Below are 455821 nucleotides of genomic sequence, written 5' to 3'. Positions count from 1 at the left end.
TGATCGCCGGACTGGGTTTGGCGCTGCTGCCGCGCCATGCAGTACGTCGCGAATTGCAACTGGGGGTACTGCGCGAGCTGCCGGTGGTCGAACTGCCGCTGCTGCGCAGCTGGTGCGTGGTGCATCCGCGAGGCAAATACCTGTCGCCGGTGGCACAGGCGTTCTTCGCTTTCGTGCGCAACCAGCGCACGCAGATCGGCGCCCTCGCCGAGCATTTCAGCAGCGTGACGAATCTGCCCTGACAATTTCGTATATGATATCCAAAACCTTCCTCCATTCGGTGCCGCCGCGTGCCTCTACCTCGATTCAATGCACCCAACCTGGGTATCGCTCCGTCTGCTTCGGAGGTGATCACCAAGCACCTGCGCGACGCCATCGTCTCCGGGCATTTCGCCGAAGACGAACCGGTGCGCCAGGACGACATCGCCAAACTGTTCAACGTCAGCAAGATTCCCGTGCGCGAGGCGCTCAAGCGCCTGGAGGCCGAGGGGCTGGTGGTGTTCCAGCGCAACAAGGGGGCGGTGGTCACGCGTATTTCCGAGCCGGAACTGGCGCAGATGTTCGAGGTGCGCATCCTCCTCGAGGACAAGGTGCTGCGCCTGGCCATTCCCAATATGACCGAGGAAACCTTCGCCCGTGCCGAACGCATCTGCGAGGAGTTCATCGGCGAAGACAACATCGGCCGCTGGGCCGAACTGAACTGGCAACTGCATGCCTGCCTGTACGAGCCGGCACAGCGACCGTTTCTGGTGAACCTGATCCGCTCCATCCACGACAAGCTGGAACGTTATCTGCGCATGCAGATGAGTCTGTCAGAGGGCAAGGATCGCGCCGACCGCGAGCACCGCGAGATCATCGCCGCCTGCCGCAGCCAGGATGTCGAACGTGCGGTCACCCTGCTCGACCAGCACATCATCGGCGTGTGCCGCAGCCTGTTCGAGCAGCTGCCCGAACACCGTTGAAGGGCAGGCTACAAAAAGGCGCAAGCGGCCGGTCAAAATTTGTATCGGATGTGCCGTGCAAATGTCGGATTACGCTTCGCTAATCCAACCTACGTTCTGCTCGACGTGTAGGGTGGATGACGCTCTTCTCATCCACCATCGCGGTTGCAGAAGGCCGTGATCCATGGTTCAACGCGGGTCACCGACCGGCTGCTTACTCCTTCTAACTGCCATCCTAGATCCGGTTGGAGGCATCCAGCGCCTTCAGCAGGCGGGCATCGTGGCCATAGATATCCGGGCGGAACTGCAGTTGCCCGTCACCGCCAACCTGCGCCGTCCAGTAGGCCATGAGGATCGGCACCGGTCGCGGCAGATCGGCGCGCAGCGTGCGACCACTTTCCCACTGCCTGGCGATACGCGCACGCTCGCTGGGTGTAGCTTCGGCGAGTAGCTGATCGACCAGTTCGGTTACCCGCTCGATGCGTACGCAACCCGAGCTGAACAACCGTGGCAGGTTGTCGAACAGGCGCTGGCTCGGCGTGTCGTGCAGGTACACCGAGAAGGGATTGGGAAAGCGGATCGCCACCTTGCCGAGCGGGCTGTGCGCCCCGGCCTCCTGACGGATCATCACACGACCGGGGCGTTCCCAGTCGACGCTGCGCGGGTCGACCGTATTTCCCTCATAGTCGATCACTCGCATATGGTTGGCCGCCAGGTAGCCGGCCGCATCGCGGCGCAGTTCCGGCAGCTTGTCTTCGCGCAGGATGGTCGGCGGAATCGTCCAGGTCGGGTTCAGGGTCAGGTGGGTGATACGCGAGCGCAGCAGCGGTGTCGGCCGCGCGGGACGCCCGACCTGAGTACGTGCCTGCCAGACGACGGCGTTATCGCGCAGGAACATCACTTCGGCGCCAGCGACGTCGATCAGCACGCTGGTCGGCTCGATCTCGTGGGACAACCAGCGCAGACGCTCCAGGTTGATGCGAATCTGATCCATGCGCTCACTGGCCGAGCGGTTCAGTTCGGCCAGCGTACCGGGGCCGACAATGCCGTCGGGCTTGAGCAGATGGTTGCGCTGGAACGCCTTGACCGCTTCGACCAGCGCCGTCGTGTATACCGAGGTTTCCTCGGCGACAAGCGCCGGCGCACCCTGGGACAGATCGCCATGCAATTGCAGTCGCTGCTCCAGCAGCGGCACCCGCCCGTCCACCGCGCCAGGGCGCAACAGTGTTCCGCCCGGAATCGCCAGCCATTGCGGCAGTTCCTGGCGGCGCAGCTCGGCATAGCGCTGGCGCAGCGCGCGATAGGGGCTGAAATCCGGGCGCGCCTGCTCGAAGGCCTGTGCCGGATCCGTCAGCCCCGCCTGAGCGATCGCCAGCAAGGGCGCCTGGCTCTGCTGCACGGCCATGCTCTCGGGCTCCCAGAGCGGCTCGACACGGGACTGCTCCAGCCGCCCGTAGGCCAAGTCACGCAATGCCTGCAGATAGGCCGTGGTGGCGAGCACCTCGACACAGGCCGAAAGGCGCGGCGAAGGGCTCTCGACCGCCGTCAGTTCACGTAGCGGCTCCAGGTGATAGGCGCGCGGCTCCAGGCCATCGTCCACCAGATTCTCCAGCTGAGCGAACAGTGCCGGCAGGTTCTGCTCACTCCACACCGGCTGCGCACCACGCAGCAGATAGAAGGGCTCCAGCCATTCGCGATCCTTGGCAGTAAGGTTCAGGGCGGGCGATACACAGGTCAGGCTGGGTTCGGCGAGCTGCTGCTCAAGGGGACTGGGCGACGTGGCATCGGCCAGTGCCAGAGGAGCGGTCAGGGCCAACGCCCAGGCAACGGATGAAGGGGGAGAAAACAAAACGCCGCTCCAGATTACGACAAAGTGAATGACAGCCCGTCGGATTCGCCCGCGGGTCAGAAGATTTCGGCTGTTAGAATCGCGGGCTTTGTTGTGCCCGCATCGCCTGGCGAAGGCTCGACATATCGATGGCCGAAACTCAGAGACTTGAAATGATGACCACGATTCAGCGAATTTGCTTAGCCTTTCTTTGCCTGGCATTGCCCGTTCCATCCGTGATGGCCGCCACCCTGGCGCCCGATCCCTTGCTGGAAAGCCTGTCCGCCGAAGCCCCGGCGTTGCAGCGCAAGGTACTCAACCATGCCATCGACGCCATGCGTTGCGCCATCAATAATGGCGCCGTACCGGCACAGCGACTGGCGGTCATCGACTTCTCCAAGCCCTCCAGCGAACGCCGCCTGTGGATCTTCGACCTGACCAGTAAACGCCTGCTGCTGCACGACCTGGTCGCCCATGGCCAGCAGTCCGGTGACAATTTCGCCACCCGCTTCTCCAACCGCGAAGGCAGCCACCAGTCCAGCATCGGCCTGTTCCGCACCCAGGAAAGCTACACCGGCAAGCACGGCTACTCGCTGCGCATGGACGGCCTGGAACCGGGCTTCAACGATCTCGCCCGCCAGCGCGCCATCGTCATCCATCCCGCCGATTACGTTAACCCGGCCTGGATCAAGACCCAGGGCCGCATCGGCCGCAGCCAGGGCTGCCCGGCGGTGCGCCCGGAAGTCGCCCGTATGGTGGTAGACAGCCTCAAGGGCGGCCAATTCATGTTTTCGTACTACCCGGACAAGCGCTGGCTGCAATCGTCGCTGTACATCAATTGCCAGCCCGGGCTGGTGGCGGGGATCGTCAGCGCCAAAGAAGGCTGAGACGCCGCAAAGGCGGGAGTAGACGTAGGGTGGACAACGCTCTTTTTGTCCACCATTGCGATTTCGGAGCGGTGGACGGGTCGGGCCGCGTAGGTGAAGCGTCGTGTACCCTACGAGAGGCCGCTACCGTCTTTCAACTGCCTACCTCACAGCTCCACAACTCCACCGCCGGCTGGCTCGCCGTTGGCGGGCCGAGCCACGCGCTGAAGGGTTGGCAGCCTTGGGCATCGCAAAGCTGATAGTCGCCAGCCTCGGGCGTGCGTCCGAGGCGTAGCGGTTGCAGGGGCGACAACTGGCGCTGGTAATGCCAGGCGCCGTCACGCAGCACGGCGCCGTCAGGGATTTCCATGCCGGCGCCGCTGCCGCGTACCCGCGCCTCACCGAGCAGTAGCCCGTCCGGGGTGACGCGGTAATCCTCTTCCCAGCGGATCTTCTCGATCGTGTGGTTCCAGGCCAGGGTGAAGGACGGTAAGGGCAGTTGCGCCCATACCGTCCCGGCAAGGCCCAGGCACAGACCGATCAAGCCGACGCCAGTTGAGCGCGACGGCGTGCACGCCAGACATGTTGGGCGATCAGCAAGATGCCCAACGCGTAACCGATCTCGTCACTGATCGGCAACGCCAGGATCAGCGCGACACCAGCGGCGAAAGCCCAGATACGCTCCCACCAGGCCATGCGCATATTCAGATAGCCAACCACGGCCATCCCCCACAACCCGACCGCAAACACTGTCTTGACGAACATGTACAGCGTTGCCCCCCAGCTATCGCCCTGCATCATCAGCGCCGGGTCGTACACCGCCATGAAGGGCACGACGAAACCGGCGGCGGCGATACGCACTGCCCACAGGCTGATCTTGAAGCCGTTTTCCTTGGCGATCGGTGCCGCCGCGAAACAGGCCAGCGCCACAGGCGGCGTCAGGTCGGCCATCAGGCCGAAATAGAATACGAACATGTGCGAAACGATCAGCGGCACGCCCAGATCCAGCAGCGCCGGCGCGGCGATGGCGCTGGTGATGATGTAGTTGGGAATGGTCGGGATACCCATACCGAGGATCAGGCAGGTGACCATGGTCAGCACCAGCGACAGAAACAGGTTGTTCTGGCCGACCGCAAGGATGTAACCGGCAAAGGTGGTGGCGATACCGGTCAGCGACACCACACCGATGATCACACCAACCAGAGCACAGGCGATCCCCACAGGAATCGCATGTCGAGCACCTTCCACCAGTGCATGTAAACACGCCTGCAGCGTTTCACGGCCGCCCTTGATGAACCAGCATGCCAGTACCAACGCGCCGATCACCCCGAACACCACGCCGATGCCCAACTGGAAGAAACCAGCGCAGAGAATCCCCAACGCAATCCAGAAGACCATGCGCATCACTTTGGACGACACCTTGAGGATGATCGCCGAGCCAAGGATCACGATAGCTGTGAGCGCGAGGCCGACAGTGCCCGAGAACATTGGCGTACGCCCGGAGAACAGCAGGTATACCAAGACCAGTAGCGGTATCAGCAGGAACCAGCGTTGCTTGACCGCGGCCCAGGCGCTGGGACACTGATCTTTCGGCAGTCCGCGCAAGTTGGCGCTCTTGGCTTCCAGATGCACCATCCAGAAAACCGCGCCGAAATACAACATCGCAGGGATCAGCGCAGCCTTGGCGACTTCCACGTAAGGTACGTTGATGGTTTCGGCCATGATGAAGGCCACAGCCCCCATCACTGGCGGCATGATCTGGCTACCCATGCTCGCCGTGGCCTCTACAGCGCCCGCGAATGCCGGCCGGTAACCGAAGCGCTTCATCAGCGGGATGGTGAACTGCCCGGTGGTGACCACGTTGGCCACGCCAGAACCGGTGATGGTGCCCATCAGTGCCGACGAAACGACCGAGACCTTGGCCGGACCACCGAGCTTGTGACCGAACAAACCCATGGCGAAGTCGGTGAACAGTTTGATCATCCCCGCTTGCTCGAGGAATGCACCGAACAGAATGAACAGAAAGATGTAGGTCGCCGATACATAGGTAGGCGTACCGTAGAATCCTTCGGTGCCGAACGACAGCTGGTTGATGATCTGATCGAAGCCGTAGCCCCGGTGTGCCAGATCGCCCGGCAGGTATTCGCCGAATAGGCCGTAGAGCAGGAACAGCCCGCAGATCAGCGGTAAAGCGATGCCCATCACCCGCCGGGCCGCCTCGAAGATCAACACCGTCAGCGCAACGCCCACCACCATATCAGCCGCGCTCAGATCACCGGAGCGCTGAATCAGGTCAGCTTCGAAATACCACTGATAGGCGAATGTGGCCATCCCGGCAAGACCCAGCAGCCAGGCCAGCGGTTGCCAGGGGCGACCGTTGCCACGTGAGGGATAGCAGAGAAATACCATCAGCAGCAGAAAGCCGATGTGACCGGCGCGCAGCACCTGACTGGACACCGGATGGAAGGCCGCCGTGATGATCTGGTAAGTGGAGAACAGCAAGGCGGTGTAGAACAACGCCTTCGGCCATTCGCTCGGGCTGGCGCTCAGCCCCTGATGTTCACTCATGCTGGTCACACCTTCACTGACGCCCAAAGGGCGGAGAATCGGACTGCGAGTGGAGACGTGCCATCCGTCGATGACAGATACCCACTCGGCGAATCGACAAACGCGCCAGGCTGGCTATCGAGCGAGCCTGGCGACAGCGACTACTTGAGTACGCCGGCTTCCTTGTAGAAACGCTCGGCACCCGGATGCAGGGGGATCGGCAGACCTTCGGTAGCGGTTTCCAACTTGATGTCGTTGGCCGCCGAGTGCGAATTGACCAGGCGTGGCAGGTTATCGAACATCAGTTTGGTCATCTGGTAGGCGATCTCTTCGTCGACCCCCTCATGGCTGACCAGAATGTTAATGATCGCCGCGGTCGGTACATCCTGATCCTGGCCGTCGTAGGTACCGGCCGGAATGACGCGCGCCTGGTAGGCACTGCTGCCGATCTTGGCCACCACGTCTTCCGGAATGGCCACGAAGTTGATCGGCACCATCGACGCCAGGTCACGGATAGCGGCCATACCCAGACCAGAGGACTGCAGCGTGGCATCCAGTTGGCGGTTCTTGATCAGCTCGACCGACTCGGCGTATGGCATGAACTCGACCCGACCCATGTCCTTGTAGCTCAGGCCGGCAGCCTTGAAGATCGCCCGGGCATTGAGTTCGGTACCGGACTTCGGCGCGCCGACCGAGATGCGCTTGCCCTTGAGGTCTTCCAGGGTCTTGATCCCGGACTCCTTGCTGGCAACGATCTGGATGTAGTTCGGGTAGGTGGCGGCGATGGCGCGAATCTTGGTCAGCGGCGCCTTGAAGCCGGCATCCTCGACACCCTTCCAGGCATCGTCCACCGAATCGCCGAGGGAGAAGGCCAGCTCACCGCGGCCGCTTTGCAGCAGATTGAGGTTTTCCACCGAGGCCTTGGTCGCCTGCACGGACGTCTTGGCGCCATCGATACCATTGCCGTAAATCTGCGACAGGGCCACGCCAATCGGGTAGTAAACCCCACTGGTACCGCCGGTGAGCACGTTGATGAAGGTGGGCGCAGCGAGCACCGCGGTGCTGGCAGTGAGAGCCGCTGCGGCGGCGAAGAGGCTGAAGCGCTTGGTCAGTCGCATGGTGTTTCTCCGTGATTATTCTTGTCAGAGAGCCGGTTCGGGATCGGTGACCAGAGAAAACGGAGAACGACAAACAGAGAGAGAAAAAATACTCTGCAGATGACGACCTGTTGTCTTTCTTATGGTCACCGACTCAGATGCCGGTTGCCCAAGAGCCATTGCAGGTGTCATGCCAGTAGCGAAGATCCGCATGCCAGAGCGGCCCAAGGATTTCAGCGGAAAGGAAACCAGCAAAATCCCGCCGGTTGCCGGATAGGTAACCGGCAAGATTCCGCTCAGAAAGACCGACGGGTTACTGCGCCTCTCTCAGCAACCGCTCACGGTTTTTGTACGTCTGCCAAATGCAATTCGAAGTCTCACGGGCGCACATGAGCGGACTGCTTTCAGGCGTTAGCGGCCGTAGGGTGGATCGGGGCGCGTAGCTGACGCTCTTTTCATCCACCATCGCGATCGCAGAGCGGTGGACGGATCGGGCCGCGTAGGAAAGCGTCGTCCACCCGACAAGCCGCTTACGCCTTGTCCCGGTCATTAACATCGCAATGGCGAACAGGCCCTCAGGCGAGATTCAATCCTCGTCGTTGCTACCCGCCGGCCGATAGGTACTGCGCTGCAGGCCGTGGCGATGCATCTTTTCATTGAGGGTACGGCGCGGCACCTGCAGTAGTTCCATGGTCTGCAGGATACTGCCGCGGCAGCGCAGCAAGGCGTTGTGCAGACACTGCGCCTCGAAGGCTTCCATCTGTCCGGCGAGAGACTGGCTGCCCTCTTCCTGCGTCGCGCCGCTCAGGCCCAGGGCATGGCGTTCGGCGGCGTTGATCAGCTCGCGTACGTTACCCGGCCACTCATGGCCGAGCAGGCCGGCCAGCTCGGCTGGCGTGAGGGGTTCGAAACTGCGGCCATGGCGCTGCGCGGCCTCCTCGGCGAAGTGTTCGAACAGCAGCGAAATATCCTCGCGGCGCTCACGCAACGCGGGAATCTGCAAGGTGGCGACATTCAGCCGATAGAGCAGGTCTTCCCGGAAACGCCCGGCACGCACCTCGTCGAGCAAGTCCGGCTTCACCGCGCTGATCACCCGCAGGTCGACGCGGATGCTGCGGTTGGAGCCCAAGCGCTCCAGGGTCTTTTCCTGCAGTACACGCAGCAGCTTGACCTGCTGGGCCAGCGGCAGGCTTTCCACTTCGTCGAGAAACAGGGTGCCGCCGTCGGCATGCTCGATACGGCCGATACGCTTGCTCTGGGCGCCAGTGAAGGCGCCGCTTTCATGGCCGAACAGTTCGCTCTCGAACAGGTGCTCGGGAATCGCTGCGCAGTTGAGGGCCACGAACGGCTTGTCGGCGCGCTCGCTGAAATCGTGCAGGCAGCGCGCCACGCGCTCCTTGCCGGAACCGGTCTCGCCGCGAATCAGCACGTTCACCGAAGTGCCGGCCAGGTCGAGAATCTGCCGGCGCAAACGCACCATGGATCGCGACACACCAAGCAATTGCGCGGCGATTCCGTCCTTGAGGGCGAATTGCTGACGCAGGGCGCGGTTCTCGCAGACCAGGCGGCGTTTTTCCAGGGCACGGCGTACGGTGTCGAGCAGGCGATCCGGGGTGAAGGGTTTTTCGATGAAATCGTAGGCGCCCTGCTTGAGCGCCTGTACGGCCATCGGCACATCGCCGTGCCCGGTGATCATGATTACCGGCAGATCGCGGTCGAGTTCGACCACCCTGCTCAGCAGTTGCAAACCATCGGTGCCGGGCATGCGCACATCGCTGATCAATACGCCGGGAAAGTCGACGTCGACCAGCGCCAGCGCCTGGGCGGCATTGGCACAGGCGTGCACGCTGAAGCCGGACAGCTCCAGCCATTGCTGCGCCGCCTCGCGGATCGCTGCTTCATCATCGACGACGATTACCTGACCGCCCATATCACCTCCTGATTCGAACGCGCAGTGTACCGCCAGGCCCTTGGCGCGATGGCACAAAGTTGGCGAACCTCCTCATCATCCGGCACGCTGCAGGCGCAGGGTGAATACCGCGCCTTCGCGACCATTGCGCACCTCCAGGTTGCCACCCAGATCGCGCACGATGCCGTAGGAAATCGCCAGCCCCAGCCCCAGGCCCTCGCCCACCGGTTTGGTGGTGAAGAACGGCTCGAACACGCTACCCAGATGCTCCTCGAGAATACCACCACCACTGTCGCTGACCTGCAGCAGACAGCTGTCGCCCTGCAGCTCGATGACCACACCGAGCACCCGTTGGGGGCTGTCGAGCATGGCATCCAGGGCATTGTTGAGCAGGTTGAGAATCACCTGTTCCAGGCGAATGGCATCGCCGTAGACCCGCGCTTCGCTGCGGATTTCGCGGCGCAGCTCGACCTGTTCGCTGCGCAGCCGCGGCGCCAGCAGCAACAGCGCCTGCTCCAGCACGTCGCTGAGCAGCAGGCGCTCGTTGAGTCCGGCCGGGCTTTTGCGAGCGAAGCTCTTCAAGTGGCTGGTCAGGCTGGCCATGCGCTGCAACAGGCCGTCGATGCGGATCAGGCCTTCGCGCACCTCGCGTTCGCGACCGTTGTCGAGCAGCAGCCCGAGGCTGCCGAGGTGCATCTGGATGGCCGTCAGCGGTTGATTGATTTCATGGGCCATGGCTGCCGACATCTGCCCCAGTGCCGCCATCTTCGCCGCATGCACCAGCCCCTCCTGTGCCTCGCGCAGTTCGGCGGTGCGCAGTGTCACCTCGCGTTCGAGGTTCTCGCGGATGCTCGCCTGCAGCCGCTGGTTCTTGCGGCGTTGCAGCAGGAACAGCACCAGGAACACCAGGGTCAGCCATACGCCAGCTGCGGCCAGGCGATAGCTGCGCGCCGTGTCGCCCAGGCTGTTTTCCTCGATCAGCAGGTGCAACGTCCAGGCCTCGCTGGCCAGTTCCTGGCGCTGCCACAGGTAACTGTGCCGGCCATCGGGGCCGTCAATGATCATCCAGTCGGCATTCCCTTCGAAATAGCGCCCCGGCTCCTTGGCTAACAACTCAAGAGGGCGTTCGGCATACTTGCGCACCTCCACGAGCTCGGCTTGATCGAGCTCGTCCAGCTCCTCCAGGGCACGAAAACGCCAGGCCGGTCGGCTGCTGAGAATTACCACGCCGTAACTGTCGGCCACCAGTAGCACGCCGGGTTGGCCGACCCATTCACGCTGCAGCTCCTCCAGCTCGAGCTTGACCACCAGCACGCCAGTCACCGCGCCGTTATCGTCGTACACCGCATGTGACAGGAAGTAGCCCGGCACGCCGGTGGTCACCCCGACCGCGAAATAGCGACCCGAAGTACGGTGCAGAGCGTCCTGAAAATAGGGGCGGAAACCGTAGTTGCTACCAACGAAACTGCTCCACTCGTTCCAGTTGCTGGCCGCCAGGGTCAGGCCCTGACGGTCGATCAGGTACAGCACGCTGGCGCCGGCGGCGGCGTTGAGCAGTTCGAGGCGACGATTGAGTTTGTCGCGCAACTGCGGATCGTTCGGCGCCTGCAGCAGCGCCTGGATGTCGCTGTCCATGGACAGCAGTTGCGGTACCGAGCGAAAGCGGTCGACCAGCGTCTGGATCGATTGCGCATAAAGCTGCAACTGCCCGTGGGCCTCGCTGCTGCGATCCTCCCAGGCCCGTTGCTCGGCATAACGGCTGGCCAGCCACAAGCTGACAGCCAGGCCGAAGATGACCGAGAACACGATGGCGACGATGCGATAACGCAGAAACAGGGCGGTCATGCACGACTCGAATTTTTATGATGCCGGCATGTTAGCCCGAAATGCATGCGGGTCGTGTGAGGGATCGCCAGGGGATAGGCGACCGTTCAAGGGAGCTGGCTCTGGGTGCGGATGATATGCCCACCACCTTCCCACCCCAGGTGGCCAAGGCCATGGCCCTTGGCGCAAAAGAAAGCGGCCAGCTGCAAACACACCGGGCAGCGCGCTTTTGCTGGCCGCCTGTGGCTTGCAACTGGCCGCTGCGCTAGCGGTAAATATCCGCGCGCGTCCAGGGCAGATCGTGGCTGCCGTCGGCCTGGGGTTTGAGCGCGAGTATCTGGTGCAGGCTCATCCAGCCACGGGCGAAGCCATAAGCGCAGCCCGCCAGGTACAGACGCCAGATACGCACCGCCCGCTCCGGTACCAGCTGCGCCGCGTCTTGCAGACGTGCTTCCAGGCGCGCACTCCAGTGTTCCAGAGTACGGGCGTAATGCAGGCGCAGGTTTTCCACATCCATCACCTCCAGGCCAGCGTCAGCGAGGTGGCGGGTGATGGTGGACAGATGTGGTAACTCGCCATGGGGAAACACATAGCGACCGATGAACTCACCGGCACCGCGTCCCACCGGGCGGCCATCGCTGTGCTTGGCGGTGATGCCGTGGTTCATCACCAGCCCGCCGGCCTTCACCGCACCGAACAGGCGCTGGCAGTACAACGGCAGGTTGGCGTGGCCAACGTGCTCGAACATGCCGACACTGACCACCTTGTCGAAGCGGCCGTCCTGGGGCAGGTCACGGTAGTCCTGCAGTTCCAGGCGCACCCGGTCGTCCAGCCCCTCTTCGTGCACCCGTTGGCGGCCCAGTTGCAACTGGGCCTGGCTGAGGGTGATGCCGTACACCTCGGCACCGAACTCCCGCGCGGCCAGGCGGGCCAGCCCCCCCCAGCCACAACCCACGTCCAGCAAGCGCTCACCGGGTTGCAGACGCAACTTGCGACACAGATGGCGCAGCTTGGCCAACTGGGCCTGTTCCAGGGTCTGCTCGGGCGACTCGAAATAGGCGCAGGAGTAGACCATCTGCTCATCCAGCCAGAGCGAGTAAAAGTCGTTGGACAGATCGTAATGGTAGCTGATGTCGGCGGCATCGCTGGCCTTGTCGTGACGGCTGTAGTGCGCGTCACTTTCCTCGGCCTCGCCCAACAGCGCCTGACTGAGTGCATCGCCCAGCGCGATGACCTCGTCGATCGCCCCCTCGATCTCGCAACGCCCCTCGACATAGGCGCTGCCCAGAGCATCGAGACTGGGCTGGGTCAGTTGCGAGAGCATGCTCGGATCCCTGACCACCAGGGTGACTTGCGGCTGCGGGCCGAGATCGAGCTGATTGCCGTCCCACAGACGGATACGCAGCGGCAATTGCAGGTCACGCAGGACGGGCGGCAAATAGGCAAGCATCGGATACCTCCACCGTTTTGACGATCAAAACAAGCGTAGACCAGTTGTTCGCTATTCGAGGCTATCGAAGCGATAGCGTGAAACAATCAGCGCCGTGAGTCCGTCACGTCCCGAATCGACAGCTCGGGTACCGGGCGGCCGTGGATCAGTTGCTCGTCCACCAGCCGCGCCACGTCCGCCTCGCTGCGGATCCGGTACCAGGCGCCGGGTGGATAGACGCTCAGGGTCGGCCCCTGGTCGCAGGGAAACTGGCACTGGGTGCGGGTGATATGCACACCACCGTCACACTCCAGCCGACCGGCCGCCTTGACCCGCTCGCGCAGCGCCTTCCACAACGGCAGGGCTCCGCGCCGGGTGCAGCGTGGGCCGTTGCAAAGCAACACACGGTATTGGTGGGCGGGGATCTTCGACCAGGCATGGCTGGATGGCAGCGCCGGTACGTCGACGCAGCTCAGGTGCAGTTCCGGCCGTTCGATCAGTGCACAGGCGGCCGCTGCCGCATCGGCGTCGAGCTGGCCGAACAGGCTGGTGACGAAAACCCGTGAAGGATCGACCAGGCCGGCCAGTTCGCTGCGCAGCCAGTCGACATGCTGGCTGCTGCTCTGTGCTTCGAGGTCGATCACCAGCAACGTTCCGCTGCCCTCACGCACACGCAGCCAGAGGTCGTCGTGACCCGCCGCGGTATCGACGATTTCCGCCAACGCACCCTGCCCACGCAGCTCGACCAGGCGGGCACGAAACAGCTCGGCGAACGATCCCTGCAGCAGATCCGGGCCGGCGAACAGCACCTGAGCGTATGGCGTGGTGGTCATGGGGGCTCCATAAAAGGGCGGCAGTGTAGCAGCCGTTCAGATACCGATTGCCAGCAGCGCCTGCCACAGCGCCTCAGGCGCCTCGAACTGCCGCTCGACCGCAGGCAGCTCCGGACGCTGCAACACCAGCACCGGCACACCGCGCTCACGGGCGACCTGCAGTTTGTGCTCGGTGGCGGCGCTGCCACTGTTCTTGCTCACCAGCACATCGCAATCCAGGCGCTCGAACAGCGCGCGCTCGTCTTCCAGGCTGAATGGCCCGCGGGCGCCGATCACCTCGGCGCGTGCTGTAGCGGGCTGACTTTGCAGACAGCGCACCGTCCAGTGCTGGTGGGCGGGAATCTCCTGCAGATGCTCCAGTGGTTCGCGGCCGAGGGTGAACAGTGGCCGCTGAAAATCGCCGAGTGCCGCGATCAGCGTCGGCCAATCGAATACCTCGCGCCAGTCATCCCCAGGCAAGGCCTGCCAGCCCGGCCGACGCAGTGCCCAGCAGGCGATCCCTGCCCGTTGCGCGGCGCGGGCGGCGTTATGGCTGATCTGCGCGGCATAGGGGTGGGTCGCGTCGACCAGCAGATCGATTCCCTGCTCGCGGATGAAGCCAGCAAGGCCCTCGGCGCCGCCGAAACCACCGATGCGCACCTGGCAAGCGAGGTCATCCGGCACCCTGCCCAACCCGGCCAGGCTGTATATGTGCGCCGGCCCAAGGCGCCGGGCGAGACTCAGCGCCTCACCGATACCGCCCAGCAACAGCACGCGGGTCATGACGACTCGGCCGGCTTGCTGACGTGCAGCAGGGTGATCGGCAACGCGGCGCGCCAGGTGTCGAAACCACCGAGTGGCCGGGCCTGAGCCACTTCGATGCGGGTCAGCTCGCCGCCGTGTTCACCGCGAAAGGCGATCAGCGCCGCTTCGCTCTGCAGGGTCACGGCATTGGCCACCAGCCGGCCACCCGGCTTGAGCCCGCGCCAGCAGCTATCCAGCACACCGGGTGCGGTAACGCCGCCGCCGATGAAGATCGCATCTGGCGCCGCCAGCCCCTCCAGCGCCTCGGGTGCCCGCCCGGCCACCAGTTGCAGCCCCGGCACGCCGAGGGCATCGCGGTTGTGGATGATATGGCCCTGGCGCCCTTCGTCAGCCTCGATGGCGATGGCCCGACAAGCGGGATGAGCGCGCAGCCACTCGATGCCAATGGAGCCGCAGCCGGCACCGACATCCCAGAGCAGTTCGCCGGGCAGCGGCGCCAAACGCGCCAGGGTGATGGCGCGCACGTCGCGCTTGGTGAGTTGCCCATCATGACGATAGGCGTCGTCCGGCAGACCGGGCGTGAGCGGCAGACACCTGGCGTCATCGCCGGCCACGCAGTCGATCGCCACCAGGTTGAGATCGGCCGCCCGATCCAGCGACCAGCCCCCGGCCAGGCCGTCGATCCGCCGCTCCCGCTCACCGCCCAGGTGCTCGAAGACGCTCAGCCGACTGGGCCCGAAACCGCGCTCGCATAGCAGCTCGGCGATGGCTGCCGGGCTCGCGCCATCATTGCTCAGCACCAGCAGGCGCACGCCGGGATGAATCTGCGCATTGAGTGCCGCCAGCGGTCGGCCAACCAGCGAGACCAGGGTCGTGGTCTGCAGCGGCCAGCCCAGGCGAGCCGCCGCCAGCGAGCAGGACGAAGGCGCCGGCAGGATGTGCAGCTCCTCGCTCGGCAACTCGCGAGCCAGGCTGGCACCGACACCGAAGAGCATCGGGTCACCGCTGGCCAGCACGCAGACCGGCGTGCCGCGCTGCGCCAGCACCGGTGCCAGGGAAAAGGGCCTGGGCCAGGCCAGACGCGTGGCACCGATGCAGCGCGGCAGCAGGGCCAACTGGCGTTCGCTGCCGAACACCTGGCCAGCCTTGAGCAGGGCATGCCGCGCCGCCTTGCCGAGGCCGGCATAGCCGTCTTCTCCAATGCCCACGACGGTCAGCCAGGGTGTCATGCGTTTTCCTCAATTGTCAGTCCTGTGGACAACGCTCTTTTTGTCCACCATTTACGATGGTAAGGCGGTGGACGGATAAAGCGTCGTCCACCCTACAAAAGGCCGCTTCGGGCCTTCCGCGCACATACCGGAACGGGAGTATCCGACGACGCGGCTTTTCATCCGGGTGGGCAAAGCGGGCATAATAGCGTCTTCGTCGGTGTCCGTCGGCTACGTGGTACGTAGGCGCGGGCCTAAGAGGGAACACGAGCGGAGCATTCTGCCGCGTGGCTGCCCCCGCAACTGTACGCAGCGAGCGCATGTGCCAACCGCCACTGGGAAACCGGGAAGGCCGGCCACGCGCCATGACCTGCGAGCCAGGAGACCTGCCGACGGATTCAGTCGCATGTGCCCACACCGGGCGGGGTGTCCCGGTGATAGAAGCTCGACCTTCTCTGGCCTATCCTCGAACGGATGCCCATGTGACCCGACCCCGGTGATCCGTTGAAACAGGCCCAGTGCAATCCATCTCCAGCCTTTCGCCCCTCGGCCTGTCCGGGGTTGCTGCGTATCGTGCAGGCGAAGGACGGCGGTATCTGCCGGATCAAGCTGGCCTGCGGCCGCCTCGACGCCAGCCAGGCCGAGCGCATCGCCCAGGCCGCGCAACGCCATGCAGGCGGCGTGCTCGAAGCCACCAACCGCGCCAACCTGCAGATCCGCGGCATCCATGCCGGCAGTGAAGATGCGCTGATCGGCGAGCTGCTGGCTGCGGGTCTCGGCCCGAACTCACCCGGTGCCGACGATGTGCGCAACCTGATGGTCAGCCCCGCCGCCGGCCTCGATCCGGCGGCGCTGGTCGACGTGTCGGCGCTGGCCGCACGCTTGCTGACGACCCTGGAGAACACGCCGCGCCTGCACGCGCTGTCGCCCAAGTTCGCCCTGCTGCTCGATGGCGGCGAACGCCTTGCCATGCTCGAACATCCCCACGATATCTGGCTCAGCGCCCTGCCGCTGGATGGCCAGATCGGCTATGCCTTCGGCCTGGCCGGTTGCCCGCCACAGGCACCTGGCGATGCGCCCGCGCTGGCAGTGGTGCCCGAGGCGCATGCCCATGATCTGCTGCTGGCGCTGCTCGATCTGTTTCTCGAACTGGCCAGCCCCGAGCAGACGCGCATGCGCCATCTGCTCGTCAGCCACCCGGCCGCCGAACTGCTGCAGCGCCTGGGCGAACGTCTGGGTGACGTTCTGCTGAGCGCGGATCAGTGGCGGCGCAGCCCTGCCGAACCCCAGGCCCATATCGGTATCGGCGCCCAGCGCCAGCCTGGTCTGGTGTATATCGGCGGGGTGCCGCCGTTGGGCCGAATCGACGCTGAACAACTGCTTGGCCTGGCCGCTCTGGCTCGGCGTCTGGGCGATGGCAGCCTGCGCCTGACCCCCTGGCAGAGCGTGTTGCTGCCGAATATCGCCGAGGCCGATGCGAAGACAGCTGCCCAGGCGCTGGAAGGGCTCGGTCTGCTGGTCGATGCCGATGCGCCGTTGACACGCGTCATCGCCTGTACCGGTTCGAGCGGTTGCGCCAAGGGCCTGGCCGACACCAAGGCCGATGCCGGGCGCCTGGCCGAAAGGCTGCAGGCCGGCAGCCGGCAGGCGGGCATCCACCTCAGCGGCTGCAGCCGCTCTTGCGCCGCGGCGCACCGTGCGCCAGTGACCCTGCTGGCGGTAGCCGAGGGGCGCTACGACCTGTTCGCCCGTCGTTCTGACAGCAACGATTTCGGCGCGCCACTGGCGCGCCACCTGACACTCGACGAAGCCAGCGAGCTGCTGGCTTCGCTTCCCGATACCTGGAGTTTCACCCGATGACCGATTACATCCGCGATGGTCAGGAGATCTATCGCCATTCCTTCTCCATCATCCGCGCCGAGGCCGACCTGAGCGCCATTCCGGCGGATCTGGAGAAGCTCGCGGTGCGGGTCATCCACGCCTGCGGCATGGTCGATGTGGTGCAGGATCTGCGCTTTTCCGCGGGTGCCGGCACGGCCGGGCGTCAGGCCCTGGCCAATGGCGCGGCGATTCTTTGCGATGCGCGCATGGTCGCCGAAGGGGTGACCCGTACGCGCCTGCAAGCGGGCAACCCGGTGCTCTGCACCCTCAACGATGCCGGTGTACCGGAGCTGGCCAAGAAGCTGGGCAACACCCGTTCGGCGGTGGCCCTGGAGCACTGGCGCGAGCACCTCGAAGGCTCGGTGGTGGTAATCGGCAATGCGCCCACCGCACTCTTCTATCTACTCGACATGCTCGCTGCCGGTGCGCCCAAGCCAGCGCTGATTCTCGGTTTCCCGGTGGGCTTCGTCGGTGCCGCGGAATCCAAGGAGCTGCTCGCCAGCACCTTCGCCGAACACGGCGTGCCCTACGTGATCGTCCAGGGCCGTCGCGGTGGCAGCGCCATGGCCGCCGCCGCGGTCAACGCCCTGGCCACGGAGGTCGAATGATGACCGGTATGGACCGCCCCGGCAAAGGCCGCCTGCTGGGCCTGGGCGTAGGCCCGGGCGACCCGGAACTGATCACCCTCAAGGCCCTGCGCCTGCTCAAGTCGTCGCCCGTGGTCGGCTACTTCGTGGCCAAGGCCAATATCGGCCAGGGCGGCAACGCCTTCGGCATCATCGAAGCGCACCTGGAAGACAGCCAGCAGCGCCTGCCGCTGGTCTACCCGGTGACCACCGAAAAGCTCGAGCCTCCGTTGTGCTACGAGGACGTGATCAGCGATTTCTACGACACCTGCGCCAACCAGGTCGCCGAGCACCTCGACGCCGGCCGCGACGTGGCGGTGATCTGCGAAGGCGACCCGTTCTTCTACGGCTCCTACATGTACCTGCACGACCGCCTGGCCGAGCGCTACGAGGCCCAGGTGATTCCCGGCGTGTGTTCGATGCTCGGTAGCGCGGCGGTGCTCGGCGTACCACTGGTATACCGCAACCAGAGCCTGTCGGTGCTCTCCGGCGTGCTGCCCGAAGACGAGCTGCGCGAGCGCCTGCGCGACGCCGAAGCCGCCGTGGTGATGAAACTCGGACGCAACTTCGAGAAAGTACGCCGGATACTGGTGGATCTCGACCTGCACGACCGCGCCCACTACGTGGAGCGGGCGACCATGGCCAACCAGCGCATCGTGCCGCTGGACGAAGTCGAGCCCATGGCCTCGCCGTATTTTTCGATGATCGTGGTGCCGGGTAAGAAGTGGCGGGGTTGAGCTGACCTTGCCCCTTGCATAGCGTAGGAGCCGGCTTGCCGGCGAATCGATTTCAGCCTGCATGCCGGTACCGATTTCACCAACGTTATCGCCGGCAAGCCAGCTCCTACATGATTTCAGCGAACTTGCCTGCCTGCTCCTGACAGTGGATAAACCATGACTCCCTCCCCCGCTCTCGTCATCCTCGGCCCCTCTGCACTGGCCACTGCGCGGCGCATCCAGGCGCTTTATCCACAGGCCGTCATCCATGGCCTGCACGGACGGGTCGAGGCCGATCAGGCCTATGACGACTTTGGCGATACCTTGCGCAGTCTGTATCGCAACGGCACGCCGATCATCGCCCTGTGCGCTGCAGGAATCGTCATCCGCAGCCTGGCCCCGCTGCTCGCCAGCAAGGGCGCCGAGCCACCGGTGCTGGCCGTGGCCGAAGACGGCAGCGCCGTGGTGCCGCTGCTCGGCGGCCTGGGCGGCGTCAACCGTATGGCCCGAGAGATCGCCGCGGCACTGGAAACCAGCGCGGCCATCACCACCAGCGGCGAACTGCGCTTCGGCACCTGCCTGCTCGACCCGCCGAGCGGCTACGCCCTGGCCGATCTCGAGCAGGGCAAACGCTTCGTCTCCGATCTGCTTGGCGGCGAAAGCCTGCGTATCGATGGCAGCGCGCCCTGGCTGGCCGAGGCCAGGCTGCCGCTGGCCGAGGATGCCGGTCGCACGGTACGCATCACCACCGAGCAGGTCGCGCAGCAGCAGAACGAACTGCTGATCCACCCACGCACGCTGCTCGCCCTGATCGATACGGCGGACGATGACCTTGTGGCGCGCATCAGGCAGGCACTCGGCCAGGCAGGCCTGGCGGCCAAGGCGCTCGCTGCCCTGCTCGCCCCGCAGGCACTGATGACCGACAGGCGCCTGACACAGGCAGCTGCCGACCTTGCGGTACCGCTGCGTTTCATCAACACCAGCGATGCACTGCCAGCGCCCGTCCACCGTGGCGAAGGCCTGCAGTTGTTGCAGGCAGATTCGCCCGAGGCAGCGCAAACGGTTGGCCACCCGCGAGGCCGCCTGAGCGTGATCGGCCTCGGCCCGGGCGCCGCCGAACACATGACCCCCGCGGTACGCCGCGCGCTGGACGAGGCCGAGGATCTGCTTGGCTACGAAACCTACGTGAAGATGGCCGAGCCGCTGCGCCCCGAACAGGTACGCCACTGCAGCGACAATCGTGAAGAACTGCAACGCGCCCGCCACGCCTTCGAGCTGGCCGCCAGTGGCCGGCGCGTGGTGGTGATTTCCTCCGGCGACCCCGGCGTGTTCGCCATGGCGGCGGCCGTGCTGGAAGCCCTGGAAGCGACCGACGCGCCCGCCGGCTGGCACGCCGTCGAACTGGAGGTTCTTCCCGGCGTGTCCGCCGCTCTGGCTACCGCCGCCAAGGCCGGCGCGCCGCTGGGTCACGACTTCTGCCTGATCTCCCTGTCGGACAATCTCAAGCCCTGGGCGGCGATCGAAAACCGCCTCGACCATGCCGGCGCAGCGGATCTGGCCATGGCCTTCTACAACCCGATCTCCAAGGCCCGCCCCTGGCAACTCGGCCGCGCTCTGGAAATCGTCCGCCAGCACCGCACGCCCGATACCGTGGTGGTGCTGGGCCGCGATATCGGTCGCCCCGCCGAAGCCCTCCGTGTGCTCAACCTCGGCGAGCTGACCCCGCAGATGGTCGACATGCGCACCCTGGTGATCATCGGCTCCAGCCAGACCCGCCGCTTCCCCAGAGGCGACGGCGGTGAGTGGGTGTATACGCCGCGCAGTTATCCACAGACACCCGAAGAGACTTCATCTGCCATGTGAGCAGGCCTTTACACCACCTTTACACCTGCCTGACGTCCCTTTGCACAGGCCCCTCGATAATCGACTCTGCCCCACCACCTGGTCGGGCTGTCGCATTCTCTGGAGCCCATGATGAAAGCAAGTCTCCCCTGTACCGCCGTCGTCGCACTGTTGCTGACGACGCTTTCCCTGAGTGCTCTGGCTGGCCCCGGCGGGCCGGGTGGAAGCCCAGGTGGACATGGCGGGCACGGCGGCCCCGGGCCAGGTTGGGGAGGCCCGGGCCCGCGGCATGGCCATGGCTTGCCGAACCATGCTCGCGAATTGTGGATCGGCAGCGCGCTGTACTTCGTTGCCGCCGGCACTTACTACATGTGGAATGCCGATCGCAGGCAGTACATCGTGGTCGAGGCGCCACCGGTGATCAGCTCGGCGCCAGCGGCCAACTACGATGTGATCGCCTACCCGGCACGCGGCCAGAATGCCGATCTGCAGGCCCGCGACCGCTACGAATGCCATAGCTGGGCGGTCAGCCAGAGCGGCTTCGACCCGGCCACCGCGACCAGCGCGCCAGCGCCCAGTGCCACCGACTACTATCGGCGCGCACTGGGCGCCTGCCTGAGCGGGCGCGGCTACAGCATCAACTGACCTAGGCCAGCAAGGCCTTCAGATCGTCGTACAGCGCCTGGGGAATCTGCACGCCGTCGGCGAGGCTGCGGGCGCGGGCGTCATAGCGCCGTTGTGACGGCAGGCGCGCGCCCTGCTCCTGAATCCCTTCGAACAGCGCCTCGGCCCTGGCCAGGTGCTCATCGGCAGCAGCGCCGAGAAAGCGCTGCGGGTCGAGGGCGATGATCAGCTCGCCGTGATAGGGCGACGACTTGCTGCCCGCGTCATAGGCCAGGGACTCGGCGCTGGTCAGGTCGCCGATCAGCGGCCCGGCGATCAGCTCGACCATGGCCGCCAGCGCCGAGCCCTTGTGCCCGCCGAAAGTCAGCATGGCGCCATTCATGACGGCCTCGGCGTCAGTGCTTGGCTGGCCGTCGGCGTCGATGCCCCAGCCTTCCGGGATCGCTTTGCCAGCACGGCGGTGCAGCTCGATATCACCGCGGGCGATGGCACTGGTGGCGAAGTCGAAAATGAACGGATGCTTGCCGGCGCGCGGCCAGCCAAAGGCGATGGGATTGGTGCCGAAGATCGGTTTGCTGCCGCCGGCTGGCGCCACCCAGGCATGGCTCGGGTTGCAGGCCAGGGCCACCAGCCCGGCTTCGGTGAGCGCTTCGATCTCCACCCACAATGCGGAAAAATGCACACAGCGGTTGATCGCCAGGGCGGCGATACCATTGGCCCTGGTCTTCTCTTGCAGCACGGGCAACCCCGCCTGGAAGGCCAGTTGCGAAAAGCCACCGCGGGCATCCACGCGGACGATCGAAGGCGCCTGATCGATCACCTCGGGCTCGGCATCGGCCACCACCTTGCCCGCTTTCAGCGAGCTCACGCAGCCCAGCACACGGTACAGACCGTGAGAGGCGCAGCCATCGCGCTCACCGGCCAGCACGGTGGTGGTCACAGCGCGTGCCTGGGCTTCGCTGAACCCGTTGTGGCGCATGATCGCCAGCGCCAGGTCACCCGCTTCAGCCAGGGTCAGTCGAATCATCTTCAGCTCCTTGTTCAAGGTGGCCGCAGGGCCAAATGGACGTTATACAGTGCGACTCGAAGCATCGGGCTGGCTTGATGCGTTTGGCTCGGACGGATGACGAATTCAGCATAGCCGGCACACCCCGAGCGTTCACTTGTGCGAGCCCTGGGTTACGCTGATAGAATGCGACAAATTCTCATTCCCATCGAATATATCCCGTGCACTCCACTTCATCGGCAACCCACCTCCAGCATCAGGCCATCGACCAGCTTTACAGCCACCACCACGGCTGGCTGCAAACCTGGCTGCGCAAGCGCCTGGGCAACGCCGCCGATGCGGCGGATCTGGCCCAGGATACCTTCGTGCGCCTGCTCAGCAGCGCGCCAGGCGAGCCCCTGAGTCTCACGACGCCCCGCGCCTATCTGGCGACCATCGCCAATCGCCTGACCATCAACCTCTACCGCCGCCGCTCCCTGGAGCAAGCCTACCTGACCGCGCTGGCGGAAACGCCGGAAGATCTGGCGCCATCGCTGGAACATCAGGCCCTGGTGCTCGAAGCCCTCGACGAGGTCGACCGAGTGCTCGCCATACTGCCAGCCAAGACCCGCCAGGCGTTCCTGATGGCTCAGTTGGAGGGTTATACACAGGAAGAGATCGCCAGCCGGCTCAACCTCAGCGTGCGCTCGGTGCAGCGTCACCTGGCACGGGCCTTCGAGGAATGCATCGTGCTCGCCAGCCAGGGCGCGCAGCATGAGTGATACGCCCATCGACCGGCGCATCGCCCGTGAAGCGGCTGGCTGGTTCGTGCGCCTGCAGAACGGCGGCGCCAGCGCCGCCGAGCATGCCGCCTGCACCGAGTGGCGGGCGCGGCACAGCGATCACGAACGCGCCTGGCAACTGGCAGAGCGCTTCAGCGCTCAAGCCCAGCAGCTTTCCAGCGGGGCCGGGCGTGCGGCCCTGGAACGCCCGCGCAACCTGGAGCGGCGGCGTGTACTCAAGACCCTGGCGCTGCTGATTGTCGCCGCCCCGCTCGGCCTGGCCGCGCAACGGGGCCTGCCGTGGCGCGAATGGCAGGCGGACGAGCGTACCGCCACCGGCGAGCAGCGCACCCTGCACCTGCCGGATGGCGGACAGATTCGCCTTAACACCGGCAGCGCCGTGGATATCGCCTACGACGACAGCGTACGCCGCGTGCGCCTGATCGCCGGGGAGATGCTCGTCGAGGTGCCCCGCGAGCGCGCCAGACGGCCGTTCATCGTCGATACCGCCGAGGCGGAAATCACCCTGCTCGGCAGTCGCTTTCTGGTTCGTCAGTATCCGCATAGCACTTACCTCGCCGCGCTCGAAGGCGCTGTCGAAGTGCGTCCGCGGCTGTCCCGAGGTGATGACGGCCTGTTGCGTCTGGCGACCGGCCAGCAGACCCGCGTCAGCGCCCAGATTGCGGAACCCGCCATGGCACTGGCACAGAGTCGTCTCGACTGGCTCAGCGGTGTACTGCGCGCAGAGAAGATGCGCCTGGATGATTTCGTCAGCGAGCTGGATCGCTACCGCCCCGGCCTGCTGCGCTGCGATCCAGCGGTGGCCGGACTGCTGATTTCCGGCGCCTTCCAGTTACGCGATACCGACCAGATTCTCCGCGCCCTGAGCCAGACCCTGCCGGTGAGCATCCACTACCGCACGCCCTATTGGGTCACCGTCACGGCGCGTGCAAGCGCGTAAGAAGAATCATTGTCGTGTATTTCCTTTGCCGCGTGTCTCTCCCGTAACCACAACACTCTGACAGGGCGGGGACGAACACATGGCGACGACGCAGGGCATGCAACCACTGGCACGGGCGGTACACGCTGCCGCACTGAGCCTGATCATCGCGGGCGGCAGCCTGGCCGCGGCCTCGCTGCAGGCCGCCGAGCAGGCCGCGCAACAGAGCCGTGCCTACCAGGTGCCAGCCGGTAATCTGAGCAGTGCGCTGTCCGACTTCGCCAGCCAGGCGGGTATCACGCTGCCCATAGAACCGAGCCTGGTGGAAGGTTTGCGCAGCCCCGGCCTGAACGCATCCAGCAGCGTGGAAGGCGGCCTGCGGCAACTGCTGCAGGGTACCGGCCTGCAGGCCGTGCCGCAGGGTAATGGCCTTTACCTGCTAACACCGGCTCAGGCCGCTCAAGGCCTCGAACTGGGCGCCACCAACGTGACCGGCCGTGCTCTGGCCAGCACCACCGAGAACAGCGGTTCTTACACCACCGGGGCCATGCAGACCGCTACCAAGCTGCCTCTGAGCCTGCGCGAAACGCCACAGTCGGTCAGTGTGATCACGCGAAAGCGTATGGACGACAAGGCCATGACCAGCATCAGTGACGTCGTCCAGAGCACACCCGGCGTGTTCCTCAATAACTCGGGAGGTGTCGGCAGGCCGTCCTTCAGCGCTCGTGGCTTCGATGTCGACAATGTCATGTATGACGGCTTCCCCACCAGCCTGCTGACCTACCTGCCCAGTGGTGAAGCCAACCTGGCCATGTATGACCGGGTAGAGATCGTCCGTGGTGCCACGGGCCTGGCCCAGGGCGCCGGCAGCCCATCCGGCGCCATCAACCTGGTGCGCAAGCGCCCGACCCATGAATTCCAGGGCACGCTCACCGGCAGTGCCGGCAGTTGGGACGATTACAGCGGCACGCTGGATGTCGGTGGCCCCCTCAATGAAAACGGCACCCTGCGCGCCCGTACCGTGGTTTCGCGGCAGGACGCCAGAAGCTTCCGTGATTCGGTGGAGCACGATCACGACCTGTTCTACGGCGTGGTCGACGCCGACCTGAGCGAAAGCACCACCCTGACTCTCGGCGCCTACCGACAGAAGAACCATACCAACTATATCTGGGGCGGGCTGCCCATGGCCCGTGGCGGCGGTCATCTGGGGCTGCCACGCGATACCTTCCTGGGTCATGACTGGGAATACTCGGACAATCGCACCACCGGTTATTTCGCCACACTGGAGCAGGGCTTCGCCAACGACTGGACGCTGCGCCTGGCAGCCATGCAGTCGAAGACCGACACCGACGTGCTGGCCTCCTCGGTATGGGAATACGATCGCCACTATCTATGGACGGAAGCCATGGAGCAGAAGGAAACCGGCTACGACCTGGCGCTCAGCGGCCCCTTCCAGCTACTTGGTCAAGAGCATGACCTGACCCTGGGCGTAAGCAAGCGCCAGCTGGATTATCGTTCCGGTAAGGCCTGGAGCGCTTTCATCGACGCTGGCAGCAATCCCTTCGAGTGGGATCCAGGTGCTCATACCAAGCCGGAATACGTCACTGGCAGTAACGGACTTCCCGAGACCACCACTCAGGACAGCGTCTATGCCAGCACCCGCCTGCGCCTCAGCGAGCCACTGTCGCTGATCCTCGGCGGCCGCGTCGACTGGTACGAATTCGACGACCGCGAAAACAGTGAAGGCAACTATAAGGTCACTCGCAATCTGACCCGCTATGCCGGCCTGGTCTACGACCTGGATGCCAATCACTCGGTCTATGTCAGTTACACCGATATCTTCAAGCCGCAGAGCGAGCGAGGCCTGGACAGAAAACCGCTGGAGCCGGTGGTTGGCGAGAACTACGAGGTCGGCATCAAGGGCGAATACTACGACGGTGCACTGAACGCCAGCCTGGCTGTTTTCCAGATCGACCAGAAGAACCGTGCCCAGACGCTGACGGGTCAGCTGGGATGTGGTTCCACTCCGGACAGTTCCTGCTACGAGGCTGCCGGGCTGGTGCGTAGCAAGGGCATCGACCTGGAAATCCAGGGCGCCCTGACCGACAACTGGCAGGTTGCCGCCGGTTACACCTACACCCAGACGAAATACGTCAGCGACGCCAACGCAGCCAGAGAAGGCGAAGACTTCGACCGCAAGAAACCGCGTCAGCTGTTCAAACTGTCCACGCTCTATACCCTGCCCGGTGAACTGCAACGCTGGCGTGTTGGTGGCGATCTCTATCAGCAGAGCCGCATCCGCACCGCGGCTGACGACGGAAGCTGGCGCAACCAGCAGGGGTCTTACACCGTGGTCGGCCTGGTGGCAGGCTACAAGGCCAGCGAACAGCTGGATCTGCAGCTCAACGTCAACAACCTGGTCGACCGCACCTACTACAGCAGCGTGGCCAACGGCGAGTGGTACCCCTATGACATCTACGGCGACCCACGTAATTTCAAGATGACTGCCCGCTACAGCTTCTGAGAAAGCGGCTCGCCAGCGAAGATCCAGGGAAGGACGAGGCAGACCGGCTGCATTGTGGCGGAAGCGGCCTGTCGGGTGGACGACGCTTCATCCGTCCACCGCTCTGCGATCGCGATGGTGGATGAAAAGAGCGTCATCCACCCTACGGGGTGAGCGTCCGCTTACGCCTTTAAGACCGTAGAACGTAGCCTGGATTAGCCGCAGGCGTAATCCGGGGCCGAAGGCCGTGATCCATGGTTCAACGCGGGTCACCGAACGGCCGCTTACGCCTTGTTCCAGACGCAAAAACCGGCGGCGGGGCGTGGTGCTAGGCGGCCAGTTGGCGGCGCAGTTCGGCCAGCACCGGTGCGCTGTCCGGGCGCACGCCACGCCACAGGTGGAAGGCTTCCACGGCCTGCTCGACCAGCATACCGAGGCCATCGAGGGTACGCGCAGCACCCTGTTCCGCGGCCCAGCGGTTGAAGGCGGTGGGGCCGGCGCCATACATCATGTCGTAGCAGCAGGTGTGGCCTGGCTGGATCAGGCTGGCGGCGATCGGTGGCAGCTCGCCAGACAGGCTGGCGGAGGTACCGTTGATGATCAGATCCACCGGCGCGTCGATCCAGTCGAAACCGCTGGCGACCACGGAACCAAGATCAGTGAACTGGCGGGCCAGTTGTTCGGCCTTTTCCACCGTGCGGTTGGCGATCACCAGGGTCTGCGGCTGCTGCGCCAGGAAGGGTTCGAGAATGCCGCGTACCGCGCCACCGGCGCCGAGCAGCAGAATGCGCTTGCCGCGCAGGTCGATCCCGGCATTCACGGTCAGGTCGCGCACCAGGCCGGCACCGTCGGTGTTGTCACCGAGCAGGCTGCCGTCATCGAGCTTCTTCAGGGTATTCACCGCACCGGCACGTCGGGCGCGCTCGGTCAGGCTATCGGCCAGGGCGCAGGCCTGCTCCTTGAACGGCACGGTCACGTTGCCGCCACGGCCTTCGGCGAAGAAGGCCCGAGCGTAGCCGTCGAAATCCTCCAGCGGCGCCAGCAGCGCCTCGTAGCTCAGCTCCTGGCCAGTCTGTTCAGCGAACAGACGGTGGATCAGGGGCGACTTGCTGTGGCCGATGGGGTTGCCGAATACACCGTAGCGATCCATGAAATTTCCGTGCGCAAAAGCCAAAGGCGGCAAGCCTGAAGCTTTTTGCGTCGAGCTTCAAGTTCAGTTCTGGCTGTTCAGCCAGTCGCGGTCAGTCAGGAAATACTCGGTCAGGCGTGCTTCTTCGCTACCCGGTTGCGCTTTCCAGTCGTAGCCCCAGCGCACCTGAGGCGGCAACGACATGAGAATCGACTCGGTACGCCCGCCCGACTGCAGGCCGAACAGGGTGCCGCGGTCGTAGACCAGGTTGAACTCCACGTAGCGACCACGGCGAAACTCCTGGAACTCGCGCTGCGCCGGGGTGAAGGACAGGGTCTTGCGGCGCTGCACGATGGGCAGGTAGGCCTCGATGTAGGCGTCGCCGATGGCGCGGATGAAAGCGAAGCAGGTGTCGAAATCCCACTCGTTGAGGTCGTCGAAGAACAGCCCGCCGATCCCACGCGGCTCACCGCGGTGCTTGAGGTGGAAGTAGCGATCGCACCAGGCCTTGTAGCGCGGATAGACATCGGCGCCGAACGGCGCGCAGGCCTGCTCGGCGACACGGTGCCAGTGCACGCAGTCTTCTTCGTTGCCGTAATACGGCGTCAGGTCGAAGCCGCCACCGAACCACCAGACCGGCGCTTCACCTTCCTTCTCGGCGCTGAAGAAGCGCACGTTGGCGTGGGACGTCGGCACATGGGGATTGTGCGGGTGGATCACCAGGGATACGCCGAGGGCCTGGAAACCGCGCCCGGCCAGTTCCGGGCGATGGGCGCTGGCCGATGGCGGCAGGCTGTCGCCGAACACGTGGGAGAAATTCACGCCGCCCTTCTCGATCAGCGCGCCGTCACCGATCACCCGCGTGCGTCCACCACCGCCACCCGGGCGCTGCCAGGCGTCTTCGATGAAGCTCGCCTTGCCGTCCTCGGCTTGCAGGGCGGCACAGATACGATCTTGCAGATCGAGCAGGTAGGCCTTTACGGCCTCGGTCTGATCACTCACGGTGGGCACCTTGTGTTACGAACGTCGGGCGAAATCGGCGGCTAGCATAGCACCGGGTATCGGCGCTCCGCAGTTGACGCCGGTCAACGACAGATGCGACGTTCGACTCCGCACGCAAAAGCGTACCCAACGCCCGATAGATTCGGGATCTATTGCATTCACTTTCACGCAGGAGCAAAGACGATGGCCAAACGCATCCAGTTCAGCCGCCACGGCGGCCCCGAGGTACTCGAATACGCCGACTACCAGCCGGTCGCTCCCGGGCCCCACGAGGTGCGTGTACACAACCAGGCCATCGGCCTCAATTTCATCGACACCTATTTCCGCAACGGCCTGTATGCGCCGCCTTCGCTGCCGTCCAGCCTGGGTACCGAGGGTGCCGGTTTCGTCGATGCCATCGGCTCCGAGGTCAAGAACTTCCAGGTGGGCGACCGCGTGGCCTACGCCACCGGCCCGCTGGGAAGCTACAGCGAACTGCACGTGCTGCCGGCGGAAAAGCTGGTCAAGCTGCCTGAAGCCATCAGCTTCGAGCAGGCCGCAGCGGTGATGCTCAAGGGCCTGACCGTACAGTATCTGCTGCGCCAGACCGCCGAGCTGAAGAGAGGCGACATCATTCTGTTCCACGCTGCCGCTGGCGGTGTCGGCTCCTTCGCCTGCCAATGGGCCAAGGCGCTCGGCGTCAAGCTGATCGGCACCGTGAGTTCGGCGAAGAAGGCCGAGCGCGCCTTGCAACAGGGCGCCTGGGCAACCATCGATTACAGCCACGAGAATGTTGCGCAGCGCGTGCTGGAACTGACCGACGGCAAGAAATGCCCGGTGGTCTACGATGGCGTCGGCAAGGACACCTGGGAAACCTCGCTGGACTGCGTCGCGCCCCGCGGCCTGCTGGTCAGCTTCGGTAACGCCTCTGGCGCAGTGACCGGCGTCAACCTCGGTATCCTCTCGCAGAAAGGCTCGCTGTACGTCACCCGCCCGACCCTGGCCGGCTATGCCGACACTCCGGAACATCTGCAGAAGATGGCCGACGAACTGTTCGACATGATCGCCAAGGGCAAACTCACGGTGGAGATCGGCCAACGCTACCCGCTGCGCGACGCCGCTGCCGCCCAGGCCGCGCTCAGTGCGCGGCAGACCACGGGATCGACCATCCTGCTGCCCTGAAGCAGCCCTCCGTAGGGTGGATCGGGGCGCGTAGCTGACGCTTCACCTACGCGGCCCGATCCACCCTACGGTTTGTCGCTTGAAGCTTGCCGCTGCCGTCAGGCCGGTCGGCGCACGTCTCCAGTGACCAGATCACGAATCACACTGGGATTGCGTCGCCCGCCCAGAGCACCGCCGAGCACCGCATCCAGCTGCCGTGGAAAGTACTGTTCGACCCGCAGTCGCGAGCGCGCGGCCGGCCGGCCGGCGGGGTTGGCGGAGGTCGAGACCAGCGGCCCGGTCAGCGCGCAGAGTTCACGCACCCGCGGGTGATCGCTGACCCGTAGAGCGACGCTGTCGTGCTCACCAGTAATCCACCGCGGCAGACGATCCTGATGCGGCACCAGCCAGGTATTGGGACCGGGCCAGGTGCTGGCCAGGCGATCCTGCCAGATTTCGGGCAGATCCTCGAGCAGGAAGTCGAACTGGCGAATAGTGTCGGCCACCAAGATCAGTCCCTTGTGGATGGGTCGTTCCTTCAGTGCCAGCAGCCGATCCACTGCCATTTCATCCCAGGGATCGCACCCCAGCCCCCAGACCGCCTCGGTCGGATAGGCGATAACGCCGCCGGCGCGAACCACGCGCGCTGCCTGCTGAACCTGCCAACTGGTGATCATGGATGCCTCTCCAGAAAAACACTGGGCGCAGTGTATCCAAGCTAGGGCTTGCAGCCCACCCAAAGCCCGGCTTCGCAGGCAACTCGCCCGTCCAGCTCCAACTCGGTCAACGCGGCGAGCACCTCGGGCAGCGGCCAACCGCTGGAGTGAGCCAGGGCCTCGCTGCTGTGGGGTGCGGCGTGCAGCAGCGCCAACAAAGGATGGGCTGACGGTTGCGAGACAGCCTCGGCACTCGCCGGATGCTCGAAGCCGAGTGCCTGCCAGCCACGCAAAGCTTCGAGGATGTGCTCGATGCTTTCCACCAGCGTGGCGCCGTCACGAATCAGCTGATGACAGCCCTTGGAGCCCGGATGGTGGATGGAGCCGGGAATCGCGTACACCTCGCGGCCCTGCTCGGCCGCCAGGCGCGCCGTGATCAACGATCCGCTCGACGGGCTGGCCTCGACCACCAGCACGCCCAGGGAAAGGCCGCTGATGATGCGATTCCTGCGCGGAAAATTGCTCGCCTGAGGCGGACAGTCCAACGGCAGCTCCGAGACCAGCGCCCCGCCACGTTCGATGATGTCCTGCGCCAGACGTTTGTGACGTGCCGGATACAGGCACTGTAGACCGGTACCGAGCACGGCGACGGTATGCCCCTCGGCATCCAGCGCCCCCTGATGAGCCGCCCCGTCGATGCCCAGCGCCAGCCCGCTGGTGATCACGAAACCACTGCGCGCCAGGCTACGGGCGAAACTGCGCGCGGTATCCAGACCCGGCTTTGACGCCCGGCGGCTGCCGACCATGGCCAGTTGCGGGCGCTCGAGCAGCGTCGGATCACCGGCGACGAACAGCAGCGGCGGTGCGTCGGGAATTTCCGCAAGCAAGGCGGGGTAGCGCGGATCATCCCACATCAACACCTGCTGACCCGCTTCCTGCAACCACTCCAGGCTCAGCCGGGCTCGCTCGCGCACCTGCGCACTGCGCCGCGCCTCGGCGCACGCCAACGGCAGACCGAGCGAACGCCAGGCACTGGCCGGCGCGCTCAGGGCGGCAGACGCACTGTCGAAAGCGCTGAGCAGTTTGTGGAAACGCTTCGGCCCCAGCTCCGGCAGACAATGCAGGCGCAGGCGGGCTTCGAGTTCGGCGGGAGACAATGCACAAGAGAGTTGCGACATGGCTGATCATCCTTGATCGGTCGCGCCGCCACAGCGGCGGGGGTAGAAAACACAAGCCCCGCGTCTGCGGGGCTTGTCGGTGTTACGGGTTGCGAACCTTGTCCATCACCGCCAACTGCCGCGAGGCGTTGAGAACCAGGCCATAGCTGAGTTTGTCGTAGGTGCGGAACACCATGAGCAGGCCGGCACGCTCGTCGGGAATTTTCACCGACTCACCGGTGACCCGGTCACGCACGGTTTCGCCGGTCTTGTAGACGGCCAGTACGTTGCCGACCTCCAGGCCGTCACGGGCGCCCTTGCTCAGGGTGACCACATCGAGCTGGCCGATCTGGCTGACGCCACGCGGTACATCGAGGATCAGGCCCTTGATCTCCACGGTCGGCTCGCTGGGCATGAAGGTCGAGTTGATCGCCCGCTCCTCGGTGGGGAACAGGCGGTCGCCGTTACGCACTTCCTGAGTGGTGCGCGTCAGGTTGAGGGTACCGACACCCTCTTCCTCGGCGACGATCTCGCCGCCGCCAATGTCATCGGCGTTGATACCGAGGAATTCCTTGGTATCCGGATCGGTGTAGGTCTTGCCCTGGCGGAAGATGCCGTATATCGGCTCCGCCGGGTCGAAGCTGCCACGGGCGTAGACGCGGTCACCCGCACCACTGACCACGCGCTCGGCATTGCCGGCGACGATGTAGGGCGCGCCCTGGAACGTTTCCGGGGTGTCGACGATGCGATTCCTCAGCAGAAAGCTGTTGATCGCTTCCAGCGGAATGGTCGGAATGGCTTCGGCCATCGGCGTGCTGCGGATCTTCGGCGACAGTTTGATGGTGCCACGCGATTCGCCACGGCCGAGCATCAGGCGCGGTTGACCGTCGATGTAAACCAGGCTCAGTACGTCGCCCGGATAGATCAGGTGCGGGTTTTCCACCTGTGGGTTGGCGTGCCAGATCTCCGGCCATTTCCAGGGCTGACGCAGGAACTTGCCGGAAATATCCCAGAGGGTGTCGCCCTTCACGACCGTGTAACGGTCGGGATGGCCTTCCTTGAGCTGCACCTCGGCGAGTGCCAGGCCGCTCGCGGCGACCAGCAGCAGGGCGAGTAGTGATTTCCTCATGCGGTGAATCCCTTTATTATGTGGCTTCGCGTTAAGCGCCCTAGCGCCGCGACAGAACCCAGTAAAACCGCGGCATGAAGCCGTTTTTCGATGCTGCCGCCATCTTAGCAGCGGATTTTGAATTTATTCCACAAGTGCATCACAAACGCATATGGCGATTTTAAACATCCTCGAATTTCCCGATCCGCGCCTGCGAACCATCGCCAAACCGGTGGACGTGGTCGATGACGCCCTGCGTCAACTGATCGATGACATGTTCGAAACCATGTATGACGCCCCCGGTATCGGCCTCGCCGCGACCCAGGTGAATGTACACAAGCGCGTGGTGGTCATGGATCTGTCCGAGGACAAGAGCGAGCCGCTGGTGTTCATCAACCCGGCGTTCGAACCGCTCACCGAGGAAATGGATCAATACCAGGAAGGCTGCCTGTCGGTGCCCGGCTTCTACGAGAACGTCGACCGCCCGCAGAAGGTCAGGATCAACGCGCTGGATCGCGACGGCCAGCCGTTCGAGATAATCGCCGAAGGCCTGTTGGCCGTGTGCATCCAGCACGAGTGCGATCACCTCAACGGCAAGCTGTTCGTCGACTACCTGTCTACGCTCAAGCGCGACCGCATCAAGAAGAAGCTGGAAAAGCTGCACCGCCAGCAGGTGTGATGCCACCCACCGCAAAGGCTTGCCACGGCAAGCCTTTTCTTTTTCAGGTGAAGCGCCCGGCCCCGCCGGCACTTCCGAGCAACAGCGAGACACCATGACCGAAGCTCTGCGTATCGTATTCGCCGGCACCCCGGAGTTCGCCGCCGCCCACCTCAAGGCGCTGCTCGACACACCGCATCAAATCGTCGCGGTGTACACCCAGCCGGATCGCCCCGCCGGCCGCGGGCAGAAGCTCATGCCCAGCCCGGTCAAGCAGCTTGCCCTGGAAAACGACATCCCCGTGCTGCAGCCGCCGAGCCTGCGCGACGCCGCGGCCCAGGCCGAGCTGGCCGCACTGGCACCGGATCTGCTGGTGGTGGTCGCCTATGGGTTGATCCTGCCTCAGGCGGTGCTCGATATCCCGCGCTTCGGCTGCATCAACAGCCACGCGTCCCTGCTGCCGCGCTGGCGCGGTGCGGCGCCGATCCAGCGCGCCGTCCAGGCGGGCGACGCGGAAAGCGGCGTCACCGTGATGCAGATGGAAGCCGGCCTGGACACCGGGCCGATGCTGCTCAAGGTACGTACGCCGATCACTGCCGACGACACCGGCGGCAGCCTGCACGACCGGCTCGCCGAGCTTGGCCCGCCCGCGGTGATCGAAGCCATCGCCGGCCTGGCCAGCGGCACGCTGATGGGCGAAGTGCAGGACGACGCCCAGGCCAACTACGCGCACAAACTCAACAAGGACGAGGCACGCCTCGACTGGGCGCGCCCGGCCGAAGAGTTGGAGCGGCTGGTTCGCGCCTTCAACCCCTGGCCGATCTGCCACAGCACCCTGAACGACGCGCCACTGAAAGTGCTCGCCGCGCGCCTCGCCGAAGGTCAGGGCCAGCCCGGCGCAATCCTCGCCACCAGCAAGGACGGCCTGACCGTCGCCTGCGGCACCGGCGCCCTGCTGCTCACTCGCTTGCAATTGCCAGGCGGCAAGGCGCTGAACTTCGCCGACCTGTACAACAGTCGCCGCGAGCAGTTCGCCGTGGGCACGGTGCTGGTATGAACCCCAGGCTGGCGGCCGCCCGCGCCCTGGCGGCGGTACTCGAAGGCAAGGCATCGCTGGGCAGCAGCCTGCCGCCGCTGCTCGACAAGGTCGAGGCACGCGACCGCGGCCTCGCCCAGGATCTGGCCTTCGGCGCCGCCCGCTGGCAGCCACGCCTGGGGCTGATCGCCGAGAAGCTGCTGCGCAAGCCCTTCAAGGATGGCGACCGCGACCTCGAAGCCCTGCTGCTGATCGGCCTGTACCAGCTGTTCTACACCCGCATTCCTGCCCATGCGGCCATCGGCGAGACCGTCGGCTGCGTCGACAAGCTGAAGAAGACCTCGGCCAAAGGCCTGCTCAACGCCGTGCTGCGCAACGCCCAGCGCGACAGCGAAAGCCTGCTCGCCGAGCTGGATCGCGACCCGGTGCTGCACACCGCCCATCCGCGCTGGCTGCAAAAACAGCTCAAGGCATTCTGGCCCGAACACTGGCAGGCGATCTGCGCCGCCAACAACGCTCATCCGCCGCTGATCCTGCGGGTCAACCGTCGCCACGGCAGCCGTGACGACTACCTGGCCCGCCTGCGCCAGATCGGCTTCGAAGCCGAGCCCTGCGCCTTCAGCCGCGACGGCATTCGCCTCTTGCAGGCCTGTGACGTGACCCTGTTGCCGGGTTTCGCCGAGGGACATGTCAGCGTCCAGGACGAAGCCGCGCAACTGGCCGCCGACCTGTTGCAACTGGCGCCCAGGCAACGCGTGCTGGACGCCTGCGCCGCCCCCGGCGGCAAGACCTGCCACCTGCTCGAAGCCGAGCCAGCGCTGACCGAAGTGGTCGCCGTGGATCTGGAAGCCAAGCGCCTGCTGCGCGTGCGCGAGAACCTCGCCCGCCTGCAGCTCGATGCCACGCTGATCGCCGCCGATGGCCGCGATACGGCGGCCTGGTGGGACGGCAAGCCGTTCCAGCGCATCCTCCTCGATGCGCCCTGCTCGGCCACCGGGGTAATCCGCCGCCACCCGGACATCAAGCTGACCCGTCAGCCTGACGACATTCCGGCTCTGGCCAAACTGCAGGGCGAACTGCTCGACGCGCTGTGGCCTACCCTGGAGGTCGGCGGCATCCTGCTCTACGCCACCTGCTCGACCCTGCCGACGGAAAATACCGAGGTGATCGGCGCGTTCCTGGAACGTACGCCAGGTGCTCGCGAGCTCGACATCGCCGGCCCCTTCGGCCTGCAACAGCCTCATGGCCGGCAGTTGCTCGCCCAGCAGGACGGCCACGACGGTTTCTATTATGCCAAGCTGATCAAGATCGCAGCTGCTGGAGCATCCCGATGAAGATCATCATCCTCGGCGCCGGCCAGGTCGGCGGCACCCTGGCCGAACACCTGGCCAGCGAAGCCAACGACATCACCGTGGTGGACACCGACGGTGACCGCCTGCGCGACCTTGGCGACCGCCTCGACATCCGTACCGTGCAGGGCAAGGGTTCGTTCCCCACGGTGCTGCGCCAGGCCGGTGCCGACGATGCCGACATGCTGGTGGCGGTGACCAACAGCGACGAAGTCAACATGATCGCCTGCCAGGTCGCCTACACCCTGTTCCACACGCCGACGCGCATCGCCCGTGTCCGCGAAGCAGCCTACCTGACCCGCGAAACGCTGTTCGACAACGAAGCGATCCCGGTCGACGTGCTGATCAGCCCCGAACAGGTGGTGACCAACTACATCAAGCGCCTGATCGAATACCCCGGCGCCCTGCAGGTCATCGACTTCGCCGAGGGCAAGGCGCAACTGGTGGCGGTCAAGGCCTACTACGGCGGCCCGCTGGTCGGCCAGCAACTGCGCCAGCTGCGTGAACACATGCCCAAGGTCGATACCCGGGTGGCGGCGATCTTCCGCCGCGACCGGGCGATCATGCCCCAGGGCGATACGGTGATCGAAGCCGACGACGAGGTGTTCTTCATCGCCGCCAAGGCCGACATTCGCGCGGTGATGAGCGAGATGCGCCGCCTCGAGGAAAGCTACAAGCGCGTGGTGATCGCTGGCGGCGGGCACATTGGCGAGCGCCTGGCCGAAGCCATCGAAAGCCGCTACCAGGTCAAGATCATCGAGATGAACCCGGCACGCTGCCGCTACCTCTCGGAGAACCTGGAAAGCACCATCGTGCTGCAAGGCAGCTCCTCCGACCGCGACCTGCTGGTGGAAGAGAACATTAAGGATGCCGACATCTTCCTGGCCCTGACCAACGACGACGAAGCCAACATCATGTCCTCGCTGCTGGCCAAGCGCCTGGGCGCGCGCAAGGTGATGACCCTGATCAACAACCCCGCCTACGTCGACCTGATTCAGGGCGGCGAGATCGACATCGCCATCAGCCCGCAGCTGGCCACCATCGGCAGCCTGCTGACCCACGTGCGCCGTGGCGATATCGAAAGCGTGCACTCCCTGCGCCGCGGCGCCGCCGAAGCCATCGAAGCCATCGCCCACGGCGACGCGCGTTCGAGCAAGGTGGTCGGCAAGGCGATCAAGGACATCTCGCTGCCACCGGGCACCACCATCGGCGCGATCATCCGCGCCGAGCAGGTGCTGATCGCCCATGACGTGACGGTGATCGAATCCGGTGACCATGTGATCCTGTTCCTGATGGACAAGAAGCACATTCGCGACGTGGAGAGATTGTTCCAGGTTGGATTGACGTTTTTTTGAGCGGCAAGCCTCAAGCGCTTTACTTGCAGCTTGAGGCTTGCAGCTTGAAGCTGCCGACGAAGGAGGCCCCAATGAGTACCGAAGCACTGGAGAAGATGCTGGCCAAGGGCGTGGACAACGCATTGCTGCGCTTCGGCCTGGGCAAGGGTTATCTGGATGCCGGCGATGCCGCGAAGGCCGCCGAACACCTGCAGCGCTGCGTCGAACACGACCCGCAGTATTCGGCCGCATGGAAACTGCTGGGCAAAGCCCAGCAGGCAGCCGGCAACCTCGATGCCGCCCGCAGCGCCTGGCAAAGCGGCCTGCAAGCCGCCCAGGCCAAGGGCGACAAGCAGGCGGAAAAGGAGATGAGCGTGTTTCTGCGCAAGCTGGATAAGAGCGCCGGGGCGTGAGATCAGCTCAAACACGTGGATGGGTCGGGCCGCGTAGGTTGAGCGAAGCGATACCCATCGAACGGTTTGAATCCCTCGCAAAACCTTGAGGTGACGGCGATGGGTATCGTCGCTTCGCTCCTCAACCTACGCGGCCAACCCATCAGCACCCCGCGATCCCAATGGTGGATGAAAAAAGCATCAGCTACGCGCCCCGATCCACCCTACGTCTGCTATCGGCTTCGTGCTTCAGCCTACGGGTTCGACCGGCTCTATTTCATCGCCTGTACTTCCCTGGTCAGCAGGTCGATGAAGGCCTGAGCCAGCGGCGAGCGTTCCTGGCGCCGTTTGACCAGCCATACCGCGGTGGTGGCATCGGCATCCACCAGGGTGCGGAATACCACGCCATCGATGCGGATGCGCCGGAACGAGGCCGGCAGCACGGAAACGCCGAGGCCCGCGGCCACCAAGCCAATGATGGTCAGCGCTTCGTGGGCCTCCTGGGTAACCCGCGGGGTGAATCCGGCTTGCCGAGCCAGGTTGAAGAACTGGCCATACAGGCCTGAGCCGTAATTGCGTGGAAAGTACACGAAAGGCTCGTCGGCCAGCTCAGCCAGGGCCAGGCCGCGATCCTGCTCGCCAGCCAATGGGTGGCCGGCATGCAACAGCGCCACCAGCGGTTCACGCAGCAACTCCACCGCGTCCAGCTCCCCAGGCAGTTCCAGCGGTCGGATCATGCCGATCTGCAGTTTCTTTTCCACCAGCGCCTGGCTTACCTGGCGGCTGGTCATTTCCTGCAGGTTGAGGTGTACCGCCGGAAACGCCTGGCGAAAGGCGAATACCGCTCTCGGGATGATCGACACGAACGGCGCCGAAGCGGTGAAGCCGATCTGCAGCTCGCCGATCTCACCCTGCTCGGCGCGGCGCACCACATCCACCGACTTGCTCACCTGGGCCAGAGTCTGGCGGGTTTCCTCGAGAAACAGCCGCCCGGCATCGGTGAGCGCCACATGACGGTTGCTGCGCTCGAACAGGCGCACCCCCAGCTCCTGTTCCAGCGCCTGGATCTGCTGGCTCAGGGGCGGCTGGGAAATACCCAGCAGCTCGGCAGCGCGGCCAAAATGCAGCTCTTCGGCGACGGCCACGAAGTAACGCAGATGGCGCAGTTCCATAGAGCCTCCATAGGTCGCAAAACATATCGATCGTGTCGAATATTATATTGGAAAGAACTTGCTCGCCTATTTATCCTTGTGACCATTCCCAATTACAAAAACCACCCCCATGCCGGTATTCGCCAGGCATGCGACCGCGTTCCGCCTGGGAAAATGAGTGTTCAAGAGGTAGTAATGAGTCAGCCCGTTCCACACGCACCCAACGAGTGCGTCCCCGCCAACAATGAGGAGTCTGCCCCTCGCAGCCTCTCGGTAGAGCCTGTTTATATCCAGAAAGGCACCCGCGCCTTCCTGCGCACCATCCTCGCCATGTGTTCCGGCGGCTTTGCCACTTTTGCCCTGCTCTACTGCGTACAGCCGATGATGCCGATGCTCTCGCTGCAGTTCGACCTGAGCGCGGCGCAGAGCAGCCTGATCCTCTCCGTTTCCACCATCACCCTGGCCATCGGCCTGTTGATTACCGGGCCGCTGTCCGACGCACTCGGGCGCAAGCCGGTCATGGTCGTGTCGCTGCTCGCCGCCGCCCTGTTCACCGTCGGCAGCGCGCTGATGCCGACCTGGGAAGGCGTGCTGGTGATGCGTGCACTGGTCGGCCTGGCGCTCAGCGGCCTGGCCGCGGTGGCCATGAGTTACCTGAGCGAAGAAATCGACCCGCTGCACCTCGGCCTGGCCATGGGCGTGTACATCGGCGGCAACGCCATCGGCGGCATGAGCGGCCGCCTGCTCAGCGGTGTCCTGGTCGATTACATGTCCTGGCATGCGGTGCTGGGCACCCTCGGCGGCCTTGGCCTGCTGGCCGGTGCGCTGTTCTGGCGCCTGCTGCCCGAATCACGCAACTTCCGCCCCCGTTCGCTGCGCCCACGCAGCCTGCTGCAGGGCTACACCCTGCAGTTCCGCGACGCCGGCCTGCCGTGGTTGTTCCTGCAGGGCTTCCTGCTGATGGGCGCCTTCGTGACGCTATTCAACTACATCGGTTACCGCCTGATCGAGGCACCGTTCAAGCTCGACCAGACCAGCATCGGCCTGCTCTCGGTGGTTTACCTGTCGGGTATCTACAGCTCCGCGCAGATCGGCGCCCTGGCCGACAAGCTGGGACGGCGCAAGGTGCTCTGGGCAGTGATAGGCCTGATGCTGGCCGGCCTGACGCTGACCCTGTTCGACGTGCTGCCGGTGATCCTGGTCGGCATGCTGCTGTTCACCTTCGGCTTCTTCGGCGCTCACTCGGTGTCGAGCAGCTGGATCGGCCGCCGCGCCACTCAGGCCAAGGGCCAGGCCTCGTCGCTGTACCTGTTCTGCTACTACCTGGGCTCCAGCGTCGCCGGCACCCTGGGTGGTTTTTTCTGGCAGGCCGCCGGCTGGGATGGCCTGGGCCTGTTCATCGGTTCGCTGCTGCTGGTCTCGCTGGCCGTGGCCCTGCACCTGTCGCGCCTGCAGGCGTTGCCGGTGGCGATACAATCGCGGGGGTAGGGTGGATGACGCTTTTTTCATCCACCAAGAGGGCGTGGTGGTGGATGGATGAAGCGTCATCCACCCTACGGCTATATGTCGGACGTCGATCCACTTCATTCCCGATCTGGAAACGCTCGCCGCTGAATCTACCCCCATGACGGGAGACGTCGGGCAAGGTACCAGGATTTTAAAAGGTAGCCCGCCGCAGAAATGAAAACGCCGGATACCCGTGAGGGTATCCGGCGTTTTCGCTTGAGTCGTGCAGGTAGGTGGATGACGCTTTTTTCATCCACCAAGAAGGCGTGGCGGTGGATGGATGAAGCGTCGGCTACGCGCCCCGATCCACCCTACGGATAGACTCAAAGCACGTCGTTAGCGACTGCATCCACCGCCGCCTTGGCGATACCGACGACTTCATCGGCCTGCGCCTTGGTCAGTACCAGCGGTGGTGCGAAACCGAGGATGTCGCCGTGAGGCATGGCGCGAGCGATCATGCCGCGCTCCAGACAGGCCGCCGAGACCTTTGGCCCGACCTTGAGCGCCGGGTCGAAAGGCGTGCGGGCATCCTTGTCGGCCATGAACTCCAGGGCGGCGAGCATGCCGTCGCCGCGCACCTCACCGACCAGCGGGTGGCCTTCGAAGGTCTGGCGCAGTTGCGCGTTGAGGTAGCTGCCCACCTCGGCAGCGTTGGCGGTGATGTTTTCCCGCTCGAGAATATCCAGGTTGGCCAGGGCGGCCGCCGCACAGATCGGGTGGCCGGAGTACGTCCAGCCATGGCCCATGGCGCCGTCGCGGGTGGAAGCGCTGTCGATGACGTTCCACACCTTTTCACCGACGATCACTGCTGACAGCGGCGCGTAAGCGCTGGTCAGGCCCTTGGCGGTGGTCATCAGGTCGGGTTTCATGCCGTAGCGCTGGCTGCCCATCTTGTCGCCCAGGCGACCGAATGCGCAGACCACTTCGTCGGCGATCAGCAGGATGTCGTATTTGTCGAGCACGGCCTGGATCGCCTGCCAGTAGCCCTTGGGCGGCACGATGATGCCGCCGGTGCCCATCACCGGCTCACCGATGAATGCCGCTACCGTATCCGCGCCTTCGGCGAGAATCAGCTTCTCCAGATCCTCGGCGCAGTGACGTACGAAGGCGGCCTCGTCCATGCCCGCCGGCGCCTTGTAGAAGTGCGGGCAGGCGGCGTGCTTGATATCCGCAGCCGGCAGGTCGAAATGCTGGTGGAAGCTGGCCAGCCCGGTAAGGCTGCCGGTCATGATGCCCGAGCCGTGGTAGCCGCGCTGGCGGGAGATGATCTTCTTCTTCAGCGGCCGGCCGAGCACGTTGTTGTAGTAGCGCACCAGCTTGATCTGGGTTTCGTTGGCGTCGGAGCCGGAAAGGCCGTAGTAGACCTTCTTCATGCCCTCGGGCGCCCAGTCGATGATGCGGCTGGACAGCTCGATGATCGCCTCGCTCGAGTGGCCCACATAGGTATGGTAGTAGGCCAGCTCCTTGGCCTGCTTGTAGATCGCCTCGGCCACTTCGGTGCGGCCGTAGCCGATGTTCACGCAGTACAGCCCGGCGAAGGCATCGAGGTATTCGCGACCCTGGTGATCGCGGATATGCACGCCCGAAGCGCCGGTGATGATCTTGCCCGGCAGCGCGCCGCTGGCGTGGTCATGGGCGTGGGTGGACGGGTGCATGAAGTGGGCGCGATCCTGTTCGAACAGGTTCTGGTAGTCGGTCATGGCGATCTCCATCGGATTCATCGTAAGTAGTCGGGGGCAGGATGCCGGGCTTCAGTAACGCTGGCCCTGGTGGTGGATGCAGAAATACTTGGTCTCGACGAAGGCTTCGAAGCCGTCGCTGCCACCTTCACGGCCCAGGCCCGAGGCCTTCATGCCGCCGAAAGGAATCGGGTGGCCGGTGAACTTGGTGCCGTTGACCGCGACCATGGCGTGCTCCAGCCGGCGGATCAGCGGCTGCACCACGTCCAGGCGGTTGGAACAAATATAGGCGGCCAGCCCGTATTCGGTGTCATTGGCCATGGCCATGGCCTCGTCCAGGGTGTCGAAGGCGCGCACGCCAGCGATGGGCGCGAAGTTCTCTTCACGGTAGATGCGCATGGCATCGGTGACATCGGCCAGCAGCGTCGGCTGCCAGAACCAGCCGCCGAGGGCATGGGGCTCGCCACCGGCCAGCAGGCGCGCACCTTTATCCACAGCATCGGCGACACGCTCGGCTGTCACATCCAGGGCCGCCTGATGCATCAGCGGGCCGATGGCGTGGCGATCCTCCAGGCCGGGGCCGACGCTGAGGCCGCGCACGGCTTTGACGAAGCGTTGCAGAAAAGCCTCGTACACCGGGCGCTGCACCAGAATGCGGTTGGCGGCGCAGCAGTCCTGGCCGGAGGTCTGGAACTTGGCATCCAGGGCGACCTGCACCGCGTGATCGAGATCGGCGTCGTCGCAGACGATCAACGGCGCGTTGCCGCCCAGCTCCAGAGCCACCTTCTTCACATCCGCGGCGGCCGCCTGCAGCACCAGCTTGCCGACCCGGGTCGAGCCGGTGAAGCTCACCGAGCGCACGCGAGCGTCCTTGACCAGGGTTTCCATGACCATCTGCGGCTCGCCGAGCACCACGTTGAACACCCCGGCAGGGAACCCCGCTTCCTCGGCCAGTTGCGCCAGGGCAAAGGCGGAGTAGGGGGTTTCATGGGCGGGCTTGACCACCACGGTGCAGCCGGCTGCCAGGGCGGCGGCAGCCTTGCGGGTAATCATCGCGCAGGGGAAGTTCCACGGGGTGAGCAGGGCGCAGACGCCCACCGCTTCCTTGACCGTCCCCAGTTGCGCACCTGCAATGTGGCTGGGAATGGTCTGGCCGTAGAGGCGCCGCGCCTCTTCGGCGAACCAGGGAATGAAGCTGGCTGCATAGCGGATCTCGCCACGGGCCTCGGCCAGCGGCTTGCCCTGTTCCTCGCTGAGGATGCGCGCCAGATCTTCCTGATGCAGAAGAATCAGCTCGGCCCAGCGGCGCAGCAGGGCACCACGGGCTTCCAGGCTCTCGTCACGCCAAGCGCTGAAGGCACGCTGGGCGGCGTCCACCGCGGTGACGATCTGCGCCTGGCCGAGCATCGGCACATGGCCGATCACACTCTGGTCGGCGGGGTTCTGCACGGCAATGCTGGCGCCGTTGTCACTGTGCACCCAGTGGCCGTCGACGTAACACAGCGATTTGAACAACAGGGGATGATCGAGGGGCATGGCGATGTCTCCGGGCCGATGGGCATGGGAGACATGCTAGAGAAGGGCGGCTTGGCGTTTTTTCCAAGCCACCCTGGTGCTACCGCAGTTTTTTCTGAAGGCACCGGGCAGGCAGGTGGTTTTTGCCGCGGAGAACCATAGGCTGTCGGGACGCGTAACCGAGCGAAGTGTGATCCGACGCCCCGAAACCCGGATTACGCCTGCGGCTAATCCAGGCTACGAATGCTCAAACGGCTCTGGCCTGGCGTTGTGGCAAACGCCGCACGATGGCGCCGAGCAGCACGCCATACAGCGGCACGAACAACATCAGGCTGACCGCCAGCTTGATCACGTAGTCGACCACGGCGATCTCCACCCAGTTGGCGGCCATGAAGGGGTCGCTGCTTTGCCAGAAGGCGATGGAAAAGAACGCCAGGGTATCCATGGCCTGACCGAATACGCTGGAGGCAGCCGGAGCCACCCACCATTGCTTCAGCGTGCGCAGGCGGTCGAACACCTGGATATCGAGCAACTGGCCGAGCACGTAGGCCAGGAAGCTGGCCAGGGCGATGCGGAACACGAACAGATTGAATTCACCGAGCACCGCCAGGCCGCCGAACGCGCCTTCGTGGAACAGCACCGAGACGATGTAGGACGCGACCAGCGCCGGCACCATCGCCCGGGCGATGACCACCCGCGCGGCGCGCTTGCCGATCAGTCTTACGGTGAGGTCGGTAGCCAGGAAGATGAACGGGAAGCTGAATGCGCCCCAGGTGGTGTGCCAGCCGAACAGGGTGATCGGCAGCTGCACCAAGTAGTTGCTGGCGATGATGATGAGGATGTGGAACGCGATCAGCGCAGCCAATACGGCACGGCTGACCGATGCAGGAAGCAGGGTCATGGCATGTCCTTTTTCATGAAATGGGGTTAGGGAACCCATTGCCGCGACCGACATGATCACGAGCGGCGCGCAGTGTACCGCCTGCACCCACGCCAGGACAGCCTGCCCGCCGGATGGCAGACGGCTTCATCGGTGGCGGCTTGGTGGGGGAAGAAGCCGTAGGGTGGATGACGCTCTTTTCATCCACCATTGCGATCGCAGAGTGGTGGACGGGTGAAGCGTCGTCCACCCTACAAATGGCTGCTCCCGCCTTACAACAGTCGTTTCGCCGGCTCCGTCAGCCGTTGCTGGCCAGTTGCGTTTCTTCCGGCATCACCCGGCGGGCCAGCTGAAAGTGTTTCTTCCAGAAACCGTCGCTGAGCTTGTCGATACGTACGTTGGTGCCGCGCCGTGGCGCGTGGATGAAGCGGTCGTTGCCCAGGTAGATGGCCACATGGTCGACGCTGCGCCCGCGAATGCGGAAGAACAGCAGGTCGCCGGGCTCCAGGTCGCCCTTGGCCACCTTGGGGCCCTCGACGCGGGACAGGGCGCGGGACGTGCGGGGCAGGTCGAGGTCGTCGACCTTCTTGAAGGCGTAGTTGACCAGGCCGCTGCAGTCGAAGCCACGCTCGAGGCTGGTGCCGCCCCAGCGGTACGGCGTGCCGAGGGCGCCGAGGGCGCGTTTGACCACGCTCTGGGCGGGAGTCTGTTCGACCTGGGCCGGCGGCACGACGCGGCTGCTGCCGTCCTGCAGGTGAACACGAAAGCTGGCGGATGCATGACCGACGGCGGCACAGCACAGGGTGCCGCCCAGAACCATGGAAAGGATGAATTTATTCAACGCGATGACCTTGAAAATACCCAAGCCGCCGTGAATCCCTTTCTGATCAGCCACTTGTAACATTGATGGAAGAGAGTGAAGAGCGCTCCGCGCGTCCCGTGGACGGACAACATGAAGGCGCACCCAGTTCATTTTTTCGCTGCGGATACCGATGAGCGGTTGCGGTTGCCGAGGAAACTGCCGCAGGAAAAACAGCGCAGGGTTCTGCTAGGGTTACCACTCTCTCAGCAGAAGGACGATGCCAATGAAGCCCCTCACGACCGTGATCGTCGCCACCCTGCTGGCTGCGACCGCCAGCGTCCAGGTACTGGCAGAGGACGCCAAGTGCGCCAATGTCAGCCTTGCCGATCCCGGCTGGAGCGATATCGCCGTGACCAACGGCATCGCCAGCCTGCTGCTCGATAGCCTCGGCTACAAGGCGCAGACGCGCACCCTGGCGGTACCGATCATCTTCGCCGGGCTGCAGAAGGGCCAGGTCGACGTGTTCCTCGGCAACTGGATGCCGGCCGGCCAGCACGACTACCAGCGCTACGTCGCCAGCGGCCAGGTCGACAAGGTGGTGGAGAACCTCGGCGGTACCGAGTACACCCTGGCCGTGCCGACCTACGCTTATGAAGCGGGCGTACAGGACTTCAAGGATCTGCATAAATTCGCCCAGCGCTTCGGCAAGAAGATCTACGGCATCGGTTCCGGCTCGCCGGCCAACGACTATATCCGCCAGATGATCGCCAATAACGAGTTCGAGCTGGGTGATTGGGAACTGGTCGAGTCCAGCGAGCAGGCCATGCTGGTGCAGGTCGGTCGTGCGGAAAAGCGCGGCCAGTTCGTGGTGTTCCTCGGCTGGACGCCGCATCCGATGAACGTGCAGTACGACATGCAGTACCTCAAGGGCGGCGAGAAATTCTTCGGTAGCACCGGCTCGGTCAACACCCTGGCGCGCAAGGGCTACGTGGCCGAATGCCCGAACGTGGGCAAGCTGCTGACCAACCTGAAGTTCACCCAGGACATGGAAAACACCATCATGGACGAGGTGCTCAACCGCAAGGTCGCCAACGCCACCGCCATCAGGACCTGGATCAAGGCCAACCCCGAGGTGCTCGACGGCTGGCTCGAGGGTGTGACCACCCGCGACGGCGGCGATGCCATGGCTGCGGTGAAAGCCAAGCTCTAGCAGGCTGTTGAAAAACTACCTGCGTTGCCATCGCGGCGTTAAAAACAGGCTCGTGCGTGAGTCCGATCAAAATGCTCATGTACTATTTGTACACTGCGCTTTTTCGCCTGTTTTTGCCTTGCGCTGGCTGCCTCGCCGACGCTTTTCAACGGCCTGCTAGTCGTCGCCAACCAGCTCGGCGGGCGCTCCGGCGACATCGATCTTCACCGTCTTGGTGACGATATAGGTGAAGTAGCGCTCGATGCCGAGGTCTTCCAGCAACAGCTGATCGACGAAGCGCTGGTAATGGTCGATGTCGCGGGTGCGGATCATGGCGATGTAGTCGACGCCACCACCCGTGGCGTAGCAAAAGGCGACTTCCGGCGCCTCGTCCAGGCGCTGCTCGAAGCGGCGCATGTCCTGGGCGGTGTGCTTGGCCAGGGTGATTTCCACCAGCACCTGCTGGGTCTTGAACAACGCCCCCCAATCGATCTGCGCTCGATAGCCCTTGACCAGCCCGGCCGCTTCCAGTTTGCGCACACGCTCCCAGGCTGGCGTCACCGAGAGGTTGATCGCCTCGGCGAGGGCCGACTTGGTGATCCGCCCATCCTCGGAGAGGATGCGCAGGATCTTCAGATCATAGCGGTCGAGCTTGTGCATCGGTGGCCTCGGTTGATCGGGATTGCGTCCCTTGCAAGGGATCGTCGCTGCAGCGCCTCCCCTCTAAAATGTAGGATGGGTGGCAACCCATCGGCTCTTGATGGGTTACACCCATCCTACCTGGCTGCGTTCGCGAGCAAGCTCGCTCCTACGGACTCACCACCTCGGCGATCACCGCCAGGGTATCGCCGCTTTTCACCAGCCCCGGGAAGTGCCGGGCGGCGAGCAGACCGCTGCGCCGGGCACGGTATTCGCTGGCGGGCGCGCCGGTGCGCCGGGCGCTGTGCACGCGGGCGATCACCTCGCCCTTTTCCACCGTCTCACCGAGGTCGCGGCACATTTCCAGCAGGCCGTCGTCCTCGCTGGCGACGAAGCAGTCGCCGTCGGGCATGTCGAGCATCACCGATGGCGCCGCCTCGATCTCGCCGCTCAGCAGGCCGAAGTGGATCAGCAGGTTGCGCACGCCGCGCTCGGCGATGGCCAGGCTCTGCGCCGTGCAGCTGCCGCCACCGCCGAGCTCGGTGGTGACGAACACCTTGCCCTGTTCCTCGGCCGCGGTGTCGTACATGCCCACCGCGTCGAGTTCGAGCATGCGCATGCAGTAGGGCGCGGCGAAGGCGCGCATGCCGGCCTCGCAGGCGGCGTCCTGGGCCTTGTCCGCCAGCACGTGGCAAGCGGCGAAGGGCAGGAAATCCAGGGTCTTGCCGCCAGAATGGATGTCCAGCACCACATCGGCCATGGGTAGCAGGGTGCGCTGGAAATAGTCGGCGATCTTCTGCGTCACCGTGCCGTCCGGCTTGCCGGGAAAGCTGCGGTTCAGATTGCCCTTGTCGATCGGCGAGGTGCGGGTGCCGGCGTGCACCGCCGGGGCGTTCATGAACGGCACGATGATCACCCGACCGCTGACGTCCTCGGCGCGCAAGGTCTGCGCCAGCTTGGCCAGCGCCAGCGGGCCTTCGTATTCGTCGCCGTGGTTGCCGCCGGTGAGCAGGGCGGTGGAACCGCTGCCGTTCTTCACCACGGTAAGCGGAATCATCACCGCGCCCCAGGCGGAATCGTCGCGGGAGTAAGGCAGTTTGAGGAAGCCGTGCTGCACGCCGTCACGGTCGAAATCGACGGTGGGGCTAATCGGGTTGTCGCGGAGTTGGGTCATGATGCAAAGCCCGGTACAGGTGGATATATCGAATCTCGCCGCTTTCCGTAGGAGCTGGCTTGCCAGCGATGCATTGTCAATGCTGATCGCCGGCAAGCCGGCTCCTACGGGGGGTTGGTCAATCCTTGACGAACAGCTTGCGCGGCACGTCGCACAGGGTTTCCACGCCGCTGTCGGTGATCAGGATCGATTCGGTGATCTCCAGTCCCCAGTCGTCCAGCCACAGGCCCGGCATGAAGTGGAAGGTCATGCCCGGCTGCAGCACGCTCTCGTCGCTCGGACGCAGGCTCATGGTGCGCTCGCCCCAGTCCGGCGGATAGCTGATACCGATCGGGTAGCCGCAGCGGCTGTCCTTGTGGATGCCGAATTTCTCCAGCACCTTGAAGAATGCGCGGGCGATATCGCCGGTGGTGTTGCCCGGCCTGGCCGCTTCCAGGCCGGCGGCGATGCCTTCGACCACGGCCTTCTCGCCATCGAGGAAATGCTGCGGCGGCTTGCCCAGGTACACGGTGCGCGACAGCGGGCAGTGATAGCGCTTGTAGCAGCCGGCGACCTCGAAGAAGGTGCCGGCGCCGGACTGCATGGGCGAGTCGTCCCAGGTCAGATGCGGGGCGCTGGCATCGGCGCCGGTGGGCAGCAGAGGCACGATGGCCGGGTAGTCGCCGCCATGGCCGTCGGCGCCGAGGATGCCGGTGCGGTAGATCTCGGCGACCAGTTCGTTCTTGCGCAGGCCCGGCTCGATCTTGTCGAAGATCGCCGCGTGCATCTTCTCGACGATCCTGGCGGCGATGCGCATGTAGCCGATCTCGGTGGGCGACTTGATCGCCCGCTGCCAGTTGACCAGCGCGGTGGCGTCGACGAAGCGCGCGTTCGGCAGGTGGCGCTGCAACGACTGGTAGGCGGCGGCGCTGAAGTAGTAGTTGTCCAGTTCCACGCCGATGGCGAGCCTGTCCCAGCCACGGGCGGCGATCACCTCCTTGGCCAGGTAGTCCATCGGGTGGCGCTCGGTGGACTGCACGTAGTGGTCGGGGTAGCCGACGATGTTGCCCGGCTGCATGAACACCGTGCGCCTGGCGCCGTTGGCGTCCTGGCCGCGGCCGAACCACACCGGCTCGCCGTCCAGGGCCAGCAGCACGCACTGGTGCACGTAGAACGACCAGCCGTCATAGCCGGTCAGCCAGGCCATGTTGGACGGGTCGGAAACGATCAGCAGCTCGATGCCCTGGGCGCTCATGGCCGCTCGGGCCTTGGCGATGCGCTGGGCATATTCCTCGCGGCTGAAGGGGAGGTTGACGACGATGTCGGACATGCGAAAGCCCTCGTGGATTGTGTTTTCCGTAGGAGCCGGCTTGCTGGCGACATATCGCCGGCAAGCCGGCTCCTACAGGAGGATTACAGGGGGATCAGGCGTTGAAGATGAAACCCTTGCCCGCCGCCCGCGCCCGCTCGAACGCGAGGCTGGCGATGGCGGTGTCCTGGGCGCCGGTGCCGGTCAGGTCGCACAGGGTGATCTGCACGGCCGAGGTGCGCCCGGGGCGCTGGCCGGCGATGACCTGGCCGAGTTCGGCGAAGTCGTCCTGCGCGCCGACCAGGCCGGCTTCGATGGCGTGATGCAGCTCGCCGAGCACGCGGGTCTGGCTCAGGCGGTCGGCGACGTAGGTATCGACCCGTGCCAGCGCGGCGGCGGCGATCTCGTTCTTGTGCTCGGCATCCGAGCCCATGGCGGTGATATGCAGGCCGGGGCGCAGGTGCTCGGGCCGGATCAGCGGTTCGCGGCTGGGCGTGGTGGTGATGGCGATATCGGCGCCGTCCAGCGCGGCCTCGATGCTGTCCACGGCCCGGGCATCAATCAGCTCGGCAGCCATGGCGACAGCCTTGCTCGCGTCGCGTGCCCAGATGCGCACCTCGCGCACCTCCCGCACCAGGCGCAATGCCTGCAGTTGCAGGCGCGCCTGCTCGCCAGCGCCGAGAATGGCGACCACGCCGGCATCCTCCCGGGCCAGCCACTTGGCAGCCACGGCGCCAGCGGCGGCGGTGCGCACGGCGGTGAGGTAACCGTTGTCCAGCAGCAGCGCATCGGCCAGCCCGGTCTGCGCCGAGAACAGCATCATCAGGCCGTTGAGGCTGGGCAGGCCGAGCCTGGGGTTGTCGAAGAAGCCGGGGCTGACCTTGATGGCGAAGCGTGGCACACCGGGCAGGTAGGCGGTCTTCACGTCCACCTCGCCGTTGTGCTCGGGGATGTCCAGGCGCAGGATCGGCGGCATCGCCACGGCGGCGGTGGCCAGCAGGCGGAAGGCGTTTTCCACCGCGGCCAGGCTGTCGGCATCGATGCCGACGCAGTCGCGCAGGTCGGCCTGGTTGAGAATCAGGGTCTTGGCCATGGGGGGTTCCTCAGGCGTCCGCGCCGTTGAGCACGCGCAGGTGCTGGTCGATGTCGATATTGCGGCCGCTGACTACCACCACCACCGGCCCGCGTGGCTCGATCAGGCCGTCGAGCAGGGCGGCGATGCCCACCGCGGCGGCACCTTCCACCACCAGCAACTCCTCACGGTAGGCGTGGCGGATGCCACGGGCGATGGCGGCTTCGTCGAGCAGATGCACCTGGTCGCACAGCTCGCGGGTCAGGCCGAAGGTGTAGCGGTTGTCCAGGCCGATGCCGCCGCCGAGCGAATCCGCCAGGGTCGGCAGTTCTTCCACCTCTATCGGGTGCCCGGCCTGCAGGCTGGCGTGCATCGCCGCGCCGAGGCGCATGCTGATGCCGTGAGTACGGATGGCCGGGCTGGTGCCCTTGATCGCCAGTGCCACGCCGGCGAACAGGCCGCCACCGGAGAGCGGCACCAGCACGTCGCAGACGTCCGGGCACTGCTCGAGAATCTCCAGGCCGAGGCTGCCCTGGCCAGCGATTACGTGTGGGTGATCGAACGGCGGAATGAACGTGGCGCCCTGTTCGCGAGCGATGCGCAGTGCTTCGAGCTGAGCATCGTCCTGGCTGCGGCCGGTAACGACCACCTCGGCGCCCAGTTCGCGGATGGCGCGCACCTTGTTCGCCGGCACCAGCTCGGACAGGCACACGGTGGCCTTTACCCCAAGCTGCGACGCCGCGAACGCCAACGCTCTGCCATGATTACCGGTGGAGGCGGTGACCACGCCCAGACGCTGCTGTTCGGCACTCAATTGCGCCACGGCATTGCTCGCGCCACGCAGCTTGAAACTGCCGGTGGCCTGTTGCGATTCGAGCTTCAACCACACCGGTACGCCGAGCAGGCGGGTCAGCGAAGGCGACGCTTCCAGCGGCGTCTGCCGAACCAGGCCGGCGATACGCTGGCGTGCCTGGAGCAGATCATCGAGATGGATCGAAGGCATGGCGTGCATTCCCCGGAAGGTGTGTGCGACCGAGTGTACGAGCGGGAAATTGCACGGCTGAATGTACTAGGACGATATTTTTAAGGGGCGCTGTGCCGCAGATAGCGTTTTGATCCTGGGCCTGCAAGTGCGTCGCCGCGGCGCGAGGCGATGGCGGCCATGCTGCAAGAATCGCGTATGGCCACGATTCGCCGCGAGGCAAGGCACGAGCCGCGAAGTTTAGATCGTAGGATGGGTCGGGCCGCGTAGGTGCAACCCATCGGCAATTGATGGGTTGCACCCATCCTACGGGCTCCTACAAATTCTGCGCGCTGATTGTTGAGTCCCGTGTAGGGCGTATTAGCCGAAGGCGTAATCCGCCGACCGATTTCGGCGCCCGCGCAATGTCCGAACGGACAATGCCCCGTACGATGACGAGGCGTTGGTTGCAACCGCGCGCAAAGCGCCGCCCCTCAGCGCGGTACTCCCCGAACGGCCTGGTTGCGCCCCTGATGCTTGGCCTGGTACAGCGCCAGATCGGCGGATTTCAGCACATCGCCCAGACTACTCGAGGTTTCCGGCAAGTGGGCGATGCCGAGGGACACGGTCAGGTGCCCGCCGGTGGCGAAGATATGCCGGGCGACGGCGCTGCGCAGCCGCTCGGCGATCTCCAGCGCATTGTCCAGGCTGGTGTCGGGCAGGAACATGGCGAACTCTTCGCCGCCGGCGCGGCACAGCAGATCCTGGGCGCGGGAACCTTCGCGCATCAGCGCCGCCAGCTCCTGCAACGCCTTGTCGCCGATATCGTGGCCGTGCAGGTCGTTGACCTGCTTGAAATGGTCGACATCCAGTACGATCAGGGCGAAGCTGCGGCCTTCGGCCTGCCAGACGCCAAGCATGCTGTCCATGCCGCGCCGGTTGGCCAGGCCGGTGAGCTGGTCGGTCAGGGACTCGTGGTTGAGGCGATGGATCTTGCTATTGACCTGACGCAGCCCGGCCAGCAGCGAGAGTTTCAGTTGCGCCGCCTCGAAATACCAGGAACGAACCTTCTCGAAGGCTTCGCGGGCCCCGGGCGCGTCCATCTCGCGGGCCTGGTGGGCGAGTTGCCAGAGCGGCAGCGAGATCAGGCGCGAGAGCCCCCAGATCGCCAGCAGGGAAAACAGCAGCAACGGCAAGGTATTGAACAGGGTATGCCAGGTCAGGGCCTCCAGTTCCGCCAGTGTGGCCTGTAGCGGTCGTTGCGCCACCAGGCCCCAGCCGGCGCGCTGCAGCGGGGCGTAGCCGGCGAGCATTTCCACGCCCTGGCTGTTGCGCAGGCGCATGCTGCCCGCTTCGCCGGCGATGACCGTTTCGATCGCCGGATTGCCGTTGACGAGACTGCCGAGCCGGTTCATGTCCATGTGGTAGATCAGGTGCCGCTGGCTATCGACGACATAGAGGTAGGAGCCGTCGAGGTAGTAATGCTGGCCGAGCAGGCTGCGCAGGATATTGTCCTCCTGCAGGTAGATCGAGCCGGAAACGTAGCCCTTGTAGCTGCCGTCGGCAGCGAACAGGGGGTGGGAAATGGTGATCACCAGCCGACCGGTGACTGTAGTGACGAACGGCTGACTGATCAGCGGTTCGCGGGTTTCCAGATTATGGCGGTTGCCTTCGCTGTGCAGTTGCCGGCCGATCAGGTTCAGGTTTGCCGGGGCGTTGGCGAGCACGCGCCCGCGGGCATCGACGATCAGCACTGCGTTGAAGGTATTGGTCGACAGTTGCAGGCGCCGGGCCTGTTTTTCCAGTTCGGCGGGCCGCTCCAGCGCCTCGACTATATCGGCATGACTGTACGCCAGTTGCTGCTGGGTGGCGGCAAGAAAATTGTCGGTCGAGTCGGCCAGTTTGGCGGCATAGACTCGATTGGCCTCCAGGGTGGTGCGGATCAGCAGATCCTCCTGCACCTGATAGCTGGAGTGGAGCACGTTGGCGAGCGTCAGCGCCACGGACACCATGGTCAGGGCAAGGATCAGTTGACGGAGATCGATACGGGGCATTGTCTTTCTTATACGACGTTCCAAGGCAAGGGCATCATGCCTGCCGATGGGAACGCTGGCCAGCCAAAAGGCCCCTCGTCGGGATCATCGGGGCATGCCAGCGATACCCTGGCAATGCTCACGCGCAACCTGACGGCACTCAGAAATCATGGATCTTCGGGTACTGCCCGAATACTTCGCGAATGGTCTTCAGGCCCCTGTGCATCTGCGCTTCGCTGCATTCGGCGCCCACGCACAGGCGCACCGCACGAGGCCGTGGCATACCCGGCGGCACGAAGGGATCGGGCAGGGTGAGGGCCACGTGCTTGCGCCGCAGCTCGCGCAGCAGGCTGTCCACCTCCCAGTGCTCCGGCACGGCGAGCCAGGCATTCAGCGAATAGGCATGGTTACGCAGCAGGTATTCGCCCAGCTCAGCCTCGACCAGTGCCTGCCGGTTGGCCAGCAACTGACGCTGCATCTGCACCATTTCCTCGGCATGGCCGCCATTGATCCAGCGGGCGGCGATCTCACCGAGCAATGGCGTGGCCATCCAGCTGTTGACCCGCAGAATGCTCTCGGTACGCAACGCCAGGCGCTTGGGCATCGCCAGGTAGCCGATGCGCAACCCGGCGAGTACCGACTTGGTCATGCTGGTGCAGTAGAAGGACAGCTCCGGCAGGTAATGGCTGATCGGCCGCGCCCGCTGCTGGCCGGCGAGCAGCGGGCCATAGACATCGTCCTCGATCACGTACACGCCATAACGGCGGGCGATCTCGGCGATCTCCCGGCGCCGCGCATCGGGCATCAGACAACTGGTGGGGTTATTCAGATTGGGCGTGCACACCAGGGCGGTGATGCGCTCGTTGCCGCACATGTCTTCGAAGTGCTCGGGATCGATGCCGTGGGCGTCCATCTCCAGGCCCTTGAGGGTGAAGCCGAGCACCTGGGACGAGCCGATCACGCCGTGATCGGAGAGCCCCTCGCAGAGCACCACGTCGTCCGGCCCGGCCAGCGAGGCCAGGGCCAGGAAGATGCCGTGAGCCGCGCCATTGGTGAGCAGCAGGTCGTCACGGGTCACGTCCAGGCCGAGCCGGGACAGCCAGCGCACCCCGGCATCGCGGTGGCTTTCGAAGCCGGCGATGGGGCGGAAGGCGCGGATCCACGGTTGATCGGACTCGGTCGCCAGCTCGCCGCAGGTGGCCTGCCACAGGCGATCGTGCTCGGCGGTATGGACGATGCGGGCGATGGAAAAATCCAGCAGCGCCTGCTCGCTGTGATCGAGCATCGAAGTGGCCACCCGCTCGCTGGTACGCCGCGACACGAAGCTGCCGCGGCCCACCTCACAGCGTACCCGGCCCTGGCGCTCGAGCTCCTTGTAAGCGTTGGTTACCGTCTGCACGCTGATGCCCAGGGCCTCGGAAACCTGGCGCTGCGGCGGCAAACGCTGGCCGTCAGTAAGGCTACCCTGTTCGATATCGGCGGCAATGGCCTGCACCAGCGTCTTGTACTTGGACTCGCCCTGGCGAGCGCTGCCCAATGCCTGCTTCCAGTTGTGCATACTGCTCCTGCGGGTTGAAGGCTGCTCCGCACAGCATCCCGCCTGTCAGCTTTGGATTCAATTGTCCTAGTGCAATACCGCAGACAAAAACCCTTTTGTATGCTCGGGCTCAAGGTGGAACCGGCGCTCGATGCGCACAGAAAAATATTGAATCCACCTCTCCGGCCGCACGCGGCCAGATGCTCTTGAAAACCTGCCTCCTAACATAGCGCTCCGCTCCATCGGGCGGATTACAAGAAACAGGAGAATCACATGATGAGCAGCGTTATTCCTTTCACCGCACGTCGCCTCGCGGTCGCATGCGGCCTTCTCGTCGGCCTCTGCGCCAGTGTTGCACAGGCCGCCGATACCCTGGACAAGGTCAAGGACAACAGCAGCGTGCGTATCGGCTACGCCAACGAAACACCGTTCGCCTATACCGCGCTGGATGGCAGCGTCACGGGCGAATCGCCGGAAATCGTCAAGAAGATCTTCGAGAAGATGGGCGTCAAGACCGTCAACCCGGTGCTCACCGAGTGGGGTTCGCTGATCCCCGGTCTGCGCGCCAGCCGCTTCGATCTGATCGCCGCCGGCATGTACATCACCCCCGAGCGCTGCAAGCAGGTGCTGTTCACCGATCCGCATTATCAGTTGCCCGATACCCTGCTGACCAAAACCGGTAACCCGAAGAACCTGCACAGCTACGAGGACATCGCCAAGAGCGGTGCCAAGGTAGCGATCATGGCCGGCACGGTGAACCTCGGTTACGCCCGCGATGCCGGCATCACCGACGGGCAGATCCTCCAGGTACCAGACACCACCGCACAGCTGCAGGCCGTACGCGCTGGCCGCGCCGATGCCGCCGTGGGCACTCAGTTGACCATGAAGGGCCTGGCCGACAAGGGCGGCGACTCGGTGGAAGCCATCGCCGAGTTCAAGGATGACCCGTCCCACACCGGCTACGGTGCCCTTGCCTTCCGCCCGGAAGACAAGGCCTTTCGCGACGCGGTCAACGCCGAGCTGAAGCAGTGGCTCGGCAGCGAAGAGCACCTGGCCACGGTCAAGCCGTTCGGCTTCGATGAGTCCAACATCACCGACAAGACCGCCGCCGAGCTCTGCCAGTAGGAGCGGGCTTGCCCGCGAGCGGTTTGCGCGGACGGGCAATGCATTTCTCCCGTTTCCTTCGCCAAATAGGATCGTATTGATGGGCGACCTACTTCCTCTGCTGCTGCAAGGCGCCTGGGTGACCGTACAGGTCACGTTCTGGGGCTCGCTGCTGGCCATCGTCTCGGCGGTGATCGCCGCCCTGGGCCGGCTCTCGCCAATCGGCCCGCTGCGTTGGCTGGCCATCGTCTACATCGAGGTGTTTCGCGGCACCTCGCTGCTGGTGCAGCTGTTCTGGCTGTACTTCGTGCTGCCGATGCCACCGTTCAATGTCGAGATGAGCGCCTATGCCGTGGCCATCGTCGGCCTTGGCCTGCATATCGGCGCCTATGGCGCGGAAGTCATGCGCGGCGCCATCCGTTCGGTGGCCAAGGGTCAATACGAGGCATGCCAGGCGCTGAATATGTCGCCGGCCAAACGCTTCTACCGGATCATCCTGCCCCAGGCGCTGCTGGCGGCGATTCCGCCGGGCACCAACCTGTTGATAGAACTGCTGAAGAACACCTCACTGGTGTCGCTGATCACCCTGTCGGATCTGGCCTTCCGCGCCCGTCAGCTGGATCAGGCGACCTTCATGACTCTGGAGATCTTCGCCCTGGCGCTGCTGATGTACTTCGTCATGGCTCAGGCGATCAACCTGGGCATGCGCCGACTGGAAAAACGCTTGGCACGCGGCCGTATGCGCGGAGGCCTGTCATGAACTTCTTCGACTGGGAATTCGCCTGGAGCATCCTGCCGCAACTGCTGCAGGCCTCGCTCAATACCCTGCTGATCACCTTTGGCGGCTTCGCCATCGCCATCGTGCTCGGTCTGTTCCTGGCCATCGCCCGGCGCAGCCGGCAGGTATGGTTATCGTGGCCAGCCACCGGGCTGATCGAGTTCATCCGCAGCACGCCGCTGCTGATTCAGGTGTACTTTCTGTTCTATGTGTTCCCCAACTACGGGATCAATCTCACCGCCCTGCAGGCGGGTATCCTCGGTATCGCCCTGCATTACGCCTGCTACACGGCCGAGGTGTACCGCGCGGGTCTGGATGCGGTGCCGCGGGCGCAGTGGGAGGCAGTCACCGCGCTCAACCTGTCGCCGCTGACCGCCTACCGCAACATCATCCTGCCCCAGGCGCTGCGGCCGATCCTGCCAGCCCTGGGCAACTACCTGGTGGCTATGCTCAAGGACACCCCGGTGCTGTCGGCCATCACCGTGGTGGAAATCATGCAACAGGCCAAGAACATCGGCTCGGAAAGCTTCCGCTACCTGGAGCCGATCACCATGGTCGGGCTGTTCTTTCTGCTGCTCAGCCTCGGCCTCGCCTGGTGCGTGCGCCGCCTCGAAGACCGTATGGAGGAGGCGCCACGATGAACGCCCCGTTACTTTCGCCCACCGCTGCCGGGAGTCCCGCCATGCCACAGCCCATCGTGCGCTTCACCGACGTGACCAAGCGCTACGGCAACCTGACCGTGCTCAATCACCTCAACCTGGAAGTCGCTCCCGGCGAGAAGGTCGCCATCATCGGCCCCAGCGGCTCGGGAAAATCCACCCTGCTGCGTGCGTTGATGACCCTGGAGGATATCGATGAAGGCGTGATCGAGGTCGATGACCAGCCGCTGACCCACATGCCCGGCCGCGACGGGCGCCTGATACGCGCCAGTGCCGGTCACCAGCGCAAGGTGCGCGGCAAGATCGGCATGGTGTTCCAGAGCTTCAATCTGTTCCCGCACATGAACGCCATGCAGAACGTCATCGAAGCACCGGTGCAGGTGCTCGGCATGAACAAGCGCGAAGCCAGCGAGCGGGCACGAGAACTGCTCGACATGGTCGGCCTGGGCGCCAAGCTCGAGCACTATCCCTCCCAGCTTTCCGGTGGGCAGCAGCAGCGCGTGGCCATCGCCCGCGCCCTGGCCATGCGCCCCAAGGTGATGCTGTTCGACGAGGTGACTTCAGCGCTCGATCCCGAGCTGTGCGGCGAGGTACTCAACGTCATCCGCCGCCTGGGCAGCGAGCACAACCTGACCATGCTGATGGTTACGCACCAGATGGGTTTCGCCCGTGAGTTCGCCGACCGCGTGTGCTTCTTCCACCAGGGTTGCATCCACGAACAGGGTACCCCGGCCGAACTGTTCGGCAACCCGCAGCAGGAACGCACGCAAAGCTTCCTCAGCGCGGTGAACGAGGCGCATTGAGGGTAGAAGCAGCCGTAAGCTTCAAGCTTCAAGCCGTAGGGTGGATGACGCTCTTTTCATCCACCATTGCGATTGTGGAGCGGTGGACGGGTCGGGCCGCGTAGGTGAAGCGTCGTCCACCCTACGGCCGCTTTGCCTTGTAGCCCTCACCGAGGGTTTCGCGGCGAGGCGCTGCTAACGCGACACCTCGAACGACAGGGTCGCCACGTGCACCACGCTGTCGTAGCGCTTGCCATCGACGGTGGCGGCGCCGTTGACCTGGGCGGTCACCTCCAGCACGTAGCTGGCCGGGAAGGACGGATCCAGGGTCACGGCGCCTTCGGCATTCGGCTTGAGCGTGCGCGTCCACTGCTCAGAGGTGTAGACGTTGACCTGGGACGCCGACACCAGGGTACCTTTCCAGTGCAACTTGAAGGTATTGCCGTCGGGTTCGGTCGGTACCAGTTCCAGGTCGTTGACCGCCTTGGTCTCGCTGCGCCCGGCCTTGGCTTCGTAGATCACCAGGCTATCGCCTTCAGGCAGCTTGGCGCTGACACGCAGATCGCCCTGGCCATTGTCGGTGATCGGGTAAGCATCACCGCTGGCACGCAGCGCAGCGGTCTTGCCGTCAGCCTGTTTGATGCTCGGTTCCAGCAGCTTGCCCAGACTCAGTCGTTCGCTGGGCTGGAAGTCACTCAGGTAGGCCTTGGCCTGCGGGGCAGCGCCACGTTCGATCCACAGGTACTCGGCCTGGGCCGCTGGAACAGCCAGCGTCGCACCAAACAGAAGAACCAGGGAAGCCATGCGGCGGCCATGGAGCGGGGTCATACGAACTCCTTTTCACACAGATTGAACGAAAACCCGGCGATTGCGGAGAACGTACGCCGAGAAAAGTGATGCCTCATCTACCTAGACGGATAACTCGGGCAAAACCCGCAGTTCGCAATGGTAAAAATCGTCAGCACCTCGTTCAGGCCCGTGAGTTGCGCTCGTAAAAGAGTGCCGAGCAGGGGCGGCGAGGGAATTGCCATTGAGGCAGAAAAGCACGCGGCTGGGTCTTGCTGACGCGAGCGAAACAGAGCGTCAGAGACCAAGCACCCAGACAGGAAGCGGGCGCATCCCGCTCACTCACGGACGAAGCGCAGCCCCACGCCATCAGCGTCGACGCGCATCACTTCCATCTCCAGGATCGGTGCTTCGATGGGCATATCCTGCACCTGGCCGGTCACCCGGGTACCAAGTTCCAGAGCAGCCAGATCCTCATGCCGAACGTACACGCCGCCATCGGAGAGATCGCGGGTCTGGGCGACCCGTTCACCGAAGCTCGGATGACAGATCTTGATGCGGCACTTCATCGGGGTACGTGGATACTGACGCTGGTTGGCGGACATGACCTGAACAGCCTCGTGGGAAAGGATTTGCCCTGTTAATAACCCAAATTCTTGCCTACGCCCAGCGCACCGGCACCTCATTGCGAAGCGCCGCGGTTTTCAGTACCAGCGCGCCTCGCCTTCCGGGCGCTTCTTGAAACGCTTCATGCTCCACATGTACTGGCTTGGGTAGGCGCGTACGTACTTCTCCACCACGCCGCTCATGGCTGCCACCGCGGTGTGCATGTCCTCGCTGTACATGCCTTCCGGCGCCGCTTCGAGGATCACCTTGTAGCCCGAACCGTCTTCCAGACGCAGCGCGTGGAGGAAAACGCCAACGGCCTTGTGCCCGGCGAGCATGCCCGGCACGAACTTGCTGGTCAGCGCCACGGTGCCGCAGAAAGGCACGAACAGGCCGGCCGACAGGCTCGGCTCCGGGTCGGCCGGAATGCCCACGGCACCGCCCTTGCGCACTTCCTTGATGACGCTGAGGATGCCTTCCTTGGTCGACGGCGCGACGCGGTTGCCCAACTGCACGCGCTGCTCGCGGAGCAGATCGTCCACCGCCTTGAGCTTCGGCGGACGGTAGAAAATGATCGGTTTGCACTGCGAGCAGTAGAAGTGGTTGAGCACTTCCCAGTTGCCCAGGTGGCTGGTGATGCCGACCACGCCCTTGCCGGAGGCGAGAGCCGCTTCGAGCACTTCCAGACCCTCGACCTCACGCACGCGGGCCAGCGACTTGTGTGCCGGCCAGACCCAGGCACAGGCGCTTTCGGTCAGCGTACGACCGATGTCCATCAGGCTGCGGCCGACCAGCTTGTCATGCTCGGCGGCCGTCAATTCAGGAAAGCATTTGGCCAGGTTGATGCGCACCACGTCGCGCGAGCCCGATGGCAGTTTCCACATCAGCCAGCCGATCATCGCGCCGAGCGACTGCACTGCACGCCATGGCAACAGGGCGAACAAACGCAGGGAACCGACCACCAGCGCGCCTTTGAGCTTTTCCACAAGCTGCTCCCGTCAAAAAAGGGAGCACATTGTAACCATCTCGGGGCAGCGTGACTGTTACATACACGCGCAGAAACGAGGAAACGTTCAGTAGAGCATGGTCTTCAGACGTTCCTGCAGCTCGCGCTCATAGGCTTGCACATCGAACTGCGGATCCATGACCGCCTTGATGATGTCGCCCGCCGACGGCAGGCTGGAGCGCTCGACATGCCGCTCGGCATCCCACAGGCCGGAGCGCACCGCCGCCTTGGAGCACTGGAAGTAGCAGGTATCCACACTGATGCGCAGCACGCTGCGCGGCAGCTTGCCCTGCGCCATGCACAGCTCCAGCAACTCCGGCTCCCGGGAGATGCTGGCGCGACCGTTGACGCGGAAGCTCTCGCCGACGCCCGGAATCAGGAACAGCAGCGCCACATGCGGGTCGTGGATGATATTGCGCAGACTGTCGATGCGGTTGTTACCCGGGCGATCCGGCAGCAGCAGGGTGCGTTCGTCGAGCACGCGGACGAAACCCGGCGCGTCGCCACGGGGCGAGCAGTCCAGCCCATCCGGTCCATGGGTGCCCAGCACCACGAAGGGCGAAGCGGCGACCAGCGCCTGATAGGGCTCGCTGAGGTAGGGAATTTCCTTGCGCAGCGAACGCTCATGGGCCTGGCCGTACAGCGCCTGCAGTTGTTCCAGGGTGTCGATGGTCGTGCTCAAGGGCGTACCTCCTCTTGCAATGCCGCGTAGCGATCACAATCGCGGGTGTGATCCATGACCATGCCGGTAGCCTGCATATAGGCGTAGCAGATGGTCGGACCGACGAAGGTGAAACCGGCCTTTTTCAGCGCCTTGCTCATGGCCTCGGCTTCGGGAGTGACCGCCGGCACATCGCCGCGGCCGTCGAAATGATTGATCTTCGGCTTGCCACCGACGAACGACCAGAGCAGCGCCACCGGATCGTCCAGGCGCAACCAGGCCTGTGCGTTCTTGCGCGCAGCCTGCAACTTGAGACGATTGCGGATGATGCCGGGATCCTGCATCAGGCTCTCGATGTACGCGTCGCTCATCGCTGCCAGACGCTCGGCATCGAAACCGAACAACACCTGGCGATAGCGCTCGCGCTTCTTCAGCACGGTGATCCACGACAACCCGGCCTGGGCGCCTTCGAGCAGCAGCATCTCGAACAGGTGCTGCGGGTCGCGCGACGGCACGCCCCATTCTTCGTCGTGATAGGTCTGATACAGCGGGTCGTCGTTACACCAGAAACAGCGGGGCATGGCAGTTCAACCTGGCAGAGAAGGCCGGGTGACTATACACCGGGAAGCTGTATAAAAAACCAGTTAAAACCATGCTACTGCCCGAAGGTGTGTACCTTCAACAGAGTCTGCCGATCCTCACAACTCCGGGCTGTAGCGCACGCTGAATACAAGGTTGCGTGGTTCACCGAAGCTGTTCGCGCCCCAGGAGTTGCTGATGTTCTGATAGTAGCGCTTGTCGAAGACGTTGCTCAGGTTGGCCTGCAACTGCAGTTGCTCACTCCAGCGATAGCCGACCATCAGGTCAGTCAGGCTGTAGCCGCCCTGTTTCACGCCAAGTGAGGTGTAGGCGCTGCTCTGGGTACGGAAGCCGCCGCCCACCGTCCAGTTCTCCAGTTCGCCCGGCAGCCGGTAGGTGGTCGACAGCTTGAGCAGGTTGTAGGGCGTGTCGCTATCGAAACGATCGCCTTTTTCCGCCGTGTTGGTGGCATTGGTGTATTCGGCCGCGGCATAGGTGTAACCAGCCACCGCCTGCCAGCCCGGTGCCAGCTCGCCGCTGAGTTCCAGCTCGATACCACGGGTACGGACTTCCCCGCTGGCTTCGGAGCAGGCAGGAACGCCAGGGTTGCACGCGCCAGCCGGCAGGGATTTGGCGAGGTTTTCCTGATCCAGCTGGAACAGCGCGACGCTGGCATTGAGCGCGCCATCGAAGTATTCGCCCTTGATACCGACCTCGTAGTTGGTACCGGTAACCGGGTCGAGCAGGCTGCCGCTGGCATCCTGGGCTGCCTGGGGACGGAAGATGCGCGTGCCACTGACATACACCGAGTAGGTGTCATCAAGGTCATAGACCAGGCCGGCGTACGGAGTGTATTCACGCGTCGCCTTGTAGTCGTCGCCGAAGCTGTAGATGCCGGACTGCGTGGTCTGGTAGTAGTCGTACCAATCCAGCCGCGCGCCGAGGATCAGGCGCAGATCGTCACGCAGATTCAGCCGTGTGGTGGCATAGACGCTCGACTGCTCCTCGCGGCCGACTCGTGCCCAGTTGTTGTCGATGGCCGGTTTCGGGTATGCCTTGGGATCGAAGCTGATCGGGTCGATGATCACGTCGGAGTTGATGCCAGGGCCACCCGGGCCGTCGTCGGTATCGTCGCGACGGAAGCTGGCGCCCACCACCAGTTCATGAGTGACACCGAACAACGAGAACGGCCCCTTGGCATAGCCGTCGACACTCTTCTGCGTGTGCTGGTAGGAGTAGCGGCCGATGTTGAGGTGGTAGTCGTTGCCATCGACGTAGATGCTGCCACCAAGCATCTCCAGGTTGCCACGCAGCCAGGTGCTGTTCAGGCGCATTGTCCAGTCGTTGTCGAAACGCTGCTCGATTTCGGCGAAGACGCTGCGGGTTTTCTTGTTCCAGTAAGTCCAGTCCGGCGCAGTACGGGCCGAACGAGGGAACGGGAAGAAGGAGCCATCCACCCGCGCCGGCAAGCCATTCCAGTCTGCTCCAGGGTTGTCTTCGCGGTTGTAGTAGCCGCCCAGGGTCAGTGTGGCGTTGCTGCCCAGATCGTACTCGGTGATGCCATAGAGCAACTGGCGCTTGTTCTCGTAGGCGTCGATAAAGGTGTCGCGATCCTGATAGGCACCGACGAAGCGACCACGCAAACGACCGGACTCGTCCAGCTTGCCACTGATATCCAGCTCAGTACGGTAATCATCCCAGCGCCCGGCGCTGGCACTAATGCTCAGCCGTGGATCTACCGTGGGCCGCTTGCGTACCAGATTCAGCGTGCCCGATGGATTGCCGGCGCCAACCATCAGCCCGGAAGCGCCACGCAATACTTCCACGCGATCGAACATGGCCAGGGTCGAGGTGCCCAAGGTGTCGCTGTCGTAGGCCACCGGCAGACCATCGATCATGATGTTGTCGATGGCCGCGCCGCGGGCGTAGAACTCCGGGCGTTCACCACCAGTCTTGCGCAAGGTCAGACCCGGTGTGTAGTTGGCGATGTCCTCGAGCTTCTGCATGTTCTGGTCGTTCATGCGCTGGCGCGTCACTACCGTCACCGACTGCGGTGTCTGGCGCAGAGAGGCCGACAGTTTGGTACCTACGCTCATGGTACCGGTGGTGTAGGAACCACTGCCTTCGGTAATCGCACCAAGCTGCTGGCGGCCACTGACTGTGGTCGCGCCCAGCTCCAACGCCTTGCCCGCCTCACTGTGCTCCAGCAACAGATAGCTGCCATCAACCTGTGCCACGGCGCTCAGGCCGGTGCCGGCCAGAAGCCGTGCGAAACCCTGACCAACGCCATAGCTGCCCTGCACACCCTGGCTACGCTTGCCGGCGGTCAGCCCGGCGTTTGCCGCGATGGGAATACCGGCCTGACGGCCAAACTGGCCCAACACCTGATCCAGCGGCCCAGCGGCAACATCGAAAGCGATGCTGCGCTGCACGGCGGCCGTTTCAGAGGCAAGCAGCGCGGGCGTGTAGGTCAGCGGCGCGAAGCCGGCGAGCAGGGCGAAACCAAGGCGATAAGCTGTGGCGCTGCGGGTGGCGCGCGCCAGTGCGTGGAGGGAGTAGGGCATTTGGCAGACAGTCCGTTCTAGGTTTTAGCCCGCACGATTGGCGGGATTCTTCCCTAGGCCACGCGAGACGGAAAAACCTGCCAAGGAAATGAAAATATTTTTCGTTTGCATCCGTTCGCGGACAAGTTCGCGAATTACCTTGCTCCTGGGTGACCCGGCTAGGCAGGCACCACCGTCACCCAATACGGCGTACGCCGCTGCACGCGCACAGGCAGACTGTTTTCCAGCATGGCGAGGATGCGCTCGCCGTCATCCAGCGGAAAGGAGCCGCTCAGGCGCAGGTCAGCCACCGCAGGATCGCAACGCAGGATGCCTTGGCGATAACGCCCCAACTCGGCGAGGAAATCCGCCAGGCGCATACGCTCGGCGATGATGAAGCCATCGATCCAGGCATTGTTGGCAGCGCTGGCCTGCACCAGCTGAGTAACACCACCCGTATCGATCCGCGCGCTCCAGCCTTGCTCGACGGTGCGCTCGCCCGCCACGGAGCGCGCCGTCGCCGCAACCCGTCCCTGGCTGACGCTGAGCAGAGTCTCGCCATCGCCCTGGCGCACGCTGAAACGCGTGCCCAGGGGTCGCAGGCGCGCCTGCTCGGTCAGCACCATGAACGGTCGACCCTGCGTATCGCTGGCGGTGAGAATGTCCACTTCGCCATGGCGCAGCAGCAGCAGGCGACTCTGCGCGTCGAAACGTACATCCACGGCGGTGCGGGTGTTGAGCCACAGGCGCGTGCCATCGGGCAAAAGCTTCTGCACGCGTTCGCCAGTGGCGGTATGCAAATCGGCAAGCTGGCCCTGCAACCAGTAGCTGTCACTCAGTTGCCAGGCAGCGCCGCCAACCAGGCCCAGACCAGCCAGGGCTTTCAGCACGCGTCGTCGATCAGCACTGATCGGCTGCGGATTTTCCAGCGCGGCGCGCGCCGCCGGATCGGCGAGCAGGGCTGCACATTGCTGCAAACCAAGCGGGATGCCGACCAGGCGCTGCCAGGCTCGCTCGTGTTCGCTGTCAGCCTGGCGCCAGCACTGCAGTTGCTGCTGCTCATCAGCACGCATGCAGCCCGACTGCGCCAGGGTGAACCAGGCGATGGCCTGGTCGCGCACGGCAGTGGAAATGGGAGCATCGGCCATCATCACAGCGCCTCGAAGCGTGCGGCGTAGCAGGCGGTGAACGCCTTGCTCATGGCCTTCTGCACCTGATCCACGCTCAGCCCCAATTGCTCGGCGATCTGTGGATAAGTCAGACCATCGAGCTGTGACAGAAAGAAAATCCGGCGGATACGCGGCGACAGTTCATGAAGCATTGTGTCGATTTCCAGCAGTGCCTCGATCAGCAGCAGGCGATCCTCGGGCGAAGGCTCCAGCGCCTCCGGTAGCGCCGCCAAGGCTTCGGTATAGGCGCGCTCGAGGGCCAGGCGGCGCCAGCGGTTTATCAACAGGCTGTTGGCAATCGTCGCCAGATAGGCCATGGGCTGACGCAGGTCATGCAGCGTACGACGCGTCTTGAGGATGCGCACAAAGGTGTCATGGGTCAGATCGTCGGCATCGGCACCATCGTTGAGGCGCCGCTGCAGCCAGCCCCTGAGCCATCCTTGATGGGCGAGGTACAGATTCTCGACGTCCCGTTCGAAGCTGTGATCGCGGGGCATAAAAACGGCAATCCGAAGAGGATGATAATTGTTCTCAAAATACTGGAAGCATACGGCGTCCTGCAATCATCCGCCGGCAGAGTGCCATCGCCAGGGCTACGTGCTGCGCCAGGCGAGACGGCGCAGCATGCGGGCTGAGCCTTGCTTCGGGTATACTCCCCGGCTTTCTGTCGCAGCCCCAACAGGTGAATTTTTCGTGAGCCAGACAACGCCTGCCGTGCGCACCTTCCAGGACTTGATCCTCGCCCTGCAACAATACTGGGCCGAGCAAGGCTGTGTGGTACTGCAACCCTACGATATGGAAGTGGGCGCCGGTACCTTCCACACCGCCACCTTCCTGCGCGCCATCGGCCCGGAAACCTGGAACGCCGCCTACGTGCAGCCTTCGCGCCGTCCGGCCGACGGCCGCTATGGCGAGAACCCAAACCGTCTGCAGCACTACTACCAGTTCCAGGTGGTGCTCAAGCCGAACCCGGAGAACTTCCAGGAGCTGTACCTGGGCTCTCTGAAGGCCATAGGCATCGATCCGCTGGTGCACGACATCCGCTTCGTCGAAGACAACTGGGAATCGCCGACCCTCGGCGCCTGGGGTCTGGGCTGGGAAATCTGGCTCAACGGCATGGAAGTCACCCAGTTCACCTACTTCCAGCAGGTCGGTGGCATCGAGTGCTACCCGGTCACCGGCGAGATCACCTACGGTCTCGAGCGCCTGGCCATGTACCTGCAGGGCGTCGACTCGGTCTACGACCTGGTATGGACGGACGGCCAGTTCGGCAAGGTGACCTACGGCGACGTGTTCCACCAGAACGAAGTGGAACAGTCGACCTACAACTTCGAGCACGCCAACGTCGAGAAGCTGTTCGAGCTGTTCGATTTCTACGAGAGCGAAGCCAATCGCCTGATCGAGCTGGAACTGCCGCTGCCGACCTACGAAATGGTGCTCAAGGCTTCCCACACCTTCAACCTGCTCGACGCCCGCCGCGCCATTTCGGTGACCGCGCGCCAGCAGTACATCCTGCGCGTGCGCACCCTGGCCCGCGCCGTGGCGCAGAGCTATCTGCAAGCCCGGCGCCGCCTGGGCTTCCCGCTCGCCGCCCCCGATCTGCGTGATGAAGTACTGGCCAAGCTGGAGGCAGCAGAATGAGTGCGCTCGATTTTCTCGTTGAACTGGGCACCGAAGAGCTGCCACCCAAAGCCCTGAAAACCCTCGGCGATGCCTTTCTTGCCGGCGTTGAAAAGGGCCTCAAGGCCGCTGGCCTGAGCTACAACAGCGCACGCATGTATGCCGCGCCGCGCCGCCTGGCGGTGCTGGTCGAGCAGCTCGCCACCCAGCAGCCGGATCGCACTCTCAACCTCGACGGCCCGCCCCTGCAGGCCGCCTTCGACGCCGACGGCAACCCGACCCAGGCCGCTCTGGGCTTCGCCAAGAAATGCGGTGTCGAGCTCGCCGAGATCGACCGCAGCGGGCCGAAGCTGAAATTCAGCCAGCACATCCCGGGGCAGGGCGCCGCCGGCCTGCTGCCGGGCATCGTGGAAAACTCGCTGAACGAGCTGCCGATTCCCAAGCGCATGCGCTGGGGCGCGCGCAAGACCGAATTCGTCCGTCCGAGCCAATGGCTGGTGATGCTGTTCGGCGACCAGGTGATCGATTGCGAAATCCTCGCCCAGAAGGCTGGCCGCGTCTCCCGCGGACATCGCTTCCACGCCAACCACGAGGTGCGTATCTCGGCGCCGGCCATGTACGCCCAGGAACTGCGTGCCGCCTATGTGATCACCGATGCCAACGAGCGTCGTGAACTGATCGCCAAGCGCGTCGACCAGCTCGCCGCCGAGCAGCAGGGTACGGCCATCGTCCCGCCCGCCCTGCTCGAGGAAGTCAGCGCACTGGTCGAGTGGCCGGTGCCGCTGGTCTGCTCCTTCGAGGAGCGCTTCCTGGAAGTGCCGCAGGAAGCCCTGATCACCACCATGCAGGACAACCAGAAATATTTCTGCCTGCTGGACGCCAACGGCAAGCTGCTGCCGCGCTTCATCACCGTGGCCAACGTCGAGAGCAAGGATCCGGCGCAGATCGTTTCCGGTAACGAGAAGGTGGTGCGCCCGCGCCTCACCGACGCCGAGTTCTTCTTCAAGCAGGACAAGAAGCAGAAGCTGGAAAGCTTCAACCAGCGCCTCGCCAACGTGGTCTTCCAGGCCCAGCTCGGCACCCTCTACGACAAGGCCCAGCGTGTGTCGGCCCTGGCCGGCTTCATTGCCGAGCGCATTGGCGGCGACGCCCGCCGCGGTGCCCGCGCCGGCCTGCTGAGCAAGTGCGACCTGGCCAGCGAAATGGTCGGCGAGTTCCCGGAAATGCAAGGCATCGCCGGTTACTACTACGCCCTGCACGACGGTGAGCCGGAAGACGTCGCCCTGGCGCTGAACGAGCAGTACATGCCGCGCGGCGCCGGTGCCGAACTGCCCGCCACCCTGACCGGTGCCGCCGTGGCCCTGGCCGACAAGCTGGATACCCTGGTCGGTATCTTCGGCATCGGCATGCTGCCTACCGGCAGCAAGGACCCCTACGCGCTGCGTCGTGCGGCACTGGGCGTGCTGCGCATCCTTATCGAGAAGGGGCTGGATCTGGATCTCGGCGCGACCGTCGACTTCGCCATTCGCCAGTTCGGCGGCAAGATCAAGGCCGCTGGCCTGGCACCGCAGGTGCTCGACTTCATCTTCGACCGCCTGCGTGCGCGTTACGAAGACGAAGGGGTGGATGTATCCGTGTATCAGGCCGTACGTGCGGTGAACCCGCTGTCGCCGCTGGACTTCGATCAGCGCGTGCAGGCCGTGCAGGCCTTCCGCAAGCTGCCGGAAGCCGAAGCCCTGGCCGCCGCCAACAAGCGTGTGTCCAACCTGCTGAGCAAGGCCGACGGCCAGATCGCCACGAGCATCGAGGCACACTACTTCGATACCCCGGCCGAGTTCACCCTCAACGCTGCTATCCAGCAGGCCGACAATGCGGTGCAACCCTTGGCGCAGGCGCGTCAGTACAGCGAAACGCTGGCCCAACTGGCCTCGCTGCGCAAGCCGGTGGACGCCTTCTTCGAAGCGGTGCTGGTCAACGCTGAAGATCCCAAGGTACGTGCCAACCGTTACGCCCTGTTGGCTCGCCTGCGCGGGCTGTTCCTGGGTGTCGCCGACATTTCGGTGCTGGGCTAAAGCAGCCGTACGCGGCAAGCCACAAGCTGCAAGTAGCGGCTTTGGCTTTCCGCTCGAGGCTTGGAGCTTGCAGCTATGAAACTGATCATCCTCGACCGCGACGGCGTCATCAATCACGACTCCGACGCCTATATCAAAAGCCTCGACGAATGGATTCCGATAGCGGGCTCCATCGAGGCCATCGCTCGCCTGAGCGAGGCGGGCTGGACGGTGGCCGTGGCCACCAACCAGTCCGGCATCGCCCGCGGTTACTATTCGCTGGCCGTGCTGGAAGCCATGCACGCGCGCCTGCGCGAGCTGGTAGCGGAACAGGGCGGCGAAGTTGGCCTGATCGTACAATGCCCGCATGGCCCGGATGACGGCTGCGATTGCCGCAAACCGAAACCAGGCATGCTGCGACAGATCGCCGAGCACTATGGCGTTCCTCTGAGCGGAGTCTGGTTCGTCGGCGACAGCAGCAGTGACCTGGAAACGGCGCGAGCCGTCGATTGTCAGCCTGTACTGGTGAAAACCGGCAAGGGTGAACGCACCCTGGCCAAAGCATTGCCAGCGGGCACTCTGGTATTCGATGATCTGGCAGCGGTTGCTGCACAGCTTCTCACTTGATAGCGCAGGCCAGGCCTGCCACGGTAATTGCTCACATGTCGACAGTGCAGTTCTTCAGAACCTTCCTCTTCTATCTGTTGCTGTCTTCCAGCTCGTGCATCTGGTGCATCATCAGTATGTTCGTCGCCCCTTTCCTGCCATTCCGTGCACGTTACCGTTTCGTGGTGCAGAACTGGTGCCGCTGCGCCGTGTGGCTGGCCAAGGTGGTCGCCGGTATTCGCTACGAGATCAAAGGCCAGGAAAACATCCCCGACCAGCCCTGCGTGATTCTCGCCAAACACCAGAGCACCTGGGAGACCTTCTTCCTCTGCGCCTACTTCGAGCCGCTGAGCCAGGTGGTCAAACGCGAGTTGCTGTACGTGCCGTTCTTCGGCTGGGCGATGGCCATGCTCAAGCCCATCGCCATCGACCGTAGCAATCCCAAGGCGGCGCTCAAGCAGCTCGCCAGCCAGGGTCGTACCCGCCTGGAACAGGGTGCATGGGTACTGGTTTTCCCGGAAGGCACGCGCATTCCCGACGGTCAGATCGGCAAGTTTTCCCGCGGTGGTACGGCGCTGGCGGTGAACAGCAAACTGCCGGTGCTACCGGTCGCGCACAACGCCGGGCAGTTCTGGCCGAAGGAAGGCTGGAGCAAGAAACCTGGTACCGTGCAGGTGGTATTCGGTCCACCGTTGTTTGCCGAGGGCGAAGGGCCGCGGGCGATCGCCAACCTCAACGACCGTGCCTTCGCATGGGTCAGCCAGGCGCAATGCGAAATTGGCGCGCTCGATCCACAGAGCAACGCGGTGGAGACAGCCAACGACCTCGCTTGAGCGAAGGCGATCTGTGGATAACCTGTTGAGAATTTTATTTTTAAAGTGAAATTTACGCTTCAAATTACTGATAATTATGGATTTTTATCGGTACCTAAAATGTAGATAAATTGGGAATAAGTTTTCGAGCAGCAACATGACAGCGTTCACGCCGACGTATCGCTTAGTGGGTATTCAACCGGCTAAGCTGACGACCGACAGAGCACCATGACGAAACGGAGTTCGTACCATGCTTTCGATTTACCAACTCAAACCCCGCTTCCAGAACCTGCTGCGCCCGTTGGTGCAGCGCCTCTTCGATCATGGCGTGACCGCCAATCAGGTCACCCTGGGCGCCGCTATCGTGTCGGTGCTGATCGGCTTGCTGCTCGCGGTCTTCCCCGCTCATCTCTGGCTGTTCGCACTGATTCCGCTGTGGATGCTGCTGCGCATGGCGCTCAACGCCGTGGACGGCATGCTCGCCCGGGAATTCGGCCAGCAATCCACACTTGGCGCCTACCTCAACGAGCTCTGCGACGTGATCGCCGATGCCGCGTTGTTTCTGCCCTTCGCGCTGCTGCCCGGAGTTTCCCCGGTATTGGTGGTGCTGCTGGTTATTGGCGCACTGGTCAGCGAATACGCGGGGGTGATGGGGCCGATGGTTGGCGCCTCACGCCGCTACGACGGCCCAATGGGCAAAAGCGACCGCGCCTTCTGCTTTGGCGTGCTCGGCGCCGGTGTGGCCAGTGGCTTGCTGCCGCTGAGCTGGATCGACCCGGTTCTCGCGGTAATTACCGCGCTATTGATGTATACGCTGTTCAACCGCGTACGCCAGGGTCTGGCGCAAGCGGCTTCCTCCAACGTGGAATAGGGATGCTCCGATGACAGAAGCCCGCTCGAACACCTTCACGACCCACGACAGCGTCAGCCTGTTCTACCGTCACTGGCCCGCTGCCGATGCGCAGCCGAACGAACCACGCCGCGCCATCGTCATGTTCCACCGCGGCCACGAGCACGGCGGGCGCATGGCCCATCTGGTCGAAGAGCTGGGCCTGCAAGGCTTCGACTTCTTCGCCTGGGACGCCCGCGGCCACGGTGAATCGCCGGGCGAACGGGGCGACAGCCCAAGCTTCGCCACCAGCGTGCGTGACGTGCAGACCTTTATCGATCACATCGCCGCCACCCATGGCATCGCCAGCGAAGACATGGTGGTGTTGGCACAAAGCGTCGGTGCCGTGATCATCTCCACCTGGGCCCACGACTACGCTCCGAAGATCCGCGCCCTGGTGATCGCCTCGCCAGCCTTCAAGGTCAAGCTGTACGTACCCTTCGCCCGTTCGGGGCTGAAGCTGATGCGCACTTGGCGCGGCAACTTCTTCGTCAACAGCTACGTGAAGGCCAAGTATCTCAGCCACGATCCGCAGCGCATCGCTTCTTTCGAACAGGATCCGCTGATCAGTCGACCGATCTCGGTGAACATGCTGCTGGGTTTGTACGACGCCGCCGAGCGTGTCGTCGCTGATGCCCAGGCCATCCAGATTCCTACCCAGTTGCTGATCTCCGGCAGCGATTTCGTGGTGCACCGCAAACCCCAGGAGCAATTCTTCGAGCGCCTGAGCAGCCCGCACAAGGAACAGCACATCCTGCCGGGGTTCTTCCACGACACCCTGGGTGAGCGCGACCGCGCCCATGCCCTGACGCGCATTCGTCGCTTCGTTCTTAAGGTCTTCGAAGAGCCACTGCAGCGCCAGTCCCTGCTCGATGCCGACCGCCTCGGCTGGAGCTGCGCCGAGGCCGAGGAGCTGGCCGCGCCGCTGCCGAAGAACTCGCCACGGGATCTCTACTGGCGCGCCACCCGCGCCGGACTGAAGCTCGGCAGCGGACTGGCCGCAGGTGTGAAGCTGGGCTGCGATACCGGCTTCGATTCCGGCAGTACCCTGGATTACGTGTACCGCAACACCCCGACCGGCACCTCGCCACTGGGCCGACTGATCGACCGCAACTACCTCGATTCCATTGGCTGGCGTGGTATTCGCCAGCGCAAGGTGCACGCCGAAGAACTGCTGCGCCTGGCCATGAGCAAATTACGCGAGCAGAACCGCGAAGTGCGTATCGTCGATATCGCCGCCGGTCACGGCCGCTACATCCTCGAATCACTGGAGCAGGGCAGCGAGAAGCCCGACTCGATCCTGCTACGCGATTACAGCGACATCAATGTGCGCGATGGCGCGGCGCTGATCGAACAGAAGGGCCTGGGCAGCATCGCCCGCTTCGTCAAGGGCGATGCCTTCGACAGGGCTGATCTGGCGGCGCTGGATCCCAAGCCGACCCTGGCAGTGGTCTCCGGCCTCTACGAACTGTTCGGCAGCAACGCCATGGTCGGCGATTCCCTGGCCGGTCTGGCGGCTGCCGTGGAAGAGGGCGGTTACCTGATTTACACCGGCCAGCCCTGGCATCCGCAACTGGAGCTGATCGCCCGTGCGCTGACCAGCCATCGCGATGGTCAGGCCTGGGTGATGCGTCGTCGCAGCCAGGCGGAAATGGATCAGTTGGTGGAGGCTGCCGGCTTTCGCAAACTGACCCAGCGCATCGATGAATGGGGCATTTTCAGCGTGTCCCTGGCCCAGCGGGTGTCCTGATGACGCCCGCCGCGGTCATCCGGGAAACCGGGTTATGGAAGCGCGGCGTACTCTGGCTGTTGCTGCTCGCGCCGCTGTTCTTCGGTACCTACGGCTTCGCCAACTGGTTCACCGGCCAGCGCGATGACGTCGGTAGCCTGGTGTTCGCCTGGGAGCAGCAGATTCCGCTGTGGCCCTGGACAATCATTCCCTACTGGTCGATCGACCTGCTCTACGGCCTGTCCTTCCTGTTACCCGCCACCCGTGGCGAGATGGATCGTCACGGCCTGCGCCTGGTCACGGCACAAGTGATCTGCATCGCCTGCTTCCTGCTCTGGCCACTGCGGTTCACCTTCGACCGCCCGGCGCTGGATGGTCTGTTCGGGCTGATGTTCGATGTGCTGATGGGCTTCGACAAACCCTTCAACCAGGCTCCTTCACTGCATATCACCCTGTTGGTGGTGTTGTGGGCCTGCTTCGCGCATTACGCGGCCGGGCTGTGGAGGGTGGTATTGCACGTCTGGTTCTTCCTGATCGGACTCTCGGTACTGACCACCTGGCAGCATCATTTCATCGACGTGCCGACCGGCATGCTCGCAGGCTTCCTGTGCCTGTGGTTATGGCCCAGCGAAGGGTGCAGCCCGTTGTTCGCCTGGCGTCTGGCGCGCGACCCACAGCGCTGGCGGCTGGCTTTGCGTTACGCCTTCGGCGCGGCGCTGTTCGGCGCCTTGGCGGTGAACGTCAGCGGGGCGGCGTTGTGGCTGCTGTGGCCGGCCGTGTCGCTGCTGCTGGTGGCGCTGAATTACGCGCTGTTCGATGCCCAGGGCTTTCAGAAACGTGCCGACGGCCGCCTGAGCGCGGCCAACAACTGGCTGTTGGCGCCGTACCTGGCAGCCGCCTGGATCAATTCCCGAGCCTGGACGCGCAATCATCCGCAGCCCGATGAAGTAGCCGACGGCGTCTGGCTCGGCCGCATTCCTGCACGTGGAGAAGGGCAGGCCTTCGCGGCAATTGCCGACCTGTGTGCCGAGTTGCCCTGCCGCGAGGAAGGAAAGGTCTACCGCGAGCTGGCCAGCCTCGATCTGATCGCACCCAGCACCGCGCATTGCCTGCAGGCTGCCGTGGCTATCGAAGATCTTCGCCAGCACGGGGCGGTACTGGTCTGCTGCGCACTGGGCTATTCACGCAGTGCCACCGCCATCGCAGCCTGGCTGCTGCACAGCGGCCGCTGCAGGAGCGTCGCAGAGGCCGTTTCGCTGCTTCGCCAGGCTCGCCCCCAGGTTGTACTGGGAAACGCTCATTTAGAGGCGCTGGAGGGCGTTCTGGCGCAACCCGCATCCACTCAGGGAGTCGCTCTGCATGGCCAGTGAAATGCAGCTACAACTGGTCGCCGGCCTGTTGCGTCGCGGCAAATCCCTCGATCGCTTATCCGGCGGCTTGAGCCTGCTGGCTCTGATCATCGGCCTGGGGCCTTTGCTCGGCTTCATGGCGCTCACGACCGGAGGCGCGGTTTGCATCGCCCTGCTGGTCTGCGGCCTGCTGCAGAAGTACTACGCCCTGCGCGTAGCGCTGGATGCCGAGCTATTCGCCAGCCTGGCCGCGGCACCTGAACAGCTCGACAGGCGCACAGCCGAACTCGACCAGGCATTGCTCCTGATCGGCCATAAGGCCAATCAAGGCTCACGCTCCTGGGAACAACGCAGCCAGGGCGCGTTGCGCCTGCTGCGTCTGCAGGCCCTGTGGCTCGGTCTGCAACTGCTCATCGCCCTGGCGGCTATCGTGCTGATGCCCTGGCTTTCACACATTCGATTCGGATAAGGAACTGTCCATGCTTGCTTCCCTGGTCGCCTTTCTCATTACCTCCGGTGCGCGCTTGCTCACCGGTGCCCGTGCCCTATGGCTAGGTAGCACCGCGCAACCGGTGCAGCGCATCTACTACGCCAACCACAGCAGCCACGGCGACTTCGTGCTGCTCTGGGCGTCGCTCCCCGCCGAACTGCGCAAACGCACCCGTCCGGTAGCTGGCTCGGATTACTGGATGAAGGGCACCCTGCGCAGCTTCCTGATCCAGCGCGTATTCAACGGCGTGCTGGTCGACCGCCAACGCAGCGATCCGAGCAGCAACCCCCTGCAGGCGATGCTCGATGCCCTGGAACAGGGCGACTCGCTGATCGTCTTTCCCGAAGGCACCCGCAACCTGGAGGAGGGCTTGCTGCCGTTCAAGAGCGGCCTTTACCACCTGGCCAAGACGCGGCCGGACGTCGAGGTGATCCCGGTGTGGATCGCCAACCTCAACCGGGTGATGCCCAAGGGCCGAGCCTTGCCGTTACCGTTGCTGTGCACCCTGAATTTCGGCGCGCCGCTGGGCATGGGCGAGGAGGAGGGCAAAGAGGCCTTCCTGGAACGCGCCCGCGACGCCCTGCTGGCCCTGGCTCCCGAGGAGGTTTGAGATGGATCGCAATACCTTGCTGTTGTTCGCCGGCATTGGCGGCATCCTGCTGCTGGCCAGCCTGATCGGCTGGTTGCTGAAACTGCGCGCCGGCCCTGGCCCGCACCCGGTCATCGACAACCTCAACGCGCGCATCAATGCCTGGTGGGCGATGGTGCTGGTGATCGGCTTCGCCTTTCTGTTCGGCTATATCGGCGTGGTGGTGCTGTTCTACTTCGTGTCGTTCTATGCCTTGCGCGAGTTCATGACCCTGACCCCGACCCGACGCAGCGACTACCCGGCACTGGTCGCCGCATTCTACTTCGCGCTGCCGATGCAGTACCTGCTGATCGGAATCGGCTGGTACGGCCTGTTCGCCATCTTCATCCCGGTCTACCTGTTCCTGCTACTGCCGATCCTGTCCTCCCTGGGCGGCGATACCACACGCTTCCTCGAACGGACGTCCAAGGTGCAGTGGGGGTTGATGATCGCCGTGTACTGCATCTCCACCGTACCGGCTCTGCTGACCCTGGACATCGCCGGCTACGAGGGCCGCAACCTGCTGCTGATCGCCTGGCTGGTGATCGTCGTGCAGATATCCGACGTGCTGCAGTACGTCTGCGGCAAGCTTGCAGGCAAACGCAAGATCGCCCCCAACCTGTCCCCGTCGAAGACCGTGGAAGGCTTCTTCGGTGGCGTGGCACTGGCGACCCTGATCGGCGCCTCGCTGTACTGGATCACCCCGTTCGCCTTCTGGCAGGCCGGCCTGTTCGCCTTGCTGGTGTGCCTGCTCGGCTTCGCCGGCGGCCTGGTGATGTCGGCGATCAAACGCGACCGCGGCGTGAAGGATTGGGGGCATATGATCGAAGGCCACGGCGGCATGCTCGATCGCCTCGACTCGGTGTGCTTCGCCGCCCCGGTGTTCTTTCATATGGTGCGGTACTGGTGGGGGTGAGCTCTCCAGCCAATCAGTAAATGACTGATTAATAATAAAAAACCCGGCATTTAGCCTAATGCTGTTCACTTAAGCGGAGCAGCCTTTTACCGGGTCTTCGATATCTTCACCGTCCTTGGCCTTCCGGGCCTTGGGCGGTGATTCAGAAACATCCCTCCTATTCCCCCTGAGCTCAGCAAGCCTTCTACCCGTTGCCGACACCGGGTTGGCTGCAGCCATCACGATCAATTGCACTGCGATGTACTGACATGCGAGCTTGAACCGTATGTCCGAAGGTGCCCGGCCGAAGGCCACAGCCGCCTGGCTGGCCTCGCGACGAATGATGTTATAGGCGAGTAGCAACCCCCTTTGTCGGTCATACGAGCCCAGCGTCAGTTGTCGGGTACGCTCGCAGGTATGGCTGATGATTGCGGAGCCGAGCAGGCGCGCCTCATAGGCGGGGACATTACGCTCGAAGAAAATCCAGGCGTGCGCCCCGTTGCCCGAGCGAGAGATTTCCAGTGCCACCGGCACACCTAACTCACGGCAAGACTGAGCGAACGCCGTGACATCCGCGCGCCAATCAGCCTCGTCAAAATCCACTGCCAGGAAGTAGCAGGTGTCATCTGGAAGCAGTGGGTAAACGCCGATAACAATCTCTCCGGCCAGGTGCTTGTAGAGCACCTGATCGGTCAGCGGCAGGAGCTGACGGTACGTGCAATCCCCGCACTTGATCCGTGACTTCTCACACACACCCGCTCGCCATTCATTGGCGCACGCGGGCGAGTAGCCCGATTTACCGGTCTTGCTTTCCCAACGCACGGGGAATACATCGGCCCTGCCCCGAAACAGTCGCTTGAACAGCGCCAGCTTGGCATCCGTGTCGAGACTCGACCTTAATAATAGAGGTGGACTAGCCGGCTCAAGTTGCGGCGGCTCATCAGGCAAGCGCCACTCGATACCATGACTTTCCAGCAGAGCGATCAAGCGAGCATTTTCGGCCCGTAAATGCTCAAGCAGATCACCACCATCCATCGTACCTAGACCACCTTTTCAGTCAGAGGGGAACAGCTGACCCAGCTAGCTATTTAAGGCGCTCGGCTGCCTTGCGGTACGCCTGCTCACGTTCACGGCGGTCAACCGCGACCACAAACACCACCACCTCATGGTCAAGCACCTGGTACACCAGGCGATAACCACTGCTGCGCAGCTTGATCTTGTAGCAGTCCGGCAGCGAATGGAGCCGATTGGCTTCAATTCGCGGATTGAGCAACACCTCAGCGAGCTTTTTCTTGAGCTGTTGGCGAACGGTATCGCCCAGCTTTTGCCATTCCTTCAGTGCTCGTGCATCAAACTCAAGGCTATAGGTCATCCAGCGCAACCTTCACGCGCTGGGGAGCGGCCAAGCGCTCACGAACCGTGCCGATTAACGCTTCATCTTCCTCGGTCATCAGCACTGGACGAAATGGCAGCTGTCCGCGCTCGGCCACATACTGCAAGGCCTGGCGCATCAGTTCAGAAGGGGTGACGCCGAGCTTTTCCAGCTCCCGGTAAGCCCGGACTTTAAGCTCGTCGTCGATGCGGATATTGATGGAAGCCATAGTGGCAGACACCTGTAATGACATTTGTCATTACAATGCCGGTCTTACGGCTTTTTGGCAACCACTTGATCAACACCCGGCTCAGCGATTGACGGGGATGTGAGTGATGCTCAGCGCCACGCTGCTCGGGACTTTATTAACAATTCTGATAAGAAAATCTCGACGGTGCCAACCCACTTACCAGGTAGCAGCTGCCCATACTGAGTTGGATACAGGTTGATTGTATTTCCTTGGCGCAATCGGCATAGGAGGCGGCCTTCATAGGCCGCTCCCCTGCCACACCACCCGGCATGCGGATCCGCACCGGGCGGTTCGAGAGATTGAGGTCATGAGAGACGTGGCACACCCAGCCGATCAAAGTAGACAATCGTCAATACGTGATGGATGCCAGACAGACTATTATGCCACCAGCAGCGGCTCAAGGCCGCCACCGATTGCGCTACCCGGTGGCTGGCTCCCAGTTGGATCAGCTCCCGATAAATCGTCTTGCCACGTCGCCACTGTTTGAGCTGTATGGTACGCAGAGGACGACGCAACCACTCATCCAGCCTGCGCCAGACTCGTGGGGTTTGCGCCAACCCAAAGTACCCTTTCCAGCCCAGCAGGTAACGCCGTAGCTTCTCCACCACCTCTGCCATGCTGCGCCCACCGCTGCACTGGGCGCAGGAGCCAACCCCTGTCCATCGGATAGACCCAGTTGCTGCACGATCAGCCAGATGGGTTCGTTCTTGAACAAGGCCATCCCCACGACCAGCCACACAATGCGCTCAGCCGGCAGGCGCCGACGGCGAAGCGAAACCGTTCCGGTCAGCCTCAAGGCCTCCTCGATCCATGACGGATCAATCAGCTGCGAGAACCGCTCGAAGGAGGCTGGATTGAGTTCGGCGGTCTGCCGGAGTGCTTGCTGGATGGACATAAAAAACAGGCTCATGGAAATCCAGGAGCCTGTTTCTATTACCGCAGCCTCGGAATCAATGCCTTAACTGACTGGCATTAGCCTTTAGCCGGTTTTTTTATGCATCGCCGAATGACATCAGACGTCGAGGTTGGAGACCGCCAGGGCGTTGGTCTCGATGAAGTCACGACGCGGTTCCACTTCGTCACCCATCAGGGTGTTGAAGATCTGATCCGCGGCGATGGCGTCTTCGATGCGCACCTTGAGCATGCGACGAACTTCGGGATCCATGGTGGTTTCCCACAGCTGATCCGGGTTCATCTCGCCAAGACCTTTGTATCGCTGAATGCTGTGGCGCTTGGTGCTTTCGGTCATCAGCCAGGTCAGGCCTTCCTTGAAGGTGGTGACCGGCTTCTTGCGCTCGCCACGCTGCACGTAGGCACCTTCTTCCAGCAGACTGTTCAGCTGATCACCGAGGGTGGTGACCGTCTTGTAATCGTTGCTGGTGAAGAAATCACGGTTGAAGGTGATGTAACTGGAGTTGCCGTGAGAGATCAGTTCTACCACGGGCAGCCACAGGTGACGCTCCTGGTCTTCACGCAGGCTGGTCTTGTAGGCCAGACCGGATTTCTCCATGGTCTTCAGACGGGCATCGAACAGGGCCAGCCAGCTTTCCATCGCAGCCTTATCGGCCATCTGCTCGTTGCTCACGCCCGGCAGATAGACGAAATGCTCGGTGAGCTCCATGGGGTACAAGCGGGACAGGCGCTTGAGGGTCTTCATCACCAGGCGGTAATCGTTGACCAGGCGCTCCAGGGCCTCACCGGCAAGGCCAGGGGCACTCTCGTTGACGTGCAGGCTGGCATCTTCCAGGGCCGATTGGGTCATGTATTCTTCCATGGCCTCGTCGTCCTTGATGTACTGCTCCTGCTTGCCCTTCTTGACCTTGTACAGCGGCGGCTGGGCGATGTAGATGTAGCCGCGCTCGACCAACTCCGGCAGCTGACGGAAGAAGAAGGTCAGCAGCAGGGTACGGATGTGCGAACCGTCGACGTCAGCATCGGTCATGATGATGATGTTGTGGTAACGCAGCTTGGCGATGTTGTATTCCTCGCGGCCTATGCCACAGCCCAGGGCGGTGATCAGCGTGCCGACCTCCTGGGAGGAAATCATCTTGTCGAAGCGTGCCTTCTCGACGTTGAGAATCTTGCCCTTGAGCGGCAGGATCGCCTGGGTCTTGCGGTTACGGCCCTGCTTGGCAGAGCCACCCGCGGAGTCCCCTTCCACGATGTACAGTTCGGAAAGAGCGGGATCTTTTTCCTGGCAGTCAGCCAGTTTGCCGGGCAGGCCAGCGATATCCAGCGCGCCTTTACGGCGGGTCATCTCACGGGCTTTACGAGCCGCTTCACGGGCACGGGCGGCGTCGATCATCTTGCCGACCACGGCCTTCGCTTCGTTCGGGTTCTCGAGCAGGAAGTCGGCGAAATGCTTGCCCATTTCCTGTTCCACCGCGGTTTTCACCTCGGAGGAAACCAGCTTGTCCTTGGTCTGCGAACTGAACTTGGGATCCGGCACCTTCACGGAAATGATCGCCGTCAGGCCTTCACGAGCATCGTCACCAGTGGTCGAGACCTTATGCTTCTTGGCCAGACCTTCCTGCTCGATGTAGTTGTTCAGGTTACGCGTCAGCGCCGAACGGAAGCCCGCCAGGTGAGTACCACCGTCGCGCTGAGGAATGTTGTTGGTGAAGCACAGCAGGTTTTCGTTGAAGCTGTCGTTCCACTGCAGCGCCACTTCCACGCCCACGCCATCATCACGCTGGATATTGAAGTGAAACACCTGGTTGACCGTGGTCTTGTTGACGTTCAGGTATTCGACGAAAGCGCGCAGGCCACCTTCGTACTTGAACAGCTCTTCCTTGCCGCTGCGTTCATCCTTGAGCAGGATGCCTACGCCGGAGTTCAGGAACGACAGTTCGCGCAGGCGCTTGGCCAGGATGTCCCAGCTGAAGTGGATGTTGGCGAAGGTCTGCTCGGACGGTTTGAAGTGAATCTGCGTACCCGTGCCATCGGTATCACCCACTGCTGCCAGCGGAGCTTGAGGCACGCCATGCACGTAGGTCTGTTCCCAGATCTTGCCACTACGGCGAATGGTCAGAATCAGCTCCTTGGAGAGAGCGTTCACCACCGAGACACCCACTCCGTGCAGGCCGCCGGATACCTTGTAGCTGTTGTCGTCGAACTTACCGCCGGCGTGCAGCACGGTCATGATGACCTCGGCCGCCGATACGCCTTCTTCCTTGTGCATGTCGACCGGGATACCACGGCCGTTGTCACGCACGCTGATCGACTCATCCGGGTGGATGGTGATGGTAATTTCACTGCAGTGGCCAGCCAGAGCCTCGTCGATGGAGTTGTCGACCACCTCGAATACCATGTGGTGCAGGCCGCTGCCATCATCGGTATCGCCGATGTACATGCCCGGCCGCTTGCGTACGGCATCCAGGCCTTTCAGTACCTTGATACTGTTGGAGTCGTACGTTTGGTTTTCGCTCATGCTTCACTCCCGGTGGTCGTGGGTCTGGGTGATACGTCCATGTTCCACGTGGAACATGGAAACCGGCGTATCCGTTTGCCAGCCATCGCTCAACAATTCATGGTCTACACAGGTAATGAACACCTGGCAGTTCAAATCTTCCAACAAACGGCACAATGCGCGACGGTGCTGTTCATCCAGTTCTGACGGCAAGTCATCCACCAGATAGATGCATTGGCCACGCTTGGCCTGATCAACCAAATGCCCCTGGGCGATGCGCAAGGCACACACCACCAGCTTCTGCTGGCCGCGGGACAAGATGTCCGCCGCGTTGTGCGCACCAAGCCTCAACCTGAGGTCTGCTCGTTGCGGTCCGGATTGGGTGTGCCCAATCTGCTGGTCACGCAACAGGGACGACATCAGCACTTCATTCAGGGGACGCTCTTTATCCCATCCCCGGTAGTAGCTCAGCGTCAGTCCTTGCAGTTCAACCAACTCGCTCAAGGTGCGCTCGAAGACGGGCTTCAGTTGCTGTATGTAGGATCGCCGATAACTGTCGATTTCATCGCTGGCCAGGCACAACTCGCGATCCCAGGCCGCTTGAGAAACGGCGTCAAGTGTACCACGGCGAAGCCACGAGTTACGCTGCTTGAGGGCCTTCTGCAAGCGCTGCCAGGCAGGGAGAAAACGAGGTTCCACGTGGAACACACCCCAATCGAGAAACTGCCGACGGATCTTCGGCGAGCCTTCCAGCAGCCGGAAGCTGTCTGGATTGATCAACTGCAAGGGTAGGGTTTCAGCCAGCTGTGCAGCGCTGCGCGCATTCTGTCCGTCGATACGAATCTGGAACTCACCCTGGCGATCTCGCGAAACTCCCAGATTACTCTGTCGACCGTCGCCCAGGTTCACCTGCCCGAACAGTGTGCACACCTGTTGCTCGTACTGGATCACCGGCAATAGCCGCGCGCTGCGAAAAGAGCGAGCCAGGCCAAGTAGGTGTATGCCTTCGAGCACACTGGTTTTGCCGCTACCGTTGGCGCCATACAGGATGTTGATGCGCGGCGAGGGCGTCAGCGTGGATGGCTGCAGGTTACGCACCGCGGTCAGGTTAATGCGGATCAGGGACATGAAGCGGGCCGTAGAGGGGAGCGAACAAATAGGACTGTCAGAAACGAAATCAGCTTTGGATGTCGCGGATCAGGATCGAATCCGAACATACCAAAGCTGATTTCAATAACGCCTGAGTCGCCTGTTAGCGGCAGCGACAAAATTACAGGCGCATCGGCATGACGACATAAGCGGAGTCATCGTTGTCCGCTTCCTGCACCAGCGCACTGCTGTTGGAGTCGGACAGGATCAGACGCACCTGCTCGGTGGTCATCACGCCCAGGACATCGAGCAGATAGCTGACGTTGAAACCTATCTCCAGAGCACCGCCGTTGTACTCGACTGCGATCTCTTCTTCCGCTTCTTCCTGCTCCGGGTTGTTGGCCTGGATTTTCAGAAGGCCGGCCGCCAGTTGCAGACGGATACCACGGTACTTTTCGTTCGACAGAATTGCGGTACGGCTGAAGGCTTCACGCAGGCCCTGACGGTCAGCGACAACCAGCTTGTCGCCACCGCGCGGCAGCACACGCTCGTAATCCGGGAATTTACCGTCGACCAGTTTCGAGGTGAAGGTGAACTCGCCAGTGGTCGCGCGGATGTGATGCTGACCCAGGACGATACTGACGCTGCCATCCTGCTCGGTAAGCAGACGGGCCAGTTCCAGGATGCCTTTGCGTGGCACGATCACCTGATGGCGCTCGACCTGCTCGATACTGGCTTCCATGGAACACATGGCCAGGCGATGACCGTCGGTGGCGACAGCACGCAGTACGCCGGTCTGCACTTCCAGCAGCATGCCGTTGAGGTAGTAACGCACGTCCTGCTGCGCCATGGCGAAGCTGGTGCGTTCGATCAGGCGACGCAGCTTGCTCTGCACCAGGCTGAAGGTCAGCGAACCCGGACCTTCCTCGACGGTGGGGAAGTCGTTGGCTGGCAGGGTGGACAGCGTGAAACGGCTGCGCCCGGCCTTGACCAGCAGCTTCTGCTCGTCGACACGGATGTCGATCAGCGCATCGCTCGGCAAGCTCTTGCAGATATCCATCAGCTTGCGTGCCGGCACGGTGATTTCGCCAGGTTCGGCAGCATCTTCCAGAGCCACGCGCCCGACCAGCTCGACCTCGAGGTCGGTACCGGTCAGCGACAGCTGCTGGCCTTCGACGACCAGCAGAACGTTGGAGAGAACCGGCAAGGTCTGGCGGCGTTCCACGACGCCGGCGACCAGTTGCAGGGGTTTCAACAGGGCTTCGCGTTGAATGGTGAAGTGCATGGTCTAGTCCCTTGCCTCGTGCATGGAGTTGCGTATCAAGTGGTCAGTGTACGCAGCAGGTTCTTGTAATCCTCGCGGATATCCGCGTCGGACTCCCTAAGTTCAGCAATCTTACGGCATGCGTGCAATACCGTGGTGTGATCGCGCCCACCGAAGGCCACACCGATTTCCGGCAGGCTGTGGTTGGTCAGTTCCTTGGACAAGGCCATCGCAACCTGACGCGGCCGCGCGATGGAGCGCGAGCGACGCTTGGACAGCAAGTCGGAAATCTTGATCTTGTAGTATTCGGCCGTAGTGCGCTGGATATTGTCGATGCTGACCAGCTTGTCCTGCAGGGCCAGCAGATCCTTCAGGGACTCGCGGATCAACTCGATGGTGATATCGCGGCCCATGAAGTGCGAGTGGGCGATGACACGCTTCAACGCGCCTTCCAGCTCACGCACGTTGGAACGGATACGCTGGGCGATGAAGAACGCGGCATCGTGAGGCAGATCGACCTTGGCCTGATCGGCCTTCTTCATCAGGATCGCCACACGGGTTTCCAGCTCGGGCGGTTCGACCGCTACGGTCAGGCCCCAACCAAAACGCGACTTCAGGCGCTCTTCCAGGCCTTCGATCTCTTTCGGATAACGGTCGCTGGTGAGAATCACCTGCTGACCGCCTTCGAGCAAGGCGTTGAAGGTGTGGAAGAATTCTTCCTGGGAGCGTTCCTTCTTGGCGAAGAACTGGATGTCATCGATCAACAGTGCGTCCACCGAGCGGTAGAAGCGCTTGAATTCGTTGATGGCATTGAGCTGCAGCGCCTTGACCATATCGGCCACGAAACGCTCGGAATGCAGGTACACCACCTTGGCATTCGGGTTCTTCGCCAGCAGGTGGTTACCGACTGCGTGCATCAGGTGCGTCTTGCCGAGGCCTACGCCGCCATAAAGGAAGAGCGGGTTGTAGCCGTGCTTGGGGTTGTCCGCGACCTGCCAGGCTGCAGCGCGAGCCAGCTGGTTCGATTTACCCTCGACGAAGTTGTCGAAGGTAAAGGTACGGTTGAGATAGCTGGTGTGCTTGAGGCCACCTTCTACCTGCACGTTTCGCTCACTGCGAGCCGGAGCGACGCTGGAGGCGGCACCGGCCATCGAGTCGAAGCTGGCTCGGGAAGGCTCGGACTGCACCGGAGGTTTCGGCGGCGGCACGCTGATCTGCGGCGCAGGAGCAGACGGGCTGCTGTAGTTGGAGACCGAAGGCGAGGGCGTCAGTACAGCCCGCGGTGCAGAGCTACGACGGCTGCCTATCAATAAGGATATGGCGGGAACCAGACCCGCCGCACGCTCACCGAGCAGCTCGAGCATACGGCTCATGTATTTTTCATTGACCCAGTCGAGCACGAAACGATTAGGTGCGTAGACACGCAGCTCATCGCCTTCGGCTTCTACCTGTAGTGGACGGATCCAGGTGTTGAATTGCTGGGCAGGCAGTTCGTCGCGTAGAAGTTCTACGCACTGCTGCCAAAGTTCCACGGACACGGACATCCCCTGATCAAAAGCGCTGAGGCAAAAACAGTAGCTATTGTAGCCTCCACTGCCCGAGTTATCCACATACTAAAGCCGATCAGCACATGACAAATCAAGGTGTTATCTCATTTGCCACACGTCGGATGAACAACTATAAGCCCTGTGGATAACAGGGCCTGAGGTCAGTGTGAAAGCCCAGGGAAAACTCGGTGGATAATCGCCCTGTGGGTAAATAGCCCTTTCACCCCCAGCTTATGCCCGCTTGCCTAACACCTGCAGCACGGCTTTCTGACAGGGTTTCGGATTCGTACAAGGCTTGCTACCAGAGCCTCTCAGGCACTTATCCACAGAAGGAACGTGCCTTAAATATAAAAACAATAACAAGCTCTTTTTAAAAGATTCTTTCCTTATATATTTCTCTATATGGAAAACAGCTGGTTGGAAATTGACCTGGCCTGCAGCTTTCTCTAGAATCGCCGGTCTCTTAAAACGGGGGCCATTCCGGCCCGTTGTCGACAACCAGGTAACCGCATCATGAAACGCACTTTCCAACCCAGCACCATCAAACGCGCTCGCACCCACGGTTTCCGTGCTCGCATGGCTACCAAGAACGGCCGTGCCGTCCTGTCGCGTCGTCGCGCCAAGGGCCGTGCTCGCCTCGCTGTCTGATTTTCCAGTCTTGTGGTGAGTCGAGGCTTCGGCCGGGAGAAGCGCCTGCTAACTCCCCGGCAATTCAAGGCAGTCTTCGACTCTCCCAGTGGCAAAGCGCCGGGCAAGAGTGTCCTGCTGCTTGCGCGCAACAATGAGCTTGATCATTCACGCCTAGGTCTGGTGATCGGGAAGAAGAGCGTCAAGCTCGCTGTTGAGCGCAACCGCCTGAAACGCCAGATCCGCGAATCGTTCCGCCTCAACCAGGACAACCTGGTCGGCTGGGACATCGTGGTGGTCGCGCGTAAAGGCCTGGGTGATCTGCAGAACGCCGAACTGGTTCAACAGTTCGGCAAGCTGTGGAAACGCCTTGCCCGCAGCAAACCCGCCCAACAGGCCGATGCCCAGACCGGGGTGAACGACAATCCCCATGCGTAAACTGGTTCAAGCTCCAATCCGGTTTTACCAGTACGCCATCAGTCCATTGATGGCTAGTCATTGTCGTTTCTACCCTTCTTGTTCCTGCTACGCGCTTGAAGCCATCGAAACCCATGGCGTCCTGCGTGGTGGCTGGCTGACCGTTCGTCGTCTGGGACGCTGTCACCCCTGGCATCCCGGAGGCTACGATCCGGTGCCCCTCGCGAAACACTCCCGATCCTCTTCGATGGCCGAATAATCATGGATATCAAACGCTCGATCCTGATCGTCGCCCTGGCAGTCGTGTCCTACCTGATGGTTCTTCAGTGGAACCAGGACTACGGCCAGGCCGCTCTGCCGAATCAGACAGCTTCCACCAGCAAAGCCGCGCCGAGCTTGCCGGAAACCGCCTCCGTTGCCAGCAACGACGATGTCCCGACGGCAAACGCCGACGGCAGCGATCCAAGCCCGGTGGAGGCCGTCGCTGTCAGCGATAAGCTGATCCAGGTTAAGACCGACGTTCTGGATCTGGCCATCGATCCTCGCGGTGGTGATGTGGTAAGCCTGCAATTGCCGCACTACCCGCGTCGTCAGGATCGTCCCGATGTTCCCTTCCAGTTGTTCGACAATGGTAGCGAGCACCTGTACCTGGCACAGAGTGGCCTGACCGGCACCAACGGCCCGGACGCCCGTGCCAACGGCCGCCCGCTGTACAACAGCGAGCAGCGCGTCTATCAGTTGGCTGACGGTCAGGATCAACTGGTGGTCGACCTGAGCTTCAGCGAAGCCGGCGTCAATTACATCAAGCGTTTCACCTTCAACCGTGGCCTCGATACCAGTTGCTCGGCCAAGGAAGTGGAGCAGAAGAAAGCGGGTTGCATCAGTGGTAACGGTTACCAGATCGGGGTCACCTACCTGATCGACAACCAGAGTGCTGCGCCGTGGACAGGTAACCTGTTCGCCCAGCTCAAGCGTGACAACAGCGGTGACCCATCCTCCAGCACCGCCACCGGTACTGCCACCTATCTCGGTGCAGCGCTGTGGACCGCCGAGAAGCCCTACACCAAGGTGTCGATGAAAGACATCGACAAGCAGGGCCTCAAGGAATCCGTACAGGGCGGCTGGATCGCCTGGCTGCAGCACTACTTCGTGACTGCCTGGATTCCGTCGAAAGACGACACCAACCTGGTACAGACCCGCAAGGACAGCCAGGGTAACTACATCATTGGCTACACCGGCCCGGCACTGAACGTTCCTGCCGGCGCCGAAGCTCAGGCCAGCACTACCCTGTATGCCGGTCCGAAGATCCAGAAGGATCTCGCCGCGCTGTCGCCAGGTCTGGATAAGACGGTCGACTACGGCATCCTGTGGTTCCTCGCCGAACCGATCTTCTGGTTGCTGGAACATATCCACAACCTGCTCGGCAACTGGGGCTTCTCGATCATCGTGCTGACGCTGATCATCAAGTTGGCATTCTTCCCGTTGTCGGCTGCCAGCTACCGTTCCATGGCCCGCATGCGTGCCGTGTCGCCACGCCTGCAGGCGCTGAAGGAACAGTTCGGTGACGATCGCCAGAAGATGTCCCAGGCGATGATGGAGCTGTACAAGAAAGAGAAGATCAACCCGCTGGGCGGCTGCCTGCCGATCCTGGTGCAGATGCCAGTATTCCTGGCCCTGTACTGGACCCTGCTGGAATCCGTGGAGATGCGTCAGGCGCCGTGGATCCTGTGGATCACCGACCTGTCGATCAAGGATCCGTTCTTCATCCTGCCTATCATCATGGGCGCCACCATGTTCATCCAGCAGCAGCTCAACCCGACGCCACCGGATCCCATGCAGGCCCGCGTGATGAAGATGATGCCGATCATTTTCACCTTCTTCTTCCTGTGGTTCCCGGCTGGTCTGGTGCTGTACTGGGTGGTCAACAACGTCCTGTCCATCGCCCAGCAGTGGTACATTACTCGCAAGATCGAAGCGGCGAGCAAGCCTTCAGAGGCGTAACCGCTCACCCTTCGGCAGCTACATGACAGACGCCCCCTAGTGGGGCGTTCTGCTATTCAGCGTTTGGAGATTTGTCATGTCCACATCTCGTGAAACCATCACCGCCGTCGCTACCGCCCAGGGTCGTGGTGGCGTAGGCATCGTGAGGGTCTCAGGCCCGCGCGCACGGATGATCGCCATCACCCTGAGCGGTATCGAGCCGACGCCCCGGCATGCGCATTACGGCGCCTGGCATGACAATGTCGGCGAGGTGATCGACGAAGGCCTCCTGCTGTTCTTCCCCGGGCCCAATTCCTTCACTGGTGAGGATGTGCTCGAGTTGCAGGGCCATGGTGGCCCGGTGGTGCTGGACATGCTCCTGCAACGCTGCCTGGAGCTGGGCGCACGTCAGGCACGTCCCGGCGAATTCAGCGAGCGGGCCTTTCTCAACGACAAGCTCGACCTGGCCCAGGCGGAAGCCATCGCGGATCTGATCGAGGCCAGTTCCGCACAAGCGGCGCGCAATGCCGTGCGCTCGTTGCAAGGCGAATTCTCCCGACGCGTGCACGAGCTCACCGAGCGCCTGATCAGCCTGCGCATCTATGTGGAGGCCGCCATCGACTTCCCCGAAGAGGAAATCGACTTTCTTGCCGATGGCCATGTACTGAGTCTGCTCGAAGGCGTGCGCGCACAGTTATCCACAGTGTTGCGCGAGGCCAACCAGGGCGCACTGCTGCGCGATGGCATGAACGTGGTGATCGCCGGCCGCCCGAATGCCGGCAAATCCAGCCTGCTCAACGCCCTGGCAGGACGCGAAGCGGCCATCGTCACCGATGTCGCCGGCACCACTCGTGACGTGCTGCGCGAACATATCCACATCGACGGCATGCCTCTGCACGTGATCGATACCGCAGGGTTGCGCGACACCGAGGATCAGGTCGAGCGGATCGGCGTGGAACGTGCGCTGAAGGCTATCGGTGAGGCGGATCGGGTGCTCCTGGTCGTCGACTCCACGGCACCTGAGGCCAACGATCCCTTCGCCCTGTGGCCGGAGTTTCTGGAGCAACGTCCGGATCCGGCACGGGTCACGCTGATCCGTAACAAGGCAGATCTGTCGGCCGAATCCGTCGGCCTGCAGACCAGCGACGACGGTCATGCCACGCTGGTGCTATCGGCCAAGTCCAGCGAGGGCCTGGAGCTGCTGCGCGAACATCTGAAAGCCTGCATGGGCTTCCAGCAAACGGCGGAGAGCGGCTTCAGCGCTCGCCGCCGCCATCTGGATGCACTGCACCAGGCCCAGAGCCACCTCGACCATGGCCACGCCCAGCTGACGCTGGCCGGCGCCGGCGAGCTGCTCGCCGAAGACCTGCGTCAGGCTCAGCAGGCGCTGGGGGAGATCACCGGTGCCTTCAGTTCCGACGACCTGCTCGGGCGCATCTTCTCGAGCTTCTGTATCGGAAAATGACGATACCGGTGTGATGCTTTCGGCATTGCCGGCAAGAAGGGCAGCGACAACCTGCCCAACTTTCGTTTTTACATCATGACCTGCCAAACCCTATGGCACGGCCTCGAATGCTGCTCCCACCACTGGGAAAACCTATTCGGTTTGGAGGGTTCGGTCTCGGGGGCGGTGGGGCAGGGGGCGTGATGACCTGCCAGCAATATCAATATTGTGTGAGGGACTCACCATGAAATCCGTTTTCCAAGCCTTTTCCCTGCTGGGCTGTTTAATGCTCGCAGCCTGCTCTTTTGAAGATGGTGATTATCAGGCCGCGTCACTCAAGCTGGTGGAAGATTTCCACAACCAGGCTCAACGTGGGGAATTCTCATCCATCTATAACGAGGCAGCGCCTGGCTTGAGAGAGGGCGCTTCAGAGGCAGACTTCGTTCGGATTCTTCGATTGATCGGCAAAACCATGGGATCCATCGAGCGCAGCGAACTGGCCAACCGGGTTCCCACGAAAGCCGATGATGGCCGCATGCTGACACTACTGGTATTCAACACTCAATTCAGCTCGGGCGCAGCTACGGAATCCTTCTACATCGAAAAGATCGACGATGAGCCCAAGCTTTTTCGCTACGACATGAATTCGGATGCACTGATCCAGGCATTGATCACCGACCAGGAAACCAGGGAATCTGCCTCTCAGAACCCTGTGGAAAACTAGCCATAAGCCCCGTTCATAAGCAGGTAGCAAAGCTAGGGATAAACCACCCTGTGCATAAGCACCTCATTTACACACAGGCTGACCACCGGTACCTAACACCCGCCACCCAGGATAATCGCGCTTTCATACATCGCTGTACATCAGATGATTAGAGGCCTGTAGCGATCTATCCACAGAAATCGTGAAGACCATTTATAAACATAAAAACAAGCCTTTTAAAAAGATCTTTTCTTTTTTCTTTTATTAACCTTCCGCCCATCTCACCTCCCGGGCGTGGTGAACGGACAAGGTGAGTACGCTTGAAGAAGGTGCTCGATGACCAACGACCAGTTGGCTATTTTTTGTGCAAAAGGCTTCTTTCAATCTGGCTAAGTCCCTATACTTGCCGCCCTTTCCCGCTTTCAAATTAAAAGCTCCCCTTCTCAACAGGCACGAGGTGCGTGGTGGATTTCCCTTCCCGTTTTCAGGTGATCGTCATCGGCGGCGGCCATGCCGGTACCGAAGCCGCGCTTGCAGCGGCGCGCATGGGGGTAAAAACCCTGCTGCTGACCCACAACGTGGAAACCCTCGGGCAGATGAGCTGCAACCCTGCCATCGGCGGGATCGGCAAGAGCCATCTGGTCAAGGAAATCGATGCCCTCGGTGGCGCCATGGCCATCGCCACTGACAAGGGCGGCATCCAGTTCCGTGTGCTGAACAGCCGCAAGGGGCCAGCCGTACGTGCTACCCGAGCCCAGGCCGATCGCATCCTGTACAAGGCGGCGGTACGCGAGATTCTGGAAAACCAGCCCGACCTGTGGATATTTCAGCAGGCCGCGGACGACCTGATCGTCGAGCAGGATGAAGTCAAAGGCGTGGTCACCCAGATGGGCCTGCGTTTCTTCGCCGACTCGGTGGTACTGACCACCGGCACCTTCCTCGGTGGACTTATCCACATCGGTCTGCAGAATTATTCTGGCGGTCGCGCAGGCGATCCGCCTTCGATCGCGCTTGCCAAACGTCTGCGTGAACTGCCGCTGCGCGTCGGTCGCCTGAAGACCGGTACGCCACCCCGCATCGATGGTCGCTCGGTGGATTTCTCGGCGATGACTGAGCAGCCAGGCGATACGCCAATTCCGGTGATGTCCTTCATGGGCAACAAGGATCAGCATCCACAGCAGGTGAGCTGCTGGATCACCCACACCAACGTGCGTACCCACGAGATCATCGCCGCCAACCTCGACCGTTCGCCGATGTACTCCGGAGTCATCGAGGGTGTGGGGCCGCGTTACTGCCCATCGATCGAAGACAAGATCCACCGCTTCGCCGACAAGGACAGCCACCAGGTGTTCATCGAGCCGGAAGGCCTGACCACCCACGAGCTGTACCCCAACGGGATATCCACATCCTTGCCGTTCGACGTGCAACTGCAGATCGTGCAGAGCATCCGTGGCATGGAGAACGCGCATATCGTGCGTCCGGGCTATGCCATCGAGTACGACTACTTCGATCCGCGCGACCTGAAGTACAGCCTGGAGACCAAGGTCATCGGCGGCCTGTTCTTCGCTGGCCAGATCAACGGCACCACCGGCTACGAAGAAGCCGGCGCCCAAGGCCTGCTGGCCGGTGCCAACGCCGCACTGCGCGCCCAGGGCAAGGACAGCTGGTGCCCGCGCCGCGACGAGGCCTACATCGGCGTACTGGTCGACGACCTGATCACCCTGGGTACCCAGGAGCCCTACCGCATGTTCACCTCGCGGGCCGAGTACCGCCTGATCCTGCGCGAGGACAATGCTGACCTGCGCCTGACCGAAAAAGGTCGCGAACTGGGCCTGGTGAACGATGAGCTCTGGGCGGCCTTCGAGGCCAAGCGTGAGGGCATCACCCAGGAAGAGCAGCGCCTGAAAAGCACTTGGGTACGGCCAAATACGCCTCAGGGCGACGCCATCGTCGAGCGTTTCGGTACGCCGCTGACCCATGAGTACAACCTGCTCAACCTGCTGTCGCGCCCGGAGATCGACTATGCCGGTCTGATCGACGTGACTGGCGGCGGTGCCGAAGATCCGCAGGTTGCCGAGCAGGTCGAGATCAAGACCAAGTACGCCGGCTACATCGAGCGTCAGCAGGACGAGATCGCTCGCCTGCGCGCCAGTGAGGAAACCGAGCTGCCAGCGGATATCGACTACGCGACGATTTCCGGCCTGTCCAAGGAAATCCAGCACAAGCTCGGCAACGCCAGGCCACAGACCCTGGGTCAGGCATCGCGTATCCCCGGTGTCACGCCGGCGGCGATCTCGCTGTTGCTGATCCACCTGAAGAAACGCGGCGCGGGTCGCCAGCTGGAGCAGAGCGCCTGATGTCCGTCGTCACTGCCCGTCACGCCGAAGAATTGCAGCAAGGCGCCCGCGAACTGGGTGTCACGCTGTCCGAGCAGCAGCATGAGCAATTGCTCGCCTACCTGGCGCTGCTGATCAAGTGGAACAAGGCCTACAACCTGACCGCGGTGCGCGACCCTGACGAGATGGTCTCGCGGCATCTGCTCGACAGCCTCAGTGTCGTGCCGTTCGTTGCCGAGGCTGGGGATAACTGGCTGGACGTCGGCAGTGGCGGCGGTATGCCCGGTATTCCCCTGGCCATCCTGTTTCCCGAGCGGAATTTCACCCTGCTCGATTCGAACGGCAAGAAAACCCGTTTTCTGACTCAGGTGAAGCTCGAGCTGAAACTGGCCAACCTGGACGTTATCCACAGCCGGGTCGAAGGCTTCACGCCGGAGCAGCCGTTCAGCGGAATCTGCTCGCGAGCGTTCAGTTCGCTGGAGGATTTCTCCAACTGGACGCGCCACCTTGGCGATGGCCAGACCCAGTGGTTGGCGATGAAGGGTGTGCACCCGGATGACGAGTTGCAGGCATTACCTGCGGACTTCCGTCTCACTGCCACCCACGTACTCAAGGTTCCCGGTTGCCAAGGTCAGCGCCATCTGTTGATACTGCGTCGCTCGGTCTAGGGGGAACGGCAACATGGCTAAAGTATTCGCAATCGCCAACCAGAAAGGCGGCGTGGGCAAGACCACGACCTGCATCAACCTGGCGGCCTCCCTGGTTGCGACCAAACGCCGTGTGCTGCTCATCGACCTCGATCCACAGGGCAATGCCACCACCGGCAGCGGTGTGGACAAGCAGGCGCTGGAGCATTCCATCTACGACGTGCTGGTCGGTGAGTGCAACCTGGTCGAGGCCATGCAGTTCTCCGAGCACGGCGGCTACCAGCTGCTGCCGGCCAACCGTGACCTGACAGCCGCGGAAGTCGGTCTGCTGGAAATGAAGATGAAGGAGAGCCGCCTGCGTTACGCACTGGCGCCGATTCGCGAGAATTACGATTACATCCTCATCGACTGCCCGCCGGCATTGTCCATGCTGACCGTCAACGCCCTGGTCGCCGCCGATGGGGTGATCATTCCGATGCAGTGCGAGTACTACGCACTCGAGGGGCTGAGCGATCTGGTCAACAGCATCCAGCGTATCGGCAAGCTGCTCAATCCGTCGCTGAAGATCGAAGGCCTGCTGCGTACCATGTACGACCCGCGCATCAGCCTGACCAACGACGTATCGGCGCAGCTCAAGGAACATTTTCCCGACACGCTCTATCAAACCGTGATCCCGCGTAACGTGCGTCTGGCCGAAGCGCCGAGTTTCGGCATGCCGGCGCTGGTCTACGACAAGCAATCCCGTGGTGCGATCGCCTATCTGGCGTTGGCTGGCGAACTGGTTCGCCGTCAGCGTGCGAACGCCCACACCGCAACCGTATAAGGAATCTGTGCATGGCCGCCAAGAAACGAGGGCTGGGACGAGGCCTGGACGCCCTTTTGGGGGGCTCCAGCGTCGACACTCTGGAGGAAGAAGCGGTCAAGGCCGATACCAGTGAGTTGCAGCACCTGCCTCTGGATCTGATCCAGCGCGGCAAATACCAGCCACGCCGCGACATGGACGTCACCGCTCTCGAAGAGCTGGCCCAGTCGATCAAATCCCATGGTGTGATGCAGCCTATCGTTGTGCGTCCGGTGGGCGAAGGTCGATTCGAGATCGTTGCCGGTGAACGCCGCTGGCGAGCCACCCAGCAAGCAGGCCTGGATCGCATTCCGGCTCTGGTGCGTGAGCTGCCGGACGAGGCCGCCATCGCCATGGCGCTGATCGAGAACATCCAGCGCGAAGACCTCAATCCGATTGAAGAAGCCATGGCCCTGCAGCGCCTGCAGCAGGAGTTTCAGCTCACCCAGCAACAGGTGGCCGAAGCCGTCGGCAAGTCGCGGGTCACCATCACCAACCTGCTGCGCCTGATCGCCCTGCCCGAAGAAGTGAAAACCCTTCTCTCCCATGGTGATCTGGAAATGGGCCATGCCCGTGCACTGCTTGGCCTGCCTGCCGAACAGCAGACAGAAGGAGCGCGACACGTTGTCGCACGAGGCCTGACCGTCCGTCAGACCGAGGCGCTTGTGAGGCAATGGTTGAATACCCAGGACAAACCTGCCTCCCCCGCCAAGACCGATCCTGACATCAGCCGGCTCGAACAGCGCCTGGCTGAGCGGCTGGGCTCTCCGGTGCAGATCAAGCATGGGCAGAAGGGCAAAGGCCAACTGGTCATCCGTTACAATTCCCTCGATGAACTTCAGGGCGTTCTAGCCCACATCCGCTGAAACAATTGCTCCCGCAGCACTAGTCCGAAAAGACTTTCGAGCGGTTGAACGGGGTGGGAACCACCCCTATACTCTGCGCGCATTTCGGCCGCACAAACTATGCCAAGGCATTGATTATTCTGGCGCCGATACCATGAGGGCCATCTCCTAGGTAATTCGATGGATATCCGCACGCCAAAACGCCTGCCCTTCCATCGCATTCCGGTTTTCCCGGTGCTTGTGGTTCAGTTGATCGTGGTGCTTTTACTCGCTGCTGCTCTTTGGCAATGGCGAGGTGCTGTTGCCGGTTACTCCGGCCTTTGTGGCGGCCTGATCGCCTGGCTGCCGAATCTGTACTTCGCCCACAAGGCATTCCGGTTTTCCGGAGCGCGGGCAGCCCAGGCCATCGTCCGGTCGTTCTATGCCGGCGAAGCAGGGAAACTGGTTTTGACAGCGGTGCTTTTTGCGCTGGTGTTTGCAGGTGTGAAGCCTTTGGATGCGCTGGTGTTGTTCGGCGTATTCCTGCTGACCCAATTGGTCAACTGGTTCGCACCCTTGCTGATGAAGAGATAACTTTTAAAGCCTTAGAGCGTTTGAGGGATTTATGGCAGCTGCAGAAACCGCTTCGGGTTATATCCAGCATCACTTGCAGAACCTGACCTATGGTCAGCATCCGGTGAATGGCTGGGGGTTCGCCCACTCCGCTGAAGAAGCCAAAGAAATGGGCTTCTGGGCTTTCCACCTCGACACCCTGGGTATCTCCGTGGTGCTGGGCCTGATCTTCATTCTGCTGTTCAAGGCTGCCGCAACGCGGGCTACCTCGGGCCAGCCTGGCGGTCTGCAGAACTTCGTCGAAGTGCTGGTCGAGTTCGTCGACGGCAGCGTCAAGGACACCTTCCACGGTCGTAACGCGCTGATCGCACCGCTGGCCCTGACCATCTTCGTCTGGATCTTCCTGATGAACCTGATGGATCTGGTGCCGGTGGACTGGATCCCGGTCGCCGCCGCCAAGATCGCTGGCGACGAGCATCTGTTCTTCCGCGCCGTACCGACCACTGACCCGAACGCCACCTTGGGCATGGCCCTGTCGGTGTTCGCGCTGATCATTTTCTACAGCATCAAGGTCAAGGGCATCGGCGGCTTCCTCGGCGAACTGACCCTGCACCCGTTCAGCGCCAAGAACATCTTCGTCAAGATCCTGCTGATCCCGGTCAACCTCCTGCTGGAGTTCGTGACCCTGATCGCCAAGCCGATTTCCCTCGCCCTGCGTCTGTTCGGCAACCTGTATGCCGGCGAGCTGATCTTCATCCTCATCGCGGTCATGTTCGGCGGCGGCATTCTGTTGGCAGCACTGGCAGGCGTACTGCAGTGGGCCTGGGCAGTCTTCCACCTGATCATCATCACGCTGCAGGCATTCATCTTCATGATGCTGACCATCGTTTACCTGTCGATGGCGCACGAAGACAGCCATTAACAGCGCGTAGCGCATCCGATGCCCTTCTCCCTCGGGAGAAGGTGCCCGAAGGGCGGATGAGGGGGCTTTTTAGTACCTGATTCCCCGCAGAACGGATGAGAGAGCGTTGTTGGTGGATCCGGCCTCGGCTGGACGCCCGCAAGGGCACTGGAAGTAACGGTTTTGCTTTACCGCTTTACCCTTAGAAAAACCTTAAACCAATACGACGTAAAAAGTCGGGAGGAAAGATGGAAACTGTAGTTGGTCTGACCGCGATCGCTGTTGCTCTGCTGATTGGCCTGGGCGCTCTGGGTACCGCCATCGGCTTCGGCCTGCTGGGCGGCAAATTCCTGGAAGGCGCTGCGCGTCAGCCGGAAATGGTTCCGATGCTGCAAGTGAAAATGTTCATCGTCGCCGGCCTGCTCGACGCCGTGACCATGATCGGTGTTGGTATCGCACTGTTCTTCACCTTCGCGAACCCCTTCGTTGGTCAAATCGCAGGCTGATCACTCGGATTTTCGAGTTGATTGGTGTGATGGACAACGAACGAGCGAGGTGTTGGCGTGAACATTAATGCAACCCTGATTGGCCAATCCGTTGCCTTCTTCATCTTCGTGCTGTTCTGCATGAAGTTCGTGTGGCCTCCGGTCATTGCGGCTTTGCAGGAACGTCAGAAGAAGATTGCAGAAGGTCTGGATGCAGCCAGTCGTGCGGCTCGTGACCTGGAGTTGGCCCAAGAGAAAGCGGGTCAGCAACTGCGCGAAGCCAAAACCCAGGCTGCTGAGATCATCGAGCAAGCCAAGAAGCGCGGCACTCAGATCGTCGACGAAGCCCGTGAACAGGCTCGTGTCGAGGCTGATCGCGTGAAGGCTCAGGCTCAGGCCGAGATCGAACAGGAAATCAACAGCGTCAAAGACGCCCTGCGTGCCCAAGTGGGTGCTCTGGCCGTCGGCGGTGCCGAGAAGATCCTGGGCGCATCCATCGACCAAAACGCGCATGCGGAGCTGGTTTCCAAACTGGCCGCCGAAATTTAAGCGAGGGCGCGATCATGGCAGAACTGACCACGTTGGCCCGACCTTACGCCAAGGCGGCTTTCGAATACGCCCAGGCCCACCAGCAGCTGGCCTCTTGGTCAGCCATGCTCGGCCTGGCAGCAGTGGTGTCTCAGGACGCCACGCTGCAGCGCGTGTTCAAGGCCCCGCGTTTGACGAGTACAGACAAGGCCACCACCTTCGTTGAGGTGTGTGGTGACAAGTTCGACGCCCAGGTACGCAATTTCATCCACGTTGTCGCAGAGAACGATCGTCTGGCCCTGTTGCCGGAAATCTACTCGCTGTTCGAGCTGTACAAGGCCGAACAGGAAAAATCGATCGACGTGGATGTCACCAGTGCCTTCGCATTGAGCGATGAACAGCAAGACAAACTCGCCAAGGTTCTCAGTGCACGGCTCGGCCGGGAAGTGCGCCTGCACGCTGCGGAGGACACCACCTTGATCGGTGGTGTCGTGATCCGCGCCGGCGACCTGGTTATCGATGGCTCAGTTCGCGGCAAAATCGCGAAGCTGGCCGAAGCATTGAAATCTTGAGTTTGAAGGGGCAGCAGAGCTATGCAGCAACTCAATCCTTCCGAAATAAGTGAAATCATCAAGGGACGTATCGATAAACTCGACGTCTCTTCCCAAGCCCGCAACGAAGGCACCATCGTCAGCGTGTCTGACGGTATCGTGCGCATTCACGGTCTCGCCGACGTCATGTACGGCGAAATGATCGAGTTTCCGGGCAGCGTCTACGGTATGGCACTGAACCTGGAGCAAGACTCCGTCGGTGCCGTTGTGCTGGGTGCCTATACCACCCTCGCCGAAGGCATGAGCGCCAAGTGCACTGGCCGCATCCTGGAAGTCCCGGTTGGTCCGGAACTGCTGGGCCGCGTGGTCGACGCACTGGGCAACCCGATCGATGGCAAAGGCCCGATCAACGCCGCCGCTACCGACGCTGTCGAGAAAGTGGCACCGGGCGTGATCTGGCGTAAGTCGGTCGACCAGCCGGTGCAGACCGGTTACAAGTCGGTCGATGCCATGATCCCGGTAGGCCGTGGCCAGCGCGAGCTGATCATCGGTGACCGTCAGATCGGCAAGACCGCTCTGGCCGTCGACGCCATCATCAACCAGAAGAACAGCGGCATCCGCTGCGTCTACGTCGCCATCGGTCAGAAGCAATCGACCATCGCCAACGTGGTACGCAAGCTGGAAGAAGCCGGTGCCCTGGCCAACACCATCGTGGTGGCTGCCTCGGCTTCGGAATCCGCTGCGCTGCAGTTCCTGGCACCTTACGCCGGCTGCACCATGGGTGAATACTTCCGTGACCGCGGTGAAGATGCACTGATCGTATACGACGACCTGTCCAAACAGGCCGTTGCCTACCGTCAGATCTCCCTGCTGCTGCGCCGTCCGCCAGGCCGTGAAGCCTACCCGGGCGACGTGTTCTATCTCCACAGCCGTCTGCTGGAGCGTGCATCGCGCGTTTCCGAAGAGTACGTAGAGAAGTTCACCAATGGCGCCGTGACTGGCAAGACCGGTTCCCTGACCGCTCTGCCGATCATCGAAACCCAGGCTGGCGACGTTTCCGCGTTCGTTCCGACCAACGTGATCTCGATCACCGACGGTCAGATCTTCCTGGAATCGGCCATGTTCAACTCGGGTATCCGTCCGGCCGTCAACGCCGGTATCTCGGTATCCCGTGTGGGTGGTGCTGCGCAGACCAAGATCATCAAGAAGCTCTCCGGTGGTATCCGTACCGCTCTGGCTCAGTACCGTGAACTGGCGGCATTCGCCCAGTTCGCTTCTGACCTGGACGAAGCCACCCGCAAGCAGCTCGAGCATGGTCAGCGTGTTACCGAGCTGATGAAGCAGAAGCAATACGCTCCGATGTCCATCGCGGACATGGCGCTGTCGCTGTATGCCGCTGAGCGTGGTTTCCTGACCGACATCGAAGTCGCCAAGATCATCAGCTTCGAGCAGGCTCTGATCGCCTTCTTCAACCGTGATCACGCCGCTCTGATGGCGAAGATCAACGAGAAGGGTGACTTCAATGACGACATCGATGGCCAGCTGAAAGCCGGTATCGAGAAGTTCAAAGCCACCCAAACCTGGTAAGCCGCAGCGGGCGCCCAACGGCGCCCGCCTGCTAACCCGATAGGTGTGAAATGGCAGGCGCAAAAGAGATTCGCAGCAAGATTGCGAGCATCAAAAGCACGCAGAAGATCACCAGCGCCATGGAAAAGGTGGCGGTCAGCAAGATGCGCAAGGCACAACAGCGCATGGCAGCTAGCCGTCCCTACGCGGAGCGTATCCGCCAGGTAATTGGTCATTTGGCCAACGCCAACCCGGAATACCGTCATCCCTTCATGATCGAGCGCGAAGTAAAGCGCGTCGGTTATGTGGTGGTGAGTTCGGACCGTGGTCTGTGCGGTGGCTTGAATACCAACCTGTTCAAGGCCCTGGTCAAGGACATGTCGGCAAACCGCGAGCGCGGCGTGGAGATCGATCTCTGCGTGGTTGGCAGCAAAGGTGCGGCATTCTTCCGCAACTTTGGTGGCAACGTCGTCGCTGCGATCAGCCACCTCGGCGAAGAGCCGTCGATCAATGATCTGATCGGCAGCGTCAAGGTGATGCTCGATGCTTACCTGGAAGGGCGCATCGACCGTTTGTCCGTGGTTTCCAACAAGTTCGTCAATACCATGACCCAGCGTCCTACCGTGGAGCAGTTGATTCCACTGGTGGCCGACTCGGATCAGGAGCTGAAACACCACTGGGACTACCTGTACGAACCCGACGCCAAGCAACTGCTTGACGGGCTGATGGTGCGCTACGTGGAGTCGCAGGTGTACCAGGCGGTGGTCGAGAACAACGCAGCCGAACAGGCCGCGCGGATGATTGCGATGAAGAATGCCACCGACAACGCTGGCGACATCATCAAAGACCTGCAGTTGGTTTACAACAAGGCACGTCAGGCAGCGATCACCCAGGAAATTTCGGAAATCGTCGGCGGCGCTGCCGCGGTTTAACGGTTCAAATATTCAGAGGAACCAAAGATGAGTAGCGGACGTATCGTTCAAATCATCGGCGCCGTCATCGACGTGGAATTCCCGCGTGACAAGGTGCCGAGTGTTTATGAAGCGCTGAAAGTAGTCGGCGCCGAAACCACTCTGGAAGTTCAGCAGCAGCTGGGCGACGGCGTGGTACGTACCATTGCGATGGGTTCGACCGAAGGCCTGAAACGTGGCCTGGACGTCGACAGCACCGGCGCGGGCATTCAGGTACCGGTCGGGGTGAAAACCCTAGGCCGTATCATGGACGTACTGGGCAACCCGATCGACGAAGCGGGCCCGATTGGCGAAGAAGAGCGCTGGGGCATCCACCGTCCCGCTCCGACCTACGCCGAACAGGCTGGCTCCAACGAGCTACTGGAAACCGGCATCAAGGTCATCGACCTGGTCTGCCCGTTCGCCAAGGGCGGTAAAGTCGGTCTGTTCGGTGGTGCCGGTGTGGGCAAGACCGTGAACATGATGGAGCTGATCCGTAACATCGCCATCGAGCACAGCGGTTATTCCGTGTTCGCCGGTGTGGGTGAGCGTACTCGTGAGGGTAACGACTTCTACCACGAGATGAAGGACTCCAACGTTCTCGACAAGGTAGCCCTGGTCTACGGTCAGATGAACGAGCCACCAGGCAACCGTCTGCGCGTAGCACTGACCGGCCTGACCATGGCCGAGAAGTTCCGTGACGAAGGCCGTGATGTTCTGTTCTTCGTGGACAACATCTACCGCTACACCCTGGCCGGTACCGAAGTATCCGCACTGCTCGGCCGTATGCCGTCTGCAGTGGGTTATCAGCCGACCCTGGCCGAAGAAATGGGCGTTCTGCAAGAGCGCATCACTTCGACCAAGACCGGTTCGATCACCTCGATCCAGGCCGTATACGTACCTGCGGACGACCTGACCGACCCGAGCCCGGCGACCACCTTCGCCCACTTGGACGCTACCGTCGTACTGTCCCGTGACATCGCCTCCCTGGGTATCTACCCAGCGGTCGATCCACTCGACTCGACTTCGCGCCAGCTGGATCCGAACGTTATCGGCCAGGAGCACTACGACACCGCTCGCGGCGTTCAGTACGTGCTGCAGCGTTACAAAGAGCTGAAGGACATCATCGCGATCCTCGGCATGGACGAACTGTCGGAAGAAGACAAGCAGCTGGTATCCCGTGCTCGTAAGATCCAGCGCTTCCTGTCCCAGCCGTTCTTCGTGGCCGAAGTCTTCACCGGTTCGCCAGGCAAGTACGTTTCCCTGAAGGACACCATCGCTGGTTTCAGCGGCATCCTCAAAGGTGATTACGATCACCTGCCGGAGCAGGCGTTCTACATGGTCGGCGGCATCGAAGAAGCCATCGAGAAAGCGAAGAAACTGTAATCACCCGTGCGCCCGGCAACGGGCGCTTACGTGAGGCTAGATATGGCTATGACAGTCCATTGCGACATCGTCAGTGCAGAAGGCGAGATCTTCTCCGGTCTGGTCGAAATGGTGATCGCCCACGGCAACCTGGGTGATCTGGGGATCGCCCCGGGCCACGCGCCGCTGATCACCGACCTCAAGCCGGGCCCGATTCGTCTGGTCAAGCAGGGTGGCGACACCGAGGTGTTCTACATCTCCGGTGGCTTCCTCGAAGTGCAGCCGAGCATGGTCAAGGTGCTTGCCGATACCGTGCAACGCGCTGCCGACCTGGACGAAGCCTCTGCTCAGGAAGCCGTCAAGGCTGCCGAGAAAGCGCTGAGCGAGCAGGGAGCCGAGTTCGACTACGGTTCCGCCGCTGCTCGTCTGGCCGAGGCCGCAGCCCAGCTGCGCACCGTCCAGCAAATGCGCAAGAAGTTCGGCGGTAGCTGATACCAACGGGCTTCATCGTTGCTTGGTAAAAGGGTAGCCTTGGCTACCCTTTTGCTTTTCTGCCGTTTTATTTTCGCAGACGACCCGTGCGTCTGGGATTGCCAAGGAACCGCTCTCCATGTCCCTCGATATCGTCATCCTCGCCGCCGGCCAAGGCACCCGCATGCGTTCCGCTCTGCCCAAGGTGCTGCACCCGGTGGCTGGCAAATCCATGCTCGGCCACGTCGTCGACACCGCCCGCAGCCTGCAGCCGCAAAGCATTCAGGTGGTGATCGGGCATGGTGCCGAGAAGGTACGCGAGCGGCTGGTAGCCGATGACCTGAATTTCGTCGTTCAGGCCGAGCAGCTCGGTACCGGCCACGCGGTGGCCCAGGCCCTGCCGCAGCTCAGCGCCGACACCGTGCTGATTCTTTACGGCGATGTGCCGCTGATCGAGGCCGCGACCCTGCAGCGTCTCCTGGCCCTGGTGAGTGACAACCAGCTGGGTCTGCTCACCGTCGAGCTGGCCGACCCGACCGGTTACGGTCGCATCGTTCGCGATGATACCGGCGTGGTGCAGGCCATCATCGAGCACAAGGATGCCAGTGAAGCCCAGCGCAGCATCCGTGAGGGAAATACCGGCATTCTCGCCGTACCGGGCAAGCATCTGGCCGACTGGCTGGGGCGTCTGTCCAACAGCAACGCCCAGGGCGAGTACTACCTGACCGATGTGATCGCCATGGCCGTGGCCGATGGTCTGGTGGTGGCCACTGAGCAGGCGGCCGACGAAATGGAAGTGCTGGGGGCCAATGACCGCATCCAGCTTTCGCAGCTTGAGGGTCATTACCAGCAACGCTTCGCCAATCGTCTGATGGCGCAAGGCGTCACCCTGATCGACCCTTACCGTTTCGATGTGCGTGGGGAAGTCAGCGTGGGCCGCGATATCACCATCGACATCAACGTGATCCTAGAAGGCCGTGTGGTCATCGAGGATGATGTGCAGATCGGCCCGAACTGCGTGATCAAGGACAGTACCCTGCGCAAGGGCGCCATCGTCAAGGCCAACAGCCACCTGGAAGGTGCCGAAGTCGGTGAGGGCGCCGATTGCGGCCCGTTCGCCCGCCTGCGTCCGGGCAGCGTGCTCGGCGCCAAGGCCCATGTGGGTAACTTCGTCGAGCTGAAGAACGCCATATTGGGCGAGGGCGTGAAGGCGGGTCACCTGACGTACCTTGGTGACACTGTCATTGGCGCGCGCACCAACATTGGTGCCGGCACCATCACCGTCAACTACGATGGCGCCAACAAGCATCAGACCTTGATCGGTGAGGATGTATTTATCGGATCCAACAACTCGTTGATAGCACCTGTGGATATCGGTGCTGGTTCCAACACGGCTGCCGGCTCGACTATTACGAACGACGTTCCAGCCAAGAACTTGGCCGTCGCCCGTGGCCGCCAGCGCAATATCGAAGGCTGGCAGCGCCCTAAAAAGCAGCAGTAAGATTCAAGCCTTCCGTAGCCTGGGTTGAGCGAATCGATACCCAGGAAATACCAGACGTGAATGAGCCTGTGGATAACTACTGACGGGTAGACACACGCACCATCTCGCCATACAGGGAGTCAATGAATGTTCGGTGTAACGGATTACGGCGCCTTCGTGGTGGCCTTCATCATCCTGCTGGCCATTCCCGGGCCAGGCAACCTGGCATTGATCTTATCCACAGGCAAGGGCGGTATCCGTGGTGGTCTGGCCTCGACCCTGGGCATCATTCTTGGCGATCAGGTGCTGATGTGGCTGGCCGTGGCCGGAGTTGCCGCCTTGCTCAAGGCGTATCCGACAGCGTTCCACCTGGTGCAGTGGCTCGGTGCCGCTTACCTGGTCTGGCTCGGTTTGCGCATGCTGCTGGCCAAACCCGGGGCGGCGCCTACGCTGGAGATCAAACCCCGCCAATACCTTCGCCAGACTTGCCTGATCACCCTGTTCAACCCCAAGGCCATCATCTTTTACATGGCCTTCTTCCCCCTGTTCATCGACCCGCAGAAGCACCAGGGCATGCTGACCTTCGGGTTTCTCGCCATGACCATCGCCGTACTGACCTTTCTCTACGGGTTGGTGGTGGTACTGAGTACCCACTTCCTCGCTGAGCGCATGCGCGCGAATCCGAGGATCGCCCGTGGCCTGGAAAGGTTTGCAGGGCTTTGCCTGGTGGGCTTCGGGGTCAAGCTGACGCTGAATTGAGGCGTGGTTCGCATCATCCTATGAAGACCCCTTATTGTTATTGTTGAGAATTTCTCTCGACTTGGCTTAGAGTGCGCCGGTCTTTTAACGGTGCGGAGCCATGGCCACGGAGCGCGAACAGTTGTTGCTGGCCTACAGCGAGCATCGCGATGCCTTGCTTGGCTATCTGGCCCGTAAATTCGGCAGCACCAGCCTGGCGGAAGACATTGCCCAGGAAACTTGGCTGCGTCTGGCCAGTCGCAATTTCGCCGAACGCATCGGCAACCCGCGTGCCTACCTGTTCCGCATCGCCACCAACATCGGAACCGACCACCAGCGTCATCATGGCATGGGGATCGAAGTGCAGGCCGATCATAGGGTCATCGAGCTGGTGCCGGCTTATGGCGTCGACCCCGCCCGCTCGGTGCAATACCATGATGAATTGCGACGCCTGTTGCAGGTGGTCGAGGATCTGCCGCCACGCTGTCGGGAAATCTTCGTTCTGTGTCGGGTAGAAGGGCTCAGCCATGGCGAGATCGCCGAACGTCTGGGCATTTCCAAAAGCACCGTGGTGTCGCAGATGGTCAAGGCCCTGGCTCGGCTCGAGAAGGTGATGGCATGACGGTTTTCCCGATAGGTCACCCATGAGCGCCGACCAGGACGATCTGCTGGAGCAGGCGCTGGAATGGTGCGTCCTGTTGCAGGACATCGATGCCAGCGAAGAACAACGCCAGCAAGCCATTGCCTGGCGCGAGCAGAGCGATGCCCATCGTGTGGCCTGGCAGCGTGCGATTGAGGTCTGGCAGCACCTGGATCCACTGGTCGAGGTGCTTACCGCTCCTGTTGCGCAACCTGCGCGGCCCCGGCACCGGTTTCGTCCGGCTCTGGCCTGTGCCGCTTCGCTATTGCTCGCCGCGCTCGTCGTCCAGCTCTACGATCCAGCCTGGCGCGCCGACTACCGTACCGCTGTCGCGCAGCAGCAGCGCTGGCAACTGGAGGATGGCTCCTGGGTAGAGCTGGCCGCCGACAGCGCCCTGGACATCGATTACAGCAGCGAGCAGCGACGGATTCGCCTGCACCGTGGCCAGGCCTGGTTCCAGGTCGTCGCCGATGCGCAGCGGCCTTTCATCGTCCAAGCCGCTGGCGGTAACACCCAGGCCTTGGGCACCGCATTCGCCGTTCGGCTGCGGGATCAACGGGTGCGGGTGGCGGTCAGCGAGCATAGCGTGCAAGTCAGCTTGGCAAACCAGCGGCAGATCCTGCAACAGGGACAGGCGCTGGGTTACGACCGCAACGGCTTGAGTCAGCCGGTCGCCGTCAACCTGAATAGTGAAATGGCCTGGCGTCAGCAGCGGCTGGTATTCCAGGACACTCCACTGGCCGAAGTGTTGGACGAGCTGCAACACTACCTCCCCGCTCACCTCCGGCTCACTGACGGCCGGCTTGGTCAACTGCCGGTTACCGTGGTCATCGATACCCGCCAACCGGAGAAGGCCCTGGCCAGCCTTGCCGAGGTTCTATCCCTGCAACTGACCAGCATCGGATCCTGGTTGATCCTGGTCAGTCCATTGGACGCGTCACGGTAACGCTCCTGTTGGCATGGCTGCAAACCGCTCGGAAGCGTAATGCTGTTCACTCGAGCAAAGCATCCCGGCCAGGATAGATTCGACACCAAATAGGAGCGCGCCATGCGCGCGAATCGCGGTTATCCATGTAAGGCAACAGCAAACCGTCCAGGGCCGAGCTTGCTTGCGAAAACGAGGTATAGCTCCCCTCACGGATATCTGAAAATTATTTTCAATCGCACATCGTTGCGCTTTCGACCCCATCCGTCCTGTTAGCAGCGCAAACAAGAATGATTTGCGATGCTAATGACTCGGAGCCGAAACCTTCATGCCCATCGATCGCTTAGCCCCCTCCCAGGCGGGTGTTATCCATAGCCGCTGCAAACCTCTGCTGCTGGCCAGTGCAATTGGCTGCGCCATTCTCGGCAGCAATTGGGCTCAGGCCCAGGAGCCCGCTGTTATCACCAGCCAGAACCAGACCTATGACATCCCCGCGCAGCCGCTCGATGCAGCCCTGGTGGCTTGGTCGCAAAGCAGTGGTCTGCAGCTGTTTGCCGATGCCAACCTGACCCGTGGCCTGCGATCGGCTGCTGTGCAAGGTATGCATTCGCCAACCGAGGCGCTGCAGTTGCTGTTGGCAGGCACTGGCCTTATCGGGCATTTCACGGCAATTGACCGGGTAGTGTTGGATAAGGCTCCGCAGCAGGGGAGTGCGCTGGAGTTGGGGGGCACCACTATTCTAGGCGCCCGCGGCCCGGTTGCTGAGGGCAGTGGCTCCTACACCACCACCGGTTCTACAACGGCTGTAACCAAGTTGGCTCTTACCGCAAAAGAGACACCCCAGTCCGTTAGCGTCATTACCCGCCAGCGCCTGGATGATCAGAAGCTCGACAGTGTCACTGATGTACTGGACGCCACGGTAGGCGTCACCACATTCAACCAAGGCATAGGAACCGACCTGAATCAACCCTATTCCCGAGGCTTCATCATTTCCAATTATCTGGTCGATGGCCTGCCCAGATCGTCTGGCAGAATCTTCAATCTGCAATCCGGAACGGCCATGTTCGACCGGGTAGAGGTCGTACGCGGCGCCACTGGGCTGATGAGTGGCATGGGCAATCCGGGAGCCTCCATCAACCTGATCCGCAAACGTCCGACAATCGAAAATCAGGCCAGTATCAGTGCGGAGGCTGGTAGTTGGGATCGCTACGGGCTAGGCACCGACCTTTCAGGTTCGCTCAACGAGGCGGGAAACATCCGCAGCCGATTGGTCGTCGACTACAAGGATCAGAATAGCTGGCTGGATCGCTACGAAAGTCGATCCCAGCTGGTCTATGGCATCACCGAGTTCGACCTGAGCGATGAAACGCTGCTGAGTGTCGGTTTCAGCCACCAGGCAAACGACAACGAATCCCCAATGCGCAGCGGCGTGCCGCTCTACTACAGCGATAACTACCGCGACGGGATCAAGATCAACCTGCCACGCTCCTACAACAACGCCCCGGACTGGTCGTATTACGACACCAAACAGAGCAACCTCTTCGTTTCACTGGATCACCAGTTCGGCAATGGCTGGAACGGCAAGGTAGAAGTCAGCCACACCCGCTACGAACAAGATGCCATTTCCTACTATCAATACGGCGGCATCGATCCGGCTACGGGCCTGGGGAGCAGCATCGCACCGGTCAAATGGGAACAAACCGATAAGCAGAACAGCCTGGATGCCTATGTAACCGGCCCCTTTTCACTCGGAGGGCGCGAACACGAACTGGTCACGGGCATCGCCTTTTCCAGAACGGATGGCAAGACCAATAACTATGACTGGCTCTATTCATGGAATAGCGACTACGACGGTACGCTTGGCGATATCTGGGAATGGGATGGTAGTGGTGCCAACCGTCCTGTCTTCGACAAGCTAGGCAAAACGGACACGGAAGAAACCCAATACAGCGCCTACCTGACATCGCGTTTCAACCTGACGGATGCCACCAGCCTGATCGTCGGCTCTCGGGTGATCGACTGGAAGCGCACCGCTGACACCACGACGAGCGCGGGTGTACGCAGTACCAGCGAGAAAAAGGAAAGCGGCGTGGTCGTGCCTTTTGCGGGTCTGATCTATGCGCTGGACGACATCTGGTCGCTCTACGGGAGCTATACGCAGATATTCAACCCACAAAGCGCCACGGCACGCGACATCAACAACAGCCCGCTCGATCCGGAGGAAGGCAGTACCTACGAAGTCGGTATCAAGGCGGGCTTCTACGAAGGTCAGCTCAATGCCAGCCTGGCGCTATTCAGGGTCGAGCAGGATAACGTTGCAGAATACGACTCAACCATCAGTGCCTATCGTGCACTGCAAGGCATCACCACCGAAGGTGTGGAACTCGAGCTCAATGGCGAGATCAGCGAAGGCTGGAATATCGCCGGCGGTTATGCCTATAGCCTCAGCGAAGATGCGGACGGCAATCGCGCCATGAGCCGAATTCCACGCCACAATGTGAAGGCATTCAGCACTTACCGCCTGTCCGGCAACCTGGAAAAATTCACCGTCGGCGCAGGGTTCAACTGGAAGAGCACCTATGGCTACGAGGGTGATGGCTACCCCGAGCAAGGCAGCTATGTGCTGGTTAACGCGATGACGCGCTACGACATCAGCAAACAGCTTTCCGCCACTGTGAATGTCAATAACCTGTTCGACAAGAAATACTACGCCTCGTTAACTGAAAACGGCGTCTACGGCGAACCAAGAAACGCAATACTATCAGTGAAGTATCAATTCTAGAAAAACAAGAAGCCCACTCTTTGCAGTGGGCTTCTTGTTTATGGCTTCAGGAAAATCACGGTTTTTCTTATTTGATGCAGAAGATCTACCTCTATCCTAAGCCTGTAAACTTGCACAAATCCATCAACGGCCTAGCCGCTTTGGTGGAACTGATATCAAGGTGAGGTGTTTAACCCGGTGCAGTTCGTGTTCCTCAATTGCGCACGCAGTGGGTGTGTCACGAACGCTGGCGTCAGTCAGAGATGCTGTATTTAAAGATGGAGCAGATCTCCCGGAGTCTGATTGCAGGAGCTGACTCCTATAAAAAGCGTTCTCTGCCGTAACCACAGAGGAAACCCTATTAGGTTAAAGATCGCCTTTTGTCGTTTCAGGGGCTTGACTCGAAAGCTTCGGTAGGTTTTGATTCGCGCAATTATCTTTCGAATCGAAACTTATAGATGTCGAAACGCAACACACCGCAACGTCGCCATACCATCCTTGCCTTGCTCGCCGAGCAGGGCGAGGTGAGTGTGGATGCCTTGGCCAAGCGTTTCGCCACCTCCGAAGTGACCATCCGCAAGGATCTCGCGGCCCTGGAGACCAATGGCCTGCTGCTACGTCGCTATGGCGGTGCGGTACCCCTGCCGCAGGAATTGATCGTCGACAGTGCTCAGCCGGTTTCCCGTTACAAGCAGGCCATCGCCCGGGCCGGGGTGGCACGGATTCGCGAGCATGCGCGGATCATCATCGACAGCGGCACCACCACGGCGGCGATGATTCCCGAGCTGGGGCACAAGCCCGGCCTTGTGGTGATGACCAACTCGCTGAACGTGGCCAACGCCTTGCGCGATATCGAGCATGAGCCGGTGTTGTTGATGACCGGCGGCACCTGGGATCCGCATTCGGATTCATTTCAGGGCCAGGTCGCCGAGCAGGTGTTGCGCTCCTATGATTTCGACCAGCTGTTCATCGGTGCCGATGGCATCGATCTGCAGCGGGGCACCACTACCTTCAACGAACTGCTGGGGCTTTCACGGGTGATGGCCGAGGTGGCCCGTGAGGTGATCGTGATGGTCGAGAGCGACAAGATCGGCCGGCGTATCCCCAACCTCGAGCTGCCCTGGAGCAGCGTGCACACCCTGATCACTGATGAGCGCCTCACTGACGAGGCGCGTGAACAACTCTTGGCCCGCGGGATCCAGTTGATCTGCGCGGTTGCCGACGCTACCTGAGGAGAATGCTATGTGTGGCATCGTAGGCGCCATTGCCGAACGTAACATCACCGCTGTGCTGGTCGAGGGCCTCAAGCGCCTGGAATACCGCGGTTATGACAGTGCCGGTGTGGCGCTGGTCGATGATCTGGGCTCGCTGCAGCGCCGCCGCCGCGTCGGCAAGGTCAGCGAACTGGAAAGCGCCCTGAGCAGCGAGCCGTTGCCGGGTCGCCTGGGCATCGCCCATACCCGCTGGGCGACCCACGGCGTGCCGACCGAAAACAATGCCCACCCGCATTTCTCCGGCGACCAGCTGGCCGTGGTGCACAACGGCATCATCGAAAACCATGGCCCCCTGCGTGAGCGCTTGCAGGAACTGGGTTATACCTTCAGTTCCGATACCGATACCGAAGTCATCGTGCACCTGCTCGATCACACCCTGAAAAGCCAGAGCGACCTCGTCGAGGCGCTGAAAGCGGTGGTCAAGCAGTTGCAGGGTGCCTATGGGCTGGCAGTGATCAGCGCGGCTCAACCGGATCGCCTGCTCGCCGCCCGCAGTGGCAGTCCGCTGGTGGTCGGCCTGGGCCTGGGCGAGAACTTCCTCGCCTCCGACCAGCTCGCTCTGCGCCAGGTCACTGACCGCTTCATGTATCTGGAAGAGGGCGATATCGCCGAGATTCGCCGCGACAGCGTGCAGATCTGGGACGCCGATGGCCATGTGGTGCAGCGTGAGGCGGTGCAGTACCACGAAGGCGCCGATGCGGCCGACAAGGGCGTGTTCCGTCACTTCATGCTCAAGGAAATCCATGAGCAGCCCAAGGTGGTGCAGCGTACGCTGGAAGGCCGCCTGGGCAGCGATCATGTGCTGGTACAGGCCTTCGGCCCCCAGGCTGCCGAGCTGTTCGCCAAGGTGCGCAACGTGCAGATCGTCGCCTGTGGTACCAGCTACCACGCCGGTATGGTCGCCCGTTATTGGCTCGAAGGTCTGGCGGGTATTCCCTGCCAGGTCGAAGTGGCCAGCGAATTCCGCTATCGCAAAGTGGCGGTGCAGCCGGACACGCTGTTCGTCAGTATTTCCCAGTCCGGCGAGACGGCCGACACGCTGGCTGCCCTGCGCAACGCCAAGGCCGACGGTGGTTACCTGGCCAGCCTGGCGATCTGCAACGTTGGCATCAGCTCGCTGGTGCGCGAATCCGACCTGACCCTGTTGACCCATGCCGGCCCCGAGATTGGCGTGGCGTCGACCAAGGCCTTCACCACCCAGCTGGTCGGCCTGATGCTGCTGACCCTGGCTCTCGGCCAGGTCAAAGGCACGCTGCAAGATGGCGTGGCCGCCGAACTGGTGGAAGAACTGCGTCGCCTGCCGGCCCGGCTGGACGAAGCCCTGGCCATGGACAAGATCGTGGAAAAGGTTTCCGAACTGTTCGCCGAGAAGCACCACACGCTGTTCCTCGGCCGCGGCGCTCAATACCCGGTGGCGATGGAAGGAGCGCTCAAGCTCAAGGAAATCTCCTATATCCACGCCGAGGCCTATCCGGCCGGGGAGCTGAAACACGGCCCGTTGGCCCTGGTGGATGCCGACATGCCGGTGGTCACCGTGGCACCGAACAACGAGCTGCTCGACAAGCTCAAGTCCAACCTGCAAGTGGTGCGCGCCCGTGGCGGCGAGCTACTGGTGTTTGCCGACGAGCAGGCGGCCATGAGCAATGGCGAAGGCATTCACGTGGTGAACATGCCGCACATCCACGACGCCCTGGCGCCAATCCTCTACACCCTGCCGCTGCAGTTGCTGTCCTACCACGTGGCCGTGTTGCGCGGCACCGATGTCGACCAGCCGCGCAATCTGGCCAAGAGCGTGACGGTGGAATGATGGGCAACAAGGCCACGCTCGTCCAGCTCGGGCCGCTTGCGCAGTTGCGCGCCGGCAAACTGCTGCGCCGCCTCGTGCAACTGGTTGTCGGTCTGGTCTTCTTCGGCGTTTCCATTGCGCTGATGATTCGCGGAAACCTTGGCCTGGCGCCGTGGGATGCGCTGCATGTCGGGGTGGCCAAACTGCTGCCTGTCAGTTTTGGCTGGGTGGTGGTCGGCGTTTCCTTTCTGGTGCTGGTGCTGTGGATTCCGCTGAGCGAAATGCCCGGCCTCGGCACCATCGCCAATGCCGTGATTATTGGCATTGTGGTTGATTTTACCCTGCAGGTGCTGGCTGCACCGGAGACATTCCTCTGGCGCCTGCTGTTCACCATCGGTGGCGTGTCGCTGTGTGGGCTGGGCTCGGCGCTGTACATCGGTGCCCAGCTTGGACGCGGGCCGCGGGACGGGCTGATGACCGGGCTGCATCGGGTCACCGGTTACTCGCTGCGCGCTGTACGCACCGCGCTCGAACTGAGCGTGCTGTTGGTCGGCCTTCTGCTCGCGGGCCCGGCTGTTCTGGGGATAGGTACCCTGTTGTTCGCACTGAGCATCGGGCCGCTGACCCAGGTGATGCTGCCATGGGTGCTGGTCAGGCTCGAGACGCAGGCGTAGGCCAGAGTTGCATCCTGGCCTCAGGCATTTCAAAAACAATGGCAGCAGAGTGCTGGAAGCGACCGGTCGATGATCCGCGTTAAACGAAGGATCAGGCCTTCGGCCCCGGATTACGCCTGCGGCTAATCCAGGCTACATCCGTGCCATGACCCCGTAGGTTGGATCGGGGCGCGCAGCCTAGCGAAGCGTAATCCGACATTTGGCCGGCACATCCAATACAGTTTTTTGAGCGTTCGCTACCGCTTCGTAGCAGCCTGATCATGGGGCAATGCCGCGCAGCCAATCGCCAAGCATTCGCTTATGTTGGCAAACTTCCCTTCAAACGATCGAGCGCTCATCGGGCCGCAAGGTCAGTACCTGTACGCCATCTTTCGTCACCGCCACGGTGTGTTCGAACTGCGCGGACAGCGTGCCGTCACGGGTCACTACCGTCCAACCGTCACGCAGTGTGCGCACGCCAGGCTGGCCCTGATTGATCATTGGCTCGATGGTGAAGACCATGCCTTCGCGAAGCGTCAGGCCGGTCTTTGCCTTACCCCAGTGCAACACCTCCGGTGGCTCGTGCATTTCTCGACCGATCCCGTGACCGCAATACTCGCGAACCACCGAATAGCCATGGGCGCGGGCGTGCCTTTCGATGGCGTGACCGATATCGCCCAGGCGCCCACCAGGACGCACGGCCTCGATGCCTTTCCACATCGCCTCATAGGTGATCGTGGCGAGCTGCCGGGCCTGTGGGGAAACTTCGCCGATCAGGTAGGTTTTGCTGGAGTCGGCGATATAGCCGTTCTTCTCCAGGGTGATATCGAAATTCACCAGATCACCGCTTTGCAGAATCTCGCTGGTGCTGGGCACTCCGTGACACACCACCTCGTTGCGTGAAGCGTTCAGAGCATAGGCGTAACCGTATTGCCCTTTGCTCGCGGGGCGGGCCTCGAGCTCCTTTACGATGAAGTTATCCACAAGGTCATTGACCTGCAGGGTGGACATGCCAAGCAGGTCGAGGCGATCCAGGTAGCCGAATACCGATGCCAGCAGCCTGCCGGATTCCGCCATCAGGGCGATTTCTTGCGGATTTTTGGTCATACCGCTTCCACCACACGACGTGGAGCCACCACACCGGCGGCGCGCAGTTCTGCCGCGACCACCTCGTTGAAGCTCAGCGTCGGGTTCATTTCGCACAACATGCCGATGCGAATCCAGAAGCCGGCCTGAGCGTTGATCGAGCGGCACGATACGCTGCTTGCCCTGCGAATCTGATCGTGCAGCTCATCCTCGATATTGACTATGCCCATACGCCCTCCAGATATATGAATCGTATACGAATCATATATCAATAAAGATGCTGTTTCCTATGGCATGAGCAGCGAATCCTGAAATCGCGATCAATTTGGCAAGGGTATCCGTCACCCCTGCTCGTCGATTTGAACGCGCTAATAGTTGTAATAAGAACGATTCGCGAATAATGTGCGCGGTCGCCATCACGTCCATGGTGTTTATTGCGCTTGTCGGCCTCGGAGGGCGTCCATGTCGCTACCTGAAACGGATTCGATCGTTCCGCTCGATGTGCTTTACGGCACGCACCACGGCTGGCTGAATGGCTGGCTGCGGCGTTCGCTCGGCTGTTCGCAGCAGGCGGCGGATCTGGCCCAGGACACCTTCGTGCGTCTGTTGATGCGTGGCAAGCCGATCAGTGATCGGGCGCCGCGCGCCTTGCTGGTTCGTGTTGCCCGCGGCCTGGTAATCGACCATTGGAGACGTGATGCGCTGGAACGTGCTTACCTCGATGCATTGGCACTGTTGCCTGAAGCCAGCCATCCCTCGCCGGAAGTGCGCCACGAGACGATGGAGTGCCTGGAGCGAATCGCTGGGTTGCTCGACGGCCTCAAGCCAACCGTACGCGAGGCCTTTCTGCTGTATCAGCTCGGCGGCCTGACTCATCAGCAGATTGGCCAGCAGTTGGGTATTTCCAGCCGCACCGTCGAGCGGCATGTGGCGAGCGCTTTGTTGCACTGTTACCGCGGCTGTTTCGAGGCGCCGCTGTGAGCGCGGCCGCCGAGCGTCTGCCGGAGTCCATCGTCCGCACGGCCATCGAGTGGCAGATGCGTTTGCGCGCCAATACCGGTAGTGCCGAGCTGCACGGGCAGTTGCAGGACTGGTTAGGGCGCGATGTGCGTCATCAACTGGCCTGGCAACGCCTGCAGCAGATGGGCGGGCTGTTCCAGGCCAGTCAGTTGCCAGATGCCGCACAAACCATTCCTTTGCTGCGCCGCGCTGAAGCCGACTTGAACCGTCGACGCACCCTGAAGTTACTCGGCCTCGGCTTGGCGGTGGGCAGCGCGACGTTATTGGCAACGCAGGCGCCACCTGCCTGGCAGGCCGACTTTGCGACCGCCACCGGGGAGCGCCGTCGAGTCAGCCTGGGCGCCGCTGCCGAGGTGGTGCTCAACACCGGTAGTGCGCTGGATGTGCAGGGGCAAGAACTGATTCTGCGCGCAGGCGAGGCGCTGGTGGAGGGGGCCGATTGGCGAGCGCGCTGTCGTTTCGCCGCGTGTCAGGGCCATAACGCCAGCGTGCTGCTGCGTGAGCGTGACGATTACAGTGAGATTCGAGTCCAGCGTGGCGAAGCGCTGGTTTCCACCGCTACCGGTCAGTTGCGGTTACAGGCTGGCGAGGGAGTTGGCGTGTCAGCGACCGGCATGACCGTACTCGGCAAAGGTCCGCTCGATCCCTTCGCCTGGGCGCGCGGTCTGCTGGTGGTCAGCGATATTCGCCTGGATGACTTCCTGGCTGAAGCCGGGCGCTACCGGAAGGGCTGGCTGGGCTGCGATTCGGCAGTGGCCGATCTGCATCTTTCCGGGGTTTTCCGCCTGGACGAGCCCGACGCGATGCTGAGCAACATCACCCATCTATTGCCGGTGAAGATCGTCGAGCGAACGCGCTGGTGGGTACGAATCATGCCGGTGGCGTAAGTCCGAACGAAATCAGTGGACGTTTGAAGGCGCAAACGGCCATTCGTAGGGTGGACGACGCTTCATCCGTCCACCGCTCTGCGATCGCAATGGTGGATGAAAAGGGCGTCATCCACCCTACGGGGTGAGCGGCTGCTTCCGCCTTCTAGGCGCCGATGGTGCGATCTCCTTTTGAAAATAATCTGTCGGATTTTTTCGGCTCATCCGGTTAGGGGTGATCACTCCCTCAATGGATACCGTCATGCGTTCTGCCAGACCCTTGCCGTTTCAGCTTCAGCCTCGTACGTTGCCGGGCGCCATCTGCCTGGCGCTGGCCCTGATTGGTGGTACGGCAAGCCTGTCGGCTCAGGCGGCCTCATCGGTTTCCGCTGCTGCCGCCCCGAGCGTTCCGGCCGGATCGCTGGAACAGGCGCTGAGCACCTTCGCCGAGCGGGCCGGCATCACCTTGTCCTACTCTCCAGACGTGGTGCGTGGTTTGAACAGCCCTGGCCTGGCCGGCGGCGGTTCGCTGGAGGAAGGGTTGGCGAAATTGCTTGCCGACAGTGGTCTGGTCGCCCGCAAGACGTCATCAGGCTATGTGGTGCTGCCGGGCAAGACCGACTCCAGCGTTCAGCTCGACGCCACCAGCATCGAAGCCACGGCGGTGCAGAGTGCCTTTGCGCCGGTGCCGGGCTACTTCGCCAGCAACGCCAGCAGCGCCACGAAAAGCGACAAGCCAATCCTGGAAACCGCGCAGAGCATCAGCGTGGTGACTGCCGAGCAGATGGCCGATCGTAAGGTGAACAGGGTCGAGGATGCCGTCGCCTACACCGCCGGTGTACGGGTCGGCGGCTCGGGCCTGGATCCGCGCTTCGACACCATCAGTATGCGGGGTTTCGAGACCACCCAATCTGCCGACTTCCTCGACGGTTTGCGCCAGACGGGCAGCGGTTGGTTGGCCTTGCCTGCGTTGGAGGCCTACAGCCTGGAGCGTGTCGAGGTGCTCAAGGGCCCGGCTTCAGTGCTGTACGGACAGATCAGTCCTGGCGGTATGGTCAACCGGGTTAGCAAGCGACCGAGCATGTTGGCGAAGAATGAAGTGGAGATCCAGGCCGGCAACTACAACCATCGTCAGGGCCAGTTCGATGTGGGTGGCAAGCTGGATGAGTCCGGTGACGTGTTGTGGCGCACCGTCGGCATTTATCGGGATGCCGAATACTCCATCGAGCAGATGGATAACGACACGCGCCTGCTGGCTCCGTCGCTGAGCTGGCAGATCGACCCGGACACCAGCCTGACTCTGCTGGCGCAGTATCAGGAGCGCCAGACAGCCGCGTCGCCGATGTTCTACAAGGACGGCGATCACCTGACCAATATTTGGCAGGGCGACGAATATTTCGACAAGCTCGAACAACGCAAGTGGACGGTCGGCTACGAGTTCGAGCATGCCTTCAACGACACTTTCAGCCTGCAGCAGAACCTGCGTTACGGGCAGCTGGATACTACCAACCAGTATCTGGACATACTTGGTGTCACCGATGGCCACATCCTCAATCGTGGTACGGCAGGCAGCTATGAGGACATGACCACGTTATCCACAGACACCCGCCTGATCAGCCGTTTTGCCACCGGCAATCTGCAGCACACCCTGATCAGTGGCGTGGATTACGCCTGGCTCGATACGTCCTTGTTGTATGCCACGGGCGCAGCTCCATCGCTGGATCTCAGCGCACCTGACTATCACCAGCACATTAGCCGCCCCGACAATGTTCAAGTCGACCGCGCAGGCATGTACCTGCAAGATCAAATCGAAATCGACCGTTGGCGCCTATCCGCAGGCTTGCGCCGCGACTGGGTGCATGCGCGTACCAATGGTTACGTGTGGGGCGAGGACGTCAACACCAAAATCAGCAATTCCGCCACCACCGGTTCGGTCGGCGCGCTCTATCTGTTCGACAACGGCCTGGCACCCTATGCCAGCTATGCGACTTCGTTCCTGCCGCAGAGTGGCGCCGAATTCGGTGGCAAGTTGTTTGAACCGAGCGAAGGCGAGCAATACGAAGTCGGCCTCAAGTATCAGCCGCCAGGCAGCAGCACGATGCTCACGGCTTCGCTCTACCACCTGACCCAGAGCAACGTGACAACTCGTGACCCGAACAATGCCAACTTCCAGGTGCAGACAGGTGAGCAGGTTTCTCGTGGCCTGGAACTGGAAGCCGTGTCCGATCTGACCGACAGTTTGCGCATGAACGCCAGCTACAGCTTCAATGACGCCGAAGTGACCAAGGACAGCGACTTCAAAGGCAAGGCGCCGAAAGACACGCCGCGTCACCTGGCCTCGCTCTGGCTGAATTACAGCCTGTCGTTCGGCCTCGGGGTATCCGCCGGCGCGCGTTATACTGGCAGCACCTATCGCGATGGCGCCAACACGCAAAAGAACGACGACTACACCCTGTTCGATGCGGGCGTGCATTACGACTTCGGTGGCGGCATGGACGGCGTGCGCGTGGCACTAAACGCCCGCAACCTGACCGACAAACGCTACATCACCTGCCAAGACACGTTCTGCTATCGCGGCGAAGCGCGCAGCGTGGTCACCAGCCTTAGCTACCGCTGGTGATCGCGGTGAACTGCTGGAGCGCGTTACTGATGAGTGTGTTGCTAGGGAGCCTATCGCTCGCCCAGGCCACTCCGGTAACACTGGACGGCACCGAGCAGTGGACGATGAACAGCGCCGAAGGGCGCGAGTACCGCATCATGGTCAGCCTGCCGGAGGGCGATGTGCCCTATACCGGCGGCTATCCGGTGATCTACCTGCTCGACGGCAACGCCTACTTTCCGGCCTTCCACGCCGCCAAGCGCGCGCAGAAGCGCCTGCGGGGGGCGATCATCGTGGCCATCGGTTACCCGAGCGACACGCCGCTGGACTTCGAGCGGCGTGCGTTCGACCTGTCGCCGCCGCAGCCCAAGGAGCGCAACACGCCGCCGCAGGGTGGTCAGGATCCGTTCCTGGATTTCATCGAGAAGCGCCTGATGCCCAGGGTCGCCGAACGTTTCAAGGTCGATCAGGATCAGCGCAGTCTGGTCGGGCACTCATTCGGCGGCATGTTCGGTATCTACGCGTTATTCACCCGGCCGGCGCTGTTCCAGCATGTGGTCGCGATCAGCCCGAGCCTGTGGTGGCGTGACCGCTACCTGCTGGAGCACGAGCGTGCGTTCACCAAACAGGCTCATGCCGGGCAACTCGATCTGACCCATCGTAGCCTGACGATGTGGGTCGGCGATCGTGAGATGCCTCAGGAAATCCAGGATGTACGTTCCCTGCAAATTCGCCTGGAAAACCTGTCGCAGTACGGCCTGCGCAGTGACTTTCAGATCGAAGCGGGCGAGGATCACATGTCGGTGCCGTTTCGAGTGGTTAACCGAGTGCTGGACGAACTGCTCAGCACGCGCCGCTTTTGATCCTGTGCACCTCCCCTCGTATGGTCAAAAAGTATCCAGAGTCTCCAAGCATACGTAACATATGGCCTCTGTTGTTTTATCCACAGATACTTAAGGATCTTATCCAGAGCGCCTGTGTATAAAATATTACTACTGGTCAGATTCTGCACAATCATCTGTAGTGCTCGTCTTCTGAGGGCTATGGCAGAGAGCTCCCAGGTTATCCACAGGTTAAGCCACGGTAATTGTGTATATCGCTCAGCCTGTCGATAATGACGCTGTATTCTGACTCGCTTTTGCGATCAGTCGTCATCCAACCGTCATGTTCATGCCCTAGCGTTCCTGCGCATCAGAAGAAAGCAGGAATACCGTGATGCATGACGAGCAACCGACTGACCTCGAACGCCTGACCCTTTCCCGTCGCCGTTTCATCGGGGCTGGTGCCCTGACCGGTGCGGCGCTGTTTCTCGGGGGCGGATTGCTGGGCCGTAGCGCCCTGGCCGATGCGATCGGTACTGCGGTTGGCAGTCCGTTGATGGGATTCGACAATATCGCTGCGTCCAGCGCCGACACCATTACCCTGCCGCCCGGCTATTCCTTCCGCACATTGATCAGCTGGGGCCAGCCACTGCACGACGGTGGCCCGGCGTTCAAAGGTGATGGCAGCAACAGTACCGCCGAGCAGCTGCTGCAGTTTGGTGACAACACCGATGGCATGAGCTTCTTTCCCTGGCCCGGTGACGCGGATCGCGCGCTGATGGCCATCAACAACGAATACGTGAACTACCGTTATCTACTGCCTCACGGTGAATTGCCGAAGTCCGCCGAGGATGTGCGCAAGGCGCAGAATGCCGAGGGTGTGACGGTGATCGAAGTACGTCGTGGCAAGGATGGCTGGGCGTTCGTTCAGGGCTCGCCGTATAACCGCCGTGTGCATGCCAACCTGCCGATCGAAGTGAGTGGCCCGGCCCGTGGCCACGACCTGCTCAAAACCCAGAGTGATCCGCTCGGTACCGAAGTGCTCGGCACTTTCCAGAACTGCTCGAGTGGACAGACGCCGTGGGGAACCTACCTGACCTGCGAAGAGAACTTTAGCGATTGCTTCGGCAGCACGGATGCGCAACTGGCCTTCACCCCGGATCAGAAGCGTTTCAGTGTGGTTCACGACAGCGTCGACAACGAGTGGCACCGTTTCGACCCTCGCTTCGATCTGGCCAGGAATCCCAACGAATTGCATCGGCATGGCTGGATTGTCGAAATCGACCCTTTCGATCCACAGTCCAAACCGATCAAGCGTACCGCCCTGGGCCGCTTCAAGCACGAGAACGCGGCGCTGAACACCACGCGCGATGGTCGCGTGGTGGTGTATATGGGCGACGATGAGCGCGGTGAGTTCATCTACAAATTCATCACCCGTGACCGCCTGAACCGCGCGGATGCCAAGGCCAATCGGCATATCCTCGACCACGGCACCTTGTACGTGGCGCGTTTCGACGGAGGTGACGGTGATGCCGATCATCCGAAAGGCCGTGGTCGCTGGATCGAGCTGAGCGCGGGTAAGAACGGTCTGACCGCCGAGCATGGTTTCGCCAACCAGGCCGACGTGGTGATCCGCGCCCGCCAGGCCGGAACTCAAGTGGGGGCGACGCGTATGGATCGCCCCGAATGGATCACCGTCAGCCCGCAGGATGGGCAGGTCTATTGCACCCTCACCAATAACAGCAAGCGTGGCGAGGAGGGGCAGCCGGTCGGCGGCCCGAACCCGCGGGCCAACAACCTGTACGGGCAGATCCTGCGTTGGCGTGAGGAGGGCGATGATGCCGCGGCGCAGGATTTCGAATGGGATCTGTTCGTGGTCGCCGGTAACCCGGTGGTTCATCCCGGAACCGCACAGGCCGGCAGCCATGCGATCGATGCCGACAACATGTTCAACAGCCCGGACGGTGTCGGTTTTGATGGCGGCGGCCGTCTGTGGATCCAGACCGATGGCAAGTACAGCAACAGCGGCGATTATGCCGGCATGGGCAACAACCAGATGCTCTGCGCCGATCCGCGCAGCGGCGAAATCCGCCGCTTCATGGTTGGCCCGGTCGGCTGCGAAGTCACCGGCCTGGCCTTCTCGCCGGACTACACCACGATGTTCGTCGGTATTCAGCACCCGGGCGAAGAGGGTGGCTCGTCTTTCCCGGATCATCGGCCGGGTGTGCATCCACGCTCTTCGGTGATGGTGATCAGCCGTGACGATGGGGGTGTCATTGGCGCCTGATGGTCTGCGTTTACGCCTCATGGACAGAACATTCGTGAGGCTAATCGTATTGGCCTCTCCGCCGAGACCCGTAGGGCGTAAAAGGCGTAATCCGCCGAACGTTGGGACAATGCTGCTGTTGTGGGTCGACCCCGTGTCAGCCTGTTTCGCGGTAAGGGCGGAAACGCTCTCGGTGCTTCCGTCCTGTGTGCTCACTCACAGCGTCACGGTCGTCTCGCCCCGAATCACCACGTTGCCGTCACGCTCGGGCAGGCTGGGGATGTCGATATTGAACAGACGCAGGGTCGGCACTATGGCCCGCTGTTCGGTAGCGCCTTCACGGTTGTAGAAGCGTTGCAGGCAGACATGCAACACATGGTAGGACGCGTTCGGATCACGGGCGTCGAGGGCGATATGGCCGTAGGACGGGCTGCCGGGTAGTTTGCTCCAGGCATAGCCCGCTTCATTCTGCTCCGGCGCGGGACAGTCGCCTCCACGCCAGCTCTCCGGCAACCAACTCTGCTCGACGGTACGAGTGATTTCGCGGCTAAGCACCTGTACATAACTGCTGCTGGCCGGATCCACCTGCAGGGTCGCCCGTGCTGCATCGGCGCTGACCTGCTTGAAGGTCAGCATCAGCAACATGGGAATGCTGTAGGCGATGATCCCGTAGACCACCACGAAGAACACCCCGAACAGCATGGCGAACTCGATGGCCACCGCGCCTTGTTGCCTGTTTGCCAGAGAACGTCGCATGGCGGGCCTCACTGCACCAGCCGAGGGATACCACAGCTGATGCTGTGTACTTTGATTTCGCTTTTGCCGAGGTCAAGGCCCAGACTAGTAAGTAGATTACTGACGGTGATGCCCACGGAATCAAGTATCGGCTCAAGCAGTGATAGGATCGGGTCAAGAATCTTCAGCAGCAGCGGCTGGCTTTCGCCGCCGAGGCCAAGTACTCCGAGAGTTACCGCATTTAGGATGTCTCCTACCAGCTTGAATACGCCGCCCACCACACTACTGAGCACTCCGCCTTGAGCCTTGGTTTGCAACGCTGTGATCAGAGCGTTTCGGCAAGCGCCAGATACGCACTCGGTGTGCCATTTCTTCGCCATGGTGGTATCGAGCAAGCCGTTGGGGCGCACCCAATCCAGACCATCACTGATCAGGCTGTCTCTCACTTTGGTCTTGTTGTCGTTGGCTGAAAGGTATTTGTCTGCTATCTGGGTAGCCTGCTCTTGGTTGAATCCGGGAGAGCCGTCTGCGGCCTTAGGTAGGCCTACTTTGATCATATTGAGCACTTTTCGCAGAAGCTCATCAATAACTGTGCTTCCCAGTCTAAGGTCGTTGGAGGCTGTCTCATCAGAACTCCCAGCAGCCAGGATAACTTGATCATTACGGTGGCCACTACTAAGCAGCGGCACAGCTGCTTTTCCCTTGATCAAGTCGATATTCAGCAGCTTCAGCACTGTGGTGTCTTCTAGGTTCGATTCAGTGCAACTGGTACGGGTAGACCAAAGTGTATTCCCAGGCATTTCACCGATGCAGATATTACCTACTGTGGATACAACATCGATAGTCGCTTCGGGCTCGGGAATACTGCAGTCGATATCGGTAAGTGTGCCTTTGGCACTGACCAGATCGAGGATGATTGGTAGTTTCAGTGAGGTACCAAGGAAATTCAGTAGATTACCCAGTATGGGAAGATTGTTGGTATTGGCATCGACCTGAATGCGTATCTGGGCATTATAGGCCGTTGTGCCGACGGGGCCGATACCAATCGCTGGTGGCTCGACTATGCCCATCTTCACGGCCAGGGTACTGTTGAGAAGGCTCAACTGATCGACCAGCAACCCACGCCCCTGTACCGCAGTCATCAAACTTGTGGATAACACATCGCCAAGATTGAGTTTGGCATCCAGTGCCGAGCCCAGCGCTTGTCCCGGGCCTGTAACGATCTGAAGTATTCCGGGCTGATCTTCAGTGCCCAGCAGGTTTACCTTGGCATTTTTCAGTTCGGTGCCGACTAGGCTTGCGCCTAGAGCGGCAACTTCAGCAGCCAGCGTTTCGTTGTGGGTGATCAACTTGGCTGAGGCATTAATCAAGTCGGGTAGGCTAATCAGATTGATCTTGGTTTCCTCCAAGTCCACTAGCCCTTCCGGTGTCAGCGCCTTGAGCTGGTTGATGGTCAGATCCACGCCCAGTGCCTGTAGCAACCCTGATGGCGTGACCTGAGCGTTGGCCAGACCCGCCGAGTCAAGGACGGTCAGCATGTTGACATCCACCCCTACGACCTCCAGCAGCTTTGGTACGAGGCCGTTCGCGTTAAGTGCGAGCAACTGCGCCCCCACGCTGAACACCGCCATCGGATCACTGTCCTTCTCGGCAACCGCTATAGCCTGCAGCCGTACCGTGGCATTGCCAGGGAAACCGAACAGGCTACCGGTACGGATGATGATGCTGGCCGGCACCTCATTGTTGGCGACCACTTCTACGGCGCGGCCGGTTGCGGCATCAGGTGATGTGACGAGCAGGCTGTCGACGCTATTGATACTGACGCAGGAGGTACTGAGAGACTGCAGGTCATTCATGGCAAAACCATAGGAGTTTGCGTTTTCCCGGGCATAGCGTTGGGCGTTGGCTGGCTCCTGGGAGCAGTTGCCCGATTCGAGCCGGGAAATGGATTCCAGTGCGGCGGTGTCGGCGATTCGCTGCAGGTTGCGTTGTTCCAGATACAGGCGGCCGGCGTCTACCACCAGGGCGAGGAACAGGATGGCCATGACCAGGGTTGCGGCGCTGAGGATGCTGAAGGCGCCACGCTGGTTTCGCCGATGAAGTGGCATGCTCATGTTCACGATCCTGATTCGTTGTAGAGGCGGATCTTCGCCTCGCCGCGTATTTCGCTGGGCAGTTGAGGTACTTTCCAGCCGAGTATCGAAAAGGGCGGCATGATGGCTTCTGGATTGGCGTGGCGAACGCAAACGCTCCACACCGCCCCGGTTTTCAGGTAACCGTCGTAGCCGCTGCAGGTCTGCGCCCAGGCTTCCGGTAACCAGGAGTTGTGCAGGGTTTGCTGGACACGCTGCTGGTGGCGAGCCAGTTGTTCGGCCGTGGGGGCACGAGTATTGGGTGTCCGAATGGCGTCACGCAGGGCTTCGGTAGCGAGCTCCTGATAGGTGGCGCTGAGCAGAAACGGGACGCTGTAGCCCACCAGCCCGTAGAAAATCAGAAAGAAAACAATGAAGGCGATCGAAAACTCGACAGCCACGGCACCGCGCTGCTTGTGTGCCGAGCGCATTTGTAGCCGTTGAGGCACTTCCCTGATCCCCATGATTGCCAAATCCATGTTGTGGCGCCGTTGTTGGATCCTGCGCGAGTACGCCACTCGCTCTGTCGCTAGCCGTCTGCTGGATAACGATGCAGCTCTCCACATGTTGGCTGGAGTAGAGAAAGGATCATTTCATGAAGCCGGGTATCGAGATTCCAGGCCATAAATGAAAAGTCGGTGCGCCAACGCTTATCTAATAGCATGGAGCCAGTAGAGGCTCCATAATACTTTGTAATTAACACATCTGTTATGAAGTGCTTTCTAGGGCGCTTTATTTATTGATGAGAATTGAAAATACTACGTTCATGCTACGTGTGAGCGTTTCTGAAAATAGTTGTTTACTATGTCTTGGTGATTGTACAACAAATTCCGGAGCCAGTTGATGACCGCGTCGCGACATGTTGTTTTCGCATTCAGGAGGTCATATGGAGCATGGGTTTTTATTTACGTAGATAGTATTAATCCATCCGGTATATAAAACCCTATACCTCTGGTAGTAGTAATAATTCGAGAATTGCCGCCCTTAAGTTGTGCACCTTTAATGACCGTCACAGTCGTGGTTCCACTTCGTGAACCTTGTTTCAACTGGGCCTCATCGGCTAGGACGGTCATCATGAAAACGCATTCGGTTTTGCACACCTGCACAGCACTGGCGCTGATACTCTCCCTGACCGCTGTTGCGGGTTGCAGCGGTACTACCAAGAAGTATTACGTTACCGAGAACAGCAGCAGTGCTCCGGGTGAACCAGGCACTCCAGGCGAACCAGGCACTCCGGGTGAACCAGGTACTCCAGGCGAACCAGGTACTCCGGGTGAACCAGGTACTCCGGGTGAACCAGGTACTCCAGGCGAACCAGGCACTCCAGGTGAACCGGGAACCCCAGGTGGGCCAGGCACTCCGGGTGAACCGGGCACCCCAGGCGGGCCAGGTACTCCAGGCGAACCGGGCACTCCAGGCGGCCCTGGTGCGAATAATGGTGTCATAGACAATGTGCAGAACGTGGTCGACAACACTGTTGATAACTCGGTGCTCGCTCCTGTCGGCGACCTTGTGGATAACCTGGTCAACCCGGAGACCGGCCTACTGTCCCCGGTAACCTCCATCGTCGACAACCTCACCGGTGATGGTGGTGCGCTGGCCCCGGTGGGTGGCCTGGTTGGGTCGCTTGTGGGTTCCGATGGTGCGTTGAGCCCGGTTATCGGTATCGTCAACAACACCCTGGTCGGCGGTGAAGTGGGAACGGGCAGCGTATCCGATGTGTTGGCAACCGCGGGCCAGGTGACGGGCAGCGAAGGTGGCCTGGCCCCGGTCAGTGATCTGGCCAATACCCTGATCAACCCGAGCACCGGCCTGCTGTCGCCCGTGACTGGTCTGGTCGATGGGCTGACTGGAACGGGTGGCACGCTGCAGCCGGTGGGTGACCTTACCGGTACCCTGCTCGGTGAAAGTGGTGCCCTGAGCCCTGTGATCGGCACCCTCAATTCGACGGTGGATGGTCTGGGCCTGTCGCCGGTGACCGATGCTGTCGGCGGCCTGGTGGGCGGTGTCAACGGCGCCGTCGACGGCCTGACCAATACCCTGGCTTCCGGCACCAATGGCACCGGCACGGTAACCGACGCTCAGGGACTGGTGGGGGGCCTGGTCAGCGGCACCGCTCTGGCGCCGATCAGCGACTTGACCAATGGCCTGGTCGATCCTGCGACTGGTGCGCTGACCCCGATTACCTCGTTGGTCGAAGGTGTGACGGGTGAGGGCGGTGCGCTGTCTCCGGTAGGTGGTCTGGTCAATGGTCTGGTGGGCGAGAATGGTGCGCTGACGCCTGTCGTGGGTACGGTCAACGGCCTGCTCGGTGGGCTGAGCGATATAGGCGGTGCTGGTTCGGAAAATGGTGGTCTGCTCGGTGGCCTCACGGGTGGTCTGACTGGTGGCCTGACCGGTGGATCTGCTGACGGCACTGGCGCCATCACCGATGTGCAGGGCACGGTTGGCACTCTGGTTGACGGCACTGCGCTGGCACCTGTTGGTGGTCTGGTCGGCGGCCTGGTCGATCCGGTGAATGGTGCACTGGCCCCGATCACTGGCCAGGTTGAAGGCCTGACTTCGCCATCTGGCGCGCTGGCTCCAGTAGGTGGACTGGTCAACGGTCTGGCTGGCGAGAATGGTGCGCTGACGCCTGTAGTCGGTACGGTGAATGGTCTGCTCGGCGGTTTGACCGGTGGCCTGACTAGCGGTGAAGGTGGCTTGCTGGGCGGTGGCCTGACCGGTGGTTCCGCCAGCGGTGGCCTGCTCGGTGGTCTGACTGGTGGTTCTGCTGGCGGCACTGGTGCCATCACCGATGTACAGGGCACGGTCGGCAGCCTGGTTGACGGCACGGCGTTGGCACCTGTTGGCGGTCTGGTCGGCGGTCTGGTCGATCCGGTGAATGGTGCATTGGCCCCGATCACTGGCCAGGTCGAAAACCTGACCTCGCCGTCTGGTGCGCTGGCTCCGGTTGGCGGGCTGGTCAACGGCCTGGCTGGCGAAAACGGTGTCCTGGCGCCTGTAGTCGGCACGGTGAATGGTCTGGTCGGCGGTTTGACCGGAGGCCTGGTTGGCGGTGAAGGTGGCCTGCTGGGTGGTGGTCTGGGCGGCCTGCTCGGCGGCTCCCGCTCCTCGAACCAGTGAGTCAACAGATTCCAGTGTTCTGGAAAAGCTGACTACACTTCAGTTCGTGCATATGAGGCGTCGCCCGGTTGGGCGACGCCTTCTTGTTATAAAGGACTTTTCGGTGCGCTCTGCACCGCGTTTTGAGGATCTCAGGGAGGGTACTCATGCGCTTTCGTGACCTGCTGTTGCCAGGGCTGATTTGTCTGCCCTGGTCTTGTGCCATGGCTGATAGCCCGCAGTTTCTCAACACCAACGATATCGAAAACAACCTGCCAACCCCCAACCTGCCGCCGGAAAGCTACAGGCCCAAGGTGCCGGAGACCCAGCTCTCCGCTCCCACCCAGCAGCAACTGCCGATCGATACCCGCGTACAGGTCAACCATGTGCTGATCGAGGGCGGCACCGTGTATCCCTTCGAGGAAGTTGCGGCGCTGTTCAACCCCATGGTCGGTCGCGAGGTCAGCCTCCGTGAGTTGCTGGTTGCCGCAGAAAGCATCACCAAGCGCTACAAGGCTGATGGTTATGCGCTGTCCTACGCCTTTGTGCCGGCCCAGGATCTGAGCCAGGGTAATGTGCGGGTGATCCTGGTCGAGGGGCATATCAGCGGCCATGAACTGCGCGGCGAGATCGGCAGTGCCAGGGGCTACGTCGACAAGCTCGCCGCCAAACTGCTGCAGGAGCGCCCGCTGACCACTCGCTCCTTCCAACGCTACACCACGCTGATGGCACAGATTCCCGGCGTGACGGTGCGTGCCAGCGTACCGCCACCGACCACCACCGATGGTGCGGTGACCCTGGTTACCGACGTCAGCCGTAAACCGGTGAGCGTCTCGATGGCGATGGACTACGACAGCCGGGATGATCTACAGGCCGTGGTCTCGGTCGCCAGTAATTCACACACGTCGGTAGGTGAACAGGTGGTGGTCAGTGCCCTGGTGCCGCCAGGCGAAGATCGCGAGCGCTATGTGCGGGTCGATTACAGCCAGTTCGTCAGTGATGAGGGCACGCGTCTGCAAGCCTCTGCATCGCGCTATCGCAGCGACCCCAAGGATCAGCTCGTGATCGGCGGTGCCACCACGGAGTCGCATCGGGACAACCAGCGTCTGTCGCTGGGGGTGAGTCATCCCTTCGTCGCCTCGCCGACAGAGATGGTGACCGGCGTGGCGCGAATCTACTCGGTGGATGACGAGCGGGAGTTCACTCGTCTGTCGCCCCTGCCCGAACGCAAGCGGGCGCTGGTGATCGACAGCAAGGTACGGGCCGTGGCCCTGGAAGGTGAGTGGAAGATGGCGCAGGCCAATCGCCTGCGTATTCTCAGCGGAGGCCTGTATCAGGGTATCGACGATCTGGGCGCGAAGAGCGAGGTGCGGGTGCTGGATCAGAAAGCCGACATTCAGCTGCACGATCTGGATTTCACTCGTTTGCGCTTGTCCGGCGTACAGAGCGATACCTTCGCGGGTACCTGGCAAAGCGTGATATCAGGCGCGCTGTACTGGAGCGACGATTCGCTGCCGGAAAGCGAACAGGTGATCTTCGGTGATCGCAATTTCGGTCGTGGATATCCCAGTGATCAGGCTTATGGTGATAAGGGTTGGGGGTTGGCCTACGAGCTCAATCGCAGCTTCGCCCGTGATGGGCAATGGCTGCGCATGATCCAGCCTTATGCTGCGGTGGATGCCGCGCGCGCCAGGTTCAACGGAGCCGGTGCATCATCCAACCTGGCATCGGCGGCATTGGGTGTGCGCTTTGGTGATCGGCGTTTCTACAGCTTGTCGCTGGAACTGGCGCGGCCACTGGGTGATCGTGCCCTGGACAGTCGGGATCGTGACCCGCGATTCGGCATGAGCTTCAGTTACCAGCTATAGGGCCATAGGGCCGTCGACGTGCGGGTGTCTGCTTGCGCCTTGCCACGTTTTAAGGTGCAAGCGGACGTAGGGTGGATCGGGGCTCTTTTCATCCACCAGCCCGTAGGATGGGTGAAACCCATCAATTTCCGATGGGTTTCACCCATCCTACGACCAAAAGAGCGTCATCCACCCTTGGGAATTCGAGGCCTATCACTCGACCCATTCCCGGCCGTGGCGCTCCAGCAGGCTCTGCAGCTGTTCCGGGCCGTTGCTGCCGGCTGGGTAGGGTCGTGGCCGCTGATAATGCTGGTTCCAGCCCTTGATGATCGGATCCGTCCACTGCCACGCTGCCTCGACCTCATCACGGCGCATGAACAGTGTCGAATCACCCTCGATGACATCCAGTAGCAGCCGCTCATAGGCATCCCAGCGCCGCTGTTTGTGGAAGGCGTCAGCCAGATTCAGATCCAGCTCTACCGGTTGCAGGCGCATGCCCTTGCCCGGATTCTTGGCCATTAGCTGCAGGCTGATGCGCTCCTCAGGCTGCAGGCGAATCAGTAGGTGGTTGGCCTCACCGCCACCGAACAGGTGGTGAGGTACCGGTTTGAACTGAATGAGAATTTCCGAGGTTTTGCGTGCCAGGCGCTTGCCGGTACGCAGGTAGAAGGGCACGCCGGCCCAGCGCCAGTTATCGATTTCGGCCTGTACGGCGACGAAGGTTTCGGTATCGCTATCGTTGTCGACGTTCTTCTCGAAATAGTAGGCGGACACTTCCTGGCCGCCGATCTTTCCGGCGGTGTACTGACCGCGCACGGTCTTGTCACGTACATCCTGGCCGCAGATGGGTTTGAGCGCTTCGAGAATCTTCACCTTTTCATTGCGCACCGACTCGGCGTCGAAGCGCACTGGTGCTTCCATCGCCACCAGGCAGAGCAACTGCAGCAGGTGATTCTGGATCATGTCGCGCATGGCACCGGCCTGATCGTAGTAGGCGCCGCGGTTTTCCACGCCGAGGGTTTCGCACACGCTGATCTGCACGTGATCGATATGTCCGGCCCGCCACACCGGCTCGAACAGGGCATTGGCGAAGCGCAGCGCCATCAGGTTCTGCACGGTTTCCTTGCCCAGGTAATGGTCGATACGGAACACCCGGGATTCATCGAATACCGCGCCAATTCGGGCATTGATCGCCTGAGCCGATTCCAGGGAGTGACCGATGGGTTTTTCCAGCACGATGCGCGCATTGGCGCTGGCCAGGCTGGCGACCTGCAGGTGCGAGGCAATGTCTTCGAACAGGCTCGGTGCGGTGGCCAGGTAATACACGCGTACCCGATCCGGATCGTTGCCCAGACGCTTGGCCAAACGACCGAAATCGGCGCTTTGCGAAGCATCCATGGAGAAATAGTCGAGGCGCTCGGCGAAGCTGCGCCAGGTTTCCTCATCGAAATCGGCCCGGGCCACCTGGGCCCGGCAGCGGCGTTCGGCAAGGCCCTGGTAGGCCTCGCGGCTATGGTTGCTGCGGGCCAGGGCAAGAATGCGGGTATCGCGGTGCAGGCGTGCTTCACGGTGCAGGTAGTAGAGCGCCGGCAGCAGCTTGTGCAAGGCCAGATCGCCCGTACCACCAAAGATCAGCATGTCACAGGAATTACTCAACTTGGATACTCCGACTCGGTTTGTCCGTGCGAGGGCGACATTCTTGTAGTATAACTACAAAAACACTACAACCCGGCGTAACCGATCATAGCCGAGTAACGGCTTCAAGTAGGTTACCCGGTGCATTCGTTACTTTTCCCTGTCGAGTCCATGCCTGTGAACCTGTTGCAGCACATTGCCCAGTCACGCCACCTTCTGCGCAAATCGGAACTGAAAGTGGCCGATCATGTGCTACTCGATCCTGCTGCGGTGATGCACAGCTCCATGGCCGAGCTGGCACATTCGGTGGGTATCAGCGAGCCGACCATCGTACGTTTCTGCCGAGCCATCGGTTGCAGCGGTTTTCAGGATCTCAAGCTCAGGCTGGCACAGAGCCTGGCGGCGGGGGCGAGCTTCGGCCAGTTCGCCATCCATGAGGACGATTCGGTCGCCGACTTCAGCATGAAGATCTTCGACACGACATTGCATACCCTGATCGAGGTGCGCGAGAAGCTCGATCCCGATGCCCTGCAGCGCGCTATCGCGCTTTGCGCCCAGGCGCAGCGCATCGAATTCTACGGTTTCGGTGCTTCCGGTGCGGTGGCTGCCGACGCCCAGCACAAGTTCTTCCGCCTGTTGCTCAACGCCGCTGCCTATTCCGATCCACACATGCAGGCGATGTCCGCGGTGACCCTCAAGTCGACGGACGTGGCGGTGTGCATTTCCCAGTCCGGCCGTTCCAAGGATCTGCTGATCACCGCCAATCTGGTGCGTGAGACCGGCGCCTCGCTGATTACCCTGTGTCCAGGACAGACATCATTGGCAGAGCTGTCCACGGTCAACATCGCCATCGACGTACAGGAAGACACCGAGATCTACACCCCGCTGGCCTCGCGCATCGCTCACCTGGTGGTGATCGACGTGCTGGCCATGGGCGTGGCCATGGCGCGCGGGCCAAGCCTGGTCAACCACCTCAAGAGCGTGAAGCGCAGCTTGCGCAGCCTGCGGCTTTCGCCGAAGTCGGTCAGGGTGAGCGACGAGGCACTCTGAGAAGCCATTGAGCTGCAAGCCGCAAGCTTCAAGCTGCAAGACAGAAGCAAGAGCAATAGAGCGCTCCGAGCCTGAGGAATCCCCACAAATCTACTCCAGTCGTAGGGTGGACGACGCTTGCCTACGCGGCCCGATCCGTCCACCGCTCTGCAATCGCAATGGTGGATGAAAAGAGCGTCAGCTACGCGCCCCGATCCACCCTACGTCTGCTCTCGCCTCTGTTTCGCGAAATCGTGAGCATGCTCCGAAGCATTCACGCCAGCTTCATCCTGGCGCCCTCAAACTGTCATGCCGTTATCCGAATCTGGTTTCCCGTTATTCAACCTGGAGACCTCACATGGCTCGCCACGTGGATGCATCGGAAAACAGTGTGGTCAAAGCCCGGCGCAAGTTGCTCGATGAGCAGCGCATGCGGTACCGGCGGGCTATCGAGCTGTACGGTGAGAATCGTCGGCTGCAGAGTGAAATTGCCAGTTACTACGACCCCTTCGCCAGCGAGGTGGGCAGAGAGTCGTTGCGGCCGATGATGCACTGACCGGGCATATCCTGGTGGCGGGCTCGTATAATGATGGCCTTGTCCAGCTTGCCACCGCCAGGGATGTGCCATGCGTCGTCTGCTCGTTCTGCTGCTTCTGCTTTGTCCGCTGCTCGCTGTCGCCCAGTCGGTGCCGCCCAAGGTCGGCCTGGTGTTATCCGGTGGCGCGGCGCGTGGCCTGGCTCATATCGGCGTACTCAAGGCTCTGGAAGAGCAGGGCGTGCAGGTCGATGCCATCGCCGGCACCAGCATGGGCGCCGTGATCGGCAGCCTTTATGCCTCCGGCTACAGCATCGCCGAGCTCGAAGAAGTGGCCCTGACCATGGACTGGCAGCAGGTGCTTTCAGATGCTCCGCCGCGCCCCGATGTGCCGTTCCGGCGCAAGCAGGACGACCGCGACTTTCTCATCAAGCAGCGCCTGAGCTTTCGTGACGATGGCAGCCTGGGTTTGCCCCTGGGCGTAATCCAGGGCCAGAACCTGGCACTGCTGCTGGAGCGGTTGCTGGTGCGCAGCAGCGATATCCGTGATTTCGACCGCCTGCCGATTCCCTTTCGCGCCGTGGCTACCGATATCGCCAACGACGAAAAGGTGATCTTCAGCAGCGGCCACCTGCCCCAGGTGATCCGCGCCAGCATGTCGATCCCGGCGGTGTTCGCGCCGGTCGAGCTGGACGGCCGCTTGCTGGTCGATGGCGGCATGGTCGACAACATCCCGGTGGACGTGGCACGCAGCATGGGCGTCGACCGGGTGATCGTGGTCGACATCGGTACCCCGCTGAAACCGCGCAAGGAGCTGCTTACCGTGGTCGATGTGCTGAACCAGTCGATCACCATGATGACCCGGCGCAACTCCGAGGAACAACTGGCCACCCTGACTGACGTCGACATACTGGTGCAGCCACCCATGGCGCAGTTCGGTGTCACCGATTTCGGCCGCGGCGAAGCCATGATCGACGCCGGTTATCGTGCCGCCCAGGCGCTGCAACCGCGCCTGGCAGAGCTGCGTCGCAGCAGTGGCGGTAACCCGGCCCTGAGTCTGGCCCGTAGTGCCAAGCAGCGCGAACCGGTGATCAGCGCGATCCGTGTCGAGAACGACTCCAAGGTCGGCGACGAGGTGATTCGCAACTACATCCGCCAGCCCCTCGGCGAGCCGCTGGACATGACCCGCCTGCAGCGGGACATGGGCACGCTCTACGGCCTCGACTACTTCGAGCGCGTCGAGTATCGGGTGGTCAGCAGCGAAGACGAGAACACCCTGGTCATCGATGCACGGGAAAAACGTACCGGCACCGACTACCTGCGTCTGGGTCTGAATCTGTCCGATGACTTCAACGGCGACAGCGTCTTCAACCTCGGTGCCAGCTATCGCAAGAATGGCATCAACCGCCTCGGTGCCGAGTGGCTGACGCGCCTGCAACTGGGTGACCGCCAGGAGCTCTACAGCGAGTTCTACCAGCCATTGGACGTTGGCTCGCGCTGGTTCGTCGCACCCAACCTGTATGGCGAGGCACAGAACGTCGAGGCGGTGCTGGACAACGATCCGATCGCCGAATACCGCCTGCGTCGCTATGGCTACGGCTTCAACCTCGGCCGGCAGATCGCCAACAACGGCGAACTGCGCTTTGGCATCGGCCAGGCCTGGGGCGATGCCGAAGTACGTATCGGCGAGCGCGACCTGCCGAGTTTCAGCTTCACCGAGGGCTTCTATGAACTGAAGTACTCCTTCGACACCCTGGACAACGTCGACTTTCCCAACGAGGGTGAAGAGATCGGCCTGCACCTGCGCCAGTACGACGCCAGCCTGGGCGCCGACGACCGTTATCGGCAGTGGGAGCTGACGCTGGACAAGGCCTTCAGCCATGGCCCCGACACCTGGGTGCTCGGCGGTCGTTACGGGCGCACCCTGGACGATGCCGAAGTGGTCACCTCGAGTTTCCTGCTCGGCGGCGCGCGGCAGCTGTCCGGTTTCCGCCAGGATGCCCTGGCCGGGCAGAATGTCAGCCTTGGCCGTCTGGTCTACTACCGGCGCATGACGCCGCGGTCGTTCCTGCCCCTGGATTTCCCCTTGTACCTTGGCGCCTCCCTGGAACGCGGACGGGTCTGGAACAACGACAACGCCTTCGACAGCGGTTACGTCAATGCGGCGAGCATCTTCCTCGGTTATGAAACGCCCCTGGGCCCGCTGAACTTCAGCTATGGCTTCAACGACGAGGATGAAAAGGCCCTGTACCTGAACCTGGGGCGCAGCTTCTGAGGCATGCAGCAGCGATGGCTATCGTCGCTGCACAGTTCGTAGGATGGGTTGAGCGAAGCGATACCCATCGGGCGGTAACGGCCAAATCGCAATAATCGCCAAATATCGCAATGGGTATCGTCGCGGCGCTCCTCGACCTACGCGGCCAGCCCCATCTACGAGCTACACAGCCGCGTCATAGCCGCTGCAACAGCGCCTGCAGGGCCAGCTCCGGTTCCTGTATCCACAGGCCATAGCTCAGCGGCACGGTTTCCAGGCCGGCGCGGGCCAGCACGCGGTAGCGCTCCAGTTCGAGAAAGCCTTCGCCCTCACCGGGGAAGCCGATCAGGTCGATGGCCAGGCATTTGTCGCCCCGCTGGCAGAACACGTCCAGCAGCAGGCCGGCCAGTGGATAACGCGTCCAGGTGTTCACGCCTTCGGCCTGCAGGGCGCTGCACAGTGAGCGCTCGAAGGCGTCCTGCTCGACGGCGGGTGGGTGCGCCGGGGCGTCGCGGTCGATGCTTTCCAGGTAGCGGCGCAGCAGGTGCCCGGCGGGGAGCTGATGTTCGTCGCCGCTGAACAGCAGCACCTGGCGTTCGCGGGCACGGGTGATGGCGACGTTGAACATGTCCTGGCGGTTCAGGTACACGGCGGCCTGGGAGGCGCGGGCATCGAGGGCGAAGCTGATGATCATCAGGTCGCGCTCCTCGCCCTGAAAACCGTAGGGCGTATCCACCAGCAAACGGAATTCGCGCAGCTTCTGCAGGTCGAGCCGGGCCACGCGCTGGCGGATCGCTTCGACCTGGTCGCGAAACGGTGACAGCACGCCGATGGCGGGTTTTACCGGGCTGTCGGCATAGCGGCTCAGGTGCTCGTCGATCAGTTGCAGCACGCGCTGCACTTCGGCCTGGTTGACGCCGCCGGCACCCCGTTCGCCCTGCAGTCGCTCCAGTTGCAGGCTGTCACAGCGAACCTGATCCGGGCGTTCCTTCATCACCCGCAGACGACGCTCGTAGAACTGTTCGTTACTGAAGCGGATCAGCGCAGGGCGGCTGCGAAAGTGTTCGTCGAGAAAGGTCAGCGCGGCCTGGCTGGGCAGGTGCAGGCCGATCAGGTCGAGCACGCTGTTGTCGCGGTAGCTCCATTGCTCGCGTTGGCGCCTATCCAGGCCACTGCGCTGTAGCAACTGCTCCTCACGGTTGCGCGAAAGGAACGACAGGTGACGCAACTGCTTCGCGTCGCCGGTGATCACCGCACGGCGACAGCGCTGGAAGGCCGGTAGTGCCGAGGCGATATCGCACTGGGTGGCTTCATCCATCACCATCACGTCGAACAGCCCGGCACGCAGCGGCAGCAGGCGATGCAGCTCATCCAGCGTCACCACCCAGATGGGGAAGGCGGCGAGCAGACGTGCCGGGTCGATGTCTTCGAACAAGGCCAGCTGTCGTTGTGACTGGCGTGCACGGATGGCCTGGTTGTACTGCACGAACAGTTGCCGATCCTTGCTCAGCAACTGTTGCAGCCGACTGCCGCGGCGCGTGTTTAGGTAATCGCGGCTGAGGCGTTCGCGGCGTTGCTGGCACTCGCGCAGTTCGTCGAGCAGCGCCCAGGGTTTCGCGCTGCCACGGATGCGCCGGCGTACCCAGGGCAGCAACAGGTGGCGGCGCCAGAAACCCAGGGTGCCGCGCTCGGCGCGCAGGATCAGCCGACTCCAGCGCAGTGCCTGCTCACTGCGCACGCCCAGGGCCGCGGCCAGGCGTCGTTCCTCCTGCATCAGGCCGCGCAGGGCGGTCTTCTGCCGCTCTTCGGCGTCTGCCTCGACGCTCTCCAGCTCACCCTGCAGCAGGTTGCCCAGGCGCTCGCGCAGGTTCTGTTGCAGGCTGCGACCGGAGCCTTCCAGCACCGCGTCGCGCAGACCGAAATCGTCGCTGAGTTTCTGCGCGATGACCCGCACCGCTTGTTCGCTGCGGCTGACCAGCAGAACGCTTTCGCCATGCAGATAACGATCCAGTGCCAGCGCCGCCAGGGTGTAGCTCTTGCCCGTGCCCGGCGGGCCGGATATCTGGCTCAGCGGGTAGCGGGCGGCGTTGGCCAGGGCCCGGCACTGCGCGGCACTGAGTTGCGCGGGCAGGGCGTGGGGCGTGCTGCCACCCTGGGGTGCGACGGCGGCCGACGCGCCGAGCAACTGGCGCAGCGGCGGCGACCATTGACCGGCGTCCTGCAACTGCTGCAATTCATGGGTGATGCCGCGGCTGCCGCTACCACGTGGTACCAGGGCGACCATGGCGGCGGCGCGCAGCGACAGGCTGCGCCGGCGCAGCGCCTTGTCCAGCGCTTCGGCACTTTCCAGGGCCGGAAAGCCGGCGGCCGGCAGCACCTCGGCGACCCGGGTATGGCGTCCGATCCAGGCGAGCAGATCGCCCAAGGCCACGGCGTCGATGGGTGTATCCGCCAGGGGCAGGTCATCGAGCGCGGTGTCACCGTCCTCGCGCAGCAATTGCCGCAACAGCCGCCAGTTGGCCTGCGGCTGCACGGTGTCGATGGACAGCAGATGGGCATCGCCTTCGCTGCCGCTGCTCAGATTCGCCTCGTAGTAAACCAGGGGGGCGCAGAATGGGGTGGAGGAACCATCGTCGGTGACCAGGCGACCGCACACCGGCAGTACGCCATAGACCAGTTGCAGTTCACGTTGGTAAAGGCGCTGCTGACGCTCCAGTTCGGCGCCGATGCTCGGTGCCAGGGCCAGCAGTGGCAGGGCGCCGCAGGCCAGCTCCTCGCGCCCGTCGAGCCAGGCCCAGCGCTCGCTTGGCAGTTTGCCGAGATTGTCGAGATTCAGATCGCGGCTGTCGGCCAGGTAGGCGCTGCGGTAGAAGGCGAGTAGCTGCCCGATCCGTACGTCTTCCGCGTCCCGTTCTTGCATCGTCTGCCCGTGTCATACCAGGATTCCAGCCCGCGACTCTACGCGCTGGCAGCGGCAGGTGCCACCGAGCGACGCCGGGCGTGGCACGGATTCGTAACGCTAGTCATGTAAATTTGGCAAAGTAATTAGAGAAAGTAGCGGCAAAATCCGTTACAACACTCGACCCCTGGTGCGTTTTCAGGCGGTCTTTCATGACTGCCAGCAACGTATGGCCCGCTCACTGACTTGAAGAAACGGCATGCCCCTGTCCCGAACATCGCTGCTGGTCATCTCGATTCTGTTATTCGGCGCCCTGGCCTACTGGCTGCTGCGTACGCCTGCGCTCATCATCGATAACACGCCTGGCGCGGTACCCGTGGTGGTGCATGAAGTCGCCCGCAGCGACGTGCCGATACTGCTGCGTACACTTGGGCGGGTACGCGCCCAGCGCAGCATCGAGATCCGTGCCCAGGTCGACGGTACCCTGGTCGAACTGCCCGTGGCCGAGGGCCAGCAGGTGCGCAAGGGGCAACTGCTGGCACGCATCGACGACCGCAGCCTGCGCGCCAGTTTGAACCAGGCCATCGCGGAGCGCGGCGTCACCCGTGCCGAACTGGATATCGCCCGACTGGATCTGCAGCGCTACCAGAACCTGGTGCGCGAACGTGCGGCACCGGCGCAGACCCTCGATCAGCAGAAGGCCCTGGTGGCGCGTCTGCAGGCAACGCTGGCGACCCGGGAGGCGGCGGTGGTTTCGGCTCAGGTACAACTGTCCTACACCAGCATCCACTCGCCTATCGATGGGCGCCTGGGCATTCGCAATGTGGATGCCGGTAGCCTGGTACGAGCGAGCGATGCCAGCAGTTTGTTTTCCGTGGTACAGACCAACCCCATCGATATCGAGGCGACTCTGCCGCAACGTCGTTTGCCCGAGCTGCAGACGATGCTCGCGGCGCCCGAGCAGGCCGTGGTGCGCGCGTTTCGTGAAGACGGCGGCGAAGTGATCGCCGACGGCAAGCTGGTGCTGATCGACAACCGCGTCGCCCTGGACACCGGCACCATTCGCGCCAAGGCGCTGTTCGACAATGGCGACGAGCGTCTGTGGCCGGATCAATCGGTAGTGGTCACTCTGCAGGCGAATGTCCTGCGTGATGCCTTGTCGGTGCCCCTGGAGGCAATTCGGCAGCGCGCCGAAGGCACTTTCGTCTGGCGCGTCGAGCAGGACAAGGCGCAGCCGGTGGCGGTCAAGGTGCTGCACGAAACCGATGTACTGGCCGTGATCGAAGGGCTCGAGGTGGGCGATCAGGTGGTTACCGATGGCCAGTCGCGGCTGCGTGCCGGGGTCGAGGTCAGGCGCGCCGACGCCCAGCCCGCCGTGGCCAGGGACGATAGCTGATGCAGTCGCGTGGTTTCTACGCACTGTGCATCGGCCATCCCATTGGCATCGTGCTGCTGGCCCTGGCGCTGGTGCTGTGTGGGGTGATCGCCTTCGTCCGCCTGCCGCTGGCGCCGCTGCCGGAGGTGGACGCGCCGACCATCGAGATTACCGCGCAGATGCCCGGTGCCAGCGCCGAAACCATGGCCTCGTCAGTGGCCACGCCACTGGAAGTGCAGCTCAGCGCCATCCCCGGCGTCGACGACATGACTTCGACCAGTTCCCTGGGCCGCGTCGAGCTGGTGCTGCAATTCAACCTGGACAAGAACATCGATGCCGCCGCCCAGGAAGTCCAGGCGGCGATCAATGCGGCATCGTCGCGTCTGCCGGCGGATCTGCCAGAGTTGCCGGTGTGGCGCAAGATCAACCCGGCGGACACGCCTATCCTGATCCTGGCAGTGACGTCGCCGACACTCTCGCCCTTCGAAGTCAGCGACCTCGCCGAGTCCGCCATCGCCCGCCAGCTCAGTCAGATCGAAGGCGTCGGCATGATCCGTCTCAACGGCCTGCAGCGCCCGGCGATCCGCATTCAGGCGCGGCCGGAAGCGCTGGTGGCGGCCGGCGTCACCCTGGCGGACGTGCGCGCGGCAGTGCAGCGCTCCAGCGGCAACCGGCCCACCGGCGCCCTGGTCGGTGAGCATCGTCTGTCGACCCTGGACAGCAATGGCCAGTTGTTCGAGCCCGGCGACTACGCTGACCTGATCGTCGCTTATCGCGGCGGTGCACCGGTGCGCCTGGGCGATGTGGCGCGTGTCGTGCCCGGTGCGGAGAATGCCTATACCCAGGCCACGCCCAACGGCCAGCCGGGAGTCGCGGTGGTGGTTCGTCGCCAGCCAGGTGCCAATATCGTGGCCACGGCCGAGGCCGTGATCGCGGCGTTGCCCGAACTCACCGCAGGCTTGCCTGCGGATCTCGAGGTCTCGGTGCTCAATGACCGCACCCGTACCATCCGTGCCTCCTTGCACGAAGCGGAGCTGACCCTGCTGATCGCCGTGGTGCTGGTGATCGGCATCATGGCGCTGTTCCTGCGCCAGTGGTCGGCGATCCTGGTGGTGTTCTCGGTGCTGGCCACCTCGGTGATTGGCGCCTGCGCGGCCATGCTGCTGTTCGGCCTGTCGCTGAACAACCTCACCCTGGTGGCGATCATCGTTGCGGTGGGCTTCATCGTCGACGATGCCATCGTTGTCGTAGAGAACATTCACCGCCATCTGGAGCGCGGGGTGGGACGGGTGCAGGCGGCGCTCGACGGCGTCCGTGAAATCGGCTTCACCGTGGTCTCCATCAGCCTGTCGCTGGTGGCGGTGTTCATTCCGCTGTTCTTCATGAGCGGTTACGTCGGCCGACTGTTTCGCGAATTCGCCCTGGCCGCGACTTCGGCCATCCTGATTTCCGTGGTGGTCTGCCTGACCCTGGCGCCAGCCCTGGCCGCGCTGTTCATGCGCCCGCTGCCGGCCCACGCGGGGCCCGGCCCGGTGATGGGCAGGGTGCTGCGCGGCTACGAGCGAGCGCTGGTATGGGCACTGGATCACCCACGCGCCACGCTGAGCGCGTTCTTCGCCTGCATCGTCATCAGCGTGGGCGGCTTCGCGCTGATGCCCAAGGGCTTCTTCCCGCTGCAGGACACCGGCTTCATGAACGGTACGGTGCAGGCTTCGGCGGACATTTCCTATGAGGCCATGCGCGCCAAGAATCGCCAACTGGTGGATATCCTGCGCAATGACCCGGACGTCATCGCCTTCAACACCGATATCGGCAACGACGGCAGCTACAGCGTCGGTGGCCTGGCCGTGGTGCTCCGCGATCCGGACGACCGCGACGACACGGTGGAGCAGATCATCGACCGCCTGCGCCCGCAGTTCGCCGCCATTCCCGACCTGCGTGTGACCCTGCGTGCGGCCCAGGACATCAACCTCGGCTCGCGCGCCTCCCGTGCCCAGTACCAGTACGTGCTGCGCAGCCGCTCGCTGGAGGAGCTGGCCACCTGGACGCCACAACTGACCGAGCGCCTGCAGTCGCACCCGCTGTTCCGCGACGTCAACAACGACTTGCAGTTCGATGCTTCGCTGACCCCGGTGCGTATCGATCGCGAGGCCGCGGCACGGCACGGGTTTTCCGCCAGTGATGTCGACGATGCCCTCTACGACGCCTTCGGCCAGCGCCGCATCAACGAGATCCAGACCGCCGCCAACCAGTACCAGGTGGTGCTCGAGTTGAGCAGCAGTCAGCGTCAGCGAATACAGAGCCTGGAGCTGTTCCAGCTACGCTCGCCGAGCAGCGGACAACTGGTACCCCTGAGCACCTTCGTCAGCGTTCAGGCGCAGCAGCCGGCGCCGGTCAGCATCAATCACAGCGGCATGCTGCCGTCGGCCAATCTGTCGTTCAACCTGGCTGCCGGCGTGGCCCTCGGTGACGCGGTGGCGGTGCTGCGCCAGATAGAGCAGGACATCGGCATGCCCACCAGCATCAGCGGCCGTTTCAGTGGCGCCGCCCAGGCCTTCCAGCAGACCCTGGCCTCGCAGCCATTGTTGATCCTCGCCGCGCTGGTGGCGGTGTACATCATCCTTGGCGTGCTCTACGAAAGTTTCGTGCACCCGCTGACCATTCTCTCGACCATTCCCTCGGCGGGTATTGGTGCGCTGCTGCTGCTCTGGCTGTGGGGCCTGGATTTTTCCATCATGGCGCTGATCGGGCTGATCCTGCTGATCGGTATCGTCAAGAAGAACGGCATCCTGCTGGTCGACTTCGCCCTGCAGGCCCAGCGTCAGGGCCTGACTCCGCGCGAGGCGATCCACCAGGCCTGCATGACCCGCTTCCGGCCGATCCTGATGACCACGTTGGCCGCCATGTTCGGTGCCGTGCCGCTGATGCTCGCCTTCGGCACCGGCGCCGAACTGCGCGAGCCCCTCGGGGTGGCGGTGGTCGGTGGCCTGCTGTTCAGTCAGTTGCTGACCCTGCTCACCACCCCGGTGGTGTACCTGACCCTGGATCGCTACCTGGCCAAGCGTCATCGGCACTCGTCTGCCACCGTGCAGGAGGCGCCATGAGAAGGCCGTACCTGCTGCTCGCCCTGGCGCTGCTGTTGTCGGCCTGTGCCGGGCGCACGCCGCCACCCGAGCCCGAGCTGCCGCCGGAAGCGCTGGCCGGGCTGCCGCTGGCCTGGTGGCAGAGCCTGGAAGATCCGGCGCTGAACCAGCTGGTCGAACTGGCTCTGCGCGACAACCTTGACCTGGCCGCGGCGACCCAGCGCATTCGTGAACAACGCGCGTTGCGCCGCCAGGCATGGGGCGACCGGCTTCCCAGCGTGTATGCCACTGGCCGCCACGAGAAAGGGCGTAGCGCCAGTGATGGCCACGACGAGGACTATTTCTACGGTCTCGACCTGGCCTGGGAGCTCGACCTGTTCGGTCGCCTGAGCGCCATCGAAGGGGCCGCGGAGGCCAGCCTGCGGGCGTCTGCCGCGGATTATCAGGCGCTGCGCGTCAGCCTGATCGGCGAGGTCGCTGGTACCTACCTGCAGTACCGCCTGGCCCAGCGCGAAGAAGTGATCGCCCGGCAGGCTGCCGACAGCCAGGCGCAGATTGCCCGGATCACTCGGGTTCGTTTCGACCAGGGCACTGCCAGCGGTTTCGATGTGGAGCGCCTCGATACCCAGCTCGCCATCACCCGCGCTGCCGTGCCTCAGGCCCGCGAACGTGCCGCTGCCGCACGCTACGAGCTGGCCTATCTGCTCAACGGCGAACAGGCAAGTATCGACGCGATTCTCGACCCTGAGGCGGTGTTCAGCGTACCGCGCGACGAGCAGTTGCTGCCTTTGCTGGAGCTGCCCGCCAGCAGCCTGCGCGCCCGTGCCGATGTGCGTGCCGCCGAGCTGCGCCTGCTCGCTGCCGGCCATGAACTGGATGCCGCCAGGGCATTGCGTTATCCACAGCTGACGCTGGGCGCACTGGTGGGTTTCGAGCAGGGTGTTGGGGTGCCGGCCTGGACGCTCAGCGCCCAGGCGCTGCAACCGCTGTTCGACTTCGGCCGCATCCGCAGTGTCATCGAGGCCGGCGATGCGCGTCGCGAGCAAGCCTGGCTGGCCTATCAGACGGCCCTGATCCAGGCCCTGCGCGAAACCCGCAGCGCCATTGCCCTGTATGCCCAGGGCCTGGAGCGCCAGCGCCTGCTCGATGGCGCCAGCCGTTCTGCGACCAATGCCACCACACTGGCGCAGCGCCAATACGATGCAGGCACCGTATCACTGATCGAAGTGCTGGATGCCCAGCGCACCGAATTCGACACCCAGCTCGAACAGCAACGCGCCGCCACCGACGTGGCCCTGCGCTGGGTCGAGATCTACCGCACCCTGGGGCTGGCGCCACGCGTGGCGGATTGAGGTTTCAGGGGGAGCTCGGTCGGCCCGCAACCCGGTGTTCCCGCTCTTGGCGCGGGCTCATGATTGCGCGAGCCAGGCTTTTTCCATTCCGATCGTGATCACCGGGACAAGGCGTTAGCGGTCGTTCGAAATGTTGTATCGGATGCGCCGGCCAAATGTCGGATTACGCTTCGCTAATCCAACCTACGGGGCTGAAGCAGCCGTAGGGTGGATGACGCTTTTTTCATCCACCATTGCGATTGCAGAGTGGTGGACGGATCGGGCCGCGTAGGCAAGCGTCGGCTACGCGCCCCGATCCACCCTATGACCGGCTGCCCGCCTTTTTATGCGTCGTACATGGCGGCGGTGCAGCGATCGGCTCAGGCCTTGGCAGTCGCTGGCGCGATAGGAAAGCGCTGGTTGAGCACTTCGAGCAGGCGCTCGTGATAGATGGGCTTGGGCAGAAAATCGATGACCTGCAAAGGCAGCAGGCTGATCACATCATTCATGTCGGCATGGCCGGACATGACGATAACCGGCAGCGAGGCATGCAGCGGATTGGCCCGCAGATCCTGGATCAGGCGCAGGCCACTCTCGTCCGGCATGCGCAGGTCGGTGATCACCAGGGCGATGGCTGGGCACGTCTGCAGGCACAGCATGGCTGCGCTGACGCTATTGGCGCAATGACACTGAAATCCTGCACCTTCGAGCAACTCGCCGAGTTCCTCGATGGCTTCGGTTTCATCGTCTACCAATAATATATGTTGGCGCATTCAACTAATCACGCTGTTTGTGATTAATTATCAAGGTGCTGGTGTTCTCGCGTCGTCCAATATTCCGGCTATAGCAGTAAATGCTTCACCAATACTATCTCCAAGGGTTCCGACCGCGACAACGAGAACAACAGCAATCAGTGCCGCAATAATCGAATATTCAATAGCCGACGCGCCCTCTTCACGGGCAAAGAAATCGCGAGCTTTTTCGCGGAGCATAATAAGTTTGATCATGATGATACTTCCTCTGTATCCGTGCAGGCAGGGCGCCTGTAGGTGTGGCTTTCAGTGGGAAGTGTAGGAAGGGTGTGAGCCGGTTCGCAAACTTACCTTGGTATTACATAGAAAGTATTATTCACAATTATAGGTGCCCGACTACCTATAAAGTGCAGGGTATTAGCCGATAAAGAGTATTGTTGCGGCAGAGTGCTTTGTTTACCATGCGCGACGAATGGTTAGGTCGCTTAGCGATGACGCGGCCTATTCATTTTGGTTCCCGGCTAAAGATGGCTAGCCTGAAATAATCCGTCGATGAAGTGTTTTGTGTTTTTGTCGCGGGTATCTATAAGTAAATAAAGTAAATATCCATTACCGGCGTTTGCAGTTATATGGCTACAGGGAGTGTGTTGTCATGAATAGCCGATTGACGTTGGTGCTGGCCGGGGTTCTTCTGGTCGGTGCGGTAGTCACGGGTTACTGGGGGCTGAGCCTGAGTCGAGAGCCGGTTGCCCGCTCCCCGGTACCGGTGGATTCTGTCACTCCCGACACTGTTGCCGCGCCCGCTACGGTCAGGGAACAGGTGATCAGCGAAGTCGACGAGCAGCGGCGCACCGATGTCGTGGTGCTGGCGCGCTCGGTTCAGCCGCTGGTGCCCATCAGCCGTGAAGACCTTGCCGTCGAGCGCTTGCTCATCGGCCCCCCTGGTAGCTTCTCCAAGCCCGATGAACTGGTCGGTCGCACCCTGTGGCGGGAGACGCCAGCGGGTAGCGTTCTGAATCAGGCGACTTTCGAGATGGGCGGCCCGCTGGCGCGGATGATTCGTCCACAGGAGCGCGCCATTGCCGTGGCGGTGGATGAGGTAATCGGCGGCGGTGGCCATCTGAGCCCCGGCGATTATGTGGATGTGCTGTTGTATCTGCGCCAGGACGAAAAGAACCGCGACCAGACCGCCCAGGTGCTGATCCCGGCCTTGCGCCTGCTCAGCGTTGGCGATGAGCTGGGGGCGACCAATCAGGGCGAAGCCGCACGGCCAGCGGGTGAACCGGATGACGACAAGCGCCGTCGACGCAGCGTTGCCAGCACCGCCGTTCTGGCAGTGCCCGAAGCACTACTCACTCGTTTCATGCTGGCGGCCCAGGTCGGCAGCCTGCGTCTGGCGGTACGCAGTGTCGATGAAAAACTGCTGGCGGGTTATTACGCCGGGAATGCGCTGAAGGTGGATATCGAAGAAGCCCAGCGGCAGCTGTTCCAGTTCGAGAAGCTGGCGCTGCGGGGTACGCCTCCACGGCCGCAGCCTGGCTTGGTTCAGCGCGCGCCGGCCGGTATTCAGGTGTATCGCGGTAATGACGTCACTCGGCAAAACCCCTGACCGGCAAGGATGCACAACCATGAACAATGCCAAACGTAGTCCGCGTCCATCGCGCCTGGCAATTTGCCTGATGGCGACCGCGTTGCTGATGCCCTCAGCGGTATTCGCTTCGTGCGCCGGCCTGGAACCGGTACCGGCCGTGATGGAGGTGACCCAGGGCATGCAGCGCGAGTTGCGCTACCCGGTGCCCATCGTGCGCCTGGCGGTGGGCGATCCGACGGTGGCCGATGTCACCCTCAATACCAAAGACAGCTTTCTGCTGATGGGCAAGAAGGGTGGTGCCACCAGCCTGATGGTGTGGACGCGCTGCGACCGCGAACCGCGGCAGAGCATGGTGTTCGTAGAGGGCGCGGCGACTGCAGCGGTGGCCGCGCCAGTGGTGCCCTACGATCAGGAAGTGCTGCCAAGCCAGGTGCAGACCGATATTCGTTTCGTCGAGATCAGGCGCAGCAAGCTTCGGGAAATGGGGGTAAGAATCTTCGGCACGGCCTCGAACAACTTTCTGTTCGGTGCTCCCGGCACCGCGCCTGGCACTGTTCCAGTCGGTGGTGTCAGTGGGGTTGGGCCGGGCGCTGCCTTTCCTACGTCCGATACGGGCTTCAATATCCTCTGGGGCGGTGGCAGCAGCAAGTTCCTGCTGGGTCTGGATGCACTGGAGGGCAGCGGCTTTGCCTATACCCTTGCCAAGCCCAGCCTGGTGGCGTTGAACGGACAGAGCGCAACCTTCCTGGCGGGCGGCGAATTCCCGGTACCGGTGCCCAGCAGTGGTAGCGACTCGATTTCCATCGAGTACAAGGAGTTCGGTGTACGCCTGACCCTGACACCGACCGTGGTGGGGCGCAACCGCATCAACCTCAAGGTCGCGCCGGAGGTCAGCGAGCTGGACTTCAGCGCGGGCATCACCATCGCCGGCACCCAGGTGCCGGCGCTCAATGTGCGGCGTACCGATACCAGCGTGTCACTGGCCGATGGCGAGAGTTTCGTCATCAGTGGGTTGATGTCGTCCAGCAATAATTCTTCTGTGGATAAGTTGCCCTTCCTTGGCAACCTTCCGGTCATCGGCGCATTTTTCCGCAACTCAAGCATCAACAGTGAAGAGCGTGAGCTGCTGATGGTGGTCACTCCGCGTCTGGTTCAGCCAATGGCGGCCAATGCCGACCTGCCGCCGCTGCCGGGTGAGGGGTTCCGCAACTATGATCCCGGCGTTTTCAGGCAGCTATTCATGGAAAACGGCAATTTCGATCGATTAGACGGACTGTCGCGCTAGGGAGTGGGCATGGAACAGATTTTTCTGGCGCAGACTCGCCGCAAGCAGGATCTCGATTGGCTGCAGGCCGCATTGGCCGGTCAGGGCCAGGTGCTCAACGTGGGCGAGACCCTGGACGACGTGCTGGGGTTGATGGATATGACCGGCAGTTCCCTGGTGTTCGTCGGCCTCTGCCGCGAGAGCCAGGGTAACCAGAGCGCATTGATCGAAGCGCTGCTCGACGTGCGGCCGATGGTGGTGGTGGTCGCTCTCGGCGATGGCATGGATAACCAGCTGGTGCTCAACGCCATGCGTGCCGGAGCCCGCGACTTCATCGCCTACGGTTCGCGCAGTAGCGAAGTGCTGGGCCTGGTGCGGCGCCTGACCCAGCGCTTGCCGCAACTGCCGCCCTCGCGTGAACAGGGAGATCTGACTCTGTTCTATGGAACGCAGCCCGATGCGGATGCCGCTCTGCTGGCCGGGCATCTGGCTCTGCAATTCCAGGCTCGTGGTCAGCGCACACTGCTGATCGACCTGGGTGTGCCGCAGGGTGAAAGCCTAGAGCTTTTCGCTCTGGAGGCCTCATTCTTTTTCGGTGATGCGTTGCGCAACATCAGGCGACTCGATTCGAACCTGATCGAGAGCGCCTTCACCAGCCATCCCGACGGTTTGCGTATATTGGCCCAGGGGTCGGAAGACGACGCGCTCGCACTGTTCAGCCTGGGCGAGCTATTTCTGCTGATGGGAAGCCTGCGGCAGAACTTCGAGCACGTGGTCGTCAACCTGTGCGGGCAGCCAGACAGCGACGCTCTGCGCTCTTTCATCGCCCAGGGCCAGTGCCTGCTGTGGTGTGTGGATCAGAGCGTGCCTAACTGCCGGCGTAACATGGAACGGCTGGCGTCGTGGCGCAACAAGGGGGTGAAACTCGATCATGCCCGGTTGCTGGTCGATCGCTATCAGTCCTCCGTTGCACCCAGTCTGCAGGAGCTGGCACGTACCCTGGAGCTACCACTCGGGATCGGCTTGCCCCTGAGTCCGGTGACTCGCCTCAAGGGTAAGAACCAGGCGCGTTCGCTGTATCAGACAGCCCCTCGCGATACCCTTACCCAGGGCTTGTTGCATCTGGCCGACCAGATTCTGCAGCACCGGCGGCGTTCGCCAGGTTCCTGGTGGAAGCGTGTGCTGAGGGTCGGCTCATGACGATCGGGCTATTCGGTGGCGAGGGTGGGCGGGTCAGCGTTCAGGAGTTGAAGCACGTACTGCATCGCTACCTGATCGATGCACTGGAAGAAAAGGGCGAGAACCTGCTGGAAGGTGCTCGTACTACCTTGGCGCACTTCGTCACCGAGCAAGTCGGCGAGTACGTCAGCCGCCGGCATATCGCCATCTCCCGCTATGAAGTGGATCGCCTGGCCGAAGAGCTGGTCGATGAGCTCACCGGTTTCGGACCCCTGGAAATCCTGCTCAAGGACGAAGGGGTGACTGAAATACTGGTCAACGGCCCGCATCGGGTGTTCATCGAGCGCGGTGGTGTTCTGCAGCTGAGCGATCTGCGTTTCATCGATGATCAGCATGTTCTGCGGGTGATCCAGCGCATTCTGGCGCCGGTGGGACGACGTCTCGATGAGTCGTCGCCGATGGTCGATGCGCGCATGCCCGATGGCAGCCGGATCAACGCGGTGATTCCGCCCGTGGCGCTGGATGGGCCCTGTCTGTCGGTGCGCAAGTTCCGCAAGGATATGCTGCGCAGCGCCGACCTGCTGGCCAGCAATTCGCTGGATCAGGCCATTCTCAGTTGTGTCGAGCTGATGGTTGGTCGTCGTTGCAACATCATGATCAGCGGCGGCACCGGCACCGGCAAGACCACCATGCTGAATATGCTCAGCCAGATGATCGACCACCACGAGCGTATCGTCACCATCGAGGATACAGCTGAGCTTTGTCTCAATCACGAGCATGTGGTGCGCCTGGAAACCCGCCCTCCCAATGCCGAGGGGCACGGCGAGGTGGCTGCACGGGATCTGGTGCGCAACGCTTTGCGCATGCGTCCGGATCGTATCGTGCTCGGCGAGATTCGCGGCGTGGAAGTGCTCGATGTGCTGACGGCGATGAACACCGGCCATGACGGTTCCATGAGCACCGTTCACGCCAATAGCGCCCAGGATGCCCTGCTGCGTCTGGAAACCCTGGTCGGGCTATCCGGTGTGCAGGTGGCAGAGCGCACCTTGCGGCAGATGATCTGTGCCGCGCTGGACGTGGTGATTCAGTTGACCCGTCTGCCGGATGGTCGGCGTTGCGTCAGTGAGGTGGTCGAAGTCGTTGGCTTGCGTGAAGATCAATACGTGACCAACACCCTGTTTCGCCTTGATCGCAACGGAACCGGCACCTTCTGCCGCGAAGCGGCGAATCCGGCAGGGCACAAGTTGTACCGCGCGCTATAGCAACCTGGTCTGCCAGGGCCAAGGAGAAGGTAATGAGCGCATCTTTGCTGTTGGGGCTGATCTGTCTGACGCTGTTGGCGCTGGGCCTGATTCTGTTGCGCAAGAGCCGTGTATTGGCGGCCTCGGAGCAGGTCATGCAGCGGCTGCTGGTGAACCAGCCGGAGTCCCGGCGAGCCAAAAGCCTAAGCCATCTGGACAAATTGTTCCTGCGTGCCGGCGTCAGTCGACCACGGCGGGGGATGGGCCTGTGGCTGGCGATCTGGTTGGGCGGCGCGGTGCTGGGAATGCTGATCGGCCATTGGCTTGGTCTGCTGGTGATGTTGCTGCTGCCATTGATCATCGGGCGGCTGTTCATCGCCCTGCGCTATCGGCGCCGGGTGCTGCGGATGATCGAGCAACTGCCGACCTTTCTCGATCACGTCATTCGTAGCCTGAAATCCGGGCGCACCCTGGGAGATGCCTTGTTGCTGGCGATGGAAAACGCCCCCGACCCGTTGCGCGGAGCCATGGGCCGTACACGACGCAATGTGCAACGCGGCATGGGCTTGGGTGATGCGCTGCAGGACTTTGCCGATTTGTACGAGCGGGAAGAGTTTCAGGTATTGGCACTCGGGGTGCGGGTCAATCAGCGTTATGGCGGCAACAGCAGCGAATTGCTGCAGAACCTGATCCGCCTGATCCGCGAGCGTGAACAGAGTGCACGCAAGCTGCGGGCGCTGACTGGCGAGACGCGAATCAGTGCCTATGTCATGGGTGGGCTGCCGCTGGCGCTGGCCAGCTATATTTTCCTCACCAATCCGGATTTCATGCTGGGCATGTGGCAGGAACCCACCGGGCGAATGGTTCTGTTGCTGGCGTTCGTCTTGCAGGCGCTTGGCAGCATTGCCCTCTGGCGCATGTTGAGGAGCCTTTGATGGGTGCCTTGCTTCTGCTCAGCTCGTTGTTGCAGCTGCTTACCGCCCTGGTGTTCTTCTATCTGGCGGTGGACGATCTGCGGGCTCGTCGTCAGTTCAGCCAACGCATGGGGACGGATGCGCGTATGTCCGGGGTCGGAGTATTACGTGGCATAGGCACCAGCTCGCTGGGGCGGCGCACCTTGAGCATGGACGGCGAAACCCGGCAATTGCTCAATCGCCTGGGCTGGCGCAAGCGCAGCCAGCAATCGTTATTCTCGGCCATTCAGCTGGCAACTCCGCTCGCCTTGTTCGTACTGGTGGTGATCATTCAGTTGTTGCTGGACGAGGCGCCCAAGCCCGTCTGGCTGGCACCGGTATTCGCTCTCGGTATTGGCTACCTGATTCCCAAGCGCGTACTGGCCTGGGCCGCCAGGAATCGACAGGAGGCCCTGGCCATTGAGGTGACGACCTTCATTCCGTTGCTGCGCATGCTGTTCGATGTCGGTATGACGGTGGAACAGTCCCTGCGGGTGCTCAGCAAGGAGTCGCAGAAGATTCTGCCGCACGTGAGTGAAGAGATGCGCCTGGTTCTGGTGCGTGTGGATGCAGGGCTGGAACTGAGCCGGGAACTGCATGACATGGCGCTCCTGTTGGACGTGGATGAGGTCACTGATTGTGTCGTGATCCTCGAACAACTGATCGTCCAGGGAGGCGGCGCCATGGCGTCACTTCTGGCGCTCAAGGAGCTGATCGATGATCGGCGTCACACGGCTCTTGAAGAAAGAGTTTCCAAACTGTCCGGGAAGATGTCCGTCGTGATGATGGTGTTTCTGTTCCCGGCCTTGTTGATCGTATTGGCAGGCCCTGGGTTCATCGCAATCATCGGGGCACTAGGGGATATGAGATGAAGCGTGTAGTGATTGCGGTAGGGTTGATTGGGTTGTTGGGGGGCTGCGCCGGAAACGCTCCCGATTCATCCTGGCTGGTCGATCGTGCCAAGACGGCGCCGAAGGCCTGTGCACCGCTTTCCCAGGATCAGGAGTTGGCGCTCAACCTGGCACAGCAAACCACTGAAGAGGGGCGCCTGCACGCCGCCCTGGCCAACCTGGAGCGTTTGCCCAGCAGTTTGCCCGAAGCGCGTTTGCACAAGGCTCGTATCCTGCGCACGCTGAATCGACCGGAGGCCAAGGGACTGTATGCCAGCCTGGTCGATACCTGCCTGAGGGCCCAGGGCGAGCACGGCCTGGGCCAGCTCGCCAGCACTGACAAACATTATGACGAAGCGCTTGTGCGCATGCGGCGGGCCGCCAGCCTGGATCCGACCAGCGCCGCCATTCGTAATGACCTGGGTGTGGTGTATATGAACCTGGGGCGTATGGAAGAGGCTCGCTTCGAGCTGCTGACTGCCATAGAGCTGAATGAAGCAGAAAGGCAGTCGGGATTGAACCTGCTGACCCTGTTGATTTACCAGCAGAACCTCACCCAGGCCAGTGCCTTGGTGAAACGCATGTCTTTCAGCCCCAGCCAGTACCGTGCTGCCGGTGAGCGCGCTCAGGCATTGCGTCGTCAGCTCGGTCAAACAGCTGCCGTTGCGACTTCCGCTGGCGAGAGGCCGGTACCCGCCAGGCCTGCCGCCTCGGCGCCCGCTCCCGTCGCCCCGGCGGGGGTGATCCAGGTGCCGCAAGTCTCTGCGCCCTTGGCGCTGCCCGCGCAGGCTCGCCCAGCACCTGTCGCCGTAGCACAGCCAACTGCGGCAGGTGCGGTGACCAGGGCATCGTCGGTTCCAACAACACCTGTTACGCCTGCTGCACCTGTAGCACCAGTGGTGCCTGGCGTTACCAGAGCCCCGACCGTTTCCTCGGCACCCGTTGCAATCGAGATGCGAGAGGGTCGGTTGATCGTTCCTGCCGACGGTGGCGACGTCAGGGTAGAAGCCACCACCCATTGAGCAAAACACTGCGCAACAGCGATCGGGAGAGCGTTATGAACAGGAAAATGCCAGGGTCTGTTGACGTTTCACGCACGGCCGCGCCGGAGCCCGTTTTGCCGCGAGGCAAGGCACGAGCCGCGAAGTTTGGCGGGCCAAATGAGCCGGCGAGAAACGCAGCATCGCGGCAAAACGAGCCCGGCCCTTCGGGTTGCGCGGGAAATCTCGCCATGCGTTGTTGGAGGACTTGGCAAGGGAACAACCATTACCGGCGTCCTCCGCCTAGCCTGGCGAGATTTCTCGCGGCAACGCGGCTTGCGCTGAAACGTCAACAGACCCTAGGTTGTCTGCTGTTGGCGTGCCTGCCGCTGGTGACGCTGGCCGCAAGTGAAGACAGAAGGCATGGCTTGATCGGCAGTAATGCTGAAACCCAGACAGAGTATTGGTTACGCGTTCAGCGTGACGGGCTGCAAGCATCCCGTCACGCTCAGGTATCGACACCTGCTGAACGTGAACTCGCCATGCAGCGCTGGCTGGAAAGCCATAAACACCCCATACCAGAGTTTTTTGATCAGGAAGCGGGTGGAGAGCTGAGCAAGTAAATACATTCAGCAATGTATGTCGTGAGCGTTGAGTAGTTGCTCAATGTTCATGGCAGGTAAGGGTGTAGGTCATTCGGTAAAGTTGTACGGAATGATTGAGCGTATAGATAAACTTGTACGAAAATCAGAAATGCCCTTGAATGGCGCGCGGTGCTTTAGTTCATATAGCTAGCATGAGTCGGATAGGAAAGTGCCAGCTGAGTGCGGTTGTGAACGCGCGTTAACCTGAGTATCTGTGAAACATAAAGTTTTACAGTATTCTCTGTGATCCCCAGTTCACAGGATATTTGGTAGTTGGTCATGCCTTTGGCGATCAGTTGTGTGACGGCCAGCTGCCTTTTCGATAGTTTGTCGAAGGGTTCGGGGATATCGAAACCAGCAGGAGAAGGCAGGTAAGCAACGCTTCTCGCCGTAGTGGAAGGTGGCGTGGAGGCTGCATCTGTGCGCATGTCGTGCAGGGACACGGCCAGATCCTGAATGCGCAGTTTGATCTGCTGATCCTTGGTCTGTTGCTCCAGCCGCTCGTACAGACGACTCACGCCAACCCTAAGTTCGTCCAGGTCGACCGGTTTCTGATAGTAGTCGGATACCCCGGCGCGCAGGGCCTGAATGACATCCTGTTTGTCTGCGCTACCGGTGAACAGGGCTATTTCGTAAAGGCGCCCTGGAGCTGCCTGGTTCGCCAGTTCGCCGACCAGTTGCAGGCCGGTGAGGCCGGGCATATGAATATCGCTGAGTATGATGCCAATGCGGCGATCCTGTTGGAATACTTGCAGGGCATCCTGTGCAGTGTGACAACTCGTTACACTATAACCGGCATGCTCAAGAAACTCTTTAAGCTCCTCAGCGATGAGCGGCTCGTTGTCGACGACTAATATCCGTACGGGATGGGGGCTGTCCATGCGTACTACTTCCTAGAGTCTGGAGAGGGTTGACCATGTGGCGAAAGGATAGCTATGACCTAAGTTATAGTCAAAGGGACTACGCCAAAAGAATATTAATATAAAGTTATATCGCTTTAGTCATGTATGGTGACGAAGGCTTATTTCCATTATGTTGGGTGGCGCCCCGAAAAAATTGAAAGGTCACTGCCTGGCTATTAACCAAAGGCTGCTAATTGCGAATCCGAGAAAGAGGAAGGGCGCGTAAGGATGATTTTTCAGCTTTGGCATTGCCAGGTACTTAAATTTTTTCGGAATTAAAAGCAGTAGCTCAGGTTGAAAGCGGGTCAGGAGTGTCCAGCAGCACAGTGCGAGCGCTGCGCCGATGACGCTAATCAGCACGTGCATGGCATCACTGGCGACACCCAATGCAACCAGCAACTTGACGTCAGCTGCGCCCATCTGGCGGGTCAGGTAGCCGGGCAGGGAAAGCGCGCAGGCCACTACGGCAGCGAGAACGGCAGCAGCTGGAGTGGCTCCGGTGAGGGTGTTACCCGACCAGAGCAGATACAGGATTGCGATGGCCAGCCCACCGAGGGTCAGCTGGTTGGCGATCCGGCGTTGTTGCGCATCCTGAAACGCGCAGGCTGCTAGCCAGCACAGTAAGACGATGTAATTCATGGGTTGTTTTCTGGTTGAGGGCGGTACGCCATCCGAATCAAACGGCTGCCACCCGGGTGGCCGAGAGCGCTGTTGGATCATGTTAGGTGAGCCGGACGATGCATGTCTTCAAGGATTGGTTCAAGCGCGAGTCCGACTCGCCCGTGGTGCGGGAAGCACCGGGCATTTCCGCCAATAGCAGCCCCTGCCTGAACCTGAGCATCGATCTGCAGGGGCAGGTGCTCGAGGTTTCCGGCAACCTGTCCAGCCGATTGCGCATTTCAGCGCAGCAGACGACCGCACTGGAAGATCTGCTCTACGGGCAGAGTCGATACCTGGTGTCGGATCTGGGCGCTTTCGCCCAGCAGATGCTCGATTTGTCCTTCACCACTCGGGACGGCGGCATCCTGCACACCCGCGGCTGGATACAGGCGGTGCCGGATGGCTGGTCGCTGCAGGCCTTCGAGGTTGGCGACTTCGTGGCTCGGTTGCAGGCCTGTGAACAGCGGCTGCAGGTGTTCGCGCAGGTCAGTTCACTGGCGCAGGTCATACGCGGTACCGAGCGGGTGGAGCTTTCCCGGCAGTTGCCAGGCTGGCTGGCGACACTGGCCCAGACGCTACAGGTAACCTGTGTGGCGCTGGCAGTGCCGGATACGCTACGCGGTGGCTGGCAGATCGCTGGCCAGCATAGTGACGCGATGGCGCCGGCTTTCTGGGAGGATGGCCAGCAGCTGCCCCTGGATCTGTGCCATTACGATGCGCAGCAGCCCGTGCAGTGGCTACGCGGCGAGCGGGATGGCCCCGAATGGCATGCCGGCGACTCCGTCTGGCTGATGCCTTACAGTGATTATCAGGGCGCGCGCGCCTGGTTGCTGTGTTCACCGTATATTGCCCACCAGCGCATGCCGGAGCTCAATACCCGCGATTGGCTGGATCTGTTCGCTCACGTCGCGGCACCTCTGCTGCAGCGGCTCGATGAGCAGGCTCGCAAGGCCCATGGCGAACGCCTCGATATCCTTCAGGATCTGCTGGGAACCGGCTGGTGGGAATACCTGCCACGTAGCGGCGCTTTCCTGCTGGCGCCCAATCTGGTGCAACGCTTCGCTCTCGACCCGCAAGCATCGGTGACCCTCGCCGATTGGCTGGAGCTGCTCAGTCCGGCTGATCGTGATGAGTTTCAGGTGCGCCTGGCCGATGCCGAAACCGCGGGCAAACCCTTCGAGCAGATCGTCCGCCTGCGTGACGACGAAAAGGGGCTTTGCTGGTTCCGCATCCATACCCGCATTCTCACCGTCAATGGCCAGCACCGTATCGTCGGAGCGGTGTTGGATATCGATGACATGAAGGGCAAGGAGTTGGAGGCCGACGCGGCGACGGCCAGATTGAAGAATCTGGTCGCCAGTGCTCCGGCCCTGATCTATGTGCAGCGCTATGAGGAGGGAGCCTTCGCCCTGACCTTCTGCAGCGACAGTACCCGCGCACTCCTGGGTTATACGCTGGACGACCTCATTCGCCGGCCCCTCGCCGACTTCATTCATCCCGACGACCGCGACACCTACTTCACGCGTACCCGTACCCTGCTCGCTCAGGGCGCTGCCAGCTGCAGCTATCGATTCATCGACAGCGATGGTGAGTACCACTGGTTGCAGGATGAAGTGAAACTGCTGCGTGACGAGCGTGGCATTCCGGTCGAAGCGGTAGGGTTATGCCTGGACGTTACCGACGCTGCGTTGGCTGCCGAGCGGGTGCGGGAGAGCGAGGAGCGTTACCGGATTCTGGTCGAGGACTCCCCGGCAATCATCTGTCGTTACCAGCCGGATCTGACCCTGACGTTTGCCAACCGGCCGCTCGCCCAGTATCTGGGCATCAGCCAGGAGAAGTTGCAGGGCATCAGCCTGGCTGCCTATTTGTCGCAGCAGGAGCTTGCGCAATTCCAGGAGCGCCATCGCCAACTGACGCCTCAGCAACCGGTGGGTACTGCGTTGGTGCGTATGGATCTGCCGGGGCGCGAGCATGTCTGGTGGGAGCTGTCCGAGCGCGGTGTCTTCAGCGATAGTGGAAAATTGCTCGAGGTACAGGCTGTGGGGCGCGACGATACCGAGCTGCAGAAAGCTCGGCAGATGCTCAACCAGAGCGCCAAGATGGCGGTGTTGGGAGAGATGGCCACTGGCCTGGCCCATGAGATCAATCAGCCGCTCAATGTCATGCGCATTGCCTTGACCAATACCCTCAATGGCGTGGAGAACGGTTCGGCGACGCCTGATTATCTGAAGAACAAGCTAGAGCGCATCGAGCAGCAGGTCGCCCGGGCGGCGAAGATAGTCAATCACATGCGCATCTTCGGTCGCCGCTCGGAGGTCGAGGGAGACCTGTTCAGCCCTGACGCGGCCATCGAGGGCGCGCTGACCCTGATTCGCGAGGGTGAACTGAGCAAGGACATCGAACTGACCGTCAAGCTGTGCGGCTCGCCGCAGGTGAAGGGCCATGCCGATCAGCTCGAGCAGGTCATCATCAACCTGCTGGTCAATGCCAGGGATGCGTTGCTCAGTGCCCGGGAGAAGAATCCGGGACTGGAGCCGCATATCCTGGTGCAGAGTGAACGGGACGCGAGCCTGGTGATCGTGCAGATACAGGATAATGCCGGTGGCATCGATCCGCTGCTGCTCGACCGCGTGTTCGACCCTTTCTTCACCACCAAGCCGGTGGGCAAGGGAACGGGGTTGGGGCTTTCGGTCAGCTACGGGCTGGTCAGTCAGATGGGTGGCAAGCTGAGTGTGAGCAATCGGGAGCATGGCGCCTGCTTCCGTATCGAGCTACCTGCTGCCTAGCTGAGCCCTGCCGTGGACGTGGCATCATGGCCGCCTTGTCCATGACGTTCGGGAAATATCATGACGGCAATGGTAATGGCCGTGCTGGCTTACTGCGAAGGCGTACTGCGTGGCGATCCAGAGGTACTGGGGCAACTGCGTGATAACGGCTTCAGCTGCGCCGAGGGTTACTGGGAGTTCTCCCTGCCAGCGCTGCATGCCTTGCTGTCGAGTCAGCTCGTGGTGCCGGCCGATCCTGGTTATTCGAGCTTTCTCAAGCAGCTCTACGCCAGCGATATCAACCAGCGGCTGGCGCAACAGGGCGCGCAGATTGCCATCGCCGACAATCGCGGCAAGGTCAGCGAGAGTCTGTATCGTCTGCAGCGCCTGCTCTGAACAGGTGGTGATGGCTCGTGTGGTACAGCGCCGAATCGGCGAAGTGTTCCGCGCCCAGCACATGCCCAACCAGAATCAGCGCGGTACGACGAAAGCCCTTGGCGCTGACCTTTTCCTCGATATCGGCCAGGGTGCCGAGTACCCAATCCTGATCCGGCCAACTGGCGCGGTGCACCACCGCGATCGGGCAGCTAGCGCCATAGTGCGGCAGCAGGTCGGTGACGATCTTCGGCAGGTGCTGCACGCCCAGGTGGATGGCCATCGTCGCGCCGTGACGAGCCAGGTCATGCAACTGTTCGCCCTCGGGCATCGGTGATTGGCTGCCATAGCGGGTGAGGATCACCGTTTGCGAGACATCGGGCAGCGTCAGCTCGCTTTCCAGCAGCGCGGCACAGGCCGCCGTAGCGGTAACGCCAGGAATGATCTCGAAAGGGATGCCAAGCGCGCGCAGGTGACGAATCTGCTCACCGATGGCGCCGTACAGCGACGGGTCACCCGAATGCACCCGCGCTACGTTCTCGCCGCGCGTGTGGGCGGCGCGCAGCAGGGCGACGATTTCATCCAGATGCAGCTCGGCGGTATTCACCACCAGACTGGCTTGATGGCCTTCGAGCAGTGCTTCGGGCACCAGGGAACCGGCATAGAGGATCACCGGGCACGAACGGATCAGGCGCTGACCCTTCACGGTAATCAGCTCGGGGTCGCCGGGGCCGGCGCCGATGAAGTAGACGGTCATGGGAGTCCTGAGTGTAGGGGAGAAGGCGCTTTGCTCTTCCTGCGTGTTGTTCGGCTTGTCCGATCGCTCGGCGGGGGAGCACCAGCCGGTGGATCGCCACCCGGTGGATCGATAAAGCGTGATCCACCCTACGAATCGCTGCGGGCAACGGCCAGCGTGGCGTTGGCGCTTTTGCGCTTGGTTATCCACAGGCGAGCGGTTCGACTGCTCAACCGTTCGGCCAGGGCCAAAGCGCTGGCCTCTGCAACGCTTGGGCTGCCGGTGACACGCAGGGCAATATCGGAGGTCTGGCTCAGGCGGTCATGGTAACCCGTCAGCACCTCGGCGGGCAGGAAGGTGATGGGCAGGCACAGGTACTCGGCCAGCTGCAGCAGCCCAGGCTCGTCGGCCTTGTGTTCGCTGCTGGCCAGGGCCGTCAGTTCGGCAGTGCTCGAGCCATGCTCGGCCAGCGTGCTGTCGAGCAAGGCCAGCAGCTCGCTCAGCGGGCAATCGCGCCGGCAACCCAGGCCGGCGACGAGGGTAGGGCGCTCGCTCACGCCTGCTTCTGCTCGCGGCCATGGAACCAGGCGGCGACTAGGCCCAGTACCGCCCAGAACGCGGCATTGGTCAGCAGCGAAGCGAGGATGAACTCATGCTCCAGGGCTTCGGGCGCCAGGCTTTCGTGAACCTCCGGGTGAGGGGCGCCGATCAGGTGGGGCAGGGCGAGGATGACCACGCCGAGGATGCGCAGGATCCAGTTGCTGCCAAACGCCAGCAGCGCCAGACCAGCGGCGGTCGAGGCGGCCGTGCCGATCCACCAGTACTGGCGCAGCACCAGCTCTGCGGCGGCGGTACCCGGCAGTTCCGGCGGCAGACCGGCTGAGGGTGCGAGCACGAAGGTGGTGAAACCGGCCAGGCCCCAGAGCAGGCCCTGCCAGGTTTTCTGTGGCGCGCACAGGGTGAACAGGCCGGCGAGCATCAATGCGAAGCCGACGGCGACCACCAGGTTGCTCAGGCCGGTGGACAACAGGCGCTGCCAGCCATCTTCCGGTGCCCAGGCTTCACCCTCGTGGCTGTGGCCGCCAGCGGCGTCATGCTCGTGAGTGGCGCTGGCAGTGTCGTGGCTGTGCTCGATAACGGCAGCGGGCTCTGCGACTTCGAACGTCTCCGCATGCAGAATCAGCGGAGTGACCCACAGGCTTTGCAGCAGGGTCAGTACGATGGCGGCGAGCAGGCCGGCGAAGCCCGCGGTCTGGGCAATACGCTTGATCATTCTGGCGTCCTCAGTGGCACGGAAACGCGGCGCTATGCCGGGTATCGTGGGCGGCATTGTGCAGGGCTTCGACGTGGGAGAACCCGGCGAAAAAGATCAGCGCGGCGCCGAGCAGGCAACTGCCCACGGCCAGGATCAGACGCTGTGACAGGGGAAGTGAAACGGAGGTGGACAGAGTGCTGGTGGACATGGGCGTGGCCTTCTGCAGGACGAGGAAGTCGAGGCAGAAAGACACAGCGAGAGAGCAGGCAAGGCGGCCTGATATCCGGCGTGTGCCCGCCCACCGCGGGTTGCCAAACGATTACTTCAGGCCGGTCTCCGGGCTCGTGACGACTGTCATGGGACAGTATTGGGTCAGCCTTCCCATGCCTGAGGCACAGTGGCTTCGATAACCCTTCGTACACATACCGTTGCGGGGGCAGCGCCGGACTTGCACCGGCTTCCCGTTTCACCTCGCGCTCGGCGGCGCGAGACACCTGAAACAGCTGCACAAGAACACCATGAAGCGGTGTTTGCGTCAATATGTTGCAAGGCCTGGTGACCCCTGTCGAGATTGACCGCCCGCCAGGCACTGCGTAGCCTTGCCGTCTTCGAGGTTCTTCATGCATCGCCATGGAGCTAGAACCTGTTAAAAGTCTGCTGCGCGTCGGCCCTGCTGCGTTAAAAACAGGCTCGGAATGCTCATGTACAAAAGTACACTCCGCTTCCTCGCCTGTTTTTGCCTTGCAGGACTCTAGCTCGCGAGCCTTTGAACAGGTTCTAAGAGGGAACACGGCAAGCCGTGGCTGCCCCCGCAACTGTAGCAGCGAGCGCATCGCCAACCGCCACTGGGAAACCGGGAAGGCCGGCTACGCGCCATGACCTGTGAGCCAGGAGACCTGCCTCGATAACGCTTTCGACAACCGGGCGGGGTGATCCGGTGATGCCTTCGTGCCAGCTTCGGCTTGTGCCTGCCATCTATTGCCCGCTCGCCGTTTCTCCAGACGCCAGGGGCCTCCATGAAAACGCTCGCCAAACTTCCCGTCACCATCGTCACCGGTTTCCTCGGTGCCGGTAAGACCACCTTGCTGCGGCACATGTTGGAAAACGCCGAGGGCCGCCGTATCGCGGTGATCGTCAACGAGTTCGGCGAACTGGGTATCGATGGTGAAATCCTCAAGCAGTGTTCCATCGGCTGCACCGAGGAAGAGGCTAATGGCCGCGTTTTCGAACTGGCCAACGGCTGCCTGTGCTGCACCGTACAGGAAGAGTTCTTCCCGGTGATGCGCGAGCTGGTGGAACGCCGCGGCGACCTCGACCATATCCTCATCGAAACCAGCGGCCTGGCCCTGCCCAAGCCGCTGGTACAGGCCTTCAACTGGCCGGAAATCCGCAACGCCTGCACCGTCGATGCGGTGATTACCGTGGTCGACAGCCCGGCGGTGGCCGCCGGCACCTTCGCCGCGTTCCCCGATCAGGTCGATGCCCAGCGCAAGCTCGACCCCAATCTCGATCACGAATCGCCCCTGCACGAGCTTTTCGCCGACCAACTGGCGAGCGCTGATCTGGTGATCCTCAACAAGGCCGACCTGCTCGATGCCGACGCCCTGGCGGCGGTGCGCACCGAAGTTGGCGAAGAGCTGCCGCCGGCGGTCAAGGTGGTCGAAGCCCATGGCGGTTCCCTACCGCTCAATGTGCTGCTGGGCCTGAACAGCGAGACCGAACTGCACATCGAAGGCCGCAAGACCCATCACGACAATGAGGAGGAAGACCACGATCACGACGAGTTCGACTCGTTCCACGTGGAACTACCGCAAATCGATGAAGCCCGCCTGCTCGCCGCGCTGAAGGACGTAGTGGCCAGGCACGGCATCCTGCGTATCAAAGGCTTCGTCGCCGTTCCGAACAAGCCAATGCGCCTGCTGCTGCAAGGTGTCGGCCTGCGTTTCGACAAGCACTTCGACCGTGCCTGGCAGGCTGATGAGGCGCGGGTTACCCGCCTTATCGTGATTGGCCAGGAGCTCGATCACACAGCCATCGCTGCCGAGCTGAAAGCGGCGCTCAAATGAAGCTTCAAGCTGCAAGCCTCAAGCCACAAGTGAAAGCCAGAAGCTTGGCTGCGGGCTGTTCCTGCTTGCAGCTTGTAGCTTGTAGCTTGTAGCTCGCTTAGATGCATCTTCTGCGTACTCAGCCCGGACAGTCGTTACCGGCCGACAGCATCGCCGACCTCGGCCAGACGCCTTCCGAGCTGGTGGTGTTGTGCACCGGTGATTCGCACTTGTCGCTGCTGGCCGAGGTCGCCTGCCATCTGCCCGAGGACTACCCCAGTCTGCGCCTGGCCAGCCCGGCGCAACTGGGCAACAACGCCTCGGTGGATTTCTACGTCGAGCAGGTGCTGCAGCACGCCAAGGTGATCCTGATCTCCGTGCATGGCGGTGTCAGCTACTGGCGCTACGGCATCGAGCGTCTGGTGGAGTTGGCCGGGCGCGGCAAGACGCTGATCCTGGTGCCGGGCGACGACAGCCCCGATCCCGAGCTGAGCGGCCTGGGTAACGTCGCCGCCGAGGATGCCGAGCGGCTCTGGCAGTATTTGCGCCAGGGCGGCGTGGACAATGCGCGGCAATTTTTCCACTGCATCGCCAGTCGCTACCTGGGGTGCGACTACCCCTGGGAGGCGCCGCGCGCACTGCCCCGGGTCGGCCTCTATCACCCGCACAAGAGTGATGTGCGCCTGGATGATTGGCGTTCCGAGTGGCAGCCCGATGCGCCGGTGGCGGCGCTGCTGTTCTACCGCACCCATGTGCAGGCGGCCAACACCGCCTTCGTCGACAGCTTTTGCCAGCGCCTGCGGGCCCAAGGCCTCAACCCGCTGCCCATCGCCGTGGCCAGCCTCAAGGAAGCCGCCTGCCTGGCACAGGTGGAGGACTGGCTGGACGAGGCCGGCGCCGCCGTTATCCTCAACACCACCGGCTTCGCCCAGTCCAACCCGGAAGCACCGCAGGCGCGGCCGTTCCGCCGCGATGTGCCGGTGTTGCAGGCGCTCTGCGCCTTGGACAGCGAAGAACAATGGCAAGGTAACGCCCAGGGCCTCGGCCCGCGTGACCTGGCCATGCATATCGCCCTGCCGGAGCTGGACGGCCGGCTGATCACCCGACCCATCAGCTTCAAGGGCCTGGCCTGGCGCAGCGAACGCAGCCAGAGCGACGTGGTCTGCTACCGTGCGCACCTGCCCGGCATGGATTTCGTCGCCGAACTGGCGCGGCGCTGGTGCGAGCTGCAACGCACGCCCGCAGCGGACAAACGTGTCGCCCTGGTGCTGGCCAACTACCCGACCCGCGACGGTCGCATCGGCAACGGCGTCGGCCTGGACACCCCGGCGGCCGCGCTGAATATCCTCCAGGCTCTGCAACAGCAGGGTTATCCGGTCGATGCGTTGCCGGACAGCGGCACCGCGCTGATTCACCAACTGCTCGGTGGCGTGACCAACGATCTCGACAACCTCGACCTGCGGCCTTGCGCCCAGAGTCTGGCGCTGGACGACTATCGGCGCTTCTTCGCGGTGCTGCCCGAGGCCAACCGCCAGGCCGTGCTGGAGCGCTGGGGCGCTCCCGAGAATGATCCGATGTACCGCAGTGGCCGGCTGATGATTGCCGGTCTGCGCTTCGGCCTGACCTTCGTCGGCATCCAGCCGGCACGGGGTTATCAGGTCGATGCGGCAGCGGTCTACCACGACCCGGATCTGGTGCCGCCTCACGGTTACCTGGCGTTCTATTTCTGGATGCGCCAGGTGTTCGCCGCCCAGGCGGTGATCCACGTTGGCAAGCACGGCAACCTGGAATGGCTGCCGGGCAAGAGTGTTGGTCTTTCCGAAAGCTGCTGGCCGACTTTGATCCTCGGTGCGCTGCCGAATATCTATCCCTTCATCGTCAACGATCCCGGCGAGGGCGCCCAGGCCAAACGCCGTACCCAGGCGGTGATCATCGACCACCTGATGCCGCCGCTGACCCGCGCCGAGAGCTATGGCCCCCTGCGTGATCTGGAGCGGCTGGCCGATGAGTATTACGACGCTAGCCAGCTCGACCTGCGCCGCGCCGCCGAGCTGCGCGGTGAGATCTTGGTCAAGGTGCGTGAAGCCAGCCTGGATCGCGAACTGGGCCTGCAGCTCAACGACGATCCGGCCAGCTGGTTGCCACAACTCGACGCCTACCTGTGCGACCTCAAGGAATCGCAGATCCGCGACGGCCTGCATGTGTTCGGCGAATCACCGGCCGGTACGCTGCGTCGCGACACCCTGCTGGCGCTGCTGCGCATTCCCCGCGGTGACGGCCAGGGTGGCAACGCCAGCCTGCTGCGTGCGCTGGCCCATGACCTGCAGCTCGACTTCGATCCGCTCGATTGCGACATGGCCGCGCCGTGGACGGGCCCACGCCCTGACATTCTGACTGGCCTAAGCGATGAGCCCTGGCGCAGTTTCGGCGACACCCGTGAGCGTCTTGAGCTGCTCGGATTACGGCTGATCGAAGGAGCGGACTTGCCATTCGCCGGATCGGCCAGCGCTGCCGTGCTGCGCAGTCTGGCTGAGCGCATCGCGCCGCTGCTGGATGCCTGTGGCGATGCCGAGATGCACGGCCTGCTCGATGCGCTAGATGGTCGCTTCGTGCCATCCGGCCCCAGCGGCGCGCCGAGTCGTGGGCGGCTCGACGTGCTGCCCACCGGGCGCAATTTCTATTCCGTGGACGTGCGCAACCTGCCCACACCCACTGCCTGGCGCCTTGGCGTACAGGCCGCCGACCGCCTGCTTGAACGCCATCTGCAGGATGAAGGTGACCACCTTCGCCAGCTCGGCCTGTCGGTGTGGGGCACCGCGACCATGCGCACCGGTGGTGACGATATCGCCCAGGCCATGGCCCTGATGGGCGTACGCCCGGTGTGGCAGGCCGGCAGCCAGCGGGTCGAGCGTTTCGAGGTACTGCCGCTGGAGCAACTCGGTCGCCCGCGTGTCGACGTGACCCTAAGGGTGTCCGGGTTCTTCCGTGATGCCTTCGCCAACCTGATCCGTCTGTTCGACGACGCCGTGCAGGCGGTCGCCGATCTGGACGAATCGCCGGACATGAACCCGCTGTCGGCACGGGTCTGGCAGGAAGCCCTGGCGCTGCAGGATGGCGGGCTGGACGAACTCGAGGCGCGGCGTCAGGCTGGCTGGCGGATCTTCGGTTCCAAGCCCGGCGCCTATGGTGCCGGCGTGCAGAACGCCATCGAGGAACGCCTCTGGGAAAGCCGCGCGGATCTCGCCGAGGTGTACCTGAACTGGGGCGGCTACGCCTACGGCAAAGGCAGCGAAGGTACGCCGGCGCGCGGCCAGTTCGCCGAGCGCCTGGAGCGTCTGCAGGCGGTGTTGCACAACCAGGACAACCGCGAGCACGACATCCTCGACTCGAACGACTACTACCAGTTCCAGGGTGGCATGTTGGCGGCGGTGGAAACCCTGCGGGGCACCAGGGTGGCCAGCTACTTTGGTGACAACAGCCAGCCCGATACCCCGCGCATCCGTACCCTCAAGCAGGAGCTGGCCCGGGTGGTACGCGCCCGCGCGGCCAATCCGAAGTGGATCGAGGGCATGAAGCGCCACGGCTACAAAGGCGCCTTCGAGCTGGCCGCGACAATCGACTACCTGTTCGCCTTCGATGCCACCAGCGAACTGGTCGACGACCACCAGTACGCCCTGCTTACCGACGCCTACCTGCTGGATCGGGATACCCGCGACTTTATCCAGCAGCACAACCCCGGCGCTCTGCAGGACATCATCGAGCGCCTGCTCGAAGCCCAGCAGCGCGGCCTCTGGCAGGAGCCGGGCGAGTACCGCGAGGCCCTGGAGAACCTGCTGATCGAGGGCGAGGAAAGCTAAGGTCTATTAGCGCGTTGGCCGGAGGGAGGCGTAAGCAGCCGGTCGATGATTCGCGTTAAACGAAGGATCAGGCCTTCGGCCCCGGATTACGCCTGCGGCTAATCCAGGCTACGTTCGTGCCATGGTTCCCCGTAGGTTGGATCGGGGCGCGCAGCCTAGCCCGTAGGATGGGTGAAACCCATCAATTGCCGATGGGTTGCACCCATCCTACGGCCGTCCGCTCTCGCCTTGAAGCTGCCTTCAGCGCTTTTTCGGCTTTTACAAGTCCCCTCGGTTGCCCTGGCCTGACCTTGGGTTTAGCCTACCTGTTCATTTCCAGAGGAGTTTCGTCCAATGCGCCAGTAATGCCGTCGTGTCCGCACGACCTGTGATTTTCCGCCGCGGCCTCGTGCCTCGCGTTTTCACGGCATTGCCTGGAGTCATTCATGACGAACTCGCCTGTTATCGCGCTTGAGCGCGTGTCCTTTCATTTTTCCAATGGTCAGCCGCTGTTCGATGAGCTGAGCGAAACCTTCGATGCCCGCCATACCGGCCTGGTGGGGCGCAACGGTGCCGGCAAGAGCGTGCTCGGCCGCCTGCTCGCAGGGTTGTTGCAGCCCACTGGCGGGCGTATCGCTCGGCAGGCTCAGGTCGCTTACCTGCCTCAAGAGGTCGTGGTGTCTGACGGCGTTCGAGTTATCGATCTGACCGGTTTCGCTGCGCCTTACGATGCGCTGTGTCGGGTGACTGACGGCTGCATGGACGAGGACGATATCGAGTTGCTCGAAGGCCACTGGAATATCGCCGAGCGCCTGAACCTCGCCCTGCGCGACGAAGGTCTTGGCCATCTGTCACTGCAAACCCCTGCCGCCATACTCAGCGGTGGTGAGCGTACAAGGGTGGCTTTGCTCGGTGTTTTTCTCTGCGGTGCCGATCTGCTGATTCTCGATGAGCCAAGCAATCACCTGGATCGGGTCAGCCGCCAGCGGCTCTATCGACGCTTGCAGCAGTGGCCGGGCGGGCTGGTGGTGATCAGCCATGATCGTGAACTGCTGGAGGGCATGCAGCGCATCGTCGAGCTATCGCCGGCCGGGCTGCGCGCCTACGGCGGCAATTACAGCGTTTATCGGGAGTGTCGATTGCGCGAGCGACAGGCCGCGCAGCACACGCTGGAGCATGCCCGCACCGAGCGCAAACGTGGCGAGCGGGAGTTGCAGACGCAGCAGCAACGCCAGCAGCGCCGTACCGCCAGCGGAGCGCGTGGGGCGCGGGACAGCAATCAGGCGCAGATCCTCCTGGATCGTCAGAAGAACCGCAGCGAAACGAGCGCCGGCCGCCTGCAACAACGGCTGCAGGAGGCGCGTAGCGGGCTCGATAGCGCGGTACGCGAGGCCGCCGCCCAGGTGGACGAAAACCTGGAGATCGAGCTGCATGGCAGTGCTACAAGCCTGCCCGAGGGTAAGCGGGTATTGAGTCTACGCGGCGTGTGCGCACCATTTTCGGGCGCCTGCCTGCCGGATATCGAACTGTTCGGCCCCCGTCGGCTGGCGATTACCGGGCCCAATGGTTGTGGCAAGTCGACCTTGCTGGCGGTGCTCGCGGGCCAGCTTTCAGTCGCCGCTGGCGAGTGTCGAGTCGATGTCCCGCTGGCTTATCTTGATCAGCGATTGTCCTGCCTGCAGGCGGCGCAAACGGCCCTGGATCATCTGCGACACTGCAATCCCGGGTTGCCCGAGGCGCTTGCCCGTACCCGCCTGATGCACCTGGGGCTGGATGCCGATCGGGCACTGCTCCCCTGCGCACGGCTCAGTGGCGGCGAGCGCCTGAAACTGGCGCTTTCCGGGGTGATCGATGGCGAACCGGCAGCACCCTTGCTGCTGCTCGACGAGCCCGATAACCATATCGATCTCGACTCGCTGCTGGCCGTCGAAGGCATGCTGCGTCAGTACCGTGGGGCGCTGGTCGTGGTGTCTCACGACACCGCGTTCATCGAGGCATTGGCGATCACCGACCGCCTGCAGTGGACGACGCAGGGTTGGCAGTACGAGCGGGTGTGATCCGCACGTTTGCGAGGGTGCATCCAACGGCTTGAGCGCAGCGACACTGGGTATCGCTGCGCTCAACGCCAGGCTACGGGTGGCGTTAGACCAGATGCCGCATCCGTACGGCCGCGTCGATCAGCATGCGCTCGGTGCCCGTCCAGCCCAGGCAGCCGTCGGTGATCGACACGCCGTAGCGCAGCTCGCCACCGAGGCTCTGGGCGCCATCGAACAGGTGGCTTTCGATCATCACTGCGCGCAGGGCGCCGTCGCCGGCCAGGCGCTGGTCGAGCACGCTGCGCAGCACCTCGGGCTGGCGCAGCGGGTTCTTGCCGCTGTTGGCGTGGCTGCAGTCGACCATGATCCGCGGGGCGATGCCCTGGCGCTCCAGCTCGGCGCGCGCAGTGGCGACGCTGGCGGCGTCGTAGTTCGGCGCACCATGGCCGCCGCGCAGAACCAGGTGGGTGTCCGGGTTGCCGTGGGTCTGTACCAGGGCCGGGCGACCGTGGCCATCGACACCGAAGTGCTGGTGGGCATGAGTCGCCGAGCGCATGGCGTCGCAGGCGATGCCGAGGCTGCCATCGGTGCCGTTCTTGAAGCCCACCGGCATCTCCAGACCGCTGACCAGTTCGCGGTGCACCTGGGATTCGCTGGTTCGTGCGCCAATGGCGGCCCAGCCGAGCAGGTCGTCGAAGTAGCCGGCCACCAGCGGCTGCAGAATCTCGCTGGCCAGCGGCAGGCCGAGCTCCAGCATGCGCAGCATCAGTTGCCGCGAACGGCGCAGGCCCTCGGCCATGTCGCCGCTGCCATCCAGCGCCGGGTCGTAGACCAGGCCCTTCCAGCCCACCGTGGTACGCGGTTTTTCGACGTAGGCGCGCATCACCAGCAGCAGGCGATCACCCACCCGTTGGCTCAGGGCTGCCAGGCGCTCGGCGTATTCGAGTACGGCAGCGTCGTCGTGCAGGGAGCAGGGGCCGACCACCACCAGCAATCGCGGGTCGTGACCATCGAGAATGGCGCGGATCGAGTGGCGTTGTTGCTGCACCTGACGGGCGAGGGCGGCAGAGAGGGGCAGTTCTTCGCGCAACTGGCTGGCGCTGGGCAGTGGCGAAGTCTGTCGGCGAGTTGGGGTGGCGACCAGATGCAGATCAGCGGATTTGGCGGTGGAGCGGGAATTGACGGCTACGGACATGGTGGTTTCCTCGGCCGGCGCGGATGTTACCGCGCGCGGCGCACTATCTGGCTCGATGGGATGTTCGATTGAGTGGATGAGCAGAGCGGCTGCCGGTAAATCGCCAGTCGTAGCGGTAACGGGTTTGATAGGTGGCGTATGCGTTCATGGTGAAATCCTCTGTACAGATGGCTGTGCCGGAAAAAAAGAAACCCCCGATCGGGTTGCCGACCGGGGGTTTCGAGAAACTGTCTGGTGGCGACCCTGAGTTGCTAGGGCGCCTGTGGGGTATCAGGCGCGCCTGTGGCTAAACCAATACCCATAAAAATACGAGGCCGCCGCAACCACGGATGCCTGGGCACGCGCGATCACGATGCAGGCTGCATCGAGGCGGGTGCTGTTCAGGATCAGGGATGGCGACATGCAAGGCTCCGTTGAATGGGCTCGACGTTAATTCATCGCGGTGGTCGATTGCAAGCCCTGGAACCGATTCGCGATCTGCTGCGTGTCGCTTGTAGCCGTTTCATGTACGGCTGCAAAGTGGCGTTAGCGGCCTGTCGTAGGATGGGTGAAACCCATCGGAAATTGATGGGTTTCACCCATCCTACGGGCTGGTGGATGAAAAGAGCGTCAGCTACGCGCCCCGATCCACCCTACGTCCGCTTGCGCCTTGCATCGGCCAAGGCCTGGCTCTGGCCCGCCAGGTGCTCAGGTTTCCTGCCTGCCGATCCACTTGCCCACCTGAGGCGCCTCGTAGCGGTCGATGGCCGCCAACAGCGCATTGATATCCTGCTCGACGATCAGCATCTCGCGGTGCGGCGCCTTGACGAAGGCTGCGTCCACCATGTGATCGAGGAAGGCGGCGAGGCGGTCGTAGTAGCCATTGATATTGAGCAGCGCGCAGGGCTTCTGGTGGTGGCCCAGTTGCGCCCAGGTCCATACCTCGAACAGTTCCTCCAGGGTGCCGACGCCACCGGGGAGGGCGATGAAGCCGTCGGACAGCTCGGCCATCAGCGCCTTGCGCTGATGCATGGAGTCGACGATGCGCAGGTCTTCGAGGCCGGTGTGGGCCACTTCCTTTTCCCACAGCGAACGCGGGATCACGCCGATCACTTCGCCACCTGCTTCGAGCGCCGCATTGGCCACGGCGCCCATCAGGCCGACGGACGCGCCGCCGTACACCAGGCCGATGCCGGCTTTGGCGAGGGTCTGGCCGAGGCGGGTAGCGGCCTCGATATAGATCGGGTCACGGCCCGCGTTGGAACCACAGAAAATGCACAGACGCACGGAGACTCTCCCTGGTTGATGACGCACACGTCAGCGTTGCGAAGCCGCCGACCATAACAGAACAGCGCAGTGGGATTCGACCGCCCGCTGCTACAATGCCGGCTTTGCCCAGCTGGATTGCGCCATGACCGATACCGTCCATTTCCCTCTCGCCGCCGTGGTCGGTGCCGACTCGCTGAAGTTGGCGCTGTGCCTGGTGGCGGTCGATCCGGCGATTGGCGGCGTGCTGATCGAGGGGCCGCGAGGCATGGCCAAGTCGACCCTGGCCCGTGGCTTGGCCGAGCTGTTGCACACTGGCCAGTTCGTCACCCTGCCGCTGGGCGCCAGCGAGGAACGTATCGTCGGCACCCTGGATCTGGATGCCGCCCTGGGCCAAGGCCGGGCGAGCTTTTCCCCGGGGTTGCTGAGCAAGGCCGATGGCGGCGTGCTCTACGTCGACGAGGTCAACCTGCTGCCCGACCATCTGGTCGACCTGTTGCTCGATGCGGCGGCCAGCGGCGTCAACCATGTCGAGCGCGACGGCATCTCTCACCGCCACAGTGCGCGTTTCATTCTGATCGGCACCATGAACGCCGAAGAGGGTGAGCTGCGCCCGCAACTGCTCGACCGCTTCGGCCTCAACCTGGTACTGGACGGTCAGCCGCAGCCGGGCGCGCGCGCCGAAATCGTCCGCCGTCGCCTGGCTTTCGATGCCGACTCGCAGGCGTTCATTGCCCAGTGGGCCGAGCAGCAGGCGGCACTGGCCGAGCGCTGCCAGCAGGCGCGGGATCAGGTGATGCGCATTCCTCTCGATGACCAGGCGCTGGAGGCGATCACCCAACGCTGTTTCGAGGCGGGCGTCGATGGTTTGCGTGCCGACCTGGTGTGGCTGCGAGCCGCCCGTGCCCACGCGGCCTGGCGTGGTGCTGAAGGCATCAGCGAGGACGATATCGAAGCAGTGGCCGACTTCGTGCTGCGCCATCGTCGTCGGCATACGCCACCCCGGCAGCAGGCTCAGCCGCCGGCCAGCCCTCCTGCTCAGGCATCAAGCGAGCAGCCTGCGGCAGGCGAAGGTCAGTGGGGCGAACTGCCGCCGCACGTGCAGGCCACCGGCGAGCGCCGTGAACCGCCACGCTGGGCAAAAAAGCCCTGAGCATCCCCCCGCGTGCCAGAGCGGGGACGGATGCGAAGCCCACTCCGGGCAAACAGGCAGGCGGCCGCGGTGGCGCCAAACGCCGGGGCGAGAATGGTGCCATCGACTGGCTCGCCACCCTGCTGCAAGGTCGGCCACGGCGGCGCGAAGATCTGCAGCGCAGCCCACGTAGCAACGCACCGACGCAGCTATGGCTGATCGTCGTCGATGCCTCGGCTTCGACCCGCCGCCACGGCGCTCTGGGCAAGGCCAAAGGGCTGCTCGCCGAGCTGTTCGAGCGGGCCTACCGGGAGCGTGCGCGCATCGCTGTACTCGACGCCCACGGAGCACAGCCGCAGTGGCACTGGCAGGGCCAGAAAGCGTCTGCTGCCCTGCAGCAGTGGTTGGCGGAGCTCGGTGCCGGTGGTGGCAGCCCGCTGATTCCGGCGTTGCAGCAGGCCCACGGCTGGCTGCAGCGCCGCCAGCGCCTCAAGCCGGGTGAGGAGCAGCGCTTGCTGGTCATTACCGACGGGCGATTGCGCGAATGGCCAGCGCTGCCGCCCAGCCCCTGCCCCGCCACATTGGTGGATATCGAGTGCGCGCCGATCCGCCTCGGCCGTGCCGTTCAGCTGGCCGGCGAGCTGGGTGCCGAGTATCGGCATATCGAAGAACTCGAGGCATTGACTCAGTCACTTCGTCACTCGGTGTAGCGCCGCGTCAGTAGTGGCCGGTTTTCGATGCTGCCAAGGCGATGCTCAGGTTATCGGATCCTCCAGCGAACGTTTCGACGACTCGGGCAGCGCCAGACCGCCGGCCAGAGCCAGCAGGGCGATGGCGATCAGGTAGAAGGCCGGCGACATGCGGTTGCCGGTCGCTTCGATCAGCCAGGTGGCGACCAGCGGCGCGGTGCCGCCGAACAGCGTATAGGCCAGGTTGTAGGTGAAGGCCGACGCGGTGTAACGCACGCGGGTGGGGAATTGCTCCGAGAGCAGCACGGCGGTCACCACGCCGCAGATCACCGCACCGATGGCGAGCAGCATGGCGCCGATGGCCGATGCCAGCAGCGTACCCGAGGCGGCCAGGGTGAAGGCCGGATACACCGCGACGATCAGCGCCACACCAGCGGTGAGAATGGTGCGACGGCGGCCAACGTGATCCGAATAGCGGCCTACGAATGGGCACAGCAGAGCGGCGAACAGCAGCGCCATCAGGCTGGCGAGCAGCGCTGTGGGTCGTGTTGCGCCACCGACCACCTGCATGTAAGTGGTCAGGTAGGTGGTGAACATGTAGAACGACAGCGCCGTGGCAGAGATGAAGGCCGACAGGCAAAGCACGGTCGCGCCATGCTCACGCAGGGTTTCGCGCAGCGGCGAGTGTTCCGGGTGAGCTTGCGCGGCCAGGGCCTGAAAGGCCGGGGATTCGTCCAGGCGCAGGCGCATGTACAAACCGATCAGGCCCAGCGGTGCGGCGATCAAAAAGGGCACGCGCCAACCCCAGGCCTGCATCTGTGTTTCATCCAGCCACAGGCCCAGGCCAAAGACGAGGCCTGCCGCACAGGCGAAGGCAGCGAAGGTGGAGACGGGTACGAAGCTGCCATAACGGGCTTTCTGTTCGGTTGGCGCGTGCTCCATGACGAAGGCGCATGCGCCGGCGTATTCACCGCCTGCCGAGAAGCCTTGCAGACAGCGCGCCAGGGCCAGCAACAGCGGCGCGATCAGGCCGATGCTGGCGTAGGTCGGTAGCAGGCCTATCAGGGTGGTGGCGCCGGCCATCAGCAGCACGGTGATCGACAGCACGCGCTTGCGACCAATGCGGTCACCCAGGATGCCGAATACGATGCCGCCCAGCGGGCGGAGTGCGAAGGACACGGCGAATACCGCGAAGGTCTGCAGTAACGCCAGGGCCGGATCGCCTTGTGGAAAGAACAGCGCGGCGATGGTCACGGCGAGAAAGCCGTAGACGGCGAAATCGAACCACTCGACGAAGTTGCCGATAGCCGACGCGGCGATGACCTTGCGCAAGGTGCCGAGATCGACGTGTGTAGCCTGTAGTGGATAAGTGGTGACGCTCATGGCTGCCTCCGCGCAGTTGTTCCAACGTGCGGACGCGCCTGGCCCGGGCCTTTGCGTCCATCTGTGGATAACTTACGTGGCTCTCCAGCTGTGGCGGGATTCGAGTGCGACCTGGGGGTAGCCATGAGCGACAAGGGTTTTGCGTGAGTCTTGAGACGCGATCAATGGTGGATAAGCTTCGCGTTATCCACCCTACGGCTTGCACCTGAAGCGTAAACCGTAGCCTGGGTCGAGCGAAGCGATACCCGGGAAAGGCGTTGCTCTACAACGTTACCAATCCGGGCACATGAAAAAGCCGACCCGGAGGTCGGCTTTCTCTATACAGCGCAGAGTTGGCTGGCGCCGTAGCGCCGAGCCGTCTCTTACAGCGCGTCGCGGCTGCTGGCGCCATCAACCAGACGGGCGATGCCCAGCGGGTTGGCGTTCTTCAGCGCGTCGGGCAGCAGCGCGTCCGGGCAGTTCTGGTAGCACACCGGGCGCAGGAAGCGGTCGATGGCCAGGGTGCCCACCGAGGTGCCACGGGCATCGGAGGTCGCCGGGTACGGGCCGCCATGCACCATGGCGTCGCAGACTTCCACACCGGTCGGGTAGCCGTTGAACAGCACGCGGCCGACCTTCTGCTCGAGCAGGGCGAACAACTCGCCGGCGCCAGCCAGGTCGCCCGGCTCGGTGAGCAGGGTGGCGGTCAGCTGACCGTGCAGACCATCGATGGCGGCCAGTAGCTCGGCCTTGTCGGCCACTTCGACGACGATGGTGGTCGGGCCGAAGACTTCTTCCTGCAGCAGCTCGTCGCCGTTCAGCAACAGGCTGACGTCGGCCTTGAACAGTTGCGGGCGGGCCTGGTTGCCTTCCTGCCTGGCGCCGGTCAGGTGAGTGATGCCGGCATGGGCGTCGAGCGCTTCCAGGCCTTTGACGTAGCTCTTCAGGGTGCCGGTGTTGAGCATGGTCTGCGGCGGCTGCTCGGCCATCTTGGCGGTGAAGGCCTCGAGGAAGGCGCTGAACTCCGGCGAACGGATACCGATCACCAGGCCCGGGTTGGTGCAGAACTGGCCACAACCCATGACCACCGAACCAGCCAGTTCGCCGGCGATTTTCTCGCCACGGGCCTTGATGGCTTCGGGCAACAGGATGACCGGGTTGATGCTGCTCATCTCGGCGAACACCGGGATCGGCTGCGGGCGCGCGGCGGCCATGTCGCACAGGGCGCGACCACCTTTCAGCGAACCGGTGAAGCCGACGGCCTGGATGGACGGATGCTTGACCAGCGCCTCACCGACGCCACTGCCGTAGATCATGTTGAACACGCCCTTGGGCATGCCGGTCTTGTCGGCGGCGCGCAGCAGGGCTTCGGCAACGAAGGCGGCGGTGGCCATATGGCCGCTGTGGGCCTTGAACACCACCGGGCAGCCAGCGGCCAGGGCCGCGGCGGTGTCGCCACCGGCGGTGGAGAAGGCCAGGGGGAAGTTGCTGGCGCCGAACACGGCGACCGGGCCGAGGCCGATGCGGTACTGACGCAGATCCGGGCGCGGCAGTGGCTGGCGATCCGGCAGGGCGCGGTCGATGCGCGCGCCGAAGAAGTCGCCGCGGCGCAACACCTTGGCGAACAGGCGCATCTGCCCGCTGGTGCGGCCCCGCTCGCCCTGGATACGGGCGGTGGGCAGAGCGGTTTCGCGGCAGACGGTGGCGACGAACTCATCACCCAGGGCATCGAGCTGGTCGGCGATGGCGTCGAGGAAATCGGCGCGCCTGGCGGCCGGCAGGCTGCGGTAAGCGGGGTAAGCGGCTGCGGCGGCTTTGGCGGCAGCGTCGACTTCTTCAGGGGTGGCCTGGACGAAGTCGTAGGGCAGGGCTTCGCCGGTGCTGGCGTCATGGCTCTGGTGAACGACGGAGCCGGCTGCGCTGAACGCGCCGCCGATGATGTTGTGGCCGATGGTAGCGGGCATTGTTAGCTCCTGTTGGGGGCGTATGAACACGTACGGAAAGTCTTTGATTGTACGATGTCTGATCAGTTGCGCAAGTCTGCAGTCAGCCAGCCCTGCAGGTGAGCGGGCTGACTGCGCTTTGAATCGTTCTAGCGAACATGACACGCGACGAGGAAAAAGCAGCCATAAGCTGCAAGCTAAAAGCGATGGCGGCCTTTCGTAGGGTGGACGACGCTTCATCCGTCCACCAACCATTGCGATCGCAATGGTGGATGAAAAGAGCGTCATCCACCCTACGGAGTGAGCGGCTGCTTGCGCCTTTTTTCGGTCGTGCATGAAACATCTGCAGGCCAGGTTCCTAGAACAGCTGCCTCGGCAGCCAGGTGGCGATGCCGGGCATGGCCAGGATCAGCAGGAACAGCAGCAGCTGAATGGCGATGAAGGGCAGTACGCCGCGGTACATCACGCCGTAGCCGTAACCGGGCGGGGCGATGGACTTGAGGTAGAACACCGAGGGCGCCAGGGGCGGCGTCAGGTAGCAGGTCTGCACCACCACCATGAACATCACCGCGAACCACACCGGGTCGATGCCGGCGGCCTTTATCAGTGGCGTGAAGATCGGTACGAAGATCAGCACCAGGGAAATCCAGTCCAGCACCATGCCGGCGAAGAACACCATCACCATGAGGATGAGGATCAGCATATAAGGGCTGAAGTTCATCTCTTCCATGAATTCGCCGATCATCCAGCCGCCGCCGCTGGCCGCGAAGATGGCGGTGAACATGATGCCGCCAGCGACGATCAGCATGATCATCGAGGTGATCTTGATGGTCGCCACCAGGGCTTCGATCAGCCGGGTGATGCTCAGCTCCCTGAACCACACGGCCAGCAGCCCTGCGCCGAAGGCGCCCACGGCCGCCGACTCGGTCGGAGAAGCAATGCCGGCCAGCATGGAGCCGAGCACGGCGAAGATCAGCAGCAGCGGCGGGATCAGTGCGCTGATGGTGATCTTCAGCTTCTCGCCCAGCGGCGTGGCCTTCATTTCCGGCACGGCCGGCGCCAGCGAGGGTTTCAGCCAGCAGACGATGATGATGTAGAGCAGGAACATGCCCAGCATCAGCAGCCCCGGGAACAGGGTGGCGGCGAACAGCTGGCCGATCGACAGCTGGGCCATCGAGGCATACACGACGACGATCACCGACGGCGGAATGATCGCCCCCAGCGAACCGCCGCCGCAGATGGTGCCGGAGATCAGCGCGCGATCGTAGTTGTATTTGGACATGGCCGGAATGGCCATCATGCCGACCACGATTTCCACTGCGCCGACCACGCCGGAGCTGGCGGCGAAGATGCCGCACATCAGCATCGAGGAAATCGCCAAGCCGCCGGAAAAACCGCCGAGCCATAGCTGCAGGGCGCTGAACAGGCGCTGCGCCAGGCCGGTGCGTTCGAGGATCGCGCCCATCAGCACGAACAGCGGAATGGCCGAGAGGGCGAAGTTGGTCGAGGCCTGCAGCAGCGAGCCGTACATCTGCTGCAGGATGTTGTCGCCGAACAGCAGCAGGCCGAACAGGAACGACACGCTGATCAGCGAGAAGGACACCGGAATGCCGAGGAAGATGAACAGGAACAGCAGGACGAACATCAGCAGGGGTATGTATTCCATCATCGGTCAGTGTTCCTTGGTGCCGGGCTGCTTGCGGTTGCCGATGAACAGCACGGCATCGACGATGAGCTGGTAGGTCAGGCCCGCCAGGCCAACTGCCAACGCCAGGTAGAACGGCCACATGACCGGTGCCCAGGGGCTGACGTGCTCGACCTCGCCAGTGACGAAGGCGTGCCAGGCACGGCGACTGGCGATGAAGGTCAGGCCGCCGATGGTCGGCACCAGCACCAGCAGGTAGAAGGCCGCGTTGAGCCCGCGCTGTACGGCCGGCTTGAGCCGCGAGGAAAGGAAGTCGACACGCACATGGGTTTCTTCCTTCAGCGCATAGGCGCAGCCGAGCAGGAAGATGCAGCCGTTGAGCATGTAGGAAATGTCGAAGGCCCAGAGTGTCGGGCTGTTGAGGGCATAGCGCGCGAACACTTCGTAGATCATCACCAGCACCATGATCAACGCCATGCTCGAGGCCACGGCGAGCAGTGACTGCGCCGGCCAGTTGTACCATCTGTTTTTCATAACGCCTCCTGGAGCCGACCGCACGCAGGCGGTCGGCTCAACCGATCAGTGTCTGTAGAGATAGGAGGAATTGTTCGACCAGCGCTGCAGGTAGTCGCTGTAGTCCTTGAAGATGGCCTTGGCGTCGATGTCGTCGGCCTTGCGCGCTTCGAGTTTCTCGGCGATCAGCGTATTGCCGCGCTGGGCCAGGTCATCGGTGATGCTCTTGTCCAGCTCGATGATCTCGATACCCGCCTTGCGGTAGGTATCCATGGCCTTCATGTCGCTATCGAGGAAGTGGAAGTAGCTCTGCAGGGTGGTCAGCTTGGCCGCTGCTTCGAGCTTGGCGCGGGTCTTCTCGTCGATGGCGTTCCAGTTCTCTTCGGTCATGAAGAATTCCCAGACGAACGATGGCTGATGCACCCCGGGGGTGAGCAGGTAAGGCGCCACTTCATGGAAGCCCTCGGTCAGGTTGGCCCCCGGGGTGGCCCATTCCACGGCGTCCACGCCCTTGCGCTGCAGCAGGGTGTAGATCTCGCCTGGCGGCACCACGGTCGGCGATGCGCCGACCTGCTGTATCACCTCGGCCCAGGCACCGGCGGTGCGGAATTTCAGGCCCTTGAAGTCTTCGAGTTTCTCGATCTTCTTGTTGGCATGGGCGAGCACCTCGGTGCTGCCGACGCCGACTACCAGGCTGTGCAGGCCCATGTTCTTGCGGCGGAATTCCTGCAGGTATTTCAGGCCGTTGCCCTCATACAGCCAGGTCAGGGTCTCTTCGCCGGACATGCCGCCCGGGTAGCCGGCGAACACGTTGTTCAGCGGATCCTGGTTGACCAGGTAGGTGGGCGTGGAATGGCCGGCCTTGAGCACGCCGTTCTGCACCGACTCATAGACCTGGAACGGCGGCACGATCACGCCGGCGCCGACCGGACGAATCTTCACCTCGCCATCGGTGAGCAGGGCGGCATTGCTGGCGAAACGCTTGAGGAAGTTGTCGAAGAAGAAGCTGCCTTCCGGCACTGAAGTCGGTACCGAGTAGCTGTAGCTGGCCGCCTGGGTGGTGGCGCAGCAAAGCGCCAGGCCGAGGGCGGCGAAAAGCTGAGTGGTCTTGTTGATCATCCTGTTCCCCTTGGTCTTTATGTGTTTGCCAGGTGCGCGGCTTGCGCATTTGTCAGGCAAGGCAGGTGAAGCCAAAGAGCGGGAGGGTGGCCTCCCGCATCCATGCAGCTGTAGCGGTTGTTACAGGCAGGCATCCGGCAGGTGCGGTCTTCGCCGCCGCGACCGGCGATGGCATCGCACAGCTTGATGCACTGCACCAGGTCGGCCGGATGCGCTGGAAGCACCCGGCCGAAGTACAGCGATCAGGCGTCGACCGACCAGTTGGCGTACCACTGGCGGAACAGCTGGTACTGGGTCTCGGCGTAGTTGCGCTGGGCGTCGCTGAGCACATCGGTTTCGTTGAAGTGCAGGGTGTATTCCTGGTCGCCGCCCAGCACCATCAGGTGCTTGTAGTAGAGAACCAGGTCGGTGCCTTCGTCGAAGGACGACAGCACGTTCAGCGCCTCGGACAGCTCCAGGGCGCGGCGGCGGGCAACGGCGTCGCCCTTGGCGGCCTGCTTGCTCAGTTCGACCAGTTGCAGCACTTCGCGCGGCAGGGCGTTGCCGATACCGGTGATGGCGCCGGTGGCACCGCAATTGACGAAGCCGTGCACCACCTGGGTATCGACGCCGGCCATGAGAATCACCTCGTCATCCTGCGAGGTGATGTGCTCGGCGGCATAGCGCATGTCGGCGGCGCCGCCGAATTCCTTGAAGCCGATCAGGTTGGCGTATTTGCGACGCAGCTTGAAGAACAGCTCGGCGCGGGTGGCGAAGCCGTAGTAGGGGCTGTTGTAGATCACCGCCGGCAGCTTCGGCGCCGCTTCGAGAATGGCGGCGAAGTGCGCTTCCTGGGCGGCTGGCGAAGCGCCACGGGACAAGACGCGTGGGATGACCATCAGGCCATGGGCGCCGACCTTGGCGGCGTGGGCGGCGTGGGACACCGCTTCGCGACTGTTCACCGCACCGGTGCCGACGATGGTCGGGATGCCGGCAGCGACCAGGCGCGCCACCCCTTCCTGGCGTTGGGCCTCGGTGAGCAACGGCCAGTCGCCCATGGAACCGCAGTAGACCACGGCGCTCATGCCGGCCTGGATCAGCTCGCGGCCCTTGCGCACCAGGGCGTCGAAGTCCGGCTTGCGCTCGGCGGTGCAGGGAGTCATCAGGGCGGGGATGGTGCCGGTGAAGATGTTGCTGCTCATGGTGTTGCCTCCTGGGCAGAATTAAAGTATTTCGTATACGAAAATAAGCGGCCGGATTGCGCCATTCATTTCCGCGATTTGGGCCTGAGCCCGGTTCACTGCGCCGGCGAACCGGCGGGTTTCAAACTTTCAGGCAGTAGGGTGGATGACGCTTCACCCATCCACCGCTCTGCAATCGTTACGGTGGATGAAAAAAGCGTCATCCACCCTACATATGCGAGCTATCAAAGTTTCAGTTCCACCGGCCAGGTGTCCGAAAGGCGGTAGCCCGTCGGCCAGGGGTCGCTCGGGTCGAGCAGGTGCTGGTGAGTGCCGGTGATCCACGCGCGGCCGGACAGGCAGGGGTAGATCGCCTGACGGCCGGCGACTTCGGTCAGCGAGTCGATGCGGCAATGGAACTCGGAGCCGATGATCGAACGGCCGATGAAGCGCTCGCCCACCGCCAACTGGCCCTTGGCATGCAGCACCGCCATGCGCGCCGAACAACCGGTGCCGCAGGGCGAACGGTCGATCTTGCCGGGGCGGATGACCACGGCGTTGGCACCCGTGGCGATGCCGTTTTCGTGTACTACCGGGGCGGCGATCTGGCAGAAGGAGATATGGCTCCAGTCCGGATTCAGTGGGTGAGTGAAACCCAACTGCTGGTTGGCGGCCTGGGTGATCTTCAGGCCAGTGGCGACCAGATCCGCCGCTTCGTCCGGGGCGATGGAGAAACCCAGCTTGTGTGCATCGGCGATGACGAAGCTGTCGCCACCGTAGGCGGTATCGACCTGCAGCGAACCCAGGCCTTCGACCTCGATCCAGGTGTCGAGCTTGTCGGCGAAGGAGGGTACATTCTTCACTTCGACCCGTTCGGCCTTACCGTCGCGACAATCGGCGACCACTTCCACCAGGCCGCCGGGTGCTTCCAGGGTCAGCCGGGTCTGCGGCTCGGTCATCGGCAGGATGCCGCTGTCGAGCAGCACGGTGGCCACACACAGCGAGTTGGAGCCGGACATCGGCGGCACATCCGCTGGTTCCATGATGATCCAGCCCATCTGCGCCCTGGGGTTCTTCGCCGGCACCAGCAGGTTGACGTGACGGAACACGCCGCCGCGCGGTTCGTTGAGCACGAAGTGGCGCAGGAAATCATCCTGCGCGATCCAGCGCGACTGCTGCCACAGGGTCTCCCCGGGTGGTGGCGCGACACCGCCGACGATGACGTCGCCGACTTCACCTTCGGCATGGCAGCTGACCACATGGATGACTTTGCTCGAGCGCATTACCCGGCCCCTCTCTAAAAATCTTATAAATCCGTAGGATGGGTGTAACCCATCGGCTGTTGATGGGTTACACCTGCGCGGCCCGACCCATCCTACGGTTCGTTTGCGGCGCAGCGCTTAATGAACCGATTTGAGAAAGTCGGCGGTTTCCGGCTTCTGCGGGTTGCCGATCACCTGATCCGGGGTGCCGATCTCGTGCACCAGGCCGTTGCGGAAGAACGCCACGCGGTCGGACACGTCACGGGCGAAACGGATCTCGTGGGTCACCAGCACCATGGTCATGCCGTCTTCGGCGAGCATGCGCATGGTGTCCAGCACCTCGCCGACCAGTTGCGGGTCGAGGGCGCTGGTGGCCTCGTCGAACAGCATGTAGTCGGGGCTCATGGCCAGGGCGCGGGCGATGGCCATGCGCTGCTGCTGGCCACCGGAGAGCTTGCCGGGGAATACCTTGAGCTTGTCGGCCAGGCCGACATGGGTCAGCTGCTGCACGGCGATGGCCTCGGCTTCCTGCTTGCTCAGGCCGAGCACCTTGCGCGGCGCCAGCATGACGTTCTCCAGCACGGTCAGGTGCGGAAAGGCGTTCCACTGCTGGAAGACGATGCCGATCTTCTGCCGCAGCTTGTTGATGTCGGTACCCGGCGCGTGCACTTCGGTGCCGTCGACGCGGATGCTGCCGCTCTTGATCGACTCCAGGCCGTTGATGCACATCAGCAGGGTCGATTTGCCGGAGCCGGAGCCACCGATGATCGACACCACTTCACCCTTGTTCACGGTCAGGCTGACGCCCTTGATCACTTCGAGGGCGCCGAAGGATTTGTGTACGTTGTCGATCTCAATCATTTTCCTGCCACCTTCTTTCCAGACGGGCGCCCAGGCGGGCGACCACCAGGCTCATGACGTAGTAGATGAGGCCGGCGATGCACAGCACCAGCAGCGGCTCTTGAATGCGCGTGACGATGGTCTGCGAGGCGCGCAGCAGCTCGACGATGCCGATCCACATCACCAGCGCGGTGTCCTTCATCACGCTCAGCACCAGGTTCAGCCAGCCGGGGAAGGCCACCCGCGTGGCCATCGGCAGGACGATGTAGCGCAGATCCTGCATATAGCTCAGGCCCAGGGAACGGCTGGCGCGACGCAGGGTGAACGGCACCGAGAGCACGCCGCTGCGCACTATCTCGGTGAAGTAGGCGGCGGCGTAGATGCCGAGCACGATGCAGCCCACGGCGAAGGCGCTGATATCGATGCCGGCGATGCTCTTGAACGAGTTGAACAGCACGAACTGGATCAGCAGCGGCACGCTGCGAAACACATCCAGCACCCAGGCCAGCGGCAGGCTGGTGCGCGGCAGCAGGGCGCGCAGCAGACCGAACAGCAGGCCGGCGAAGGAGCCCAGCAGGATGGCCCAGAAGGTCAGCTGCAGGGTGACCCAGGCGCCCTCGAGCAGAAAGAGGAAATCGTTCCAGGTGAAGCCGGTATCGAACATGGTGAGCGCTTCCTCAGTAACGGAACAGGCGCCAGGCCAGCAGCCGGGCTACCGCTACGATCGCCTTGGCGATCAGGTAATACAGCACCGCCGCGATGGCGAAGAACTCGAAGGTGCGGAAGGTCTTGACGTTGTAGTCCTGGGTCACCCCGGTGAGGTCGTTGTTGAGGCCGACGATCACCCCCAGGGAGGTCATCAGCACGGCCCAGACCATCTGGTTGGTCAGCGGGTAGAAGACGATGCGCAGCAACTGCGGCACGACGATCAGGCGGTAGGCCTGGAAGGCGCTCATGCCCAGCGAGCGGGCCGCCCGCACCTGGGTGTCGGGCACCGCCTTGAGGCCGCCGCGGAAGTTCTCCGCCAGGTAGCCGGCGTTGTTGAAGGTGATGCCGGCCAGCAGGGCGACCCAGGAGCTGACGTGCAGGCCCAGGGAGCCCAGGCCGAAATAGAGGATGTAGATCTGGAACAGCGACGGCGTGTTGCGGGCGATGGACACCCAGCCGTTGGCGAAGCCGCGGGCCAGTGGATTCTTCACTTCGCGCAGCACCGTCAGGGCCAGGGCGATGAGCACGCCGAAGATCATCGACAGGGCGGCCGTCTCGAAGGTCACCCAGGCCCCGGCGAGCATGTCCGGCAGGGCCCTGAACGCCTGGCGCCAATGGAAGGTGTAATCAAACATGCGTGGCGATCTCCACAGGGGAAGCGGGTTGCAGCCAGTCCGGCAGGCGGCCGCTGGCCTGGCCCGAGCAGGCGGTGTCGACGCACTCGGCCAGGCTGGCGAAGTGCACCGCACGGCCGACCAGCCCCGGCGCGTAATGGGCGTATTTGCCCGAATTGGTCATCAGCGTGCGGCAGCCGGTTGGTACCACCGGCTCGCCGAGCATGCACCAGCAGGTATCGGTCACCAGGGTCGCGCCGAAGGCTTCCAGCACGGTCAGGTGCCCGGCGGCGCGAGCCTGCTCGAGAATCGCCCGGCCGCAGGTGATCACCAGGCTTACCTGAGCATGCTTGCTGCGGCCCGCGCACAGGTGCGCGAGGCGGGCGAATTCGCTGAGCGAGAAATGCGGATTACCAAGCGCGATCAGCCCTACCTCGGCTTCATCAGCGCTGTTGAGTTCGTCCCAGCTGCGACGCAGATCGGCGAGGGTGACCCACTCGGTGGGCGCCGATTCGGCGCTGTGGATAACTTTCTCCGGGTGCTTGGCTTCCGGGGTCACCCCGGCGATATGGAACAGCGGTGCTGCCGAGCTGGTGGCGAATGCGGCGCCAAAGGCCTTGAGATCGTCCAGGCTCGGCTCGGCCTGTTCCAGCCCGCGCACCAGTGGAATATGACTGCCGCAGAGCAGGCCGACGTGGTAGCCGAGCAGCGGGTAGAAGGCATCGTCCAGCCCGGCGAGCGCCGGCAGCTCGACCTGCAGGCTGGCCAGACGCTGTTCGTCGAGGTGACAGCCGACCCTGGGCGCGCGGCCGGTGAGGGCGATGCAGATATCCAGGTAGTCCGGGTATTTCAGGGTGCGCGCGCCGAGCACGCTGTTGGCGTAGACCACCGCATTGGATTCGGCCCAGACGATCTGCTCGCCCTCGACTGGCGCGCTGTCCAGCAGGTAGGGCGCGCAGGTGAAACTGAGCTGCGCACCCATGGCCATATAGGCATCGCCGAGCGCGCTGGCCGGTTCGCCGAATGCGGCATCAATGCCCAGGGCGCGCCAGCGGCGCTGGTCCACGGAAATCGAGTTGAGGGTAGTCGGTACCCGTACCTTGGCGCCCCAGGCCACCAACTGTTCGGCGAAGCGCAGGCTGGCCGGGCCGGTGTAGATGCAGCCGTCGATATGCGCCTGGCTGACATCCAGCAACTCGCGGGCACCCTGCAGCTCGGCCATGCGCAGCACCAGTTGCATGGCGATCTGCGCGGCCTTGCCATGAGCGCCATCGAGCAGGGCTCGGTCACCTTCATTGAGGTGCAACGCGGTACTGAACGGTCGTTGTTCGCGTAGCGACGCCACCGTAGTCGGTCGGGCATCGGCAGGACGTTGTGGATAAAGTGTCAGGCGCTCGCCCTCCAGGCGCGCATAGGCCTGGCCACGCAGGCGGGAGAAGGCGTCGTGGCCGATGCTCAATACGGCGATAGAGCGCTGGAACAGCAGCTCGGCCACCAGCACGCCAAGGGTCAGAATCTCATCGGCCTCGGCCAGCACCAGAGCGGTCGGTGCGTGCTCGCCGCTGAGCAGCTCCATCATCACGCTGCTGCCGGTGCAGGAGCCGCGGCCGCTGGGAATCGCCAGCACGCGGCCGGCGAGGTTCTGTCCGCTGAGTGGGTGGTGACGGTCGATCACCTCGCCGGTGAATGGATCGACGCCGCCCCAGAAGCTCAGGCCCATCTCGGCGAACAGCAACTCACCCTCGGTGCAGCCGGCGACCAGGCTGCGGCCCTGGAGGGCGCAGGCGTCGGGGCTGAGCGAGGTGGGTTCCACGGCTGTTGGCATCGATGGGCTCCAGATAGGAATAAGGTCGAGCGTTGTTCCAGTTATATGTTGCCGACGTAGGGTGGGTTAGCGGCGCTATGCCTCGCAATCTCAGACGCCGTTCCCTCGGCGCGTCGCGTAACCCACCAAGCGATAGTCGGCGTTGCGACCATGGTGGGTTACGGCGCCGCGGGAAATCGCACTCGGTATGCGGCCTGAAACAGGCGCCTAACCCACCCTACATGGCGGTCAAATCAGTAATACACGCCCGGTACGGTCAGGTTGGCCGGTTTGATGTCGTCGCCGACCCACTTCTTCCACAGCTCTTCGTAGCGGCCGCTGCGTACCTGCTGGTTGACGAACAGGTTGAGATAATTGATCAGGCCATACTCGTCGCGCTTGGCCGCCAGGGACACGTAGTCGACGACATAGGGTGCGTCACCGACCACTTTCAGGCCCTTGTACTTGCCGGACTGGAGGGTGGCGGCGGCGACCGTGTTGGTCACCACGGTGGCGGCGATATGACCCTGGGCGACGGCGAGGATGGTGTCGTTCTGCGACTGGTAGGCGCGGAAGCTGCCGCCACCCCAGGCCTTCACGTCCTTCTCCAGGGCGATGGCCTCGTAGGTTCCGCTGGTGTTGCCCACCGGCTTGCCCTTGAGGTCTTCGTAACCGTTGATGCCGGTGTCTTCGCGGGTCAGCACGACCATCTGGAAGGCGAAGTAGGGCACGGTCATGCCCACGGTCTTGGCCCGCTCCAGGGTGTCCGAGGTGGAGGCGACGATCACGTCGGCGCGACCGGATACCAGGGCCGGGATACGATCGGGGAAGGGCGTCTCGACCACTTCGGCATCGACGCCGAGGACTTTCGCCAGGTCGTTGCAATAGTCGACGTCGAAGCCGATTGGCTGGTTCTTGTCGTCACGCGAGCCCATCGGCGGGAAGTCCAGGGTCACGGCGCAGCGCAGCTTGCCGGATTCGATGATCGAGTCGAGTTTGTCGGCGTGTGCGGTGCCGATCAGAGTCGTGCTGAGTACTGCGCTGAGGGCTACGGCAAAAGCGGGGTTTTTCATAGGGGCCTCGAAAGTGTGCAGACGGTAGTTATAGGAAATTTCGTATACGATATTTCATATGCAACGGCTGTGCCTGTTCTACGACCTGCCGCTGCAGGCCCCATGAGCCATGGGTCGAGCGGGGGAGAGGGAAAAGCTGGCCGACGTTACCGGCGGCGCGGTGTTACATATGGGAGCGATGCATCTCCCATGGCGCCCCATTTGGGAACACCGCTGGGTATCAACCCTTGTGCGAGTCGCGAAACTGGCTGGGCGTCAGCCCGGTAAGCGCCCGAAACTGTCGGCTGAAGGCACTGTGGTCGGTGTAACCGCAGCGCAGAGCGATCTCGGTGATCGGCAGGGTTTGCAGCAGCAGGCGGCTGGCTTCGCCAAGGCGCGCCTTGTGAATCATCTGCCGCGGGGTGAGCTGGAAGATGCGTTTGCAGTAGCGTTCCAGTTGAGCCACCGACAAGCCTGCCAGTTCGGTGAGTTCGGCCAGGCTGATCGGCCGGGCGAAGTGCTCGCGGATATGCGCATCCACCGCCGCCAGTTTCGGATAGGCAGGGTGGCTGGATTGTGGCAACTGCACATCGCGGGAAATGCCGGCCAAACCGATGATCTCGCCCGCCTGATTGCGCAGCGCCAGTTTGTGGGTCAGGCACCAGACGGGCTGGTTGCCGTAATAGAGGTGCAGTTCCAGTTGGTCGGCGAGTTGGCTGCCGTCCTTGAGTACCCGACGATCCTGCGCCGTATAGGAGGGGCCGAAGCTGGCCGGAAACACCTGTTCGGCGGTCATCCCAAGCAGTTTGCCCTTGCTCTTGAAGCCCAGTCGCTGTGCCAGGGTCTGGTTGACCAGGGCGTATCGGGTCTGCGTGTCCTTGATGAAAAACACCACCTCGGGCATGGCATCGAGCAGCGGCTCGATCTGCCGGAGGCTGCTGATCAAGGTCGGCAGGTCGTGGTGGGGCGCGATGGGCAACAGGCTTTGCATGATGTCTGCGAGCTGGTCAGGAACCGCTGAGCCTAGCGTGTCGACCGCAGCCAGGAAAATGTACCGTATGGTTAATTTCTGCGTGCGACGTGAATCTTTTCGGTGCACACTTGCAAGTCATACCAATTATTACAAACAGCACCGTCGACTATCCTCAGATAACGGCGCCGATGCTGCGTTTTCGTGCTTCTGAAAAATGGGATTGAACGATGAAGAATGGTAAAGGTGCCTCACGCGGCACACGTGCACTATTGCTGATCGTCGGCGTTTTGATCGCCCTGGTCGGTCTTGCCTTGCTGGGTGGCGGTGGTTATCTGGCCAGCCTTGGCGGCAGTTGGTACTTCCTGATCATGGGGCTGGCCGTAGTCGTCAGCGGCGTACTGATCGCCGCACGCAAGCCCGCGGGCGCCTGGCTGTTCGCCGTGGCCCTGCTCGGCACCCTGGCGTGGGCGCTGGCCGATGTCGGCCTGGTGTTCTGGCCGCTGTTCTCGCGCCTGTTCACCTTTGGCGCAATCGCCCTGGTCGTCGCGCTGATCTATCCAACCCTCAAGAAGGCCGCAGGTGGCCACGGTGGGCGGGGCGCCTACGCGCTGGCGGGCATTCTGGGCGTGGCGCTGATAGCCGGCTTCAGCGGCACTTTCGTGGCGCATTCCACGGTGGCGGCAACGGGCGATGGTCCGGCTGTGACGCCAGTCGACCCGGCCCAGGCTCAGAAGAACTGGGAGCACTACGGCAATACCGCGGGCGGTAGCCGCTTCGCCGCGCTGGATCAGGTCACCCGCGCCAACGTGAAGGATCTGCAGGTCGCCTGGACGTACCACACGGGCGACGTGGCGGAGAGCGACGGTAACGGTGCCGAGGATCAGCTCACCCCATTGCAGGTGGGTGACAAGGTTTTCCTGTGCACGCCGCACAACAACATCATCGCCCTCGATGCCGATACCGGCAGCGAGCTGTGGCGCAACGATATCAACGCCCAGTCTTCGGTGTGGCAGCGTTGCCGTGGCCTGGCCTACTTCGATGCTGACGCACCGCTGCAGCAACCCGATGTCGCAGGTGCTGCTGCAGTTCCGGGCGTGGCGATCGCCGAAGGCGCCAACTGCCGCCGCCGTCTGCTGACCAACACCATCGATGCCCGCCTGATCGCGGTCGACGCCGATACCGGCGAGCTGTGCCAGGGCTTCGGCGACAACGGCCAGGTCGACCTCAAGGCCGGCCTGGGCGACGCGCCCGATCCCTTCTACCAGCTCACCTCGCCGCCGCTGCTGGCCGGCACCACCGTGGTGGTCGGTGGGCGCGTGGCCGATAACGTGCAGACCGACATGCCGGGTGGTGTGATCCGTGGTTTCGATGTTGCCACCGGTGCCATGCGCTGGGCGTTCGACCCGGGTAACCCCGAAGAGCGTCGGGCCCCGGCCGATGGCCAGGCCTACGTGCGCAGCACGCCGAACTCGTGGGCGCCGATGTCTTACGACCCGGCGATGAACACCGTATTCCTGCCCATGGGCAGTTCGTCCACCGATCTCTATGGTGCTGAACGTACCGCGCTGAACCACAAGTACGGCGCCTCCATTCTGGCGCTGGACGCCACCACCGGCGCGGAGAAATGGGTCTACCAGACGGTGCACAACGACCTCTGGGATTTCGATCTGCCGATGCAGCCAAGCCTGATCGACTTCCCCAAGGCGGACGGCAGCAAGGTGCCTGCCGTGGTGATCGGCACCAAGGCCGGGCAGATCTTCGTGCTCGACCGCGCTACCGGCCAGCCGCTGACCGAGGTCAAAGACGTACCGGTCAAGGCCGCTGACATCAAGGGTGAGCAGTATTCGCTCAAACAGCCGCTGTCGGTGGGCATGCCGCAGATCGGTGCCCAGCAGCTGACCGAGTCGGATATGTGGGGTGCCACGCCCTTCGACCAGATGCTCTGCCGTATCGCCTTCAAGCAGATGCGCTACGAAGGCTTGTACACCGCGCCAGGCACCGATGTGTCGCTGAGCTTCCCAGGCTCCCTGGGCGGGATGAACTGGGGCGGCCTGTCCACCGATCCGGTCAACGACTATATCTTCGTCAACGACATGCGTCTGGGCCTGTGGGTGCAGATGATCCCGGCGACCAACCAGGGCGCGGCCTCCTCGGGTGGCGAAGCCGTCAACACCGGCATGGGCGCAGTACCGCTCAAGGGCACCCCTTACGCGGTCAACAAGAACCGCTTCCTGTCGCTGGCGGGCATTCCCTGCCAGGCGCCGCCGTTCGGCACGCTGACCGCCATCGACATGAAAACCCAGAAAATCGCCTGGCAGGTGCCAGTCGGCACGGTTGAAGACACCGGCCCGCTGGGCATCAAGATGCGCCTGCCGATGCCAGTTGGCATGCCGACACTGGGCGGTTCCCTGGCTACTCAGTCCGGCCTGGTGTTTTTCGCCGGCACCCAGGACTACTACCTGCGCGCCTTTGACAGCGGTACCGGCAAGGAGGTCTGGAAACAGCGCCTGCCTGTAGGTAGCCAGGGCACACCGATGACCTACGTGTCACCGAAGACCGGCAAGCAGTTCATCGTGGTGACCGCGGGTGGCGCCCGCCAGTCGCCGGATCGTGGTGATTACGTGATTGCCTACGCGCTGCCGTAAATTCACCTGCGCCGTGGCCGAGGCCGCATCGCCCGAAAGGGGATGCGGCCTTTTTCGTGTCTGCGATTCGGTTGTGGTGATTCAGCGGGAGCCGCTGTGTGGCCACCAATCTGCGATTCCTAGGGGATCGCATGAGCCCGTCGAAACCTGTCGGAGCTGCGGGGGCGCCTAGCCTTGCGAGCGATTCGCCGGTGGTCGTTCTGCAAATTTGCGATATGGCTGCAATCGCCGGCAAGCCGGCTCCTGCGGGATCAAGTTAAACCTCCGCGTCTGTAGTAGAGGGCGATGCGGTTTCACGATGAGCCACAGCCAGCGCATATTTGGCTGGGGAGGCCAGGATCTATGGGCACGCTGCAGCGTTGGCTGTTGCCATGGGAGCGAGGGGAGCGAGATGAGGCTGAATGCCAGAAAGCAGAAAGGGGAGCCGAAGCTCCCCCAAATCTTGTTTGAATCGTCGTTCTTATTAGTGCTACCGGCCTTTTGTTCTTGTTTTAGCCGCGGCCTCCAAAGGAGGCCAAGAGCGAACGGATTTGTTTGGACGCTGATGTTGCCGTGATCCTAAGATCCAACCCGTCTGTCGCTGCCTTACAAAGCAGTTTTATTGTTCTCGACCCGGTTGCGGTACAAGTCCGAGGGCGGTCCTCTCCAAAGAAATCAGTTAGCTGCGTCTCTGCGATTTTGTCTTTCTTATGCTAGAGCCGTTGTCTTGTTCTTGTTATCAGATGTGTCTTGTTATTTTTGTTGTGCGGAACATAGAGCATATCCTGTGCCAATTTTAGAATATCTATATTTTTCAATAACTTAGTATTTTAATGATTTTGTGGTGTCCGTTTTGACCGTGGAAAGCGTTACCGCACTACCCGGTTTTGTTACCGTTTGATTGTGATTGGAACACTTTGTCATAAATGAGAGGCATTACCGTCATGGAGTGCTCTGGGAAGCGCTTTCCAGCTGCACCAGGGTGTCGATACGGGCCGGCACGAAGGGTGGGCGGGGGGCCGCGGGCTGCCAGTCGAACAGATACTGCGTGGCCCCACCGCATATCCGACCCTGGCAGGCTCCCATGCCGCAGCGGGTCGCCAGCTTCGCTTCGCGCCAGTTGGCGTGAGTGGCCACGGCGGCGTAGGACACGTCCTCGCAACGACACAGCAGGGTGTCCGGCTCGGGCAGGTGCTTGAGGGAAGGATCGAGGGCAAATTGCCTGTTCAGCGCATCGGCAAAGTGCTGCCAGCGCTTGCGCTCGGCCCACAGGCGTTGCGCAGCCTCGCGGTTACCCGCTGCGACATGCCCGGCGATGCTGCCTTCGACCAGGGCCAGCTCACTGCCACCGAAACCGGTGCATTCTCCAGCGGCGTAGATACCCGCCACATCGGTCGCCTGCCAGGCATCCACCTTGATGGCGTTGTTACTCAACGTGCAGCCCAGGGCTTGCCCCAACTGCACATTGGGGATCAGGCCGAAGCCGCAGGCCAGGCGCTCGCATTGCAGCTCTTCGACCTTGCCACCTCGCTGCAGACGTACGCCTTCCAGGCGATCCTGACCCAAGGCGGCGACTATCCGGGTGGCGGTGCGGTAACCGCGGTCGAACAGGCTGAAAGACTGCAGCAGCTTGTGCGGCCAGCGCGGCAACCGCATGGCGAAGGATACGACTGCGCCCAGCGATGCCTGTTCAGCGATGCGTAACACCTGGGCACCATTGTGTTTCGCCGTGTCCGCGCTGGCCAGCAACAGCGGGCCACTGCCGGCGATAACGATGCGTTCGCCCGTTACCGGCAAACCACCCTTGATCAGCGCCTGCAGGCCGCCGGCACCGGTAACGCCGGGCAACGTCCAGCCGGGAAACGGCAGCAACAACTCACGTGCGCCGGTACATAGAATCAGCTTGCTGTAAGCGATTGTCCGGCCACGCTCGGGATCTTCCACCAGCAATGCGTTGCTGCCGGATCTCGCTACCACGCGGGTGGCGGCATAGCGCTGAATATTGTCGTGCGCTTCCACGGCGTCGCGCAGGCGGCGGGCTTGTGCAGGGATTTTGGCCTGGACGCCATCGCGCCAGATCTGCCCGCCGGGCAGTGGGTTGTCGTCGAGCAGTACGACTTTTGCGCCATCCTTGGCAGCAGCCAATGCTGCCGACAGGCCGGCGGGGCCAGCGCCGATGATCAGTACCTCGGTCTGTTCGCTCATGGATGAGTTTCCACCTGCATGCCATCTTGGCACAGGGTCTGGCAGGCCAGGCGACGCAGGCCGTCGATGGTCACCCGGCATTCCTGGCAGATGCCCATGCCGCACAGCGGCGCACGACGCTGGCCGCTGACCGAGGTGCGGGCGCTGCCGTCACTGCCCAGAGCCAGCGCGGCGGCGACCGTGGTACCTGGTGCCACGCTGAGCGGGCGACCGTCGAGATGCAGATCAGGCATGCACGGGTTCTCCGAGGTAACGCCGGGGTGAATAAGCTGCCGCGGGGATCGGTTCGGCCTCGTTGAACAGCAGCGCGCCGAGCAGGTCGGCCGTACCCGGTGCGGCGGTCACACCCAGACCTTCGTGGCCGACTGCGAGCCACAGGCCAGGTTGCGCGGGGTGCTCGCCAATCAGCGGCATGCCGTCCGGTGTGGCGGCGCGAAAACCGGCCCAGGCGCGGATGCCGTTGAGTTGCGCCAGACCCGGGGCATAGCTCATGGCATGCTTGAGCATGCGTGCCAGCAACCAGCCGTCGACCTCGGGATCCAGGGTATCGAACTGTCTTGAGGTGCCGATGAACAACTGGCCGGTTGGCCGTGGCTGGATGTTGCAGGCCACCGAGGCGCCGCTGGTGTTGTGCACGCTGGTCAGGTAACTCAGCTCGGTGATGGTGTGGCTGACCGGATGCGGATAGCGGTCGGTGATCAGCAGGTGGCCTTTCTTCGGCGCGATGGGCAGCTCCGGGCACAATTCCACCGCCTGGATGCCGTTGGCGAGCACCACCGCATCGGCGTTCAGCCACTGGCCGTCGTCGAGGCGCACGCGGTTGCCCTCCAGCTCCGTGACCCGTGCGCGGCGCTGCGTGATACGCGAGTCGTCGAGCAGCCAGCGGGCAGTGTTCGGTGCGTAGAGGATGCCGTCATCCGGCAGGCGCAGAGCGCCGTGCAGCCCATCACGCAGAATCGGTTCCATCCGCTGCAGCCCGTGGCCGGGCACCATCTCACAGCGGATACCTTCGGCACGCAGGTTGACGCTCTTGGCTTCCGCCGCTGCCAGCTCCTGTTCGTTGGCGGCCAGCCACAGCGTGCCGTTGTTGCGGTAGGCGCAGTCGTCCGGCAACTGTGGGCCAAGCTCACGCCAGCGGCGTACCGAGTAGCGGCTGATATCGAGCTCGGCCTGGTTATCGTCGAGTACCAGCAGGTGACCCATGCCGGCTGCCGTGGCACCGTGCAGGCCGGCGTCGATCACCAGCACCTGCTGGCCGCGCCCGGCCAGTTCGCGGGCGCAGGCGGCGCCGATGATGCCGGCGCCGATAACGATCACATCCGCCACCCGCGTTGGGGTCACGGGCGGATGCCCCAGGCGAACGGGTCGTCCTGCTCCAGCAGCAAGGTGGCTTCGGCGCTGATATTGGCGCGCCCGCGGATGGTCGGAATCACCTTGTCACCCTGCCATTCGAACGAGCCGTCGAAAACGCTGCCGATCACGCTGGCCTGTCGCCAGATCTCGCCGGGCTGCAGCTTGCCGTCGGCAGCCAGGCAGGCCAGCTTGGCGCTGGTGCCGGTACCGCACGGGGAGCGGTCGTAGGCCTTGCCAGGGCACAGCACGAAATTTCGACTGTCCGCTTCATCGTCGTCTGCGAACAGCTCGATATGGTCGATCAGGCCGCCGTCCTCGCCACGAATGCCCTGATCTTCCAGCGCCTTCTGCACGGCGTAGGTATAGGCGGTAAGGGTTTCGACATTGTCGCCTGCGATGCGCTGGCCATGCTCGGCGATCAGAAAGAACCAGTTACCGCCCCAGGCGATGTCGCCTACTACCGAGCCATGTCCCGGCACCTGCAGTTCGACGGCCTGGCGGTAACGGTAGGACGGCACGTTGCGCACGCTGACCGAGCGATCCTCGTGCAGGGTCGCCTCGACCGTGCCCACCGGCGTTTCGATCTTGTGTACGCCAGCGCCGATGCGACCCATGTGTGCCAATGACACCACCAGGCCGATGGTGCCGTGCCCGCACATGCCGAGGTAACCGGTGTTGTTGAAGAAGATCACACCGGCACAGGCGCTGGGGTCGACGGGCTCGCAGAGCAGGGCACCGACCAGTACGTCGCTGCCACGCGGTTCGAGGATGCAGGCGCTGCGCCAGTCATCATGCTCGCTTGCCAGACGCTGTCGGCGCTCGGCCATACTGCCGTTGCCCAGCTCAGGAAAACCACTGACGACCAGTCGGGTCGGCTCACCGCCAGTGTGGGAGTCGATAACCTCGATGCGTTTCATGGGGCTGCGCCTATATGCCGTTTGGATGGCTACAGAGTGCCGCGACGCCGGGCCGCCCGGCTTGAAGGATTTGCACTGGCGCGATGACGAAATCAGCATAGCATCCAAGGTTGCGGCTTGGCGCTTGTCGATGATCTGCTGCGCCTCGCCAGAAGGATTCCATGAGCGACCGCAGCAAGGGGCGGACATTCGATTTGGTGGGTTTCATGACGGTGGACGACGCTTCACCTGCGCGGCCCGATCCGTCCACCAACCTTGCGATCGCAATGGTGGATGAAAAGAGCGTCATCCACCCTACGTCTGCTTACGCCTGAAGCTATCGCTTACCCAGCATTAACGTGGTCAAGACCTGCAGCGCATCTCTGCCAATTCTGTCCTCAAGGCCCTGAGCTCTTCGAGAATCATCTGCTCGCGCTGCACTCGTGCCTCTTCTTCGGGATCCGGATCCTGGGCGTCCTGCATGGCGTTGACGATCACCGCGATAAACAGGTTGAGCATCATGAAGGTGGCGATCAATACGTAAGGGATGAAGAACAGCCACGCCAGTGGGTAGACCTCCATGATCGGCCGCACCGTGCCGCTCGACCAGCTGTCCAGGGTCATCATCTGGAACAGCGAATACAGGCTGGCGGTCAGCGTGCCGAACCATTCGGGAAAGCGCTCGCCGAACAGCTGCGTGGCCATTACCGCCGAGACGTAGAAGATCAGCCCCATCAGCATGATGATGCTGCCCATGCCCGGTAGCGAAGCGAGCAGCGCCTGCACCACCTTGCGCATGCTCGGGTTGACCGACACCAGGCGCAGCACCCGTAATACGCGCAACGCCCGCAGCACGCTGAACGGCCCGCTGGCCGGCACCAGGGCGATGCCCACCACCAGGCAGTCGAACACCGCCCACGGGTCACGCAGCAGGCCGATGCCACGGGCGATGAAGCGTAGCGCCAGTTCGATCACGAACACCGCGAGAATGAACATATCCACAGGCAACAGCAGCCAGCCCCACTCGCTGACGATCTTCGCCGAGGTAAGCATGCCGAGGATGGCGGCGTTGATCAGGATCAGCGTGGTGATCAGGCGTTGCACCAGGGTGCCGTCCATCACCTCGGCCAGTTTCAGGCGCCAGGCAGTGTTCAGGGTCGGTAAAGGGGTATTCATGGGCAAACGTCAGTCGATATCCGGTTTGGGTAGGAGGCTGACGATTCTAAGGTCTCAGGTTGACAGTGATCAGGCACAAGAGGGGGCTCAGCTGGGATTTCGGGTTACCCATTGTTTCAGCAGCCCGATCTCAGGGCACTGCCACCGACGCTCGTCTTGTCGTCACGCCAATATCCGAAAGCCATGGTGAAGCCCATTAGCCGGGCCCAGGCCTTGAAAACCGATGATCATCGGAGCTTGCGGCCGTCGTGTAATCCGCGTGGGTGCAACGAGAGGTGGTGCTCTGCCTATTGGGGAGCGTGAGGTGTTCGCGTACATGCAGCGACTTTGATTCGAACCGCTATCCGATTTACCCGGATGATGGTTGGGCAAACACCTTGAACAGATCAACCTCTTCGCTTTCCGGGGGAGCCAGGCGCAAACGCTGTTCGATATTCAGCAGGTGTTCCTCCATGCACCGCGTCGCCTGTTGAACATTGCCGTCGAGCAGGGCCGTAGCCAGAGCCTCGTGCTCGTTGTGCGAGCACTGGATGCCGCTGTGGTTCTCATAAAGGGCGATGATCAGCGAGCTACGGGCGATCAGGCCTTCGAGCATCTCGCCCAGGGTGCTGTTGCCGGCGATACGGGCCAGCAGGCGATGGAAGTCGCCTGACAGGCGGATGAACTCAGGTTTGTCCGGTTCGTGCCCAAGTGCCAACTCGGACTTCAGGTGTGCTTCGATGGCGCGGCGGTCGAGCGCTTGCATGCGCTTGCAGGCTTCCTCGATCAGTGCCTTTTCGATCACCCGGCGGGCGGCGAACACTTCGCGGGCCTGTTGCGGCGTGGGTTCTTCGACAAAGGCGCCACGGTTCATCTCCAGGCGCACCAGCTTGAGGTGAGCCAGGTCGCGCAGGGCACTGCGGATGTGGTTACGGTTGGCCTGGAATACCTCTACCAGATTGAGTTCGGTCAGGCGTGTACCGGGCGGTAGACGCTGCTCGACGATGGCATCGTAGATCGCGTTATAGATGCGTTGCACTTCACGAATGACGTGACTGGCCATGGGCGATGCTCGTTTGCGGGGAAGCCAGGGCGGCTGAAGCTTGGTTACAGTGTAATTGTTAACAATGAAGTGGCAAAGGGGGAGAGCTACGCGGGTCGGTGCACACCTTTGTCGCATTGCCCTATTGTTGTGCATTAAAGCGCGATTTTTCAGGGTTTCACCTGGCAAGTCAGGTGTGCATAGTCGTATTCAGGGTGACAGAAAAACTATCCGGTTTTCAGCCAGATACGCCGGGGCGGCAAAATTCCAGCACGCTTTATATGTACCGAAGTGAATGCCTGGCACAACGGTTGCTAACACTTATTTTATAATTGTTAGCAATTTAGGCGGCAAGCATGTCTGGGAAAGGTCAGGTCGAGCTGGTGGCGGTACACAAGGCCTACGGTGCGCGGGTGGCGGTCACTGATATCCACCTGAAGATTCCCAGTGGCAGCTATTGCTGCCTGCTCGGCCCCAGCGGCTGCGGCAAGAGCACCACCTTGCGCATGCTGGCCGGGCACGAAGCGGTGAGCGAGGGCGACATCCTCATGGATGACCGCAACGTCACCGAATTTTCGCCGACCCAGCGCGGCACGGCGATGATGTTTCAGAACTACGCGCTGTTCCCGCACATGAGCTGCCTGGACAACGTCGCCTTCGGCCTGCGCATCGCCGGCATGGCCAAGGCCGAGCGCCACGCCAAGGCCCGCGAGCTGCTGACGCTGGTGAACATGCAGGACTACGCCGAGAGTTACCCCGAGCAACTTTCCGGAGGTCAGCAACAGCGCGTGGCACTGGCCCGGGCACTGATTACCCAGCCGGATGTGGTGCTGCTCGACGAGCCGCTGTCCGCCCTCGACCCGTTCTTGCGGATTCGCATGCGCAAGGAGCTCAAGGCGATCCAGAAGCAATTGGGGCTGACCTTCATTCACGTCACCCACTCCCAGGAAGAAGCCTTTGCCCTGGCCGACCTGGCTGTGGTGATGGACGGTGGCAAGATCCAGCAGGTAGCGCCGCCGCGGGAATTGTTCGAGCGGCCGGCCACCCCCTTTGTCGCGCAATTCATCGGTGGCCACAGCCTGATGCGTGGCGAGCTGAGCAAGCGTGAGGCGGATCGCGTGGTACTCAGCGTCGAAGGCGCAGGGCAGGGCAGCCTGAGTCTGGCGCAACTGGGCGACGACTATGCCGAGGCCGTCGTGGGCACGCCGCTGGCGTTCTCGGTGCGCTGCGATCACCTGGACATCCTGCCACCTGGCAGCGTTCCGCCAGCCGGGCAGTTTGGCTTGCCGGCGCGGGTCTGCGATGTCGAGTTCCAGGGCGCCTTCATCTATGTCGAATGCCAGACCGCCAGCGCTACACCGCTGATGGTTTACCTGGCCGACCGCCAGTGCCAGGTACCCGAGGTGGGCGCCGAGGTCACCCTGGCCTGGGACGCCGCGCACCTCAACCTGTTCTCCCCGCAACACGCCAACCCGACCAAGGAGGTTCACTGATGAGCGAGCACGACGACAGCACCCCGCAACTCCCCGCCGAAACCCCGCAGGTGGAATCCGCCAAGGGACTGTCCAGGCGCAGCCTGATCAAGGGCCTGGGGGTTGCCTCGGCGGTGGCCGTGGGTTCCGGCGCGATCACCGGTTTTCCGATGATCTGGGCGCAGAACATCAAGAACATCACCTTGCGTCAGTTCGGCACCGGGGTGTCCAACCTCAACGACATCGCCATGAAGGCCAAGGAAGATCTGGGCATCACTCTGCAACTCACCGCGCTGGACTCCGATGCGGTGGCGCAGCGGGCGGTGACTCAGCCACGTTCCTTCGACATTGCCGACATCGAGTACTGGATCGGCAAGAAGGTGTACCCGTCCGGCACCATGCAGGCCATGGACACCCAGCGCCTGAAGAATTTCGACAAGATCTCGCCGCTGTTCATCAACGGCAAACTGAATGCCGATTCGGTGATCGCCCAAGGCACGGCGCCGCACACCGTTGGCTTCGTCGAAAGCGCCGATTCGCTGAAGTTCGCCAGTGAGCCGACCCGCTGGATGACTCTGGTGCCGACCATCTACAACGCCGACACCCTGGGCATTCGCCCGGATCTGGTCGGGCGTCCGATCAAGAACTGGCGCGACATCATGGATCCGGCCTTCAAGGGCAAGACCTCGATCCTCAATATCCCGTCCATCGGCATCATGGACGCGGCGATGATCTGTGAATCCATGGGTGAGATCACCTACGGCGACAAGGGCAACATGACCCAGGCCGAGATCGACAAGACCATCGCTATCCTCATGCAGGCGAAGAAAGACGGCCAGTTCCGCGCCTTCTGGAAGAGCTTCGATGAGTCGGTGAACCTGATGGCCTCCGGTGAGGTGGTGATCCAGTCCATGTGGTCGCCGGCCGTGGCCGCCGTGCGCAGCCGCGGTGTGGCCTGCACCTACCAGCCGCTGGAAGAGGGCTATCGCGCCTGGGGCGGCGGTATTGGCCTGGCCAAGCACCTCAGCGGTCTGGAGTTGGATGCGGCCTATGAGTACATCGACTGGTACCTATCGGGCTGGGTCGGTGCCTACCTCAACCGCCAGGGCTACTACAGTGCCGCACCAGAGACCTCCAAGCAGTACATGAGTGCCGATGAGTGGGGCTTCTGGATGGAGGGCAAGGTCGCCCAGAGTGACATTCTCAGCCCGGACGGCAAGGTCATGGAAAAGGCCGGCGCGGTGCGTGATGGCGGCTCCTTTGATCAGCGCATGGGCAGCGTGGCCTGCTGGAACTCGGTGATGGACGAGAACCGCCACATGGTTCGCAAGTGGAACGAGTTCATCGTTTCCTGACCCGGCCTTAGCGGTGGATGACGCTGTTTCATCCACCGCTATGCCTGCGACACCCCACTTTTCCGCGTACTGGATTCGATATGCGCACCGGACTCGCCAACATCAGCCACCTGCAAGCCATGCCGCTGGCGCTGACCCTGTTACTGTTCCTGGTCTTCCCCATCACGGTGATCGTGGTGGTGAGCTTCTGGGACTACGACTCCTACCAGTTGATCCCGGACTTCATCTTCGGCAACTACCAGTACCTGCTGTCCTCGCCGACGACCTTGCAGGCGTACCTGAATACCTTCAAGTACGCCCTGCTGACCTGGCTGATCACCCTGACGCTGGGCTTTACCGTGGCCTACTACCTGGCCTTCCACATTCGTAGCAACAAGGTGCAAACCTTGCTGTTTCTGCTGTGCACCATCCCGTTCTTCACCTCCAACATCATCCGCATGATTTCCTGGATACCGCTGTTGGGGCGCAATGGTCTGGTCAACAGCAGCCTGATCGGCGCCGGGCTGATCGACCAGCCGCTGGAGTTTCTGCTGTACAGCGATTTCTCCATCGTTCTGGCCTATGTGCACCTGTACACCCTGTTCATGGTGGTGCCGATCTTCAACACCATGATGCGCATCGACCGCCGCCTGATCGAGGCTGCGCGGGACGCCGGGGCGCAGACCTGGCAGATCCTCCTGCTGGTTATCGTGCCGCTGTGCAAGTCGGGCATCCTCATCGGCAGCATTTTCGTACTGACCCTGGTGATGGGCGACTTCGTCACCGTGCGCATCATGGGCGGCGGCCTGCATGCTTCGGTCGGCGTGCTGATCCACAACGAGATCAGTTTGCTGCAATACCCGGCGGCTGCGGCCAGTGCCGTGGTGCTGCTGGCCACGGTGTTGCTGATGCTGGTGGTGATGTTCCGCCTGGTGGATATCCGTAAGGAGCTATGACCATGAAATCCAAGGCACGGCCGTTGAGCTTTTATTGCCTGAGCCTGTTCTTCGCCCTGTTCGTGCTGTTTCTCTACGGGCCGACGCTGACCATCGGCATTCTCTCGTTCCAGGGGCCGGGCGGCGGGCTGACCTTTCCCATGAACGGCATCTCCCTGCACTGGTTTCACAACCTGTTCCAGGCCCAGCAGGTGGGCGATTTCGCCGGCGCCTTTAGCCGCTCGATTCTCTTGGGCATCGCGGTGATGGCTTGCACCCTGGTGTTTTCGGTGCTCGCCGGGTTCGCTTACCGACGTCCATTCGCTGGCAGCCAGGCACTGTTCTACCTGACGTTGGCGAGCCTGATCATTCCGTCGATTCTGGTCAGCCTGGGCATTGGCCTGATGTTCGACCGCCTCGGCTGGGAGCCGATCTGGTACAGCTCGGCCTTTGGCGCGCACCTGACATGGACCTTGCCGTTCGGCCTGCTGATCATGTTCGCCGTGTTCAACCGCTTCAACCGCGCCTACGAAATGGCTGCGCGCGACCTCGGCGCGAGCTCCTGGCAAACGGTGCGCCTGATCGTTCTGCCGCTGATTGCACCGAGCCTGTTCGGAGTGGCGCTGTTCGGCTTCACCCTGTCCTACGACGAGTTCGCCCGCACCCTGATGGTCTCCGGCAGCTTCAATAGCCTGCCCCTGGAAATCTTCGGCATGACCACCAACGTCACCACACCGGTGCTCTATGCGCTGGGCACACTGACCACGCTGTTTTCCCTGGCGCTGATTGGTCTGGTGCTGCTGTTGATGAGCCTGAGCCAGCGCATGAGAAAGCCAGCATGAAGATTCGCGTGATCAACCCCAATGGCTCGGCGGGTATGGCCCAGTTGCTGGAGGCAACCTGCCAGGGCATCAAGGCCGCGGATACGCAGTTGAGCGTGATCCATCTACCGGGCTCGGTGGCGAGTATCGAGGGCGCTGCCGATGGCGTGTGTGCGGCTTATCACCTGCTGGGAGCGATGCGCCAGGGCCAGGAAGAGGGCGTGCAAGGCTTCGTGATCGCCTGTTTCGACGACACCGGCCTGGACGCCGCACGCGAGTTGGCCAGTGGCCCGGTGCTGGGCATTGGCGAAGCGGCCATGCACGCGGCGAGCATGCTGAGCGTGCGCTACTCGATCCTTACCAGCCTGCCGCGCTCGATCCATATCATCGAGCGCAACATGCACAGCTATGGCCTGCAGCGGCGCTGCGCCAATATCCATGCGGCGGATATTCCGGTGCTGGAGTTGGAGCGCGACCCCGCCCATTACCTGCGCCTGCGCGCCCTGGGTCAGCAGATCCTGCGCGATGACCGCAGCGAATGCCTGGTGATGGGCTGCGCTGGCATGAGCCAGTGGGCGCAGCGCCTGCAGGAGGATCTCGGCGTGCCGGTGGTCGATGGGGTGCAGGTGGCGCTGAAATGGGTGGAGTCGCTGGTGCAGCTGGGGCTGGGCAGCAGCAAGAGCCTGAGCTATGCCTGGCCGCGCAGTAAGGCTGTTTAGCAGGCGTGCGCTACTGACTCACACTGTTCGTCCTGAGAGCCAGCGGCCCTGGCGATGATGCCGGCTCCTAAAACTACCTCGGCTTTGGCTTCCTGCGTCGCTCTACCTCCTGCATCCATGCAGTCGTGCGTTGTCATCGCCGCATTGAAAACAGCCTCGGATGCGAGTCCAGGCTAGGCGCCCCCATCAAACCGCCCATTTACAGCGGTAAACTCCCGCTTTCTCGCTTGTTCTTGTCGTTCGCTGACTGCCTCGCCGAGTTTTTGCTGCACTAAGGCTGGTAAGGATGGTGTTCGATCCAGTGGCGGGCAATATCGACTCGGCGCGCCACCCAGACGCGATCATGAGCCTCGATATGATCGAGAAAGCGTTGCAGTGCTCGGAAGCGTCCAGGGCGACCGACCAGCCTGGCGTGCAGGCCGACCGACATCATTTTCGGCGCGGTTTCGCCCTCGGCATAGAGTACGTCGAAGGTGTCTCGCAGGTAGGCGAAGAACTGATCACCACTATTGAATCCGCCAGGGCTCGAGAAGCGCATGTCATTGGCGTCGAGGGTATAGGGCACGATCAGGTGCGGCTGGCGGGTACCGTCGCTGATCTGCACATTGCTCCATAACGGCAGGTCGTCGCCGTAGTAATCGCTGTCGTAGAGGAAGCCGCCATGCTCGACCACCAGGCGCCGAGTGTTGGGGCTGTCCCTGCCGGTGTACCAGCCGAGTGGTGGCGCCCCGGTGAGCCGGGTGATCACTTCGATTGCGCGCTGCAGATGTTCCCGTTCGAGGTCGGCGGATGCATCCTGGTAGTGCAGCCAACGCCAGCCGTGACTGGCGATCTCGTGGTTGCGTGCGACCAGCGCCTGGGTGATCTCCGGGCAGCGTTCCAGGGCCATGGCGACGGCGAAGGCGGTGAGCGGCAGGTCGCGGCGCTGGAACTCATCGAGGATGCGCCACACACCTGCGCGGGATCCGTATTCGTACATCGACTCCATGCTCATGTGGCGATCGGGAAAGCTCTGGGCGCCGACGATTTCGGAGAGGAATGTCTCGCTCTGGCGATCACCATGCAACACGCAGTTCTCGCTGCCTTCCTCGATGTTGAGCACGAACTGGACAGCGATGCGCGCGTTGCCCGGCCACTTCGGGTTAGGCGGGTTGCCGGCGTATCCGCGCAGGTCGCGAGGGTAGTGTTGAGTCTGCTGAGCCATGGACGATTTCTTCCTTTTCGATCATATCGGCGTCGAGTCGCTGGAGTGGCCACTTTACGGCCATCGGCCAGTGGTTCGTGCACCTCGACGCGCGATTCTTGCAACCTTCACGCCATCTCGGGTCTGTGCGCAACTGGAGCGTCGGAGTAGCCGATTTCTCCGATAAATAGCCTACAGAGCTGTTCGCGCTTGATGCGCGACGGGCTGATATCGAGTCGGCTCAATGTGTCGGCGGGTTCCTGTCGGGATTGCCGAACCCGAAGCGGATCATTAGCCTGCGCCCTTTGCCATGGGCCGGATGGCCTTAACAGAGCGACGGATGACGGCATGAGCGAGCAAGGCAGCAATATCACCTACTACCTGGAAATGCACAGCCCCGAGCAGGTACGTGGCAAGGCGTTGCCGGACGACCTGCAGATCGTCGAATGCCGGATCAAGCAGTTCCCGCTCAACCGTTTTCTCTACCAACTGGTGGGTGGGCCCTGGGGCTGGACGGACAAATTGTCCTGGTCGGATGCGCAGTGGCGCGAGCTGATCGAGAGCGACGAACACCGCACCTGGATTGCCTACCACCAGGGCGCCATCGCTGGTTACTACGAGCTGCAGCGTGACGCCGAGGGCTCGGTGGAAATCCTCTATTTCGGCCTGGCCGAGGCGTTCTTCGGTCAAGGTTTCGGCGGCCCGCTGCTGAGCCATGCGCTGCAAGCCGCCTGGGCCTGGCCGGGTACCCGGCGGGTCTGGGTGCACACCTGCAGCCTCGATCACCCCAGCGCCCTGGCCAACTATCAGGCGCGTGGGCTGCAGCTGTATCGTCAGGAGCTCGAAGGCTGAAGTGTTCTTTCAGCTCAAGCGGATCAGGTAACTCGGTAGTGCCGGTTCCGGTAGTACCGACAGTACCTTGAGGCGTTGCAGGGTACGTTCGCGGGCGCAGGACAGGTGATGGCGCAGGGCATTGGCGGCGCGGTCGATATCGTTAGCCAACAGCGCTTCGATCACTTGGTAGTGCTCGTCGAGCATTGCTTCGTCCAGACTTCTGCGCAAGGCGCCGTGGAGGATGCGGCCGATATTCATCTGGCTCTGGCATTGGCGAATCAGCGAAGCCATCTTCTGATTACGCAGGCCGGCCAGGCATGCGACATGCAGGTCGTGCTCGATGCGTTCGATGGTGGCGCGCTCGGGGCTGTTCCCGGTCTGGCGGGCGAGTTCGATGCGCTCGAGCATGCCGTGCAGTACTTCATGTGTCAGACCCGGTGCGCTTTGCTTCAGCGCCTGGGGCTCGAGCAGGCAGCGCAGTTCGTAGTCGTCGATCACCGATTGCGCCGTGAGTGGGCCGGCCAGCCATTGCGAGTACGGCTCCTTTTCCACCAGGCCACGGTCACGCAGGCGCATCAGCGCTTCGCGAACCACGCTGCGACTGACGTTCAAGTGCTCGGCGGCCAGTTGTTCGTCCAGCCGGTAGTGACCGAAGACCATGAAGGTGCCAACGCTGGCGGCGAGGTCTTCATAAGCACGTTCACCCAGCGGCCGCACGTCGATCAGTTCATCTTCCGTTTCCAGGCCCAATAGCTGGCGTGTCAGCGGTGTGCGCAGCGGTTCGACGGCTGTGTCGTGCGGGTTGACCAGATAGCCGCGCCCTTCGAAACGACAGATCAGGCCTTCGTCATGCAGCAGGTTCAGCGCCTGGCGTACCGGTACGCGGCTGGTGCCGAACAGCTGCGCCAGCGGAGCCTCGACCAGAACCAGGCCAGGGGCGGCACGTCCCTGATTGATGGAGGCACGCAAGGTGTCGCGGATCATTTCATAGCGCGAGACCGCAAGGGATTCTTCCTGAGGGGCGCTGGCTGCGGGCATACCGGGCTTCCGGGAACGAGTACGAGGCGGCGATTCTCTCACAGGTTCAGCCCTCCCGATTAGGTTGGTGGAGGTGCTTCAAAAGGAAGCATCTCAAAAGTGGGCGTTACTTTTTTGCACAAAAATGGATCTTTTTAATTTATGTCCATTATTTATGCCGGCAATCTTGGTTCCGTGCTTGACGGGTTCGCCGGGAGTTCTTGAAAGGTTGGCATGAAGGCTGCTTTTACAAACGTACTTTTTTGTATATGTACGTTTGAGGTATTCATGCACTGCTCATCCAGCGCTCTCGAACTCACCCGAGCCTATGCCGCGGGCTTGACCGACCCAGTCGAGGTGTTCGAGGCCGCGTTGGCGAAAGTTGCCGAGGTGCCGTCGGCATTCATCTCATTGACCGCCGAGCGTGGCCGCCGCGAAGCCCTGGCTTCACGGGCACGATGGCAGGCTGGGCAAGCGCTTTCGGCTTTGGACGGTGTGCCGTTCGCCTGGAAGGATTTGTTCGATGTGGCCGGCAGCGTGAGCACCGCCGGCTCGGCAACCCGCCGCGAGCTGGCGCCGGCCAGCACCGACGCCGCCCTGGTCGGCGCGCTGACCAGGGCCGGCCTGGTCAATCTGGGCAAGACCAACCTCAGCGAGTTCGCCTATTCCGGACTTGGTCTGAATCCGCATTTCGGTACGCCGATCAACCCATTCAGCGGGCGTGAGCCCCGCGTTCCCGGCGGCTCGTCGAGTGGCTCTGCGGTTGCCGTGGCCGCTGGTGTGGTGCCGCTGGCGATGGGCACCGACACGGCAGGGTCGATTCGTATTCCGGTGGCTTTCAACGGTCTGGTCGGTTACCGCAGCAGCCGTCGCCGTTACGCCTTCGACGGTGTATTTCCCCTGGCTCGCTCTCTGGATGCCCTTGGTCCACTGGCGCGCAATGTCGAGGACGTGCTGGCAGTGGATCGTCTGCTGCGTGGTGGCCTGGCGTCGAATTGCACAACGGCGTGTTCATTGTTCGGCGTACGCCTGTATGTCGACCCGGCCTGGATCGACGATTCGCGTGTACAGCCAGCGGTCAGGCGGAACCTGGAGTGGGCATTGGAGCGCCTGGCCTGCGCCGGTGCCGTGATCGAACGCAAACCAATCATGGCCATGCGCGAGGCACTGGCGATGATCGAGCGCGGCGACTGGGTCGGCTCCGCAGAGGCATTTGCCCTGCATGAAAACCTGCTCGACAGCGCCGACGCCACGCGTCTCGACCCGCGCGTGCGCAAGCGGCTCGAAGGTGCACGTTCAATGTCGGCCAGCCACCAGATACGCCTTTACCAACAGGGTGAAAGCCTGCGCAGGCAACTCGCCGATGAGCTGGATGGAGCCTTCGTGGTCACTCCGACCGTCGCTCATGTGGCCCCGCTACTGGCGCCCCTGGAAGCCGACGAGGCGCTGTTCGTGGCCACCAACCTGGCCACTCTGCGCCTGACCATGCCCGGCAGCCTGCTTGATATGCCTGGTGTTGCCTTGCCTAGCGGTTTTGATGAACACGGCTTACCCACCAGCCTGTTGCTTGCTGCGCCCAGCGCCGCGGACGACCTGTTGTTACGCGCGGCGCTGGCTGTCGAGGCTGCTTTGCGGCCCTGAATTCGCTTAGGCGAGCAGCGGGGCCCGGCCCGCCTGCACGTCGTTCACCGATCCGGGCGAAGAGGATTCAACGATGGCAAAAGAAATATTGGTCTCCATCGGCGTGGACGTGGATGCGGTCGCCGGCTGGCTCGGCTCCTACGGCGGAGAGGACTCCCCGGACGACATCTCGCGTGGCTTGTTCGCGGGTGAAGTGGGGGCACCGCGCCTGCTCAAACTGTTCGAGAAATACGGCTTGCGCACCACCTGGTTCATCCCCGGCCACTCGGTCGAGACTTTTCCCGAGCAGATGAAGGCGGTGGCCGATGCTGGCCACGAGATCGGTATCCACGGTTACAGCCACGAAAACCCGATCGCCATGACTCCGGAGCAGGAGGAGATCGTTCTCGACAAATCCATCGAGCTGATCACTGCCCTGGCCGGCAAGCGCCCTACCGGTTATGTCGCGCCTTGGTGGGAATTCAGCAACGTGACCAACGAGCTGCTGCTGAAGAAAGGCATCAAGTATGACCATAGCCTGATGCACAACGACTTCCATCCCTACTACGTGCGGGTAGGTGATCGCTGGACCAGGATCGACTACAGCCAGCATCCGGATACCTGGATGAAGCCGCTGGTTCGTGGCGAGGAAACCAGCCTGGTGGAGATTCCGGCCAACTGGTACCTCGATGACCTGCCACCAATGATGTTCATCAAGAAGTCGCCGAACAGCCACGGTTTCGTCAACCCGCGTCATCTCGAAGAGATGTGGCGCGACCAGTTCGACTGGGTCTATCGCGAGCATGACTACGCGGTATTCCCGATCACCATCCACCCCGACGTGTCCGGTCGTCCGCAGGTGCTGTTGATGCTCGAGCGCCTTATCGAGCACATCAAAGGCCATGAAGGTGTGCGCTTCGTGACCATGGATGAAATCGCCGATGACTTCCTGCGTCGCCAGCCGCGCACGCGCTGACCCTAGTCCCTGATGAGTATGTCGACATGACAACAACGCATGCCGCAACACCGACGCAAGTCAAAGAATCCGGCACCTGGAAACCGGTGCAGCTCTCGTCCAGAGATGTCACTTACTCGACCTGGATCGCTTTCTTCGCCTGGGTTTTCGCAGTCTATGACTTCATCCTGTTCGGCACTTTGTTGCCGGTCATGGGCGGGCACTTCAACTGGAGCGAGGCCGAGCAGGCCAAGATAGCGACCTGGGTCGCCCTGGGCGGCGCTATCGTCGCCTTTGGTATCGGCCCGGTCGTCGACCGTATCGGTCGCCGTGGCGGCATCATGGTCACTATTGGCGGCACCGCCATTTGCTCGGCACTGACCGCTGTCTGTGCCGGCATGGGTAAAGTCCCGCTGATCCTGGTGCGCTCGGTGGCCGGGCTTGGCTATGCCGAGGAGGGTGTCAACGCTACCTACCTGACCGAGGTCTATGCCGCGTCCACCGATCCGAAGCTGATCAAGCGCCGTGGCTTCATCTACAGCCTGGTGCAAAGCGGCTGGCCGGTCGGTGCGCTGATCGCGGCCGGTCTCACCGCCCTGCTGCTGCCGCATATCGGCTGGCAGGGTTGTTTCGTGTTTGCCGCGATACCGGCATTCGTCATCGCCGTGCTGGCGTACAAACTCAAGGAAAGCCCGCAGTTCCAGGTGCACCAGCGCATCTCCCAACTTCGCAAGGCTGGCCAGGATGCCGACGCCCGTACTCTGGCCCGTGAATATGGCGTGGATTACGAGGAGCATGCCAAGGCAGGTGTTGCGGCTGCTTTCCGGGGGGCGGCTCTGCGACCGACCCTGGTGTTGAGCCTGGCAATCCTGCTCAACTGGTCGGCGATTCAGGTATTCAGCGTACTCGGTACCTCGGTGATCGTCAGCGTGCACAAGCTGTCGTTCGAGAACTCGCTGGTGATTCTGGTGCTGTCCAACCTGGTCGGCTTCATCGGCTATCTGTTTCACGGCTGGCTGGGTGATCGCTTCGGTCGCCGCAACACCGTGGCACTCGGCTGGATGTGCGGTGGTGTCGCATTCTTCGCAATGGTTCAGGCGCCCAGCGACCTGGCGACCGTCATCGCGTTGTACAGCCTCGGCCTGTTCTTCCTGACCGGCCCGTACTCGGCGATGTTGTTCTTCATGGGGGAAAGCTTCCCCACCAGCATTCGCGCTACCGGCGGCGCCATCGTTCATGCCATGGGCCCGATCGGCGCGATCCTCGCCGGCCTCGGCATCACCGGCGTGCTGACCAGCGGCGGCGAATGGCACAGCGCAGCTCTGTGGTTCGGTGCCCTGCCGTGTTTCCTGTCTGGTGTGGTGATGCTGGCTGCACGTCACGTCGAACCGAACAGCGTCAAATGATCGAGGAGGCTCTTCCCATGACTCTACCCGTTGCCATGATTACCGGTGCCGCCAGCGGTATCGGCCAGGCCCTGGCCGTGGCGTATGCCAGAAGCGGCGTGCGTGTAGCCGGTGGCTATTTCGCCGGCGATCCCCATGACCCCGCCGAGACTCGGCGTCTGGTCGAGGCCGCAGGTGGCGAGTGCATCATGCTCGCTGCCGACGTCACCGACAGCGCCTCGCTGGACGCGCTGGCCGCTGCCGCTGTCGAGCGGTTCGGCCGTCTCGACTATGCGGTGGCCAATGCCGGCCTGCTGCGCCGCGCACCGCTGCTGGAAATGACCGACGAGCGCTGGAACGAGATGCTCGACGTCGACCTGACCGGGGTCATGCGCACCTTCCGCAGCGCTGCACGCTACATCGGTGAAGGTGGTGCACTGGTGGCTATTTCCTCCATCGCCGGCGGCGTCTACGGCTGGCAGGAACATTCCCATTACGCCGCCGCCAAGGCCGGCGTGCCCGGTTTGTGCCGCTCGCTGGCGGTGGAACTGGCGCCGCAGGGTATCCGCTGCAACGCGGTGATTCCCGGCCTGATCGAAACGCCGCAATCGCTCGACGCGAAAAACTCCCTCGGCCCGGAGGGGCTGGCCCAGGCGGCCAAGGCCATCCCGCTGGGTCGGGTGGGGCGCGCCAGTGAAGTGGCCGATTTGGTGCGTTACCTGACCAGTGCCCAGGCCAGCTATATCACCGGGCAGAGCATCATCGTCGACGGTGGTCTGACGGTGCGTTGGCCGGATTGATGGCTATAAGGCGATAGCAGACGTAGGGTGGATGACGCTCTTTTCATCCACCATCGCGATCGCAGAGCGGTGGACGGATGAAGCGTCGTCCACCCTACGAACGGCCGCTTCCGCCTTACTCCAACCCATTCCACCGAGACGGCAACGAACTCCGATAAGGACAGACCATGAAACAACTACAAGACCGTCGCGCCGTGGTTACCGGCGCCGCCAGTGGCATCGGCGCGGCCATTGCCCATGCCTATGCCGATGCAGGCGCCCGCCTGGTGCTCTGCGACCGCGATGCTGCCCGCCTGGCGGTCACCGCCAGTGAGTGCCGCGAGCGCGGTGCCGAGGTGGTGCAAAGCGTAGCCGACGTCGGCAGCCGCGAAGGTGCCCAGGCCGGTGTCGATGCCTGCGTGAAGGCCTTCGGCGGTATCGATATTCTGGTCAACAACGCCGGCATGCTGACCCAGGCGCCGTGCGTCGAGCTGACCCAGGAAATGTGGGACGACATGCTGCGCGTCGACCTCACCAGCGTGTTCATTGCCAGCCAGCGCGCTTTGCCACACATGCTTGCCCAGCAGTGGGGGCGGATCATCAACGTCGCCTCGCAACTGGGCATCAAGGGTGGCGCCGAGTTGACCCACTACGCCGCGGCCAAGGCCGGTGTGATCGGCTTCACCAAGTCCCTGGCCCTCGAGGTCAGCAAGGACAACGTGCTGGTCAATGCCATCGCCCCCGGCCCCATCGAGACGCCACTGGTCGATGGCATCAGTCAGGACTGGAAGACGGCCAAGGCCAGGGAATTGCCCCTCGGTCGTTTCGGCAAAGCCAGTGAGGTTGCGCCTGTCGCCGTGCTGTTGGCCTCGGAGCCGGGTGGCAACCTGTTCGTCGGCCAGACCCTCGGGCCGAACTCCGGCGATGTGATGCCCTGACATGTGCGGACTCTGCGGCCTGCTCGGCGAAGATCTGCACTGGAGCGACCCACTCGGCGACACGCTGCCTCGACGTCGTGAGCGTCTGCGCCGGATCGCTGCTATCAATCAGGTGCTGGCGCCATTTCGCCTCACTGTCAGTGATGTACAGGGCGCGTCCTATCTGGTGCAGGGGGCGACCGGCCGCCAGGAGCTGGCCAGCGGCCTCGACCAGCTTTGGCTGCAGGCCGAGGCGATCCTCGGCCGACCGCTGGATCCGCTCGATCCACGGGTGCTCGACCATCTGGAGGCACAGCCATGAGCCTGCCAATCAACGTCGTCACCGGCTTTCTCGGCAGCGGCAAGACCACGTTGCTCAAACGCCTGCTGGCCGACGAGGAGCTCGGTGACACGGCGCTGCTGATCAACGAGTTCGGCGAGGTCGGTATCGATAATCTGCTGGTCGAGGAGGTCGCGCCGGGAACGGTGTTGCTACCCAGCGGCTGCGTCTGCTGTTCGGTACGTGGCGATCTCAAGCAGGCGCTACTGGATCTGCACGGCAAACGCAGCCGTGGCGAGGTTCCGGCCTTTCGCCGGGTGCTGCTGGAAACCACCGGGTTGGCCGACCCGGCGCCGATCCTGGCCACCCTGCAACGTGATCCGCAACTGCGTGGCCGCTTCCATCTCGGTCTGCTGGTGACGGTGGTCGATGCGCAACATGCCGAACTGCAGGAGCGCCTGCACCCGGAATGGCTCGGCCAGGTCACTGCTGCCGACCGCCTGCTGCTGAGCAAGACCGACCTGGTTGCAGCAGAGGTGGTCGACCCGCTGCGCTCCAGGCTGTTGGCGCTCAATCCGTCGGCATCCCTGGCCCTGACCGCTGACATCGCCAGTGGCGACGAACTGCTGCTCGGCGAGGGGCTCAAGGGTTCCGATCCGGATGCCGAAGTGGCGCGCTGGCAACTGTTCGCGCCGCTCGGCAATAGCCGCCACGGTAGCGCCGAGGTGTGCTGCCTGGAGTTCGATGGTGCGCTGGACTGGATCGCCTTCGGGGTCTGGCTGTCCATGCTGCTAAGATGCCACGGCGAACGCATACTCCGAGTCAAAGGCATCCTCGACGTGATCGATTCTCCCCAGCCCATCGTCATCCATGGCGTGCAGCATTGTCTGCATGCGCCGGTTCATCTCAACGCTTGGCCGGGCGGTGTGCGCCGCTCGCGCCTGGTGTTCATCGTCCGCGAGCTGGACACCCTGACGCTGCGCCGTTCGTTCAATGCCTTCCTCGCCCGGCTTGGACGCGCCGCATGATCACCCTGCGCGTACTCGGCACCTCCGTCACCTTGCTCGAACCGATCCGGCAGCGCGCCGAGCAGGAGCTTGGCATCCGCCTGGAATATCAGTTGCACGACACCCAGACCGTGCAACGCATCGCGGTAATGCAGCCGGAGAGCTACGACCTCTATGACCAGTGGTTTCATAACGTCGATTTCGTCTGGCCTGCGCGGGCAATCCAGCCGATCGACACGCGGCGGGTGGCGCTCTGGGAAGAGATCAACGACCTGCCGAAGAAAGGCCGCCTGCACCCGGACGATCGACTGGCCAGCGGCAGCCTGCCGTGCGACCGACTTTTCGTGCAGCCCGACGGCAACCTGGGCAGTGCGCCGAGTGACCACATCAGCATGTTGCCGCTGACCCACAACGCCGACAGTTTCGCCTACCTGCCCGCGCATCTGCCGAAGGCACTGGCTGGCAACGAGGAGAGCTGGGCCTGGCTGGTCGACGAAGGCTGGTGCGGGCATATCGCACTGCAGAACGATGCCGCCATCGGTGCCCTCGATGCGGCACTGGCGCTTCAGGCCGCAGGCCTGGCGCACTTCGACAATATCGGCAACCTGCGTCTGGGCGAAATCGACCGCCTCGCCGAGCGGTTGATCGAAAAGCAGCGCCACGGCCATTTCGCAGCGTTCTGGTCGGATGATCGTGAGGCCAGCGAACTGATGCTCGGCCCCAACGTGCATGTGCAGAGTCTGTGGTCTCCGACCCTGATGCAATTGCATCGCGCTGGCGTGCAGTACCGTCTGGCTGCGCCCAAGGAGGGCTATCGTGCCTGGTTCGGCGGCCTCTCGTTGTCGCGTTGCGTCGAGGGCAAGGTCAAGGATGCTGCCTACGCTTACCTCAACTGGTGGCTGGCCGGCTGGCCCGGTGCGCTGATGGCCAGGCAGGGGTTCTACATCTCCAATCCGCCGCGCGCCCGTGACCATATGTCCGCTGCCGAATGGGACTACTGGTACGACGGCAAGCCTGCCGCAGAGCAGTTGCTGGGTAGCGATGGGTTGCCATTGATCGAGCCAGGCGAAGTGCGCGAAGGCGGCACCTATGCTCAGCGCATGGGCCATATCGGTGTATGGAATGCGGTCATGGACGAGCACAATTATCTGGTACGGCGGTGGAGCGACTTTTTGCGGGCGGGGCGCTGAAGCCCAGGCGTGATGTGACAATCAGCGGCGACATCTCGCCTGGGCTGCTGTCCTAGTTGGAGCGAGCCAAGTCGCGGTCACTGAACGGAGTCTTACATGCCGATGCCTAGTTTGAAGTTCCTGCCCCTCTGCCTGCTGGTGCTGCCGTTCATGGCTACGGCCCAGCAGCAGATTCAGCCTGGCCTCTGGGAAATCACCTCGAAGAACATGCAACTGGGCGGCAAGGCGCTGCCAAGCAGCGACGTGATGCTGCAGCAGTTCAAGAACCTGCCGCGCGAGCAGCGCGAGATGATGGAAAGGGCGATGGCCCAGCAGGGTATCCAGTTGGGCGACAAAGGCGTGCAGTACTGCATCAGCCAGGCGCAGATCGATGCCCAGAACATCCCTCTGCAGGATCCCAACTGCCGCCAGCAGATCACCTCACGCAGCGATGATCGCTGGGTGTTCAACTTCACCTGCCCGCAGGGTCAGGGGCAGGGCGAGGCGCGTTTTCTCGACGACAAGTCCTTCACCACTCAGGTCAGCGGCGAATTCGACAGCGGCGTCGGCCGCCAGCAGGGCAGCATGGAGTCCGACGCCCGCTGGGTGTCAGCCGATTGCGGTGGCCTGAAACCGAGCCAGCGCTGAGGCAACCGTAGCGCTACAGTATCGGCGAGATCAGCCGCGCCACGCGCATGCCCAGCTGCTGTAGGCGGTGGACTTCGCGGCGGTCGGCGCCGACCAGTTCGCGGGACTGGCTGAAATCGGTTTCGAGCATGGCCTCGACCTGGCGGGCGAACTCCGTGTCGACCGTCACCAGAGTGATCTCGAAGTTGAGACGGAAGGAACGGTTGTCCAGGTTGGCGCTGCCTACCACGCCGATATCCTGATCGATCAGCGCGACCTTCTGGTGCAGAAAGCCCGGCAGGTAGCGGAAGATCCGCACCCCGGCGCGCAGCGCTTCCAGTGCGAACAGGTTGGACGCGGCGTAGACGATGCGGTGATCCGGTCGCGACGGCAGCAGGATGCGCACGTCCACGCCGCGCAGTACCGCCAGGCGCAGGGCTGAGAACAGGGCTTCGTCGGGGATGAAGTAAGGGCTGGTCAGCCAGATGCGTTCACGGGCCGCGTTGAGCATTTCCACGAACAGCAGCGAACAGGTTTCCTGGGCATCCGCCGGGCCACTGATAATCACCTGGCAGAGCATACCTTCGTCCGGATAGCGCTCCGGCAGTAGCAGCGGTGGCAGCTTGCGGGTGGCCCAGAACCAGTCCTCGGCGAAGGATTCCTGCAGGCAGGCCACGGCCGGGCCGTGTACTTCCACATGGGTGTCGCGCCACGGCGATAGCCGCGGCTTCTCGCCCAGGTACTCGTCGCCGACGTTGTGCCCGCCGAGAAATCCCAGCTCGCCATCCACCACCACGATTTTGCGATGGTTGCGAAAATTCAGCTGGAAGCGATTGAACAGACTGCCGCCAGTGGGAAAGGCGTACATGTGTACGCCGCCGTCGCGCAGCCGTTTGATGTAGCGGCGCGGCAGGGCGTGGCTGCCGACCGCGTCGAACAGAAAGTGTACTTGCACCCCAGCGGCTGCACGTTCGAGCAGGATCTCCTGCAGGCGGCGGCCGAGTTTGTCGTCGTGGACGATGAAGAACTGGATGAGGATCACCTGACGTGCCTTGGCCAGGGCCTGGAAAATCGCGTCGAAGGTCGCCTGGCCATCGATCAGCAGGCTCACCTGATTGTTCGCCAGGCAGGGCATGCGACCCAAGCGCGGTAGGGCGCGTAGTTGGCCGTAGGCTTCCGATTCACCGGCGGCGATGGCTTCCTCGACCCACGGTCGCCAGTCGAGGGTGGCCATGGCCTTGTGCATCTGCTTGTCCACCTGGCGACGCGCTTCGATGTAGGCGTAAAAACGGCTGCGTCCGAAAACCACATAGGGAAGCAGCGTCAGATAGGGCATGAAGAACAGCGACAGCGCCCAGGCAATCGCGCCCTGGGCAGTGCGTACGGTCAGGATCGCGTGCACGGCAGCGATCGCCCCAAGGCCGTGAATCGCCGCGATCAGATAGCCGAAGAAATGCTGTATGCCGAATTCCATTACCGTTCGCTTAATGGCTGCTGTGCCAGCATAGACCACGCTGTTGGCTGGACGTCACCGATAGATAGCAGCATTGCATGTGACACGAAGTGAGTCAGCCTGTGCGGTAGCCAGCGCTTCGGGATATCTGGGTGGCGCTGGTGAGCAGGGTTTCACGCAGGGCCTGGCGATTGGTTTCATCATCCATCACCGCATCCGGGCCGGACAGGTTGATGGCGGCGACGATACGTCCGCTGTGGTCGCGAACAGGCGCGGCGATGGCGGTGGAGTAGTCCGAGCGATGCAGGACGAAACCTCGGGCGCGGTCTTCGTCGCTCATGCGCAGCAGCTCCGGAAGCGTCTTCGGTGCAGGGGCCGGGTAGCCATCCAGGCGTACATGTCCGTAGAGACCGGCCAGGGCGTTTTCATCCAGCTCGCTGAGCAGCACGCGGCCCAGAGCGGTGACGTGGCAAGGCAGGCGGGTGCCGATCGGCACATTGACCGACAGCCGTTGGGCGGCGAAGGCGCGATACAGATAGACCACTTCGGTGTGCTCGCGGATGCCCAGGTGGCAGGACATCGAGGTGCGGTCGCGCAGGGCGTTGAGGTGGGGCATGGCGATGTCCACCAGGTCGCGGCTGGCCAGGTAGGCGAAGCCGTCGCAGAGCACCTGGGGGCCGAGCTCGTAACTATTGGTGCCGAGCTTGTTCAGGTAGCCCATCTCGGTGAGGGTCACCAGGATGCGGTAGATGGCCGAGACGCTGACGTCGAGGCGCTCGGCGATGACGTTGCTGCTCAGGCTGCGTTCGCTGGCATTGAACATCTGCACGATGCTCAGGCCGCGCTGCAGCGCCGGTACACGGTAGTCGCTCTCGCGCTCCAGCTCTTCTTTGTCGGCAGCCATGGTGATCGTTTCCGTATTGGTGGTTCGTGGGTAGCCCGGGTCGAGCGCAGCGATACCCGGGGCCGTCGCCGATAGCTCCCAGGCTCCAGCGTGGGTCGATGAAGCGTGACCCACCCTACAAGAGCACCCACACCAGTTGAATTCGCAGGATGGGTGAAGGCGCTGACACCGGCCTTGCGGAGGGCTGCGCATGTGGCGCGCCATAACCCATCGCTGTCGATGATTCAGGCCAGCGCCTCGACCCCTGCCGGCCTGCCGCCGAACTCGTCCATGGCATCCAGCAGCGCGCCCCACAGGTAGTGGGCCGAGGCGCGGTCGCAGAGGATGTGGAAGATCGGCAGGGCGTCCGTGCCGGCGTTGACCAGGATGGCATTCAGGCGCGCCACCGAGGTCTGCGCCACGGCGCCGGGCGGGAAGGCCTCGGCGCGCAGGTCGACGCCGCAGACCTTGGCCAGCAGTGCCGGCAGGTGCGCGCCGGTCAGGGCCAGCCAGGCGTGGCTGTCCTGGCGCGGCAGCAGGTAGCAGGCCTGGTCGCTCGCTTGCCAGGCGGTTTCCTCGGCGGCGATGCGCGCGCCGCCATCGGCCAGGCCGCCGAGCAGGAAATATTCGCTCTGCGACAGGCGCAATACCGACTCGCCGCTGTCCTGCACGCGTGCCTGGTTGGGCGCGTCCGGCAACTGGTAGCCCTTGCCTTGCAGGTAGCCGGCACTGTCCGTCCCGCGAAAACCCACGCGGGGCAGGTTGCTCAGGTCGATCAGGGCGCAGCGTTGCAGTTGCCCGGTTTCATCACCGGCCGCATGACGGGCGACGAACACACGCTCGCCGATCCGGGTCAGCGCGGCGTTGCCGTAGAGGTCGTGGATCGGGCTGCGTTCGGCATGGTCGCGAATGTTCAGGTTCATGGTCACAGCTCCTGGCGCTGGCTGTCGGGGTCATAGAAGGGCAACTTCACCACGCTGGCCTGGACGATTTCGCCACCCTCGACCCGAATCGGAATCCGCATCCCCGGTTCGGCCTGGTCGGCGCCGGCATAGGCCAGGCCGATGATGCAGCCGAGGGTTGCGGAATACTCGCAGGAGGTCACGTTGCCGCTGATATCCGGCCCCTTGAGCACCAGGTGGCCTTCCAGCGGCTGGCGGCTGCCCTTGGGCAGGGTGAAGCCGACCAGTTTGCGTTTGAGCGGCTGCGCTTCGAGGATCTCGATGCTGCGTTTGCCGACGAAGAACGGCTTCTTGCGGCCGATGGCCCAGCCCATGTCGATCTCCGCAGGGTGGGTCATGCCGTCGGTGTCCTGGCCGATGATCACGTGGCCTTTTTCCAGGCGCAGCAGGCGTTGGGTCTCCACGCCGAACGGGCGGATGCCGAAGGCTGCGCCGGCGTCCATCAGCGCATCCCACAGGTGTTCGCCGAAGCGCGCCGGCACGTGGATCTCGTAGCCCAGCTCGCCGACGAAACCGACCCGCAGCAGGCGTGCCGGCACACCGGCGACCGTGCCCTCGCGTACGCCGAGGTAGGGGAAACCTGCGGCGGACAGGTCGACGTCCGTGCAGACCTTTTCCAGCACCTGGCGCGACAGCGGCCCGGCCAGGTTGACCGCGGCGAAGGCGGCGCTGACGTTGGCGATGTCGACGTTCAGGCGCCACTGCGCGTTCCACTTGAGCAGGCTGCGGTAGACGCGGTCCACGCCGCTGGTGGTGGCCGAGATGTAGAAGTGCTGCTCGCCGAGGCGGCAGGCCACGCCATCGTCGATCACCACGCCATCCTCGGCGGTCATCAGCGCATAGCGGGTGCGGCCGACGGCGAGCTTGCCGAAGCCGAAGGTGTACATGCGCTCCAGCAGCTCGGCGGCATCCGGCCCGCGCACGTCGAGGCCGCCGAGGGTGGAGACGTCGATCAGGCCGACCTTCTCGCGCACCTGGCGGGCTTCGGCCTGCATGCAGGCTTCGCGCTCCTCGGCCTTGCCATAGAAGGCCGGACGCTGCCAGGCGCCGGCGGGCATCAGCCTGGCGCCCAGCTCGACATGGCGGCGATGCATGGCGGTCTGCCGATAGGGGTCGAAGGCGCGCCCGGCGACATGGGCCAGCTTCTCCGCGGCGAACGGCGGGCGCGCGGTGGTCACCCCGGTTTCGCTGACGCTGCGCCCGGTGGCATCGGCCACCAGGCGCGCGGTCGGCAGCGCCGAGTGGCGGCCCTGGGACGGGCCCATGCCGACGGTGGAGAAGCGCTTGACCAGTTGCACGTCGCGGTAGCCATGGCGGGTGGCGTTGACGATGTCCCGGATCTGCAGGTCTTCGTCGAAGTCGACGAATTCCTTGCCCTGGGGATGGGGGAAGATCGGCCAGGGGAAGTTGACCCGGCTGTCGTCCTTGTCCGCGCCTTCCACCGGGGCGCTGTCCAGGCCGAGGTCGGCCAGGGCTTCGGCGGCGGCACGCCGGCCATCGGCGAGCACCCGCTGCAGGTCGTGGCGACCGTTCACCGAGCCGGCGACGCGGAGGATCTTCGGCAGGTCGTGGATCGAGAACGCCGCGTGTTCGTCGGCGTAGCGCAGGCTGCCACCAGCCTGGCAGAGCAACTGGTAGACCGGCATGTAGCCGGCGGACATGCACAGCAGGTCGCAGTCGATGTGGATACTGCCGTCGGCGACCTTGCCCCGGCTGGCGATGCGCCGCACATCGACCCGGGCCAGGTGGCGCCCACTCTTGTCGGGCAGCGCTTCGTAGACGGTGTGCCCGGCATGGCAGGCGATACCGCGCGCCAGCAGGGTGGTGGCCAGGCCGGGGGTATCGACGTGCTCGCGCATGTCGACCACGGCAGCGACTTCAACGCCCGCGTCAAACAGGTCGAGGGCGGCCAGGTAGCCGTCGTCGTTGCCGGTCAGCACCACCGCGCGCTGGCCCGGTTTGACCGCGTACAGGCGCATCAGGCGCTGGGCGGCGCTGGTCAGCATCACCCCCGGCAGGTCGTTGTTGCGGAAGATCACCGGCTGGTCGAAGGAGCCGCTGGCGACGATGCACTGTTTCGCGCGCACCTTGTACAGGCGGTTGCCCTGGATCACCGGCAGGTAGTTGTCGGCGAACCAGGCGTTGCACAGCGCTTCATTGAGCACGCGGATATTGCCGTGGCCGTTCACCGCCGCGACCAGTTCTTCGCGCAGGCCCTGGGCGGCATTGCCGTCCACGCCGAAGCGGGCATAGGTCAGCGAGCCGCCGAGCAGCGGGTTCTGTTCGATCAGCAGCACCTTGGCACCGCCGTTGGCCGCATGCAGGGCGGCGGACAGCCCGGCGGGGCCGGAGCCGATCACCGCCAGGTCGCAGAACAGGTAGGCCTTGTCGTGGTAGGTCGGCTCGAACGTCAGGTCGAGCACGCCGAGGCCGGCCTTCCTGCGGATCAGCGGTTCCCAGCGCTTCCACATGCCCTTGGGCTTGTAGAAGGCGCGGTAGTAGAAGCCTACCGGCATGAATCTGGAGAACCTGCCGAGCAGGGCGTCGCGATCCTTCTCCAGGCTGCCGTTGACGTTCTGCGGGGTGACCTCGAGACCGGCTTCGAGCGGGCATTCGTCGGCCAGCACGTTGGGCTCGTCCGGCAACTGCACCAGGGTGTTGGCGTCCTGGCCGGCCATGGTCAGCGGGCCGCGCGGGCGGTGGTACTTGAACGAGCGCGACAGCAGCCAGCGGCCATCGGCGGCCAGGGCGCTGGCGACGGTGTCGCCGGCGAAACCCTGGCAGGCGCTGCCGTCGAAGCGGAAGGTCAGCGGCTGGTTGCGGTCGATCAACAGCCCCATGGGGGCGGGCAGGCGCTTCATTGGTCGGCCTCCGGTGCGGCGAAATCGACCCGCTGGTCGAACAGTTCGCGAGGGTCGAAGGTACGCAGGATCTCGTCGCTGCCGGTGTGACGCTCGGCCAGGAACCAGTAGCTCGACGGCGTGTGCAGCCACCATTCGGTGACCACACCGAGGCGGTTCTCGCTGTTGAACACGTAGTCGGCCCATTCGGCGACGCTGCAACTGGCCGGGTCGGGCATGTGCTTGAGTTCGCCGCCGTAGGTGAATTCGCTGATGTTGCGTGGCCCGTTGAGCGGGCACGTCATGATTTTCATTTAACTGGACTCCTTGGCGAGCAAGGTGAAGCTGATCGTTGTCTGTAGGAGCCGGCTTGCCGGCGATCAGGTCTGAAGAGCGCAGTGCCTATTGGATTGATCGCCGGCAAGCCGGCTCCTACGGTCTTAGTGGCTGGCCGCCGTGGCGCCCATTTCGTTGACCTGCTGGAAGCGGCTGAAACGATCCAGGCCGAACGGCGCGATCAGCTCCGGCACCTTGCCGCCGCTGGCCACCAGCTCGGCCATGGTCTTGCCGCAGATCGGCGTGGCCTTGAAGCCCCAGGTGCCCCAGCCGGCGTCGAGGTAGTAACCCTCGATGGGCGACAGGCCCATGATCGGGCTGTAGTCCGGGGTCATGTCGGTGATCCCGGCCCACTGGCGCATCAGCTTGGCGTTGGCCATGAACGGGAACATCTCGATGGCGTGGGCCAGCAGGCTTTCCTTGAGGTCGAGGGTCGAGCGCGTGTTGTACAGCGGGTAGGGGTCGGAGCCGCCGCCGAACACCAGTTCGCCACGGCTGGTCTGCTGCACGTAGCAGTGCAGGGCCGAGGAGCTCACCAGCGGGTCGAGGAACGGCTTGAACGGCTGGGTGACCATGGCCTGCAGCGGGTAGGTGTGGATCGGCGCGCGGATGCCCAGCTTGTTCAGCAGCAGCGAGCTGGTGCCGGCCACTGCCTGCACCACGCAACCGCAGGCGATGGTGCCGCGGTTGGTCTGCACCGCGCGGATGCGCCCGTTCTCCACGACGAAGTCCTGCACTTCGGTGAGCTGGTGGATTTCCACCCCGCGCTTGGCCGCGCCCTTGGCATAGCCCCAGGCCACGGCGTCGTGGCGGGCGGTGCCGCCGTCGATGTGCCAGAGGCCGGCGAGCACCGGGATATGGCCGGGGTCGAGGTTGAGGCTCGGCACCAGCTCGCGGATCTGCTGGCGATCGATCATCTCGGTGCGCCCGCCGAAGTGCTTGTTCACTTCGGCGCGCTGGCGGAAGGCGCGCACGGTGGCGTCGGTGTGGGCCAGGGTCAGCTGGCCACGGTGCGAGTACATGATGTTGAAGTCGAACTCGTTGGACAGGTTCTCGAACAGCCGCACCGACTCGATGTAGAACTTCACGCCTTCGCTGGTCAGGTAGTTGGAGCGGATCACCGCGGTATTGCGCGCGGTGTTGCCGCCGCCCAGGTAGCCCTTCTCCAGCACCGCGATATTGCTGATGCCGTGGTACTTGGCCAGGTAGTAGGCGGTGGCCAGGCCATGGCCGCCGGCGCCGATGATGACCACGTCGTAGGCGGCTTTCAGCTCCTTCGGCGCGGGCAGGTCGACCTCGACGGGATATTCCGAGGACAGGCCGTACTTGAGCAGGGAGAAAGGCATCAGTGCGCCTCCTGGCTGGCCTGCCCGGTCTGCTGACGGGCGGCGAGGACGGTGTTGTGCATGAGCATGGCGATGGTCATGGGGCCGACCCCGCCGGGCACCGGGGTGATGGCCGAGACCAGCGGCAGCGCGGCGTCGAAATCGACGTCGCCGACCAGACGGCTCCTGCCATTTTCCTCGATGCGGTTGATGCCGACGTCGATCACCACAGCGCCGGGCTTGATCCAGCTGGCATCGATCATTCTCGGCCGGCCGACGGCGGCGACGACGATGTCGGCCTGGGCGCAGAGTTTCTCCGGCTCGACGCTACGCGAATGCAGCACGCTGACGCTGCAGTCGGCGGCCAGCAGCAGCGCCGCCATCGGTTTGCCGACGATGTTCGAGCGGCCGACCACCACGGCGTGCTTGCCGGACAGGTCGCCCAGGGTGTCGTGCAGCAGACGCATGCAGCCCGCCGGGGTGCAGGGCGTCAACACCGGCCGGCCCTGGCTGAGGCCGCCGACGTTCTCGCTGTGGAAGCCATCGACGTCCTTGGCCGGGTCGATGGCCTGCAGTACGCGCACTTCGTCGATGTATTTCGGCAGTGGCAGTTGCACCAGGATGCCGTGCACCGCCGCATCGGCATTCAGCCCGGCCACCACTTCCAGCACCTCGTCGGCACTGGCTGCGGCCGGCAGGCGGTATTCCAGGGAGCGAATACCGACCTCGCCGGCGCGCAGCACCTTGTTGCGCACGTAGACGTGGCTGGCCGGGTCGTCGCCGACCAGCACCACGGCCAGCGCCGGCTCGATGCCCCGGGCCTTGAGCGCGCCGACATCCGCCGCGACTTCGGCAAGCACCCGCGCGGACGTGGCCTTGCCGTCGATCAATGTGCTCATCGGAAGATCACCGTGCGGTCGCCGTTGAGGAAAACGCGGTGCTCGGTGTGGTACTTCACCGCCCGCGACAGCGCGACCGTTTCGGTATCGCGGCCAATGGCGACCAGATCGTCAGGCCTCAGGGCGTGATCCACGCGCTGCACTTCCTGCTCGATGATCGGGCCTTCGTCGAGATCCGAGGTGACGTAGTGGGCGGTGGCGCCGATCAGCTTCACGCCGCGCTCGAACGCCTGGTGGTAGGGCTTGGCACCCTTGAAACCGGGCAGGAAGGAGTGATGGATGTTGATCGCCCGGCCAGCCAGCTGCTTGCACAGGTTGTTGGAAAGAATTTGCATGTAGCGCGCCAGCACCACCAGGTCGGTGCCGGTTTCATCGACGATCTTCATCAGCTCGGCTTCCTGCCCGGTCTTGGTGTCCTTGGTCACCGGCAGGTAGATGAAGCGGATGCCCTCGCGCTCGGCCATGGGGCGCAGGTCGAGGTGGTTGGAGACGATGGCGGTGATCTCCATGTTCAACTCGCCCTTCTGGTGGCGATAGAGCAGGTCGGCCAGGCAATGATCGAACTTGCTGACCATCAGCAGTACGCGCATGGGTTTGCTGGTGCTGTAGAGGCCCCAGGTCATGTCGAAGGCGCTGGCCACCGCGGCAAAGCCTTCCTCGATCTTCGCCAGGTCATCCGTCACGCCGGTGTTGAAGCGGAACACCGCACGCATGAAGAAAGTGCTGCTGACCTCGTCGTCGAACTGCGACATCTCGCTGATATAGCACTGATGCTCGGCAAGAAAGGACGCCACCGCGGCGACGATGCCCGACGTGGCCGGGCAACTGATCTTGATCACGTATTGGTTCTGGGCGTGCTGCATGTCGGATCCTCTGAAAGGTCGGCGGCAGGAAATTCTTCATGGATAAATGCAGGGCTCGCCTATGAATATATTTTCTTGTGGCGAATCTAATTTTCTTGATGGTGATTTTTATAAGCGAACAGGTTGTGCGTGTCCATGCCTGCTAGGAATTTATTTATCTCTACAGGAATTTTTCGGGTATGGCTGCGAACATGATGGCGAGGACGTCGTCGCCTGCCCGCAGCCAGGTTGCGGGTTCGTCTCAAAGGCGAGACGACGGAAGAAGACATGGCGCGACCAGCCAACCCAGCTCTGTTCGATCTGGAGGGGCCGCGCGCAAGCTGGAAGAAGGGGCGTTGAGTGCGAGGTGGACTGTTTAAAGGCGTAAGCGGCCTGTCGGTGACCCGCGTTGAACCATGGATCATGGCCTTCGGCCCCGGATTACGCCTGCGGCTAATCCAGGCTACGTTCTACGGTCTTAAAGGCGCAAACGGCCATTCGTAGGGTGAATCGGGGCGCGCAGCTGACGCTTGCCTACGCGGCCCGATCCGTCCACCAACCTAGCGATCGCAATGGTGGATGAAAAGAGCGTCATCCACCCTACGTCCGCTTACGCCTTATAGCCGCCAAATGAACCCGGCGCTCACTCTTTGCCGTAGTTCATGATCGACAGCAGGCGGATCGGTACCTGGATCAGCTGTTCCGGGCCGTGAGGGACTTCGGCGTCGAAGGTCAGGCTGTCGCCGGCCTGCATGGCATAGAGCTGGTTGCCATGGCGATAGACCAGTTCGCCTTCGAGCAGGTGCAGGAATTCGGTGCCCGGATGGGAGAAGGTGGGAAACTCTTCGCTGGCGTCGTCCATGCTGACCATATAGGCCTCGAAGCTCTTCTTCGGCCCGCGAGTATGGTTCAGCAGGTGATAGGTATGGCCTTTCTCGGTGCCACGGCGCACCACTTCCAGGCCTTCATCGGACTTCACCAGCAGCGCGCCGCTGCCTTGCTGATCGTATTGGCTGAACAGCTTGGACATCGGCATGCCCAGTACATCGCACAGTCGGCTCAGGGTATCGAGGCTGGTGGATACCTGGGCGTTTTCGATCTTGCTGAGCATGCCCTGGCTGATGCCAGCGATGCGCGCGACTTCGGCGATCTTCAGTTCCTGAGCCTGGCGCTGGCGGCGAATCTGCATACCCAGGTATTGCTCGAGTTTCAGGCGGGGCGGGATCTCTGTGGTTTTGCTCATGCACGGCCATTTTCTATTCGTGAATAATAAATTCGCACCGGGAATGATCAGGCTGCTTTGCAATGGTGCACGCCGGGGGTGTGAATTTCCTGCTATGAAAGCATTTTTCCTCTACGGATAGAAGAAAACCCGCACGGCAGCAGGCTTGCGCCCGTTGTGCTCAAGATTGGCAAGTTGATTGCATTCTTGTTGGGAAAGTTAATTTCCCAGTTGGAATAATCATCGAGTCGACAGGAGGCGCATGATGTTGCCAAGTGAAACCCAGCGGGTCATCGAGAAACACGCGATCAAGTACGTGCTCGCTCAGTTCGTGGATATCCATGGTTCGGCCAAGACCAAGTCGGTGCCTGTGTCGGGCCTCGAAGCAGTGGCGGAAGCTGGGGCTGGGTTCGCTGGCTTCGCCATCTGCGGCATGGGCATGGAGCCACACGGCCCGGATTTCATGGCCCGTGGCGACCTGTCGTCACTGACGCCGGTACCCTGGCAGCCGGGCTATGGCCGCGTGGTGTGCATCGGTCATGTGGATGGCAAACCCTGGCCCTACGACAGCCGCTATGTACTGCAACAACAGGTGCAGCGCCTGGCTGATCGCGGCTGGACGCTGAACACCGGGCTGGAGCCGGAATTCAGCCTGTTCAAGCGTGGCGAGAACGGTGCACTGCAACTGGTCGACGTCAGCGACAACCTCGACAAGCCTTGCTACGACTACAAGGGCCTGTCGCGCTCCCGCGAGTTTCTCGAGCGCCTCACCGAGGCGCTGCAGCCGGTCGGGTTCGATATCTATCAGATCGATCACGAGGACGCCAACGGCCAGTTCGAGATCAACTACACCTACAGCGACGCCATGGAGTCGGCGGATCGCTTCACCTTCTTCCGCATGGCCGCCGGCGAGATCGCCAGCGACATGGGCATGGTCTGCTCGTTCATGCCCAAGCCTGATCCGAAGCGCGCCGGCAACGGCATGCATTTCCACCTGTCCATCGCCAGCGCAGAGAACAAGAACCTGTTCCATGACGCCAGCGACCCGAGCGGTATGGGCCTGTCCAAGCTTGCCTACCACTTCGCCGCCGGCCTGCTGGCCCATGGCCCGGCGCTGTGCGCCTTCGCCGCGCCGACGGTGAACTCCTACAAGCGTCTGGTGGTAGGCAATTCCCTGTCGGGTGCCACCTGGGCGCCAGCTTTCATCGCTTTCGGTGCCAACAACCGCTCGGCCATGGTGCGCGTGCCCTATGGCCGCCTGGAGTTCCGCCTGCCGGATGCCGGTTGCAACCCCTATCTGGTCAGCGCCGCGATCATCGCCGCCGGCCTGGACGGCATCGACCGCAAGCTGGAAGTCGACAACGTGTGCAACGAGAACCTCTACACGCTGAGCCTGGAGGAGATCGCTGCACGTGGCATCAAGACCCTGCCGCAGTCGCTCAAGGAAGCCTGCGATGCCCTCGAAGCCGACTCGCTGTTCGCCGAGGTGCTGGGCCCGCAAATCGTCGGTGAGTTCATCAAGCTCAAGCGCATGGAGTGGGTGGAGTACAGCCGCCACGTCTCCGACTGGGAGGTCAAGCGCTACACCGAATTCTTCTAGAGCTGCAAGCCACAAGCTTCAAGCTGCAAGCAAGAACGCTTCGTGGTCTTTCACATTCATTTGTATCAACCCGGTCAGCTTGCAGCTTGCGGCTTTCCGAACGAAGTGAGGCTGCCTTTATGTGTGGAATCGTGGGGCTTTACCTGAAAAATCCGCAGCTGGAATCGCAGCTCGGCAAGCTGTTCGAACCGATGCTCGAAGCCATGACCGACCGCGGCCCGGACAGCGCCGGCTTCGCCATCTATGGCGATGAAGTGGTCGATGGCTGGGTCAAGCTGACCCTGCAGGCGACCAGCGAAGGCTATGACTTCAAGGCACTGGTTGCCGCCTTGCAGGACAAGCTCGACGCCGAACTGGACTGGTTCCAGAACGCCAGCGCCATGGTGTTGAAGATCAAGGCCGAAGAGCCTGTGGTTCGCGCCGCGCTGACCGAACTGGCGCCCAGCGTGCGCATCATGAGCGCCGGGCAGAGCATCGAGATCCTCAAGGGCATGGGCTTGCCCAGGGAAATTTCCGAGCGTTTCGGCCTGGCCTCGATGAAGGGCAGCCACATCATCGGCCACACCCGCATGGCCACCGAAAGTGCGGTGACCATGGAAGGCAGCCACCCGTTCTCCACCGGTGCCGACCTGTGCCTGGTGCATAACGGCTCGCTGTCCAACCACTTTCGCCTGCGTCAGGAACTGCGCCGCGAAGGCATCCATTTCGAAACCGAGAACGACACCGAAGTCGCCGCCGGTTACCTGGCCTGGCGTCTGCAGCAGGGCGATTCCCTGAAACAGGCCCTGGATCATTCACTGGAGGCCCTCGACGGCTTCTTCACCTTCGCCATCGGCACCCGCAACGGCTTCGCGGTGATCCGCGATCCGATCGCCTGCAAGCCGGCGATCCTCGCCGAGACCGATGACTACGTCGCCATGGCGTCGGAATACCAGGCGCTGTCCAGCCTGCCGGGTATCGACAAGGCCAAGGTCTGGGAGCCCGTTCCCGCCACCCTGTACATCTGGGAACGCAAGAAGGAGCACGCAGCATGAAAACCATCGATCTTTCCAGCGCCAGCGTGCGTGACCTCAACCAGGCTCTGCATGACCAGGCCAAGGCCGTCATCGATCGCGAATGGCTGGTGACCCATCCCAACGGCGCCCACAACCTGGCGGTCGGCGTCAACGAAGCCATTTCCATCGATATCCAGGGACATGCCGGCTACTACTGCGCAGGCATGAACCAGAAAGCCTCGGTCACCGTGCACGGCAACGTCGGCGTGGGCTGCGCCGAGAACATGATGAGCGGCTATGTGCGCGTCAAAGGCAGCGCCTCCCAGGCGGCCGGCGCCACGGCTCATGGCGGCCTGCTGGTGATCGAAGGCGACGCCGGCGCGCGTTGCGGCATCTCCATGAAGGGCATCGACATCGTGGTCGGCGGCAGCATCGGCCACATGAGCTGCTTCATGGGTCAGGCGGGCAGGTTGGTGGTCTGTGGGGACGCTGGCGATGCGCTGGGCGACTCGCTGTATGAAACCAGGATCTTCGTCAAAGGCAGCGTCGAGTCGCTGGGTTCCGACTGCATCGAGAAAGAGATGCGCGCCGAACATATCGAAGAGCTGCAGGCGCTGCTCAATCGCGCCGGCTTCAAAGAGAACGCCGCCGATTTCAAACGCTACGGCTCGGCCCGCCAGCTGTACAACTTCAAAGTCGATAACGCCTCCGCGTACTGATCAGGAGCATCATCATGAGTGACCTTTCTACCTCAAAAGCAGTGCCTCCAGTACTGCGCGAGTCGGCCACCTTCGATCGCCTGACCATCCAGGAAATCCAGCGCGCCGCCGAGACCGGTATCTATGACATCCGCGGTGGCGGTACCAAGCGCAAGCTGCCGCACTTCGACGACCTGCTGCTGCTCGGTGCCAGCGTGTCGCGCTACCCGCTGGAAGGCTACCGCGAGAAATGCGGTACCGATGTCGTCCTCGGCAACCGTTTCGCCAAGAAGCCGCTGCACCTGAAGATCCCGGTGACCATCGCCGGCATGAGCTTCGGCGCGCTGTCGGCCAATGCCAAGGAGGCCCTCGGTCGTGGCGCCAGCATCGCCGGCACCAGCACCACCACTGGCGATGGCGGCATGACGCCGGAAGAGCGCGGCCAGTCCCAGCATCTGGTCTATCAGTACCTGCCGTCGCGCTACGGCATGAACCCCGACGACCTGCGCAAGGCGGATGCCATCGAGATCGTCCTTGGCCAGGGCGCCAAGCCGGGCGGCGGTGGCATGCTGCTGGGCATGAAGGTCACCGAGCGCGTCGCCGGCATGCGTACCCTGCCGATCGGCGTGGATCAGCGCAGCGCCTGCCGCCACCCGGACTGGACGGGGCCGGACGATCTGGCGATCAAGATTGCCGAACTGCGCGAAATCACCGACTGGGAAAAACCCATCTACGTGAAGATCGGCGCCAGCCGCCCCTATTACGACGTCAAGCTGGCGGTGAAGGCCGGTGCCGACGTGATCGTCCTTGACGGCATGCAGGGCGGCACTGCAGCGACCCAGGAAGTGTTCATCGAGCACGTCGGTATCCCGATTCTGCCGGCCATTCCGCAGGCCGTGCAGGCGCTGCAGGAAATGGGCATGCACCGCAAGGTTCAGCTGATCGTCTCCGGCGGCATCCGCAACGGTGCCGACGTGGCCAAGGCCATGGCGCTGGGCGCCGATGCCGTGGCCATCGGTACCGCCGCGCTGATCGCCCTGGGCGACAACCACCCACGCCTGGACGAGGAGCTGAAGCAGATCGGTTCCGCTGCCGGCTTCTACGACGACTGGCAGAACGGCCGCGACCCGGCGGGCATCACCACCCAGGATCCGGAGCTGGCCAAGCGCCTCGAACCGGTCGCCGCTGGCCGTCGTCTGGCCAACTACCTGCGCGTGCTGGTACTGGAAGCGCAGACCATGGCCCGCGCCTGCGGCAAGTCGCACCTGCACAACCTCGATCCCGAGGATCTGGTGGCCCTGACCGTCGAATCCGCGGCCATGGCCCGGGTACCGCTGGCCGGCACCAACTGGGTGCCAGGGCAGGGGTACTGATAGCCACCCGTCAGCCGGCTTCTCCCTGTGGGACAGGCCGGCTTTCGGCGCATTGGAAGGGAATTCGAATGACTGCATCCTGGGCCTGGATGACACTGCTCGCCGCCGGCATCTGCGAAGTGATGTACGCCTCCGCCATTCCCCGTACCCAAGGCTTCACGCGGCTTTGGCCGAGCCTTTACTGCATTTTCTTCATCGCGCTCAGCATGTACCTGCTGGTGCTTGCGGCCCGCTACCTGCCCATGGGAACCGCCTACGCCGTGTGGGTCGGTATCGGTGCGGTCGGTACGGCGATCTACGGCATTGTCTATCTCAATGAACCGGCCACCCTGGCGCGGCTCGTTTGCCTGGTGCTGATCATCTGCGGGGTGGCCGGCCTGAAGTTGTTCAGCCCGGTGGGCTGAAACCCACCACAGCCGTAGGATGGGTGAAACCCATCAATTGCCGATGGGTTGCACCTACGCGGCCCGACCCATCCTACGTCCTCTAAAGGGCAAAAGAAGGCAAAAGCAGCCGGTCGGTGACCCGCGTTGAACCATGGATCACGGCCTTCGGCCCCGGATTACGCCTGCGGCTAATCCAGGCTACATTCGTGCCATGGCCTCGTAGGTTGGATCGGGGCGCGTAGCCTAGCGAAGCGTAATCCGACATTTGGCCGGCACATCCGATACAAATTTCGAACGGCCTCTTTCGCCACCTTGCTGCCATAGCAGCGTGTAGGATGGACAACGCTCTTTTGTCCACCATAGGCCATCGTGAGATGGTGGACGGATGAAGCGTCGCGCCCCCAGCTGCATGTTCACGCTGGTGCAACAGATCGTGAGCGCCGCCGGTCGTTACTGTTATGGCTCGCAGGTGTGCCTGCGCCTGTGTCGGTGCGTACGATGCGTGGGTAACGTGGCGAGGGCTGGTGGTTCACGAAGGGCGGGGGCGAGAGAGGGATGACCGGCGGCGGTTGCTGCCGGTCGAAGGGTCACTTCAGTTTGTCGAGTTCTTCGTCCGGCAGCGCGTAGCTGTGCTTCTCGTGAATGATGGTCGCGATCAGGGCATAGAGGCTGACGGCAGCGACCAGAAGGCTGATGAAAACCAGGATGGCGGGCTTGTCGGCGAAGGTGAATACGGCGCTGGCACCTTCATAGGTGGTGATGCTCATGGCGATACTCCTTGGGATGAGCCGGCCGCCCTCGCGGCCGGCTGGGGGTCATTTGGCCGTAGCGGTGGTCAGTGGCGGTTGTGCGGCGTCAGAGCCACCGCCAACGGTGGTGCTTGGCCCGTACATGCTGTTCCACTCCGGATAGGCCTGGGCCGGTACTTCGGTCAGGTCGAGACCGCGTTCTTCGGCATGGGCCGGGACGCGCAGGATGCCGGCTTTCTTGAGTGCGTAGGAAATGCCATAGCCGGGGATGAAGCCCAGCGCCGCCATCACCAGGGCGCCGCCCAGTTGGCCGAAGAAGCTGATTTCCGGCATGCCGTTCACGTTCGGATAACCGGCGAGGAAGATGCCGCTGATCACCAGACCGGCGAAGCCACCGAAGCCGTGCACCGCGAAGGCACCGACGGCGTCGTCCAGCCTGAATTTGAGCAGCATGTTGTTGACCAGCGGCGCCATGGCCGATACGCCCATGCCGATCAGGTAGGCCAGCCCGGGGTGGTAGAGATCCAGGCCGGGCGCGACCGAAATGATGCCGACCAGGCCGCCGGACATCATCCAGTAGGGTTCGCGAGTGGTCAGGTAGGCGCCGATCAGGCCGCCGGCGAAGCCCATCAGGGTGTTGAAGGAGAAGGCGGAGAGGTTGGTTGGCTGACCGTAGATGTTGATCCATTGGGCGCCGGAGTTGTAGATGATGCAGCCGCCGAGGAAGCCGAAGAAGCCGACGATGATCAGCATCAGGCCGACCACGCTCATCGGCATGCTGTGGCCGACGATGGCGTTGGCGCTGCCGTCCGGGTTGAAGCGGCCGATGCGTGCACCGAGATTGATCAGCACGCCAAGGGCGAAGAAGCCGGCGATCATGTGCACCACGCCTGCCGCGCCGACGTCATGGTAGCCCCATTTGACGGTCAGCCAGCCTTCCGGATGCCAGCCCCAGGCGGCGGCCAGCAGCCAGAGAAAGCCGCCGAGCACGATGGTCATGATGATGAATGCGCTCATCCGTGCACGCTCGATGATCGCGCCCGAGAGAATCGATCCGGTGGTGGCGGCGAACAGCGCGAACGCGCCCCAGAAGATGCCGGTGGCGTTGTCCTGGATGTTCGGGCCCATGGCCTGGCTCCACGGCATGCCATCCATCAGGGCGTCCATGCGCGGTACCAGGCCATCGGGGAAGGCGTTGTAGACCGCCCAGCCGAGCAGGAACACGCTGGGTACGATGAAGCCGAACGCGAGGATGTTCTTCACGCCCGCGGCCAGGGCGTTCTTCAGGCGCGAGGCGCCAATTTCATAAGACAGAAAACCTGCGTGGATGCAGATCATCAGTGCGGTACACCACCAATAGAACATTTCCATGTTCAGGGTATTGGTCATTTCGATCAGGGCCTGCAGCTCTTCGAGCGTAGGCGTTTTCTGTTCTTCCATCACTGAATCCTCGAAAGCGGTTTATTGGAATTAAGTGGTGCGCAGGCAGGTCGAGTCGAAGCATGTTTTATGGCCTGCCATCCCTGGCGGCCCCCTTAGGGCCGTCGCAAGCGACGTTAAAAAGGCTTCCAGCCATTTTTATTTCTGATAAACAAAGTTTCTTATTGGGAAAGCAATGAATGTGCCAGGGCTAAAGGGCTCTAGCCCTTGCTGTCTATGGCGTTGACGGGTTTGCAGTGCCCTTTTTTTGTTCACCTTCAGTGGCCAGCGCCTGAAGTTGGTTCGCCCGAGCGTTCCTTCTGCAACATGCCCTGGATCTGCTGCACCGAGTCCTGGGTGCGCCGCGCCAGATTGCGCACCTCATCGGCGACCACGGCGAAGCCACGGCCCTGATCGCCGGCACGGGCGGCTTCGATGGCGGCGTTGAGCGCCAGCAGGTTGGTTTGTTCGGCGATGCTGCGAATCCCCCCGGCGACCTGGGCGATCTGTGCGTAGGTGGCCTGGATGTTGGCCTGCTCGCGCTGGTGCAGCGTGGCGGCGGTCTTTTCGTCGCTGATCTCGCGTACGGCGCCGGTGACGTAGAGCAGGCGGCCCTGGCCGTCACGCAGGCAGCGGCCGCGTTCGCGGAACCACACCTCGCCACGGGTCTTGTGGCGCATGCGGTATTCGACGGCATAGAAACCGTCGCCGCCGGTGTCGACCATCGAGGCATTGAAGGTCTGCATGACCTGTTTCAGGTCGTCGGCGTTGACCACCTTGAAGTAGCTGTCCCAGCCATCGGGAAATTCCTCGGCGTTGTAGCCGATCAGCTCGCGGAATTGCTCGGACCAGCGAATCAGGTTCTGCGGGTGATCGGGGTCACCGCCCACTACGTTCATCGCCCAGCTGCCTTCGGTGAGGGTGCGCCTGGTCAGTTCCCAGACCTGGCGCTCCTCGTCCCACTGGGCGCGTTCGGCCTCCAGGTCGTGCAGGCGTCGCTGGCTGTCGTCGCGTTCGTGGATGAGCCCACCGATCTGCGCTTGGGCCTCGGCGAGGTCTCCCTTGAGCGCGGCGTACTCCTCGGCACTGCATGGCGGCGGCGCCTGGCATTCGGCCTGCTGGCGGATGCGCTGCAACTCGTCCCAGTCGCGCTGCAGCCGCTGCAGGCTGCTGAACAACCGGGCGTCACGCTGCAGATGAGGTTGTACGGAGCCAGCGCTGGGCTGGCCGTCGAACAGGCGGTTGAGCCACTGGCTGAGTTCATCGGTCAGGTTTCGCGACGCATTGCTGAACCACATTGGTTCATCCTCCTTGAGATCGAATGGCCATCACCAAGCAATTCTCTTTCCACAACACGGGCTGGTTACGCCCGCACCCTGCTCTTGTCCGGGTCGTAGGCGACGGTGCCGGCGCCGACCCGCGCACGGATGCGCTTCTGCTGGCCGTCGAGCTTGCCGATCTCGACCTCGGTGCCGGGCGCGCAGTAGCCCACGTCCAGCCGACACAGGGCGATGTTGTGGCCCAGTACCGGCGAGCGGGTGGCACTGGTGATCACCCCGATCTGGGCACGGCCGCTGCGTACGCAGTCGCCATGGGCAGCGGTTTCGTTGCCCTCCAACTGCAGGCCGACCAGCTTGTGACGGGGTGCTGCGCTGCGCCTTGACAGGGCATCGCGGCCGATGAAGTCCGCGGCCTTGCTCTTGAGTGGTACACAGAAGCCGATGCCGGCCTCGAACGGATCCGTCTGGTCGTCGAATTCGTAGCCGGCGAATATCAGCCCGGCTTCGATACGCAGCATGTCCAGCGCATCGAGGCCCAGTGGCACCAGGCCCAGCGGCTCGCCGAGCTGCCAAAGGCGCTGCCAGACCTGCAGCGCATCGTCCGGGTGGCACCAGACTTCATAGCCCAGCTCGCCGGTGTAGCCGGTGCGCGAAACCATCAGTGGTGGGCCGTTGTAGTCATCCAGGCGGCCGACCAGAAAACGGAACCAACCCAGTTCCTCCAGCTTCGGCTGGGTGCCCGGCGTCCAGATCATCTGCGCGAGCAGTTGGCGGCTCAGGGGACCCTGCACGGCGACGTTGTGGATCTGCTCGGAGGCGCTCTTTATCCACACCTTCATGCCCAGCTTTTCGGCCTGCTCGCGCAGCCAGATACCGGCGTAATCCTCGCCGCCGATCCAGCGGAACGCATCGGCGCCGAGACGCAGCAGGGTGCCATCGTCGAGCATGCCGCCGTGCTCGAAGCACATCGCCGAATAGACCACCTGGCCGATGGCAAGCTTGCGCACGTCGCGGGTCAGGCAGTAGTCGAGCAGCGCTTCGGCGTCGGGGCCGAGCACCTCGAATTTGCGCAGCGCGGAGAGATCCATCACCGCCACGCGTTCGCGGCAGCCGTGGTATTCCTCGGTGGCGCCGTAGCCGTCGAAGCGGGTCGGCGTCCAGAAGCCGCGGTAGTCGACGAACTGGCGGGTGAGGGCCGAGGTACCGGCGTGAAAGCCGCTCTCGCGGGTCAGCACCGGGTCGGCATCAGCTGTTTTTCGAGTGGCCATGGCGAGACTGAAACGCTCCTTCTCGGAATACACGCGGATGTGGATATCGGTGGGCTGCCAGCCGTTGGCCGGGTCGATGTCGTCCGGGCAGGAACTGCTGGCGCAGACCAGATCGGTCATCGCCTTGAGCAGCACGTAGTCGCCGGGGCGCGACCAGGGCTCGTCCAGGGTCAGGTGCTGGTGCGCGTCGATAGCGGTGTTGTAGAAGAAATTGATCGCTGGCCAGCCGGCGCGCGGACGCACGCCGTGAGTGGCCATGGCGCGGCTGATGTTGTCGCTGCAGTTGGCGTGGCCGAAATAGCCATGCGCCTCGTAGTAGCGCGCGGCGCAGGCCAGGGCAAAGGTGTCGTGGCGGCCGACGGTGTCGCGCACCACCTCCAGCATCGGCTGCATGTTGCGGTCGTAGAAGCGGCTGAACAGGCCCGGCCCCGGATAGGCGCTGCCATTCAGGGTGCGGGTCACGGTGGGGTCGAGATCGGTCTCGCGCCCGGCATCCAGGCCGGCCCGGTCGAAGGCGACGAAATCCGAACACTGGCGCCCGGCGACGTCGATCACCTGGATGAACTGCCCGGCGCCGACCAGATAGTCGCGTGCGCTGCCGGGATGGATGGTGAATTCGTCGATCACCTCGCCCAGCGGCGCGGGCAGCGGCGGCAGCCAGAGCCTGCACGGATTGGCGCGGTGGATCAGCACTCGCAGTTCGCTGGCGCGTTGCTGGCTGTCCACCGCCGTACGCCCGCCGGGGGCGGCGACGATCACGCACAGCGCAGCGCTGGCGACCAGCTCGCGGCTGAAGCCCGCCGGTGTGGCCGCGGGCCAGAGTCGGGCGGCGGCCGGCAGGTGGCGGCAATCCACGCCACGCCGGGCGAGCCCCATGGTGACGTGGATCGATTCGCGGCTGCCGTCGTGCAGCAGGCGGGCGATGGCGTCGGCACCGCTGACGGCTGCCAGCCCCAGTGCGGCCAGCGCTTCGCGCCCGTCCTCGGCGAAGGCCAGCAGCTCGGCAGGCTGGTCGCCCTCGAGGTCGATCACCTCCAGACGATCACCCGCCTCCAGCGCGAGCACCGTCAGGCCGCCGGGGGCCACGCGGTGGCGTTCCCGATCCGCTGCGCGGGCGAACAGCGCCGGCTCCAGCGGGCGGCTTGTCACAGGCAGATTCATGGCGGCAGCCTCAGCTGGCGGACTTCAAACGGTCGGCGGGCGCGTCGGCCAGGTAGGCACTCAGCGAGTCATCCAGCGCTTCCAGCCAGGGCGTGTGGTGCGGCGTGGCCAGCGTGCCGGTGATCAGCGAGCGATAGCACTTGTCGCGGTAGCCCATGATGTTGTCGTACTTGTCCTTCTTCCATTGCAGGAAGGTGGCGTTGACCTCGGCGATATCGAAGCTCGGGTAGTCGGTTGCGGCGATCAGCTGGCGGATGTATTCGCCCTGGAACTCGAACATCTGCTGGGCGGTTTCCAGCGTTTCCTCTTCCTGGCGCCAGGCCAGGTCTTCGGCGTGCATGCGCTCGGGGTCGGGCAGGGCGATGCGCCCGAGAATCACGTCGCGGGCGTACCAGGCCTGGGCGTCGAACATGTTGAAGCTGTACCACTGATCCTGCATGCCGAGGTAGATCAGCCGTGGGTTCTGCTCCCAGAAAATTCCCTTGTAGAGGTTAAGCGGCCATAGGCGGTTGCCGGTTTTCAGGCGCAGCGCTTCCGGCAGGAAGGGGAAGTGATGCTTGTAGCCGGTGCACAGGATGATGGCGTCGATGTGCTTGCTGCTACCGTCGACGAAGAACGCCGTGCTGCCCTGCACGTGGCTGAGCAATGGTCGTTCCTCCCAGTTGGCCGGCCATTTGTAGCCCATCGGCGCACTGCGGTAGCAACTGGTGATGGAGCGGGCGCCGTACTTGTAGCACTGCGAACCGATGTCTTCGGCTGAATAGCTGGCGCCGACGATGAGCACGTCCTTGCCCTTGAATTCCAGGGCATCGCGAAAATCGTGGGCGTGCAGCACGCGCCCGGCGAAGCGCTCGAAACCGGGGAAGTCGGGTACGTTGGGCGTGGAAAAGTGGCCGCTGGCGACCACTACGTAGCTGAAGGTTTCGCTGTAGGTGCGGTCGTTCAGGTGATCGTGGGCGGTCACCGTGAATAGCTCGCTGGCGGCATCGAAGGTGACGCCGCGCACGGCCGTATCGAAGCGGATGTAAGGGCGTACGCCGGCTTTCTCGACGCGGCCCTTGATGTAGTCCCAGAGCACTTCACGCGGTGGATACGAGCCCATGGGCCGGCCGAAGTGCTCGTCGAAACTGTAGTCGGCGAACTCCAGGCATTCCTTCGGCCCGTTCGACCAGAGATAGCGGTACATGCTGCCGTGCACCGGCTCGCCATGCTCGTCCAGGCCGGTGCGCCAGGTGTAATTCCACATGCCGCCCCAGTCGGCCTGCTTCTCGAAGCAGACCAGCTCGGGAATATCCGCGCCATCGGCCTGGGCCGACTGGAAGGCACGCAACTGGGCCAGGCCGCATGGGCCGGCGCCGATGATGGCGACTCGTTGTTTCATGCTGGGTTCTCCTGTTGGCGTGACGGTTAGCCTGCGGTGTGGTGGTTATAGCGGCTATCCGTAGGGTGGACGACGCTTCACCTACGCGGCCCGACCCGTCCACCGCCCCACCCTCGCAATGGTGGACAAAAAGAGCGTTGTCCACCCTACGACTCCTCATGGTTGGATGGACGTGGAGCGTTCCGAGCTGTGTTCCCAAGCTTGCGGCTGCCTTCAGCCCTTGGCCGTGCGTTTCTTCTTCTCGGGGTCGTCGAATGGCAGGGTGTGGGCGATGGCGTTCACCTGCAGGCTGCCGCGCACCTGCAGCGGCACGCCCTGCTCGGCAATTCCTGGTTCGACGCGGGCGATGGCCATGGAGCGTTCGCTCAGGCGCGAGTACATGGCGCAGGTGATCAGGCCGACCTGACGGCCTTCATTCCAGAGGGTGTCGCCGCCCTCGGCGGCGACATGGCCATCGAGCAGAACGCCGAAGATCCTGAAGCGCTCCTTACCCTGGCGCCGGTAGTGCTCGCCGGCACCCCGGAAGTCGCGTTTGCCGGGCGATACGGTGAAGTCCAGGCCCAGCTCCCACAGGGTGTCGCCGGCTTTCTGGTCGGCGAAGGGGTACATCTGCGAGTTGTCGTAGGGGAAGAACAGCAGGTAGCTCTCCACCCGCAGCCAGTCGAGTGCGGTAAAGGCGCAGGGGATGATGCCGCGGCCCTGGCCCTTGTCCAGAATGCCGTCCCAGATCAGTGGCGCATCGGCGGCCTTGCAGAAGATCTCGTAGCCGCGCTCGCCGGTGTAGCCGGTGCGCGAGATCATCACCGGGCGGTCGAACAGCCGGGTCTGCAGGTGGTGGAAGTAGGGCAGCTCGCGGATGCCCGGCACGTGCTCGGCGAGAAAGTCCACGGCTGCCGGGCCTTGCAGGGAAAGGTCATGCAGGTCGTCGTCGAACAGTACCGCCACCTGGCGGCCCTGGGCCGAGCGGATCAGCATCTCGTAGCCGCTGCCGGCGCCGTGCACCACCATGAAGGCGTTGGGGCCGGTGCGGTAGATGATGCAGTCGTCGATGAAGGTGCCGTCTTCGTCGAGCAGGCAGGCGTACACCGACTTGCCGGGATAGAGCTTGGCCATGTCGCGGGTGGTGGCGTAGTCGAGCAGGCTTTCGGCGTGGGGGCCGACGTAGTGCACCTTCTTCAGGCCGGAGACGTCCATCAGCCCGGCGCGGGTGCGGATCGCTTCGTGATGGTCGGCCAGGTCGCTGGCATAGGTCCAGGCGGTGCCCATGCCGTTCCAGTCTTCCAGGTTCGAACCAAGTGCCAGGTGGCGTTCGCGCAGGGCGCTGATGCGCCATGAGTTGGCCATGGGAAAATCCTCGTGTGGTGATCGGGTCAGGCTTCGGAATCGAACTGGCGCAGCCAGTCCACCAGGGTCTGGCGGTAGCGGGTCATGCCCTTGTAGTCGGCGATGGCATCCGGCAGGTCGCGGATGACGCGGTGCAGCCGCCGCGCCCAGGCCGGGTTGCTGACCAGTTCGTCCATGCTGATCAGGTAGGTGCGGATGCTGAACAGCACGGCGTTGGAGCGCGGCAGGCGCGCCATGAATTGCAGTTCCACGCGCAGGTGCACCAGGCGGCCGACGTTGTCCGGGGTGACCGAGCCGCGGTCGCTGCCCCATTCGTGGAAGGTTTCCGGCGAGGTGTCCAGGCGCGGGTTGATGGTCAGTGTCCAGTTCAGCCGACGCACCGGGTGGCCGACCTGGATGTTCAGCAGAAACTTCAGCGCGCGTTCGAAGATGCCCATCTGGTTGGCCATCGGTACTGGCGAATGCCACTGCTTGAAGCTCATGCCGGCGTCGAAGCGCAGCGACCAGTCCGCCGGGCAGGTGACCATGCCGGCATCCATGAACAGGTCGCCGTCGCGCTGGTCGAGCACCGCGAAATCGCCCTGCATCTGCCGGGTGATGTACTCCAGCGGCTCGCACGGCAGGCTGTCGGCAGCGCCGAAGGTGAAGTGCTGATCGATGCCCATGGCCAGGTTCTGCCAGCGCCAGGCCGTGCCGTTGCGTTCAAGCTGGAAGTGCTGCGGGTAGTCGCCCGCCAGGTGCTCCATCAGCATCTCCAGCAGATCCCAGGCGGCCTGGGCCATGTGCGGCATCACCAGGCAGCGCTCGGGGTCGCGCTCCAGCACGCGGGCGCGCTCGGCCATCTCCGACAGGTAATGCTCGTCGACATCGAAGCAGTGCTCGAACACCGAACCCGGATCGCGGGACACCGCGGGCTCGATGTTCACCGAGTACATGTAGCCGTCTTCCGGGAACGGAAAGGGAAACCGGGCGATGGCGGCCGGGCTGTTACGGAAGCTGAAGTCGTCCCGGTAGGTTTCTGCCGGTTTGAAGATCAGGGTCATGGCACGTCTCCGGTATCAGATATCGAGCAGGATCGGGCTGCCGCAGCCGCGCGAGACGCAGGGCATCAGGCTGCTGGCGCGTTCGGCGCTGGCGAGAAACAGGTCGCGGTGCTCCACGTCGCCTTTCAGATAGGGCGTCCGACACTGGCCGCAGACTCCGCCGCGGCACAGGTTGGGTAGCTCCACGCCGGCGGCTTCCAGGGCTTCCAGCAGGCTCTGCTCGGCGCCGACTTCCACCTGGCGACCACTGCGCGCCAGCTCCACACGGAAGGGCACACCCGGTTCCGGCGCGGCGAAGGCCTCCCAGTGCACCCGCGCCGCTGGCCAGCCGAGGGCCAGGCTCTGCTCGCGCAGGGCATCGAGCAGCGATCGCGGGCCGCAGGCGTAGATGTGAGTGCCGAGTGGGCGATGGCTCAGCAACTGCCCCAGATCGAGACGTCGGCTGCTGCTCTCGTAGACATGCAGCCGCTCGCCCAGCCGTTCGCGCAAGGTCTCGACGTAGGCATCGTTGACCCCGGCGCGGTAGGCGTAATGCAGCTCGAAGGCGTCGCCGCGGCGCAGCAGCTCGGCGCAATAGGCGAGGAACGGGGTGATGCCGATGCCGGCGGCGATCAGCACGTGCAGGCGTGCCGTGCTGTGCAGCGGGAAGAGGTTGGCCGGCGGCGAGATCCGCAACCGATCGCCAGCCTGCAACTGTTCGTGCACGTAGCGCGAGCCGCCCCGTGAGTGTGGCTGCTGGCGCACCGCGATGCGGTAGTGACGGGTCTCGCCCGGGTCGCTGAGCAGTGAGTAGGCGTTGCGCTTGCCGTTGGGCAGGTGCAGCTGCACATGGCTGCCGGCGGAGAAAGCCGGCAGCGTGCCGTTCACTGGTTCAAGCAATAGTTCGCGGATTACCGGGGTGATCAGCCGGGTTTCGCTGACCCGTACGTCGAAGGCATTCATGGCCGGGCCTGCGCATAGGGCTGGTCGGCATCCGCACAGACGCCGAGGTAGGCGCCCAGGCGCTCGGAGAAATGTTGGCGCACTTCCAGCACCACGCCGCAGTGGCGGCAGGGCTGCAGATCGGCGCAGGTGCCCGCTTGCAGGCTGGCGCAATGCACGCAGAACAGCATGCGCCGGCCGGTTTCGCTGCACTGCAGGGTGATCTCGTCGGCCAGCAGCCCGGCTTTTCGTGCGACACCGCGTAGCGACCAGATGAAGGCCTCGTCGCCATGCAGTTCGAGGTGCAGGCCGACCTGGGCTTCACTCAGCAGTGTGCCCAGCGCCCGGCACAGTTCAGCTTCGTCGGCGTACTGCGGCAGTGCCAGGTGGCAGAGCTCGGCGGCGTCGACGCGGGTCAGCAATTCGGCATGCCGTTGCTGGCCGGCGTCCTGAGTGACCAGTACCTGACGGGCCACCCGCTGGACAGGATTGCCGCTGGGGTATCGCGGCACGCTGAAGGGATGCTGCTCGGCTGTGCGGGTCATGGCGATCCTTGTACGGACGAGGGCATGCTTGCCCTGGATTGAAGCGATCAGGTCATGTGTTGGTGCATGACTGATGTTTCTCTGTAGGCAAAATACTTTCCTGTCACGCTTATTTGCTCAATCCACCAGAGGAGATATGCCAAAAGAGGTAGTGCTCCCCGGCGAGGCATGGAAGTTGCTGTGGTGATTCGTCCAATCACCGCAGAAGACGGGGAGGAGAACATGCGTGCAGCCGGTTTTGCCCCGGCTCCCGCGGCAGTGTCGAATGCGCTGACCGAACGTGAGGAGCAGACCCTGCAGTTGATCGCTGCGGGCAACAGCAACAAGCAGATCGCCCGCGAACTGGGCATCAGCGATGGCACGGTGAAAATCTATGTGCGCAGCCTGCTGCGTAAATTTCACCTGCACTCGCGCCTGGAACTGGCCAGCTGGGTGCACCGGCATACCGGCATGGCCTCGGCCAGCACCCAGGGCGCGGTCGGGCCAGCGGGGGTCGCGGGTCTGATCAACGACCTGCCGGTGCTGATCTACCGCGGCGATAACGCCCGCACCTGGTACATGGATTACGTCAGCGAAGGCTGCCTGCAACTGACTGGCTACTCCGCCGAGTACCTGACCCGCGATCCCGCACACAGCTTCGGTTCACTGATCCTCACCGAGTACGCCGACTATGTCTGGTACTGCGTTCAGTGTGCGTTGCTCAAGCACGAGCCGTTTCAGCTGCGCTACCGCATCTGCTGCGCCGATGGGCGGATCAAGGAGGTCTGCGAGACGGGCGTCGGCGTGTATTCCGCCAGTGGCGAGGTGCTGGGCGTGGAAGGGGCGATCTTCGAAGCGGCGAGCTGAACCGCCGTTGTCCGAAAGAGGAGACGCCATGAACGAAAAAGCCCCCGTTGGTGAGAGCGGGGGCTTTTCATGCAGAGGCCTCAGAACCTGTTCTCAGGCTTGTGAGAGGGTGGAGATCTGCCTACGCCGGTACAGCGTATCTCGGCGCGACAGCAGCAGGTACAGAGGCAGGGGACGACGATCGCCACCAGCCAGGACAGATCGGCGCCATCGAGCTTGCTGGCCATCGGGCCGGTGTAGATCGGCGTGACCGCGAACGGCAGTTGCACCAGGATGCCCACTGCGTAGGCGCTCACCGCATTGGGATTGAAGCGCCCGTAGATGCCGCCGTTGGCGTCGAACAGCGAAGGGATGTGGTAGCGCTGTTTCTGTACCAGGTAGAAGTCGGCGACTTGGCCGACGCTGTTGCTTTCGATGAGCTCTTGCTGGGAGATGGACGGTTCTCCTGCGCAAAATGGCGACGGCACGCTGCTCCGCGTGAACGGGACAGGGCCGGAGTGAATGCGTGGTTGGTTGCGACTGAGCGGGTCAGCTGCGCCTGTCGCGGGAGAGCCCGCAGACGGGGGAGAACGGGCAGGAGTAGAGCAGCAAGGCTGTGCGGGACACCATGGGAAAACCTACTTCTTGTCTTTATTCGGATAGGGTTTTGCGTCTCGCCGCAAGGGCGAAGCCGCTGCCCGGCGTGGCCGGGGCAGCGGTTACGGGGCTCAGCGGAAGGCCGGCACCACGTGCTGGATGAACAGCTCCAGGGACTTTTTCTTCTCCGCATAGGGCAGGCTGTTGTCGGCCCAGAAGCTGAATTCGTCGACGCCCAGTTCCTGGTAGTGACGAATGCGCGCGATGATTTCCTCGGGCGTGCCGATCATGGTGTTCTTGCGGATGTTCTCCAGCTCGAACTCCGGGCGCTCCTTGAATTTCTCCTCGGGGCTCGGGGCCAGCAGGCCGTCGACCGGGGTGATCTTGTTGCCGAACCAGGCATCGAAGGTGCGGTAGAAGCGCGAGATGGCGGCGGCGCCGACCTTCCAGCCCTCGGGATCGTCCGCCAGGTGCACGTGGGTGTGGCGCAGCACCATCAGCTGCGGGCGCGGCACGTCCGGGTTGTTGGCCAGGGCGGCCTTGAACTTGTTGTTCAGGTCGACCACTTCCTCGTCGCCCTTCATCAGCGGCGTGACCATCACGTTGCAGCCGTTGGCCACCGCGAAGTTGTGCGAGTCCGGGTCGCGGGCGGCGATCCACACCGGCGGGTTCGGCTGCTGCAGCGGCTTGGGCGACGAGGTGGTGGACGGGAATTTCCAGATCTCGCCGTCGTGGGCGTAGTTGCCCTTCCACAGCGCCTTGACCACCGGCACCATCTCGCGCAGGTACTTGCCGCCGTCGCTGGCGGGCATGCCGCCGGCCATGCGGTCGAACTCGTACTGGTAGGCGCCACGGGCCAGGCCCACTTCCATGCGACCGTTGCTGATCACGTCGAGCAGGGCGCATTCGCCGGCCACGCGGATCGGGTTCCAGAACGGCGCGATGATGGTGCCGGCACCCAGACGGATGCTGTTGGTGCGGGCCGCCAGGTACGCCAGGATCGGCATCGGGCTCGGCGAAATGGTGTATTCCATGGCGTGGTGCTCGCCAACCCACACGGTGCTGAAGCCACCGGCCTCGGCCAGCAGGGTCAGCTCGGTCAGTTGCTCGAAGAGCTCGCGATGGCCAACTTCCAGGTCGTAGCGTTCCATGTGGACGAACAAAGAAAATTTCATGTCGCTTTCCTCGATTTTTGTAAGGCCCCAGGCGCTGTCGGGACTGGCCGCCTTGCAGGATCATGCGGCTCATGGTTTATGGTTTACGGTATACCATAATATAAAATGCTTTGACGAGTATTAGGGCGACCAGTGCTATCGAAAGCGTCAGTGGCTGGCCGCCTGCCAGGCGTTCCAGCGTTGTGCAATGCGCTCGCCGTTCAGGCTCCAGTACTTGAAGTCCAGGGTGATCTGCCCGGTCTTGTGAGCGCCGGGCTGGTTCTCCGCCAGCTTGGGATCCACCAGCGCGGAGGCTCCGAGGCTGACCGGCGCGTAACCGGTCAGCGAAGAAAAGTCGGCCTGGGGTTTCGGGCTGGTGGCATAGGCGATGAATGCTTGCGCTGCCTCGACATGGCGTGAACCGCGCGGAATCACCAGGAAGTCGCCAGTAACCAGGTTCTGCTGCCAGCTCATGCCCACCGGTGCGCCCTGATCATGCAGGGCGTTGACTCGACCATTCCAGAACATGCCCAGGCTGGCGGTGCCGGAGGCGAGCAACTGCTGCGATTCGTCGCCACTGCCCCACCAGACGATATCTCCCTTGATGCTGTCGAGTTTGCGGAAGGCGCGATCCAGATCCAGCGGATACAACTGTGCGGGGTTCACCCCATCGGCGAGCAGGGCAATTTCCAGCACGCCGGGGCTCGGCCATTTGTACAACGCGCGCTTACCGGGATAGGTTCGGGTGTCGAACAGTGTCGCCCAGTTCTGCGGGGCTTCGCGCAGCGCCTGGGTGTTGTAGCCGAGGACGAAGGAAAAGTAGAACGAACCGGTACCGTAGATGGTGACGAAGCGCGGGTCGATAGTGTGCTTGGCGATCTGCTTGAAGGCCAGCGGCTCGAGCAGCCCTTCACGGCCGGCGCGCAGGGCGAAATCCGCCTCCACGTCGACCACGTCCCAGGTTACCTGGCCACTCTCCACCATGGCTTTGAAGGCGGCATAGTCGGTAGGCCCGGCCTGCTCGACACGGATGCCGGTCTGCCGGGTGAAGGGTTCGCTCCAGGCGCGGGTCTGCGCCGCCTGGGTGGTGCCACCCCAACTGACGAAGGTGATGCTCTGCTCGGCGTGAGCGGTCGACAACAGCTGCAATCCCAGCAGCATGGCCAGCAATGTACGCATGAAAATCCCTCCCCGACGATAGAAACACATGGGTATGCACCCCTGGAACTCAGCAGGTGCGGTATACCGTAATAGCGTTTGGCAAGATACGCTCCAACGGTTCAGGCAAACGGGAGAGGGCGATGGACTGGGAACGGCAGTACCATCGATGCCCGAAGTGGGCGTTACCGGCCCCTCGGGCGCTACCGGTTGGGTGCCTGATGACGGGTCAGGCTAAGGCGGGCAGTGCGCCCATTTTGCCTCGGCAATAGACCATCGGCACGACAGCTTCTTCAGGCACGATCAGGTTCTTCACCGCGCCAACCAGGATGGCGTGGTCGCCGCCCTCGTATTCGCGCCACAGCTCGCATTCGATGATTGCCGTGGCACCCTCCAGCAACGGGTTGCCCAGTGCGCTCAGCGTCCACTCGATTCCTGCGGCCTTGTCCTTGCCCTTGCGGGCGAAGGCGTAGGCCTCGGCGCTCTGCTCGGCGGAGAGCAGGTGGATGGCGAAGCGCTTGCTGCGGATCAGCACCGGGTAGGAGTCGGAGCTGTAGTTGGGGCAGAACAGCACCAGTGCGGGATCCAGAGACAGCGAACTGAACGCACTGGCGGTGAGGCCGGCGATCTGTCCGTGTTCATCCAGCGTGGTGATGACCGTGACCCCCGAGGGATAGGTGCCGAGGACGTTCTTGTACAGGATTGGGTCGATCATGATGGTTACCTCTACGGGGCCTGCTGACCCCGTTTCTATGTGTCTCAGTGAGCACCAGCGGCCTTGTTCAGGTCGCTCTCGTTCCAGCTGTCGTACAGGCAGGCATCGCTGGCGGCCCAGCGTACACGCGCCTGGGCGCCGGGCTGCAGGGGTTGCAGGCCGCTGCCCATGGCCTTGAGGGTCAGGTGGCAGCCGCCGGGTGTGACCACGTGGCAGGTCAGGCTCTCGCCGAGGAACACCACTTCGGCGACCTGCACGGGTATCTCGTTCCAGCCGGCTGGCAGTGGCGTCTGCGCAGCGATTTCCTGTGGCAGCACCTGGGCTTTTTCCGGGCGCAGCATCAGCAGCACGTCCTGATCGTTCTTCAGGTTGGCGGTTGGGGTGATCGACAGGCTCTGCTGCTCGAACTGCACCGCGGCCTGGCCACTGACTTTGGCCCGGAGGAAGTTGGAGTTGCCGAGGAAGGAGGCGACGAAGGCGTTTGGCGGGTTCTGGTAAAGGTCATAACCGCTGCCCAGACCGACGATCTTGCCGTGGCTGAAGATGGCGATGCGCTGTGACAGGCGCATGGCTTCCTCCTGATCGTGGGTCACGTAGACGATGGTGATGCCCAGGCGCCGATGCAGGTGACGCAACTCGTCCTGCAAGTCTTCGCGCAGCTTCTTGTCCAGCGCGCCGAGCGGTTCGTCCATCAGCAGGATGCGCGGTTCGTAGACCAGCGCGCGGGCAATTGCCACGCGCTGTTGCTGGCCGCCGGAAAGTTGCGCCGGACGCCGGTGCGCGAACTCGCCGAGCTGTACCAGCTTGAGCATGGCCTCGACCTGACGCTGCTGCTCGGCGGCACTCAGTTTGCGGATCGCCAGGGGAAAGGCGATGTTCTGGCGCACGTCGAGGTGCGGAAACAGCGAGTAGCGCTGGAATACCATGCCGATATCGCGCTTGTGCGGCGGCACGTTGACCAGGGATTTGCCCTCGACCAGGATCTCCCCGGAGCTGGGGGTTTCGAAGCCGGCCAGCATCGACAGCGTGGTGCTCTTGCCCGAGCCGCTGGAGCCGAGGAAGGTGAGGAACTCGCCCTCCTGGATCTCCAGGGAAATGTTATCCACAGCGGTGAAGTCGCCGTAGTGCTTGTTCAGGTTGCGCAGGCTGACCAGCGTTTGTGGTGCTCGGTTTTCTAGGATGACGGCACTCATGAAATTCTCCTCGGCACTCAGGCGTTGACGTCGGTGCGCCGGCGCACGATTGCGGCGATGACCATGACCAGCAGGGAAAGACTGATCAGCAGCGTCGAGGCGACGGCGATCACGGGGGTGAGATCCTGGCGCAGCGTCGTCCACATCTTCACCGGCAGCGTCTGCAGGCCGGGGCTGGCCATCATCACGCTGAGCACCACTTCGTCCCAGGACACCAGGAAGGCGAACAGGCCGCCGGCCACCAGGCCCGGACGGATCGCCGGGAAGGTCACCTTGACGATGGCCTGCAGGCGTGTGGCGCCGCAGATCACCGCGGCATCCTCGATGGCCTGGTCGAACAGCTTCAGCGAGTTGATGATCGAGATGATGGTGAACGGCAGCGCAACGATCACGTGGCTGACCACGAAGGCGAACAGCGTGCCGGTGTAGCCGAGCTTGAGGAACAGTGCGTAGACCGCCACGGCGATGATCACCAGCGGCACGATCATCGGCAGGGTGAACAGCGCGTACAACAGCTCACGGCCAGGAAAGCGGCCGCGTACCAGCGCGAAGGCGCTGGGCATGCCGATGGCGACCGCGCAAACGGTCGTCAGCATGGCCACCTTGAGGCTGACCAGCGCCGAGTCCATCCACTGGGCGTTGGAAAAGAACTGCCCGTACCACTTGAACGTCCAGCCCGGTGGGGGGAACACCAGCCACTGCGAGGAGCCGAACGACAGCAGCACGATGAACAGAATCGGTAACAGCAGGAACACGGCGATCAGCGCGGTGACGGTATTGAGGCCGTAGCGCAGGCCGCGGCCCATGGCATTGGGTGACAGCAGCATGGCGTTTACCTCGCAGTGCTGGAAGCCACCGGCGATTCCGGTTGCAGCTTCAGGTAGACGTAGAACAGCACCAGCGTGATGAGGATCAGCAAGGCTGCCGCCGCGCTGGCAATGCCCCAGTTGAGGAACGATTGCACCTGCTGGATGATGAATTCGGGCAGCATCATGTTCTGCGCGCCGCCGAGGAGCGCCGGGGTCACGTAGTAACCCAGGGACATCACGAAGACCATCAGCCCACCGGAGAAAATACCCGGCCGGCACAACGGCAGGAACACCTTGAAAAAGTTGCGCCACGGGCTGGCGCCGCAGATCGAGCCGGCCTGCAAGACCATCGGATCGATGGCGCTCATGGTCGCCTGCAGTGGCAGCACGATGAACGGAATCATGATGTAGCTCATGCCGATCACCACGCCAGTCAGGTTGTGCACCATCTCCAGCGGCTGATCGATGATGCCCATGGCCATCAACGTCTTGTTCACCACGCCCGAGGACTGCAACAGCACCAGCCAGGAGTAGGTGCGTGCCAGCAGGCTGGTCCACATCGATAGCAGGACGATATTCAACAGCCAGCGGCCCCAGCCGCGCGGCATCAGGGTGATCGCCCAGGCCAGGGGGAAACCCAGCAGCAGGCTGATCACGGTCACCAGCCCGGCTACCGCGAAGGTGTTGAACAGCACCCTGGAGTAGGCCGAATTGGCGAAAAGTTGTGTGTAGTTGCCCAGGCCCGGCTCCGGTTCCAGCACGCCGCGCAGCAGCAGGCCGATCAGCGGCGTCAGGAAGAACAACCCAAGGAACAGCAGGGCCGGCAGCAGGTACGGGGCGCCGCGCCAGCGCGCCGCCCGTTCCGCGTTACCGTCGGCGCTGTCGCGCCGACGGCTTGCTGCACCGACCTCAGGGGTACGGAGCGCGGTCATTTCACTTCACCAGCCATTCGTTCCAGCGGGTGGCGATGTCCGCCCCGTTCTTCGCCCAGTAGGCATAGTCCAGGGTGATCTGATCGCTCACGTGCGCGGTGGGCAGGTTCGGTGCCAGCACCGAGTCCAGGCGCTGCACGCTGTCGACGTTGACCGGCGCGTAGGCAGTGAGGTTGGCGAAGTCGGCTTGGCCCTTGGCGCCGCTGGCGTGAGCCAGGAACTTCATGGCCGCGTCCTTGTTCTTGGCACCCTTGGGAATGACCAGGAAGTCGGCCATGACCAGGTTCTGTTTCCAGCTTGCCGCCACTGGCGCGCCGTCTTCCTGAAGGGCATAGATGCGGCCGTTCCAGAACTGGCCGATGCTCGCCTCGCCGGAGGCCAGTAGTTGCTGCGACTGAGCGCCGCCGCCCCACCAGACGATGTCTTTCTTGATGGTGTCGAGTTTCTTGAAGGCGCGATCCAGATCCAGCGGGTAGAGCTTGTCGGCGGCGACGCCGTCGGCAAGCAGGGCCAGCTCGATCACCCCGGGGCTCGGCCACTTGTACAGGGCGCGTTTGCCGGGGTAGGTCGCCGTGTCGAACAGCGCGCTCCAGTCCTCCGGCTGCTGGTTGCCGAGGCGGCCCTCGTTGTAGCCGAGTACGAAGGAGAAGAAGAACGAACCGACACCGTGATCGGAGACGAAGCGCGGGTCGATCTTGTCGCGCTCGATGACGCCGAAGTCCAGCGGTTCGAGCAGGCCTTCGGCGGCGGCGCGCAGGGCGAAATCGGCCTCCACGTCGACCACGTCCCACTGTACGTTGCCGCTTTCGACCATGGCCTTGAGCTTGCCGTAGTCGGTGGGCCCGTCTTGCACCACGGTGATCCCGTTGGCCTTGCTGAACGGGTCGGCCCAGGCCGCCTTCTGCGCATCCTGGGTGGTGCCCCCCCAGCTGACGAAGTTGACGGTTTCGGCAGCGGCCGTGGTGGCGACTGCTGCACTCAGAATGCTCGCGGCGAGCATCGAGGTCACACCTTTGATTAACACCATCTTGCTTGCCCTCTTTGTTGTGTTTTTTCGCAAGCGAGCGTTGTGCCCGCTTAACCGGAGCAGTGGATCCAAGGGATCTGAATGGCGGCCGATATCGGTGCTGTCTTTGTGGTTTTCCCTTGCGGGGCACACGATAAACTAGCTGGCCTTAGGGATATCATATTATGGTATTCCAAACTTTCCGCAAGCGCTTTGCCACACTTCATGTCTCGGCGGCGTGACCGGTCATCCGCAGCCTTTGCTCACTCGAAGGGTACGCTCTCCACGACCTCCAGCTCATAGCCGGCAAGACCTGCGTATTTGAGCGGCGGGCCCAGGTGACGCAGCTTACCGACGCCCAGATCCTGCAGAATCTGTGCCCCGGTGCCGACTTCGGAATAGACGCGTGTCTGGCCGCGATTGAACGGGCGTTGCGGCTGCGTCAGCTGCGGTACGCGTTCGAGCAGCGCCTGGGACGATTCGTGGTTGGCCAGCACCACTACGACACCTTTGCCATCGGTAGCGATGCGTTCCAGGGCGGCCCACAGCGTCCAGCTGCGCGGGCCGGTGTATTCGGCGCCCACCAGATCGCGCAGCGGGTCGATGGCATGCACGCGCGCCAGGGTGGGCTCGTTGTGGCGAATATCGCCCATCACCATGGCCATGTGCACGCCACCGGCGATTCGGTCTTCATAGGTGATCAGGCGGAACTCGCCGTGCACGGTGGGCAGCGCGCGCTCGCCGATGCGGGTGACCGTGTGCTCGGTGCTCAGGCGGTACTGGATCAGGTCGGCGATGGTGCCGATCCTGATACCGTGCGAATCGGCGAAGCCTTCCAACTGCGGGCGGCGGGCCATGCTGCCGTCTTCGTTCATGACTTCGACTATCACCGCCGCTGGGGTCAGGCCGGCCAGCCTGGCCAGATCGCAGCCAGCTTCGGTGTGCCCGGCACGGGTCAACACGCCGCCTTCCTTGGCGCGCAGCGGGAAGATATGGCCCGGCTGCACCAGGTCGGCTGTCGTCGCACCAGGCGCCACGGCGGTGAGAACCGTATGGGCGCGGTCGGCGGCGGAAATGCCGGTGGTGATGCCGCTGGCGGCTTCGATGGAGACGGTGAAGGCGGTGGAAAACACGCTACCGTTACTCGGTACCATCTGCTCCAGCCCCAGACGCTGGCAGTGATCGTCGGTCAGGGTCAGGCAGATCAGCCCACGCGCTTCACGGGCCATGAAGTTGATCGCCTGAGGCGTGCAGAACTGTGCGGCGAGCAGTAGGTCGCCCTCATTCTCGCGGTCTTCGTCATCGACCAGCAACACCATTTTGCCCTGGCGGAAGTCATCGATGAGTTCACGGATGGAGTGGAAGGGCATGGCGGATCTCGTCGACTGGGCTATTTTAAATTATGGTATACCGTAATACGAATTCAATTTAAAGGAAGTCAATCAATGAAGGGTTACTGGATCGCGCATGTGGACGTCACCGACCCCGAGCGCTACGTGGAATACACCAAGCGCGCCCCGGCGGCCTTCGCTGCTTTCGGTGGCAAGTTTCTCGCCCGCGGCGGCCGCTCCGAGGCGCAGGAAGGCCGCGCCACGCCGCAGCGTAGCGTGGTGATCGAATTCCCCTCCTACGATCAGGCTGTGGCCTGCTACCGCTCCGAGGCCTACCAGCAAGCCAGCAGCTACCGGGCCGGCGCAGCACGCTCGGAAGTGATCATCGTCGAAGGCATGGAGCCCTGAGCGTTTTTGACGATGGGGGTTGGCGGCTGTAAGGCGCAAGCGGCCGTAGGGTGGATCGGGGCGCGTAGCTAGCGCTCTTTTTGTCCACCAACTCGTAGGATGGGTGAAACCCATCAATTGCCGATGGGTTGCACCCATCCTACGACCGTCCGCTCCCGCCTTTAATCGGCCCATGCCTGGCTGTTGACCATTTAGCGAATGAAATGAATCTTGCCGTTGTCGTCGCTGCCCATGTAGATCCCGTAGATGCCCGCTTCGCGCTCGGCGATGTAGCGTTCGAGGATCTGCCGGATGGCCGGATAGTAGATCTGCTCCCAGGGAATGTCCTCGGGTGCGAAGAAGCGGCGGGCCAGGGTTTCGCTGCCGAAGTAGCCGGTGTCTTGCAACAGCCGGGCACGGAAGATCAGGTACACCTCGCTGATCGAGGGCACGCTGAAGATCGAGTAGGGGCAGAGGATTTCGGCGACCACGCCGGCTTCTTCGCGTACCTCGCGCAGCGCTGCCTGTTCGGTGGTTTCGCCGTTTTCCATGAACCCCGCGGGCAGCGTCCAGGTGCCGATGCGCGGCGCGATGGCGCGTTGGCAGAGGAGATAGCGGCCATCCTGCTCGATGATACAGCCGGTGATGACCTTGGGGTTTTCGTAGTGAATATGCCCGCAGCCGCCGCACACCAGCCGCGAATGGTCGTCGCCTGTTGGGCGGCGCCGTTCCAGCGTCGCGCCGCCGCATTGCTGACAGAAGCGCGGGCTGGGCATGCGGGTCAGCGACCGATACGCGGGTCTGGCAGGCTGATGGGCGCGACGATATCGCGGGCCTTGGCACCTTCCTGCTTGGCTTCCAGGTATTCCAGGGCGACTTTGGCCGCGGTGCGCACGTGATCCACCGAGGCTTGGTGAGCGGCCAGCGGGTCGCCGCTCTTGATCGCCTCGACGATGCGTTCCATTTCCTGGTTGCTGGTGCTGCGCCGGTTGCTCTGCGACACCGAGGTCGCGCGCAGGTAGCTGATACGTGCCTGCAACTGACGCAGCTGGGTGGCGGCAATGTCGTTGCCCGAGCCTTCCATCAGCACGTTGTAGAACTCCTGTACCGACTCCAGCACGTCCGGCAGTTCGCCTTCTTCGAGGGTCTTGCGGTTGTTCTCCAGGGCACGTTCCAGAGCGCGGATGTCCTTGGCGCGGGCGCGCAGGGTGAACAGCTGGACGATCATGCCTTCCAGTACACAGCGCAGCTCGTAGAGGTCGCAGGCGTCTTCCAGGGTGATGATTGCCACACGCGGGCCCTTGGCATCGGCGAATTCCACCAGTCCTTCGGACTCCAGATGACGCAACGCCTCGCGCACCGAGGTGCGGCTGACCCCCAGCCGATTACACAGGTCGCGCTCCACCAGGCGGTCGCCGGGTAGCAACTGGAAATTCATGATGGCGTTGCGCAGCTTGTCCAGGACGATCTCCCGCAGGGTCACGGGATTGCGGTTGACCTTGAAGCTATCGTCGATCGGCTGGCGTTTCATGGTTAGGGCTCGAGTTATAGGTATGGGATCACTCAAACTATGCCTCGGCCTGCTGGGCCTCGGCATCCGCTTCGGCAAAGGCCTCACGGGCAATACGGAAGCTGTCGACCGCAGCAGGCACGCCGCAATAGATGCCGACCTGAAGCAGAATCTCGCGAATCTGCTCGCGGCTGAGGCCGTTACGCAGGGCACCGCGAATGTGCAACTTCAGCTCGTGCGGGCGATTGAGCGCAGAAATCATGGCCAAGTTTATCATGCTGCGTTCCTGCATCGATAAGCCTTCGCGACCCCATACATGCCCCCAGCAGTATTCGGTGACCAGCTCCTGCAGCGGGCGGTTGAAGTCGTCGGCACTCTCCACCGAGCGTTTCACGTAATCCTCGCCCAGCACCTGGGTGCGAATCTGCAGACCCTTCTCGTACTTGTCGTTGCGCATACCTACTCCGCATTAAAAACGCTCACGCGCTAGGAGGATGCGCGTGAGCGCAAAGGGTTTCAGGCAATGGCCGGCAGGGCGCCGAGTTTGCCGCGGTGATAGATCATCGGCACCGGCGCCTCCTCGGGCAGGATCAGGTTCTTCACCGTGCCGACCATGATGGCGTGGTCACCACCGTCGTACTCGCGCCACAGTTCGCATTCGATGATCGCGGCGGCGTTTTTCAGCAGCGGGTTGCCCTGCTCGCTCAGCGTCCATTCGATACCGGCGGCTTTGTTCTTGCCCTTGCCGGCAAAGGCATAGGCTTCGGCCTGTTGCTCGGCGGATAGCAGGTGAATCGCGAAGCGCTTGCTGTCGCGCAGCACCGGGTAGGAATCGGAGCCGTAGTTGGGGCAGAACAGCACCAGTGCCGGGTCGATCGATAGAGCGCTGAAGGCACTGGCGGTGATGCCGACGATGCCGCCGTCCGGGCCCAGGGTGGTGACGATGGTCACCCCCGAGGGGAAGGCGGCCATGACGGATTTGTACAGTCCGGGTTCGATCATGTGTGCTTTCCTCGATGCGCTCAGCGCATCACGAACGGGTCGGGCATCGGCGCTTGCGACAGGTTGATCCACACCGTTTTCAGTTCGGTGTAGGCCAGCACGGAATCGATGCCGCTCTCGCGGCCATAGCCGCTGTTGCCGAAACCACCGATCGGCGCCATGGCCGAAACGGCCCGGTAGGTATTGACCCAGATGATGCCCGAGCGCACGCCTTTGGCCATGCGGTGAGCACGGCCCAGGTCGCGCGTCCAGATGCCGGCGGCAAGGCCGAACTGCGAGTCGTTGGCCATGGCCAGCGCTTCGGCCTCGTCCTGGAAACGGATCACCGAGGCCACCGGGCCGAAGACCTCTTCCTGCATGATGGTCATCGAATGGTCGTCGCATTCGAACAGGGTCGGTTCGTAATACCAGCCTTCGCCTTCGACCTGCGGACGCTTGCCACCCAGGCGCAGCGTCGCGCCTTCGGCGACGGCAGTGGCGACCAGGCGCTCGACCACGGCCAGTTGCTGAGCGGTGGCCATGGGGCCCATCTCGCTGGCGTCGTCCTGCGGGTTGCCGATGCGGATGCGTTTGGCACGCTCGACCAGGCGTTCGACGAATGCGTCGTAGATGCTGTCCTGCACCAGCAGCCGCGACCCGGCCACGCAACTCTGCCCGGAGGCGGCGTAGATGCCGGCGACCGCGCCGTTCACGGCGCTGTCGAGATCGGCGTCGGCGAAGATGATGTTCGGCGACTTGCCGCCCAGTTCCAGCGACAGCTTGGCGAAGTTCTCCGCGCTGGCGCGCACCACATGGCGCGCGGTGGCGGCGCCGCCGGTGAAGGCGATCTTGCGCACCAGCGGGTGGCTGGTCAACGCCGCGCCGGTGGTCGGGCCGTAGCCGGTGACCACGTTGACCACGCCGGCCGGGAAGCCCGCCTCGAGTGCCAGGCGGGCCAGTTCGAGGATGGTCGCCGAGGCATGTTCCGAGGGCTTGAGCACGATGGTGTTGCCCGCTGCCAGTGCTGGCGCGAGCTTGATCGCGGTCAGGTACAGCGGGCTGTTCCAGGGAATGATCCCGGCCACCACGCCAATCGGTTCGTGGGTGGTGTAGGCGAACATGTCCGGCTTGTCGAGGGGCAGGGTGCCGCCTTCGAGCTTGTCGGCCAGGCCCGCGGTGTAGTGGAAGAACTCCGGCAGGTAGCCGACCTGGCCACGGGTTTCGCGGATCAGCTTGCCGTTGTCACGGCTTTCCAGCTGGGCCAGGGCTTCCTTGTTCTCGGCGATCAGGTCACCGAGGCGACGCAGCAGTTTGCCCCGTGCGGTGGCGCTCAGGCTGCGCCAGGCGGGGTTGACGAACGCCGCCTGAGCGGCCTGCACGGCGCGCTCGACGTCTTCGCCGGCGGCATCCGGGAGCACCGCCCAGGCCTGAGCGCGAGCCGGGTCGAGGCTCTCGAAGGTGTTGCCGGACAGCGCGTCGACCCACTGGCCGTCAATGCACATCTGATAGCGTGCGAGTGTCATGCGACGATCCCCTTTACGGTGTTCTGCAGCTGGCTGGCTTCTGCGAGGAATTCCAGCAGCATCTGGTTGACCAGGCGCGGCGATTCCACCGGCATCATATGCCGTTGTTCGGCCAGCACCACGGCCCTGGCGCCTGGAATGCACTGCGCCAGTTGTTCGGCCATCTGCGGCGTCGAGCCCGGATCGAGCTCGCCGGTGGCGATCAGGGTCGGCACGCGGATTTCAGCCAGAGCGTCGGCGCGATACATGTCCTGGGTGGCGAACAGCGTATAGGTGGTCAGGTAGCCCTGGGCGTCGTTGCCGGCCAGAGTCTGGCGGATGGCGGCGATCTGCGCCGGGTTGGCAGCTTGGTATTCACGGCTGAACCAGCGCGACAGCGCAGCTTCGGCATTGGCGTCAGGGCCATGTTCGGCGGCCTGGGCAGTACGCTTGATGACGCCGGCACGCTGCTCGGGGCTGCGGTTGAATACGCTGTTGAGTATCACCAGGGCGGCGATGCGTTGCGGGTAATGCAATGCGAAGGCTCGTGCCACCAGGCCGCCCATGGAGAAGCCGATCACCGTGGCCTGCTGCTGGCCGAGGTGATCGAGCAGTTCGCGCAACTGCTCGGCGTAACCGGCCAGGTCGGTGTCCACTGCCGGTCGCGGGCTGTCGCCGTGGCCGAGCATGTCATAGACGATGACCTGGAAATGCTGGGCCAGGCCAACCACCTGGCCGCCCCACATGTCCTTGGTCAGGCCGACACCGTGGATCAACACCACGGGTTGGCCCTGGCCGATCACTCGGTAACTGGTGCCGGCGGGGGTGCGTTCAGCAAGATGCCGAATCATGGCCTGCTCCCGATCACTGCGCCTTCTCGGCGGCCAGTTCTTCCAGATCGATATAACGGTTACCGATGCGCGGATGCAGGCGACCACCGTTGGCGGCGCCCAGTACCACGACGATTTCGTCGGCACGCGGCGCGTCTTCGATCTGCATTTCCAGGGTGATGTAGTGCGAACGCAGGCCTTCGTCGTCCTTGTGCATCATCGGAATCTGGATCGACGTACCCGGACCTCCACGCTTGTTGGTGAAGCTCAGGTAGCTCTTGGCCTGAACCGCTTCGCGGTAATGGTTGCCGAAGCGCAGGGTGTGGATAACTGCCGAGGCGTGCTCGATTTCACCATCGGCACCGACCACGGCGGCCTTGCCATAGGCCTCGATCTTGTCGGCACCGCCGATAGCGGAGGTCAGGCGCGCGACCATCAGCTCACCCAGCTCGGAGCAGTTGGCTTTGATCACCGGCTTGAGGTCTTCGACAAAGCCGTTGCCAGCCCACGGGTTCTTGATCACCACGGCCAGGCCGACCATGGTGACCGGCTTGTCAGTGGCCTTGCCGCCTTCGATCAGGGTTTCTTCTGCATAGCTGACGATCTTGCGAATCTCGAAACTCATAACAGCTCCCTGGCTGAGTGGTTGTGAGTATTATGGTATACCAGAATATATGATATGCAAACATCTCCGAACGTCAGGCACAGCGCCGCCTGGGCAGCAATCAGAGATGGCGCCAGCCGGGTAAAAAGGGTTGTTTTATGCAGAAAGGAACGGCAGTAAAAGCGTCGTAGGGCGGGCCGCGCAGGTACAACCCATCAATCGTAAATGGGTTGCACCCATTCTACGGCGATAAAGCCCATTCTTCCGCGATTCGCCTCAACGCCAGCCGTGGCTGGCGCTGGCCACCGCATCGTGGGCGTGCAGACTTTCGGCGTGGGTTACCTGGATATGGAAACCGCTGATCCCCGGCATCGCCAACAGTACGCCATGCAGGCGGCGCGCAGCGTCTTCGCAGAACATCAGGTTCTGGCCGTTGGCCAGAGCGAAGGCTTGTTCGTCGGCGCGCTTGACGGCGGTCTGCACGGCGGTGCCCAGGGCGGCCTCCGCCCGGTCGAGCAGATCGATGAAGGGCAGCGCGGTCGCCTCGTTCTTCAGGCGAACCAGAATGGCGGCTTCGCTGCGCTGGCTGTGGGGCGTGGCGACGATACCGGCGCTGCTGCCAAGCCAGGCGTGCAGCTCATCGAAATCGGGCTGGCGCTCGGTGAAGTCTTCGGCGAGGCGCTGCTGGATCAACTGACGTGCCAGGGCCGCGGAGCAGGGGCAGGTCGACGAGTAGCCCAACTGCAACCCCAGCTCCAGATGGAAGCCGCCTGGATCGAGGCGCGATCTGATCGTCAGCGGATAGGCCTTGTAACCGGAGAGCGGGCTGACCAGTGCCGGACGCTCGATCAGCCATTCACCGTGCAGATCCAGATAGGCGCACAGCGACAGGTCGCGGTGGCTGTCCAGGAAGCGTTCCAGCACCTGGCGCAGCAAGGCCGGCGACAACGGCTCTCGCCGCAACTCGGCCAGTGCCAGGTACAGGCGCGACATATGAATGCCGCGGGTCTGGCCATCATCCAGGCTGACCCCGGCATCGATCCGCGCGCTCACGGCCTGCTCCTCTATCCGCACGGGCAGGGCGATGCCGCGCATACCGACCCAGTCGAGTGTGGCGGCGGAATCGTCGCTGCGCTGGGCGGCGATATCGGGCAGGTTACTTCGGTGCTTCATTGATCATCCTTGCTGGTAGTCATTACAATGCGACTTTAAATGTTATGTTATAACACTTAAAGTTAATCCAGTGAGCCTGCCATGACCGTCGATGAACTGCTTGCCCTGCCGCCCCAGGCCTACATGAACGAAGCCCAGCAGGGCTTCTTCCGTGACCTGCTCAACGAACAGCGCCAGGCACTGCAGCAACGCATCGACGACGAGTTCGATGCGCTGCGTGAACAGGATCGCTCCGCCGACGAGGCCGATCAGGCCAGCCGTGAGGAACAGCGGCAGTGGCAACTGCGCCTGCTGGAGCGTGAAAAGAAGCTGCTCGACAAGATCGACCAGGCCCTGGAGCGCCTGGCTCGCGGTGAGTACGGCTGGTGCCGCGAAACCGGCGAGCCGATCGGTCTGCGCCGCTTGCTGCTGCGGCCCACGGCCAGCCTGTGTATCGAGGCGAAAGAGCGCGAAGAACAGCGCGAACGCCACCAACGTGACCTGTGAACCCTGATGCTGATGAGGAACCCGCCATGCCCGACCGTCTTCCCGTTACCGTGCTTTCCGGCTTTCTCGGCGCCGGCAAGAGCACCCTGCTCAACCATGTGTTGAAGAACCGCGACGGCTTGCGCGTCGCGGTGATCGTCAACGACATGAGTGAAATCAACATCGACGGCAGTGAGGTGCAGCGCGATGTCAGCCTCAACCGCGCCGAAGAAAAGCTGGTGGAGATGAGCAACGGCTGCATCTGCTGCACCCTGCGCGAGGACTTGCTCGACGAGGTCAGCCGACTGGCCCGTGATGGCCGCTTCGACTACCTGCTGATCGAGTCCACTGGCATCTCCGAGCCGCTGCCAGTGGCGGAAACCTTCACCTTCCGCGACGAGCAGGGCCAGAGCCTGGCTGATCTGGCGCGCCTGGATACCCTGGTCACGGTGGTCGACGGGGTGAATTTCATGCAGGATTTCCAGGCCGCCCAGAGCCTGGCCAGCCGCGGCGAAACCCTCGGGGAGGAAGACGAGCGCTCGATCAGCGACCTGCTGATCGAACAGGTCGAGTTCGCCGATGTGCTGTTGATCAGCAAGATCGACCTGATCAGCCAGGCCGAGCGCGAAGAGCTGACGGCCATCCTGCGTGGCCTCAACACCCGCGCACGGATTCTGCCGATGAGCATGGGCGCGGTACCGCTGCCGGCGATTCTCGACACCGGCCTGTTCGATTTCGAGCGTGCCGCCGAGTCGCCCGGCTGGCTCAAGGAAATGCGTGGCGAGCACGTACCGGAAACCGAGGAGTACGGCATCGCCTCCAGTGCCTACCGGGCGCGCCGGCCCTTTCACCCGCAGCGCTTCTTCGATTTTCTCAACCGTGAATGGGTCAACGGCCGGCTGCTGCGCTCCAAGGGTTTCTTCTGGCTGGCCAGCAAGTACCAGGAAGCCGGCAGCTGGTCGCAGGCCGGTGGCCTGATGCGCCATGGCCTGGCCGGACGCTGGTGGCGTTTCGTGCCGAAGAGCCAGTGGCCCCAGGATGAAGATGGCCTCAAGGGCATCATTCGCCAGTGGGACGCAGCCAGCGGTGACTGCCGCCAGGAACTGGTATTCATCGGCCAGAACATCGACTTCGCACGACTGCACGCGGAGCTGGATGACTGCCTGCTCAGCGATGCGGAAATGGCCGCCGGCGTCGAGGCCTGGCGCCAGCTGCCGGATCCGTTCGGCCCCTGGGAGGCGGCGGCATGATCCTCGCCTTCAAGCCGCGTCACGCGCCGCGGCAGATCATCCGTGACGACGTCGATGTGCTCGCCGAGGCTCTGCACGACGATGTCAATCTGGCGGTCTGGCAGCGTCAGTTGCCGGATCATCTGGCCAGCTTCGCCGACAGCCTGCTGGCCCAGGGCGAGCCGCTGGCGCAAGCGCTGAGCATCGATCTGCCTGACGCAGAGGCCGAACCTGCGTTGCCCGGCCTGCTCGCCGGGTACAGCGACATGCCCGGGCAGGCGGCATTTCTCGCCGATGTGGCCTGGTTGGTTCAGGTCTACGCCTGCCTGCTCGACGCGCGCAGCATCGGCTTGCGCCTGCGCGCGCTGGATGCTGCCATGTGCCCACGCTTCCACGTCGACCGCGTGCCGCTACGGCTGATCACCAGCTATGCCGGCCCCGGTAGCCAGTGGCTGCGTGAAGGGATCATGTCACGCCAGCACCTCGGCGGGCCCCAGGCGCTGCCTGCGGAGAATGCCGTGGTCGAGCAGATTGGCTGCGGTCATGTGGCGCTGCTCAAGGGCGAGCGCTGGATCGGCAACGAAGGCCGTGGTCTGGTGCATCGTTCGCCCGCTTTGCCAGCGGGTGAACGGCGCCTGCTGTTGACCCTCGACTGGCTGGCCTGAACGCCTTGACCGATTGCGGATTGGCAGGCAAAAAAAAGCTGCGCCCGAGCGCAGCCACAAAGCAGCCAGTGCCTGACCGGCTGCGAAGAGAACCTGTATTAAGACGCAAACGGATGACGATTGGATGACGGCTCAGTAGCCTATCCACACGCCTTTGCTTTGCCGTTCGCAGAACGGCTTGAGGTAGGCGGCGTCGTTGGCCACGCCGTAATAGTGGATGTCCTGCTGGTAGGGTGTACCGCCGACCTTGGCGTTGCGGCAAACGCCGAACGCGCCGCTGGGGCACTGTTCGACGAAGCTGACTTCGACCTTCTGGCCCTTGAGCTGCGGTTGGCAGAAGCCCTTGCGGAACAGGTTCGGCGGAATGCTGCGGTTCTGCTGGCAGACCTTTATGTCCAGTCGCTCGGCCTGGCTGTGCACCACGCAGGCTTCGCCCCAGGCCAGGCCGGACAGACTACACAACACCAGGGGCAGCAAACGGCGCATCGATCCAACTCCAGAGAATGATGCGCAACTGTAGAGGCTGTGGCGAGATTATCGCAAGCCGAGCTTTCCCCTGCGCCGCCGACCCTTCACCATAGCGCCATGTTGAAACAGATACCCACCCACCTGATTGCCGGCCCGCTGGGCGCTGGCAAGACCAGCCTGATCCGTCAGTTGCTGGCGCAGCGGCCTGCGGGCGAGCGCTGGGCGGTGCTGATCAACGAGTTCGGACAGATCGGCCTGGACGCCGCGTTGTTGGCCCGTGACGAGGATGGCCTGAGCTTCAGCGAGGTGGCCGGTGGTTGCCTGTGCTGCGTCAATGGCGTGCCCTTTCAGGTCGGCCTGGGCCGTCTGCTGCGCAAGGCCAAACCGGATCGCCTGTTCATCGAACCATCCGGGCTTGGCCATCCGCTGAGTCTGCTGGAGCAACTGAGCCAGGCGCCCTGGGAGGGTGTACTGGCCGTGCAGCCGCTGCTGATGGTGCTCGACGCCGCTGCCCTGGCGGCCGGCGTGCCGCTCGCCGATAGTCAGCGCGATGCCTTGCCCCATGCCGGGCTGCTGGTGCTGAACAAGAGCGAGGGGGTCGATGACGCAGCCCGTGCGCGCATCGAAGACAGCCTGCAGCGCGCGCTGTGCTGGACGAGCCAGGGCGTGTTGCCGTTCAGCCGTCTGCCAACGGCATCCGTGACAGCCGCGGCTAGCGGATCTTTACCGGATGGCCCGTTACCACCCGCTGCGGTCTGGCGCAGCGTCGAGGAGCCGATCTGCCTGATCCAGGATCAACCCGAGGGCTGGAGCATCGGTTGGCGCTGGCACCCCAGCCAGCGTTTCGACCTGCTGCGGGTGCAGCAATGGCTGGCGACGCTGGCCTGGCGACGTGCCAAGCTGGTGCTGCAGACCAATGCCGGCTGGCTCTCGGTCAACGCCCTGGAGGGACAGGCCTTGCACTGGCAAAACAGCGAGTGGCGCAAGGATTCACGGTTGGAGCTGATCTTCAGCAGCCCTCAGGACGCCGCCGAGCTGCGCGCGGCAATGGCTGCCTGCCGCGCGTGATGGGGGCGTCCGGTTCAGGCGATCAGTCGTTCATCCGCGAGTGGGTGCGGGTGTCCTTCATGGTCACGTAGACCAGCAGCGAGCAGGCGATACAGCCAGTCACGTACCAGTAGAAACCGCTCTCCAGGCCCACGCTCTTGAACCACAGCGCCACGTACTCGGCGGTACCGCCGAAGACCGACACGGTCAGCGCGTACGGCAGGCCGACGCCCAGGGCGCGGATCTCGGTGGGGAACAGCTCGGCCTTCACCACCGCGTTGATCGAGGTGTAACCGCTGACGATGATCAGCGCCGCCATGATCAGGAAGAACGCGCCCCACCAGGTCTGTACGGTATGCAGCGTGGTGAGGATCGGGTAGGTGAACAGCGTGCCCAGTACACCGAAGGCGATCAGGATCGGGCGCCGGCCGATCTTGTCGGACAGCGCGCCCACCATCGGTTGCAGGAGCATGAACAGGAACAGCGTGGCGGCCGAGATCATGGTCGAGTCGTTCTTGCTCATGCCCACGGTGTTGACCAGGTACTTCTGCATGTAGGTGGTGTAGGTGTAGAAGGCCAGGGTACCGCCCATGGTCAGGCCGACCACGGTGAGCAGTTCCTTGGGATGGCGCAGCAGGGTGCGCATGATGTTTTCCTTCGGCGCCTCGCTCTTCTTGAACGAGTCGGTCTCCTCCATGCCGCGACGCAGGTACATGGCCACCACGGCGCACAGCGCACCGATCACGAAAGGCACACGCCAGCCCCAGGTTTCCAGCTGCTCTACGGTCAGGGTCTGCTGCAGGATGATCAGCACCGCCAGGGCGATGAGCTGGCCCGAGATCAGCGTCACGTACTGGAAGCTGGAGAAGAAACCACGACGTTCCTTGGTCGCCATCTCCGACAGATAAGTGGCTGAGGTGCCGTATTCGCCACCGACCGACAGGCCCTGCAAGAGGCGCGCGATCACCAGCAATACCGGCGCGGCGACGCCGATGGTTTCATAGCTGGGGGTCAGGGCGATGATCAGCGAGCCGAAGCACATCAGCAGTACCGAAGCCAATAGCGCGGCCTTGCGACCCTTGCGGTCGGCGTAGATGCCCATCAGCCAGCCGCCGATGGGACGCATCAGGAAGCCCACGGCGAAGATCGCGGCAGTGTTGAGCAACTGTGCGGTCATGTCGCCCTGGGGGAAAAAGGCTTTGGCGAAGTACAGCGAAAAGGCGGCGTAGACGTACCAGTCGTACCATTCGACGAGATTGCCGACGGAGCCGCTGAAAATGGATTTGATGCGTTGGGACGTGGTGCGCGTTTGCGCGGGGGCAGACAGCGTGCTGGTGCTTTCCATCATGTTTCCTCGATCTCGTCATTATTCTTGTACGCACAGATAGGCGCTGGCTGGCTCATTGCAGAAGCTGTGCCAGGGGCCAGGAGGCCCGGCCTGCGGGGCTTGAGGCGAGATCGGAGGGGAAAAGTCTGGCGGAAACCTGCTAGGTCGTTGCCCGGTCTAGCGGAATCTTGCCAGGCTGCGTTCAGCTGGTGCTGGGCGTCTCGCTATCGAGAAAGTCGGTGCGCAGCAGACCATGGCGCTGCATCTTCTCGTTCAGGGTGCGACGTGGCAGTTGCAGCAGTTCGGTGACCATTTTCATGTCGCCGTGGCAACTGGTCAGGGCCTCGCGCAGGCATTGCGCCTCGAAGGTCTCCATGCGCGCACCGAGCGAGTTATCCACAGCGGCTGCCTGGTTGGCGGGGCCGGATAGCGCCAGCACATGGCGCTCGGCGGCGTTGACCAGCTCGCGCACATTACCCGGCCAGTCGTGGGCCAGCAGATGGGCGAGTAACGCCGGGGTGACCGGCGGTACCGGGCGTTCGAAGCGCTGGCCGATTTGCCGGGCGTGGTGCTCGAACAGCATGGGCACATCCTCGCGGCGTTCGCGCAACGCCGGCAGTTGCAGCTCGGCGACGTTGAGGCGGTACAGCAGATCCTGGCGAAATTGCCCCTCGCGCACCCGCTCGTGCAGATCCGGCTTGGTGGCGGTCACCACACGCAGGTCGAGAGCGATCACCTGGTTGGAACCGAGTCGCTCGAGCTGACGTTCCTGCAACACGCGCAACAGTTTGACCTGCTGGCCCAGGGGCATGCTTTCGATTTCGTCGAGGAACAGGGTGCCGCCGTTGGCATGTTCGAGCTTGCCGATACGCTTGCCCTGGGCACCAGTGAAGGCACCGCTTTCATGGCCGAACAGCTCGCTCTCGAAGAGGTTTTCCGGGATGGCCGCACAGTTGAGGGCGACGAAGGGGCCGTTGGCGCGCGGGCCGAAGTCGTGCAGGCAGCGGGCGACCAGTTCCTTGCCGCTACCGGTCTCGCCGCGCATCAGCACGTTGGCCGGCGTGTGTGCCAGTTCGAGTACCTGACGACGCAACTGCACCATGGCCGTGGAGAAACCGAGCAGACGACCGGCCAGCTCATCCTTGTGCTCGACCTGCTGGCGCAGTTGCCGGTTCTCCTGGGTCAGCCGACGCTTTTCCAGTGCGCGGCGCAGACTGCCGAGCAGGCGCTCCGGGGTGAAGGGTTTCTCGATGAAGTCATAGGCGCCCAGGCGCATGGCTTCCACGGCCTGGGGCACGTCGCCATGGGCGGACACCAGCAGGAACGGCAGCTCGGCATCGCGCGCCTGCACCTGTTCCAGCAGCGCCATGCCGTCCATCCCCGACATGCGCAGGTCGCTGATCACCACGCCGGGGAAGTCTTCGGGCAGCAGTTCCAGGCATTCCCGGGCACTGGCACACAAGTGCACCTGAAAGCCCGAGCGCTCCAGCCATTGGCGCACGGCTTCGCGGATGGGCGCCTCGTCGTCGACGAAAATCACGCTGGGGGTCATGCGGTCTCCTGTGGGGCAGCGGGCAGGCGCAGGGTGAAGCGGGCACCGCCCTCGGGACGGTTGGCGGCCTGCAGGTCGCCGTCCAGTTCACGAACGATGGCATAGGACACCGCCAGGCCGAGGCCCAGGCCATCGCCCACCGGTTTGGTGGTGAAGAAGGGATCGAACAGCTGCGGCAAGGCTTCGGCATCGATACCTGCGCCGATATCGTCGATATACAGCGCCCAGTGATCGTCTGTGAGCTCCAGTTCGATTGTAAGGCGTGGCGCCGGGTGATCCTGCATCGCATCGAGGGCGTTGCGGATCAGGTTGACCAGCACCTGTTCCAGGCGTATCGCATCGCCGGCGACCCAGGCGGGTTGCTCTGGCGTGCGCTGGATGTGCACCTCGACATCCCGCAGGCGTGGCTCCAGCAGTTGCAGGGCCTTGTCGAGCACGGCGCCCAGTTCCAGGGTTTCGCGCAAGCCGCCGGGGCTCTTGCGTGCGTAGGTTTTCAGGTGGCCGGCCAGGGCGGCCATGCGCTGCAGCAGTTCCTCATGGCGAACCAGGGACTGGCGCGCCTCTTCCAGTTCGCCGTCGGCGAGGATCATGCGCAGGGTGCCGAGGTGCACCTGCAGGGCGGTCAGCGGCTGGTTGATTTCATGGGCGAGGGCGGCGGACATCTGCCCCAGAGCGGCCAGTTTGGCGGCCTGTACCAGACCCTCCTGGGCAGTGCGCAACGCGGCAGTGCGTTGTTCGACCAGCGCCTGCAATTCGTCACTGGCACGCTGGCGCAAACGGGCGATACGCCAGCGCTGATGTACCACCAGGCCGAGCAGAAACAGCGCCAGCCATGCGCCGCCAGCGGCCAGGCTCGCGGCGTGGGTGTTGTCGGCGATGCTGCGGGTGTCGCGCAGCAGGTGCAGCGTCCACTCCTCGCTCTCCAGGGCGCGGGTTTCCCACAGGTAGTCGCCAGCCAGCTCCGGGCTGTCGATGCGTACCAGGCGGCCTTCATCGGCGAGGGATTGGCGTTGCCGGTAACTCAAGGGTGCCAGGGGCTTCTTGTCGTACTGGCGGGTGGCTGCGAGGGTCTCGCGCACCGCTTCGGGGATCGCCTGCAACTCGCGGTAACGCCAGGCGGCCCGGTTGGCGATAAAGGTGATGCCCTGTCGATCACTGACCAACAGCACGTGAGGGCTCTGGCTCCAGGCCTGCTCGATGCTGGGGAACTCCAGTTTGACCACCACGGTGCCGAGAAACCGCCCGCTGCCATCGCGCACGGCATGGGAAAGGAAATAGCCAGGAATGCCGCTGGTCACGCCCACCGCATAGAAACGCCCGGTGTCATGGCTGCGCGCTTCGCTGAAATACGGGCGGAAGCTGTAGTCGTGGCCGACGTAACTGGTCGGCAGGCGCCAGTTGCTGGCGGCGATGCCCAGCCCGTCGGCATTCATCACCTGCAGCGTCGAGGAATGGGCGGCGGCGTTGATGGCTTCCAGTTTGAGATTCAGGCGATGCTGCAACACCGGCGTGAGCGGGCGCTGCAGGGCTTCGCCCAGCTCGGGATCGAGCGCCAGCACCGCAGGCAATGCGCGGTAGCGGTCGATCAGGGTTTGCAAAGTACCGGCGTAGGCGGCCAGCTGTTCCTGCGCCTGTTGGCCGGCTTCCGCCAGACGCTGGCGTTCGGCCTGACGCTCGGCCAGGTAGACGGACAGGCACAGGCCAGCGAGCAACAGGGCAGTCAGCAGGACGATGCGCAGGGAGCGGGAGGACATGAACGCGGATCAGCCAGACGAGTGAGCGGCTGACGATAGCACAGGGTCGATCGGCCGAATCACTCCCTCGGTGTGGGGTGGTCGCGCCGCCATTGCTGCAACTCGATCACCTGGCCAGACTGTCGTGTTGTCGGTGTCGGTGTCGGTGTCGGTGTCGGTGTCGGTGTCGGTGTCGGTGTCGGGGGCAGTGCCGCCGCCGGTTCGCGGAATGGATAGGGATCCAGTTCGATATTGCCCAGGTGTGCGCCGAACATGACGATGCGCCCGCCATGGCGCTGCTCGCCGGTGACCGTGAATTCGAAGCCGTAGACCCGTGCGAAACGGCGGTTGCCGCGGCCATCCCGGACGATACCGAAACGCTGGAAGGCGACGTTGCCGTCGAGCAACTCGATATCCAGCTTGCCGCAATGCTGCTTGACCAGCGTCAGTGCGCGTTCGCGAATGCCATGGCCGTGCCACAGCCAAGCGGCAGCGGCGGCCAGCAGCATCAGGACGAACAGATTGCCAAGGGTCAACATGGTGCACGGGCTCGGGACAGTGAGCGCTCAGCTTACCCGATCTACCGTGACAGTTGCCGCCCGCGAATCGGCCCGTTCGCCGCTCTGTGCCAATTGCACATTTGTAGGAACCCGCTTGCGGGCGATGAGTGATTTCCCTGCCGATCACGCGGCAAGGCCACTGTCGCATCGCCGGCAAGGCTAGGCGCCCCCGCCGCTCCTACTGGACAGTAGTTCCCGCGATTGCCTGGCGCCCCTGCTTTTGCTGCAGGGCGCCAGGATATCCCTGTCGGCCTATTGCGCGACCGGAGCCGGTGCCTGCAGCCCCAGGCGTTCGAACATCACCCGGGCGATTTCCCGCTCGCCCATCACCACCAGGTCGGCGTTGTGCTCGCGCAGGTAATCGACTTCATCGTCGAAGTGAGCGCGGGCGATGATGTCCAGGCCGGCATTGGCCTGACGGCCATGCAGGGCGATCTGGCCGGCCTCCAGGCTGTTGGGGATGGCGATCATCAGCCAGCGCGCCTGAGCGACATTGGCCAGCTCCAGCACGTGAGTGCTGGCGGCGTTGCCGAGTACCACGCTGAAACCTTCCTCGCGCAGTTCCTGGGCGCGAGTACGGTTGTCGTCGATGATCACCAGCGGCACGCCTTCGCCACGCAGGCGCTTGCTGATCCGGCTGCCGACACGGCCGTGGCCGATGAGAATGGCGTGGCCGACTTCGCTGATCGGGTGCAGGTCGTTGTCTTCGCTGTCCGCCACACTGGCCTGATCGGCTGGCGTGGTGTTTTCGCGACGATCCAGCCACGGCTGCAAACGGTCGATCAGCAGGAACAGCAGCGGATTGCAGAGAATCGACAGGATCGCGCCGGCCAGCACCAGGTCGCGGCCTGCTTCCGGCACCAGGTTCAGGCCAATGCCCAGGCCGATGAGAATGAAGGAGAACTCACCGATCTGCGCCAGACTCACCGAGATGGTCAGCGCCGTGCTCAGCGGTTTGCGGAACGCCAGCACGATCAGCATCGCCGCCAGCGACTTGCCGAACACGATGACCAGGAAGGTACCCAGCACCAGCAGCGGCTGTTCGAGCAGGATCGACGGGTTGAACAGCATGCCCACCGACACGAAGAACAGCACGGCGAAGGCGTCGCGTAGCGGCAGAGAGTCCTCGGCTGCCTTGTGGCTGTACTCCGACTCGTTGAGGATCATCCCGGCGAAGAAGGCGCCGAGGGCGAATGACACCCCGAACAACTGCGCCGAGCCGTAGGCGATGCCCATGGCGATGGCCAGCACGGCCAGGGTGAACAGCTCACGGGAGCCGGTGCCGGCGCTACGCTCCAGCAGCCAGGGAATGACCCGCCGACCGACCACGACCATCAACACGACGAAGGCGCTGACCTTGCCGAGGGTGATCAGCAACTGCATGCCGATGCTGCTGGAACCGTCGCCCTGGGGGATGCCACCGAGTACGCCGGACAGCGCCGGCAGCAGCACCAGCGCCAGCACCATCACCAGGTCTTCGACGATCAGCCAGCCCACGGCGATCTTGCCGCGGCGGGTGTCGATCAGCTGGCGTTCTTCCAGGGCGCGCAGCAGTACCACGGTACTGGCCACAGACAGCGCCAGGCCGAACACCAGGCCGGCGCCCCAGCCCCAGCCCATGGCCCAGGACAAGCCCATGCCCATGACCGTGGCAACGGCGATCTGCACCACGGCGCCGGGAATGGCGATGTGTTTGACCGACATCAGGTCTTTCAGGGAGAAATGCAGGCCCACGCCGAACATCAGCAGGATCACGCCGATCTCGGAAATTTCGTGGGATAGTTCTTTGTCGGCAACGAAGCCGGGGGTGAAGGGGCCGACGATCACGCCAGCGAGCAAATAGCCTACCAGTGGCGACAGGCGCAGGCGGTTGGCCAGGCTGCCGAACAGGTAGGCCAGCACGAAGCCGGCGGCGATTGTCGCAATCAAGGGTGTGTGATGAGGCATGCATTCTCCCTATGAACAGAAGGGCCTGGCATGCCTGCACTGCAGGGGGATACAGCGCAGAACTGCGTAGCGGCCAGGGTCGGATTGCCCGACCATAAAGACCAATATTTTATATTAAAATGTTACTTATAACTAAAGGGTCTTTATACAAGATGTTTCTATCGTACCGTAAATTGCTGTGAGGCCCGTCACGTCTAGCCTCTGAGGGCCCGATAGCGGCTTTCCAGCTCCTGGCGGATCTCACGGCGCTGTTGACCCTGTTCGAAACGCCGACGTTCCTCCGAGGTCTGCGGTTGACGGGGCGGCACTTCGGTGGATTTACCCTGCTCGTCGACTGCCACCATGGTGAAGAAGCAGCTATTGGTATGGCGTACCGAGCGCTCGCGGATGTTTTCGGTGATCACCTTGATGCCGACTTCCATGGAGGTGCGGCCGGTGTAATTGACCGAAGCGAGAAAGGTCACCAGCTCGCCGACGTGTACCGGTTCGCGGAACGTCACCTGATCCACCGACAGCGTCACCACGTAGCGACCGGCGTAGCGGCTGGCGCAGGCATAGGCCACTTCGTCGAGGTACTTGAGCAGGGTGCCGCCGTGCACATTACCGGAAAAATTGGCCATGTCCGGGGTCATCAGGACGGTCATCGTCAGTTGGGCGTTTCCGGGTTCCATAGTGCTCGGCTCATCAGGTTGAAAGGGGCGATTGTCCACCGTCTGCGCGGCATTGGCTGGTCGATTGTGTCTATGTACTCGATTGCTGCAACGTATGTACCGGCATTTCGCTCTCAGAGCCATAGCCATTCATTCATCAACAAGGAAGACACCATGAAGCGCACCCTTCTTTGCTACGCCCTGCTGCCGCTATTGGCTGGTATTGCCCAGGCCACACCGCAGTCCTGCGATAGCGTCAGCCTGTGCAACGCGGCCGGTACCGCAGCCTATCAGGCGGGACGTTACGATGAGGCTGCAGACGCCTTCGAGCGCCAGTTGCGACGTGCCGAGCAAGGCGAGGACAGCGCCGCCCGTGAGCTGGCGTTGAACAATCTGGTGGTAGCCAACCTGCGCCTCAAGCAGACGGGCCAGGCCCGGGCCTGGTTGAATCTGGCATTGACCGGCGGCATGCAGGGCACGGCCACGCGTCACAATCTGCGCTCCGTATCCGCGGCGCTGGATTATCAGGCCCTCGGCGCCAGCCTCGAAGGGCGCTATCTGCGTTACTCCGGCGCGGCGGTATGGAGCAGCCTGGACATCAGCCGTCAGCCGGACGGCAGCTACCGCGCGCATTTTTCCCCGCTGCGTGCGGGCGCCAAGGTCGAGGACTACGGCCCGGCTGCCATCGGCGATCTGCAGGGGGCGCTGCAGGGCGAGAAAGCCTATTTCCAGCTGACGGCAGCGGACTTGCCTCAGGGCTGTGCCGTCGAGCTGTTCCATGAGGGGCTGGATGTTCGTGTGCTGGAAGTCTTCGATCCGAAATGTCAGCAATATGGTGGCGCCGGTATCAGCGTGGTGGGCAATTACCTGAAGGTCAGCGCCGAACCGCAGGAGCAAGAGCGCTGATTCGATCCACACGGATGAACAGTGATGAACACGATACGGTGTTCGCCACGCCAGTGATGGCGATCACCCGCTATCGCCAGCAAGGCTAGGCGCCCCCGCAGCCCCTACATGAACCTCGTGATTTCACGCCTGATTCAGATACCAGCGCCAATCCTGCTCACCCACCTCGGCCATGAACTGGCGATACTCGGTCTGCTTGATCGCCAGGAACACCTTGAGGAAATCCGCACCCAGCGCTTCCTTCGCCCATTCCGATTGTTCCAGGGCGCGCAGGGCGCCGAGCCAGTCGGTGGGTAGCACGTCGGTGGCCTGAGCATAGCCGTTGCCGACGATGGGGGTGCCCGGGTCGATTTTCTGGCTGACGCCGTGATGGATGCCAGCGAGGATCGCCGCCGCCGCCAGGTAGGGGTTGGCATCGGCGCCGCAGATGCGGTGCTCGATATGCCGGCTGGCCGCCGGGCCGCCCGGTACGCGGAACGACACGGTGCGGTTGTTCACGCCCCAGCTTTTGGCCAGTGGTGCGTAGCTGTTGGCCTGGAAACGGCGGAACGAGTTGGCGTTGGGGCAGAACAGTGCCAGGGAATCGAGCAGGGTGGCCATCATGCCGCCGATGGCGTGACGCAACAGCGGCGTGCCGTGGCTGCCTTCAAGATCGGAAAGCTCCGACGCCATCAGGTTGTTGCCCTGCTCGTCGGCAAGGCTGACGTGCATATGCATGCCACAGCCGGCCAGATCGCCGAACGGCTTGGCCATGAAACAGGCTTGTAGCCCGTGGCGATTGGCGACACCCTTGACCAGGCGCTTGTAGCGCACGCCTTCATCGATGGCCTGCAAGGCGTCGAAGCGGTGCTCCAGAGTGATCTCGACCTGGCCCGGTGCGTACTCGGAGATCGCCGTGCGCGCCGGCAGCCCCTGGGCTTCGCAGGCGGCATAGAGATCGTCGAGAAACGGCTGCAACTGTTCCAGCTCGTACACGCCATACACCTGGGTGGCGTGAGGGCGCTGGCCGTTCATCTGCCGCGCTGGCAGCGGTCGACCCTGTTCGCCTCGTTCGCGGTCGAGCAGGTAGAACTCCAGCTCCACCGCCATCACCGGATGCAGGCCATCGGCCTTGAGCGCATCGATGCAGCGGATCAGCACGTGCCGAGGGTCGGCGGGGGCTGCCGGCAAGCCCTGCTCGGGGTGCATGCTTACCTGCACCTGCCCGGTAGGGTGGTTGCGCCATGGCTGCAGGGTCAGGCTGCCCGGCAGTGGGTAAGTCCAGCAATCGGCATCGCCCACTTCCCAGACCAGCCCGGTTTCCTCGACATCGTCGCCATTGATGGTCAGGCCAAGAATGGTGCTCGGCAGTGGCCGGCCGTTGCGGTACATGGCCAGCAGTTCGTCACGGTGCAGCAGCTTGCCGCGTGGCACGCCATTGGCATCGATCAAGAACAGCTCGATGCTGCGTACTTGCGGGTTGGCGGCGAGAAAGGCTTCGGCTTCCTGGATATCGGCGAATTGCATGGTGGGTCTCGCGTTGGGGGATCGGGGCGCGTAGCTGGCGCTTTATTCATCCACCGGGGTTGGGTCGGTTATCGGTGCTGGTACTTGGGCAGCACAGTGTCATGAGAATGCCACGGTTGATCGGGTACAGGTGCAGGGCGGTCTGCAGGCTGTCGTGAAATGTCGCTGGCGACCATGTGCAGTTTCTCTGCAGGTCGTGGTACGTGCTCGATGCCTGAAAACCAGGCTGTCATGCGTGCTGCCGGTGACCTGGAAACAGCGTCGAGCGTCTTTTTGCGGTACCTGCACAACCGCGTGCGGCTGGCGCTTGGAGGCAAATGTTTCCGAATATTGCCGCATCGCGACGGGTACGGCTCGGATGTTAACCTGCGGTCAAAGTGGCCCAGCAACGGGCCGATAACCCCCATTCTTCAGCAGGCTCACGTGAGCCATCGAGCAGCCGCCCGAGCGCGCTTGTGCCTGCCCAAAAAAAGGAGCAGTTTCCTCATGCATGCCATCAGCTTCATCCAGGATCTAGCGGTGATCATGCTGGTGGCCGGCGTGGTCACCGTGCTGTTCCACCGCTTCAAGCAGCCAGTGGTGCTCGGTTACATCCTCGCCGGCTTTCTGATCGGCCCGCATACGCCACCGTTCGGCCTGATCCACGATGAAGAGACCATCCGCACCCTCGCCGAGCTGGGGGTGATCTTCCTGATGTTCTGCCTGGGGCTGGAATTCAGCCTGCGCAAGCTGTTCAACGTCGGGGCAACGGCTTTCATCGCGGCGTTCCTGGAAATCATCCTGATGATCTGGATCGGTTTCGAGATTGGCCGCTACTTCGGCTGGAACACCATGGATTCGCTGTTCCTCGGTGCGATCCTGGCGATTTCCTCGACCACCATCATCATCAAGGCGCTCGGCGACCTGAAGATGAAGAACGAGCGCTTCGCCCAACTGATCTTTGGTGTACTGATCGTCGAGGACATCCTCGGTATCGGCATCATCGCGCTGCTCTCCGGTATCGCCCTGAGCGGTAGCGTGGAAACCGGCGAGGTGTTCGCCACCGTCGGCAAACTGTCGCTGTTCATGATCGTCGCCCTGGTCATCGGCATCATCCTTGTGCCGCGCATCCTCGCCTACGTGGCCAAGTTCGAAAGCAACGAGATGCTGCTGGTGGCAGTGCTGGGCATATGCTTCGGTTTCTGCCTGTTGGTGGTCAAGCTGGAATACAGCATGGTGCTGGGCGCCTTCCTGATCGGCGCGATCATGGCCGAGTCTCGCCAGTTGGTGCAGATCGAGCGTCTGATCGAGCCGGTACGAGACATGTTCAGCGCCATCTTCTTCGTTGCCATCGGCCTGCTGCTCGACCCCACTGTGCTGGTCGAATACGCCTGGCCGATCGCGGTAATCACCGTCGCCGTGATCGTCGGCAAGGTATTTTCCTGCAGCATCGGTTCGTTCATCGCCGGCAACGACGGGCGCACCTCGCTGCGCGTGGGCATGGGTCTGTCGCAGATCGGCGAGTTCTCCTTCATCATCGCCACCTTGGGCATGACCCTGCAGGTGACCAGCGACTTTCTCTATCCGGTGGCGGTGGCCGTGTCGGTGATCACCACCCTGACCACGCCGTACCTGATCCGCTCCGCCGATCCGTTGGCGATAAGCCTGGGCAAGGTGATGCCGCAGCGCGTGTCGCGGGTATTCTCGCTGTACGGCGAGTGGCTGCGCAGCATCCAGCCGCAAGGCCAGGGCGCGATACTGGCGGGAATGATCCGCAAGATCGTCCTGCAGGTGTTGGTCAACCTGGCATTCGTGGTGGCGATCTTCCTCGGCATCGCCTTCTTCGCCACGCAGATCGGTGCCTGGCTGGGCCAGTGGCTGGATCAGGAAAACCTGCGCAAGGCAGTTATCTGGGGCGCGGCGCTGCTGCTGTCGCTGCCGTGCCTGATCGCGGCGTACCGCAAGATCAAGGCGCTCTCCATGCTGCTCGCCGAGATGGGCGTGCGCCAGGAGAAAGCCGGTCGCCATACGGCGCGGGTGCGCAAGGTGATTTCCGAGGTGATTCCGTTGCTGTCGCTGGTCGGCATCATGGTGCTGCTGACGGCACTGTCGTCGAGCATCCTGCCGTCCAACGACATGTTGTTGCTGGTCGGCGTGGTCGCCGCCGGAGTGGCGGCGCTGCTGTGGCGCTGGTTCATCCGCGTGCACACACGCCTGCAGATCGCTTTGTTCGAGACGCTCGACAAGCCCGAGACACCCGGGCATCACTGAGGCAGCGACAAGTTTCAAGCCACAAGCTGCAAGAAAAAGCCCCGTGCTCGTGAAAGCGAGCACGGGGCTTTGCGTTTGCGCTGCTACAGCGGGTCACTGAGCGAGGCGAAGTGCTGGCTGTCTCTTCGGTATCGCTGCGCTCGATGCCAGGTTACCCAAGCTGGGTCAGCGCTGAATGCTTGTCTTGCAGCTGCTGTCACTCTTCCAGCCAGACTTCACGCACCCAGTGCCACACCGAGTCCCAGCTTTCGTCGGTAAGGTCTTCTTCTTCGCCATCCCACAGCAGTACGGTGCCGTCCTGCTCGACGCAGTAGTAGTTGCCCTGATCCTCGCAGATCGGCACCAGCTCGCGGGGTACGCCCAGCGACCAGGCTACCGAGGCCACTTCCGGCAGGTAGGTGTGCGACTGCGGGTCGGTGACCGTGACCGGCTCCAGGCGGCCGTAGACCACGTCGCTGACCTTGAGCAGAAACTCGCGTAGCTCGAACGGCAGATTGATGAGGATCTGCTCCTCGATCTCCACCAGCAACTCTTCTTCCGGCAACTCCAGCGGTACCGGCACCGGTTCGTTCAGTTCACGCAGTTGTTCGATGACTTCTTCCACGAGCGGCTCCAGCAGAGGTCGGTGATTCTCATCAGGCTTGGCAAGCACAAACAGACGAGCGCTCGGTCAGCCGCCGTCTGGTTCAATACTCTTGTAATAGCGCAGCTTTTTACGCTGAATGGAAAATAGTCACAAGTCGGAAAAAGGCAAAACGCCACGTCGGTTGGAGTGTGGATATCTTATCGGCCTCGTTGCGGACTTTGGGGTGCGCATCCTGCGCTGTGGCGCAACGACCAAGCACCCGGGCGCCAAAAAACAGAACCCGGGCAAGCCCGGGTTCTGTGTCACGCGTGGGGATCAGCCGTTCTGGCGGATACCGGCGACCAGCCAAGGCTGGTTGTCACCGGTCGCGCGCTCGAGGCGCCAGCTTTCGCTGAAGACTTCACCCTGGTCGAAGCGCGAAGTCTTCGACAGGCCGCTGAAGGTCAGGGTGGCGATGGTCTTGTCAGCCTGATCGTCGACACCGTCCAACTGCACCTCGAGGTCGTCGATATAGGTGGACTGGAAGCCATCACCCAGATCGGCGCGCTCGCGCTTGAGGAATTCCAGCAGTTGCGGGGTGACGAACTCGGCGATCTTGTCCATTTCGTCGGCATCCCAGTGCTGCTGCAGGCTGAGGAAGTGCTCGCGACCGGCATTGACGAAGCTCTGCTCGTTGAACCAGGCCGGGGCGTTGATCACCGGCTTGATCGCGGCATTGCCGCTGCCACCGAAGATCGACGGCTGAGCCGGCTGGCCATGGGCTTCGCGCTGGAACGGTGCACCACCGGCAGCAGCGACATTAGGCTGCAGCTTTTGGCGGCGGGCGGCAAGGAAACGGAACAGCAGGAAGGCGATCAGGCCGAAGATTAGCATGTCCATGATCTGCAGGCCTTCGAAGCCATCGCCCATGAACATCGAGGCCAGCAGACCACCGGCGGCCAGGCCGGCCAGTGGGCCGAGCCAGCGCGAAGCACCGCTGGCGGCAGCCGGAGTACGACCCGGAGCGGCGGCATTGGCATTAGGCTGCGAAGGTGGTGCGGCCTGGCGGGTCTGATGGCTTGGCGCGGCGCCGAACGACTTGCCGCCGCCAAAACGTTTGGCATCGGCATGGAAGCTGAAGGACAGGCCCAGGCAAAGCACCAGGGCAATACTGAGGAAACGCTGCATTATCGGTTTTCTCTTGGTTATTGAAACGCTGCTGGGCATCTTGCCCGCGCCGAGCCGGCATGACCAGCAACAGAATGTTTCGGGCTTTTGCCCATTGCCTATATGCAGTGGCCCGGCGCGCTCCAAAAATGCCCACCCTCGCCCCGTATCGAACCACCGTCATCCGACGATGCGACCCGCACACCTCCCCGAACCCACGATTCCAGGCGCCTGCAGCCGATGGCATGGATGCTGCTAGATCGCATCCATGGATAACTGGATACAAAAATCCAGAACCCCGTCATGAGGAGTCAGTCGTGTTGTCAGCTATCCAGGGATTCGCCAATCGCCAACCTGCGACCGCCGAGGAAGAGGCTTACCGGCATCTGCTCGATGGCATCTGCATGGGGCGTTACCAGGCTGGCCAACGCCTCAAACCGGAGGACATCGCTCAGGAAATCGGTATGAGCCGCATGCCGGTACGCGAAGCTTTCCGGCGTCTGGCCGCCGAAGGCCTGGTGAATCTGAGGCCCAATCGTGGTGCCATCGTCAGCGGGCTGGACATCGAGGAGATGCGCGAGGTGTTCGAGATGCGCAGTGCTCTGGAGAGCCTCGCGGTGAAGGTGGCGGTGGGCAACCTGACCGAGCGTCATCTGTCGACGCTCGAGCGTTTGCTGGAGGACATGGACGAATACCGCGATGACAGCTGCGAGTGGGTGCGCCGGCACCGGGTTTTTCATGAGTACCTGTGCAGCCTCAGCGGGCGGCCACGACTGATGAAGCAGATTTCGGCGCTGTATTCGCTGATCGAGCCGCACATGCGTCTGTGGCTGCAGCATGTGGACAAGCCTCGCAGTGCCCGGGAGGCCCACGAGGCCATTCTCGACGCCTTGCGCAGTCGTGATGCCAGCCGTGCAGAGATGGTGCTGCGCGAGCATATCGAAGACACCGTGCCGTCCCTGCTGAGTTTCCTGCAAAGCCACGAAAAGTAGGCCTGATCGGCCCGTACAGATCGAGAGTGGGTCGCAACCCGCCGAGCCTTTCGCTTTAGCACTCTGCCGCCAATCGACTGAAACGGGAGCTTCACATGTCCGCATCTGCACGTTCATTGCATTGCCGCGCAAGCCAGTTCGCCGGAGTTCTGGCCCTCACCCTGGTGGCTCAGGCCACGCTGGCCGCGCCCGATCTGCCCGAGCGACTGGTCAAGAGCAACAAGCTGACCTTCTGCTCGAGCATGGACTCGCCACCCCTGGCCTACTTCGACGAGCAGCAAAAGCCCAAGGGCATGTCCGTGGATGTGGCCGAAGATGTGGCCAGAACCCTGGGCGGCCTGAAGATCGACTGGCGGGTGATGCCCTTCGCCGGCATGGTGCCGGCACTGCTGGCGCAACAGTGCGACCTGGTGATCGACCAGTTGTTCGACAAGCCGGAACGCCGCGAGATCATCAATATCGTCAATTACATGTACGCCAGCCAGTCGGTGGTCGTGCCCCAGGGCAACCCCAAGGGAATCGACAGCCTTACTGCGTTGTCGGGCCTGAAAGTCGCCGCGCTCAATGGTTCGACCATCCGTGTGTTGCTTGAGGCCGAGAACGAGAAGCTCGTCGCCGCCGGCCAGAAGCCGATGACCATCGTCGTCTACAACACCGATAACGATGCCTTCCAGGCCTTGCGCCTGCAGCAGGTCGACGCCTTCGGCACCACGGTGGAAACCGCGGGCTATTACAAGAATATCGTGCCCGGCCTGTTCGAGGAGGCGGTGCCGGCATTCAGCCAGATCCTGACCGGAATCGGTATCCGCAAGGACGACGGCGAACTCACCGAAGCGGTGAAGTTCGCCGTCGCCGACCTGCTGCAGAGCGAGCGTTACCTGGCGATGTTGAAGACCTGGAACGTCGAAACCGACAAGCTGGACTACTGAGGCAGGATCATGACTTTCAGTTGGGAGATTTTCTGGCAGTACCTGCTGACACCCAGCGACACCTATCTGTATGGGCTCTGGCTGACCTGTGTGATCAGCGTCTGCGCCATGTTGCTGGGTTGCACCATCGGGCTGTGTGCCGCGTTGATGCGTCGTTCGGGAAATCCACTGTTGCAGTACCCGGTGCGCTTCTACATCTGGCTGATGCGCGGCACGCCGCTGCTGGTGCAGATCGTGTTCCTGTACACAGCGCTGGCGGCCGGTGGCATCTTCCGCTTCGAGGACATCGACCTGGGCTGGTTCGTCCTGCCGGGGGCGATCCAGGCGGCGATCATCGCCCTGGGGTTGAACGAAGGCGCCTACATGGCCGAGATCATTCGCTCCGGTCTCAACGCGGTGGACAAGGGCCAGTACGAAGCCGCCCGTTCGTTGGGCATGACGCCGACGAAGCTGATGCGCCGGGTGATCATGCCCCAGGCGTTCCGGGTCATCGTGCCGCCGCTGGGCAACGAGTTCAACGTGATGCTGAAGAACACCACGCTGGTCAGCGTGATCGGTGTACAGGAATTGTTGCTCAGCACGCAGATGATCACATCGGCCAATTTCCGGGTTTTCGAACTCTACCTGGTAGTGGCTATTTATTTCCTGTTGCTGACCACCCTGTGGGGCTTCTTCCAGCGCTGGCTGGAATACCGCTTTGGCCGTTCCGAGCGGCGCCCGGACGCGGCAGGCCGAATGTTCGGTGGCCAGGCCATGAAGCTCATGAGGGGGCGCTGACATGCCGAGTGACGAGATCATCATCGAAGCGAGCAGCATCCATAAGTCCTTCGGCAATCAGCAGATTCTCAAGGGAATTTCCCTGTCCGTACGCAAGGGCGAGGTGGTGGTGCTGATCGGCGCCTCCGGTTCCGGCAAGACCACCTTCATCCGCTGCCTGAACCTGCTCGAGGAAATCCAGAGCGGACGCATTCGGGTCAACGGCCAGACGCTGGGCTATCGCGAGCGGGCCGATGGCAGCCTGGTGCGCGATTCCGAGCGCAGCATCGCGCGGCAGCGCCGCGATATCGGCATGGTGTTCCAGCGCTTCAACCTGTTCGGTCATATGACCGCGTTGGAAAACATCATCGAGGCACCGATCCAGGTACTTGGCATGCCCCGCAGCGAGGCGCTGGAGCAGGCCTGGGCGCTACTCGAACGGGTCGGCCTGAAGGATCGCGCCGACCATTACCCGTCACAGCTATCCGGTGGCCAGCAGCAGCGCGTGGCCATCGCCCGTGCGCTGGCCATGAAACCCCAGGCCATGCTCTTCGATGAGCCAACCAGTGCGCTCGACCCCGAAACCGTCGGCGAGGTGCTGCAGGTCATGAAGGAACTGGCCGCCGATGGCATGACCATGGTCGTGGTCACCCACGAGATGGGCTTCGCCCGTGAAGTGGCCGACCGTGTGGTGGTGCTCGACCAGGGTGAGCTGATCGAGCAGGGCCCGCCGCAGCAGGTATTCACTCAACCCAGCCACCCGCGTACCCGGGCGTTCCTGTCCCGGGTGCTTTGACTGTCGAGATCCCGATATGCGTAATCTGCAACTTCCTGGCCGCTCTCCCGTACGCGCCACCCAAGGCATGGCGGCCACCTCGCACCCTCTGGCGACCCAGACCGCCCTGGCCATTCTCAAGCGTGGCGGCAACGCCATGGATGCGGCCATCGCTGCCGCTGCCGTGCTGGCCGTGGTCGAGCCCCAGGCCACCGGTATCGGCGGCGACTGCTTCGTGCTCTACACCCCGGCCGGCAGCGATCGAGTGCTCGCCTTCAATGGTTCCGGACGTGCCCCCCAGGCGGTGAACCTGGACTGGATGCGTGAGCAGGGCCACGAGTCGATGCCTGCCCACGGGCCCCATGCGGTGACCATTCCCGGTGCCATCGACGCCTGGTGCCGGCTGCTGGAGGATCACGGCAGCCTGCCGCTCGGCGAAATCCTCCAGGACGCCATCGGCTATGCCGAGAACGGCTATGTGGTCGCCGACCGCGTGGCCGCGGACTGGGCTCACAACGCGTCCTGGCTGGCCGAGTTTCCGGAGGCGGCCAAGGTGCTGCTGCCCCATGGGCGGATTCCCAGGGCGGGTGACATTCATCGCAACGTCGAGTTGGGTCGTACCCTGCGACGCATCGCCCGGCTAGGTCGCGCCGGCTTCTACGAAGGCCCGGTCGCCGAGGATATGGTCAACCATCTGCGCAGCCTCGGTGGTGTGCACAGCCTGGAGGATTTCTCTACCTGTCGGGGGGAGTACGTCGAGCCCATCCACACCGACTACAAGGGTTACCAGCTGTATCAGGTACCACCGAACAACCAGGGCCTGACGGCCTTGCTGATGCTCAATACCCTGGCCGGCTTCGAGCAGGGGCCGGAGGCCAACGGCGCACGGCGCCTGCACCTGGAAATCGAGGCGGCGCGACTGGCCTACCATGAGCGTGACCAGCGGTTCGCCGACCCGGAGTTCGCCAAGGTTCCCGTCGAGCGACTGTTGTCGGCCGAGCACAGTGCGCGCATGCAGCGGCAGATCGATCCGCAGCACGCGTGCACCGATTTGCCCGAGCCACTGTTCGAACACTCCGATACTGTCTACCTCTGTGTGGTCGACGGACAACGCAATGCCGTCAGCCTGATCAACTCCATCTACCATGAGTTCGGCAGTGGCGTGATGGCGCCGCAGAGTGGTGTGCTGTTGCAGAACCGTGGCCTGAGCTTCCGCCTCGACCCCGAGCATCCCAACTGCCTGGCACCGGGAAAGCGCCCCATGCATACCATCATGCCGGGCATGTTGATGCGTGATGGCCGCGTGCAGGCGCCACTGGGCGTCATGGGGGGCGACTACCAGCCCACCGGTCAGGTGCATGTTCTCACCGGTATTCTGGATTTCGGTCTGGATCCGCAGGAGGCGCTGGACGCGCCGCGGGTCATCTACCAGGACGGCAAGGTGCTGGTCGAGGACGGCGTCAGCCCTCAGGTGCGCGAAGCGCTGCAGGGCATGGGCCACCGACTGGAGCGGCACGAAACGCCACTGGGTGGTGGACAGCTGATCTGGATCGATTGGGAAAAGGGTACCCTCACCGGAGCGTCCGATCCACGCAAGGATGGCTGTGCACTGGGTTTCTGAACTCTGGCTGCAGGCAAAAAAAACGGAACCTGCGGGTTCCGTTTTTCGGCTGGCTGATCAACGCCAGTTGTACAGTTCCTGCTCGGTCACCGCGCTCATCGGCGTGACTTCGTCCTGGAAGGTCTTCATCGAACGCCAGATGCGGCCGTTCAGGTCGTTCTGGCCCGCCAGTTCTTCGAGTACCACTTGAGATTCGCGCTTCATGGCATCCAGCACTTCGTCGGGGAAGCGCTTGATCGGCACGCCCTGTTCCTTCAGCTGAGCCAGGGACTTGGCGTTGTGGAAAACGTAGTCGTCCATCATGTCCAGGGTCGCGGCGCGGGCAGCTTCGACGACGATGGCCTGCAGGTCGGCAGGCAGGCTGTCGAAGGCCTTCTGGTTGACCATGGACTCGACCACTGCCTGTGGTTCCTGCCAGCCCGGGAAGTAGTAGTACTTGGCGGCTTTGTGCAGGCCGAAGGCCAGGTCGTTGTACGGGCTGACCCAGTCGGTGGCGTCGATCACGTGGGTTTGCAGGGCGGTGAAGATCTCGCCGCCAGGCAGGTTGACGGTGATGGCGCCAAGCTTGCTCCAGACTTCACCACCCAGGCCAGGCATGCGGATCTTCAGGCCTTTGATGTCGGCCAGCGAGTTGATTTCCTTGTTGTACCAGCCGCCCATCTGCATGGTGGTGTTACCCGCCGACAGCGGTTTCACACCGTGCGGCGCGTAGGTCTCGTCCCACAGGGCCTGACCGCCGCCCTTGCTCAGCCAGGCGTTCATTTCCAGGGTCGACAGGCCGAACGGCACCGAAGAGAAGAACTGTGCGGCCGGTACCTTGCCTTTCCAGTAGTAAGGCGTGCCATGGCCCATTTCGGCAGTGCCGCGGGACACCGCATCGAACACTTCCAGAGCCGGAACCAGCTCACCGGCGGCATAGACCCTGACGGTCAGGCGCCCGGCGCTCATGGCGTTGATGCGTTCGGCCAGGCGCTCGGCGGCGGTGCCCAGGCCCGGGTAGTTCTTCGGCCAGGAGGTGACCATCTTCCAGTGGAAGGTTTCAGCGTTTGCGGCGGTGGCGCCTTGCTGGGCAGCAGGTGTTTCTTCCTTGCAGCCGGCCAGGCCGATGGCAGCGAGCAGCGCCACAGCGGCGCCGAACAGGTTACGGCGGTTCATGGTGATCTCCCTTGGGGATGTTGAGCAGCGTGCCCAGGTTGCTTTTATTATCGGGCGCCGGCCGTCACGACCAGCATTCCTTGTTTTACTGCACAGCCGGCTTGGCGCTGGCCCTTACAACGCTTCCAGCTTGGCATAGGCCAGCATCAACCACTTGCTGCCTTCGTTCTCGAAGTTCACCTGCACCCGTGCCTGCGGCCCGGAGCCCTCGAAATTGAGGATGGTGCCTTCGCCGAACAGCGAATGCTGCACGCGCTGGCCAAGGTTGAACGGGGTGTCCGGTACGGCGCTGCCGGCGAACAGGCTGCTGCCGCTCATGCTGCGATTACCGCTGCCGTATGGGCGACTGACGCTGTTCGACAGGCGCACTTCCTGAAGCAGTTGCGGGGGTACCTCGCGCACGAAACGCGACACCTTGTTGTAGGTCTCGTTGCCGTACAGGCGGCGGGTTTCCGCGTAACTGATCACCAGGTTGTGCATGGCCCGGGTAATGCCGACGTAAGCCAGACGGCGCTCCTCTTCCAGGCGGCCGGGCTCTTCCAGGCTCATCTTGTGGGGGAACAGGCCTTCTTCCATGCCGACCAGGAACACCCGCGGGAACTCCAGGCCCTTGGCGCTGTGCAGGGTCATCAACTGGATGCTGTCTTCGTTCTCGGCGGCCTGGGTGTCGCCGGCTTCCAGCGAGGCGTGGCCGAGGAAGGCGGCCAGCGGCGTCTGCTCTTCATCGCCGTCCTCACCCTCGTAGGAGTCGAAGGCACGTGCCGCGGAGACCAGCTCCTCGAGGTTTTCCACGCGGGCCTGGGCCTTCTCGCCCTTTTCGTCGCGGTGGTAGGCAAGCAGGCCGGACTGTTCGATGACCAGTTGCGCCATGCTGTGCAACTGCATGCCTTCGACCTTCAAGGCCAGGGTATCGACCAGTTCGACGAAGGCATTCAGGGCACTGGCGGCGCGCCCACTGACGACCTTGGTACCCACCGCCTCGTGAAGCGCGGCCCACATCGACAGCTCGTTGGCGCGGGCGAACTGGCGCAGGGTTTCCACCGTCTTCTCGCCAATGCCGCGGGCCGGTACGTTGATGACCCGCTCCAGGGCCGCATCGTTGCCGCGCTGGTGGATCAGGCGCAGGTAGGCCATGGCGTTCTTGATTTCGGCGCGTTCGAAGAAGCGCTGGCCGCCGTAGATGCGGTAGGGAATCTTCTCGCGCAGCAGCGCTTCTTCCAGTACCCGCGACTGGGCGTTGGAGCGGTAGAGGATGGCGATCTCGCTGCGCTTGAGGCCGTCCTTGCGCAGGGCGTCCTCGATGGTTTCGACCACGTAGCGGGCTTCGTCGTGTTCGTTGAAGGCGGCGTACAGGCTGATCAGCTCGCCGTCGCCGACATCGGTACGCAATTCCTTGCCCAGGCGCCCCTGGTTATTGGCGATCAGGGCGTTGGCGGCATTGAGGATGTTCGCCGTGGAGCGGTAGTTCTGCTCCAGGCGGATGATCTCGGCCCCGGCGAAATCGCTGTCGAACTGCTGGATGTTCTCGATCTTCGCGCCACGCCAGCCATAGATCGACTGGTCGTCGTCGCCCACCACCATGAGGCTTTCGCCGCCCATGGCGAGAATGCGCAGCCAGGCGTACTGCACGGCGTTGGTGTCCTGGAATTCGTCCACCAGAATATGCCGGAAGCGGCGCTGGTAATGTTCCAGCAGACCCGCGTTGTTGCGCCACAGATCGAGGGCGCGCAACAGCAGCTCGGCGAAATCGATGACCCCGGCGCGGGCACAGGCCGCCTCGTAGGCTTCGTAGATGCCACGCATGGTCGCCAGGAACAGATCACCGCTGGCCTGAATCCCCTGCGGGCGAATGCCCTCATCCTTCTGGCCATTGATGAACCACTGCGCCTGCTTGGCCGGCCAGCGCTGCTCATCCAGGCCCAGCTCGCGAATCACCCGTTTGACCAGGCGCTGCTGGTCGTCGGAGTCGAGAATCTGGAAGTTCTCCGCCAGGCCGGCTTCGCGCCAGTGCGCACGCAGCAGGCGGTGCGCCAGGCCGTGGAAGGTACCCACCCACATGCCTGCCGGGCTCTGCCCAAGCACTTCTTCGATGCGATGGCGCATCTCGGCGGCGGCCTTGTTGGTGAAGGTCACCGACAGAATGCTGTGTGGCGAGACGCCCAGCCGCTGGATCAGGAACGCGATGCGGTGCACCAGCACGCGAGTCTTGCCGGAACCGGCACCGGCCAGCACCAACTGATGCCCAGGCGGTGTGGTGACCGCATGGTGCTGGGCTGGATTGAGGGATGTGAGACGCTGATCGAGGTCATTTTGCATCGCGGCATTCTAGGGGGCCGGCGCGGGTAGGGCAAACGGCAAGAGACCCTGGTCGATCAGTGTTCCGGCAGGTTGGCGAAAATGCTCGCCAGCACCTGGTTGAGCTTGCGCAGCTGGGCTTCGCTCAGCCCCTGGAAGCTCTTGTGGAACAATTCGTCGGTGAGTTCGTGCATGTCGAAGAACGCCTGGCGCCCGGCCTCGGTGAGGCTGACCTGGGTGACGCGGCCGTCCTGGGCGCTCTGGCTGGTATCGACCAGGCCGTCGTCCTTCATTCGGTAGACGATCTTGGTGATGGTGGAAAGCTTGGCCACGGCGTGTTCGGAAATCTCCGAGATGCTCGAGTTGTCGTTCTCGAAGAGGATGTTCAGCACCCGCCAGCGCGGGATGTCCAGGTCGATCCGCTTGAGCAGCTTCTCCATGGCCATGGAGTAGCGCCCGTGCACGCGCGCCAACCAGTAGAAGGGGAACTCTTCCTTGTGAAAATCTTCGCTGGCGGGGTTGTAGCGGCTGCGGCGTTTCTTGGGGATGGACATGGAGGGGCTGCTTTGTGAAAGTCGACGGGCAATCATAGACATTTCTACTAATTCCAGCACCCGCCAAGAAGCTCGGCGGCGCCGGCATGCTGACGCGCGGCTGGCGCGCGTACCTGCCCGCGCACTTGCTCAACCTTTTATTTCCAGTGCCTGGTCGAAGCGAGCCGTAAGTCCCGTTGCATCCAGCAGGCGAAAGAATTCCCGCATGCGCTGCGCCTTGTAGGCACCGATGTCCTGGCCGGCATAGTCGTAGAAACCCTGGCCATCGCGCAGGCCGTTACGGCCGTTGGCCATGTTTTCATGCACGATATCGGCACACTCGAAGCGTTCGCCAAGCTGGCCGGACAGGTACTTCGAGGCATAGAACAGGATGTCGCCGCCGCCCCAGTCGATGAATTCCAACAGGCCGAGTACGGCGAAGCGCAGGCCGAAGCCGGCGCGGATGGCCTTGTCGATATCCTCGGCGCTGGCCACGCCTTCCTCGACCATGCGCGCGGCCTCGTTCATCGCCTGCGCCTGGATGCGCGGAATGATGTAGCCGGGTGAGGCGGAGCAGACCACGGGCACCTTGCCGATACTCTCCAGCAACTCGACCATGTCGTTGACCACGGCTTGATCGGTGATCTCGCTGCGGCTGACTTCCACCAGCGGTATGAGATCCGCCGGGTTCAGCCAGTGGGCATTGATGAAGCGCTGGGGTTCGCTGATGAAGGTTGCCAGCTCACTGACCAGAAAGGTCGAGGTGGTGGAGGCCACTCGCGCATCGGCCGGGATGCAGCCGCCGAGCCAGGCGAACAGCTCGCGTTTCATGTCGAGCACTTCCGGTACGCCCTCGAACAGGTAGCGCGCCTCGGTCAGCGAGGCTTCGCAGCCCTCGCGTGGCAACACGCTGAGGCGTGCCAGGGCGATCTGCATCTGCGTGTCGGTGAGGCGACCGAGCTCGACCTTGGCCTGCAGTTCGCGGCTGACCGCTTCGCGTACCTGGCTGGCATAGGCGATGCCGTCTTCCGGGCTGCGCTGCTTCACGTCGATCAGCACCACTGGTAGACCGCCCTGGATGAAGGCCAGCGCCATACCCTGGCCCATGCGTCCGGCACCAATGATATGTACCGTTTTCATGGCAACACTCCTTCACGCAGCAGGTGCTGCATCTGCTCGCGGGACAGTTGCGACAGGCCGAGATTTTCCAGGGTACGGCCTTCGGCGTAGAGGTCGCGTTCGGCTACGGCGGAGGCGATGGCCAGCAGCCCGGCGGCGATCGGCGTCGGCACGCCGGCCCAGCGACCCACGGAAACCAGCAGCGACAGGCCCAGGCGAGTGTCTTCCAGCATGTAGCGGTGGCGCTGCAGGTCGATGTCTTCGCGCCAGTCGCCGCTGTCGGTGAGTTTGCCGTGGGCGCCACGCCCGTACATCCATTCGTCGCCGTCGCTGGTGTAATGATCGGCCAGTGGGAAGTGTGGCGCGCCGTAGCCCAGGGCTTCGCGTACGGCCATGCGCTCGGCATCCAGGCCGTTGGTGACCCGGCGAATCGACGGTTGCGTGCCTTCGTTGTGGATGTCCCAGCGCTCGAAGTGTTCCAGGGGGCCGGCGTTCATCATGATCAGCGGCGGGTGGATGATCGGCCCGGCATTCATCAGTGCGCCGGACAGGCCGTCTTCGATCGGCTCGACGCTCGGGTAGGCGGCGCACAGCACGGTGAAGGCGTGTTCGCTCAGGCGCGCCGGGAATACGCCGGTGGGCAGGCGCGTGGCATAGCAGCTGATCACCAGCTCAGCGGGGCCGTGCTTGCGGGCCAGGTAGGGCAGGGTGCCGGTTTCGGCGAAGGCCACCTCGGCGGAATTACCGGCGTCGGCCATGGCTTTGGCGAACAGGTAGCTGCCGAAGGTACCTGGTGGCAGGAACACCACCTGGCCGCTCTGCAGCAGCGGCGCCAGTTCCTGGGCCAGATCCTGGTGGGTGGTCGAGGGCAGTGGGATGACGATCAGTTCGGCGCCATCCACGGCGGCGTCCAATTGATCGATCAGCTGCAGGCCACTATTGCTGTCGCCCAGTGGTAGCAGTCGGGTGCCGCGATAATCCCGTACCTGAATTCCGCTCTGGTCGCGGATTGCCGCGAATGCCGCGCTGTCACGCCGCCAGAAATTCACCTGATGCCCTGCTTCGCTCAGCTCCACGGCGGCTGCGTAGCAGCCATGCCCTCCACCCAGAACACAGATTTTCATGTTGCGACTCCTGTTTTTTTGGCAGCCGGCTCCCGTCCATCGCATGTGCGGCAGAGAAAGGAGATCGGCCAGATGCCGTTGGCGGTTAACGATCAGGCTTCAGGATTGGCCCCGAAGCAGGTACTTGCGTGTGTATTGCAGCGTGACGTTGAGCAGCAGTCCGATCAGCGAGATGACGATCAATGGCACGAACATGTCGACCATCAGGAACGAGCGGGCGGCCAGGCTGAGCAGATGGCCGAGGCCGTCGGTGGAGGAGATCATCTCGGCCAGGAACACCGTCACACAGGCGATCAGCAGGCTGATCCGGCAGCCGGTGAGAATCGCTGGCAAGGTGGCTGGCAGCACCACCCGGTACAGACTGGCGGTGCGGCCCGTTCCGGCGGCGCGGGCCGACCACAACAGCTTGGGTTCCACCGAGCGGGCGCCATGGAAGGTTGCCAGCAGAATGGGGAAGATCGCGTCGGCCACCACCAGCGCGATCTTGGATGCATGGTCGTAACCGAAGATCAGTACGAAAGCCGGGTAGAAGGCGATCTTCGGAATCGGCGCGAGCACGCGGATTACGGTTTCCAGCAGGCCGCCGGCCACCCGGCTGGCCAGCAGGCCAATGGTCACGCCGAACACCAGAGCGATGGCGAACCCGCCGAGCAGCCGGATCAGGGTCTGTTGCAGATGAAAGAGGAACTCCGCCTGCGGCAGCAATTGCGCCAGGCGCATGAGCACCGCACTCGGCGCGGGCAACAGGTTGGCCGCCACCCAGCCGAGGCGGGTGCTCGCTTCCCAGACCAGCGCCAACAGCAGCAGGGGGATCAGGGGTAGTAACGAATTGGCGAGGCGTCTCATGAGGCGGCTCCACTGTGGCTGTCCTGGCGGGTTTCGGCCCAGTGGGTCAGGCGTCGGCGCAGGCGCTCGAACAGCCAGTCGAGGAGGAAACCCAGGGTGGCGAGGATCAGGATCATGGCGTACACATCCGGGTAGAGCGCCATGTCCATGGCATTGAACAGCAGGTCGCCGGCACCGGACTGACGGGCGATCATTTCCGAACTGATCATCACGATCAGCGCCATGGACAGACCGACGCGGCAACCCAGCAGGACATCGGGCAGGGCTGCCGGCAGCACCACCTTGAACAGTCGCGTCGGGGCGCCCATGCCCATGGCCGCTGCCGACCAGAGCAGTTTCTCGTCCATGCTGCGGGCACCGTGGTAGCTGTGGAACAGCAATGGCAGGCTGACGCCGAGGAAAATCACCAGGATCTTCGACAGGTCGCCAATGCCGAACCAGAGCATCACCATCGGCATCAGTGCCGCCTTGGGAATCGGGTAGACCACACTGAGCAGCGGGTTGAGCAGGCGCGCCAGGGTTTCGCTGCGGCCCATGCACAGGCCCACGGGCACGGCGAACGCCAAGGCCAGGGCGATGCCGCAGGCCATGCGCCGCAACGAGTCGCCGATACCGCTCAGGGCCTGGCCGTCAGTGAGGATCACCGGTAACTGGCGCAAGGCTTCTCCTGCGGTGGGAAAACCGTCGAGCTGCATCCAGCGCGCCGTCATTTCCCACATCAGCAGCAACGTCAGCACCACCAGCAGCGGGCCGAGCTTGCCGAACAGCTGATAATGACCAGAAGCCCTCATGCGCTGCGGGCCTCCAGGTGAACGTCTTCGATCAACTGCTCGAGATAGACGATGTAGTCCTGGTAGCGACGGTTGACCAACAGTTCGCTGCGCACCCGTGGCCGCGGCAGGTCGATGTCGACGATTTCCTTGATGCGGCCGGGGGAACGGGTCATCACCACCACGCGATCGGAGAGGAACACCGCTTCATCGACGCCGTGGGTAACGAACATCACCGTCTTGCGGTCGCGCTCCCAGATATCCAGCAACTCGTTCTGCAGCACCGTACGGGTGTGTGCATCCAGTGCACCGAAGGGTTCGTCCATCAGCAGGATCGCCGGGTCGTAGGCCAGGGTGCGGGCGATGGCCACGCGCTGGCGCATGCCACCGGAAAGCTCCTTGGGATAGAAGTCGGCGTAATCCGCCAGGTTGACCTTGATCAGCAGGGCCATCGCCCGCTCGCGGGCTTCACGCCGACCGACACCCTGTTCGCGCAAGCCATACATGACGTTGCCGATCACGGTTTTCCAGGGAAACAGGGCGAACTCCTGGAACACCGGGCCACGATCCGGCCCCGGCCCGCTGATGGTTCTGCCCTGCGCTACCAGCTTGCCGGAGCTCTGTGCGACGAAGCCGCCGAGCATGTACAGCAGGGTCGACTTGCCGCAGCCGGAGGGGCCGAGTATGGAGACGAACTCGCCTTCACGGATCTCCAGGTTGATATCGTCGAGCGCCATATGGGTGTGGCGGTCGGCGGTGTAGAAGGATTTGCACAGCTTGCTGATGCTGATCATGCTCTGGCCGGTCATGCCTTCACTCTCTCTTCAGGGCTGCAGCAGTACGGTGGGACGAAACTGTTCAGCCTGCAGTGGCGCTTTCAGCAGACCGATTTCCAGGTATTGGTCGAACATCTTCTGCATGCCGGCAAAATCCGGTTGCGCCTGCGGATCGCGAGCGAAGTCGTTCTCCTTGAGCAGGTACTGATCGAGCAGGTCGGTGGGCGCGCGGGTCACTTCGGACACCACCGCCAGGGTTTGCGGTCGGTCGGCCTGCAGCAGGCTCATGGCTTTCTGCAGATCCGTCATGTAGTGCCTGGCCAGTTCGGGATTGGCATCGACGAAGTCCTTGCGGCACACCTCGAGCAGATGCACGGTGTTGGGCATCAGATCCGCAAGGGCGAACAGCTTGCGTACGCCGCCCTTGGCTTCGGCCCTCACCGCGAAGGGCTGATTCATCACCGCGGCATCGATACGGCCGGCACGCAGGGCGGCTTCGGAGCCGGGGAAGCCGGTTTCCACCAGTTTGATGTCCTTGGCCGGATCCAGCCCGTGGTGCTTGAGCAGCATGGCCATCTGGCCGTAGGAGCCGGATCCATAAACGTTGACGCCGACCGTCTTGCCCTTGAGATCGGCGATGCTGTTGATCGGCGAGTCTTCCTGCACGGCCCAGTACAGCGAAAACGAACCCGGCGCCTCGGCCACGTGCTGAGCAATCGCATAGGCCTGCAGGCCACTGGACAATGCACCCTGGCCGAGCGAAAGCGGGGCCTGGGATGAACAGTCGAGTGCGCCGGCGAGCATCGCCTGCACCATCGGCGCGGTGCCCTGGAATTGCGTCCATTCGATACGGTACGACTTGCCCAGCTCGGGAAAGGCATCGGCGCGACGCATCATCCAATACTTCATTTCTTCGGCGGGAATCGACCAGCCGACACGGATGGTCGGCAAATCCTTGGCGCTTGCCGGGTTGCCAAAACCCAGCACGGCCGCGCAGGCGAGTAACTGTAGAGAGCGAGTGAACGTCTTCATGCTGTCATCTCCGGTGCCATCGATCAGGACGGTGGGGCGTCAGGCCGCTACGATCTTGCGTAGCCGGCGTATGTGCTTGGCCCGATTCTAGGTAGAGGGCCTGGCTGGTGCTGATCGAAACACGCAACGGGGATTCGCCAGGCGCAACTCAATGGCGGGGAAGCGGAGCTGTCACCCCTGGTGACGCATTGCGGTACTTATAGGTCGAGGTGCTGCCTGTTTTGGTGCGCTCAAGTGAGGCAGGCGAGTTGGCAGTCAGGCCATGCGAGCCCTGGGCCCAAGGCTAATGGTGGTCACCGAGTCGACTGCTGGAAGAACATCTGCGGTATGGATATTGCTTTCTGATTCACGTGAATTGTTGATCGTAAGCCGATGCTCTGGCTGCGGTCGGTCATCGAATCTGCTTACGTGGGTGTACGAAACATGTTCGATCACTTGCGACATCACAAACTCATGAGTTCCGGCGGCATCAAGGAGGTCAAGGACGCGGTCAGCCGCTGTCTGTGGCCGCACCACATGAACATGCCCGCAGGGGAGTCGCTGAACTCAGAGTTGTACGGCGTGTTCTTTGGCGATGCGGCGTTGTTCGACCTGCATTACGGCGCCAGCGTCGAGATCGATGCCGGTGACATCGAGCGTTTCTACCTCGTGCGTATCACCCTGGAAGGGGGTGGTCTGATCCGCCTCGGCCAGCACAGCGCCGTGCTGCAGCGTGGCAGCCTGACGGTTTCTTCCCCGTCGCAGCACAGCTACATCCGCACCGACCGTGATTGCCGCAGCCTGATCCTGCGGGTGGCCCGCGAAGCCATGGAGCGGCAGTTGCAACATCTGCTGGATCGACCGATGAGCCGGCCGCTGGTGTTCGATATCAGTGTCGAACCCGACCACCCGGGGTTGTTGGTGATCAGTCAGACCCTCGACTACATCTGTGGTCTTTGCCAGCACGGCGAGCCCGATACGCAGCCGGCGGTATTCGGCACCGCGCTGTCGGATTACCTGGTCTCGGTGCTGCTGACGCAACTGCCGCACAACTACCATGCCGAGCTGCACGATGAGCGTCGCAGGCCATTGCCATCCCACGTGCGGCGTGTCCGCGACTACATCGAAGCGCATCTGGAACAGCCCCTGCCGCTGGTGCAACTGGCCGAAGTCGGCGGTGTCTCGGTGCGCACCCTGCAGAACGGCTTCACCCAGTTTCTCGGCCAGAGCCCCAGCGACTACCTGAGGAACCGGCGTCTGGCGCGGGTACATGCGGCGCTGCAGCAGGCTGGCAGCTGTGACAGCGTCACCGATATCCTGCTGCGCCATGGTATCGGCAGTTTTGGTCACTTCGCCGTGTTGTACCGCAAGCGCTACGGTTGTCTGCCCTCGCAGACCCTGCGCCGGGGCGCAGCCTGACTGTGCTCATTCACCCAGGCGTACCAGCCGATAGAGCGTTTCCAGAATCGGCGTGCTCAACTGATGGCGGCGTGCGTGCCGCAGTAATGCGCCATTGATGGATTCGATTTCACTGGGCCTGCCGGCCTGGCGATCCTGCAGCATCGAAGGGCGGTGTGCAGCCTGCTCGACATACACCTGGCGCATGCGTGCCCGTACCCGCTCGCTGTCGAAGGCGATGCCCTCGGCCATGGCGATGTGCTGGCTTTCGTCTATCACCTGTTCGGCCAGCCAGCGGCCGTCCGCGCTGGCCCCGATGACACCGACCGGCTGTCTGACCAGTACGCACAAGGCGTTGAGGGCGGCGTTGAAGGCCACCTTCTCCCAGATCGCCGACTGCACCGCGGGATCCGTTGCACAGTCGAAACCGGCCCGGCCCAGCAGTTGGTTGACGGCCGACAGCTCGGCGCAGTCGTCCCCGTGGTAGCGCCACAAGCGCACTTTGCCGGTATCGACAGCGTGCACTACGCCTGGCGCAGTGAGATCTGCCGGCACATCGGTCATGCCGATCAGCACGCGCTCCGCCGCTACCGTCTCGATGATGCGCTCGGCATTGCCCAGGCCATTCTGCAGGGTCAGCACCCAACTGTTCGGGCCGATCAGATGACGCACCGAGGTGATCGCCGTACGGGTATGCATGCCCTTGGTGAAGACCATCAGCAGGTCGAACGGCCCCTGTGTATGTTCGGCCAGCGCAATGGGCAGCCTGATCTGGTGCTGCCGTTCCCCGAGATGCAGATGCAGGCCGTGCTCAGTGATCGCCGTGATGCTGACCGCATCGACCTCCACCAGATTGACCCGAGCGCCGCCAAGTACCAGGCGCGCGGCGAACAGGCAGCCCATGGCGCCGGCGCCGATGATGGCGATGTTCATGGAAGATCCTTACCGCTGGCCGTCAGCCGTTTTCTGGCTCTGCGCGCGGTAGTCCTTGGGCGGCATGCCGAAGTGGCGTTTGAATACCCGGGAGAAGTGCGCCGAATCGGTAAAGCCCCACTTGTAGGCGATAGTGGTGATCGGCAGGGCTTTATCGCCGGCCTGGGTGAGATCGCGGGCGCTGCAGTGCAGGCGTTGGCGCTGGATATAGCGGCCGATACTGTCGCCGTCGAGTTCGAACTGGCGATATAGCTGGCGAACAGAAACGTTCAGTTGTGTGGCCAGTTCGGCTGGCGTCGGCGGCGCTTGCAGTGCCTCATTGATCAGGCGCTCGGCGAGGCGGCGCAATGGGCGACCGGTATCCGGAATGTCGTCGATATGCAAAGAGGGTTGCAGCAGGCTGATCAGGGCGTCCTGCAGGGCGGCACCATGGGACTGGCCGGCACCCAGGTTCATCTCTCCCTCGCTGATCTGCTGCAACATACCGTGCAGCAGGCGCCCGCTCAGGCCGGTCTGTTCGAGCTTGCCGAAACGGCAAGCGTGCGCGGGTAGCAGGCGATCCACTGCGTCGCGACAAAGGTGGATCGATAGTTGTGCGATCAGACCTTGCGGCTGCATCTCGAACGCCTCGGCCGAGTCGAGCAGCGCCATGTCGCCAGGGTGCAGAGTGAATGTTCGAGCGCTGCGGTTGATCGCCATGCTGCCTTCACGCTGCAGGACGAGAAAATAGAAGCCGTCATCACCACGGCTTGCGCTGCCGCGTTCACGGCGAATCGACGGAGCGTTGACCTGGATATCCGCCAGGTTCAGGTCACCCAGTCGATGGTGCTGGATATCGCCTATGAAACTGTTCGCATGATTGCCGCGCTGAGTGATGAAGCGGCCACACACGGCATGTACTGCATGATTCCAGTGGTCGAAATCGTGGAGGTTTTGTACGCTCACGAGGCACCTCGAAGGGCTTTCTAGTAGTTTTGGTGCGCAAGTGGGCGGATTTTGCACACATGACTAATCACGGGAAACTTCAAGCATTTCTCGCGCCAGAAACCGAACCGGGAGTGGTGAGTTTTCGAACAGGGCCGAACAGGGCCGGCAAGCCGACCCGAAAGGCGATTCAGTAACGGATCATCACCGATTTGAGTTCGGTGTAGTCGTCGATGAAGGCACTGCCGAATTCCCGGCCGCTGCCCGAGGCCTTGATACCGCCGAAGGGCACCGACGGGTCGAGGAAGGTGTGCATGTTGACGTATACCGTGCCGGCCTCGATCTGTGGAATCAGGCGCAGCGCCCTGGACAGGTCGTTGGTCCATATGCTGGCGCTGAGGCCGAAGGGCGAGTCGTTGATCAGGCCCGGCAATTGCTCGACCTCGTCGTAGGGCAGCACGCACAGCAGCGGACCGAAGGTCTCCTCATGGAGCAGGCGATCCTGGGCGCTGTTGGCGAGCACCAGGGTCGGTTCGACGAAGTAGCCGGGGCGGGCCAGGACGTTGCCGCCGCAGACGATGCGGCTTTCACGGCGGGCCAGCTCGAAGAACTGCACGACCTTGTCGAACTGCGGCCGGTTGGCCAGCGGGCCGAACTGCACGCTTTCGTCGAGTGGCGAACCGATGCTCATGCCTTGCAGCGCGGCGCTGAATTTCTCCAGGGTTTCGTCGAGGCGCGAACGCGGCACGTAGAGCCGCTCCGGCGCGGCGCAGACCTGGCCCTGGTGCACGTAGCCGGTCTGGATCAGGCCGCCGATGGCGGCGTCGAGATCGACATCCGGGAGCAGTGCGGCGGCATTCTTGCCGCCCAGCTCGAGGGTCACGCGGGTGAGGTTGGCGGCCATCGCCGCCTGGCCGACCTTGAGGCCGGTCGGCACCGAGCCGGTGAACGACACCTTGGCCACCTGGGGGTGGTCGATCAGTTGCGCGCCGACCTCGCCGCTGCCGTTGAGCACGTTGAACACGCCCGCCGGCACCCCGGCCTCGACCGCCAGCTCGGCCAGGCGCAGCAGGGTCAGCGGGGTGAATTCGCTGGGTTTGAGCACCAGGGTGCAGCCGGTGACCAGCGCCGCGGCGATCTTCCATACGCCGATCATCACCGAGAAATTCCACGGCACGATACCGGCCACCACGCCGACCGGCTCGCGGCGAGTGAAGGCGGTGTACTGTTCGCCGGCCAGCGAGGGGAAGGACGGGCTCATGGTTTCGCCGTTGATCTTGGTCGCCCAGCCGGCGTAGTAGCGCAGGAACACCGCGCTCTGGCCGACTTCGAACAGCCGCGACAGGTGGATCGATTTGCCCGAGCACAGGGTTTCCAGCTGGGCCAGTTCCTCGCCGTTGGCTTCGATGAGGTCGGCCAGGCGGTTGAGGATCACCCCGCGCTGGTAGGGCGAGGTCGCCGCCCAGCTTCCCGTGAAGGCCTGGCGCGCCGCGCTGACGGCAGCCTCGACGTCGGCGGCATCCGCCGTCGCGACCTGGGCGATGGCCTCACCAGTGGCCGGATTGACGACCGGGATGCACCCGGCGCAAGCGCTGGCGCGGTAAGCGCCGTCGATGAAGTGGCCGTGCTCGCGCTGCAGGAACGCCTGCACTTGGGGCAGCAGTTGAATGTCGCTCATTGGGAAGACTCCTTGGCAGTTGAAAAACGAATCAGAGAGGAATGGCGACGTTGAGCCAGAACTTGCCGCCTTCCGGGCGGTTGCGCACGTCGAACTCGTGCTGGTAGCGGCCCTGGACGTTCAGGCCGCTGGCCGTGGTGTAGGTGAACTGCGGGCCCAGCGCCGTGGCGCGGCCCTTGAAGTCGCCGAGCACCGCGCCTGCGCCGCTGTCGCCGCTGAGCTGCCTGTAGCTGTAGCCGCCGATGCCCACGCCCCAGTTGCCGAAGTGCTTGGCGGCGACGAAGTCGGCGTGCAGTTCGTTGCCGGAACGGTAGCGGGTGTCGGTGTTCTCGTAGTTGTGGTCGAACATGGTCTTCATTGAGAACTCGTAGCCTTGCGGGTTGCGGTAGGTAAAGGCGAACAGCGGTTCGAGGGTGACGTAGTTGCGGCCGATGTTGGCCAGTGCGTCCTTGTCGTAGCGGCCGGTGGGCAGGTACACGTCGACGGCTGCGAGCCAGTGCCAGTTGCCGGCGTGCCAGCCGACGGCCAGCGGACTGAAGATGAAGTCGCCGATGCCGGCGCGGTGCTGACGCCCACCGCCGCCCAGGTCGACGTCCACGTCGGCGGCGACCAGGAAGGCGTGCATCGCCCAGTTGCCGCCGAGAATCCGTTTATCGGTGACATGGATGGCGCGCAGGATGGTGGCGGCGGTGCTGACCTTGAAGTCGTCGAACGCCGGGTTCGAGCTGGCGAACCGGTCAGCGCTGTAATAGGTGTTGTAGCTGACCAGGTAGCTGCCCGGTGGCGGCAGGGCGCCGGTCATGAAGCCTTCGCTGCCGTTGGCGTAGGCGCCACCGCCGCCTTCGGTGGCCAGGGCGCTCTGTCCGAGAGCGAGCAGGACAAGGGTGGTTACGCCGATCAAATAACGCTGTTGGGAGAAACGCATGGGTGATCCTCGAGCCGAATTCTGGGTGTGCGGATCCATGACGCGATGGATCCGCCATGGGCCTTGAAGGTCAGTCAGGAGCGGTCGGGTGCGGCGAGCGATGCCTGGGGCGTGCCGATCAGCGCATCGAGATTCAACATCTTTTCGTGTGGGGCGTTCAGCGCCAGCGGTACGTTGCCAAGGATGAAATCGGCACCTCGTTCGCCCAGCATGATCGCCGGCGCGTTGGTGTTGCCGCTGGCGATCTGCGGGCACACCGATAGGTCGATGACCCGCAGGTTGGGTACGCCATGCACACGCAGTTGCAGGTCGGTCACCGAGGTCGCCGGATCGCTGCCGAGGCGGCAGGTGCCGCCAGGGTGGTAGACGGTCTTGATCGCTTTGCGCACGAAGGTCTCGATGCCGGCGGTGTCTTGCCAGTCGATGTCTTCCGGGGCGGTGATCTTCTTGATCAGGTTCTTCAGGGCCGGTTGCTGCATGAGCTTGAGGCCGGTCTGCACGGCGCGGATCTGACCTTCGAGGTCTTCCGGGTCGCCCAGGTAGTTGGGGTCGATCAGCAGCATGTCGGCCGGATCGCTGCTGCGCAGACGCACCTCGCCGCGAGCCTTGGGCCGCAGGTGGCCGACCTTTACCGTGAGGCCATGCTCGGCGGCGGGCGGCACTTCGCCGGGGGTATTGTCGAAATTGTCCATCACGGGCAGAAACATGAACTGGATGTCCGGCCGGCCGACGTCCTGGCTGTCGACGAAACCGCCACCTTCGAGAATGTTGCTGGTCAGCAGGCCGCTGCGGAAGGCCAGCCACTGGGCCATGTGCTTGATGCTGCGCAGACCCTTGTCTTCGCCGAGGATGCTGTTCTGTTCGTGGGTGGTGGCGTTGAGCGACAGGTGCAGATGATCGTGGAAGTTCTTCCCCACCGGCAGGTCGACCAGGGTCTCGATGCCGAGGTCAGAGAGGTGTTCCTTAGGGCCGATGCCGGAGAGCATGAGAATCTTCGGGCTGCCGAAGGCGCCAGCGCTGAGGATCACTTCCTTGCGTGCGCGGGCGGTGATCGGTGCGCCATCCTTCTCACTGAATTTCACCCCGATGGCGCGGCCGTTCTCGACGATTACCTTGTGCGCCAGGGCGTCGGTGACCACGGTCAGCTTGCTATTGTCGCGCACCGATTTCAGGTAGGTGCGCGACGTGCTGGCGCGGGCGCCGTTGCGTGTGGTGGTCTGATAGAAACCAACGCCCTCCTGGGAGGCACCGTTGAAGTCGTTGACGTAGGGCAGGCCCATCTCCTGGCCAGCACGGACGAAGGCCATGGTCATCGGGTGGCGATAGCGGTTCTCGCTGACCGGCAGCGGGCCCTCCTGGCCGTGGTATTCGCCACTCAGGCTCTCGTTGGCTTCGGCCTTCCTGAAGTAGGGCAACACATCACGATAGCCCCAGCCGGGACAGTTCCAATCTCTCACCCAATCGTCGTAATCCTCGTGCTGGCCACGGATGTAGATCATCCCGTTCACCGAACTGCCGCCACCGAGCACCTTGCCCTGGGCGATGATCATCTCGCGGTCGTTGCAGTGCTTCTGCGGCACGGTCATGTATGGCCAGGACTTCTGCTGGAAAACCTGCACAACTGTTGCGGGCATGGTGTGGAAGGGACTGCTGTCCTTGCTGCCTGCTTCGAGCAGTAGCACGCTGCCGGCGTTCTGCTGGATCAGCCGGGCGGCGACTACGCAGCCTGCCGAGCCTGCACCGATCACGATATAGTCATATTCCTGGGTGGGCATTGGAGCGACCTCGCTGATGTCCCGAAGGGATCGTTGTGAGGCCCCATTCAAGCCTCTATCGGCGGCAGGAAATTGATCGTGGTGGACAGGTTGTTGTATGTGGTTGCCAGGTTTTCGGATCCGCCCAGGTTGGGGGCTATCCACTATCTTCTGGCCAGACCCTATCCCTTGAGAAAGCGCTGGGCCAGACCCAGTTGCGACTCGGCGAGTTGGTGCAGCGCCTGGCTGATCTCGGTGGTGCGTCCGGCCTGCTGACTGGTGCGCTCGGTGAAGCCGGCGATCTCGGTGATCTGCTGGTTGATCTGCTCGGCGACCTGGCCCTGTTGCTCGATGGCGGCGGCCATCTGCAGGCTCATCCCGCTGATCTGGCCGACTTCTTCGCAGATGCGTGACAGTGCCTGACGCGCCTGCTGCACATCGGCGCTGGCGCGTAGTGCGGCCTGTTCGCCCCGTTGCGCTGTCGCCAGGGCGTTGCTGCTGCCATTGCGCAGGCTTTCGATGGAACGCTGGATTTCATGGGTCGATTCGCGGGTGCGTGAGGCGAGGCTGCGTACTTCGTCGGCGACCACCGCGAAGCCACGTCCCGACTCGCCGGCGCGGGCCGCTTCGATGGCGGCGTTGAGTGCCAGCAGGTTGGTCTGTTCGGCGATGCTCTGGATCACGCTGGCAATGCCGCCGATGGATTCGATGGCCTCGGCCAGGCTACCGACGGCGCTACCGATTTCTTCTACCGAGGTGCGCATGGTCTGGGTGGAACCCTGGCTGTCGTCGGACAGACGCTCGCCGTCGCGGGCCAGTTGGTCGGCGTTCTGCGCAGCCTGGGCGGTGCTCTGCAGGTTGCGTGAAAGCTCCTGGATGGTGGCGCTCATCTGATTGATCGCCGCGGCGGTCTGTTCCGTCTCGCGAACCTGCCTGTCCAGTTGTTCGGCGGCGTTCTCCACTACTTCGGCCGAGGTATGTGCCTGCTGGCGCAGAACCTCGCTGTTGATGCAGATGCGTGACATCACCGTGGTCATCCGCGCGCGCTGGCTGTTCAGGGCCATGACCAGCAGGGCGCTGCTGTCGGCGTGGCGGCTGTGCAGCGGTGCCAGTAGCGGCTCGCTGTAGATTTCCCGGTACAGGCCAAGGATATTGCGGGTCAGCCGGCGCTGGCGAAGAGCCGGTTGCAGCCCGGCCAGCAGCAGGGCGAGCAGGGTCAGCAGCCCCGCCGTTAGTGGCAGGCGTGCGGTGAGAGTGGCGCCGAGCACCAGCAGGCCGAGGCCCAGCTGCAGGCCATGAGTGGCCAGCAGCGAGACGATGCGCTGGCCTGGTGTCCAGGGCGACTGGCCACGGCCGAGGCGAGCGTAGAGCGCTTCGGCCGCCTGTATTTCCTCAACGCTGATCGGCTGGTAGACGGTGCCCAGGGCGGACAGTTTGCCGTCATCGAACAGCGGTACCACGTAAAGCTTGTGCCAGTAACGCTCGCCCTGCCGGTGCCGGCCCATCACTGGCCCAGTCCAGGGCACCCCGGCGCGCAGCGCTCGCCACATGCTGTCGAGGACGATGGCAGGCATGCGCGGATCGTTGATCTGCTCATGCGGTTTGCCGACCAGTTCGTCCTCGCGCAGGCCGCACATACGCAGGTAGGCCGCATTGCAGCTGAGCAGCATGCCCTGCGGGTCGAGCCGCGAAATCGGCGGTTCGTCGAAGGTGTTGGCGGCGGGACGGATGGCGGCATTCATGGCACGACTCCTTGCGGTTACCAGGGCAATACGCGCTCGGCGCGCATCTTGCGCACCATGGCGTCGTAGAACTTGGTGGCGAAGCCACTCTCGCGGATCAGCATGGCGGTGAGGTTGGCGCACTTCTCGGCGACGCCCTCTTCGAGCGGGTTGTCTTCGCCGCCCAGGGCGCCGGCGGCACACTGGTTCTCGGCAGCACGCTGCACCGTCCAGAGCAGGAAGAAGGCTTTCTCGATGCTGCTCTCGCCAACCGCGATGCCGTGGTTGCGCAGCACCAGGATGTGCTTGTCGCCGAGACTGGCGATCATCCGTGTCTTCTCGTCATCGAACAGGGTGATGCCCTCGAAGGTGTGGTAACCGATGCGGCCGTAAAGCTGCGCACCGTAGAAATCGTCATGGGTGAAGCCGCGCTTTTTCTGCACCACGGCCGAGACCGGTACCGTGTGGGTGTGGAGGATGCACTGGATATCGTCGCGTGCGCCGTGTACCGCGCTGTGCAGGGCGAAACCGGCGGGGTTGCCGTCGTAGGGTGACTCGTCGAGTTTGTTGCCGTGCAGGTCGACCTTGAGCAGGTTGGCCGGAGTGACTTCGGTGTAGTTCAGGCCGAACGGGTTGACCAGATAATGGTGAGCCGCCCCGGGCAGGCGTGCGGAAATGTGGTTGAAGATGGTCTCGGTCCAGCCGAAGTAATCGACCAGGTGGTAGCAGTGGGCGAGCTTGATGCGCAGTGCCCACTCTTCGTCGCTGCAGTGAGTGGGCTTGCTGAGGTCGGTCATGGCATTCATGGCAATGTCTCGTTCAGTGTGCATGGATCTGGGCGCCGCGAAAGCGCGCCAGGGTGAGGATGTCCTGGGTGGTGGGCATGGCAAGCCCCTGGTAGCCGGCCAGTTCGATCACCGCATCGCCAATGGCGGCCAGCTCCAGTGGCCGACCCTGTTCGAAATCCTGCAGCATGGAGGTGCGCACCGGGCCCATGCCGGCGCCCAGTTCCATGAAGGTCTGCGGGTCGAAGTTGATGCGTGCGCCATAGGCCGCGGCGGTGAGCAGGGTTTCCTGGAGGATCTTGGCGACCACGTTTTTCAGTTCGGTCTTGCCGTACAGCTCTTCCAGCGTCGCGCCGGTGACCACCGACAGTGGGTTGGAGCTGAGGTTGGCGATGATCTTGGTCCACAGCTGGTCGCGAATACGCTCGGTGGCTCGGGCTTCGATACCGCTGCGGGCGATCAGTGCACGTACCCGTTCCAGGCGTTCGCTCATCTGCTCGTTCGGTTCGCCGAGAATCATCAGGTGCGGGTTGTTCGAACGTGCCACGCCGGGCGATTCGGTTTCTGCGGTGATGAAGACCACGCAACCCAGTACCCGATCCAGATCAAGCGCGCGGCTCAGCACGCCGCCGGGATCGACTGCCTGCACCTGGCGCTCGGCGAAGCGCCCCTCGACGCCGTGGAAGTACCACCAGGGCACGCCATTGACCACCGGTACCACGACGGTGTCGGGGCCGATCAATGGCGCGAGGCTGGGCAGCAGGCCGACGAGTGCCGGGGCCTTGGTGCAGACGAATAGCAGATCCTGCTCGCCGAGTGCCTCGCAATCGTCGCTGGCGTTTACCGGGGCATGATGTTCGCCATCCAGATCGGTCAGGCGTACGCCGTTGTCGCGCAGCGCGACAAGTGTCTGGCCGCGCGCGAGCAGGCTGACCGGCTGGCCGCTGGCTGCCAGGCGTGCCGCCAGGGTGCAGCCAATGGCGCCGGCACCGACGATGCACAGGCGTGGAGGGTTCGAGCGGGTCATGGCTTTCTTCCTCAGGTCGCGAGCATTTCCTGGTGTTTGCTGGCCAGGCCCAGGTAGGCTTCGATCACCCGTGGATCGTCGGCCAGTTCCGCCGCCGGGCCCTGCATGGCGATCTGCCCGGTTTCCAGCACGTAGGCGTAGTCGGCGACGCGCAGGGCGGCGCGGGCGTTCTGCTCCACCAGCAGGATCGACACGCCCTGGCGCCGCAGGTCGGCGATGATGCGGAAGATCTCGCGGGTGATCAGCGGCGCCAGGCCCAGGCTCGGTTCGTCGAGCATCAGCAGCTTGGGCTTGGCCATCAGCGCGCGGCCCACGGCGAGCATCTGCCGCTCGCCGCCGGAGAGGGTCGCCGCCAGTTGCTGGCGCCGCTCGTGCAGACGCGGGAACAGGCTGTACACCTCGGCCAGGGTTCTGCGCCAGTCGCGCTCGCCCTGGCGTACGCGCTGGAAGGCGCCGAGCTGCAGGTTGTCTTCCACGCTCATGCTGTTGAACAGCTCGCGCTTTTCCGGCACCAGGCCGAGGCCGCGGCCGACCAGCACCTCGACCTCCGGTACGGCTTGCAGGCTGCCATCGAAGTTCACCTGCCCACGTGAGCCGAGCACGCCCATGATCGCCGAGAGCAGGGTGGTCTTGCCGGCGCCGTTGGGGCCGATCACGGTGACGATCTGCCCTGCGCCGACACTCAGGCTGGCGTTGCTCAGGGCCTCGACCTTGCCATAGGCCACGCACAGGTCTTTCACTTCGAGCAGGGTGTTTGCGGGTTTATTGCTCATATTCATCACTCCGCTCCGCCCAGGTAGGCTTCGAGTACTGCGGGATTCTTCTGCACGTCGTCCGGCAGGCCTTCGGCGATCTTCTGACCGAATTCCATCACCACCACGCGATCGACCAGGCCCATGACGAAGTCCATGTCGTGCTCCACCAGCAGGATCGCCATGCCTTCGCCGCGCAGCTTGCGCAGCAGGTCGCAGAGGGCCTGTTTTTCCTTGTGGCGCAGCCCGGCGGCCGGCTCGTCGAGCAGCAGCAGGCAGGGGTCGGCGCACAGGGCGCGGGCAATCTCTAGGATGCGCTGCTGGCCGAGGGCCAGGCTGCCGGCTTCTTCGTAGAGGTAATCGCCGAGACCGACGCGCTCCAGCTGACGCCGGGCCTCGCGCAGCAGATCCGCTTCCTCGGCGCGCTCGGTGTGCAACAGCGACGGCACGATGCCCTTGTCGCCGCGCAGGTGGGCACCGATGGCGACGTTCTCCAGCACGCTCATGCTCTGCAGCAGTTTCACGTGCTGGAAGGTGCGGCTCATGCCCAGGCGAGCGATGCGCCGTGACGGGATGCCGTTGATGCGTTGGCCCATGAACAGCACATCGCCTTCGGTAGGAATGTCGACACCGGAAATCTGATTGAACAGCGTGCTCTTGCCGGCGCCGTTGGGGCCGATCAGGGCGAGGATTTCCCCCGCGTGTACCGCCAGATTCATGCGGTCGTTGGCCACCAGACCGCCGAAGCGTTTGCTCACCTCGCGGGCTTCGAGGATCAGTTCGCCCGCTTGCGGCAGTTCGCGACGTGGCAGCGTAGAGGCCTGTTCGTCGGCCCTCGGCGCGCCGTTGCCCTGCCGCCAGCGTGCCGGCGTCAGGCGTACTAGTAGCGGCCACAGGCCGCCCGGCGCGCGCTGCATCAGCAATATGATGAGCAGGCCGAAGACGATGGTTTCATAGTTGCCCTGGCTGCCCAGCAGCATTGGCAGCCAGTCCTGCAGCCACTGCTTGAGAAGGGTCAGGATACCGGCGCCGAGCAGCGCGCCCCAGACGCTACCAACACCGCCGATGAGCGCCATGAACAGGTATTCGATACCCATGTGCAAGCCGAACGGCGTCGGGTTCACGAAGCGCTGGTTGTGTGCATAGAGCCAGCCGGAAAGGGCGGCCAGCAGCGCCGAGATGACGAAAATCACCATCTTCGCGCGGAAGGTGTTGACGCCCATCGACTCGGCCATCACCTGGCCGCCCTTGAGCGCACGGATCGCCCGGCCCTCGCGGGAGTTGAGCAGGTTCTGCACCAGCAGCATGGCCAACAGCAGGATCACCCAGATCAGGTAGAACATCTTCCAGCCCTTATCCAGCACCAGGCCGAACAGCGATATCGGTGGCAGGCCGCTCATGCCGGTGTGCCCGCCGAGGCCGTCGAGGGTACCGAACAGGTAGTACAGCGAAATGCCCCAGGCGATGGTGCCCAGTGGCAGGTAATGCCCGGACAGCTTCAGGGTCAGCGCGCCGAGCAGCAGCGCCACCGTGGCGGTGAGGGCGATACCGATGAGCAGGGCCAGCCAGGGTGAGCCCCCTGCCCAGGCGAGCCAGGCGGGCAATTGCTCGGTGGCGGTCAGGTAGGCACTGGTGTAGGCGCCGAGGCCGACGAAGGCGGCCTGGCCGAAGCTGGTCATGCCGCCGACGCCGGTGAGCAGTACCAGGCCCAGCACCACCAGGGTGTACAGGCCGATATAGTTGAGCAGGGTGATCTGAAAGGTCGGTAGCGCCAGGGGCGCGATGCCGAGCAGCAGGACGAAGGCGATCAGCAGGGCGCGCAGCTTCATTCTTCCTCCTCCACGTGACGGCTGGTGAGCGAGCGCCAGAGCAGGAAGGGGATGATCAGGGTGAACACGATGATCTCTTTATAAGTGCTGGCCCAGAACATCGAGAACGCCTCTATCAGGCCGACCACCAGGGCGCCGAGGGCGGCCACCGGATAGCTGACCAGACCGCCGATGATGGCGCCGACGAAGCCCTTGAGGCTGATGACGAAACCCGAGTCGAAGTACAGGGTGGTGATGGGCGCGATGAGGATGCCCGACAGCGCGCCGATGAAGGTCGCCATGGCGAAGGTGGCCTTGCCCGCCAGGGTCGGCGAGATGCCCATCAGTCGCGCGCCCATGCGATTCACCGCGGTGGCGCGCAGCGCCTTGCCGTAGAGGCTTCGCTCGAAGAACAGGAACAGGCTGGTGATCAGGATCAGCGATACCACGATGACCCACAGCGTCTGGCTGTTCAGGGTGACCGGGCCGAGCTCCAGGCCGGCCTCGGAGAACGGTTGGGTGCGCGCACCCTCCGGGCCGAACAGCAGCAGGCCGACGCCGACCATCGCTACGTGCACGGCGATGGAGACGATCAGCAGCACCAGCGGATGGGCGTCGGCCACGGGCTGGAAAAACAGTCGGTAGATCTGTGGCCCAAGGGGGACGACGAGGGCCAGGGTCAGCATGGCCTGAATCGCCATGGGCAGCTCGGCCAGCGACAGGTTCTGAATCAGCAGTATCATCGCCACGGCATAGGCCAGTTTCACCGGCACCCAGCGGGGGAGACGAAAGCCATGGCTGGCACGCGCCGCGCCAATCAGGTCGAGGGTGCAGTCGATCAGTGTCAGGCCGAGCAGCAGCCAGACCAGCGAGGTCGGCTGGCCGGCCTGCAGGGCGGCCATGGTCAGGGCGCCGTAAGTGACGTATTCACCCTGCGGAATCAGCAGGATTCGCGTAACGGTAAACACCAGCAGAATGGAAAGGGCCAGCAGGGCGTAGATCGCACCGTTGGTCACGCCATCCTGGCCGAGCAGCATGGCTATCTGGAAATTCATGGGGGCTACATCCTTCGAATACAGGATTCGTAACGCGCGCAGCGCATCCCGGCACAAGGCTCGGGAGCGGTCTGGCTTCTAACGTACGGCCGGTGCCTGGCACCGGCTGGGGAGCGACAACTGGTTTATTTGAGCAGCACCCATTTACCGTCCTTGACGGTGATCAGCTCGCGGCCGCGTTCATCGAAGCCACTGTGATCTTCGGCGCTCATGTTGTAGACGCCCTGGGTCGCGGCCAGCTCGTGGGTCTGTTCCAGCGCATCACGCAGCGCCGAACGGAACTCGGCGGTACCCGGTTTGCCCTTCTGCAACGCGGTGGGAATAGCCTGCTCCAGCAGCAGGCCGGCGTCGTAGACATTGGCGCCGAAGGTCGCCGGTTCGCGGCCATTGAGCTGGGTGTAGTCATCGATGTATTTGCGCGCCACAGCCTTGGACGGATGATCGTCCGGCACTTCGTCGATCACCAGCATCAGGCTGGCGGCGAGGATGGTGCCCTCGACCTTGCGTCCGCCCAGTTGCAGGAACGCCGGCAGGGCGGCGCCATGGGTCTGGTACACCTGGCCCTTGTAGCCCTGGTCGAACAGCGTGGTCTGCGGCATGACCGCGGAGCTTCCCGGTGCCGCCACCAGCACTGCGTCGGGGCGCTGGGCGATGATCTTCAGGCTCTGCCCGGTCATCGAAGTGTCCTGACGCTGGAAGCGCTCGTTGGCAACGATCCTGATGCCGTTGTTCGCGGCCAGCTCGCTCATCACCTTGCCCCAGTTCTCGCCGTAGGGGTCGGCAGTGCCGACCAGGCCGAGGGTCTTCACGCCGTTCTTGACCATATGCTCGGTCAGCGCCTGGGCGATCAACTCATCGTTCTGGGTGGTCTTGAACACCCACTTCTTCTGCTCGTTCATCGGCAGCACCACGGCCGCAGTACCTACCGGCGCGAGCATCGGCGTACCCGACTCGGCGGCGAACTGGATCACGCCCATGGCGTTCGGCGAGCCGCTCGGGCCGATGATGGCGTCGACGTTCTCCTCGTCCAGCAGCTTCTTGAAGGCTTTCACCGAGGCGGTGGGATCACTGGCGTCATCCAGCGAGATGTAGCGGATGGTCTCGCCACCAGCCTGAGTAGGCATGAGCGCAACACTGTTCTTCTGTGGAATCCCGACCAGGGCGATGGGCCCGGTCGAGGAGGTGATCACACCGACCTTCACTTCGGCCTGAGCCGCCATCGACGCGCAAAGCGCACTCAACATCAGGGTGGACACAGCTCTCTTGAACAGCATGTCGTACTCCAGGGTGCAGGGCTAAAAACGGGCTGAACAGCCGTACCGGGAGGTACTGGCATCGCCTTCTCGTAGTGCGCACGGTGGCAAGCACCGGCGAAGCACCACCGCCGAACAGCGGTCGGTGCGCTGCAGGCGAAATTGCAGGTTGCATGCCAGAACCTGGCCTGCACCAGGAGCGCGCCCGCTTCGCCCGCTCGCTTTTGCGGCGGAAAAACGCGATCTCAGTGCGGCGATGACATTCGCCATCGCCAGCAAAAACAATACGTTAAGGTGATTTTTTTGGTGTTTTTAATTGCTAAAACGAACATAAAAAATCACCGTTTTTCATGCTGAAAAATCTATTTTTCAATGATGTCATTCAACAAATAAATCCGATCTTCAATCTGTCTCCATGCCTTCGGTAACACTCGGATTGTCTCTGTTTAAGCATATTTTTCACGTTTAATATATTGATTTAAAAGGATTTAAATAGAGTTCATGAGGGCTTTACGAGTTTTTTCAGGTCGTTACCAATCTGCACAATGCTGGTGCTTTTTGCGTGAAAAGTGCACCAATTTGAACGTTGATATTTTTCGGATAATTCAATTGACAATTCACGTAATTGTGGCGATTTTAGATTTAGCGAATCGGCGGCCTTGTGCTCGCCACGCCAGCAACGTTCGAGAAGGTAGATGGCATGACGATGGTGATCGAACAGATGAAGGTAGGAGGCACCGGTCTGACGGTGATGGTGAAGGACACCATCGATATCGCCGGCTACCCGACCCGCGCCTCCAGTCGGGCGCTGCAGGATGCCGAGCCAGCTCGACAGCACGCCACGGTGGTCGATGCGCTGCTGGCCGGCGACTGCCAGATCATCGGCAAGACCGTTCTGCACGAACTGGCCTACGGCACCACTGGTATTAACCATTACGCAGGCACTGCCGAGAACTCGCGTTATCCCGGACGCATTCCCGGTGGCTCCTCCAGTGGCTCGGCGGCGGCTGTGGCCGCCGGACTCTGTGATTTTTCCCTGGGCACCGATACCGGCGGCTCCGTGCGTATTCCGGCCTGCTGCTGTGGCGTGTTCGGCTTCAAGCCTACGTTCGGCCGCATCGATCGCCGTGGCGTAATGCCCGCGCAGACCAGCCTGGACTGCGTCGGCCCGTTCGCAGGCAGCCTGTCCATGCTGATCGAGGCGATGCGGATCATCGATCCCACGCTCGAGCCTCTGCCCGATGTCGCTGACATCAGCATCGGCATGGTCTCGGTCGAGGCATCGGCCGAGGTGCAGCGCGCTATCGACGCGGTGCTCGACGCCAGCGGCCTGGCTCTCGGCAAAGTGCACCTCAATAGCATGCAGGCCGCCTATGACGCCGGCATGGTGGTGATCAACCGCGAGACCTGGAATGCCTGCGGGCATCTGCTCGATACCGGCCTGGTCGCTGCGGATGTCGCCGGCCGTCTGCAGGCCGCCGGGCAGACCAGCGATGAAGCGCTGGCCGCCGCCGAACGGGTGCGTACCACCTTTAGCGCCGAAGTGGATGCCGCCCTCGAGCGCTTCCCGATTCTGGCCTTGCCGACCATGCCCGACTACCCACTGCGTCTCGAAGACGCGGCAGACACCCGTGCGGTGCTGGGCATGACGGCCTTCGTGAGGCCTTTCAATCTTTCCGGCCATCCGGCGCTGAGCATTCCCTTCGCAGGGGAGTCCGCTCTGCCGGTCGGCCTGCAACTGATCGCCGCCAAGGGCGCCGACGAACTGCTTCTGGCAGTCGCTGGCGAACTGTTGCGGCGCCTCGATTCCAATCTTCTCTGATCGTGGAGCCTGTCATGACTTCGCTCAATCTGGTCGGCAATACGTCGTCTGCCGCCATCACCGACAACCAGGCCTTTGCCGACCTGCTGGTCGCTATCAAGCAGCGCGCACGCAGCGGCGAGTTCGACCGCCTTGGCTACATTGCCCAGGACGTGATCGATGCGTTCAAGGCGTTGGGTGTGTATCGCGCCCTGGTGCCACGGCGTTTCGGCGGTGACGAACGCTCGCCGGGCGAGTTCTGCGCCATGGTCGAGGAGATCTCCAAGGCCGATGGTTCCGCCGGCTGGGTCGCCAGTTTCGGCATGAGCCCGGTGTACCTGGCCTCGCTGCCGCTGGACACCATCAGGCAGGTCTATGCCAATGGCCCCGACGTGGTCTTCGCCGGCGGCATCTTCCCGCCGCAGCCGGCCGAATCAGTGCCCGGTGGCTTCAAGGTCAATGGTCGCTGGAAGTATTCCAGCGGCTGCATGGGTGCCTCGCTGGTGGGGGTCGGCATCGCGCCGAAGAACGGCGACAAACTGGATCTGCCACGCCTGGCCGTTATGCCGCAGAGCAAGGCGCGTATCGAACAGACCTGGGACACCGTCGGCCTGCTCGGCACCGGTAGCCATGATCTGGTGGTCGAGGATGTGGTGGTACCCGAGGAGTGGACTTTCGTGCGCGGTGGTGCAGCCAATCTCGACGAACCGTTCTTCCGTTACCCGTCGCTGTCCTTCGCCACTCAGGTGCTTTCCGTGGTCGGTCTCGGTGTGGCCCGTGCTGCCCTGGACGAACTGCGCGACATGGCGGCCGGGCGCATCTCGGTAACCGGCGCGCCGGCGGTAGCCGAACGGCCACTGGCTCAGGTCGAGATCGCCAAGGCCGAGGCGGCGCTGCGGGCAGCCCGGGCATTCTTCTTCGATTCCATCGACGACGCCTGGCAGTCGGTGCTGGCCGGCAACCCGGTGTCCGCCGAACAGACCAACCTGCTGCGCCTGTCCTCGACGCACGCCACCCGCGTTGCCGCCGATGTGGCACGTACCGCGCAGATGCTCTCGGGCATGACCGGCATCTACAACAGCAGTCCGCTGGCGCGCTGCGTGAACGACGCCCAGGTGGTGACTCAGCACGCCTTCATGGGCGACGTCACCTACCAGAATGCCGGCGCCATTTTCTTCGGCAAGCAGCCCTTGCCGGGCTACCTCTGATCCTTATCCGGAGCCAATCATGAGCGAGAAAAAACCACTGCGCGTGCTGTTCTGCATGGGCATCAACCAGAACTTCTTCGACGCGCCGCGCGAGGAGCAACTGGAAGTCTGGGGCGCGTTCAGCGCCATGTGGAACGGCATCCACGATCTGCCAGGCGTGAAGGTGTTCGGCAACATGGACGACGACCAGAGCATGGTCGGACCAAGCACGGGCTATCCCTGGACCACCTACCTGCTGGCCGACGTTCCGGATATCGAGACCGTGCACGCCGCCTGCAACCTGTTCCGCACCACGCCGGTGGGTGAAGGCACCTACAAGCTGTGGCGCTACGCCAAGGTCGAGGCCCGTACCGGCCGCGAACTGATCATCCAGCGCGCGTGATCGTCATGTCGAACGAAGCCCGAATCGCCAATCTCGAAGCACGCCTCAAGCGCTTCGAGGCCGAGCACGCCATACGCGCCTGCATGAACCGTTACATGGTGCTGTGCGATGCCCTCGATGCCAGCACGCCGCTGGACGAACTGGCCGGCCTGTTCAGCACCGATGCGGTCTGGGAAGGCAAGGGCGCCAAGTACGCCAACAGCTTCGGCGGCTACCGCGGTCGCGAAGCGATCGGTGCGATGTTCGCCACCTACATGAAGACCCCGGCGCACTTCGCTCTCAACGTGCACTTCCTCACCAGCGAGCTGATCGAGCTCGACGCAGGCGGCGCATTGGGCAGTTGGGTGATGTTGCAGACCTCGACCTTCGCCAGCGGCGCCTCGCACCTCAATGCGGCGCGGCTGACCGTGCGTTTCGCCGAGGAGGACGGGCAGTGGCGCATGGCGCATTTCCAGACCGAGAACCTGTTCAGCCGTCCGGTGGATACCTGGAACAGCGAAGCGGCCTTACCCGTTCCAGACCGGCCCGCAGCTGAAAAGCCCGCGCAATGACCCAAGACTTTTGAAGTCGGCCAGACAAGCCGACGAGGAGCCAACCGTGAATAACCTGATCGAAGCCCGTTCCCTCGATAACGACAGTCTCGAATGCGATCCCGCCGAACTGGTGCAGGCCGACCGCGTACATACCTCGCTGTATACCGACGCCAAGCTGTTCGACGCGGAGATGGAAAAGATCTTCTACAGCACCTGGGTATGGGTCGCTCACGAGAGCGAAATCCCCGACGCCGGCAGCTACAAGAGCACCTACATCGGCAAGCAGCCGGTGATCGCCGTACGCGATCGCAAGAAGCAAGTGCACGTGCTGCTCAACCGTTGCCGCCATCGTGGCGCCACCGTCTGCGAGCACAAGAAGGGCAAGACCAACAGTTTCGTCTGCCCCTATCACGGCTGGGGCTATGCGCTGGACGGTTCGCTGCGTGGCATTCCGCACCCGGACAGCTACGGCGATTGCCTGGACAAGAGCGAATTGCCGCTGGTCAGTCTGCGTACGGAAAGCTACGCGGGGATGATCTTCGCCACCTTCAAGGACGACATCGAACCGCTGGTGGACTTCCTCGGCCCGGCGAAGAAGTGGATGGATCTGTTCATGAAACAGGGCGCCGGCTACGGCATCAAGGTGCCCGGCGAGCACCGGTTCCGCTTCCCCGGCAACTGGAAGATCCAGCTGGAAAACACCACCGACGCCTATCACTTCCCGCTGGTGCACAAGTCGTTCCTGCACTCGGTGGATCAGCAGACCATGGACATGCTCGACTTCGTCGATGGCTCCGGCTACGTCGAAGACCTCGGCAACGGCCATAGCGTAATGGTCATGATCCCCGACCTGATCGACCTCGAAGCCAACCTCGACCTGCCGATTCCGGCGCGCTTCGAAACCCTGGCCCAGGAACTGCGCGACGAAGGCATCGAGGAACAGCAGGTGCGGCGCATCGTCCGCGCGGTCGGTGGTTCGGGCTTCAACCTCAATCTGTTCCCCAACGTTGCCTGCTCCATGGCGTTCTTCCGCGTGTTGCAACCGATCTCGGTCAACGAGACGGAAATCCACCACGCGGTGATCACCATGGACGGTGGCCCGGCCGTGGCCAACCGCTACCGCCTGCGCCTGCACGAACACTTCCAGGGCCCGATGGGCTTCGGTACGCCGGACGATTCCGAGGCCTGGGAGCGGGTGCAGAAGGGCGCCAGCGCCGGCGAAGACCTGTGGATCATGCTCAACCGCGGCCTGCCCGGCGAGAAGCCGAGCGAGGACGGGCTGGTCAGCGACGTTTCCGCCGAGACCGGTATGCGCGCTGCCTACCAGCAGTGGAAAAAGATGATGTCGGCCTGACCGACCGGATCGACGGAGAACGCGAAATGAATCTGCAACTGCTTCAAGAAGTCACCGCCTTCATCTGGCAGGAAGGCGACATGCTCGATCACAACGAATACGACGCCTGGCTGGCGCTGTGGGCCGAGAAGGGTACCTACATCATCCCTATCGACCCCACGGAAGAAGATTTCGAGAACAGCCTCAACTACGCCTACGACGACGCCCACATGCGCCAGTTGCGTGTGCAGCGGTTGATCGGGGGCGAGTCGATATCCACCAGCCCGCAGCCGCGCACGGTGCGTGCCGCATCCAACTTTCGCATCCTCGGCGAAGAAGGTGACCGGGTGCAGGTTCGTTGCTCGCAGCACCTGCGCGACTTCCGCAAGGACGTGCTCAAGCACTACAGCGCCGATCTCACCTATGACCTGGTGCGCAACGGTGACAGCTTCACGATCCAGCGCAAGCTGATCCGCCTGATCAATTCCGACGATACCCTCGCGGGCATCGGCTACATCCTCTGAGGGCCCGGCCATGAAGCAGATCGCACTGGTCACCGGCGCCGCTCAGGGGCTGGGTTACGCCATCGCCGGCCGGCTGTTCGCCGCCGGCTACGCAGTGGTCATCACCGACCTCTCACTGGCGCGTGCCCAGGCCGCTGCCGAGGCGCTGGATGCCAGTGGCGAGCGGGTGCTGGCGCTCAAACTCGACGTCGCCAGCAAGGCCGATTTCGAGGCGGCGCTGGCCGCCACCCTGACGCGCTTCGGCGCCTTGCAGGTGTTGGTCAACAACGCGGCGATGACCATGACCACACCGGTCATGCAGATCAGCCCGGAAGAGTTCGACCGCGTCATGAGCCTCAACACCCGCAGCATCTTCGTCGGCTGCCAGGTATTCGGCACGCACATGGCGGCGGCCGGCTACGGGCGCATCGTCAACATGGCTTCGCTGGCCGGCCAGAACGGCGGTACCGCTACCGGCGCGCACTACGCCGCGTCGAAGGGCGCCATCGTCACCCTGACCAAGATCTTCGCCAAGGAGCTGGCCGCCAATGGCGTGACGGTCAACGCCATCGCGCCAGGGCCGATCGACTCGCCCATGGTGCATGCGGTGGTACCGCCGCAGCGTATGGCGGGAATGCTCGCCAACATTCCGGTGGGGCGCCTGGGCGATGCGGATTTTCTCGGCGACCTGATCGTGCAACTGGCGCGGCCGGAAGCCTATTTCACCACCGGGGCGACCTGGGATGTAAACGGCGGCCTGTTCATGCGCTGAGAGCCTGTACACGACTAGCTGCGCGTCGGCCAAACGGCGTCGAAAACGACCTCGGAATGCTCATTTACATTCGTAAACTCCGCTTCCTCGGCCGCTTTCTCCTTGTTTGGCTCTAGCTCGCAAGGTCGTGAACACGCTCTGGTAATGAGTCCCGGCATAAGACCGGGAAACGATTAATAACGAATGTCGGCGCTCGGCGCCGGCTCCTGAAGCGTGCAATACGGGTGAGCCCGAGATGAATGAACAACTCTTGAAGGTGCAGGTGCACAAGCGCCAGTTGCAGGGTGACGGTGTCGTCGTCCTCGACCTGATTCCGGTTGGTGGTGCCAGGCTGCCGGCCTTCGAGGCCGGCGCCCATGTGGATATCCATATCGCCCCTGGCCTGGTGCGCCAGTACTCGCTGTGCAGCGACCCGGCGGACAACGCCGTGTACCGCCTTGGCGTGCTCAGGGATCCCGCCTCGCGCGGCGGCTCGACGGGCGTGCACGACACCCTGCTGGAAGGCGCCGAAGTGCAGATCAGCGCGCCGCGAAACCTGTTTCCGCTGGCCAGCGAGGCGCGTCGCTCGATCCTGATCGGTGGCGGCATCGGCATCACCCCGATGATCGCCATGGCCTATGCGCTGCATGCCAGGGGCGAGGATTTCGAGCTGCACTACTGCGGCCGCTCGCGCAGCCGCAGTGCTTTTCTCGACGAGTTGCGCAGCGCCGCTTTCGCCGAGCGCGTGCACACCCATTTCGACGATGAAGCGCCCGAGCAGAAACTCGACATGGACAGCGTGCTCGGCCAGGCCGAGGCCGGCGTGCACGTCTACACCTGCGGCCCGTCCGGGTTCATGGACTGGGTGATCGGCGAATCGCTGAAACATGGTTATGCCGATGACCATATCCATCGCGAGTACTTCCAGGTGGACGTGGACAGCAGCGGCGAGAGCTTCGAAGTGGTCGCCGCGCGCAGTGGCAAGACGGTGCAGGTCGCCGAAGGGCAGAGCATCCTCGAGGCGCTGGCAGGTGTCGGCATCAAGATCGAGATCTCCTGTGAGCAGGGCATCTGCGGTACCTGTTTGTGCGATGTGCTCGAGGGCGAGCCGGATCATCGCGACGTGTACCTCACCGACGACGAGAAGGAGGCCAACGATCAGATCCTGGTCTGCTGTTCTCGCGCCAAATCGAAAAAACTGGTTCTGGATATCTGAGGAGGCAGAACAATGGTCGATGTAAGCGGCTTCCGCAACGCCATGGCCCGACTCGGTGGTGCCGTGTCGGTGATCACCACCGACGGCCCGGCAGGACGTTTCGGTTTCACCGCCTCGGCGGTGTGCAGTGTTACCGATTCGCCACCCACTCTGCTGGTGTGCATGAATCGTTCGTCATTCTCCAACACACACTTCAAGGCCAATGGCGTGCTGTGCGTGAATGTACTGGCTGGTACTCACCAAGATGTATCCGGTACGTTCGCGAATAGAAATCTAAGTATGCAAGAGCGGTTTTCCACCACACCCTGGAGCACCCTGGAAAGTGGTTCTCCGGTCATGGATGAAGCCTTGGTCAACTTTGATTGTCGTATTGCGCAAGTTCACGAAGTGGGTTCTCACAGTATTTTCTATTGCGAAGTGCTGACGATAAAACAAGGGGCCAGCGACGAAGGGCTGGTTTACTTCAATCGCGCCTACCACAAGCTATGCGAGGCCTCCAAGGCAGCTTTCTAAGGAAATAAGCGGTTCAAGAAAAATAATTAAATGGCCGATCTTCCTCATTGGGAGATACAGCCAGGTTTCGACTTTTGTTTATGAAAAGTGGTTGATAACAATAACGACCCAGATTAACTGCCGACTCTCAACTTTTGCGTCATTAATCTGCTCCCACTGCACTTCGGTGCATTAAAACAAAGGAAACATCATTATGTTCCGCGATAAGTCGATTGTGCGCGTGCTGCAAGTTCCTTGTGTGCTCGGATTATTCTCACCTCTATTGGCGCAGGCCGATCTGGTGGAAGACAGTCACCTGAAACTGGATATGCGCAACTTCTACCTGCACCGTAATTTCACCAATGACGATGCGCCGGTGTCCTCCATGCACAGTTGGTCGCAGGGCTTCGATCTGCAATTCACCTCGGGCTACACCGACACGCCGATCCAGTTCGGTCTGGATGCCAATGCGCAGTACGCCCTGCGCCTGGATGGTTCGGGTAATGAGGGATCGCTGCCCTACAGCGTGGCGGATCAGAAACAGGCCGATGATTACGGCCGCGCCGGTGCCACCTTCAAGATGCGTTATTCGAAGACCGAACTGAAAGTCGGCGACCACCGTCCGCAATTGCCGATCGCCTACAACGATGCCAGCCGCCAGCTGGATACCATCTACCAGGGCGCGGTAGTCGAATCCAAGGAGCTGGAGGGCCTGACCCTCACCGGCGGACGCTTCTGGTCCGCGGTCACCCGCGAGTCGAGCGATCACGAGAAACTCTACAAGTGGGGCTCGACCGACAACCTGGACAGCGATGGTCTGGATTTCGGTGGCGCCACCTACGACGTCACCAAGAACCTGCAAGCCAGCTACTTCTACGGCGTGCTGCACGATATCTACCAACAGCACTACTTCGGCCTGGCGCACATGGCCGATCTGGGCGCTGGCTACAAGCTGAAGACCGACCTGCGCTACTTCAACAACAACGAGGATGGCGACGCCCTCGCCGGTGAAGTGGACAACCGTTCCTACGGCGCGCTGTTCACGCTGCTCAAGGGCAACCACATGTTTGGCGCCAGCTACCAGCGGATGCTCGGTGACAGCGTATTCCCGACCATGAATGGCTACATCCCCAACCCGTATCTGGTGAACTGGTCGTCCCTGGCTTTCGTGCGTCCGGGCGAGCGTTCCTGGTCGGTGCGTTACGGCTATGACTTCGCCGGCTGGGGTGTCCCGGGCCTGAAGCTGTACACCCGCTACACCAAGGGCACCAACTGGGATCGCGGTGCGGGCCTTTCCGACAACGAGGAAAGCGAACGCAACATCTACCTCACCTACGTGCTGCAGGACGGCCCGCTCAAGGGGCTCGGTTTCGACCTGCGCAACATCAACACCAAGCAGAAGTACGGCAGCGACTACGACGAGTACCGCTTCGCCACTACCTACACCTGGAACTTCTGGTAAGTCCGCTGGCGGGCGCCTGCCGCGCCCGCCAGGGATTCCGGCCGGACGCTCAGGCTCCGGCCTCGGATTATCCATCGCGCGAGTGGTCGCCCTGACCACCGCGCCGAGGAGCGCAGCATGACCCGTCACGCAACCGCTACCCAGGGCGGCACGCCCATGCGTCGCATCGTCTTCGCCTCGGTGCTCGGCAATGCCCTGGAGTGGTACGACTTCTTTCTCTATGGCACGGCTGCCGCTCTGGTATTCGGGCCGCTGTTCTTTCCTGCCGGTACCGATCCGGTGCTCGGCACCATGGCGGCCTTCGCCGGCTTTGCCGTGGGTTTCGTCGCCAGGCCACTGGGCGGGTTGATCTTCGGCCATCTGGGTGACCGCCATGGGCGCAAGAACGCCCTGGTGATCACCCTGTCGATGATGGGCGTGGCGACCTTCCTGATGGGCCTGCTGCCGACCTTCGAACAGGTCGGCTACCTGGCGCCGATCAGCCTGGTGATCCTGCGCATCGTCCAGGGCATCGCCTCGGGTGGTGAGTGGGGTGGTGGCGTGCTGATGCTCAGCGAGAACGCCCCGGCCAGGCGCGTGGGCTTCTACGCGGCCTGGAGCCAACTGGGCGTGTCCGGTGGCTTCGTGCTCTCCGCCGCGGCGTTCTATCTGGTGCAGATGCTGCCCGAAGCGGACTTCATGAGCTGGGGCTGGCGCCTGCCGTTCCTGCTCAGCATCCTGATCTTCGGTGTCGGTATCTACATTCGCCGACGCCTGCCGGAAAGCCGCGCGTTCGAGCAGAATGTCGCGCAGACCCGTACTCAGGCACACCCACCCGCGCTGCAGGTTCTACGCGAGCATCCCAAGGCCGTGCTGCAGGCCATGGGGCTGCGTGTGGCGGAGAATGGCGGTGCCTACATCTTCCTGTCCTTCTCCATGGCCTATGCCAAGTTCACCGGCCTGTCGACCCAGGTGGTGCTGGTCGGGGTCATGCTGGCAATGACCGTGGAGGCATTCAGCATCCTGTTCTGGGGCTGGCTGTCGGATCGCATCGGCCGGCGTGCGGTATACGCCATCGGCTCGGTGAGTCTGGCACTGTTCGCCTTTCCGTTCTTCTGGCTGATGGACACGCACCAGCCCTCGCTGGTCTACCTGGCCCTGTTGCTCGGTTTGCCGTTCAGCCATGCGGCGATGATCGGCACTCAGCCGGCGCTGATGGGCGAGCTGTTTCCCACCCATGTGCGCTACACCGGTCTGGCCATGGGGCATGAGATCGCTTCGATCTTCGCCGGCGGCCTGGCGCCCCTGGCCGCCACCGCGCTGTTCGCCGTGTACCGCGATGCCTGGCCGGTATCGCTGATGCTGGTGTTCTTCAGCCTGGTCACCACCCTGACGCTGTTCAGCATCAGCCGCAATCGCCGCTATGCCGCGCAGGAGGCAGTCGCCTAGCGCGCATGTTTATGGAGTTTCCTGCTCCTTCTCCCGGGGCGCTCCCCCCGGGCTTTTTACATCGGGGCGATACCGCGGGTATCGCCGAGGATCGAGATATGCGTCGTTACTACCGCGGCAGCGATCTGCGTCGCGTCCACAGCATTGCCGAACTGGCAGCACTGGCGCGTCGGCGTCTGCCTCATTTCGCCTGGGAATACCTGGCCGGTGGCGCCGAGGATGAATTGACCCTGCAGCGCAACCGCCAGGCTTATGCCGAGGTCGGTTTGCAGCAACGCGCGCTGGTGCCTTGCCATGCAGCGAAAACAGACCGTGCGCTGTTCGGCAAGCCTGCCGCGTTACCGTTACTGATCGGCCCCACCGGCTATAACGGCATGCTGCACCGCGATGCCGATATCCATCTGGCGCGCGCCGCCACCGCCCGTGGCGTGCCGTTCTGCCTGAGCACCGTAGCCAATGCGGCGTTGGAACAGATCGTCCGCCAGGTGCCAGGCGTCGACCTGTGGTTCCAGCTCTATGCCATGCGCGACGCGGCCATCCAGGCTGACCTGCTGGCCCGTGCCCAGCGTGCCGGTGTCAGCACCCTGCTGCTCACCAGCGATGCCATGGTGCTGGGCAATCGCGAGTGGGACAGGCGCAACTTCGTGCGACCACGCCAGCTCAGCCTGGCCAACAAACTGGAGGTACTGCGCCACCCGCGCTGGTTGCGCCAGGTGATGTGGCCCCATGGCCTGCCGTCGATGGGCAACCTCGACCCTTACCTGCCCGAGGGCGAGCGTACCGCCCTGGGCTCGATGCAATTTATCGGCGAGCAGATGGACACCCTGCTCGACTGGGACGCCCTGGCCCGTTTACGTGACCAGTGGGCCGGGCAATTGCTGCTCAAGGGCGTGCTGCATCCAGCCGATGCCGAACGAGCCATCGCCCTGGGGCTGGACGGTTTGGTGATCAGCAATCATGGCGGTCGCCAACTCGACGGGGCGGTGAGTAGCCTCGATGCCCTGCGCCTGATCGCGCCGTTGGCGCGCGGTCGCCTGGCGTTGCTGCTCGATGGCGGCATCCGCCGCGGCAGCGACATCGTCAAGGCGCTGGCCCTTGGCGCCGATGCCGTACTGCTCGGGCGGGCCAGCCTGTATGGCGTGGCAGTGGCCGGAGAAGTCGGGGCGGGCCGTGCTCTCGATCTGTTCGCTGAAGAACTGCGCCGCACCCTCAACCTGATGGGCTGCCCCGACATAGACGATCTCTCGGCCGAGTGGCTGACCTTCAACATGAGGCCCGCCACCGCGCGGCTCGACCTATCGACTGGAGTAGCACATGCGCTTGTATGAACTGATCACCTTCACCGTGCGGGTGCGCACCCCTGCTGCCGCGTTGGCCCGCATCGAAACTGCCCTGGCCGATAGCCTGGCGGGTGTGCAACTGATGGGCTGCTGGCTCTCGGAGATCGGCCCGCAGAACCGCATCGTCCTGCTGCGCGGCTTTGCCAGCGAACAGTTGCGTCAGGCCGAGCGTGAGCGCTATCTGCTGGCTGCCGATGCCTTCGGTATCGGCGAATTGCTGCTCGACATGCAGGCCGACGACTACAGCCTGTTCCCCTTCCTCGAACCACTCGCCCCCGGTGCCCACGGGCCCTTCTATGAATTGCGCGAGTACGACCTGATTCCCTCCGGCCTGCAACCGACCCTCGATGGTTGGCAGAAAGCCGTGGGGCCACGTACCGGCACGAACTATTCATCGGTGTACGCGGCCTTCTACGCCACCTCGGGAGCGCTACCGCGCTACCTGCACATCTGGCCCTACGCCAGCCTGGAGCAGCGTCTCGACGTGCGCACCCGCGCGGTGGCCGACGGCGTCTGGCCACCGGAAAACTCGGGGCCGCAGCTCAGAACCATGCATTCCACCGCGTACCTGCCGGCGCGCTTTTCGCCGCTGCATTGAGCTGACTGAGAGAGAAAGGGACAGATTTATTTTGCGGCTGCAGGTGCAGTCAAACAATGAATCAGTTTTCCTTTTTCCACCGTTCGCGACCTGGATCGATCAGCCTTTTTCCGTCAGCCCATCCAGTCGTGACACGGCATCGGCCGGCAGTTTCACGGTCGCCGCCGCCAGGTTCTGCTGCAAGTGCGTAACCTTCGAGGTGCCCGGAATCAGCAGGATGTTCGGCGAGCGTTGCAGCAGCCAGGCGATGGCGCTGTCATGCGCAAATACCTACCGGGTATTAGGCTTATGTCAGCCTCTGACGCAGCCGGGCCGAGGCCCATTCAGAAAAAATTACGGTGGCGAAGATCAGGATGAAGATGATGCTCACCCGATCCCAGGCGAGGTTATTGATGGCGGCGTCGAGCTGCAGCCCGATGCCGCCCGCGCCCACCAAGCCCAGCACTGTCGACTCCCGGATGTTGATGTCCCAGCGATACAGCGAGGTGCCTACAAAGGCCGGCATGATCTGCGGGACTACGCCGAATTGCAGCACCTGCAAACGCCCCGCGCCGGTTGCACCAATGGCCTCTACTGGTGAGGTGCTGATTTCCTCGATCGCTTCGTAGAGCAGCTTGCCGACGAACCCGACCGAACGCAGGGCGATGGCGATGATCCCGGCGAGTACGCCGGGGCCGAGCATCGCCACTAACAGCATCGCCCAGATCAGCGAGTTGATCGACCGTGACGAGACGATGATCAGCAACGCGGCGCTGCGGATGATCGGTGAAGGTGTGGTGTTGCGTGCGGCGAGAAAGGCCAGCGGAAAGGCCATCAGTACGCCGAGCGCGGTGCCCAGTGTGGCGATGTTGAGCGTGTCCCAGAGGGGCTGCAGCAGGGCAGGTGTGTAGTCCCAGCGCGGCGGCACCATGCGCGCCAGCAGGGAGGCGCCCTGGCTACCGGCATCCTGGACGAACTCCCACAGGGTGTTTTCGGAGATGAAGCGAGCGCACCAGACAAACAGCAGTGCGCCGGCGAACCAGGCAAGCCAGTAGCTCCACTGTTGAGCGGTGGTGCGACGTCGCCATTGCGGCTGTGCCGTTGCGGCATGGATCACGGGCATGACAAAAAGCCTTACTGGAGCCAGCGACGTACGTGCCCGGAGAAATACTCTGTGGCGAGTACGATGGCGATGATGATCAGCAGCACGGCCGCAGCCGTGTTGTATTCGTAGCGATCCATGGCGGTACCGAGCGTCGCCCCGATACCGCCAGCGCCAACGATGCCGATGATGGCCGACTCGCGGAAGTTGATGTCGAGGCGGTACAGCGAGAGACCGATCAGCCGAGGCATGATCTGTGGCTGCACGGCATGATTCATGACCTGTAACCAGCTGCCGCCCGTTGCACGAATGGCCTCTAATGGGCGCGCATTGATGTCTTCGATCGCTTCAGCCAGTAGTTTGGCGATGAAACCAATGGTGGCGAAGGCGAGCGTGGCGACGCCAGCCAGCGGGCCGAAGCCAAACATCACGACAAACAGGATGGCGATGATCACTTCCTGAAAGGTGCGCGAAACCATGATCAGCCCCCTGCAGAACAGGTAGACCGGCAGCGGCGACAGGTTGCGTGCGGCGCCGAGGCCGACCGGAATAGACAGGGCGATACCCAGCACCGTGGCAACCAATGTCATGGCCAGGCTTTCCAGCAGGCCTTCGAGAATATCGCCGCCACGGCTGGTGAAGTCCGGGTGAGCGAACCCGGACGCAAAGGCCAGCCCGCGCGACCAGCCTTCGGCAATGCGATTCCAGTCCAGGTTGATGCTGGTGCCAGCGAGCACGAGATAAAGCAGCAGGCCACCGACGACCAGGTAGCGCTGGCCCATACCTGGCAACAGCGAGGGTGGCTGCCAATGTCCGGCACGTGCTCGGGCCAGACGGTCGTTTGCAGATACGTCAACGGCCATCAGCTGACGACCTCTGCCCAGCCCGAGCGAGCCTTATGAAGTTCGCGCGTTTCGGCTGCCGGTTCATCTTCCTGAGCCGCTTTTTCAGTATTGGATTCCCAGTCTTCCTCACCGTAGATGCGGGTCAGGGTGGGGGCATCGAGTGCGTCAGGCGAGCCGTCGAAGACGATGCGTCCGGCATGCAGTCCGACGATTCTGTCCGAAAAGCGGCGAGCCAGATCGACGTCATGGATATTGATGATCGCCGTTAGGCCACGCTCGTCGCATAGCTCACGGATCAGCCGCATGATCTGCCGTGAGGTCTTCGGGTCGAGGCTGGCGGTGGGCTCGTCGATCAGCATCAAGTCGGGGTTCTGCAGCAGGGCGCGAGCGATGCCGACCCGTTGTCGCTGGCCACCGGATAATGCATCGGCACGTTTGTCGAGCGCCTGGGCCAAGCCGACCCGGTCGAGCAAGCGGAAGGCTTCCTGCACATCGGCCTGGGGATAGCGGCGCCAGACGCTGCGCCAAAAGCCCACATAGCCCAGCCTTCCCGACAGCACGTTCTCCATGACGGTCAGCCGATCGACCAGGGCATGATCCTGGAAAATCATGCCCATCCGCCGACGCGCTTTGCGTAGCGCGCCGGAGCGCAGTTTGGTCAACGACAGACCACTGAGAAGCACCTCGCCTTCGGTCGGTTCCACCAGGCGGTTGATGCAGCGAATCAGCGTGCTCTTGCCCGCGCCGGATGGGCCGATCAGTGCCATGACCTGGCCCTTGGGCAACACCAGACGCACATCCGCGAGCGCCTGGTCGCCACTGGCGTAGCGTTTGCCCAAGCCATTGATCTCGAGAAGGGGCATGCCTGGCCCTTCCTTGCTTTCGTCAGCGCTGATCACTTGTCGCACTGGTAACTCACGTCCATGGCTTGGTCGATCTTGCGCACCACTTCCCAGTGCTGTTTAAAGGTGATCGGGATGAACTGCTCACCATCGGAGCTCTTGAATTCCGCCTGCAGATCCGAGCCTTCCCATTCGAACGTCTTGAAACCTTCCTGAATCTTGGCGGCCAGTTCTGGCTTGAGGTTGTAGACGTAGCCATAGCCGGTGGTGGGGAAGGTCTGCGAGGTGTACAGCACCTTGTACTGCTCAGGCCTGACCATGCCACGGGCCTGCATCTGTGCGAGCACCGAGTTGGCGATGGCGGCGGCGTCGTAATCGCGGTTCACCACGCCCATGATCGAGTTGTCGTGCTTGCCGGAGAAGGCCGTTTTGAAGTCCTTGTCCGCCTCGAGATTGAACTCGGATTTGAGCAGCGCCGAAGGCGCCTTGAACCCGGAGTTCGAGGTGGGCGAGGTGAATGCCAGGGTGTGACCGCGCAAGCCTGGTACGTCATCGATACCGCTGCCGGTATGGGTGATGATTTCCATCTGGTAGCCGTAGTTGCCCTGCTTGTCAGCCATCATGGTGAAGGGCACGAAGCCGGCGCAGTTGACTGCCAGCGGGACTGAGCCGGTGTTGAAGCCGGCAATGTGCAGCCGGCCGGCGCGCATGGCCTCGAGCTGGGCGGCGTTGGATTGAACCGGGAAGAACTTAACCTTCTTGCCTGTCACCTTTTCCATATGCTGCAAAAAACCGTCCCACACCTTGGCATACACGGCTGGGTCTTCCACGGGTGTGTACGCGAAGATCAGTGTGGCGGGATCAATCCACTTGCCTTCATCCGTCGGCGCATCGGCGACCATATCGCCGTTGGTGTCGGTGTAGCGAGAGGACAGATCGGCAGCATGAGCAGTGCCCAACACCGGCAAGAGCAGAGCGTAGAGCAGGCGGGAGCAGGTAACGGAACGCAGCATGGCTTGTACCCTTACAGGCTGGAAAACGACTCCGGCCACCATAATGCGACTTTGTGACTGTTTTACTTCAGCGCAGCGAAGCCTGGGCTGAGCGGCAAGGAAATCTGGAAGTACGATTACAGCTTGATCAGCGCGCTGCCTGGCGCACCGAACAAGAATGAGTCGACCGTCTTCGAGTGGAGCAAGGTCGGTAAGCTGCTGGATGTTTACAAGATCAATGGCGGTGCTGGTTCGAACGGTAACCCGCTATTGAAAGCGGCCGGTATGTAAGCGACGTCTGTTGCCTAAACAAAAACGCCCGACATTCTGCATATCGGGCGTTTTTGTATGTGGCGCAAACGGGTAGCGGGCCTCACCAGTTCAGAAACTGGCTACCCGCGGCTCACGGCCTTTGGCGTGAACAGCGTGCGGATCGCTTCGCGGTACTCGCCGCTGCCGGTGCGCATGCTGTTGTTGTGGTTGCCGCCGTTGATCAGCAGCAGGCGCTTGGGCTCACTGGCGGCCTGGTAGAGGCTTTCGCTGAAACGGGCTGGGACATAGCGGTCGCCGGTGCCATGGGCGATCAGCACCGGCACCTTGATATCACCGATCTTGCTCAGTGAATCGAATTTCTGCGACAGCAGCCAGCGCACCGGCAGCGATGTGTATTCGGCGGCCACTTCGGTGGCGGCGTCGGCCAGGTTGGTGAAGGTCGACTCGATGATCAGCCCGGCCAGCGGCGGTGTGTGGCGGTTGCGACCCAGGGATTCGGTCAGGTTGACCGCCACGGCGCCGCCCAGGGAATGGCCGTAGACGAAACGCTTGGCCGGATCCGGTTGCAGTTCGGTGAGGCGCTGCCAGGCAATCTCGGCGTCTTCGTAAATGGTGCGCTCGGAGGGCAGCTCGCCGAGGCTTTCGCCGAAGCCGCGGTAGTCGATGGCCAGTACCGAGAAGCCCATGGCATGCAGTTGTTCGATGCGGAACAACTGGCCGGTCAGGTTCCAGCGCGAGCCGTGCAGGTACAGCAGCGTCGGTGCGTCTGCCTTGCGTGCTGGCCACCACCAGGCGTGGATGTTCTGGGTATCGCCGAACGTCGGTGCGCTGAGGGTCATTTCCTCCACGCCGACGGGCAGGCCGCTGAACCAGCTGGCGGTGCCGGGCTCGATGCGGAACACCAGTTCGCGTTCCTTTTCTTCAAGTTTGGCGCAACCGACCGGCAGGCCGACGGCCAGGCACAGCAGCAGGCTCAGGCTGAACCAGCGGCGGCGCAGGGTGTGGATAAGTGATGTGGCCATGGAACTCCGCACTGCTCGAAAACGCGACGCCACTGTCTGCTTCGCTGAAGGCAGCAGAGGGGCGCGAAAGGGTGATAGGCGAGTAGACCGGAACGGAGCGCTGGCGTTCGTCTAGGTCGCGGGTTTCGGGTATCGAGTTGTTACCGGATCATGACATGCCTGCTGCCGCTTTCAAGCCTGCGCTATGCTGCGCCGTTCATCTCCTGCGGATTCACCCATGTCGTCCACGCCTTCCGATTTGCGCCGCCCTGCGGGTGCCACTCTGGTGTTGCTGGCGTCGCTGTATTGTGCCCAGGGCCTGCCGTCGGGGTTGATCGCCCATGCATTGCCGGTGCTGATGCGTCAGCACGGCGTGGATCTGGCGCTGATCGGCCTGCTCAAGTTGCTGGCGTTGCCCTGGTTGCTCAAGGTGCTGTGGGCGCCCTGGGTGGATCGTTTGTCGTCGCGGCGCCTGGGCCACCACCGTGGCTGGATTCTGCCGTTGCAGGGCGGCGTGCTGCTGATTCTCCTGGCGCTGGCGATGCTCTCGCCCGATGCCTTGTTCGGTGCCCATCTACCACTTCTGCTTGGTCTGCTGGTGTTGGTCAACCTGGCCGCCGCGACCCAGGATATCGCCACCGATGGCCTGACCGTACGCCTGTTGTCGGAGCGCTGGCGCGGGCTTGGCAACAGTCTGCAGGTGGGTGGCTACAAGGTGGGGATGATCGTCAGCGGCAGTGGCCTGCTGCTGGTGATCGACCGCTTCGGCTGGAACCTGTCTTTGCTCTGGCTGACTCTGTTGTTGGCGCTGACGCTGTTGCCGATCTGGCGCTTTGCCGAGACGCGCCACTTGCCACCTCAGGCCGCCTCTACCGAGCCGGTGGGCCCTGGCCTGTTGCTGCGCCATTACCGCGGGCTGCTGGCGCTGCCGGGCATGGGCTTGTGGCTGGCGGTAGTGCTGACGTTCAAGCTGGGTGATGCCCTGGGTTCGCCGATGATCAAACCGATGCTGGTGGATCAGGGCTGGAGCAACGCCGAGCTGGGGCAACTGACGTTGATCAGCAGTCTGGTCGGGATTGGTGGTGCGTTGCTTGGCGGTCTGCTTTATGCGCGCCTGGGTGTGTTGCGCGCGCTGCTGATCTTCGGTGCGCTGCAGGCGCTGAGTCTTGCCGCGCTGGCGCTGCTGGTGAGCCGCGGTGGCGACGTATCGCTGGTATACGCGCTGACGCTGTTCGAGCAGGCGGCGGATGGTCTGTCCACCGTGGCATTGTTCGCCGCGATGATGCGCCAGTGCCGCAGCGGCCACGAGGGCGCGGATTTCACCCTGCAGGCCTCGACGCAGATCCTGCTCGGCGGCTTCGTCGGCGCGGCCAGCGGCGTGCTGGCCAAGGCGCTGGGCTATGGCGGCTTGTTCATAGGCGCGGGGGCTCTGGGGTTGGCGGCGCTGGTGTTGGTGTGGCGTTATTTTCGTCGCTATGGCGGGCGCGCAAATTCCAGGAAGAACAGGTCTTTGTAGGAGCCAGCTTGCTGGCGATGCTGTTGGCGGGAGATCGCCGGCAAGGCTAGGCGCCCCCGCCGCTCCTGCAGGGTGGAGTGGCATTGCCGGGCACGGTCTTAGGCTGACATAGTTCCCTGGGTATCGCTGTGCTCGACGCCAGGCTACCGGGCGGGAGGCTCAATCCTCGAACTGCACGGGGCAGGTGGGGCCTTCGAGTTTGTGGATTTCTTCGATCACGTGGGGGCGGGCGTGGCGCAGAACCAGTTGGCGGTTCTGCGCCTGCAGGCGGCGCGCTTCCAGATGGAGCATTTCCACGCCGGCGTAATCAATGAAGTTGATATGCCGGGCATCGACCACTACCCGCTCGCCACGGCTGAGTTGCAGCACCTGCTGCACGTAGTGGCAGGCGCCGAAGAAGATCGAGCCTTCCAGGCGCAGCAATTCGTCGTCGCCGTCGCGGGTGTATTTGAAGCGCGGCTGCGAGGTGCGCTTGAGGTAGAAGAACAGCGAAGCCAGCACGCCGGCATAGATCGCCGTTTGCAGCTCCAGCACCAGGGTGGCCAGCAGGGTCAGCAGCATCACCACGAACTCCGCGCGGCTGACCCGCAGCAACGCGCGTACGCCGGCGACATCCACCAGCCCCCAGCAGATCAGCAGGATGGCCGCGGCCATGCTGGGTAGGGCGATATGCGCGATCAACCCCGCACAGAGCAGCGCGAAAGCGGCCACCAGCAAGGCGGAGAACACTCCGGCCATGGGGGAGGTAGCGCCCGCTTGCAGATTCAGCGCCGAGCGAGTGAAAGAGCCCGCCGACAACGAGCCGGAGAACCAGGGGCCGATCAGGTTGGAAAGGCCCTGGGCACGCACTTCCTGATTGGCGTCCAGTACCTGCTGGGACTTGCTTGCCAGGGAGCGGGCGATGGACAGGCTGGTGACCAGGCCGAGCATGCCGCAGGCGATGGCGGCGGGCAGCAGTTGCAGCAGGCTGTTGACCTCGACGTGCAGGGTGGTGAGCGGTGGCAGCGTGCCTTCGAAGGCGTTGACCAGGGTGATGCTGGCGAAGAACCCTGGCAGCGCGGCGACCAGCAGGCTACCGGCGACCACGCCGATCAGCAGCGCCGGCAAGCGTGGCCACAGACGATGGCACAGCAGGCTTACCGTCAAGGTGAAAATTGCTACTAGCACGGCGTGCCAGTCGGCCTGGTCGAGGTGCTGGAAGAGATTGAGCAGGGTCGCCACCGCGGTGCGCTGGCTGTCGACCTGCAGGCCCAGCAGGTTGGGTAGCTGACCGAGGGCGATCACCACGGCGGCGCCGAGGGTGAAGCCAAGTACTACCGAGGGCGAGACGAAGTTGACCAGATTGCCGAAGCGCAGCAGCCCCAGCAGCCACTGGAACAGCCCGGCGAGAAAGGTCAGCACCAGAACCAGCGCGACGAACTCCTCGCTACCGGGCCTGGCCATGGGGCTGACGCTGGTGAACAGGACGATGGAAATGGCCGCCGTCGGCCCGCCAATCAAGTGCCACGACGAGCCCCACAGGCAGGCGATGATTACCGGCACGATGGCCGCATACAGCCCGTACTCGGCGGGCAGCCCGGCGATCAGTGCGTAGGCGATTGATTGTGGCAGGGCCAGAATGGCACCGCTCAGCCCGACCAGCAGATCCGTACCCAGGGTGCGCCGAGTGACACTCGGCCACCAGAGCAGGAAGGGCAACAGGCTGTAACGGCTGGGTAAGCGCATGCGTTCGCTCGGCGGCGGGTGATCAGGTGGCAAGCAGAGTAACAGAGGCTTTAGTCATGTTTTCCCGGAGTGTCCAAGTGCATCGTGTGTATGACGTTGGAAAGGCGAAAGCGGCCGGTGGATGCAGAGCTTTCTTTTTGTAGGAGGGGCTTTAGCCGCGAGCTCTTTACGCCTAGCTAGGCAAAATCGAGGCTAAAGCCTCTCCCACAAAAGCTCTGCTCACCGTCCGCTTTCGCCTTTTAACTGCCCTACAGCTTGGCCTTCACCGCCGCAAGTGCATCGCCGCCATCGCGGGTGGTGACGCCCTGCAGCCAGCCGTCGATCACGTCGGGGTTGGCCTTGAGCCAGTCCTTCACGGCCTGGTCGTTGCTGGCCTGCTTGCTCAGCACCTTGTCCATGATGGCGTTCTCCATCTCCTGGGTGAACGTCAGGTTGCTCAGCAGTTTGCCCACGTTCGGGCACTGCGCCGCGTAGCCTTTGCGAGCGAGGGTGTTGACGCTGCCGCTCTCGCCAAAGTACTTCTCGCCGCCCTTGAGGTACTTCATGTCGTACTGCACGTTCATCGGGTGTGGCGTCCAGCCGAGGAAGGCGACGAACTCGTCACGTCGCACCGCACGGCCGACCTGCACCAGCATGGCCTGTTCGCTGGACTCGACCAGCGTCCAGTCCTTGAGACCGAATTCATTGGCGGCGATGATTTCCTTGATCGACTCGTTGGCCGGTGCGCCGGACGCGATGCCGTAGATCTTGCTGCCGAACTTGTCGGCGTGCTTTTCCAGATCGGCGAAGGTCTTCACCCCGGCGTCATAAGCGTAGGTCGGCACGGCCAGGGTGTACTCGGTGCCGCTGAGGTTTTCGGCAACCTTGTCGACCTTGCCGTTGGCGACGAACTTGTCGTAGTTGGCCTGCTGCGCGGGCATCCAGTTGCCGAGGAACACGTCGACCTGACCTTTCTGCAGGCCGGCGAAGATGATCGGCACGCCGAGGGTCTGGGTCTGCACTTTGTAGCCCAGCCCTTCGAGTACCAGGCTGGCGATGCCGTTCGTCACGGCGATGTCGCTCCAGCCTGGATCGCCGAGCTTCACCGTGGCACAGCTGGCGTCTTCGGCGTGGGCTTGGGAGGTGAGGGCGGCGGCCATGAACAGGCTTCCGGTGACAGCCGTCTTGAATGTCTTCATGCCTATTTCCTTATGTTGGTTTTTAGAGTGGCAGGCTATGCGACGCAGGCCAGCGTGCCGGGTTCCCACGGTTTTCCGCTGGGTCACCCGGCGCGCTGCATCACGGTTGGGGGAAGCGAGCGCGGCGCTCCAGATCGTCGAGGTCGATGTGGTTGCGCATGTACTGCTCGCTGGCGTCGACGATCGGCTGGTGATCCCAGCTTTTCAGCGCGCCTTTGGTCAGGGCTTCGGCGACCAGGCGGCGGCGGCGCTGGCTGGCCAGGGTCGCCTGGTGGATGGCGGGAATGTCCCAACGGCCGCGCGCCTCCTCGAGGAAGGACTCGACCTGCTTGCGATGATCCCACGACTGGGCCAGGTTCTCGCGCTCCAGAGGATCGTTCGCCACGTTGAACAGCAGCAACGGGTCTTCTTCGGAGTAGATGAATTTCCACTCGCCGCGGCGAATCATCATTAGCGGGCTGGTGGTGCCTTCGGCCATGTATTCGCCGAGCACTTCATCGTGGCCGCCAGTGCCCTGCAGGTGCGGCAGCAGCGAGCGGCCGTCGAGCGCCAAGCCAGGCTCGACCTGGCCGCCGGCCAGCTCCACCAGGGTCGGCAACAGGTCAACGGTGGACACCGACTGGCTGACCCGGTGCGCCGCGAAGCGCGCTGGAGCGTGAACCAGCAGCGGTACCCGGGCGGCCATCTCGAACCAGTGCATTTTGTACCAGAGGCCGCGCTCGCCAAGCATGTCGCCGTGATCGCCGGAGAACACGATGATGGTGTCGTCGGCCAGTTTGCAGTCCTTGAGGGTCTTGAGCAGCTTGCCGATGTTGTCGTCGATGTAGCTGCAGGCGCCGAAGTAGGCGCGCCGCGCGTCGCGGATCTTGTGCTCGGGCAGCGGCTTGTCCCACAGGTCGATGACCTTGAGCAGACGCTGGGAATGAGGATCCTGCTCGGCCTGGTCGATCACCTGACGGGGCAGGGCGATGTCGTCATCGCTGTAGCGGTCCCAGTATTCCTCAGGGATGGTGTACGGGTCGTGCGGGTGGGTCATCGACACGGTCAGGCAGAACGGTTGATCCGGCGTCACTCGCACGTGATCGAAGAGGTACTGCTGAGCCTTGAACACCACCTCTTCGTCGAAGTCGAGCTGGTTGGTACGCACGCAAGGGCCGGCCTGCAGCACCGAAGACATGTTGTGGTACCAGCTGGCGCGCACCTCCGGCTCGTCCCAGTTCACCGCCCAGCCATAGTCGGCGGGGTAGATGTCGCTGGTCAGGCGCTCTTCGTAACCGTGCAACTGATCGGGGCCACAGAAGTGCATCTTGCCGGACAGCGCCGTGCGGTAGCCGAGGCGGCGCAGATAGTGAGCGTAGGTCGGCACGTCGGCTGGGAAGTCGGCAGCGTTGTCGTAAGCGCCGATCTGGCTGGGCAACTGGCCGCTGACCAGGGTGAAGCGCGACGGTGCGCATAGCGGGCTATTGCAGTAGGCGGAATCGAACAGCACGCCCTCGGCGGCCAGGCGCTGCAGGTTCGGCACCTTGATCGGCGAAGCCGGATCGTGCAGCGGCAACAGTGGCGCGGCCATCTGATCGGCCATGATGAAAAGGATGTTCGGGCGTTTCATGGCGGTTGGTATTCCATATAGTTGTTTTATGCGAGAGTGCTATTTCGATCATCCGGCCTCGCCAGGCATGGGTAAACCCGGATCAGGTACATGACTAGGATAAGCACAGCTTATGCTTAAGACGCTCGATGGAGTCTCTCTGGACGTGCTGCGGGTATTCGAGTCCGCAGCACGCCAGCTGAGCTTCACGGCTGCGGCAGCGGAGCTCGGTAGCAGCCAGCCGGCCATCAGCCAGCAGATCAAGCGCCTGGAAGAACAGTTGGCGACCCGCCTGTTCGACCGCGTGTACCGAGGAATCGTGCTGACCGAAGCCGGCGAAACCCTGCTGGGCCCGGTGCAGGAGGGTTTGGCAGCCCTGGATGCCGGCCTGGAAGCGGTGGTCGGCCGGCAGCAGCACGAGGTGTTGCAGGTGGCCACCGACTTCGCCTTCGCCGCCTATTGGCTGATGCCACGGCTGCAGCGTTTTCATCAGTTGTATCCGGAGGTCGATGTCAGCCTGGTCACCAGCGAGCGCGACATGACCAGCCTACCTGCGGAGATCGATGTCGCCATCTCCTTCGGCGACGGGCGCTTGAAGAACGGCCAGGTGCACCTGCTGTTCAAGGAGGAGGTGTTTGCGGTGTGCAGCCCGCAGTTGCTCAATGGCCAGAGCGCCACGGCCAATCAGCTGCTGGCGCGTTTGCCGCTGCTGCACCTGCGCCCGGAAAGCCGCTCGCGCTGGTTCGACTGGAGCGGCCTGTTCCGCGCCTTGGGTATCGCCGAAACGCCCAGCCCCGGCAGCCTGCGCTTCGACAACTACACCCTGCTGATCCAGGCCGCCATCGCTGGCCAGGGCGTGGCCATCGGCTGGCGCCATCTGGTCGACGAGCTGCTGGCCCAGGGTCTGCTCCGCCGTATCGACGGCCGCACCGCAACCTCCGAATTCGGCTATTACGTGGTGCTGCCCGAACGCAAACGGCGGGTACGGCTGGTGCAGAACTTCGTCGACTGGCTGCGTGACGAACTGTTGCGCGAGACGCTGCCGCCTCTGCAGGGCGCGATCAATCCACAGGGAATCGCCATATGACCGATATCCGCATCCGCGGCTACCACGCCCATGTGTACTTCGATGCCAGCAGCCTCGAACAGGCGCGTGCGCTGTGCGAATCGGCTGCGGCACGCTTTGCCGTGAAGATGGGACGCATGCACCAGAAGGCGGTGGGGCCGCACCCGGACTGGAGTTGCCAGCTGGCCTTTCGCGCCGAACTGTTCGGCGAGGTGATTCCCTGGCTGATGCTCAATCGCGGCGAGCTGGTGGTCTTTATCCATCCGATTACCGGCAATGACCTGATCGACCACCGCGACCGTGCCCTGTGGATGGGCGCGGTGCGGCCTTTGGATCTGTCGGGTCTGTCGGAAGGTGGGCCGCTGACCTTCGAGCTATGAGCGCCTCTGACGCAGGGGCTCTGGCACGGTATGATCCGCGCCTGATTTTCCGAGAGCCCGCGCCATGCCCTACCTGCTCGCCGTCACCGTCCTCTGGGCGTTTTCCTTCAGCCTGATCGGCGAATACCTGGCGGGCCGGGTCGACAGCGATTTCGCCGTGCTGGCGCGGGTGGCGGTGGCGGCACTGGTGTTCCTGCCGTTCACCCTCTGGCGTGGGCTACCGCGGCGTTTACTGGCTGGCTTCTGGTTGGCTGGGGCGCTGCAGTTCGGGGTCACCTACCTGTGTCTGTACCGCAGTTTCCAGGTGTTGACGGTGCCGGAGGTGCTGCTGTTCACCGTGCTCACGCCGATCTACGTAACCCTGCTCGATGACGCCCTGGCGCGCCGCTTCAGCCCCTGGTCGCTGGTCGCCGCACTGGTCGCGGTGGGCGGCGGCGTGGTGATCCGCTTCGAGCGTCTGGAAGGTGAATACCTGATCGGCTTCCTGCTTCTGCAACTGGCCAATCTCACTTTCGCGGCCGGCCAGGTGCTATGCCGCCAGTTGCTGCTGCGCTACCCGACCGAGCAGCCGCTGCATCGCTTTTTCGGCCACTTCTTCCTGGGTGCCATGCTGCTGGTGTTGCCGTCGTTCCTGCTCTTCGGCAACCCGGACAAGCTGCCGCAAACCGCGCTGCAATGGGGCATCCTCTTGTGGATGGGTCTGTTCGCCACGGCGCTGGGGCTGTTCTGGTGGGTCAAGGGCAGCGTCAAGGTGGATGCCGGCACCCTGGCGGTGCTCAACGAGCTACACGTGCCTGCCGGCTTGTTGGTGAACCTGCTGATCTGGAATCGCGACGCCGATATTCCCCGGCTGGCGCTGGGTGGCGCGATCATTCTCGCCTCGCTGTGGCTGAATCGCCTGGGGCGTCGGCGGTCTATCGCCGGTTGATCCATTTATCGGAGAATGGGAACCCGCCTTGACGGGTGCTAACATCGCACCTTCAATTGCATACGCAATCAGCTGTTTTCCAACCCCTATTTATTTTGAGTAGGGCCACGGATGACGTTCTTCCACCGGCATGGATCGCCTCTTCAGCCATCTCTTGCTTAGTGAATGCCATCGTGAATATTCGTCGCCCCTTCGCCAGCGTCGCTCTGGCCTGCCTGTTCATCGTCTCGCCTCTGGCCGCCAAAGCTGCCGCCCCCGCCAAGCAGGAACTCGCCTCCGGTAGTGCTCTGCTGGTCGACCTGAGCACCGACAAGGTGCTGTATTCCAGTAATTCCGACATGGTGGTGCCGATCGCTTCGGTGACCAAGCTGATGACCGCCATGGTCACCCTCGACGCCAAGCTGCCGCTGACCGAGCAACTGCCGGTGATCATCCGGGATGTGCACGACATGCGGGGCGTGTATTCGCGCGTGCGACTGGGCAGCGAGATCAGCCGCCGCGAGATGCTGCTGCTGACCCTGATGTCGTCCGAGAACCGCGCTGCCTCCAGCCTTGCCCATCATTATCCGGGTGGCGTCACTGCTTTCGTCGCGGCGATGAACGCCAAGGCTCGCGCCCTCGGTATGACCCAGACCCGCTATGTCGAACCTACCGGTCTATCCGAGCACAACGTCTCCAGCGCCAACGACCTGGTGAAGCTGCTCAAGGCGACGCGCAAATATCCGCTGATCGGAGAGCTCAGCTCGACCCCGGAAAAGACCGTGGCTTTCCACAAGCCCAACTACACCCTGGGTTTTCGCAACACCAACGCGCTGACCCGCAAAGCCGACTGGGACGTGCAACTGACCAAGACCGGCTTCACCAACCGCGCCGGGCACTGCCTGGTGATGCGCACCACCATGGCCGGCAAGCCCGTGGCCTTCGTGGTGCTCGACGCCTTCGGCAAGTACACCCACATGGCCGACGCCAGCCGCCTGCGCAAGTGGGTGGAAACCGGCAAGGTCACGCCGGTCGCGCCCGCCGCTCTCGCCTACAAACAGCAGCGTGCTTCGCAACGCCAGTTGCAGGCCGCCCAGTAGGGGTAAGATTCGAGCACCTGACGGCAGCGCATCGTTGCGCTGCCCGGTGCGCCGCGTCAAATGCAGGCGTTGGTCGGTCGCAGGATCGGGGCGACCCTGCTGGCGAGGTGGCGGACGAGGACGTCCGCCGGGCCCAGGCTCAGTTCAGCACGCCGCTGAGAATGGTGTAGACGATGCCGGTGGTAAGCGCCACCAGCACCATGTCGCTGCCCACGCGCCGCCACTCGTAGCCTTCGTAATGGGGCAGGCCCTGCAGCGCGCGGCTGTCCAGGCGCTTGCCGTAGCCTTTGGGCAGGGGCTGGCCTTTGACGATGCGCACATCGGGCGGCAGCGCCGGCCCACGGCCGATCTGCTCGCGCCGCTCGTGGAACGCCTGGTGCACCGAACTGAAATCCTGCGGCGGCTGGCCACGATTCTGCTGCGCCTGTTGCTTGCCAGGCGTTGACTGGCCGCCGCCTGTCTGACGCTGACCGTTGCCGGCACCACCGGGCGCCTGGATCTGGTTGCCGCCGACGTGCTGCTGCGAATTGCCGCCGGGCTGATCCTGCCTGGCACCCTGCGGCGCCGCCTGCAGCATCCCGGCAGCGAGTGTCGCGAGCAGGCCGAGGGTGATGATCGAGGAGGTTCTGACTGGCATGGTGTGATCCTTGCGGTGCGGATGAAGAGGCCCCGGCCGGTTGGTTCAGGCGGCCGGGTACGCAAGCTTAGGCTGCAACGGCGGGCGAATGCTCCTTTGTAAAGAAACATTTACCTTGGGCGCTGCGACTTCTCAGCCGGCCATCATCCTGCGCGCGGTACGGCAAGCGGCCAGATCCCAGGCGGCGCAGCCGACCGTCTTGAGCAGGATCGGCCGATCCGTTCGTGGCCATGACGGCAACGCGGCGACCAGGGGGCGCACCTCATTCCAGTCGACGCCGGCCTGGATGAAATCTCCCGCTTCATGCCTGGCGCCAGCCAGATCGTCGGCGAACAGCTGGCTCTGGCCGATGGTTTTCCCGCCGATCTCGACCAGATCGGGCGTGAAGGCACCGACAGCCACCACCAGGCGCCCGGCCAGCGCCGCCTCGTCATAGACTGGCGTGCGGCTGGTGGTTACGGTTATGACCACGTCGACCGCTTCGGGAATCGCCTGCGCCGGACAAACCGCAAGGTTGGCCGGGGCCCTGCCGTACCGGGCGCAGAATGCCTGCGCCCTGGCTTCGCTCCTGGAGCGAATCCAGATGCTTGCCAAGGGATACAGCGCCTGTAACGCCTGCACGTGATGCACGGCCTGGGTGCCGGTGCCGATGATGAGAATCGACTTCGGCACCGTCGGCAGCAAGGTCTCGATACCCAGCAGCGAAACCGCGGCGGTGCGCCGGCCCGTCACGACCGGCCCGTCCAGGGTGAACAGGGGTTGCCCGGTCGCGCTGTCGAAGGCGGCGACCTGGCCATGGATGGTGGGCAAGCCCCGCGCCGTGTTGCCAGGTTGCACGTTGACCAGCTTGTGGATGGCGATATCGGCAGCGACTGCCGGCATGCTGAGCATGACGCCGTCTGTGCCGAGGGGTACGACCATGCGCTCGGGGCTGGTGATCAGACCGTCGGCATACTCGGTCGCGGCCGTTCGCAGGGCGTCGACCAGCGCGTCGAATGGCAGGAGTTCAGCGGTTTGCTGCGCGGTATAGATGTGCATATCCGTAAAGCCTGATGTCGATGAAAGGGTGCGTGAGTTCATGCCCCGTACAGCTCGTCTGTACGGGGCGCGGCCGTCAGGAGCCCGGCATCACGGGGGGAACGTAGGTCAGGGTGCCGGCGAAGACCCAGAGCAGGAACAGCACCAGCGGGGCGTGCACCAGCAGTTGGGTGAAGGTGAAGCCGACGATGTCGCGCGCCTTGAGGCCGAGTACGCCCAGCAGTGGCAGCATCCAGAACGGGTTGATCAGGTTCGGCAGCGCTTCGGCGGCGTTGTAGACCTGCACGGCCCAACCCAGGTGAACCTGCAGATCGTTCGCCGCCTGCATCACGTACGGCGCCTCGATCAGCCATTTGCCGCCGCCGGAGGGGATGAAGAATCCCAGCACCGCGGAATAGATGCCCATGACCACCGAGAAACTCTCCTGCGTGGCCACTGCGACGAAACCGGATGCCAGCAGGTGCGAAAGCGTTTCGCCCTGGTCGTTGGCCACCTTGGTCATCATGAAGGCGATGCCGCCGTAGAGCGGGAACTGGATCAGCACGCCGCCCACCGAAGGCACGGCCTTGTAGAACGCCTTGATGAAACGGATCGGTCGCCAGCACAAGAGCATGCCGAGGGTGAGGAACAGAAAGTTGTAAGTATTGAGGCTGGAGATGGCCAGCAAGGGATCCTTGCCGGTGAACTCGCCGAACAGCCACACGCCGCTGATGGCCACGATGGCCAGGGTTATCAGTGGCGAATGCTCCAGCCATTCTCCCGGTCGGTTCGGCTTTTCCACCTGGATATCCGAGTCGTGCAGATCCACGCCGAGATCCTCAGCGGTCTTGATGCGCTCACCGGTGGGCGCCGAGTAATAGCAGACCAGGATCGAGATCAGCAGCAAGGCCAGGGTCATGACGATCGACTGCCAGAGAAAGATGGTTTCCGTGAACGGCAGCACACCGGTGATTTCCAGCAGGCCGCTGGGCAGGCTCGCCGGGTTGGCCATCAGTTGTGCCGGTGCCGAGCTGATGCCCAGCGCCCAGATGGCCCCCATGCCGATGTAGGCCGCGGCGCCCATGGCCCGGTAGTCCACGCGCAGATCCGTGCGACGGGCTACGGCGCGGGCCAACAGGCCGCTGAAGATCAGGCTGATGGCCCAGTTGAAGAGCGTCGATACCAGGCTCACCGTGGCGATCATGACCACCGCGCCCCGCGCGGTTTTCGGCATCCGCCCCAGGGCGTCGATCAACTTGGACGCTGGCGGCGAGACGGCGACGATATAGCCGGAAATGGCCACCACGGCCATCTGCATGGTGAAGGGAATCAGGCTCCAGAAGCCATCACCGAAACCCTGCGCCACTTGCGCGGCCGGAGCCCCCATGGCCCAGGCCCCGAGAGCCACGACGATCACTGCCAATGCCGCGAATACATAGGCATCGGGAAACCATTTCTCCGACCAGTTGCTGACGCTGACGGCAATCTTTTCCAGGCGCCCGGAATCATCCGCCGCTGGTGCGCTTGTTGTGATATCCACGCTCATGACCTACCCCTCAGTTTTCAGGCGATGCCCATGCGCCATGCAGGGCACGCTTCATTGGTTCTGCAAGCGGTGCGCACCAGGGCGTGCCGGCTACATGAACCTTCTTGTCGATAACGCCGGTGTCAGGTGCTCGGTGACCTCGTGCGAGGCCCCGACCCTCTAGGCATCCAGCGTCAGAGTTGTGGCAGGTATCGCCTGACAGCTCAGGCATACGCGAGCATCTTCCGGATCCTTGCCGTGCAGGTGGACGACTTCGCCCTCCAGCACGCGAACCACGCAGCTCTCGCATTGGCCGACCCTGCATCCGCTCGGCAGCTGGATTCCCAGCCGTTCGGCGAATGTCAGTAATGGTCCGGCCTCGTTATTCCATTCATGGGTTTGCCCACTTCGGGCGAACGTCACGGCAAAACGGCTGTTGCCGCTCGGCAGCACGGCCGGCGAGCGGAACACTTCATTGAATATGTCGAATCTCGGCACACCGGCGGCTTCCAGCTCGCCGATGATGGTGTCCATCATGATCGGCGGGCCGCACAGGTAATGCAGGGCGCGCCTGGCGAAGAACGCATCCGGCACCATGCAGCGGGTGACGTTGCCGAGCACCTGATAGTCGATTCCCGCGCGCTCTGCAGCGAGCGGCGAGCTGTACGCGTCGACCACACGCAAGCCCGGCAGGCGTTGGGCAAGAGCCTGCAGACGATGCCTGAAAGCATGCCCCGGGCCATTGCGATTGCCGTACAGCAGCAGGATATCGCCACCGAAGCCCAGCTCGGCGGCGCTTTCCAGGGCGCTGATGAAAGGCGTGATACCGATCCCGCCGGCATAGAACACCAGCGGCCGATCCGACTTGGCGGGGATCAGGAAGGTACCGCTGGGTGCCTGCACCTCCACACGATCACCAACGGCCAGTGCCAGATTGATGTGCGACGACACCTTGCCTGACCAGGGCAGGCCATCGGCATGCTGCCCCCGGGCATGGCGTACGGCTATGCGATACAGGCGCCTTTGCGGGTCGACCGCCGGGCCGGTCAGCGAATAGGCGCGGGTCTGCTCGCCGTGGGCTGTGGTGTGAATGCACAGGGTGATGTGCTGCCCAGGGCGGTAATCCGGTAGCAGGCCACCGTCGACCGGGCGCAGCAGGACGCTGGTCACGCCCTCGGCCTCGGCGTGCCGCTCGGCGACGACGAAGTCGCGCATGCCGTTCCAGCGTGCCGGCAGCACTTGCGGCGGGGCTTCCCGACGCAGGTTGCACAGCAGGTCGCGCAGCGGCACCGAACCGCTCAGCGGGTCGGCATGCTCGGCCGTGGCCAGGCCGTTGTAATGCGTGTTGCCATCGCCGAGCAGCGGCGTTTCATCGAGCCCCAGCGCCTGGTTGCGCTGCCACCAGCCGAACTCGCCGATCACCACGCGTGGATGCAGGCGGTCGTCGATTCGCGCCTGGAAGCGTGCGCTGCCGCTGGCGGTGGCGACCCGTACCCAGTCATCCTCGGCAATGCCTTTTTCCCGGGCCAGCGCCGTGGCAATCGTCAAGGTCGGCGCGAGGGCCTTGCGGCGCAGGCTGGCCAGGTTGCGATGCTGGCTGTGGCAGAAGTAGCCGTTTTTCGCCGAACTGAGCAGCAAGGGGAAGCGTGGATCTTCAGCCGCTGGCGGCGTCGCCTGCGGCAGCGGTGGGTAGCCATGTTCCAGCAAACGCTCGGAGTAGAGTTCCACCCTCCTGGTTGGCGTGGCGAAGCCGTCCCGGCGGTATTTGAACGACTCGTGCCGCAGCGGCACGCGCAGACCCTCGGGGTTCTCGCGCAGCTGGCCGACGCTGAGCCCCAGCGGCTCGAGCATCGCATTCCAGCCTTGCTCCAGCGTGCCGCCAAAGAAGTCGGCGGCCATGCCCAGACGGTTGGCCAGGGCGAAGACGATATCGTTGTCGGATCGGGCTTCACCCCGCGAGGGCACCATCTGCTGGCGCAACTGCACATGTTCCTGCGCCTCTTCGGAGATTTCGAAACCGATACGCAGACCCTCTCGCTCCCAGGGTGTGTTCACCGGCAGCAGAATGTCTGCGTAGCGGGCAGTGGGATTGATGAACAGATCGCAGTGGGCATAGAACTCCAGTGCCTGCAGCGCCTGGGTGCCCAAGGCCGCGTCGGCCTGGGAGCTCAGCGGGTTGCTGCCGAAGGCCAGCAGACCTTCGATCCGATAGGGTATGCCCTCGAGGATCGCCCGATACAGGTCGCGCGCCATGATCCAGCCCTGCGCCGGCGGGCCCAGCGGTCGCTGGGCAAGTCCCAGTGCCTTGGCCTGCTGCACCGGGTCGATCAGATCCAGGCCATTGACCACGCGCGCTGCGGCCTTGCCCAACTGGCGATTGCCGCCAGGGGCGTCGAAGCTGCCGGTCAGCGCGTACAGGCAGGCGATGGCCCGTTCCGTCTGGCTGGCGTTACGCTGTTGGCCGACACCTGACCAGGCATGATAGGCCACGCTACTGGCCTCTGCGATCAGGTCGGCGGCACGCCGCAAGTCGTCTTCGTCGATCCAGGTCAGCTCGGCGGTCAGGCCTGGCGTGAACGCTGCGCAGGCTTCGCGGTACAGGTCGAACGCCGGCCGGCAGGCGACTGCGCCGACCTCGGTCATGACGGTGAAGTGGCCACGCAGGGCGACGCGAACGCCGGGTGCATCCTCCGTCACCTGAGGCATTGCCCTGGGGCGGCCAGCCGCTTCATCCCAGGCGACCAACGCGTCGTCCGCCGAAGCATCCAGGTCGCAGGCGCGCAGGAAGCGGCCATTGTCTTCACGTACCAGCAAGGCGGCGTTCGACCAGCGCTCGATGAAGCCCAGATCGAAGCGCCCGGATTCGATCAACAGATTCGCCAGGCCCATGGCCAGCGCCGCATCGGCGCCCGGCTTGACCCGCAGCCAGACATCCGCTTCACGGGCCAGGGCCGTTTCACGAGGATCGATCACCAGCAGCCTGGCGCCATTGCCTCGGCCGTCGGCAATCGCCTGAGCCTGGGCGAGCCAGGTATTGGTCGGGTTGTGGCCCCACAGCAGGATCAGGCCGGCGTGTCGATAGTCCGGCGTGGGAATGCCGCAGCCGAAGGTGAAGGCGTGGGCCACATCCTTGTGCCAGTTGCAGATCTCGGTGGCATAGCTGGTGTTGGGGCTGCCATAGCGGCGGATCAGCCGCTCGATCCAGTCGATACTGTCGCTCAGCGGCGTGCCGCTGGGCGTGGTCACGCTGAAGGCGAAGGCCTCGGCACCGCGTCGTGCCTTGATGGTGGCCATGCGCTCGGCGATCTCGTCCAGCGCCTCGTCCCAGGAAATACGTACCCAACCGGGATCGGCATCGCCTTTGGGGCGCGTCCTGCGCATGGGGTGCAGCAAGCGTTCGGCGCTGTCCACCAGCTCGGGCGCCGCCTTGCCCTTGAGGCACATGGACGCCCCGGTGGGGTGCTCGGGATTGGGCTGCACGGCGATCAGCCGATCGTTCTCGACCAGGTTGAGTGTGCCGCAGCGGGAGCGGCAGAGCGTGCAGTAACCCGGTTTGAGCGCCAAGGAAGAAACCCATGCAGTACCAAAGGACATGGAGCTGGAATCTAAGGCACTTGAATGCGATATTCCCAATTCAAATTTTGGAAATAGCATTATCGGGAAAATCGATGCAGCCTACGTTCCGGCAGTTACAGCATTTCGTGGCGCTGGCCGAAACCGGCCAGGTGTCCCGCGCCGCACTGCGCTGTCATGTATCGCAATCGGCCATGACTGCCTCACTGCAGGGGCTGGAAAAGGGGTTGGGCATACCCCTGTTCACCCGCCAGGCGGGTGGGGTGCGCCTGACCACGGAGGGCTTGCGCTTCCTGCGTAATGCGCAGCGCGTCATCCATACGCTCGAAGAGGCCGTGGACGACGTACGCACCGTGCCGCTCGAGGTACAGGGGCGGGTGCTGATCGGCCTGACCGAGACCGTCAGCGCCTACCTGATGCCGCGATTGCTGCCCGCCCTGAGGCGCAAATTCCCGCGCCTGCAAGTGATCTGCGTCGAGCAGGAACGTCAGCAGATAGAAGAAGCGCTGCTGGCGGGGCGCCTGGATTTCGCCCTGGTGCTCGCCAGCAACCTGTCCGGCCACCCCGACCTGCACAGTGAGATCCTGCTGCGCTCCACCCGCCAGTTCTGGGCCAGCCCGGAGCATCCGCTGATCCAGCAGGAGCGCGTATCCCTCGCCGAGGTCGCCACGCAGCAATACCTGCTGCTGGACATGGATGAACACCTGACCACGGTGGAGCGCTACTGGAGCAGCTACGGGCTGAAACCGCAGGTCTGCCTGCAGAGCCGCTCGATCGAGGCGGTACGCAGCCTGGTCGCCGCGGGGCAGGGCATCACCATTCTTTCCGACCTGGTCTACCGCCCCTGGTCACTGGAGGGGCAGCGCATCGCCCGGCGCCCGCTCAGCGATGAAGTGCCCTCCATGGATGTGGGCCTGGTGTGGAGCGCCAGGCATGCTGCGCAGGATACCTGGCAGGCACTGACCGCCTTCCTGCGCGACGCCATCCACTAGGTGTTTCAGCGCCAGCCCGGGCGCCCCTCAGATCCAACCCAGCCAGCGCCACCAGGTCGCCGCGAACACCAGCATCAGCAGGTAGCCGCCCAGGGTCAGCCAGATGCCGGTGCGCAGAAACTGCTTGGAGGTGAAGGTTTCGGTGGCGATGCACACCATGTTCTGTGGCGCGTTGATAGGCAGCAGGAAGCCGAAGCTCATGACGAAGCCCAGCAGCATGCTGATGCCCAGGGGATTGATGTCGCCGCCGAGCTGCATCAGCAGGGCGATGATGATCGGCAGCATGGCCGAGGTCAGCGCCGTGGCGCTGGCGAAGCCGAGGTGGATGAGGATCAGGAACAGGCCGAGCACGGCGAATACCCAGAACGGCGACATGCCTTCCATGCCCAGGTGGGTGACCATCAGCCTGGCCAGCCAGGTGCCGGCCCCGGTGGCCAGCACCGCGGTGCCGAGGCTGATGCCGACGCCGAAGACGATCACCGTGCCCCAGGGGATGCGCGCCTGGGCTTCCTTCCAGCCCATCACGCCGATGCCCGGCAGCATCAGCAGCGCCAGGCCGACCATGGTGGTGGAGGCGGTGTCGAAACTGTGCAGCTTGCCTTCGCTGGCCCAGAACGCCAGCAGGGTCAGGCTGATGGCCATCAGGCGGCGTTCGCTGCCGCTCATCGGGCCCAGTTCGACCAGCGCCTTGCGCACCGTCTCCTTGCCGCCTTCGATGCGATCCGTTTCCGGCGGCATGACCTTGAGGATCACCCAGTAGAGGATCGCCGACATCAGCAGGCTCCAGGGCGCGCCGGCGATCAGCCAGTCCGTCCAGCTCACCGATTCGCCGAGCAGGCGCTGCATGAAGCCCACCGTCAGCAGGTTCTGCGCCGCCGAGGTCTGGATGCCGACGTTCCAGATGCTGGTGGCCTGGGCGACCAGGATCATGATGCCGCCGGCAAAGGCTGAGCGCTTGTCCACGCCGAAGGCGGCGATCACCCCCATCATGATCGGCACCATGCAGGCCACCCGCGCCGTGGCGCTGGGCACGATGAAACTGAGCAGGATGGTCACCGCGATGGCGCCGAGCAGCACCCGGTGGGTGCTGGCGCCGACCCGGGACAGGGTCAGCAGGGCGATGCGTTTGTCCAGCCCGGTGTGGGTCATGGCCGCGGCGATGAACAGCGCCGAGGCCACCAGCGCCAGGGCCGAATTGGCGAAGCCGGCCAGACCCATGGCCAGGGCGTCCTTGGTGCCGATCAGCTGGTCGGGATCGGCCAGGGTCGGCGCACTGCCGAGCAGGAAGGCCATCAGCGCCATGATCATGATCGCACTGACCTCGTAGCTCACCGATTCGCTGATCCATACGATCACCGCGAAGACCAGGATCGCCAGCATGCGCTGCCCGGCGATCGGCAGGCCGTCCTGGGTGGGCAGGAGGATGACCGCCACGCAGGCGAGCAGTGCCAGCAGCAGGCCCCAGGGCACACGGATGGCGGAGGTGGAGCGGGTCAGGGTGGGCATGACGGCTTCCTGCACAAGGAACGGTGGGGAAACCCTAACGCGTCATGCCGTCGCACATGTTGAGGCAGATCAGCCTATGACCGGTCACACGCTCGTCAGCGTGCCTGCCACAGCGGGTCGGCAGCCAGCCGCTCGGCAAGAAAATCCAGCAGCGTACGCAGGGCCGGCAGCATCTGTCGGCGTGATGCATAGATGGCATGAATGCCCAGTGCCTGGGGTTGCCAGTCCGGCAGCAGGCGTACCAGACGGCCGCTTTCGATCAGCGGCGCGGCGGCATATAGCGGCTGCATGCAGACACCGCCGCCAACCATTGCGGCCTCGAGAAGCACTGCGGTGTCGTTGCTGCTGAGGTTGCCGGCGACCGCCACATCGAGTGTTTCCCCGGCTGCCTGGAACTGCCAGAAGCTGCGCCCGAAGTAGCTGTAGGTCAGGCAGTTGTGCGTATTCAGTTCGTCCGGATGCTGCGGCGTGCCGGCTCGATCCAGGTAGCCTGGCGCCGCGCAGACCACCGAATGGCAGGTTCCCAGATGGCGGGCGACCTGGTTGGGCTCCAGCTGATTGGTGATGCGCAGAGCCAGGTCGATACGCTCTTCGACGAGATTTACCGCCTGGCTGCTGACCAGCACATCCACCGAGGTATTGGGATAGCGCGCCAGGTACTCGACCAGTATCGGGCTGAGCCAGGTCTGCGCGAAGGACTGGCTGGTGGTGATGCGCAGGTTGCCGCTTGGCCCGTCGTTGGCCTTGAGTCCCGTACTGCGCATGAGGTCGGCCGTGAGCAGCATTTCCCGGCAATGCGGCAGCAGCTCGCTGCCTACCTGGGTCAGGCTCAGCTTGCGCGTGGTGCGGTGCAGCAGGCGTGCACCGACCCATTCCTCCAGCGCGGCGAGGTAGCGCGAGACCATGGCTCGGGAGATATCCAGGTGTTCGGCGGCAGCGGTCTGGCTGCCGCTATCCACCACTTCGACGAACACGCGGGCTGCGGTGATTCTGTCCATGATTCGCTCGATTCATGCAACTGAGTAGGTCTGATTATGCGGCTTTTCGTTGCTTTTGCTGCGAGTAAGCTGAGCCCTCTTGCCTTACGCGGAGCCTGAACATGACCCGATCCTTTCAACTGTTCGTCGCGACACTGTTGCTGGTCGTTGCCGGATGGGCCTGGGCCGGCAACGAGCCCGCAGGCCAGCCTTCCTCAATCGTCAAAACGGAGAAACCCATGAACATCGTCATTCTTGGTATCAGCGGTCGTGCCGGTTCGCGTCTTGGTCATGAACTGCTGCAGCGTGGCCATCAGGTCACCGGTATCGCTCGTAATGTCAGTGAAGTCCCTGCGCAGGACGGCTTGAGCCTGGCCAGTGCCGATGTGGCCGATGTCGAGCGCCTGGTACCGTTGCTCAAGGGTCATGATGCGGTGATCAGCGCGACGCGTTTCGAGGGCAGTGATGCCGCCAGCCTGGTCGGTGCGGTCAAGGCCGCGGGTGTGCCGCGTCTGCTTGTGGTCGGCGGTGCCGGTAGCCTGGAAGTGGCGCCGGGTGTCGCGCTGATAGATACCCCGCAATTCCCCGCAGCCTACAAGGCCGAGGCGGGCGCCGGGCGTGATTTCCTCAATGTGCTGCGTGAAGAGAAGGCACTGGACTGGACGTTCCTGTCGCCGTCGGCGCTCTTCGAACCAGGCCAGCGCACGGGTAGTTTCCGCATCGGCAAGGACAGCCTGCTGGTCGATGCAGACGGCAATAGCTCGATCTCCATGGAAGACTTCGCCATCGCGCTGGTCGATGAGCTGGAACAGCCACAACACTCGCGTCAGCGCTTCACCGTGGGGTATTAGAGCCATAAAAAACCGCTGCCCTGTTATCAGGTGCAGCGGTTCCTGTGTGGCGAATTGCCGGGGTTTACTGGCGCGCGCTGCGCACGCCTTCGGCCAGTTGGCTGCACAGGTTGAGCACGCCTTCGATGGCCTGCTCGTCGTTGTCGGCCTTGGCAATGTGGTCGATCAGCGCCGAGCCGACCACCACGCCGTCGGCCAGACGGGCGATGGTCGCCGCGTGTTCCGGAGTGCGGATGCCGAAGCCGATGCTGATTGGCAGGTCGGTGTGACGGCGCAGGCGGGTGACGGCTTCCTGCACGTGTTCCAGGGTCGCCGAGCCGGCACCGGTGACGCCCGCCACGGACACGTAGTAGACGAAACCCGAGCTGCCGTTGAGTACGGTGGGCAGGCGTTTGTCGTCGGTGGTCGGGGTGGTCAGGCGGATGAAGTCGATGCCTGCGACCTGGGCCGGGTCGCACAGGTCGGCGTTATGTTCCGGTGGCAGGTCGACCACGATCAGGCCGTCGACACCGGCTTGCTTGGCATCGGCGATGAAGCGCTCCACACCGTACTTGTGGATCGGGTTGAAGTAACCCATCAGCACCAGCGGCGTGGCCTGCTCGGTTTCGCGGAATTCACGAACCAGTTGCAGGGTCTTGGCCAGGTTCTGCTTGGCGGCCAGGGCACGGATGTTGGCCAACTGGATGGCCGGGCCGTCGGCCATCGGGTCGGTGAACGGCATGCCCAGTTCGATCACGTCGGCGCCGGCTTTCGGCAAGCCCTTGAGAATCGCCAGGGAAGCGTCGTAGTTCGGGTCACCGGCGGTAACGAAAGTCACCAGGGCGGCGCGGTTCTGTTGTTTCAGCTCAGCGAAGCGCGTCTGCAGGCGGCTCATATGTGTTCTTCCTGTTCGTCGAAGTGGTGCATGACGGTCTGCATGTCCTTGTCGCCGCGGCCCGAGAGGTTGACCACCATCAGGTGATCCCTGGGCAGGGTCGGGGCACGCTTGAATACTTCAGCCAGGGCGTGGGACGACTCCAGGGCCGGGATGATGCCCTCCAGGCGGCAGCACTGGTGGAAGGCGGCAAGTGCCTCCTTGTCGGTGATCGAGGTGTACTCGACGCGGCCGATATCGAACAACCAGGCGTGTTCCGGGCCGATGCCCGGGTAGTCGAGGCCGGCGGAAATCGAATGGGCGTCGATGATCTGGCCATCGTCGTCCTGCAGCAGGAAGGTGCGGTTGCCGTGCAGCACGCCTGGTACGCCGCCATTCAGGCTGGCGGCATGCTTGCCGGTTTCCACGCCATGACCGGCCGCTTCGACGCCGATGATCTGTACCGACTGGTCATCGAGGAAGGGATGGAACAGGCCCATGGCGTTGGAACCACCACCGATGCAGGCGACCAGGCTGTCCGGCAGGCGGCCTTCCTGGGCTTGCAACTGGTCACGGGTTTCCTTGCCGATGACGGCCTGGAAGTCGCGCACCATCGCGGGGTACGGGTGCGGGCCGGCCACGGTGCCGATGATGTAGAAGGTGCTGTCGACGTTGGTCACCCAGTCGCGCAGGGCTTCGTTCATCGCGTCCTTCAGGGTGCCGGTGCCGGCGGTGACCGGAACCACTTCGGCGCCGAGCAGGCGCATGCGGAAGACGTTGGCCTGCTGGCGGTCGATGTCGGTGGTGCCCATGTAGATCACGCATTGCAGGCCGAAGCGCGCAGCCACGGTGGCGGTGGCCACGCCATGCATGCCGGCGCCGGTCTCGGCGATGATGCGTTTCTTGCCCATGCGCTTGGCCAGGAGGATCTGGCCGATGCAGTTGTTGATCTTGTGCGCGCCGGTGTGATTGAGCTCTTCGCGCTTGAGGTAGATCTTCGCGCCGCCGCAATGCTCGGTCAGGCGCTCGGCGAAGTACAGCGGGCTCGGGCGGCCGACGTAGTCGCGCTGGAAATAGGCCAGCTCCCTGGCGAATTCGGGATCCTGCTTGGCCTTTTCGTATTCGGCAGCCAAGTCGTGGATCAGCGGCATCAGCGTCTCGGCGACGTACTGACCGCCGAACGCACCGAACAGGCCGGTGGCGTCTGGGCCATTGCGTAATGAAGTCATGGGGTTCTCCTGTGAGTTCGAGGCCGGCGGCTCACCGCAAGCACATCACGGGCGTGGCCCGTGAATGGTGTGATGGAAGGAAGACTAACCCTCCATGGGCACCGAGAAAAGCGAGTAGTTTGATTTGATACGTGAGAAAAACTCACGTATTGGTGATTCTCGACCTTCTTGTCAATCCGCTTTCGGACGCACTAACTCGGAACGCACGTGCTGCGTTTGCCCGCAAAAGGTGCGCTGAAATCATGGCTCGTTGCCCTGAATGGTTCTGTTCTGGCTCCCAGGATGGCTGGCACACATCATGCTTGTGTAATTTTATTCAAGTTACTTGAATAAATATCCATAGCTTCAAGAAGAGGCCTCGCCATGAACCGTCGTGCCGTGAAAAACCTGTCACTCGCTTTGGCCACATTGCTCGTCAGCTCGCTGGCTCAGGCTGACGATCTGCTGCAACGCATCCAGCAGGAAAAACAGATCACTATCGCTACCGAAGCACGCTTCGCACCGTTCGAGTCCGTGGAGAACGGCAAGATAGTCGGCTATGGCGTGGATCTGATGAATTACGTTCTGGCGGATCTGCCGGGCGTCAAGGTCAAGCAGCTGGATCTGCCTTTCCAGGGCATTCTACCGGGCCTGGATACTGGAAAGTTCGACTTCGTGGTGACCTCGGTCACCGTCAACAAGGCGCGCTTCGAACAATTCGCCTTCACCGTACCGATCGCCGAGTCCACCGTGGCGCTGCTCAAGCGTGGCAATGACGATTCGATCAGTAGCCTGAGCGATCTCAACGGCAAGGTGGTCGGCTCGCAGAGCGGTTCCGGCCAGTTACAGGTCTTGCAGGCTTATGACGAAAAGCTCAAGGCGGACGGTCAGCCCGGACTCAAGGCCATTCGTCAGTACGTCAGCTTCGACGAAGCCTACGCCGACCTCGCCCTGGGGCGTCTGGACGGCGTCGCCCAGTCGCTGTCCAACCTCGGCCCACTGATCAAGTCGCGCCCAGGTGTGTTCACCACCCTTGGCGACATGCTCGGCCCGCAGACCTACTACGGCTGGGTCGGTCGCAAGGATGACGACAGCGCCAGCCTGGTCAAGCTGTTCAGCGACGGTATCGCCCGCGCCAACCGTGACGGCACCATGCAGGCCCTGCAGGAAAAATGGTTCGGCTTCACCATGGATGTGCCGGCCGACGCCATGCCCGAGCCGAGCATCTGAGTCGCTGACCATGGATGACTTCGGTGCTCGCTTCGCACTCTACTGGCCTGCTCTGCTCGACGGCGCGCTCACCACATTGTGGCTGTGCCTGGCCGGCATGCTGCTGGGCTTCGTTCTCGGCGTGCTGATCTATCTGCTGGGCAGCAGCCGCAGCCGAGGTTGCGTGGCGTTCGCCAGGGTCTACGTGAGTTTCTTCCGTGGCACGCCGATGCTGGCGCAGTTGCTGCTGCTCTTCTATTTGCCCGCCGGGTTGGGGATGGACGTGCCGGCGCTGGTCGCCGCCTGTCTGGCATTGGCGCTGAACACCGCGGCCTACCAGTCGCAGATCCTGCGCAGCGGTTTCGCCGCCATCCCGGTCGGGCAACTGGAGGCCGCCACGGTGTTCAGCATTGGCCCTTGGCGTACGTTGCTGCATATCCAGTTGCCGCAAGTGGTGCGTCTGACCCTGCCGGCGCTGATTTCCGAGCTGATCGATGTGATCAAGGTGTCGGCGGTGGTCTCGGTGATCTCCATCACCGACCTGATGCGGGTCAGCCAGCAGCTGGTTTCGCAGACTTACCGTCCGCTCGAGGTCTATCTCGTCGCCGCGCTGTTCTATCTGGTACTGACCAGTCTGCTGGCCCTGCTCGGGCGTCAGCTGGAGCGGCGCTGGCAGGCGCGCAGTTGATGGAGAACTGGATGAACTACCTTCCCGATTTCGGCCAGGCACTGCTGGTCACCCTGGGTATCAGTTTTTCCGGCGCGGCGCTGGGTCTGCTACTGGGCTTCGCCCTCAACGCGCTGCGCCTGGCGGTTCCCGGCATCATTGGCCTGTATCGGTTGTATGTCTGGCTGGTGCGTGGCACACCGTTCCTCGCGCAACTGTTGCTGATCTACTTCGGTCTGCCCGTGCTCGGTCTGACTCTGGATGCCATCGAGGCGAGCATTCTCGCCCTGTGCCTCTACAGCGCAGCCTATTTTGCCGAGTTGCTGCGCTCGGCCTGGGCCAGTGTACCGAACGGCCAGTTGGAGGCCGCGCGGGTGCATGGCCTGAGCGGCATCCAGACCTTCTGGCACATCCAGGCGCCCCAGGCGTTGGCATTCGCCCTGCCGCTCTTGGGTAATCAGGTGATCCTGACCATCAAGGAAAGCGCGGTGGCGTCGATCATCACCGTGCCGGAGCTGACCATGACCGCCGGACAGATCGTGTCCAACACCTTTTCCTATGTCGTGCCCTACGTGCTGCTGGTGCTCTCGTACTGGCTGCTGACGCTGCTGGTCGGTTTCGCCGCCGCCGCGCTCGGCCGTCGCGCAACGCGCTACCTGCGAGGATGACCCGATGAGCAATCTTCCCCTTCTTGAACTGCGCGGCGTGGGCAAGTCCTACGGCGCCAATCGTGTGCTGCAGGGCTTCGACCTCAGTGTGCGAGCCGGCGAGATCGTCTCGCTCATCGGCCCCTCCGGCTCCGGCAAGACCACCGCCCTGCGCTGCATGAACTTCCTCGAAGCCTATGACCAGGGCGAGGTGTGGATCGATGGCCAACTGCTCGGCTACAGCGGCAGCGGACGTCGTCCGAGCGACCAGGACAGCGCCGCCAGCATCGCCGAGGTACGTCGACCGCTGTCCATGGTGTTTCAGCAATTCAACCTGTGGCCGCACATGACGGTGCTGGAGAACGTCATGGCACCTCTACTGCTGGGCAAGGGCATGAACAAATCCGAGGCGCGTACCTTGGCCGAAAGCGCGCTGCAGCGGGTCGGCCTGGCAGCCAAGATGGGCGCCTATCCGGCACGTCTGTCCGGTGGCCAGCAGCAGCGCGTCGGCATCGCCCGGGCGCTGGCGGTGAAGCCACGTCTGATGCTGCTCGACGAGCCGACCTCGGCGCTCGATCCGGAGCTGGTAGAGGAGGTATTGCAGGTGATTCGCAGCCTGGCCAACGACGGCATGACCATGGTCATGGTGACCCACGAGATGAGTTTCGCCGCACAGATATCCAGCCAGGTGGTGTTCATGGAAGCCGGACAGATCGTCGAGACCGGTGCGCCGGCGGCGATGTTCCAGGCGCCCGCCACCGACCGTCTGCGACAATTCCTCAAACCCTGGTTCAACCGCAGCCTGACGCCACGCCAGGAGGTGTGCCAATGAATGCCGAGAGGGTGATGGCGGCGGTGCGTGCCGAACGACTGCATGGCTTGCTCGATACCCTGGCCGGGTTCGGCGCGCTACAGGCCGGCGGAATGAATCGCCAGGCGCTTTCTGCAGAGGACTTCGATGCACGTGCCTGGCTGATCGGCGAGGCACAGCGCATCGGTTGCCGCGTGTGGACGGATGCTTGCGCCAACCTGTTCATCCGCCGCGACGGCCTGGAGGATCTGCCGCCGGTGATGACCGGCAGCCACATCGATACCCAGCCCAGCGGTGGTCATCTGGATGGCTGTTACGGTGTGATGGCCGGTCTGGAATGCCTGCTGGCGCTGCACGATCAGGGCCTGCGCACGCGCCGGCCGATCGAGCTGGTGGTGTGGACGAACGAGGAGGGCAGTCGTTTCAGCCCCGGCGCTATGGGCTCCAGCGCCTTCGTCGAACCGACCCGCATGGCCGCCTACCGAGACAGCCTGGATGCCGCGGGCATCAGCGTCGGCGAGGCGCTGGACGAGCATGGCCGACGTTTCGTCGGGCTACCGCTGCGCGAGAAGATTGCTGCACACGCCTTCGTCGAGTTGCATATCGAACAGGGACCGGTGCTGGAACGCGCGGGTGTGCCGCTTGGCGTGGTGTCCGGCATTCAGGGCGTGCGCTGGTACCAGGTGCGCTGCCGCGGTGCCTCCGCCCATGCCGGCACCACGCCGATGGACATGCGCCAGGATGCCCTGTTGCTGGCCACCGGCTGCCTGCCAGCCATCGATGCCCTGGCCGAGCGCCTGGCCGGTGCCGACAAACGCCTGACCTTTGGGCGCTGGCAGGTGCTGCCCAACTCGATCAATACGGTGGCTGGGGAGGTGACCTTCAGCATCGATTTCCGCCATGCCGACAGTGCGGTGCTGGACGCCTTCGACGCGGCCCTGGCCGACTGCCTGCCCGGGGAGGCCGAGCTGCAGATGCTCTTCAGTCATCCGCCAGTGGCCTTCGATGCAGCTGTCGTCGAGGTGCTGCAGCAGGCTGCCGACGCTACCGGCGAAGCGTCCCTGAGCCTGCGCTCCGGAGCCTTCCACGATGCCATGTACCTGGCGACGCATTGCCCGACCGGCATGCTGTTCGTGCCCAGCCGCGACGGTATCAGCCACAACCCCAACGAATACACCGAACCTTCCCAGCTCGAAGCCGGCGCCCGTGCGCTGGCCTGGAGCCTCGTCCAACTGGCCGAACAAGCCTGACCTGTCCTTGCCCAACTAGGAGCGACCATGAGCCATTCGAACCACGCCCACGATTACCCCACCTGCTGCCAGCCCGACAACGGTGCATCGCTGGGCATCAACGCCACCCTCAACGAGCCGCTGTCGGCCGACGGCACGCCCGAACTGGGCAAGATCTACACCGTGCCGGCGCGCTGCGGCCGCGCGGTGCGCCTCAAGGCCGGCGAAGTGATCCGCATCACCAACACCCATGGCACCCAGGTCTGCGACACCTGGCTGTTCAATGCCGAAGACCTGAGCGAATTCCTCTCCATGGAACATGCGCGTGCGCATATCGACCGGGTCATCCCCAAGCCGGGTGACGAGCTGTTCAGCAATCGTCGCCGGGCCATCGGCAAGCTGCTCACCGACACCTCGCCAGGTGTGCACGACACCCTGATCGCGGCCTGCGATCTCCATCGCTACAGCAACCTCGGCGTCGAGGGGTACCACGACAGCTGTGCCGACAACATGCGTCTGGCCCTGCAGGCCATCGGGCTGCGTGCCCGGGAAGTCCCCCAGCCGTTCAACCTGTGGATGAACATCCCGGTCAACCCGGACTACAGCATCGAGTGGCTGCCACCCGTATCCAAGGCAGGCGACTACGTGGAGATCCAGGCGGTGATGGATTGCGTGGTGGTGATGTCGGCATGCCCGCAGGACATCGTGCCGATCAACGACTTGAATCCGGTGGAAGTGCACTTCGCGGTTACTGCCTGAAGTATTCGAACGTATACGGGCTAGTTTGGTTGGTGACAGGGATTAATTCCCCGCGCACCTTAGGCGATACTGTGCGGCCAGCGGGGTAACCCGCTGCTGCACGTGGCCACCGAAACGGGTTATCCATTCATCGAGAAGCACATGCTCAAACCTAGCCATACACCGCCGCCCAAGGCCAATCACACCGATGGCTTGCCCAGCCTTGGAGTGCGTCTGCGCCACGCCCGCAAGGTCGCCGGCCTGACTCTCAAGCAGGTGGCCACGGTTGCTGGGTGTTCGGAAAGTCTGATTTCCAAGCTGGAGAACGATGCCGCTTCGCCGTCGCTGGCCATGCTTCACCGTCTTGCCGGTGCATTGGGCAGCAACGTTTCCGAGCTGACGTCGGAGGAGTGGGTATCCGACGAACCGGTGCTGCGCGCCGGCGAGCGCCCGGTGAAGCGCTTCGTCAAACGCAACAAGGACGGCGACATCGGCCTGGAGCGCATCACCCATTTGCAAAAGGGTGGATTGCTGCAGGGCAATATCCATATCGTGGCGCCGGGTGTGGCCAGTGATGGTCTGATCGAGCACCCTGGTGAAGAAATGGGTTACGTGCTCGCGGGCAGCATCGAACTGACCATCGGTGAGCAGTGCTATAGCCTGAAGACGGGGGATGCCTTTCACTTCCCCAGCAACCTGCCCCATGGCTATCGCAACAGCGGTTCCATCGAGGCACGCATTCTCTGGGTGAATACGCCCGTGACGTTCTGAAGGATCGTGCGGATGTGATTCATTCGGCTGGACTGTACCGTTCGATACCGGATAATCCTCGCCCTTGATGTGACGTTTACGCACAGGCCGGAGGCAGGATGAAAACAGGATGGTTGTGGATATTCCCAGGTATCGGGGCGCTCCTGCTGGTGATTGCGATCGGCATTCAGATCGCTCGCATCAGCGCTGAATCGCAGATGACGCTGACCCAGGGTTCGATCATGGATCTCGAAGGCGGCTGCCCGACGGTGTCGTTCATGACACTGGACGGCACCCTCGGTGAGTACCACAGCAGCACCTGCAGTAACCCGCCGTCCTTCGATATTGGTGAGCGGGTTGCACTGTATTACGACCCGCAGAGCCCTGAGCGCGCGCGCATCGACAGCTTCGGTCAGAACTGGCTGGGTAGTCTGATCGTCGGTGGCATTGGCTCCGTATTCCTGTTGATCGGCCTGGCTCTCGTGCTGCCGCCGCTGTTCGGCAAGCGTCGCGCCGCCGAGTTGCTGGCCACTGGCACGCCGGTGCAGGCCGAAGTGGTGGATGTCGAACTCAACGAGTCGCTGAACATCAATGGCCGCAACCCCTACCGTATCGTCGCCCAGTGGCTGAACCCGCAGACCAACAAGCTGCATGTGTTTCGCAGCGCCAACCTGTGGTTCGATCCGGGCCCCTACATCACCGATTCTCTGGTTACGGTGATGATCGACCCGGCCAGGCCCAAGCGTTACAGCATGGACACTCGCTTCCTGCCTGAGCTGGCGGACTGATATGGCCCAGGAGCTGCCGTCATTGAATGCCCTGCATGCCTTCGAAGCGGCGGCGCGGCTGGGCAGCGTGAGCCGTGCCGCAGTCGAGCTGCACGTCACTCACGGCGCGGTGAGCCGGCAGATCCGTACCCTGGAAGAGCAGCTTGGCGTGGCACTGTTCGTCAAGGAAGGGCGTGGGCTCAGGCTGACCGAGGCCGGCATGCGCCTGCGCGATGTCAGCGGCGAGACATTCACCCGGCTGCGTCAGGTGTGTGGCGAGATCCGTCAGCGGGAAGTCGACACACCCTTCGTGCTCGGCTGCCCGGGCAGCCTGTTGGCGCGCTGGTTCATCCCGCGGCTGGATCGGCTCAATCAGGCCTTGCCCGAGCTGCAGTTGCAGCTATCCACCAGCCAGGGCGAGCTGGATCCGCGCAGCCCTCAGGTGGATGCCACCTTGTTATACGCAGAGCCGCCCTGGCCAGCGGACATGCAGGTATTCGAACTGGCGCGCGAATCCATCGGCCCGGTGGTGAGCCCACGGCATGTTCGTTTTGCCGGGTTGAGTGAGGCCGTGCCTGGCGCTTTGCTGCGTGAAGCCCTGCTGCACACAACCTCGCGCCCCCAGGCCTGGCCGCAATGGGCGGCAGCCATGGGGCTGGAGCCGGCAGAGATGCGTTTAGGCCAGGGCTTCGAGCACCTCTATTACCTGCTCGAGGCTGCTTCGGCGGGCCTCGGCGTTGCCATCGCTCCGCTGCAACTGGTGGCCGATGATCTCGCTGCAGGGCGGCTGGCCGCGCCTTGGGGCTTCGTCGAAACCGAGGCGCGCCTGGCGCTCTGGGTGCCGGAACGGCGTAGCGGCCGGCGCGCCGAGCAGCTTGCCCGGTGGTTGAGAGCGGAGTTGCAAGCAGCGAGTTGAGCCGTGTGTCTCGCCGTGGGTTACGCATCGTCACCGCCCCTCGGTGAAGAGGGACGAGTGACAATACGATCAGCCTGTTCGTGGCTGATCGCTGCTTCGCTCAGCGGCTGTGTGGCTGCTCAGTCCACTTCGGTGAACTGGATGATTTCCACCCAGTAGCCGTCCGGATCCTTGATAAAGGCGATATTGCTCATGCGTCCGTCGGTCAGGCGTTTCTGGAAGGTCACGCCCAGGTCTTCGAAGCGCTGGCAGGCCGCCTTGATATCTGGCACTGCAACGCACAGGTGGCCGAAACCGCGCGGATCGCTGTTGCCGCTGTGGTAGGAAAACTCCGGATCCTTCTCGGTGCCGTAGTTGTAGGTCAGCTCCAGTACGCCGGGAATGGATTTGCGCCATTGGTGGCGGGCTTGCGGGTCGCTGGGGATCTGCGACTTGTCGGCTATCAGCGCGAGGAAGTACAGGCTGAATTCGGCATCGGGGAAATCCTTCTTCTCGAGCAGGGTGAAGCCGAGTACGCGGGTGTAGAAGTCCAGGGACTTTTCCAGATCCTTCACACGGATCATGGTGTGGTTGTAGACGAAATCCGCCGTGGCGACGTCAGGCTTGCCGGTTACGCCCGGCAGGGTGTTGAGTTCATCGAGGGTCATGGGGTTCTCCATCAGGCGGTGATTGGGCGAGTCGAAAAATAAGTACCTATTTAAATGGCCCCGACACGCGCGTTTTTCAAGGCAGGGCGTCATTGGCATGGCGGATGTAAGGCGTAAGTTGGCGTAGGGTGGATCGGGGCGCGTAGCTAACGCTCTTTTTGTCCACCATTGCGATTTCGGAGGTCGTAGGATGGGTGCAACCCATCGGCAATTGATGGGTTTCACCCATCCTACGGCTGTAGGGTAGGTTTTAGCCCACCGAATCGAATGGCCGCTCTCGCCTTGCATCAGACATCCAGCGTAATCAGCTCGGCCCGCAGCGCGTTGCCGTCGATATGCAGCAGGGCCACGCTGATAGGCAGCTTGAAGCGCCGCGGGCCGGCGCTGCCAGGGTTGAGATAAAGCACGCCGTCGCGCTCCTCATGCAGGGGCTTGTGCGAGTGGCCGGCGATCACCACGTCGATGCCCTGCATCCTGGGCTCAATATCCAGTTGCTTGAGATCGTGGAGTACATACAGGCTGGTCTTGCCGAAACGCAATATCAGCCGCTCGGGAATGGTGTCTGCCCAGGCGTCGTCATCGTTGTTGCCACGCACTACCGACAACGGCGCAATACCTTCGAGTTCGGCCAGGATCTGCGGCCCACCGATATCACCCGCATGGATCAAATGATCGACCCCCTGCAGTGCAGCCAACGCTTCGGGGCGCAGCAGACCGTGAGTGTCGGCGATCAGTCCAATCTTCATGGTTTCCCCTGCGTATGCGTGTAGGAGCCAGCTCGCTGGCGATCCATTCCACTGAAGCAGTGCTTCAGAGTGCAGCAAAGAAAAAGCCCGGCATTGCAGGCCGTGTGAAAACTACTGCGCTCGGTCATGCTGCGTTAAAAACCGGCTCGTGTTGTGCAGGCTTGAGAAAGAGAATACCCAAAAAGCGCGATAAAGGCGGGATATAGGGGAACAGGCGGGAATATATCGGGATGGGAAGTGAAAAGGCGTTGCCGTAGTGGTAACGGTGAATGACGGCCTAGAGCAGGCCGTCACCGAGGTCTAGTTTATGTTGATCGCGGTCGAACTTCCTGTCCTGTACCCGTTTCAGCAGCTTATAGATGGCGTTCTCGGTCAGGCCGTATTCCTTCGCGAGAACGTGGTGGTTGTGGCCTCTGAATTTCGAGAGGATCTCAATGTCCCGCTTGCTCAGGTTGAATCGGTGATCCTTCGGAATGCAGATGGTCGCGCCGGCCCAGGTTTGCGCCAGGTGGTCAGCGATCGCGTTGCCGATCTGCTCGGCACGGGCGGCATCCATGCCGTGCTCTTTCGCTACAACCGCAGCATGGGCTGCGACTCCGCTTAGCAGTTCGTGGCGCTTGTCGGCCATTGCAGACGACATCATTCCCCCCTCAGCGCCTTGATCTGGCGCTCACCTTCATCTGGCTTTATGAGCCCCAGGAGCATGTCGGCCTGGATACGGCCCACCTGCTCCTGGATATCCTGTTGCGGCGTGCTGGCCTTGCGCGATGGCTTGGCCAGTGCAGCAGCCTGGGCCTGGGCCGGATCTGCCGCGATGCCGTACACCACCGAGCGCAGGTAGTTGTGACTGCTGAGCGGCAGCGACAGGCGCTCGCGCTGGGCGATCATCTGCTCGATGCCGGCGACCCATAGGCGTGGCAGTGCTGGCTTCGAGTCAGTAGTGCGTGCATCGCGTTGCACCTGGCCAGACTCGACCAGGCCCACCAGCTCCTCCACCACCTTGATGGCCTTGGTCATGCGCAGGCCGCGTTTGGCCGGGCTGAACAGGCGTAGGTAGTTGAGGATGGCGCGCCCCAGCTTCGGATCCAGCGGCGCAAACAGCGCCGCCAGGGTCTTGCCGTCCGCATCTGCAAAACCAGCCTCGAAGGGAAACTGCTCGCCGCAGCATGGGCACTGGAGCTGCATTACAGCAGCCCCCGTGCATCAGCTGCAGCGTGCAGGGCTTCCACCAGGCTCTTGAGGATTGGACGTTGCCGCTGCCAGCCCTTGGGCAGGCTTTCCAAATCGGCCTTCCAGTTTGGATCATGCTCACCGAGCAGCTTGAGCAGCTCTTCCACATTGGCCAGCAGGCCGCGTTTCTCCTGCTCGACGTGCAACGCGGCGATCATGGCGTCGAGCTGCTCGGCCTTCTTCAACCACGCCACCCGTTCGACCTTAAACATCTGCCGCGCCAGCGCATCGGCATAGGCCCAGGGCAGGCTCATATCGGCGAGCTGCGCCTCGATCTTGTCCAGGCGCGGCCCCAACTGCGCGGTGTTGCGCGGCTTGCCCGCTGCCTTGCTGCTGGGCTTCGGTTTGAAGCCCAGCCGCTCGAACTCGACGATTACGCGCCCAGCCTGGCGCGAGTTCAGGTCTTTGGACGATTCAACGCCAGCAACGCGGCGCAGCAGCGCCCGGTAGCTGTCGTCATCCATGCCGACTTGCTGACGGGCAATGTGGATTTTGCTGAGGACACCTTTAGAAATCGGCATTCAATGCCTCCCCTGGAACGATCAGCCATTTGCTGTGCAACCGGCCGACCGCTACGCAATCACAACGCTCGATGGTTTTGTGGTAGTCCGGGAACAGCTTGTCGGCCAAGCGCTCGACTGCCAGCTTGGCGTCGTAGGCGCAGGAGGCGCTTTTGCCCTGGATGGTATTGGTCTTGTAGCCGGAGTGATCCAGGCGGACGCTGACCTCTACAGTGGTGTTGGTCGCCATGTCAGCCTCCATGAGCCAGTCGGGCGACTGGCTTGTGGCCAAGGCCGTGATGCAGTCGGGCGCTCTTGCCTGCTTTATAGCCTGCAGCTGCGGCGCCTTCATCACGTGCCTTGAGCTTGCGGCGCTTCATTTCGTGCTTGCCCAAGTCCGGATGGTTCTTTGCCATGTAGGCCTCGATTGCTTCGGCGATGTTGTCATCGACGCCCGCGAACTCGTCCACCTTGTGGTAGACGGCATCGATCCAGGCGTTGGCAAAGTGATCGCCACGGGCGACCTTGGTTGACCGTTTGCAGCGCTTGTTCTTGGGAGAAGCCAGGAACTCGCGGCGTGCCTTCTGCAACTGGCGCTCCAGCACCTGGTAGGCGTAGCCACTCAGTTCAGGAGCTGCTGCACAACCCACGAAAATGAAGGCGCCGACTGAGTCGAACATGCCCACCCGCATCTGGGTGATGATCATCCGAGTGCCGAATGCATGAGCACACACATAGGCCAGCCGAACACGCCAGGCCGGTGGCGTGCCCTCAGAGCCGGCTTCAATGGTGATCTCACAGGCCATGCTGGCCAGCACGTCGCCCATTTCCAGGCTGTAGGCATCCATCAGTTTGCGCGCCTGGCGCAGCGCGATTTCCGCTTCATTGGAGTTGGCAGTCTTCGACTTCGCCATCTCCAGGCACTTCTTGATCTTTTCGAGAATGCGATCCTGATCCATGTCACACCTTCGCAATGTCGAGGCTGATGGGCTGGTACTGGTCGGTATCGCCAATACGCTCGTAGACGCGGACGTAGGAACTGGTGGCGACCACAGTCACAGCGTCGCTGATGGCCTGCATGGCGCGGATCCAGCGTTCGTCGCTGATCTCCAGGCGGCGCAGAGCCAGAACGCTGCCAGTGCGGATGTTGCCGGCCTGGTCGACGCGGAACGCGTCGTTGATGAGGGTGATAATCTCGGGTCGCGAGCCCTGCACCCATTCCTGCAGGCACTCATCAATTAGCGCCTTGGCGCCTTGCAGGCGCTCGTCGAAGCGGATGTTGTCAGCCTTGGCACGCAGAACCTTGTAGCGACCGTCATAGCTGAACAGCGTGACGTTGCCTTTGGCACCGCCCAGCTTGGCGCCGTACTCCTCGGCAGCCAGCGTCACCAGGGCATCGACGTCGCCGAATACATCGGTCTTGAAGTCGCGCAGGCGCTGGTTGAGTTCCTTGGTCTTGCCAACGATGGCCATCACCAACTGATCGCGTTCCCAGTCGAGCGGCTTGATCATCGATTCGTGTACCAGGCGCCCCTGGGCGTCTTCGCGGAAGCCGTCTGGGACGGCAGTTTGCAAAGTGGTCGTCATGGCTGAGTTTCTCCAGCGGCGGCATTGGAAAGAACCGTCATCTCGTCCAGCGAGATGAAGGCGTTGAGCGTGTAGTCGCAGTGCAAGCACCTCACCACCACGTCTATCAGTCGAGGATCGTGCGCCGCGATGGAGGTCTCGATCTCCAAGAGCGGCGTCTGACACTGAGGGCATTCGGTGTCGAGGAAGTCAGTCATGAGCGGAATCCTCGGCAACGGCCTTGCGGTCGAGACGCTCCAGCTCGGCCAGGCCGAGCGCAAGGGCCTTCACCAGGTTGCGACGCGGGGCGGTGCTGGGTTTCCAGGCCTCGTCAGGCCATGGCCATTCATTGGGGATCAACTCCTCAAGTAGCTCGGTGCCGGGCTCGTTTACCTGGCAGAACGCCTGCTCAAGGTATGAGAGCGACGCTGCCGCCAGCTCTCCTGACGTGAAGTGGTCGTCCTCTTCATGTAAGAACCCGTAGGTATGCACCTGGCGGATTCGCTCGGCCAGCACTGACGTCCAGGACGTGTTGCGTTCGATGTTCAGCAGCAGATCAGGGGAGAACAGCAACGAACCGTCGTCATCGACTTGGAAGTTGTCGATGGTCAGCTCATGACGCTGGCCATTGATGCGGATGTAGAGGGGAACGGCACTGCCGTCCGGCTTCAGGTCGCTGGCCACCGTGCCCAGACGCTGGGCCAGCATCTTGGCGGTGATGATGGATGAATAGTCAGCCACTGGTGTGCTCATACCCGTGGCTCCTCAAACTTGGCGAACCACACCACGTCCACACCATCGATCGTCACGGTGTGGCGGCGATAGCGGGCGTAGTCGAAGTGGCGGATGCCGCGCAGGCGCTTCTCAAACGCCTTGCCCAGCACGGGCGCGCTCTCCGGGCGGATGAAGATCTTGTGGTCCGGGAACTCCATGCCGGCGATCTCGACGCCGGCCAGGCGCAGGTCGCGCACCAGGGCGTTGTAGTTGCGCAGGCGGCTGGCGAACTCCGGGGTCAAATAGATCGGCGCGGTGCGCTCTTCGAGCGACTGCGCGGTGGTGTCGGCGCTGTAGGTCACGCGGGCATCGATCAGCACGGACACTTTGTTGAACGGCAGGACATTGCTTTGCATGGTCAAACCTCCGCGAAGGTATCCGGTGTCAGCCGGGTGGCGCCGACAGATGCGGCGAGGTTGAGCGCAGCGGTCAGCATGTTGTGCACCGCCAGGGGGTACAGCACCGAGTTCTCCACCTTGCCCTTGCTGCCACTGATGGTCAGCTTGGTGCGCAGGGCCTCGATCGCGGCGTCATCCATGATGTCGGCCAAGTGCTTGTCGATCAGCTTGAAGCGGTGCGCCAGGTACGGGCCGAGCTGCTCGCCCAGGGCGTTCAGGCGGATGACCTCGCAGCGCTGAACCACCTCGCGCACGTCGGCGCGGTTCTCGCTGAGCTTGTTGCCCAGCTCGGTCTGGCCGATCAGGACGATGCTGAGCAGCTTGTCGAACCCGTCTTCCAGTTCGAAGAAGCGCTTGAGGTGTTTGAGCGTGGGGATCGGCAGCGCGTGGGCCTCTTCGATGATCAGCACATGCTTGTTGCCGGTGCGGTGCGATTCACGCAGCGCGTTGTGCACTGCGCGGAAGCGTTGTTCCTGGCCGCGTGGCATCTTGCTGCCAGGGCTGACGGTGGCCAGGATGGCCTCGCAGATGTGGATGGCCTTCAGGGTCTTGCCCTTGAAGTCGTCGTCTTCCATGCCGAGGATGTAGGGCTCGATGATGATCACCGGCTTGTCCTCGGCTTGCAGGCGAGCGTGCAGATCCTTGCGGATGGTGCTCTTGCCCGAACCGGATTCACCGACGATGGCCATGAAAGTGCCGTAGCGCGTGACCTGGTACAGGTTCTCGCGGACAAAGCGAATGTCCGGCGAGATGAACAGCTCGGCGCTGCTGCGTGGCTCCGCGAACGGATCACGAAACAGGCCGAACGCCATGCGTGCCTGCTGTGTAAGGGTTTGTTTGCGTAGTAGCATTGTGTCGGGCTCCTCGATGGGATCGCTTTCGTTGTGGTGCTCAGATCGGCGGGCGTTGGCGCGCCCGCCGGTCACTTTCCGCTTCTCGACGCTCGGGTCGTCGTTCTCGAAAATGCCCACCAGCTGCATGCCGGTGATGCCTTTGCCTTCCAGCCAGTTGACGATCCGGCTGCGGATCTCCTCCTCTGCAATGGTCTTGAGCCAGATGTTCTGGTTGATGATCTGGCTGATGGTCGGCCGCGATAGCTCGATGTCGCGTGCTAGGTCGGCCTGGGAAAGGTTGTGGTAGCGCAGCAGCGCTTTGAGCTTGAGCATCAGGCACCTCCTACAACGGCCAGCGTTGGCCGGCGTGTGAATGCGCTGCGCAGCTGTGAGGCAACGGCAGCGAGGTCGTCTTCCTTAACCCCGTTCGGGTAGTGCTGGCTGAGCCAGGCGTAGTGCTCGGCGTTCCAGCCGGCGATATCGGCCTGCAGACGCTTGGCAACGGCGAACACGCTGAGTGGCGCCGTCTCGATAGTCGGGATGACCAGGTCGTGCTGGGTGCCACGGCGCGGCATGAAGGCCGGAAGGTCTGCCTCGGTCATTTCCTTGTAGGGCTGCAGCTGGCCGCCGAACGGAATCGCCTTGGCTTTGCGGGCCGCGTCCACTTCGTCCTGGGTGTCTGCGCCCATGGCCAGCTTTTCCGCCTCTTTGCGGGCCGTCTGCGCCGGGGTGTCCGCCTTGCGGGTGAACTTCTCGCCGATGGTGGTGGCTGCCACGTCGAAGCCCAGTTCGTTGGTCACGATGGCAGGCACCACGTAGAACACTTCGTGCCCGTCTGCGCCGGTGGCCACCACCTGGGCAGCGTCATTGCGCCAGGGGTTACGGGTGACCAGTACGCGGGCGTTGACCATCACACCCGGCACCACTGATACGTCGTATTCGCGGCCCTGGAAGGACACGCGCAGCTTGCTGTTGACCTTGCGCCGCTCAGGCTCGGCAACAGCGAGGCGGCGGCACTCGTCGACGTTCGGAACCTTGATCAGTTGATGCTCGCGGATGGTCATCCACACTGCCGAGCGGGTTTTCTTGTGCCGGGAGTGAACAGCCTTGGCGTTGTAATAGCCGCGCCAGATGGCGGCTAGGCGATTCAGATCGTCCAGGTCGGCTACAGGCTGGAAGCGCAGGCCAGCCTCGAACTTGCGCTCGATGATGTTCCGGGCGTTCTCCACCTGGCCGGTTACCCGTGCAGCGCCTGGGGCGTGAACGATTGTCTCGATACCCAGGGAGCGGCACAGGTTGCGGGCCATGGCCGAGGTGTTGGCAGAGCCCGGATCCATCATCAGGATCGAAGGGCGCCCATGCAGGATGTCGGCGCCACCGCGCTCCTGCATGGCGTTGATCAGCACGCTGCAGAGGTTCTCCCCCGACTCGGCGCCCATCACGTATTCGAGGTAGATCCAGCCACTGGCGTGGTCGGTGATTTCGTATGACCAGACGCGGTTGGCCGCGATGCGCGCCAGGTTGCGCGGCTTGTTCTTGTAGAACTCGGCGTGATCCATCACGCGCAGGCCGTTCTCCTCCGCCTGGGCGCCGGGTTTGAGGTAGTACAGCACGCACAGGGAGGCGTCGATCTGCCAAACGTGGTTCGGGTGCAGGCTGGCCAGCTCGGTGACCGGCGCGGGCGCGAGCAACTGATCCGGGTGCAGTTTGTAGGTGCGCAGAGCGCGGCCGATGGCGCTGAGCGACATCGGGCGGATCTCGCCAGACTTCAGGTCGACCGTCTCGGCGCGGATCATGCCGCTGGTGCGCAGCGCGTCAACGGCATCGCCCAGTGAGTACAGGCGTTTTTCGTTACGGCGTGCAGACTCCATCCACGTGGCGCTGATGATCAGCGCCTCGTCACGGCTGAGTGCGCTCTGGCCTGCGTCGGTGCGGCGTTTGCGAGGGGCGGTGGCCACATTGACCTCCTCCAGTTTGCGGTAGATGGTGGCTGGGCTGAGGCCGAGATCGAGCGCCGCGGCTTTGCACAGCGCCGTACGCTGGCCCCGGCCCGCGCTTTCCAGGGCGCGGGACAGGTCAACAAGGCGTTGGGTGATGACGGCGCTCATGCTCAGGCGTCCTGCTGCTTGGCTTGATCGATCCAGGCGAAGTCCTCGGCGGGCTCGTCGGCTGAGGGCAGCTGGAACTCGGTGCGGATGTTGGCCAGCAAGCTTTCCAAGTGGCTGATCAGGCCGGCTTGCCACAGGCGGTGGTCGGTGCCTGTTTCCTCGCTGTGGCTGGCCATGGCGTTGAAGGCTTCGCGCAGCTTGCCGGTGATGTCGGCTTCGGCCTCGAAGGCGATACCGGTCACCTCCTGGCGCAGCTCCTTCACTGCTTCGTCTGCGCTGAGGGTCTGGATGCGCTTGCGGGCTTTCTCCAGCTCCTGTTTGGTGCGATCCAGCTCGGCGTTCTTTTTGGTGAGCACTTCGCCCTGGGCGTCGTAGTCCGACGCGGTATCGTCCAGCTTCTTCTGCAGCTCGGCCTTTTCCTTGGTGTGGGTGTGGATCAGCTCCTCGGCGAGGTACTGCACCGCCTCAAGGTTGCCCTGCTTGGAGGCTTCGATCAGAGCTGATTTGGCGTCGTCTGGCAGGCGTCGCCATTGGCGCAGCTCGCGGTAGCCAGCGCCGATAGCCGAAAGTTGCTTGAGGGCGTCCTCACCAAAAGACTTGAGGTTGGTTAGATCCTCATCGACCTTGGAGCGGGACAGGCCCAGCACCTGGCAAAAACCGTCCCAAGTGCCGACGTCGGCAATTTCATTACCGTCGCCGTCAAAGCCCTTTTTGCCCTGCAGGGCCCGGTACATCTTGGTTTCCTTGATGTGGGCTAGCTTGCTCAAACTGACGACGTCGGCAAAACGAGCAATGGAACGTGCCATCTGCACTTGGCCGAGAATCTGATTGACCAGGTCGCGTTCCTCAGCCATGTCCTGAGCGGCTGCACCGAGGTTTTGCACCATCGCAAGTGCACCTTCATCTGCCGCTGCATCAGGCACGAGCTCCGCTGTTGCTGCTGCTTTGCGAGCCATCAGGCAACCCTCCGGCCATCGGCGAAGGTACGCAGGCGTTCAACAGCCTTGTCGTGATCGCCGCGTACCTCTTTCAGCAGGTTGCGGAATTCGTTGTGACCACGCATGCGGCCTGCGAAGAATGCGTCGTCGTCGGCAGTGCCCTGCGCGTACGGGCTGGTGACCGGCGTCTGGTCGACGCGGTTTTGCAGAACGGCTGCGAGGCCCTGATGGAAAGGCTCGCTGCGTTTCTGCTCGCCCGCCAAGATCAGTGCTGCGATTTTCAAGTAGTCCATGGGTTGCTCCTGGTTGTGATCAGTGCCGGGATCCGGCCAGCACGCGTTGGTTGATTTCCGAGAGGCGGCCCTGCATGCGCTCCATTTCGTTGGCATGGGCCTGGGCGATCTGCAGCAGCGCGATCGAGGGGGCGAAGCGACCGTTGTCGAGCTTCATGGCCAACCCCTCGGCGATCAGCGTGTTCATGGCGCGATTGATGTTGGCCGGGCTCTCGCCGAGGTTCTTGGCCAGGTCGCTGTTAGCGATGCCTTCCAGGGTTTTGCCCTTCAGGGCCTTGAGCACGCGCAAGGCGCGCGCCGCGCTATCGCTGGTGCGGGGGTTACTCATCTTCGAGTGCTCCTAATTCGAGCTGTGGTTGGGCGTGCTGGGCGACGTTTCCGTGGTGCCAGCCGAGGCCTTCCATGGCACTGCGCACGGCGGCGAGGGTTGACTCGGAATCCTGCTTGCCATCGTGGAAGGCCAGCAGCGCAGACATGGCTGCGGTCAACTCGCCCTGCAGGGCATTCAATTCGTGTGTATTGGCTTTGCGCCCGGTCGGCACATCGATCAGCAGCTTTCCAGCTGCGGCGCTCATCCATTGGGTCACGTAGGTGATGCCGCAAGCCGCTTCAAAGGCCGGGATCATCACGGCGGGCATACGGCCCGAACTGAGCCACTTGTAGAGCGTCCAGTGGTCGGCCACGCCCATGCGCTCTGCAATGCGCTCGACAGACAGGTTGCGCATCTCGCGGGCGTGCTCTTTGCACAGCTCCAGGGCATGGCGCAGGGAGTTCGGTTGCTGGCGTTTCCAGCGGCGGCGACTCATTGGAAAGCCCCCATTTTCAGCAGCGCCAAACAAATAGGCTTTTTGCCTATGGGCAACGGCGTTACAAAACTGAGAGCCTTTTGCTGTAAATTGACAAACCGGGACATGGCTATGACCGACCAGATTCAGAGGCTTGAGGCACAGGTGAATGCGCTTGCTCAATTAGCGCTTCGCCTGGCGGCAGTGGCTGAGATAGAGAGTGGCTTCCAGCCTGAGCAGCTACGTGATCTGCGGTGGCCTGGAGCGCCGTTTGAGGCTGAGGCTCTGCGGACGATGGACTGGCTGTGCGATCAGTTGGCTGTGGCGCGGGAACGCCGTTCAACTGCGCGGCCGCCAGGATCAGCAGCTGCTTGAGCAGGCGACTGGAATGCACGCTGATGGCCGGTTTGGGGCTTAGGCCCTTCGCGGCCTCATGCAGGTGCAGGCTTACGTCTGCAGCGCTGCCTGGCGCGATTGCGATCAGTTGTTCGAGCGCAAGGCGCCAGTGGTCAAGTGGGTGTGGCATCAGGGTGATCTCTTCGACGCGTAGCTGCGGGCGGTCTGACATTGCGGTGTCCCTCGCTTGAGTCGGCGGTTCAGGCAGCAGCTGCCTCGCCTGCCTTCATGCCCAGGGCCACAGCAATGTCGTGGGCCTTGCCGTAGTTGGCTTTGTCGAAGCCGTTGAGCACGCGGTACACAGCATTGCGCTTGTAACCATGCTGATCGGCCCACTTGGTGATGGTGATTCCGCGCTGACGGAATCGCTCTTTTACCTGGTCAGGGGTCAGTGACTTGTGGGTAGCCATTGGGGTGGCTCCTTGCTGGGTTGCTGAATGATGTTTGTGTTTTGTTGCGATGATCATAGTGCCATTTATGGCACCATGTAAAGGTGATTTAGTGCCAGAAATTACACTTGGCGAGCGTTTGAAAGCTGAGCGCGAGCGACTCGGCTACACGCAGCCTCAATTCGCGGAATTGGTAGGTGCGTCGAAAAGGACTCAGGTTGGGTGGGAGCAAGGACGATCCGCGCCCGATGCTAATGCGCTCGCTATTTGGGTCGAGGAAGGGCTGGATGCGGGTTATGTGTTGACAGGAGAAAGAACGCCGATGCCGACGGTTAGAGGTATGCCGCCAGATGAGCAGATGCTGCTCGACTCTTACAGAGCTCTCAGCTCCGCCAAAAAAAGAGTGGTTTTAGCCGAGCTGATCCTGGGTACCGCAGGCAAGAAAAGCGGCAAGACGGCCGACGCCATCGGCGTAGTCGTAACGGGTGATGGAAACCGGGCGGCTGGGAATGACTACCACGAGAAGTGACATGCAACATTAGTGGTGGCGTTTTGCCTGGCAGGTTACGCAGCCCCTCCAGTACGATTGGGTTGGCTAGGACATTCGTAATTGGCTGGGGAGGGATTCATGAATATCAAGGTAAATGGTGATAACAATCGTGTAGCCGGCCGGGACTACATCGAGACCCCCATCAAGGCATGCCCCTGCTGTGAGAACAGCGTGATTGATCGCGAGAAGGCTAAGTGCAATCGCTGCATCAAGGCCGAGAAGGAGAGTCAGGCACAAGGGGCCTTACTCATCATCGGAGTATGTTTTCTATTCGTTTTGAGCTACGTCAGCGAATGGCGGGCTGATCACGGTTACCCAACGGGGATACCTGGATATGGGGCAAACGTGGGTATTTCCATGGTAATTACAGCGCTCGGCCTTGGGGCTATATGGCTGCTGTTTACCCTCGGACTGCCGATTGCCGCCCAGTGGATCAGGGATCGTATTCAGTAAAGATCATCAGGTGTGCGCTCTAGTGCTGACCGGATCGACCAGAGCGGTACTGGGAAATCACTAGGCAGTAATTACAAGCAACTAGGACGTATGGGGAAGCTAAGCGAATGAAGGTATTCATCAGTTGGTCTGGAACAACCAGCCACAAGGTCGCAGTGATCCTCAGGGACTGGTTGCCCTCAGTGATCCAGAGTATTGATCCTTACGTGTCGTCTGAGGACATCGATAAGGGAGCCCGCTGGTCGACTGATATAGCTGGGGAGTTAGATGCTTCAACGTATGGAGTCATCTGTCTGACGCCGGATAACGTAAGTGCGCCTTGGATCAACTTTGAAGCAGGTGCGCTGGGTAAGAGCGTTGAGAAAAGCAGAGTCAGCCCTGTACTTTTCCGGTTGAAGAAATCGGAGGTTCAAGGCCCTTTGATTCAGTTCCAATTCACCGTGGTTGAAAAGGATGATGTCCTAAAGCTGCTTCAGTCGATGAATAATACATGTGGCGATGAGGGGCTTGATCCTGTGCGTCTCGTCAAGGCCTTTGACGTTTGGTGGCCGGATCTTGAACGACAGCTTAATGAAATACCTCAAGACCCCCCCTCAGCACCGCTACCGGCAAAGAAGGCTCCTGCCGAAATTGGGAGCATGCTAGAAGAACTCATCGACTTAACACGCTCCAATCACAAGCTTTTACGGGATCCGATGATGCAGCCAGCATCACACTTCCCTTGGGATCGCTACATAGAGGTATCTCAACGATCAGCTGCAATGTCTTCTGACATCGAAATGATGCTCAGAGAACTGAGTAATTATCTTGAGGCTCATCAACCAGTACTTATGGAATCAGGGGTGTTCGAGTCTTTAGAGACGATGGTTAGACAGATTGAGAGGAGAGCCTTCAGTCTGTCTAAGATCCAGAAGCGGCAGTGGATCGGCCCTATGAGTATGGGTATTAGATGACCACACAACAAAGGCGCCTCTAACCTCTAATGGCGCCTTTGTTGTTTTTGCCCCGTCCAAATTACTCCGCGCGCGCGTGAGTCGATGATTGTCCTGCCTGCTTAGCAGGACTGACCATCGACCGGCCAGGGATGGCCACCCACGCGGAGCACATCATGTTTGAAACCCGCAAAACCCGGCGCGTGCCTCACATGACGCTGGTAACCACCGTCGCCGTCTGCCTGCTGTTCATGCTCGCGTTCATTCGCCCGGAGCAGCTGCAGGTTGTTCTGTACAAAGTCCTTCTGGTCGTCCTGGGCGCGGTGATCGCCTTCTGGCTCGACCGTGCCATGTTTCCCCATTCCCGCCCTGAGCAGTGCGCGAACCATGTGCTGATGGCTGCTGCGTTCATGCGCCGCTCGCTGATGGTGCTGGCCGCCGTGCTTGGCCTGACGATGGGGCTGTGATCATGGAATCGCCGCAGATCACATGGATTCTGCTCGCCGGTCTTTCCATCGGCGCGGCGGTGATGGCGCACGGCAAACCCACTCAGGTTTCGGCCTGGGTGGCGCTGTGGCGCATTGGCCTGGTGGCGCTGTTGCTCGTGGCCGGGGGCTTCTTCACGAGCCCGGTGCAGGCGGCAGAAGCCGTGCCCCGTGACGCCGAGCAGTACCGCCGGATCCTGGTACGCGCTGCTCATGCCGAATGGGGGCTTGATGCGCCGGTGGCCACCTTTGCCGCCCAGGTGCACCAGGAGTCAGCGTGGCGCGCCAATGCCAAATCCCATGCCGGTGCCCAGGGCCTGGCGCAGTTCATGCCAGCAACTAGCTCTTGGATGGCCGAGCTGTACCCGGCCAGCCTCGGCGACAACCAGCCGTACAACCCTGGGTGGGCACTCCGAGCCATGGTCACCTACGACCGTTGGCTCTACGCACGAAACCAGACCGCTGCCAGCGAGTGTGATCGCTGGGCTTTCACCTTGGCCGGCTACAACGGCGGCCAAGGGTGGGTGAATCGTGACCGCAAACTCGCCTCGGCTAAGGGCGCCGATCAGCGCGTCTGGTTCGATTCTGTCGAGCGGTTCAACGATGGCCGCTCGGCTGCAAATTTCCGCGAGAACCGTGGTTACCCCCGCGCCATCCTGCTGCGCTGGGAGCGGGTCTACGTCACTGCCGGCTGGGGTAGCGGCGTGTGTGCTGAGAGGTACCAGCTATGAAGCGCATTCTGATCACCGGCCTGGCCCTAAGCCTGTTCTCGGCCCCGCTCGCTGTCGTTGCAGCCACTCGCAACTGGATGACCGAGCCGGAGCTGTACTGCTCGCCGGTACCGCGCCCCCGCAATGGCAAATGCATTGTGCTGAAGGCGCACCGCCCAGCACACAAATTCCGTCGGAGGTTCCATGCTCGGCGTCATTGATGGGCTGCGCAAAGCCTGGCCGGTCGGCCTGCTGGTGCTGTGGTGGCTGAGCATGGGAGCAGCCAAGTGCTCGGGTGACCGAATCGGTTACGACAGAGCCGCAGCCGAGGGTGCAGCTGCGCTGAGCAAGCTCTCCGAGGAGCACGCTACCGTGCGCGCCCAGGTGGCTGAAGAGAACCTGGTGCTGTACCGCCAACAGGTTAGCCGCGCAAACGAAGCCGAGGCGCTGATGCTGCACGCCCAGGGCGAACTGGCTACGGCTCGCAAACTACTCCAGGAGCGAATCTCCAATGTCACGACTATCTACAAGCCGGCCCGCGATGCGGCGCCTATTGCTATCCCTCGTGCCGTTTTTACTTGCGGCTGGCTGCGCGACTACAACGCCGCCCTCGGAGCCGCTGTGCCGGCCCCAGCAGCCTGCACCGCTGCCGCCAGCCCTGCTGAAACAGCCTGGCCCGCCGCCGGCGCTGACGCCGAACTACTGGAAAGCGGCGTTACCCCGGCTGACATCCTGGCCCATGTCCAGGACTACGGCCTCTGGGCCCAGAACAATCTCGCGCAGCTGAAGCAGCTGCTCGATCTGAACGAAAGCAAGGAAGCACCTTGATGGAGTGGGAAAACATTTTCCGTGTTGGTCAGGGCGCCATCACCGTGTTGGTTCTGGTCTTCAGCCTTATCACCAATCGCCAGAAGGCCTCACAGGCCAAGGCCCAGGAGCTGGAAACGCGACTGGTAACGCTGGAGCAGCAACTGCTGCACATGCCAGATGCACGGCAGTTCGCCGAGCTGGCTGGCGACGTGAAGGCCATGAAATCCGAGATGCAGGGGGTGGCCAGAGAGCTTGGCCCTTTGCGCATGTCGCTTGATCGAATGAATGACTACCTCCTGAACAGCAAGGTGCAGTGATGAGCAACCAATACGCCGACTTTCTCCGCCAGGATCAGCGCCTGGTCATGCTGCGCATCCTCTCGGAACTGCCGCAGTACCGCGCTAACTCCTCTGTAATCACCAGCCTGCTGGGTGAGTTCGGGCACCACCCGAGCCGCGACCAGGTCAAGTCTGAGCTGTCCTGGCTCGGTGAGCAGGCCCTGGTGAAGGTCGAGGATATTGGCTCTGTTCTGGTCGTCACTCTGACTGAGCGCGGCGGCGATGTCGCTGCTGGCCGGGCCTCGGTACCTGGCATCAGCAAGCCGAGGCCCTGACCATGGCGCGCAAAAGCACTGTCGATAAAGCACGTGATGAGGTGCGTGACCTCATCAACCGGATGCTGCGGGATAACCGCATGACGCTCGACGAGATGAAAGACGTGCTCGATGAGCAGTTCCCCGACGAGCAAGTACCCAGCCGCACAGCGCTGCATCGCTACAAAAAGGGCTTTGCCGAGATCATGCGTAGCCACCGTCAGATCGAGTCCGCGAGCCAGGCCCTGGTCGCTGAACTGGGCGAGAATTTCGATGACAGGTCGGGGGCGTTGCTAGCCCAGGCGGTCACCACGCTGGCAACGCGTGCCACCCATGATGCGCTGGGTGATGAGGCAACCGATATCGGCGACGTGCTCGATCTAACACGGGCTGCAAAGTACGCCCAGGAGGCACGCGCTCTTAGTCGCAAAGAGCGCATTGCGGTGGCCAAAGACGCGCGGGAGCAGCAGCTCAAGGAACAGGAGCAGCGCCTGGAGGAGATGCGCGGCAGCGATGGCATGAGCGAGCAGTTCGAAGATCGAATTCGCCGCATCCTGCTGGGTAAATCCTGATGGCCATGCAAGTCAGCACCGCCAGCCTCGGCGAGCACCTCAAGGCCGCTGGTGCGCCACGCAAGATCAACCTGCAGGAAGAGATGGAGCTGTACGGCGTCGACGTGCCGCAGGACATCACTGATGCAGTAGCGGCAAACGAGCCGGTGTTCCTCGGCTACCAACAGCGTTGGTTCGAGGACGAAAGCGACATCATGATCGGCGAGAAGTCCCGCCGCACCGGCCTGACGTGGGCTGAGGCTGGGCGTAACGTCGTCAAAGCGGCCAAGCCGCGCCGCCGTGGCGGCTGCAACACGTTCTATGTGGGCAGCAAACAGGAGATGGCGCTGGAGTACATCGCCGCGTGCGCTTTGTTTGCCAAGGCGTTCAACGAGCTGGCAGAGGCCGACGTCTACGAGCAGACCTTTTGGGACGAGGGCAAGAAGGAAGAGATCCTCACTTACATGATCCGTTTCCCTAAGTCGGGACGGAAGATCCAGGCGCTCAGCAGTCGACCGAGCAACCTGCGCGGCCTGCAGGGCGATGTGGTGATTGACGAAGCCGCATTCCATGAATCCCTGGAAGAACTGCTGAAGGCAGCACTGGCCCTGACCATGTGGGGCAACAAGGTGCGCCTGATCAGCACCCACAATGGCGTCGACAACCCGTTCAACACCTACATCCAGGATGCCCGCGAAGGTCGCAAGGATTATTCGATCCATCGCATCACCCTGGACGATGCGATCGCCGAGGGTCTGTACAAGCGGATCTGCTATGTCACCGGCCAGACCTGGTCGCCCGAGGGCGAGAAGGCCTGGCGTGATGGGCTGTACAAGAACGCCCCCAACATCGAGAGCGCCGAGGAAGAGTACGGCTGCGTGCCGAAGAAGAGCGGCGGCGCCTACTTGAGCCGCGTGCTGGTGGAAGCGGCCATGGTCGCCGATCGCTCGATCCGCATTTACCACTACGAAGCGCCTGCCGGCTTTGAGGAATGGACGCCGGAAATGCGCGAAGCCGAAGTGCGCGCCTGGTGCGAGGAAAACTTGCAGCCCGAGCTGGCGCGCTTGAGCGATCGCAACCGCCACACCTTCGGCGAAGACTTCGCCCGCCGTGGCGACCTCACCGTGTTCACGCCGTTGCAGATTGACCCGATGCTGCGCAAGCGCGTGCCGTTCCAGGTCGAGCTACGCAACCTCACCTACGGCGCGCAGGAACAGATCATGTTCTTCATCTGCGATCGCCTGCCCCGCCTGACCGGCCTGGCGTTCGATGCCACCGGCAACGGCGGGTACCTGGCCGAGCAGGCCGCGCTGAACTACGGCAGCACCATGGTCGAGCAGGTGGCGCTGTCGCTGGCCTGGTACGCCGAGTGGATGCCCAAGCTCAAGGGCGAGTTCGAGGCCTTCAACCTACAGATCCCGCGCCACCAGACCACGCTCGACGACATGCTCTCGATCAAAGTCGAGAAAGGCGTACCCATAATCGACAAGGGCCGTACCAAGGATCTGCAGTCCTCAGGCAGCAAGGCCAAGCGCCATGGTGACTCAGCTATCTCGCTGGCCATGGCCGTGCGGGCCAGCTTCATGCAGGGCGGCCTGATCGAGTTCACCGCACTTCCTCGTCATTCCCGTGGCTTCGATAACGTCGACGATCACGACTCAGACCTGAGCCTGCCGGAGTCATCAGCATGGTAACCAACACCCGCATCGTCGACTTGGACGGCAACCCGTTCCAGGTCAGCGAGCTGCGCGAGCCGCAGACCGCACACCTCACCAGCCTGCATCACGAATTCCAGGGGCACCCATCCAGAGGGCTGACGCCATCGCGCCTGGCGCAGATCATGGATGCTGCCGAGCAAGGCGACCTGGTCGGCCAGTGCGAGCTGTTCGAGGACATGGAAGAGAAAGACGGCCACATCATGTCCGAGATGGGCAAGCGCCGCCGTGCGGTGGTGGGCCTGAGCTGGGACATCGTGCCGCCGAACAACCCGACCGCCACCGAGAAGAAGGCGGCCAGCGCGCTGTATGAGCTGATGCAGGGTCTCGACGATTTCGAGGACGTGCTGTTCGACACCACCGACGCGATCGGCAAAGGCTTTGCCAACCAAGAGATTGAGTGGCAGCGCCTCGGTGGCAGCTGGATCCCCAAGTCCATCACACACCGTCCGCAGAGCTGGTTCCAGATCGCCAAGGGTTACCGCCAGGAGATCCGCCTACGCGGTGCCGCTGGCGGCGAACCGCTGCAGCCGTTCGGCTGGCTCAGCCATACACACAAAGCCAAGAGCGGAACCCTGGAGCGCTCGGCGCTGTTCCGCGTGCTGGCCTGGCCGTATCTGTTCAAGAACTACAGCGTGGGTGATCTGGCCGAGTTCCTGGAGATCTACGGCATCCCCATGCGTGTGGGCAAGTACCCAGGCGGTGCCACAGAGAAAGAGAAGCTGACCCTGCTGCGCGCCCTGGCCAGCCTGGGCCATAACGCCGCCGGCATCATCCCGTTGGGCATGGAACTGCAGTTCCTCAACGCCGCCGAGGGCGACCCGGCAGCGTTCAAACTGATGATCGAGTGGTGCGAGAAGACGCAGAGCAAGGCGATCCTGGGCGGCACGCTGACCAGCCAGGCGGACGGTGCATCGAGCACCAACGCCCTGGGCAACGTGCACAACGAAGTGCGCATGGACTTGCGCGACTCGGATGCCCTGCAGGTGGCGAAGACGCTGAGCCGTGACCTGGTCTATCCGATCGCCGTGCTCAACGGCCTGGCGAGCAGTTGGGCGCGCTGCCCTCGGTTGAAGTTCGACATCCAGGAGGCCGAGGATCTGAAGGGCTACTCCGAAGCCCTGCCAGGCCTGGTCGGCTTGGGGTTCAAGATTCCGCGCCAGTGGGCTCAGGAGCGCCTGGCCATCCCCGAGCCGGATGAGGACGAGGAGATCCTGCAGGCGGCTGCAGCTGCTGCACCAGGGCCTGCTCCCGTCGCAGCTGAAGTGCCTCCAGTTGCGGTTGCCACCGCACAGAAGCCCGCCGCAACTGCGGCCGATCGCTTGGACGATAACCTGCAGCCGACCACGGGCGAATGGATCGAGCGTATTCGGGCAATGGTCGAGCAGGCGCAAAGCCTGGAGCAGATCCGTGATGGGCTGGCCGCGCTGCTGCCGGATATGAGCGTCGAGCAGTACGCCGAGGCCATGGCGCAGGCGCTGGCCAGCGCCGCCCTGCAGGGCCGCTACGAGATCCTGCAGGAGGCCGCCAGTGGCCGTTAGCGCAACGTCGTTGCCATTCCGGGAACAGAACGAGTTCCTGCGCCGCAAGCTGAACCTGCCCACGCAGACCTGGACGGACATCTACACCCGCGAACACGACTACGCATTCGTGGTTGCCGGCGCCAACCGCGATGGGCTGGTGCAGGACTTCCGACTGGCTGTTGAGCGTGCGATCGAGGGCGGCACGACCCTGGAAGACTTCCGGCGCGACTTCGACCGCATCGTTGCCAAACATGGCTGGAGCTACAACGGCGGCCGCAACTGGCGCTCTCGGGTGATTTACGAGACCAACATGCGCAGCTCGTACATGGCCGGGCGCTATGAGCAACTGATGGCGGTGCGTGAGGCGCGGCCCTACTGGCAGTATCTGCACAGCGATGCGGTCGAGCACCCACGACTGCTGCATGAGTCGTGGAATGGGCTGATCCTGCGTTGGGATGATCCGTTCTGGCAGACTCATTTTCCCATCAACGCCTGGGGTTGCCAGTGCAGCGTGCGGGCACTGAGCCAGGATGACCTGGAGCGCATGGGCAAGACCGGCCCTGACCCGTCACCAGCCATCGTCATGGAAACGCGCACCATCGGTCAGCGCAGTCCGCAGGGGCCACGTACGGTCGAGGTGCCGCAGGGCATCGACCCTGGGTTCGAGTACATCCCAGGCCAGTCGCGCATGGTCGACCAGGTGCCGCCACCCATGGCGCCGCCGACGCAGATCCCCGCCGCACGTGTGCCGGATCCGCTGCCGGCACCACAGCCGGTACCGGCCGTTCCTGCAGCGGCTGCACCTGGTGCAGATGCCAGCGTGTCGTTCCTGCAGGCGCTGGGTACCGGGCTTGGTCGTCAGCCGGTAATCGTGCGGGACGTGATCGGCGAGCGCCTGGTGATCGGCCCGCAGATGATCAGCCAGCCAGTGCCTGCGCTCCCGGCGGTTAACGCCCAGCTCCAGGGGCAGTTGATGGCCAACACGCTGCTGCAGCCTGACGAGATCTGGACAGACCTGGCCTGGTTCCAGGACATTGCCCGTGCTGTGGTGCGCCGCCGCTACGTGGCGCGCTACCAGGTGCCAGGCGTTGCTCAGCCGGTTACGGTGATGCTGGAGCTGGGCGCCAATGGGTGGTGGATGCTGCCGGCCGACGCCACGCAGCAGCTGATCAATGCGCTGCGCAGTGGTGTGTTGCTGTACGTACGGGGGAGTTGAGATGGCTGGGTTTGCCGTTACCACATTCCCGACAGAGGATGACGGGTATGTGGATCGCTTACGGCAAGGGGTAAGGCTGTAAAGGTGTGAAGTGATTTAGCGGTCAAAATCAGCTTGGCGATGATCGTCGTAAGCACGCTGAAGGCCTGCATAACTCATCTCAAGGAACTCATAACCAGGAGTCCCAGGTGCAAAGTAAAACCTCTTTCCTTCATAGAAGAAGTCAAAGGCACGGCCATCATCGAATACATTTTCTGGCTCAAGCTGAATGTTGCCGTCGACGGATATTTCCGCGCCGGTAATGTGGCTGAACAGGGCTAAAGCTGTTGCGTTGTCACGGGCAGGAACTAGATGTCTCTCTGTCGTTTTTTTTGTCTCAACAGTTACCCAGCAGAACCTGACTTTAGGAAGAATCTTAGCCATAACCGCTCCTGATTAAACAAAGAAAACCCGGTGCTGCCACACCGGGTTCACCGCAAGCGTAGGATTGGTGGCCCTGGCAGGGGCTGCTCGCTTGATCGGATAAATTTAGTATAGGAGCAGACCATGGCCGGGGCCACTGTAGAGTTAGAGAGCCAGGCAGTACTCGCCGCGATTCGTGCAGCCACCGAGGCACTGGGCAACCCGGATCGGATGCTGCGCGATATGGGTGAGTACCTGATGATTGCCCATGATCAGCGCTTCGCCAGCCAGACCGCCCCGGATGGCACCCCATGGCAGGCACTGAGCCCGGCCTATCAGCGCCGCAAGAAAAAGAACGCCGACAAGATTCTGGTGCTCGATGGCTACCTGAAGAACACCCTGCGCTACCAGGTCGAGGGCAACGAGCTGGTGTTCGGCAGTAACCGGGTATACGCAGCCATCCAGCACTTTGGTGGCGAGATTCAGATGCCCGCCCGCAGTCAGCAGGCCTATTTCCGTCAGGACAAGTCCGGCGATATCGGCAACCAGTTTGTCAGCAAACGCCGCAGCAACTTCTCCCAATGGGTCACCCTGGGCCCGTACACCATCAAGATCCCGGCCCGCCCATTCCTGGGTACCAGTACCGCCGATGATGCAGAGCTGACGAATATCGCCATGGGCTATCTGAACCGGGCAATGGACGGTGGCGCCTGAGAGCCTCCAGAAGGCACGCAGGACGAAAATGCCCGGCGGATGTACCCGTAATCCTCGTAATCGTTCAAGACCGGCCAATTTCGCGTTTATAAACACGGTCGGTGGGGTTGCCAGCACTCACCATGACGTGGTGTTGTAGAAAAGAGTCGTCCTGGCATCGCCACAAAGTTTTTGCCCCGTCCAAAAGACCTTCTCCAGGTCGACCGCCATCCTCGGCGGCATGAACAGAAAACGCCTCCCTCTCGCCGTTGCACTTGCCGCCTGCAGCTTCTCGCTGCCGGTTCCGGCTGACGACAACAGCATTACCCTCCAGGTGACTCCGGCCGGGCACTTCAAACCGTCCGATGGTCGTGAGATCAAGGTGCCGTCCTGGTACATCGATCAGGCCGTGGCCACCAAGGTCATCGAGCGCTTTGATGCACGCCGGACGCCGCCGGTGCTGGATTACGAACACCAGACTCTGCACAAGGAAGAGAACGGCCAGCCAGCCCCGGCTGCCGGATTCTTCCGTGAGCTCGAATGGCGTGAAGGCCAAGGCCTGTTCGCCCGTGTCGAGCTGACTGCACGGGCTCGCCAATACATCACCGATGGCGAGTACCAGTTCTTCTCTCCTGTTTTCGTCTACCACCCCACGACCGGCCATGTGCTGGACGTGCAGATGGGCGCGCTTACCAACCACCCGGCCATCGACGGCATGGAGGCCCTCGGCCTGCGTGCCGCCGCCACGTTCGGGCTCACCCTTGAAGAGGAAACACCCGTGAACCCATTGCTTCGTGCGGTTCTGGCCGCGCTCGGCCTGGCCGAGACCACCACCGAGGATCAGGCGATTGCTGCGCTGACCGCTCATACCGATCAACAGACCGCTCTGCGCAAGCTGCTGAGCATTGACGACAAAGCCGATGGTGCCGCTCTGGTCGCAGCCTGTACCGGCCTGAAGGCCAAGGCCGCTGTAGTCGACCCGGCGAAGTTCGTACCGCTGGATGTAGTGACAGGCCTGCAGGGCGAAGTTGCTGCGCTCACTGCGCGCCTCGGTGAACACGACCAGAAGGATCTGGATACCGAGATCAAGGGCGCCCTGGAAGACGGGCGCCTGCACACCACCATGGAAGGCTGGGCCCGTGACCTGGGCAAATCCAACCGCACGGCGCTGACCGCCTACCTCAGCACTATCAGCCCGATCGCAGCGCTGACCGCCACCCAAACCGGTGGCAATGCGCCAATCGCTGACAAAGGAACCGGGTTGACCCAGGACGAGCTGGCGGTATGCAGCTCGATGGGGCTGACCGCCGAGCAATTCAAAGCCGCGAAGGAAGCCTGACCATGGCCCTGACTACCGACCGCAACACCCCGCGCCGTGATGGCGTGCAGTACAACGACCCGGTGGCCGGTGCCACGCGCATCTACGCCGGCTCCATCGTCTGCCTGAACGCTGCAGGCAACGCCGTTCCAGGTAGTTCCTCGGCAGCCCTGAAAGTGCGCGGCCGCGCCGAAGAACACGTGGATAACCGCGACGGCACTGCCGGTGCGAAGCGCATCGAGAGCCGTCGCGGTGTGTTCGCCTTCGCCAACAGCAGCGGTGCTGACGAGATCACCCGCGCCGATATCGGCGAACCCGCTTACATCGTCGACGACCAGACGGTCGCCAAGACATCCGACACTGACAGCCGATCGGTTGCAGGCGTTATCCAGGATCTGGATGACGCCGGCGTCTGGATCGAGATCTAAGGAGCACGACCCAGATGATCATCAATCAGCAGAACCTACGCGCACTGTTCACTGGCTACAAGGCCAGTTTCCAGAGTGCGTTCGCCGGCATTACCCCGGACTTCAACCAGTTCACCCTGACCGTGCCGTCGACCAACTCGGTCGAGCAGTACGGCTGGCTGGGTAACAGCACCGCCTTCCGTGAATGGTTGGGTGATCGCGTTATCCAGAACCTGGGCCTGCACGACTACAGCATCAAGAACAAGTCGTTCGAGAACACTGTAGGCGTGCCACGCGAGTCCATCGAAGACGACAGCTACGGGCTGTTCACCCCGTTGATGGGGCAACTGGGCCAGGACTCGGCTGAGCATCCCGGCACGCTGATCTATCAGTTGCTCGCCAGTGGGTTCACCGGCATCGGCTACGACGGGCAGAACTTCTTCGACACCGACCATCCAGTGACCAACGCTGCCGGCGCCGAGGGCAGCGTGAGCAACTTCCAGGGCGGCGCCGGTGCTCCGTGGTACCTGCTGGACACCACCCGCGTGCTGAAGCCGCTGATCCTGCAGAAGCGCAAACCGTACAACTTCGTCACGCTCGACAAAGAGACCGACGAAAACGTGTTCATGCGCAAGGAGTTCATCTACGGCGTGGATGCCCGTTTGAACGCGGGTTATGGCCTGTGGCAGTTGGCATACGCCAGCCGCGAGGCGCTGACCCCCGCAAGCTTCAACGACGCCTATGCCTCCATGCAGAGCCTGACCGGCGATCGCGGCAAGAAACTGGGCATCCGTCCAAAGCTGCTGGTGGTGCCGCCGAGCATGCGTGCCCAGGCCCTGGAAGTAGTGAAGGCGGAGCGCAACGCTGCCGGCGCTACCAACATCAACCGCGATGTCGTGGACGTGCTCGTCACGCCGTGGCTGTAAGGAGGCGCTCATGGCTCATCAACAATCGAACAGTGCCGTCCTCAAGGCGACCACCGCTAAAGCAGGAGCGGCTCCGGCTGCTCCTGCAGCCGCCGAACAGCTGGGCAACCAGCCGGCGGCACCTATGAACGGAGCAACCAGCTCCGATGTTGGTACCAGCGGGCAGGACGCCCAACCTGATACCGCTAAGGGTGCACCAGGTGATGCAGCCCCCACCAGCCAGGACGCCGGCGATGATGCGCTGAAGCAGGCGCTGGATGCATTAGCGGCGCCAGTGGAAGCGCTGTTCATCCGTTCTGTCAGCCCACGTGGCTTCCGCCGTTGTGGCCACCGCTTCACCCCTGAAGGCCATGGCATCGCCTTGGACGTGCTCACCGATGATCAGATCAAGACGCTGGCAGAGGATCCCAACCTGCGTGTCGAGCTGAGCACCTTCTCGGGAAAGCCGGAGTAACCCATGTACATCTCCCATACCGAGCTGCATGAGCGTCCTGGTGCGCGTGAACTGGCCGAGGTGGCCACCGCACAGCATGAGCGCATGGTGCCTTATGAGCTGATGGAAGCGGCTCTGACTGGCGCTGATCGCAGTGCCTGGTCGGATGAGGAGAATGCACGGGCTGACGACGCCCTGCAGCGCATTGATGACGCCCGGCGGGATGCCGGGGCAGTCATTGATGGTTACCTGGCCAAGCGCGGTTACCTGCCGCTGGATCCGGTACCGGGCATCGTTGTTGCCTGGTGCCGGGCCATCACCCGTTATTTCCTGCATCAGCACCTCATCAGCGCTGATGACAAGAGCCCGATCGTCCGTGACTACCGGGACGCCCTGAAATTCTTGCAACTGACGGCTGAAGGCAAATTCAGCCTCGGCGCCGATGACCCTGTGCAGAACGATCCCAACCTGGTGGATGTGCGCTTCGAGGCATCACCCAACGTGTTCAGCCGCAATCAGTTGAGGTCGTTTCGATGAGCAATGCGCCGCTGGATACGCGCCTGGTCATCGAGCGCCTGAATATGCTGGAGCAGCTGCAGACGGTAGGCACTGCGGCGGACTACGCGGCGGTGAAAGGGCTTTCCAGCTTCCGCACGCCCTCGGCCTACGCGCTGCTATCCCGTGAAAACGCGATGCCCAATCCCGCAGGTAATTCCACCGGCCGGGTGCGGCAGATGACCGAATCCACCTTCGGCGTGGTGATTGCGGTGCGCAACTACCGATACAGCGATACGGACGCCGCTGACGCACTCGGCCCGATTCTGGATGCGGTACGCGGCGTGATCATTGGCTGGTCACCGCCACTGCCAGGTGCCCGTGGCTGCCAGTTCGTGGCTGGCCAGGTACTGGATTCAAACGACTCGACCCTGCTGTGGGCCGAGGTGTATGCAACTCAACACTCCATCGGGAGCACCTCATGAGTACCAAAGAACCCAAGCCCGTCGAGATCAAGCGCGAAACCGTCGAGCTGATCGCCAACCACAAGCACGCCGGTGTCCAGCGCGTGCCGGGTAACAAGATCGAAGTGACGGCCGCCGAGAAAGCCTGGCTGATCCGCCACAACAAGATCGCCGGCCCGACCCCCACCGAACAACCCGCAGCCACTGCGACTAAATAGGGAGTAACTCCATGCTCGTTTCCCTTCAAGGCTCGATCTACCTGGCTACTCGTAGCGCGCTGGGTAAGTACCAACAGCCGGTCTGGGTCGGTAACGCTCCGGTCTGCACCTTGCAGCTCGCCACCGAAACCACCCCAAAGAACGAAAGCTTCAGCGGTAACCGCCTGCAGATCGGCCTGCTCGATCGCAGCAAGACAGCCACCCTGAACCTCACTCTGGACGAGTGGCTGGTGCAGAACTTGGCGCTTGGCCTGTATGCCAACCACACCCCTTTGGTGGGCGGTACCGTGACCGGTGAGAGCTTGCCTGCCAACCTGATCGAGGGCGAGTTCGTACGCCTGGATCACCCATTCGTGGATGACCTGGAGCTGACCTCCGGTGGTGATCCTCTGGTGCTCGGTACCGATTACCGCGTTCACTCGCCTGCAGGTGGTCTGATCGAGATCCTGGCAGGCCAGGCAACTGCCCCAGAAGCTGCATACGAGTACGCAGCCGTTGATTCCCTGGCCATGTTCACAAGTCGCCCGCCAGAGCGCTGGCTGTACCTGGACGGCATCAACACCGAAACCGGCGAAGCCGTGCTGGTCGACTTGTACCGCTGCAAGTTCAACCCGGTCAGTGAGCTGGGCTTGATCCACGAAGAGTATGGTTCGCTGCCGCTGACCGGCGCGGTGCTGTACGACCCGCTCAACGCCCGCGATGCCAACTTGGGCGGTTACGGTCGCATGATCACCAAGCAGGCGAGCTGACATGGCTGTGCGCGCAAAGTCACCAAGTAAATCCAGTAAAGCCGCAGCCGCGGCTAAAGGCTCGGCAGATGATCTGGCGGTACTGAACTCCGACGTTCCTACCACCATCGCCGGCCGTAAGCTGGTGATGCGTGAGTACGGTTTCATCGAAGGGATGCGATTGCAGGGTCTGTATGCACCTTTCGTGACTGACCTCTACAACAGCATGCGGGACTCAGCAGATGTGCCGCTGCACGAGGTTATCGAGCTGCTCGGCCGGCATACTGACCAGGTGGCCGAACTGATCTCGATTGCTGCGGATGTCGAGCTGAATTGGGTGCGGGGGCTGGATGACGTTAACGGCATGAACCTGATGTATCTGTGGTGGAACGTGAACTGCCCTTTTTTCATGCGGCGCGTGTTCGACCGGCGCAGCGCCGAGCTGGCGGTGGAAAAAGTGCGCGCTGGGGAGACGTCTATGCCGTCCTCATCGAGCACGGACACAGCGCCGCAGTAATAGGCAGCTACACGTTACGCCAGGTGCTGCTGTATCACGAACGTACAGTGGCCCTGGAGCGGCGCCGGCGAGCAGATCTGCTGATCGATGTGAACAAGGCCATGGCTGGCGGCAAGGTGGCGGAAGCCCATCAGAAATACCTCTTGAGTGACTGAGTGAGGCGGGGCTGTTAGAGTCCCGCCCAATTCAACAGATGGAAGGGAAACCATGCGGATCATCATCTCTGTCTTGCTTGCTGCCGTGCTGTATGGCTGCGCTGGCACCAACTTCTCATTCGACAAGGCGCGTCAGGTTGAGGTCGGGATGACCGAGGCTCAGGTGCAGCAACTGCTCGGCCGACCCTATACGGTCGTTTCCCGTGGTGGCTCTCAGCTCTGGGTTTGGAGCCACGGCAACGCCTTTGGCGGCTCTCGCTCAGTCTCATTCGAGATGCAGAATGGCCAGGTGGTCTCGGTGCCTGAGATCCCGTCCTCGTTCAAGTAACCACCACTGAAACACCGTTGCCCGGCCATGTGCCGGGCTTCTTGTTTTTGCCCCGTCAAATCGCTCTTATCAGCCCGTCCGCTCTAGCTGCACTGATGATCTGCTTGATCTTGATCATGTAAATGTCACAAAGGGCTATGACATTTTCGGGGCCGGGCCAGTCGTGAAACCTGTAATCAACGGTGGTCGATTCGACCGTCTTGATGAGAATGACGTCTTGTTGGATGGGCTCATAGGTTGGATCCATCCATCTGGCTTCATCCTCCTCAGTCGAAACTACTCCGCTGGTTGCTCGAACGAGATCTACTACAAGAGTCCGCACGTGCGCCTTCGGACTGACAGGTCTCTCATGTATATCTAGGTCTCGGATGTCTTTGAAGAACTCCACGACCTCATGCTTTTTTAGTAGATCCAAATAGGCGTTCTTCTTCTCAGCATTGCCTTTGGTCTCACGTAATCCGTATTGGAGTACTGATCTGGAGGAAGAGATGAACGCGCTTAGCTGGCGGGTGAAATCTTCGCGGGAGCTATCTCCGACCTGGCACATTTGGCGAAAGAAGTAGTCCGCGTCCGCTATTTTTTGTTCGTAAGGATCCACTGGTTCCGTCCTCGATGGGGTCGCACGCAATTTACATCGTGCCTTTGTTTTTGCCTCGTCCAAAATACTTTCCCTCCCGCGCGCGCGACCATGCCGGCTACATTCCCCGCATGTAGCTCTCCGCAATGGCCAACAACGGCAACCTCGAACTCGCTCTCCGCATCAAGGCCGACCTCGACCAGGGGCGTGCCGAGCTTGCGCGTTTTGGGGAGACGATCGAAGCAGTGGGCACCCAGGCCGAAGCGGCCAATCAGTCCATGGGGCGGATCGGCGAAACCGCCGCTCAGCAGCGTGACCGCATCTTGGCGGTCGCCAACGCCAGCATCGCCCAGAAGCAAGCCCAGGACGAAGTAACCGCCAGCTACATGCGGCAGGACGCCGGTGCCAAGACGTTGAGCGCCACCTGGAAAGAGAATGTCGCGGCGCAGAATGCGTCGATGAATGCCTACCACCAGGCAGAGCGCGCGACCCTGCAGAAAGCCGCAGCAGAACAACGTGCCGCCGAGGCAGCTGCTAAAACCGCTGCTGAAGAAGGCAAGCACGCAGCCGCGCTCAATAAGCTGCTCAATCAGATTGATCCGACCCGCGTGGCCATGGCCAAGCTGGATAAGCAGACCGAAGAACTGGGCAAACACTTTGACGAAGGCCGCATCAGCGTTGCCGACTATGAAAAACAGTTGGCACTGCTCGATCGCAACGTTGCGGGTGTCGACGCAACATCAAGCGCGATGGAAGGCCTTGGCCTGGATACGATGGCAGCACGCAATCAGGTGGGCATGTTGCTGCGTGATTTGGCGTCTGGTAACTGGTCAAGTGCCGCTCAGAACGCGCTACGCCTGGGTAATCGGATGGGGGGTGTAACTGCATCGTTCGCCCGTTTTGCGATACCGGCTGCAGCGGTTACTGCTGCGCTGGCCGCCGTGGGATACACGGCCTACCAGGCCAACGACGATATCGACAGCCTCAACCAGACGCTGGCCGCGAGTGGAAACCTGGCTACGGCTAATGCGCCACGCCTCAATGCGATGGCCGTCGCCATCGGTCAAACCACCGGTCAGACCGCCCAAGCGCGTGAGGTGCTGGCAGGCCTGGCAGCCAGTGGCAAGTTTGCAGGCGACCAGTTGCAGCTGGTTGGCCAGGCAGCGGCCACGATGGCGGCCCTCACGGGCAAGTCCGCTGGTGAGGTGGTTGGCTACTTCCTCGACATGCAGAACGGCGTGGCTCAGTGGGCGGCCGCCGCCAATGACGAATACCGGTTCTTGTCGCTTGCCCAGTTCGAGCACATCGCCAGCCTGGAGCGCCGAGGCCAGAAGGAAGAGGCCCAGGCGCTGGTCACCTCGTTGCTGGCTGCTGCGGAAGAGAAGCGCCTGGCCGATACCCGTGCCAGTCTGGGGCTCCTCGAAGGGGCCTGGGATAAGGCCACCCGCGCAGCTGCAGGCTACTGGGAAAAAGCCAAAGGCTTTGCCCGCATCGCCACCGGTAACGGCACCACGGATGATGAAATCGCCGCCCTGGAAGCCGAAAACTCGCTGGACAGCCTGAACCCGCGTCGGCGCCAGCAGAATGATGAGCGCCTGGCGTTCCTGCGTGACCAGAACCGCCAACTGGACGAGCGCAACGCCTACGAGCAGGCCGAGCAGCGCCGCACCCAAGAATCGATCACTGCACTGTCCGAGCTGCAGGGCCAGCTCAAGGCCGTCGACAAGGAATACGGCAAGGTCGCAGCCACTCAGGAGCTGAATGCGAAGTTCGCCAAGATCTGGCAGGAAGCTGCAGAGAAAGGCACCTCGCCGGAAATCCTCAAGGGTGTTTCCCTTGATGGCAAAGGTGGGTTCAGTGGTGGTGCCTACGACACGCTGATGGAGGGCATCAACAAGCAGTACAAAGAGACGGAGGTGAAAGCCACCGCCGCTGAACGTGCTGCGGCCCAGTTGGCCCGCCAAAATGAAAACTGGGTTGCCCAGTTGGAAAAAGAGGCGGCGACGTTCGGGCAGGGCAAAGCCGCGACTCGTGAATACGAGCTAGAACAACGCAACCTGACCGGAACCCTCAAAGAGCGTGCACAGGCCGCATGGGCCACCCTGGATGCTGCCGAGAAACAGAAGAAGGCCGACGAGGAGCTGGCCAAGGTCGCAGCGCGCTCTGCACAGATCCAGCAGTCGATCGCTGCATCGTTGAAAAGCCAGCGTGAACAGAACGATAACGAGATCGGTGGTTATGGCCAGGGTGCCGCCGTACGCCAGCGCATCCAGGCCGAGCGCGAGATCCGCAAGCAGTACCAGGATCTGCAGAACGACCTCAACAAGGCCACCCCAAAAAGCCAGCTGGGCAGTGATGAGTACACCAGTGGCTCGCTGGCTATCCAGAAAGGTCTGGGCGACGCGCTGGCCGAGAACGCTGCTGCCTATGACCGCCTGAGCGAAAAGCAGCAGGATTGGAGCGCTGGTGCCGCTGAAGCCTTCGCCAACTACCAGGCATCCGCCATCGACATGGCGGCCCAGGTTGAGGAAGTCGTCGGCGGTACCCTGGAGACGATGACTCAGGGCATCGGCGATGCCTTTGCCGACGCCATCGTCAAAGGTGAGGATCTGCGCAGCACCATGGCGAGCCTGGCGCAGACCATCCTCAGCCAGGTGATCACCTCGCTGGTGCAGATGGGGGTGCGCTACGGCATCAATGCCGCCTTGGAAGCGACTGCAATCGGCACAGTGACCGCTGCCCAAGTCGCGGCAGACGGAGTGCGTACCGCATCGGCCGTGGCATCGACTGCGACTGTAACAGCCACTCAAGTGACCGCTGCCGCAACCACTACTGCTGCCTGGACGCCCGCGGCGGTCATGTCATCGATTGGTTCGTTCGGTGCTGCAGCGGCGATCGGCCTGGCTGCAGTGCTGGCCGTTCTGGCTGTTTCCAAGGCATTCAAAGACGGTGGCCACGTCACAGGGCCGGGTACCGGAACCTCCGACAGCATCCCGGCGCGCCTCTCCAACAACGAATTCGTTACCCGTGCTGCGGTGGTTACCCAACCGGGTGCCCTTGGCTTCCTGGAAGACTTCAACGCTCGCGGTATGCGGGCAGTGAACGACTGGGCCGCTCCTGTTCATCACGCCACCGGCGGCCTGGCTGGTACTCCTGCGCCAGCGATGCCTGCACCAGGTTCCGCTGGCGGCACGTTCGCCGAGCCTGCGGCAGGCAACACCACACTGCAGAACGCTGTGAACCTCTACGCCGTGCAGAACGAAGACCAGATCGCCTCGATGGCCTGGGGAAGAGCCGGCGAAGAACACCACGTGGTCTGGCTGCAGAAGAACGCGGCCACCGTTCGATCAATCCTCAAGGTTTGAATTCATGCCTCACACGATAGGTTTCGTCGACAACTCGGGCGGAGTACTCGCCCACTACAAGATGCTGGAGACCATCCGCGACTTCGCGGCGGACAATGGCTGGCAGGTGTTGCGCTACGACACCTCGATCGCCAACCGCGAGCTGATCCTCAAGGGCGTCGGCTACTCCGGCGAGGAAGAGATCTTCGTCGGGTTTCGCACGTATCAGTCCGCGCCAGCCGACTACTACAACCTGCTGGCCGGCGTGTTCACCGGCTACGTGCCCGGCAACACCTTCGATACCCAACCAGGCGCGCGGCTGAGTGGCGTGCCGGCGCATAACAATCGAATCGACTACTGGATGACGCTCAATCCCCAGCGCATTGCCTTGGCCATGAAAGTGGGCACCCCGGTGTATGAGAGCGCATACGTTGGCAAGTGCCTGCCTTACGGTCGTCCGAGCCAGTACCCATATCCGGTTGTGTGCAGCGGCATGCTTGTGGGCGCGGCCACGCTCCGGTTCAGTGATACGACCGTCAACCACACCATGGGCTACAAGGGCAACTCGGCACGCTTGGGCTTGCGCTCGAATGATGGCTGGTTGAACGCCTATTGCTATCCCTGGGGGAATGCTGCCCTGGCGGGCTCGACGACTCAACTGCGCGATACCGACGGCGTGTACCACCTGATTCAAATTGAGCTGCACGACAACAGCGCCAACCTGTGGGGCGCATTGGACGGCATTTTCTACATCAGCGGGTTTAACAACGCCGTCGAGAACACCTTGGTTGTGGATGACATCGAGTACGTCGTGATCCAGGACGTTGCCCGCAACGGTTTCACTGATTACTACGCACTGAGGCTCGACAACTGATGGCTTATTACAGCGGTTCCGCTAATGACATGGATGCGGTGCGTGCGGCACTGGTTGCAGCCTGTACGGCTGAAGGATGGGTGTGGGATAGCTCAACAGAGATGCTGAGCAAACAGGCTTTATTCGTCCGCTTACGGATTGTTGCCGGCTACCTTGAGCTGCTCGGGCGCACTTCTGCTAGTGCCGGAGATGCTCCTAACGTCGTGCGTATGGGCCAGTTGGGGAGTACGGCACTGACCTGGCCGGTTTCCTATGATGTGTTCGTATTCGAGACCGAAGTGTTCATGGTGATCAACTACTCAGTCGACTACTACCAATTCTGCGGTTTTGGGAAATCGGCGGTTCTAGATCTGCCGGGCAGCGGTATGTGGATCATGGCGACGCTTTCTCATGTCGCCGCGTCCAACGGTGTACAAATCGGCGTCGATACAGGCGGCAGCTCCGGACTTGCGCGGGCGGCTCCAGCACCGTTTTGGGCCACTACCTCCTCTGGCACCACTGCCTATCGCGCCAACAGAAATTATTGGATTCACAGCGACATTGATGGCCAGGGCTGGTGGTTGGCCCAGACTATGGATGGCGCGCCGGTTGGTGTGTCAGCGGCTGCACCGCTTGTTGCCTTGCTCCCGAATTCATGGAACAGCGAGGCGGTATTACTACCGATCAGGGGTTGGAAGGTGCGGCCCTCCAGCAAAAACTCGTTAACTGCAGATCTTCTGAATGCACGCTGGACGCGTAACGACAACTACGAACCAGGGCAAGTTATCGACATCGGCACTGAGCGCTGGAAAGTTTTTCCCTGCTACCGCAAGGACGCTGCCAACCGCAATGGCAGCCAGGGTGCTGATCATACGGGCACGCTGGCCTGGGCAATCCGCTATGAGGGGCCATAGTCGTGGCCATCATCAACGCTCAGCATGTTCAGGGGGCGCTGAGCGGCCTGCTAGATAATCCCAACCTGACTGGCGATCATTGGCATTTCGCATGGCTCAACCAGTTCGACCCATCGCCCTATGCCTCGGATAGCCAGCGTGTGGGGCAGTCGCCGCTGACAACCCATTGGCCTGTGGAGGCCAACGGCCGCGAGATCGAGGCGCAGCGCCTCGGCGCCTTTCTTGACGACTACTACTACCGCATCCACATCAATCCACTCCAGATTGACCTCGGCAACGTCGTTTCAGCTCAGACAACCCCCATCTATCTGTGGAACGCATGGCTGGAGCCGCGCACGCTCACCGATATTGCTGGCATAGACGAAGGCATCCTGGTCAGCGGCCAGCCATCGCCGCCACTGTTGTTCCCAGCACTGAAGGAGCTTGAGTGGCAACTGACGGTCACCCCTGACGGCCAGCCTGTGCTCGACACTATCGTCGAGTGGCAGTTCGATAATGGCCGCAACGCCAGCATCCGCGTTACCGCCAACCGCATCATCGGCTGGACGTTCGCGCCCGACTGGGGAGATGGCGTGAGCGAGCGACTTATTTCGGCAACGGACATCATGCAGAGCGAGTCTGCCGTCGAGCAGCGCCGTGCTTTGCGTCCCGCCCCGCGCCGTGAGTTCCAGGCGCCGATGTATGTAGAGGGGCGTGAGCGCCAGTTGCTCGACCTCAGCCTGTTTGGCTGGGGTTCGCGTGTGTGGGCGATGCCGTTGTGGCATGAGATCCAACTGCTCGATGTACCGGTACCGGCCGAGGCAATGGCCATCACCTGCAGCACGGCCTATCTCGACTTCCATGCGGGTGGCCTGGCCATGCTGCTCGGCGAGTCTGCATTCGTCAGTGAAACCGTCGAGATCCTCAGCGTGTCGCCCACTGGCCTGCAGCTCAAGCGCGCAACGCAGCAATCCTGGCCGGCGGGTACGCGGCTGTATCCGGTGCGTAGTGCCCAACTATCCCGCGAGCCTGAGCTGACGCGCCTGACCGACCAACTGATCAGCGCCGATGTGCGCTTCCTGGTGGTCGAGCCCAGCGACTGGCCGGCAGTGATGCCCGCCACCTTATATAGAGGGCGTCCGGTTTACGCAGCCCGGCCAGATGAATCGAAAGACCTCACCAGTAGCTTCTCGCGGCTCACCACCAAGCTAGATAACGGTAGTGCAATGCCGCTGTTCACGGATGTGGCCAACCGCCCGTTGAGCCTGTGCGGGCACCGCTGGATCGATCTCGGCCGGGCGCAACGGGCTGCGCTGCGTTCGTTCATTTATGCAATGAACGGTCGCCAAGCCGCTGTATGGGTGCCGACCCACGCCGATGACGTGACTCTGCTGGACGTGGTGACCGATACAGGTACAACGCTCGATGTCGCCAATATCGGCTACACCCGTTTCGCCAGTGCCAAACCTGGCCGGCGCGATATCCGCATCGAGCTGCACGACGGCACAGTATTCCACCGCCGCATCACGGGCAGTACCGAGCTGGGCCTCGATGTCGAGCGCCTGGTGATCGACAGCGCATTCGGGCGGCAGGTCGAGGTGAACGACGTGGCGCGCATCAGTTGGATGACGTTGTGCCGCCTCAACAGCGACACCGTCGAGATCGAGCACGAGACCGACAGCGAGGGTGTCGCTTCCTGCGCATTCGTGTTCAAAGAGGTTCGTGACGATGAGTTTCAGTGAGTACGAGCGTTCGCTGGCCAGCGGCAAGCCAATTCGCCTGTACCGGTTCAAGCGCGGGGTAATGCGCTGGCTGTACAACACCGGCGACCGTGACCTGGTCATAGGTTCCGAGGTTTACCGCGCCGTGCGGGGCGGGATCATTGATGACGGCATGAACTGGTCAGGCAACCCCGACCAGGATGACCTGGACATCACCGCACCGTTCGACATCGAGGTCGCGCAGCTATACCGGCCGTTCCCGCCCAGCGCAGAAGTTGAGCTGGAGGTTTTCGACATTCATTACGGCGATAGCCAGGCTGTGGCCACCTGGGCAGGCAGCATTGCAACCGTCGACTGGCCAAAAGCCGATCGCTGCACGATCACGTGCCGCTCGATTGAAGCCAGCATGGAGCGTCCTGGCTTGGTCGATACCTACAGCCTCAGCTGCACGGCAGTACTCGGCGACGTGAAATGCCGCGTCGACCTGAACGCCTACCGCGTGACCACCGTGCTGCAGAGCGTGACTGGCGCATCGGTATCCAGTGGTGCGTTCGCGGCGTACCCAGTGGGCTGGTTCACGGGTGGCTATGTCGAGTGGGCTATTGGCAGTGGCGAGTTTGAGCGGCGCCACATCGAGGGGCACAACGGCTCCGTTCTGCAGCTGCTGGGCGGGATTGCGGGTATCAGTGCTGGCATGGAGGTGCGCGTGTACCCCGGTTGCGACTTCCTCTCGACGACCTGCAACAGCAAATTCGACAACGCGATCAACTTCCGGGGCGAGCCCCATCTGCAAGGCGAGTCGCCGTTCAACGGCGCCAATATCTGGTGAGTGCCCATGTCCAACAACTATATCGGTGCGATTTTCTCCTCGGTGATCGGCACCAAGATGCTGCTGGGCCTGCTGAGCCCGAAAACCAAGGCGGCAAAGCCGACCTCGTTCGAGGAAATAGAGTTTCCACTGTGCGAAGAGGGCGAGGAGAAAACTGCCGTGTTCGGTCAGGCGTGGTCGAAAGGTTGGATGGTGCTCACGGTCGGCAACATGCGTACCCGCGCAATCAAATCAAAGAGCAGCAAGAAATGATCGTGACCATCCAGCACATGCACACCGTTCCTACCTGGACTGGTCGCCAGGGTTACTGCCATGGCCAGGGCCGCGCCTTCGCAGAGCGTAACGGCCTGGACTGGATGGCGTTCGTCCATCACGGCATCGACGCCGACGTGCTGCTCGCCACTGGCGACGCCATGGCGGTGGTGCTGGTCGAGCACGCACGCAACGAGGTGGCCAATGGGCGGTAGTTCAAAGCCGCAGATTGTCGGCTATCAGTATTCGTTCGACATCCATATGGGCCTCGGCCTGCCGCTCGATGAAATCGTCGAGATCCGTGCAGCAGACAAGCGTGCGTGGCGCGGCTCGATCAGCAGTAACGGCCAGATCCGCATCAACGCGCCTGAGCTGTTCGGGGGTGACAAGTCCGAGGGTGGGCTCGATGGCACGCTCGACGTGCTGTTTGGTGAAGAGAGCCAGCCGGTTCACCCACGTCTGGCAGCGTTCCTGGGCGGCATCGTGCCGGCATTCCGGGGCATTACCACGGCGTTCTACTCCGGCCTGGTCACGTCGATGAACCCGTATCCGAAAACCTGGGAGATCCTGCGCCGAGGCGGTGACCGGCTGTGGCGCCCTGCGACAGCTTGGTACCCGGAGAAGCAATTCATCTGGCTGGCCGATAACCAGATCAAAGCCATGAACCCGGCTCACATCCTCTATTTGCTCTACACCGGGCAAAACTTTCGCGGCCTGCCTCGGGGGCGTATGGATGAAGCCGCCTGGCGTGCCGCCGCCGATACGTTGTATGCCGAGCAGCTCGGCCTGTGCCTGGAATGGCGGCGCAGCGACTCCTTCAAAGGGTTCCGCGACAACGTCTTGATGCACATGGGGGCGGAGATCTACCTCGACAGGCGCACCGCTCTGATCAGCATTCGCCTGCTACGCGACGACTATGATCCGGCGTCCCTGCCTCTATTCGATGAGGACAGCGGGTTGCTGGAGGTTAAGCAGGAAGAGGCAACAAGTTCCGACGAGGTGCCGAGTCAGATAATCGGCAAATACACCGACGCAATCGACGGCAAGCAGCGCTCTGTGCGTGCCGTTAACAGTGCCGTGGCGCAGCGTGCCGGCGGGCGCAGCTCGGAGGAGATCGACTACTTCGCAGCGCCGACCGGGCAAATCGCCGGGCGTCTTGCGCAGCGAGACCTGCGCATTAAGACATCCGGCCTGAAGAGCTACAAAGTGGTGCTGGATCGGCGCGGTAGCGATATCACGCCCGGTATGCCGTTCCGCATCCGCTCGCGGCGCCGAGGTATTGAGATCGTGGTGGTGCGTGCCGGCAAGATTCAGGATGGCACCCTGGACGATGGGCGAATCACTGTAACAGCACTCCAGGACGTGTTCGGCCTGCCGGCCAGCAGCTACGTCGCTGTGCCGCCATCCGGCTGGACACCGCCTGATCGCACACCACAAGCCGTGGTGACCCGACGCCTAGTCGAAACGCCGTACCGTGAGATAGCCGGCCGCATCGACCCCGCCAACCTGGAATTACTCGACCCTACCACTGCATTCCTCGCGGCATTGGCCCTGGCACCAACTCAGATGTCGCAGAGCTACACGCTCACCACCCGCGTGGGCAGCACAGGGGACTTCATCGCACATGAGAATAGCGACTGGTGCCCTAACGCCCTATTGGTCGCCGAGTTGCCGATCAGCGCAGGCCCCAGCGTTGTAACGCTCGCATCCGTCAGCAGACTTGACCAGGTCGTCGTGGGCACGGCCGCATTGATCGACAACGAGATCGTGCGCGTAGATGCCATCAACACCGCCTTAGGTACCGTTACCCTGGCCAGGGCCTGTGTCGATACGGTGCCTGCTCTGCATGCCGCAGGGGCTCGTGTTTGGTTCTACGACGGGTTCGATGCTGCAGACGAAACGGCCTATACCTCTGGCGTCACGCTGCAGGCACGCCTACTGACCAACACCAGCATCGGCCGGCTCGATCCCGTACTGGCCAGCACAGACAGCCTGGCATTGACTGGCCGCCAGGGGCGCCCGTATGCACCAGGTCAATTCAGAATCGGTGGAGTGGCGTACCCATCAAGCGTGGTTGGGGACGTTGTGATGACCTGGACGCACCGAGATCGCCTCGGGCAGGCAGACCAGCTGATCGACACGACCATGGGAAACATTGGCCCAGAAGCCGGCACCACCTACAGCGCCAGGTTGTTGCGCGCGGACACTAACGCAGTGCTGACCACGCAAACGGGTATCAGCGGCACGACGGCAACCCTGACGACGACGTATGTCGGTCAGGTGATAGCGGAGGTATGGGCGGTGCGGAGTGGTATCGAAAGCCTGCAGCGACATCGGTGGGCGTTCAACCGAACAGCTGCTTAAAAAGAGAGGGCGCCGCTGATCCGTGCGGTAACACGGGCCAGCGGCACCAACATGCAGAACAGAGCTGCAAGCCAGCCAAGGCCCTCCTGCTCACGTGAGCCGGGCGAGCCTAGCAAAAATGAAAGGCTTTTGCAGATGTTGAAAGAGATACGTTGTGGCGGCTGCAACCGCCTGTTGGCCCGTTTGGGCCGGTTCGATCAAATACAAATCAAGTGCCCGCGTTGCGGCGTACTGAACCACATGAAGGCCGAGAGCCTCCTGCCAGCGCCATCGAGCGCCAAATGCCACCAGGAGGCATCATGTCAGCACAACCCATAATCCCGTGGATAGGCGGCAAGCGTAGGCTTGCAGACCGCATATTCCCGCTATTTCCCAAGCACAGCTGCTACGTTGAACCGTTCGCGGGCGGTGCGGCGCTGTTCTTTCTCCGCCCAGTACCGGCCGAGGTAGAGGTACTCAACGACGTCAACGGCGACCTGATCAATCTCTACCGAGTGGTGCAGAACCACCTTGAAGAATTCGTCAGGCAGTTCAAGTGGGCGCTCAGCAGCCGCCAGGTGTTCAAGTGGCTGCAAATGACAAGGCCGGAGACACTGACCGATATCCAGCGCGCGGCCCGTTTCTACTATCTACAGCAGTCAGCGTTCGGAGGGCGAGTGGATGGCCAGAGCTATGGCACAGCTACCACCCAACCGCCTGGGCTCAATCTGCTGCGGATCGAGGAGGCACTGTCGGCTGCTCATCTGCGTTTGAGCAACACTTACATCGAGCACTTGAGCTGGCAGGACTGCATCAAGCGCTACGACCGCGAGCACACACTGTTCTATATGGATCCGCCGTACTGGCAGACCGAAGGCTACGGCGTGCCATTCGAGTTCGAGCAGTACCAAGAGATGGCCAGGCTGCTCAATGAGATCAAAGGCAAGGCCATCATCAGCCTCAATGACCACCCCGATATCCGCAGAGTGTTCACCGGATATCACATCGAGACGACGGACATTCAATACACCGTGGGCGGTGGTAAGGGGACTGCTGCGAAAGAGGTGCTGATATTCAGCTGGGACATACAGGCCGAACCAGCGGGCCTTTTTTGAAATTCCTTTGCCACATAGGCAACATAGGCCGCACGTCATTTATCGCGCATTAGCACGACGAATTTCGCGCGGCGCTACATCGTGTGCGAGTCCAATCAAAATGCTCATTTACAACGCGTAAACTGCGCTTTTTCGCCAATTTTTGCCTTGCCTGACCTTCGCTCGCTACGTTTTCACACGGCCTGACTGGCCGGGCTTCCATGGTGTACCAAGACAGGTATCAGCCGTCCAGTAGCGCCTTGTTGCGTACTGCGCCCTTGTCGGCGCTGGTGGCGAGCAGGGCATAGGCCTTGAGGGCGGTGGTGACTTTGCGTGGACGCTGTTCCGCGGGTTTCCAGCCTTTCTTGTCCTGCTCATGGCGGCGATGGGCGATTTCCTCATTGCTGACCAGCAGGTTGATCGAGCGGTTGGGGATGTCGATCAGCACCTTGTCGCCGTCGCGCACCAGGCCGATGGCACCACCGGCGGCGGCTTCCGGCGAGGCGTGGCCGATGGACAGGCCCGAGGTGCCACCGGAGAAGCGGCCGTCGGTGAGCAGCGCGCAGGCTTTGCCCAGGCCCTTGGACTTGAGGTACGAGGTCGGGTAGAGCATTTCCTGCATGCCCGGGCCGCCTTTCGGGCCTTCGTAACGGATGATGACGATATCGCCAGCCTTCACTTCGTCGGCGAGGATGCCGCGTACGGCGCTGTCCTGGCTTTCGAAGATCTTGGCGTTGCCTTCGAACACGTGGATCGACTCGTCGACGCCCGCGGTTTTCACCACGCAGCCGTCGAGGGCGATGTTGCCGTACAGCACGGCCAGGCCACCCTCTTTCGAGTAGGCGTGTTCGACACTGCGGATACAGCCGTTCTCACGGTCGTCGTCCAGGGTTTCCCAGCGGGTCGACTGGCTGAATGCGGTCTGGGTCGGGATGCCTGCCGGGCCGGCCTTGAAGAAGTGGTGCACGGCTTCATCGTCGGTCTGGGTGATGTCCCACTTGGCGATGGCCTCGATCATGCTGCGGCTGTGCACGGTCGGCAGGTCGGTGTGTAACAGGCCGCCACGGGCCAGCGAACCGAGGATGCTGAAGATGCCACCGGCGCGGTGCACGTCTTCCATGTGGTACTTCTGGATGTTCGGCGCGACCTTGCACAGTTGCGGCACGTGACGGGACAGACGGTCGATGTCGCGCAGGTCGAAATCGATCTCGGCTTCCTGGGCGGCGGCCAGCAGGTGCAGGATGGTGTTGGTCGAGCCGCCCATGGCGATGTCCAGCGTCATGGCGTTCTCGAAGGCCTTGAAGTTGGCGATGTTGCGCGGCAGTACCGAGTCGTCGTTCTCGCCATAGTAGCGCTTGCACAGTTCGACGATGGTGCGGCCGGCCTGCAGGAACAACTGCTCGCGGTCGCTGTGGGTGGCCAGGGTCGAACCGTTGCCCGGCAGTGCCAGACCCAGCGCTTCAACCAGGCAGTTCATCGAGTTGGCGGTGAACATGCCGGAGCAACTGCCGCAGGTCGGGCAGGCGCTGCGCTCGTATTCGGCGACCTTCTCGTCGCTGGCCGAACTGTCGGCGGCGATGACCATGGCGTCGACCAGATCCAGGCCGTGGCTGGCGAGTTTGGTCTTGCCGGCTTCCATCGGCCCGCCGGAAACGAAGATCACCGGAACGTTCAGGCGCAGGGCGGCCATCAGCATGCCGGGGGTGATCTTGTCGCAGTTGGAGATGCAGACGATGGCGTCGGCGCAGTGGGCGTTGACCATGTACTCGACGGAGTCGGCGATGATCTCGCGGCTCGGCAGCGAATAGAGCATGCCGTCGTGGCCCATGGCGATGCCGTCGTCCACGGCGATGGTGTTGAATTCCTTGGCCACGCCGCCGGCTCGCTCGATCTCGCGGGCCACCAGTTGGCCGAGATCCTTCAGGTGCACGTGGCCGGGCACGAACTGGGTGAAGGAGTTGGCGATGGCGATGATCGGCTTCTTGAAGTCTTCGTCCTTCATCCCGGTGGCGCGCCACAGGGCGCGGGCGCCGGCCATGTTGCGGCCGTGGGTGGAGGTTTTCGAACGATAGTCAGGCATGGCGGTTTCCTGCGGCTAATCAGGTATCTGGTTATGTGCGTTGTGTGGGAGCGTCTGGCCGAGGTCGAGTAGCAGATGGCCGTCGATTCGGTGGAGCCGCGCAGGCAACGGGGTTGACGTGCGCGCGGCCGGGGCCCACAAGCCCGCCGAAGGATGGTTGGCGAGGAATGTTCACGATTCTACGCCGCTCGGCGGCGCAGGGGAAAGGGTGATGGTGCGCGGGCGGCTCCGGCGCGGTCGTGCTGAAACGTCAACAGACCCTAGGCACCGCCCGCGTACCGGTTAGGCGAGTATCGGCTGCGCCTGGCGGCGAGCGCGACGGTGCTGCAACCAGGCGATCAGGCCGAGCAGCAACAGCGCCGGGATCCACATCAGCTGCTTGGGCGGCCGCTGCGCCGGCACCTGCAGCTCGAGTATTTCCTGGTCGAACTGCAGACCAGCGGACGCCGCCGGGCTGTTGAAGGCAACGCTGTCGATCAGCACCTTGTCGTCCTCGTCGTAGAGCACCAGGCCGAGGCTTTCCATGCGCTGTTGCGGCTCGCCCTCGGGCACGCCGAGACTGATGGTCAGGTCGCGTTGGCTACCGTCGATATCCTCGCTGCGCACCAACAGGCGCAGTTCGGCGCCGGGCTCGGCGTCCTGCACGGCTTCGGCGAAGCGTGCCGGCGGTTCGCTGTGGAACGGCGGCTTGAGGGTGTCGAGCCAGAACTCCGGACGGAACAGGGTGAAGGACACCAGCAGCAGGAGCAGGCCTTCGTACCAGCGGTTCTTCGCCAGGAACCAGCCCTGGGTCGCCGAGGCGAACATCAGCATGGCGATGGCCGCAGTGATGAAGGTGAGGATGCCCTGGCCGAGGGTGACGCCGATCAGCAGCAGGTCGGTGTTGAAGATGAACATGAACGGCCAGACGATGCTGCGCGCCTCGTACATGAACGCCTGCACGCCGGTCTTGATCGGATCCTCGCGGGAAATTGCCGCCGCGGCGAAGGACGCCAGGCCCACCGGCGGCGTGGCGTCGGCCAGCAGGCCGAAGTAGAAGACGAACATGTGGATGGCGATCAGCGGCACCACCAGGCCGTTCTGCTGGCCGAGGGCGACCACCACCGGCGCCATCAGCGACGACACCACGATGTAGTTGGCGGTGGTCGGCAGGCCCAGGCCGAGGATCAGGCAGAACAGGCCGGTGAGGATCAGCATCAGCAGCAGGTTGCCCATCGACAGCATTTCCACCAGGTCGGCCAGCACCAGGCCGACCCCGGTCTGGGAAATGGCGCCGACCACGATACCGGCGGTGGCCGTGGCGATACCGATGCCGATCATGCTGCGCGCGCCGCCGATCAGGCCGTGGTAGAGGTCGAGCAGGCCATCCTTGAAGGTGCCGTCGACGTGCTCGCTGTCCTTGCGCATCCAGCTCAGCAGCGGGCGCTGGCTGACCAGGATGCAGATCAGCGTGACCACGCCCCAGAACGCCGACAGCCCCGGTGACAGGCGCTCGATCATCAGGCACCAGACCAGGATCACCACCGGCAGGATGAAGTGCAGGCCCGAGAGCAGCACGGCGCGCGGCGACGGCAGCTCGGTCAGGGCGGCGTCGGGGTCTTCCACCGGTAGCGGGGCGACGCTGGCGGAGATTTTCAGCAGGCCGAGGTAGACCAGCACCGTCAGGCCGGCGATGACCCAGACCGCGGCATCGCCGAGCAGCGGTTTCAGCCAGCCCAGGCCGTAGTAGACCGCCAGCGACAGGCCGCTGATCAGCGCGACGCCGAAGCAGAAGCCGATCAGGCGGCGCATGAATGGCCGGGTGTCGCGTCGCGGCAGGCCCTGCATGTTCATCTTCACCGCTTCCAGGTGCACGATCCACAGCAGGGTGATGTAGGAAATGGTCGCCGGCAGGAAGGCGTGCTTGAGCACTTCGACATAGGGAATGCCGACGTACTCGACCATCAGGAAGGCGGCCGCGCCCATCACCGGCGGCATCATCTGGCCGTTGGTCGAGGCGGCGACTTCGATGGCGCCGGCCTTGGTGCCCGGATAGCCGACCTTCTTCATCATCGGGATGGTGAAGGTGCCGGTGGTGACCACGTTGGCGATGGACGAGCCGGAGACCAGGCCGGTGAGCATCGAGCCGACCACCGAGGCCTTGGCCGGGCCGCCGCGCATGTGGCCGAGCATGGAGAAGGCCAACTGGATGAAATAGTGCCCGGCGCCGGCCCGTTCGAGCAGGGCGCCGAACAGCACGAAAAGGAAGACGAAGCTGGTGGAGACACCCAGGGCGATGCCGAACACCCCTTCGGTGCTCAGCCACTGGTGGTTGGCCAGGCCGGTGAGGCTGACCCCGCGGTGCGCCAGCAGGCCGGGAATCCAGGGGCCGGCCAGGGAGTAACCGATGAACACCAGGGCGATGATCGCCAGCGGCGCGCCCAGGGTTCGGCGCGTCGCCTCCAGCAACAGCGGTATGCCGATCAGGGCGGTGAGCAGATCCAGACTGGTCGGGTTGCCGGGGCGTGACGACAGCTCACGGTAGAACACGCACAGGTACAGCACCGAGGCACAGACCATCAGCGCCAGCAGCATGTCCACGATGGGCACGTGGCGGCGCGGCGAGCGCTTGAACGCCGGGTAGGCGAGAAAGGCCAGGGCCAGGGCGAACGCCAGGTGGATGGTGCGGCTTTCCGTGTCGTTGAGGATGCCGAAGCCGAAGATGAACGGCAGGGGCGAGGCGATCCACAGTTGGAACAGCGACCAGGCCAGGGCCAGACCGGCGATCAGGCCGGCCATGGCGCCGGCGGGATTACGTGCACCGGTTTCCTGGGCTGCCAGTTCCTCGGCAGTCATGGTTGGCGGATTGCTCATGGACTCGATTCCAGGCTGCGTGACGAAAACTGCCGGGCATCAGGCGATGACCGGCAGCGAGTGTGACTCCGAGGCGGGTATGACGGAGCGTAGAACGTGTTCACGATTTAGCGAGCTAGAGCCATGCAAGGGCTAGGCGCCCCCGAAAAAACAGGCGAGGACAGCTGTAAATGAGCAGTACTCGCTTCGCTCGCCCTTCGGGGCCGCACTGAAGTGCGTTGGCCGCAAGCGGCCTACCGAGCCTGTTTTTAACGCTGCAGGGCCGACGCGCAGCAGATCGTGAGCAGGTTCTTACAGCCAGCCGCGTTCCTTGTAATAGCGCTCAGCACCTTCATGCAGCGGTGCCGACATGCCGGTGCTGATCATTTCCTCTTCGGTGAGGTTCTCGAAGGCCGGGTGCAGGCGCTTGAAGCGGTCGAAGTTCTCGAACACCGACTTGACCAGCAGGTACACGGTATCGGCGCTGGTTTTGGTCGAGGTGGTCAGCAGCGCCTTGCCGCCAATCGAGGGGATCGGCTGATCCACACCCTTGTAGATGCCGGCCGGGATCTCGGTTTTGATGTAGTAGGTCTTCTCTTCGAGGAATTTGTCGATGTCCGGACCATCGACCGCAATCAGTTTGGACGCCACCACGCTCAGGCCTTCCTGGATCGCGCCGCTGGGGTGGCCGACCACGTAGGTCATGGCGTCGAGGTTGTTGTCGGCCAGCGCCGAGGCCATCTCCGCCGGCTTGAGTTCGGCGGCCAGGGCGAAGGAGCTGTTCTTCCAGCCTTTGGCCTGCATGATTTCCTCGAAGGTGTCGCGGCTGCCGGAGCCCGGTACGCCGATGTTCACGCGCTTGCCGGCCAGGTCGTCGAAATTGGCGATCCTGGCGCTGTCGCGGGCGACGATGGTCAGCACTTCGGTCTGCATGGAGAACACCGCGCGCAGGTCTTCCATGGCGCCTTGTTTCTCGAACGGCGGCAGGCCTTTGTAGGCCTTGAACTGGTGGTCGGCCTGGGTGAAGCCGAAGTTGAATTCACCGCTGCGCAGGGCGTTGATGTTGAACACGCTGGCGGCGGTGGAGGGGGCGTTGCACTTGATGCCCTGTTCAGCACCGGTGCGGTTCATGAAGCGACAGATCGACTGGCCCGCCACGTAGTAGACGCCGGTCTGGCCGCCCGTGCCGATGGTGACGAAGCGCTCCTGAGCCTGTACGGCGAGGCTGGCGCAGGACAAGACCGTGGCGGCCGCGAGAGCGCTGAAGGCGCAAGGTAGGGAAGGTATCTTCATGGTGCTTTCCTTATTGTACGAGGCCGCTGTTCGGCACCGCTGGAGAGTAAGGAGCCGGTAACCGCCGGGTAGGGCGGTTGCCGGCGCGGCTTGTCCTGTCTGGATCAGGCGCGAACGGCGGCGATGACCATTATTTCAACCAGCACATCCGGCGATGCCAGCGGTGCCTGCGTGGTTGCGCGCGCTGGAGCACAATTTTGCGGCAACCAGGCCTCCCATACGGCGTTCATTTTCGTGAAATCCGTTTCAATATCTTTCAACCAGATCTGTGCGCTGAGCAGATGGCTGTTGTCGCTACCGGCCTGCTGCAGCAGCGCGTCGATCTTGGCCAGCACCTCGGCGGTCTGCCCGGAACAGTCCAGGCTGCGATCGGTCGGCACCTGGCCGGCGAGGAAAATCAGCCCGCCGTGGACGACGGCGCCGCTCATGCGGGCGTTGCTGGCGATACGTTGAATGCTCATGACAGTAATCCTTCGATCAGGGGGTGAGGGTCAGCCCGGTGAGATCCACGGGGCTGGTGCGGTGTTCGATCAGTTGGGTGAGTACCTGGGCACTGGCGGCGGCCAGGGTCAGGCCGAGGCTGCCGTGGCCGACGTTGAGCCAGAAATTGTCCAGGTGGGTGGCCCCAAGAATAGGTTTGCCATGGGCGGTAGACGGGCGCAGGCCGGCCCATTCGCTGGCATGCTGGTAGTCGCCAGCTTCGGGAAAGGTCTGTTGGCATTGCTGCTTGAGGGCGGCCATGCGATCCGGGTCGACAGTCGCGTCCGGTGCGCCGATATCGACCATGGCGGCCACGCGCAACTGATCGCCGAGGCGGGCGTAGACGATCTTGCGATCGAAGTCGGTGACGCTGACGTCCGGGCAGCGGCTGCTGTCATTCAGTGCCAGGGTCAGGCTGTACCCCTTGAGCGGATAGAGCTGCAGGTCGATCCCCAGCGGAGCGGCGAGCGTACTGCTGGCATTGCCGGCGGCCAGAACGAAATCGTCCGCCTGCAGCGTTTCGCCGCTGGCCAGTTGCAGTGCCTGAATGCGGCCCTGTTCGTGGCGTATGGCGCTCACGCAATCCTCGATGCGCTGGTAGCGGCCGCTGGCCCGGGCTGCTTGCTCCATGGCCTGGCAGAACAGCTGGCAGTCGGCGGATTCGTCCGAGGCACTGAAGATGCCGCCGGCCAGTTGCGTGGCGATGGCGCTCAAGGCGGGCTCCAGGGCCACGCATTGCTCTACCGACATGACACGCTGCTCGTCACCTTCCCTGACCTTGGCCGCGGCCTGGACGAAACTGTCTGCCTGGCGATAGATCACCAGCTTGCCGTTGCGCCGCCAGGCGAAACCGTCGAGCCCGGCCTTGCGCCATTCTCCCAGCACCTGCTGGCTGTACAGCGCCAGGCGTAGCAGATGAGTGCCGTTTTCCCGGTTCACCGAGCTGCGGCACGCCGCCAGGAACGACAGGCACCAGCGCCATTGGCGCGGATCCAGGCGCGGGAGGAATTTCAGAGGCGCATCGGCGCCCTGCAGCATCCAGCGCAACGCCTTGAGCGGCACGCCGGCATCCGGCAGCGGCGAGACGTAGCGATAGCTGAGCTGGCCGCCATTGGCCAGGCTGGTTTCCTGGCCCGGCTGCGAATGCTTGTCCACCAGCACCACCGAATGACCGGCGCGCACCAGAGCGTAAGCGGTACTCATGCCGATCACGCCAGCACCGATCACGGCGATCCGCTTTTTGTCCTGGGATGCCTGGAGGTCACTCTGCGGGCCGTCGTTGTGCGGCGTGAGAGTGCGCTCCCGGAGATTTTCTGACATCGCTACCTCGAACCCTGTGCAAGCCATTAACGTACGGGCCGATGCGCAGCTGGAGCCAATGAATAAATGACCATAGACTATAACCAAAGGTTATGGGCTTTGGCCGTCAGAGGGATGCCATGCGTTTGCGTCATATCGAGATTTTCCAGGCCATCCTGCAGACCGGCTCGATTACCGGCGCCGCCAACCTGCTGAACATTTCCCAGCCAGCGGCGACCAAGGCGCTGCAGCATGCCGAGGCGCAACTGGGCTTTGCCCTGTTCAACCGAGTGCGCGGGCAGTTGCTGGTGACCGCCGAAGCGCGGATTCTCGAGCAGTCGACGGCACGGGTATTCGACGAGCTGCAGCGGGTCAGGCGCCTGGCCGGCAATTTGCGTGCGCATGGCGTCCAGGCGCTGCGCATCGCTGCCACGCCGAGCCTGGCACAAAGCCTATTACCTAAGGTTATTCCAGCCTGGTGCGCGCTCTATCCGCAGTCTCCCTGCGAGCTGGCCACCCATCACACCCCCGAACTGGTGGAAAGCCTGTTGCTGCACGAGGCGGATCTGGCGCTGACGCTGCAGAACCCCAAGCACCCAGGCCTGCGTATGCAGGTACTGGCGCAGGCGCGCATGGTGGTGATCGCGCCGCCGGGTTACTGGCCGGCAGAGACGCTGCGAGAGCCGCTGCCCATCGAAGCGCTCAGCGGCCAACCGTTATTGGCACTGGATACCCGCGACGCGCTGGGGGGGCTGTTGGAGCAGCACCTGTCCGAGGCCAGCAGTGCGCCGACCATCGTCGCCCGCGCGCAGACCTGGCAACTGGCCCGGGCGCTGGTAGCCGAGGGCATGGGTTTGGCGGTGGTCGACCCGCTGACCGGTTATGGCAGCGGCGCCGGCGTGCAGGTTCGACCGCTGTGGCCGGTGCTGCCAGTCAACCTGTACGCCATGACTCGTCTCGACGAGGGCGGCAGCGACGCCATGCAGCGCCTGCTGCAGATGCTCGGCGAACAGGCGCAGCGGATCATGCTGCCTGGTTGAGGCGCGGACTCAGCTGTTGGGCAGGAGGCGAACCGTCAGGCTCTTGATGTAGCAGGTTTCGCCAATGGCCGGGTGCACCGGGTGATCCGGGCCCTGGGCGCCGCGCTCGAGCAACTGGATGTTGCGATCCAGGTGGCGGGCGCTGGTCAGCAGGATGTTCTGCAGGTTGTCCTCTTCCAGGTGCATGGAGCAGCTGGCGCTGACCAGGATGCCGTCCTTGTTGAGCAGGCGCATGGCGGTTTCGTTGAGGCGGCGGTAGGCGGCTTCGCCGTTCTTGATGTCTTTCTTGCGCTTGATGAAGGCGGGTGGGTCGGCGATCACCACGTCGAAGCGTTCTTCGGCTGATTTGAGTTCGCGCAGGGCGGCGAACACGTCACCTTCCACACAGGTCACCTTCTCGGCGAAGCCGTTGAGCGTGGCGTTGCGCTCGACGCCGTCGAGAGCGAAGGCGGAAGCGTCCACGCAGAACACTTCGCTGGCACCGAATGCCGCCGCCTGCACGCCCCAGCCACCGATGTAACTGAACAGGTCGAGCACGCGCTTGCCCTGCACGTAGGGCGCCAGGCGCGCACGGTTCATACGGTGGTCATAGAACCAGCCGGTCTTCTGGCCGGCGATCACCGGCGCTTCGAACTTCACGCCGTTCTCTTCCAGAGCGACCCATTCCGGCACCACGCCGAACGCGGTATCCACGTAGCGCTCGAGGCCTTCGGCATCGCGCGCGGCGGAATCGTTCTTGAGCAGAATGCCGCTGGGTTTGAGCACCTGGATCAGCGCGGCGAGCACGTCGTCCTTGTGGCGCTCCATGGTCGCGGACGCCAGTTGCACCACCAGAATGTCGAAGAAGCGGTCGACCACCAGGCCCGGCAGCAGGTCGGAGTCGCCATACACCAGGCGGTAGCAGGGTTTGTCGAACAGGCGCTCGCGCAGGCTCAGGGCGACATTGATGCGGTGCACCAGCAGCGATTTGTCCAGCACGTGCTTGACGTCACGGGACAGCAGACGAGCGCAGATCAGGTTGTTCGGGCTCAGGGCGACGATACCCAGCGGCTTGCCGCCGGCAGCTTCGAGTATGGCCTGGTCGCCCGCCTGGAAGGCGTTGAGGGGCGTGGCGGCGACGTCGATCTCGTTGCTGTAGACCCACAAATGGCCGGCGCGCAGGCGTCGGTCGGCGTTGGCTTTCAGGCGCAGGCTGGGCAGGGACATGATGGGCTCCGTCGAGAAAAGACGCGCATTCTAAACGAGCTGCCTGGCACGCGCGCGGCGGTGGGCGAAAAAGCCTTTTGCCGTTTGTCCGTTTGCGGATCCAGGTCTTGCGGTAGCTTCGCTTGCAGGCCCGTCATCGCCGCGGATTTGCCGGGAGTGGGTGCTCGGCCCGGTTTCCTTATGCTTGCGTGGCTTTCACGATCTCACGAGCCAGAATCAAGGGTTGCCCGGCAGGACGCTACAAGGCGGAAGCAGCCGGTCGGTGACCCGCGTTGAACCATGGATCACGGCCTTCGGCCCCGGATTACGCCTGCGGCTAATCCAGGTTACATTCGTGCTTCATAACGGTGGATGACGCTTCACCTGCGCGGCCCGATCCGTCCACCAACCTTGCGATCGCAATGGTGGATGAAAAGAGCGTCATCCACCCTACGTTTGCTTACGCCACTTTGCCGCTCCGACACATCGGCAGCCTGTAGGATGGGTGCAACCCATCAATTGCCTGTCAGGCTGCCAGCGCTTCGATCAGCTTCTCGTTGAAGGCCGGGATATCGTCCGGGTTGCGGCTGCTGATCAGCTTGCCATCGACCACCACTTCCTTGTCCACCCAGGTGGCTCCGGCGTTCTTCAGGTCGTCGGTCAGCGACGGCCAACTGGTCATGGTCTTGCCCTTGACCAGGTCGGCCGAGGCGAGAATCCAGGCGCCATGGCAGATCACGGCGATGGTTTTATTGGCGCGTGCTGCGTCCTTGACCAGCTCCAGTGCCATCTCGTCGAGCCGGATGGTGTCCGAATTGACCACGCCGCCGGGCAGGACGATGGCGTCGTAGTCTTCCATGTGGGCGCTGTCGAAGGTCTTGTCGACCTTGAATTGCTCGCCAGGGGTGGTGTGGTGCCAGCCGGTGACCTTGCCCGCCTTGGCGGAAAGGATCTCGGCGCTGGCACCAGCCTCTTCCAGGGCCTTTTTCGGCCCGGTCAGTTCGACCTGTTCGAAGCCATCGGTGACCAGCAGGGCAACACGCTTGCCTTTCAGGGACTTGCTCATGGGAAATACCTCACAGTTGTAGTGACTTAGGGTTTCGGGTCACGTTGCTGATGGAAGTTCAGGCAAATCGATGGCGTGCAGATGTTGGGCAAAATTCATCGGGCTCGGGGTAGACTGTGTGCCCTCTCTTTTTCTACTCGCCGCCTCTCATGGACAAAGAACTTTCCGCCGAGCAGATCCAGACGTTTCTGCAGGGCATCAGCGTGCCGCCGCAGCCGCAGATCATGGTCGACCTGCAGTTCGAGCAGGTCATGCCCAATCCCGACCTGAAGGCCATCGCCCGGCTGATCAGCCAGGATCCGGGGCTTTCCGGGGCGTTGCTGAAAATCGTCAATTCGCCATACTTCGGCCTGGCCAACCGTATCGGCTCGATCCAGCGCGCGGTCAACCTGCTGGGCAGCCGCTCGGTGATCAACATGGTCAACGCCCTGTCGATCCGCGGCGAGATGACTGACGACACCATCGTCACTCTCAACCGCTTCTGGGACACCGCCCAGGACGTCGCCATGACTTGCCTGACCCTGGCCAAACGCATCGGCTACGAGTCCGTGGACGAGGCCTACACGCTGGGGCTGTTCCACAACTGTGGGATTCCGCTGATGCTCAAGCGCTTCCCCGATTACATGACGATGCTCGAAGAGTCCTACGCCAGCGCCAGTGCCGAGCGGCGCATCGTCGATACCGAGAACCGCCTGCTCAACACCAACCACGCGGTGGTCGGCTACTTCACCGCCAAATCGTGGAACCTGCCGCTGCACCTGTGCGAGGCCATTGCCAATCATCACAACGCCCTGGCCATCTTTGCCGATGAAAACGGCCGTGATGCGCAACTGAAGAACCTGCTGGCGATCCTCAAGATGGCCGAGCATATCTGCCGCAGTTATCAGGTACTGGGCAACCAGAGCGAAGATCACGAATGGCAGAGTATCGAGCCGCTGATCCTCGATTATGTGGGCCTCTCCGGGTACGATTTCGAGAACCTGCGCGAGAGCATCCGCGACCTCGGCACCGCCTGATCCGTCCCGTCGTCGACAGTTGACGTCACAACCAGGCAGCGCCTAGGGTGCTGCCTTGCCATTCTGCCGAAGTAGCCGCCATGCCCGAATTGCCAGAAGTCGAAACCACCCGCCGTGGTATCGCGCCCTATCTCGAAGGTCAGCGCGTCAGTCGGGTGATCGTCCGTGAGCGGCGCCTGCGCTGGCCGATCCCTGAGGATCTCGATGTACGCCTGTCCGGCCAGCGTATCGAGAAGGTGGAGCGCCGCGCCAAGTACCTGCTGATCAAGGCCGAGGTCGGCAGTTTGATCAGCCATCTGGGCATGTCCGGTAGCCTGCGCCTGGTCGAGGCCGGCTTGGCAGCGGCCAAGCACGAACATGTGGACATCGAACTGGAGTCAGGGCTGGCGCTGCGCTACACCGATCCGCGGCGCTTTGGCGCGCTGCTGTGGAGCCTTGATCCGCTGGAGCATGAACTGCTGTTGCGCCTGGGGCCGGAGCCGCTGACCGATCTGTTCGATGGCGAGCGGCTGTATCAGCTGTCTCGCGGCAAGGCCGTGGCGGTCAAACCGTTCATCATGGATAACGCCGTGGTGGTCGGTGTGGGCAATATCTATGCGACCGAAGCGCTGTTCGCTGCTGGTATCGATCCGCGGCGCGCCGCCGGGACGGTGTCGCGGGCGAGGTATGTACGTCTCGCCCACGAGATCAAGCGCGTGCTCGCTCACGCCATCGAGCGCGGCGGCACCACCCTGCGCGATTTCGTTGGTGGGGATGGCCAGCCCGGCTACTTCCAGCAGGAATTGTTCGCCTATGGCCGCGGCGGCCAGTTCTGCAAGGTCTGTGGCAGCACGCTGCGCGAGGTGAAGCTGGGTCAACGGGCGAGCGTCTATTGCCCGAAATGCCAGCGTTAGCCATTTAGTCAGATAGAACGACCAGTTGCTCGGCGATTGACGGCCGTCACGCTGACAATCGCCAGTGCGCTGTTATAGTTACCGGCATCGTCCGTATACTTCGAAGGATCGCCCCATGAAACTGTTTCGCTCTTGCGCTGCTGTTCTGGCGCTGACTGCTGCCTCGCTGGCACTGACTGCCAACGCGCAAGAGGCGCAGCAGAATGCCAGTGGAGACCCGCTCTACACCGTTCAGGCTCCAGATGGTTTCTCCATGCTCGGCGACCTGCTGATCGCCCGTCCGCTGCTGATCGGCGCTACCGCCATCGGCGCCGTAGCCTTCGTGGTTGCGCTGCCGTTCTCGGCCATGGGCGGCGGCATCGGTGCCAGCGGTCGTGCGCTGGTAGTCGAGCCTGGCAAGGCGGCTTTCGTCCGTTGCCTGGGTTGCACCGGCGATGGTTACAACAAGCGCCAATAAACGCTGAGTTGCCAGACGGCCCCTGACTCTGCAGAGTCAGGGGCCGTTTTCGTTTGGAAGCAGGCAAAAGGAGATGCCGTTGGGCAATAGATCGATGCTGTTCATCCTGCCGTTGGTGGCGCTGGGGCTGGGCCTTTCCTTCTGGTTCAGCGCGCCCTGGACGCAGCTCTGCGCCGGCCTGGCGTTGTTCCTGTTCGGCATGCAGTGCCTGGAAGAAGGCCTGCGGCAGCTTGCAGGAAGCAAACTGGAGCAACTGCTCGGGCGTAGCACTTCAACGCCGGTCAGGAGCCTGCTGTTCGGTGTGGGCGGTACTTTCCTGTTGCAGTCCAGCACCCTGGTGTCGCTGTTGACCATCGCGTTCATCAGCACCGGGCTCATTCAATTGGCCGGTGGCATCGCCATCCTGTTCGGTGCCAACCTGGGTGCCACCAGCGGCATCTGGTTGCTGGCCATGGCCGGGCAGAACCTGAGCCTGTCGCCGCTGGCTCTGCCGTTGCTGGTATTCGGCGTGCTGGCGAGCTTTCTGGGCCCGCGCAGCAAGGCGGCTGGGCGTATCGTGTTGGGTATCGCGTTCATCTTTCTCGGTATCGACCAGATCAAGGACGGTTTCGCCAGTTTCGGCGACGGCCTGGACATGACCGATTATCAGGTGCAGGGCATCCTCGGCAGCCTGTTGTTCGCGGCCATCGGCCTGCTGGTGACCGTGGTGCTGCAGTCCAGCCACGCGACCCTGATGCTGACGCTGGCAGCGCTCGCTGGCGGCCAACTGGAGCTGGGCCAGAGCCTGGCCATCGCCATCGGCTCGAATATCGGCAGCAGCGTCACCACCGCGTTCGTCGGTTCGCTCGGCGGTAACCGCAGTGGTCAGCGCCTGGCACTGGCCCATGTGCTGTTCAATGTACTGACCGGGGTGCTGGCATTCGTGCTGCTCGGCCCGCTGGCCTGGCTGGTGCATGTCATCGCCGGGTTCGTCGGCCTGGGCGATAACCCGCTGATCCAGCTGGCCATGTTCCACACCCTGTTCAATGCCATGGGCGTGTCGCTGTTCTGGCCCTGGCAGAGCCAGTTGGCGCAATGGCTGACCCATTGGTTGCCGGATCGCCAGGAGCCGAAGGTACTGATCACCGAACTGGATCCCGCCCAGCGGCCGGAGCGCACCACGGCGCGTTATCTGAACGAGCGCGCCCTGGACTCCGCCGATGCGGCGGCCGGCGCCGTGGTTCAGGAACTCGGCCATCTCGGGCGCCTGAGCCTGGAGGTGATCTGCCACGCTCTTTACCTGCCGGTGGATCAGTTGGCCAGGGCCCGCGTCGAGCCGGCGTTGTTGCAGGCGCCGCCGGAGCGCTTGCACTTCGATGCCGAGGCGCTGTACCAGCGGCATATCAAGGGCGTCTATGGCGACCTGCTGAGTTTCATGGGCCGCCTGGAGCAGCCGCTGGACGAGCAGCACCAGCAGTTCTGGGTCGCCTGCCAGGTAGCGGCGCTGCAACTGGTGGATGCGGTCAAGGATGCCAAGCACCTGCAGAAGAACCTCGGCCACTACCTCGAGGCTGCACCGTCGCCCGCCCGCGATGCCTATGTGGAGCTGCGCGGGCATCTGCTGGCTGTGTTGCACGAAGTGCATGAACTGGCCCGCTCCACGCTGGACGAGGAGCCCTGGCGCGCCCATCTGGAGGCACTCGACAGCAAGGCGGCGCGTTTCGATGGCGACTTCCGGCTGCGCCTCTTCGCCCAGGTGCGCAACGGTCGACTGGATGGCCTGCAGACCAGCTCGCTGATGAATGATCTGGGTTACGCCAGCCGCATCATCCAGAGCCTGCGCAACGCCCTGATGATCGGCGCGGAACAGCCTTTGTTGCGCGAGCTGCGGCGTCTGGGCAGTGATCAGGAGTCGCTGATAGTTACCGGCTGAGGCAGAGCTTTGGGGCGCCTGCGATCAGTGTGACTGCACATCGCTGCTGCCGATGCCACGTGGGTCGCTGGCCGCTTCCACCTGGCCGCTGGCCTTGTTCCAGAGCAGTACCTGCTGATTGCCGTACACCCGCTCCAAGGCCTTCAGGCTATGGCCGCGTGCCTGCAGGTCGGCGATCTGCGCGGCGCTGAAGGTCTCCGGTTCGTGCTCGATGACGTCCGGCAGGTACTGGTGATGGTAGCGCGGCACTGCCGGCCATCGAGCGATGGGCTGGCCGTCGAGGTACTCCAGGATCGACAGCAGCACCATGCTCGGAATACGGCTGCCGCCTGGCGTACCGAAGCTGGTGAACTCGCTGGCGCTTTCCAGAAAGGTAGGGCTCATGCTCGACAGCGGCCGCTTGCCGGCGGCGATGGCATTGGCGTGGCTGCCGGTCAGTCCGTAAGCGTTGGCACCGGTCAGGTCGGCGGCGAAGTCGTCCATTTCATCGTTGAGCAACACGCCGGTACCGGGCACGGTGAAGGCGGCGCCGAATGGCAGATTGATCGACAGGGTGGCGCTCACCGCATTGCCATCGGCGTCCAGTACGGTGAAATGGGTGGTGTGATCGCCTTCTTTCCAGGTGCCGGCTGGCGGCAGTTCGCTGCTTGGCGTAGCGCGCCGCAGATCGATGCTGTCGCTCAGACGCTGCAGATACGCCGGAGCGAGCAGGGCGGCAGTCGGGTTATCGATGAAATCCGGGTCGCCCAACAGTCCGCGATCGCGATAAACCCGGCGCAGGGTCTCCACCACCAGATGGCTGCGCTGCACCGGCTCGGCTTCACGCCAGGGCAGGTGCTGCAGGACGAGCAGACTCTGGGCCAGCGCCAGGCCGCCGGCGGAGGGCGGCGGTGCGCTGATCAGCTCGCGGCCGTCGGCCAACGGCACACGCAGAGGCTGGCGTCGTACGGCGCGATAGTCGGCCAGATCCTGCAGCGTCCAGATGCCGCCGGCAGCGCGCACGCCCGCGACCAGTCGCTCGGCCAGAGGCCCGGTATAGAACCCGTCACGGCCTCCGCGCGCCAGCATCAGCAGGGTTTCGGCCAGTTCCGGCTGGCGCAGCAGCGTGCCTTCCCTGGGAACCGCGCCGTCGTCCAGAAACAGCCGCGCGGTTTCCGCGTCGTCACGCATGGCCGCCAGGCGCATCTCGGCGCGCTCGCGGTACACGCGGTCTACGGGAAAGCCTTCCCGCGCCAGGCGGATGGCCGGTGCCAGGCTGTCGCGCAAGGGCAGACGGCCGTGCTGTCCGGCCAGCTCGACCAGCGCGGCAGGCAGGCCCGGAATGGCTGCCGCGAGCGCGCCGTCGCGGGACAGCGCCGCCTGCACCTGGCCATCGTGCCGATAGAGATCGGCATGGGCAGCGCCGGGCGCGCGTTCGCGGGCGTCGATAAAGCCGTAGGTGGCGTCGGCGTTGCGCAGCAGAAAGAAACCGCCGCCGCCGAGCCCTGAGCCATAAGGCTCGACCACCGCGAGGGCCGCGCTGATGGCGACGGCGGCGTCGAAGGCGTTACCGCCCAGTGCCAGGGTTTCCCGCCCGGCTACGGTGGCGGCGGGGTGTGCTGTGGCGATGGCACTGCGACCGGGCTGTTCGCTGGCCTGCAGGCTGAGGCTGCACAGCAGGAGCAGCGCGCTGAACAGCGCCGAGATAGCGTTCTGGCCGCGAGGAGAGCGGCTCATCCTCAGGCTTTGCCGGTAAGGATCTGGTACTTGTGCATCAACTGCTCCTTGCTCTCGACGTTGTTTTCGTCGAGGGGAATGCAGTCCACCGGGCAGACCTGCTGGCACTGAGGCTCATCGTAGTGGCCCACGCATTCGGTACACAGGTTGGGGTCGATCACGTAGATCTCCTCACCCTGGGAAATCGCCGCGTTCGGGCACTCAGGTTCGCAGACGTCGCAGTTGATGCAGTCGTCGGTGATGATCAGGGACATGAAAGGCAAGCTCCTGCCGGGCCACTGGCCGCGACACATTCAAACAGGAATGCGCGATTGTGCCGGATTGTCGCCATCGGCGCACGCTTGGGCGCCGTACGGAGCGACGCCCCTGCGCGGCATGTGGAGATTGCCGCGCGTGCTGGCCTGGGAATCAGCGAGCCTTGAAGCGCTCGGTCAGGGCCTGTGCCACGACGGGGTGGACGAACTTGGTGATGTCGCCGCCGAGGTTGGCGATTTCCCGCACCAGGGTGGAGGAAATGAACGAATACTTCTCCGATGGGGTGAGAAACAGGCTTTCTAGGTCGGGCGCAAGCTGGCGGTTCATGTTGGCCAGCTGGAACTCGTACTCGAAGTCCGATACCGCACGCAGACCGCGCAGCAGCACATTGGCACCCTGCTCCTTGGCGAAGGAGGCGAGCAGCGTGGAGAAACCGATCACTTCGACATTGGGCAGGTGCTTGGTGACTTCCCGGGCCAGCTCCACGCGTTGTTCGAGGGAGAACAGCGGGTTCTTCTTCGGGCTGGCAGCGACCGCGATGACGACGCTGTCGAACAGGCGCGAGGCGCGCTCGACCAGATCGCCGTGCCCCTTGGTAATGGGGTCGAAGGTGCCTGGGTATAACACTCGATTCATCGTGACGTCCTGGCGGGAGCGTTGGGGATTCGGATGGTAGCGCAGCACGCCGGGGTGGGCCAAGTCGGTGACCCGCCGGTAGGCGCGGATGTGGGCGTTAATCGCGCTGCTGGCAGACTACGTGCTGATCACGGCATCCTCGCGCTGGCCAGTAGCCAACCGGGAATGCGCCGTTCCAGGTAATAGCCGGGCTGGCGCGCCGTACCGTCGACGAAGCCGACGTGACCGCCCCGGGCGTGCAGCTCGAAGGTGATGCAGGGCGCCAGCTCATCGGCCTCGGGCAGGCTGTGGGGATACACGAACGGGTCGTCGCTGGACTGGATCAGCAGGGTAGGCGTCTGGATACGGCCCAGGTAATAGCGGCTCGAGGAGCGGCGGTAGTAATCCCCGGCGTCGCTGAAACCGTGCAGCGGTGCGGTGATGCGGCCGTCGAAATCCCAGAAGGTGCGCATGCCGTCCAAGGGGCCGAGTTTTTCCAGGATCGACAGGCGGTCTGCCTGGCCCTGGTGGGCGAACAGGCGCTGCTTGTCTTTCACGTAGGCGACCATGGCACGCATGAAGTGGGCCTGGTAGACCCGCGAAAAGCCGACGCCGAGACGATCCGCGCACTGATCCAGGCGAAACGGTACCGATACCGCGGCGGCGTTCTGCAGCCCGCTTTCGGTGCCGCTTTCGCCGAGGTACTTGAGCAGCACGTTGCCGCCCAGCGAATAGCCCACCGCATGGAGCGGCGCCATGGGCCGTTTGGCGCGCAGGTGGCGGACGGTTTCGGCGAGGTCTTCGCTGGCACCGGAGTGGTAGCCGCGCGGTAGCAGGTTGGGCTCGCCCGAGCAGCCGCGCCAGTTGAGCGCCACGCTGGCCCAGCCCTGGGCGGCGAGCTGTTGCTGCAGGCCGAGCACGTAGTGCGAGCTGGATGAGCCGGTCAGGCCGTGCAGTACCAGCACCACCGGGGCATGCGCCTCATGAGGCCCGTGCCAGTCGAGGTCGAGAAAATCGCCGTCTTCCAGCCACAGGCGCTCGCGCTGTCGCCGCAGGATGGGGGCTCGTCGACCCAGCGAGCCCCACAAGGTTTGCAGATGAGGGCCGGGCAACCACCAGGCCGGTTTGAAGCTCGTGCTCATGTCGCACCACGGTTCGTAGCCTGGATTAGCGAAGCGTAATCCGGGGCAGGGTGGAGGCCGCGAAATCCGGATTACGCCTGCGGCTAATCCAGGCTACACGCTGCGCTGCCAGAGCGCGTAATGAACCTGGCCGGCTTTCTGTTCGCGATGCAGACGCCAGTTGCCGGGCATGCCCAGGATCGACGGTGCCTGCTCGCTCTCGGTATACACCCAGGCATCGGCAGCCAGCCAGCCACGTTGCTCGAGTAGCTCGCAAGCTGGCAGGAGCAGATCCTGGCTGAAGGGCGGATCGAGGAATACCAGGTCATATGGCACGGCGGACGGGCTCTGCAGGTAGGCGAGGGCATCGCTCTGCAGCACCTGGCCGTTGTCGCAGCGCAGGGTCGCCAGGTGACCGCGCAGGCTGTTCACCGCTGCCGGATTGAGATCCAGCGCCAGGGCGCTGCCGGCACCTCGCGACAGCGCTTCGAGAAACAGGGCACCGCTGCCGGCGAACAGGTCGAGCACCTTGGCCGCTTCGACATGGGGCGCCAGCCAGTTGAACAGAGTTTCCCGCACACGATTGGGCGTTGGTCGCAGGCCATGGGCCATGGGAAAGCTGAATTGCCGGCTGCGCCACTGGCCGGCGATGATGCGCAGTTGCCCGTCGCCGCCATGGGCGACGGGAGACTTGGCGGGAACGGGTCGTCTGGCCATCAGTGCTCCGGGACGCCAATCGGCAGTTCGGCTGGCTTGTCGGTGGGTGGCGGCAGCTCTTTCTGCTCGACCTTCGGCCCTGCGGTGACGATCACCAGCGCTTCGGGGTCGAGATGCTTGGCCATGGCGGTTTTTACCTGCTCGACGCTGAGCGCCTGTACCTGGGCCAGGAAGTCTTCCAGGTAGGTCAGCGGCAGGTCGTAGAAACCTATGGCGCCGAGCTGGCCGACGATGGCGGCGTTGCTGGCGGTGGACAGCGGGAAGCTGCCGGCCATCTCACGCTTGGCGGCGTCCAGCTCTTCCTGGGTCGGGCCGTTGGCGAGGAAATCGCCCAGCAGATCCTTGACCAGTTGCAGGGTGCCGTCGCTGAGTTCGGCGCGGGTCTGCAGGTTGATCATGAACGGGCCGCGGGCCTGCATGGCACTGAAGCCGGAGTAAACGCCGTAGGTCAGGCCGCGCTTTTCGCGAACCTCGGTCATCAGCCGGGTGCCGAAGCCGCCACCGCCGAACACCTGATTGCCCAGATACAGCGCCGCGTAATCCGGATCACGACGGTCGATGCCGAGCTGGGCGATCAACAGGTGGGTCTGGTTGGATGGAAAGTCGATATGGGTCAGACCGGCTTTCGGCACTTCGGGAGCGATGGTTTTCGCCAGCGCCGGGCCCTTGGGCAACGCAGCGGAGACCTCGGCGGCCATGGCCTCGGCTTCTTCGCGGGACAGGTCGCCGACCAGGGCGATCACCGCGTTGCCAGCGGCATAGGCCTTGGCGTGGAAGGCCTGCAACTGTTCGCGGCTGATGCCGGGAACCGAGCCTGGGGTGCCTTCGCTGGGATGACCGTACGGATGATCGCCGTAAAGGCGCTCGAACAGTTCGAGGCTGGCCAGCTTGCCCGGGTTCTGCTTCTGGAATTCGAAACCGGCGAGTACCTGGTTCTTGATTCGCGCCAGTGAGTCGGCGGGGAAGGTCGGCTGGCCGATCACCTGCTCGAACAGCTTCAGGGCCGGTTCGCGTTGCGTTGCATCGCTGAGGCTGCGCAGGCTGGTCACGGCCATGTCGCGGTAGGCGCCATTACTGAACTCGGCGCCCAGGCTTTCGAAACCGGCTGCGATGGCACCGACGTCCTTGCCGGGTACGCCTTCGTTGAGCATGGCATTGGTCAGCATGGCCAGGCCCTGCACGTCGCCGTCCTGGCTGCTGCCGGCGGCGTAGGTCAGGCGCAGGTCGAACATTGGCAGTTCGCGGGCTTCGACGAACAGCACCTTGGCGCCTTCGGCGGTTTGCCAGCTCTGGATGTCGAGCTTGCGCCGCACGGGCGCCTTGCCATCCAGTTCGGCCAGAGATTGCAGCTGCGTGTCGTCAGTTTTCGGCGCATCGGCGGCGGCCGGTGCGGCGTCAGGGGTGCGCTGCACGGTGAAGCTCAGGGCCACCAGCAGGGCGATCAGAAACAGCCCCAGCAGGGCGTAGCGCGGGCCGTTACGCTTACTCATCGCGCTTCTCCTCGGGCAGTACATGGGCGACGCTGAGGCGATCGCGGGTGAAGTAGGTCTTGGCGGCATTCTGGATATCGGCCGGGGTCACGGCTTCCAGTTCGGCCAGTTCCTGGTCGATCAACTGCCAGGACAGGCCAACGGTTTCCAGCTGGCCGATAGCGGTGGCCTGGCTGGTGATCGAGTCGCGGTCGTAGACCAGTTCGGCGATCAGCTGGGCACGCACGCGAGCCAGTTCTTCGGCCGATGGCGGGTTCTTCTGCAGATCCCGCAACTCACGCCAGATGCCCGCTTCGGTCTGCTCCAGGGTCTTGCCGGTTTGCACGTTGGGGGTGGCGGACACCATGAACAGGCTGTCGCCGCGGGTGTAGCCGTTGTACCAGGCACCGGCGCCGGAAACCAACTCCTCGCCACGTTCCAGGCGGGTAGCCAGGCGCGCGCTGTAGCCACCGTCGAGCAGAGCGGCGATCAGGCGCAACGCATGCACCTCGCGCGGCGCCTTGGCGGTGGCCAGACCGGGCACGTTGAAGCCCATCATCAGGCTCGGCAGCTGGGTCTTGAGGTGCAGGGTGATGCGTCGCTCGCCGGGCGTCGGCAGCTCCAGCGGGATCTTGGCGGCTGGTACGTCGCGCTTGGGAATCGCGCCGAAGTAACGCTGCGCCAGGGCCTTGACCGCGTCCGGGGTGACGTCGCCGACCACCACCAGGGTGGCGTTGTTGGGCACGTACCAGGTCTGGTACCAGTGGCGCAGTTCGTCCACGGTCATGCGATCGAGGTCGGCCATCCAGCCGATGGTCGGGATGCTGTAGCCGCTGGCTGGGTAAGCCATGGCCTTGAAGCGTTCGAAGGCCAGGCCCGACGGCTTGTCGTCGGTGCGCAGACGACGCTCTTCCTTGATCACCTCGATCTCGCGTGCGAACTCGTCGGCCGGCAGGCGCAGGCTGGCCAGTCGATCCGCTTCCAGTTCGAAGGCGACGCCCAGGCGATCACTGGCCAGCACCTGGTAATAGGCGGTGTAGTCGTCGCTGGTGAAGGCGTTCTCTTCGGCACCGAGGTCGCGCAGCACGCGCGAGGCTTCGCCAGGGCCGAGCTTGCGGCTGCCCTTGAACATCATGTGTTCCAGCGCGTGGGACAGGCCGGTCTGGCCGGCGGTCTCGTAGCTCGAGCCGACCTTGTACCAGAGCTGGGAGACCACCACCGGGGCGCGGTGGTCTTCGCGGACGACGACCTTGAGACCATTGTCGAGAGTGAATTCATGGGTCGGTTGTGGTGCCGCGGCCTGGGCCGTCAGGGGCAAGGCGCAGGCTAGCAGCAGGCCGGCGAGATGGCGGGCAAGTGAACTGGACAAACCTCTCTCCTCGTTGAGCCACGACGGGCGTGGCGATTGCGGCGTAGGGTGGGCCGCGGTCATGCAGTGTGCTCGCGCAACGCCAGGCGGCCTGCTTGGCTTAGCCGTGACCTGTGCGGAGGTGCTAGGATACGCATCCGTTTTACTGGCGACCACGTCTGTGCAGCGATGGTGTGCGAATCCCCTGCACGCCTGCCGTCAAGCACCGCCCTCAGCCCCACCGTGCAAGGGCCATGGCGTTCGCCCCTCTGAGATAGCCGTCCTCCATGTTTGGTTCAAAAGACGACAACAAGACCCCGGCCCCCGACGCCAGCGTCGAGCAGGGCACAGAGAAAGCCACCGAGAAGCGCGGCCTGTTCGGCTGGCTGCGCAAGAAGCCTGTAGAGCCTGCTCCCGCAGTGTCCCCGACAGAGCCGCAGCCTGAAGCGCTCGAGGAACCTGAGCCGGCTGCGGTCGAGGTGCCGGCGCCTCTCGAGCAGACCGCTACCGCCGAGCCTGAGCCGGTCGTGACCGATCCGCTGCCGACCCGCCATGGCCCCGAGGCGCTGGACGAGCCGGTCGCCGAGCAGCCTGCCGCCGCCCTCGAGCATCCTGCCGAGTTGGCCGCGGGCAGCGACGTACACCACGCCGTGCCGGCGACCCCGGCTGCCGTGGTGGCAGCGCCCGTCGAAGTGCCCGCGCCGGTCGTCGAGCAGAACAAACCGTCGGACAACAAGGGCGGCTGGTTTTCCCGCCTGCGCCAGGGCCTGTCGAAGACCAGCGCCAGTCTGGGCGAGGGCATGGCCAGCCTGTTCCTTGGCAAGAAGGTCATCGACGACGAGCTGCTCGACGAGATCGAGACCCGCCTGCTCACCGCCGACGTTGGCGTCGAGGCCACCACTTTGATCATCCAGAGCCTGACCCAGAAGGTCGCGCGCAAACAGTTGACCGACAGCGAAGCGCTGTACAAATCCCTGCAGGAAGAGCTCACCGCGCTGCTGCGTCCGGTCGAGCAGCCGCTGCAGATCGATGCCGGCAAGCAGCCCTTCGTGATCCTGGTGGTTGGCGTGAACGGCGCCGGCAAGACCACCACCATCGGCAAACTGGCCAAGAAGCTGCAGGGCGAGGGCAAGAAAGTCATGCTCGCCGCCGGCGATACCTTCCGCGCCGCCGCGGTTGAGCAATTGCAGGTATGGGGTGAGCGCAACAAGATCGCGGTGATCGCCCAGCACACCGGCGCGGATTCCGCCTCGGTGATCTTCGACGCCGTGCAGGCTGCCAAGGCCCGCGGCATGGATGTGCTGATCGCCGACACCGCCGGGCGTCTGCACACCAAAGACAACCTGATGGAAGAGCTGAAGAAGGTGCGCCGGGTGATCGGCAAGCTCGACGACAGCGCGCCCCACGAAGTGCTGCTGGTGCTGGATGCCGGCACCGGGCAGAACGCGATCAACCAGGCCAAACAATTCAACCAGACAGTGAACTTGACCGGTCTGGCCCTGACCAAGCTGGATGGCACGGCCAAGGGTGGGGTGATCTTCGCCCTGGCCAAGCAGTTCGGCCTGCCGATCCGCTACATCGGCGTCGGCGAAGGTATCGACGATCTGCGTACCTTCGAGGCCGAACCCTTCGTTCAGGCGCTTTTCCAGCAACGGGAGCAGTGATGATCCGATTCGAGCAGGTCGGCAAGCGTTATCCCAACGGTCATGTCGGGTTGCATGAGTTGAGTTTCCGCGTGCGCCGCGGCGAGTTCCTCTTCGTCACCGGCCATTCCGGTGCCGGCAAGAGCACGCTATTGCGCTTGCTGCTGGCCATGGAGCGGCCCACGTCGGGCAAGCTGCTGCTGGCTGGCCAGGATCTGTCGCAGATCACCAGCGCGCAGATTCCCTTCCTGCGCCGGCAGATCGGCGTGGTGTTCCAGAATCACCAGCTGCTGTTCGACCGCAGCGTGTTCGACAACGTGGCCCTGCCACTGCAGATTCTCGGGTTGTCCAAGAGCGACATCGGTCGCCGCGTTGGCTCGGCCCTGGAGCGGGTTTCCCTGAGCGACAAGGCCGAGCTGTTCCCTGGCGACCTGTCGACCGGGCAGCAACAGCGTGTCGGCATCGCCCGCGCCATCGTCCATCGTCCGGCCCTGCTACTGGCCGACGAACCCACCGGTAACCTCGACCCGCGTCTGGCGGCGGAAATCATGGGTGTATTCGAAGACATCAACCAGCTCGGCACCAGCGTGCTGATCGCCAGTCACGACCTGGCACTGATCGCGCGCATGCGCCACCGCATGCTTACCCTGCAGCGCGGCCGCCTGATCGGCGACGGGGAGGCAGCGGAATGAGCGCCTCCCGCGTACCACCACCGCAGCCGGCTCAGCGCGTCGGTGCGGCGCCAAAGAACGCCGAGCCCCAGGGCCCGAACAACGAGCCGGATTTCCGTACCCTGACCCACGCCTGGCTGGAAAGCCACCGCGCCAGCCTGGTCGACAGCCTGCGGCGCCTTGGCAAGCAGCCGATCGGCAGCTTCTTCACCTGCCTGGTGATGGCCGTGGCGCTGAGTCTGCCCATGGGATTGTCGCTGCTGCTCGGTAACGTCGAGCGCCTCGGTGGCTCCTGGCAGCGTGCCGCGCAGATCTCGGTATTCCTGACCATCGACGCCAGCGACAGCCAGGGCCAGGCCCTGCGTGAGCAGATCGCCGGCATGGACGACGTGGCCGAAGCCGAATGGATCAGCCGCGAAAAGGCACTGGAAGAATTTCAGCAGCAGTCCGGACTGGGCGAAGCACTCAAGGAGTTGCCGGACAATCCGTTGCCCGGCGCTGTGCTGGTGACGCCCAAGGAGGTCGACAAGGCTACCCTCGAGGCTCTGCGCCTGCGCCTGGCAGAGCTGCCCAGCGTGCAGCAGGCGCAGCTGGATCTGCTCTGGGTCGAGCGCCTGAGCGCGATTCTCAAGCTGGGCGACCGCTTCGTCTTCGGTCTGACCGTACTGCTGATAATGGCCCTGCTGCTGGTGATCGGTAATACCATCCGCCTGCATATCGAGAATCGTCGCACCGAGATCGAAGTGATCAAGCTGGTCGGCGGCACCGACAGCTACGTGCGCCGCCCCTTCCTCTATATGGGCGCGCTGTATGGCCTGGGCGCTGGTGTGCTGTCCTGGCTGGTGCTGGCCTTCGGGCTGAACTGGTTGAACGATGCCGTGGTGCGCCTGTCCGGTTTGTACGGCAGTGATTTCGCGCTGGCCGGTGTGCCGTCGGGAGACGGCTTCTCCCTATTGCTGGGAGCGGTGCTGTTGGGGTATATCGGTGCGTGGCTGGCGGTGGCGCGGCATTTGAGGGAGCTTGCTCCGCGCTGAAGTGCGACTTTGACGCTTCGCCCAACATATTGATTTGGTTGATATTGACTATTGACCGGGGAACCAGGATGGTGGCTTCCGGTCATATTGCGCAGTGCTACACTGCGTACGTTTCGTGAATCGGAGGATTCGAATGTCCACTTCTTTGCAACCTGTTCATGCTCTGGTTCCAGGCGCAAACCTGGAAGCATACGTGCATGCCGTCAACAGCATTCCGCTGCTGACGCCCGAGCAGGAGCGCGAACTGGCAGGTAATCTTTTCTACAGCCAGGATCTCGAGGCCGCCCGCCAGATGGTGCTGGCCCACCTGCGTTTCGTCGTGCATATCGCGCGCAGTTATTCCGGCTACGGCCTGGCCCAGGCTGACCTGATCCAGGAAGGTAACGTTGGTCTGATGAAGGCGGTCAAGCGCTTCAACCCGGAAATGGGTGTGCGCCTGGTGTCCTTCGCCGTGCACTGGATTCGTGCCGAAATTCACGAGTTCATTCTGCGCAACTGGCGCATCGTCAAGGTCGCGACCACCAAGGCACAGCGCAAGTTGTTCTTCAATCTGCGCAGCCAGAAGAAGCGTCTGGCCTGGCTGAACAACGACGAAGTACATGCCGTTGCCGAGAGCCTGGGCGTCGAGCCGCGTGAAGTGCGCGAAATGGAAAGCCGCCTGACCGGCCATGACATGGCCTTCGATCCGGCGGCCGATGCCGACGACGACAGCGCCTTCCAGTCTCCGGCCCAGTACCTGGAAGACCATCGTTACGATCCTGCCAGGCAGATGGAAGACGAGGACTGGAGCGACACGTCCAGCGCCAACCTGCACGAGGCTCTCGAGGCGCTCGACGAGCGCAGCCGCGATATCCTTCAGCAGCGCTGGCTGGCCGAGGAGAAAGCCACGCTGCACGAGCTGGCGGCCAAGTACAACGTCTCGGCGGAGCGTATCCGCCAGTTGGAGAAGAATGCGATGAACAAGCTCAAGGGCTCCATCGCCGCTTGATTCCAGTCAGCCGCACTCGAAACGCCCCGACTCCGCTCGGGGCGTTTGCGTTTGCGGGGGCGCAATCGGTTCTGGAGCATCGCTACGCGCGCTTAGGCTATGCAGCCTGCTGGTGATAATGGCGACGATAAGGCGGAGGCGGCCTTTCGTGGGGTGGACGACGCTTGCCTACGCGGCCCGATCCGTCCACCACTACGCGATCGCAATGGTGGATGAAAAGAGCGTCATCCACCCTACGGGGTGAGCGTCCGTTTCCGCCTTTGAGCAGATCGTAGGATGGGTGAAACCCATCAATTGCCGATGGGTTTCACCTGCGCGCCCCGATCCACCCTACGGCCGCTAACGCCTTTAAGCAGCCCATTCATGAACGCAAATATCCAGGAACAATTGTTTACCTGGTCCACCAGCCTGGGCGTGGTGCTTGCAGCTGGTTCAGGTAGTGGCTGCCGCCGAGCTGGCGCATCTGCCGGCGGATCCAGTCGGCGCGCTGATTGACGTAGCCGCTGGGGCGGCCGGCATCGAGTTGTCGCGGGTTGGGTAGCACGGCTGCCAGCAGGCTGGCCTGGCGCGCCGAGAGATAGGGGGCGCCGATATTGAAGTGGTGCCGCGCCGCCGCTTCTGCACCGAATACACCGTCAGCCCATTCCGCACTGTTGAGGTAAACCTCAAGGATGCGCTGTTTCGGCCAGAGCAGCTCGATCAGCCCGGTGAACCACACCTCGATGCCCTTGCGCAGCCAGCTACGGCCAGACCAGAGGAACAGATTCTTCGCCACCTGCTGACTCAGGGTGCTGGCTCCACGCACCGAGCCGCCCTGCTGGTTGTGCGACACCGCGGCCTTGATCGCGTCGACATCGAAGCCCCAGTGCTGGGCGAACTTCTGATCCTCGCTGGCGATGACCGCGATCTTCAGGTCGTCGGGCAGCTCGTCCCAGGATCGCCAGCTGCGCTGCAGGTCGACAGGTTTGCCGTCGATCCACGACTCGATCTTGCGCTCGACCATCAACGCCGTGCCCGGTGGCGGAACCCAGCGCAAGGCGAGCACCAGCAGGAAGGAGCCGGCGATGAACCAGAGCAGCAGCTTCAGCAGGAGGCGGCGAATGGATCGGAGCATGCGCGGGGAGCCAGGATTGGTTGGCCGAACATTATACGGCTCCCTGCGCCCTTGCGGACAATGCTGCCCACCGCTGCGGCAATCGAGAGCACGCGTCGGGATAGTTGAGGGCGTAAACTCTGCCTCATCATTCGTGAGATCGGTGAGGAAGCTATGGTTCGTCTGTGGTTGCTGTTGTCGGCCTTCGCCGGCTTTTCCGGTGTTGCCCTGGGTGCCTTCGCCGCCCATGGGCTGAAGCATAAACTGAGCCCCGAGTACTTGACGGTGTTCCAGACCGGCACCCATTACCAGTTGATCCATGCCCTGGCATTGCTTGGCGTGGCCATCCTCGCACTGGTGGCTCCTGGCCGTCTGGTGAACCTGGCGGGTGGCTTCTTCGCCATTGGTATCGTGCTGTTTTCCGGCAGCCTCTATCTGCTGACCCTCAGCGGCGTCAGCAAACTCGGTATCATCACTCCGTTCGGCGGGCTCGCCTTTCTGGCCGGTTGGGCCTGTCTGGGTCTGCTGGCCTGGCGCATGGCCTGAGAACCCGTCCACGGGCTGCTGCGCCTCGGCCCTGCGGCGTCAAATGCAGGCTCTAACTCGCTGGATCGCGAACAGCTTCTGAGACGAATGGCCGGCCTGCGCCTTGGTCATCGTCGGTGATCGGGCTAGAATGCCGGCCCTTTCTCCTGTTGTGACGTGTCGCCATGCATATCCAGTTGAACGGTGAACCCCTCGAATTGCCCGAGGGCGCCAGTGTCGCCGACCTGATCGAGCGCCTGGAGCTGGCGGGGCGCCGTGTCGCGGTCGAGCGCAACCTCGATATCGTCCCGCGCAGCCAGTACGCCAGCACCGCGTTGGCCGAGGGCGATCGCCTCGAAGTGGTACATGCCATCGGCGGCGGTTGAGCCCTGCGCCGCGCCCATCCAACCCTTCCGTGCAGAGGAATCCCCATGAGCCACCCTGTCAGCGACAAGCCCTTTACCCTGGCCGGCCGTACCTATCAGTCGCGCCTGCTGGTCGGTACCGGTAAATACAAGGATCTCGACGAAACCCGTGCAGCCATCGAGGCCTCGGGCGCGGAGATCGTTACCGTGGCGGTGCGGCGTACCAACATCGGCCAGAACCCGGGCGAGCCCAACCTGCTCGACGTGATTTCGCCGGATCGCTACACCATCCTGCCGAACACCGCCGGTTGCTACGACGCCGTCGAGGCCGTGCGAACCTGCCGCCTGGCTCGCGAACTGCTGGATGGCCACAAGCTGGTCAAGCTGGAAGTGCTGGCCGATCAGAAAACCCTGTTTCCCAACGTGATCGAAACCCTCAAGGCTGCCGAAGTGCTGGTCAAGGAAGGCTTCGACGTGATGGTGTACACCAGCGATGACCCGATCATCGCCCGGCAACTGGCGGAAATGGGCTGCATCGCGGTGATGCCGCTGGCCGGCCTGATCGGTACCGGGCTGGGTATCTGCAACCCTTACAACTTGCGCATCATCCTTGAGGAAGCGACCGTTCCCGTGCTGGTGGATGCCGGCGTGGGCACCGCATCCGATGCCACCATCGCCATGGAGCTCGGTTGCGAGGCCGTGCTGATGAACAGCGCCATCGCCCATGCCCAGCACCCGGTGCTGATGGCCCGGGCCATGAAATACGCCATCGAGGCCGGTCGTTTGGCCTACCTGGCCGGGCGTATGCCGAAGAAGCTCTATGCCAGCGCATCATCCCCGCTCGACGGCCTGATTCGCTGAGGTTCACCTGCAGCGCAGGTGCCGAACGGGGACGAACAGTCCCCGTTCGCGGTTTTCCCTTTCCCTAATTGCGTGCCCCGAGTGCCCCATGAGCGATATCGAACAAACCACCGCCGATGAAACCCCTCGGCATCTGCGCACCATCAAGAGTTTCGTGATGCGCGCCGGCCGCACCACCTTCGGCCAGCAGCGTGGCCTCGACCAGGGCTGGCCGAAGTTCGGTCTGGAACTGGACAGTGGCGCCCAGGATTTCGACGCGGTATTCGGCCGTCAGGCGCCGCGTACCTTTGAAATCGGTTTCGGCATGGGGCACTCCACTCTGGAGATGGCGGCTGCGGCGCCGGAGCAGGATTTCATCGGCGTGGAAGTGCACAAGCCGGGTGTAGGTGCCCTGCTCAATGGAGTGATGACCCAAAACCTTGGCAACGTTCGCGTGTACAGCTGCGATGCTCTGGAAGTGCTACGCCAATGCGTGGCCGATGCCAGCCTCGACCGCGTGCTGCTGTTCTTCCCGGATCCCTGGCACAAGGCGCGTCACCACAAGCGCCGTATCGTCCAGCCGGCGTTTGCCGAGCTGGTACGTCAGAAGCTCAAGGTCGGCGGCGTGCTGCATATGGCCACCGACTGGGAGCCCTATGCCGAGTACATGCTGGAGGTGATGAATGTCGCCCCTGGCTATCGCAACCAGGCGGCCGATGGCCGCTGTGTGGAGCGCCCGGCCGAACGCCCGGTGACCAAGTTCGAGCGCCGTGGCGAGCGTCTGGGACACGGTGTGTGGGATCTGAAATTCGAGCGCATCGATTGATCGAGCGGGTGAGGCGGATCGCTTGCAGGAGCAATAGGCGGTGTCCGTCAAAGATCGCCGGCAAGCCGGCTCCTACGGGCTTTGGTTCGCCGGCAACAATTCTCGAGTGCCCCACGTTGTAGGAGCCGGCTTGCCGGCGATAGCGGTAGTCGCGTGGATCTGGCGGTTCAGCTCGGATCGCTGCCCCAACAGTGCCCCTCCGTCAGGCAGCAGCCCCGCGCAACTGCTGCAGCAGGCGCGCACCGAATACGTTGATGAGCAAGCCGAGCATCACCACCGCTGCACCTATCCACTGCGCAAGGCTCAGACCTTCATCCAGTAGCAACCAGGCCGAGCTGAGGCCGATTACCGGCACCAGCAGCGAGAAGGGTGCCACCTGGCTGGCCGGATAGCGTGACAGCAGGCGACTCCACAGGCCGTAGCCGAGCAGGGTGGCGATGAACGCCAGGTAGGCGATGGCCAGTAGCGAGTTGAGGGAGATGGTACGTAGCGCTGTTTCGATCTGCTCAGGCCCTTCGAGCATCAGCGACAGTGCCAGGAACGGCAGTGGCGGAATCAGGCTGCCCCACACCACCAGGCTGACCAGGTTCACCTTGCCGATGCGCTTGGTGACGATATTGCCGAGCCCCCACATCGCCGCCGCACACAGGGTCAGTACGAAGCCGGCCAGGGTGAAGCTGCGCCCGCTTTCGCTGCCGATCAGCAAGAGTCCCGCAGCCGCCACGAGAAGCCCTACCAGGCTGCTGCGGCGTACCGTTTCGCCGATGAACAGCGCGGCGAAGCCCAGGGTGAAGAACGCTTGCGCCTGCAGCACCAGCGACGCCAGGCCTGCGGGCATGCCGGCGTACATGGCCGAGAAGAGAAAGGCGAACTGGCCCAGGGAGATGGTCAGGCCATAGGCGAGCAGCCAGCGCAGCGGCATATCCGGGCGACGCACGAAGAGAATGGCGGGAAAGGCCGCGAGCATGAAACGCAAGGCGCCGAGCAGCATCGGCGGTACGCCTTCCAGCCCGACCTTGATCACCACGAAGTTCACGCCCCAGGCAACGATCACCACGGCGGCCAGCAGAATATCCTTGGGTGTCATGGCGCGGCCTTGTGTGGTGGTATGCGGACGCGCAGGCTAGCGCGGATGGCCGGGGCTGACACGCCACAGTTAGCGGCATTTTTTCCCATACAGCACGGCACAGATAAAAACGCCCCGAACAGGTCGGGGCGTTTTCATGTAGGCGACATCTCGATCAGACAGTCAGCGTCCAGTCGTAGTCGACGATCAGCGGCGCGTGCTGGGAGAAACGCGGCTGACGCGGCAGGCGCGCGGTACGCACGCTGCGGCGCATGCCAGGGGTGAGCAACTGATAGTCGAAGCGATAGCCCAGGTTGAGCATCTGGGCCTGTTCGTTGTCCGGCCACCAACTGAACTGGTCAGCCTCGCGGTTGACCTCGCGCACGGCATCCACATAACCCATGGCACCAGTGATCTCGTCCATCCAGGCGCGTTCAGGTGCCATGAAGCCGGGCGATTGCTGGCAGTCACGCCAGTTCTTCACATCCAGTTTCTGGTGGGCGACGTAGAGCGAGCCGCAATAGATGTAGTCGCGGCGCTTGCGGCGCTGCTTGTCCAGGTACTTGGAGAAATCGTCCATGAACTTGAATTTCTGATTCAGGTTCTCGTCACCGCCCATGCCCGATGGCAGCAGCAGCGTGGCGATGCTCACTTTGTCGAAATCCGCCTGCAGGTAGCGCCCGTAGCGATCGGCCGTTTCAAAACCGAGTCCGCTGATTACCGCCTTGGGTTGCAACCGCGAGTAGAGCGCCACGCCACCTTGGCTTGGCACTTCTGCATCGCAGGCATAGAGGAAATAGCCATCCAGTTGGAGGGCTTGGTCGTCCAGCTCAAAGGCGGAGGCACGGGTATCCTGCAGGCAGATCACGTCGGCATTCTGTGCTTGCAGCCAACTGAGCAAACCGCGCTCGACTGCAGCATGAATACCATTCACGTTCACACTGATGATCCGCATAAATGGCCCCCAAAAACACGTGCGTGTATGATACCTGAGCTAGACGCCATTTAGTAATTCCAAGCCACATCCAGTGCCGCCTCAGGGTCATTCATGCAAACGTATCAGCGCGATTTCATTCGTTTTGCCATCGAACGAGGCGTTCTGCGCTTCGGCCAGTTCACCCTCAAGTCGGGGCGCGTCAGCCCTTACTTCTTCAACGCTGGCCTGTTCGCCAGCGGTTTGGCGTTGGCTCGCCTCGGGCGCTTCTACGCGGCGGCGGTGGTGGACAGCGGTATCGAGTTCGACGTGCTGTTCGGCCCGGCCTACAAGGGTATTCCGCTGGCTGCCAGCACCGGCGTGGCGCTGGCCGAGCATCATGATCTCGACCTGCCCTGGTGCTTTAACCGCAAGGAAGCCAAGGATCATGGCGAAGGCGGCACGCTGGTCGGCGCACCGCTGAGTGGCCGTGTGCTGATCATCGATGACGTGATCACCGCCGGCACCGCGATCCGCGAAGTGATGCAGATCATTCAGGCGCAGAACGCCCAGGCTGCCGGTGTACTGATCGCTCTGGATCGTCAGGAGCGCGGCCGTGGCGAACTGTCGGCGATCCAGGAGGTGGAGCGCGACTTCGGTATTCCAGTAGTGAGCATTGTGTCTCTGCAGCAAGTGCTGGAATATCTGGCCGATGATGCTGAACTGAAGCACTATTTGCCTGCTGTGGAAGCCTATCGGGCCGAGTACGGCATCTGACCCTGGCAAGCCGAGAGAGCGCGTTCCATGTCCAAATCGCCCATCATGCGTCGCACCCTCTGGCTTGGTCTGCTGCTGCCGCTTTGGGCGGGCGCCAGCGAGATGTATCGCTACACCAATGCCCAGGGCATTACGGTGATCAACCGTCAGGGCGTGCCCAGCGAGTTCATCGGCAAGGGCTATGACGTGCTCAACGAGCAGGGCCGCGTCGTGCGCGTGGTGCCGCCGGCTCCGACGCCTGAGGAAATGAAGAAGCTGCTGGCTGACCGGGAGCGGGCGAAGTCCGATGTTCAGTTGCTGCGCCTGTACAGCAGCTCCGAGGACGTCGACCGTGCGCAGGCGCGCAAGCTGGCCGAGCTGGACGGACTGATCGGTGTTGCCACCGGTAACTTGCAGTCGGCGCGACTGCAGCAGGCCAACCTGCAGAAGCAGGCCGCGGATCTGGAGCGCGCGGGGCGTCAGGTGCCCGAGCAACTGCTTGGCCAGATCACTAGCCAGCGTAATGAGCAGGTTCGCCTGAAGAAGGAAATCGAACGTCACCAGGCAGCGCGCAAACAGGCGGAAAGCAATTTTGCAGCGGATCGTTCACGGGTGGGCGAGCTGCTCGGACAAGATCGCTAAAAGCCTGAAACCCATGCGGCGCTGATGGTGGAGAAAGGGCGGCAGCTACGTGCGTCCGTCCACTTTCTCAGCGGCGTGCTGGTACCGAGCGGGTACGGCCACTGCCGTCGATGGCGACGAACACAAAGACTGCCTCGGTGACCTTGCGCCATTCGCTGGACAACGGGTCGTCACTCCACACTTCTACCAACATCTGGATCGAGCTGCGGCCGATCTCCAGTGCCTGGGTATAGAAGGACAACTGCGCGCCAACGGCGACCGGAACCAGGAAGGCCATGCGATCGATGGCCACGGTAGCGACGCGGCCAGCGGCGACCTTGCTCGCCATGGCGGTGCCAGCCAGATCCATCTGCGAGACCAGCCAACCGCCGTAGATGTCGCCGAAACCATTGGTTTCGCGCGGCAGTGCGGTGATCTGCAGTGCCAGATCGCCCTGAGGTATCGGGTCTTCCTGTTCGAAGTCTTTCATCTGTTCACGGCTCGCGGCGCGGTGGTTGGCCCTGTGGAGATGGGCCGGGAAAGTATACCGACTGGGTGGTCGCCCCGCGACCTTAACGCGTTGCGAGCGCCCATGCACCCGGATTCGTCTCCGCCGATGCTCAATTTGCATCGTCATCCAACTGTCACATTGATTACATAGAGTGGTCACATCGGCTGACGATACTGAGCCCCGTTCCAACCAACACGACCCAATCGTGAGAAGGCGGTAGATCGGGCGCTACGACCACGGCACGCCGGCCTTCCAATGATTACCACTCTGCTAGGAGCAAGGCATGAAACTGAAGCGTTTGATGGCGGCCATGACATTTGTTGCAGCTGGCGTCGCCACTGCCAATGCGGTTGCCGCTGTCGATCCGGCTCTGCCGACCTATGAGAAGACTTCGGGCGTATCTGGCAACCTGTCCAGCGTCGGTTCCGATTCCCTGGCCAACCTGATGACCTTGTGGGCTGAAAACTACAAGCAGTCCTACCCGAACGTGAACATCCAGATCCAGGCCGCTGGTTCTTCCACCGCGCCACCTGCACTGACCGAAGGCACCGCCAACCTCGGCCCGATGTCGCGCGCCATGAAGGACAGCGAGATCCAGGCTTTCGAGCAGAAGTACGGCTACAAGCCGACCGCCGTTCCGGTCGCCATCGACGCCCTGGCCGTATTCGTGCACAAGGACAACCCGATCAAGCAACTGACCATGCAGCAGGTCGATGCCATCTTCTCCAGCACCCGTCTGTGCGGCGAAGCCAAAGACCTGAAAACCTGGGGCGACATCGGCCTGACCGGCGAGTGGGCTACCAAGCCGGTTCAGCTGTTCGGTCGTAACTCGGTATCCGGCACCTACGGCTACTTCAAGGAAGAAGCCCTGTGCAAAGGTGACTTCAAGTCCAACGTCAACGAGCAGCCGGGTTCGGCCTCCGTGGTGCAGTCGATCTCCAGCACTGTCAACGCCATCGGCTACTCGGGCATTGGCTACCGTACCGCCAGCGTCCGTGCCGTTCCCCTGGTGAACAAGCAGGGCGAAGTCGAGGAAGCCAACGAGGACAACGCGCTGTCCGGCAAGTACCCGCTGGCTCGCTTCTTCTACATCTACGTGAACAAGGCGCCCAACAAGCCGCTGAGCCCGCTGGATGCGGAGTTCCTCAAGCTGATCCTGTCCAAGCAGGGCCAGGACGTCGTGGTCAAGGATGGCTACATCCCGCTGCCTGCCAAGGTCGTCGAGAAGACTCGCACGGAACTGGGGCTGTAAGCCACACGTAGTAAGCAACTCCCGCAGCCCACCTCTCCCCCGGGAGGTGGGCTTCGCTACGTCACCGCGCTGTAACTTTTCTGTCACACGAACAGGCTAGATTTGGCCTGGCTAGTGAAACGGACGAAGAATACGGCGCGCTCATGGCCGCGCAGAGACGCTCTCCACTATGAATGACTTGGCAAGTGAACCCATGACCGCCTCTCCCAATTCCCTCGGGCTGGACTTCAACACTCCGGCCCTGCAGCGCAAGCGCCGCCTGCGCGCCTTCAAGGATCGCCTGGCACGCTGGTGCGTGTCGGTTGGCGGCCTGGCCGTGCTTGGCGCCATCACCCTGATCTTTTTCTACCTCGCCTATGTCGTGCTGCCGATGTTCCAGGGCGCCGACATCGAGAAGCGCGCCGCTGTAGAACCTGCGTGGTTGGCCGATGCCGACGCACCGCTGCTGCTGGCCCTGGAAGAACAGAACCAGGTCGGTATGCGCCTGGCTCGCGATGGTCGGGTTCAGTTCTTCGATGCTCAGAGCATGGCGGCGCTGACCAGTATCGAGCTGCCCCTGCCGGCGGGCAGCGAGGTGGTCTCCGTCGGCGAGGATCAGCCGGGTAGCCACCGCGTCGCGCTCGGTCTGTCCAATGGCCAGGCGCTGGTGTTCGAGCACACCTATCGGATCTCCTACCCGAACGACGTGAAGACCATCACGCCGACCATCGTCTACCCGTTCGGCGAAACGCCGTTGACCATCGATCCTCAAGGCCGCCCGCTGGAACATATGGGCATCAGCCTGAACAGCGGTACGTTGCTGGTCGCTGGCTCGGTAGGCAGTGAGTTGCAGGCCCTGAGCCTGAGCCGTACCGAGAACCTGATGACCGGTGAGGTCAGCACCAGCGAGGAGCGCCTGGCGCTGCCGCAGATCGCCGAGCCGATCAAGGAGCTGATCATCGATCCGCGTCAGCATTGGCTGTTCGTGATCAACGGTCGTGCCACTGCCGATGTCTTCGACATACGCAGCAAGGCCCTCAACGGTCGCTACAAGCTGCTCAGCGATGGTTCCCGCGAAATCACTTACGCCACCTCGTTGCTGGGCGGTATTTCCCTGCTGATCGGCGATAGTGCCGGCGGCATCCAGCAGTGGTTCATGGTGCGTGACGAGGACGGCAAGTCCTCGCTCAAGCCGGTACGTGAATTCACGATGGCTGGCAGCCCTATCACTCAGATCATCTCGGAAGAGCGTCGCAAGGGTTTTATCGCCCTGGACGCCAAGGGCAACCTGGGCATCTTCCACAGCACTGCGCACCGCACCCTGCTGGTCGAGCCGGTAGCGGAAGGCTACAACATCGCCGCTCTGTCACCGCGCGCCAACCGTGCTCTGGTCGAAGCCAATGGCAAGATCGAGCGCGTGCTGATCGATAACCCGCACCCGGAAATTTCCTGGAGCTCGCTGTGGGGCAAGGTCTGGTACGAGAACTACGACAAGCCGGCTTATGTCTGGCAGTCGACCTCGGCCAGCACCGACGCCGAGCCGAAGCTGAGCCTGGCACCGCTGGCCTTCGGTACGCTCAAGGCTGCCTTCTACGCCATGCTGCTGGCTGCTCCACTGGCCATCGCCGCGGCGATCTACACCGCTTACTTCATGGCCCCGGCCATGCGCGGCAAGGTCAAACCGGTGATCGAGCTGATGGAAGCGCTGCCGACGGTGATCCTCGGCTTCTTCGCCGGCCTGTTCCTCGCACCTTATGTGGAGGGACACCTGCCCGGTATCTTCAGCCTGTTGATCTTCACGCCGATCGGTATTCTGCTGGCGGGCTTCCTGTGGAGCCGCCTGCCTGAATCGGTGCGCCTGCGTGTGCCCGATGGCTGGGAAGCGGCGCTGCTGATCCCGGTGATCCTGCTGGTCGGCAGCGTGTCGCTGAGCATGAGCGGCTACCTGGAGAACTGGTTGTTCGACGGTAACATGCGCGCCTGGCTGAGCAATGACCTGGGCATCCCGTTCGATCAGCGCAACGCTCTGGTGGTCGGTCTGGCCATGGGCTTCGCGGTGATCCCGAACATCTACTCGATCGCCGAAGACGCCGTGTTCAGCGTGCCCAAGAGCCTGACGTTCGGCTCCCTGGCCCTGGGCGCCACGCCGTGGCAGACGCTGACTCGTGTGGTGATCCTGACCGCCAGCCCGGGCATCTTCTCGGCGGTGATGATCGGCATGGGGCGCGCCGTCGGCGAGACCATGATCGTGCTGATGGCCACCGGCAACACGCCGATCATGGACATGAACATCTTCGAAGGTCTGCGCACCCTGGCCGCCAACGTGGCGGTGGAAATGCCCGAGTCGGAAGTCGGTGGTACCCATTACCGGGTGCTGTTCCTCTCCGCCCTGGTGCTGCTGTCGTTCACTTTCGTCATGAATACGCTGGCCGAGCTGGTGCGTCAGCGCCTGCGCGTCAAGTACGCTTCGCTCTGAGGACTGCAAGACTATGTCCGTGAAACAGCACAACATGAAATCCTGGTTCAAGAGCGGTTCGCCCTGGATCTGGATGAACGCCGGTGCGGTATCCATCGCCATCATCATGACCCTGGGTCTGCTGGCCGTGATCGCCACCCGTGGTCTGGCCCACTTCTGGCCGGCCGACATCATCGAGGCCAGCTACCAGATCCCTGGTGAAGAAGCCAAGATCATGGCCGGCGAAGTGGTGCAGAAGGAAGAAATTCCCCGTGCCCGCCTGGCCTCTGCCGGCTTGCCGGTGAACGTCGAGGGCGGCGAGTTCATGACTCGCGAGCTGCTCAAGGTCGGTAACCGCGATCTGTATGGCGCGGACTTCTCCTGGGTAGTCGGCGAATGGCTCAGTGAGCAGCGCAAGCCCGAGACCCTGACCGCCTTCGAGCGCCGCGAGTGGGGCAACTTCTACGGCTACCTGATCAACGTCAAGGAAGACGGCAAGCTGGTTGCCGAAGGCGATGCCGCCTGGGCCGAGCTGCAGAAGCGCATCGAGCGCGTCGACGATCTGCACGGCCAGATCGTGCAGTTGGAGAAACGTGATATCGGCCGCATCAACGCCGGTCTCGAACGCGTCCGTCTGCAGACCCGCAAGCTGGAACTCAGCGGTGGATTGACCGACGCGGCCCAGGCCGACCTCGACGCCGAGCGTGCCCGCTGGGATGCCGAGTACAAGGTGCTGGAAGCCGAGCTGAATGCCCGTCATCAGCAGTTCAATCGCGACAGCATGACCGTTCGTTCGGCCGATGGCCGCGAGCAGGAAATAAGCCTCGGCAAAGTGGTGCGCGCTTTCCGCCCGAACGCGATGTCGACCCTCGACAAGCTCAGCTTCTACGGCAGCAAGCTGTGGGAGTTCGTCAGCGACGATCCGCGAGAGGCGAATACCGAGGGCGGTATCTTCCCGGCGATCTTCGGCACCATCATGATGACCCTGATCATGGCGGTCATCGTCACCCCGTTTGGCGTGGTTGCGGCGATCTATCTGCGCGAATACGCCAAGCAGGGCCCGCTGACCCGAGTGATCCGCATCGCGGTCAACAACCTGGCCGGTGTCCCGGCGATCGTCTACGGCGTGTTCGGCCTGGGCTTCTTCGTCTACGTGCTGGGTGGCTCGATCGACCGCCTGTTCTTTCCCGAGGCAGCGCCGGCACCGACCTTCGGCACGCCGGGCCTGCTGTGGGCCTCGTTGACCCTGGCACTGCTCGCCGTGCCGGTGGTGATCGTCGCCACCGAGGAAGGTCTGGCGCGTATTCCACGGGCGCTGCGTGAAGGCTCCCTGGCGCTGGGCGCGACCAAGGTCGAAACCCTCTGGCGCGTGGTGCTGCCGATGGCCAGCCCGGCGATGATGACCGGTCTGATCCTCGCCGTGGCCCGTGCCGCGGGCGAAGTGGCGCCGCTGATGCTGGTCGGTGTGGTGAAACTGGCGCCGAGCCTGCCGGTCGATGGTAACTATCCTTACCTGCACCTCGACCAGAAGATCATGCACCTGGGCTTCCATATCTATGACGTCGGCTTCCAAAGCCCCAACGTCGAGGCCGCGCGGCCGCTGGTTTATGCCACCGCGCTGCTGCTGGTAATGGTGATCGCAATTCTCAACCTGACGGCCGTTTACATGCGCAACCGCCTGCGCGAGAAGTACAAGGCCCTGGACCACTAAATCCGAGCCGCAAGCCTCAAAGCCGCAAGCTTCAAGCAGAAGCGCGGCGGACGGGCTTGCAGCTTGCAGCTTGCAGCTTGGCGCTGCGAACGGAGTGAGCACTTATGCAACACGAAACCGCTACCCACGGCATCGACATCTCGGCCTTGGGCCGTGACAAGCAGAGCCTCGACCTGGCCAACGAAACCGTGGCCATCGAAGTACCGGGCCTGAACCTGTTCTACGGCGACAAGCAGGCCCTGTACGACGTCAAGATGAACATCCCCAAGCAGCGCGTGACCGCCTTCATCGGCCCGAGCGGCTGCGGCAAGTCGACCCTGCTGCGTACCTTCAACCGGATGAACGATCTGGTCGACGGTTGCCGCGTGGAAGGCGAGATCAACATCGACGGCCGCAACATCTACCGCAAGGGCGAAGACGTCGCCGAACTGCGTCGTCGCGTCGGCATGGTGTTCCAGAAGCCCAACCCGTTTCCCAAGAGCATCTACGAGAACGTGGTCTACGGCCTGCGCATTCAGGGCATCAACCAGAAGCGCGTGCTCGACGAGGCCGTGGAATGGGGCCTGAAGAGCGCCGCGCTGTGGGATGAGGTCAAGGATCGCCTGCATGACTCGGCCCTCGGCCTGTCCGGCGGCCAGCAGCAGCGCCTGGTGATCGCCCGCACGGTGGCGGTACAGCCGGAAGTGCTGCTGCTCGACGAGCCTTGCTCGGCCCTCGATCCGATCTCCACGCTGAAGGTCGAAGAGCTGATCTACGAACTGAAATCCAAGTACACCATCGTCATCGTCACCCACAACATGCAGCAGGCTGCCCGGGTGTCCGACTACACGGCGTTCATGTACATGGGCAAGCTGATCGAGTTCGGCGATACCGACGCGCTGTTCACCAACCCCGAGAAGAAACAGACCGAGGACTACATCACCGGGCGTTACGGCTGACAGCAGCTGCAAGCCGCAAGCTTCAAGCGGCAAGCAAGAGCGATTCACGACGACGATTAACTTGCAGCTTGAAGCTTGAAGCTTGAGGCTCGCGGAGCGACCAAGATGATCAACAAAGACAGCCTGACCCATCACATTTCCCAGCAGTTCAACGCCGAGCTGGAGGATATACGCAGTCACCTCCTGGCCATGGGCGGCCTGGTCGAGAAGCAGGTCAACGACGCCGTCACTTCGCTGATCGAGGCCGACTCCGGCCTGGCCCAGCAAGTACGCGAGATCGACGACCAGATCAACCAGATGGAACGCAACATCGACGAGGAATGCGTACGCATCCTCGCCCGTCGCCAGCCGGCGGCCTCGGATCTGCGCCTGATCATCAGCATCTCCAAGTCGGTGATCGACCTGGAGCGCATCGGCGACGAAGCGACCAAGATCGCCAAGCGCGCGATCCTGCTCACCGAAGAAGGCGAGTCGCCACGCGGCTATGTCGAGGTTCGCCACATCGGTGATCAGGTGCGCAAGATGGTGCAGGAGGCGCTGGATGCCTTCGCCCGTTTCGACGCCGACCTGGCGTTGTCGGTCGCGCAGTACGACAAGACCGTCGACCGCGAGTACAAGACGGCGCTGCGCGAGCTGGTCACCTACATGATGGAAGACCCGCGTTCGATCTCCCGCGTGCTCAACGTGATCTGGGCGCTGCGTTCGCTGGAGCGTATCGGCGATCACGCGCGCAATATCGCTGAACTGGTGATCTATCTGGTGCGCGGCACCGACGTCAAGCACATCGGCCTGACCCGCATGCAGGAAGAAGTGCAGGGCGGCGCCAAAGAGTGATCCTGGCCGCCTGGTAACCTGAGAACGCGTGGATACCCGATGAGGGGAGGCTGTCTCCACGCGCTCCGCAGCGTTACGCTTTAGTATTGGCCTTAGGTCAGTGCCCGCGACTATGCTAATGACCATTCGAGGGAGTGGTCGATGAGCAAAGTCAGTGTATTGGTGGTGGACGATGCCACCTTTATCCGCGATCTGGTGAAGAAGGGGCTACGCGACCATCTTCCCGGTATCCAGATCGAGGAAGCCGTCAATGGGCGCAAGGCCCAGCAGGTGCTCGGCCGTAACCCGATCGACCTGATCCTCTGTGATTGGGAAATGCCGGAGATGTCGGGGCTTGAGCTGCTGCAATGGTGCCGTGAACAGGAAGCGCTGAAAGGTGTGCCGTTCATCATGGTCACCAGCCGTGGCGACAAGGAAAACGTCGTGCAGGCCATTCAGGCCGGTGTCTCGGACTTCATTGGCAAGCCGTTCTCCAACGAACAACTGATCACCAAGGTCAAGAAGGCCTTGCAGCGCAGTGGCAAGCTTGCGCGACTGATGGCGTCTGCTCCGCCGAAGATGCTCAGTACCGGCGCCTTCGCCAATGATTCGCTGGCGGCGCTGACTGCCGGCAAAGCCGAAGTGGTGCGCCCGCCCGGCGCAGCGCAGCAGGCGGCGCCCAGCGTCAGTCCGGCTTCCGCCAAGGCTGTGTCAAGCACGCCGATGGGCCGCAGCCAGGGTCAGATGCGTCTGTCGGGTGGCACGATGGCCTGTGTGGTCAAGGCTCTGAGCCTCAAGGAGGCGTTGCTGGTGGTCAAACGCGGCGAGCTGATTCCTCAAGTGCTGGAAAGCGTGGTGCTCGATCTGGAGCAGGGCGAGGCGTCGGAAGTGGCACGTCTCAACGGCTATCTGCACAGCATCGCCGCCTTCGAGCCAAAGCCCGATAGTGAATGGCTGCAGGTGATAGTGCGTTTCGTCGACCGTGACCCGCAAAAGCTGGATTACCTGTCACGGCTGATCGCCCGCGGCACCACCCAGAAGCACTTCACGCCAGGTGGCTAAGCCGCATCTGACTCACCACCCTCGACACGCTGGTCATCAACCATTCTCGCAATCGCCGAACAGCTCGTTAAGCCTGTCATGCAGCGTCGTTGAGATGCTGCTGCCAGGATTCCGGAATCTGCTCCAGCCGCGGATAGTTGATCGCTTCCAGCTGCAGGTGCGGTAGCAGGAATGGCGTGTGGCGTAGATGTTCGGGCAGGCTGCGCAGTTCCGGAATCCACAAGCTCACGTACTCGCCCTGAGGGTCGTACTGGCGGGCTTGCTTGAGTGCGTTGAACTTGCGCTTGAGCCGCGGATCGCTGGCGACTCCGGCGAGGTAGGCCCAGTTGCCCCAGTTGCTGGCCGGATCGTAGTCGATCAGGTGCTCCTCGAACCAGGCGGCGCCATGGCGCCAGTCCTGCTGCAGGTCGCTGACCAGGTAACTGGCGGCCACCTGCCTGCCCCGATTGGACATGAAACCGGTGGCGACCAGCTCGCGCATGTTGGCGTCGACCAGCGGCATCCCGGTGCGGCCTTGCGCCCAACGCTCGAAGCGTTCATCGATCTGCTGCGGAGCACGCTCGGTGGCCTTCAGGCCGCCAGCCTCGAACAGTGCCTGGCCATGGCGCTGCAGAGTGCAGCGAAAGAATTCGCGCCACAGCAGCTCCAGCCACAGCCAGTGGGTGGACTCGTTGGCACCGTAGAGTGATTCATGGCGGCGCAACTCGGCGGCGGTACGGCGCGGCGACAGGCTGCCGTTGGCCAGCCAGGGCGAGAACTTCGACGAGTATTCGCTGCCGATCATGCCGTTGCGTGTTTCCTTGTAGCGGCGCACGCCCTGGCTGTCCCACAGGTAATCACGCAGCCGTGCCTGGGCAGCGATTTCGCCTCCCGAGAAGGGGAATGCGCTCGGCGCGACGCTCAGGGCATCGCCAAGGCCGAACTGGAATCGGGTCGGCAGGCCGAAGGCCTGTGTATCGACGCCCTCCGGCAATGGTGGCAACTGATCCGGTGCGGCCTGGGGCTGGAACACGTACTGGCGTGCATCGATCAGGGCGCGGAACTGGCTGTACACCCGCGGTAATTGTTTCAGAGGGCATGGCAGTTCGGTTTCGCTGAACAAGCCGTTGCTCTGCGCCGTACGCAGGGGAACGGCGCCAAGATTTTCGCGTATGCGAGCGAGCTGTGCGAGTTCCTGCGGGGCGATTTCGTCGAGGGTCAGAACCTGCTGCAGGTCGAACTGTTCGACCATCTGCACGATCACTTCTTCCGGCTTGCCGTTTATCACCAGGAGTTTCGAGCCGCGCTGGCGCAGGGCGCTGTCGAGGGCGCTCAGGCTCTCCAGCAGAAAACGCGCACGGTGCACGCCGATGCGTCGGCTGCCGAACTCATCGAGCTGCAGCAGCGCCGGGTCGAGCACGTACAGGGGCAGGAGATGGTTGGCGCCAAGGGCAGCCTGCAGTGCGGGATGATCGTCGAGGCGTAGATCCTGTTTGAACCAGAGCAGCGCACGCATGGGATGTTCCCTCATAGTGGTCTGCATATGGATTACCGAGTGGTGCGACAAGTTCAGCGTCGCCTGCTGGCGGTTCGTGGACGGTAATACGACGGTGCATTGCTGACTGACGTCGGCTGCAGTAGCCACTAGACTGTGCGGCTGTTTTCAGGAGCCCCTATGGACATCGTCAGCATCGCCGTTCTGATCTTTCTGGTCACCGACCCGTTCGGCAACATCGCCATCTATATCGCCGCGTTGAAGAACGTCGCGCCCGAGCGTCGCTTCCGCGTGGCCGCCCGTGAGCTGCTATTCGCCTTGGCATTGCTGCTACTGTTCCTTACCTTTGGTGACAAAGTGCTCAGCGCTCTGGGCCTGTCGCGGGAGGCAACGGCGATTGCCGGGGGTATCATCCTGTTCGTCATCGCCATGCGCCTGATTTTCCCCAGCCCGCAGGGCCTGCTGGGCGATGTCCCTGACGGCGAGCCAATGCTGGTTCCGTTGGCCACCCCGGCGGTGGCCGGGCCTTCGGCACTGGCGGTGCTGATGACGCTGCGCAACACCCACGAGGGGCAACTCTGGGAGCTTTATCTGGGTGTGTTGCTGGCCTGGGCCGCGACCGCCTTCATCCTGCTGCAGGCCTCGACGCTGCAGCGTTTCCTCGGCCCTCGCGGGCTGACCGCAGTGGAGCGACTGATGGGCATGCTGTTGATCATGCTCAGCGTCGACATGCTGCTGGACAATCTACAAAGCGTATTGCATATCCAGCCATGAAATTCTTCAGTCTTGCCTTGTTCGCCCTCCTGCTCGCCGGTTGCAGCAGCGGGCCACGCATCGATCACAGCTACACATCCAGCGGTCAGAGCAGCCGGGTGCAGTACATCGTGCTGCACTACACCTCGGCCGACCTGCCACGATCCCTGGAGCTGCTGACCAAGGAAGAAGTCAGTGCTCACTATCTGATCAACGCGGTGCCGCCGACCATCTACCAATTGGTGGATGAGAATCGTCGTGCCTGGCACGCCGGGGTCAGCGAGTGGCAGGGCCGCACCTGGCTCAACGGCACTACCATCGGTATCGAACTGATCAATCAGGGGTACTTCGATACGCCCAAAGGGCGTTACTGGCAGCCTTATGCCCAGCCGCAGATCGACGCGCTGATCGTGCTGCTCAAGGACATCATGCAGCGCCACCAGCTGCCGCCTGGCAGCATCATCGGTCACAGCGATATCGCGCCGCAGCGCAAGGTCGATCCGGGCCCGCTGTTTCCCTGGAAGCAACTGGCCGATGCCGGCCTGATGCCCTGGCCGAATGCCGCCGTCGTGGCGCGTGAACAGGCTGCCTTCAGTGTCAGCCTGCCAGACATCGAGTGGTTTCAGCAGCAGTTGGCGGAGCTGGGGTACGTGGTGCCAGACACCGGTGTCCTCGACGAAGCCACGCGCAACGTGATCCGGGCCTTCCAGATGAAGTACCGGCAAGCGCTCTACGATGGCCAGCCGGACGCGGAAACAGCGGCGCTGCTGCTGGTGCTCAACCGCATGGGCAAGGCATAGCGGGGGCGCCGCCAATGTGGCGCCCGTACTGTGTTTGCCTGCTTACAGTGGCAGTGCCATATGGAAGCGCGCGCCCTGGCCAGGCTGGGATTCGGCACCGATGCGCCCGCCATGCAGCCGGACGATTTCCTTGCACAGTGCCAGGCCGAGCCCGGCGCCGCCCTTCTTGCGACCGATCTGTACGAAGGGTTCGAACAGCCTGGCCTGCTGGCCGTAGGCGATGCCTTCACCTTCATCCTTGACGCTGATCAGCAGCCGGTCGTCCTGGCGTTGCGCCTGCAGATTGATGGTTCCGGACTCGGGGCTGTGACGCAGGGCGTTGTCGATCAGGTGATCGAGTACGCGGTCGATCTGTGCCCGATCCAGATGGATGCGCGGCAGTGCCTCGCCCGTCTCCAGCGCCAGACTGACCTGTAGTGCCTGCGCCTTGCCAGCGTGTCGTTTGGCGGCCTGTTCGAGCAGATCGGGAATGTCACAAGGCGCCAACTCGAGTTTCTGCACGCCGCTCTGGTAGCGCGAGAAATTCAGCAGATCCTCGATCAGGTGCACCAGGCGTTCCATTTCCTCGTCGAGGATGCGCACCAGATCGGCTTCGCGGGACTCTTCGGCGAACTTGCTGCGCTCGCGCAACAGGCCGAACGCCATGTGCATGCCGGTCACCGGTGTGCGCAGCTCGTGGGAGGCGCGCAGCACGAACTCGTTACGGGCTCGCTCGAAGGCACGCTGTTCGGTGACGTCATGCAGCACCATCACGGCGCCGAGGATATGCCCCTGACTGTGGCTGACCGGCGTCAGGCTGTACTTGAGCAGGCGGGTTTCGCCGTTCGCTTCGACCTGCAGATCCGCCAGCCGCTGTTCCAGGCTGTGGCCCTGCAATACGTGCTGCAGCTGGTCATCCAGTTCGGGGCGCGCCAGGGCCTGGCTGGGGCTTTGACCGAGCGGCTGGTCGTGCCAGCCGAGCTGTCGCTGGGCGACCGGGTTGAAATGTTCCAGCAGGCCATCGCGACCGAAGATCAACAGGCCGTCGTCGATGCTGTCGAGCACCGCCTGCAGGCGGTGCTGTTCGGCCATCAGCGCCTCGACGTTGCTGCTCTTGAGCTGGCGCAGGCTTTCCGCCATGAGGCCGAAGCGGCGGCTCAGCGCAGACAGTTCGGCAACCGGAGTAATCGGCAGCGTTACCTGGAAATCTCCCCGGCCAATCTGATCGGCGGCGCGGGCCAGGGCATCGATGGGTTGGCCGACCCGGCGGGCGATGGTGTGGGCGGTGATGAAACCGATCACCAATACCGCCAGACCGACCAGCCCCAACAGCCCGGCGATCAGCCAGGCGCGCTCGCGGGCTTTGGCTTCCGAGTGCTGCACGGCAGCCACATAGCTCATTTGCAAGGTGTTGAGGCGGTCGCGAACGGTTTCGATGATCTTGGCGAAATCGTCATTGATGAGCAGCTCGTGGCGCACGGCCAGTGGATCTTCGAGCAGGCGGCTGAATTTCTGATAGTCGGTCTGGATCTCGACGATCGCCTGACGGTCACTGTCCGTTGTGTTTGCCTTCAAGCCATCGTCGATCCATTTGCGGATGCGCCGATCGGATTCCTGCAGGCTCTGCACCGTCTGCTGGTCGAAATCCTCACTGAGCATCAGAAACAGCTGCTTGCCCAGCTCCTGGCGCAGGTCGAGGCTTTCGCTGATGACCTTCAGGTTGTGTGCCAGCGTCTGGTTTTGCGACTGGGTAAGCTGCAGCACGCTGAAGATACTCAGCATCAGGCCCAGCAAGGCGACGGTGAGCAGGGCGCTGGTGCTGAGAAACAGCTTGCTGCGAAGCTTCATAGACCGAGCTGCTTTCGTTTGCGATACAGGGTCGAAGCGTCGATGCCCAGTGTCTTGGCGGCTTGATCGAGGGTATCGCTGTTGGCCAGCACCGCCGAGATATGCGCCTTTTCCAGTTCTTCGAGGCTAAGGTCGGCGCCCACACGCGGCGCGCTGTTGGTGGTCGGCGCGCTCATGCCCAGGTGGGCGACATCCACCCATTCGCCGGGGCAGATGATGCTGGCACGCTCGATCACGTTGCGCAGCTCGCGGATATTGCCAGGCCACTGATAGTCGAGCAGTGCCTTCAGTGCCTCTTCGCTGAAACCGCGGGCGGGGCGGGCGTAATCCTTGACGAAACGGGCGAGGAAGCGGTCGGCCAGGGTGAGGATGTCGTCCGCGCGTTCGCGCAGCGGCGGCAGGTTCAGGGTGATGACGTTCAGGCGGTACAGCAGGTCTTCGCGGAAATTCCCCTCCTTGACCATCTCGGCGAGGTCGCGGTTGGTCGCCGCGAGGATGCGCACGTCGGCATGACGGGTCACGGGGTCGCCCACGCGTTCGTATTCCTTGTCCTGAATGAAACGCAGCAGTTTGGGTTGCAGGGTCAGCGGGAAGTCACCGATCTCGTCGAGAAACAGCGTGCCGCCATCCGCCTGGTTGACCCGACCCAGGGTGCTTTCGCTGGCGCCGGTAAAGGCGCCGCGGCTGTGACCGAACAGCTCGCTTTCCATCAGTTCGGCAGTCAGCGATGGGCAGTTGATGGTCACACAGGATTTCTTGGCGCGGCGGCTCCAGCCGTGGATGGCGCGCGCCAGTTCGCCTTTACCGGTGCCCGACTCGCCGAGGATCAGGATATTGGCGTCGGTGGTCGCCACCTGTCGGGCCGTTTCCAGGATCGCCATCATCGCCGGGCTGTGCGAGTCGATACCGTCACTGGGTTTGCGTACTTCGCCTTCCAGGGCTTCCAGGCGTGCTGACAGTTGGCGCACTTCCAACTGCTTGGCGGCGGCCAGGCGCAGTTGATCCGGGCTGCACGGCTTGACCAGATAGTCGGCGGCACCGGCCTGCATCGCATCCACCGCACTGTCGATGGCCGAATGCGCGGTGACGATCACCACGCGCATCCAGGGCGCGAGGATGCGCATCTGCGCCAGCACGTCGAGGCCGTTTTCATCCCCCAGGCGCAGGTCGAGGAAGCACATATCGAACACCTGCCGTTGTAGCAGCGACTCGGTTTGCGAAGCGCTGTTGGCGGTGGTGACTTGATAGCCCTCGTCCTCCAGGCAATAGCGGAAGGTACGCAGGATAGCCGCTTCGTCGTCGACCAGCAGGATGCGCCCGCTCTGACCTGTTGCTTCCATTTACGTGCTCCATGGGGTGGATGGCAGAGATTAGTCCGAAAATCTTCGTGCAAGTTGCACGGCCAGTATGACGTGATCTTGCATCGTGCAAGCGGCCAGCTGCCATGCTTTGGATTTAAACGGCTGATTTTAGTTGGTTTTTATTTTTTGGGCGGCTGGCATAGCACTTGCGACATCTCCATGGCTGCTTTGCTGCGGCATTTTTGAACCTAGGAGGAGGCGTTACATGCTGTTGAGACAATCCGCACTGGCCATGGCCATCACCGGTCTTATCACCCTGGCTCCGCTCGCCCAGGCGGCTGAGGAGGGTATTAGCCGGCAGCTGAGCGATGCCCGGCAGCAGGGTGCCATCGATACGGCGTTCGCCCTTAACCGACACCTGAGCCCCTTCGAGATCGAGGTTGCCGTGGAGGATGGCAGAGCCACGCTCAAGGGCGTGGTGGAAAACACCGCGGAGCGTGAGTTGGCTGCCGAGTTGGCGGGCAACATCGATGGCGTTCGTGATGTGAACAACGATCTCGAGGTCGATCCAGGCCTCGAGGTGCCCATGGTCGACGAGCAGGCACGGATCACTACCGACAAGACCTTGGCCCAGCGCTTCGATGATGCCACCCTGGCGGCTACGGTGAAATCCAAGCTGCTGTGGAACAGCAACACCGAGGGCCTGGATATACAGGTGCGCGCCGAAAGCGGCGTGGTCAGCCTGAGCGGCAATGCCGGTACGCCGGTGGCCAAGGAACTGGCCGGTGAGCTGGTCACCAATACCGAAGGGGTTCGTGAAGTCCACAACCACCTGAGCATCAGTACGGCAGACAGCACCTCGGCCGAGGCGCAGAACGCCGCCAACGACGCCGCTGCCTCGATCAGCGATTCGTGGATCACCAGCAAGGTTAAGTCCAGTTTCCTCTATAGCCGCAACCTCGACAGCCTGAACATCAAGGTCGAGACCCGCGACGGTTTCGTGAGCCTCAGTGGCACCGTGCTGAGTAACGCCGAGAAGCGCCTGGCTGTGGAAACCGCACGCAATATCCGCGGCGTGCGCGGCGTCGATGCCGACGCCCTGCGCATCGCCAGCTAAAAAGAGCATCAAGAGAGGTGGTCGGTTGCGACCGCCGGTTTATGCAGTGACGCCGACGGCACTGCCTATGAAGAAACAGGAGTACCGCCATGAGCAACAAGACCGATCAACTGAACGAACTGATCGCCATCATCCGTGACGGCCAGCGTTTCTATGAGCATGCCTACGGCGAGGTCAAGGATGTGCGCCTGCAGGCGCTGTTCCGCGACATGTCGCAAACCAAGAACCAGGTTATCCAGGCTCTGTCGGTCAAGGTCGCGGCCAATCAGGAGGAGCCCACCTCAAGTGGCACAGTGGTTGGCAAGCTGCGCCAGGCCTATGCCGATGCTCGCGCAACGTTGTCCAGCGATGAAGAAGCTACCTATGTGGCGCAACTGGAAGAAGCAGAGGATCGCATCCTGCACGCCTTCGAGGACGCGCTGGAAAGCGCCGAGCCGGATGTACGTGCGCTCCTGGCTGTGGAAATGCCCAAGATTCGTGCCTGTCATGACCGCATGCGCGACCTGAAGCACGCCATGTAACCCGATCGGCACAGGGATGTGCCGTCATTGGTGTCGTGCAGAACGCCCGAGCTTTGTAACGTGATCGTGCAGGATGCCAATAATGGCAATTGTTTTTGTTTTTTAAGTAATTGATTTATATGTTTTTTATTTTTATTCAGAGCTGGCACGCAGGCTGCAATCCTTAACTCATGAAGAGAACGCCAGGCCGTTCGACAACGATTTTGAGGAGCTTCACATGAACCTTCAACGCGCCCACACCGAGATTCTGATCCTTGCAGTCGCCGCTGTTCTGATCCTGTCGATGAGCGTGTCGTTGAAAGCTCCCGAGCCGAAGGCTGCCGCGCCACAAGTTTCCAGCCAGGCCCATGTGCCGGCCATCATTCAGCCTGCCACCGTCTCCGCTGCTCCAGCCTCCTTGCAGACTGTAAGCGTGCAGACCACAGGTGATTGGGTGCGTATCGAAGCCGTGGAAGCGCCGGCCAAGCAAACCCGTTGGGTGTTTTGAAACGCCTGCTGATTCCCAAGTGCTACACCCGTAAGACCTCAAAAAACCAAGGAGAAACGCCATGCTGAGTTGGGCTATTACCTTTCTGATCATCGCCATTGTCGCTGCCGTTCTGGGCTTCGGTGGTATCGCGGGCACTGCCACAGGTATCGCGAAAATCCTTTTCGTGGTGTTCCTGGTCATGTTCATCGTTTCGTTCATCATGGGTCGCCGCCCACGGGGCTAGTCGAGGCATGATGATGAATCGATTCACGACGCTCGTTGCCGCCCTGATGCTGGGCGGCAGCGCGGCGGCCTTGGCCGCCAATACGGATGGTGAGTTCCGCCTGAACGAACTGCTCGGCAGTAACCCGGACTATCGTGAAGCCTGGAAGGAACTGATCCAGGATGAGGAGCGCTTACCCGAATGGATAATCAACCTCAGCGGCGTGGCCATGCCCATGAAAACGCTGGAGGAAGACGGCGACCCGTATCTGGTCGGGCAGTTGTGCGAAACATCCAATTGCTTCAACCAGCGCCTTTACGTCGCCTTCACCCCGGACAAGGACGATGCCTACGCGCTCTGGGTGCAGTTGCCCGAAGGTTTACCCGAGGACAAGACACCCAGTGAGCATGCTGATCTGCGTTGGCTCGGTGAGCCGGACGACGGAATCAAGCAACTGCTACAGGAACAGTTGAAGAAAGACCCCAACTGGTACTGATGCTCCTGACGGCGCCTTCTGGCGCCGTTGCATTATCTACTCATCCCGACAAATCCCCACATACGACTAGCCGGTAGCTTCCCACTTACCTGCCGTAGCCGCGTTATCATCAGCCGCTATGTTCAAGGGGGTGACCTATGCTCAACGGCTTGTGGCTGAGCTTTTTCGTGGTAGCGGCGGTAGCGGGGTTCAGCCGTTGGCTGCTGGCCGACGATCCGGCAGTATTCGGTGCGATGGTGGAAAGCCTGTTCGCCATGGCCAAACTGTCGGTCGAAGTGATGGTGCTGCTGTTCGGCACACTGACCCTGTGGCTCGGGCTGCTGCGCATCGCCGAGAAAGCTGGCCTGGTGGATGCCCTGGCACGCGTGCTCGGCCCTCTGTTCGCCCGGCTGATGCCTGAGGTGCCGCGCGGCCATCCGGCCCTTGGTTTGATCACCATGAACTTCGCGGCCAACGGCCTGGGCCTGGACAACGCCGCCACGCCCATCGGCCTCAAGGCCATGCGTGCCTTGCAGGATCTCAATCCGAGCAGCACCACGGCGAGCAATGCGCAGATCCTCTTTCTGGTTCTCAACGCTTCGTCCCTGACCCTGCTGCCGGTCACCATCTTCATGTACCGCGCCCAGCAAGGCGCACCCGACCCGACCCTGGTGTTCCTGCCGATCCTGCTGGCGACCAGTGTCTCGACTCTGGTCGGGTTGTTCTCCGTGGCCATCATGCAGCGCCTGCGCCTGTGGGATCCGGTGGTGTTGGCCTATATGATTCCCGGCGCGCTGCTGCTCGGCAGTTTCATGGCGCTGCTTGCCGGTATGTCCGCCACGGCGCTGGCGGCGTTGTCGTCGCTGCTCGGTAATCTGACGCTGTTCGGGGTGATCGTTGCCTTCGTGGTGATCGGAGCGCTGCGCAAGGTGCAGGTTTACGAGCAGTTCATCGAGGGGGCCAAAGAAGGCTTCGACGTGGCCAAGAGCCTGCTGCCGTATCTGGTGGCGATGCTCTGTGCGGTCGGTGTGCTGCGTGCATCCGGTGCTCTGGAGCTGGCGCTGGACGGTATCCGCTGGATCGTTGCCTGGGGTGGCTGGGACACCCGCTTCGTCGACGCGCTGCCTACGGCGATGGTCAAGCCATTCTCCGGCAGTGCGGCGCGGGCGATGCTGATCGAAACCATGCAGAGCCAGGGCGTCGACAGCTTCCCGGCCCTGGCTGCGGCTGTTATCCAGGGCAGTACGGAAACCACGTTCTACGTGCTGGCCGTGTATTTCGGCGCAGTGGGTATCCAGCGCGCGCGGCATGCCGTGGGTTGTGCACTGCTGGCAGAGTTTTCCGGCGTGGTCGCCGCGATTGCCGTGTGCTATTGGTTCTTCGGCTGAGCTGCTGCCGAATAGGCCGCCAACCCAGCTAAGCAGCGGATCGCGGCTCTTGAACTCGCGTATCCGTTGCAGGCGCGGTGCGATGAAATCCTCGAAGTCTTCGGCCTGCTCGAAGTACACCCCGGTGAACAGAATGAACACACTCTTGTTCGCCGCGTGGGTGAAGAACAGGTTGCCAACCGGCTCGCCGTCCTTGCTCAGCAGATCGAGGCTGGAGCCGCTGGCGTAGTCCGGACTCAGGGCTAGGGCGCGCTTCTCCAGGCCGTTGCTCTCCAGCGAATAGCTGGCGCCGACATTGCCCGCATAGCCATTGATCAGCGCATCTCCAGCAGTGGGATGGATGCTCACGGCGCTGTACAGATAAAAGCCCTGGCCGGGGTTGTGGGTGTAGCTGAGCTCCACGGTGCGGGTCAGGTACTGCACGCTCTTGGTGTAGTGGCCGCCCTTGCCGATACTGAAGTGAGCGAAGTCCTTGTCGTTGAGCAGTAGCCCGCGCTCCTCGCCGGAGAGCGCGGCCTGGTTGTCACAGGCGCCGATCGTCAGTGTCAGGATCAGCAGCAGGGGGCTGCTCAGGTAGCGGTTCATTCAATCCTCCTTGATTGCCTGTCTGCGGGGCGGCATCGGGCGTTACCTCGAAACGCAGCACACCGATCATCTGTCCGGCCTCGGTCAGTACCTGAATCTGCCAGCTGCCTTCCACGTTCTGCGGGAAGTTCTTCTTGTGCGTCCAGGCCCGATAGCCCTTCTCACGTCCGCCGTGGATATCCAGGGCGATGCGCTCCAGCTCACGACCGTCATGCTTCCAGACGTGATAGATGCGTTCGTCGAGGCCGCGTGGTGCGTTGATCGCCGTGTAGGCGTACAAGCCGGTGCTGCGCAGCTGGCTGGCGCTCAACGCTTCGAGGCCTTCGCCCGGCGAGCGATTCTGATTGTCGAACTCGGTGGTGATCGCCACCTCGGTCAGCCACAGGGTGGCCGGCGGCACCCAGGCCCGCGCCAGCCAGCCGAAGGTACCGATGGCCAGGGTCAGGCCGATCAGCAACAGGCCGCGCCACCATTTACGCACGATGATGATACTGAACAGGCTGGGGAACGACAGCAGCACGGCCGCCGCCAGCGACAGTTGATAACTCTCGGTGGTATTGAGCTTGAAGATGATCGGCAGCGCCGTGAGCAGCACGGCGAACAATGCCAGCGTGTGATACGCAAGGAAGATCCAGCGCCGTGGTGCCAACCACTTGTAGTACAGCGGATCGACGATCGACACCAGTGCCGCGGCTGCCAGCAGCCCGCTGAACATCGCCTGGCCACTGTTCCAGGTGGTGGTGATGAAGAAGAACGGCAGAACGAAGAACAGACTTTCCTGGTGGATCATCTGGGTGGCGTAGCGCAGCAACGGTCGCGGCAGCTCGAAGCCGAAGCGGGCGGCGATGCGCTCGCGCAGCATGTTCTCCAGGATCAGCCATAACCAGCTGACCAGCATCACCAGAGCCAGTACCTTGGCCAGCCCGGCCTGGCGGTCGACCAGTACGAAGCTCGCCACCCCGGACAGGAAACCGAAAATCGCGACCACGCCGGGGTGGCGCTGTATGAGCGCGATGATCCGCAAGACGAGGTTTTTACTGGAGGCGATAAGAGACAAGGCGGTTCTGGCAGTGACCAAGAGCGATGCGCAGGATACTGCATTTGTCTGTGACTGAGGTTCCCGCCGATCAGCCGTGGCAGATGTTCGCTGCGTTGCGGTCTGGCCGGTTGAACGCGAAAGCGACGTAGGGTGGACCGGGGCGCGTAGCCAACGCTCTTTTTGTCCACCATTACGATCGTAAGCGGTGGACGGGTCGGGCCGCGTAGGTAAAGCATCCGCTACGCGCCCCGATCCACCCTACGAAAGGCCGCGACCGTCTCCTTGCCGCCGTACATCGCTGCTCAGCTCCACTGCCTGATACTGCTGCGCTTCACCCAATAGCCAGTCGCGAAAGGCTTTGAGCGCCGTGGACTCGACCTTGCGTTCCGGCACGGTCAGGTAATAAGCGCGGCCGTTGTCAGGCACCGGGCGGTCGAGGGCGACCACCAGGCTGCCGTCGGCCAGCTCGCGCTGGATCAGAAACGGTGGGATTAGCGCCACGCCCATCTCGTGGCAGGCAGCCTGGGCAAGCATGGAGAACAATTCCAGCCGCGGGCCGGTCATGTCGCGGCCGACATTCAGCCCCTGTGCTGCAAACCACTGACGCCAGGCGTAGGGCCGGGTGCTCTGTTGCAACAGCGGCAGTTCGGCGATCCGCTCGGCGCTGGCGGCCTGGCCATGCAGCAGGGCTGGGCTGCACACCGGTATCAGGTGTTCGTGCATCAGGAAGTGCGTTTCGGTACCTGACCAGTCGCCATCGCCGAAGTAGATCGCCGCGTCGAAACCGGTATCGGCGAAAAGAAACGGCCGGGTGCGGTTGGTCAGGTGCACCGTCACCTCCGGGTGCTGGCGCTGGAAGTTCTTGAGCCTGGGCAGCAGCCATTGCGTACCAAAGGTCGGTACCACCGCCAGTTCGAGGCTCATGGCGCCTTGCGAACCCATCAGCGCCAGCGTGTCGCGCTCTACGGCATCGAGCTGGGCGGCGACCTTGCGGGCGTACGCGGTGCCCGCTTCGGTTAGCAGCACGCCGCGCCGCGAGCGGCGAAACAACTCCACGCCGAGAAACTCTTCCAGCCCGGCGATCTGCCGGCAGACGGCACCCTGGGTCAGTGCCAGCTCGTCCGCAGCGCGGGTGAAGCTCTGATGGCGTGCCGAGGCCTCGAATGCGATCAGGGCTGCTGTACTGGGAATCTTGCGGCGCATGAGTGCAAAAGCCTCACTAATTGGTGCTCTTATCAGGTGCTTAGACTATCTCAGAGTGAGCTTTTCGCACAGCATCATGCGAATTACTCGTTTGCCGAGTGGCGGGTAGCTGCCTAGGCTAAGTCCAATAAGAACTCTATATGCACGAGGATTCTGCGATGGCCGCCAAGGCAAGCTTCAACTGGATCGACCCGCTGCTGCTGGATCAGCAACTCACCGAAGAAGAACGCATGGTGCAGGGCAGTGCCGAGCAGTTCGCCGCCGACAAGCTGGCGCCGCGGGTACTCGAAGCTTTCCGCCATGAGAAGACCGACCCGGCGATCTTCCGCGAGATGGGCGACACCGGTCTGCTCGGCGCGACCATTCCCGAAGCCTACGGCGGCAGTGGCCTCAACTATGTGTGCTACGGGCTGATCGCCCGCGAAGTGGAGCGCATCGATTCCGGCTATCGCTCGATGATGAGCGTGCAGTCGTCGTTGGTGATGGTGCCTATCTTTGAGTTCGGTAACGAAGCCACCAGGCAGAAGTATCTGCCCAAGCTGGCCTCCGGTGAATACATTGGCTGTTTCGGCCTGACCGAACCCAATCATGGCTCCGATCCGGGCTCGATGATCACCCGGGCGAAGAAGGTCGACGGCGGCTATCGCCTGAGCGGCAGCAAGATGTGGATCACCAACAGCCCGATCGCTGACGTCTTCGTGGTCTGGGCCAAGGATGACACCGGCGAGATCCGCGGTTTCGTGCTGGAAAAAGGCTGGGAAGGGCTGGCGGCCCCGGCGATCCACGGCAAGGTCGGCCTGCGCGCCTCGATCACCGGCGAGATCGTCATGGACAACGTGTTCTGCCCCGAAGAGAACGCCTTCCCGGATGTGCGCGGCCTGCGTGGCCCGTTCACCTGTCTCAACTCTGCCCGTTACGGCATCAGCTGGGGAGCGCTGGGTGCCGCCGAGGCCTGCTGGCACACGGCGCGCCAGTACACCCTGGATCGTCAGCAGTTCGGTCGCCCGCTGGCCGCCAACCAGCTGATCCAGAAAAAACTGGCCGATATGCAGACCGAAATCACCCTGGCTCTGCAGGGCTGTCTGCGCCTGGGGCGGATGAAGGACGAGGGCACCGCGGCGGTGGAAATTACCTCGATCATGAAGCGCAACAGCTGCGGCAAGGCGCTGGATATCGCCCGTCTGGCCCGTGACATGCTCGGCGGTAACGGCATCAGCGACGAGTTCGGCGTGGCCCGGCACCTGGTCAACCTCGAAGTGGTGAACACCTACGAAGGCACCCATGACGTGCATGCGCTGATCCTCGGCCGCGCGCAGACCGGTATTCAGGCTTTTTTCTAGCGGCAAGCCACAAGCTCCAAGCCGCAAGGAAGAGCAAAGACAACCACTGGCCTCAATTCGCTTCCACTTGAGGCTTGCAGCTTGAGGTTCTCTATGACCGCTCTGTCGCATCTCCGTGTTCTCGACCTTTCCCGCGTGCTCGCTGGGCCCTGGTGTGGGCAGAACCTGGCAGACCTTGGCGCCGAGGTGATCAAGGTCGAGCGCCCGAAAGTCGGCGACGACACCCGTCACTGGGGGCCGCCCTACCTGCGCGACGATGAGGGACGTGATACCAGCGAGGCGGCCTATTTCCTCTCGGCCAACCGCAACAAGCAATCGTTGACCCTCGACTTTACCCTGGTGGAAGGTCAGCGCCTGGTGCGCGAGCTGGCAGGCAAGTCGGACATCCTTATCGAGAACTTCAAGGTCGGCGGCCTGGCCGCTTACGGGCTGGACTACGCCAGCCTGAAGGCGATCAATCCACGGCTGATCTACTGCTCCATCACCGGCTTTGGCCAGAGCGGTCCCTATGCCAAGCGGGCCGGCTACGACTTCATGATCCAGGGGCTCGGTGGCCTGATGAGCCTGACCGGCCAGCCGGGCGATAGCGAAGGCGGCGGGCCGGTGAAGGTCGGCGTGGCGCTGACCGATATCCTTACCGGCCTCTATGCGACCGTCGCTGTGCTGGCGGCGCTGGCGCACCGCGAGAAGACCGGCGAAGGCCAGCACATCGACATGGCGTTGCTCGACGTGCAGGTCGCCTGCCTGGCCAATCAGGCGATGAATTACCTGACTACCGGCGTCTCACCGAAGCGCCTGGGCAATGCGCACCCGAATATCGTGCCTTATCAGGCGTTCCCTACCGCCGATGGCGACCTGATCCTCACGGTCGGTAACGACAGCCAGTTTCGCAAGTTCTGCGAAGTGGCCGGGCATCCCGAGTGGGGCGTCGATCCCCGTTTCGCCAGCAACGGTCAGCGCGTCGCTCATCGCACCGAGCTGATTCCGCTGATCCGCCAGGCCACGGTGTTCCGCAGCACTGCCGAATGGGTGAGCGTACTGGAAGCGGCTGGCGTGCCGTGCGGACCGGTCAACGATCTGGCTCAGGTGTTCGCCGATCCCCAGGTTATCGCCCGAGGGCTGCGTATCGATCTGCCGCATCCACTGGCGGGCAGCACGCCGCAGGTGGCCAGTCCGCTACGCCTGTCGGCCAGCCCGGTCGAATACCGCCAGGCGCCGCCGCTGCTGGGCGAGCATACCGAGCGCGTGCTGACGGAAGTGCTCGGCCTGGAAGCCGAGCAGATCGCTGTGCTACGCAATTCTGGGGTGATCTGATCCCTCAGTCCTCCAGTTCACTGGCCGGGCCGAAGAATTCGTAGTGGCACTGGGTGGTGGGCACGCCGATGTCCTGCAAGTGCCGCTTCACCTGGGTCATGAATGGCTTGGGCCCGAGGAAGTAGGCGTCGATGTCCGGCTCTTCAGGTAGCCACTCGGCCAACTGCTCGCGGCTGATCAGGCCTTGGGCATGAGACTGGTCGCCGTCGCGCGGGTCGCTGTAGCAGAAGCGGTAGCTGATCTGCGGGTAATCGCGACTCTGCGCTTCGATCCACTTCTTGAAGGCATGTACGCCGCCATGGCGGGCGTAGTGAATGAAGTGGATGGGGCGTCCGCTCTCACGGGCGGCTTCGACCATTGCCAGCGCCGGGGTGATGCCCACACCCGCAGTGATCAGCGCCAGTGGTTTGTCCGATTGGCGCAGCACGAAATCGCCGGCCGGTGGGAACAGTTCCAGGGTGTCACCGACCTGGATGTGGTCGTGCAGATAGTTGGAAACCTTACCGTCGGCCTCGCGCTTGACGCTGATGCGGTATTCACGGCCGTTTCCCTGGGCGGACAGCGAGTAGTTGCGGCGATGCTCCTTGCCGTCGATGACCATGCGCAGGCCGATGTACTGGCCGGGCTGTTGAATCAGCACCTCGCCGCCATCGACGGGCGCCAGGAGGAAGGAGATGATCTCCTCGCTTTCCACTGTCTTGGCTACCACCTTGAAGTCCCGCGAGCCACGCCAGCCGCCGGGCGCCTGCTCATGTTCGCGGTAAGCGCTTTCCTCTGCGCCGATCAGGATGTCTGCCAGTTGCCCATAAGCAGCGGCCCAGGCGGCGATCACCTCATCGGTGGCGATTTCTTCGCCCAGCACTTCGCGGATGGCGCGCAGCAGGCAAGCACCGACGATGGGATAGTGCTCCGGCAGGATTTGCAGTGCCACGTGCTTGTTGACGATACGCCCGACCAGCGGGCCGAGCGCTTCGAGCTGGTCGATATGTCGGGCATACATAAGTACGCCATTGGCCAGCGCGCGCTGCTGGTCGCCACTGGCCTGGTGAGCCTGGTTGAACAGCGGGCGTACCTCGGGATACTCCTCCAGCATCATGGCGTAGAAATGTCGGGTCAGGGTTTCACCGCCGGTTTCCAGTAATGGGACGGTGGCTTTGATGATGGTGCGTTGTTGGCTGGTCAGCATGGTGATGAATTCCTGTCGCAGGGCATGAGTGTTGTCTGCCTTTGTCATTACAGATCCCGTGCCAACTCGCAAAGCCGCTGGATTACTGGGCTTGCGCGTGCTATGAGTCTTTTTGACTCTTGCTGTGATGTGTCGTTATGACTCTTTCGGTGTCTTTATGACTTCTAATCCTATGCTCGTCGCTCTCCTCCCACTGGTCGATGATCTGTCTCGCGACTTGCCGGAGAGCGAACGCTATCGGCGTTTATTGGCAGTGCTGCGGCAGCTGTTTCCCTGTGATGCCGTGGCATTGCTCAGGCTCGATGGGGATGTCTTGGTACCGCTGTCCGTAGAAGGGCTCAGCGCCGATACCATGGGGCGACGCTTCAAGGTGAGCGAGCATCCACGTCTGCATGAGTTGTTGCAGCACCGTGGGCCGACGCGCTTCGCCGCGGACTGCGAACTGCCCGATCCCTATGACGGATTGCTAGAAGGGCAGCACGGGCATCTGGAAGTACACGACTGTCTGGGCTGCCCGCTCTATATAAAGGAGCGGATCTGGGGGCTGCTGACCTTGGACTCTCTGCAGTCGAGCAGTTTTGGTCGTGTCGATCTGGGCATGCTGGAGGCTTTTGCCAGTCTGGCGGCTGCGACGGTGGCGGCCAGCGAGCGCATCAGCCTTTTGCTGGGGCGCGTGGAAGACGAACAGCGGCGGGCCGAACTCTATAAACAGGCCGCTGGCGGCGTGCGGCCACGGGAGATGATCGGCCAGAGCCCAAGGCACAAGGCGTTGTTGCAGGAGATCGAACTGGTCGGTAGCAGTGACCTGACCGTATTGATCAGCGGTGAAACCGGAGTGGGCAAGGATCTGGTGGCCGAGGCGCTGCATGCCGCTTCCTCCCGCGCTTCGCGGCCAATGGTCAGCATCAACTGTGCGGCGTTGCCGGATACCCTGGTGGAGAGCGAGCTGTTCGGTCACGTTCGCGGGGCGTTCTCGGGCGCTGTCAGTGAGCGGCGTGGCAAGTTCGAAGTGGCCGATGGCGCCACCCTGTTTCTCGACGAGGTCGGTGAATTGCCGCTGGCGGTGCAGTCCAAGCTGCTGAGGGTGTTGCAGAGCGGGCAACTGCAGCGAGTGGGATCGGATCGTGAGCATCGTGTGGATGTGCGGGTGCTGGCGGCGACCAATCGCGACCTTGCGGAGGAGGTACGCGCCGGACGCTTCCGGGCCGACCTCTATCACCGTCTTAGCGTCTATCCCCTGAAAGTCCCTGCGCTGCGTGAGCGGGGCCGTGATGTGCTGCTGCTCGCCGGCTACTTCCTCGAGGACAACCGGGCTCGCTTGGGGCTGCGTAGCTTGCGTCTCGCGCCAGATGCTCAGAAGACGCTGCTGCAACACGATTGGCCAGGAAACGTCCGAGAGCTGGAACACCTGATCGGCCGTGCGGCTATCAAGGCCTTGTCGGCCTGCGTGGAGCGTCCGCAGATCCTCACTATCGATAGCCGTGCGCTGGATCTGCATCCGTCCTCAATGGTGCATATGGAAGACGAGAATCTCCAGGTCGCCGCATCGGAGCTGCAATCGCCTGGTTCGGGATTGCGTGACGCGGTGGATGAGTACCAGCGGCGCCTTATAGAGGCGGCACTTGCTCGCCATGCTGGGCGCTGGGCCGATGTGGCGCGCGAGATGGACGTTGATCGGGCCAACCTGCAGCGCCTGGCCAGGCGTCTGGGGCTCAGGTAGCGGGACTAAGAACGCTGCTTATATATAGATAAGCCGGAAAAGCCGTTTTATTACAGTCTGGTGAAATAAACCGTTGACCTGAGAACCAGGTTGCCTATAATGCGCACCACTTCCGGCGCGGCCTGATCTGAAAACTCCTTGTTAATCAGGCAGTTAGAAGAAAATAAAGGTTGCACGGACGGCGAATTCGAGTAGAATGCGCCGGCATCGACAGGGTGGTTTGAGTGGCACTGTTGATGGCTCGATCAGGTTGGATCGAAAGCGGTTGAAGAGGTGGTTGACAGCGGTTTGTAACGCTGTAGAATGCGCCTCCCGCTGGAGAGAAGATGGTCTGGTGGGGTGCT

The 455821-nt window shown here is 63.0% G+C and carries 428 protein-coding genes, 4 pseudogenes and 3 riboswitches (1 of these 435 cut by a window edge); of the genes and pseudogenes, 220 read left to right on the top strand and 212 right to left on the bottom strand.

Annotated features, from left to right (window positions below):
- Together DNK10_RS12900 and DNK10_RS12895 are read left to right on the top strand one after the other, a co-directional pair.
- Positions 1-242, top strand: the end of a protein-coding gene (locus DNK10_RS12900) for a LysR family transcriptional regulator (RefSeq protein ID WP_131179467.1). 709 nt of this gene lie to the left of the window's left edge; the window shows 242 of its 951 coding nt (coding positions 710-951); the start codon falls outside the window, past its left edge; its stop codon occupies positions 240-242.
- 48 nt (positions 243-290) lie between these two features.
- Positions 291-962 carry a GntR family transcriptional regulator gene (locus tag DNK10_RS12895; RefSeq protein ID WP_131179315.1) on the top strand — a complete coding sequence of 224 codons (672 nt, stop codon included), beginning with the start codon at positions 291-293 and terminating at the stop codon, positions 960-962.
- A 214-nt stretch (positions 963-1176) separates the two neighbouring features.
- Here DNK10_RS12895 and DNK10_RS12890 read toward each other — a convergent pair whose 3' ends face one another.
- Entirely contained in the window at positions 1177-2790 is a 1614-nt protein-coding gene (locus DNK10_RS12890; protein ID WP_131191831.1) for a L,D-transpeptidase family protein, read from the bottom strand.
- 152 nt (positions 2791-2942) lie between these two features.
- Here DNK10_RS12890 and DNK10_RS12885 point away from each other — a divergent pair, with 152 nt between their 5' ends.
- A complete protein-coding gene (locus DNK10_RS12885) occupies positions 2943-3656 on the top strand; it encodes a murein L,D-transpeptidase catalytic domain family protein (protein WP_131179317.1) in 714 nt (237 codons plus the stop codon).
- A 133-nt stretch (positions 3657-3789) separates the two neighbouring features.
- Here the strand turns inward: DNK10_RS12885 and DNK10_RS12880 are convergent, their stop codons facing one another.
- The 9 genes from DNK10_RS12880 to cbiE all read right to left on the bottom strand — a co-directional run bounded on the left by DNK10_RS12880 (position 3790) and on the right by cbiE (position 15247).
- A complete protein-coding gene (locus DNK10_RS12880; protein ID WP_131179318.1) occupies positions 3790-4179 on the bottom strand; it encodes a DUF1850 domain-containing protein in 390 nt (129 codons plus the stop codon).
- Positions 4176-6203, bottom strand: a complete 2028-nt coding sequence (locus tag DNK10_RS12875) for a TRAP transporter permease (RefSeq protein WP_131191830.1) — start codon at positions 6201-6203, stop codon at positions 4176-4178. The genes DNK10_RS12880 and DNK10_RS12875 overlap by 4 nt, the downstream gene beginning before the upstream one ends.
- Before the next feature lie 140 nt (positions 6204-6343).
- A complete protein-coding gene (locus DNK10_RS12870) occupies positions 6344-7300 on the bottom strand; it encodes a TAXI family TRAP transporter solute-binding subunit (protein WP_131179320.1) in 957 nt (318 codons plus the stop codon).
- A 565-nt stretch (positions 7301-7865) separates the two neighbouring features.
- Complete coding sequence (locus DNK10_RS12865; RefSeq protein WP_131191829.1) at positions 7866-9209, bottom strand: sigma-54-dependent transcriptional regulator; 1344 nt, start codon at positions 9207-9209, stop codon at positions 7866-7868.
- A 75-nt stretch (positions 9210-9284) separates the two neighbouring features.
- Positions 9285-11033 carry a sensor histidine kinase gene (locus tag DNK10_RS12860; protein WP_131191828.1) on the bottom strand — a complete coding sequence of 583 codons (1749 nt, stop codon included), beginning with the start codon at positions 11031-11033 and terminating at the stop codon, positions 9285-9287.
- Between the two features lie 244 nt (positions 11034-11277).
- On the bottom strand, positions 11278-12462 hold the full coding sequence (gene cfaB, locus DNK10_RS12855; protein WP_131191827.1) for a C17 cyclopropane fatty acid synthase CfaB: 1185 nt from the start codon (positions 12460-12462) through the stop codon (positions 11278-11280).
- Positions 12463-12548: 86 nt separating this feature from the next.
- Complete coding sequence (locus DNK10_RS12850; protein ID WP_131191826.1) at positions 12549-13274, bottom strand: (2Fe-2S) ferredoxin domain-containing protein; 726 nt, start codon at positions 13272-13274, stop codon at positions 12549-12551.
- A 36-nt stretch (positions 13275-13310) separates the two neighbouring features.
- The gene (locus tag DNK10_RS12845) at positions 13311-14036 is read right to left on the bottom strand and encodes a cobalt-precorrin-6A reductase (RefSeq protein WP_131191825.1); all 726 of its coding nucleotides are present in this window, start codon (positions 14034-14036) and stop codon (positions 13311-13313) included.
- Complete coding sequence (gene cbiE, locus DNK10_RS12840; protein WP_131191824.1) at positions 14033-15247, bottom strand: precorrin-6y C5,15-methyltransferase (decarboxylating) subunit CbiE; 1215 nt, start codon at positions 15245-15247, stop codon at positions 14033-14035. Before cbiE ends, DNK10_RS12845 begins: the two co-directional genes overlap by 4 nt.
- 180 nt (positions 15248-15427) lie before the next feature.
- Positions 15428-15634: riboswitch (cobalamin riboswitch) on the top strand.
- 96 nt (positions 15635-15730) lie between these two features.
- Here cbiE and cobG point away from each other — a divergent pair.
- From cobG to DNK10_RS12815, 5 genes are all read left to right on the top strand, one after another.
- The gene (cobG, locus tag DNK10_RS12835; protein WP_131191823.1) at positions 15731-17086 is read left to right on the top strand and encodes a precorrin-3B synthase; all 1356 of its coding nucleotides are present in this window, start codon (positions 15731-15733) and stop codon (positions 17084-17086) included.
- Complete coding sequence (locus DNK10_RS12830; RefSeq protein WP_131191822.1) at positions 17083-17715, top strand: precorrin-8X methylmutase; 633 nt, start codon at positions 17083-17085, stop codon at positions 17713-17715. The genes cobG and DNK10_RS12830 overlap by 4 nt, the downstream gene beginning before the upstream one ends.
- Positions 17716-17723: 8 nt before the next feature.
- Entirely contained in the window at positions 17724-18470 is a 747-nt protein-coding gene (locus DNK10_RS12825; protein ID WP_131191909.1) for a precorrin-2 C(20)-methyltransferase, read from the top strand.
- A gap of 156 nt (positions 18471-18626) precedes the next feature.
- The gene (gene cobJ, locus DNK10_RS12820) at positions 18627-20312 is read left to right on the top strand and encodes a precorrin-3B C(17)-methyltransferase (protein WP_131191821.1); all 1686 of its coding nucleotides are present in this window, start codon (positions 18627-18629) and stop codon (positions 20310-20312) included.
- Between the two features lie 111 nt (positions 20313-20423).
- A complete protein-coding gene (locus DNK10_RS12815; RefSeq protein WP_131191820.1) occupies positions 20424-20936 on the top strand; it encodes a hypothetical protein in 513 nt (170 codons plus the stop codon).
- Between the two features lies 1 nt (position 20937).
- Here DNK10_RS12815 and DNK10_RS12810 read toward each other — a convergent pair whose 3' ends face one another.
- On the bottom strand, positions 20938-21942 hold the full coding sequence (locus DNK10_RS12810) for an Ldh family oxidoreductase (protein ID WP_131191819.1): 1005 nt from the start codon (positions 21940-21942) through the stop codon (positions 20938-20940).
- A gap of 200 nt (positions 21943-22142) precedes the next feature.
- Here DNK10_RS12810 and DNK10_RS12805 point away from each other — a divergent pair, with 200 nt between their 5' ends.
- The 3 genes from DNK10_RS12805 to DNK10_RS12795 all read left to right on the top strand — a co-directional run bounded on the left by DNK10_RS12805 (position 22143) and on the right by DNK10_RS12795 (position 26146).
- Positions 22143-22682: a sigma-70 family RNA polymerase sigma factor gene (locus DNK10_RS12805; RefSeq protein WP_131179332.1), complete on the top strand. Its 540-nt coding sequence runs from the start codon at positions 22143-22145 to the stop codon at positions 22680-22682.
- On the top strand, positions 22675-23643 hold the full coding sequence (locus tag DNK10_RS12800; protein WP_131191818.1) for a FecR domain-containing protein: 969 nt from the start codon (positions 22675-22677) through the stop codon (positions 23641-23643). Before DNK10_RS12805 ends, DNK10_RS12800 begins: the two co-directional genes overlap by 8 nt.
- A gap of 79 nt (positions 23644-23722) precedes the next feature.
- Entirely contained in the window at positions 23723-26146 is a 2424-nt protein-coding gene (locus tag DNK10_RS12795) for a TonB-dependent siderophore receptor (RefSeq protein ID WP_244216249.1), read from the top strand.
- Between the two features lie 307 nt (positions 26147-26453).
- Here DNK10_RS12795 and aroE read toward each other — a convergent pair whose 3' ends face one another.
- Complete coding sequence (gene aroE / locus DNK10_RS12790; protein ID WP_131191817.1) at positions 26454-27275, bottom strand: shikimate dehydrogenase; 822 nt, start codon at positions 27273-27275, stop codon at positions 26454-26456.
- Between the two features lie 63 nt (positions 27276-27338).
- Complete coding sequence (gene hemF, locus DNK10_RS12785; RefSeq protein ID WP_131179335.1) at positions 27339-28256, bottom strand: oxygen-dependent coproporphyrinogen oxidase; 918 nt, start codon at positions 28254-28256, stop codon at positions 27339-27341.
- Positions 28257-28439: 183 nt separating this feature from the next.
- Between hemF and DNK10_RS12780 the strand changes: the two genes are divergently transcribed.
- Entirely contained in the window at positions 28440-29417 is a 978-nt protein-coding gene (locus DNK10_RS12780) for an NADPH:quinone reductase (RefSeq protein WP_131191816.1), read from the top strand.
- A gap of 98 nt (positions 29418-29515) precedes the next feature.
- Here the strand turns inward: DNK10_RS12780 and tsaC are convergent, their stop codons facing one another.
- The 3 genes from tsaC to DNK10_RS12765 all read right to left on the bottom strand — a co-directional run bounded on the left by tsaC (position 29516) and on the right by DNK10_RS12765 (position 32338).
- Entirely contained in the window at positions 29516-30073 is a 558-nt protein-coding gene (gene tsaC / locus DNK10_RS12775; protein ID WP_131179337.1) for an L-threonylcarbamoyladenylate synthase type 1 TsaC, read from the bottom strand.
- 41 nt (positions 30074-30114) lie between these two features.
- Entirely contained in the window at positions 30115-31230 is a 1116-nt protein-coding gene (gene dprA / locus DNK10_RS12770; protein WP_131191815.1) for a DNA-processing protein DprA, read from the bottom strand.
- Between the two features lie 82 nt (positions 31231-31312).
- Positions 31313-32338: a LysM peptidoglycan-binding domain-containing protein gene (locus DNK10_RS12765; RefSeq protein WP_131179339.1), complete on the bottom strand. Its 1026-nt coding sequence runs from the start codon at positions 32336-32338 to the stop codon at positions 31313-31315.
- A 151-nt stretch (positions 32339-32489) separates the two neighbouring features.
- Here DNK10_RS12765 and def point away from each other — a divergent pair, with 151 nt between their 5' ends.
- From def to DNK10_RS12740, 5 genes are all read left to right on the top strand, one after another.
- Positions 32490-32996, top strand: coding sequence for a peptide deformylase (def, locus tag DNK10_RS12760; RefSeq protein WP_131179340.1), 507 nt, complete (start codon positions 32490-32492; stop codon positions 32994-32996).
- Positions 32997-33090: 94 nt separating this feature from the next.
- The gene (fmt, locus tag DNK10_RS12755; protein WP_131191814.1) at positions 33091-34032 is read left to right on the top strand and encodes a methionyl-tRNA formyltransferase; all 942 of its coding nucleotides are present in this window, start codon (positions 33091-33093) and stop codon (positions 34030-34032) included.
- On the top strand, positions 34029-35345 hold the full coding sequence (gene rsmB / locus DNK10_RS12750) for a 16S rRNA (cytosine(967)-C(5))-methyltransferase RsmB (protein ID WP_131191813.1): 1317 nt from the start codon (positions 34029-34031) through the stop codon (positions 35343-35345). The genes fmt and rsmB overlap by 4 nt, the downstream gene beginning before the upstream one ends.
- Positions 35342-36715 (top strand): Trk system potassium transporter TrkA, encoded by a 1374-nt coding sequence (gene trkA, locus DNK10_RS12745; RefSeq protein ID WP_131179343.1) that lies wholly within the window; start codon positions 35342-35344, stop codon positions 36713-36715. Before rsmB ends, trkA begins: the two co-directional genes overlap by 4 nt.
- Before the next feature lie 71 nt (positions 36716-36786).
- Positions 36787-37107, top strand: coding sequence for a tetratricopeptide repeat protein (locus DNK10_RS12740; protein ID WP_131191812.1), 321 nt, complete (start codon positions 36787-36789; stop codon positions 37105-37107).
- Positions 37108-37358: 251 nt separating this feature from the next.
- On the opposite strand, the gene DNK10_RS12735 is transcribed toward DNK10_RS12740, so the two are convergent.
- Positions 37359-38258, bottom strand: a complete 900-nt coding sequence (locus tag DNK10_RS12735; RefSeq protein WP_131179345.1) for a LysR family transcriptional regulator — start codon at positions 38256-38258, stop codon at positions 37359-37361.
- A gap of 174 nt (positions 38259-38432) precedes the next feature.
- On the opposite strand from DNK10_RS12735, the gene DNK10_RS12730 reads away from it, so the two are divergent.
- The gene (locus DNK10_RS12730; RefSeq protein WP_131191811.1) at positions 38433-39725 is read left to right on the top strand and encodes an MFS transporter; all 1293 of its coding nucleotides are present in this window, start codon (positions 38433-38435) and stop codon (positions 39723-39725) included.
- A 341-nt stretch (positions 39726-40066) separates the two neighbouring features.
- Here the strand turns inward: DNK10_RS12730 and DNK10_RS12725 are convergent, their stop codons facing one another.
- The 4 genes from DNK10_RS12725 to DNK10_RS12710 all read right to left on the bottom strand — a co-directional run bounded on the left by DNK10_RS12725 (position 40067) and on the right by DNK10_RS12710 (position 44658).
- Positions 40067-41443 (bottom strand): aspartate aminotransferase family protein, encoded by a 1377-nt coding sequence (locus DNK10_RS12725; RefSeq protein ID WP_131191810.1) that lies wholly within the window; start codon positions 41441-41443, stop codon positions 40067-40069.
- Between the two features lie 51 nt (positions 41444-41494).
- Entirely contained in the window at positions 41495-42958 is a 1464-nt protein-coding gene (locus DNK10_RS12720) for an NAD-dependent succinate-semialdehyde dehydrogenase (protein ID WP_131191809.1), read from the bottom strand.
- Between the two features lie 226 nt (positions 42959-43184).
- Positions 43185-43838, bottom strand: coding sequence for a 7-cyano-7-deazaguanine/7-aminomethyl-7-deazaguanine transporter (locus DNK10_RS12715; protein WP_131191808.1), 654 nt, complete (start codon positions 43836-43838; stop codon positions 43185-43187).
- A gap of 277 nt (positions 43839-44115) precedes the next feature.
- A complete protein-coding gene (locus DNK10_RS12710) occupies positions 44116-44658 on the bottom strand; it encodes a C40 family peptidase (RefSeq protein ID WP_244216248.1) in 543 nt (180 codons plus the stop codon).
- 244 nt (positions 44659-44902) lie between these two features.
- On the opposite strand from DNK10_RS12710, the gene choX (DNK10_RS12705) reads away from it, so the two are divergent.
- Positions 44903-45829, top strand: coding sequence for a choline ABC transporter substrate-binding protein (choX, locus tag DNK10_RS12705; RefSeq protein ID WP_131191807.1), 927 nt, complete (start codon positions 44903-44905; stop codon positions 45827-45829).
- A 156-nt stretch (positions 45830-45985) separates the two neighbouring features.
- Here the strand turns inward: choX (DNK10_RS12705) and DNK10_RS12700 are convergent, their stop codons facing one another.
- From DNK10_RS12700 to ehuR, 7 genes are all read right to left on the bottom strand, one after another.
- Entirely contained in the window at positions 45986-46468 is a 483-nt protein-coding gene (locus DNK10_RS12700; protein WP_131191806.1) for an Lrp/AsnC family transcriptional regulator, read from the bottom strand.
- Between the two features lie 148 nt (positions 46469-46616).
- Positions 46617-47621 carry a N(2)-acetyl-L-2,4-diaminobutanoate deacetylase DoeB gene (gene doeB / locus DNK10_RS12695; RefSeq protein WP_131191805.1) on the bottom strand — a complete coding sequence of 335 codons (1005 nt, stop codon included), beginning with the start codon at positions 47619-47621 and terminating at the stop codon, positions 46617-46619.
- Between the two features lie 118 nt (positions 47622-47739).
- A complete protein-coding gene (doeA, locus tag DNK10_RS12690; RefSeq protein WP_131176991.1) occupies positions 47740-48930 on the bottom strand; it encodes an ectoine hydrolase DoeA in 1191 nt (396 codons plus the stop codon).
- 94 nt (positions 48931-49024) lie between these two features.
- The gene (gene eutC / locus DNK10_RS12685; RefSeq protein ID WP_131191804.1) at positions 49025-50002 is read right to left on the bottom strand and encodes an ectoine utilization protein EutC; all 978 of its coding nucleotides are present in this window, start codon (positions 50000-50002) and stop codon (positions 49025-49027) included.
- 10 nt (positions 50003-50012) lie between these two features.
- Positions 50013-50984: a hydroxyectoine utilization dehydratase EutB gene (gene eutB, locus DNK10_RS12680; RefSeq protein ID WP_131191803.1), complete on the bottom strand. Its 972-nt coding sequence runs from the start codon at positions 50982-50984 to the stop codon at positions 50013-50015.
- A 452-nt stretch (positions 50985-51436) separates the two neighbouring features.
- Positions 51437-52996, bottom strand: a complete 1560-nt coding sequence (locus DNK10_RS12675) for a sensor domain-containing diguanylate cyclase (RefSeq protein ID WP_131191802.1) — start codon at positions 52994-52996, stop codon at positions 51437-51439.
- Between the two features lie 139 nt (positions 52997-53135).
- A complete protein-coding gene (ehuR, locus tag DNK10_RS12670) occupies positions 53136-54533 on the bottom strand; it encodes a MocR-like ectoine utilization transcription factor EhuR (RefSeq protein WP_131179358.1) in 1398 nt (465 codons plus the stop codon).
- 252 nt (positions 54534-54785) lie between these two features.
- Between ehuR and ehuB the strand changes: the two genes are divergently transcribed.
- From ehuB to ehuA, 4 genes are all read left to right on the top strand, one after another.
- On the top strand, positions 54786-55637 hold the full coding sequence (ehuB, locus tag DNK10_RS12665) for an ectoine/hydroxyectoine ABC transporter substrate-binding protein EhuB (protein ID WP_131191801.1): 852 nt from the start codon (positions 54786-54788) through the stop codon (positions 55635-55637).
- Between the two features lie 79 nt (positions 55638-55716).
- Positions 55717-56376, top strand: coding sequence for an ectoine/hydroxyectoine ABC transporter permease subunit EhuC (ehuC, locus tag DNK10_RS12660; RefSeq protein ID WP_131179360.1), 660 nt, complete (start codon positions 55717-55719; stop codon positions 56374-56376).
- On the top strand, positions 56373-57035 hold the full coding sequence (ehuD, locus tag DNK10_RS12655) for an ectoine/hydroxyectoine ABC transporter permease subunit EhuD (RefSeq protein ID WP_131179361.1): 663 nt from the start codon (positions 56373-56375) through the stop codon (positions 57033-57035). Before ehuC ends, ehuD begins: the two co-directional genes overlap by 4 nt.
- A gap of 41 nt (positions 57036-57076) precedes the next feature.
- Entirely contained in the window at positions 57077-57856 is a 780-nt protein-coding gene (gene ehuA / locus DNK10_RS12650) for an ectoine/hydroxyectoine ABC transporter ATP-binding protein EhuA (RefSeq protein ID WP_208738818.1), read from the top strand.
- 174 nt (positions 57857-58030) lie between these two features.
- Here the strand turns inward: ehuA and DNK10_RS12645 are convergent, their stop codons facing one another.
- The 8 genes from DNK10_RS12645 to DNK10_RS12610 form a co-directional block, all read right to left on the bottom strand.
- On the bottom strand, positions 58031-58663 hold the full coding sequence (locus tag DNK10_RS12645) for a hypothetical protein (protein ID WP_131191799.1): 633 nt from the start codon (positions 58661-58663) through the stop codon (positions 58031-58033).
- A gap of 296 nt (positions 58664-58959) precedes the next feature.
- Entirely contained in the window at positions 58960-59226 is a 267-nt protein-coding gene (locus tag DNK10_RS12640) for a PilZ domain-containing protein (RefSeq protein ID WP_131191798.1), read from the bottom strand.
- A 99-nt stretch (positions 59227-59325) separates the two neighbouring features.
- Positions 59326-60213, bottom strand: a complete 888-nt coding sequence (locus tag DNK10_RS12635; RefSeq protein ID WP_131191797.1) for a lysophospholipid acyltransferase — start codon at positions 60211-60213, stop codon at positions 59326-59328.
- Positions 60214-60300: 87 nt separating this feature from the next.
- Positions 60301-60915, bottom strand: coding sequence for a pyridoxamine 5'-phosphate oxidase family protein (locus DNK10_RS12630; RefSeq protein WP_131191796.1), 615 nt, complete (start codon positions 60913-60915; stop codon positions 60301-60303).
- On the bottom strand, positions 60912-61475 hold the full coding sequence (locus DNK10_RS12625) for a DNA-3-methyladenine glycosylase I (protein WP_131191795.1): 564 nt from the start codon (positions 61473-61475) through the stop codon (positions 60912-60914). The genes DNK10_RS12630 and DNK10_RS12625 overlap by 4 nt, the downstream gene beginning before the upstream one ends.
- Before the next feature lie 117 nt (positions 61476-61592).
- A complete protein-coding gene (locus tag DNK10_RS12620) occupies positions 61593-64037 on the bottom strand; it encodes a TonB-dependent siderophore receptor (protein ID WP_131191794.1) in 2445 nt (814 codons plus the stop codon).
- 158 nt (positions 64038-64195) lie between these two features.
- Positions 64196-65164: a FecR domain-containing protein gene (locus DNK10_RS12615; protein ID WP_244216247.1), complete on the bottom strand. Its 969-nt coding sequence runs from the start codon at positions 65162-65164 to the stop codon at positions 64196-64198.
- A 2-nt stretch (positions 65165-65166) separates the two neighbouring features.
- Positions 65167-65682, bottom strand: a complete 516-nt coding sequence (locus DNK10_RS12610) for a sigma-70 family RNA polymerase sigma factor (RefSeq protein WP_131191792.1) — start codon at positions 65680-65682, stop codon at positions 65167-65169.
- A 196-nt stretch (positions 65683-65878) separates the two neighbouring features.
- Between DNK10_RS12610 and glyQ the strand changes: the two genes are divergently transcribed.
- From glyQ to DNK10_RS12560, 10 genes are all read left to right on the top strand, one after another.
- Complete coding sequence (glyQ, locus tag DNK10_RS12605; protein WP_131179368.1) at positions 65879-66826, top strand: glycine--tRNA ligase subunit alpha; 948 nt, start codon at positions 65879-65881, stop codon at positions 66824-66826.
- The gene (gene glyS / locus DNK10_RS12600; protein ID WP_131191791.1) at positions 66823-68877 is read left to right on the top strand and encodes a glycine--tRNA ligase subunit beta; all 2055 of its coding nucleotides are present in this window, start codon (positions 66823-66825) and stop codon (positions 68875-68877) included. Before glyQ ends, glyS begins: the two co-directional genes overlap by 4 nt.
- A 75-nt stretch (positions 68878-68952) precedes the next feature.
- Positions 68953-69483 (top strand): D-glycero-beta-D-manno-heptose 1,7-bisphosphate 7-phosphatase, encoded by a 531-nt coding sequence (gmhB, locus tag DNK10_RS12595; RefSeq protein WP_131191790.1) that lies wholly within the window; start codon positions 68953-68955, stop codon positions 69481-69483.
- A 35-nt stretch (positions 69484-69518) separates the two neighbouring features.
- A complete protein-coding gene (locus tag DNK10_RS12590; protein WP_131191789.1) occupies positions 69519-70295 on the top strand; it encodes a lysophospholipid acyltransferase family protein in 777 nt (258 codons plus the stop codon).
- Between the two features lie 229 nt (positions 70296-70524).
- Complete coding sequence (locus DNK10_RS12585) at positions 70525-71145, top strand: CDP-alcohol phosphatidyltransferase family protein (protein WP_131191788.1); 621 nt, start codon at positions 70525-70527, stop codon at positions 71143-71145.
- A gap of 10 nt (positions 71146-71155) precedes the next feature.
- On the top strand, positions 71156-72913 hold the full coding sequence (locus DNK10_RS12580) for a bifunctional alpha/beta hydrolase/class I SAM-dependent methyltransferase (RefSeq protein ID WP_131191787.1): 1758 nt from the start codon (positions 71156-71158) through the stop codon (positions 72911-72913).
- On the top strand, positions 72913-74262 hold the full coding sequence (locus tag DNK10_RS12575; protein ID WP_131191786.1) for a phosphatase PAP2/dual specificity phosphatase family protein: 1350 nt from the start codon (positions 72913-72915) through the stop codon (positions 74260-74262). The genes DNK10_RS12580 and DNK10_RS12575 overlap by 1 nt, the downstream gene beginning before the upstream one ends.
- Complete coding sequence (locus DNK10_RS12570; protein ID WP_131191785.1) at positions 74252-74710, top strand: hypothetical protein; 459 nt, start codon at positions 74252-74254, stop codon at positions 74708-74710. The genes DNK10_RS12575 and DNK10_RS12570 overlap by 11 nt, the downstream gene beginning before the upstream one ends.
- 10 nt (positions 74711-74720) lie before the next feature.
- Positions 74721-75341, top strand: a complete 621-nt coding sequence (locus DNK10_RS12565) for a lysophospholipid acyltransferase family protein (RefSeq protein ID WP_131179376.1) — start codon at positions 74721-74723, stop codon at positions 75339-75341.
- Between the two features lies 1 nt (position 75342).
- Positions 75343-76275: a phosphatidate cytidylyltransferase gene (locus DNK10_RS12560; protein WP_131191784.1), complete on the top strand. Its 933-nt coding sequence runs from the start codon at positions 75343-75345 to the stop codon at positions 76273-76275.
- Positions 76276-76361: 86 nt separating this feature from the next.
- Here DNK10_RS12560 and DNK10_RS26005 read toward each other — a convergent pair.
- The 10 genes and pseudogenes from DNK10_RS26005 to dnaA all read right to left on the bottom strand — a co-directional run.
- Positions 76362-76635, bottom strand: a pseudogene (locus DNK10_RS26005) (IS4 family transposase); the annotation flags it as partial.
- Positions 76627-77289, bottom strand: a pseudogene (locus DNK10_RS12555) (TOTE conflict system archaeo-eukaryotic primase domain-containing protein); the annotation flags it as partial. The pseudogenes DNK10_RS26005 and DNK10_RS12555, both read right to left, overlap by 9 nt.
- 49 nt (positions 77290-77338) lie before the next feature.
- The gene (locus tag DNK10_RS12550) at positions 77339-77626 is read right to left on the bottom strand and encodes a type II toxin-antitoxin system RelE family toxin (RefSeq protein ID WP_044315231.1); all 288 of its coding nucleotides are present in this window, start codon (positions 77624-77626) and stop codon (positions 77339-77341) included.
- The gene (locus tag DNK10_RS12545; RefSeq protein ID WP_131179378.1) at positions 77616-77855 is read right to left on the bottom strand and encodes a type II toxin-antitoxin system RelB/DinJ family antitoxin; all 240 of its coding nucleotides are present in this window, start codon (positions 77853-77855) and stop codon (positions 77616-77618) included. The genes DNK10_RS12550 and DNK10_RS12545 overlap by 11 nt, the downstream gene beginning before the upstream one ends.
- A 326-nt stretch (positions 77856-78181) precedes the next feature.
- Positions 78182-78508, bottom strand: a pseudogene (locus tag DNK10_RS12540) (group II intron maturase-specific domain-containing protein); the annotation flags it as partial.
- Positions 78509-78564: 56 nt separating this feature from the next.
- Positions 78565-78771 (bottom strand): annotated as a pseudogene (locus DNK10_RS26160) (transposase domain-containing protein); the annotation flags it as partial.
- 117 nt (positions 78772-78888) lie between these two features.
- Complete coding sequence (gyrB, locus tag DNK10_RS12530) at positions 78889-81306, bottom strand: DNA topoisomerase (ATP-hydrolyzing) subunit B (protein WP_131191783.1); 2418 nt, start codon at positions 81304-81306, stop codon at positions 78889-78891.
- Positions 81307-81309: 3 nt separating this feature from the next.
- Positions 81310-82413 carry a DNA replication/repair protein RecF gene (gene recF, locus DNK10_RS12525; RefSeq protein WP_131179380.1) on the bottom strand — a complete coding sequence of 368 codons (1104 nt, stop codon included), beginning with the start codon at positions 82411-82413 and terminating at the stop codon, positions 81310-81312.
- A 142-nt stretch (positions 82414-82555) separates the two neighbouring features.
- Positions 82556-83659 carry a DNA polymerase III subunit beta gene (gene dnaN / locus DNK10_RS12520; RefSeq protein WP_131179381.1) on the bottom strand — a complete coding sequence of 368 codons (1104 nt, stop codon included), beginning with the start codon at positions 83657-83659 and terminating at the stop codon, positions 82556-82558.
- A gap of 35 nt (positions 83660-83694) precedes the next feature.
- On the bottom strand, positions 83695-85176 hold the full coding sequence (gene dnaA / locus DNK10_RS12515; protein WP_131179382.1) for a chromosomal replication initiator protein DnaA: 1482 nt from the start codon (positions 85174-85176) through the stop codon (positions 83695-83697).
- A 522-nt stretch (positions 85177-85698) separates the two neighbouring features.
- Here dnaA and rpmH point away from each other — a divergent pair.
- The 27 genes from rpmH to yczE all read left to right on the top strand — a co-directional run bounded on the left by rpmH (position 85699) and on the right by yczE (position 112672).
- Entirely contained in the window at positions 85699-85833 is a 135-nt protein-coding gene (gene rpmH, locus DNK10_RS12510; protein WP_003213577.1) for a 50S ribosomal protein L34, read from the top strand.
- A 15-nt stretch (positions 85834-85848) separates the two neighbouring features.
- Positions 85849-86250 carry a ribonuclease P protein component gene (gene rnpA / locus DNK10_RS12505; RefSeq protein WP_207389964.1) on the top strand — a complete coding sequence of 134 codons (402 nt, stop codon included), beginning with the start codon at positions 85849-85851 and terminating at the stop codon, positions 86248-86250.
- Positions 86243-86488 carry a membrane protein insertion efficiency factor YidD gene (gene yidD / locus DNK10_RS12500; protein WP_082045890.1) on the top strand — a complete coding sequence of 82 codons (246 nt, stop codon included), beginning with the start codon at positions 86243-86245 and terminating at the stop codon, positions 86486-86488. The genes rnpA and yidD overlap by 8 nt, the downstream gene beginning before the upstream one ends.
- Positions 86489-86490: 2 nt before the next feature.
- Entirely contained in the window at positions 86491-88230 is a 1740-nt protein-coding gene (gene yidC / locus DNK10_RS12495; protein ID WP_131191782.1) for a membrane protein insertase YidC, read from the top strand.
- A gap of 76 nt (positions 88231-88306) precedes the next feature.
- The gene (mnmE, locus tag DNK10_RS12490; RefSeq protein WP_131191781.1) at positions 88307-89674 is read left to right on the top strand and encodes a tRNA uridine-5-carboxymethylaminomethyl(34) synthesis GTPase MnmE; all 1368 of its coding nucleotides are present in this window, start codon (positions 88307-88309) and stop codon (positions 89672-89674) included.
- 223 nt (positions 89675-89897) lie between these two features.
- Positions 89898-90377 (top strand): hypothetical protein, encoded by a 480-nt coding sequence (locus DNK10_RS12485; protein WP_131191780.1) that lies wholly within the window; start codon positions 89898-89900, stop codon positions 90375-90377.
- Between the two features lie 443 nt (positions 90378-90820).
- Positions 90821-92713: a tRNA uridine-5-carboxymethylaminomethyl(34) synthesis enzyme MnmG gene (gene mnmG, locus DNK10_RS12480; protein WP_131191779.1), complete on the top strand. Its 1893-nt coding sequence runs from the start codon at positions 90821-90823 to the stop codon at positions 92711-92713.
- Positions 92713-93360: a 16S rRNA (guanine(527)-N(7))-methyltransferase RsmG gene (gene rsmG / locus DNK10_RS12475; protein ID WP_131179388.1), complete on the top strand. Its 648-nt coding sequence runs from the start codon at positions 92713-92715 to the stop codon at positions 93358-93360. The genes mnmG and rsmG overlap by 1 nt, the downstream gene beginning before the upstream one ends.
- Before the next feature lie 13 nt (positions 93361-93373).
- Positions 93374-94162, top strand: coding sequence for a ParA family protein (locus tag DNK10_RS12470; RefSeq protein WP_131179389.1), 789 nt, complete (start codon positions 93374-93376; stop codon positions 94160-94162).
- 11 nt (positions 94163-94173) lie between these two features.
- The gene (locus DNK10_RS12465) at positions 94174-95046 is read left to right on the top strand and encodes a ParB/RepB/Spo0J family partition protein (RefSeq protein WP_131191778.1); all 873 of its coding nucleotides are present in this window, start codon (positions 94174-94176) and stop codon (positions 95044-95046) included.
- 159 nt (positions 95047-95205) lie between these two features.
- Positions 95206-95598, top strand: a complete 393-nt coding sequence (locus DNK10_RS12460) for a F0F1 ATP synthase subunit I (RefSeq protein WP_131191777.1) — start codon at positions 95206-95208, stop codon at positions 95596-95598.
- Between the two features lie 31 nt (positions 95599-95629).
- Positions 95630-96499, top strand: a complete 870-nt coding sequence (atpB, locus tag DNK10_RS12455; protein WP_131179392.1) for a F0F1 ATP synthase subunit A — start codon at positions 95630-95632, stop codon at positions 96497-96499.
- Positions 96500-96726: 227 nt separating this feature from the next.
- Positions 96727-96984 (top strand): F0F1 ATP synthase subunit C, encoded by a 258-nt coding sequence (atpE, locus tag DNK10_RS12450; RefSeq protein WP_003097235.1) that lies wholly within the window; start codon positions 96727-96729, stop codon positions 96982-96984.
- A 57-nt stretch (positions 96985-97041) separates the two neighbouring features.
- Positions 97042-97512 (top strand): F0F1 ATP synthase subunit B, encoded by a 471-nt coding sequence (locus tag DNK10_RS12445; protein ID WP_131179393.1) that lies wholly within the window; start codon positions 97042-97044, stop codon positions 97510-97512.
- A 14-nt stretch (positions 97513-97526) separates the two neighbouring features.
- Positions 97527-98063 (top strand): F0F1 ATP synthase subunit delta, encoded by a 537-nt coding sequence (locus tag DNK10_RS12440; RefSeq protein ID WP_131179394.1) that lies wholly within the window; start codon positions 97527-97529, stop codon positions 98061-98063.
- A gap of 21 nt (positions 98064-98084) precedes the next feature.
- On the top strand, positions 98085-99629 hold the full coding sequence (gene atpA, locus DNK10_RS12435; protein ID WP_131179395.1) for a F0F1 ATP synthase subunit alpha: 1545 nt from the start codon (positions 98085-98087) through the stop codon (positions 99627-99629).
- Between the two features lie 50 nt (positions 99630-99679).
- On the top strand, positions 99680-100540 hold the full coding sequence (gene atpG / locus DNK10_RS12430) for a F0F1 ATP synthase subunit gamma (protein WP_131179396.1): 861 nt from the start codon (positions 99680-99682) through the stop codon (positions 100538-100540).
- A gap of 27 nt (positions 100541-100567) precedes the next feature.
- Positions 100568-101944 carry a F0F1 ATP synthase subunit beta gene (atpD, locus tag DNK10_RS12425; protein WP_131179397.1) on the top strand — a complete coding sequence of 459 codons (1377 nt, stop codon included), beginning with the start codon at positions 100568-100570 and terminating at the stop codon, positions 101942-101944.
- 42 nt (positions 101945-101986) lie between these two features.
- Positions 101987-102415 carry a F0F1 ATP synthase subunit epsilon gene (locus DNK10_RS12420; RefSeq protein WP_131179398.1) on the top strand — a complete coding sequence of 143 codons (429 nt, stop codon included), beginning with the start codon at positions 101987-101989 and terminating at the stop codon, positions 102413-102415.
- Between the two features lie 118 nt (positions 102416-102533).
- Positions 102534-103895, top strand: coding sequence for a bifunctional UDP-N-acetylglucosamine diphosphorylase/glucosamine-1-phosphate N-acetyltransferase GlmU (gene glmU / locus DNK10_RS12415; protein WP_131191776.1), 1362 nt, complete (start codon positions 102534-102536; stop codon positions 103893-103895).
- Between the two features lie 126 nt (positions 103896-104021).
- Positions 104022-104633 carry a LysE family transporter gene (locus DNK10_RS12410; RefSeq protein WP_131191775.1) on the top strand — a complete coding sequence of 204 codons (612 nt, stop codon included), beginning with the start codon at positions 104022-104024 and terminating at the stop codon, positions 104631-104633.
- A gap of 100 nt (positions 104634-104733) precedes the next feature.
- Entirely contained in the window at positions 104734-105234 is a 501-nt protein-coding gene (locus DNK10_RS12405) for an RNA polymerase sigma factor (RefSeq protein ID WP_131191774.1), read from the top strand.
- A gap of 22 nt (positions 105235-105256) precedes the next feature.
- The gene (locus tag DNK10_RS12400; RefSeq protein ID WP_131191773.1) at positions 105257-106198 is read left to right on the top strand and encodes a FecR family protein; all 942 of its coding nucleotides are present in this window, start codon (positions 105257-105259) and stop codon (positions 106196-106198) included.
- A gap of 307 nt (positions 106199-106505) precedes the next feature.
- Positions 106506-108959, top strand: coding sequence for a TonB-dependent siderophore receptor (locus DNK10_RS12395; protein WP_131191772.1), 2454 nt, complete (start codon positions 106506-106508; stop codon positions 108957-108959).
- Between the two features lie 437 nt (positions 108960-109396).
- A complete protein-coding gene (locus DNK10_RS12385) occupies positions 109397-110170 on the top strand; it encodes a DeoR/GlpR family DNA-binding transcription regulator (RefSeq protein WP_131191771.1) in 774 nt (257 codons plus the stop codon).
- Between the two features lie 10 nt (positions 110171-110180).
- The gene (gene glmS / locus DNK10_RS12380; protein WP_131179402.1) at positions 110181-112019 is read left to right on the top strand and encodes a glutamine--fructose-6-phosphate transaminase (isomerizing); all 1839 of its coding nucleotides are present in this window, start codon (positions 110181-110183) and stop codon (positions 112017-112019) included.
- Entirely contained in the window at positions 112019-112672 is a 654-nt protein-coding gene (gene yczE, locus DNK10_RS12375; RefSeq protein WP_131191770.1) for a membrane protein YczE, read from the top strand. The genes glmS and yczE overlap by 1 nt, the downstream gene beginning before the upstream one ends.
- Positions 112673-112990: 318 nt before the next feature.
- On the opposite strand, the gene map is transcribed toward yczE, so the two are convergent.
- Both map and DNK10_RS12365 read right to left on the bottom strand, forming a co-directional pair.
- Positions 112991-113758, bottom strand: a complete 768-nt coding sequence (map, locus tag DNK10_RS12370; RefSeq protein ID WP_131191769.1) for a type I methionyl aminopeptidase — start codon at positions 113756-113758, stop codon at positions 112991-112993.
- Entirely contained in the window at positions 113755-113967 is a 213-nt protein-coding gene (locus DNK10_RS12365; protein WP_131191768.1) for a ParD-like family protein, read from the bottom strand. The genes map and DNK10_RS12365 overlap by 4 nt, the downstream gene beginning before the upstream one ends.
- Positions 113968-114199: 232 nt before the next feature.
- On the opposite strand from DNK10_RS12365, the gene DNK10_RS12360 reads away from it, so the two are divergent.
- The 5 genes from DNK10_RS12360 to DNK10_RS12340 all read left to right on the top strand — a co-directional run bounded on the left by DNK10_RS12360 (position 114200) and on the right by DNK10_RS12340 (position 121330).
- Entirely contained in the window at positions 114200-114718 is a 519-nt protein-coding gene (locus tag DNK10_RS12360; protein WP_131179405.1) for a sigma-70 family RNA polymerase sigma factor, read from the top strand.
- Positions 114715-115644 carry a DUF4880 domain-containing protein gene (locus tag DNK10_RS12355; RefSeq protein WP_131179406.1) on the top strand — a complete coding sequence of 310 codons (930 nt, stop codon included), beginning with the start codon at positions 114715-114717 and terminating at the stop codon, positions 115642-115644. Before DNK10_RS12360 ends, DNK10_RS12355 begins: the two co-directional genes overlap by 4 nt.
- Before the next feature lie 241 nt (positions 115645-115885).
- Complete coding sequence (locus DNK10_RS12350) at positions 115886-118243, top strand: TonB-dependent siderophore receptor (RefSeq protein WP_244216246.1); 2358 nt, start codon at positions 115886-115888, stop codon at positions 118241-118243.
- A 29-nt stretch (positions 118244-118272) separates the two neighbouring features.
- Positions 118273-119085, top strand: a complete 813-nt coding sequence (locus DNK10_RS12345; RefSeq protein WP_131179408.1) for an alpha/beta hydrolase — start codon at positions 118273-118275, stop codon at positions 119083-119085.
- Positions 119086-119437: 352 nt separating this feature from the next.
- Positions 119438-121330: a PhoX family protein gene (locus tag DNK10_RS12340; RefSeq protein ID WP_131179409.1), complete on the top strand. Its 1893-nt coding sequence runs from the start codon at positions 119438-119440 to the stop codon at positions 121328-121330.
- 195 nt (positions 121331-121525) lie between these two features.
- On the opposite strand, the gene DNK10_RS12335 is transcribed toward DNK10_RS12340, so the two are convergent.
- The 3 genes from DNK10_RS12335 to DNK10_RS12325 are packed head-to-tail and all read right to left on the bottom strand — an operon-like array spanning position 121526 to position 124655.
- Positions 121526-122065: a TadE/TadG family type IV pilus assembly protein gene (locus tag DNK10_RS12335; protein WP_131191766.1), complete on the bottom strand. Its 540-nt coding sequence runs from the start codon at positions 122063-122065 to the stop codon at positions 121526-121528.
- Between the two features lie 8 nt (positions 122066-122073).
- Positions 122074-124158 (bottom strand): pilus assembly protein TadG-related protein, encoded by a 2085-nt coding sequence (locus tag DNK10_RS12330; RefSeq protein ID WP_131191765.1) that lies wholly within the window; start codon positions 124156-124158, stop codon positions 122074-122076.
- A 2-nt stretch (positions 124159-124160) separates the two neighbouring features.
- Entirely contained in the window at positions 124161-124655 is a 495-nt protein-coding gene (locus DNK10_RS12325; RefSeq protein ID WP_244216245.1) for a TadE/TadG family type IV pilus assembly protein, read from the bottom strand.
- Positions 124656-125250: 595 nt separating this feature from the next.
- Between DNK10_RS12325 and DNK10_RS12320 the strand changes: the two genes are divergently transcribed.
- Both DNK10_RS12320 and DNK10_RS12315 read left to right on the top strand, forming a co-directional pair.
- Positions 125251-127302, top strand: coding sequence for a beta strand repeat-containing protein (locus DNK10_RS12320; protein WP_244216244.1), 2052 nt, complete (start codon positions 125251-125253; stop codon positions 127300-127302).
- Between the two features lie 146 nt (positions 127303-127448).
- Positions 127449-129149, top strand: coding sequence for a ShlB/FhaC/HecB family hemolysin secretion/activation protein (locus tag DNK10_RS12315; protein ID WP_131179414.1), 1701 nt, complete (start codon positions 127449-127451; stop codon positions 129147-129149).
- A 192-nt stretch (positions 129150-129341) separates the two neighbouring features.
- Here the strand turns inward: DNK10_RS12315 and zwf are convergent, their stop codons facing one another.
- Positions 129342-130766: a glucose-6-phosphate dehydrogenase gene (gene zwf, locus DNK10_RS12310; protein ID WP_242674733.1), complete on the bottom strand. Its 1425-nt coding sequence runs from the start codon at positions 130764-130766 to the stop codon at positions 129342-129344.
- A 174-nt stretch (positions 130767-130940) separates the two neighbouring features.
- Here zwf and hexR point away from each other — a divergent pair, with 174 nt between their 5' ends.
- The 3 genes from hexR (at position 130941) to DNK10_RS12295 (ending at position 134602) form a co-directional block, all read left to right on the top strand.
- Positions 130941-131813, top strand: coding sequence for a transcriptional regulator HexR (gene hexR / locus DNK10_RS12305; protein WP_131179472.1), 873 nt, complete (start codon positions 130941-130943; stop codon positions 131811-131813).
- Positions 131814-132150: 337 nt separating this feature from the next.
- Positions 132151-132348, top strand: coding sequence for a PA3496 family putative envelope integrity protein (locus tag DNK10_RS12300; RefSeq protein ID WP_131179416.1), 198 nt, complete (start codon positions 132151-132153; stop codon positions 132346-132348).
- Between the two features lie 70 nt (positions 132349-132418).
- Positions 132419-134602: a patatin-like phospholipase family protein gene (locus DNK10_RS12295; RefSeq protein WP_131191763.1), complete on the top strand. Its 2184-nt coding sequence runs from the start codon at positions 132419-132421 to the stop codon at positions 134600-134602.
- 175 nt (positions 134603-134777) lie between these two features.
- On the opposite strand, the gene DNK10_RS12290 is transcribed toward DNK10_RS12295, so the two are convergent.
- Complete coding sequence (locus tag DNK10_RS12290; protein WP_131191762.1) at positions 134778-137501, bottom strand: DEAD/DEAH box helicase; 2724 nt, start codon at positions 137499-137501, stop codon at positions 134778-134780.
- A 238-nt stretch (positions 137502-137739) separates the two neighbouring features.
- Between DNK10_RS12290 and DNK10_RS12285 the strand changes: the two genes are divergently transcribed.
- Genes DNK10_RS12285 through DNK10_RS12275 form a run of 3 tightly spaced genes read left to right on the top strand, consistent with a single transcriptional unit; the run spans position 137740 to position 143290 of the window.
- Complete coding sequence (locus DNK10_RS12285) at positions 137740-138876, top strand: efflux RND transporter periplasmic adaptor subunit (protein ID WP_131191761.1); 1137 nt, start codon at positions 137740-137742, stop codon at positions 138874-138876.
- Positions 138876-141959: an efflux RND transporter permease subunit gene (locus tag DNK10_RS12280; protein WP_131191760.1), complete on the top strand. Its 3084-nt coding sequence runs from the start codon at positions 138876-138878 to the stop codon at positions 141957-141959. The genes DNK10_RS12285 and DNK10_RS12280 overlap by 1 nt, the downstream gene beginning before the upstream one ends.
- Positions 141956-143290 (top strand): TolC family protein, encoded by a 1335-nt coding sequence (locus tag DNK10_RS12275; protein WP_131191759.1) that lies wholly within the window; start codon positions 141956-141958, stop codon positions 143288-143290. Before DNK10_RS12280 ends, DNK10_RS12275 begins: the two co-directional genes overlap by 4 nt.
- 359 nt (positions 143291-143649) lie before the next feature.
- On the opposite strand, the gene DNK10_RS12270 is transcribed toward DNK10_RS12275, so the two are convergent.
- Together DNK10_RS12270 and DNK10_RS12265 are read right to left on the bottom strand one after the other, a co-directional pair.
- Positions 143650-144042, bottom strand: a complete 393-nt coding sequence (locus DNK10_RS12270) for a response regulator (protein ID WP_131191758.1) — start codon at positions 144040-144042, stop codon at positions 143650-143652.
- Between the two features lie 30 nt (positions 144043-144072).
- Positions 144073-144276, bottom strand: coding sequence for a Flp family type IVb pilin (locus tag DNK10_RS12265; protein ID WP_131191757.1), 204 nt, complete (start codon positions 144274-144276; stop codon positions 144073-144075).
- 397 nt (positions 144277-144673) lie between these two features.
- Between DNK10_RS12265 and cpaB the strand changes: the two genes are divergently transcribed.
- From cpaB to DNK10_RS12220, 8 genes are read left to right on the top strand one after another with little or no spacing between them, the layout of a single operon-like run.
- On the top strand, positions 144674-145630 hold the full coding sequence (cpaB, locus tag DNK10_RS12260; RefSeq protein WP_131191756.1) for a Flp pilus assembly protein CpaB: 957 nt from the start codon (positions 144674-144676) through the stop codon (positions 145628-145630).
- 19 nt (positions 145631-145649) lie between these two features.
- Positions 145650-146897, top strand: coding sequence for a type II and III secretion system protein family protein (locus DNK10_RS12255; protein ID WP_131191755.1), 1248 nt, complete (start codon positions 145650-145652; stop codon positions 146895-146897).
- Positions 146898-146906: 9 nt separating this feature from the next.
- On the top strand, positions 146907-148076 hold the full coding sequence (locus DNK10_RS12250; protein WP_131191754.1) for a CpaE/TadZ family protein: 1170 nt from the start codon (positions 146907-146909) through the stop codon (positions 148074-148076).
- Positions 148073-149317, top strand: coding sequence for a TadA family conjugal transfer-associated ATPase (locus DNK10_RS12245; RefSeq protein WP_131179429.1), 1245 nt, complete (start codon positions 148073-148075; stop codon positions 149315-149317). Before DNK10_RS12250 ends, DNK10_RS12245 begins: the two co-directional genes overlap by 4 nt.
- A gap of 32 nt (positions 149318-149349) precedes the next feature.
- Positions 149350-150231, top strand: a complete 882-nt coding sequence (locus tag DNK10_RS12240) for a type II secretion system F family protein (protein WP_131179430.1) — start codon at positions 149350-149352, stop codon at positions 150229-150231.
- Positions 150231-151121, top strand: coding sequence for a type II secretion system F family protein (locus DNK10_RS12235; protein WP_131191753.1), 891 nt, complete (start codon positions 150231-150233; stop codon positions 151119-151121). Before DNK10_RS12240 ends, DNK10_RS12235 begins: the two co-directional genes overlap by 1 nt.
- Positions 151118-152161, top strand: coding sequence for a tetratricopeptide repeat protein (locus DNK10_RS12230; RefSeq protein WP_208738814.1), 1044 nt, complete (start codon positions 151118-151120; stop codon positions 152159-152161). The genes DNK10_RS12235 and DNK10_RS12230 overlap by 4 nt, the downstream gene beginning before the upstream one ends.
- A 35-nt stretch (positions 152162-152196) precedes the next feature.
- A complete protein-coding gene (locus DNK10_RS12220; protein ID WP_244216243.1) occupies positions 152197-152742 on the top strand; it encodes a DUF3613 domain-containing protein in 546 nt (181 codons plus the stop codon).
- A 155-nt stretch (positions 152743-152897) separates the two neighbouring features.
- Here the strand turns inward: DNK10_RS12220 and DNK10_RS12215 are convergent, their stop codons facing one another.
- The gene (locus DNK10_RS12215; protein ID WP_131191750.1) at positions 152898-153644 is read right to left on the bottom strand and encodes a response regulator transcription factor; all 747 of its coding nucleotides are present in this window, start codon (positions 153642-153644) and stop codon (positions 152898-152900) included.
- A gap of 183 nt (positions 153645-153827) precedes the next feature.
- Complete coding sequence (locus DNK10_RS12210) at positions 153828-154304, bottom strand: prepilin peptidase (RefSeq protein ID WP_131191749.1); 477 nt, start codon at positions 154302-154304, stop codon at positions 153828-153830.
- 98 nt (positions 154305-154402) lie between these two features.
- Here DNK10_RS12210 and DNK10_RS12205 point away from each other — a divergent pair, with 98 nt between their 5' ends.
- Both DNK10_RS12205 and DNK10_RS12200 read left to right on the top strand, forming a co-directional pair.
- A complete protein-coding gene (locus tag DNK10_RS12205; protein ID WP_131191748.1) occupies positions 154403-157111 on the top strand; it encodes a PAS domain-containing sensor histidine kinase in 2709 nt (902 codons plus the stop codon).
- Positions 157112-157171: 60 nt separating this feature from the next.
- The gene (locus DNK10_RS12200; protein ID WP_131191747.1) at positions 157172-157486 is read left to right on the top strand and encodes a hypothetical protein; all 315 of its coding nucleotides are present in this window, start codon (positions 157172-157174) and stop codon (positions 157484-157486) included.
- On the opposite strand, the gene cobM is transcribed toward DNK10_RS12200, so the two are convergent.
- The 4 genes from cobM to DNK10_RS12180 form a co-directional block, all read right to left on the bottom strand.
- Positions 157449-158222, bottom strand: coding sequence for a precorrin-4 C(11)-methyltransferase (gene cobM / locus DNK10_RS12195; protein ID WP_131191746.1), 774 nt, complete (start codon positions 158220-158222; stop codon positions 157449-157451). The two genes, DNK10_RS12200 and cobM, sit on opposite strands and share 38 nt — an antisense overlap.
- Positions 158223-158350: 128 nt before the next feature.
- Positions 158351-158758, bottom strand: coding sequence for a cobalamin biosynthesis protein (locus tag DNK10_RS12190; protein ID WP_131191745.1), 408 nt, complete (start codon positions 158756-158758; stop codon positions 158351-158353).
- Complete coding sequence (locus DNK10_RS12185) at positions 158755-159474, bottom strand: CbtA family protein (protein WP_131191744.1); 720 nt, start codon at positions 159472-159474, stop codon at positions 158755-158757. The genes DNK10_RS12190 and DNK10_RS12185 overlap by 4 nt, the downstream gene beginning before the upstream one ends.
- Positions 159475-159484: 10 nt before the next feature.
- Entirely contained in the window at positions 159485-159664 is a 180-nt protein-coding gene (locus tag DNK10_RS12180; RefSeq protein WP_131179441.1) for a CbtB domain-containing protein, read from the bottom strand.
- Between the two features lie 102 nt (positions 159665-159766).
- Positions 159767-159969: riboswitch (cobalamin riboswitch) on the bottom strand.
- A gap of 223 nt (positions 159970-160192) precedes the next feature.
- Positions 160193-160374, top strand: a riboswitch (cobalamin riboswitch).
- Positions 160375-160472: 98 nt separating this feature from the next.
- Here DNK10_RS12180 and cobW point away from each other — a divergent pair.
- The 3 genes from cobW (at position 160473) to DNK10_RS12165 (ending at position 167394) form a co-directional block, all read left to right on the top strand.
- Positions 160473-161522, top strand: a complete 1050-nt coding sequence (gene cobW, locus DNK10_RS12175) for a cobalamin biosynthesis protein CobW (RefSeq protein WP_131191743.1) — start codon at positions 160473-160475, stop codon at positions 161520-161522.
- A 101-nt stretch (positions 161523-161623) separates the two neighbouring features.
- Positions 161624-165358 carry a cobaltochelatase subunit CobN gene (cobN, locus tag DNK10_RS12170; RefSeq protein ID WP_131191742.1) on the top strand — a complete coding sequence of 1245 codons (3735 nt, stop codon included), beginning with the start codon at positions 161624-161626 and terminating at the stop codon, positions 165356-165358.
- Positions 165359-165783: 425 nt separating this feature from the next.
- Positions 165784-167394: an ABC-F family ATP-binding cassette domain-containing protein gene (locus DNK10_RS12165; RefSeq protein WP_131191741.1), complete on the top strand. Its 1611-nt coding sequence runs from the start codon at positions 165784-165786 to the stop codon at positions 167392-167394.
- Between the two features lie 85 nt (positions 167395-167479).
- Here the strand turns inward: DNK10_RS12165 and DNK10_RS12160 are convergent, their stop codons facing one another.
- The 3 genes from DNK10_RS12160 to DNK10_RS12155 form a co-directional block, all read right to left on the bottom strand.
- Positions 167480-168568, bottom strand: coding sequence for a 3-deoxy-7-phosphoheptulonate synthase (locus tag DNK10_RS12160; RefSeq protein ID WP_131191740.1), 1089 nt, complete (start codon positions 168566-168568; stop codon positions 167480-167482).
- Between the two features lie 270 nt (positions 168569-168838).
- Complete coding sequence (locus tag DNK10_RS26315; protein WP_279635836.1) at positions 168839-168970, bottom strand: hypothetical protein; 132 nt, start codon at positions 168968-168970, stop codon at positions 168839-168841.
- Between the two features lie 285 nt (positions 168971-169255).
- Entirely contained in the window at positions 169256-169834 is a 579-nt protein-coding gene (locus DNK10_RS12155; protein ID WP_131191739.1) for an LOG family protein, read from the bottom strand.
- Positions 169835-169958: 124 nt separating this feature from the next.
- On the opposite strand from DNK10_RS12155, the gene DNK10_RS12150 reads away from it, so the two are divergent.
- Together DNK10_RS12150 and DNK10_RS12145 are read left to right on the top strand one after the other, a co-directional pair.
- Complete coding sequence (locus DNK10_RS12150; protein WP_131179447.1) at positions 169959-170966, top strand: magnesium chelatase ATPase subunit I; 1008 nt, start codon at positions 169959-169961, stop codon at positions 170964-170966.
- Positions 170948-171655, top strand: a complete 708-nt coding sequence (locus DNK10_RS12145; RefSeq protein ID WP_242674735.1) for a vWA domain-containing protein — start codon at positions 170948-170950, stop codon at positions 171653-171655. The genes DNK10_RS12150 and DNK10_RS12145 overlap by 19 nt, the downstream gene beginning before the upstream one ends.
- Positions 171656-171700: 45 nt before the next feature.
- Here DNK10_RS12145 and DNK10_RS12140 read toward each other — a convergent pair whose 3' ends face one another.
- From DNK10_RS12140 to DNK10_RS12080, 13 genes are all read right to left on the bottom strand, one after another.
- Entirely contained in the window at positions 171701-173017 is a 1317-nt protein-coding gene (locus DNK10_RS12140) for an MFS transporter (protein ID WP_131179449.1), read from the bottom strand.
- 362 nt (positions 173018-173379) lie between these two features.
- Positions 173380-174960, bottom strand: coding sequence for an aldehyde dehydrogenase (NADP(+)) (locus DNK10_RS12135; RefSeq protein ID WP_131191738.1), 1581 nt, complete (start codon positions 174958-174960; stop codon positions 173380-173382).
- Positions 174961-175297: 337 nt separating this feature from the next.
- Positions 175298-176608: a TRAP transporter large permease gene (locus DNK10_RS12130; RefSeq protein WP_131191737.1), complete on the bottom strand. Its 1311-nt coding sequence runs from the start codon at positions 176606-176608 to the stop codon at positions 175298-175300.
- A 3-nt stretch (positions 176609-176611) separates the two neighbouring features.
- Positions 176612-177118, bottom strand: a complete 507-nt coding sequence (locus DNK10_RS12125; protein WP_131191736.1) for a TRAP transporter small permease subunit — start codon at positions 177116-177118, stop codon at positions 176612-176614.
- Between the two features lie 45 nt (positions 177119-177163).
- Positions 177164-178216: a TRAP transporter substrate-binding protein DctP gene (gene dctP / locus DNK10_RS12120; protein ID WP_131191735.1), complete on the bottom strand. Its 1053-nt coding sequence runs from the start codon at positions 178214-178216 to the stop codon at positions 177164-177166.
- Between the two features lie 242 nt (positions 178217-178458).
- A complete protein-coding gene (locus DNK10_RS12115) occupies positions 178459-179397 on the bottom strand; it encodes a dihydrodipicolinate synthase family protein (RefSeq protein ID WP_131191734.1) in 939 nt (312 codons plus the stop codon).
- A 224-nt stretch (positions 179398-179621) separates the two neighbouring features.
- A complete protein-coding gene (locus DNK10_RS12110; protein ID WP_131191733.1) occupies positions 179622-180659 on the bottom strand; it encodes a trans-3-hydroxy-L-proline dehydratase in 1038 nt (345 codons plus the stop codon).
- Between the two features lie 117 nt (positions 180660-180776).
- Positions 180777-181499, bottom strand: coding sequence for an amino acid ABC transporter ATP-binding protein (locus DNK10_RS12105; RefSeq protein WP_131191732.1), 723 nt, complete (start codon positions 181497-181499; stop codon positions 180777-180779).
- A complete protein-coding gene (locus DNK10_RS12100) occupies positions 181492-182142 on the bottom strand; it encodes an amino acid ABC transporter permease (protein ID WP_131191731.1) in 651 nt (216 codons plus the stop codon). Before DNK10_RS12100 ends, DNK10_RS12105 begins: the two co-directional genes overlap by 8 nt.
- Positions 182143-182155: 13 nt before the next feature.
- Positions 182156-182821: an amino acid ABC transporter permease gene (locus DNK10_RS12095; RefSeq protein WP_131177030.1), complete on the bottom strand. Its 666-nt coding sequence runs from the start codon at positions 182819-182821 to the stop codon at positions 182156-182158.
- The gene (gene lhpI, locus DNK10_RS12090; RefSeq protein WP_131191730.1) at positions 182814-184625 is read right to left on the bottom strand and encodes a cis-3-hydroxy-L-proline dehydratase; all 1812 of its coding nucleotides are present in this window, start codon (positions 184623-184625) and stop codon (positions 182814-182816) included. Before lhpI (DNK10_RS12090) ends, DNK10_RS12095 begins: the two co-directional genes overlap by 8 nt.
- A 233-nt stretch (positions 184626-184858) precedes the next feature.
- Positions 184859-185677, bottom strand: coding sequence for an ABC transporter substrate-binding protein (locus DNK10_RS12085; protein ID WP_131191729.1), 819 nt, complete (start codon positions 185675-185677; stop codon positions 184859-184861).
- A 220-nt stretch (positions 185678-185897) separates the two neighbouring features.
- A complete protein-coding gene (locus DNK10_RS12080) occupies positions 185898-186647 on the bottom strand; it encodes an AraC family transcriptional regulator (protein ID WP_131191728.1) in 750 nt (249 codons plus the stop codon).
- 209 nt (positions 186648-186856) lie between these two features.
- On the opposite strand from DNK10_RS12080, the gene DNK10_RS12075 reads away from it, so the two are divergent.
- Positions 186857-189274, top strand: coding sequence for a glucose/quinate/shikimate family membrane-bound PQQ-dependent dehydrogenase (locus DNK10_RS12075; protein ID WP_131191727.1), 2418 nt, complete (start codon positions 186857-186859; stop codon positions 189272-189274).
- 921 nt (positions 189275-190195) lie between these two features.
- Here DNK10_RS12075 and DNK10_RS12070 read toward each other — a convergent pair.
- Genes DNK10_RS12070 through DNK10_RS12055 form a run of 4 tightly spaced genes read right to left on the bottom strand, consistent with a single transcriptional unit; the run spans position 190196 to position 193728 of the window.
- Entirely contained in the window at positions 190196-191458 is a 1263-nt protein-coding gene (locus DNK10_RS12070; RefSeq protein WP_131191726.1) for an NAD(P)/FAD-dependent oxidoreductase, read from the bottom strand.
- Positions 191455-191691 carry a (2Fe-2S)-binding protein gene (locus DNK10_RS12065; RefSeq protein WP_131179460.1) on the bottom strand — a complete coding sequence of 79 codons (237 nt, stop codon included), beginning with the start codon at positions 191689-191691 and terminating at the stop codon, positions 191455-191457. Before DNK10_RS12065 ends, DNK10_RS12070 begins: the two co-directional genes overlap by 4 nt.
- Positions 191684-192799, bottom strand: a complete 1116-nt coding sequence (locus DNK10_RS12060; RefSeq protein ID WP_131191725.1) for an NAD(P)/FAD-dependent oxidoreductase — start codon at positions 192797-192799, stop codon at positions 191684-191686. Before DNK10_RS12060 ends, DNK10_RS12065 begins: the two co-directional genes overlap by 8 nt.
- Positions 192796-193728, bottom strand: coding sequence for a 4-hydroxyproline epimerase (locus DNK10_RS12055; RefSeq protein WP_131191724.1), 933 nt, complete (start codon positions 193726-193728; stop codon positions 192796-192798). Before DNK10_RS12055 ends, DNK10_RS12060 begins: the two co-directional genes overlap by 4 nt.
- 161 nt (positions 193729-193889) lie before the next feature.
- Between DNK10_RS12055 and DNK10_RS25880 the strand changes: the two genes are divergently transcribed.
- Entirely contained in the window at positions 193890-194042 is a 153-nt protein-coding gene (locus tag DNK10_RS25880) for a hypothetical protein (protein WP_165495982.1), read from the top strand.
- A gap of 28 nt (positions 194043-194070) precedes the next feature.
- On the opposite strand, the gene DNK10_RS12050 is transcribed toward DNK10_RS25880, so the two are convergent.
- Both DNK10_RS12050 and DNK10_RS12045 read right to left on the bottom strand, forming a co-directional pair.
- Positions 194071-194883, bottom strand: coding sequence for an ion transporter (locus tag DNK10_RS12050; protein ID WP_131191723.1), 813 nt, complete (start codon positions 194881-194883; stop codon positions 194071-194073).
- A 349-nt stretch (positions 194884-195232) separates the two neighbouring features.
- Positions 195233-195925, bottom strand: a complete 693-nt coding sequence (locus tag DNK10_RS12045; protein WP_165495981.1) for a GntR family transcriptional regulator — start codon at positions 195923-195925, stop codon at positions 195233-195235.
- Between the two features lie 335 nt (positions 195926-196260).
- Between DNK10_RS12045 and DNK10_RS12040 the strand changes: the two genes are divergently transcribed.
- The 5 genes from DNK10_RS12040 (at position 196261) to DNK10_RS12020 (ending at position 201185) form a co-directional block, all read left to right on the top strand.
- A complete protein-coding gene (locus DNK10_RS12040) occupies positions 196261-197397 on the top strand; it encodes an ABC transporter ATP-binding protein (protein ID WP_131191721.1) in 1137 nt (378 codons plus the stop codon).
- The gene (locus DNK10_RS12035; RefSeq protein ID WP_131191720.1) at positions 197397-198731 is read left to right on the top strand and encodes an ABC transporter substrate-binding protein; all 1335 of its coding nucleotides are present in this window, start codon (positions 197397-197399) and stop codon (positions 198729-198731) included. The genes DNK10_RS12040 and DNK10_RS12035 overlap by 1 nt, the downstream gene beginning before the upstream one ends.
- Positions 198732-198850: 119 nt before the next feature.
- Positions 198851-199666 carry an ABC transporter permease gene (locus DNK10_RS12030; RefSeq protein WP_425273852.1) on the top strand — a complete coding sequence of 272 codons (816 nt, stop codon included), beginning with the start codon at positions 198851-198853 and terminating at the stop codon, positions 199664-199666.
- Positions 199667-199668: 2 nt separating this feature from the next.
- Entirely contained in the window at positions 199669-200487 is an 819-nt protein-coding gene (locus DNK10_RS12025; RefSeq protein ID WP_131191718.1) for an ABC transporter permease, read from the top strand.
- Positions 200484-201185, top strand: a complete 702-nt coding sequence (locus DNK10_RS12020) for an aspartate/glutamate racemase family protein (RefSeq protein WP_131191717.1) — start codon at positions 200484-200486, stop codon at positions 201183-201185. The genes DNK10_RS12025 and DNK10_RS12020 overlap by 4 nt, the downstream gene beginning before the upstream one ends.
- 271 nt (positions 201186-201456) lie before the next feature.
- On the opposite strand, the gene puuE is transcribed toward DNK10_RS12020, so the two are convergent.
- Positions 201457-202389 (bottom strand): allantoinase PuuE, encoded by a 933-nt coding sequence (gene puuE, locus DNK10_RS12015; protein WP_131191716.1) that lies wholly within the window; start codon positions 202387-202389, stop codon positions 201457-201459.
- Positions 202390-202716: 327 nt separating this feature from the next.
- Between puuE and DNK10_RS12010 the strand changes: the two genes are divergently transcribed.
- The gene (locus tag DNK10_RS12010) at positions 202717-203220 is read left to right on the top strand and encodes a GNAT family N-acetyltransferase (protein WP_131191715.1); all 504 of its coding nucleotides are present in this window, start codon (positions 202717-202719) and stop codon (positions 203218-203220) included.
- 9 nt (positions 203221-203229) lie between these two features.
- Here DNK10_RS12010 and DNK10_RS12005 read toward each other — a convergent pair whose 3' ends face one another.
- Positions 203230-204240, bottom strand: coding sequence for a GntR family transcriptional regulator (locus DNK10_RS12005; protein ID WP_131191714.1), 1011 nt, complete (start codon positions 204238-204240; stop codon positions 203230-203232).
- A gap of 267 nt (positions 204241-204507) precedes the next feature.
- Here DNK10_RS12005 and DNK10_RS12000 point away from each other — a divergent pair, with 267 nt between their 5' ends.
- The 9 genes from DNK10_RS12000 to DNK10_RS11960 all read left to right on the top strand — a co-directional run bounded on the left by DNK10_RS12000 (position 204508) and on the right by DNK10_RS11960 (position 212979).
- The gene (locus DNK10_RS12000; protein ID WP_131191713.1) at positions 204508-205860 is read left to right on the top strand and encodes an amidase; all 1353 of its coding nucleotides are present in this window, start codon (positions 204508-204510) and stop codon (positions 205858-205860) included.
- Between the two features lie 73 nt (positions 205861-205933).
- On the top strand, positions 205934-206815 hold the full coding sequence (locus DNK10_RS11995) for a polysaccharide deacetylase family protein (RefSeq protein ID WP_131191712.1): 882 nt from the start codon (positions 205934-205936) through the stop codon (positions 206813-206815).
- A gap of 26 nt (positions 206816-206841) precedes the next feature.
- Positions 206842-208200, top strand: a complete 1359-nt coding sequence (locus DNK10_RS11990) for an MFS transporter (protein WP_131191711.1) — start codon at positions 206842-206844, stop codon at positions 208198-208200.
- Between the two features lie 17 nt (positions 208201-208217).
- Positions 208218-208979, top strand: a complete 762-nt coding sequence (locus tag DNK10_RS11985) for an SDR family NAD(P)-dependent oxidoreductase (RefSeq protein WP_131191710.1) — start codon at positions 208218-208220, stop codon at positions 208977-208979.
- 167 nt (positions 208980-209146) lie between these two features.
- The gene (locus DNK10_RS11980) at positions 209147-209896 is read left to right on the top strand and encodes an SDR family NAD(P)-dependent oxidoreductase (protein ID WP_131191709.1); all 750 of its coding nucleotides are present in this window, start codon (positions 209147-209149) and stop codon (positions 209894-209896) included.
- Position 209897: 1 nt separating this feature from the next.
- Complete coding sequence (locus DNK10_RS11975) at positions 209898-210197, top strand: hypothetical protein (protein WP_131191708.1); 300 nt, start codon at positions 209898-209900, stop codon at positions 210195-210197.
- The gene (locus DNK10_RS11970) at positions 210194-211183 is read left to right on the top strand and encodes a CobW family GTP-binding protein (RefSeq protein WP_131191707.1); all 990 of its coding nucleotides are present in this window, start codon (positions 210194-210196) and stop codon (positions 211181-211183) included. The genes DNK10_RS11975 and DNK10_RS11970 overlap by 4 nt, the downstream gene beginning before the upstream one ends.
- Entirely contained in the window at positions 211180-212352 is a 1173-nt protein-coding gene (locus tag DNK10_RS11965; RefSeq protein ID WP_131191706.1) for an ABC transporter substrate-binding protein, read from the top strand. Before DNK10_RS11970 ends, DNK10_RS11965 begins: the two co-directional genes overlap by 4 nt.
- A 96-nt stretch (positions 212353-212448) precedes the next feature.
- Positions 212449-212979, top strand: a complete 531-nt coding sequence (locus tag DNK10_RS11960; RefSeq protein WP_131182571.1) for a DUF3617 domain-containing protein — start codon at positions 212449-212451, stop codon at positions 212977-212979.
- Positions 212980-212992: 13 nt separating this feature from the next.
- Here the strand turns inward: DNK10_RS11960 and cls are convergent, their stop codons facing one another.
- The 9 genes from cls to DNK10_RS11915 form a co-directional block, all read right to left on the bottom strand.
- Entirely contained in the window at positions 212993-214432 is a 1440-nt protein-coding gene (cls, locus tag DNK10_RS11955) for a cardiolipin synthase (protein WP_131191705.1), read from the bottom strand.
- Positions 214433-214526: 94 nt separating this feature from the next.
- Positions 214527-215315 (bottom strand): IclR family transcriptional regulator, encoded by a 789-nt coding sequence (locus tag DNK10_RS11950; RefSeq protein ID WP_131191704.1) that lies wholly within the window; start codon positions 215313-215315, stop codon positions 214527-214529.
- A gap of 224 nt (positions 215316-215539) precedes the next feature.
- Positions 215540-216151, bottom strand: a complete 612-nt coding sequence (locus tag DNK10_RS11945; protein WP_425273851.1) for a sarcosine oxidase subunit gamma — start codon at positions 216149-216151, stop codon at positions 215540-215542.
- A 68-nt stretch (positions 216152-216219) separates the two neighbouring features.
- Positions 216220-219117 carry a 2Fe-2S iron-sulfur cluster-binding protein gene (locus tag DNK10_RS11940; RefSeq protein ID WP_131191702.1) on the bottom strand — a complete coding sequence of 966 codons (2898 nt, stop codon included), beginning with the start codon at positions 219115-219117 and terminating at the stop codon, positions 216220-216222.
- Complete coding sequence (locus tag DNK10_RS11935) at positions 219114-219410, bottom strand: sarcosine oxidase subunit delta (RefSeq protein WP_131191701.1); 297 nt, start codon at positions 219408-219410, stop codon at positions 219114-219116. The genes DNK10_RS11940 and DNK10_RS11935 overlap by 4 nt, the downstream gene beginning before the upstream one ends.
- A 126-nt stretch (positions 219411-219536) precedes the next feature.
- Positions 219537-220778, bottom strand: a complete 1242-nt coding sequence (locus tag DNK10_RS11930) for an FAD-dependent oxidoreductase (protein ID WP_131191700.1) — start codon at positions 220776-220778, stop codon at positions 219537-219539.
- Positions 220778-221656 carry a bifunctional methylenetetrahydrofolate dehydrogenase/methenyltetrahydrofolate cyclohydrolase FolD gene (folD, locus tag DNK10_RS11925; RefSeq protein WP_131191699.1) on the bottom strand — a complete coding sequence of 293 codons (879 nt, stop codon included), beginning with the start codon at positions 221654-221656 and terminating at the stop codon, positions 220778-220780. Before folD ends, DNK10_RS11930 begins: the two co-directional genes overlap by 1 nt.
- Positions 221653-222519 carry a formyltetrahydrofolate deformylase gene (gene purU / locus DNK10_RS11920; RefSeq protein WP_131181978.1) on the bottom strand — a complete coding sequence of 289 codons (867 nt, stop codon included), beginning with the start codon at positions 222517-222519 and terminating at the stop codon, positions 221653-221655. The genes folD and purU overlap by 4 nt, the downstream gene beginning before the upstream one ends.
- A 622-nt stretch (positions 222520-223141) precedes the next feature.
- Positions 223142-223741 carry a helix-turn-helix domain-containing protein gene (locus tag DNK10_RS11915; protein WP_131181970.1) on the bottom strand — a complete coding sequence of 200 codons (600 nt, stop codon included), beginning with the start codon at positions 223739-223741 and terminating at the stop codon, positions 223142-223144.
- 244 nt (positions 223742-223985) lie between these two features.
- On the opposite strand from DNK10_RS11915, the gene glnT reads away from it, so the two are divergent.
- The 5 genes from glnT (at position 223986) to DNK10_RS11890 (ending at position 228790) form a co-directional block, all read left to right on the top strand.
- Entirely contained in the window at positions 223986-225320 is a 1335-nt protein-coding gene (gene glnT / locus DNK10_RS11910; RefSeq protein ID WP_131191698.1) for a type III glutamate--ammonia ligase, read from the top strand.
- A gap of 119 nt (positions 225321-225439) precedes the next feature.
- Complete coding sequence (locus tag DNK10_RS11905) at positions 225440-226354, top strand: class II glutamine amidotransferase (RefSeq protein WP_131191697.1); 915 nt, start codon at positions 225440-225442, stop codon at positions 226352-226354.
- Entirely contained in the window at positions 226351-227034 is a 684-nt protein-coding gene (locus DNK10_RS11900) for a GltB/FmdC/FwdC-like GXGXG domain-containing protein (protein WP_131181967.1), read from the top strand. Before DNK10_RS11905 ends, DNK10_RS11900 begins: the two co-directional genes overlap by 4 nt.
- Before the next feature lie 14 nt (positions 227035-227048).
- Positions 227049-228386 carry an FMN-binding glutamate synthase family protein gene (locus DNK10_RS11895; RefSeq protein ID WP_131191696.1) on the top strand — a complete coding sequence of 446 codons (1338 nt, stop codon included), beginning with the start codon at positions 227049-227051 and terminating at the stop codon, positions 228384-228386.
- A 68-nt stretch (positions 228387-228454) separates the two neighbouring features.
- Positions 228455-228790 carry a DMT family transporter gene (locus tag DNK10_RS11890; protein ID WP_131181965.1) on the top strand — a complete coding sequence of 112 codons (336 nt, stop codon included), beginning with the start codon at positions 228455-228457 and terminating at the stop codon, positions 228788-228790.
- Positions 228791-229359: 569 nt separating this feature from the next.
- Here DNK10_RS11890 and DNK10_RS11885 read toward each other — a convergent pair.
- The 9 genes from DNK10_RS11885 to DNK10_RS11845 all read right to left on the bottom strand — a co-directional run bounded on the left by DNK10_RS11885 (position 229360) and on the right by DNK10_RS11845 (position 239883).
- Positions 229360-229539, bottom strand: coding sequence for a hypothetical protein (locus DNK10_RS11885; protein WP_131181964.1), 180 nt, complete (start codon positions 229537-229539; stop codon positions 229360-229362).
- Between the two features lie 48 nt (positions 229540-229587).
- Complete coding sequence (locus DNK10_RS11880) at positions 229588-230961, bottom strand: ammonium transporter (RefSeq protein WP_131181963.1); 1374 nt, start codon at positions 230959-230961, stop codon at positions 229588-229590.
- A 257-nt stretch (positions 230962-231218) separates the two neighbouring features.
- Positions 231219-232238 (bottom strand): methyl-accepting chemotaxis protein, encoded by a 1020-nt coding sequence (locus tag DNK10_RS26310; RefSeq protein WP_131191695.1) that lies wholly within the window; start codon positions 232236-232238, stop codon positions 231219-231221.
- Positions 232239-232303: 65 nt separating this feature from the next.
- A complete protein-coding gene (locus tag DNK10_RS11870; RefSeq protein WP_131191694.1) occupies positions 232304-234649 on the bottom strand; it encodes a trimethylamine N-oxide demethylase in 2346 nt (781 codons plus the stop codon).
- A 10-nt stretch (positions 234650-234659) separates the two neighbouring features.
- Positions 234660-236030 (bottom strand): flavin-containing monooxygenase, encoded by a 1371-nt coding sequence (locus tag DNK10_RS11865; protein ID WP_131191693.1) that lies wholly within the window; start codon positions 236028-236030, stop codon positions 234660-234662.
- Positions 236031-236243: 213 nt separating this feature from the next.
- Positions 236244-237374 carry an aminomethyl transferase family protein gene (locus tag DNK10_RS11860; protein ID WP_131191692.1) on the bottom strand — a complete coding sequence of 377 codons (1131 nt, stop codon included), beginning with the start codon at positions 237372-237374 and terminating at the stop codon, positions 236244-236246.
- A 26-nt stretch (positions 237375-237400) separates the two neighbouring features.
- On the bottom strand, positions 237401-238417 hold the full coding sequence (locus tag DNK10_RS11855; RefSeq protein ID WP_131191691.1) for a heme-dependent oxidative N-demethylase family protein: 1017 nt from the start codon (positions 238415-238417) through the stop codon (positions 237401-237403).
- A gap of 15 nt (positions 238418-238432) precedes the next feature.
- Positions 238433-239359 carry a PDR/VanB family oxidoreductase gene (locus DNK10_RS11850; RefSeq protein WP_131191690.1) on the bottom strand — a complete coding sequence of 309 codons (927 nt, stop codon included), beginning with the start codon at positions 239357-239359 and terminating at the stop codon, positions 238433-238435.
- Positions 239356-239883, bottom strand: coding sequence for a dimethylamine monooxygenase subunit DmmA family protein (locus DNK10_RS11845; protein WP_131191689.1), 528 nt, complete (start codon positions 239881-239883; stop codon positions 239356-239358). Before DNK10_RS11845 ends, DNK10_RS11850 begins: the two co-directional genes overlap by 4 nt.
- A gap of 222 nt (positions 239884-240105) precedes the next feature.
- Between DNK10_RS11845 and DNK10_RS11840 the strand changes: the two genes are divergently transcribed.
- Positions 240106-240729, top strand: a complete 624-nt coding sequence (locus DNK10_RS11840) for a LuxR C-terminal-related transcriptional regulator (protein WP_131191688.1) — start codon at positions 240106-240108, stop codon at positions 240727-240729.
- Between the two features lie 80 nt (positions 240730-240809).
- Here DNK10_RS11840 and DNK10_RS11835 read toward each other — a convergent pair whose 3' ends face one another.
- From DNK10_RS11835 to ribBA, 9 genes are all read right to left on the bottom strand, one after another.
- Complete coding sequence (locus DNK10_RS11835; protein ID WP_244216242.1) at positions 240810-241196, bottom strand: cytosine permease; 387 nt, start codon at positions 241194-241196, stop codon at positions 240810-240812.
- 240 nt (positions 241197-241436) lie between these two features.
- Positions 241437-242480, bottom strand: coding sequence for an LLM class flavin-dependent oxidoreductase (locus tag DNK10_RS11830; RefSeq protein ID WP_131181954.1), 1044 nt, complete (start codon positions 242478-242480; stop codon positions 241437-241439).
- 147 nt (positions 242481-242627) lie between these two features.
- Positions 242628-243638 (bottom strand): ABC transporter substrate-binding protein, encoded by a 1011-nt coding sequence (locus tag DNK10_RS11825; protein ID WP_131191687.1) that lies wholly within the window; start codon positions 243636-243638, stop codon positions 242628-242630.
- Between the two features lie 208 nt (positions 243639-243846).
- Positions 243847-244332: a flavin reductase family protein gene (locus DNK10_RS11820; RefSeq protein WP_131181952.1), complete on the bottom strand. Its 486-nt coding sequence runs from the start codon at positions 244330-244332 to the stop codon at positions 243847-243849.
- Between the two features lie 44 nt (positions 244333-244376).
- Positions 244377-245525, bottom strand: a complete 1149-nt coding sequence (locus DNK10_RS11815; RefSeq protein WP_131191686.1) for an ABC transporter ATP-binding protein — start codon at positions 245523-245525, stop codon at positions 244377-244379.
- Positions 245526-245542: 17 nt separating this feature from the next.
- The gene (locus DNK10_RS11810) at positions 245543-246352 is read right to left on the bottom strand and encodes an ABC transporter permease (protein WP_131191685.1); all 810 of its coding nucleotides are present in this window, start codon (positions 246350-246352) and stop codon (positions 245543-245545) included.
- Between the two features lie 5 nt (positions 246353-246357).
- Positions 246358-247266, bottom strand: coding sequence for an ABC transporter permease (locus DNK10_RS11805; RefSeq protein ID WP_131191684.1), 909 nt, complete (start codon positions 247264-247266; stop codon positions 246358-246360).
- A gap of 1 nt (position 247267) precedes the next feature.
- On the bottom strand, positions 247268-248293 hold the full coding sequence (locus tag DNK10_RS11800) for an ABC transporter substrate-binding protein (RefSeq protein ID WP_131191683.1): 1026 nt from the start codon (positions 248291-248293) through the stop codon (positions 247268-247270).
- Positions 248294-248535: 242 nt separating this feature from the next.
- On the bottom strand, positions 248536-249642 hold the full coding sequence (ribBA, locus tag DNK10_RS11795; protein WP_131191682.1) for a bifunctional 3,4-dihydroxy-2-butanone-4-phosphate synthase/GTP cyclohydrolase II: 1107 nt from the start codon (positions 249640-249642) through the stop codon (positions 248536-248538).
- A gap of 75 nt (positions 249643-249717) precedes the next feature.
- Here ribBA and DNK10_RS11790 point away from each other — a divergent pair, with 75 nt between their 5' ends.
- Entirely contained in the window at positions 249718-250011 is a 294-nt protein-coding gene (locus DNK10_RS11790) for a DUF1330 domain-containing protein (protein ID WP_131181947.1), read from the top strand.
- Positions 250012-250202: 191 nt separating this feature from the next.
- On the opposite strand, the gene DNK10_RS11785 is transcribed toward DNK10_RS11790, so the two are convergent.
- From DNK10_RS11785 to folE2, 8 genes are all read right to left on the bottom strand, one after another.
- Positions 250203-250766: an NUDIX hydrolase gene (locus DNK10_RS11785; protein WP_131191681.1), complete on the bottom strand. Its 564-nt coding sequence runs from the start codon at positions 250764-250766 to the stop codon at positions 250203-250205.
- A 5-nt stretch (positions 250767-250771) separates the two neighbouring features.
- A complete protein-coding gene (locus DNK10_RS11780; protein WP_131191680.1) occupies positions 250772-251521 on the bottom strand; it encodes a GntR family transcriptional regulator in 750 nt (249 codons plus the stop codon).
- Between the two features lie 37 nt (positions 251522-251558).
- Positions 251559-251957, bottom strand: a complete 399-nt coding sequence (locus DNK10_RS11775) for a carboxymuconolactone decarboxylase family protein (protein ID WP_131191679.1) — start codon at positions 251955-251957, stop codon at positions 251559-251561.
- A gap of 59 nt (positions 251958-252016) precedes the next feature.
- On the bottom strand, positions 252017-252502 hold the full coding sequence (locus DNK10_RS11770) for a flavin reductase family protein (protein WP_131181943.1): 486 nt from the start codon (positions 252500-252502) through the stop codon (positions 252017-252019).
- Between the two features lie 20 nt (positions 252503-252522).
- On the bottom strand, positions 252523-254004 hold the full coding sequence (locus DNK10_RS11765; RefSeq protein WP_131191678.1) for an aldehyde dehydrogenase: 1482 nt from the start codon (positions 254002-254004) through the stop codon (positions 252523-252525).
- Positions 254001-254834 carry an alpha/beta fold hydrolase gene (locus DNK10_RS11760; RefSeq protein ID WP_131191677.1) on the bottom strand — a complete coding sequence of 278 codons (834 nt, stop codon included), beginning with the start codon at positions 254832-254834 and terminating at the stop codon, positions 254001-254003. The genes DNK10_RS11765 and DNK10_RS11760 overlap by 4 nt, the downstream gene beginning before the upstream one ends.
- 13 nt (positions 254835-254847) lie before the next feature.
- Positions 254848-255438 (bottom strand): amino acid synthesis family protein, encoded by a 591-nt coding sequence (locus tag DNK10_RS11755; RefSeq protein WP_131191676.1) that lies wholly within the window; start codon positions 255436-255438, stop codon positions 254848-254850.
- Positions 255439-255693: 255 nt separating this feature from the next.
- A complete protein-coding gene (folE2, locus tag DNK10_RS11750) occupies positions 255694-256590 on the bottom strand; it encodes a GTP cyclohydrolase FolE2 (protein ID WP_131191675.1) in 897 nt (298 codons plus the stop codon).
- A gap of 81 nt (positions 256591-256671) precedes the next feature.
- Between folE2 and dksA the strand changes: the two genes are divergently transcribed.
- From dksA to DNK10_RS11735, 3 genes are read left to right on the top strand one after another with little or no spacing between them, the layout of a single operon-like run.
- Complete coding sequence (dksA, locus tag DNK10_RS11745) at positions 256672-257076, top strand: RNA polymerase-binding protein DksA (RefSeq protein WP_131181938.1); 405 nt, start codon at positions 256672-256674, stop codon at positions 257074-257076.
- Between the two features lie 26 nt (positions 257077-257102).
- A complete protein-coding gene (zigA, locus tag DNK10_RS11740) occupies positions 257103-258305 on the top strand; it encodes a zinc metallochaperone GTPase ZigA (RefSeq protein WP_131181937.1) in 1203 nt (400 codons plus the stop codon).
- The gene (locus DNK10_RS11735; protein WP_131191674.1) at positions 258302-258949 is read left to right on the top strand and encodes a DUF1826 domain-containing protein; all 648 of its coding nucleotides are present in this window, start codon (positions 258302-258304) and stop codon (positions 258947-258949) included. The genes zigA and DNK10_RS11735 overlap by 4 nt, the downstream gene beginning before the upstream one ends.
- Before the next feature lie 132 nt (positions 258950-259081).
- Here DNK10_RS11735 and DNK10_RS11730 read toward each other — a convergent pair whose 3' ends face one another.
- Entirely contained in the window at positions 259082-259435 is a 354-nt protein-coding gene (locus tag DNK10_RS11730) for an NADH:ubiquinone oxidoreductase (RefSeq protein ID WP_131191673.1), read from the bottom strand.
- A 99-nt stretch (positions 259436-259534) separates the two neighbouring features.
- Between DNK10_RS11730 and DNK10_RS11725 the strand changes: the two genes are divergently transcribed.
- Positions 259535-260485, top strand: coding sequence for a CobW family GTP-binding protein (locus tag DNK10_RS11725; protein ID WP_131191672.1), 951 nt, complete (start codon positions 259535-259537; stop codon positions 260483-260485).
- 22 nt (positions 260486-260507) lie between these two features.
- Here the strand turns inward: DNK10_RS11725 and DNK10_RS11720 are convergent, their stop codons facing one another.
- From DNK10_RS11720 to DNK10_RS11695, 6 genes are all read right to left on the bottom strand, one after another.
- Positions 260508-261809, bottom strand: a complete 1302-nt coding sequence (locus DNK10_RS11720) for an MFS transporter (RefSeq protein ID WP_131181933.1) — start codon at positions 261807-261809, stop codon at positions 260508-260510.
- A gap of 184 nt (positions 261810-261993) precedes the next feature.
- Positions 261994-263343: a sigma-54-dependent transcriptional regulator gene (locus DNK10_RS11715; RefSeq protein WP_131191671.1), complete on the bottom strand. Its 1350-nt coding sequence runs from the start codon at positions 263341-263343 to the stop codon at positions 261994-261996.
- Positions 263340-265097 (bottom strand): sensor histidine kinase, encoded by a 1758-nt coding sequence (locus tag DNK10_RS11710; protein WP_131191670.1) that lies wholly within the window; start codon positions 265095-265097, stop codon positions 263340-263342. Before DNK10_RS11710 ends, DNK10_RS11715 begins: the two co-directional genes overlap by 4 nt.
- A 59-nt stretch (positions 265098-265156) precedes the next feature.
- On the bottom strand, positions 265157-265615 hold the full coding sequence (locus DNK10_RS11705) for a DUF3301 domain-containing protein (RefSeq protein ID WP_131191669.1): 459 nt from the start codon (positions 265613-265615) through the stop codon (positions 265157-265159).
- A gap of 273 nt (positions 265616-265888) precedes the next feature.
- Positions 265889-267583 (bottom strand): YbaL family putative K(+) efflux transporter, encoded by a 1695-nt coding sequence (ybaL, locus tag DNK10_RS11700; protein WP_131181929.1) that lies wholly within the window; start codon positions 267581-267583, stop codon positions 265889-265891.
- A 194-nt stretch (positions 267584-267777) separates the two neighbouring features.
- Positions 267778-268254: an acyl-CoA thioesterase gene (locus DNK10_RS11695; RefSeq protein ID WP_131181928.1), complete on the bottom strand. Its 477-nt coding sequence runs from the start codon at positions 268252-268254 to the stop codon at positions 267778-267780.
- A 153-nt stretch (positions 268255-268407) separates the two neighbouring features.
- Here DNK10_RS11695 and DNK10_RS11690 point away from each other — a divergent pair, with 153 nt between their 5' ends.
- Positions 268408-269139: a tetratricopeptide repeat protein gene (locus tag DNK10_RS11690; protein WP_131191668.1), complete on the top strand. Its 732-nt coding sequence runs from the start codon at positions 268408-268410 to the stop codon at positions 269137-269139.
- 123 nt (positions 269140-269262) lie between these two features.
- On the opposite strand, the gene DNK10_RS11685 is transcribed toward DNK10_RS11690, so the two are convergent.
- On the bottom strand, positions 269263-270645 hold the full coding sequence (locus DNK10_RS11685; RefSeq protein WP_131181926.1) for a glutamine synthetase family protein: 1383 nt from the start codon (positions 270643-270645) through the stop codon (positions 269263-269265).
- A gap of 486 nt (positions 270646-271131) precedes the next feature.
- Between DNK10_RS11685 and DNK10_RS11680 the strand changes: the two genes are divergently transcribed.
- Positions 271132-272895, top strand: coding sequence for a cation:proton antiporter (locus tag DNK10_RS11680; RefSeq protein ID WP_131181925.1), 1764 nt, complete (start codon positions 271132-271134; stop codon positions 272893-272895).
- Positions 272896-273091: 196 nt separating this feature from the next.
- Here the strand turns inward: DNK10_RS11680 and DNK10_RS11675 are convergent, their stop codons facing one another.
- Together DNK10_RS11675 and DNK10_RS11670 are read right to left on the bottom strand one after the other, a co-directional pair.
- Entirely contained in the window at positions 273092-273499 is a 408-nt protein-coding gene (locus tag DNK10_RS11675) for an SMI1/KNR4 family protein (protein WP_075929092.1), read from the bottom strand.
- A gap of 297 nt (positions 273500-273796) precedes the next feature.
- The gene (locus DNK10_RS11670; protein WP_131181924.1) at positions 273797-274648 is read right to left on the bottom strand and encodes a Tim44 domain-containing protein; all 852 of its coding nucleotides are present in this window, start codon (positions 274646-274648) and stop codon (positions 273797-273799) included.
- Between the two features lie 299 nt (positions 274649-274947).
- On the opposite strand from DNK10_RS11670, the gene DNK10_RS11665 reads away from it, so the two are divergent.
- From DNK10_RS11665 to ggt (DNK10_RS11645), 5 genes are all read left to right on the top strand, one after another.
- Positions 274948-275619 carry a GntR family transcriptional regulator gene (locus DNK10_RS11665; protein ID WP_244216255.1) on the top strand — a complete coding sequence of 224 codons (672 nt, stop codon included), beginning with the start codon at positions 274948-274950 and terminating at the stop codon, positions 275617-275619.
- A gap of 95 nt (positions 275620-275714) precedes the next feature.
- Positions 275715-276548 (top strand): ABC transporter substrate-binding protein, encoded by an 834-nt coding sequence (locus DNK10_RS11660; protein WP_131181922.1) that lies wholly within the window; start codon positions 275715-275717, stop codon positions 276546-276548.
- A 9-nt stretch (positions 276549-276557) separates the two neighbouring features.
- On the top strand, positions 276558-277325 hold the full coding sequence (locus DNK10_RS11655; protein ID WP_131181921.1) for an amino acid ABC transporter permease: 768 nt from the start codon (positions 276558-276560) through the stop codon (positions 277323-277325).
- 1 nt (position 277326) lies between these two features.
- Positions 277327-278100: an amino acid ABC transporter ATP-binding protein gene (locus DNK10_RS11650; RefSeq protein ID WP_131191666.1), complete on the top strand. Its 774-nt coding sequence runs from the start codon at positions 277327-277329 to the stop codon at positions 278098-278100.
- 16 nt (positions 278101-278116) lie between these two features.
- Positions 278117-279700: a gamma-glutamyltransferase gene (ggt, locus tag DNK10_RS11645; RefSeq protein ID WP_131191665.1), complete on the top strand. Its 1584-nt coding sequence runs from the start codon at positions 278117-278119 to the stop codon at positions 279698-279700.
- A 57-nt stretch (positions 279701-279757) separates the two neighbouring features.
- On the opposite strand, the gene DNK10_RS11640 is transcribed toward ggt (DNK10_RS11645), so the two are convergent.
- The 9 genes from DNK10_RS11640 to DNK10_RS11600 form a co-directional block, all read right to left on the bottom strand.
- On the bottom strand, positions 279758-280855 hold the full coding sequence (locus DNK10_RS11640) for a TRAP transporter substrate-binding protein (protein ID WP_131191664.1): 1098 nt from the start codon (positions 280853-280855) through the stop codon (positions 279758-279760).
- A gap of 114 nt (positions 280856-280969) precedes the next feature.
- Positions 280970-283171 carry a DNA helicase II gene (gene uvrD / locus DNK10_RS11635; RefSeq protein WP_131181361.1) on the bottom strand — a complete coding sequence of 734 codons (2202 nt, stop codon included), beginning with the start codon at positions 283169-283171 and terminating at the stop codon, positions 280970-280972.
- A gap of 56 nt (positions 283172-283227) precedes the next feature.
- Positions 283228-283704 (bottom strand): MarR family winged helix-turn-helix transcriptional regulator, encoded by a 477-nt coding sequence (locus tag DNK10_RS11630; protein WP_131181362.1) that lies wholly within the window; start codon positions 283702-283704, stop codon positions 283228-283230.
- A 129-nt stretch (positions 283705-283833) separates the two neighbouring features.
- Positions 283834-284823, bottom strand: a complete 990-nt coding sequence (locus DNK10_RS11625) for a 3-hydroxybutyryl-CoA dehydrogenase (protein WP_131191663.1) — start codon at positions 284821-284823, stop codon at positions 283834-283836.
- The gene (locus tag DNK10_RS11620) at positions 284820-285926 is read right to left on the bottom strand and encodes an NAD/NADP-dependent octopine/nopaline dehydrogenase family protein (RefSeq protein ID WP_131191662.1); all 1107 of its coding nucleotides are present in this window, start codon (positions 285924-285926) and stop codon (positions 284820-284822) included. The genes DNK10_RS11625 and DNK10_RS11620 overlap by 4 nt, the downstream gene beginning before the upstream one ends.
- 99 nt (positions 285927-286025) lie before the next feature.
- Positions 286026-286772 (bottom strand): ABC transporter permease, encoded by a 747-nt coding sequence (locus tag DNK10_RS11615; protein WP_131191661.1) that lies wholly within the window; start codon positions 286770-286772, stop codon positions 286026-286028.
- Positions 286769-287563: an ABC transporter permease gene (locus DNK10_RS11610; RefSeq protein WP_131191660.1), complete on the bottom strand. Its 795-nt coding sequence runs from the start codon at positions 287561-287563 to the stop codon at positions 286769-286771. Before DNK10_RS11610 ends, DNK10_RS11615 begins: the two co-directional genes overlap by 4 nt.
- On the bottom strand, positions 287560-288351 hold the full coding sequence (locus DNK10_RS11605; protein WP_131191659.1) for an ABC transporter ATP-binding protein: 792 nt from the start codon (positions 288349-288351) through the stop codon (positions 287560-287562). The genes DNK10_RS11610 and DNK10_RS11605 overlap by 4 nt, the downstream gene beginning before the upstream one ends.
- Positions 288352-288366: 15 nt before the next feature.
- Entirely contained in the window at positions 288367-289350 is a 984-nt protein-coding gene (locus DNK10_RS11600; protein ID WP_131191658.1) for an ABC transporter substrate-binding protein, read from the bottom strand.
- A 423-nt stretch (positions 289351-289773) separates the two neighbouring features.
- On the opposite strand from DNK10_RS11600, the gene DNK10_RS11595 reads away from it, so the two are divergent.
- Entirely contained in the window at positions 289774-290748 is a 975-nt protein-coding gene (locus DNK10_RS11595) for an AraC-like ligand-binding domain-containing protein (protein ID WP_131191657.1), read from the top strand.
- A 6-nt stretch (positions 290749-290754) separates the two neighbouring features.
- Here the strand turns inward: DNK10_RS11595 and DNK10_RS11590 are convergent, their stop codons facing one another.
- The 12 genes from DNK10_RS11590 to DNK10_RS11535 all read right to left on the bottom strand — a co-directional run bounded on the left by DNK10_RS11590 (position 290755) and on the right by DNK10_RS11535 (position 305363).
- Positions 290755-291660 carry a ketopantoate reductase family protein gene (locus tag DNK10_RS11590; protein ID WP_131191656.1) on the bottom strand — a complete coding sequence of 302 codons (906 nt, stop codon included), beginning with the start codon at positions 291658-291660 and terminating at the stop codon, positions 290755-290757.
- A gap of 9 nt (positions 291661-291669) precedes the next feature.
- Positions 291670-292605, bottom strand: coding sequence for a transcriptional regulator FeaR (feaR, locus tag DNK10_RS11585; RefSeq protein ID WP_131181371.1), 936 nt, complete (start codon positions 292603-292605; stop codon positions 291670-291672).
- A 169-nt stretch (positions 292606-292774) separates the two neighbouring features.
- Entirely contained in the window at positions 292775-294262 is a 1488-nt protein-coding gene (locus DNK10_RS11580) for an aldehyde dehydrogenase family protein (RefSeq protein ID WP_131191655.1), read from the bottom strand.
- A 31-nt stretch (positions 294263-294293) separates the two neighbouring features.
- On the bottom strand, positions 294294-295187 hold the full coding sequence (locus DNK10_RS11575; RefSeq protein WP_131191654.1) for a SphA family protein: 894 nt from the start codon (positions 295185-295187) through the stop codon (positions 294294-294296).
- Positions 295188-295261: 74 nt separating this feature from the next.
- Entirely contained in the window at positions 295262-296962 is a 1701-nt protein-coding gene (locus tag DNK10_RS11570) for a GMC family oxidoreductase (protein ID WP_131181374.1), read from the bottom strand.
- A 161-nt stretch (positions 296963-297123) separates the two neighbouring features.
- Complete coding sequence (locus tag DNK10_RS11565) at positions 297124-298683, bottom strand: methyl-accepting chemotaxis protein (RefSeq protein ID WP_131191653.1); 1560 nt, start codon at positions 298681-298683, stop codon at positions 297124-297126.
- 17 nt (positions 298684-298700) lie between these two features.
- Positions 298701-299468, bottom strand: a complete 768-nt coding sequence (locus DNK10_RS11560) for a class II aldolase/adducin family protein (RefSeq protein ID WP_131181376.1) — start codon at positions 299466-299468, stop codon at positions 298701-298703.
- Between the two features lie 13 nt (positions 299469-299481).
- The gene (locus DNK10_RS11555; RefSeq protein WP_131181377.1) at positions 299482-300474 is read right to left on the bottom strand and encodes a ketopantoate reductase family protein; all 993 of its coding nucleotides are present in this window, start codon (positions 300472-300474) and stop codon (positions 299482-299484) included.
- Positions 300475-300485: 11 nt separating this feature from the next.
- Complete coding sequence (locus tag DNK10_RS11550; protein ID WP_131191652.1) at positions 300486-301247, bottom strand: ABC transporter ATP-binding protein; 762 nt, start codon at positions 301245-301247, stop codon at positions 300486-300488.
- A gap of 5 nt (positions 301248-301252) precedes the next feature.
- Positions 301253-303055 (bottom strand): branched-chain amino acid ABC transporter ATP-binding protein/permease, encoded by a 1803-nt coding sequence (locus tag DNK10_RS11545; RefSeq protein ID WP_131191651.1) that lies wholly within the window; start codon positions 303053-303055, stop codon positions 301253-301255.
- A complete protein-coding gene (locus tag DNK10_RS11540; protein WP_131191650.1) occupies positions 303052-304089 on the bottom strand; it encodes a branched-chain amino acid ABC transporter permease in 1038 nt (345 codons plus the stop codon). Before DNK10_RS11540 ends, DNK10_RS11545 begins: the two co-directional genes overlap by 4 nt.
- Before the next feature lie 125 nt (positions 304090-304214).
- The gene (locus DNK10_RS11535) at positions 304215-305363 is read right to left on the bottom strand and encodes an ABC transporter substrate-binding protein (RefSeq protein WP_131191649.1); all 1149 of its coding nucleotides are present in this window, start codon (positions 305361-305363) and stop codon (positions 304215-304217) included.
- Positions 305364-306042: 679 nt separating this feature from the next.
- On the opposite strand from DNK10_RS11535, the gene DNK10_RS11530 reads away from it, so the two are divergent.
- The 13 genes from DNK10_RS11530 (at position 306043) to DNK10_RS11470 (ending at position 318389) form a co-directional block, all read left to right on the top strand.
- Positions 306043-307164, top strand: a complete 1122-nt coding sequence (locus tag DNK10_RS11530; protein ID WP_131191648.1) for an amidase — start codon at positions 306043-306045, stop codon at positions 307162-307164.
- 14 nt (positions 307165-307178) lie between these two features.
- On the top strand, positions 307179-308351 hold the full coding sequence (gene iacA, locus DNK10_RS11525) for an indole-3-acetate monooxygenase (protein WP_131191647.1): 1173 nt from the start codon (positions 307179-307181) through the stop codon (positions 308349-308351).
- Between the two features lie 19 nt (positions 308352-308370).
- Positions 308371-308733, top strand: a complete 363-nt coding sequence (locus DNK10_RS11520; RefSeq protein ID WP_131181384.1) for an IacB protein — start codon at positions 308371-308373, stop codon at positions 308731-308733.
- A gap of 5 nt (positions 308734-308738) precedes the next feature.
- Positions 308739-309284 carry a nuclear transport factor 2 family protein gene (locus DNK10_RS11515; protein WP_131191646.1) on the top strand — a complete coding sequence of 182 codons (546 nt, stop codon included), beginning with the start codon at positions 308739-308741 and terminating at the stop codon, positions 309282-309284.
- Positions 309285-309330: 46 nt separating this feature from the next.
- Positions 309331-310620 (top strand): aromatic ring-hydroxylating oxygenase subunit alpha, encoded by a 1290-nt coding sequence (locus DNK10_RS11510; protein ID WP_423228067.1) that lies wholly within the window; start codon positions 309331-309333, stop codon positions 310618-310620.
- A 26-nt stretch (positions 310621-310646) separates the two neighbouring features.
- Positions 310647-311123: an aromatic-ring-hydroxylating dioxygenase subunit beta gene (locus tag DNK10_RS11505; RefSeq protein ID WP_131191645.1), complete on the top strand. Its 477-nt coding sequence runs from the start codon at positions 310647-310649 to the stop codon at positions 311121-311123.
- A gap of 10 nt (positions 311124-311133) precedes the next feature.
- A complete protein-coding gene (locus tag DNK10_RS11500) occupies positions 311134-311874 on the top strand; it encodes an SDR family NAD(P)-dependent oxidoreductase (protein ID WP_131181387.1) in 741 nt (246 codons plus the stop codon).
- A 235-nt stretch (positions 311875-312109) separates the two neighbouring features.
- Positions 312110-313069, top strand: a complete 960-nt coding sequence (locus DNK10_RS11495) for a PDR/VanB family oxidoreductase (RefSeq protein ID WP_131191644.1) — start codon at positions 312110-312112, stop codon at positions 313067-313069.
- A 12-nt stretch (positions 313070-313081) separates the two neighbouring features.
- On the top strand, positions 313082-313582 hold the full coding sequence (locus DNK10_RS11490) for a flavin reductase (RefSeq protein ID WP_131191643.1): 501 nt from the start codon (positions 313082-313084) through the stop codon (positions 313580-313582).
- A gap of 193 nt (positions 313583-313775) precedes the next feature.
- Positions 313776-315023 carry an OprD family porin gene (locus DNK10_RS11485; protein ID WP_131191642.1) on the top strand — a complete coding sequence of 416 codons (1248 nt, stop codon included), beginning with the start codon at positions 313776-313778 and terminating at the stop codon, positions 315021-315023.
- A 117-nt stretch (positions 315024-315140) separates the two neighbouring features.
- Positions 315141-316451 (top strand): MFS transporter, encoded by a 1311-nt coding sequence (locus tag DNK10_RS11480; RefSeq protein ID WP_244216241.1) that lies wholly within the window; start codon positions 315141-315143, stop codon positions 316449-316451.
- 98 nt (positions 316452-316549) lie between these two features.
- Positions 316550-317779 carry an alpha-hydroxy acid oxidase gene (locus tag DNK10_RS11475; protein WP_131191641.1) on the top strand — a complete coding sequence of 410 codons (1230 nt, stop codon included), beginning with the start codon at positions 316550-316552 and terminating at the stop codon, positions 317777-317779.
- Positions 317766-318389, top strand: coding sequence for an NIPSNAP family protein (locus tag DNK10_RS11470; RefSeq protein ID WP_131191640.1), 624 nt, complete (start codon positions 317766-317768; stop codon positions 318387-318389). Before DNK10_RS11475 ends, DNK10_RS11470 begins: the two co-directional genes overlap by 14 nt.
- A 99-nt stretch (positions 318390-318488) precedes the next feature.
- Here DNK10_RS11470 and DNK10_RS11465 read toward each other — a convergent pair whose 3' ends face one another.
- The 5 genes from DNK10_RS11465 to phnD all read right to left on the bottom strand — a co-directional run bounded on the left by DNK10_RS11465 (position 318489) and on the right by phnD (position 322170).
- Complete coding sequence (locus DNK10_RS11465) at positions 318489-318599, bottom strand: hypothetical protein (protein ID WP_244216254.1); 111 nt, start codon at positions 318597-318599, stop codon at positions 318489-318491.
- A gap of 76 nt (positions 318600-318675) precedes the next feature.
- A complete protein-coding gene (gene phnE, locus DNK10_RS11460; protein ID WP_131181395.1) occupies positions 318676-319491 on the bottom strand; it encodes a phosphonate ABC transporter, permease protein PhnE in 816 nt (271 codons plus the stop codon).
- Between the two features lie 11 nt (positions 319492-319502).
- The gene (gene phnE / locus DNK10_RS11455) at positions 319503-320333 is read right to left on the bottom strand and encodes a phosphonate ABC transporter, permease protein PhnE (RefSeq protein ID WP_131181396.1); all 831 of its coding nucleotides are present in this window, start codon (positions 320331-320333) and stop codon (positions 319503-319505) included.
- Positions 320333-321178, bottom strand: coding sequence for a phosphonate ABC transporter ATP-binding protein (gene phnC, locus DNK10_RS11450; protein WP_131181397.1), 846 nt, complete (start codon positions 321176-321178; stop codon positions 320333-320335). The genes phnE (DNK10_RS11455) and phnC overlap by 1 nt, the downstream gene beginning before the upstream one ends.
- Positions 321179-321210: 32 nt before the next feature.
- Positions 321211-322170, bottom strand: a complete 960-nt coding sequence (gene phnD, locus DNK10_RS11445) for a phosphate/phosphite/phosphonate ABC transporter substrate-binding protein (RefSeq protein ID WP_131191639.1) — start codon at positions 322168-322170, stop codon at positions 321211-321213.
- A gap of 123 nt (positions 322171-322293) precedes the next feature.
- Here phnD and DNK10_RS11440 point away from each other — a divergent pair, with 123 nt between their 5' ends.
- Complete coding sequence (locus DNK10_RS11440; RefSeq protein ID WP_207390001.1) at positions 322294-322440, top strand: hypothetical protein; 147 nt, start codon at positions 322294-322296, stop codon at positions 322438-322440.
- A gap of 101 nt (positions 322441-322541) precedes the next feature.
- Here the strand turns inward: DNK10_RS11440 and DNK10_RS11435 are convergent, their stop codons facing one another.
- Positions 322542-323444 (bottom strand): alpha/beta hydrolase, encoded by a 903-nt coding sequence (locus DNK10_RS11435; protein WP_131191638.1) that lies wholly within the window; start codon positions 323442-323444, stop codon positions 322542-322544.
- A gap of 217 nt (positions 323445-323661) precedes the next feature.
- Here DNK10_RS11435 and DNK10_RS11430 point away from each other — a divergent pair, with 217 nt between their 5' ends.
- Positions 323662-324939, top strand: a complete 1278-nt coding sequence (locus DNK10_RS11430; RefSeq protein ID WP_131191637.1) for an MFS transporter — start codon at positions 323662-323664, stop codon at positions 324937-324939.
- Between the two features lie 159 nt (positions 324940-325098).
- On the opposite strand, the gene DNK10_RS11425 is transcribed toward DNK10_RS11430, so the two are convergent.
- From DNK10_RS11425 to betC, 3 genes are all read right to left on the bottom strand, one after another.
- On the bottom strand, positions 325099-326664 hold the full coding sequence (locus tag DNK10_RS11425) for a SulP family inorganic anion transporter (protein ID WP_131191636.1): 1566 nt from the start codon (positions 326662-326664) through the stop codon (positions 325099-325101).
- A gap of 248 nt (positions 326665-326912) precedes the next feature.
- Entirely contained in the window at positions 326913-327803 is an 891-nt protein-coding gene (gene choX, locus DNK10_RS11420; protein WP_131191903.1) for a choline ABC transporter substrate-binding protein, read from the bottom strand.
- Between the two features lie 139 nt (positions 327804-327942).
- Entirely contained in the window at positions 327943-329451 is a 1509-nt protein-coding gene (gene betC / locus DNK10_RS11415) for a choline-sulfatase (RefSeq protein ID WP_131191635.1), read from the bottom strand.
- A gap of 112 nt (positions 329452-329563) precedes the next feature.
- On the opposite strand from betC, the gene DNK10_RS11410 reads away from it, so the two are divergent.
- The 4 genes from DNK10_RS11410 to pbpG all read left to right on the top strand — a co-directional run bounded on the left by DNK10_RS11410 (position 329564) and on the right by pbpG (position 332883).
- Positions 329564-330517 (top strand): choline sulfate utilization transcriptional regulator, encoded by a 954-nt coding sequence (locus tag DNK10_RS11410; RefSeq protein ID WP_131191634.1) that lies wholly within the window; start codon positions 329564-329566, stop codon positions 330515-330517.
- On the top strand, positions 330514-330876 hold the full coding sequence (locus tag DNK10_RS11405; protein WP_131191633.1) for a DOPA 4,5-dioxygenase family protein: 363 nt from the start codon (positions 330514-330516) through the stop codon (positions 330874-330876). The genes DNK10_RS11410 and DNK10_RS11405 overlap by 4 nt, the downstream gene beginning before the upstream one ends.
- A 64-nt stretch (positions 330877-330940) precedes the next feature.
- Positions 330941-331804 (top strand): carboxylate/amino acid/amine transporter, encoded by an 864-nt coding sequence (locus DNK10_RS11400; protein WP_131181405.1) that lies wholly within the window; start codon positions 330941-330943, stop codon positions 331802-331804.
- Positions 331805-331977: 173 nt separating this feature from the next.
- The gene (gene pbpG / locus DNK10_RS11395; protein WP_131191632.1) at positions 331978-332883 is read left to right on the top strand and encodes a D-alanyl-D-alanine endopeptidase; all 906 of its coding nucleotides are present in this window, start codon (positions 331978-331980) and stop codon (positions 332881-332883) included.
- A gap of 139 nt (positions 332884-333022) precedes the next feature.
- Here the strand turns inward: pbpG and DNK10_RS11390 are convergent, their stop codons facing one another.
- The 4 genes from DNK10_RS11390 to DNK10_RS11375 form a co-directional block, all read right to left on the bottom strand.
- On the bottom strand, positions 333023-333520 hold the full coding sequence (locus tag DNK10_RS11390; RefSeq protein ID WP_131191631.1) for an anti-virulence regulator CigR family protein: 498 nt from the start codon (positions 333518-333520) through the stop codon (positions 333023-333025).
- A gap of 132 nt (positions 333521-333652) precedes the next feature.
- A complete protein-coding gene (gene lhpI / locus DNK10_RS11385) occupies positions 333653-334558 on the bottom strand; it encodes a bifunctional Delta(1)-pyrroline-2-carboxylate/Delta(1)-piperideine-2-carboxylate reductase (RefSeq protein WP_244216240.1) in 906 nt (301 codons plus the stop codon).
- Between the two features lie 76 nt (positions 334559-334634).
- Complete coding sequence (locus tag DNK10_RS11380; RefSeq protein ID WP_131181409.1) at positions 334635-336083, bottom strand: short-chain fatty acid transporter; 1449 nt, start codon at positions 336081-336083, stop codon at positions 334635-334637.
- 159 nt (positions 336084-336242) lie between these two features.
- On the bottom strand, positions 336243-339656 hold the full coding sequence (locus DNK10_RS11375) for a molybdopterin-dependent oxidoreductase (protein ID WP_131191629.1): 3414 nt from the start codon (positions 339654-339656) through the stop codon (positions 336243-336245).
- Between the two features lie 74 nt (positions 339657-339730).
- Between DNK10_RS11375 and DNK10_RS11370 the strand changes: the two genes are divergently transcribed.
- On the top strand, positions 339731-340627 hold the full coding sequence (locus tag DNK10_RS11370) for a LysR family transcriptional regulator (protein ID WP_131181411.1): 897 nt from the start codon (positions 339731-339733) through the stop codon (positions 340625-340627).
- A gap of 27 nt (positions 340628-340654) precedes the next feature.
- Here the strand turns inward: DNK10_RS11370 and DNK10_RS11365 are convergent, their stop codons facing one another.
- Complete coding sequence (locus tag DNK10_RS11365) at positions 340655-342133, bottom strand: DASS family sodium-coupled anion symporter (RefSeq protein ID WP_131191628.1); 1479 nt, start codon at positions 342131-342133, stop codon at positions 340655-340657.
- A gap of 95 nt (positions 342134-342228) precedes the next feature.
- A complete protein-coding gene (locus tag DNK10_RS11360; RefSeq protein WP_131181413.1) occupies positions 342229-343131 on the bottom strand; it encodes a LysR family transcriptional regulator in 903 nt (300 codons plus the stop codon).
- Between the two features lie 218 nt (positions 343132-343349).
- On the opposite strand from DNK10_RS11360, the gene DNK10_RS11355 reads away from it, so the two are divergent.
- Positions 343350-343961 (top strand): NAD(P)-dependent oxidoreductase, encoded by a 612-nt coding sequence (locus tag DNK10_RS11355; protein WP_131191902.1) that lies wholly within the window; start codon positions 343350-343352, stop codon positions 343959-343961.
- 64 nt (positions 343962-344025) lie between these two features.
- Here the strand turns inward: DNK10_RS11355 and trpA are convergent, their stop codons facing one another.
- Positions 344026-344835 carry a tryptophan synthase subunit alpha gene (gene trpA, locus DNK10_RS11350; RefSeq protein ID WP_131191627.1) on the bottom strand — a complete coding sequence of 270 codons (810 nt, stop codon included), beginning with the start codon at positions 344833-344835 and terminating at the stop codon, positions 344026-344028.
- Positions 344832-346043, bottom strand: coding sequence for a tryptophan synthase subunit beta (trpB, locus tag DNK10_RS11345; protein WP_131191626.1), 1212 nt, complete (start codon positions 346041-346043; stop codon positions 344832-344834). The genes trpA and trpB overlap by 4 nt, the downstream gene beginning before the upstream one ends.
- A gap of 363 nt (positions 346044-346406) precedes the next feature.
- Here trpB and DNK10_RS11340 point away from each other — a divergent pair, with 363 nt between their 5' ends.
- The 9 genes from DNK10_RS11340 to DNK10_RS11300 all read left to right on the top strand — a co-directional run bounded on the left by DNK10_RS11340 (position 346407) and on the right by DNK10_RS11300 (position 353756).
- Positions 346407-347252 carry a transporter substrate-binding domain-containing protein gene (locus DNK10_RS11340; protein ID WP_131191625.1) on the top strand — a complete coding sequence of 282 codons (846 nt, stop codon included), beginning with the start codon at positions 346407-346409 and terminating at the stop codon, positions 347250-347252.
- A 10-nt stretch (positions 347253-347262) separates the two neighbouring features.
- On the top strand, positions 347263-347919 hold the full coding sequence (locus tag DNK10_RS11335) for an amino acid ABC transporter permease (RefSeq protein ID WP_131191624.1): 657 nt from the start codon (positions 347263-347265) through the stop codon (positions 347917-347919).
- An 11-nt stretch (positions 347920-347930) separates the two neighbouring features.
- Positions 347931-348566 (top strand): amino acid ABC transporter permease, encoded by a 636-nt coding sequence (locus tag DNK10_RS11330; protein ID WP_244216239.1) that lies wholly within the window; start codon positions 347931-347933, stop codon positions 348564-348566.
- 4 nt (positions 348567-348570) lie between these two features.
- Entirely contained in the window at positions 348571-349377 is an 807-nt protein-coding gene (locus tag DNK10_RS11325) for an amino acid ABC transporter ATP-binding protein (RefSeq protein WP_131191622.1), read from the top strand.
- Positions 349374-350606 (top strand): M20 family metallo-hydrolase, encoded by a 1233-nt coding sequence (locus DNK10_RS11320; RefSeq protein ID WP_131191621.1) that lies wholly within the window; start codon positions 349374-349376, stop codon positions 350604-350606. The genes DNK10_RS11325 and DNK10_RS11320 overlap by 4 nt, the downstream gene beginning before the upstream one ends.
- 27 nt (positions 350607-350633) lie before the next feature.
- On the top strand, positions 350634-351344 hold the full coding sequence (locus DNK10_RS11315) for a DUF1989 domain-containing protein (protein WP_131191620.1): 711 nt from the start codon (positions 350634-350636) through the stop codon (positions 351342-351344).
- A 141-nt stretch (positions 351345-351485) separates the two neighbouring features.
- Entirely contained in the window at positions 351486-352094 is a 609-nt protein-coding gene (locus DNK10_RS11310; RefSeq protein WP_131181421.1) for a cupin domain-containing protein, read from the top strand.
- Positions 352095-352192: 98 nt separating this feature from the next.
- Positions 352193-352861, top strand: coding sequence for a DUF3592 domain-containing protein (locus DNK10_RS11305; RefSeq protein WP_131191619.1), 669 nt, complete (start codon positions 352193-352195; stop codon positions 352859-352861).
- A gap of 1 nt (position 352862) precedes the next feature.
- The gene (locus tag DNK10_RS11300) at positions 352863-353756 is read left to right on the top strand and encodes a LysR family transcriptional regulator (RefSeq protein WP_131191618.1); all 894 of its coding nucleotides are present in this window, start codon (positions 352863-352865) and stop codon (positions 353754-353756) included.
- Between the two features lie 119 nt (positions 353757-353875).
- Here DNK10_RS11300 and gloA read toward each other — a convergent pair whose 3' ends face one another.
- From gloA to DNK10_RS11210, 18 genes are all read right to left on the bottom strand, one after another.
- Positions 353876-354403 carry a lactoylglutathione lyase gene (gloA, locus tag DNK10_RS11295; protein WP_131181424.1) on the bottom strand — a complete coding sequence of 176 codons (528 nt, stop codon included), beginning with the start codon at positions 354401-354403 and terminating at the stop codon, positions 353876-353878.
- A gap of 287 nt (positions 354404-354690) precedes the next feature.
- Positions 354691-355149, bottom strand: a complete 459-nt coding sequence (locus tag DNK10_RS11290; RefSeq protein ID WP_131181425.1) for a metallophosphoesterase family protein — start codon at positions 355147-355149, stop codon at positions 354691-354693.
- Between the two features lie 277 nt (positions 355150-355426).
- Complete coding sequence (locus tag DNK10_RS11285; protein WP_131191617.1) at positions 355427-355777, bottom strand: Mor transcription activator family protein; 351 nt, start codon at positions 355775-355777, stop codon at positions 355427-355429.
- Between the two features lie 11 nt (positions 355778-355788).
- The gene (locus DNK10_RS11280; RefSeq protein ID WP_131191616.1) at positions 355789-356334 is read right to left on the bottom strand and encodes a hypothetical protein; all 546 of its coding nucleotides are present in this window, start codon (positions 356332-356334) and stop codon (positions 355789-355791) included.
- Entirely contained in the window at positions 356334-356900 is a 567-nt protein-coding gene (locus DNK10_RS11275; RefSeq protein WP_131191615.1) for a gp16 family protein, read from the bottom strand. The genes DNK10_RS11280 and DNK10_RS11275 overlap by 1 nt, the downstream gene beginning before the upstream one ends.
- Positions 356887-357129, bottom strand: coding sequence for a hypothetical protein (locus DNK10_RS11270; protein ID WP_131191614.1), 243 nt, complete (start codon positions 357127-357129; stop codon positions 356887-356889). Before DNK10_RS11270 ends, DNK10_RS11275 begins: the two co-directional genes overlap by 14 nt.
- 1 nt (position 357130) lies before the next feature.
- Entirely contained in the window at positions 357131-357838 is a 708-nt protein-coding gene (locus DNK10_RS11265) for a DUF2786 domain-containing protein (protein WP_131191613.1), read from the bottom strand.
- Position 357839: 1 nt separating this feature from the next.
- A complete protein-coding gene (locus DNK10_RS11260) occupies positions 357840-358466 on the bottom strand; it encodes a DUF3164 family protein (RefSeq protein WP_131191612.1) in 627 nt (208 codons plus the stop codon).
- Positions 358463-358663: a hypothetical protein gene (locus DNK10_RS11255; RefSeq protein WP_131191611.1), complete on the bottom strand. Its 201-nt coding sequence runs from the start codon at positions 358661-358663 to the stop codon at positions 358463-358465. The genes DNK10_RS11260 and DNK10_RS11255 overlap by 4 nt, the downstream gene beginning before the upstream one ends.
- Positions 358656-359198, bottom strand: coding sequence for a hypothetical protein (locus DNK10_RS11250; RefSeq protein WP_131191610.1), 543 nt, complete (start codon positions 359196-359198; stop codon positions 358656-358658). The genes DNK10_RS11255 and DNK10_RS11250 overlap by 8 nt, the downstream gene beginning before the upstream one ends.
- Complete coding sequence (locus DNK10_RS11245) at positions 359195-359575, bottom strand: hypothetical protein (protein WP_131191609.1); 381 nt, start codon at positions 359573-359575, stop codon at positions 359195-359197. Before DNK10_RS11245 ends, DNK10_RS11250 begins: the two co-directional genes overlap by 4 nt.
- A 2-nt stretch (positions 359576-359577) precedes the next feature.
- A complete protein-coding gene (locus tag DNK10_RS11240; RefSeq protein ID WP_131191608.1) occupies positions 359578-360783 on the bottom strand; it encodes an AAA family ATPase in 1206 nt (401 codons plus the stop codon).
- On the bottom strand, positions 360783-362558 hold the full coding sequence (locus tag DNK10_RS11235) for a DDE-type integrase/transposase/recombinase (protein WP_131191607.1): 1776 nt from the start codon (positions 362556-362558) through the stop codon (positions 360783-360785). Before DNK10_RS11235 ends, DNK10_RS11240 begins: the two co-directional genes overlap by 1 nt.
- A 2-nt stretch (positions 362559-362560) precedes the next feature.
- Positions 362561-363445, bottom strand: a complete 885-nt coding sequence (locus DNK10_RS11230) for a hypothetical protein (protein ID WP_244216238.1) — start codon at positions 363443-363445, stop codon at positions 362561-362563.
- 68 nt (positions 363446-363513) lie between these two features.
- Positions 363514-363789 (bottom strand): hypothetical protein, encoded by a 276-nt coding sequence (locus DNK10_RS11225; protein WP_131191605.1) that lies wholly within the window; start codon positions 363787-363789, stop codon positions 363514-363516.
- Positions 363790-363808: 19 nt separating this feature from the next.
- Positions 363809-364117, bottom strand: a complete 309-nt coding sequence (locus DNK10_RS11220; RefSeq protein ID WP_131191604.1) for a helix-turn-helix domain-containing protein — start codon at positions 364115-364117, stop codon at positions 363809-363811.
- On the bottom strand, positions 364110-364757 hold the full coding sequence (locus DNK10_RS11215) for a MerR family transcriptional regulator (RefSeq protein WP_244216237.1): 648 nt from the start codon (positions 364755-364757) through the stop codon (positions 364110-364112). The genes DNK10_RS11220 and DNK10_RS11215 overlap by 8 nt, the downstream gene beginning before the upstream one ends.
- Positions 364758-365170: 413 nt before the next feature.
- On the bottom strand, positions 365171-365380 hold the full coding sequence (locus tag DNK10_RS11210; RefSeq protein WP_131191603.1) for a DNA-binding protein: 210 nt from the start codon (positions 365378-365380) through the stop codon (positions 365171-365173).
- A gap of 67 nt (positions 365381-365447) precedes the next feature.
- Between DNK10_RS11210 and DNK10_RS11205 the strand changes: the two genes are divergently transcribed.
- The 12 genes from DNK10_RS11205 to DNK10_RS11145 all read left to right on the top strand — a co-directional run bounded on the left by DNK10_RS11205 (position 365448) and on the right by DNK10_RS11145 (position 374896).
- Positions 365448-365888 carry a helix-turn-helix domain-containing protein gene (locus DNK10_RS11205; RefSeq protein ID WP_208738813.1) on the top strand — a complete coding sequence of 147 codons (441 nt, stop codon included), beginning with the start codon at positions 365448-365450 and terminating at the stop codon, positions 365886-365888.
- Between the two features lie 99 nt (positions 365889-365987).
- Positions 365988-366362, top strand: coding sequence for a hypothetical protein (locus DNK10_RS11200; RefSeq protein WP_131191602.1), 375 nt, complete (start codon positions 365988-365990; stop codon positions 366360-366362).
- Between the two features lie 107 nt (positions 366363-366469).
- The gene (locus DNK10_RS11195; protein ID WP_131191601.1) at positions 366470-367315 is read left to right on the top strand and encodes a TIR domain-containing protein; all 846 of its coding nucleotides are present in this window, start codon (positions 366470-366472) and stop codon (positions 367313-367315) included.
- Between the two features lie 155 nt (positions 367316-367470).
- Positions 367471-367761 (top strand): putative holin, encoded by a 291-nt coding sequence (locus tag DNK10_RS11190; RefSeq protein WP_244216236.1) that lies wholly within the window; start codon positions 367471-367473, stop codon positions 367759-367761.
- 62 nt (positions 367762-367823) lie between these two features.
- The gene (locus DNK10_RS11185; protein WP_208738820.1) at positions 367824-368510 is read left to right on the top strand and encodes a transglycosylase SLT domain-containing protein; all 687 of its coding nucleotides are present in this window, start codon (positions 367824-367826) and stop codon (positions 368508-368510) included.
- Positions 368511-368693: 183 nt separating this feature from the next.
- Positions 368694-369317 carry a lysis protein gene (locus DNK10_RS11175; protein WP_131191598.1) on the top strand — a complete coding sequence of 208 codons (624 nt, stop codon included), beginning with the start codon at positions 368694-368696 and terminating at the stop codon, positions 369315-369317.
- Positions 369317-369616 (top strand): DUF2730 family protein, encoded by a 300-nt coding sequence (locus tag DNK10_RS11170; RefSeq protein WP_131191597.1) that lies wholly within the window; start codon positions 369317-369319, stop codon positions 369614-369616. The genes DNK10_RS11175 and DNK10_RS11170 overlap by 1 nt, the downstream gene beginning before the upstream one ends.
- Positions 369616-369912, top strand: a complete 297-nt coding sequence (locus tag DNK10_RS11165) for a VpaChn25_0724 family phage protein (RefSeq protein ID WP_131191596.1) — start codon at positions 369616-369618, stop codon at positions 369910-369912. The genes DNK10_RS11170 and DNK10_RS11165 overlap by 1 nt, the downstream gene beginning before the upstream one ends.
- 2 nt (positions 369913-369914) lie before the next feature.
- Positions 369915-370463, top strand: a complete 549-nt coding sequence (locus tag DNK10_RS11160) for a phage protein Gp27 family protein (RefSeq protein ID WP_131191595.1) — start codon at positions 369915-369917, stop codon at positions 370461-370463.
- Entirely contained in the window at positions 370463-372136 is a 1674-nt protein-coding gene (locus DNK10_RS11155) for a hypothetical protein (protein WP_131191594.1), read from the top strand. The genes DNK10_RS11160 and DNK10_RS11155 overlap by 1 nt, the downstream gene beginning before the upstream one ends.
- Entirely contained in the window at positions 372130-373698 is a 1569-nt protein-coding gene (locus DNK10_RS11150; RefSeq protein WP_131191593.1) for a DUF935 domain-containing protein, read from the top strand. Before DNK10_RS11155 ends, DNK10_RS11150 begins: the two co-directional genes overlap by 7 nt.
- Entirely contained in the window at positions 373688-374896 is a 1209-nt protein-coding gene (locus tag DNK10_RS11145) for a PBECR2 nuclease fold domain-containing protein (protein WP_131191592.1), read from the top strand. The genes DNK10_RS11150 and DNK10_RS11145 overlap by 11 nt, the downstream gene beginning before the upstream one ends.
- Before the next feature lie 96 nt (positions 374897-374992).
- Here DNK10_RS11145 and DNK10_RS11140 read toward each other — a convergent pair whose 3' ends face one another.
- The gene (locus DNK10_RS11140) at positions 374993-375319 is read right to left on the bottom strand and encodes a hypothetical protein (RefSeq protein WP_131191591.1); all 327 of its coding nucleotides are present in this window, start codon (positions 375317-375319) and stop codon (positions 374993-374995) included.
- A gap of 123 nt (positions 375320-375442) precedes the next feature.
- Here DNK10_RS11140 and DNK10_RS11135 point away from each other — a divergent pair, with 123 nt between their 5' ends.
- The 12 genes from DNK10_RS11135 to bamE all read left to right on the top strand — a co-directional run bounded on the left by DNK10_RS11135 (position 375443) and on the right by bamE (position 381980).
- The gene (locus tag DNK10_RS11135) at positions 375443-376012 is read left to right on the top strand and encodes a phage virion morphogenesis protein (protein ID WP_131191590.1); all 570 of its coding nucleotides are present in this window, start codon (positions 375443-375445) and stop codon (positions 376010-376012) included.
- Positions 376013-376232: 220 nt separating this feature from the next.
- Positions 376233-377330: a phage protease gene (locus tag DNK10_RS11130; RefSeq protein WP_131191589.1), complete on the top strand. Its 1098-nt coding sequence runs from the start codon at positions 376233-376235 to the stop codon at positions 377328-377330.
- A 2-nt stretch (positions 377331-377332) separates the two neighbouring features.
- The gene (locus DNK10_RS11125) at positions 377333-377737 is read left to right on the top strand and encodes a hypothetical protein (RefSeq protein ID WP_131191588.1); all 405 of its coding nucleotides are present in this window, start codon (positions 377333-377335) and stop codon (positions 377735-377737) included.
- 14 nt (positions 377738-377751) lie between these two features.
- Positions 377752-378642 (top strand): Mu-like prophage major head subunit gpT family protein, encoded by an 891-nt coding sequence (locus DNK10_RS11120; protein WP_131191587.1) that lies wholly within the window; start codon positions 377752-377754, stop codon positions 378640-378642.
- A gap of 10 nt (positions 378643-378652) precedes the next feature.
- Complete coding sequence (locus DNK10_RS25875; RefSeq protein WP_208738812.1) at positions 378653-379096, top strand: hypothetical protein; 444 nt, start codon at positions 378653-378655, stop codon at positions 379094-379096.
- Positions 379097-379099: 3 nt separating this feature from the next.
- On the top strand, positions 379100-379612 hold the full coding sequence (locus DNK10_RS11110) for a gp436 family protein (protein WP_131191586.1): 513 nt from the start codon (positions 379100-379102) through the stop codon (positions 379610-379612).
- The gene (locus DNK10_RS11105) at positions 379609-380055 is read left to right on the top strand and encodes a phage tail terminator protein (RefSeq protein ID WP_131191585.1); all 447 of its coding nucleotides are present in this window, start codon (positions 379609-379611) and stop codon (positions 380053-380055) included. The genes DNK10_RS11110 and DNK10_RS11105 overlap by 4 nt, the downstream gene beginning before the upstream one ends.
- Positions 380052-380252: a DUF7210 family protein gene (locus DNK10_RS11100; protein ID WP_131191584.1), complete on the top strand. Its 201-nt coding sequence runs from the start codon at positions 380052-380054 to the stop codon at positions 380250-380252. The genes DNK10_RS11105 and DNK10_RS11100 overlap by 4 nt, the downstream gene beginning before the upstream one ends.
- 11 nt (positions 380253-380263) lie before the next feature.
- Positions 380264-381001 carry a phage tail tube protein gene (locus DNK10_RS11095; RefSeq protein ID WP_131191583.1) on the top strand — a complete coding sequence of 246 codons (738 nt, stop codon included), beginning with the start codon at positions 380264-380266 and terminating at the stop codon, positions 380999-381001.
- 1 nt (position 381002) lies between these two features.
- Positions 381003-381497, top strand: a complete 495-nt coding sequence (locus tag DNK10_RS11090) for a DUF6631 family protein (RefSeq protein ID WP_131191582.1) — start codon at positions 381003-381005, stop codon at positions 381495-381497.
- A gap of 23 nt (positions 381498-381520) precedes the next feature.
- The gene (locus tag DNK10_RS26305; protein ID WP_279635834.1) at positions 381521-381652 is read left to right on the top strand and encodes a hypothetical protein; all 132 of its coding nucleotides are present in this window, start codon (positions 381521-381523) and stop codon (positions 381650-381652) included.
- A 52-nt stretch (positions 381653-381704) separates the two neighbouring features.
- Positions 381705-381980, top strand: a complete 276-nt coding sequence (gene bamE, locus DNK10_RS11085) for an outer membrane protein assembly factor BamE domain-containing protein (protein ID WP_131191581.1) — start codon at positions 381705-381707, stop codon at positions 381978-381980.
- A 55-nt stretch (positions 381981-382035) separates the two neighbouring features.
- Here the strand turns inward: bamE and DNK10_RS11080 are convergent, their stop codons facing one another.
- Positions 382036-382578, bottom strand: a complete 543-nt coding sequence (locus DNK10_RS11080) for a hypothetical protein (RefSeq protein ID WP_131191580.1) — start codon at positions 382576-382578, stop codon at positions 382036-382038.
- 125 nt (positions 382579-382703) lie between these two features.
- Here DNK10_RS11080 and DNK10_RS11075 point away from each other — a divergent pair, with 125 nt between their 5' ends.
- From DNK10_RS11075 to DNK10_RS11030, 10 genes are read left to right on the top strand one after another with little or no spacing between them, the layout of a single operon-like run.
- Positions 382704-385922: a phage tail length tape measure family protein gene (locus tag DNK10_RS11075; protein WP_131191579.1), complete on the top strand. Its 3219-nt coding sequence runs from the start codon at positions 382704-382706 to the stop codon at positions 385920-385922.
- Between the two features lie 4 nt (positions 385923-385926).
- Complete coding sequence (locus DNK10_RS11070; protein ID WP_131191578.1) at positions 385927-386775, top strand: hypothetical protein; 849 nt, start codon at positions 385927-385929, stop codon at positions 386773-386775.
- Positions 386775-387668, top strand: coding sequence for a hypothetical protein (locus DNK10_RS11065; RefSeq protein WP_131191577.1), 894 nt, complete (start codon positions 386775-386777; stop codon positions 387666-387668). The genes DNK10_RS11070 and DNK10_RS11065 overlap by 1 nt, the downstream gene beginning before the upstream one ends.
- A 2-nt stretch (positions 387669-387670) precedes the next feature.
- Positions 387671-389389 (top strand): hypothetical protein, encoded by a 1719-nt coding sequence (locus DNK10_RS11060; protein WP_131191576.1) that lies wholly within the window; start codon positions 387671-387673, stop codon positions 389387-389389.
- A complete protein-coding gene (locus tag DNK10_RS11055) occupies positions 389376-390197 on the top strand; it encodes a phage BR0599 family protein (RefSeq protein WP_131191575.1) in 822 nt (273 codons plus the stop codon). The genes DNK10_RS11060 and DNK10_RS11055 overlap by 14 nt, the downstream gene beginning before the upstream one ends.
- Positions 390198-390203: 6 nt before the next feature.
- Complete coding sequence (locus DNK10_RS11050) at positions 390204-390449, top strand: hypothetical protein (protein ID WP_425273849.1); 246 nt, start codon at positions 390204-390206, stop codon at positions 390447-390449.
- On the top strand, positions 390446-390664 hold the full coding sequence (locus DNK10_RS11045; protein WP_131191574.1) for a hypothetical protein: 219 nt from the start codon (positions 390446-390448) through the stop codon (positions 390662-390664). Before DNK10_RS11050 ends, DNK10_RS11045 begins: the two co-directional genes overlap by 4 nt.
- Entirely contained in the window at positions 390654-392813 is a 2160-nt protein-coding gene (locus tag DNK10_RS11040; protein ID WP_131191573.1) for a hypothetical protein, read from the top strand. Before DNK10_RS11045 ends, DNK10_RS11040 begins: the two co-directional genes overlap by 11 nt.
- Before the next feature lie 51 nt (positions 392814-392864).
- Positions 392865-393131, top strand: a complete 267-nt coding sequence (locus tag DNK10_RS11035) for a Com family DNA-binding transcriptional regulator (protein WP_425273848.1) — start codon at positions 392865-392867, stop codon at positions 393129-393131.
- Complete coding sequence (locus DNK10_RS11030) at positions 393113-393907, top strand: DNA adenine methylase (RefSeq protein ID WP_131191571.1); 795 nt, start codon at positions 393113-393115, stop codon at positions 393905-393907. The genes DNK10_RS11035 and DNK10_RS11030 overlap by 19 nt, the downstream gene beginning before the upstream one ends.
- Before the next feature lie 220 nt (positions 393908-394127).
- On the opposite strand, the gene ilvD is transcribed toward DNK10_RS11030, so the two are convergent.
- The 5 genes from ilvD to DNK10_RS11005 all read right to left on the bottom strand — a co-directional run bounded on the left by ilvD (position 394128) and on the right by DNK10_RS11005 (position 401891).
- Positions 394128-395966 carry a dihydroxy-acid dehydratase gene (gene ilvD / locus DNK10_RS11025; RefSeq protein WP_131191570.1) on the bottom strand — a complete coding sequence of 613 codons (1839 nt, stop codon included), beginning with the start codon at positions 395964-395966 and terminating at the stop codon, positions 394128-394130.
- A gap of 282 nt (positions 395967-396248) precedes the next feature.
- Positions 396249-398819 carry a TRAP transporter permease gene (locus DNK10_RS11020; protein WP_244216235.1) on the bottom strand — a complete coding sequence of 857 codons (2571 nt, stop codon included), beginning with the start codon at positions 398817-398819 and terminating at the stop codon, positions 396249-396251.
- 291 nt (positions 398820-399110) lie between these two features.
- On the bottom strand, positions 399111-400091 hold the full coding sequence (locus DNK10_RS11015) for a TAXI family TRAP transporter solute-binding subunit (protein ID WP_131191569.1): 981 nt from the start codon (positions 400089-400091) through the stop codon (positions 399111-399113).
- A gap of 104 nt (positions 400092-400195) precedes the next feature.
- Positions 400196-400552: a RidA family protein gene (locus DNK10_RS11010; RefSeq protein ID WP_131176441.1), complete on the bottom strand. Its 357-nt coding sequence runs from the start codon at positions 400550-400552 to the stop codon at positions 400196-400198.
- Positions 400553-400568: 16 nt separating this feature from the next.
- Positions 400569-401891: a D-amino acid dehydrogenase gene (locus DNK10_RS11005; protein WP_131191568.1), complete on the bottom strand. Its 1323-nt coding sequence runs from the start codon at positions 401889-401891 to the stop codon at positions 400569-400571.
- A 119-nt stretch (positions 401892-402010) separates the two neighbouring features.
- Between DNK10_RS11005 and DNK10_RS11000 the strand changes: the two genes are divergently transcribed.
- Entirely contained in the window at positions 402011-402910 is a 900-nt protein-coding gene (locus DNK10_RS11000) for a LysR family transcriptional regulator (protein ID WP_131191567.1), read from the top strand.
- A gap of 9 nt (positions 402911-402919) precedes the next feature.
- Here DNK10_RS11000 and DNK10_RS10995 read toward each other — a convergent pair whose 3' ends face one another.
- Both DNK10_RS10995 and DNK10_RS10990 read right to left on the bottom strand, forming a co-directional pair.
- A complete protein-coding gene (locus tag DNK10_RS10995) occupies positions 402920-404116 on the bottom strand; it encodes a class I SAM-dependent rRNA methyltransferase (protein WP_131191566.1) in 1197 nt (398 codons plus the stop codon).
- 505 nt (positions 404117-404621) lie between these two features.
- Complete coding sequence (locus DNK10_RS10990) at positions 404622-405161, bottom strand: type 1 glutamine amidotransferase domain-containing protein (protein WP_131191565.1); 540 nt, start codon at positions 405159-405161, stop codon at positions 404622-404624.
- A 149-nt stretch (positions 405162-405310) separates the two neighbouring features.
- Between DNK10_RS10990 and DNK10_RS10985 the strand changes: the two genes are divergently transcribed.
- The 4 genes from DNK10_RS10985 (at position 405311) to DNK10_RS10970 (ending at position 409439) form a co-directional block, all read left to right on the top strand.
- The gene (locus DNK10_RS10985) at positions 405311-406177 is read left to right on the top strand and encodes an HDOD domain-containing protein (protein ID WP_131181433.1); all 867 of its coding nucleotides are present in this window, start codon (positions 405311-405313) and stop codon (positions 406175-406177) included.
- A gap of 80 nt (positions 406178-406257) precedes the next feature.
- The gene (gene mutM / locus DNK10_RS10980; protein WP_131181434.1) at positions 406258-407070 is read left to right on the top strand and encodes a bifunctional DNA-formamidopyrimidine glycosylase/DNA-(apurinic or apyrimidinic site) lyase; all 813 of its coding nucleotides are present in this window, start codon (positions 406258-406260) and stop codon (positions 407068-407070) included.
- Positions 407071-407185: 115 nt separating this feature from the next.
- Entirely contained in the window at positions 407186-407527 is a 342-nt protein-coding gene (locus tag DNK10_RS10975) for a multidrug transporter (RefSeq protein ID WP_131181435.1), read from the top strand.
- A gap of 94 nt (positions 407528-407621) precedes the next feature.
- Positions 407622-409439: a Na/Pi cotransporter family protein gene (locus tag DNK10_RS10970; protein ID WP_425273850.1), complete on the top strand. Its 1818-nt coding sequence runs from the start codon at positions 407622-407624 to the stop codon at positions 409437-409439.
- Between the two features lie 24 nt (positions 409440-409463).
- Here the strand turns inward: DNK10_RS10970 and ggt (DNK10_RS10965) are convergent, their stop codons facing one another.
- From ggt (DNK10_RS10965) to DNK10_RS10935, 7 genes are all read right to left on the bottom strand, one after another.
- Entirely contained in the window at positions 409464-411155 is a 1692-nt protein-coding gene (gene ggt / locus DNK10_RS10965; protein WP_131191563.1) for a gamma-glutamyltransferase, read from the bottom strand.
- Between the two features lie 2 nt (positions 411156-411157).
- Positions 411158-411409: a YfhL family 4Fe-4S dicluster ferredoxin gene (locus tag DNK10_RS10960; RefSeq protein WP_131181438.1), complete on the bottom strand. Its 252-nt coding sequence runs from the start codon at positions 411407-411409 to the stop codon at positions 411158-411160.
- Between the two features lie 154 nt (positions 411410-411563).
- The gene (gene coaD / locus DNK10_RS10955; RefSeq protein ID WP_131191562.1) at positions 411564-412046 is read right to left on the bottom strand and encodes a pantetheine-phosphate adenylyltransferase; all 483 of its coding nucleotides are present in this window, start codon (positions 412044-412046) and stop codon (positions 411564-411566) included.
- Between the two features lie 128 nt (positions 412047-412174).
- On the bottom strand, positions 412175-413167 hold the full coding sequence (locus DNK10_RS10950; protein ID WP_131191561.1) for a hydrolase: 993 nt from the start codon (positions 413165-413167) through the stop codon (positions 412175-412177).
- A gap of 93 nt (positions 413168-413260) precedes the next feature.
- Positions 413261-413863: a 16S rRNA (guanine(966)-N(2))-methyltransferase RsmD gene (gene rsmD, locus DNK10_RS10945; protein ID WP_131191560.1), complete on the bottom strand. Its 603-nt coding sequence runs from the start codon at positions 413861-413863 to the stop codon at positions 413261-413263.
- Positions 413863-415353, bottom strand: coding sequence for a M16 family metallopeptidase (locus DNK10_RS10940; RefSeq protein ID WP_131191559.1), 1491 nt, complete (start codon positions 415351-415353; stop codon positions 413863-413865). The genes rsmD and DNK10_RS10940 overlap by 1 nt, the downstream gene beginning before the upstream one ends.
- Complete coding sequence (locus DNK10_RS10935; RefSeq protein ID WP_131191558.1) at positions 415346-416701, bottom strand: M16 family metallopeptidase; 1356 nt, start codon at positions 416699-416701, stop codon at positions 415346-415348. The genes DNK10_RS10940 and DNK10_RS10935 overlap by 8 nt, the downstream gene beginning before the upstream one ends.
- A gap of 266 nt (positions 416702-416967) precedes the next feature.
- Between DNK10_RS10935 and ftsY the strand changes: the two genes are divergently transcribed.
- The 4 genes from ftsY to rpoH all read left to right on the top strand — a co-directional run bounded on the left by ftsY (position 416968) and on the right by rpoH (position 421016).
- Entirely contained in the window at positions 416968-418344 is a 1377-nt protein-coding gene (gene ftsY, locus DNK10_RS10930) for a signal recognition particle-docking protein FtsY (RefSeq protein ID WP_131191557.1), read from the top strand.
- Positions 418344-419015 carry a cell division ATP-binding protein FtsE gene (gene ftsE / locus DNK10_RS10925; RefSeq protein ID WP_131181445.1) on the top strand — a complete coding sequence of 224 codons (672 nt, stop codon included), beginning with the start codon at positions 418344-418346 and terminating at the stop codon, positions 419013-419015. Before ftsY ends, ftsE begins: the two co-directional genes overlap by 1 nt.
- A complete protein-coding gene (gene ftsX, locus DNK10_RS10920) occupies positions 419012-420028 on the top strand; it encodes a permease-like cell division protein FtsX (RefSeq protein ID WP_131181446.1) in 1017 nt (338 codons plus the stop codon). The genes ftsE and ftsX overlap by 4 nt, the downstream gene beginning before the upstream one ends.
- A 133-nt stretch (positions 420029-420161) precedes the next feature.
- Positions 420162-421016: an RNA polymerase sigma factor RpoH gene (rpoH, locus tag DNK10_RS10915; RefSeq protein WP_131181447.1), complete on the top strand. Its 855-nt coding sequence runs from the start codon at positions 420162-420164 to the stop codon at positions 421014-421016.
- Positions 421017-421407: 391 nt separating this feature from the next.
- Here the strand turns inward: rpoH and mtgA are convergent, their stop codons facing one another.
- Positions 421408-422130: a monofunctional biosynthetic peptidoglycan transglycosylase gene (gene mtgA, locus DNK10_RS10910; protein ID WP_131191556.1), complete on the bottom strand. Its 723-nt coding sequence runs from the start codon at positions 422128-422130 to the stop codon at positions 421408-421410.
- Between the two features lie 153 nt (positions 422131-422283).
- Here mtgA and DNK10_RS10905 point away from each other — a divergent pair, with 153 nt between their 5' ends.
- The 4 genes from DNK10_RS10905 (at position 422284) to trmB (ending at position 424665) form a co-directional block, all read left to right on the top strand.
- Positions 422284-422655 (top strand): DUF423 domain-containing protein, encoded by a 372-nt coding sequence (locus DNK10_RS10905; RefSeq protein WP_131181449.1) that lies wholly within the window; start codon positions 422284-422286, stop codon positions 422653-422655.
- 164 nt (positions 422656-422819) lie between these two features.
- Entirely contained in the window at positions 422820-423020 is a 201-nt protein-coding gene (gene thiS / locus DNK10_RS10900) for a sulfur carrier protein ThiS (protein ID WP_131191555.1), read from the top strand.
- Between the two features lie 45 nt (positions 423021-423065).
- Positions 423066-423860: a thiazole synthase gene (locus DNK10_RS10895; protein ID WP_131191554.1), complete on the top strand. Its 795-nt coding sequence runs from the start codon at positions 423066-423068 to the stop codon at positions 423858-423860.
- Between the two features lie 133 nt (positions 423861-423993).
- Entirely contained in the window at positions 423994-424665 is a 672-nt protein-coding gene (gene trmB / locus DNK10_RS10890) for a tRNA (guanosine(46)-N7)-methyltransferase TrmB (protein WP_244216253.1), read from the top strand.
- Between the two features lie 202 nt (positions 424666-424867).
- On the opposite strand, the gene DNK10_RS10885 is transcribed toward trmB, so the two are convergent.
- Together DNK10_RS10885 and DNK10_RS10880 are read right to left on the bottom strand one after the other, a co-directional pair.
- Positions 424868-425752, bottom strand: a complete 885-nt coding sequence (locus DNK10_RS10885) for an EamA family transporter (protein WP_131191552.1) — start codon at positions 425750-425752, stop codon at positions 424868-424870.
- A gap of 154 nt (positions 425753-425906) precedes the next feature.
- A complete protein-coding gene (locus DNK10_RS10880) occupies positions 425907-426686 on the bottom strand; it encodes an exodeoxyribonuclease III (protein WP_131181454.1) in 780 nt (259 codons plus the stop codon).
- Positions 426687-426779: 93 nt separating this feature from the next.
- Between DNK10_RS10880 and pyrE the strand changes: the two genes are divergently transcribed.
- Both pyrE and DNK10_RS10870 read left to right on the top strand, forming a co-directional pair.
- Complete coding sequence (gene pyrE / locus DNK10_RS10875; protein WP_131181455.1) at positions 426780-427421, top strand: orotate phosphoribosyltransferase; 642 nt, start codon at positions 426780-426782, stop codon at positions 427419-427421.
- Positions 427422-427448: 27 nt separating this feature from the next.
- A complete protein-coding gene (locus tag DNK10_RS10870; RefSeq protein WP_131191551.1) occupies positions 427449-428042 on the top strand; it encodes a DUF4124 domain-containing protein in 594 nt (197 codons plus the stop codon).
- Between the two features lie 67 nt (positions 428043-428109).
- On the opposite strand, the gene DNK10_RS10865 is transcribed toward DNK10_RS10870, so the two are convergent.
- Positions 428110-428511 (bottom strand): acyl-CoA thioesterase, encoded by a 402-nt coding sequence (locus DNK10_RS10865; protein ID WP_131181457.1) that lies wholly within the window; start codon positions 428509-428511, stop codon positions 428110-428112.
- A gap of 304 nt (positions 428512-428815) precedes the next feature.
- Between DNK10_RS10865 and DNK10_RS10860 the strand changes: the two genes are divergently transcribed.
- The 6 genes from DNK10_RS10860 (at position 428816) to DNK10_RS10835 (ending at position 436742) form a co-directional block, all read left to right on the top strand.
- On the top strand, positions 428816-429784 hold the full coding sequence (locus tag DNK10_RS10860; RefSeq protein WP_131177661.1) for a PstS family phosphate ABC transporter substrate-binding protein: 969 nt from the start codon (positions 428816-428818) through the stop codon (positions 429782-429784).
- A gap of 169 nt (positions 429785-429953) precedes the next feature.
- The gene (locus DNK10_RS10855; protein ID WP_131191550.1) at positions 429954-432239 is read left to right on the top strand and encodes an ABC transporter permease subunit; all 2286 of its coding nucleotides are present in this window, start codon (positions 429954-429956) and stop codon (positions 432237-432239) included.
- 34 nt (positions 432240-432273) lie between these two features.
- The gene (gene pstA / locus DNK10_RS10850) at positions 432274-433929 is read left to right on the top strand and encodes a phosphate ABC transporter permease PstA (protein WP_165495985.1); all 1656 of its coding nucleotides are present in this window, start codon (positions 432274-432276) and stop codon (positions 433927-433929) included.
- Positions 433930-434033: 104 nt separating this feature from the next.
- Positions 434034-434867 carry a phosphate ABC transporter ATP-binding protein PstB gene (pstB, locus tag DNK10_RS10845; RefSeq protein WP_131177659.1) on the top strand — a complete coding sequence of 278 codons (834 nt, stop codon included), beginning with the start codon at positions 434034-434036 and terminating at the stop codon, positions 434865-434867.
- 105 nt (positions 434868-434972) lie between these two features.
- Positions 434973-435701 (top strand): phosphate signaling complex protein PhoU, encoded by a 729-nt coding sequence (phoU, locus tag DNK10_RS10840; protein ID WP_131181459.1) that lies wholly within the window; start codon positions 434973-434975, stop codon positions 435699-435701.
- A gap of 141 nt (positions 435702-435842) precedes the next feature.
- The gene (locus DNK10_RS10835; RefSeq protein WP_131191549.1) at positions 435843-436742 is read left to right on the top strand and encodes a response regulator; all 900 of its coding nucleotides are present in this window, start codon (positions 435843-435845) and stop codon (positions 436740-436742) included.
- A 76-nt stretch (positions 436743-436818) separates the two neighbouring features.
- Here DNK10_RS10835 and DNK10_RS10830 read toward each other — a convergent pair whose 3' ends face one another.
- Complete coding sequence (locus DNK10_RS10830; protein WP_131191548.1) at positions 436819-438237, bottom strand: DASH family cryptochrome; 1419 nt, start codon at positions 438235-438237, stop codon at positions 436819-436821.
- A 159-nt stretch (positions 438238-438396) separates the two neighbouring features.
- On the opposite strand from DNK10_RS10830, the gene DNK10_RS10825 reads away from it, so the two are divergent.
- Positions 438397-438990 (top strand): MarC family protein, encoded by a 594-nt coding sequence (locus tag DNK10_RS10825; protein WP_131181462.1) that lies wholly within the window; start codon positions 438397-438399, stop codon positions 438988-438990.
- A complete protein-coding gene (locus tag DNK10_RS10820) occupies positions 438987-439769 on the top strand; it encodes an N-acetylmuramoyl-L-alanine amidase (RefSeq protein WP_131191547.1) in 783 nt (260 codons plus the stop codon). The genes DNK10_RS10825 and DNK10_RS10820 overlap by 4 nt, the downstream gene beginning before the upstream one ends.
- Before the next feature lie 42 nt (positions 439770-439811).
- On the opposite strand, the gene DNK10_RS10815 is transcribed toward DNK10_RS10820, so the two are convergent.
- The gene (locus DNK10_RS10815; protein WP_131191546.1) at positions 439812-441596 is read right to left on the bottom strand and encodes a KinB sensor domain-containing domain; all 1785 of its coding nucleotides are present in this window, start codon (positions 441594-441596) and stop codon (positions 439812-439814) included.
- Positions 441593-442936: a sigma-54-dependent response regulator transcription factor AlgB gene (gene algB, locus DNK10_RS10810; RefSeq protein WP_131191545.1), complete on the bottom strand. Its 1344-nt coding sequence runs from the start codon at positions 442934-442936 to the stop codon at positions 441593-441595. The genes DNK10_RS10815 and algB overlap by 4 nt, the downstream gene beginning before the upstream one ends.
- 226 nt (positions 442937-443162) lie before the next feature.
- Between algB and DNK10_RS10805 the strand changes: the two genes are divergently transcribed.
- The 6 genes from DNK10_RS10805 to DNK10_RS10780 all read left to right on the top strand — a co-directional run bounded on the left by DNK10_RS10805 (position 443163) and on the right by DNK10_RS10780 (position 447090).
- The gene (locus DNK10_RS10805) at positions 443163-444014 is read left to right on the top strand and encodes a BON domain-containing protein (RefSeq protein WP_131191544.1); all 852 of its coding nucleotides are present in this window, start codon (positions 443163-443165) and stop codon (positions 444012-444014) included.
- A gap of 89 nt (positions 444015-444103) precedes the next feature.
- Positions 444104-444535, top strand: coding sequence for a PA2169 family four-helix-bundle protein (locus DNK10_RS10800; RefSeq protein ID WP_131181467.1), 432 nt, complete (start codon positions 444104-444106; stop codon positions 444533-444535).
- A 217-nt stretch (positions 444536-444752) separates the two neighbouring features.
- Positions 444753-445022, top strand: coding sequence for a hypothetical protein (locus DNK10_RS10795; RefSeq protein ID WP_131191543.1), 270 nt, complete (start codon positions 444753-444755; stop codon positions 445020-445022).
- A gap of 61 nt (positions 445023-445083) precedes the next feature.
- Positions 445084-445248 carry a DUF1328 domain-containing protein gene (locus tag DNK10_RS10790; protein ID WP_013789335.1) on the top strand — a complete coding sequence of 55 codons (165 nt, stop codon included), beginning with the start codon at positions 445084-445086 and terminating at the stop codon, positions 445246-445248.
- Between the two features lie 13 nt (positions 445249-445261).
- Positions 445262-445723, top strand: a complete 462-nt coding sequence (locus DNK10_RS10785; protein WP_423228069.1) for an inhibitor of vertebrate lysozyme family protein — start codon at positions 445262-445264, stop codon at positions 445721-445723.
- 137 nt (positions 445724-445860) lie between these two features.
- A complete protein-coding gene (locus tag DNK10_RS10780; RefSeq protein ID WP_131181470.1) occupies positions 445861-447090 on the top strand; it encodes a nucleoside recognition domain-containing protein in 1230 nt (409 codons plus the stop codon).
- A 523-nt stretch (positions 447091-447613) separates the two neighbouring features.
- Here the strand turns inward: DNK10_RS10780 and DNK10_RS10770 are convergent.
- Positions 447614-448723, bottom strand: coding sequence for a DUF5924 family protein (locus DNK10_RS10770; RefSeq protein ID WP_131191894.1), 1110 nt, complete (start codon positions 448721-448723; stop codon positions 447614-447616).
- A gap of 249 nt (positions 448724-448972) precedes the next feature.
- Positions 448973-449917, bottom strand: coding sequence for a LysR family transcriptional regulator (locus DNK10_RS10765; protein WP_131181472.1), 945 nt, complete (start codon positions 449915-449917; stop codon positions 448973-448975).
- A gap of 158 nt (positions 449918-450075) precedes the next feature.
- Between DNK10_RS10765 and DNK10_RS10760 the strand changes: the two genes are divergently transcribed.
- Together DNK10_RS10760 and DNK10_RS10755 are read left to right on the top strand one after the other, a co-directional pair.
- Positions 450076-451257, top strand: a complete 1182-nt coding sequence (locus DNK10_RS10760; protein WP_131181473.1) for an acyl-CoA dehydrogenase — start codon at positions 450076-450078, stop codon at positions 451255-451257.
- Positions 451258-451350: 93 nt separating this feature from the next.
- Positions 451351-452571 (top strand): CaiB/BaiF CoA transferase family protein, encoded by a 1221-nt coding sequence (locus tag DNK10_RS10755; RefSeq protein WP_131181474.1) that lies wholly within the window; start codon positions 451351-451353, stop codon positions 452569-452571.
- 4 nt (positions 452572-452575) lie between these two features.
- Here DNK10_RS10755 and hmpA read toward each other — a convergent pair whose 3' ends face one another.
- Entirely contained in the window at positions 452576-453757 is a 1182-nt protein-coding gene (gene hmpA / locus DNK10_RS10750; RefSeq protein WP_131181482.1) for an NO-inducible flavohemoprotein, read from the bottom strand.
- A gap of 157 nt (positions 453758-453914) precedes the next feature.
- Here hmpA and norR point away from each other — a divergent pair, with 157 nt between their 5' ends.
- The gene (gene norR / locus DNK10_RS10745) at positions 453915-455477 is read left to right on the top strand and encodes a nitric oxide reductase transcriptional regulator NorR (RefSeq protein WP_131181475.1); all 1563 of its coding nucleotides are present in this window, start codon (positions 453915-453917) and stop codon (positions 455475-455477) included.
- Positions 455478-455821: the final 344 nt, after the last annotated feature.

Origin of the sequence: Phytopseudomonas daroniae, assembly GCF_004327275.1 — a bacterium.
GTDB classification, from domain to species: Bacteria; Pseudomonadota; Gammaproteobacteria; order Pseudomonadales; family Pseudomonadaceae; genus Aquipseudomonas; species Aquipseudomonas daroniae.
Note: the sequence above shows the minus strand (reverse complement) of the source record. Positions and strands in the feature narration are given on the sequence as shown.

Bases quoted from the DNA above. Each gene is read 5' to 3' on its own strand.
- DNK10_RS11760 (WP_131191677.1), bottom strand. From the start codon at position 254,834: ATGATTCGGCATCTTGCTGAACGCACCCCCGCCGGCACCAGTTACCGA.
- DNK10_RS10990 (WP_131191565.1), bottom strand. From the start codon at position 405,161: ATGAGCAAGTCCCTGAAAGGCAAGCGTGTTGCCCTGCTGGTCACCGAT.
- DNK10_RS10755 (WP_131181474.1), top strand. From the start codon at position 451,351: ATGACCGCTCTGTCGCATCTCCGTGTTCTCGACCTTTCCCGCGTGCTC.
- DNK10_RS11110 (WP_131191586.1), top strand. From the start codon at position 379,100: ATGTACATCTCCCATACCGAGCTGCATGAGCGTCCTGGTGCGCGTGAA.
- DNK10_RS11615 (WP_131191661.1), bottom strand. From the start codon at position 286,772: ATGAGACGCCTCGCCAATTCGTTACTACCCCTGATCCCCCTGCTGCTG.
- DNK10_RS12325 (WP_244216245.1), bottom strand. From the start codon at position 124,655: ATGGATTTGGCAATCATGGGGATCAGGGAAGTGCCTCAACGGCTACAA.
- DNK10_RS12010 (WP_131191715.1), top strand. From the start codon at position 202,717: ATGAGCGAGCAAGGCAGCAATATCACCTACTACCTGGAAATGCACAGC.
- DNK10_RS12845 (WP_131191825.1), bottom strand. From the start codon at position 14,036: ATGACCCGCGTGCTGTTGCTGGGCGGTATCGGTGAGGCGCTGAGTCTC.
- DNK10_RS11985 (WP_131191710.1), top strand. From the start codon at position 208,218: ATGACTCTACCCGTTGCCATGATTACCGGTGCCGCCAGCGGTATCGGC.
- DNK10_RS11575 (WP_131191654.1), bottom strand. From the start codon at position 295,187: ATGCGTTTCTCCCAACAGCGTTATTTGATCGGCGTAACCACCCTTGTC.
- DNK10_RS11890 (WP_131181965.1), top strand. From the start codon at position 228,455: ATGACTGCATCCTGGGCCTGGATGACACTGCTCGCCGCCGGCATCTGC.
- DNK10_RS11845 (WP_131191689.1), bottom strand. From the start codon at position 239,883: ATGACCCGCACAGCCGAGCAGCATCCCTTCAGCGTGCCGCGATACCCC.
- DNK10_RS11695 (WP_131181928.1), bottom strand. From the start codon at position 268,254: ATGGAACCCGGAAACGCCCAACTGACGATGACCGTCCTGATGACCCCG.
- DNK10_RS12875 (WP_131191830.1), bottom strand. From the start codon at position 6,203: ATGAGTGAACATCAGGGGCTGAGCGCCAGCCCGAGCGAATGGCCGAAG.
- DNK10_RS11065 (WP_131191577.1), top strand. From the start codon at position 386,775: ATGGCTTATTACAGCGGTTCCGCTAATGACATGGATGCGGTGCGTGCG.
- choX (WP_131191903.1), bottom strand. From the start codon at position 327,803: ATGGCCGCCGCCCTCACCTCCCAAGCCCACGCCGAAGACGCCAGCTGT.
- atpD (WP_131179397.1), top strand. From the start codon at position 100,568: ATGAGTAGCGGACGTATCGTTCAAATCATCGGCGCCGTCATCGACGTG.
- DNK10_RS11075 (WP_131191579.1), top strand. From the start codon at position 382,704: ATGGCCAACAACGGCAACCTCGAACTCGCTCTCCGCATCAAGGCCGAC.
- DNK10_RS11090 (WP_131191582.1), top strand. From the start codon at position 381,003: ATGGCTGTGCGCGCAAAGTCACCAAGTAAATCCAGTAAAGCCGCAGCC.
- DNK10_RS11555 (WP_131181377.1), bottom strand. From the start codon at position 300,474: ATGACCCGCTCGAACCCTCCACGCCTGTGCATCGTCGGTGCCGGCGCC.
- DNK10_RS12055 (WP_131191724.1), bottom strand. From the start codon at position 193,728: ATGAAACGCATCGAGGTTATCGACTCCCACACTGGCGGTGAGCCGACC.
- dksA (WP_131181938.1), top strand. From the start codon at position 256,672: ATGACCGTCGATGAACTGCTTGCCCTGCCGCCCCAGGCCTACATGAAC.
- phoU (WP_131181459.1), top strand. From the start codon at position 434,973: ATGATCAACAAAGACAGCCTGACCCATCACATTTCCCAGCAGTTCAAC.
- DNK10_RS11990 (WP_131191711.1), top strand. From the start codon at position 206,842: ATGACAACAACGCATGCCGCAACACCGACGCAAGTCAAAGAATCCGGC.
- DNK10_RS12730 (WP_131191811.1), top strand. From the start codon at position 38,433: ATGAGTCAGCCCGTTCCACACGCACCCAACGAGTGCGTCCCCGCCAAC.
- DNK10_RS11500 (WP_131181387.1), top strand. From the start codon at position 311,134: ATGAAGCAGATCGCACTGGTCACCGGCGCCGCTCAGGGGCTGGGTTAC.
- DNK10_RS11650 (WP_131191666.1), top strand. From the start codon at position 277,327: ATGCCGAGTGACGAGATCATCATCGAAGCGAGCAGCATCCATAAGTCC.
- eutB (WP_131191803.1), bottom strand. From the start codon at position 50,984: ATGCCTTCGATCCATCTCGATGATCTGCTCCAGGCACGCCAGCGTATC.
- DNK10_RS12590 (WP_131191789.1), top strand. From the start codon at position 69,519: ATGTCGACAGTGCAGTTCTTCAGAACCTTCCTCTTCTATCTGTTGCTG.
- DNK10_RS11375 (WP_131191629.1), bottom strand. From the start codon at position 339,656: ATGTCCTTTGGTACTGCATGGGTTTCTTCCTTGGCGCTCAAACCGGGT.
- DNK10_RS11825 (WP_131191687.1), bottom strand. From the start codon at position 243,638: ATGCGTACATTGCTGGCCATGCTGCTGGGATTGCAGCTGTTGTCGACC.
- DNK10_RS12715 (WP_131191808.1), bottom strand. From the start codon at position 43,838: ATGACCCTGCTTCCTGCATCGGTCAGCCGTGCCGTATTGGCTGCGCTG.
- DNK10_RS12215 (WP_131191750.1), bottom strand. From the start codon at position 153,644: ATGGACAGCCCCCATCCCGTACGGATATTAGTCGTCGACAACGAGCCG.
- DNK10_RS12365 (WP_131191768.1), bottom strand. From the start codon at position 113,967: ATGGGCATAGTCAATATCGAGGATGAGCTGCACGATCAGATTCGCAGG.
- DNK10_RS10805 (WP_131191544.1), top strand. From the start codon at position 443,163: ATGCTGTTGAGACAATCCGCACTGGCCATGGCCATCACCGGTCTTATC.
- DNK10_RS12395 (WP_131191772.1), top strand. From the start codon at position 106,506: ATGCCCATCGATCGCTTAGCCCCCTCCCAGGCGGGTGTTATCCATAGC.
- DNK10_RS11410 (WP_131191634.1), top strand. From the start codon at position 329,564: ATGCTTAAGACGCTCGATGGAGTCTCTCTGGACGTGCTGCGGGTATTC.
- DNK10_RS11235 (WP_131191607.1), bottom strand. From the start codon at position 362,558: ATGAGCGCCGTCATCACCCAACGCCTTGTTGACCTGTCCCGCGCCCTG.
- DNK10_RS12035 (WP_131191720.1), top strand. From the start codon at position 197,397: ATGAGCGAGCACGACGACAGCACCCCGCAACTCCCCGCCGAAACCCCG.
- DNK10_RS12000 (WP_131191713.1), top strand. From the start codon at position 204,508: ATGCACTGCTCATCCAGCGCTCTCGAACTCACCCGAGCCTATGCCGCG.
- cfaB (WP_131191827.1), bottom strand. From the start codon at position 12,462: ATGCTTGCCTATTTGCCGCCCGTCCTGCGTGACCTGCAATTGCCGCTG.
- DNK10_RS12295 (WP_131191763.1), top strand. From the start codon at position 132,419: ATGCGTCGTCTGCTCGTTCTGCTGCTTCTGCTTTGTCCGCTGCTCGCT.
- DNK10_RS12290 (WP_131191762.1), bottom strand. From the start codon at position 137,501: ATGCAAGAACGGGACGCGGAAGACGTACGGATCGGGCAGCTACTCGCC.
- ehuB (WP_131191801.1), top strand. From the start codon at position 54,786: ATGATGAGCAGCGTTATTCCTTTCACCGCACGTCGCCTCGCGGTCGCA.
- DNK10_RS12640 (WP_131191798.1), bottom strand. From the start codon at position 59,226: ATGTCCGCCAACCAGCGTCAGTATCCACGTACCCCGATGAAGTGCCGC.
- trkA (WP_131179343.1), top strand. From the start codon at position 35,342: ATGAAGATCATCATCCTCGGCGCCGGCCAGGTCGGCGGCACCCTGGCC.
- DNK10_RS11135 (WP_131191590.1), top strand. From the start codon at position 375,443: ATGGCCGGGGCCACTGTAGAGTTAGAGAGCCAGGCAGTACTCGCCGCG.
- DNK10_RS12350 (WP_244216246.1), top strand. From the start codon at position 115,886: ATGCGTTCTGCCAGACCCTTGCCGTTTCAGCTTCAGCCTCGTACGTTG.
- DNK10_RS12080 (WP_131191728.1), bottom strand. From the start codon at position 186,647: ATGCAAAGCCTGTTGCCCATCGCGCCCCACCACGACCTGCCGACCTTG.
- DNK10_RS11545 (WP_131191651.1), bottom strand. From the start codon at position 303,055: ATGAAGCTGCGCGCCCTGCTGATCGCCTTCGTCCTGCTGCTCGGCATC.
- DNK10_RS11475 (WP_131191641.1), top strand. From the start codon at position 316,550: ATGCGTCGTTACTACCGCGGCAGCGATCTGCGTCGCGTCCACAGCATT.
- rsmB (WP_131191813.1), top strand. From the start codon at position 34,029: ATGAACCCCAGGCTGGCGGCCGCCCGCGCCCTGGCGGCGGTACTCGAA.
- DNK10_RS12165 (WP_131191741.1), top strand. From the start codon at position 165,784: ATGACGAACTCGCCTGTTATCGCGCTTGAGCGCGTGTCCTTTCATTTT.
- DNK10_RS12850 (WP_131191826.1), bottom strand. From the start codon at position 13,274: ATGACCACCACGCCATACGCTCAGGTGCTGTTCGCCGGCCCGGATCTG.
- DNK10_RS11820 (WP_131181952.1), bottom strand. From the start codon at position 244,332: ATGATCGACCCAATCCTGTACAAGAACGTCCTCGGCACCTATCCCTCG.
- DNK10_RS12005 (WP_131191714.1), bottom strand. From the start codon at position 204,240: ATGCCCGCAGCCAGCGCCCCTCAGGAAGAATCCCTTGCGGTCTCGCGC.
- DNK10_RS12885 (WP_131179317.1), top strand. From the start codon at position 2,943: ATGATGACCACGATTCAGCGAATTTGCTTAGCCTTTCTTTGCCTGGCA.
- DNK10_RS12180 (WP_131179441.1), bottom strand. From the start codon at position 159,664: ATGTCCACCAGCACTCTGTCCACCTCCGTTTCACTTCCCCTGTCACAG.
- DNK10_RS12830 (WP_131191822.1), top strand. From the start codon at position 17,083: ATGACCGATTACATCCGCGATGGTCAGGAGATCTATCGCCATTCCTTC.
- gmhB (WP_131191790.1), top strand. From the start codon at position 68,953: ATGAAACTGATCATCCTCGACCGCGACGGCGTCATCAATCACGACTCC.
- DNK10_RS11885 (WP_131181964.1), bottom strand. From the start codon at position 229,539: ATGAGCATCACCACCTATGAAGGTGCCAGCGCCGTATTCACCTTCGCC.
- DNK10_RS12285 (WP_131191761.1), top strand. From the start codon at position 137,740: ATGCCCCTGTCCCGAACATCGCTGCTGGTCATCTCGATTCTGTTATTC.
- DNK10_RS11685 (WP_131181926.1), bottom strand. From the start codon at position 270,645: ATGCAATTCGCCGATATCCAGGAAGCCGAAGCCTTTCTCGCCGCCAAC.
- choX (WP_131191807.1), top strand. From the start codon at position 44,903: ATGAAGCCCCTCACGACCGTGATCGTCGCCACCCTGCTGGCTGCGACC.
- folD (WP_131191699.1), bottom strand. From the start codon at position 221,656: ATGAGCACATTGATCGACGGCAAGGCCACGTCCGCGCGGGTGCTTGCC.
- DNK10_RS11950 (WP_131191704.1), bottom strand. From the start codon at position 215,315: ATGGCTGCCGACAAAGAAGAGCTGGAGCGCGAGAGCGACTACCGTGTA.
- DNK10_RS11580 (WP_131191655.1), bottom strand. From the start codon at position 294,262: ATGAGCGACATTCAACTGCTGCCCCAAGTGCAGGCGTTCCTGCAGCGC.
- DNK10_RS11330 (WP_244216239.1), top strand. From the start codon at position 347,931: ATGAACTACCTTCCCGATTTCGGCCAGGCACTGCTGGTCACCCTGGGT.
- phnE (WP_131181396.1), bottom strand. From the start codon at position 320,333: ATGGCCGTTGACGTATCTGCAAACGACCGTCTGGCCCGAGCACGTGCC.
- atpG (WP_131179396.1), top strand. From the start codon at position 99,680: ATGGCAGGCGCAAAAGAGATTCGCAGCAAGATTGCGAGCATCAAAAGC.
- DNK10_RS12420 (WP_131179398.1), top strand. From the start codon at position 101,987: ATGGCTATGACAGTCCATTGCGACATCGTCAGTGCAGAAGGCGAGATC.
- DNK10_RS12020 (WP_131191717.1), top strand. From the start codon at position 200,484: ATGAAGATTCGCGTGATCAACCCCAATGGCTCGGCGGGTATGGCCCAG.
- DNK10_RS12220 (WP_244216243.1), top strand. From the start codon at position 152,197: ATGAACAGGAAAATGCCAGGGTCTGTTGACGTTTCACGCACGGCCGCG.
- DNK10_RS11520 (WP_131181384.1), top strand. From the start codon at position 308,371: ATGAGCGAGAAAAAACCACTGCGCGTGCTGTTCTGCATGGGCATCAAC.
- atpB (WP_131179392.1), top strand. From the start codon at position 95,630: ATGGCAGCTGCAGAAACCGCTTCGGGTTATATCCAGCATCACTTGCAG.
- DNK10_RS12050 (WP_131191723.1), bottom strand. From the start codon at position 194,883: ATGAATACCCCTTTACCGACCCTGAACACTGCCTGGCGCCTGAAACTG.
- DNK10_RS11205 (WP_208738813.1), top strand. From the start codon at position 365,448: ATGGCACCATGTAAAGGTGATTTAGTGCCAGAAATTACACTTGGCGAG.
- DNK10_RS12085 (WP_131191729.1), bottom strand. From the start codon at position 185,677: ATGAAAAACCCCGCTTTTGCCGTAGCCCTCAGCGCAGTACTCAGCACG.
- DNK10_RS12110 (WP_131191733.1), bottom strand. From the start codon at position 180,659: ATGCGCTCGAGCAAAGTCATCCATGTGGTCAGCTGCCATGCCGAAGGT.
- atpE (WP_003097235.1), top strand. From the start codon at position 96,727: ATGGAAACTGTAGTTGGTCTGACCGCGATCGCTGTTGCTCTGCTGATT.
- DNK10_RS11960 (WP_131182571.1), top strand. From the start codon at position 212,449: ATGCCGATGCCTAGTTTGAAGTTCCTGCCCCTCTGCCTGCTGGTGCTG.
- DNK10_RS12385 (WP_131191771.1), top strand. From the start codon at position 109,397: ATGTCGAAACGCAACACACCGCAACGTCGCCATACCATCCTTGCCTTG.
- DNK10_RS11225 (WP_131191605.1), bottom strand. From the start codon at position 363,789: ATGGACTACTTGAAAATCGCAGCACTGATCTTGGCGGGCGAGCAGAAA.
- DNK10_RS12275 (WP_131191759.1), top strand. From the start codon at position 141,956: ATGAGAAGGCCGTACCTGCTGCTCGCCCTGGCGCTGCTGTTGTCGGCC.
- cpaB (WP_131191756.1), top strand. From the start codon at position 144,674: ATGAATAGCCGATTGACGTTGGTGCTGGCCGGGGTTCTTCTGGTCGGT.
- DNK10_RS11595 (WP_131191657.1), top strand. From the start codon at position 289,774: ATGTTCGATCACTTGCGACATCACAAACTCATGAGTTCCGGCGGCATC.
- DNK10_RS12865 (WP_131191829.1), bottom strand. From the start codon at position 9,209: ATGGGCGGTCAGGTAATCGTCGTCGATGATGAAGCAGCGATCCGCGAG.
- DNK10_RS12795 (WP_244216249.1), top strand. From the start codon at position 23,723: ATGGCGACGACGCAGGGCATGCAACCACTGGCACGGGCGGTACACGCT.
- DNK10_RS11715 (WP_131191671.1), bottom strand. From the start codon at position 263,343: ATGACCCCCAGCGTGATTTTCGTCGACGACGAGGCGCCCATCCGCGAA.
- ribBA (WP_131191682.1), bottom strand. From the start codon at position 249,642: ATGCCCTTCCACTCCATCCGTGAACTCATCGATGACTTCCGCCAGGGC.
- DNK10_RS10835 (WP_131191549.1), top strand. From the start codon at position 435,843: ATGAGCAAAGTCAGTGTATTGGTGGTGGACGATGCCACCTTTATCCGC.
- DNK10_RS11815 (WP_131191686.1), bottom strand. From the start codon at position 245,525: ATGAGTGCCGTCATCCTAGAAAACCGAGCACCACAAACGCTGGTCAGC.
- DNK10_RS11030 (WP_131191571.1), top strand. From the start codon at position 393,113: ATGTCAGCACAACCCATAATCCCGTGGATAGGCGGCAAGCGTAGGCTT.
- DNK10_RS12230 (WP_208738814.1), top strand. From the start codon at position 151,118: ATGAAGCGTGTAGTGATTGCGGTAGGGTTGATTGGGTTGTTGGGGGGC.
- DNK10_RS12800 (WP_131191818.1), top strand. From the start codon at position 22,675: ATGAGTGATACGCCCATCGACCGGCGCATCGCCCGTGAAGCGGCTGGC.
- aroE (WP_131191817.1), bottom strand. From the start codon at position 27,275: ATGGATCGCTACGGTGTATTCGGCAACCCCATCGGCCACAGCAAGTCG.
- DNK10_RS11830 (WP_131181954.1), bottom strand. From the start codon at position 242,480: ATGAAATTTTCTTTGTTCGTCCACATGGAACGCTACGACCTGGAAGTT.
- dprA (WP_131191815.1), bottom strand. From the start codon at position 31,230: ATGTCGCAACTCTCTTGTGCATTGTCTCCCGCCGAACTCGAAGCCCGC.
- DNK10_RS11305 (WP_131191619.1), top strand. From the start codon at position 352,193: ATGAAAACAGGATGGTTGTGGATATTCCCAGGTATCGGGGCGCTCCTG.
- def (WP_131179340.1), top strand. From the start codon at position 32,490: ATGGCGATTTTAAACATCCTCGAATTTCCCGATCCGCGCCTGCGAACC.
- DNK10_RS12040 (WP_131191721.1), top strand. From the start codon at position 196,261: ATGTCTGGGAAAGGTCAGGTCGAGCTGGTGGCGGTACACAAGGCCTAC.
- cobM (WP_131191746.1), bottom strand. From the start codon at position 158,222: ATGACCGTCTACTTCATCGGCGCCGGCCCCGGCGACCCCGAGCTGATT.
- DNK10_RS10785 (WP_423228069.1), top strand. From the start codon at position 445,262: ATGAATCGATTCACGACGCTCGTTGCCGCCCTGATGCTGGGCGGCAGC.
- DNK10_RS12860 (WP_131191828.1), bottom strand. From the start codon at position 11,033: ATGACCGCCCTGTTTCTGCGTTATCGCATCGTCGCCATCGTGTTCTCG.
- DNK10_RS26315 (WP_279635836.1), bottom strand. From the start codon at position 168,970: ATGTCGCCATCCCTGATCCTGAACAGCACCCGCCTCGATGCAGCCTGC.
- DNK10_RS12470 (WP_131179389.1), top strand. From the start codon at position 93,374: ATGGCTAAAGTATTCGCAATCGCCAACCAGAAAGGCGGCGTGGGCAAG.
- DNK10_RS12725 (WP_131191810.1), bottom strand. From the start codon at position 41,443: ATGACCGACTACCAGAACCTGTTCGAACAGGATCGCGCCCACTTCATG.
- DNK10_RS12740 (WP_131191812.1), top strand. From the start codon at position 36,787: ATGAGTACCGAAGCACTGGAGAAGATGCTGGCCAAGGGCGTGGACAAC.
- DNK10_RS11100 (WP_131191584.1), top strand. From the start codon at position 380,052: ATGAGTACCAAAGAACCCAAGCCCGTCGAGATCAAGCGCGAAACCGTC.
- DNK10_RS11480 (WP_244216241.1), top strand. From the start codon at position 315,141: ATGACCCGTCACGCAACCGCTACCCAGGGCGGCACGCCCATGCGTCGC.
- DNK10_RS12025 (WP_131191718.1), top strand. From the start codon at position 199,669: ATGAAATCCAAGGCACGGCCGTTGAGCTTTTATTGCCTGAGCCTGTTC.
- DNK10_RS12140 (WP_131179449.1), bottom strand. From the start codon at position 173,017: ATGAGCGTCACCACTTATCCACTACAGGCTACACACGTCGATCTCGGC.
- mtgA (WP_131191556.1), bottom strand. From the start codon at position 422,130: ATGCTCCGATCCATTCGCCGCCTCCTGCTGAAGCTGCTGCTCTGGTTC.
- glyS (WP_131191791.1), top strand. From the start codon at position 66,823: ATGAGTGCGCTCGATTTTCTCGTTGAACTGGGCACCGAAGAGCTGCCA.
- DNK10_RS12485 (WP_131191780.1), top strand. From the start codon at position 89,898: ATGAAATCCGTTTTCCAAGCCTTTTCCCTGCTGGGCTGTTTAATGCTC.
- DNK10_RS12570 (WP_131191785.1), top strand. From the start codon at position 74,252: ATGGCCAGTGAAATGCAGCTACAACTGGTCGCCGGCCTGTTGCGTCGC.
- DNK10_RS12545 (WP_131179378.1), bottom strand. From the start codon at position 77,855: ATGGCTTCCATCAATATCCGCATCGACGACGAGCTTAAAGTCCGGGCT.
- DNK10_RS11495 (WP_131191644.1), top strand. From the start codon at position 312,110: ATGAATGAACAACTCTTGAAGGTGCAGGTGCACAAGCGCCAGTTGCAG.
- DNK10_RS12200 (WP_131191747.1), top strand. From the start codon at position 157,172: ATGACGGCAATGGTAATGGCCGTGCTGGCTTACTGCGAAGGCGTACTG.
- DNK10_RS11560 (WP_131181376.1), bottom strand. From the start codon at position 299,468: ATGAATGCCATGACCGACCTCAGCAAGCCCACTCACTGCAGCGACGAA.
- DNK10_RS11605 (WP_131191659.1), bottom strand. From the start codon at position 288,351: ATGACCGGCCAGAGCATGATCAGCATCAGCAAGCTGTGCAAATCCTTC.
- DNK10_RS12585 (WP_131191788.1), top strand. From the start codon at position 70,525: ATGCTTTCGATTTACCAACTCAAACCCCGCTTCCAGAACCTGCTGCGC.
- DNK10_RS11620 (WP_131191662.1), bottom strand. From the start codon at position 285,926: ATGAAAATCTGTGTTCTGGGTGGAGGGCATGGCTGCTACGCAGCCGCC.
- DNK10_RS12810 (WP_131191819.1), bottom strand. From the start codon at position 21,942: ATGATTCGACTGACCCTGGCTGAAGCGGGTGACCTGGCGCTGGCGATC.
- DNK10_RS11935 (WP_131191701.1), bottom strand. From the start codon at position 219,410: ATGAAAATCATGACGTGCCCGCTCAACGGGCCACGCAACATCAGCGAA.
- DNK10_RS11735 (WP_131191674.1), top strand. From the start codon at position 258,302: ATGATCCTCGCCTTCAAGCCGCGTCACGCGCCGCGGCAGATCATCCGT.
- DNK10_RS12160 (WP_131191740.1), bottom strand. From the start codon at position 168,568: ATGTCCGTAGCCGTCAATTCCCGCTCCACCGCCAAATCCGCTGATCTG.
- DNK10_RS11490 (WP_131191643.1), top strand. From the start codon at position 313,082: ATGGTCGATGTAAGCGGCTTCCGCAACGCCATGGCCCGACTCGGTGGT.
- DNK10_RS11680 (WP_131181925.1), top strand. From the start codon at position 271,132: ATGCATGCCATCAGCTTCATCCAGGATCTAGCGGTGATCATGCTGGTG.
- DNK10_RS11565 (WP_131191653.1), bottom strand. From the start codon at position 298,683: ATGAATGCCGCCATCCGTCCCGCCGCCAACACCTTCGACGAACCGCCG.
- DNK10_RS11915 (WP_131181970.1), bottom strand. From the start codon at position 223,741: ATGAGCAAAACCACAGAGATCCCGCCCCGCCTGAAACTCGAGCAATAC.
- DNK10_RS10855 (WP_131191550.1), top strand. From the start codon at position 429,954: ATGAATGACTTGGCAAGTGAACCCATGACCGCCTCTCCCAATTCCCTC.
- DNK10_RS11870 (WP_131191694.1), bottom strand. From the start codon at position 234,649: ATGAATCTGCCTGTGACAAGCCGCCCGCTGGAGCCGGCGCTGTTCGCC.
- pyrE (WP_131181455.1), top strand. From the start codon at position 426,780: ATGCAAACGTATCAGCGCGATTTCATTCGTTTTGCCATCGAACGAGGC.
- DNK10_RS12440 (WP_131179394.1), top strand. From the start codon at position 97,527: ATGGCAGAACTGACCACGTTGGCCCGACCTTACGCCAAGGCGGCTTTC.
- DNK10_RS10995 (WP_131191566.1), bottom strand. From the start codon at position 404,116: ATGTCCCTGCCCAGCCTGCGCCTGAAAGCCAACGCCGACCGACGCCTG.
- DNK10_RS11720 (WP_131181933.1), bottom strand. From the start codon at position 261,809: ATGGAAAGCACCAGCACGCTGTCTGCCCCCGCGCAAACGCGCACCACG.
- DNK10_RS11535 (WP_131191649.1), bottom strand. From the start codon at position 305,363: ATGCTGTTCAAGAGAGCTGTGTCCACCCTGATGTTGAGTGCGCTTTGC.
- DNK10_RS11670 (WP_131181924.1), bottom strand. From the start codon at position 274,648: ATGCAGCGTTTCCTCAGTATTGCCCTGGTGCTTTGCCTGGGCCTGTCC.
- ftsX (WP_131181446.1), top strand. From the start codon at position 419,012: ATGAGCGCCTCCCGCGTACCACCACCGCAGCCGGCTCAGCGCGTCGGT.
- DNK10_RS12265 (WP_131191757.1), bottom strand. From the start codon at position 144,276: ATGATCAAACTTATTATGCTCCGCGAAAAAGCTCGCGATTTCTTTGCC.
- DNK10_RS11550 (WP_131191652.1), bottom strand. From the start codon at position 301,247: ATGAGCAATAAACCCGCAAACACCCTGCTCGAAGTGAAAGACCTGTGC.
- DNK10_RS11390 (WP_131191631.1), bottom strand. From the start codon at position 333,520: ATGCCAGTCAGAACCTCCTCGATCATCACCCTCGGCCTGCTCGCGACA.
- DNK10_RS12400 (WP_131191773.1), top strand. From the start codon at position 105,257: ATGAGCGCCGACCAGGACGATCTGCTGGAGCAGGCGCTGGAATGGTGC.
- DNK10_RS11865 (WP_131191693.1), bottom strand. From the start codon at position 236,030: ATGAAACAACGAGTCGCCATCATCGGCGCCGGCCCATGCGGCCTGGCC.
- glnT (WP_131191698.1), top strand. From the start codon at position 223,986: ATGTTGCCAAGTGAAACCCAGCGGGTCATCGAGAAACACGCGATCAAG.
- zigA (WP_131181937.1), top strand. From the start codon at position 257,103: ATGCCCGACCGTCTTCCCGTTACCGTGCTTTCCGGCTTTCTCGGCGCC.
- trpB (WP_131191626.1), bottom strand. From the start codon at position 346,043: ATGACTTCATTACGCAATGGCCCAGACGCCACCGGCCTGTTCGGTGCG.
- DNK10_RS11930 (WP_131191700.1), bottom strand. From the start codon at position 220,778: ATGCCTTTCTCCCTGCTCAAGTACGGCCTGTCCTCGGAATATCCCGTC.
- DNK10_RS12405 (WP_131191774.1), top strand. From the start codon at position 104,734: ATGGCCACGGAGCGCGAACAGTTGTTGCTGGCCTACAGCGAGCATCGC.
- DNK10_RS11630 (WP_131181362.1), bottom strand. From the start codon at position 283,704: ATGTCCATCCCCAAGAAACGCCGCAGCCGCTACAACCCCGCCAGCGAA.
- DNK10_RS10765 (WP_131181472.1), bottom strand. From the start codon at position 449,917: ATGCGCCGCAAGATTCCCAGTACAGCAGCCCTGATCGCATTCGAGGCC.
- DNK10_RS12105 (WP_131191732.1), bottom strand. From the start codon at position 181,499: ATGATTGAGATCGACAACGTACACAAATCCTTCGGCGCCCTCGAAGTG.
- DNK10_RS11130 (WP_131191589.1), top strand. From the start codon at position 376,233: ATGAACAGAAAACGCCTCCCTCTCGCCGTTGCACTTGCCGCCTGCAGC.
- DNK10_RS11425 (WP_131191636.1), bottom strand. From the start codon at position 326,664: ATGCGCTTACCCAGCCGTTACAGCCTGTTGCCCTTCCTGCTCTGGTGG.
- DNK10_RS10780 (WP_131181470.1), top strand. From the start codon at position 445,861: ATGCTCAACGGCTTGTGGCTGAGCTTTTTCGTGGTAGCGGCGGTAGCG.
- DNK10_RS12345 (WP_131179408.1), top strand. From the start codon at position 118,273: ATGAGTGTGTTGCTAGGGAGCCTATCGCTCGCCCAGGCCACTCCGGTA.
- DNK10_RS11170 (WP_131191597.1), top strand. From the start codon at position 369,317: ATGGAGTGGGAAAACATTTTCCGTGTTGGTCAGGGCGCCATCACCGTG.
- ftsY (WP_131191557.1), top strand. From the start codon at position 416,968: ATGTTTGGTTCAAAAGACGACAACAAGACCCCGGCCCCCGACGCCAGC.
- DNK10_RS11860 (WP_131191692.1), bottom strand. From the start codon at position 237,374: ATGGCCAACTCATGGCGCATCAGCGCCCTGCGCGAACGCCACCTGGCA.
- DNK10_RS12780 (WP_131191816.1), top strand. From the start codon at position 28,440: ATGGCCAAACGCATCCAGTTCAGCCGCCACGGCGGCCCCGAGGTACTC.
- DNK10_RS11900 (WP_131181967.1), top strand. From the start codon at position 226,351: ATGAAAACCATCGATCTTTCCAGCGCCAGCGTGCGTGACCTCAACCAG.
- DNK10_RS11035 (WP_425273848.1), top strand. From the start codon at position 392,865: ATGCAGAACAGAGCTGCAAGCCAGCCAAGGCCCTCCTGCTCACGTGAG.
- uvrD (WP_131181361.1), bottom strand. From the start codon at position 283,171: ATGCAAAATGACCTCGATCAGCGTCTCACATCCCTCAATCCAGCCCAG.
- DNK10_RS11755 (WP_131191676.1), bottom strand. From the start codon at position 255,438: ATGAGTTTCGAGATTCGCAAGATCGTCAGCTATGCAGAAGAAACCCTG.
- DNK10_RS11275 (WP_131191615.1), bottom strand. From the start codon at position 356,900: ATGCCGATTTCTAAAGGTGTCCTCAGCAAAATCCACATTGCCCGTCAG.
- DNK10_RS12465 (WP_131191778.1), top strand. From the start codon at position 94,174: ATGGCCGCCAAGAAACGAGGGCTGGGACGAGGCCTGGACGCCCTTTTG.
- ehuA (WP_208738818.1), top strand. From the start codon at position 57,077: ATGCCACAGCCCATCGTGCGCTTCACCGACGTGACCAAGCGCTACGGC.
- DNK10_RS11660 (WP_131181922.1), top strand. From the start codon at position 275,715: ATGTCCGCATCTGCACGTTCATTGCATTGCCGCGCAAGCCAGTTCGCC.
- DNK10_RS11640 (WP_131191664.1), bottom strand. From the start codon at position 280,855: ATGAACCGCCGTAACCTGTTCGGCGCCGCTGTGGCGCTGCTCGCTGCC.
- hmpA (WP_131181482.1), bottom strand. From the start codon at position 453,757: ATGCTGACCAGCCAACAACGCACCATCATCAAAGCCACCGTCCCATTA.
- DNK10_RS10800 (WP_131181467.1), top strand. From the start codon at position 444,104: ATGAGCAACAAGACCGATCAACTGAACGAACTGATCGCCATCATCCGT.
- DNK10_RS12550 (WP_044315231.1), bottom strand. From the start codon at position 77,626: ATGACCTATAGCCTTGAGTTTGATGCACGAGCACTGAAGGAATGGCAA.
- DNK10_RS11800 (WP_131191683.1), bottom strand. From the start codon at position 248,293: ATGGTGTTAATCAAAGGTGTGACCTCGATGCTCGCCGCGAGCATTCTG.
- trpA (WP_131191627.1), bottom strand. From the start codon at position 344,835: ATGAGCCGCCTGCAGACGCGCTTCGCTGAGCTGAAACAACAGAACCGC.
- DNK10_RS12270 (WP_131191758.1), bottom strand. From the start codon at position 144,042: ATGCGCCAACATATATTATTGGTAGACGATGAAACCGAAGCCATCGAG.
- DNK10_RS11775 (WP_131191679.1), bottom strand. From the start codon at position 251,957: ATGCGCAACGACAAGTACGAGAAGGGTCTGCAGATTCGCACCCAGGTG.
- cls (WP_131191705.1), bottom strand. From the start codon at position 214,432: ATGGAATTCGGCATACAGCATTTCTTCGGCTATCTGATCGCGGCGATT.
- lhpI (WP_131191730.1), bottom strand. From the start codon at position 184,625: ATGCCAACAGCCGTGGAACCCACCTCGCTCAGCCCCGACGCCTGCGCC.
- DNK10_RS12565 (WP_131179376.1), top strand. From the start codon at position 74,721: ATGCTTGCTTCCCTGGTCGCCTTTCTCATTACCTCCGGTGCGCGCTTG.
- DNK10_RS11840 (WP_131191688.1), top strand. From the start codon at position 240,106: ATGCGTGCAGCCGGTTTTGCCCCGGCTCCCGCGGCAGTGTCGAATGCG.
- DNK10_RS10880 (WP_131181454.1), bottom strand. From the start codon at position 426,686: ATGCGGATCATCAGTGTGAACGTGAATGGTATTCATGCTGCAGTCGAG.
- DNK10_RS11590 (WP_131191656.1), bottom strand. From the start codon at position 291,660: ATGAACATCGCCATCATCGGCGCCGGCGCCATGGGCTGCCTGTTCGCC.
- DNK10_RS12330 (WP_131191765.1), bottom strand. From the start codon at position 124,158: ATGAGCATGCCACTTCATCGGCGAAACCAGCGTGGCGCCTTCAGCATC.
- DNK10_RS11540 (WP_131191650.1), bottom strand. From the start codon at position 304,089: ATGAATTTCCAGATAGCCATGCTGCTCGGCCAGGATGGCGTGACCAAC.
- DNK10_RS11690 (WP_131191668.1), top strand. From the start codon at position 268,408: ATGAAGCGCACCCTTCTTTGCTACGCCCTGCTGCCGCTATTGGCTGGT.
- DNK10_RS12580 (WP_131191787.1), top strand. From the start codon at position 71,156: ATGACAGAAGCCCGCTCGAACACCTTCACGACCCACGACAGCGTCAGC.
- ehuR (WP_131179358.1), bottom strand. From the start codon at position 54,533: ATGCACAACTGGAAGCAGGCATTGGGCAGCGCTCGCCAGGGCGAGTCC.
- DNK10_RS11610 (WP_131191660.1), bottom strand. From the start codon at position 287,563: ATGAGGGCTTCTGGTCATTATCAGCTGTTCGGCAAGCTCGGCCCGCTG.
- DNK10_RS11810 (WP_131191685.1), bottom strand. From the start codon at position 246,352: ATGCTGCTGTCACCCAATGCCATGGGCCGCGGCCTGCGCTACGGCCTC.
- DNK10_RS12825 (WP_131191909.1), top strand. From the start codon at position 17,724: ATGGACCGCCCCGGCAAAGGCCGCCTGCTGGGCCTGGGCGTAGGCCCG.
- folE2 (WP_131191675.1), bottom strand. From the start codon at position 256,590: ATGAAGCACCGAAGTAACCTGCCCGATATCGCCGCCCAGCGCAGCGAC.
- yidD (WP_082045890.1), top strand. From the start codon at position 86,243: ATGCGTAAACTGGTTCAAGCTCCAATCCGGTTTTACCAGTACGCCATC.
- DNK10_RS10760 (WP_131181473.1), top strand. From the start codon at position 450,076: ATGGCCGCCAAGGCAAGCTTCAACTGGATCGACCCGCTGCTGCTGGAT.
- DNK10_RS12335 (WP_131191766.1), bottom strand. From the start codon at position 122,065: ATGCGACGTTCTCTGGCAAACAGGCAACAAGGCGCGGTGGCCATCGAG.
- DNK10_RS11280 (WP_131191616.1), bottom strand. From the start codon at position 356,334: ATGCAGCTCCAGTGCCCATGCTGCGGCGAGCAGTTTCCCTTCGAGGCT.
- norR (WP_131181475.1), top strand. From the start codon at position 453,915: ATGACTTCTAATCCTATGCTCGTCGCTCTCCTCCCACTGGTCGATGAT.
- DNK10_RS12185 (WP_131191744.1), bottom strand. From the start codon at position 159,474: ATGATCAAGCGTATTGCCCAGACCGCGGGCTTCGCCGGCCTGCTCGCC.
- rpmH (WP_003213577.1), top strand. From the start codon at position 85,699: ATGAAACGCACTTTCCAACCCAGCACCATCAAACGCGCTCGCACCCAC.
- DNK10_RS10970 (WP_425273850.1), top strand. From the start codon at position 407,622: ATGCTGTTCATCCTGCCGTTGGTGGCGCTGGGGCTGGGCCTTTCCTTC.
- DNK10_RS11365 (WP_131191628.1), bottom strand. From the start codon at position 342,133: ATGCCCACCCTGACCCGCTCCACCTCCGCCATCCGTGTGCCCTGGGGC.
- glmS (WP_131179402.1), top strand. From the start codon at position 110,181: ATGTGTGGCATCGTAGGCGCCATTGCCGAACGTAACATCACCGCTGTG.
- DNK10_RS12870 (WP_131179320.1), bottom strand. From the start codon at position 7,300: ATGCGACTGACCAAGCGCTTCAGCCTCTTCGCCGCCGCAGCGGCTCTC.
- mutM (WP_131181434.1), top strand. From the start codon at position 406,258: ATGCCCGAATTGCCAGAAGTCGAAACCACCCGCCGTGGTATCGCGCCC.
- DNK10_RS11220 (WP_131191604.1), bottom strand. From the start codon at position 364,117: ATGAGTAACCCCCGCACCAGCGATAGCGCGGCGCGCGCCTTGCGCGTG.
- DNK10_RS11600 (WP_131191658.1), bottom strand. From the start codon at position 289,350: ATGAAGACGTTCACTCGCTCTCTACAGTTACTCGCCTGCGCGGCCGTG.
- bamE (WP_131191581.1), top strand. From the start codon at position 381,705: ATGCGGATCATCATCTCTGTCTTGCTTGCTGCCGTGCTGTATGGCTGC.
- DNK10_RS11165 (WP_131191596.1), top strand. From the start codon at position 369,616: ATGAGCAACCAATACGCCGACTTTCTCCGCCAGGATCAGCGCCTGGTC.
- coaD (WP_131191562.1), bottom strand. From the start codon at position 412,046: ATGAATCGAGTGTTATACCCAGGCACCTTCGACCCCATTACCAAGGGG.
- DNK10_RS11045 (WP_131191574.1), top strand. From the start codon at position 390,446: ATGATCGTGACCATCCAGCACATGCACACCGTTCCTACCTGGACTGGT.
- DNK10_RS12735 (WP_131179345.1), bottom strand. From the start codon at position 38,258: ATGGAACTGCGCCATCTGCGTTACTTCGTGGCCGTCGCCGAAGAGCTG.
- DNK10_RS11370 (WP_131181411.1), top strand. From the start codon at position 339,731: ATGCAGCCTACGTTCCGGCAGTTACAGCATTTCGTGGCGCTGGCCGAA.
- DNK10_RS11570 (WP_131181374.1), bottom strand. From the start codon at position 296,962: ATGCCCACCCAGGAATATGACTATATCGTGATCGGTGCAGGCTCGGCA.
- DNK10_RS11710 (WP_131191670.1), bottom strand. From the start codon at position 265,097: ATGTCCTCCCGCTCCCTGCGCATCGTCCTGCTGACTGCCCTGTTGCTC.
- DNK10_RS11005 (WP_131191568.1), bottom strand. From the start codon at position 401,891: ATGTCAGAAAATCTCCGGGAGCGCACTCTCACGCCGCACAACGACGGC.
- lhpI (WP_244216240.1), bottom strand. From the start codon at position 334,558: ATGCACATCTATACCGCGCAGCAAACCGCTGAACTCCTGCCATTCGAC.
- DNK10_RS12615 (WP_244216247.1), bottom strand. From the start codon at position 65,164: ATGGCCGATGCTCCCATTTCCACTGCCGTGCGCGACCAGGCCATCGCC.
- DNK10_RS11260 (WP_131191612.1), bottom strand. From the start codon at position 358,466: ATGACGACCACTTTGCAAACTGCCGTCCCAGACGGCTTCCGCGAAGAC.
- DNK10_RS12065 (WP_131179460.1), bottom strand. From the start codon at position 191,691: ATGCCTGATCTGCATCTCGACGGTCGCCCGCTCAGCGTGGCACCAGGT.
- DNK10_RS11380 (WP_131181409.1), bottom strand. From the start codon at position 336,083: ATGAGCGTGGATATCACAACAAGCGCACCAGCGGCGGATGATTCCGGG.
- DNK10_RS10820 (WP_131191547.1), top strand. From the start codon at position 438,987: ATGAAATTCTTCAGTCTTGCCTTGTTCGCCCTCCTGCTCGCCGGTTGC.
- DNK10_RS12245 (WP_131179429.1), top strand. From the start codon at position 148,073: ATGACGATCGGGCTATTCGGTGGCGAGGGTGGGCGGGTCAGCGTTCAG.
- DNK10_RS10905 (WP_131181449.1), top strand. From the start codon at position 422,284: ATGGTTCGTCTGTGGTTGCTGTTGTCGGCCTTCGCCGGCTTTTCCGGT.
- DNK10_RS11245 (WP_131191609.1), bottom strand. From the start codon at position 359,575: ATGCAAAGCAATGTCCTGCCGTTCAACAAAGTGTCCGTGCTGATCGAT.
- DNK10_RS10865 (WP_131181457.1), bottom strand. From the start codon at position 428,511: ATGAAAGACTTCGAACAGGAAGACCCGATACCTCAGGGCGATCTGGCA.
- DNK10_RS11850 (WP_131191690.1), bottom strand. From the start codon at position 239,359: ATGAATGCCTTCGACGTACGGGTCAGCGAAACCCGGCTGATCACCCCG.
- DNK10_RS11185 (WP_208738820.1), top strand. From the start codon at position 367,824: ATGGCGCACGGCAAACCCACTCAGGTTTCGGCCTGGGTGGCGCTGTGG.
- DNK10_RS10950 (WP_131191561.1), bottom strand. From the start codon at position 413,167: ATGAGCACGAGCTTCAAACCGGCCTGGTGGTTGCCCGGCCCTCATCTG.
- pstB (WP_131177659.1), top strand. From the start codon at position 434,034: ATGCAACACGAAACCGCTACCCACGGCATCGACATCTCGGCCTTGGGC.
- rsmG (WP_131179388.1), top strand. From the start codon at position 92,713: ATGTCCGTCGTCACTGCCCGTCACGCCGAAGAATTGCAGCAAGGCGCC.
- DNK10_RS11805 (WP_131191684.1), bottom strand. From the start codon at position 247,266: ATGACCGCGCTCCGTACCCCTGAGGTCGGTGCAGCAAGCCGTCGGCGC.
- DNK10_RS11970 (WP_131191707.1), top strand. From the start codon at position 210,194: ATGAGCCTGCCAATCAACGTCGTCACCGGCTTTCTCGGCAGCGGCAAG.
- dnaN (WP_131179381.1), bottom strand. From the start codon at position 83,659: ATGCACTTCACCATTCAACGCGAAGCCCTGTTGAAACCCCTGCAACTG.
- DNK10_RS10895 (WP_131191554.1), top strand. From the start codon at position 423,066: ATGAGCCACCCTGTCAGCGACAAGCCCTTTACCCTGGCCGGCCGTACC.
- glmU (WP_131191776.1), top strand. From the start codon at position 102,534: ATGTCCCTCGATATCGTCATCCTCGCCGCCGGCCAAGGCACCCGCATG.
- phnC (WP_131181397.1), bottom strand. From the start codon at position 321,178: ATGCCCCTTCTCGAGATCAATGGCTTGGGCAAACGCTACGCCAGTGGC.
- DNK10_RS11160 (WP_131191595.1), top strand. From the start codon at position 369,915: ATGGCGCGCAAAAGCACTGTCGATAAAGCACGTGATGAGGTGCGTGAC.
- DNK10_RS11725 (WP_131191672.1), top strand. From the start codon at position 259,535: ATGTTGAAACAGATACCCACCCACCTGATTGCCGGCCCGCTGGGCGCT.
- DNK10_RS11270 (WP_131191614.1), bottom strand. From the start codon at position 357,129: ATGGCGACCAACACCACTGTAGAGGTCAGCGTCCGCCTGGATCACTCC.
- DNK10_RS12610 (WP_131191792.1), bottom strand. From the start codon at position 65,682: ATGCCCCGCGATCACAGCTTCGAACGGGACGTCGAGAATCTGTACCTC.
- DNK10_RS12130 (WP_131191737.1), bottom strand. From the start codon at position 176,608: ATGATGGAATACATACCCCTGCTGATGTTCGTCCTGCTGTTCCTGTTC.
- atpA (WP_131179395.1), top strand. From the start codon at position 98,085: ATGCAGCAACTCAATCCTTCCGAAATAAGTGAAATCATCAAGGGACGT.
- DNK10_RS11055 (WP_131191575.1), top strand. From the start codon at position 389,376: ATGAGTTTCAGTGAGTACGAGCGTTCGCTGGCCAGCGGCAAGCCAATT.
- zwf (WP_242674733.1), bottom strand. From the start codon at position 130,766: ATGCTGATCTTTGGTGGTACGGGCGATCTGGCCTTGCACAAGCTGCTG.
- DNK10_RS11360 (WP_131181413.1), bottom strand. From the start codon at position 343,131: ATGGACAGAATCACCGCAGCCCGCGTGTTCGTCGAAGTGGTGGATAGC.
- DNK10_RS11880 (WP_131181963.1), bottom strand. From the start codon at position 230,961: ATGGAAGAACAGAAAACGCCTACGCTCGAAGAGCTGCAGGCCCTGATC.
- DNK10_RS10940 (WP_131191559.1), bottom strand. From the start codon at position 415,353: ATGAGTAAGCGTAACGGCCCGCGCTACGCCCTGCTGGGGCTGTTTCTG.
- DNK10_RS11125 (WP_131191588.1), top strand. From the start codon at position 377,333: ATGGCCCTGACTACCGACCGCAACACCCCGCGCCGTGATGGCGTGCAG.
- DNK10_RS11340 (WP_131191625.1), top strand. From the start codon at position 346,407: ATGAACCGTCGTGCCGTGAAAAACCTGTCACTCGCTTTGGCCACATTG.
- cobN (WP_131191742.1), top strand. From the start codon at position 161,624: ATGCATCTTCTGCGTACTCAGCCCGGACAGTCGTTACCGGCCGACAGC.
- ftsE (WP_131181445.1), top strand. From the start codon at position 418,344: ATGATCCGATTCGAGCAGGTCGGCAAGCGTTATCCCAACGGTCATGTC.
- DNK10_RS11240 (WP_131191608.1), bottom strand. From the start codon at position 360,783: ATGCTCAAGCTCAAAGCGCTGCTGCGCTACCACAACCTTTCCCAGGCC.
- DNK10_RS11265 (WP_131191613.1), bottom strand. From the start codon at position 357,838: ATGGATCAGGATCGCATTCTCGAAAAGATCAAGAAGTGCCTGGAGATG.
- DNK10_RS12095 (WP_131177030.1), bottom strand. From the start codon at position 182,821: ATGTTTGATTACACCTTCCATTGGCGCCAGGCGTTCAGGGCCCTGCCG.
- cobJ (WP_131191821.1), top strand. From the start codon at position 18,627: ATGACTCCCTCCCCCGCTCTCGTCATCCTCGGCCCCTCTGCACTGGCC.
- DNK10_RS12135 (WP_131191738.1), bottom strand. From the start codon at position 174,960: ATGCCCGCTACCATCGGCCACAACATCATCGGCGGCGCGTTCAGCGCA.
- DNK10_RS11285 (WP_131191617.1), bottom strand. From the start codon at position 355,777: ATGGCCGACAAGCGCCACGAACTGCTAAGCGGAGTCGCAGCCCATGCT.
- DNK10_RS11705 (WP_131191669.1), bottom strand. From the start codon at position 265,615: ATGTTGACCCTTGGCAATCTGTTCGTCCTGATGCTGCTGGCCGCCGCT.
- map (WP_131191769.1), bottom strand. From the start codon at position 113,758: ATGACCAAAAATCCGCAAGAAATCGCCCTGATGGCGGAATCCGGCAGG.
- mnmE (WP_131191781.1), top strand. From the start codon at position 88,307: ATGTCCACATCTCGTGAAACCATCACCGCCGTCGCTACCGCCCAGGGT.
- DNK10_RS11965 (WP_131191706.1), top strand. From the start codon at position 211,180: ATGATCACCCTGCGCGTACTCGGCACCTCCGTCACCTTGCTCGAACCG.
- DNK10_RS11320 (WP_131191621.1), top strand. From the start codon at position 349,374: ATGAATGCCGAGAGGGTGATGGCGGCGGTGCGTGCCGAACGACTGCAT.
- DNK10_RS10870 (WP_131191551.1), top strand. From the start codon at position 427,449: ATGTCCAAATCGCCCATCATGCGTCGCACCCTCTGGCTTGGTCTGCTG.
- DNK10_RS11730 (WP_131191673.1), bottom strand. From the start codon at position 259,435: ATGCGCCGTTTGCTGCCCCTGGTGTTGTGTAGTCTGTCCGGCCTGGCC.
- DNK10_RS11625 (WP_131191663.1), bottom strand. From the start codon at position 284,823: ATGAAAACGGTACATATCATTGGTGCCGGACGCATGGGCCAGGGTATG.
- DNK10_RS12460 (WP_131191777.1), top strand. From the start codon at position 95,206: ATGGATATCCGCACGCCAAAACGCCTGCCCTTCCATCGCATTCCGGTT.
- puuE (WP_131191716.1), bottom strand. From the start codon at position 202,389: ATGGCTCAGCAGACTCAACACTACCCTCGCGACCTGCGCGGATACGCC.
- DNK10_RS12250 (WP_131191754.1), top strand. From the start codon at position 146,907: ATGGAACAGATTTTTCTGGCGCAGACTCGCCGCAAGCAGGATCTCGAT.
- ehuD (WP_131179361.1), top strand. From the start codon at position 56,373: ATGAACTTCTTCGACTGGGAATTCGCCTGGAGCATCCTGCCGCAACTG.
- DNK10_RS12410 (WP_131191775.1), top strand. From the start codon at position 104,022: ATGTTCGGTGTAACGGATTACGGCGCCTTCGTGGTGGCCTTCATCATC.
- DNK10_RS10790 (WP_013789335.1), top strand. From the start codon at position 445,084: ATGCTGAGTTGGGCTATTACCTTTCTGATCATCGCCATTGTCGCTGCC.
- DNK10_RS11780 (WP_131191680.1), bottom strand. From the start codon at position 251,521: ATGAAACGCCAGCCGATCGACGATAGCTTCAAGGTCAACCGCAATCCC.
- DNK10_RS10795 (WP_131191543.1), top strand. From the start codon at position 444,753: ATGAACCTTCAACGCGCCCACACCGAGATTCTGATCCTTGCAGTCGCC.
- DNK10_RS12045 (WP_165495981.1), bottom strand. From the start codon at position 195,925: ATGGCCAGTCACGTCATTCGTGAAGTGCAACGCATCTATAACGCGATC.
- phnE (WP_131181395.1), bottom strand. From the start codon at position 319,491: ATGCCCGTGATCCATGCCGCAACGGCACAGCCGCAATGGCGACGTCGC.
- DNK10_RS11255 (WP_131191611.1), bottom strand. From the start codon at position 358,663: ATGACTGACTTCCTCGACACCGAATGCCCTCAGTGTCAGACGCCGCTC.
- dctP (WP_131191735.1), bottom strand. From the start codon at position 178,216: ATGATCAACAAGACCACTCAGCTTTTCGCCGCCCTCGGCCTGGCGCTT.
- DNK10_RS11300 (WP_131191618.1), top strand. From the start codon at position 352,863: ATGGCCCAGGAGCTGCCGTCATTGAATGCCCTGCATGCCTTCGAAGCG.
- DNK10_RS11975 (WP_131191708.1), top strand. From the start codon at position 209,898: ATGTGCGGACTCTGCGGCCTGCTCGGCGAAGATCTGCACTGGAGCGAC.
- DNK10_RS11020 (WP_244216235.1), bottom strand. From the start codon at position 398,819: ATGAGCAATCCGCCAACCATGACTGCCGAGGAACTGGCAGCCCAGGAA.
- fmt (WP_131191814.1), top strand. From the start codon at position 33,091: ATGACCGAAGCTCTGCGTATCGTATTCGCCGGCACCCCGGAGTTCGCC.
- DNK10_RS11140 (WP_131191591.1), bottom strand. From the start codon at position 375,319: ATGGCTAAGATTCTTCCTAAAGTCAGGTTCTGCTGGGTAACTGTTGAG.
- DNK10_RS12300 (WP_131179416.1), top strand. From the start codon at position 132,151: ATGGCTCGCCACGTGGATGCATCGGAAAACAGTGTGGTCAAAGCCCGG.
- DNK10_RS11485 (WP_131191642.1), top strand. From the start codon at position 313,776: ATGTTCCGCGATAAGTCGATTGTGCGCGTGCTGCAAGTTCCTTGTGTG.
- DNK10_RS11290 (WP_131181425.1), bottom strand. From the start codon at position 355,149: ATGAAGATTGGACTGATCGCCGACACTCACGGTCTGCTGCGCCCCGAA.
- DNK10_RS11335 (WP_131191624.1), top strand. From the start codon at position 347,263: ATGGATGACTTCGGTGCTCGCTTCGCACTCTACTGGCCTGCTCTGCTC.
- DNK10_RS12360 (WP_131179405.1), top strand. From the start codon at position 114,200: ATGTCGCTACCTGAAACGGATTCGATCGTTCCGCTCGATGTGCTTTAC.
- DNK10_RS11400 (WP_131181405.1), top strand. From the start codon at position 330,941: ATGCCCTACCTGCTCGCCGTCACCGTCCTCTGGGCGTTTTCCTTCAGC.
- DNK10_RS11855 (WP_131191691.1), bottom strand. From the start codon at position 238,417: ATGACCCTGATCTTCAAACCGGCAGAAACCTACCGGGACGACTTCAGC.
- DNK10_RS11430 (WP_131191637.1), top strand. From the start codon at position 323,662: ATGTCGTCCACGCCTTCCGATTTGCGCCGCCCTGCGGGTGCCACTCTG.
- DNK10_RS11070 (WP_131191578.1), top strand. From the start codon at position 385,927: ATGCCTCACACGATAGGTTTCGTCGACAACTCGGGCGGAGTACTCGCC.
- DNK10_RS12700 (WP_131191806.1), bottom strand. From the start codon at position 46,468: ATGCACAAGCTCGACCGCTATGATCTGAAGATCCTGCGCATCCTCTCC.
- DNK10_RS12675 (WP_131191802.1), bottom strand. From the start codon at position 52,996: ATGCCCCGTATCGATCTCCGTCAACTGATCCTTGCCCTGACCATGGTG.
- DNK10_RS11785 (WP_131191681.1), bottom strand. From the start codon at position 250,766: ATGCCCAGCCCGCGCTTCTGTCAGCAATGCGGCGGCGCGACGCTGGAA.
- DNK10_RS11010 (WP_131176441.1), bottom strand. From the start codon at position 400,552: ATGAGCATTCAACGTATCGCCAGCAACGCCCGCATGAGCGGCGCCGTC.
- DNK10_RS11895 (WP_131191696.1), top strand. From the start codon at position 227,049: ATGAGTGACCTTTCTACCTCAAAAGCAGTGCCTCCAGTACTGCGCGAG.
- DNK10_RS12815 (WP_131191820.1), top strand. From the start codon at position 20,424: ATGAAAGCAAGTCTCCCCTGTACCGCCGTCGTCGCACTGTTGCTGACG.
- DNK10_RS10815 (WP_131191546.1), bottom strand. From the start codon at position 441,596: ATGAAGCTTCGCAGCAAGCTGTTTCTCAGCACCAGCGCCCTGCTCACC.
- DNK10_RS12645 (WP_131191799.1), bottom strand. From the start codon at position 58,663: ATGACCCCGCTCCATGGCCGCCGCATGGCTTCCCTGGTTCTTCTGTTT.
- DNK10_RS11940 (WP_131191702.1), bottom strand. From the start codon at position 219,117: ATGAAGCGCCTGCCCGCCCCCATGGGGCTGTTGATCGACCGCAACCAG.
- DNK10_RS11200 (WP_131191602.1), top strand. From the start codon at position 365,988: ATGAATATCAAGGTAAATGGTGATAACAATCGTGTAGCCGGCCGGGAC.
- DNK10_RS10825 (WP_131181462.1), top strand. From the start codon at position 438,397: ATGGACATCGTCAGCATCGCCGTTCTGATCTTTCTGGTCACCGACCCG.
- DNK10_RS12255 (WP_131191755.1), top strand. From the start codon at position 145,650: ATGAACAATGCCAAACGTAGTCCGCGTCCATCGCGCCTGGCAATTTGC.
- thiS (WP_131191555.1), top strand. From the start codon at position 422,820: ATGCATATCCAGTTGAACGGTGAACCCCTCGAATTGCCCGAGGGCGCC.
- DNK10_RS11105 (WP_131191585.1), top strand. From the start codon at position 379,609: ATGAGCAATGCGCCGCTGGATACGCGCCTGGTCATCGAGCGCCTGAAT.
- DNK10_RS11015 (WP_131191569.1), bottom strand. From the start codon at position 400,091: ATGAAGATACCTTCCCTACCTTGCGCCTTCAGCGCTCTCGCGGCCGCC.
- DNK10_RS11210 (WP_131191603.1), bottom strand. From the start codon at position 365,380: ATGGCTACCCACAAGTCACTGACCCCTGACCAGGTAAAAGAGCGATTC.
- yczE (WP_131191770.1), top strand. From the start codon at position 112,019: ATGGGCAACAAGGCCACGCTCGTCCAGCTCGGGCCGCTTGCGCAGTTG.
- DNK10_RS11250 (WP_131191610.1), bottom strand. From the start codon at position 359,198: ATGAGCACACCAGTGGCTGACTATTCATCCATCATCACCGCCAAGATG.
- DNK10_RS11050 (WP_425273849.1), top strand. From the start codon at position 390,204: ATGTCCAACAACTATATCGGTGCGATTTTCTCCTCGGTGATCGGCACC.
- DNK10_RS12115 (WP_131191734.1), bottom strand. From the start codon at position 179,397: ATGAGCAGCAACATCTTCACCGGCACCATCCCCGCCCTGATGACTCCC.
- DNK10_RS10975 (WP_131181435.1), top strand. From the start codon at position 407,186: ATGAAACTGTTTCGCTCTTGCGCTGCTGTTCTGGCGCTGACTGCTGCC.
- DNK10_RS12100 (WP_131191731.1), bottom strand. From the start codon at position 182,142: ATGTTCGATACCGGCTTCACCTGGAACGATTTCCTCTTTCTGCTCGAG.
- ehuC (WP_131179360.1), top strand. From the start codon at position 55,717: ATGGGCGACCTACTTCCTCTGCTGCTGCAAGGCGCCTGGGTGACCGTA.
- DNK10_RS12280 (WP_131191760.1), top strand. From the start codon at position 138,876: ATGCAGTCGCGTGGTTTCTACGCACTGTGCATCGGCCATCCCATTGGC.
- DNK10_RS12320 (WP_244216244.1), top strand. From the start codon at position 125,251: ATGAAAACGCATTCGGTTTTGCACACCTGCACAGCACTGGCGCTGATA.
- DNK10_RS11230 (WP_244216238.1), bottom strand. From the start codon at position 363,445: ATGGTGCAAAACCTCGGTGCAGCCGCTCAGGACATGGCTGAGGAACGC.
- DNK10_RS12765 (WP_131179339.1), bottom strand. From the start codon at position 32,338: ATGAGGAAATCACTACTCGCCCTGCTGCTGGTCGCCGCGAGCGGCCTG.
- DNK10_RS10885 (WP_131191552.1), bottom strand. From the start codon at position 425,752: ATGACACCCAAGGATATTCTGCTGGCCGCCGTGGTGATCGTTGCCTGG.
- DNK10_RS12075 (WP_131191727.1), top strand. From the start codon at position 186,857: ATGAAGAATGGTAAAGGTGCCTCACGCGGCACACGTGCACTATTGCTG.
- DNK10_RS11790 (WP_131181947.1), top strand. From the start codon at position 249,718: ATGAAGGGTTACTGGATCGCGCATGTGGACGTCACCGACCCCGAGCGC.
- DNK10_RS11315 (WP_131191620.1), top strand. From the start codon at position 350,634: ATGAGCCATTCGAACCACGCCCACGATTACCCCACCTGCTGCCAGCCC.
- DNK10_RS11530 (WP_131191648.1), top strand. From the start codon at position 306,043: ATGACGATGGTGATCGAACAGATGAAGGTAGGAGGCACCGGTCTGACG.
- tsaC (WP_131179337.1), bottom strand. From the start codon at position 30,073: ATGATCACCAGTTGGCAGGTTCAGCAGGCAGCGCGCGTGGTTCGCGCC.
- DNK10_RS10960 (WP_131181438.1), bottom strand. From the start codon at position 411,409: ATGTCCCTGATCATCACCGACGACTGCATCAACTGCGACGTCTGCGAA.
- ggt (WP_131191665.1), top strand. From the start codon at position 278,117: ATGCGTAATCTGCAACTTCCTGGCCGCTCTCCCGTACGCGCCACCCAA.
- DNK10_RS26310 (WP_131191695.1), bottom strand. From the start codon at position 232,238: ATGTGGTTCAGCAATGCGTCGCGAAACCTGACCGATGAACTCAGCCAG.
- DNK10_RS11095 (WP_131191583.1), top strand. From the start codon at position 380,264: ATGCTCGTTTCCCTTCAAGGCTCGATCTACCTGGCTACTCGTAGCGCG.
- DNK10_RS11310 (WP_131181421.1), top strand. From the start codon at position 351,486: ATGCTCAAACCTAGCCATACACCGCCGCCCAAGGCCAATCACACCGAT.
- DNK10_RS11040 (WP_131191573.1), top strand. From the start codon at position 390,654: ATGGGCGGTAGTTCAAAGCCGCAGATTGTCGGCTATCAGTATTCGTTC.
- DNK10_RS12235 (WP_131191753.1), top strand. From the start codon at position 150,231: ATGGGTGCCTTGCTTCTGCTCAGCTCGTTGTTGCAGCTGCTTACCGCC.
- purU (WP_131181978.1), bottom strand. From the start codon at position 222,519: ATGCAGCACGCCCAGAACCAATACGTGATCAAGATCAGTTGCCCGGCC.
- gloA (WP_131181424.1), bottom strand. From the start codon at position 354,403: ATGACCCTCGATGAACTCAACACCCTGCCGGGCGTAACCGGCAAGCCT.
- DNK10_RS25880 (WP_165495982.1), top strand. From the start codon at position 193,890: ATGAGCGACCGCAGCAAGGGGCGGACATTCGATTTGGTGGGTTTCATG.
- DNK10_RS11470 (WP_131191640.1), top strand. From the start codon at position 317,766: ATGCGCTTGTATGAACTGATCACCTTCACCGTGCGGGTGCGCACCCCT.
- DNK10_RS12560 (WP_131191784.1), top strand. From the start codon at position 75,343: ATGGATCGCAATACCTTGCTGTTGTTCGCCGGCATTGGCGGCATCCTG.
- DNK10_RS12070 (WP_131191726.1), bottom strand. From the start codon at position 191,458: ATGAGCGAACAGACCGAGGTACTGATCATCGGCGCTGGCCCCGCCGGC.
- cbiE (WP_131191824.1), bottom strand. From the start codon at position 15,247: ATGACACCCTGGCTGACCGTCGTGGGCATTGGAGAAGACGGCTATGCC.
- DNK10_RS11155 (WP_131191594.1), top strand. From the start codon at position 370,463: ATGGCCATGCAAGTCAGCACCGCCAGCCTCGGCGAGCACCTCAAGGCC.
- DNK10_RS12575 (WP_131191786.1), top strand. From the start codon at position 72,913: ATGACGCCCGCCGCGGTCATCCGGGAAACCGGGTTATGGAAGCGCGGC.
- DNK10_RS10860 (WP_131177661.1), top strand. From the start codon at position 428,816: ATGAAACTGAAGCGTTTGATGGCGGCCATGACATTTGTTGCAGCTGGC.
- DNK10_RS11980 (WP_131191709.1), top strand. From the start codon at position 209,147: ATGAAACAACTACAAGACCGTCGCGCCGTGGTTACCGGCGCCGCCAGT.
- DNK10_RS12315 (WP_131179414.1), top strand. From the start codon at position 127,449: ATGCGCTTTCGTGACCTGCTGTTGCCAGGGCTGATTTGTCTGCCCTGG.
- doeB (WP_131191805.1), bottom strand. From the start codon at position 47,621: ATGACCCAACTCCGCGACAACCCGATTAGCCCCACCGTCGATTTCGAC.
- DNK10_RS12150 (WP_131179447.1), top strand. From the start codon at position 169,959: ATGACCGATACCGTCCATTTCCCTCTCGCCGCCGTGGTCGGTGCCGAC.
- gyrB (WP_131191783.1), bottom strand. From the start codon at position 81,306: ATGAGCGAAAACCAAACGTACGACTCCAACAGTATCAAGGTACTGAAA.
- cobW (WP_131191743.1), top strand. From the start codon at position 160,473: ATGAAAACGCTCGCCAAACTTCCCGTCACCATCGTCACCGGTTTCCTC.
- DNK10_RS12205 (WP_131191748.1), top strand. From the start codon at position 154,403: ATGCATGTCTTCAAGGATTGGTTCAAGCGCGAGTCCGACTCGCCCGTG.
- DNK10_RS12210 (WP_131191749.1), bottom strand. From the start codon at position 154,304: ATGAATTACATCGTCTTACTGTGCTGGCTAGCAGCCTGCGCGTTTCAG.
- DNK10_RS11905 (WP_131191697.1), top strand. From the start codon at position 225,440: ATGTGTGGAATCGTGGGGCTTTACCTGAAAAATCCGCAGCTGGAATCG.
- DNK10_RS11355 (WP_131191902.1), top strand. From the start codon at position 343,350: ATGAACATCGTCATTCTTGGTATCAGCGGTCGTGCCGGTTCGCGTCTT.
- DNK10_RS11770 (WP_131181943.1), bottom strand. From the start codon at position 252,502: ATGATCGAACCCGGACTGTACAAATCCGTCATGGCCGCCTTCCCCTCG.
- DNK10_RS11190 (WP_244216236.1), top strand. From the start codon at position 367,471: ATGTTTGAAACCCGCAAAACCCGGCGCGTGCCTCACATGACGCTGGTA.
- ggt (WP_131191563.1), bottom strand. From the start codon at position 411,155: ATGAGCCGCTCTCCTCGCGGCCAGAACGCTATCTCGGCGCTGTTCAGC.
- doeA (WP_131176991.1), bottom strand. From the start codon at position 48,930: ATGTCCGACATCGTCGTCAACCTCCCCTTCAGCCGCGAGGAATATGCC.
- DNK10_RS11150 (WP_131191593.1), top strand. From the start codon at position 372,130: ATGGTAACCAACACCCGCATCGTCGACTTGGACGGCAACCCGTTCCAG.
- DNK10_RS12030 (WP_425273852.1), top strand. From the start codon at position 198,851: ATGCCGCTGGCGCTGACCCTGTTACTGTTCCTGGTCTTCCCCATCACG.
- DNK10_RS10985 (WP_131181433.1), top strand. From the start codon at position 405,311: ATGGACAAAGAACTTTCCGCCGAGCAGATCCAGACGTTTCTGCAGGGC.
- ybaL (WP_131181929.1), bottom strand. From the start codon at position 267,583: ATGCCTCATCACACACCCTTGATTGCGACAATCGCCGCCGGCTTCGTG.
- DNK10_RS11995 (WP_131191712.1), top strand. From the start codon at position 205,934: ATGGCAAAAGAAATATTGGTCTCCATCGGCGTGGACGTGGATGCGGTC.
- DNK10_RS11195 (WP_131191601.1), top strand. From the start codon at position 366,470: ATGAAGGTATTCATCAGTTGGTCTGGAACAACCAGCCACAAGGTCGCA.
- pstA (WP_165495985.1), top strand. From the start codon at position 432,274: ATGAAATCCTGGTTCAAGAGCGGTTCGCCCTGGATCTGGATGAACGCC.
- rsmD (WP_131191560.1), bottom strand. From the start codon at position 413,863: ATGGCCAGACGACCCGTTCCCGCCAAGTCTCCCGTCGCCCATGGCGGC.
- DNK10_RS11175 (WP_131191598.1), top strand. From the start codon at position 368,694: ATGCTCGGCGTCATTGATGGGCTGCGCAAAGCCTGGCCGGTCGGCCTG.
- DNK10_RS11515 (WP_131191646.1), top strand. From the start codon at position 308,739: ATGTCGAACGAAGCCCGAATCGCCAATCTCGAAGCACGCCTCAAGCGC.
- iacA (WP_131191647.1), top strand. From the start codon at position 307,179: ATGACTTCGCTCAATCTGGTCGGCAATACGTCGTCTGCCGCCATCACC.
- DNK10_RS11765 (WP_131191678.1), bottom strand. From the start codon at position 254,004: ATGACACTCGCACGCTATCAGATGTGCATTGACGGCCAGTGGGTCGAC.
- DNK10_RS12340 (WP_131179409.1), top strand. From the start codon at position 119,438: ATGCATGACGAGCAACCGACTGACCTCGAACGCCTGACCCTTTCCCGT.
- DNK10_RS11655 (WP_131181921.1), top strand. From the start codon at position 276,558: ATGACTTTCAGTTGGGAGATTTTCTGGCAGTACCTGCTGACACCCAGC.
- DNK10_RS11120 (WP_131191587.1), top strand. From the start codon at position 377,752: ATGATCATCAATCAGCAGAACCTACGCGCACTGTTCACTGGCTACAAG.
- DNK10_RS10830 (WP_131191548.1), bottom strand. From the start codon at position 438,237: ATGCGTGCGCTGCTCTGGTTCAAACAGGATCTACGCCTCGACGATCAT.
- DNK10_RS11325 (WP_131191622.1), top strand. From the start codon at position 348,571: ATGAGCAATCTTCCCCTTCTTGAACTGCGCGGCGTGGGCAAGTCCTAC.
- DNK10_RS12625 (WP_131191795.1), bottom strand. From the start codon at position 61,475: ATGCCCCGCTGTTTCTGGTGTAACGACGACCCGCTGTATCAGACCTAT.
- betC (WP_131191635.1), bottom strand. From the start codon at position 329,451: ATGAAACGCCCGAACATCCTTTTCATCATGGCCGATCAGATGGCCGCG.
- DNK10_RS12720 (WP_131191809.1), bottom strand. From the start codon at position 42,958: ATGCCCCTCGATCATCCCCTGTTGTTCAAATCGCTGTGTTACGTCGAC.
- yidC (WP_131191782.1), top strand. From the start codon at position 86,491: ATGGATATCAAACGCTCGATCCTGATCGTCGCCCTGGCAGTCGTGTCC.
- DNK10_RS25875 (WP_208738812.1), top strand. From the start codon at position 378,653: ATGGCTCATCAACAATCGAACAGTGCCGTCCTCAAGGCGACCACCGCT.
- DNK10_RS11000 (WP_131191567.1), top strand. From the start codon at position 402,011: ATGCGTTTGCGTCATATCGAGATTTTCCAGGCCATCCTGCAGACCGGC.
- DNK10_RS12620 (WP_131191794.1), bottom strand. From the start codon at position 64,037: ATGCCCTACTCCCTCCACGCACTGGCGCGCGCCACCCGCAGCGCCACA.
- DNK10_RS12125 (WP_131191736.1), bottom strand. From the start codon at position 177,118: ATGAAAAACAGATGGTACAACTGGCCGGCGCAGTCACTGCTCGCCGTG.
- DNK10_RS11435 (WP_131191638.1), bottom strand. From the start codon at position 323,444: ATGGCCACATCACTTATCCACACCCTGCGCCGCCGCTGGTTCAGCCTG.
- recF (WP_131179380.1), bottom strand. From the start codon at position 82,413: ATGTCCCTGATCCGCATTAACCTGACCGCGGTGCGTAACCTGCAGCCA.
- DNK10_RS11505 (WP_131191645.1), top strand. From the start codon at position 310,647: ATGAATCTGCAACTGCTTCAAGAAGTCACCGCCTTCATCTGGCAGGAA.
- algB (WP_131191545.1), bottom strand. From the start codon at position 442,936: ATGGAAGCAACAGGTCAGAGCGGGCGCATCCTGCTGGTCGACGACGAA.
- DNK10_RS12240 (WP_131179430.1), top strand. From the start codon at position 149,350: ATGAGCGCATCTTTGCTGTTGGGGCTGATCTGTCTGACGCTGTTGGCG.
- phnD (WP_131191639.1), bottom strand. From the start codon at position 322,170: ATGCTGCGTTCCGTTACCTGCTCCCGCCTGCTCTACGCTCTGCTCTTG.
- ilvD (WP_131191570.1), bottom strand. From the start codon at position 395,966: ATGCCTGACTATCGTTCGAAAACCTCCACCCACGGCCGCAACATGGCC.
- rpoH (WP_131181447.1), top strand. From the start codon at position 420,162: ATGTCCACTTCTTTGCAACCTGTTCATGCTCTGGTTCCAGGCGCAAAC.
- DNK10_RS11405 (WP_131191633.1), top strand. From the start codon at position 330,514: ATGACCGATATCCGCATCCGCGGCTACCACGCCCATGTGTACTTCGAT.
- eutC (WP_131191804.1), bottom strand. From the start codon at position 50,002: ATGGCCAAGACCCTGATTCTCAACCAGGCCGACCTGCGCGACTGCGTC.